At 57.7% G+C, this 400,727-nt stretch carries 351 protein-coding genes, 4 tRNA genes, 7 rRNA genes, 1 other RNA gene and 3 pseudogenes (1 of these 366 only partly in view); 166 read left to right on the forward strand and 200 right to left on the reverse strand.

What is annotated here, in order from left to right:
* The 8 genes from U5A05_RS22410 to glnE all read right to left on the reverse strand — a co-directional run.
* On the reverse strand, positions 1-628 hold the 5' portion of the coding sequence (locus U5A05_RS22410) for a lipopolysaccharide kinase InaA family protein (protein WP_321834907.1). Its footprint begins 125 nt before the window's first position; only the first 628 of its 753 coding nucleotides appear in the window; the start codon lies at positions 626-628; its stop codon lies beyond the left edge, outside the window.
* Positions 625-1,359, reverse strand: a complete 735-nt coding sequence (locus tag U5A05_RS22415) for a lipopolysaccharide kinase InaA family protein (RefSeq protein ID WP_261740021.1) — start codon at positions 1,357-1,359, stop codon at positions 625-627. Before U5A05_RS22415 ends, U5A05_RS22410 begins: the two co-directional genes overlap by 4 nt.
* Positions 1,359-2,165, reverse strand: a complete 807-nt coding sequence (rfaP, locus tag U5A05_RS22420) for a lipopolysaccharide core heptose(I) kinase RfaP (protein WP_261740022.1) — start codon at positions 2,163-2,165, stop codon at positions 1,359-1,361. Before rfaP ends, U5A05_RS22415 begins: the two co-directional genes overlap by 1 nt.
* Positions 2,165-3,286 (reverse strand): glycosyltransferase family 4 protein, encoded by a 1,122-nt coding sequence (locus U5A05_RS22425; protein WP_261740023.1) that lies wholly within the window; start codon positions 3,284-3,286, stop codon positions 2,165-2,167. Before U5A05_RS22425 ends, rfaP begins: the two co-directional genes overlap by 1 nt.
* Positions 3,286-4,347 (reverse strand): lipopolysaccharide heptosyltransferase I, encoded by a 1,062-nt coding sequence (gene waaC, locus U5A05_RS22430; protein WP_261740024.1) that lies wholly within the window; start codon positions 4,345-4,347, stop codon positions 3,286-3,288. The genes U5A05_RS22425 and waaC overlap by 1 nt, the downstream gene beginning before the upstream one ends.
* Entirely contained in the window at positions 4,348-5,382 is a 1,035-nt protein-coding gene (gene waaF, locus U5A05_RS22435; RefSeq protein WP_261740025.1) for a lipopolysaccharide heptosyltransferase II, read from the reverse strand. It abuts the gene before it with no gap.
* A 58-nt stretch (positions 5,383-5,440) separates the two neighbouring features.
* Positions 5,441-6,364 (reverse strand): branched-chain amino acid transaminase, encoded by a 924-nt coding sequence (locus U5A05_RS22440; protein ID WP_261740026.1) that lies wholly within the window; start codon positions 6,362-6,364, stop codon positions 5,441-5,443.
* 118 nt (positions 6,365-6,482) lie between these two features.
* Positions 6,483-9,425, reverse strand: coding sequence for a bifunctional [glutamate--ammonia ligase]-adenylyl-L-tyrosine phosphorylase/[glutamate--ammonia-ligase] adenylyltransferase (gene glnE / locus U5A05_RS22445; RefSeq protein ID WP_321834908.1), 2,943 nt, complete (start codon positions 9,423-9,425; stop codon positions 6,483-6,485).
* A gap of 383 nt (positions 9,426-9,808) precedes the next feature.
* On the opposite strand from glnE, the gene aceE reads away from it, so the two are divergent.
* The 5 genes from aceE (at position 9,809) to msrA (ending at position 19,356) form a co-directional block, all read left to right on the forward strand.
* Entirely contained in the window at positions 9,809-12,451 is a 2,643-nt protein-coding gene (aceE, locus tag U5A05_RS22450) for a pyruvate dehydrogenase (acetyl-transferring), homodimeric type (RefSeq protein ID WP_261740028.1), read from the forward strand.
* A gap of 11 nt (positions 12,452-12,462) precedes the next feature.
* Positions 12,463-14,100: a dihydrolipoyllysine-residue acetyltransferase gene (gene aceF / locus U5A05_RS22455; RefSeq protein WP_321834911.1), complete on the forward strand. Its 1,638-nt coding sequence runs from the start codon at positions 12,463-12,465 to the stop codon at positions 14,098-14,100.
* Positions 14,101-14,423: 323 nt separating this feature from the next.
* On the forward strand, positions 14,424-15,809 hold the full coding sequence (locus U5A05_RS22460; RefSeq protein ID WP_321834913.1) for an alkaline phosphatase D family protein: 1,386 nt from the start codon (positions 14,424-14,426) through the stop codon (positions 15,807-15,809).
* Between the two features lie 175 nt (positions 15,810-15,984).
* Positions 15,985-18,678, forward strand: coding sequence for a sensor domain-containing phosphodiesterase (locus tag U5A05_RS22465; protein WP_321834914.1), 2,694 nt, complete (start codon positions 15,985-15,987; stop codon positions 18,676-18,678).
* Positions 18,679-18,708: 30 nt separating this feature from the next.
* The gene (gene msrA / locus U5A05_RS22470; protein WP_261740032.1) at positions 18,709-19,356 is read left to right on the forward strand and encodes a peptide-methionine (S)-S-oxide reductase MsrA; all 648 of its coding nucleotides are present in this window, start codon (positions 18,709-18,711) and stop codon (positions 19,354-19,356) included.
* A 162-nt stretch (positions 19,357-19,518) separates the two neighbouring features.
* Here the strand turns inward: msrA and U5A05_RS22475 are convergent, their stop codons facing one another.
* Both U5A05_RS22475 and putP read right to left on the reverse strand, forming a co-directional pair.
* Complete coding sequence (locus U5A05_RS22475) at positions 19,519-20,355, reverse strand: 23S rRNA (adenine(2030)-N(6))-methyltransferase RlmJ (RefSeq protein WP_016783239.1); 837 nt, start codon at positions 20,353-20,355, stop codon at positions 19,519-19,521.
* Positions 20,356-20,523: 168 nt separating this feature from the next.
* Positions 20,524-22,011 (reverse strand): sodium/proline symporter PutP, encoded by a 1,488-nt coding sequence (gene putP / locus U5A05_RS22480; protein WP_321834915.1) that lies wholly within the window; start codon positions 22,009-22,011, stop codon positions 20,524-20,526.
* Between the two features lie 478 nt (positions 22,012-22,489).
* On the opposite strand from putP, the gene putA reads away from it, so the two are divergent.
* On the forward strand, positions 22,490-26,443 hold the full coding sequence (putA, locus tag U5A05_RS22485; RefSeq protein ID WP_261740034.1) for a trifunctional transcriptional regulator/proline dehydrogenase/L-glutamate gamma-semialdehyde dehydrogenase: 3,954 nt from the start codon (positions 22,490-22,492) through the stop codon (positions 26,441-26,443).
* Between the two features lie 66 nt (positions 26,444-26,509).
* Here putA and U5A05_RS22490 read toward each other — a convergent pair whose 3' ends face one another.
* Positions 26,510-27,091 (reverse strand): hypothetical protein, encoded by a 582-nt coding sequence (locus tag U5A05_RS22490; protein ID WP_321834916.1) that lies wholly within the window; start codon positions 27,089-27,091, stop codon positions 26,510-26,512.
* A 246-nt stretch (positions 27,092-27,337) separates the two neighbouring features.
* Here U5A05_RS22490 and U5A05_RS22495 point away from each other — a divergent pair, with 246 nt between their 5' ends.
* From U5A05_RS22495 to U5A05_RS22510, 4 genes are all read left to right on the forward strand, one after another.
* Positions 27,338-29,080: a potassium/proton antiporter gene (locus tag U5A05_RS22495; protein WP_321834918.1), complete on the forward strand. Its 1,743-nt coding sequence runs from the start codon at positions 27,338-27,340 to the stop codon at positions 29,078-29,080.
* Positions 29,081-29,115: 35 nt separating this feature from the next.
* The gene (mscK, locus tag U5A05_RS22500; RefSeq protein ID WP_261740037.1) at positions 29,116-32,463 is read left to right on the forward strand and encodes a mechanosensitive channel MscK; all 3,348 of its coding nucleotides are present in this window, start codon (positions 29,116-29,118) and stop codon (positions 32,461-32,463) included.
* 147 nt (positions 32,464-32,610) lie between these two features.
* The gene (gene selO, locus U5A05_RS22505; protein ID WP_321834920.1) at positions 32,611-34,074 is read left to right on the forward strand and encodes a protein adenylyltransferase SelO; all 1,464 of its coding nucleotides are present in this window, start codon (positions 32,611-32,613) and stop codon (positions 34,072-34,074) included.
* 494 nt (positions 34,075-34,568) lie between these two features.
* The gene (locus U5A05_RS22510) at positions 34,569-34,844 is read left to right on the forward strand and encodes a DUF3077 domain-containing protein (RefSeq protein WP_261740039.1); all 276 of its coding nucleotides are present in this window, start codon (positions 34,569-34,571) and stop codon (positions 34,842-34,844) included.
* Here U5A05_RS22510 and U5A05_RS22515 read toward each other — a convergent pair.
* Together U5A05_RS22515 and U5A05_RS22520 are read right to left on the reverse strand one after the other, a co-directional pair.
* Positions 34,837-35,238 carry a helix-turn-helix domain-containing protein gene (locus U5A05_RS22515; protein WP_321834923.1) on the reverse strand — a complete coding sequence of 134 codons (402 nt, stop codon included), beginning with the start codon at positions 35,236-35,238 and terminating at the stop codon, positions 34,837-34,839. The two genes, U5A05_RS22510 and U5A05_RS22515, sit on opposite strands and share 8 nt — an antisense overlap.
* A 5-nt stretch (positions 35,239-35,243) precedes the next feature.
* Positions 35,244-35,531: a type II toxin-antitoxin system HigB family toxin gene (locus U5A05_RS22520; RefSeq protein ID WP_321834924.1), complete on the reverse strand. Its 288-nt coding sequence runs from the start codon at positions 35,529-35,531 to the stop codon at positions 35,244-35,246.
* A 306-nt stretch (positions 35,532-35,837) separates the two neighbouring features.
* Between U5A05_RS22520 and U5A05_RS22525 the strand changes: the two genes are divergently transcribed.
* Positions 35,838-37,634: an SLC13 family permease gene (locus U5A05_RS22525; protein ID WP_261740042.1), complete on the forward strand. Its 1,797-nt coding sequence runs from the start codon at positions 35,838-35,840 to the stop codon at positions 37,632-37,634.
* Between the two features lie 152 nt (positions 37,635-37,786).
* Positions 37,787-38,227, forward strand: coding sequence for a thioredoxin TrxC (trxC, locus tag U5A05_RS22530; RefSeq protein ID WP_321834925.1), 441 nt, complete (start codon positions 37,787-37,789; stop codon positions 38,225-38,227).
* On the opposite strand, the gene U5A05_RS22535 is transcribed toward trxC, so the two are convergent.
* Positions 38,224-38,997, reverse strand: a complete 774-nt coding sequence (locus U5A05_RS22535) for a ParA family protein (RefSeq protein WP_261740044.1) — start codon at positions 38,995-38,997, stop codon at positions 38,224-38,226. The genes trxC and U5A05_RS22535 overlap by 4 nt on opposite strands.
* 247 nt (positions 38,998-39,244) lie before the next feature.
* Here U5A05_RS22535 and U5A05_RS22540 point away from each other — a divergent pair, with 247 nt between their 5' ends.
* The 21 genes from U5A05_RS22540 (at position 39,245) to U5A05_RS22640 (ending at position 57,892) form a co-directional block, all read left to right on the forward strand.
* On the forward strand, positions 39,245-40,027 hold the full coding sequence (locus U5A05_RS22540; RefSeq protein WP_261740045.1) for a beta-ketoacyl synthase chain length factor: 783 nt from the start codon (positions 39,245-39,247) through the stop codon (positions 40,025-40,027).
* The gene (locus tag U5A05_RS22545; protein WP_321836550.1) at positions 40,003-40,812 is read left to right on the forward strand and encodes a lysophospholipid acyltransferase family protein; all 810 of its coding nucleotides are present in this window, start codon (positions 40,003-40,005) and stop codon (positions 40,810-40,812) included. The genes U5A05_RS22540 and U5A05_RS22545 overlap by 25 nt, the downstream gene beginning before the upstream one ends.
* A complete protein-coding gene (locus tag U5A05_RS22550) occupies positions 40,787-41,047 on the forward strand; it encodes a phosphopantetheine-binding protein (protein ID WP_261740046.1) in 261 nt (86 codons plus the stop codon). Before U5A05_RS22545 ends, U5A05_RS22550 begins: the two co-directional genes overlap by 26 nt.
* A 9-nt stretch (positions 41,048-41,056) precedes the next feature.
* Positions 41,057-41,311 (forward strand): acyl carrier protein, encoded by a 255-nt coding sequence (locus U5A05_RS22555; RefSeq protein WP_133076715.1) that lies wholly within the window; start codon positions 41,057-41,059, stop codon positions 41,309-41,311.
* Positions 41,308-41,853 carry a COG4648 family protein gene (locus tag U5A05_RS22560; protein WP_261740047.1) on the forward strand — a complete coding sequence of 182 codons (546 nt, stop codon included), beginning with the start codon at positions 41,308-41,310 and terminating at the stop codon, positions 41,851-41,853. Before U5A05_RS22555 ends, U5A05_RS22560 begins: the two co-directional genes overlap by 4 nt.
* The gene (locus U5A05_RS22565) at positions 41,850-43,520 is read left to right on the forward strand and encodes an ApeI family dehydratase (protein ID WP_321834926.1); all 1,671 of its coding nucleotides are present in this window, start codon (positions 41,850-41,852) and stop codon (positions 43,518-43,520) included. The genes U5A05_RS22560 and U5A05_RS22565 overlap by 4 nt, the downstream gene beginning before the upstream one ends.
* Complete coding sequence (locus U5A05_RS22570) at positions 43,513-44,247, forward strand: glycosyltransferase family 2 protein (protein WP_261740049.1); 735 nt, start codon at positions 43,513-43,515, stop codon at positions 44,245-44,247. The genes U5A05_RS22565 and U5A05_RS22570 overlap by 8 nt, the downstream gene beginning before the upstream one ends.
* Positions 44,244-45,182 (forward strand): LpxL/LpxP family acyltransferase, encoded by a 939-nt coding sequence (locus U5A05_RS22575; RefSeq protein WP_261740050.1) that lies wholly within the window; start codon positions 44,244-44,246, stop codon positions 45,180-45,182. The genes U5A05_RS22570 and U5A05_RS22575 overlap by 4 nt, the downstream gene beginning before the upstream one ends.
* Entirely contained in the window at positions 45,163-46,707 is a 1,545-nt protein-coding gene (locus U5A05_RS22580; RefSeq protein WP_261740051.1) for an HAL/PAL/TAL family ammonia-lyase, read from the forward strand. The genes U5A05_RS22575 and U5A05_RS22580 overlap by 20 nt, the downstream gene beginning before the upstream one ends.
* On the forward strand, positions 46,700-47,125 hold the full coding sequence (locus tag U5A05_RS22585; protein ID WP_261740052.1) for an acyl-CoA thioesterase: 426 nt from the start codon (positions 46,700-46,702) through the stop codon (positions 47,123-47,125). Before U5A05_RS22580 ends, U5A05_RS22585 begins: the two co-directional genes overlap by 8 nt.
* Positions 47,122-47,829, forward strand: a complete 708-nt coding sequence (locus U5A05_RS22590) for an outer membrane lipoprotein carrier protein LolA (RefSeq protein WP_321834929.1) — start codon at positions 47,122-47,124, stop codon at positions 47,827-47,829. The genes U5A05_RS22585 and U5A05_RS22590 overlap by 4 nt, the downstream gene beginning before the upstream one ends.
* A complete protein-coding gene (locus U5A05_RS22595) occupies positions 47,819-50,131 on the forward strand; it encodes an MMPL family transporter (RefSeq protein ID WP_321834930.1) in 2,313 nt (770 codons plus the stop codon). The genes U5A05_RS22590 and U5A05_RS22595 overlap by 11 nt, the downstream gene beginning before the upstream one ends.
* Positions 50,128-51,288 (forward strand): cation:proton antiporter, encoded by a 1,161-nt coding sequence (locus U5A05_RS22600; protein WP_321834932.1) that lies wholly within the window; start codon positions 50,128-50,130, stop codon positions 51,286-51,288. Before U5A05_RS22595 ends, U5A05_RS22600 begins: the two co-directional genes overlap by 4 nt.
* Positions 51,279-52,526, forward strand: coding sequence for an NAD(P)/FAD-dependent oxidoreductase (locus U5A05_RS22605; RefSeq protein ID WP_261740056.1), 1,248 nt, complete (start codon positions 51,279-51,281; stop codon positions 52,524-52,526). Before U5A05_RS22600 ends, U5A05_RS22605 begins: the two co-directional genes overlap by 10 nt.
* Positions 52,523-53,251, forward strand: a complete 729-nt coding sequence (locus U5A05_RS22610) for a class I SAM-dependent methyltransferase (protein WP_261740057.1) — start codon at positions 52,523-52,525, stop codon at positions 53,249-53,251. Before U5A05_RS22605 ends, U5A05_RS22610 begins: the two co-directional genes overlap by 4 nt.
* A gap of 128 nt (positions 53,252-53,379) precedes the next feature.
* Positions 53,380-53,838, forward strand: a complete 459-nt coding sequence (locus U5A05_RS22615) for a hypothetical protein (protein WP_321836551.1) — start codon at positions 53,380-53,382, stop codon at positions 53,836-53,838.
* Complete coding sequence (locus U5A05_RS22620) at positions 53,835-55,022, forward strand: beta-ketoacyl-[acyl-carrier-protein] synthase family protein (protein ID WP_321834934.1); 1,188 nt, start codon at positions 53,835-53,837, stop codon at positions 55,020-55,022. Before U5A05_RS22615 ends, U5A05_RS22620 begins: the two co-directional genes overlap by 4 nt.
* The gene (locus tag U5A05_RS22625; RefSeq protein WP_261740059.1) at positions 55,019-55,486 is read left to right on the forward strand and encodes a hotdog family protein; all 468 of its coding nucleotides are present in this window, start codon (positions 55,019-55,021) and stop codon (positions 55,484-55,486) included. The genes U5A05_RS22620 and U5A05_RS22625 overlap by 4 nt, the downstream gene beginning before the upstream one ends.
* Positions 55,479-56,207, forward strand: coding sequence for a 3-oxoacyl-ACP reductase FabG (fabG, locus tag U5A05_RS22630; protein WP_321834936.1), 729 nt, complete (start codon positions 55,479-55,481; stop codon positions 56,205-56,207). Before U5A05_RS22625 ends, fabG begins: the two co-directional genes overlap by 8 nt.
* Positions 56,207-57,433 (forward strand): beta-ketoacyl-ACP synthase, encoded by a 1,227-nt coding sequence (locus tag U5A05_RS22635; RefSeq protein WP_261740061.1) that lies wholly within the window; start codon positions 56,207-56,209, stop codon positions 57,431-57,433. The genes fabG and U5A05_RS22635 overlap by 1 nt, the downstream gene beginning before the upstream one ends.
* Positions 57,434-57,451: 18 nt before the next feature.
* Positions 57,452-57,892, forward strand: a complete 441-nt coding sequence (locus tag U5A05_RS22640) for a hypothetical protein (RefSeq protein WP_321834937.1) — start codon at positions 57,452-57,454, stop codon at positions 57,890-57,892.
* A 70-nt stretch (positions 57,893-57,962) separates the two neighbouring features.
* On the opposite strand, the gene U5A05_RS22645 is transcribed toward U5A05_RS22640, so the two are convergent.
* Both U5A05_RS22645 and U5A05_RS22650 read right to left on the reverse strand, forming a co-directional pair.
* Complete coding sequence (locus tag U5A05_RS22645) at positions 57,963-58,169, reverse strand: helix-turn-helix domain-containing transcriptional regulator (protein ID WP_321834938.1); 207 nt, start codon at positions 58,167-58,169, stop codon at positions 57,963-57,965.
* Positions 58,166-58,471, reverse strand: coding sequence for a type II toxin-antitoxin system RelE/ParE family toxin (locus U5A05_RS22650; protein ID WP_261740064.1), 306 nt, complete (start codon positions 58,469-58,471; stop codon positions 58,166-58,168). The genes U5A05_RS22645 and U5A05_RS22650 overlap by 4 nt, the downstream gene beginning before the upstream one ends.
* Before the next feature lie 409 nt (positions 58,472-58,880).
* On the opposite strand from U5A05_RS22650, the gene U5A05_RS22655 reads away from it, so the two are divergent.
* Positions 58,881-59,063: a DUF6124 family protein gene (locus U5A05_RS22655; RefSeq protein ID WP_321834939.1), complete on the forward strand. Its 183-nt coding sequence runs from the start codon at positions 58,881-58,883 to the stop codon at positions 59,061-59,063.
* Between the two features lie 112 nt (positions 59,064-59,175).
* Here U5A05_RS22655 and U5A05_RS22660 read toward each other — a convergent pair whose 3' ends face one another.
* Positions 59,176-60,075 carry a LysR family transcriptional regulator gene (locus U5A05_RS22660; RefSeq protein WP_261740066.1) on the reverse strand — a complete coding sequence of 300 codons (900 nt, stop codon included), beginning with the start codon at positions 60,073-60,075 and terminating at the stop codon, positions 59,176-59,178.
* A gap of 153 nt (positions 60,076-60,228) precedes the next feature.
* Between U5A05_RS22660 and U5A05_RS22665 the strand changes: the two genes are divergently transcribed.
* A complete protein-coding gene (locus U5A05_RS22665; protein ID WP_425262914.1) occupies positions 60,229-61,476 on the forward strand; it encodes an MFS transporter in 1,248 nt (415 codons plus the stop codon).
* 60 nt (positions 61,477-61,536) lie between these two features.
* Here the strand turns inward: U5A05_RS22665 and hemE are convergent, their stop codons facing one another.
* The 11 genes from hemE to pilM form a co-directional block, all read right to left on the reverse strand.
* Complete coding sequence (gene hemE, locus U5A05_RS22670) at positions 61,537-62,604, reverse strand: uroporphyrinogen decarboxylase (protein ID WP_261740068.1); 1,068 nt, start codon at positions 62,602-62,604, stop codon at positions 61,537-61,539.
* A gap of 230 nt (positions 62,605-62,834) precedes the next feature.
* Positions 62,835-64,253: an FAD-dependent oxidoreductase gene (locus U5A05_RS22675; RefSeq protein ID WP_261740069.1), complete on the reverse strand. Its 1,419-nt coding sequence runs from the start codon at positions 64,251-64,253 to the stop codon at positions 62,835-62,837.
* A gap of 33 nt (positions 64,254-64,286) precedes the next feature.
* Complete coding sequence (gltB, locus tag U5A05_RS22680; RefSeq protein WP_261740070.1) at positions 64,287-68,735, reverse strand: glutamate synthase large subunit; 4,449 nt, start codon at positions 68,733-68,735, stop codon at positions 64,287-64,289.
* A gap of 331 nt (positions 68,736-69,066) precedes the next feature.
* Positions 69,067-70,632 (reverse strand): SPOR domain-containing protein, encoded by a 1,566-nt coding sequence (locus U5A05_RS22685; RefSeq protein WP_321834944.1) that lies wholly within the window; start codon positions 70,630-70,632, stop codon positions 69,067-69,069.
* A gap of 10 nt (positions 70,633-70,642) precedes the next feature.
* The gene (gene aroB / locus U5A05_RS22690) at positions 70,643-71,743 is read right to left on the reverse strand and encodes a 3-dehydroquinate synthase (RefSeq protein ID WP_261740072.1); all 1,101 of its coding nucleotides are present in this window, start codon (positions 71,741-71,743) and stop codon (positions 70,643-70,645) included.
* Between the two features lie 161 nt (positions 71,744-71,904).
* Entirely contained in the window at positions 71,905-72,423 is a 519-nt protein-coding gene (gene aroK / locus U5A05_RS22695) for a shikimate kinase AroK (protein WP_261740073.1), read from the reverse strand.
* A 4-nt stretch (positions 72,424-72,427) separates the two neighbouring features.
* Positions 72,428-73,762, reverse strand: a complete 1,335-nt coding sequence (locus U5A05_RS22700; RefSeq protein WP_321834947.1) for a type IV pilus secretin PilQ — start codon at positions 73,760-73,762, stop codon at positions 72,428-72,430.
* 13 nt (positions 73,763-73,775) lie between these two features.
* Positions 73,776-74,303 (reverse strand): pilus assembly protein PilP, encoded by a 528-nt coding sequence (locus U5A05_RS22705; protein ID WP_261740074.1) that lies wholly within the window; start codon positions 74,301-74,303, stop codon positions 73,776-73,778.
* A complete protein-coding gene (locus U5A05_RS22710; RefSeq protein ID WP_321834949.1) occupies positions 74,300-74,923 on the reverse strand; it encodes a type IV pilus inner membrane component PilO in 624 nt (207 codons plus the stop codon). The genes U5A05_RS22705 and U5A05_RS22710 overlap by 4 nt, the downstream gene beginning before the upstream one ends.
* Entirely contained in the window at positions 74,920-75,486 is a 567-nt protein-coding gene (locus U5A05_RS22715; protein ID WP_321834950.1) for a PilN domain-containing protein, read from the reverse strand. The genes U5A05_RS22710 and U5A05_RS22715 overlap by 4 nt, the downstream gene beginning before the upstream one ends.
* On the reverse strand, positions 75,486-76,448 hold the full coding sequence (gene pilM, locus U5A05_RS22720; protein WP_321834952.1) for a type IV pilus assembly protein PilM: 963 nt from the start codon (positions 76,446-76,448) through the stop codon (positions 75,486-75,488). Before pilM ends, U5A05_RS22715 begins: the two co-directional genes overlap by 1 nt.
* Positions 76,449-76,654: 206 nt before the next feature.
* Between pilM and U5A05_RS22725 the strand changes: the two genes are divergently transcribed.
* A complete protein-coding gene (locus U5A05_RS22725) occupies positions 76,655-79,078 on the forward strand; it encodes a penicillin-binding protein 1A (protein WP_425262915.1) in 2,424 nt (807 codons plus the stop codon).
* 19 nt (positions 79,079-79,097) lie between these two features.
* Here the strand turns inward: U5A05_RS22725 and U5A05_RS22730 are convergent, their stop codons facing one another.
* The 4 genes from U5A05_RS22730 to rpmE all read right to left on the reverse strand — a co-directional run bounded on the left by U5A05_RS22730 (position 79,098) and on the right by rpmE (position 83,910).
* A complete protein-coding gene (locus tag U5A05_RS22730; protein WP_321834955.1) occupies positions 79,098-81,155 on the reverse strand; it encodes a lipase family protein in 2,058 nt (685 codons plus the stop codon).
* Between the two features lie 220 nt (positions 81,156-81,375).
* A complete protein-coding gene (locus U5A05_RS22735; RefSeq protein ID WP_261740080.1) occupies positions 81,376-82,644 on the reverse strand; it encodes a malic enzyme-like NAD(P)-binding protein in 1,269 nt (422 codons plus the stop codon).
* 181 nt (positions 82,645-82,825) lie between these two features.
* Positions 82,826-83,653, reverse strand: a complete 828-nt coding sequence (locus tag U5A05_RS22740; protein ID WP_261740081.1) for a thermonuclease family protein — start codon at positions 83,651-83,653, stop codon at positions 82,826-82,828.
* A gap of 5 nt (positions 83,654-83,658) precedes the next feature.
* Positions 83,659-83,910, reverse strand: a complete 252-nt coding sequence (gene rpmE, locus U5A05_RS22745) for a 50S ribosomal protein L31 (protein WP_019825265.1) — start codon at positions 83,908-83,910, stop codon at positions 83,659-83,661.
* Positions 83,911-84,129: 219 nt separating this feature from the next.
* Between rpmE and U5A05_RS22750 the strand changes: the two genes are divergently transcribed.
* The 6 genes from U5A05_RS22750 to U5A05_RS22775 all read left to right on the forward strand — a co-directional run bounded on the left by U5A05_RS22750 (position 84,130) and on the right by U5A05_RS22775 (position 91,710).
* Complete coding sequence (locus U5A05_RS22750; RefSeq protein ID WP_321834957.1) at positions 84,130-86,349, forward strand: primosomal protein N'; 2,220 nt, start codon at positions 84,130-84,132, stop codon at positions 86,347-86,349.
* A gap of 251 nt (positions 86,350-86,600) precedes the next feature.
* Positions 86,601-88,337 carry an arginine--tRNA ligase gene (argS, locus tag U5A05_RS22755; RefSeq protein WP_321834958.1) on the forward strand — a complete coding sequence of 579 codons (1,737 nt, stop codon included), beginning with the start codon at positions 86,601-86,603 and terminating at the stop codon, positions 88,335-88,337.
* 1 nt (position 88,338) lies between these two features.
* Positions 88,339-89,031, forward strand: coding sequence for an SPOR domain-containing protein (locus U5A05_RS22760; protein ID WP_261740084.1), 693 nt, complete (start codon positions 88,339-88,341; stop codon positions 89,029-89,031).
* A gap of 233 nt (positions 89,032-89,264) precedes the next feature.
* Positions 89,265-89,795, forward strand: a complete 531-nt coding sequence (hslV, locus tag U5A05_RS22765; RefSeq protein ID WP_003438754.1) for an ATP-dependent protease subunit HslV — start codon at positions 89,265-89,267, stop codon at positions 89,793-89,795.
* A 68-nt stretch (positions 89,796-89,863) separates the two neighbouring features.
* Positions 89,864-91,198, forward strand: a complete 1,335-nt coding sequence (gene hslU, locus U5A05_RS22770) for an ATP-dependent protease ATPase subunit HslU (protein ID WP_261740085.1) — start codon at positions 89,864-89,866, stop codon at positions 91,196-91,198.
* A 140-nt stretch (positions 91,199-91,338) separates the two neighbouring features.
* Complete coding sequence (locus tag U5A05_RS22775) at positions 91,339-91,710, forward strand: gamma-butyrobetaine hydroxylase family protein (protein WP_261740086.1); 372 nt, start codon at positions 91,339-91,341, stop codon at positions 91,708-91,710.
* 56 nt (positions 91,711-91,766) lie between these two features.
* On the opposite strand, the gene U5A05_RS22780 is transcribed toward U5A05_RS22775, so the two are convergent.
* Positions 91,767-92,441, reverse strand: a complete 675-nt coding sequence (locus tag U5A05_RS22780; protein WP_321834960.1) for a phasin family protein — start codon at positions 92,439-92,441, stop codon at positions 91,767-91,769.
* Between the two features lie 156 nt (positions 92,442-92,597).
* Positions 92,598-92,873, reverse strand: coding sequence for a polyhydroxyalkanoic acid system family protein (locus U5A05_RS22785; RefSeq protein ID WP_261740088.1), 276 nt, complete (start codon positions 92,871-92,873; stop codon positions 92,598-92,600).
* A gap of 106 nt (positions 92,874-92,979) precedes the next feature.
* Here U5A05_RS22785 and ubiE point away from each other — a divergent pair, with 106 nt between their 5' ends.
* The 10 genes from ubiE to U5A05_RS22835 all read left to right on the forward strand — a co-directional run bounded on the left by ubiE (position 92,980) and on the right by U5A05_RS22835 (position 100,797).
* The gene (gene ubiE / locus U5A05_RS22790; protein WP_261740089.1) at positions 92,980-93,750 is read left to right on the forward strand and encodes a bifunctional demethylmenaquinone methyltransferase/2-methoxy-6-polyprenyl-1,4-benzoquinol methylase UbiE; all 771 of its coding nucleotides are present in this window, start codon (positions 92,980-92,982) and stop codon (positions 93,748-93,750) included.
* Entirely contained in the window at positions 93,750-94,373 is a 624-nt protein-coding gene (locus U5A05_RS22795) for a ubiquinone biosynthesis accessory factor UbiJ (RefSeq protein WP_321834964.1), read from the forward strand. Before ubiE ends, U5A05_RS22795 begins: the two co-directional genes overlap by 1 nt.
* Positions 94,370-95,974 carry a ubiquinone biosynthesis regulatory protein kinase UbiB gene (gene ubiB, locus U5A05_RS22800; protein ID WP_321834965.1) on the forward strand — a complete coding sequence of 535 codons (1,605 nt, stop codon included), beginning with the start codon at positions 94,370-94,372 and terminating at the stop codon, positions 95,972-95,974. Before U5A05_RS22795 ends, ubiB begins: the two co-directional genes overlap by 4 nt.
* A gap of 79 nt (positions 95,975-96,053) precedes the next feature.
* Complete coding sequence (gene hisI / locus U5A05_RS22805) at positions 96,054-96,455, forward strand: phosphoribosyl-AMP cyclohydrolase (protein WP_261740092.1); 402 nt, start codon at positions 96,054-96,056, stop codon at positions 96,453-96,455.
* A complete protein-coding gene (locus U5A05_RS22810; RefSeq protein WP_016783168.1) occupies positions 96,448-96,780 on the forward strand; it encodes a phosphoribosyl-ATP diphosphatase in 333 nt (110 codons plus the stop codon). The genes hisI and U5A05_RS22810 overlap by 8 nt, the downstream gene beginning before the upstream one ends.
* 24 nt (positions 96,781-96,804) lie before the next feature.
* Positions 96,805-97,083 (forward strand): twin-arginine translocase TatA/TatE family subunit, encoded by a 279-nt coding sequence (locus U5A05_RS22815; RefSeq protein WP_019825245.1) that lies wholly within the window; start codon positions 96,805-96,807, stop codon positions 97,081-97,083.
* A gap of 10 nt (positions 97,084-97,093) precedes the next feature.
* Entirely contained in the window at positions 97,094-97,486 is a 393-nt protein-coding gene (tatB, locus tag U5A05_RS22820; protein ID WP_261740093.1) for a Sec-independent protein translocase protein TatB, read from the forward strand.
* A 4-nt stretch (positions 97,487-97,490) separates the two neighbouring features.
* On the forward strand, positions 97,491-98,288 hold the full coding sequence (gene tatC, locus U5A05_RS22825; RefSeq protein ID WP_261740094.1) for a twin-arginine translocase subunit TatC: 798 nt from the start codon (positions 97,491-97,493) through the stop codon (positions 98,286-98,288).
* Positions 98,285-98,995, forward strand: coding sequence for a 16S rRNA (uracil(1498)-N(3))-methyltransferase (locus U5A05_RS22830; RefSeq protein ID WP_261740095.1), 711 nt, complete (start codon positions 98,285-98,287; stop codon positions 98,993-98,995). Before tatC ends, U5A05_RS22830 begins: the two co-directional genes overlap by 4 nt.
* Before the next feature lie 233 nt (positions 98,996-99,228).
* Positions 99,229-100,797, forward strand: a complete 1,569-nt coding sequence (locus U5A05_RS22835) for a methyl-accepting chemotaxis protein (protein ID WP_261740096.1) — start codon at positions 99,229-99,231, stop codon at positions 100,795-100,797.
* Positions 100,798-100,869: 72 nt separating this feature from the next.
* Here the strand turns inward: U5A05_RS22835 and U5A05_RS22840 are convergent, their stop codons facing one another.
* The 14 genes from U5A05_RS22840 to hutC all read right to left on the reverse strand — a co-directional run bounded on the left by U5A05_RS22840 (position 100,870) and on the right by hutC (position 118,447).
* A complete protein-coding gene (locus U5A05_RS22840) occupies positions 100,870-101,604 on the reverse strand; it encodes an amino acid ABC transporter ATP-binding protein (protein ID WP_261740097.1) in 735 nt (244 codons plus the stop codon).
* A complete protein-coding gene (locus tag U5A05_RS22845) occupies positions 101,597-102,556 on the reverse strand; it encodes an amino acid ABC transporter permease (RefSeq protein ID WP_395247093.1) in 960 nt (319 codons plus the stop codon). The genes U5A05_RS22840 and U5A05_RS22845 overlap by 8 nt, the downstream gene beginning before the upstream one ends.
* 141 nt (positions 102,557-102,697) lie before the next feature.
* Positions 102,698-103,495, reverse strand: a complete 798-nt coding sequence (locus tag U5A05_RS22850; RefSeq protein WP_261740099.1) for a transporter substrate-binding domain-containing protein — start codon at positions 103,493-103,495, stop codon at positions 102,698-102,700.
* Between the two features lie 286 nt (positions 103,496-103,781).
* Positions 103,782-106,334 (reverse strand): glucans biosynthesis glucosyltransferase MdoH, encoded by a 2,553-nt coding sequence (gene mdoH / locus U5A05_RS22855; RefSeq protein WP_261740100.1) that lies wholly within the window; start codon positions 106,332-106,334, stop codon positions 103,782-103,784.
* A complete protein-coding gene (locus U5A05_RS22860; RefSeq protein WP_321834977.1) occupies positions 106,327-108,060 on the reverse strand; it encodes a glucan biosynthesis protein G in 1,734 nt (577 codons plus the stop codon). Before U5A05_RS22860 ends, mdoH begins: the two co-directional genes overlap by 8 nt.
* A gap of 231 nt (positions 108,061-108,291) precedes the next feature.
* The gene (dtd, locus tag U5A05_RS22865) at positions 108,292-108,729 is read right to left on the reverse strand and encodes a D-aminoacyl-tRNA deacylase (protein ID WP_261740102.1); all 438 of its coding nucleotides are present in this window, start codon (positions 108,727-108,729) and stop codon (positions 108,292-108,294) included.
* Complete coding sequence (gene pip / locus U5A05_RS22870) at positions 108,726-109,697, reverse strand: prolyl aminopeptidase (RefSeq protein WP_261740103.1); 972 nt, start codon at positions 109,695-109,697, stop codon at positions 108,726-108,728. The genes dtd and pip overlap by 4 nt, the downstream gene beginning before the upstream one ends.
* Before the next feature lie 214 nt (positions 109,698-109,911).
* On the reverse strand, positions 109,912-110,718 hold the full coding sequence (gene hutG / locus U5A05_RS22875; RefSeq protein WP_321834978.1) for an N-formylglutamate deformylase: 807 nt from the start codon (positions 110,716-110,718) through the stop codon (positions 109,912-109,914).
* A gap of 11 nt (positions 110,719-110,729) precedes the next feature.
* Entirely contained in the window at positions 110,730-111,935 is a 1,206-nt protein-coding gene (gene hutI, locus U5A05_RS22880) for an imidazolonepropionase (RefSeq protein ID WP_261740105.1), read from the reverse strand.
* A 27-nt stretch (positions 111,936-111,962) separates the two neighbouring features.
* The gene (locus tag U5A05_RS22885) at positions 111,963-113,366 is read right to left on the reverse strand and encodes an amino acid permease (protein ID WP_261740106.1); all 1,404 of its coding nucleotides are present in this window, start codon (positions 113,364-113,366) and stop codon (positions 111,963-111,965) included.
* Positions 113,367-113,440: 74 nt separating this feature from the next.
* A complete protein-coding gene (hutH, locus tag U5A05_RS22890; RefSeq protein WP_321834979.1) occupies positions 113,441-114,973 on the reverse strand; it encodes a histidine ammonia-lyase in 1,533 nt (510 codons plus the stop codon).
* A gap of 116 nt (positions 114,974-115,089) precedes the next feature.
* Positions 115,090-116,787 carry a urocanate hydratase gene (gene hutU / locus U5A05_RS22895; protein ID WP_261740108.1) on the reverse strand — a complete coding sequence of 566 codons (1,698 nt, stop codon included), beginning with the start codon at positions 116,785-116,787 and terminating at the stop codon, positions 115,090-115,092.
* 374 nt (positions 116,788-117,161) lie between these two features.
* Positions 117,162-117,740 (reverse strand): HutD/Ves family protein, encoded by a 579-nt coding sequence (locus tag U5A05_RS22900; RefSeq protein WP_261740109.1) that lies wholly within the window; start codon positions 117,738-117,740, stop codon positions 117,162-117,164.
* Positions 117,737-118,447 (reverse strand): histidine utilization repressor, encoded by a 711-nt coding sequence (gene hutC, locus U5A05_RS22905; RefSeq protein ID WP_219262600.1) that lies wholly within the window; start codon positions 118,445-118,447, stop codon positions 117,737-117,739. Before hutC ends, U5A05_RS22900 begins: the two co-directional genes overlap by 4 nt.
* 146 nt (positions 118,448-118,593) lie before the next feature.
* On the opposite strand from hutC, the gene U5A05_RS22910 reads away from it, so the two are divergent.
* Positions 118,594-119,958, forward strand: coding sequence for a formimidoylglutamate deiminase (locus U5A05_RS22910; RefSeq protein ID WP_321834980.1), 1,365 nt, complete (start codon positions 118,594-118,596; stop codon positions 119,956-119,958).
* Positions 119,959-120,070: 112 nt separating this feature from the next.
* Here the strand turns inward: U5A05_RS22910 and U5A05_RS22915 are convergent, their stop codons facing one another.
* From U5A05_RS22915 to U5A05_RS22925, 3 genes are all read right to left on the reverse strand, one after another.
* Positions 120,071-122,008, reverse strand: coding sequence for a RecQ family ATP-dependent DNA helicase (locus tag U5A05_RS22915; protein ID WP_321834981.1), 1,938 nt, complete (start codon positions 122,006-122,008; stop codon positions 120,071-120,073).
* 126 nt (positions 122,009-122,134) lie between these two features.
* A complete protein-coding gene (locus U5A05_RS22920; protein WP_321834983.1) occupies positions 122,135-122,473 on the reverse strand; it encodes a type II toxin-antitoxin system RelE family toxin in 339 nt (112 codons plus the stop codon).
* Positions 122,442-122,711, reverse strand: a complete 270-nt coding sequence (locus U5A05_RS22925) for a type II toxin-antitoxin system Phd/YefM family antitoxin (protein ID WP_321834985.1) — start codon at positions 122,709-122,711, stop codon at positions 122,442-122,444. The genes U5A05_RS22920 and U5A05_RS22925 overlap by 32 nt, the downstream gene beginning before the upstream one ends.
* Before the next feature lie 160 nt (positions 122,712-122,871).
* Between U5A05_RS22925 and U5A05_RS22930 the strand changes: the two genes are divergently transcribed.
* On the forward strand, positions 122,872-123,222 hold the full coding sequence (locus U5A05_RS22930; RefSeq protein WP_261740114.1) for a DUF1493 family protein: 351 nt from the start codon (positions 122,872-122,874) through the stop codon (positions 123,220-123,222).
* A 66-nt stretch (positions 123,223-123,288) separates the two neighbouring features.
* Here U5A05_RS22930 and U5A05_RS22935 read toward each other — a convergent pair whose 3' ends face one another.
* The 3 genes from U5A05_RS22935 to U5A05_RS22945 form a co-directional block, all read right to left on the reverse strand.
* Positions 123,289-124,830: a phosphoenolpyruvate carboxykinase gene (locus tag U5A05_RS22935; RefSeq protein WP_261740115.1), complete on the reverse strand. Its 1,542-nt coding sequence runs from the start codon at positions 124,828-124,830 to the stop codon at positions 123,289-123,291.
* Positions 124,831-125,009: 179 nt separating this feature from the next.
* A complete protein-coding gene (hslO, locus tag U5A05_RS22940; RefSeq protein ID WP_261740116.1) occupies positions 125,010-125,912 on the reverse strand; it encodes an Hsp33 family molecular chaperone HslO in 903 nt (300 codons plus the stop codon).
* 145 nt (positions 125,913-126,057) lie between these two features.
* The gene (locus U5A05_RS22945; RefSeq protein WP_321834989.1) at positions 126,058-126,465 is read right to left on the reverse strand and encodes an RNA-binding S4 domain-containing protein; all 408 of its coding nucleotides are present in this window, start codon (positions 126,463-126,465) and stop codon (positions 126,058-126,060) included.
* A 235-nt stretch (positions 126,466-126,700) separates the two neighbouring features.
* Between U5A05_RS22945 and rimB the strand changes: the two genes are divergently transcribed.
* Complete coding sequence (gene rimB, locus U5A05_RS22950) at positions 126,701-127,183, forward strand: retropepsin-like aspartic endopeptidase RimB (protein WP_261740118.1); 483 nt, start codon at positions 126,701-126,703, stop codon at positions 127,181-127,183.
* Entirely contained in the window at positions 127,180-128,085 is a 906-nt protein-coding gene (gene rimK, locus U5A05_RS22955) for a 30S ribosomal protein S6--L-glutamate ligase (protein ID WP_016783140.1), read from the forward strand. The genes rimB and rimK overlap by 4 nt, the downstream gene beginning before the upstream one ends.
* A 160-nt stretch (positions 128,086-128,245) precedes the next feature.
* Here the strand turns inward: rimK and U5A05_RS22960 are convergent, their stop codons facing one another.
* Both U5A05_RS22960 and ompR read right to left on the reverse strand, forming a co-directional pair.
* Complete coding sequence (locus U5A05_RS22960; RefSeq protein WP_261740119.1) at positions 128,246-129,559, reverse strand: ATP-binding protein; 1,314 nt, start codon at positions 129,557-129,559, stop codon at positions 128,246-128,248.
* 114 nt (positions 129,560-129,673) lie between these two features.
* A complete protein-coding gene (gene ompR / locus U5A05_RS22965; protein WP_261740120.1) occupies positions 129,674-130,414 on the reverse strand; it encodes an osmolarity response regulator transcription factor OmpR in 741 nt (246 codons plus the stop codon).
* 358 nt (positions 130,415-130,772) lie between these two features.
* Here ompR and U5A05_RS22970 point away from each other — a divergent pair, with 358 nt between their 5' ends.
* The 4 genes from U5A05_RS22970 to U5A05_RS22985 all read left to right on the forward strand — a co-directional run bounded on the left by U5A05_RS22970 (position 130,773) and on the right by U5A05_RS22985 (position 135,889).
* Positions 130,773-133,094 carry a Tex family protein gene (locus tag U5A05_RS22970; RefSeq protein ID WP_261740121.1) on the forward strand — a complete coding sequence of 774 codons (2,322 nt, stop codon included), beginning with the start codon at positions 130,773-130,775 and terminating at the stop codon, positions 133,092-133,094.
* Positions 133,094-133,477 carry a PaaI family thioesterase gene (locus tag U5A05_RS22975; protein ID WP_321834993.1) on the forward strand — a complete coding sequence of 128 codons (384 nt, stop codon included), beginning with the start codon at positions 133,094-133,096 and terminating at the stop codon, positions 133,475-133,477. The genes U5A05_RS22970 and U5A05_RS22975 overlap by 1 nt, the downstream gene beginning before the upstream one ends.
* Positions 133,478-133,677: 200 nt before the next feature.
* Positions 133,678-135,261 (forward strand): glutamate--cysteine ligase, encoded by a 1,584-nt coding sequence (gene gshA / locus U5A05_RS22980; RefSeq protein WP_261740123.1) that lies wholly within the window; start codon positions 133,678-133,680, stop codon positions 135,259-135,261.
* A gap of 364 nt (positions 135,262-135,625) precedes the next feature.
* Positions 135,626-135,889: a DUF3077 domain-containing protein gene (locus U5A05_RS22985; RefSeq protein ID WP_261740124.1), complete on the forward strand. Its 264-nt coding sequence runs from the start codon at positions 135,626-135,628 to the stop codon at positions 135,887-135,889.
* Positions 135,890-135,980: 91 nt separating this feature from the next.
* Here U5A05_RS22985 and argA read toward each other — a convergent pair whose 3' ends face one another.
* Positions 135,981-137,279 (reverse strand): amino-acid N-acetyltransferase, encoded by a 1,299-nt coding sequence (gene argA / locus U5A05_RS22990; RefSeq protein WP_261740125.1) that lies wholly within the window; start codon positions 137,277-137,279, stop codon positions 135,981-135,983.
* Positions 137,280-137,412: 133 nt separating this feature from the next.
* A complete protein-coding gene (argE, locus tag U5A05_RS22995) occupies positions 137,413-138,555 on the reverse strand; it encodes an acetylornithine deacetylase (protein WP_261740126.1) in 1,143 nt (380 codons plus the stop codon).
* A gap of 158 nt (positions 138,556-138,713) precedes the next feature.
* Between argE and U5A05_RS23000 the strand changes: the two genes are divergently transcribed.
* Positions 138,714-140,102, forward strand: a complete 1,389-nt coding sequence (locus U5A05_RS23000) for a CYTH domain-containing protein (RefSeq protein WP_321834996.1) — start codon at positions 138,714-138,716, stop codon at positions 140,100-140,102.
* A gap of 45 nt (positions 140,103-140,147) precedes the next feature.
* Here the strand turns inward: U5A05_RS23000 and U5A05_RS23005 are convergent, their stop codons facing one another.
* The 4 genes from U5A05_RS23005 to U5A05_RS23020 all read right to left on the reverse strand — a co-directional run bounded on the left by U5A05_RS23005 (position 140,148) and on the right by U5A05_RS23020 (position 144,916).
* On the reverse strand, positions 140,148-140,717 hold the full coding sequence (locus U5A05_RS23005) for a lipocalin family protein (protein WP_261740128.1): 570 nt from the start codon (positions 140,715-140,717) through the stop codon (positions 140,148-140,150).
* Positions 140,718-140,738: 21 nt separating this feature from the next.
* Positions 140,739-140,993 carry an outer membrane protein assembly factor BamE gene (locus U5A05_RS23010; RefSeq protein WP_261740129.1) on the reverse strand — a complete coding sequence of 85 codons (255 nt, stop codon included), beginning with the start codon at positions 140,991-140,993 and terminating at the stop codon, positions 140,739-140,741.
* Positions 140,994-141,215: 222 nt separating this feature from the next.
* The gene (locus U5A05_RS23015) at positions 141,216-142,226 is read right to left on the reverse strand and encodes a class 1 fructose-bisphosphatase (RefSeq protein WP_261740130.1); all 1,011 of its coding nucleotides are present in this window, start codon (positions 142,224-142,226) and stop codon (positions 141,216-141,218) included.
* A gap of 242 nt (positions 142,227-142,468) precedes the next feature.
* On the reverse strand, positions 142,469-144,916 hold the full coding sequence (locus tag U5A05_RS23020; RefSeq protein ID WP_321835000.1) for a glycogen/starch/alpha-glucan phosphorylase: 2,448 nt from the start codon (positions 144,914-144,916) through the stop codon (positions 142,469-142,471).
* A gap of 265 nt (positions 144,917-145,181) precedes the next feature.
* Here U5A05_RS23020 and U5A05_RS23025 point away from each other — a divergent pair, with 265 nt between their 5' ends.
* Entirely contained in the window at positions 145,182-145,619 is a 438-nt protein-coding gene (locus tag U5A05_RS23025) for a YkgJ family cysteine cluster protein (protein WP_037031547.1), read from the forward strand.
* Positions 145,620-145,817: 198 nt separating this feature from the next.
* On the opposite strand, the gene typA is transcribed toward U5A05_RS23025, so the two are convergent.
* Positions 145,818-147,641 carry a translational GTPase TypA gene (gene typA / locus U5A05_RS23030; RefSeq protein ID WP_261740132.1) on the reverse strand — a complete coding sequence of 608 codons (1,824 nt, stop codon included), beginning with the start codon at positions 147,639-147,641 and terminating at the stop codon, positions 145,818-145,820.
* A gap of 140 nt (positions 147,642-147,781) precedes the next feature.
* The gene (gene thiI, locus U5A05_RS23035) at positions 147,782-149,236 is read right to left on the reverse strand and encodes a tRNA uracil 4-sulfurtransferase ThiI (protein WP_261740133.1); all 1,455 of its coding nucleotides are present in this window, start codon (positions 149,234-149,236) and stop codon (positions 147,782-147,784) included.
* 333 nt (positions 149,237-149,569) lie between these two features.
* Between thiI and glnA the strand changes: the two genes are divergently transcribed.
* The 4 genes from glnA (at position 149,570) to ntrC (ending at position 154,512) form a co-directional block, all read left to right on the forward strand.
* Entirely contained in the window at positions 149,570-150,976 is a 1,407-nt protein-coding gene (gene glnA, locus U5A05_RS23040) for a glutamate--ammonia ligase (RefSeq protein ID WP_261740134.1), read from the forward strand.
* A 205-nt stretch (positions 150,977-151,181) separates the two neighbouring features.
* The gene (locus U5A05_RS23045; RefSeq protein WP_425262891.1) at positions 151,182-151,574 is read left to right on the forward strand and encodes a cupin domain-containing protein; all 393 of its coding nucleotides are present in this window, start codon (positions 151,182-151,184) and stop codon (positions 151,572-151,574) included.
* Positions 151,575-151,996: 422 nt separating this feature from the next.
* On the forward strand, positions 151,997-153,082 hold the full coding sequence (gene glnL, locus U5A05_RS23050; protein ID WP_261740136.1) for a nitrogen regulation protein NR(II): 1,086 nt from the start codon (positions 151,997-151,999) through the stop codon (positions 153,080-153,082).
* Positions 153,079-154,512, forward strand: coding sequence for a nitrogen regulation protein NR(I) (gene ntrC / locus U5A05_RS23055; protein ID WP_261740137.1), 1,434 nt, complete (start codon positions 153,079-153,081; stop codon positions 154,510-154,512). Before glnL ends, ntrC begins: the two co-directional genes overlap by 4 nt.
* Before the next feature lie 443 nt (positions 154,513-154,955).
* Here the strand turns inward: ntrC and U5A05_RS23060 are convergent, their stop codons facing one another.
* On the reverse strand, positions 154,956-155,393 hold the full coding sequence (locus U5A05_RS23060; protein ID WP_321835004.1) for a hypothetical protein: 438 nt from the start codon (positions 155,391-155,393) through the stop codon (positions 154,956-154,958).
* On the opposite strand from U5A05_RS23060, the gene U5A05_RS23065 reads away from it, so the two are divergent.
* Positions 155,392-155,847, forward strand: a complete 456-nt coding sequence (locus U5A05_RS23065; protein ID WP_261740139.1) for a tRNA (cytidine(34)-2'-O)-methyltransferase — start codon at positions 155,392-155,394, stop codon at positions 155,845-155,847. The two genes, U5A05_RS23060 and U5A05_RS23065, sit on opposite strands and share 2 nt — an antisense overlap.
* A gap of 175 nt (positions 155,848-156,022) precedes the next feature.
* Here U5A05_RS23065 and secB read toward each other — a convergent pair whose 3' ends face one another.
* Genes secB through U5A05_RS23080 form a run of 3 tightly spaced genes read right to left on the reverse strand, consistent with a single transcriptional unit; the run spans position 156,023 to position 157,220 of the window.
* Positions 156,023-156,508, reverse strand: a complete 486-nt coding sequence (secB, locus tag U5A05_RS23070; protein ID WP_095027950.1) for a protein-export chaperone SecB — start codon at positions 156,506-156,508, stop codon at positions 156,023-156,025.
* 41 nt (positions 156,509-156,549) lie between these two features.
* A complete protein-coding gene (grxC, locus tag U5A05_RS23075) occupies positions 156,550-156,804 on the reverse strand; it encodes a glutaredoxin 3 (RefSeq protein WP_321835008.1) in 255 nt (84 codons plus the stop codon).
* A gap of 2 nt (positions 156,805-156,806) precedes the next feature.
* A complete protein-coding gene (locus U5A05_RS23080) occupies positions 156,807-157,220 on the reverse strand; it encodes a rhodanese-like domain-containing protein (RefSeq protein ID WP_048360501.1) in 414 nt (137 codons plus the stop codon).
* A 148-nt stretch (positions 157,221-157,368) separates the two neighbouring features.
* On the opposite strand from U5A05_RS23080, the gene gpmI reads away from it, so the two are divergent.
* From gpmI to U5A05_RS23100, 4 genes are all read left to right on the forward strand, one after another.
* Positions 157,369-158,904 (forward strand): 2,3-bisphosphoglycerate-independent phosphoglycerate mutase, encoded by a 1,536-nt coding sequence (gene gpmI / locus U5A05_RS23085; RefSeq protein WP_261740141.1) that lies wholly within the window; start codon positions 157,369-157,371, stop codon positions 158,902-158,904.
* A 209-nt stretch (positions 158,905-159,113) separates the two neighbouring features.
* Positions 159,114-160,400 carry a murein hydrolase activator EnvC family protein gene (locus U5A05_RS23090; protein WP_261740142.1) on the forward strand — a complete coding sequence of 429 codons (1,287 nt, stop codon included), beginning with the start codon at positions 159,114-159,116 and terminating at the stop codon, positions 160,398-160,400.
* 35 nt (positions 160,401-160,435) lie between these two features.
* A complete protein-coding gene (locus U5A05_RS23095; protein ID WP_261740143.1) occupies positions 160,436-161,752 on the forward strand; it encodes a S41 family peptidase in 1,317 nt (438 codons plus the stop codon).
* 1 nt (position 161,753) lies between these two features.
* Complete coding sequence (locus U5A05_RS23100) at positions 161,754-162,536, forward strand: divergent polysaccharide deacetylase family protein (protein ID WP_321835010.1); 783 nt, start codon at positions 161,754-161,756, stop codon at positions 162,534-162,536.
* A gap of 186 nt (positions 162,537-162,722) precedes the next feature.
* Here U5A05_RS23100 and U5A05_RS23105 read toward each other — a convergent pair whose 3' ends face one another.
* The 7 genes from U5A05_RS23105 to U5A05_RS23135 all read right to left on the reverse strand — a co-directional run bounded on the left by U5A05_RS23105 (position 162,723) and on the right by U5A05_RS23135 (position 168,503).
* Positions 162,723-163,478, reverse strand: coding sequence for a substrate-binding periplasmic protein (locus tag U5A05_RS23105; protein ID WP_261740145.1), 756 nt, complete (start codon positions 163,476-163,478; stop codon positions 162,723-162,725).
* A gap of 72 nt (positions 163,479-163,550) precedes the next feature.
* Positions 163,551-164,321 (reverse strand): imidazole glycerol phosphate synthase subunit HisF, encoded by a 771-nt coding sequence (gene hisF / locus U5A05_RS23110; RefSeq protein ID WP_321835011.1) that lies wholly within the window; start codon positions 164,319-164,321, stop codon positions 163,551-163,553.
* A gap of 10 nt (positions 164,322-164,331) precedes the next feature.
* Complete coding sequence (gene hisA / locus U5A05_RS23115; protein ID WP_088378464.1) at positions 164,332-165,069, reverse strand: 1-(5-phosphoribosyl)-5-[(5-phosphoribosylamino)methylideneamino]imidazole-4-carboxamide isomerase; 738 nt, start codon at positions 165,067-165,069, stop codon at positions 164,332-164,334.
* A 39-nt stretch (positions 165,070-165,108) separates the two neighbouring features.
* A complete protein-coding gene (locus U5A05_RS23120; protein WP_261740147.1) occupies positions 165,109-165,366 on the reverse strand; it encodes a DUF2164 domain-containing protein in 258 nt (85 codons plus the stop codon).
* Positions 165,366-166,004, reverse strand: coding sequence for an imidazole glycerol phosphate synthase subunit HisH (gene hisH / locus U5A05_RS23125; protein WP_261740148.1), 639 nt, complete (start codon positions 166,002-166,004; stop codon positions 165,366-165,368). The genes U5A05_RS23120 and hisH overlap by 1 nt, the downstream gene beginning before the upstream one ends.
* Positions 166,004-166,597 (reverse strand): imidazoleglycerol-phosphate dehydratase HisB, encoded by a 594-nt coding sequence (hisB, locus tag U5A05_RS23130; RefSeq protein ID WP_003438561.1) that lies wholly within the window; start codon positions 166,595-166,597, stop codon positions 166,004-166,006. Before hisB ends, hisH begins: the two co-directional genes overlap by 1 nt.
* Before the next feature lie 244 nt (positions 166,598-166,841).
* A complete protein-coding gene (locus U5A05_RS23135; RefSeq protein WP_261740149.1) occupies positions 166,842-168,503 on the reverse strand; it encodes an OFA family MFS transporter in 1,662 nt (553 codons plus the stop codon).
* Between the two features lie 294 nt (positions 168,504-168,797).
* Between U5A05_RS23135 and U5A05_RS23140 the strand changes: the two genes are divergently transcribed.
* From U5A05_RS23140 to U5A05_RS23165, 6 genes are all read left to right on the forward strand, one after another.
* On the forward strand, positions 168,798-171,005 hold the full coding sequence (locus U5A05_RS23140; protein WP_321835015.1) for an AsmA family protein: 2,208 nt from the start codon (positions 168,798-168,800) through the stop codon (positions 171,003-171,005).
* The gene (mutY, locus tag U5A05_RS23145; RefSeq protein ID WP_261740151.1) at positions 171,002-172,069 is read left to right on the forward strand and encodes an A/G-specific adenine glycosylase; all 1,068 of its coding nucleotides are present in this window, start codon (positions 171,002-171,004) and stop codon (positions 172,067-172,069) included. The genes U5A05_RS23140 and mutY overlap by 4 nt, the downstream gene beginning before the upstream one ends.
* Positions 172,066-172,338 (forward strand): oxidative damage protection protein, encoded by a 273-nt coding sequence (locus U5A05_RS23150; RefSeq protein WP_261740152.1) that lies wholly within the window; start codon positions 172,066-172,068, stop codon positions 172,336-172,338. Before mutY ends, U5A05_RS23150 begins: the two co-directional genes overlap by 4 nt.
* 104 nt (positions 172,339-172,442) lie before the next feature.
* Positions 172,443-172,518 (forward strand) — tRNA-Phe (locus tag U5A05_RS23155).
* A gap of 164 nt (positions 172,519-172,682) precedes the next feature.
* Positions 172,683-173,153, forward strand: a complete 471-nt coding sequence (locus U5A05_RS23160) for a hypothetical protein (RefSeq protein WP_321835016.1) — start codon at positions 172,683-172,685, stop codon at positions 173,151-173,153.
* 59 nt (positions 173,154-173,212) lie between these two features.
* The gene (locus U5A05_RS23165; protein WP_395246919.1) at positions 173,213-174,073 is read left to right on the forward strand and encodes an alpha/beta hydrolase family protein; all 861 of its coding nucleotides are present in this window, start codon (positions 173,213-173,215) and stop codon (positions 174,071-174,073) included.
* 129 nt (positions 174,074-174,202) lie between these two features.
* On the opposite strand, the gene U5A05_RS23170 is transcribed toward U5A05_RS23165, so the two are convergent.
* Positions 174,203-174,448, reverse strand: coding sequence for a DUF1272 domain-containing protein (locus tag U5A05_RS23170; RefSeq protein ID WP_321835018.1), 246 nt, complete (start codon positions 174,446-174,448; stop codon positions 174,203-174,205).
* Between the two features lie 128 nt (positions 174,449-174,576).
* Here U5A05_RS23170 and U5A05_RS23175 point away from each other — a divergent pair, with 128 nt between their 5' ends.
* Positions 174,577-175,626: a PDDEXK nuclease domain-containing protein gene (locus U5A05_RS23175; protein WP_321835020.1), complete on the forward strand. Its 1,050-nt coding sequence runs from the start codon at positions 174,577-174,579 to the stop codon at positions 175,624-175,626.
* Between the two features lie 78 nt (positions 175,627-175,704).
* On the opposite strand, the gene gabP is transcribed toward U5A05_RS23175, so the two are convergent.
* Positions 175,705-177,096, reverse strand: a complete 1,392-nt coding sequence (gabP, locus tag U5A05_RS23180) for a GABA permease (RefSeq protein ID WP_261740156.1) — start codon at positions 177,094-177,096, stop codon at positions 175,705-175,707.
* Positions 177,097-177,639: 543 nt separating this feature from the next.
* Here gabP and U5A05_RS23185 point away from each other — a divergent pair.
* Genes U5A05_RS23185 through U5A05_RS23205 form a run of 5 tightly spaced genes read left to right on the forward strand, consistent with a single transcriptional unit; the run spans position 177,640 to position 181,810 of the window.
* Positions 177,640-178,413 (forward strand): ABC transporter ATP-binding protein, encoded by a 774-nt coding sequence (locus U5A05_RS23185; protein ID WP_261740157.1) that lies wholly within the window; start codon positions 177,640-177,642, stop codon positions 178,411-178,413.
* A gap of 13 nt (positions 178,414-178,426) precedes the next feature.
* Positions 178,427-179,182 carry an ABC transporter substrate-binding protein gene (locus U5A05_RS23190; RefSeq protein WP_261740158.1) on the forward strand — a complete coding sequence of 252 codons (756 nt, stop codon included), beginning with the start codon at positions 178,427-178,429 and terminating at the stop codon, positions 179,180-179,182.
* 57 nt (positions 179,183-179,239) lie between these two features.
* On the forward strand, positions 179,240-179,932 hold the full coding sequence (locus U5A05_RS23195; protein ID WP_261740159.1) for an ABC transporter permease: 693 nt from the start codon (positions 179,240-179,242) through the stop codon (positions 179,930-179,932).
* Positions 179,932-180,621 carry an ABC transporter permease gene (locus tag U5A05_RS23200; RefSeq protein WP_261740160.1) on the forward strand — a complete coding sequence of 230 codons (690 nt, stop codon included), beginning with the start codon at positions 179,932-179,934 and terminating at the stop codon, positions 180,619-180,621. The genes U5A05_RS23195 and U5A05_RS23200 overlap by 1 nt, the downstream gene beginning before the upstream one ends.
* Positions 180,602-181,810: a methyltransferase gene (locus U5A05_RS23205; RefSeq protein ID WP_321835024.1), complete on the forward strand. Its 1,209-nt coding sequence runs from the start codon at positions 180,602-180,604 to the stop codon at positions 181,808-181,810. Before U5A05_RS23200 ends, U5A05_RS23205 begins: the two co-directional genes overlap by 20 nt.
* A gap of 33 nt (positions 181,811-181,843) precedes the next feature.
* Here U5A05_RS23205 and uraH read toward each other — a convergent pair whose 3' ends face one another.
* On the reverse strand, positions 181,844-182,254 hold the full coding sequence (gene uraH, locus U5A05_RS23210) for a hydroxyisourate hydrolase (RefSeq protein ID WP_321835027.1): 411 nt from the start codon (positions 182,252-182,254) through the stop codon (positions 181,844-181,846).
* A gap of 31 nt (positions 182,255-182,285) precedes the next feature.
* Positions 182,286-182,765, reverse strand: coding sequence for a GlcG/HbpS family heme-binding protein (locus tag U5A05_RS23215; protein WP_261740163.1), 480 nt, complete (start codon positions 182,763-182,765; stop codon positions 182,286-182,288).
* 135 nt (positions 182,766-182,900) lie between these two features.
* Here U5A05_RS23215 and U5A05_RS23220 point away from each other — a divergent pair, with 135 nt between their 5' ends.
* The 3 genes from U5A05_RS23220 (at position 182,901) to U5A05_RS23230 (ending at position 185,184) form a co-directional block, all read left to right on the forward strand.
* Positions 182,901-183,575, forward strand: coding sequence for a heavy metal response regulator transcription factor (locus U5A05_RS23220; RefSeq protein ID WP_261740164.1), 675 nt, complete (start codon positions 182,901-182,903; stop codon positions 183,573-183,575).
* Positions 183,568-184,935 carry a heavy metal sensor histidine kinase gene (locus U5A05_RS23225; RefSeq protein WP_321835029.1) on the forward strand — a complete coding sequence of 456 codons (1,368 nt, stop codon included), beginning with the start codon at positions 183,568-183,570 and terminating at the stop codon, positions 184,933-184,935. Before U5A05_RS23220 ends, U5A05_RS23225 begins: the two co-directional genes overlap by 8 nt.
* A 173-nt stretch (positions 184,936-185,108) precedes the next feature.
* Positions 185,109-185,184 (forward strand) — tRNA-Thr (locus tag U5A05_RS23230).
* A gap of 131 nt (positions 185,185-185,315) precedes the next feature.
* On the opposite strand, the gene U5A05_RS23235 is transcribed toward U5A05_RS23230, so the two are convergent.
* The 3 genes from U5A05_RS23235 to U5A05_RS23245 all read right to left on the reverse strand — a co-directional run bounded on the left by U5A05_RS23235 (position 185,316) and on the right by U5A05_RS23245 (position 187,297).
* On the reverse strand, positions 185,316-186,185 hold the full coding sequence (locus U5A05_RS23235) for an AraC family transcriptional regulator (RefSeq protein WP_261740169.1): 870 nt from the start codon (positions 186,183-186,185) through the stop codon (positions 185,316-185,318).
* Between the two features lie 537 nt (positions 186,186-186,722).
* Positions 186,723-187,133: a type II toxin-antitoxin system HicB family antitoxin gene (locus U5A05_RS23240; RefSeq protein ID WP_321835031.1), complete on the reverse strand. Its 411-nt coding sequence runs from the start codon at positions 187,131-187,133 to the stop codon at positions 186,723-186,725.
* Positions 187,130-187,297 carry a type II toxin-antitoxin system HicA family toxin gene (locus tag U5A05_RS23245; RefSeq protein WP_321835033.1) on the reverse strand — a complete coding sequence of 56 codons (168 nt, stop codon included), beginning with the start codon at positions 187,295-187,297 and terminating at the stop codon, positions 187,130-187,132. Before U5A05_RS23245 ends, U5A05_RS23240 begins: the two co-directional genes overlap by 4 nt.
* Before the next feature lie 278 nt (positions 187,298-187,575).
* Between U5A05_RS23245 and U5A05_RS23250 the strand changes: the two genes are divergently transcribed.
* From U5A05_RS23250 to dsdC, 6 genes are all read left to right on the forward strand, one after another.
* Positions 187,576-188,076: a sigma-70 family RNA polymerase sigma factor gene (locus tag U5A05_RS23250; RefSeq protein ID WP_261740172.1), complete on the forward strand. Its 501-nt coding sequence runs from the start codon at positions 187,576-187,578 to the stop codon at positions 188,074-188,076.
* A complete protein-coding gene (locus U5A05_RS23255; protein WP_321835035.1) occupies positions 188,076-189,023 on the forward strand; it encodes a FecR domain-containing protein in 948 nt (315 codons plus the stop codon). Before U5A05_RS23250 ends, U5A05_RS23255 begins: the two co-directional genes overlap by 1 nt.
* 112 nt (positions 189,024-189,135) lie before the next feature.
* Positions 189,136-191,574, forward strand: coding sequence for a TonB-dependent siderophore receptor (locus U5A05_RS23260; RefSeq protein ID WP_321835036.1), 2,439 nt, complete (start codon positions 189,136-189,138; stop codon positions 191,572-191,574).
* Between the two features lie 232 nt (positions 191,575-191,806).
* A complete protein-coding gene (locus U5A05_RS23265) occupies positions 191,807-193,147 on the forward strand; it encodes a GntT/GntP/DsdX family permease (protein ID WP_261740175.1) in 1,341 nt (446 codons plus the stop codon).
* Between the two features lie 43 nt (positions 193,148-193,190).
* The gene (gene dsdA, locus U5A05_RS23270) at positions 193,191-194,537 is read left to right on the forward strand and encodes a D-serine ammonia-lyase (RefSeq protein ID WP_261740176.1); all 1,347 of its coding nucleotides are present in this window, start codon (positions 193,191-193,193) and stop codon (positions 194,535-194,537) included.
* Between the two features lie 133 nt (positions 194,538-194,670).
* Positions 194,671-195,621 (forward strand): DNA-binding transcriptional regulator DsdC, encoded by a 951-nt coding sequence (dsdC, locus tag U5A05_RS23275; RefSeq protein WP_261740177.1) that lies wholly within the window; start codon positions 194,671-194,673, stop codon positions 195,619-195,621.
* A gap of 108 nt (positions 195,622-195,729) precedes the next feature.
* Here the strand turns inward: dsdC and U5A05_RS23280 are convergent, their stop codons facing one another.
* The 3 genes from U5A05_RS23280 to aguA all read right to left on the reverse strand — a co-directional run bounded on the left by U5A05_RS23280 (position 195,730) and on the right by aguA (position 199,429).
* Complete coding sequence (locus U5A05_RS23280; protein ID WP_261740179.1) at positions 195,730-197,013, reverse strand: OprD family porin; 1,284 nt, start codon at positions 197,011-197,013, stop codon at positions 195,730-195,732.
* 230 nt (positions 197,014-197,243) lie between these two features.
* On the reverse strand, positions 197,244-197,939 hold the full coding sequence (locus U5A05_RS23285; RefSeq protein WP_261740180.1) for a DsbA family protein: 696 nt from the start codon (positions 197,937-197,939) through the stop codon (positions 197,244-197,246).
* A 383-nt stretch (positions 197,940-198,322) separates the two neighbouring features.
* Positions 198,323-199,429 carry an agmatine deiminase gene (aguA, locus tag U5A05_RS23290; protein WP_321835038.1) on the reverse strand — a complete coding sequence of 369 codons (1,107 nt, stop codon included), beginning with the start codon at positions 199,427-199,429 and terminating at the stop codon, positions 198,323-198,325.
* Between the two features lie 283 nt (positions 199,430-199,712).
* Between aguA and rfbB the strand changes: the two genes are divergently transcribed.
* From rfbB to U5A05_RS23315, 5 genes are all read left to right on the forward strand, one after another.
* Complete coding sequence (rfbB, locus tag U5A05_RS23295) at positions 199,713-200,795, forward strand: dTDP-glucose 4,6-dehydratase (protein ID WP_261740182.1); 1,083 nt, start codon at positions 199,713-199,715, stop codon at positions 200,793-200,795.
* Positions 200,792-201,676, forward strand: coding sequence for a dTDP-4-dehydrorhamnose reductase (gene rfbD, locus U5A05_RS23300; RefSeq protein WP_261740183.1), 885 nt, complete (start codon positions 200,792-200,794; stop codon positions 201,674-201,676). Before rfbB ends, rfbD begins: the two co-directional genes overlap by 4 nt.
* 133 nt (positions 201,677-201,809) lie before the next feature.
* On the forward strand, positions 201,810-203,621 hold the full coding sequence (locus U5A05_RS23305) for a sensor histidine kinase (RefSeq protein ID WP_261740184.1): 1,812 nt from the start codon (positions 201,810-201,812) through the stop codon (positions 203,619-203,621).
* Positions 203,621-205,012, forward strand: a complete 1,392-nt coding sequence (locus U5A05_RS23310; protein ID WP_261740185.1) for a sigma-54-dependent transcriptional regulator — start codon at positions 203,621-203,623, stop codon at positions 205,010-205,012. Before U5A05_RS23305 ends, U5A05_RS23310 begins: the two co-directional genes overlap by 1 nt.
* 12 nt (positions 205,013-205,024) lie before the next feature.
* The gene (locus U5A05_RS23315; RefSeq protein WP_261740186.1) at positions 205,025-205,480 is read left to right on the forward strand and encodes a thioesterase domain-containing protein; all 456 of its coding nucleotides are present in this window, start codon (positions 205,025-205,027) and stop codon (positions 205,478-205,480) included.
* Between the two features lie 104 nt (positions 205,481-205,584).
* Here U5A05_RS23315 and cysQ read toward each other — a convergent pair whose 3' ends face one another.
* Together cysQ and nudE are read right to left on the reverse strand one after the other, a co-directional pair.
* Complete coding sequence (cysQ, locus tag U5A05_RS23320) at positions 205,585-206,412, reverse strand: 3'(2'),5'-bisphosphate nucleotidase CysQ (RefSeq protein ID WP_321835042.1); 828 nt, start codon at positions 206,410-206,412, stop codon at positions 205,585-205,587.
* Positions 206,409-206,975, reverse strand: a complete 567-nt coding sequence (gene nudE, locus U5A05_RS23325) for an ADP compounds hydrolase NudE (protein ID WP_261740188.1) — start codon at positions 206,973-206,975, stop codon at positions 206,409-206,411. Before nudE ends, cysQ begins: the two co-directional genes overlap by 4 nt.
* An 88-nt stretch (positions 206,976-207,063) precedes the next feature.
* Between nudE and yrfG the strand changes: the two genes are divergently transcribed.
* Positions 207,064-207,726 carry a GMP/IMP nucleotidase gene (yrfG, locus tag U5A05_RS23330; protein WP_321835043.1) on the forward strand — a complete coding sequence of 221 codons (663 nt, stop codon included), beginning with the start codon at positions 207,064-207,066 and terminating at the stop codon, positions 207,724-207,726.
* Between the two features lie 160 nt (positions 207,727-207,886).
* Here the strand turns inward: yrfG and lysM are convergent, their stop codons facing one another.
* The gene (lysM, locus tag U5A05_RS23335; protein ID WP_261740190.1) at positions 207,887-208,327 is read right to left on the reverse strand and encodes a peptidoglycan-binding protein LysM; all 441 of its coding nucleotides are present in this window, start codon (positions 208,325-208,327) and stop codon (positions 207,887-207,889) included.
* A 104-nt stretch (positions 208,328-208,431) separates the two neighbouring features.
* On the opposite strand from lysM, the gene U5A05_RS23340 reads away from it, so the two are divergent.
* The 5 genes from U5A05_RS23340 to U5A05_RS23360 all read left to right on the forward strand — a co-directional run bounded on the left by U5A05_RS23340 (position 208,432) and on the right by U5A05_RS23360 (position 214,557).
* On the forward strand, positions 208,432-209,319 hold the full coding sequence (locus tag U5A05_RS23340) for a LysR family transcriptional regulator (protein WP_261740191.1): 888 nt from the start codon (positions 208,432-208,434) through the stop codon (positions 209,317-209,319).
* Between the two features lie 94 nt (positions 209,320-209,413).
* Positions 209,414-210,253 carry a formate dehydrogenase accessory sulfurtransferase FdhD gene (gene fdhD / locus U5A05_RS23345; RefSeq protein ID WP_261740192.1) on the forward strand — a complete coding sequence of 280 codons (840 nt, stop codon included), beginning with the start codon at positions 209,414-209,416 and terminating at the stop codon, positions 210,251-210,253.
* The gene (locus tag U5A05_RS23350) at positions 210,250-212,598 is read left to right on the forward strand and encodes an FdhF/YdeP family oxidoreductase (protein WP_261740193.1); all 2,349 of its coding nucleotides are present in this window, start codon (positions 210,250-210,252) and stop codon (positions 212,596-212,598) included. The genes fdhD and U5A05_RS23350 overlap by 4 nt, the downstream gene beginning before the upstream one ends.
* Before the next feature lie 316 nt (positions 212,599-212,914).
* Positions 212,915-213,391: a glycine zipper domain-containing protein gene (locus U5A05_RS23355; protein ID WP_048360548.1), complete on the forward strand. Its 477-nt coding sequence runs from the start codon at positions 212,915-212,917 to the stop codon at positions 213,389-213,391.
* 242 nt (positions 213,392-213,633) lie between these two features.
* Positions 213,634-214,557 (forward strand): hypothetical protein, encoded by a 924-nt coding sequence (locus U5A05_RS23360; protein WP_321835047.1) that lies wholly within the window; start codon positions 213,634-213,636, stop codon positions 214,555-214,557.
* Between the two features lie 163 nt (positions 214,558-214,720).
* Here the strand turns inward: U5A05_RS23360 and U5A05_RS23365 are convergent, their stop codons facing one another.
* Positions 214,721-215,185: an Lrp/AsnC family transcriptional regulator gene (locus tag U5A05_RS23365; protein ID WP_321835048.1), complete on the reverse strand. Its 465-nt coding sequence runs from the start codon at positions 215,183-215,185 to the stop codon at positions 214,721-214,723.
* A 127-nt stretch (positions 215,186-215,312) separates the two neighbouring features.
* On the opposite strand from U5A05_RS23365, the gene U5A05_RS23370 reads away from it, so the two are divergent.
* The 6 genes from U5A05_RS23370 to U5A05_RS23395 all read left to right on the forward strand — a co-directional run bounded on the left by U5A05_RS23370 (position 215,313) and on the right by U5A05_RS23395 (position 220,757).
* Entirely contained in the window at positions 215,313-215,648 is a 336-nt protein-coding gene (locus U5A05_RS23370; RefSeq protein WP_321835050.1) for a hypothetical protein, read from the forward strand.
* A gap of 104 nt (positions 215,649-215,752) precedes the next feature.
* Positions 215,753-217,519, forward strand: a complete 1,767-nt coding sequence (tfpB, locus tag U5A05_RS23375) for a type IV pilus assembly ATPase TfpB (RefSeq protein WP_321835052.1) — start codon at positions 215,753-215,755, stop codon at positions 217,517-217,519.
* 98 nt (positions 217,520-217,617) lie between these two features.
* The gene (locus tag U5A05_RS23380) at positions 217,618-218,538 is read left to right on the forward strand and encodes an SPFH domain-containing protein (protein ID WP_048360552.1); all 921 of its coding nucleotides are present in this window, start codon (positions 217,618-217,620) and stop codon (positions 218,536-218,538) included.
* A 3-nt stretch (positions 218,539-218,541) separates the two neighbouring features.
* Positions 218,542-218,991 carry an NfeD family protein gene (locus U5A05_RS23385; RefSeq protein ID WP_261740197.1) on the forward strand — a complete coding sequence of 150 codons (450 nt, stop codon included), beginning with the start codon at positions 218,542-218,544 and terminating at the stop codon, positions 218,989-218,991.
* A 66-nt stretch (positions 218,992-219,057) separates the two neighbouring features.
* Entirely contained in the window at positions 219,058-219,372 is a 315-nt protein-coding gene (locus tag U5A05_RS23390; protein WP_095027893.1) for a DUF2388 domain-containing protein, read from the forward strand.
* A 242-nt stretch (positions 219,373-219,614) separates the two neighbouring features.
* A complete protein-coding gene (locus tag U5A05_RS23395) occupies positions 219,615-220,757 on the forward strand; it encodes a DegT/DnrJ/EryC1/StrS family aminotransferase (RefSeq protein WP_321835054.1) in 1,143 nt (380 codons plus the stop codon).
* 137 nt (positions 220,758-220,894) lie between these two features.
* Here the strand turns inward: U5A05_RS23395 and gcvH are convergent, their stop codons facing one another.
* From gcvH to U5A05_RS23435, 8 genes are all read right to left on the reverse strand, one after another.
* Positions 220,895-221,278 (reverse strand): glycine cleavage system protein GcvH, encoded by a 384-nt coding sequence (gene gcvH / locus U5A05_RS23400; protein WP_095000723.1) that lies wholly within the window; start codon positions 221,276-221,278, stop codon positions 220,895-220,897.
* A 62-nt stretch (positions 221,279-221,340) separates the two neighbouring features.
* On the reverse strand, positions 221,341-222,423 hold the full coding sequence (gene gcvT, locus U5A05_RS23405) for a glycine cleavage system aminomethyltransferase GcvT (RefSeq protein ID WP_321835058.1): 1,083 nt from the start codon (positions 222,421-222,423) through the stop codon (positions 221,341-221,343).
* A 153-nt stretch (positions 222,424-222,576) separates the two neighbouring features.
* A complete protein-coding gene (locus tag U5A05_RS23410) occupies positions 222,577-224,193 on the reverse strand; it encodes an ABC transporter permease (RefSeq protein ID WP_261740201.1) in 1,617 nt (538 codons plus the stop codon).
* 147 nt (positions 224,194-224,340) lie between these two features.
* Positions 224,341-225,342, reverse strand: coding sequence for an extracellular solute-binding protein (locus U5A05_RS23415; protein ID WP_321835059.1), 1,002 nt, complete (start codon positions 225,340-225,342; stop codon positions 224,341-224,343).
* 203 nt (positions 225,343-225,545) lie between these two features.
* Complete coding sequence (locus U5A05_RS23420) at positions 225,546-226,763, reverse strand: 2-octaprenyl-3-methyl-6-methoxy-1,4-benzoquinol hydroxylase (protein ID WP_321836554.1); 1,218 nt, start codon at positions 226,761-226,763, stop codon at positions 225,546-225,548.
* A gap of 86 nt (positions 226,764-226,849) precedes the next feature.
* Complete coding sequence (ubiH, locus tag U5A05_RS23425; RefSeq protein WP_321835061.1) at positions 226,850-228,037, reverse strand: 2-octaprenyl-6-methoxyphenyl hydroxylase; 1,188 nt, start codon at positions 228,035-228,037, stop codon at positions 226,850-226,852.
* Positions 228,034-229,356, reverse strand: coding sequence for a Xaa-Pro aminopeptidase (gene pepP, locus U5A05_RS23430; protein WP_261740204.1), 1,323 nt, complete (start codon positions 229,354-229,356; stop codon positions 228,034-228,036). Before pepP ends, ubiH begins: the two co-directional genes overlap by 4 nt.
* Positions 229,357-229,385: 29 nt before the next feature.
* Positions 229,386-229,943: a YecA/YgfB family protein gene (locus U5A05_RS23435; protein WP_261740205.1), complete on the reverse strand. Its 558-nt coding sequence runs from the start codon at positions 229,941-229,943 to the stop codon at positions 229,386-229,388.
* Positions 229,944-230,112: 169 nt separating this feature from the next.
* Between U5A05_RS23435 and U5A05_RS23440 the strand changes: the two genes are divergently transcribed.
* The 4 genes from U5A05_RS23440 (at position 230,113) to U5A05_RS23455 (ending at position 231,537) form a co-directional block, all read left to right on the forward strand.
* Complete coding sequence (locus U5A05_RS23440; RefSeq protein ID WP_261740206.1) at positions 230,113-230,322, forward strand: TIGR02449 family protein; 210 nt, start codon at positions 230,113-230,115, stop codon at positions 230,320-230,322.
* Complete coding sequence (locus tag U5A05_RS23445; RefSeq protein WP_261740207.1) at positions 230,319-230,636, forward strand: cell division protein ZapA; 318 nt, start codon at positions 230,319-230,321, stop codon at positions 230,634-230,636. Before U5A05_RS23440 ends, U5A05_RS23445 begins: the two co-directional genes overlap by 4 nt.
* A 31-nt stretch (positions 230,637-230,667) precedes the next feature.
* Positions 230,668-230,845: non-coding RNA, 6S RNA (gene ssrS, locus U5A05_RS23450), on the forward strand.
* 86 nt (positions 230,846-230,931) lie between these two features.
* The gene (locus U5A05_RS23455; protein ID WP_261740208.1) at positions 230,932-231,537 is read left to right on the forward strand and encodes a 5-formyltetrahydrofolate cyclo-ligase; all 606 of its coding nucleotides are present in this window, start codon (positions 230,932-230,934) and stop codon (positions 231,535-231,537) included.
* 44 nt (positions 231,538-231,581) lie between these two features.
* Here the strand turns inward: U5A05_RS23455 and U5A05_RS23460 are convergent, their stop codons facing one another.
* Positions 231,582-231,731 (reverse strand): hypothetical protein, encoded by a 150-nt coding sequence (locus tag U5A05_RS23460; RefSeq protein WP_261740209.1) that lies wholly within the window; start codon positions 231,729-231,731, stop codon positions 231,582-231,584.
* Between the two features lie 196 nt (positions 231,732-231,927).
* Here U5A05_RS23460 and U5A05_RS23465 point away from each other — a divergent pair, with 196 nt between their 5' ends.
* From U5A05_RS23465 to U5A05_RS23480, 4 genes are all read left to right on the forward strand, one after another.
* Complete coding sequence (locus U5A05_RS23465; RefSeq protein ID WP_261740210.1) at positions 231,928-232,389, forward strand: EVE domain-containing protein; 462 nt, start codon at positions 231,928-231,930, stop codon at positions 232,387-232,389.
* 128 nt (positions 232,390-232,517) lie between these two features.
* Complete coding sequence (locus U5A05_RS23470) at positions 232,518-233,483, forward strand: HlyD family secretion protein (RefSeq protein ID WP_261740211.1); 966 nt, start codon at positions 232,518-232,520, stop codon at positions 233,481-233,483.
* Positions 233,480-236,212 (forward strand): ribosome-associated ATPase/putative transporter RbbA, encoded by a 2,733-nt coding sequence (rbbA, locus tag U5A05_RS23475; protein ID WP_321835066.1) that lies wholly within the window; start codon positions 233,480-233,482, stop codon positions 236,210-236,212. The genes U5A05_RS23470 and rbbA overlap by 4 nt, the downstream gene beginning before the upstream one ends.
* Positions 236,212-237,330 carry an ABC transporter permease gene (locus tag U5A05_RS23480; protein WP_321835068.1) on the forward strand — a complete coding sequence of 373 codons (1,119 nt, stop codon included), beginning with the start codon at positions 236,212-236,214 and terminating at the stop codon, positions 237,328-237,330. Before rbbA ends, U5A05_RS23480 begins: the two co-directional genes overlap by 1 nt.
* A gap of 27 nt (positions 237,331-237,357) precedes the next feature.
* Here U5A05_RS23480 and U5A05_RS23485 read toward each other — a convergent pair whose 3' ends face one another.
* The gene (locus U5A05_RS23485) at positions 237,358-237,762 is read right to left on the reverse strand and encodes a flagellar basal body-associated protein FliL (protein ID WP_261740214.1); all 405 of its coding nucleotides are present in this window, start codon (positions 237,760-237,762) and stop codon (positions 237,358-237,360) included.
* A 52-nt stretch (positions 237,763-237,814) separates the two neighbouring features.
* On the reverse strand, positions 237,815-238,510 hold the full coding sequence (locus U5A05_RS23490) for an energy transducer TonB (RefSeq protein WP_321835071.1): 696 nt from the start codon (positions 238,508-238,510) through the stop codon (positions 237,815-237,817).
* A 354-nt stretch (positions 238,511-238,864) separates the two neighbouring features.
* Here U5A05_RS23490 and glpT point away from each other — a divergent pair, with 354 nt between their 5' ends.
* Positions 238,865-240,220 (forward strand): glycerol-3-phosphate transporter, encoded by a 1,356-nt coding sequence (gene glpT, locus U5A05_RS23495; RefSeq protein WP_261740216.1) that lies wholly within the window; start codon positions 238,865-238,867, stop codon positions 240,218-240,220.
* Here glpT and U5A05_RS23500 read toward each other — a convergent pair.
* Positions 240,217-240,876, reverse strand: a complete 660-nt coding sequence (locus U5A05_RS23500) for a gamma-glutamylcyclotransferase (protein ID WP_425262892.1) — start codon at positions 240,874-240,876, stop codon at positions 240,217-240,219. The two genes, glpT and U5A05_RS23500, sit on opposite strands and share 4 nt — an antisense overlap.
* 204 nt (positions 240,877-241,080) lie before the next feature.
* Here U5A05_RS23500 and U5A05_RS23505 point away from each other — a divergent pair, with 204 nt between their 5' ends.
* On the forward strand, positions 241,081-241,560 hold the full coding sequence (locus U5A05_RS23505; RefSeq protein WP_261740217.1) for a sn-glycerol-3-phosphate transporter: 480 nt from the start codon (positions 241,081-241,083) through the stop codon (positions 241,558-241,560).
* 107 nt (positions 241,561-241,667) lie between these two features.
* Here the strand turns inward: U5A05_RS23505 and U5A05_RS23510 are convergent, their stop codons facing one another.
* From U5A05_RS23510 to trxA, 4 genes are all read right to left on the reverse strand, one after another.
* Positions 241,668-242,636: a CDP-6-deoxy-delta-3,4-glucoseen reductase gene (locus tag U5A05_RS23510; protein WP_261740218.1), complete on the reverse strand. Its 969-nt coding sequence runs from the start codon at positions 242,634-242,636 to the stop codon at positions 241,668-241,670.
* Complete coding sequence (gene ubiD / locus U5A05_RS23515) at positions 242,636-244,102, reverse strand: 4-hydroxy-3-polyprenylbenzoate decarboxylase (RefSeq protein WP_261740219.1); 1,467 nt, start codon at positions 244,100-244,102, stop codon at positions 242,636-242,638. The genes U5A05_RS23510 and ubiD overlap by 1 nt, the downstream gene beginning before the upstream one ends.
* A gap of 143 nt (positions 244,103-244,245) precedes the next feature.
* Complete coding sequence (rho, locus tag U5A05_RS23520; protein ID WP_048360574.1) at positions 244,246-245,505, reverse strand: transcription termination factor Rho; 1,260 nt, start codon at positions 245,503-245,505, stop codon at positions 244,246-244,248.
* A gap of 233 nt (positions 245,506-245,738) precedes the next feature.
* Entirely contained in the window at positions 245,739-246,068 is a 330-nt protein-coding gene (trxA, locus tag U5A05_RS23525; RefSeq protein WP_016783018.1) for a thioredoxin TrxA, read from the reverse strand.
* 313 nt (positions 246,069-246,381) lie between these two features.
* Here trxA and U5A05_RS23530 point away from each other — a divergent pair, with 313 nt between their 5' ends.
* From U5A05_RS23530 to ppx, 5 genes are all read left to right on the forward strand, one after another.
* Positions 246,382-247,167: a transporter substrate-binding domain-containing protein gene (locus tag U5A05_RS23530; RefSeq protein ID WP_261740221.1), complete on the forward strand. Its 786-nt coding sequence runs from the start codon at positions 246,382-246,384 to the stop codon at positions 247,165-247,167.
* A 21-nt stretch (positions 247,168-247,188) separates the two neighbouring features.
* The gene (locus tag U5A05_RS23535; protein ID WP_321835083.1) at positions 247,189-247,854 is read left to right on the forward strand and encodes an amino acid ABC transporter permease; all 666 of its coding nucleotides are present in this window, start codon (positions 247,189-247,191) and stop codon (positions 247,852-247,854) included.
* Positions 247,851-248,501 (forward strand): amino acid ABC transporter permease, encoded by a 651-nt coding sequence (locus U5A05_RS23540; RefSeq protein WP_261742518.1) that lies wholly within the window; start codon positions 247,851-247,853, stop codon positions 248,499-248,501. Before U5A05_RS23535 ends, U5A05_RS23540 begins: the two co-directional genes overlap by 4 nt.
* On the forward strand, positions 248,488-249,213 hold the full coding sequence (locus U5A05_RS23545) for an amino acid ABC transporter ATP-binding protein (RefSeq protein WP_261740223.1): 726 nt from the start codon (positions 248,488-248,490) through the stop codon (positions 249,211-249,213). Before U5A05_RS23540 ends, U5A05_RS23545 begins: the two co-directional genes overlap by 14 nt.
* Before the next feature lie 299 nt (positions 249,214-249,512).
* On the forward strand, positions 249,513-251,015 hold the full coding sequence (ppx, locus tag U5A05_RS23550; RefSeq protein ID WP_261740224.1) for an exopolyphosphatase: 1,503 nt from the start codon (positions 249,513-249,515) through the stop codon (positions 251,013-251,015).
* 227 nt (positions 251,016-251,242) lie between these two features.
* Here ppx and ppk1 read toward each other — a convergent pair whose 3' ends face one another.
* Positions 251,243-253,480, reverse strand: coding sequence for a polyphosphate kinase 1 (gene ppk1, locus U5A05_RS23555; RefSeq protein WP_261740225.1), 2,238 nt, complete (start codon positions 253,478-253,480; stop codon positions 251,243-251,245).
* Between the two features lie 459 nt (positions 253,481-253,939).
* Between ppk1 and U5A05_RS23560 the strand changes: the two genes are divergently transcribed.
* Complete coding sequence (locus U5A05_RS23560) at positions 253,940-254,560, forward strand: DedA family protein (RefSeq protein WP_261740226.1); 621 nt, start codon at positions 253,940-253,942, stop codon at positions 254,558-254,560.
* Here U5A05_RS23560 and U5A05_RS23565 read toward each other — a convergent pair.
* Positions 254,538-255,776, reverse strand: coding sequence for a sterol desaturase family protein (locus tag U5A05_RS23565; RefSeq protein ID WP_321835085.1), 1,239 nt, complete (start codon positions 255,774-255,776; stop codon positions 254,538-254,540). The two genes, U5A05_RS23560 and U5A05_RS23565, sit on opposite strands and share 23 nt — an antisense overlap.
* 108 nt (positions 255,777-255,884) lie before the next feature.
* On the opposite strand from U5A05_RS23565, the gene elbB reads away from it, so the two are divergent.
* Positions 255,885-256,550, forward strand: coding sequence for an isoprenoid biosynthesis glyoxalase ElbB (gene elbB / locus U5A05_RS23570; RefSeq protein ID WP_261740228.1), 666 nt, complete (start codon positions 255,885-255,887; stop codon positions 256,548-256,550).
* Here elbB and U5A05_RS23575 read toward each other — a convergent pair whose 3' ends face one another.
* From U5A05_RS23575 to U5A05_RS23595, 5 genes are all read right to left on the reverse strand, one after another.
* Complete coding sequence (locus U5A05_RS23575; RefSeq protein ID WP_019824452.1) at positions 256,551-257,003, reverse strand: YaiI/YqxD family protein; 453 nt, start codon at positions 257,001-257,003, stop codon at positions 256,551-256,553.
* Between the two features lie 110 nt (positions 257,004-257,113).
* A complete protein-coding gene (locus U5A05_RS23580) occupies positions 257,114-259,009 on the reverse strand; it encodes a cytochrome c/FTR1 family iron permease (RefSeq protein WP_321835088.1) in 1,896 nt (631 codons plus the stop codon).
* A 66-nt stretch (positions 259,010-259,075) separates the two neighbouring features.
* Entirely contained in the window at positions 259,076-259,708 is a 633-nt protein-coding gene (locus tag U5A05_RS23585) for a LysE family transporter (protein ID WP_261740230.1), read from the reverse strand.
* A gap of 177 nt (positions 259,709-259,885) precedes the next feature.
* On the reverse strand, positions 259,886-260,443 hold the full coding sequence (locus tag U5A05_RS23590) for a mechanosensitive ion channel family protein (protein WP_261740231.1): 558 nt from the start codon (positions 260,441-260,443) through the stop codon (positions 259,886-259,888).
* Entirely contained in the window at positions 260,443-262,353 is a 1,911-nt protein-coding gene (locus tag U5A05_RS23595) for an ATP-binding cassette domain-containing protein (RefSeq protein WP_261740232.1), read from the reverse strand. The genes U5A05_RS23590 and U5A05_RS23595 overlap by 1 nt, the downstream gene beginning before the upstream one ends.
* A 50-nt stretch (positions 262,354-262,403) precedes the next feature.
* Here U5A05_RS23595 and U5A05_RS23600 point away from each other — a divergent pair, with 50 nt between their 5' ends.
* Positions 262,404-262,868, forward strand: a complete 465-nt coding sequence (locus U5A05_RS23600) for a TIGR02444 family protein (protein ID WP_321835092.1) — start codon at positions 262,404-262,406, stop codon at positions 262,866-262,868.
* Here U5A05_RS23600 and U5A05_RS23605 read toward each other — a convergent pair.
* Positions 262,865-263,761 carry an AlgP family protein gene (locus tag U5A05_RS23605; RefSeq protein ID WP_261740234.1) on the reverse strand — a complete coding sequence of 299 codons (897 nt, stop codon included), beginning with the start codon at positions 263,759-263,761 and terminating at the stop codon, positions 262,865-262,867. The genes U5A05_RS23600 and U5A05_RS23605 overlap by 4 nt on opposite strands.
* A gap of 248 nt (positions 263,762-264,009) precedes the next feature.
* On the opposite strand from U5A05_RS23605, the gene U5A05_RS23610 reads away from it, so the two are divergent.
* Positions 264,010-264,675, forward strand: a complete 666-nt coding sequence (locus tag U5A05_RS23610; RefSeq protein WP_321835094.1) for an FKBP-type peptidyl-prolyl cis-trans isomerase — start codon at positions 264,010-264,012, stop codon at positions 264,673-264,675.
* A gap of 57 nt (positions 264,676-264,732) precedes the next feature.
* Here the strand turns inward: U5A05_RS23610 and rsd are convergent, their stop codons facing one another.
* The 8 genes and pseudogenes from rsd to U5A05_RS23650 all read right to left on the reverse strand — a co-directional run.
* The gene (gene rsd, locus U5A05_RS23615) at positions 264,733-265,203 is read right to left on the reverse strand and encodes a sigma D regulator (protein ID WP_261742519.1); all 471 of its coding nucleotides are present in this window, start codon (positions 265,201-265,203) and stop codon (positions 264,733-264,735) included.
* A 192-nt stretch (positions 265,204-265,395) separates the two neighbouring features.
* On the reverse strand, positions 265,396-265,923 hold the full coding sequence (locus U5A05_RS23620; RefSeq protein WP_261740236.1) for a disulfide bond formation protein B: 528 nt from the start codon (positions 265,921-265,923) through the stop codon (positions 265,396-265,398).
* Positions 265,924-266,150: 227 nt separating this feature from the next.
* The gene (locus tag U5A05_RS23625) at positions 266,151-267,392 is read right to left on the reverse strand and encodes a heme biosynthesis protein HemY (protein WP_261740237.1); all 1,242 of its coding nucleotides are present in this window, start codon (positions 267,390-267,392) and stop codon (positions 266,151-266,153) included.
* Entirely contained in the window at positions 267,389-268,516 is a 1,128-nt protein-coding gene (locus tag U5A05_RS23630) for a uroporphyrinogen-III C-methyltransferase (RefSeq protein WP_261740238.1), read from the reverse strand. Before U5A05_RS23630 ends, U5A05_RS23625 begins: the two co-directional genes overlap by 4 nt.
* 16 nt (positions 268,517-268,532) lie before the next feature.
* Positions 268,533-269,300 carry a uroporphyrinogen-III synthase gene (locus U5A05_RS23635; protein ID WP_321835096.1) on the reverse strand — a complete coding sequence of 256 codons (768 nt, stop codon included), beginning with the start codon at positions 269,298-269,300 and terminating at the stop codon, positions 268,533-268,535.
* Positions 269,297-270,238: a hydroxymethylbilane synthase gene (gene hemC / locus U5A05_RS23640; protein ID WP_261740240.1), complete on the reverse strand. Its 942-nt coding sequence runs from the start codon at positions 270,236-270,238 to the stop codon at positions 269,297-269,299. The genes U5A05_RS23635 and hemC overlap by 4 nt, the downstream gene beginning before the upstream one ends.
* A 127-nt stretch (positions 270,239-270,365) precedes the next feature.
* Complete coding sequence (locus U5A05_RS23645) at positions 270,366-271,112, reverse strand: LytR/AlgR family response regulator transcription factor (RefSeq protein ID WP_261740241.1); 747 nt, start codon at positions 271,110-271,112, stop codon at positions 270,366-270,368.
* Positions 271,109-271,228, reverse strand: a pseudogene (locus tag U5A05_RS23650) (sensor histidine kinase); the annotation flags it as partial. The gene U5A05_RS23645 and the pseudogene U5A05_RS23650, both read right to left, overlap by 4 nt.
* 271 nt (positions 271,229-271,499) lie before the next feature.
* On the opposite strand from U5A05_RS23650, the gene argH reads away from it, so the two are divergent.
* Positions 271,500-272,894 (forward strand): argininosuccinate lyase, encoded by a 1,395-nt coding sequence (gene argH / locus U5A05_RS23655; protein WP_261740242.1) that lies wholly within the window; start codon positions 271,500-271,502, stop codon positions 272,892-272,894.
* Positions 272,895-273,036: 142 nt separating this feature from the next.
* Here argH and U5A05_RS23660 read toward each other — a convergent pair whose 3' ends face one another.
* On the reverse strand, positions 273,037-273,696 hold the full coding sequence (locus U5A05_RS23660; protein ID WP_261740243.1) for a glutathione S-transferase family protein: 660 nt from the start codon (positions 273,694-273,696) through the stop codon (positions 273,037-273,039).
* Between the two features lie 130 nt (positions 273,697-273,826).
* Here U5A05_RS23660 and U5A05_RS23665 point away from each other — a divergent pair, with 130 nt between their 5' ends.
* On the forward strand, positions 273,827-274,111 hold the full coding sequence (locus tag U5A05_RS23665; RefSeq protein ID WP_019824424.1) for a hypothetical protein: 285 nt from the start codon (positions 273,827-273,829) through the stop codon (positions 274,109-274,111).
* Positions 274,112-274,119: 8 nt separating this feature from the next.
* Here the strand turns inward: U5A05_RS23665 and dibA are convergent, their stop codons facing one another.
* Positions 274,120-276,042 (reverse strand): phosphodiesterase DibA, encoded by a 1,923-nt coding sequence (gene dibA, locus U5A05_RS23670; RefSeq protein WP_261740244.1) that lies wholly within the window; start codon positions 276,040-276,042, stop codon positions 274,120-274,122.
* A gap of 149 nt (positions 276,043-276,191) precedes the next feature.
* On the opposite strand from dibA, the gene desA reads away from it, so the two are divergent.
* A complete protein-coding gene (gene desA / locus U5A05_RS23675) occupies positions 276,192-277,376 on the forward strand; it encodes a delta-9 fatty acid desaturase DesA (protein ID WP_261740245.1) in 1,185 nt (394 codons plus the stop codon).
* Between the two features lie 80 nt (positions 277,377-277,456).
* Here desA and gabT read toward each other — a convergent pair whose 3' ends face one another.
* From gabT to gabD, 3 genes are read right to left on the reverse strand one after another with little or no spacing between them, the layout of a single operon-like run.
* The gene (gene gabT, locus U5A05_RS23680) at positions 277,457-278,740 is read right to left on the reverse strand and encodes a 4-aminobutyrate--2-oxoglutarate transaminase (protein WP_261740246.1); all 1,284 of its coding nucleotides are present in this window, start codon (positions 278,738-278,740) and stop codon (positions 277,457-277,459) included.
* A gap of 8 nt (positions 278,741-278,748) precedes the next feature.
* Complete coding sequence (locus tag U5A05_RS23685) at positions 278,749-278,880, reverse strand: hypothetical protein (RefSeq protein WP_261740247.1); 132 nt, start codon at positions 278,878-278,880, stop codon at positions 278,749-278,751.
* Between the two features lie 37 nt (positions 278,881-278,917).
* Positions 278,918-280,360 (reverse strand): NADP-dependent succinate-semialdehyde dehydrogenase, encoded by a 1,443-nt coding sequence (gabD, locus tag U5A05_RS23690; protein ID WP_321835100.1) that lies wholly within the window; start codon positions 280,358-280,360, stop codon positions 278,918-278,920.
* Between the two features lie 347 nt (positions 280,361-280,707).
* Between gabD and U5A05_RS23695 the strand changes: the two genes are divergently transcribed.
* From U5A05_RS23695 to U5A05_RS23705, 3 genes are all read left to right on the forward strand, one after another.
* Positions 280,708-280,784, forward strand: a tRNA-Arg gene (locus tag U5A05_RS23695).
* A 207-nt stretch (positions 280,785-280,991) separates the two neighbouring features.
* Positions 280,992-281,082, forward strand: a tRNA-Ser gene (locus tag U5A05_RS23700).
* A 160-nt stretch (positions 281,083-281,242) separates the two neighbouring features.
* The gene (locus U5A05_RS23705) at positions 281,243-281,659 is read left to right on the forward strand and encodes a VOC family protein (RefSeq protein ID WP_321835101.1); all 417 of its coding nucleotides are present in this window, start codon (positions 281,243-281,245) and stop codon (positions 281,657-281,659) included.
* An 88-nt stretch (positions 281,660-281,747) separates the two neighbouring features.
* Here the strand turns inward: U5A05_RS23705 and U5A05_RS23710 are convergent, their stop codons facing one another.
* From U5A05_RS23710 to U5A05_RS23750, 9 genes are all read right to left on the reverse strand, one after another.
* Entirely contained in the window at positions 281,748-283,229 is a 1,482-nt protein-coding gene (locus tag U5A05_RS23710; protein ID WP_321835102.1) for a YdgA family protein, read from the reverse strand.
* A gap of 129 nt (positions 283,230-283,358) precedes the next feature.
* The gene (locus U5A05_RS23715) at positions 283,359-284,003 is read right to left on the reverse strand and encodes an NADH:ubiquinone oxidoreductase subunit N (protein ID WP_261740251.1); all 645 of its coding nucleotides are present in this window, start codon (positions 284,001-284,003) and stop codon (positions 283,359-283,361) included.
* Positions 284,004-284,112: 109 nt separating this feature from the next.
* Complete coding sequence (locus U5A05_RS23720; RefSeq protein WP_321835103.1) at positions 284,113-285,558, reverse strand: efflux transporter outer membrane subunit; 1,446 nt, start codon at positions 285,556-285,558, stop codon at positions 284,113-284,115.
* A complete protein-coding gene (locus U5A05_RS23725) occupies positions 285,555-286,457 on the reverse strand; it encodes an efflux RND transporter periplasmic adaptor subunit (protein WP_261740253.1) in 903 nt (300 codons plus the stop codon). The genes U5A05_RS23720 and U5A05_RS23725 overlap by 4 nt, the downstream gene beginning before the upstream one ends.
* Entirely contained in the window at positions 286,454-286,663 is a 210-nt protein-coding gene (locus U5A05_RS23730; protein WP_261740254.1) for a DUF1656 domain-containing protein, read from the reverse strand. The genes U5A05_RS23725 and U5A05_RS23730 overlap by 4 nt, the downstream gene beginning before the upstream one ends.
* A complete protein-coding gene (locus tag U5A05_RS23735) occupies positions 286,660-288,750 on the reverse strand; it encodes an FUSC family protein (protein ID WP_321835106.1) in 2,091 nt (696 codons plus the stop codon). The genes U5A05_RS23730 and U5A05_RS23735 overlap by 4 nt, the downstream gene beginning before the upstream one ends.
* Positions 288,747-289,178 (reverse strand): MarR family winged helix-turn-helix transcriptional regulator, encoded by a 432-nt coding sequence (locus tag U5A05_RS23740; protein WP_261742520.1) that lies wholly within the window; start codon positions 289,176-289,178, stop codon positions 288,747-288,749. Before U5A05_RS23740 ends, U5A05_RS23735 begins: the two co-directional genes overlap by 4 nt.
* A gap of 106 nt (positions 289,179-289,284) precedes the next feature.
* Positions 289,285-289,536, reverse strand: coding sequence for a DUF2789 domain-containing protein (locus U5A05_RS23745; RefSeq protein WP_261740257.1), 252 nt, complete (start codon positions 289,534-289,536; stop codon positions 289,285-289,287).
* On the reverse strand, positions 289,517-291,133 hold the full coding sequence (locus U5A05_RS23750; RefSeq protein ID WP_321835108.1) for a glycosyltransferase family 39 protein: 1,617 nt from the start codon (positions 291,131-291,133) through the stop codon (positions 289,517-289,519). The genes U5A05_RS23745 and U5A05_RS23750 overlap by 20 nt, the downstream gene beginning before the upstream one ends.
* A gap of 246 nt (positions 291,134-291,379) precedes the next feature.
* Between U5A05_RS23750 and U5A05_RS23755 the strand changes: the two genes are divergently transcribed.
* Entirely contained in the window at positions 291,380-292,078 is a 699-nt protein-coding gene (locus U5A05_RS23755; RefSeq protein ID WP_261740259.1) for a GntR family transcriptional regulator, read from the forward strand.
* A gap of 46 nt (positions 292,079-292,124) precedes the next feature.
* Here U5A05_RS23755 and U5A05_RS24365 read toward each other — a convergent pair whose 3' ends face one another.
* The 11 genes and pseudogenes from U5A05_RS24365 to U5A05_RS23805 all read right to left on the reverse strand — a co-directional run bounded on the left by U5A05_RS24365 (position 292,125) and on the right by U5A05_RS23805 (position 308,020).
* A complete protein-coding gene (locus U5A05_RS24365) occupies positions 292,125-292,910 on the reverse strand; it encodes a methyl-accepting chemotaxis protein (protein WP_395247549.1) in 786 nt (261 codons plus the stop codon).
* A 69-nt stretch (positions 292,911-292,979) separates the two neighbouring features.
* Positions 292,980-294,005: pseudogene (locus U5A05_RS24370) on the reverse strand (cache domain-containing protein); the annotation flags it as partial.
* 294 nt (positions 294,006-294,299) lie between these two features.
* Positions 294,300-294,415: ribosomal RNA gene (gene rrf / locus U5A05_RS23765) — 5S ribosomal RNA — on the reverse strand.
* A 105-nt stretch (positions 294,416-294,520) separates the two neighbouring features.
* Positions 294,521-294,636 (reverse strand): 5S ribosomal RNA (gene rrf / locus U5A05_RS23770).
* Between the two features lie 161 nt (positions 294,637-294,797).
* A 23S ribosomal RNA gene (locus U5A05_RS23775) occupies positions 294,798-297,687 on the reverse strand.
* 327 nt (positions 297,688-298,014) lie between these two features.
* Positions 298,015-299,551: ribosomal RNA gene (locus tag U5A05_RS23780) — 16S ribosomal RNA — on the reverse strand.
* Positions 299,552-300,020: 469 nt separating this feature from the next.
* Positions 300,021-300,136 (reverse strand): 5S ribosomal RNA (gene rrf / locus U5A05_RS23785).
* Between the two features lie 161 nt (positions 300,137-300,297).
* A 23S ribosomal RNA gene (locus U5A05_RS23790) occupies positions 300,298-303,189 on the reverse strand.
* A 327-nt stretch (positions 303,190-303,516) separates the two neighbouring features.
* A 16S ribosomal RNA gene (locus tag U5A05_RS23795) occupies positions 303,517-305,053 on the reverse strand.
* The 16S, 23S and 5S rRNA genes sit together here, the layout of an rRNA operon.
* A gap of 550 nt (positions 305,054-305,603) precedes the next feature.
* A complete protein-coding gene (locus U5A05_RS23800; protein WP_261740261.1) occupies positions 305,604-306,824 on the reverse strand; it encodes a CaiB/BaiF CoA transferase family protein in 1,221 nt (406 codons plus the stop codon).
* Positions 306,825-306,838: 14 nt separating this feature from the next.
* Entirely contained in the window at positions 306,839-308,020 is a 1,182-nt protein-coding gene (locus U5A05_RS23805; protein WP_261740262.1) for an acyl-CoA dehydrogenase, read from the reverse strand.
* A gap of 158 nt (positions 308,021-308,178) precedes the next feature.
* On the opposite strand from U5A05_RS23805, the gene U5A05_RS23810 reads away from it, so the two are divergent.
* From U5A05_RS23810 to U5A05_RS23855, 10 genes are all read left to right on the forward strand, one after another.
* Positions 308,179-309,075 (forward strand): LysR family transcriptional regulator, encoded by an 897-nt coding sequence (locus U5A05_RS23810; protein WP_261740263.1) that lies wholly within the window; start codon positions 308,179-308,181, stop codon positions 309,073-309,075.
* A gap of 436 nt (positions 309,076-309,511) precedes the next feature.
* Complete coding sequence (locus U5A05_RS23815) at positions 309,512-310,633, forward strand: Re/Si-specific NAD(P)(+) transhydrogenase subunit alpha (RefSeq protein ID WP_261740264.1); 1,122 nt, start codon at positions 309,512-309,514, stop codon at positions 310,631-310,633.
* Positions 310,634-310,644: 11 nt separating this feature from the next.
* Positions 310,645-310,968 (forward strand): NAD(P) transhydrogenase subunit alpha part 2, encoded by a 324-nt coding sequence (locus tag U5A05_RS23820; protein ID WP_261740265.1) that lies wholly within the window; start codon positions 310,645-310,647, stop codon positions 310,966-310,968.
* Positions 310,965-312,401 carry an NAD(P)(+) transhydrogenase (Re/Si-specific) subunit beta gene (locus U5A05_RS23825; protein WP_261740266.1) on the forward strand — a complete coding sequence of 479 codons (1,437 nt, stop codon included), beginning with the start codon at positions 310,965-310,967 and terminating at the stop codon, positions 312,399-312,401. The genes U5A05_RS23820 and U5A05_RS23825 overlap by 4 nt, the downstream gene beginning before the upstream one ends.
* 181 nt (positions 312,402-312,582) lie before the next feature.
* Positions 312,583-314,073: an acetyl-CoA hydrolase/transferase family protein gene (locus tag U5A05_RS23830; RefSeq protein ID WP_261740267.1), complete on the forward strand. Its 1,491-nt coding sequence runs from the start codon at positions 312,583-312,585 to the stop codon at positions 314,071-314,073.
* A 317-nt stretch (positions 314,074-314,390) separates the two neighbouring features.
* Entirely contained in the window at positions 314,391-314,606 is a 216-nt protein-coding gene (locus U5A05_RS23835; protein ID WP_019826986.1) for a DUF1127 domain-containing protein, read from the forward strand.
* A gap of 301 nt (positions 314,607-314,907) precedes the next feature.
* Positions 314,908-315,225 carry a DUF2388 domain-containing protein gene (locus U5A05_RS23840; RefSeq protein WP_261740268.1) on the forward strand — a complete coding sequence of 106 codons (318 nt, stop codon included), beginning with the start codon at positions 314,908-314,910 and terminating at the stop codon, positions 315,223-315,225.
* A 128-nt stretch (positions 315,226-315,353) separates the two neighbouring features.
* Complete coding sequence (locus U5A05_RS23845; RefSeq protein ID WP_321835113.1) at positions 315,354-315,647, forward strand: DUF2388 domain-containing protein; 294 nt, start codon at positions 315,354-315,356, stop codon at positions 315,645-315,647.
* 26 nt (positions 315,648-315,673) lie between these two features.
* Positions 315,674-315,994, forward strand: a complete 321-nt coding sequence (locus U5A05_RS23850; protein WP_019826982.1) for a DUF2388 domain-containing protein — start codon at positions 315,674-315,676, stop codon at positions 315,992-315,994.
* Positions 315,991-317,952: a DUF7844 domain-containing protein gene (locus tag U5A05_RS23855; protein ID WP_321835115.1), complete on the forward strand. Its 1,962-nt coding sequence runs from the start codon at positions 315,991-315,993 to the stop codon at positions 317,950-317,952. The genes U5A05_RS23850 and U5A05_RS23855 overlap by 4 nt, the downstream gene beginning before the upstream one ends.
* A 175-nt stretch (positions 317,953-318,127) precedes the next feature.
* Here the strand turns inward: U5A05_RS23855 and U5A05_RS23860 are convergent, their stop codons facing one another.
* The 7 genes from U5A05_RS23860 to U5A05_RS23890 all read right to left on the reverse strand — a co-directional run bounded on the left by U5A05_RS23860 (position 318,128) and on the right by U5A05_RS23890 (position 327,528).
* Positions 318,128-319,003: a response regulator gene (locus U5A05_RS23860; protein WP_261740271.1), complete on the reverse strand. Its 876-nt coding sequence runs from the start codon at positions 319,001-319,003 to the stop codon at positions 318,128-318,130.
* Between the two features lie 77 nt (positions 319,004-319,080).
* A complete protein-coding gene (gene phoU / locus U5A05_RS23865) occupies positions 319,081-319,842 on the reverse strand; it encodes a phosphate signaling complex protein PhoU (RefSeq protein ID WP_261740272.1) in 762 nt (253 codons plus the stop codon).
* A 111-nt stretch (positions 319,843-319,953) separates the two neighbouring features.
* Positions 319,954-320,787, reverse strand: a complete 834-nt coding sequence (pstB, locus tag U5A05_RS23870) for a phosphate ABC transporter ATP-binding protein PstB (RefSeq protein ID WP_261740273.1) — start codon at positions 320,785-320,787, stop codon at positions 319,954-319,956.
* Between the two features lie 110 nt (positions 320,788-320,897).
* On the reverse strand, positions 320,898-322,568 hold the full coding sequence (gene pstA, locus U5A05_RS23875) for a phosphate ABC transporter permease PstA (RefSeq protein WP_261740275.1): 1,671 nt from the start codon (positions 322,566-322,568) through the stop codon (positions 320,898-320,900).
* Between the two features lie 15 nt (positions 322,569-322,583).
* A complete protein-coding gene (locus U5A05_RS23880) occupies positions 322,584-324,869 on the reverse strand; it encodes an ABC transporter permease subunit (protein WP_321835117.1) in 2,286 nt (761 codons plus the stop codon).
* A 218-nt stretch (positions 324,870-325,087) separates the two neighbouring features.
* On the reverse strand, positions 325,088-326,074 hold the full coding sequence (locus U5A05_RS23885) for a phosphate ABC transporter substrate-binding protein PstS (protein WP_016782943.1): 987 nt from the start codon (positions 326,072-326,074) through the stop codon (positions 325,088-325,090).
* Positions 326,075-326,238: 164 nt separating this feature from the next.
* Positions 326,239-327,528 (reverse strand): MFS transporter, encoded by a 1,290-nt coding sequence (locus tag U5A05_RS23890; protein ID WP_261740277.1) that lies wholly within the window; start codon positions 327,526-327,528, stop codon positions 326,239-326,241.
* Between the two features lie 375 nt (positions 327,529-327,903).
* On the opposite strand from U5A05_RS23890, the gene U5A05_RS23895 reads away from it, so the two are divergent.
* The gene (locus U5A05_RS23895) at positions 327,904-328,305 is read left to right on the forward strand and encodes an acyl-CoA thioesterase (protein ID WP_003438129.1); all 402 of its coding nucleotides are present in this window, start codon (positions 327,904-327,906) and stop codon (positions 328,303-328,305) included.
* 31 nt (positions 328,306-328,336) lie between these two features.
* Positions 328,337-329,236: a D-hexose-6-phosphate mutarotase gene (locus U5A05_RS23900; RefSeq protein ID WP_321835121.1), complete on the forward strand. Its 900-nt coding sequence runs from the start codon at positions 328,337-328,339 to the stop codon at positions 329,234-329,236.
* Positions 329,237-329,354: 118 nt separating this feature from the next.
* Here the strand turns inward: U5A05_RS23900 and U5A05_RS23905 are convergent, their stop codons facing one another.
* From U5A05_RS23905 to U5A05_RS23925, 5 genes are all read right to left on the reverse strand, one after another.
* A complete protein-coding gene (locus tag U5A05_RS23905; RefSeq protein ID WP_261740279.1) occupies positions 329,355-329,891 on the reverse strand; it encodes a DUF3299 domain-containing protein in 537 nt (178 codons plus the stop codon).
* Between the two features lie 81 nt (positions 329,892-329,972).
* Positions 329,973-330,221 carry a GlsB/YeaQ/YmgE family stress response membrane protein gene (locus U5A05_RS23910; protein WP_261740280.1) on the reverse strand — a complete coding sequence of 83 codons (249 nt, stop codon included), beginning with the start codon at positions 330,219-330,221 and terminating at the stop codon, positions 329,973-329,975.
* A 105-nt stretch (positions 330,222-330,326) separates the two neighbouring features.
* Positions 330,327-331,412 (reverse strand): 5-(carboxyamino)imidazole ribonucleotide synthase, encoded by a 1,086-nt coding sequence (locus tag U5A05_RS23915; RefSeq protein ID WP_321835122.1) that lies wholly within the window; start codon positions 331,410-331,412, stop codon positions 330,327-330,329.
* Between the two features lie 11 nt (positions 331,413-331,423).
* Positions 331,424-331,915, reverse strand: coding sequence for a 5-(carboxyamino)imidazole ribonucleotide mutase (gene purE, locus U5A05_RS23920; RefSeq protein WP_016782937.1), 492 nt, complete (start codon positions 331,913-331,915; stop codon positions 331,424-331,426).
* Between the two features lie 231 nt (positions 331,916-332,146).
* Complete coding sequence (locus tag U5A05_RS23925; RefSeq protein WP_261740282.1) at positions 332,147-333,064, reverse strand: LysR substrate-binding domain-containing protein; 918 nt, start codon at positions 333,062-333,064, stop codon at positions 332,147-332,149.
* A 180-nt stretch (positions 333,065-333,244) separates the two neighbouring features.
* Here U5A05_RS23925 and aspA point away from each other — a divergent pair, with 180 nt between their 5' ends.
* From aspA to U5A05_RS23950, 5 genes are all read left to right on the forward strand, one after another.
* Positions 333,245-334,669, forward strand: a complete 1,425-nt coding sequence (gene aspA, locus U5A05_RS23930) for an aspartate ammonia-lyase (protein ID WP_321835123.1) — start codon at positions 333,245-333,247, stop codon at positions 334,667-334,669.
* Between the two features lie 543 nt (positions 334,670-335,212).
* Positions 335,213-336,634 (forward strand): alanine/glycine:cation symporter family protein, encoded by a 1,422-nt coding sequence (locus tag U5A05_RS23935; RefSeq protein WP_261740284.1) that lies wholly within the window; start codon positions 335,213-335,215, stop codon positions 336,632-336,634.
* 57 nt (positions 336,635-336,691) lie between these two features.
* Positions 336,692-337,696 carry an asparaginase gene (locus U5A05_RS23940; protein ID WP_321835124.1) on the forward strand — a complete coding sequence of 335 codons (1,005 nt, stop codon included), beginning with the start codon at positions 336,692-336,694 and terminating at the stop codon, positions 337,694-337,696.
* Positions 337,697-337,862: 166 nt separating this feature from the next.
* Entirely contained in the window at positions 337,863-338,855 is a 993-nt protein-coding gene (locus U5A05_RS23945; RefSeq protein WP_261740286.1) for an AraC family transcriptional regulator, read from the forward strand.
* 125 nt (positions 338,856-338,980) lie between these two features.
* A complete protein-coding gene (locus tag U5A05_RS23950) occupies positions 338,981-340,018 on the forward strand; it encodes a histone deacetylase family protein (protein WP_321835125.1) in 1,038 nt (345 codons plus the stop codon).
* A gap of 111 nt (positions 340,019-340,129) precedes the next feature.
* Here U5A05_RS23950 and pdxR read toward each other — a convergent pair whose 3' ends face one another.
* Positions 340,130-341,677 carry a MocR-like pyridoxine biosynthesis transcription factor PdxR gene (pdxR, locus tag U5A05_RS23955; protein ID WP_321835126.1) on the reverse strand — a complete coding sequence of 516 codons (1,548 nt, stop codon included), beginning with the start codon at positions 341,675-341,677 and terminating at the stop codon, positions 340,130-340,132.
* An 89-nt stretch (positions 341,678-341,766) separates the two neighbouring features.
* On the opposite strand from pdxR, the gene U5A05_RS23960 reads away from it, so the two are divergent.
* Genes U5A05_RS23960 through U5A05_RS23970 form a run of 3 tightly spaced genes read left to right on the forward strand, consistent with a single transcriptional unit; the run spans position 341,767 to position 343,547 of the window.
* A complete protein-coding gene (locus tag U5A05_RS23960; protein ID WP_261740289.1) occupies positions 341,767-342,396 on the forward strand; it encodes an FMN-binding negative transcriptional regulator in 630 nt (209 codons plus the stop codon).
* Positions 342,397-342,402: 6 nt separating this feature from the next.
* On the forward strand, positions 342,403-342,852 hold the full coding sequence (locus U5A05_RS23965; RefSeq protein WP_261740290.1) for a GNAT family N-acetyltransferase: 450 nt from the start codon (positions 342,403-342,405) through the stop codon (positions 342,850-342,852).
* 14 nt (positions 342,853-342,866) lie between these two features.
* A complete protein-coding gene (locus U5A05_RS23970) occupies positions 342,867-343,547 on the forward strand; it encodes a GNAT family N-acetyltransferase (protein WP_321835127.1) in 681 nt (226 codons plus the stop codon).
* 55 nt (positions 343,548-343,602) lie between these two features.
* Here U5A05_RS23970 and U5A05_RS23975 read toward each other — a convergent pair whose 3' ends face one another.
* The 3 genes from U5A05_RS23975 to U5A05_RS23985 all read right to left on the reverse strand — a co-directional run bounded on the left by U5A05_RS23975 (position 343,603) and on the right by U5A05_RS23985 (position 347,279).
* The gene (locus U5A05_RS23975) at positions 343,603-343,878 is read right to left on the reverse strand and encodes a helix-turn-helix domain-containing protein (RefSeq protein ID WP_321835129.1); all 276 of its coding nucleotides are present in this window, start codon (positions 343,876-343,878) and stop codon (positions 343,603-343,605) included.
* Between the two features lie 165 nt (positions 343,879-344,043).
* Entirely contained in the window at positions 344,044-345,852 is a 1,809-nt protein-coding gene (gene oadA, locus U5A05_RS23980) for a sodium-extruding oxaloacetate decarboxylase subunit alpha (protein WP_321835130.1), read from the reverse strand.
* Between the two features lie 11 nt (positions 345,853-345,863).
* Complete coding sequence (locus U5A05_RS23985; RefSeq protein WP_019826929.1) at positions 345,864-347,279, reverse strand: acetyl-CoA carboxylase biotin carboxylase subunit; 1,416 nt, start codon at positions 347,277-347,279, stop codon at positions 345,864-345,866.
* 190 nt (positions 347,280-347,469) lie between these two features.
* On the opposite strand from U5A05_RS23985, the gene U5A05_RS23990 reads away from it, so the two are divergent.
* Complete coding sequence (locus U5A05_RS23990; protein WP_315968132.1) at positions 347,470-348,417, forward strand: LysR family transcriptional regulator; 948 nt, start codon at positions 347,470-347,472, stop codon at positions 348,415-348,417.
* Here the strand turns inward: U5A05_RS23990 and U5A05_RS23995 are convergent.
* The 3 genes from U5A05_RS23995 to U5A05_RS24005 all read right to left on the reverse strand — a co-directional run bounded on the left by U5A05_RS23995 (position 348,374) and on the right by U5A05_RS24005 (position 351,377).
* Complete coding sequence (locus U5A05_RS23995) at positions 348,374-348,586, reverse strand: PA3496 family putative envelope integrity protein (protein WP_321835131.1); 213 nt, start codon at positions 348,584-348,586, stop codon at positions 348,374-348,376. The two genes, U5A05_RS23990 and U5A05_RS23995, sit on opposite strands and share 44 nt — an antisense overlap.
* Before the next feature lie 231 nt (positions 348,587-348,817).
* Positions 348,818-349,684, reverse strand: coding sequence for a transcriptional regulator HexR (hexR, locus tag U5A05_RS24000; RefSeq protein WP_048362251.1), 867 nt, complete (start codon positions 349,682-349,684; stop codon positions 348,818-348,820).
* Between the two features lie 157 nt (positions 349,685-349,841).
* On the reverse strand, positions 349,842-351,377 hold the full coding sequence (locus U5A05_RS24005) for a putative bifunctional diguanylate cyclase/phosphodiesterase (protein ID WP_321835134.1): 1,536 nt from the start codon (positions 351,375-351,377) through the stop codon (positions 349,842-349,844).
* Positions 351,378-351,590: 213 nt separating this feature from the next.
* Between U5A05_RS24005 and uvrD the strand changes: the two genes are divergently transcribed.
* From uvrD to U5A05_RS24020, 3 genes are all read left to right on the forward strand, one after another.
* The gene (gene uvrD / locus U5A05_RS24010) at positions 351,591-353,774 is read left to right on the forward strand and encodes a DNA helicase II (protein ID WP_261740297.1); all 2,184 of its coding nucleotides are present in this window, start codon (positions 351,591-351,593) and stop codon (positions 353,772-353,774) included.
* Between the two features lie 182 nt (positions 353,775-353,956).
* Positions 353,957-354,817, forward strand: a complete 861-nt coding sequence (locus U5A05_RS24015) for a Tim44 domain-containing protein (protein WP_321835135.1) — start codon at positions 353,957-353,959, stop codon at positions 354,815-354,817.
* Positions 354,818-354,951: 134 nt separating this feature from the next.
* On the forward strand, positions 354,952-355,359 hold the full coding sequence (locus U5A05_RS24020) for an SMI1/KNR4 family protein (RefSeq protein ID WP_016782918.1): 408 nt from the start codon (positions 354,952-354,954) through the stop codon (positions 355,357-355,359).
* A gap of 39 nt (positions 355,360-355,398) precedes the next feature.
* Here U5A05_RS24020 and U5A05_RS24025 read toward each other — a convergent pair whose 3' ends face one another.
* Positions 355,399-357,159 carry a cation:proton antiporter gene (locus U5A05_RS24025; protein WP_261740299.1) on the reverse strand — a complete coding sequence of 587 codons (1,761 nt, stop codon included), beginning with the start codon at positions 357,157-357,159 and terminating at the stop codon, positions 355,399-355,401.
* 287 nt (positions 357,160-357,446) lie between these two features.
* On the opposite strand from U5A05_RS24025, the gene U5A05_RS24030 reads away from it, so the two are divergent.
* Positions 357,447-357,932, forward strand: coding sequence for an acyl-CoA thioesterase (locus tag U5A05_RS24030; RefSeq protein WP_261740300.1), 486 nt, complete (start codon positions 357,447-357,449; stop codon positions 357,930-357,932).
* Positions 357,933-358,020: 88 nt separating this feature from the next.
* Here U5A05_RS24030 and pdxY read toward each other — a convergent pair whose 3' ends face one another.
* Positions 358,021-358,893: a pyridoxal kinase PdxY gene (gene pdxY, locus U5A05_RS24035; RefSeq protein WP_261740301.1), complete on the reverse strand. Its 873-nt coding sequence runs from the start codon at positions 358,891-358,893 to the stop codon at positions 358,021-358,023.
* A gap of 113 nt (positions 358,894-359,006) precedes the next feature.
* Here pdxY and U5A05_RS24040 point away from each other — a divergent pair, with 113 nt between their 5' ends.
* Positions 359,007-359,408, forward strand: coding sequence for a DUF3301 domain-containing protein (locus U5A05_RS24040; protein ID WP_261740302.1), 402 nt, complete (start codon positions 359,007-359,009; stop codon positions 359,406-359,408).
* Positions 359,409-359,602: 194 nt separating this feature from the next.
* On the opposite strand, the gene U5A05_RS24045 is transcribed toward U5A05_RS24040, so the two are convergent.
* Genes U5A05_RS24045 through zigA form a run of 3 tightly spaced genes read right to left on the reverse strand, consistent with a single transcriptional unit; the run spans position 359,603 to position 362,476 of the window.
* A complete protein-coding gene (locus U5A05_RS24045) occupies positions 359,603-360,577 on the reverse strand; it encodes a CobW family GTP-binding protein (protein ID WP_321835137.1) in 975 nt (324 codons plus the stop codon).
* Positions 360,578-360,617: 40 nt separating this feature from the next.
* On the reverse strand, positions 360,618-361,268 hold the full coding sequence (locus tag U5A05_RS24050) for a DUF1826 domain-containing protein (protein WP_425262916.1): 651 nt from the start codon (positions 361,266-361,268) through the stop codon (positions 360,618-360,620).
* Positions 361,268-362,476 (reverse strand): zinc metallochaperone GTPase ZigA, encoded by a 1,209-nt coding sequence (zigA, locus tag U5A05_RS24055; RefSeq protein ID WP_321835140.1) that lies wholly within the window; start codon positions 362,474-362,476, stop codon positions 361,268-361,270. Before zigA ends, U5A05_RS24050 begins: the two co-directional genes overlap by 1 nt.
* Positions 362,477-362,625: 149 nt before the next feature.
* Between zigA and folE2 the strand changes: the two genes are divergently transcribed.
* Together folE2 and U5A05_RS24065 are read left to right on the forward strand one after the other, a co-directional pair.
* Entirely contained in the window at positions 362,626-363,522 is an 897-nt protein-coding gene (gene folE2 / locus U5A05_RS24060) for a GTP cyclohydrolase FolE2 (RefSeq protein WP_321835141.1), read from the forward strand.
* A complete protein-coding gene (locus U5A05_RS24065) occupies positions 363,519-364,079 on the forward strand; it encodes a gamma carbonic anhydrase family protein (RefSeq protein ID WP_261740307.1) in 561 nt (186 codons plus the stop codon). Before folE2 ends, U5A05_RS24065 begins: the two co-directional genes overlap by 4 nt.
* Here U5A05_RS24065 and U5A05_RS24070 read toward each other — a convergent pair whose 3' ends face one another.
* Entirely contained in the window at positions 364,080-364,598 is a 519-nt protein-coding gene (locus tag U5A05_RS24070; protein ID WP_261740308.1) for a DUF3617 domain-containing protein, read from the reverse strand.
* A gap of 136 nt (positions 364,599-364,734) precedes the next feature.
* Between U5A05_RS24070 and cls the strand changes: the two genes are divergently transcribed.
* Together cls and U5A05_RS24080 are read left to right on the forward strand one after the other, a co-directional pair.
* The gene (cls, locus tag U5A05_RS24075; RefSeq protein WP_261740309.1) at positions 364,735-366,174 is read left to right on the forward strand and encodes a cardiolipin synthase; all 1,440 of its coding nucleotides are present in this window, start codon (positions 364,735-364,737) and stop codon (positions 366,172-366,174) included.
* A 123-nt stretch (positions 366,175-366,297) separates the two neighbouring features.
* Positions 366,298-366,783, forward strand: coding sequence for a hypothetical protein (locus U5A05_RS24080; RefSeq protein ID WP_321835142.1), 486 nt, complete (start codon positions 366,298-366,300; stop codon positions 366,781-366,783).
* Here U5A05_RS24080 and cfaB read toward each other — a convergent pair.
* The 7 genes from cfaB to U5A05_RS24115 all read right to left on the reverse strand — a co-directional run bounded on the left by cfaB (position 366,774) and on the right by U5A05_RS24115 (position 376,566).
* Positions 366,774-367,955: a C17 cyclopropane fatty acid synthase CfaB gene (cfaB, locus tag U5A05_RS24085; RefSeq protein ID WP_261740311.1), complete on the reverse strand. Its 1,182-nt coding sequence runs from the start codon at positions 367,953-367,955 to the stop codon at positions 366,774-366,776. The two genes, U5A05_RS24080 and cfaB, sit on opposite strands and share 10 nt — an antisense overlap.
* A 113-nt stretch (positions 367,956-368,068) precedes the next feature.
* Positions 368,069-369,985, reverse strand: a complete 1,917-nt coding sequence (locus U5A05_RS24090) for a cation-translocating P-type ATPase (protein ID WP_321835144.1) — start codon at positions 369,983-369,985, stop codon at positions 368,069-368,071.
* The gene (hflK, locus tag U5A05_RS24095; RefSeq protein WP_321835146.1) at positions 369,982-371,040 is read right to left on the reverse strand and encodes a protease modulator HflK; all 1,059 of its coding nucleotides are present in this window, start codon (positions 371,038-371,040) and stop codon (positions 369,982-369,984) included. The genes U5A05_RS24090 and hflK (U5A05_RS24095) overlap by 4 nt, the downstream gene beginning before the upstream one ends.
* Complete coding sequence (gene hflC / locus U5A05_RS24100; protein WP_321835148.1) at positions 371,037-372,053, reverse strand: protease modulator HflC; 1,017 nt, start codon at positions 372,051-372,053, stop codon at positions 371,037-371,039. Before hflC ends, hflK (U5A05_RS24095) begins: the two co-directional genes overlap by 4 nt.
* Before the next feature lie 11 nt (positions 372,054-372,064).
* Positions 372,065-374,002, reverse strand: coding sequence for a protease modulator HflK (hflK, locus tag U5A05_RS24105; protein WP_321835150.1), 1,938 nt, complete (start codon positions 374,000-374,002; stop codon positions 372,065-372,067).
* Positions 374,003-374,221: 219 nt separating this feature from the next.
* Positions 374,222-375,556 (reverse strand): serine hydrolase domain-containing protein, encoded by a 1,335-nt coding sequence (locus U5A05_RS24110; RefSeq protein WP_261740316.1) that lies wholly within the window; start codon positions 375,554-375,556, stop codon positions 374,222-374,224.
* A gap of 95 nt (positions 375,557-375,651) precedes the next feature.
* Positions 375,652-376,566: a LysR substrate-binding domain-containing protein gene (locus tag U5A05_RS24115; protein WP_261740317.1), complete on the reverse strand. Its 915-nt coding sequence runs from the start codon at positions 376,564-376,566 to the stop codon at positions 375,652-375,654.
* Between the two features lie 271 nt (positions 376,567-376,837).
* Between U5A05_RS24115 and U5A05_RS24120 the strand changes: the two genes are divergently transcribed.
* On the forward strand, positions 376,838-377,800 hold the full coding sequence (locus tag U5A05_RS24120; RefSeq protein ID WP_261740318.1) for a bifunctional GNAT family N-acetyltransferase/nucleoside diphosphate kinase regulator: 963 nt from the start codon (positions 376,838-376,840) through the stop codon (positions 377,798-377,800).
* A 213-nt stretch (positions 377,801-378,013) separates the two neighbouring features.
* On the opposite strand, the gene glmS is transcribed toward U5A05_RS24120, so the two are convergent.
* From glmS to rpmH, 22 genes and pseudogenes are all read right to left on the reverse strand, one after another.
* Positions 378,014-379,849, reverse strand: coding sequence for a glutamine--fructose-6-phosphate transaminase (isomerizing) (gene glmS, locus U5A05_RS24125; RefSeq protein WP_261740319.1), 1,836 nt, complete (start codon positions 379,847-379,849; stop codon positions 378,014-378,016).
* A gap of 9 nt (positions 379,850-379,858) precedes the next feature.
* Complete coding sequence (locus U5A05_RS24130) at positions 379,859-380,626, reverse strand: DeoR/GlpR family DNA-binding transcription regulator (RefSeq protein WP_261740320.1); 768 nt, start codon at positions 380,624-380,626, stop codon at positions 379,859-379,861.
* A 270-nt stretch (positions 380,627-380,896) separates the two neighbouring features.
* Positions 380,897-382,264 (reverse strand): bifunctional UDP-N-acetylglucosamine diphosphorylase/glucosamine-1-phosphate N-acetyltransferase GlmU, encoded by a 1,368-nt coding sequence (gene glmU / locus U5A05_RS24135; RefSeq protein ID WP_261740321.1) that lies wholly within the window; start codon positions 382,262-382,264, stop codon positions 380,897-380,899.
* A gap of 115 nt (positions 382,265-382,379) precedes the next feature.
* A complete protein-coding gene (locus tag U5A05_RS24140) occupies positions 382,380-382,799 on the reverse strand; it encodes a F0F1 ATP synthase subunit epsilon (protein WP_261742521.1) in 420 nt (139 codons plus the stop codon).
* A 56-nt stretch (positions 382,800-382,855) separates the two neighbouring features.
* Positions 382,856-384,235: a F0F1 ATP synthase subunit beta gene (gene atpD, locus U5A05_RS24145; protein ID WP_048362226.1), complete on the reverse strand. Its 1,380-nt coding sequence runs from the start codon at positions 384,233-384,235 to the stop codon at positions 382,856-382,858.
* A gap of 27 nt (positions 384,236-384,262) precedes the next feature.
* On the reverse strand, positions 384,263-385,123 hold the full coding sequence (gene atpG / locus U5A05_RS24150) for a F0F1 ATP synthase subunit gamma (protein WP_019828666.1): 861 nt from the start codon (positions 385,121-385,123) through the stop codon (positions 384,263-384,265).
* 50 nt (positions 385,124-385,173) lie between these two features.
* Positions 385,174-386,718, reverse strand: coding sequence for a F0F1 ATP synthase subunit alpha (gene atpA, locus U5A05_RS24155; protein WP_048362224.1), 1,545 nt, complete (start codon positions 386,716-386,718; stop codon positions 385,174-385,176).
* Positions 386,719-386,739: 21 nt separating this feature from the next.
* Positions 386,740-387,276 carry a F0F1 ATP synthase subunit delta gene (locus U5A05_RS24160; protein WP_261740322.1) on the reverse strand — a complete coding sequence of 179 codons (537 nt, stop codon included), beginning with the start codon at positions 387,274-387,276 and terminating at the stop codon, positions 386,740-386,742.
* A gap of 12 nt (positions 387,277-387,288) precedes the next feature.
* Positions 387,289-387,759 (reverse strand): F0F1 ATP synthase subunit B, encoded by a 471-nt coding sequence (locus U5A05_RS24165; protein ID WP_321835154.1) that lies wholly within the window; start codon positions 387,757-387,759, stop codon positions 387,289-387,291.
* 57 nt (positions 387,760-387,816) lie between these two features.
* Positions 387,817-388,074 carry a F0F1 ATP synthase subunit C gene (gene atpE / locus U5A05_RS24170; RefSeq protein ID WP_002555987.1) on the reverse strand — a complete coding sequence of 86 codons (258 nt, stop codon included), beginning with the start codon at positions 388,072-388,074 and terminating at the stop codon, positions 387,817-387,819.
* A 122-nt stretch (positions 388,075-388,196) separates the two neighbouring features.
* Positions 388,197-389,066 (reverse strand): F0F1 ATP synthase subunit A, encoded by an 870-nt coding sequence (gene atpB / locus U5A05_RS24175; RefSeq protein WP_095036260.1) that lies wholly within the window; start codon positions 389,064-389,066, stop codon positions 388,197-388,199.
* Positions 389,067-389,082: 16 nt separating this feature from the next.
* The gene (locus tag U5A05_RS24180) at positions 389,083-389,490 is read right to left on the reverse strand and encodes a F0F1 ATP synthase subunit I (RefSeq protein ID WP_003437994.1); all 408 of its coding nucleotides are present in this window, start codon (positions 389,488-389,490) and stop codon (positions 389,083-389,085) included.
* Positions 389,491-389,638: 148 nt separating this feature from the next.
* Positions 389,639-390,511 carry a ParB/RepB/Spo0J family partition protein gene (locus tag U5A05_RS24185; RefSeq protein WP_261740325.1) on the reverse strand — a complete coding sequence of 291 codons (873 nt, stop codon included), beginning with the start codon at positions 390,509-390,511 and terminating at the stop codon, positions 389,639-389,641.
* A 9-nt stretch (positions 390,512-390,520) separates the two neighbouring features.
* Positions 390,521-391,312, reverse strand: a complete 792-nt coding sequence (locus U5A05_RS24190; protein ID WP_016782871.1) for a ParA family protein — start codon at positions 391,310-391,312, stop codon at positions 390,521-390,523.
* An 18-nt stretch (positions 391,313-391,330) separates the two neighbouring features.
* Entirely contained in the window at positions 391,331-391,975 is a 645-nt protein-coding gene (gene rsmG / locus U5A05_RS24195) for a 16S rRNA (guanine(527)-N(7))-methyltransferase RsmG (RefSeq protein WP_261740326.1), read from the reverse strand.
* Positions 391,972-393,864 carry a tRNA uridine-5-carboxymethylaminomethyl(34) synthesis enzyme MnmG gene (gene mnmG, locus U5A05_RS24200; RefSeq protein ID WP_261740327.1) on the reverse strand — a complete coding sequence of 631 codons (1,893 nt, stop codon included), beginning with the start codon at positions 393,862-393,864 and terminating at the stop codon, positions 391,972-391,974. Before mnmG ends, rsmG begins: the two co-directional genes overlap by 4 nt.
* Positions 393,865-394,368: 504 nt before the next feature.
* Positions 394,369-395,986: pseudogene (locus tag U5A05_RS24205) on the reverse strand (ABC-F family ATP-binding cassette domain-containing protein).
* 256 nt (positions 395,987-396,242) lie between these two features.
* The gene (gene mnmE / locus U5A05_RS24210; RefSeq protein ID WP_261740329.1) at positions 396,243-397,610 is read right to left on the reverse strand and encodes a tRNA uridine-5-carboxymethylaminomethyl(34) synthesis GTPase MnmE; all 1,368 of its coding nucleotides are present in this window, start codon (positions 397,608-397,610) and stop codon (positions 396,243-396,245) included.
* A gap of 79 nt (positions 397,611-397,689) precedes the next feature.
* Positions 397,690-399,372 (reverse strand): membrane protein insertase YidC, encoded by a 1,683-nt coding sequence (gene yidC / locus U5A05_RS24215; protein WP_261740330.1) that lies wholly within the window; start codon positions 399,370-399,372, stop codon positions 397,690-397,692.
* Between the two features lie 13 nt (positions 399,373-399,385).
* Entirely contained in the window at positions 399,386-399,619 is a 234-nt protein-coding gene (yidD, locus tag U5A05_RS24220; RefSeq protein WP_019828647.1) for a membrane protein insertion efficiency factor YidD, read from the reverse strand.
* Entirely contained in the window at positions 399,612-400,013 is a 402-nt protein-coding gene (rnpA, locus tag U5A05_RS24225) for a ribonuclease P protein component (RefSeq protein WP_261742522.1), read from the reverse strand. Before rnpA ends, yidD begins: the two co-directional genes overlap by 8 nt.
* 16 nt (positions 400,014-400,029) lie before the next feature.
* On the reverse strand, positions 400,030-400,164 hold the full coding sequence (gene rpmH / locus U5A05_RS24230) for a 50S ribosomal protein L34 (protein WP_003213577.1): 135 nt from the start codon (positions 400,162-400,164) through the stop codon (positions 400,030-400,032).
* Between the last annotated feature and the right edge of the window lie 563 nt (positions 400,165-400,727).

Below are 400,727 nucleotides of genomic sequence, written 5' to 3' on the forward strand. Positions count from 1 at the left end.
CATGCGCCCGGCGCAGCAACGGCTCGATGTCCTTGACCCGATCACGTTGGCCCAGCAACAAGGGCCGGGTTTTTTCCAGATCGATCAGTTGGGCGCGATAACCCGCGCCAGCGGCCTGCAAGAAGATGTGCTTGGGGTAAAAACAGCCATGCACCTGACGCGCGGCGTGCAGGCGACGGGCCAACTGGCCGCACTCGCGCAAAATCGCCTGCTGCTGATCGTTGCTCAGTTGCGGCCATTGCTCAAGCAGCGAATCAAGGTCATTCCAACCATCAAGTGCCCGAGTCATCAGCACCGCTCGGCGTTCGCCAGCCACTTTGAGCTCGCCAAAAAACACCGCTTCCAGCGCCGGGATACCCATTTGCTCATAACGCTGAATATTGCGGAATTCGCGGGCGAAACTCGGTTCGCCAAACGGGCTGTGCAGCGTGCGGGTCAGGTAATTGCTCTGGCGCTTGAGGTAAAACCCCTGGCCTTCGAGGTCCATGCGAAACACGCTGCTCCAACCACCACCGCTGGTGTTGGGTTCGTCCACCGATTCCAGTTGCACGGACCACAATGAATCAAAGTCAGCCAGGCCGTGGCGCTCAAGCAAGGCTCGGTCGGCATCCGCGATAAAATCAGTCATTCCCGGCCCTCAAAAAAGCGCACGATATGACGGACCCGTTCCTTGTCTGCCGCATTGAGCGTAGTGCGCCCGGTGTATTGGAAATAAAAACGTAACCGCTGGGTGTAGGACAGGTGGTATTTGGCCACTTTGTCGAGGCACGCCAGGTCTTTGGTGATGCGATATTTGAGCCAGAAGCCGCGCCAGAAATCGCCGTTAGGGCAGTCGATCAAGAACAGCTTGGGCTGGTCGTCGATCAGCAGGTTGCGCCACTTCAGGTCGTTATGGGTAAAGCGATGGTCGTGCATGATTCGGGTATAGCGCGCCAGCTGGCGGCTAACGCAATCGACCCACGCGCGATCCTTGAGCAGCGGATCATGCTTGTCGGCAAGCTCCGACAAATCGCGGGTGTTGGGCAGTTCGCGAGTGATCATGGCGCCACGCGAATAGGCAAAACCACTGCGTTCAAGGCCCCAGGCCACTACCTCGGCGGTGGGAATACCCCATTTGGCAAAACGCTTGAGGTTCTGCCATTCGGACTTGACCCGCGGACGGCCCAAATAACGGCGCAAGCCTTTGCCCGCGCCGGTGTAGCGCTTGACGTAGTAATTGACCCCGCCACGCTCGACACGAATCACTTCCGATAACGGATCGCGGGTCAGGTGCTCGCCCTGCAAGGCAAACACCGCCTCCAGACTGCCGAAATCAGATGCCAACGCGCTGTAAGCGGGTTCCAGATTCCAACCCGCCATTACAGTGCATCTCCATAACGCTGTTTGCGTTCGTAGAGTTTGCTCGCCTTGCCTTCCAGCCACGCCAGCAGGTGTGCTTCATCGCGCAGGATCTTGCGCAGCGGCATCTGGAAATAACCACGCAGGAAGCGCAGTTTGTCCCGTTGCGTCAGGCCGATATCCAGCGCCGAGAAGTACAGCGCCGCCAGATCCTTGTTACGCCAACGCTTGCTGATCACTGCACGGGTTTGCGCGCGATGCAGGTCAATAATGGACAAGCGGAAGTCTTCGGCCGTAACCGGCTTGTCGGTATGCAGCAAAAAGTGGCAGATGTAGCAGTCGCGATGGTTAACCCCGGCGCGGTGCATCATGCCGGTCATACGCGCCACTTCGGCGATCAGCGCATGCTTGAGCTTGGGTTGCGGCGGCTGCTTGACCCAGTTGAGGCTGAAGTCTTCGAGGCTGACCGTCGGCGCCAGCTCTTCGGTGATGATGAACGAGTGCTGCGCCGCCGGGTTGCTGCCCTTTTCGCCATAGGCGACCGCCGTCATGGTCGGCACGCCGACTTCGTGCAGGCGCTTGATGGCTCGCCACTCCTGGCCTGCACCGAGGACCGGCAGCTTAGCCGTCAGCAGGTTTTTGAAGACTTCACCCCAGCCAATACCACGGTGGATTTTCACAAAGAAACCGCGTCCGTCGACTTCGGTACGCAAGGTACGTCGGCCTTCCAGTTCACGGTAAACCTCGCCTTCCAGACGCTCGACTTCGGTGAACGCATCGCGTCCTGCCCACAAGCTCTTGAACGGTTCGGCAAGAATCAGTTTCATCAGTGTTGCTCCGCCAGAATCACATCCGCAGCGTGCTGCGGCATGCTGTAGAGGTCGGCCGTCTGCGCGTAGGCCAGGCCATTTTGGCTCCAGGCCGCGCGCGCAGCATCGTCGGACAACATGTGTGTCAGGTATTCATTGAGTTGCGCCTGCTCGAACGGCTCGTCCAGTACACGGCCGCAATCAGCGTCGCTAATGTAATGGGCGTAGCCACAGACGGCACTGACCAGCACCGGCAAACCTGCCACCAGCGCTTCAAGCAGCACGGTGCCGGTGTTTTCGTTGTACGCCGGGTGGATCAGCAAATCGGCGCCCAGCAGGAAACGCGGGATATCGCTGCGGCCCTTGAGGAACTGCACATGATCGCCAAGCCCCAGGGTAGCGCTCTGCAATTGAAAGACTTTGGGGTCGTCCTGACCAATGACAAATAATTTAGTGCGTTTTTTAAGCTCGCCAGGCAAGGCCGCCAGGGCTTTGAGGCTGCGATCCACGCCTTTGGTCTTGAACCCGGAACCGATCTGTACCAGCAGCAAATCGTCGTCTGCCAGGTTGAACTCGCGCCGGAACTCGGCGCGAATCTCGGCGGCATTAGCGGGTGCACGGCGGTCCAGGGCGATACCCGGCGGAAGCAGATGGAAGCGCTCCAGCGGGGTGTCGTAATGCTTGATAAACAGCGGCTGCTGGACTTCGGAAATCATCAGGATTTCAGTCTTCGCGTGCTTGTCGAACACTGCCCGCTCGTACTCGGCAAAGTGCTTGTAGCGCTTGAAGAAGCGATAGAACGAATGGCGCAGGTTTTGCGCCTTGTCTTCAAAGCAGCCGTCGGCCGCGTAATACACGTCCAGACCCGGCATTTTATTGAAACCGATCAGGCGGTCCACCGGGCGTTTGGCTAGGTCAGCCTGCATCCAGGCGAGCATTTTTTCGTTGCGGGTATGGTTGTGGAAGGCCTTGACCGGCGCCACCAGCACTTCAAAACCCGGCGGGATATCGCCTTCCCAGATCATGGTGTAGACGCGAATTTGATGGCCGCGCTTCTGACATTCCAGCGCAATGCGCATGAAATCACGTTGCAGCCCGCCAAACGGGAAATATTTGTACAGCACAAAAGCCAGTTGCATCAGCGCAGTTCCTCAGCCAGTAACAACGTGCTTAATCGACTTGCGACACGCTCAGGGTTCAAACGGGTAAAGCACAAAGGCCACTCGTTTTTCAGATCAAACCGCTGCTGGTCCTGTGCAGTCGGAGTGTAGGTACATTTTTTCTGCAGGCACGGCGCACACGGAAAATCGCTGGCCAGGTGGATCTGCACCTTGCCATAGGCGCCGGTCAGCCCCGGATTGGTGGGACCAAACAGGGAGATGGTCGGCACATCCAATGCTGCCGCCAGATGCCCCAGCCCGGTATCGACCGCCACGCAGGCGCTGGCACTGGCCAGTACCTTGGCAACACCGGCCAGGTTCAGTTTGGGCAGCACCACCGCATTGTTCAGACCACTGGCGATGCGTTCGGCGCGAGCTTTCTCTGCCGGGTTACCCCACGGCAGACGCACTTCGACACCCATGTGCCCCATGCGCAAGGCCAGATCGCGCCAGTACACTTCGGGCCAGTGTTTGGTGTCCCAGGTGGTGCCGTGCAAAAACAGCACGTAAGGCTTGTTGCGCGGCAGTTCAATCAGGCGTTCAACATCGAGGCCGTAATCGCCCAGCCCTTTGGGCAGGTCGTACCCCAATGCCACCGCAAACAGCTGACGCAAACGCTCGACCGCGTGCTGCCCACGGGCCACGGCCAGACGGCGCTGATAAAAACGGCTGGCCAGCGGCTCACGGGCAGAGTCTTTATCCAGACCGGCCACCGGGGCGTTTACATAGCGGGTCAGCCAGGCACTTTTGACCAGGCCTTGAGCATCGATCACCAGATCGTATTTTTCGGCACGCAGGCTTTGCTTGAAACGCCGCCACTCACCGCTCTTGATGGTGTCCCAGATGTTTTTGCGCCAGCGCCGGATTGCCACTGGAATCACTTTGCCCACAGCCGGGTGCCAGGTCGGAATTTCGGCAAAGCCTTCTTCCACGACCCAGTCAAAGGTGATCCCTGGAATCGCCCGTGCCGCATCGGTCAACGCGGGCAAGGCATGGATCACATCCCCAAGGGATGAGGTTTTGACCAACAGAACCCGCACTTAGTTGACCTCGACCGGTGAGCCCTGCAAACGCTGCAAGGCTTCAACCACAGGTGCAGGCATCAGCTCGCGCAGGCAGTTGTAGTGGCCGAAGCGGCAGGTACGATCAAAACACGGGCTGCAATCGAGGCCCAGACGCACGATTTCGACCTTATCAGCCAAAGGCGGGGTAAAGCCCGGTGACGTGGAACCATAGACCGCCACCAGCGGACGGTTCAGCGCTGCGGCCACGTGCATCAGCCCCGAATCATTGGACACCACGGCGTCGGCACATGAGAGCAAATCAATAGCCTCGGCCAGCGAGGTCTCGCCGCTGAGGTTGACCGACTCTTCGCGCAGCCCAGGGATCAGCCGCGAGCGGATATCTTCGCCCACCGCGTGATCATTTTTGGAGCCGAACAACCACACCTGCCAGCCTTCGCGGATCTTTTGTTCTGCGACCTTGGCGTAATGCTCCGACGGCCAACGCTTGGACTCGCCAAATTCGGCACCCGGGCATAGCGCCAGTACCGGGCGGTCCAGCTCCAGGCCGAACTTGCTCAGCGCGCCAGAGCGGCTTTGTGGGTCAATCTGCAAATCAGGACGCGGGTACGGCTTGGGCAGGTCTGCCCCCGGCTCATAGGCCAGTGCCATAAAACGCTCGATCATCAACGGGTAGCGTTCTTTATCGAGCTTGCGCACGTCGTTAAGCAGGCCGTAGCGGAATTCGCCGCGCCAGCCGGTACGTTTGGGAATACCCGCGAAGAACGGCACAAGGGCCGATTTCAGCGAGTTGGGCAACAAAATTGCCTGATCGTATTGGCCCTTGAGGGACTTGCCGATCTTGCGTCGCGTGGCCAGTTCGAGCGCGCCGTGGCCGAGCGGAAAGCTCAAGGCCTTGCGAACTTCAGGCATGCGCTCAAGGATGGGCCGGCTCCACTCGGGGGCCAGCACATCTATTTCGCACTGCGGGTGGCGCTGTTTAAGGCACTGGAACAGTGTCTGCGCCATCACCATGTCACCGACCCAGCTGGGCCCAACGATCAAAATATTCATAAGTTTCCATAAACAAGCAAGGGAGGCATTCGCCTCCCTGCTGTGATGCCATATCGCTTTACTTAACCAGTGTACGCCACTCTGGGTGGTCCGTAGTCTTGCCGGTTACCAGGTCAAAGTAAGCTTTTTGCAGTTTTTCGGTGATCGGGCCACGACGGCCGATACCGATCAGGCGCCCGTCGACTTCGCGAATTGGCGTTACTTCAGCGGCAGTGCCGGTAAAGAATGCTTCGTCGGCGATGTAAACCTCGTCGCGGGTGATGCGTTTTTCAACAAACTTGTACCCAAGCTCGGTGGCCAGGGTCAGGATCGTGCTACGGGTGATGCCGTTCAGGCAGGCCGTTACGTCCGGGGTGTAAATCACGCCATCCTTGACCAGGAATACGTTCTCGCCCGAGCCTTCGGCAACAAAACCTTCAGGGTCCAGCAACAGTGCTTCGTCAGCGCCACCGGAAATCGCTTCCTGCAGGGCCAGCATCGAGTTGATGTAGTGACCGTTGGCCTTGGCCCGGGTCATGGAAATGTTTACGTGGTGACGGGTAAAGGAGCTGGTACGCACCTTGATCCCGACTTCCAGCGCTTCGGCGCCCATGTAGGCACCCCAACTCCACGGCGCGATGATCACATGGACTTTAAGCCCAGTGGCACGCAGGCCCATGGCTTCGGATCCGTAGAACACCATCGGACGAATGTAGGCGCTGTCGAGGTTGTTTTCACGCACCGCAATGCGGGTCGCTTCGTTGATTTCTTCTTTGCTGAACGGGATCTTCATGCCCATGATGTGGGCCGAATCGAACAGGCGGTCAGTGTGCGCCTGCAAGCGGAAAATCGCCGCGCCCTGCGGGGTTTCGTAAGCGCGTACACCTTCAAACACGCCCATGCCGTAGTGCAATGTATGGGTCAGCACGTGCGTCGTGGCATCACGCCACGGCACCAGCTTGCCGTCATACCAGATCACACCATCACGATCAGCCATCGACATCATTACGCTCCTCAAAGAATCCAGCACCTGCACCACTGGGTGTCAGGCAAATTGGACGGGGCTTATGGACCCGCCGGATACGTTCTTACAGCTCTAATTCTGTGTATAAGCTAAAAAACTAGCTCAATCCTAGCTCGGACCAAATGCGCCGGACGTGTTGACGTTCGACGACAAATTGATCCCCCGTGACCACCCCGGCCTCTTTTTGCAAGGCTTGGCGGTGGGCGACGGTGCGAAAGGCCTTGTAAGCCTCGCGCAACAGGCTGGCATCGGTGGCAGGCATCAGCCCCACCTGCTCCAACCCTTCCAGAATGCGGATATTGTCGGTGTAGCGCAGTAACGCCGGGTGTTCCCTGGACCAGGCCAGGGCCGCGTATTGCACCATAAATTCAATATCGACGATACCTCCGGCGTCCTGCTTGAGGTCGAATGGCACCGTGGCCTCGTAGGCATTTTCGGCGGTTCCGGCAGCAGTGATACGGGTGCCCAGGTTGCCACGCATCTTGGCCCGCATCTCGCTGACCTCCTGGCGCAGGGTAGGCAAGTCACGCTCGCGGCCCAATACGCTGGCACGCACGTTCTCAAACGCGGCGCCCACCTGCTTGCAACCCACCAGCACCCGCGCGCGCACCAACGCCTGATGCTCCCAGGTCCAGGCCTCGCTCTCCTGATAGCGTTCAAAAGCACCGAGTGAGCTGACCAACAATCCTGATGCGCCTGACGGACGCAAACGCATGTCAACGTCATACAACTGGCCGGAGTTGGTCTGGGCCGTTAGCAAATGGATGATCCGTTGCCCCAGCCGGGTGAAAAACTGCGCGCCGTCAATGGGCTTCGCGCCGTCGGTTTCAGCATTCGGGTCGCCATCATGGATAAACACCAGGTCCAGGTCCGAACCGTGCCCCAGCTCGATCCCGCCGACTTTGCCGTAACCGACAATAATAAAGCCAGGGTCGCACAGGCTGCCGTCTGCACGTTGCGGGGTGCCGAACTTGGCCACCGTCTGGCGCCAGGCCAGTGCCAGTACTTGTTCCAGAATCGCTTCGGCCAGCCAGGTCAGGTAATCGCTGACTTTCATTAAAGGCAGACTACCGGCGATTTCGGATGCGGCGACTCGCAGGCGGTGGGCCAGCTTAAAGTTGCGCAAGGCTTCCATCTGCTGCTCAAGGTCGTCCTCGGGGATACGCGTAAGCCGTTCACGCAACTCGGCGGCCAGCTCTGGCGCCAGCGGGGGCTTGAACAGGCGACGCTCGTTGAGCAACTCATCGAGCAGTAACGGGAAGCGGGTGATTTGCTCGGCGATCCACGGGCTGGCCGCGCACAGCGTCAATAAACGGCGCAACGCGTCGGGGTTTTCGGTCAGCAACACTAAATAAGCAGAGCGACGGGCCACTGCCTCGACCAACGGCAACACCCGCTCCAGCACCAGATCGGGGTTGGCGTGCTCCACCGCTTGCGCCAGCAGACGCGGAATAAAGGCGTCCAGACGCTCACGCCCCAAACGCTGCATGGCGCGCAATTGCGGGCTGGAGCGCAGGCTTGCCAGTTGCTTCAAGGCCTTTGGCGCGTCGACAAACCCGGCCTCCTCCAACTGGGCACAGGCAGCTGCATCGTCCTGAACTTCTTCCCACAGCGGCAACCACTCACCGCCGACGATCAACTCGCCCTCGTCGATGACCTCTTCTTCATCAGGATCTGCAATAACCTGTCGGAAATGCCAGTCGATGCGGCCACGCCACGCCATCAATTGCTCATGGAATGCCGACCAGCTGTCAAAGCCCATAATAAAGGCGATACGTGCCTGATCCTGTTCGGTGTCGGGCAGCATTTGGGTCTGGCGGTCGGCAATGGCCTGAATCGCGTGTTCGGTGTAGCGCAAAAATTCATAGCCTTCGCGCAGCTCGCTGATCACCGCGCCCGGCAAATAGCCTTGCCCTTCCAGGGTGGTCAGCACTTTAAGCAGAGGCCGCTGCTGCAAACTGAGATCACGGCCGCCGTGGATCAACTGGAATGCCTGGGCAATAAACTCCACCTCACGAATTCCGCCCGCCCCCAGTTTGATGTTGTCGGCCATGCCTTTGCGCCGCACTTCCTGCTGGATCAGTTGCTTCATGGTGCGCAGCGCTTCAATCGCCGAAAAATCCAGGTAACGGCGATACACAAACGGGCGCAACAGGCTGAGCAACTGCGCGCCCATCGCCTGATCACCGGCCACGACCCGGGCCTTGATCATTGCATAGCGCTCCCAGTCGCGGCCCTGGTCCTGGTAGTACTGCTCCAGCGCATTAAAGCTCAGCACCAGCGCCCCGGACGAGCCATACGGGCGCAGGCGCATGTCGACGCGAAACACAAAACCGTCGACGGTCATCGGGTCCAGCGCCTTGATCAAGCGCTGACCCAAGCGGATAAAAAACTCCTGGTTGTCCAAAGCCCGTTTGGCACCCACCGTTTCCCCGCCTTCGGGGTAGGCGAAAATCAGGTCGATGTCCGACGACAGGTTCAGCTCTACCGCACCGAGCTTGCCCATGCCCAGAATCACCATCTGCTGGGGCTCGCCACTGCGGTGCCCGGTGGGCGTGCCGAACTGCTGGCAATGGCGCTGATACAACCAGCGATAGGCCTGATCAATGCTGGCATCGGCCATGTCCGACAGGTCGCGGCAGGTTTCAATCAAATCGGCCTGACGGTTGATATCACGCCAGATAATCCGGATCTGCTGACGGGTACGTTGGCGACGCAGCGCACGGCCCAGCTCATCATCGGTGGTAGCAGCCTGGGTGACGGCGGCAATTTGCCCGCACAGCTCGCCGGGGACAAAGCTACGGTCCAGTTCCCCTGAGTGCACAAGTTCAAGCAACATCAAAGGGTCACGTAACGACTGTTCAATAAAGAAGTCGCTCGCCGCACTGACCCTACTGAATGCCGACCAGCGCTCCGTCGACCAGTCATCAAGCCCGTGCTCACCTTCAAGCCCGGCGACCGCCGTACGCCAAGAGTGTTCGGCACGGCTGGCGAGAGGCTGTAAAAGGGCTGGAATTGGGGCAAGCGACGGAAGGCTCATGGTCTATCCTTGATCGGCGAAGGTGTTGCCGAGTACGGTGACAGGAAGAAACAGCGGTTTAATCCGACTGTCGAACAAAGGTTATAAATAGCTGGAACAGCATTTTGTTTAGCAACAAGCCTTCGAATTACAGCCTGAATACTAAAAAACGTACCAACAATATCGATTTTTCGCACAACCAAACAGGTGGCCACCGAGACCTTTCCTGTAGTTTTACTACTGAGTCACACACTTGAAAGGCTGAAATGGCCGACGATTTGTAGTAAAACTACACGCCGCTGGAATCAACCTCCGGCCATCCAAGAATTTATGTCGTCTGCCCACAAGGCCAGTCGCAAACTCAGGCAACCGATTCTGGAAGCCTATCCGCCCTGGAGCAAGCCATGCAAGACCTCGATCCCGTCGAAACCCAGGAATGGCTGGACGCCCTGGAATCGGTTCTCGATAAAGAAGGCGAAGACCGCGCTCACTACCTGATGACCCGTATGGGTGAGCTCGCTACCCGCACCGGTTCGCAGCTGCCGTATGCCATCACCACGCCTTACCGCAACACGATTCCTGTAACCCACGAAGCACGCATGCCTGGCGACCTGTTCATGGAACGCCGCATTCGCTCGCTGGTTCGCTGGAACGCCATGGCCATGGTGATGCGCACGAACTTGAAAGATTCTGACCTGGGCGGTCACATCTCCAGCTTCGCTTCCAGTGCAACCCTGTATGACATCGGCTTCAACTACTTCTTCAAGGCCCCGACCGACGAGCACGGCGGCGACCTGATCTACTTCCAGGGTCACACCTCGCCAGGCGTTTATGCCCGTGCGTTCATGGAAGGCCGGATCACCGAAGATCAAATGAACAATTTCCGCCAGGAAGTGGACGGTCAGGGCCTGTCGTCCTACCCGCACCCTTGGCTGATGCCTGATTTCTGGCAGTTCCCGACTGTATCGATGGGCCTTGGCCCGATCCAGGCGATCTACCAGGCGCGCTTCATGAAGTACCTGGAAGCCCGCGGTTACATCCCTGCAGGTCAGAAAGTCTGGTGCTTCCTGGGCGACGGCGAGTGTGACGAGCCGGAATCTCTGGGCGCCATCTCCCTGGCAGGCCGTGAAAACCTCGACAACCTGATCTTCGTTATCAACTGCAACCTGCAGCGCCTTGATGGCCCGGTTCGCGGCAACGGCAAGATCATCCAGGAACTCGAAGGTGTGTTCCGCGGTGCTCAGTGGAATGTGACCAAAGTCATCTGGGGTCGTTTCTGGGACCCACTGCTGGCCAAGGACGTTGACGGTATCCTGCAACGTCGCATGGACGAAGTCATCGACGGCGAGTACCAGAACTACAAAGCCAAAGACGGCGCGTTCGTACGTGAACACTTCTTCAACTCGCCAGAACTCAAGGCGATGGTTGCTGATCTGTCCGACGACGAGATCTGGAAACTCAACCGTGGCGGCCACGACCCGTACAAGGTCTACGCGGCGTACCACGAAGCGGTCAACCACAAGAACCAGCCTACCGTGATCCTGGCCAAGACCATCAAGGGTTATGGCACCGGTGCCGGCGAAGCGAAGAACACTGCGCACAACACCAAGAAAGTTGATGTTGAAAGCCTGAAGCTGTTCCGCGATCGTTTCGACATCCCGGTCAAAGACGACGAAATCGAAAACCTGCCTTTCTTCAAACCGGAAGAAGGCAGCGCTGAAGCCCGCTACCTGAGCGAGCGTCGCACTGCACTGGGCGGCTTCGTACCTCAGCGTCGCGCCAAGAGCATGAGCATTCCGACCCCGCCACTGGAAAGCCTCAAGGCCATCCTTGACGGTTCCGGCGACCGTGAAATCTCCACCACCATGGCTTTCGTGCGCATCCTGGCGCAGTTGGTCAAGGACAAGGAAATCGGTCAGCGCATCGTTCCGATCATCCCGGACGAAGCCCGTACCTTCGGTATGGAAGGCATGTTCCGCCAGTTGGGCATCTACTCTTCCGTCGGCCAGCTCTACGAGCCAGTCGATAAAGACCAAGTGATGTTCTACCGCGAAGACAAAAAAGGTCAGATCCTCGAAGAAGGCATCAACGAAGCAGGCGCCATGAGCTCCTTCATCGCTGCCGGTACTTCGTACTCCAACCACAACCAGCCGATGCTGCCGTTCTACATCTTCTACTCGATGTTCGGCTTCCAGCGTATTGGCGACCTGGCCTGGGCCGCTGGCGACAGCCGCACCCGTGGCTTCCTGATCGGCGGCACCGCCGGGCGTACGACGCTCAACGGTGAAGGCCTGCAGCACGAAGACGGTCACAGCCACATCCTGGCCGGTACCATCCCGAACTGCCGCACCTTTGATCCAACCTACGGCTATGAGCTGGCGGTGATCATTCAGGACGGCATGAAGAAGATGACCGAAGAGCAACAGGACGTCTTCTACTACATCACCGTGATGAACGAGTCTTACCAGCAGCCAGCCATGCCGGCCGGTGTCGAGGAAGGCATCGTCAAGGGTATGTACCTGCTCGAAGAAGACACCAAAGAAGCGGCACACCACGTTCAGCTGATGGGCTCCGGCACCATCCTGCGTGAAGTCCGTGAAGCGGCGATCATTCTGCGTGAACAGTTCAACATTGGCGCTGACGTCTGGAGCGTTACCAGCTTCAACGAACTGCGTCGCGACGGCCTGGCCGTTGAGCGCAGCAACCGTCTGCACCCTGGCCAGAAGCCTAAGCTGAGCTACGTCGAAGAGTGTCTGACTGGCCGTAAAGGTCCGGTTATTGCCTCTACCGACTACATGAAGCTGTTCGCCGAACAGATTCGCCAGTGGGTACCGGTCAAGGAATTCAAAGTGCTGGGCACTGACGGTTTCGGCCGCAGCGACAGCCGCAAAAAACTGCGTCACTTCTTTGAAGTAGACCGTCACTTCGTGGTGTTGGCAGCCCTGGAAGCACTGGCTGACCGTGGCGATATCGAACCTAAGGTGGTTGCAGAAGCAATCGTCAAGTTCGGCATCAACCCGGAAAAACGCAACCCACTGGACTGCTGAGGAGAATATTTGTGAGCGAACTCATTCGAGTACCTGACATCGGCAGCGGCGACGGTGAAGTCATCGAGCTGTTTGTAAAAGTCGGCGACCGCATCGAAGCCGATCAGAGCATCCTGACGCTGGAATCGGACAAGGCGAGCATGGAAATCCCTGCTCCTAAAGCCGGTATCGTCAAGAGCCTGAAGGTCAAGCTGGGCGACCGCCTGAAAGAAGGCGACGAATTGCTGGAACTGGAAGTCGAAGGCGCCGCTGCGGCACCTGAAGCACCAGCTCCGGCTGCCACTGCCGCTGCGGCTGAAAAGCCTGCCGCCGCCCCTGTTGCCGAGGCTGCGGCCCCGGCAGCTGCTGCACCTGCCGCTGCCACCATTCAGGACATTCATGTCCCGGATATCGGTTCGTCGGGTAAAGCCAAAATCATCGAAATCCTGGTCAAGGCCGGCGATACCGTTGAGGCTGATCAATCTTTGATCACCCTCGAATCCGACAAGGCCAGCATGGAAATTCCATCGCCAGCCGCCGGTGTGGTTGAGAGCATTTCGGTCAAGCTGGATGACGAAGTCGGCACTGGCGACTTCATCCTCAAGCTCAAGGTTCAAGGCGCTGCTGCGCCGGCTGCTCCTGCCCAAGCCGCTGCTCCAGCACCGGCCACAGCACAAGCGCCTGCTGCTGCCCCTGCACCAGCCGCGAAAACCGAGGCAGCACCTGCCCCGGCCGCCGCGCCTGCGCCAAAGGGTGCCAAAGTTCACGCCGGCCCAGCCGTGCGTCAACTGGCCCGCGAGTTCGGCGTTGAGCTGAACGCGGTCAGCTCAAGCGGCCCGCACGGTCGTGTACTCAAAGAAGACGTGCAGGCTTACGTCAAAGCCATGATGCAGAAGGCCAAGGAAGCTCCAGCCGCCGGTGCAACCGGTGGTGCTGGTATTCCGCCGATCCCGGTCGTGGACTTCAGCCGCTTCGGTGAAGTGGAAGAAGTGGCCATGACTCGCCTGATGCAAATCGGCGCGTCGAGCCTGCACCGCAGCTGGCTGAACATCCCGCATGTGACTCAGTTCGACCAGGCTGACATCACCGAGCTGGAAGCCTTCCGCGTCGCACAGAAAGCCGTCGCAGAAAAAGCCGGTGTGAAACTGACCGTCCTGCCTCTGCTGCTCAAGTCCTGCGCGCACCTGCTCAAGGAAATGCCGGACTTCAACAGCTCGCTGGCGCCAAGCGGCAAAGCAATCATCCACAAGAAGTACGTCAACATCGGCTTCGCCGTAGACACCCCGGATGGTCTGCTGGTACCTGTGATCAAGAACGTTGATCAGAAGAGCCTGCTGCAACTGGCTGCTGAAGCGGCTGCACTGGCTGCCAAGGCCCGTGACAAGAAGCTCACCGCAGACGACATGCAAGGCGCGTGCTTCACCATTTCCAGCCTCGGTCACATTGGCGGCACCGGCTTCACGCCGATCGTCAACGCACCGGAAGTGGCAATCCTCGGCGTATCCAAGGCAACCATCCAGCCAGTCTGGGACGGCAAAGCCTTCCAGCCGAAACTGATGTTGCCGCTGTCGTTGTCCTACGATCACCGTGTGATCAACGGCGCTGCCGCTGCACGCTTCACCAAGCGCCTGAGCGACTTGCTGGGCGATATCCGCACTATCCTGTTGTAAGCCACGCCCCGGCCTTCCTCACCGAGGGCCGGGGTAGCGCACAGTTTTCCGAGCGCCCCGCTCGTACCTCAACCCCGCCATTTGGCGGGGCTTTTTTTTGCCTGCGCTTTTAACAGCCCCTCACTCCAACACTCCCACAGGGAGAGGGCTCGGGTGAGGGGCTTTTGATCTGGCAATTTAAAAAACTCCCACACCCGGTATCTCACCCGCACTACAACCCGCGCTGATTCCGGGAATGGGCCAGCCAGTCACTCACTTCTACGGTTAACCAAAGGACTTTTATCACGCGACATTGATCGCCAAACATCAGAAAGGATTTCGATGTGAACAGACCAACCGTTGGCCCTGTCCTGGGCTATACCACCACTCATAACGCCCGTATTTTTGTGCGCGGCGCGCCGGACAAAAACAACGCAGTATTTGCCGGTATCCGCCATCGAAAGGTCGGCCAAAGCCAGTGGTCTGCCGGTGTATATTCAAGGCTGAGCCCTGAATTCGACATGTCCGACACCCTGGTCTTGAACGGGCTAAGCGCCGATACCCGCTACGAGTACCAGGCTGGCTGGTTCACCACCACACGCCACGACCACACACCTGAAACCGTCAAAAAAATCCCGCTCCAGTGGCCCGCTTACTTTTACACATTCAAGACCACCTCCAGCAAACCCGGCCGTGTACGTCGCTATGTGGTTGGCTCGTGCCGCTACCTGCGGCTCACCGGGGGCATAGCCTCGGCGCCGGAGCTGGGGGACGAGATCTTCAACTCCATCAGCGCATTAAACCGCCAGCGCCCTCTGGATGCGGTGGTGATGACCGGCGATCAGGTGTATGTCGACGATCTGAATTTCCTGCTGCCTGATCGCGAATACGCCGCCATAAGCGAGAAATACCAGGCAGCGTTTTCGCAGCCCTACATTCGCAACCTGATGGCTGGCACACCGACCTACATGATTCTCGACGACCACGAAATCGAAGATAACTGGCCGGCCAATCGGGGCAGCGACGATCGGGCGCTCTACAACAATGCCATGACTGCCTATGAGATCTATCAATGCAGCCACGGCCCGGCCCACGACTTGCTACCCGACGGGCGTATCAATCGTGATCTGCGCCGCTACTGGTATTGGTTTGCCGATGGCGATATCGACTGGTTTGTCATGGACTGCCGCACTGAACGTAACTTGTCCGCCAATGCCAAAAGCATGATCGGTACCGAACAGGAATATGCACTGCGTAAATGGTTGATCAATAGCACAGCCAAGGTGAAATTTATCGTCAGCAGCGTCCTGTTCATGCCCGACCAGCAGCACGGTGACGACGCATGGAAGGCATTCACAGCGCAGCGCAACCAGATCCTCGAGACCATTCGCTCCAACGCCATCAAGAACGTGGTGTTCGTCTCCGGGGACATCCACGGCTCCCTCACCTGCCAACTGACCCACAGCAAAAGCCCGGGGTTTGTCGTACACAGCGTGGTGTCTTCACCACTGTGCAACACCCGGTTGTTGACGTATGCCAGCGCCAGCGACCTGATCTTCAACGCCCCCCTGACCACGGTCGGCACAGGCACTTACTCGCCGCGCCTCACCAGTCGTGTGGTGAGCGAAGACAACTTCGCCTGCCTGACCATTGAAGGCAAACAGCTCAAGGTCGATTTTCACAATAAAAAGGGCCGGATCATCGAGTCGGTAATCATTGCACTAACATAAATGCCAAACCTTGCCGTTCGGCCTGCAGGAATCTGCTGGCCGGCCGATAAGCCCTTATAGCACTTGGCCTTTATGATCACTTGTCAGCACCGTGAGCATGATGCAACCTTGCCGCAAACCACAGAAACAGGGTGACTGCCCGTGCGCAATCCGCATTTGTGAAGCGAGTGCCCCAATGAAAAGCCAACCCGATGCTGCCCCCCGTATGGCAGCCGAGGTCGTGACCCAGCTACCCGTGCCTTCCAGGCTCGGCATGTTGCGTTTCGAACGGCTGAATGAAGCCAGCTGGGCCATGCTCTACCTCGACCCTCACTGCGAGCGCCAATTTGGCATGCCCGCGGCAGAGCTGTGCGCGCTGGTTGGCTCACCCTACGCCAGCCTGATGGAGCCCCTGGCTCGCTATCGCTTGCACGATGCAATTGAACACCAGCTCAGAACCTCGTCCCATTACATTGTCCATTACACCTTGCACACCGCTTTCGGCCCACTGAACCTGATGGAGCTGGGCGAGGCTTACAAGCAGCACAACCGGCACCTGGTGCGCGGCTACTTACTGGTGATTGCAGACCCCAAAACCAGCCCGTCGCCCGCCCCTGTCGTTGAACTCGAAACACAAAATAGCCGCCTGCAAATCGCTCTGGCGCTCAACCAGAGTACCCAGCAAGAACAACTCCAGCACCTGGAGCGCGTACGTGCCCAGCAGGATTTAATCCTGCGCTTGGCCCGCCACCGATACAGCCAGCACAACTCGCTGCAAGAAGCCGCCGAGCTGATCACCCGCAGCGCCTGTGATATTTATCAAATTGACGGCGCCAGCCTGTGGAACCTCGAGGGCAGCCAACTGCTGCCGGTATCGGCTTTTCAGCGCGGTACCCAGGCCCATACTGCGCAAGACACCTTCGACGCCAGCCAATTCCCCGACTACCTCGAAGCCTTGCACACCAGCCGCGCGATCGATGCTCCGAACGCTGGCCGCGACCCGCGCACCCGCAAGCTGGTGGCCAGCCTGGGACGCTCCGAAGCCAATGCCATGCTCGACGCAGGCATCCGTATCGATGGCCAGGTGGTCGGTGTGCTGTGCCTGGAACAAGTCGGCAAGACACGCACTTGGCAGGCCGATGAAATCGCCTTTGCCGGTGAGTTGGCCGACCAGTTTGCCCAGGTCATCAACAACCATAATCGGCGTACCGCCACCAACGCCCTGCACCTGTTCCAGCGTGCGGTCGAGCAAAGCGCCAACGCCTTCTTGCTGGTCAACTGCGACGGTGTGGTCGAGTACGTAAATCCCAGCTTTACGGCCATCACCCAGTACAGCACCGAGGAAGTCCAGGGGCACAAACTGTCCGAGCTGCCCGCACTGGAAAACCTCAGCGAACTGCTGTTCGATGCCCACTCCAGCCTGAGCAACGGCAACAGCTGGCAGGGCGAATTCAAAAGTCGGCGTAAAAACCTGGAACCGTACTGGGGCCAGATGTCGATTTCCAAGGTCTATGGCGACAACCGAGAACTGACCCACTACATCGGTATTTACGAGGACATCACCGACGCCAAGCTGGCGCAGCAGCGCATCGAACGCCTGGCGTATACCGACAACCTGACCAATCTGGGCAATCGTCCGGCCTTTATCCGCAACCTCGATGAACGCTTCACCCGCAACAGCAACTCCTCGGTCTGCCTGCTGCTGGTGGATATCGACAACTTCAAGCGCATCAATGACAGCCTCGGCCACCAGACCGGCGACAAGCTACTGATCAGCCTGGCCCGCCGCCTGCGCAACAGCCTGAGCCCCAGTGATTGCCTGGCGCGTTTTGCCAGTAATGAGTTCGCGGTATTGCTGGACGACACCGACCTGACGACCGGACAGCAAATTGCCAGCCAACTGCTGATGACCCTCGATAAACCGATGTTCGTCGACAACCAGCTGATCAGCGTTACCGGTTCGGTCGGCGTTGCCTGCGCGCCCTTGCACGGTCGCGACCCGCAAACCCTGATGCGCAACGCAGGTCTGGCCCTGCACAAGGCCAAGGCCTGCGGCAAGCATCAGGTGCAAGTGTTCACCGAAGCCTTGAACGCCGAAGCCAGCTACAAGCTGTTTGTCGAGAACAACCTGCGCCGCGCGCTGACCCAAAACGAACTCGAAGTGTTCTATCAGCCCAAGCTGTGCCTGCGCAGCGGGCGACTGTTGGGTATGGAAGCCCTGCTGCGCTGGAACCATCCCAAAAACGGGATGATCCGCCCCGACCAGTTCATCAGTGTGGCCGAAGAAACCGGGCTGATTATCCCCATTGGCAAATGGGTCGCCCGCCAGGCCTGCCGTATGAGCAAGCAACTGAGCCTGGCTGGACTTGGCCACCTGCAAGTGGCGATCAACGTGTCGCCCAAACAGTTTTCCGACCCCGACCTTGTGGCCTCGATTGCGAGCATCCTCAAGGAAGAACAGCTGCCGGCCGCACTGCTGGAGCTGGAGCTGACCGAAGGCCTGCTGCTGGAAGCCACCGACGACACCCGCTTGCAACTCGACCAGCTGAAAAAGCTCGGCTTGACCCTGGCCATGGACGACTTCGGCACCGGGTACTCTTCGCTCAGCTACTTGAAAAAATTCCCGATCGACATCATCAAGATCGACCGTAGCTTCATCAAAGACATCCCTGACAACCAGAACGACATGGAAATTACCTCAGCGGTTATCGCCATGGCTCACAACCTCAAGCTCAAAGTGGTTGCCGAGGGCATTGAAACCGCTGCACAGTTGGCATTCCTGCGCCGCCATCGTTGCGATGTGGGCCAGGGCTATCTGTTCGACCGTCCGATCCCCGGCAGCGAATTGATAGAAAAGCTCAAACGCTACCCCCGTGGCCCCGCGGCCTGACTTCCTACACTCTGACAGAGGACTTGAACCATGGTCTTGCGCTCGGAAATCCTGGTGAATAAAAACGTGCTACCCACTAAAGAACAAGCCCTGCCGGGCCGCGACACCCACGTACAGCTACCCGAAACCCATTACGTCACCGGCGAGCCGTTACTGGGCCCATTCTCGAAAAATGTGGACTTTGCGATTTTTGGTCTGGGCTGCTTTTGGGGCGCAGAACGCAAGTTCTGGGAACGCGAAGGCGTTGTCAGCACCGTGGTCGGTTATGCAGGCGGCTACACGCCAAACCCGACTTACGAAGAAGTCTGCTCGGGCCTGACCGGCCATACCGAAGTGGTACTGGTGGTCTACGAGCCAGAGATCATTAGCTACAAACAATTGCTGGCAATGTTCTGGGAACTGCATAACCCGACCCAGGGCATGCGTCAGGGCAACGACATCGGCACCCAGTACCGCTCGGTGATCTACTGCACCACGCCTGAGCAACTGGAAGAGGCACTGGAGAGCAAAAAAGTGTTCCAGACTGAGCTGGACAAGGCTGGCTTGGGCACCATTACCACCGAAATCGAACAGGCCCCCACGGTCTACTTCGCCGAGGCGTACCACCAGCAATACCTGGCGAAAAACCCACAAGGCTATTGCGGCATTGGCGGCACGGGCGTGACCTGCCCGATTTGATCTAACACCAAGCCGCCCACTGTAGCCGCTGCCGAAGGCTGCGTTTGGTTGCGAAGCAATCGTAAATTCATAGAATGCGATTCAACTGACAGTACGCAGACTCTGACTTTGCGACGGCTACGCCGCCGGACGCAGCCTCGCAAGCTCGGCAGCTACTACAGGTTATTCCGCGATCAACCACTCCATCTGCCAGCCGCCCTGGGTTTGCCCCAGTTTCTTGGCCAGCCACGGCAGCAGTTCACGCAGCTCCTCTTCCAGACCCCAAGGCGGGTTGGCAATGGCCAAACCGGAGCCATTGAGGCTGTTGGGCGTGTCCAGCGGATGAACGAACAACTCTACCTGCAGCAGTTTCGGCGCACCTGAACCCGCCAGGTCCTGATAAAAACGACGCAGTTGGCGCTTGTCCTTGATCGGATACCAGATCGCCACAACGGTCTGACGCATGCGGCTAATCGCGTCTTTCAACGATTCAGCGCAACGCTTCATTTCATCCAGCTTCTCGAACGGCGGGTCGATCAACATCAGCCCACGCTTCTCGGCCACTGGCAGCAGCGCCCGCGGCACATGCCAGCCTTCCCCAAGATGCACGGCAACACGGCGGTCACCCTTCATGTTGTCTTTGAGCAACACGCCATCTTCGGGGTGTTTTTCGTTCAACAGCACGCGGTCCTGGGAACGGGTCAAGCGTCGAGCCCACTCCGGTGAGCCCGGGTAATAGCGCAACTCGCCATCCGGGTTCATCTTGTGCAGCACCTGCATGTAATCGTCAGTCACCGCAGGCAGGTCTTTCTGACCCCACAACCGTGCGATACCTTCCAGATACTCGCCTGTACGATTGGCCTGATCGCCCTTGAGGTCGTACAAACCAATACCGGCGTGGGTATCGAGGTAGGCAAAAGGCTGCTCTTTGCGCGACATCAGGGCGATGAGGCGGGTCAAGACGATATGTTTGAAAACGTCGGCGTGGTTGCCGGCGTGGAAGGCGTGACGATAATTCATGGTTGCTCCTGCGCAGGAGGCGAAGTTTACCTTGTACACATCCTGACGTCAGGTGCCAGGCGGTTTTTCCGAGATACGGTGAAACCCGCTGGCAAAAAAAAACGGCCCGTCTCACCAGGAGACAGGCCGTTTTAGAACACCCTCAAGTCAGCGCATGCGCTTACCTGATCAGCGGTTCAGCTTGAAGTCTTTCTCAGCAGCATCGAAGCGCTCAATCATGCCCTTGGTCGGGCCTTTGCCAGTGTGGCTCACGAGCACGATGGCCAGGCTGCCCAGGATAAAGCCCGGGATGATTTCGTACAGGCCGAACAGAGCGAAATGCTTCCACACGATCACGGTGAAGGCACCGACCAGAATACCGGTCAACGCACCATTGCGGGTCATGCCTTTCCACAGTACCGAGATCAGTACCACTGGACCGAAAGCAGCACCGAAGCCTGCCCACGCATAGCTCACCAGACCCAGAACACGGTTCTCAGGGTTGGCCGCCAGAGCGATAGCGATCAGCGCAACCAGCAACACCATGGCGCGACCGACCCATACCAGTTCCATCTGGGATGCATTTTTGCGCAGGAAAGCCTTGTAGAAGTCTTCAGTCAGGGCACTGGAGCACACCAGCAACTGGCAGCTCAGAGTACTCATGACCGCAGCCAGAATGGCCGACAGCAGTACACCGGCAATCCATGGGTTGAACAGCAGCTTGGCCAGCTCGATGAATACACGCTCAGGGTTTTCGTTCACTGGGCCTGCTACTTCCGGGTGTGCCGAGAAGTAAGCGATACCGAAGAAGCCCACAGCGACCGTACCGGCCAGACACAGGATCATCCAGGTCATGGAGATACGGCGCGCCTTGGCGATCGACTTGACCGAATCAGCAGCCATGAAACGCGCCAAAATGTGCGGTTGGCCGAAGTAACCCAGCCCCCAGCCCATCAGCGAGATGATGCCGATGAAGGAAGTACCCTTGAGCATGTCGAAGTTGCTTGGATCCTGAGCTTCAATGGCCAGGAACGTGGTGTCCACGCCGCCAGTGGCCAGCAGCACGATAATCGGCGTGAGGATCAGCGCGAAGATCATCAGGGTGGCTTGAACGGTGTCAGTCCAGCTCACGGCCAGGAAGCCGCCGATAAAGGTGTAGGCAATGGTCGCCGCAGCACCAGCCCACAAAGCAGTTTCGTAAGGCATACCGAAGGTGCTTTCGAACAGACGGGCACCGGCCACGATGCCGGAAGCGCAGTAGATGGTGAAGAACACCAGAATCACGATGGCCGAGATAATCCGCAACAAACCGCTTTTATCTTCAAAACGGCTGGAGAAGTAATCCGGCAGGGTCAGCGCATCACCGTTGTGCTCGGTCTGTACCCGCAGGCGACCGGCAACAAACAACCAGTTCAGATAAGCACCGGTCACCAGACCAATGGCGATCCAGCTTTCCGACAAACCGGACATGTAAATCGCGCCCGGCAAACCCATCAACAGCCAGCCGCTCATGTCGGAGGCGCCAGCGGACAACGCAGTTACAACACTGCCCAGGCTACGGCCACCGAGAATATAGTCAGAAAGGTTGTTGGTGGAGCGATAGGCCATAAGGCCGATCAGCACCATTGCCGCGATATAGATCACAAATGTGATCAGGGTTGGGTTACTAACACTCATTTAAAAAGCCCTGGCATTGTTTTTATGTTTAGCGGCGGTCTGGCCGTACGCTCACAAACGTCCTGTTTGAGACGATTAACCTTGCCGCGCATTTATGACTGACGTTTCCCCAGGAAAATCATCAGTTGATGAACCATAACGCAGGAAGAAAAATCTAACCTGCAGCCGGTTGCACCTTGGGCGCGAATGCTATGCAACAAAGCAAATAAGGTGCAACCAGTTTCTATCACCTAAGTTGCACCTTGTCGCCTTTTCGTCTCAATTCAGTATTTTTGCTCCTTTTCGGAGCAAGAACAGCGCAAAACCATCGAAATAGCACCAAGCCGACGCACCCTTTCGGCTGTGTTGAAATATTCCTGACGAAGTGTCGAACAATCTGTAAAAAAACGGGTTGCACTAGGTTGCACCTCTCCCGGCGCAGCGCTAATCTTGCCGCCAGCTGCTGCCACGCAAATGTGGCACCCATGAGGATAAAAATATGGCTACCACCACCCTTGGGGTCAAACTTGACGACCCAACCCGCGAGCGCCTCAAGGCTGCCGCGACCTCGATTGATCGCACGCCACACTGGCTGATCAAGCAGGCAATCTTCAATTACCTGGAGAAACTCGAGGGTGGTGCAACCCTTAGCGAGCTGAGCGGTATCCCTGGCAGCGCCAGCGATGACGCCGACGACGCACACGCCGATCACGCGCATCAGTGCTTCCTGGAGTTTGCAGAAAGCATCCTGCCGCAATCGGTACTGCGCGCAGCGATCACCTCTGCTTACCGTCGCCCGGAACCCGAAGTGGTGCCGATGCTGATTGAGCAGGCCCGCCTGCCAGCCCCGATGGCTGAAGCTACGCAAGCCCTGGCCGCCTCGATTGCCGAAAAACTGCGCAACCAGAAGAGCGCCGGTGGCCGTGCCGGTATCGTGCAAGGCCTGCTGCAAGAATTCTCCCTGTCGTCCCAGGAAGGCGTGGCGCTGATGTGCCTGGCCGAAGCGCTGCTGCGCATTCCGGACAAAGGCACCCGCGACGCCCTGATCCGCGACAAGATCAGCACCGGCAACTGGCACCCGCACTTGGGCAACAGCCCGTCGCTGTTCGTGAATGCCGCGACCTGGGGCCTGCTGCTGACCGGCAAGCTGGTATCGACGCACAACGAAGCAGGCCTGACCTCCTCCCTGAGCCGCATCATCGGCAAAAGCGGCGAGCCGATGATCCGCAAGGGCGTCGACATGGCCATGCGCCTGATGGGCGAGCAGTTTGTGACCGGCGAAACCATCGCCGAAGCCCTGGCTAACGCCACGCGCTTTGAAGCCAAGGGCTTCCGTTATTCCTACGACATGCTCGGCGAAGCTGCACTGACCGAACATGACGCGCAAAAGTACCTCGCGTCCTACGAGCAAGCCATCCACTCGATTGGCAAAGCGTCCCACGGTCGTGGCATTTATGAAGGCCCGGGCATCTCCATCAAGCTCTCGGCCCTGCACCCGCGTTACAGCCGCGCCCAGTACGAGCGCGTGATGGACGAGCTGTACCCGCGCCTGCTGTCGCTGACCCTGCTGGCCAAGCACTATGACATCGGCCTCAACATCGATGCCGAAGAAGCCGACCGCCTCGAAATCTCGCTCGACCTGCTGGAGCGCCTCTGCTTCGAACCGCAACTGGCTGGCTGGAACGGTATCGGTTTCGTGATCCAGGCTTACCAGAAGCGTTGCCCGTACGTGATCGACTATGTGATCGACCTGGCTCGTCGCAGCCGTCATCGCCTGATGATCCGCCTGGTGAAAGGCGCGTACTGGGACAGCGAAATCAAGCGTGCCCAGGTCGAAGGCCTGGAAGGCTACCCGGTCTACACCCGCAAGGTGTACACCGACGTGTCCTACATCGCTTGCGCGAAAAAACTGCTGGCCGTTCCAGAAGCGATCTACCCGCAGTTCGCCACTCACAACGCCCAAACCCTGGCGGCGATTTACCACATCGCCGGGCAGAACTACTACACCGGCCAGTACGAGTTCCAGTGCCTGCACGGCATGGGCGAACCGCTTTACGAACAGGTTGTAGGCAAGATTTCCGACGGCAAACTGAACCGTCCGTGCCGTGTGTACGCCCCGGTTGGCACCCACGAAACATTGCTGGCCTACCTCGTTCGTCGCTTGCTGGAAAACGGCGCCAACACCTCGTTCGTTAACCGCATTGCCGACCACACCATCGCGATCCACCAGTTGGTGGCCGACCCGGTGAGCCAGATCGAGCAGATGGCTACAACGGAAGGCGGCTTCGGTTTGCCGCATCCGCGTATCCCGCTGCCGCGTGACCTGTATGGCAGCGAACGCGCCAACTCCAGCGGCATCGACATGTCCAACGAACACCGCCTGGCGTCGTTGTCCTGTGCATTGCTGGCCACTGCCCACAACGATTGGAAAGCCGCGCCGATGCTCGGTTGCGACTCCAGCAACGAAGCCTCTGCACCGGTACTCAACCCGGCCGACCTGCGTGACGTGGTCGGTCATGTACAAGAAGCCACTGTTGAAGACGCCGACAAGGCCATCCAGTGCGCACTGAGTGCCGCACCGATCTGGCAGGCAACCCCGCCCGCTGAACGCGCTGCAATCCTGGAGCGTGCCGCCGACCTGATGGAAGCCGAGATCCAGCCACTGATGGGCCTGCTGGCCCGTGAAGCCGGCAAGACCTTCGCCAACGCCATTGCCGAAGTGCGCGAAGCCGTCGACTTCCTGCGTTACTACGCAGTGCAGGCGCGCAACGACTTCACCAACGATGCCCACCGCCCATTGGGCCCGGTGGTCTGCATCAGCCCATGGAACTTCCCGCTGGCAATCTTCAGCGGCCAGGTCGCTGCTGCCTTGGCTGCCGGTAACCCGGTACTGGCCAAACCGGCGGAACAAACTCCGCTGGTTGCCGCTCAGGCTGTGCGCATCCTGCTCGAAGCAGGCATCCCGCAGGGCGTGCTGCAATTGCTGCCGGGCCGTGGCGAAACCGTGGGCGCACGCTTGGTCGGCGACGATCGGGTCAAAGGCGTGATGTTCACCGGCTCCACCGAAGTTGCACGCTTGCTGCAACGCAACGTGGCAGGCCGCCTGGATGCTCAAGGCCGTCCTATCCCGCTGATCGCCGAAACCGGCGGCCAGAACGCCATGATCGTTGACTCCTCGGCGCTGACCGAACAAGTGGTTATCGATGTGGTGTCCTCGGCCTTCGACAGCGCCGGCCAGCGCTGCTCGGCGCTGCGCGTACTGTGCCTGCAGGAAGATTCTGCAGACCGCGTAATCGAAATGCTCAAAGGTGCCATGGCCGAATCGCGCATGGGCAACCCGGAACGTCTGAACGTGGACATTGGTCCGGTGATCGATGCCGAAGCCAAGGCCGGGATCGAGCAACACATCCAGGGCATGCGCGATAAAGGTCGCACTGTTTACCAGATGGCCATTGCCGATATCGAAGAGAGCAAACGCGGCACCTTCGTCATGCCGACCCTGATTGAACTGGAAAGCTTCGACGAGCTGGAACGTGAAATTTTCGGGCCCGTGCTGCACGTGGTGCGCTACAAGCGCAAAGACATCGACCAACTGATCGCACAGATCAACGCTTCGGGTTATGGCCTGACGCTGGGCGTACACACCCGTATCGACGAAACCATTGCCAAAGTGGTCAATAACGTCAATGCCGGTAACGTCTACGTTAACCGCAACATCGTAGGTGCCGTGGTCGGTGTACAACCGTTCGGCGGCGAAGGTCTGTCGGGCACCGGCCCTAAAGCCGGTGGTCCGCTGTACATGTACCGTCTGCTGTCGACCCGCCCAAGCAATGCGATCGAGCAGTCGTTCGCCAAGGTCGACGCCATTACCGCACCGGACACCCAGGCCCGCGACGCCATGAGCAAACCGCTCAGCGCGCTGCAAGCCTGGGCCACCAGCAACCAGCAACCAGCACTGGCCGAACTGTGCACCGAGTACGCTACGCACTCGCAAAGCGGCATTACGCGCCTGCTCAACGGCCCGACCGGCGAGCGCAACAGCTACGCAATCTTGCCGCGTGAACACGTGCTGTGCCTGGCTGAAGTCGAAAGCGACCTGCTGACCCAACTGGCTGCCGTACTGGCCGTGGGTAGCACCGCTGTACTGCCGCAAAGCGAGCTGGCCAAGGCCTTGGTCACCCGTTTGCCAAAAGAGGTGCAAGCACGCATCACTCTGGTGGCTGACTGGACCAAGGACGAAGTGATCTTCGACGCCGTACTGCACCACGGCGACTGCGATCAGTTGCGCGACGTGTGCCAGCAAGTGGCCCAGCGCACCGGCGCCATTGTGGGCGTGCAAGGTCTGTCCCAAGGCGAAACCAACATCGCTCTGGAACGTCTGGTGATCGAGCGCGCACTCAGCGTCAACACTGCTGCTGCTGGCGGTAACGCAAGCTTGATGACCATCGGTTGATGGTTTGAACGGGCAATAAAAAACCGGGCACCTGAAAAGGTTGCCCGGTTTTTTTACATCAAAAAATCAGCCTTCGAACATAAACACGAGATAGGCAACGAAGGCCATGTACAGCACACCCACAACCATCCACACAACATTGGAGCAAGTGAACGCGCTGTTGTGGCTGCCCTGCGGGTCGCCACCCAGCATATTGATCGCACGCTGAGCCTCGACAAACATCGCACAGCAGCTGGCTATCAACACAACGTTGGCGACAAACACAAACACCGTATCCGTAGGCCGGTTAAAGAACAGCGACACCAGCACCGCGAACATGACCAGCAGCATGATCAATAAGCCCCGGGTCTCCGGGTGCCAGAAGTATGAGCGCCCCGTCATGTCCAGGCCGTTCTGAACCTTGTCAAACAGCGAAAGAATAAAGAACGGCCAGAACACGGCACGCATCACCGGCATGATCGGTGCTCCGCTCACTTCTTTATATGACGCCCAGTTACGGTACGACCAATAAAATACGTACCCGCCCGCCGTCAGCGCATACAGCAAAATAAACTTGGTGACAGACACGACATACAGCGTGCTTCGCTCGTCATCAGGCCGCGATTTTTTGTCCACTAACGTACCGTCAGCCGCAGTTGCAGGGTTCATATCACATCCATGCACAAGTGGGAGGTCGCAGTAGACACAATTTGCCCAACATAAAAATGCAGTCAGATTCCCATTACCCTGTAAGAAAAAACCAAATCATCAACTGCGTGGCACCAAAAAAGCACATGCTGAAATTCATTCAAAACCTTTTTGACAGCCCGCCAATAACGCAGGTTAGAATCGCTGGCACGCAGACTGCATGTTTGGTTTGCGCCCTGTCTTTTTGAGTTTCCTGGAGTACTGCCTTTGAATGCGACGACCATCAACAGCCTGTTCTTGATCGGCGCGTTGCTGGTAGGTGCAAGCATCCTGGTAAGTTCCCTGTCCTCGCGTCTGGGCATCCCGATTTTGGTCATCATCCTTGCGGTGGGCATGACGGCGGGTGTCGATGGCGGCGGCATTATTTTTGACAACTACCCCACCGCTTATCTGGTGGGCAACCTCGCCCTGGCGGTGATTTTGCTCGATGGCGGCTTGCGCACGCGGGTCTCCAGTTTCCGCGTGGCGTTATGGCCGGCGCTGTCGCTAGCCACGGTGGGGGTGATGATCACCACCGGGCTCACCGGCCTGATGGCCGCCTGGCTGTTCAACCTCAACCTGATCCAGGGCCTGCTGGTCGGCGCCATTGTCGGCTCGACCGATGCGGCGGCGGTGTTCTCGTTGCTGGGTGGCAAGGGCTTGAACGAGCGGGTTTCGGCCAGCCTCGAGATCGAATCCGGCAGCAACGACCCGATGGCGGTGTTCCTCACCGTGACCTTGATCGACATGCTGGCCAGCGGCGAAACCGGTCTGCACTGGAGCCTGTTGCTCAATCTGCTGCGTGAGTTCGGTATCGGCGGCGCAGTCGGGCTGGCAGGTGGCTGGCTGATGCTGCAAATGGTCAACCGGATCAACCTGGCCAACGGCCTGTACCCGATTCTGGTGATCGCAGGCGGGCTGGTGGTCTTTTCCCTGACCAACGCCCTGCACGGTAGCGGCTTCCTGGCGGTTTACCTGTGCGGGCTAGTGATCGGCAACAGCCCGATTCGCAGCCGTCACGGCATTTTGCACATGCTCGACGGCATGGCCTGGCTGGCACAGATCGGCATGTTCCTGGTCCTTGGCCTGCTGGTGACGCCGCACGACCTGCTGCCTATCGCGATTCCGGCACTGGCGCTGGCGCTGTGGATGATCCTGTTCGCCCGTCCGCTGTCGGTGATGGTGGGTCTGCTGCCCTTCAAGGCCTTCCACGGCCGTGAAAAAGCCTTTATCGCGTGGGTAGGCCTGCGTGGCGCGGTGCCGATCATTCTGGCGGTATTCCCGTTGATGGCCGGGCTGCCCAATGCGCAACTGTATTTCAACCTGGCGTTCTTTATCGTGCTGGTGTCCCTTCTAGTGCAAGGCACCAGCCTGCCGTGGGTTGCCAAGCTGCTGAAGGTGACCGTACCGCCAGACCTGGCCCCCGTCTCCCGTTCGGCCCTTGAAGTGCATGTCACCAGCGAGTGGGAATTGTTTGTTTACCGTCTCGACGCACAAAACTGGTGCATCGGCGCGGCCCTGCGGGAACTGAAAATGCCCGATGGCACCCGCATCGCAGCCCTGTTTCGCGATCAAAAACTGCTCCATCCGTCGGGTAGTACGACGCTGGAAATTGGCGATCTGCTCTGCGTGATCGGCCACGAACACAACTTGCCAGCCTTGGGCAAACTGTTCAGCCAGCCGCCGAGCCGCGGCCTGGATTTGCGTTTCTTCGGCGACTTTGTGCTCGAAGGCGACGCCCAACTGGGTGCTGTATCGGCTTTGTACGGCCTGAAGCTGGACGGCATCGACCCCAACATTCCACTCAGCAGCTTTATTGCTCAGAAAGTTGGCGGCGCTCCGGTCGTCGGCGACCAGGTGGAATGGAACAACACCATTTGGACCGTCGCCGTCATGGACGGGAACAAGATCGCCAAAGTAGGCGTCAGATTCCCCGAAGGAAGTGCACCGGGGCCCGGGCTGTTCCTCTAAACTCCAACTTTCTGACCTTTGTCTGACCGGTATCTATGCCAACTCTGCGCACGTTTTTCGCAACCGTCCTGCTCGGTCTGAGCCTTTGTGTCGGCACGCTACACGCGGCCGAACCGCCTACCGCAGAAGCGGTACAGCAAAGCCTCGACAAAATTGCTGATCGCAAGCTGCCGGACGCCGACCTTAAAGCGCTGCAAGCAGTGCTCCAGCAGACCCTTGCCCTGCTGGCCAACAAAGCCGATTACGAGCAGCGCCTGAACGACGTGAAACAACTGCTCAGCAGTGCACCTCGCCAGACCAGCGAAAACCAGCGTGAACTGTCCCGCCTCAAGGCCAGCAAAGCCATACCCGTAGCGCAGCGTTACAGTGACCTGCCCGTACCACAGTTGGAACAACTGCTGGCTGAACGCACCACGCAACAGGGCGAGTTGCAAAAAGCACTGGCCATTGCCAACAGCCAGAGCATTGCCGCGCAAACCCGGCCAGAGCGGGCGCAGGCCGAAATCAGCGCCAGCCAGACGCGCATCCAGCAGATCAGCACCACCCTGAAAACAGGGCGCGACAACGGCAAGCTGCTCACCCCCGATCAACGCAACCAGCTCAATGCTGAGGCCGCCTCGCTCACCGCACTGATAGCACTGCGTCGCCAGGAGCTGGCCGGCAACAGCCTGCTGCAAGACCTGAGCGGCAGCCAGCATGATCTGCTGCTGGAAAAAACCACGCGCCAGGATCAAGAAATCCAGGACCTGCAAACCCTGATCAACCAAAAGCGTCTGGCGCAGTCGCAACAAACCGTCACAGAACAATCCCTTGAGGCAAAAAAATCCGGCAGCAGCAGCCTGCTGGCAACCGAAAGCGCAATCAACCTCAAGCTTTCTGACTACTTGCTGCGCAGTACCGACCGCCTCAACGAAGTCACCCAGCAGAACCTCGAAACCAAGCAACAACTGGACAACGTCACTCAAAGCGATCAAGCACTGGATGAGCAAATCAACGTGCTCAAGGGCAGCTTGTTGCTGTCCAAGATTCTCTATAAGCAGAAGCAAGCCCTGCCGCGCCTGCAAAAAATGGACAAGAATCTGGCAGACGAAATCGCCGACATTCGTCTATACCAGTTTGAAATCAACCAGCAGCGCGAGCTGATCAGCAACCCCACGACCTACGTCGATAACCTGCTGTCGACCCAGCCCGCCGATCAAGTCACTCCGCAGCTGCGTAAAACCCTGCTCGAACTGGTCAACACCCGCAGCGATCTGCTGGACCGCCTGAATCGCGAGTTAAGCTCGGTGCTCAACGAATCGATCACCCTGCAACTGAACCAGAAGCAACTGCTCAGCACCGCCCAAAGCCTGCGCGCCACGCTGGACGAGCAAATGTTCTGGATCCCCAGCAATAAGCCGCTGGACCTGGAATGGCTGGAAACCGCCCCGAGCCAACTGGTACAGCAAATTACCATCCTGCCTTGGGGTTCCAGCGTCACCGAGCTGGCAGAAGGCCTGGTGGAACGGCCGCTATTGTTTCTACCGTTTTTGCTGGTGGTAGCGGCCCTGCTGTGGAAGCGCAAATACCTCTACAGCAAGTTGAACAAAATCCATCAGGACATTGGCCACTTCAAGCGTGACAGCCAATGGCACACGCCGTTGGCGATCCTGATCAACATCCTGCTGGCAATGCCCCTTTCCCTGGCGCTGGCCCTGTGCGGTTATGCCCTGCAAACCGATGCCCGCGGCATGAACGCCAATACCGGCGCGGCGCTGGTCCAGATGGCCGAAGCCTGGCTGGTGTTCTACACCGCGTACCGGATCCTGGCACCCGGTGGCGTGGCCGAGTTGCATTTTCGCTGGGAAAAACCACTGGTTGCGTTCCTCCAGAACTGGATCCGCAAGCTCGGCTTTGTAGTGCTGGCCCTGGTGGCCGTGGTCGCCTTTGCCGAGCAGCAACCGGCGGCGCTGGCAGACGATGTACTGGGCATCCTCGTGGTACTGAGCTGCTATGCCGCTATGGCCTGGTTGCTGTGCCGCCTGTTGCTCAACGACTTTGAGACGGCGACCAAAGCCTATCGCCTGCGCAAGCTGCTCGGTTTTGCTTTCGCGCTGTTGCCGCTCGCGCTGTTTGTTGCCGTGTGCTTTGGCTACTACTACACCGCGCTCAAGCTCAGCGACCGCCTGATCAACACCCTCTACCTGCTGATGCTCTGGCTGGTGGTCGAAGCCGCCTTTGTCCGTGGCCTGGCGGTAGCCGCACGGCGCCTGGCCTACCAGCGTGCACTGGCCAAGCGCCAAGCTGCCAAGGAAGCAGGCGAAGGCAACGACATCGTCATCGAAGAGCCGACGCTAGACATCGAACAGGTCAACCAACAGTCTCTGCGTTTGATCCGTCTGGCCCTGCTGGCGGGCTTTATTGGCATTCTGTATTGGGTGTGGGCCGACTTGATCTCGGTATTTTCCTACCTGGACAACATCACCCTGTACGAATACACCAGCGGCAGCGGCGCCAACATGAGCATGGTGCCCATCAGCATCGGCGACGTGATCGGTGCGCTGGTCATCATCGGCATCAGCATCGCGCTGGCGCGCAACCTGCCCGGTCTGCTGGAGGTGCTGGTGCTGTCGCGCCTTGACCTGGGCCAGGGCAGCGCCTATGCCACTACCACCTTGCTGACCTACGTGATCATCGGCATCGGCTTTGTCTCGACCCTCTCGACCCTGGGCGTGAGCTGGGACAAGTTGCAATGGCTGGTGGCCGCACTGTCGGTGGGCCTGGGCTTCGGGATGCAAGAAATCTTCGCCAACTTTATTTCCGGGATCATGATCCTGTTCGAACGCCCGGTACGGATTGGCGACACCATCACCATCGGCAACCTGTCGGGCACCGTGAGCAAGATCCGCATTCGTGCGACCACCATTACCGACTTCGACCGCAAAGACATCATCGTCCCGAACAAAACCTTTATTACCGGGCAACTGATCAACTGGTCGCTGACCGACACCATCACCCGCGTCACCCTGAAGCTGGGGGTCGACTACGGCTCCGACCTGGACCTGGTCAAACACTTGCTGCTCAAGGCCGCGCAAGAAAACCCGCGAGTGCTCAAAGACCCTGAGCCCCACGTGTACTTCCTGAACTTTGGCGCCAGCACCCTGGACCACGAATTGCGCATGCACGTACGTGATCTGGGTGACCGTAACCCGGTGATCGACGAAGTTAACCGCTTTATCAACCGCGAATTCAAGAACCACCACATCAACATCTCGTTCCAGCAGATGGAGGTGTACCTCAAGAACTTGCAGGGCCAGGAATACAAGCTGGTGCCCGTTGGGCCAGAAGCGCCGGTGGAACCCACACCACCGCAGCAAAAGCCGCAACTGGGCAAGCTCGATTAATACATACACCTTGTAGCCGCTGCCGCAGGCTGCGATAAGGGCCGCAGGACCTTCAGTTTTTTGAGGGCCGCTTCGCTGCCCACATCGCAGCCTGCGGCAGCGGCTACAGGTTTTGCACACGCTTTAACCCTTTACTGGAGACGGTCATTGAAAGCCCTCGACGAACTGACTTTTGATAACCGCTTTGCTCGGCTGGGTGACGCGTTTTCAACCCACGTACTGCCCGAGCCTATCGACGCACCGCGGCTGGTAGTCGCGAGCGAGGCCGCTCTGGCGCTACTGGATCTCGACCCGTCTGTTGCCCAGGACCCGGTATTCGCCCAACTGTTTGGCGGCCACACCCTGTGGGCCGATGCCGAACCTCGCGCCATGGTCTACTCCGGCCATCAGTTCGGCTCCTACAACCCGCAATTGGGCGATGGCCGCGGGCTATTGCTGGGCGAGGTCTACAACGACGCGGGCGAGCATTGGGACTTGCACCTCAAAGGCGCCGGCATGACCCCTTACTCGCGCATGGGCGATGGCCGCGCGGTGCTGCGTTCATCGATCCGCGAGTTCCTTGCCAGCGAAGCGCTGCATGCGCTGGGCATCCCCAGCAGCCGCGCCTTGTGCGTGATCGGCTCAGATACCCCGGTATGGCGCGAGACCCAGGAACGCGCCGCCATGGTCCTGCGCCTGGCACCGAGCCATGTGCGCTTCGGGCATTTCGAATATTTCTACTACACCAAGCGCCCCGAGCAGCAAAAGCAACTGGGCGAGCACGTACTGGCGATGCACTTTGCCGAGTGCCTGGAGCAACCCGAGCCGTATCTGGCGATGTTCCGCGAGATCGTCGAGCGCAATGCCGAGCTGATTGCCAAATGGCAGGCTTACGGCTTTTGCCACGGCGTGATGAACACCGACAACATGTCTATTCTGGGCATCACCTTCGACTTCGGGCCTTTTGCCTTCCTCGACGACTTCGACGCCAACTTCATCTGCAACCACTCCGACCACGAAGGGCGCTATTCCTTCAGCAACCAGGTGCCTATCGGCCAGTGGAACCTCAGCGCACTGGCCCAAGCGTTAACGCCGTTTATCAGCGTTGAAGCCCTGCGTGAAACCCTGGGGTTGTTCTTGCCGCTGTACCAGGCCCACTACACCGACCTGATGCGCCGCCGTCTGGGCCTGACCACCGGCGAAGACGCTGATCAACAATTGATCGAAACACTGCTGCAAAAAATGCAAGGCAGCAGCATCGACTACACCTTGTTCTTCCGTCGCTTGGGGGATTTGCCAGCCGAACAGGCTGTGGCGCAGCTGCGTGACGAATTTGTCGACCTCAAGGGCTTTGATGAATGGGCCGCGCAGTACGTAGCCCGGGTTGCCCGTGAAGGTGTGAGTGATGAAAGCGCCCGCCGCGAACGTATGCACGCGGTCAACCCGCTGTACATCCTGCGCAACTACCTGGCACAAAAGGCCATCGATGCGGCACAGGCCGGGGATTACAGCGAAGTGCAGCGCTTGCACAAGGTGCTGACCCAGCCATTTACCGAGCAAGCGGGTATGGAAAGCTATGCCGAGCGGCCACCGGAGTGGGGCAAGCATCTGGAAATCAGTTGTTCGTCGTAACCCGCTGCGTAGCAGTTGCCGTAGGAACGAGGCTACGTTCGGCGTGATACGGCATTCCGGCGCAGTCGTCGTAAAATCAGGCTCGTCGGTGTGTCAAGCAACACCGATACTCCGGGTTTGCGAGCGCTTCGTCGCAGTGGCGCACCATCTCGGATGCAGCCTCGTTCCTGCGGCAGCGGCTACAGTTTGAGTCTCCCTCACCCACAGGGATTGTGGCCTGCTCCCGATTGACCCTCGCCCCACCAGCCCCTATCCTCGCCAACGTCACGACACATTCGTGATCCGGTTTGACGGTCGGGCTCTTCATAGTGGAACGCATAGTCTAGAAATTCGTTCGGCACACTCGTGCCCGCATGAATGTTATGGCGACTGTGTGTGGGGCACCTTCGGGTGCGCCGGGTCCCACTATGACCGGTCCGTCAACCTGCACACAGTTGCCACCTTAAGTTTGACGGCGAGCGGTGGTAACTCTTACCTCATAGTGGAGTTTTCCAATGCCCCAAATCATCACCCAAACCCCAACCCCCTTCGGCCACAGCTTTAGCGGTGAAACCCTGTTCACCGTAAACCCCGGCATCCCGATCAACCTCGCGCTGGAACTGGCCGCCCAATTGCTCGGCAGTGCCACCGTTCTATGTGCGGAAAGCCAGGTCACCAGCCCACAAACCAGCCACAGCCTGACGTTCGCCAGCCTGCAACTGATTGAAATGAGTAAAGGGTTGATTGACGCCACGCTAGACCGCGTGGCGCAGGCACAAAGCCTCAGATAAACATGTCCACAGGCACTTTGAAGTAATCCGCCAGCCAGCGAATCTGTCGCACGTTGAGCTGGCGCTTGCCGCTGAGAATTTCGGACACCACCGACTGGGTTCCAACCCCCGGCAAATCGCTTTGGGTCAGCCCGTGCTCTTGCATCACCGAGCGCAATACATCGACACCGCTGGCCTTGGGCATCGGTCGATGCTCAAGGTCATAGGCCTCAACCCAGTCGCCGATGATGTCCACCAGGCTCATCAAGGGGTGACTTTCATCGTCGCAGATCAAGTCGCTCAGTTGATCAAGGGCTGCAACCAACGCGTCGTAATCTGCTTCGTTTTTTGGTTTGCGCAGCAGGGGTGACACAAACTGCCAGTGCTCTACCGCCTGTTCGACCAATGCATTCATTGTGCTTACTCCTTCCAGTTGCCCTTGTCATAGTCACGGTGATCCAGCACATGACGAATGTAGAGGCGCTGTACCCGATAACGCACCAGGGCAATCAGCCGCAGCTTGTTACCTCCAATATTGAAAACGTGAAACGAACCTACCTTGTCGGTGGCTGGGAAAAACGACCTTAACGCGGCAAAGTCTTCAGGGTTGAGGACCTTGATCTTGCGATACCACTCATCAAGAGCGTTCGCCGATTGCGGCCATTGTTCTTTCGCTTCCCAAATACGCTTGGCTGTTATCACTCGCATGCAACGTCCCTATCGCATCTTGCTATGGAGGTTAAGCCAGAGGTCAGTAAATCGCAATGTGCGATAACGCCTCTCTGACTAATGGTGCTGTCGCTGTCTCGCGTCTAAGCCTAGATAAGGGGCTGCGCCACTGGCTCAGCACTGTGTGTGCAAATACTTCGCCTGGACACTGGCATAACCAAATCGCATAACAACCTGCCCAAACAGTCTTAGACGAACTAACCCACCCTGATTATCGTGACGCCCGCGCGGCGGCTCTGGCCTGCCCGATACCTCATACGAGATTCGTTGCATTAAGGAAGACCCATGTCCTGGGACTCGCTCCCCCTGCTGTTTGTTGCCGCTTTGCTGGTCTGGCTGTTGGTGTCGTTTGTGCGCGAGAAGTGGAGCGCCGATGTGGTGGCTGCCATTGCCGTCGCCGCCCTGCTGGTCACGCAAATCCTCACGCCCCACGAAGTGTTGAGCGTGCTCAGCAACTCGGCCCCCGCCACGATTGCCTGCATGTTTGTGCTCTCGGCCGCGTTGGAACGCACCGGCTGCATTGATGCTCTGGGCAACTGGCTGGGCAATCTGGTGGGCGACCAACCGCTGCGGGTTCTTGGCGGGTTGATGATTACCGCGCTGGTGATTTCGGCTTTTTTGAACAACACCCCCGTGGTGGCCATTTTGACCCCAGTGGCAATTGCCCTGGCCAAGCGCGCCCACAGTTCACCCTCCAAGCTGCTGATCCCGCTGTCTTACGCCACGGTATTGGGCGGGATGCTGACGATGATCGGCACCTCGACCAATATTCTGGTGGACGGGGTCGCGCGCAAAGCCGGGCTCGCGCCTTTTGGCATGTTCGAAATCACTCAGGCCGGGCTGATGTTTGCCGCCGTGGGTTTTGTGTACCTAATGATTTTCAGCAACCGCCTGCTGCCTGATCGCGACAGCCTGTCCAAGCAACTGCGCCCGGAATTGACGCGCACCTTCATGAGCGAATTGCTGGTGCCCCACGATTCCCCCGTGATCGGCAAGACCCTGGCTGAAGCCGATCTGAATGGTGGCAGCGGCCTGCAAGTACTGAAGATTTTTCGCGACGAGCAAGAGCTTTCCACGCCTGAACCTACCACCCAGTTGCGCAGCGGCGACCGCCTGGTGCTACACGGGCAAGTACAAAATGTGGTCGAACTGCGCGAAAGCGGCGTGCTGGCCTTTAACCGTGGCGACGCGTTCGAAACCATCAGCAACCACGATGTGATCCTCGCCGAGGCCATCGTGGGGCGAAATTCCCGCTACAGCCACCGCCCCATGCGCGACCTCGACCTGACAGCGCGATATGGCATTGCGGTGCTCGCGGTGCATCGTCAGGACGAAAACATTCAAGGCAATCTCGACGACCTGCATCTGCAATTTGGCGATGTGATTCTGGTCGAAGGCACACCTTCGCAAATTCGTCGTTTTGCCGAAAATGGCGACTTGATCAGCCTCAATACTGTCCTTGAGCGTGCATATCGCCGCGACAAGGCGCCGATTGCAATCATTTCCACGCTGGCGGTGATGCTGCTCGCAGCACTCGAGATCATGCCCATCGAAGGCTTGGCGTTGATCGCCGCCGTAACCGTGGTCGCCACCCGTTGCCTGGACGTGCAGGACGCCTACAAGGCGGTGGACTGGAAAATCCTCAGTCTGATTTTCGGCATGCTGGCCATCAGCATTGCGATGGATAAAGTCGGCCTGATCAATCTGGTGGTCAACCAGACCATGGCCGCCCTCCCTCATGCCGGGCCGTTGCTGATGCTGGGGTTTATCTATTTGTTGACCAGCATCCTCACCGAGATCCTCTCCAACAATGCCGTGGCGGTATTGCTGACGCCGATCGGAATTGGTGTGGCGCAGCAACTGGGCGTCGACCCGCGGCCATTCGTGGTGGCCGTGATGTTTGCCGCCAGTGCCAGCTTCGCCACGCCGATTGGCTACCAGACCAACACCTTTGTGTATAACGCGGGCGGTTACAAGTTCAGCGACTTTATGCGCATCGGCATCCCATTGAATGTGCTGATGCTGATCGTGGCCATGCTGGTGATCCCGTGGATCTGGCCACTGACGCCGGTGGCGGGTTGAGGGATTGTCTGCTGAACTGCACACCCTGAACCTGCAGTCGCTGGGGCAGGCGGCGATGGATTGCGCAGCATTCCTGATTTCAAAGGGCCTTCGGCCCTTATCGCAGCCTGCGGCAGCGGCTACACAGAGCCCTCTTTGTGGAGTATTTACCCATGACCGAACCGCTGCTGATCCCTTGCCCTCACTGCAACGGCCTTAACCGTATCCCCGCCGAGCGCATCAGCGAGCACCCCAAATGCGGGCGCTGCAAAAATGCTGTGCTACTGGCCTTACCCTTCGATTTGAAACAAACCGACTATGCCAGCCAGATCAAAGGCGACCTGCCATTGCTGGTAGACGTCTGGGCAGAGTGGTGCGGGCCCTGCAAAGCCTTTGGCCCGATATTTGAGCAAGCCGCCAGCCAGCTGATCGGCAAATGCCGACTGGCCAAACTCGACAGCGAGGCCAATCAGCAACTGGCCGGGCAATTGGGAATTCGCTCGATCCCCAGCCTGATACTGTTTAAAAACGGCCGTGAAGTAGCTCGCCAGAGCGGTGCGTTACCTTTGCAGCAACTCACCGCCTGGCTGCGCAGCCAGGGCATCAGCGCTTAAGCGTTCTGATCCAGATAATCGTGCAACTCCACAAACTGTTGGGTCAGCTTGTGCCGCGGGTCGAAGTGAATCAAAGGCTGACACGCCTGATGTGACTCGCGCATACGCACGGAGCTGCTGAGGTACATCGGCAGCACCGGCAGCCCTTCGGCAATCAACTCATCAAGCATTTGCTGCGGCAGGCTGGCCCGGGCCTGGAACTGGTTGACCACGATGCCTTCGACCATCAGATCTTCGTTGTGGTCTTCTTTTAGCTCTTCGATTTCCGCCAGCAAGCCATACAGTGCCTGACGTGAAAAACTGTCGCAATCAAACGGAATCAATACCCGATCACAGGCGATCAGAGCCGATACAGCGTAAAAATTCAGTGCGGGCGGAGTATCGACATAAATGCGATCATAGTCTTCGGACAATTCATCAAGCAGTTTTCGCAGCTTGTTGATCTTGTGCTTGGCCTCAAGCTTGGGCTGCAAATCGGCCAGTTCGCTCGTGGCGGTAACAACGTGCAAATTCTCGAAAGGCGTTTCGTAAATATCGACCCGGTTTTTCTTCGAACCTACTCCGGCCGTCAAACTGTGCTTGAAGAAGTCGGCAATCCCCATCGGGATATCGTCGCCGGTCAGGCCAGTCAGGTATTGAGTGGAGTTGGCTTGGGCGTCCAGATCCACCAGCAATGTCCTGTAACCCTCGCTGGCACTGACTGCCGCCAGGTTGCACGCGATGCTGGATTTACCCACACCGCCTTTTTGGTTGAACACCACGCGCCGCATTTCAAAACCTCCGTGTACCAATGAGTAGCCGAGTGTAGATGGCCTTTGCGCGGCTTCGCTACCTTGCTACGAAATGAACTACAGCCTTTGGGCGTTTATCTGAGAAAACAAATAAACACTTCTCACACCTAAAGCGCATTGACCCTATTTTTTTCAGATCACAGACGAAACATACTGGAAATGTAAGCAAAATTTGCTACCAGCCAACTGCACCGGGATAATGTCGTCATTCTGTATTAGGTGCGGCATGGATCGATGCCCACTTTCGCATCAAGGAAGCCTGCAAGGGCGGGATGAAACTCCAGTGATCAATTTCAATATCGCCGCGTGGCGTGCCTGGGCTCCGGGCCTCGACAGCGTGGCCGATTGGCAAGCCTGGAGCCAGCAACCCAGCGTACCCGCTGCCAGCGACGCAGCACCCGACGTCTCGTTTTTACCCGCGATGCAACGCCGACGGCTCAGCCGCATGGCGCGCATGGCGTTCAGCGTCGGCTGGCCACTGGCACAAGGCCATGAAGGCCTGCCGCTGGTCTTTGCCTCGCGCCACGGTGAAACCCCCCGCACATTCGACATCCTGAGCGACCTGGCTGCCGACCAGCCCTTGTCTCCGACACAATTCAGCCTCTCGGTGCATAACGCGGTGATTGGACTGTGGTCGATCATGCGCGGCGAGACCAGCGAGATGACCGCACTTGCCGCCGCCGGAGATGGCCTGGAACACGGCCTGATCGAGGCCTGCGCCCTGTTGAATGAAGGCGCGCCCGCTGTACTGCTGATCATCACAGAAGAACAACCGCCACAAGCCTATGCGCGCTGGATCGATGATGTGCCCTTCCCTTATGCCGTCGGCTTGCTACTGACACCGGGCAAGCAATGGCAGGTTTCGCTCACAAGCGCCGCCACCGCCACCGGCAGCGCAAAAGCCCCGTGGCCCCATGCCCTGAACCTGTTACGCCACCTGCACGATGGGCAGGCATCATTCCAACACGTCTGGAACAACCGCGTCTGGAACTGGCAACACAGCCTGTGAGCCGCCGCGATGCTTATATTTGGCGCCTGATCGCCACAGCTATCAGTTTTGCACTGTTCGGCCTGGGGTGCCTGTGCCTGCGCCTGGTGATTTTCCCGGTGCTCAGTTGCCTGCCAGGAGACGCCGTTCGTCACCGCGAGCGCGTGCGAGCAACCGTAAGCCGATTGTTCTGGCTGTTTATCCGCACGATGGCCCGCATGGGCGTGCTGACCTATGACGTGCAAGGCGCCGAACGACTGGGGCGCCCGGGTCAGATGATCATCGCCAACCACCCGTCGCTTATCGATGTGGTTTTTTTGATCGGGCTGGTGAAAAACGCCAATTGCGTGGTCAAACAAAGCCTTTGGCAAAACCCGTTCACCCGAAGCCCCGTGCGTGCCACGCAGTACATCAGCAATGATGGCAGCGTCGACATGCTCGAGAGCGCCGCGGGAGCGTTACGTGAAGGCCAGACCCTGATCATTTTCCCGGAAGGCACACGCACGCTGCCGGGCCAGCCCCCGGCCTTTCATCGCGGCGCCGCCTCGATAGCGTTGCGGGGTGCGAAGATCCTCACCCCGGTGGTGATCAAGGTCAGCCCCACCACGCTGACCAAGGCCGAGCCCTGGTACCGCATACCCAATCGGCGGGTGCACTTCAGTTTTCGGGTCGGGGCCGATATAGATCCAAATACCTTTACTGCGCTTGGCCCACCGCCCAAAGCCTCGCGCCTGCTCAATGACTTCGTGCATGACTATTTTATTAAGGAGCTCGCCACAGATGAGCGATCTGAAAAGCGACATTAAACAGCTGATCATCGATGCCCTGGGCCTCGAAGACATCAGCATCAGCGACATCGGCGACGAACAGACCCTGTTTGGCGAAGGTCTGGGGCTGGATTCAGTCGACGCACTGGAGTTGGGCCTGGCGATTCAAAAAACCTACGGCATCAAAATAGACGCCGACGCCAAAGACACTCGCAATCACTTTTCCAACGTGGCCAGCCTTGCGGCTTTTGTCACCGCCAAACAGGCAGCCTGAGACCGAACCATGCAAACCCGTGACGACATTTTCAATACCCTGCGCGACGCTCTGGTTGAACTCTTTGAACTTGAACCCGAGCGCGTCACCCTGGACGCCAACCTGTATCAGGACCTGGAAATCGACAGCATCGATGCCGTAGACCTGATCGATCACATCAAGCGCAAAACCGGCAAGCGAATCGCCGCTGAAGAATTCAAATCGGTGCGAACCGTAAATGACGTGGTCGAGGCGGTTTACCGTCTGGTTCACGCAGACGCATGAGTCGACTGATTGGCCTTGGCCTGCTGCTGGCTGGCCTGCTGTACCCCTTCGCGGTGCATTTCGGCATGGCCCATTTCGCCCCGTGGCAGTTCGCGCTACTGCTGGGCAGCTTGTGGTTGGCCCGCGCCCTGACCGGCGAGCGGCGCCCCGGCGGTGTGTGGATGGCGGCGGTCGCACTGGTGTTTTGCGCCTTGCTGGCGCTGTTCAACAGCCCCGCATTATTACGCTGGTACCCGGTACTGATCAGTACACTCATGCTCAGCCTGTTCGGCCTGAGCCTGAAGTTCGGGCCGCCGATGATCGAACGCCTGGCGCGTTTGCGCGAGCCGGTGCTACCCGACATTGCCATTCATTACACGCGACAGGTAACCAAGGTCTGGTGCCTGTTTTTTATGTTCAACGGGTTAGTCGCAGCCGGTCTGACGCTGTGGGCGCCGTTGAGCTGGTGGACGTTGTACAACGGTCTGATCGCCTACGGGCTGATGGGACTGCTGTTTGCCATTGAATGGCTGATACGACAAAAGGTAAGAGGCCGGGCATGAATTGGATAAATCTTGAGCAGCTATTGCTCAAGGGGCACGCAGAGCGCCGAGTCACGGTTAACCCCACGCTGAGCCACGCTACCCTCAGCGAACAGGCCCTGCGCCTGGCGGGCGGCCTTCAACAGCGCGGCGTGCAACACATTGCCGTACACCTTGAAGACGCTGGCGAACTGGCCGTGGCTTTACTCGGTGCCTGGCGGGCCGGGGTCAGCGTGCTGCTACCCGCCGACCTGCAAGCGCAAACCCGTCAGCGCTGGGATGACCGGGTTGACCTGTGGATAACCCAAAGCGACGAGTTGCAAGCCTTGTACGGCGACGCGCTGCCTGGCGGTGAACTGGACCTGGACCTGTGCCAGCTCAGTCTGTGCACTTCGGGCTCCAGCGGCGAACCCAAGCGCATCGACAAAAGCCTGCGCCAGATGGCCAACGAAGTTCTGGCGCTGGAACAGCTGTGGGGCGCTGATCTGGGCGAGGCGTGCATCATCGCCAGCGTCGCGGCGCAGCACATTTATGGGTTGTTGTTCCGCGTGTTGTGGCCCCTGTGTGCGGGCCGCACCTTTGTGCGCAAGCAACTGGCGTTCCCCGAAGACATGCAGCGCGTCAGCCGCGAGCACCGTTCATTCGCTTGGGTCGCCAGCCCCGCCTTGCTAAAACGTATGGCCGACAACCTCGACTGGCCCGCTTTAAGCCCCGTACGCCGGGTGTTTTCGTCCGGTGGGGCCTTGCCTGCCGAAGCGGCGCAAATGTTGTTCGAACGTCTGGGCCAGTGGCCGACTGAAATCCTTGGCAGCTCGGAAACCGGCGGTATCGCGTGGCGTCAGGGCCAAAACCTGTGGCAACCCTTTGCCGATGTACACCTGAGCCAGAGCGCAGACGGCGCTCTAGTCATCGCCTCGGCATACTTGCCCACGGGCCATATCGAACATACAGCTGACGCCGCTCGCATCGAGGCCGACGGTCGTTTCGAGTTGCTCGGGCGCCTGGACCGCATCGTCAAGCTGGAAGAAAAACGCATCTCCTTGCCAATGCTGGAGCACGCGCTGGTCAACCACGACTGGGTAGCCGAAGCCCGCTTGGGCGTAGTCAATGAAAACCGCGCCTCGCTGGGCGCCTTGCTGGTGCTCAGTGACAGCGGCCTGTTTGCGCTACGTGAACACGGCCGACGCGCCCTGACCCAAATCCTGCGCCAGCACTTGAGCCAGCACTGCGAAGCGCTGGCCTTGCCGCGCCGCTGGCGTTTGCTGCGCCAGTTGCCGCTCAACAGCCAGGGCAAGCTGCCACAGACCCAAGTCGATGCGTTACTGCTGGCACCCCGGCCGAAAACGCCCGAAGTGCTGAGCCAAATCGAAAATGACGGCCAATGGATACTCAGCCTGTCGATCCCGCCGGACCTGGCGTACTTTAGCGGCCACTTCCCCAAAACCCCGGTGCTGCCGGGCGTGGTGCAAGTGGAGTGGGCAATGGCACTGAGTCAGCAACTGCTCGACCTGCCGCCGCGTTTTGCCGGGATGGAAGTGCTCAAATTCCAGCAACTGGTGCGCCCCGGCGACGTTCTTGAGCTGACCCTGCGCTTTGACCATGAACGCAGCAAACTGCACTTCGCGTACCGCAACGCCACGGCGCCCTGCTCCAGTGGTCGCATCGTGCTGGAGGCCGCTCATGCATAACCCCTGCGCCGTGATCCCCGTCTACAACCACGAAACCGCCGTGCCTGCCGTGGTCGACGCCCTGCTCGCCGCTGGTTTGCCTTGTGTGCTGGTCGACGACGCCAGCAGCCCCGCATGCAGCGCGGTGCTCGAACAACTTGCCCAGGGCGATAACATTTTCCTCATCCGCCTCGCCGTCAATCAAGGCAAGGGCGGCGCGGTCATGGCCGGTCTGCGTGAAGCCTCACAACTGGGCTTCACCCACGCCCTGCAAGTGGACGCCGATGGCCAGCACGACCTGCGTGATGTCGCGACGTTCATGCAAGTCTCACAACTAAACCCAGAAGCGCTGATCTGCGGTTACCCACAGTACGACGCCAGCGTGCCCAAGGGCCGTTTGTATGCGCGCTACCTGACCCACGTTTGGGTCTGGATCAACAGCCTGTCACTGCAAATTCCCGATTCGATGTGCGGCTTCCGGGTCTACCCGCTGAGGCCGACACTGGCGTTGATCAACTCGGTCAAGCTGGGCAAACGCATGGACTTCGACCCCGAAATCCTGGTGCGTTTAGCCTGGCGCAACCAGCCCATGCGCTGGCTGCCAACCAAGGTTCATTACCCACAGGACGGCCTCTCGCACTTTCGTCTGTTCCACGACAACGCGCTGATTTCCGGTATGCACACCAAGCTGTTTTTCGGCATGTTGCTGCGCTTGCCGAGCATCCTGTGGAGGCGCTGGCGAACATGAGCGAGCCTCCACAGCATTGGGCTGACCATAAGGAGCGCGGCAGTTTCCGGCTGATGAAGCTCACCGCCTTCGGCGTCAAACTGCTGGGCCGACGCCTGCTCAGCCCGGTGCTTTACGCCATCGTGTTGTACTTCTTTTTGTTCGGTGGCCGCGCCCGGCGCAGCATCTGGCAATACCAGCAACGGCTGGCCGACTGGAGCGGGCAAAGCCAATTGCGCCCCTCCCGCTGGCGCGTGTTCGGACAGTTCATGGCCTTTGCCGATGCCCTGCTCGACAAGCTCGATGTGTGGAACGGCCGCCTCAAGATCGAAGACATTGAAATCGTCGACCCCGCCCTGCTGCGCAATCAGTTGCGCGGGGAACGCGGGCAGATGCTGGTGGGCGCACACCTGGGTAACCTCGAAGTGTGCCGGGCGCTGGCAGAGCTGGGCGAACAGGTGACCATGAACGTGCTGGTTCACACCAAGCACGCCGAACAATTCAATCGCCTGCTGGGTGAAGCCGGGGCCAGCCATTTGCGGCTGATTCAGGTCAGCGAACTCAACCCGGCCGTGATGCTGCAACTCAATCAGCGCCTTGAAAACGGCGAATGGCTGGCGATAGCCGGTGACCGTGTGCCGCTGCATGGCGGGCGCAATGTGCTGGTGGATTTCCTCGGTCACCCCGCGCCATTCCCGCAAGGGCCGTGGTTGCTGGCCGGGCTGCTCAAGTGCCCGGTCAACCTGATGTTTTGCCTCAAGCATGAAGGGCACTACCGAGTCACCCTCGAACCCTTCTGCGAAGCCGTACTCTGGCGGCGCAGCGACCGCGAGCAGGTGATAGCCCATTGGGCCACCCGCTACGCCGAACGACTGGGGCATTACTGCCTCCAGGCACCGCAACAATGGTTTAACTTTTACCCTTTCTGGAAGACCGATGACGACGCATCTGCATGAGCCAGTAACCTTCGGCCAAACCCCATTGCGCATTGAAGACGTGCTGACTTTGGCCAATCGTCAAGCGCCGACCCGACTGCAAGACGACGCCGAGTACCGCGAACGTATCGCCAAGGGCGCCCGTTTTCTCGACTCGCTGCTGGACAAGGAAGGCGTGATCTACGGCGTGACCACCGGCTACGGCGACTCGTGCGTGGTCGCGGTGCCGCTGGAGCACGTCGAAGCCCTGCCGCGCCACCTCTACACCTTTCACGGTTGCGGGCTGGGCAAACTGCTGGATGCCCAGGCCACCCGGGCTGTACTCGCTGCCCGCTTGCAGTCGCTGTGCCACGGCGTGTCCGGGGTGCGCATCGAGCTGCTGGAGCGTCTGCAAGCTTTTATCGCCCACGACATCCTGCCGCTGATCCCCGAAGAAGGCTCGGTCGGCGCCAGCGGCGACCTGACGCCGCTGTCCTATGTAGCAGCGACCCTGTCCGGTGAGCGCGAAGTACTGTTCAAGGGCGAGCGCCGTTTTTCGCTCGACGTACACCGCGAACTGGGCTGGACCCCGCTGGTATTGCGGCCCAAGGAAGCGCTGGCGCTTATGAACGGCACCGCCGTGATGACCGGCCTCGCGTGCCTGGCCTATGCCCGCGCCGACTACCTGCTCAAACTTGCCACCCGCATCACCGCCCTCAATGTGGTGGCACTGCAAGGCAACCCCGAGCACTTCGACGAACGCCTGTTCGCCGCCAAACCGCATCCGGGGCAAATGCAGGTAGCCGCGTGGATTCGCCAGGACCTGGCCATCGACGCCCCGACCGCGCCCTTGCATCGCCTGCAAGACCGCTACTCGCTGCGCTGCGCGCCTCATGTGCTCGGCGTGCTGGCTGACAGCCTGAACTGGCTGCGTTCGTTTATCGAGATTGAACTCAACAGCGCCAACGACAATCCGATCATCGACGCCGAAGAAGAACGCGTGCTCCACGGCGGGCACTTCTACGGCGGGCATATCGCCTTTGCCATGGACAGCCTCAAGACCTTGGTAGCCAACGTCGCCGACCTGCTCGACCGCCAGCTCGCGCTACTGGTGGACGTGCGTTACAACCACGGCTTGCCGAGCAACCTGTCGGGCGCTACCGCTGAGCGGGCGATGCTCAATCACGGTTTTAAAGCGGTGCAGATCGGCACCAGCGCCTGGACCGCCGAGGCGTTGAAAAACACCATGCCGGCCAGCGTGTTTTCGCGCTCCACCGAGTGCCACAACCAGGACAAAGTGAGCATGGGCACCATCGCTGCCCGCGATGCAATCCGCGTGCTGGAACTGACCGAACAGGTCGCCGCTGCCACCTTGCTGGCGGCCAACCAGGGTGTGTGGTTGCGCAGCCGCGCCGAAGACGCCCGCCCGTTGCCGCCCGCACTGGCGCAGATGCACGCCGAACTGGCCAAGGACTTTGCGCCAGTGATCGAAGACCGTGCCCTGGAAGCCGAGTTGCGGTTGTGCCTGAGCCGGATCGCCCAACAACACTGGAGGCTGCATGCGTAGCAAAGGCGTTTTGCACGTTGATACCGAAGTAGTGGTGCCGTTTTTCGACATCGACACCATGCACGTGGTGTGGCACGGCCATTACGTCAAATACCTCGAAGTAGCGCGTTGCGCGCTGCTCGACCATATCGGCCACAACTACACGCAGATGCTCGATGCGGGCTACGCGTGGCCGGTAATCGACATGCAACTGCGTTATGTACGCGGTGCGACGTTTGGCCAGCGTATCAACGTGCGCGCCAGCCTGGTGGAGTGGGAGAACCGCCTGAAAATCAACTATCTGATTACTGATCTGATCACGGGCGAACGGCTGACCCGGGCCGTGACGGTGCAGGTGGCGGTTGAGATCGCCAGCAAGGAAATGCAGTTGGCGTCGCCAAGGTGCTTTACCGAAGCTGTGGCCAGGGTGCTGGCATGAGTGTGTTTAATAATCTCAGTAGCCGCTACCGCAGGCTGCGATCGAGCCCGAAGGGATCGCGCTTCTTCAAAACCGAAGGTCCTTCGGCCCTTATCGCCGCCTGCGGCAGCGGCTACAGGGGGGCAGTGTTGTTGGTTTTGCTCGGGGTCACCCCGCTCGCTCACGCCTTCGACCTGCAACAACTGAGCGAGCAACTGGCCAAACCTCAGGTCATTCACGGCGACTTCATCCAGGAAAAACACCTGCGCGCCCTGCCCAGGCCGCTGACCAGCACCGGCACCTTTGTGCTGGCCAAGGACCACGGTCTGCTCTGGCAACTGAAAACCCCGCTGCAACAGGATTACCGCATCACCGCCCTTGGCATCGCCCGGCGCAACGGTACGAGCTGGCAAATGCTCCCCGGTAAAAGCGCCGGGGCCGAACAGAATCGTTTGTTTCTGGCTGTGCTGCAAGGCGACAGCAGCGGCCTGCAGCGCGATTTTGACCTGCAACTGCAAGGCGAACCCGAGCACTGGAAGCTCACCCTGACTCCGCGCTCGCTGCTGCTCAAGCAAGTGTTCAAGCAGATCAACATTGACGGCGGCGAACTGGTGCAACGCATCGAGCTGCAAGAAACCCAGGGCGACAGCACCCTGCTGAAGATGCAAAACAGCGTCAGCAACCAACCCTTGAGTAGCGCGGAGCAGCACGATTTTGCGCAGTGAACACTGGTTGCCCCGTGGCTTTTTGATCCTGCTGCTGGCTGTGCTCGCGCTCGCCGGGTGGCAATGGCGTCACGGCGCACCGCTGTCGGCCAACCTGATGGAACTGGTGCCCGGGGATTCGCCCGACGCACTGGAGCTAAGCGCCGAACAGCGCATGCAAGAACCCCTGAACCGCGAAATGCTGGTGCTGGTGGGCAGTGCCGATCGTCAGCAAGCCATCGCTGCAGCTGAGCAATTGGGCCAGCAGTGGCAAGCCAGCGGTCTGTTCGAGAAGGTGCAGTGGAACCTGCAGGCCGACCTTGCGGGCCTGCGCGAACAACTGCTGCGCGGGCGGCTGGCGATGCTCTCTGCAGCCGACCGCACGCAACTGATCGAGCACCCCGATGCTTTTGTCCAACAGCGCGTACAGGCGCTGTTCGACCCCTTCACCGGCTTCAGCCTGGTGCCCAGCCAGGATGACTGGCTGGGCCTGACCGGGCGCATCCAGAACAGCCAGCCGCAACGCGGCGCTGTGCAACTCGATATTGGCAGCGGCGCCCTGATCGCCGATGCCGACGGCAAAAGCTGGGTGCTGCTGCGCGCCCGCACCCAAGGCAATGCCTTCGATATGAAGCTGCCGCTGCGGGTTGCCGAACTGCTTGAGCACAGCCGTGCGCAAGTCGCACCCGACAATGTGCAATTGCTCGCAGCCAGCGGTTTGCTCTACGCGGCCAGCGGGCAACAGCAGGCCACCCGTGAAATCACCTGGGTTGGCGGCGGGGCCACAGCGGGAATCCTGCTGCTGTTGCTGCTGGCGTTTCGGCGCTGGCGGGTGCTGCTGGCGTTTGTACCCGTGTTGGTCGGCATGCTGTTTGGTGCCGTGGCCTGCGTCGCGTTCTTTGGCAGCATGCATGTGATGACGCTGGTGCTGGGCTCCAGCCTGATCGGTGTGGCGGTGGATTACCCGCTGCATTACCTGTCCAAGAGCTGGAGCCTGAAACCCTGGCGCAGTTGGCCCGCCCTGCGCCTGACCTTGCCCGGCCTGAGCCTGAGCCTGGCCACCAGTTGCATCGGCTATCTGGCACTGGCCTTTACCCCGTTTCCGGCGTTGACCCAAATCGCCATTTTCTCCGCTGCCGGTTTGGTCGGTGCGTATCTGAGCGCCGTGTGCCTGCTGCCCGCGTTGCTCAAAGGCGTGGAACTGCGCCCTGCGCAATGGCCGCTGCGTATTGCGCAATGGTTGCTCAACGTGCGCGAAGCCTTGCTCGAACGCATCCCAACCCCTGCTTTGCTGGCTCTGCTGCTGGCGTTTTGCGCAGCTGGTTTGTGGCAACTGACCAGCAAGAACGATATCCGCCAATGGGTCGGCGCCCCGCCGCAATTGCTCGCCGAGGCACAGGCCATTGCACGGATTACCGGCTATCAGCCCACCAGCCAGTTCTTCCTGGTGCGCGCCGACAACGAGCAGCAATTGCTGGAGCGCCAAGCCGCCCTTGGTGAGCGTCTGGATCAGTTGGTGCACACCGGCAAGTTGCAGGGTTACCTGGCGCTGAACCAGTTGGTCAGCCTGCCCAGCGAGCAACAACGACTGCGCGATGCGCTGACCCAACTGGCGCAACACTGGCAACCGCTGCTGGAGCTGGGTGTACCCGAGGCCGCACTGAAAAACGAGCTGGTGCAATTGCAGGCGTTGCCCGAACAACATATCGATGACGCGCTGAAAGGGCCGTTGGCCGAGCCTTGGCGTGCACTCTGGCTGGGTAAAAATGATGCAGGCGTCGCGGCAATGGTCAGCCTGCAAGGCTTGAGCAATGCCAGCCTGCTGCGCGAGCAGGCGCAAAACCTGCCAGGCGTACAACTGGTCGACCGCTTGGGCGATTTGAACAAGGTGTTCGCCGCCACGCAAATCAGCGCCGCCGAATTGAAGCTGCTGTCCTGCGCCTTGATCGTATTGTTGTTGGTCGCGCCGTTCGGTGTTGGCGGGGCGCTGCGCATCGTCGCTCTGCCCCTGCTGGCCGCTCTGTGCAGCCTTGCCAGCCTCGGTTGGTTGGGCCAGCCGCTGACGCTGTTCAGCCTGTTTGGCCTGCTGCTGGTGACAGCGATCAGTGTCGACTACGCGATCCTGATGCGCGAGCAGATCGGCGGTGCCGCCGTGAGCCTGCTCGGCACCCTGCTGGCGGCGCTGACTACCTGGCTTTCGTTCGGCCTGCTGGCGGTGTCGAGCACGCCTGCGGTCAGCAACTTCGGCCTGTCGGTCAGTCTTGGGTTGGCGTTCAGTTTTATCCTCGCGCCTTGGGCGGGCAAGCAGGAGCACAGCCAATGATGACCATCGTATTCTGGTTGCTCGCCCTGGCCCTGTTTGCCGTGGCGACCCGGGTGGGCCGTCACTTTGGCGTGATCCCGATTGTCAGCCAGTTGCTGCTGGCGTCCATCGGCTTGCCGCTGCTGATGCTGTTCTGGATCGAACCGCACTGGCAGCTCAGCGGCGCGCAACTGGTCACGCCAGTGTGGCTTAAAAGTTTCTACAGCCTGAGTTTCGCCCTGTTGCTCGGCACCATCTTGAGCGACGTGATCGATCTGCGCATTGATCGTCAAAGCGTGAAAATCGCCCTGCCCAGCTTTGTCGTACCCTTCGCCTGCGGGCTGGCCTGCGCCGTGTGGTTGCTGCCGGAACAACCTTGGTTAAGCTCACTGGCCGTGGGCCTGGTCTTTGCCATCACCGCAATCCCGGTGTTGTACTTGTACTTGCGCCACATCGACTACCCGCCTGCCGCCACCCGCCGCTTGGTGCAAAGCGCGATCCTGATCGACCTGACGTGCTGGAGCCTGTTTGGGCTGGCCCAGGGCAGCCTCGACTTCAACAGTTTGCTGCTGCCCATTGCCGGGGCCTTGCTGCCGCTGCTTCTGCGAACCCTGCGCATTCGCCAGCCGCTGTGCTACAGCCTGAGCTTTTTCGCCTTGCTGGTGGTGGCCGAACATTACCGCCTTAACGCGCTGATTTTCGGCGTTGGCTACCTGATCTGCATGGCCTGGCTCAAGATGCCCTTGGTGATGCCGTTAAAAGCCCTATGGCTGGAACGCCTGCAAACCCACCTTGCGGTGCCGCTGATCCTCACGTTCGGCATAGTGCAGATCGATGTGCACAGTGCCCTGAGCGAGATCAGCGTGCTGCAGATGGCCGCGCTGTTGCTGTTGCCGATGGCCAGCAAACTGCTGGGTAACTGGCTCGGGTTGAGCTGGGCCACGCCGTCCTTTGCAGGGGCCAGCAAATGGCGTGAAAGCCTGTTACTGAATATTCGCGGGTTGAGTGAAATAGTGTTCCTCAACCTGCTGCTGCAACAACAGCTCATCAGCCCGGCGCTGTACTTCGCACTGATGCTGATGGGCCTGATCGCCACGCTGTTACCGGCGCTGGCGGGCATGAATAAACCCCTTTTGAAGTCGGCTGTAATCCCCGGCAAGGAGCCTCTGTGTCAGTAATGGAAATGGAACGTCGTCAGGTTGTGGTGATTGGTGCCGGGCCGTCTGGCGCCATCGCCTCGGCCTTGCTCAAACGCAAGGGTCACGATGTGTTGATCATCGAGCGCCAGCACTTCCCGCGTTTTTCCATCGGCGAGAGCCTGTTGTCGCACTGCCTCGATTTCATCGAAGAAGCAGGCATGCTGGAAGCCGTGCAAGCCGCTGGTTTTCAGCTGAAAAACGGCGCCGCTTTTGCTTGGGGCGAGCAGTACAGCGCCTTCGATTTTGGTGACACGTTCAGCAACGGCAAACCCACCACCTTTCAAGTACAACGCGCCGACTTCGATAAGCTGCTGGCCGATCAGGCCGCCTTGCAGGGGGTTGAAATCCGCTACGGTGAGACCGTAATCGCCACCGATGTCTTGCGGGCCAAGCCGGTGTTGGAAGTTGAGCGCGAAGACGGCAGCCGCTATCAGGTCGAAACTGATTTTATCCTCGACGCCAGCGGTTATGGCCGTGTGCTCCCGCGTTTACTCGACCTTGAGGCACCTTCGAACTTCCCGGTGCGTCAGGCGATATTTACCCACGTTGAAGACCGTATTGATTGCGAAGGCTTTGATCGCAACAAGATCCTAATTACCACCCACCCGACCCAGCGCGATATCTGGTTCTGGAGCATCCCGTTCAGCAATGGCCGCTGCTCGGTGGGCGTGGTCGCGGCGGCGGAGCATTTTGAGGGCCGCAGCGAAAACCTCGACGAGTGCCTGCGCAGCTTTATCGACGAAACCCCAAGCCTGCAACGGGTGCTGGCCAAGGCCGTGTGGGACACCCCGGCGCGCACCATCGGCGGCTACTCGGCCAATGTCAAAACCCTGCACGGGCCGGGCTTTGCGCTGTTGGGCAATGCTGCCGAGTTCCTCGACCCGGTGTTCTCCTCAGGCGTGACCATCGCCATGCGCTCGGCCAGCATGGCCGCTGGCGTGCTGCACCGTCAGTTGCAAGGTGAAGCCGTAGACTGGCAAACCGAGTTTGCCGAGCCGCTCAAGCGCGGGGTCGATACTTTCCGCTGCTACGTCGAAGGCTGGTACGCCGGCACCTTCCAGGACGTGATCTACCACCCTGACAGCTCGCCACACATTCGCCGCATGATCAGCTCGATTCTGGCGGGCTATGCCTGGGATGAAAACAACCCGTTTGTCAGCGAACCCAAGCGCCGTTTGCGCATGCTGTCGGACATCTGCGCCACGGAGTCCGCATGAAACCTTTGAGCGATACCTACGTAGAAGAAACCCGCCTGGGGTTCTGGTTTTTGCGTAGTCACACCTGGCAGCACCATGTGCTGCGGGTGGCGATCAATGACCTGCGCAGCTTGTTCAGCGACCCGCTGCCATCGGCGCCAGTGATTCTGGATGCCGGTTGCGGCCAGGGCAAATCGTTCCAGTACCTGCACAAAACCTTCGCCCCCAAGCGTTTGATTGGGCTGGATGCCGATCCGCTGAGCCTGCAACTGAGCGGCGAAGAAGCCAAGCGTCAGGGCATAGACATCGAGCTGATCGGCAGCGATTGCGCCGAACTTGATATACCGGACGCAAGCGTCGACATCCTGTTCTGCCACCAGACCTTTCACCATTTGGTGCAGCAGGACCGGGCGCTGGCCGAGTTTCACCGAGTACTCAAGCCCGGTGGTTACCTGCTGTTTGCCGAGTCCACCGAGGCCTATATCGACACGTGGGTGATTCGCTGGCTGTTCCGCCACCCCATGCACGTGCAGAAAAGCGCGGAGCAATACCTGGAAATGATCCGTGACCAGGGCTTCGAATTTGAAGCGCGGAACGTCTCGTACCCGTACCTGTGGTGGAGCCGCTCCAAGGATTTCGGCCTGCTCGAGCGTTTGGGCTTGCTTAAGCCAAAACCGGTAGGGCAACGGGAAGAAACCTTGGTTAATGTGGTAGCGCGCAAGCCCCAGCAAGGCACTAAACCATGATGAATGCGATCTCTGTAGCCGCTGCCACAGGCTGCGATGGCGTGCGAAGCAGGCCCGTTTTTTTGAAGGCCCTTCGGCCCTTATCGCAGCCTGCGGCAGCGGCTACAAGGATCGGCGTCGCTCTGTGGATAGTCTTGCTCCTGTTACTCAGCGGTTGCACCAGCCTGCCGCTGCCCAAGCACACGCCAACCCTGGCCTTGCCCATGCAGTTGCATATCCAGCGCGAACAGGCCGATCAGCGTCAGGACTGGTTGCTGGTGATCCAGCAGGAGAGTGCCGGGTTGCGCTGGTCATTGATGGACCCGCTGGGGATTCCACTGGCACGTCAGTTGCTGCAAGGCGCCAACTGGCACGCCGACGGTCTGTTGCCGCCCAACCCCGAGGCCCGCGAGCTGTTCGCCGCACTATTGTTTGCGCTAACCCCTGGGGCTGAATTGACGAATAATTATCCACAGGCAAAAACTGCGTCTGATCTGCGATTTATGGAACAACGCTGGCAAGTGCACTACCTGCAACCCCAGGTGTTTCGCATCGATATGAAAAACAACCTGCATTACACGGTCAGCCCGCTGGAGGCCGCCCCATGACTGCTTACCTCAATGCCCTTGGCGTGGTCTGTGCGCTGGGCCGTGGCTCGCAAGAAGTTGCCCGCAAGCTGTTTGCCGGTGACTGCTCGGGCATGCAGCAGCAAAGCGGCTGGGTGCCCGAGCGCGCACTGACCATGGGTGCGGTAAGCGGTGATCTGGTAGCAATCCCGGCCACGCTCACCCAACACAGCAGCCGCAATAACCAGTTGTTGCTCGAAGCCGCATTACAGATTCAAGGCGATATCGAACAGGCGATTCAGACCTTCGGCCGCGAGCGCATCGCCGTCGTACTGGGCACCAGCACCTCAGGTATCGATGAAGCCAGCCGTGGCATTGCTCACTATCTGCAACATCAGCAATTCCCCGCTGATTACGACTATCAGCAACAAGAGCTCAGCGCACCGGCTACATTCCTGGCCGAATGGCTGAACATCAGCGGCCCGGCCTACGTGATTTCCACCGCTTGCACCTCCAGCGCCCGCGCCCTGATGAGCGCCCAGCGGCTGCTGGACATGAACCTGTGCGACGTCGTGCTATGCGGCGGTGTCGATACGCTGTGCAAGTTGACGCTCAACGGCTTCTCTGCGCTCGAAGCGGTGTCCGATGAGCGCTGCAATCCGTTTTCGGCGAACCGTCACGGCATCAATATCGGCGAAGCGGCCGCCCTGTTCGTGATGAGCAAGCAACCCGCCAGCAGCCACTGCATCGCCTTGCTCGGCGCGGGCGCCAGCAGTGATGCCCACCACATTTCGGCCCCGGAACCCAGCGGGCGCGGCGCCGCCCAAGCCATGCACAAGGCCTTGAGCCGTGCGGGTGTGCAGCCGAAGCAAATCGGCTACCTGAACCTGCATGGCACTGCCACCCAGCACAACGACGCGATGGAAAGCCACGCCGTGGCCCTGGTCTTCCCCGAAGGCGTGCCATGCTCGTCAACCAAGCCCATGACCGGTCACACCCTGGGTGCGGCAGGCGCACTGGAAGCCGCCTTTTGCTGGCTCAGCCTGAACCACGGCGATGCCCTGGCGCCACACGTCTGGGATGGCCAACCCGACCCGGCGCTGCCCGCGCTCAACTGGGTAACCCCCGGCCAGACCCTCGCCCCGACCCCGCAACGCTGCCTGATGAGCAACTCGTTTGCCTTCGGCGGCAATAACGTCAGCCTGATTATCGGAGACGCCCCATGATTGATTGGCCGCTCGCCGAATTGCTGCCCCACGCTGGTGACATGATCCTGATCGATCAGGTGCTGGCGTTTGATCAAGAACAGATTCAAACCCGCCTCACTGTGCGTGCAGGCGGTTTGTTCAACCGTGAAGACGCCAGCCTGCCCGCGTGGGTCGGTATTGAGCTGATGGCCCAGAGCGTGGCGGCGTATGCCGGTTGCCGCGCCCGCGTGCAAGGCCGTCCCGTGGAGCTGGGTTTCTTGCTCGGCACGCGTAAATTTGAATGCAATGTCGAACACTTCCCGTTGGGCAGCGAACTGCATATCCACGCGCTGCGCTCGCTGGAAGACGACAACGGCATGGGCGTGTTCGAGTGCCACCTCACCGGCGCCGGCATTCATGCCAGCGCCCGCCTGAACGTGTTCCGCCCACCTCAGGCCGAAAACTATCTTGCTCAAGTATCCCAGGAGACCCGCCATGACTGAGTCCGTTTTGGTCACAGGTTCCAGCCGTGGCATTGGCCGCGCCATTGCCTTGCGTCTGGCACAGGCCGGTTTTGATCTGGTGCTGCATTGCCGCAGTGGCCGCAGCGAAGCCGACGCGGTCATGGCCCAGGTTCAGGCCTTGGGCCGTAGCGCTCGCGTGCTGCAATTCGATGTATCGGATCGCGCCCAGTGCAGAGCCATTCTGGAGGCCGATGTTGAAACCCACGGCGCTTATTACGGTGTAGTGCTCAACGCCGGGCTGACCCGCGACGGCGCGTTCCCGGCCCTGAGCGAAGACGATTGGGACGTGGTGATGCGCACCAACCTCGACGGTTTCTACAACGTCCTGCACCCGGTGATGATGCCGATGATCCGTCGCCGTGCTGCCGGTCGCATTGTGTGCATCACCTCGGTATCGGGGCTGATCGGTAATCGCGGGCAGGTCAACTACAGCGCCTCCAAAGCCGGTTTGATCGGTGCCGCCAAGGCCCTGGCCATCGAGCTGGGCAAACGCAAAATCACCGTCAACTGCGTGGCACCCGGTCTGATCGACACCGCCATGCTCGACGAAAACGTACCGGTAGAAGAACTGATGAAAATGATTCCAGCCCAACGCATGGGCACCCCGGAGGAAGTCGCCGGGGCGGTTAACTTTTTGATGTCGGCCGAAGCGGGTTACATCACGCGTCAGGTGCTGGCCGTCAATGGAGGCCTGTGCTGATGAAGCGCGTTGTCGTCACCGGCATGGCCGGTATCACCTCGCTGGGCAGTGACTGGGCCAGTATCGAGGCCAACTTCGTGGCTGGGCGCAGCGGCATCCGGCGCATGGACGAGTGGGATCGCTTCACCGAACTCAACACCCGGCTGGCCGGACCGGTTGATGATTTTGCGGTGCCCGCACACTGGACCCGCAAGCAACTGCGCAGCATGGGCCGCGTCTCACGCATGGCCGTGGGCGCAGCGGAACTGGCCTTGCAAGACGCCGGTCTGCTGGGCAACCCGATCATTCGCGACGGCCGCATGGGCGTGGCCTGCGGCTCGTCCACGGGCAGCACCGAAGATATCAAGGCCTTCGGTAACATGCTGCTCAACTCGGTTGCAGACGGCCTCAACGCCAATAGTTATGTGCGCATGATGCCGCACACCACAGCGGCCAATATCAGCATATTTTTTGGCCTGACCGGGCGTTTGATTCCGACCTCCAGCGCCTGCACCAGCGGTAGCCAGGGCATCGGCTATGCCTACGAGGCCATCAAGTTCGGACGCTTGCCTCTTATGCTGGCCGGTGGTGCAGAAGAGCTGTGCCCTACCGAAGCGATGGTGTTCGATGCGCTGTACGCCACCAGCCTGAAAAACGACGCACCCCACACCAGCCCGCGCCCCTACGACAGCGGCCGCGACGGCCTGGTGATCGGTGAAGGCGGCGGCATGCTGGTACTTGAAGAACTGGAACACGCACTGGCCCGCGGCGCCCATATCCACGCGGAAATTGTCGGTTTCGGCAGCAATGCCGACGGCCAGCACACCACCCGCCCGGAAGTCAGCACCATGCGCCGGGCGATGGAACTGGCGCTGGAAGACGCGGGGATCAACGCCCAGGCCATCGGCTATGTGAATGGCCATGGCACCGCTACCGAACAGGGCGACATTGCCGAAACCCTGGCCACCAGCGAGCTGTTTGGCAAACACATGCCCATCAGCTCGCAGAAGAGCTTTCTGGGCCACACCCTGGGCGCCTGTGGCGCGCTGGAATCGTGGTTCAGCATCGAGATGATGAACCGCGACCGTTATGTACCCACGCACAATCTGGATGAAATCGACCCGCGTTGCGGCGAGCTGGATTACCTGCGTGACGCGTTTCGCGTGATGCACAACGATTACGTGATGAACAACAACTTTGCCTTCGGCGGGGTCAACACATCGTTGATCTTCCGTCGCTGGTCGTAACACTTCCAGGATCCCACCATGACTTACTTGCTACGCGTTACCCTGATTGCCCTGGCGTTGCTGACCACCGTGTCGTGCAGCAGCAAACGCATGCTCACCCCGGATCGCACACTGCACGCCTCGATCCAGAGCGACCGTGCACAGATGCAACAGGCCATTGTCAAAACCCTGGTGGCCCGTGGCTGGACAGTGCAAAAAATCACCTCGCAGCTGGTGCAGGCGCAAATTACCGTGCGCGAGCAATACCACGCCGAAATCGACATTCCGTACAGCGCCAACCATTACCAGATCGCCTACCGCGACAGCAGCGGCCTGGACTACAAGGACGGCAAGATCCACAAGAACTACATCCGCTGGGTACGCCTGCTGGACAAAGGCATCGTGCGTGAGTTGAAAGATCACCAGAATGAACGCACAGCCCGCCAGTTGTCGGAATCAGCGTTGGCAAAACCGTTGTAAGCCACAACGTTCAAACGCCAGAAATGACAAAGGCGCCTTTCGGCGCCTTGTTTGCAAACAGACTGGCTTGTCATCGCACGGTGTCTGTCCGGCTCTGCGATGGCTGGTTGCCCAGGATCCTCAGAGTCTCACGCGCCTTGGCAACCTTCCCAAGCGCCTTGGCGATAAAGGCAGGGTCATCCCCAGCTTCGTCCATACAAGCTTCAAGGTAGTACCCAATATCTTCTTCAGTCTTGAGGAATTCGGTGCTGTCCCAACGCGTGAATTTTTCAGTCACAAGTCATTCTCCTTATACGCTTTGGCAATCAACCGAGCTTGTTTGATATCACGGACTTGACTGCTTTTGTCTCCAGCGCACAATAAAACGATCCATTGATGACCATGCTGCATAAAGTACAGCCGGTAACCAGGGCCGTAATCGATTCGTGCTTCTTTTAGCCCAGCTCCAATCGACTTTGTATCCCCCAAATGTCCTTCAGCCATTCGATCAATCCTGACCGAAATACGCGCTCGTGCTCGACGGTCGGGCACGTCTGAAAGCCAACGAGAAAATGTTGAACTGCGAATAATTTCAATCATTCGCAAAAGGTAAACCTAAGGCTACACCTGAAGAATCAGCTGATTACACTCCCTTTCGTCAGAAATCCCATTTTATTAAATCAGCCATCGGTGCCACTGCGCGAGAGCGATCCCTTTCATTCGCAGGACGATTCCTAGAGAATCCTTGGGCCTTGCGCCTGTCTCTTTCGATCGCTAGCCTCCGGTACGTCATCCCCCATGGGTGACCGGACGTGCAAGTCCGAATCGAGTTAGGAACATGGATTATCACTGCCTAAAAACTCTGTTTTATGGCGGCTGTACGTGGGAGGTCTTCTGGCCTGCCGGGATTCAGTTCCTTTCGACCGGTCTTGCACACCCGCGTACAGCTGCCACCCTCTTTGTGTGCAAGCAAATGGCGTCAGCTCTTAATCAACTAAGGAACTGCGCCATGACTCACACACCCGAATACGAACAAACCATCGAACACACCGAAGAGCTGCTGCGTTGCGCCATTGCCACGGCGTATGCGTCGGCCGATAACTTGCACGGCCTTAACCGCGATGTGGCGCTGTCGGTGGTGCATTTGCTTGGGCAGGTCAAAACATCTGTGGATAAGTTGTTGGCCGGGTAAACGCAGTATCAATGGTGGGAGCGAGCCTGCTCGCAATGGCATCAACGCGGTATGCCGATTAACCGGGTCACCTGAATCGCGGGCAGGCCCGCTCCCACAAAAGCTCAATCCGCTAGACCCTTGCCACGGTTTTACGTGTCAGCAACTGCGCAAACGCATTTGCCATCGGTGAGTTGTTGCCCTTGCGCTGTACCAACCACACTGCCGTGTTGGCGTCCGGGTCAAGCAGCGGTCGATAGACCACGCCCTTGATACGCATATGCTGGAACGACGCCGGTAGCACCGACACCCCCAAACCCGCCGATACCAGACCGATAATGGTCATGGCCTCGCCCGCCTCCTGCGACATATGCGGGCTGAAACCCGCCGCCCGTGCCAGGCTCAGCAACTGCGCATACAGCCCGCTGCCATAGCTGCGCGCAAAGAACACAAACGGCTCGTCCGCCAACGCCGCCAGTTGCAAGCCTTGCTCGCTGCCTTCGGCCAATGGGTGATCGGCACGAATCACCGCCACCAGCGGCTCACGAAACAACTCCACGGAGCTCAACGACTCAGGCAACACCAGTGGACGCATAATTCCGACTTCGATGCTTTCATCCACCAAGCCTTCGGCGACTTCGCGGCTGCTCATTTCCTTGAGGTTCAGATGCACCGCCGGGAAGGCCTGACGGAACGCAAAGATCGCCTGGGGAATGCTGGAGTTGAACGGCGCCGATGAGGTGAAGCCGATCTTCAACTCGCCCAACTCGCCCAATTGCGCACGGCGCGCCACATCGGCAGCTTTGTCGACCTGAGCCAACACCAGACGCGCCTCTTCCAGAAACAACCGCCCCGCTTCGCTGAGTTCAACCCGGCGGTTGGTACGGTCGAAAAGCCGCGCCCCCAGTTCCTGCTCCAGCGCCTGAATCTGCTGGCTTAGTGGGGGTTGCGAGATGCCCAGCAATTGGGCGGCGCGGCCAAAGTGCAGCTCTTCGGCGACGGCAATGAAGTAGCGCAAATGGCGCAGTTCCATAGAGACTCCATTAAGTCGTAAAACCTATCAAACAGGTCGAACAATATATTGGAAAGAATCGTTAGCCACCTATATTCTTTTGCCATTGCCGCTCGGCTTTACGCTTTTTTGAGGTCCCTCGTGAAAACTGCTGTTGCCCCACTCGCCCACGAAATCCCGCCTTCGGCGCTGGATGATGTTGTCGCTCAACTCAATGACGTGTTTATCGAGAAAGGCACACCGATGTTTATGCGCACGGTGCTGGCGCTGTTCTCGGGCGGCTTTGCGACCTTTGCGCTGCTGTATTGCGTGCAACCCATGATGCCGGTGCTGTCCCATGAATACGGAATCAACGCGGCGCAAAGCAGTCTGATTCTGTCGGTGGCCACGGCGATGTTGGCTATTGGCTTACTGATTACCGGGCCGATTTCCGATGCCTTCGGGCGCAAGCAAGTGATGGTGTTTGCGCTGTTTTCCGCTGCTGCGTTTACCTTGCTCAGCGCAATGATGCCGACCTGGGAAGGAGTGCTGATTACACGGGCGCTAGTGGGCTTGTCGCTCAGCGGCCTGGCGGCAGTGGCGATGACTTACTTGAGTGAGGAGATTCACCCGCAACACATCGGCCTGGCGATGGGTTTGTACATCGGCGGTAACGCGATTGGCGGTATGAGCGGACGCTTGATCAGCGGTGTGTTGATCGACTTTGTGAGTTGGCACACGGCGATGTTGGTGATCGGCGCTCTGGCGCTGGTCGCAGCTATGGTGTTTGTGAAAATCCTGCCCGAATCGCGCAACTTCCGCCCACGGGCCATGAACCCGCGCAGCCTGCTGGACGGTTTCACCATGCACTTTCGCGATGCCGGTTTGCCGTGGCTGTTTCTGGAAGCGTTCTTGCTGATGGGCAGCTTTGTGACGCTGTTCAACTACATCGGCTATCGCCTGCTGGCCGATCCATACAACATGAATCAGGCCGTGGTCGGCTTGCTGTCGATTGTCTATCTGTCGGGTATTTACAGCTCGGCGCAGATTGGCGCGCTGGCCGACCGACTGGGACGACGCAAAGTGCTGTGGGCAGTGATTGTGCTGATGCTGGCAGGGATCGCACTGACCATGCTCGAACCCATCGCCTTCGTGGTGATCGGCATGCTGCTGTTCACCTTCGGCTTCTTCGGCGCGCACTCGGTGGCCAGTAGCTGGATTGGCCGCCGCGCGACCAAGGCCAAGGGGCAGGCCTCGTCGTTGTACCTGTTCAGTTATTACGCCGGGTCGAGTGTGGCCGGGACCTTGGGCGGCGTTTTTTGGCACCTTGCGGGCTGGAACGGTATCGGCCTGTTTATCGGCGGTTTGCTGGTGGTTGCGCTGCTGGTGGCGCTGCACCTGGCCAAATTGCCCGTGTTGCCAGGCAATAGCAAAAACGCCTGATCGCCCACAAAAAAGCCCGGTTCTCGTGAATGAGAACCGGGCTTTTTTTATACCGCCAGATTACTGGTGATATTGCCCCGAAAATTCATGCACGGCGCTGATAAAGGCGCCAGCATGTTCAGGCTTCACTTCCGGGGTGATGCCGTGACCCAGGTTGAACACATGGCCCGAACCGTTGCCGTAGCTGGCCAGGATGCGCTTGACCTCGGTGCGGATCGCTTCCGGGTTGGCGTAGAGCACGGTCGGGTCCATGTTGCCTTGCAGCGCAACCTTGCTGCCCACACGCTTGCGGGCTTCGCCCAGGTCGCAGGTCCAGTCCAGGCCCAACGCGTCAGCGCCAACGTCGGCAATGCTTTCAAGCCACAGGCCACCGTTTTTGGTGAACAGAATGACCGGCACTTTGCGACCTTCGTGCTCGCGGATCAGGCCGCTGACGATTTTGCGCATATAGGCCAAGGAGAATTCCTGATAGGCCGCCGACGACAGATTACCGCCCCAGGTATCGAAAATTTGTACCGCTTGCGCACCGGCCAGGATCTGGCCGTTGAGGTACGAGGTCACCGACTGCGCCAGCTTGTCGAGCAGCAAGTGCATGGCTTGCGGGGTGTCGTAGAGCATGGCCTTGGTTTTGCGGAAGTCCTTGGACGAGCCGCCTTCGACCATGTAGGTGGCCAAAGTCCACGGGCTGCCGGAGAAGCCGATCAGCGGCACGCGACCATTGAGTTCCTTGCGGATGGTGCTGACTGCGTTCATCACGTAGCCAAGGTCTTTTTGTGGATCAGGAATCGGCAGCGCTTCGATGTCGGCCAAGGTACTGACGACTTTTTTGAAGCGTGGACCTTCACCAGTTTCGAAGTACAGGCCTTGGCCCATGGCATCGGGGATGGTCAGGATATCGGAGAACAGGATGGCCGCATCCAGCTGCGGGAAGCGGTCCAGAGGCTGCATGGTGACTTCACAGGCGAATTCGGCGTTCTTGCACAGGCTCATGAAATCGCCGGCCTTGGCGCGGCTGGCACGGTACTCCGGCAGGTAGCGACCGGCCTGACGCATCATCCAGACAGGCGTTACGTCTACGGGTTGCTTGAGCAAAGCGCGAAGGAAACGGTCATTCTTGAGAACAGTCATGTCAGCATCCGTGAAAAAAGTGGGGGCATTTTCTCAGAGACGGACGCAAAAGGCACGGCAAGTGCCGTGCCTTTTATCTATCGGGGCGATTTGTCGCGGTGTAACGCCGTATTTGGCAACACCGTGAAACAACTGTGGGAGCGGGCTTGCTCGCGATACAGATAACTCGATTGATCAGCAGACCGAGTTGATCCCATCGCGGGCAAGCCCGCTCCCACAGGGGGATTGGGCTAGACGCCCAGGTAATCCATGATCCCTTCAGCCGCAGTACGGCCTTCGAAGATCGCGGTTACCACCAGGTCAGATCCGCGCACCATGTCACCACCGGCAAAAATCTTCGGGTGGCTGGTCTGGTGCTTGAACTGCGACTGCTCGGGCGCAATCACGCGGCCCTGGCTGTCGGTCTGGATCTCGAACTGGTCGAACCATGACGCCGGGCTCGGACGAAAGCCAAACGCGATGATCACGGCGTCTGCCGCGATGATCTCTTCGGAACCCGGAATCGGCTCCGGGCTACGACGGCCACGGGCATCCGGTTCGCCGAGACGGGTCTCGACAACCTTCACGCCTTCAACCTTGCCTTCACCAACAATGGCGATCGGCTGACGGTTGTAGAGGAATTTAACGCCCTCTTCCTTGGCGTTTTTCACCTCTTTACGCGAGCCCGGCATGTTGGCTTCGTCACGACGATAGGCACAGGTCACCGATTTGGCGCCCTGGCGAATCGAAGTGCGGTTGCAGTCCATGGCCGTGTCGCCACCACCGAGCACCACAATTTTTTTGCCTTTCATGTCGACGAAGTCTTCCGGCGACTTTTCAAAGCCCAGATTGCGGTTGACGTTGGCGATCAGGAAATCCAGCGCATCGTGCACGCCCGGCAGGTCTTCACCGGCAAAACCACCTTTCATGTAGGTGTAGGTGCCCATGCCCATAAAGACCGCGTCGTATTCGGCCAGCAGCTGTTCCATGCTGATGTCCTTGCCGATTTCGGTATTGAGACGGAACTCGATACCCATGCCGGTGAACACTTCGCGACGGTGGCTCAGTACGGTTTTTTCCAGTTTGAACTCCGGGATACCGAAGGTCAGCAGACCGCCGATTTCCGGGTTCTTGTCGAAGACCACCGGGGTCACGCCGCCACGTACCAGCACGTCGGCACAGCCCAGGCCCGCAGGGCCCGCGCCGATGATCGCCACACGTTTACCGGTCGGCACCACCTTGGACATGTCCGGGCGCCAGCCCATAGCGAACGCGGTATCGGTGATGTATTTCTCGACCGAGCCGATGGTCACTGCGCCAAAACCGTCGTTCAGGGTGCAAGCACCCTCGCACAAGCGGTCTTGCGGGCACACCCGGCCACACACTTCGGGAAGGGTGTTGGTCTGGTGCGACAGCTCAGCGGCAGCGAGGATATTGCCCTCGGCCACCAGCTTGAGCCAGTTGGGAATGAAGTTATGCACAGGGCATTTCCATTCACAGTACGGGTTGCCGCAACCCAGGCAGCGGTGAGCCTGATCGGCAGACTGCTGGGGTTTGAAGGGTTCGTAAATTTCCACGAACTCTTTTTTGCGTTGACGTAACAGTTTCTTCTTCGGATCTTTGCGCCCGACATCGATGAACTGGAAGTCGTTACTCAGACGTTCAGCCATGGTTAAAACCTCATCAAACTTTTCAGGCGCATATCACTGCGGGTTGGCACGGATGCTGGAAAGCAACGATTTCAAGCTGGCAGCCTTAGGCTTGACCATCCAGAACCGACGCAGGTAGTCATCGAGGTTTTCCGAGAGGTTGCGACCCCACTCGCTGTTGGTTTCCTCAACGTATTCGTCCAGCACGTGTTGCAGGTGATTACGGTAGGCCTCCATCGCTTCGCCACTGATCCGCTGGATTTCCACCAGTTCGTGGTTAACCTTGTCGACGAAAGTGTTGTCCTGATCCAGCACGTAGGCGAAACCGCCGGTCATGCCCGAGCCGAAGTTGTAACCGGTTTTGCCCAATACGCAGACGAAACCGCCTGTCATGTATTCGCAGCAGTGATCGCCTGTGCCTTCAACCACGGTGTGAGCACCGGAGTTACGCACCGCGAAACGCTCACCCGCCGTACCAGCCGCAAACAATTTGCCGCCGGTTGCTCCGTACAGGCAGGTGTTGCCGACAATCGCGCTGTCCTGGGTTTTGTAAATGCTGCCTGTTGGCGGCACTATCACCAGCTTGCCACCAGTCATGCCTTTGCCTACGTAGTCGTTGGCATCGCCTTGCAGGTACATGTTCAAACCACCGGCGTTCCACACACCAAAGCTCTGACCTGCAGTGCCTTTGAAGTGGAATGTGATCGGTGCTTTGGCCATGCCCTGGTTGCCGTGGGCACGGGCGATTTCACCCGAGATACGGGCACCGATCGAACGGTCGCAGTTGCAGATATCGAGCGAGAACTCGGCACCGCTCATGTCGTTGATGGCTGAAGTCGCCAGCTCGACCATCTTCTCGGCCAGCAGGCCTTTGTCGAATGGCGGGTTGCGCTCTACTTGGCAGAACTGTGGCTTGTCGGCCGGGATATGGTCGCTGCCCAGCAGGGGCGTCAGGTCCAGGTTGTGCTGTTTGGCGGTTTCGCCCTGCAGAATTTCCAGCAGGTCGGTACGCCCGATCAGCTCTTCGAGAGTGCGCACGCCCAGCTTGGCCAGCCACTCGCGAGTTTCTTCGGCCACGTAGGTGAAGAAGTTGACCACCATGTCGACGGTGCCGATGTAGTGGTTTTTACGCAGCGATTCGTTCTGGGTCGCAACGCCGGTAGCGCAGTTATTGAGGTGGCAAATACGCAGATATTTGCAACCCAGCGCAATCATCGGTGCAGTCCCGAAACCGAAGCTTTCAGCACCCAGGATCGCCGCCTTGATCACGTCGAGGCCGGTTTTCAGGCCGCCGTCGGTCTGTACCCGCACTTTGCCGCGCAGGTCGTTGCCGCGCAGGGTCTGGTGGGTTTCAGCCAGGCCCAGCTCCCACGGTGCACCCGCGTACTTGATGGAGGTCAATGGCGATGCGCCAGTGCCGCCGTCATAGCCGGAGATGGTGATCAGGTCGGCATAGGCCTTGGCCACGCCAGCAGCGATGGTGCCTACGCCCGCTTCAGCTACCAGCTTCACCGATACCAGCGCTTTCGGATTGACCTGTTTGAGGTCAAAGATCAGCTGCGACAAGTCTTCGATGGAATAGATGTCGTGGTGCGGCGGTGGCGAAATCAGGGTCACGCCGGGTACGGCATAACGCAGCTTGGCGATCAGACCGTTGACCTTGCCGCCTGGCAGTTGCCCGCCCTCGCCCGGCTTGGCGCCTTGGGCCACCTTGATTTGCAGCACTTCGGCGTTGACCAGGTATTCCGGGGTTACACCGAAACGGCCAGTGGCCACTTGCTTGATTTTCGAGCTTTTGATGGTGCCGTAACGCGCAGGGTCTTCGCCGCCTTCACCGGAGTTGGAGCGTGCGCCCAAACGGTTCATGGCTTCGGCCAGGGCTTCATGGGCTTCTGGCGACAGTGCGCCCAACGAGATACCAGCCGAGTCGAAACGCTTGAGGATCGAGTCCAGCGGTTCGATGTCGTCGATGGACAGCGGCGTATCGAGGGTCTTGACCTTGAACAGGTCGCGGATCATCGACACCGGGCGCTTGTCGACCAGAGCGGTGTATTCCTTGAACTTGCTGTAGTCGCCCTGCTGCACAGCGGCTTGCAGGGTAGCTACCACGTCCGGGTTGTAGGCGTGGTATTCGCCACCGTGCACATACTTGAGCAGGCCGCCTTGCTGGATCGGCTTGCGCGCGCTCCAGGCTTCGGCCGCCAGCAGTTTTTGCTCGGCTTCAAGGTCAACGAAACGGGCACCCTTGATGCGGCTTGGCACGCCACGGAAGCTCAGGTCGCAAATTTCTTCGGACAGGCCGATGGCTTCGAACAGCTGCGCACCGCGGTACGAGGCAATGGTCGAGATGCCCATCTTCGACAGGATCTTGAGCAGGCCTTTGGTGATGCCTTTGCGGTAGTTCTTGAACACCTCATAGAGGTCGCCCAGCACTTCACCGGTACGGATCAGGTCGCCCAGCACTTCGTAGGCCAGGAACGGGTACACCGCCGAGGCACCGAAACCGATCAGCACCGCAAAGTGATGCGGGTCACGGGCGGTCGCGGTTTCGACCAGGATGTTGCTGTCGCAACGCAGGCCTTTCTCGGTCAGACGGTGATGCACAGCGCCCACAGCCAGCGAGGCGTGAACCGGCAGCTTGCCCGGCGCGATATGACGGTCGCTCAGCACGATCTGGGTACGGCCAGCGCGTGCAGCCTCTTCGGCCTGATCGGCGATATTACGCACGGCCGCTTCAAGGCCGACGCTTTCGTCGTAGTTGAGGTCGATGATCTGACGCTCAAAACCCGGCAGATCGAGGTTCATCAGCGAGCGCCACTTGGCAGGCGAGATCACTGGCGAACTGAGAATCACACGGGAGGCGTGCTCCGGCGATTCCTGGAAGATGTTGCGCTCGGCACCGAGGCAGATCTCCAGCGACATGACGATGGCTTCACGCAGCGGGTCGATCGGCGGGTTGGTCACCTGCGCGAACTGCTGGCGGAAGTAGTCATATGGCGTACGTACGCGCTGGGACAGCACGGCCATTGGCGTGTCGTCACCCATCGAGCCTACGGCTTCGTAACCTTGCTCGCCCAACGGGCGCAGCACCTGGTCGCGCTCTTCGAACGTGACCTGATACATCTTCATGTATTGCTTGAGCTGATCAACGTCGTAAAACGCCGAACCGTGGTCATGGTCGTCGATGGTGGCCTGGATGCGCAGGGCATTCTTGCGCAGCCACTGTTTGTACGGGTGGCGCGACTTCAAGCGGTTGTCGATGGAGTCGGTGTCCAGTACCTGACCGGTTTCGGTGTCCACGGCGAGGATCTGGCCAGGGCCGACACGGCCTTTGGCGATCACGTCTTCAGGCTTGTAGTCCCATACGCCGATTTCCGAAGCGATGGTGATGTAGCCATTGGTGGTTGTCACCCAACGCGCCGGGCGCAAGCCGTTACGGTCGAGCAGGCAGACCGCGTAACGACCGTCGGTCATTACTACGCCAGCCGGGCCGTCCCACGGTTCCATGTGCATGGAGTTGTACTCATAGAACGCCCGCAGATCGGGGTCCATGGTTTCAACGTTCTGCCACGCAGGTGGAATCAGCATGCGCACGCCACGGAACAGGTCGATACCGCCGGTGACCATCAGCTCCAGCATGTTGTCCATGCTGGAGGAGTCGGAACCCACACGGTTAACCAGCGGCCCGAGCTCGTCGAGGTCGCCGATCAGGTCGTTGGCAAACTTGGTGCGACGGGCCTGGGCCCAGTTGCGGTTGCCGGTGATGGTGTTGATCTCGCCGTTGTGGGCGAGAAAGCGGAATGGCTGAGCCAGCGGCCACTTCGGCAGGGTGTTGGTGGAGAAGCGCTGGTGGAACACGCAGATTGCGGTTTGCAGGCGCTCATCGCTCAGGTCCGGATAGAAGGCGGTGAGATCCGCCGGCATCATCAGGCCTTTATAAATGATGGTCTTGTGGGAAAAGCTGCAGATGTAGTGATCGGTGTCAGCCGCGTTGCTCACCGAAGAACGGCGGCGGGCGCTGAACAGTTTGATCGCCATGTCCTGATCGCTCAGGCCATCGCCTGCGATAAACACTTGCTCGATCTGCGGCAAACGCTCCAGTGCCAGACGGCCCAGAACGCTGGTATCGATTGGCACCTTGCGCCAGCCCACCAATTGCAGGCCAGCCGCCAGGATTTCGCTGTTCATGTTAGTGCGGGCCGCTTCGGCCTTGATCGGGTCCTGGTTGAAAAACACCATGCCGACCGCGTATTGCTTGGGCAAATCTGCGCCGAACTGTTCCTTGGCGGTTGCGCGCAAGAACACATCAGGCTTTTGAATCAGCAGGCCACAACCGTCACCGGTCTTGCCGTCTGCGTTGATCCCACCGCGGTGGGTCATGCAGGTCAGGGCTTCAATGGCGGTTTGCAGGAGGGTATGACTAGGTTCGCCCTGCATATGGGCAATCAGGCCGAAACCACAGTTATCCTTGAATTCATCGGGGTGGTACAGACCTGCTTTCATAGACACTTTCTCACCAGGCTGCCCCAAAAAGGGGCAAATTTCTTTTAATTCAACCACTTGCTCCCCACGCTGAACGTACGCCAGCTTGGCAGGGGCAAAAGGGTGGTCATTCTACACACCGCCATAAAGGCTCACAAATTTAGCGCCGATTAAATGAAATTTAATGTCGCGTTTGTGAATGTTTAAAGCGATTAGCCGTGCTAGTCAAAACATTTTTTGATGTTGACCGTCGCGCGGCGCAGACACCACAAGGCACACGGCTCAAAAGCCGCATGCTCTAGCAGGAATGTTGGAGTGCTGGAAAGGCGACCTGGGTAAGGTCGCCGGATCATCAGCGAGCTGCAGCCAGTTCTTGTTGAACGCTGGCGACAGTGCGAGGCCAAGGTTTACCAGCCTGTGTCTTCGCTGGCAAGTTCTTGATTGCCGCAGTTGCTGCGGCATGGCTTAGGAAGTTGCCGTAGGTGACAACGTACAGCGGCTTGCCATTCAAGGATTTCTTGAAGTAGCGAGCGTCACCGCCCAGTTCTTTAGCGACATTTTGCGCAGACGCTTCAGAGCTGGTGCCTACGATCTGCACCACATAGTTGTTGGCAGGCTGGCTGGAGTACCAACTGCCGCCCGGTGCGGCCTTGGCCAGGGTGACCGGCTTCTCGACAGGCTTGACCACAGGCTTGGCGGCCGGGGCTGGGGCAGGTTTGGCGACCGGAGCAGGCTTGGCCACAGCAACGGTGGGTGCTGGGGTTGGACGCGGTGCTGCCACAGGCGCAGGGCCCGATGGCACGCCAACCGGTGGCGCAGTGGTGGTCACGGTAGGTGGCGAAGCAACGCCGCCGTCAACCGCAGGCACACCGCCATCGTCGCCTTCCGCGATCCCACCGGCTGCTTCTGCCAGCGGGCCGCGCATGACCGGCTGCGATTGCCCAACCAGCGGCAATGGCATCGGCTGGGAAGAGCCTGCGAAATCAACCGACGGTTTGCCACCGCTATTCGGCGAGGCTTGCCCCAATTGTGTTTGTTCAGCACCTGGCGCGGTAGGCGCCTTGCTGCGACCCGGAATCAAAAAGGCAGCAGCTACGGCCACTACCACTACTGCACCAATGGCCAATACGTGTTTCTTCGGCATTTTGAACCCCATACTTGGACGCTTGACCGCTGAGCGGCTGGCAATCATGGCTTCGATCATCGCATCGCGGGCAACCTGGTTGATAGTGCCAGGCCAGCCTTCGGAGCTCTCGTGTATATCTGAGATCTGCTGAGCGCTAAAGAGTTCGATTCCAGCCCCGGCACCTTCGAGACGCTGAGCCAGATACTCGCGGGTTTCATCGAGGGTATAGGGCTGCAAATCGATTACATGGAAGCGCTCTTCATCAGCGCTCAGTTCCTCAAGCCCGGCAATCATTGACGGCTCACCGAACAGGAACACATGCGGACGGCCTTCAGGCGCACCCGCAGCCAGCGCCAACAATGCTTGCAGCGCGGACTCGTCCAACTGCTCGGCGTCATCGACCAGCAAGTAGACTTCTTGCCCGGTCAGCGCCAATTGCACCACTTGCGCCAGAATGGAACCCACATCGGGTCGCGCAACGTTCAGCGTTTGTGCCACCTGCTGCAAGATACCGGCAGCATTGCCAGCCCCTCGCGCCGAGACCACAACGCTCTGTACCGACTGCTTGTTGGTACTTGCCACCAACGCCTGACGCAGCAAAGTCTTGCCGCTGCCTTCAGGGCCGGCAACGACTAAAAGCAACTGGCTGTAGCGGGCAAGGTGGTGCAATTGCCCAAGCACCGGCTTGCGCTGGGCAGGGAAAAATTTGAAACCCGGAACCCGTGGTGCAAAGGGGTCGTGGTTGAGCTGGAAGTGACCGAGGAACGCCTCGTCGGCATGCAAACTAGTCATCAGGATCTTATTAACCTTTAAGCTGAGCCAGCGCGCGGTAATCCGCACCCAGCGTGGCTTGTAGAACCTCTTGTGGATAATCGTCAGTCACTGTGGCTTCGCCCATGTGGCGCAACAGCACCAGCCGAATACGACCGTCGATCACTTTTTTATCAACTGCCATGTGTTGCATGAAGTCGGCTGGCGTCATTTCGGTGGGCGGCACTACAGGCAAGCCGGCACGCTGAAAGATCCTAATTCCGCGATCACGCTCTGCATCGCTGATCCAGCCCAAACGGGCGGACATTTCCAGCGCCATCACGGTGCCGGCTGCCACGGCTTCGCCATGCAGCCATACGCCGTAACCCATATGAGTTTCGATGGCATGGCCAAAGGTATGGCCGAGGTTGAGGGTGGCACGCACGCCCGTCTCGCGCTCATCGGCGCCGACCACTTCAGCCTTGGCCGCGCACGAGCGTTGAATGGCGGCAGTCAGGGCGACCTGATCCAGCGCACGCAGCGCGTCCATGTTGTCTTCAAGCCAGGTCAGGAACGGCTCATCGCAAATCAGGCCGTACTTGATAACTTCGGCCAGCCCCGCAGACAGTTCGCGGGCAGGGAGGGTGTTGAGGGTCTGGGTATCTATCAGCACCAGGTTGGGCTGATAGAAAGCACCGATCATGTTTTTACCCAGCGGGTGGTTGATCCCGGTTTTACCGCCCACCGACGAATCGACCTGGGACAGCAAGGTAGTCGGCACTTGGATGAAATCAACACCGCGCTGATAACAGGCTGCGGCAAAACCGGCCATGTCACCCACCACGCCGCCGCCCAGTGCAATCACGGTGGTGCGTCGATCGTGGCGCGCCGTCAGCAGGCCATCGAAAATCAGCTGCAGGGTTTCCCAATTTTTGAACGATTCGCCATCAGGCAAGATAATCGGTACGACCGAGAACTGCGCGAGGCTGCGAGTCAGACGCTCAAGATAGAGTGGCGCGACCGTTGAGTTGGTCACAATCGCCACTTGGCGACCGGCGATATGCGGGGCCAGCAACTGCGGCTGATCCAACAAACCTTCGCCAATATGAATCGGGTAGCTACGCTCGCCTAGATCAACCTTCACTGTCTGCATGAATCCCCGCGTTGAAGCAGGACGCTGGCGGCCTGCTTCGCAATTATCAAGTGATGGCATACCGTAAAATGCATGCCCGGCGCCGAGAATAGCGCATTTCGTATCGCACTTTAATGGCCTGCGCAGTACCTGGTAGTCGCAGCCTCGTCCCTCGTCAGCGGCTACCGGGGAGAAAGCTGCGCCAGACGCTCGAGAATATCCAGAACCACCATGCGCGGCGGCCGCTCATCGGTTTCGACCACCAGATCGGCGATTTCTCGATAAAGCGGATCACGCAGGGCCAACAGATCACGCAGGATTTTTTCCGGGTTGGCGTTGCGCAACAGAGGCCGGTTGCGGTCCCGCGAGGTACGAGCAACCTGCTGTTCGATAGAGGCATGCAAGTACACCACGCGCCCGCCATTGCGGAGCGCCTGACGGTTTTGCGGACGCATCACCGCGCCACCACCGGTCGCCAGCACAATGCCATTTTCATGGCATAGCTCGACGATCATGGCTGTTTCACGATCGCGGAAGCCCGGTTCACCTTCTTTATCGAAGATCCACGGGATATTGGCACCCGTGCGCACTTCAATTTCCTTATCGGAATCTTTGAACGGCAGGTGCAGCTCTTTGGCCAGCAAACGTCCGATGGTGCTTTTTCCAGCCCCCATTGGCCCAACAAGAATCAAATTTCGCACAGAATCAATGACTCACAGCAATCGCCTGGTTGTTCATGATACGCGGAGTCAGGAACACCAGCAGTTCGGATTTTTTTTCCAGGACAACGTCTTTACGGAAAAGTTGGCCAACATACGGCAGATCGCCTAAAAATGGCACTTTATCTATTACTTTGCTTTGAGTATTTGAGAACACTCCCCCAATCACGATGGTTTCACCGTCCTTGACCAGCACCTTGGCCCTGACTTCGTTCTTCTTGATTGGTGGCACATCCTGGATCCTGTTCATGTAATCGGGCTCATCCTTGGTCACGATGACATCCATGATGACGCTATTGTCCGGGGTGATTTGCGGCGTCACCTCCAGCGACAGCGACGCTTCCTTGAACGACACCGAGGTGGCCCCGCTTGCGCTGGTCTCCTGATAGGGGATTTCGGTGCCTTTAAGGATTTTGGCGGTCTCTTTGTCTGAAGTAACCACTTTGGGCTGAGAGATGATTTCGCCATTGCCGGTTTTTTCCATAGCCGTCAGCTCCAGGTCCAACAGTACGTTGTTGGTGATAAAGGCAATGCCCAACCCCGATGTATTGCCCGAAACCCCCAGATCCACAAAGGGCGCACTCATGTTGTCAGGCGCCCCCCCTGACGCAGCAGACCGGGTAATGCCGCCAGCATTCCAGTTACCGCCTCTACGCAAGGTCCCGCCCCAACTCACTCCCAGGCTTTTCTCGAAGTCCACGCCCGCCTCAACAATCCTGGCCTCGATCATCACCTGACGTACTGGCACATCCAGTTGGGCCACGATGCGCCGTAACTCATCCAGCCGCTCGCCCGACTCAAAGGCAATGATGTTATTGGTGCGCTCATCCACCGTGATCGTGCCCTGCCCGTTGATACCGGGCTGAGTGGCGGTCACCGACTGGAACAACCTGACCAGATCTACCGCCTTGGCGTAATTGACCTGCACCAGCTCTCGACGCAAAGGCGCAAGGTCATGCTGTGCGCGGGCCGCGAGGTGCTCAGCAGGCGCTATGCGCAACACATTGCCCTCAAGGCGTTTGCCCAAATCCTTGCTTTCAAGTACCAGATCCAACGCCTGATCCCACGGTACATCCTGCAAGTTGAGCGTAATGCTGCCTTGCACGGCGTCGCTGACCACCAGGTTAAACCCGGTAAAATCTGCCAGTAGCTGAAGCACTGTGCGTACTTCCACATTCTGAAAGTTCAGGGACATTTTCTCGCCCACATACGGCGGGTTCGTGGCGACTGAGGAGGGGGCAGCCTGTACCAGCGCCAGTGTTGACTGCGAATTCAGCGCACTCCATAGCGCCAGTACGCAGACCGGTAAAATCCTTTTCATGGTGTTTAATCCGTTAAGACTGCAGCTTCAAAGGGATAGTCAGGGATCTTTCCAGCCAACCGCCCTGACCATCAGAAATCACTTCAAACACTTCAACGAAAGTCGCTTCAATCGAGGCAATCTGACCGTTGTTTCGGCCCAGATAATCGCCTACTTTCAACCGGTGAATAACACCATTGGCCCGCAGCAGAGCGTTAGCCTGCAGATCATTGGACAGCGTCCCGACCATCTCGAATTGCTCAAGGTCGAAACCCTCCAGAAATTGCCTGGCCCGGCCAACGTCAAGCTCATCTCCGGCAAGGCTTACCTGCCAACTGCCAGCGCCACCCCCAGGCGCAGCCTGAAAAGGGTTACGCAGTGCCATCGCCTCGTACGTAAACACCTGCGGAGCTTTGACGCCGGGAACAGGAACTATGGTGCTGCCCGGAAGCGCCTGCGCGGCCTGCAAATACCTCTTGAGTTCGACCGTATCCTGTACGCCATCACACCCGGCTAACCCGGCCAGCAATCCGATGCCCAATAGTCGAACGCAAACACTCATGGGATCAGTCCTTGATCGTGGGTGCGGTAGGTCCTGGCCAGCAGTGTCATACGCAGTTGGCCGTCCCCAGTACCATTGAGCGGCGCAAGCGCGAAGTCATGCAGGGTGACAATGCGCGGCAAGCTCGCCATGGCACTGACGAAGAGCCCCAACTCGTGATAGCCACCAGCGAGGGTCATCTGTAGCGGCAACTCGGCATAAAACGGCTGGAGTACTTCGGGCAACCACTGGATACGTTCAATGACCAGACCATTTGCCTTGCCCAGTTGCGAAACCTGATCAAGCAAACCGGGCACCTGAGCCTGAGCAGGCAATTGTTTCAGCATTGCGCTAAAAGCAGCTTCCAGATCGTGCAGTTGAATTACATAGGCATCCAGGTTCGCAACCTGTGCAACCCTGGATTCAAACGCAGTTTTGAGTGCGACTTGAGCCTCAGCCTGCTGTTGCAGTCGGGTAGTCGACGACAGCAGGAACAGGAGGTAGCCCAGCACCAGCAACAGGCTCAACCACAGCAGCGCCACAGCAGTTTTGCGGCGTGAGGACCACGCACCCACGCTTGCAAAATCCAGCTCCCGCAGGTCGATACTGCGCAAGCTCATCAGCCAGTCAGCAGCGTTCACAACTGACCTCCAGCAGGCGTATGCCGCGCTTCACGCACCGTCAACTGAAACTGCCGCACATGTTCCCCATCGTGAGCAGGACCTGCCTTGACGTCGATCAATTCAGGGGTTTCCAGCCAATGCGAAGCATCCAGATTTCGCATCAGTTGCGCGACCAGGTTGTTGGACTGGGCAACCCCGGTGATCACAATGTTGCCCTCTGTCATTTTCACGTCGGTGAAATGCACGCCATCCGGCAAACTGCGTGCTAGCTGCTCCAAAATGATCCCGCTGCTCGAGCGACTGCTCTGCAGCATCCCGATTGTTTGCATGCGCTCAAGCAACTGCTCGCGTCGCACCTTCAACTGGTCGATTTGCTCCGCACGACCGTCCAGCTGAAACGTGGCGCTGCGGATAAGGTCATTGCGCTCCAGCTGCTGCTCTACCAGACCGTCGATAAAATGGTCAGCCGCAAACACTCCGGCCACTGCCACCACCGACAAGACCGCCAACACCATCAAAAACCGCTTGCGCCGCCTTTCACGCAACAACGCGCGCCAGGGCAGCAAATTGATTTTTGCCATCAATCAAACCCTCTCAAGGCCAGACCGCAGGCAGTCAACAGCACCGGGGCATGACAAAGCAAGGTTTCAGGTGCGAGCGCGGGGTTAAGGCTCATGGCCAAAAAGGGATTGGCGGTGCGTGTCGGCACGCCAAGCCGATCCTCGACCCACTGACTTGTCCCCGGACTCGATACTGCCTCGCCAGCCAGCACAATCATGCTGACCACCCCTTTAATACCGGACTCGACAAACAGCTCAAGCCCGCGCTCCAGGTGTTGAACGAGCGTGCTTTGGAATGCTTGCACCCCGGCAGTGGCATGCCCAAAAAGCAGCTCGCGGGAGTAGATCACCTCGCCCTGTTGCACAATGCTCAGCTGAGTTGTGTGGGTCGCACAGTCGACCACCGCCACCGCCCCCTGCAATGCCAGCCCAGAGACCATGGCGTCCACACCGCGGGCCATGGCATGGGATTGGACAGCAACCACTCGCAGGTTCAATCCAACATCACTCAAGACCGACCGATACCACTCAAGTGCCTCCTGACGGCACGCCACCATGTGCACGTTAACCCGCGCGGGATGACTCGATGAATTGCCTTGAACCTCGAAATCCAGCGCCACGTCTTCAAGGGCATAAGGCACGTATTGCTCAGCCTCAAGACGTACATGCAGTTCAAGTTCGACTTCGCTCAAGCCCGCCTCTACCTCAAGGGTTTTACAGATGAGCCGCCCGTCGGGGATCGCCACTGCCGCATCACGCGCCACCACTGCAGCTTCTGCCAACGCCTTGAGCAGCACTTGCACGACACTTTTCGGCTCAGCGCCGGTCTGATCATCCGCAAGCCCGGCTGGCAGCGGTTCAATGGCATAGGCTTGCAGCTTGAACGCACCCTGCGAACGGCTCAGTTCGACGACCTTGATCGCTTGCGGGCTGATATCGATACCTACGTACCGATGGCGTACTTGAGGAAATAATCCGGGCACTTTTGTTTTCCCTAATGCAATCCGTAACTTACGGAGGGTAAAAAATGAGATCCGTTCAAAACCTGTTCTGACATGCGGCTCATGACGTTCATGAGCGAAAAATGCTTATAATGCCGGGCGTTTTTTTCCGTATCGTCGACCCGGCGCAACTGCGCACTACCCTGACGTGCAAACCCATTTCTTAATCTGGAAATCCAAAAGCCTTGATTCGTCTGCTGAAGTTTTTCGGGTGGTCTTTCGTTGCCATATTCTGCGGGCTGTTGCTCGTGTTGAGCGGCGCGTTTCTCTATCTTAGTCCTGGCTTGCCGTCCGTAGAGTCGTTGAGAAGCATCCAGTTGCAGATTCCTTTGCGGGTCTATACCAGCGACGGGAAATTGATCGCGGAGTTTGGCGAAATGCGCCGCTCACCGATCAAATTCGCCGACATTCCGCCCAATTTCATCAATGCCCTGCTCTCCGCGGAAGATGACAACTTCGCCAATCATTACGGGGTCGATCCCAGTAGCCTGATGCGTGCCGCTACCCAGTTGGTAAAAAGCGGACACATACAATCAGGCGGTAGCACCATCACCATGCAGGTGGCGAAGAACTATTTCCTCTCCAGCGAGCGGAGCTTTTCACGCAAAACCAACGAAATCCTGCTGGCCCTGGAAATCGAACGTGAGCTGACCAAGGACGAAATCCTTGAGTTGTATGTGAACAAGATTTACCTGGGCAACCGCGCTTACGGTATCGAGTCCGCGGCACAGGTTTACTACGGCAAGTCGATCCGCGACATCAGCCTGGCGCAGATGGCAATGATTGCCGGTCTGCCCAAGGCCCCTTCGCGCTTTAACCCGCTGGCCAATCCGGTGCGCAGCAAAGAACGTCGCGACTGGATCCTGGGCCGCATGTACAAGCTGGGCAAGATTGACCAGGCCAGCTACGAAGCCGCCATCGCAGAGCCTGTCGACGCCAGCTACCACGTGCCAACCCCCGAAGTCAGCGCTCCTTACATCGCTGAAATGGCCCGCGCCGAGATGGTCGGACGCTACGGCAGCGAGGCTTATACCGAAGGTTTCCGCGTCACCACCACAGTGCCAAGCAACCTCCAGGAGCTGGCCAACACTGCTGTTCATGAAGGCCTGATTGCCTACGACCAGCGCCACGGCTACCGTGGCCCGGAGTCGCGCTTTACCGGCAAGACCCTGGCTGTATGGACTCACGAACTGACCAAGCAACGGCCGATCAGCGGCCTGGAACCGGCAATCGTGACCCAGGTCGACAAGGACGGCCTGCAGGTACTGACCCGCTCCGGCGAAGCCCACGTTTCGTGGAACACCATGAAATGGGCGCGCAAGTTCCTCAATACCAACAGCATGGGCCCAATGCCCAAACAGCCTTCGGATGTCGTGCAAGTCGGCGACCTGATTCGCGTACAACCGCAAACCGATGGCAGCTACAAGTTCAGCCAAGTGCCCACGGTACAAGGCGCATTGGTATCGCTTGACCCGGACAACGGCGCCATTCGCTCGCTGGTCGGAGGTTTCGCGTTCGAGCAGAGCAACTACAACCGTGCGATGCAGGCCAAACGCCAGCCCGGCTCAAGCTTCAAACCGTTCATTTATAGCGCCGCCCTGGACAACGGCTACACCGCCGCCACCCTGGTCAACGATGCGCCGATCGTGTTTGTCGACGAGTATCTGGACAAGGTCTGGCGCCCGAAGAACGACACCAACACCTTCCTCGGCCCGATCCGTGTACGTGAAGCGCTGTACAAGTCACGTAACCTGGTCTCTATCCGCTTGCTGCAAAGCCTGGGCGTAGATCGCACCATCGACTACATCAGCAAGTTCGGTTTCAACAAGCAGGACCTGCCACGCAATCTGTCGCTGGCCCTGGGTACTGCAACCTTGACCCCAATGGAGATTGCCACCGGCTGGAGCACGCTCGCAAACGGCGGGTACAAAATCACGCCGTACTTGATCGACAAGATCGAAAGCCGCAACGGCGACACGCTGTTCGTGGCCAACCCGCCAAGCGTGCCTAAAGGCGCCAGCAAAGACGTGCCACCAGAAGCTGCAGCGCTGACCATCGACACCATCAACGCTGCACCCGGCCTGCCTACCGTAGAGACACAAGCGGTAGCCGAGCGCATTGTCGACGGTCGCACCACCTACATTCTCACCAGCATGCTGCAGGACGTAATCAAGCTAGGTACCGGCCGTCGCGCTCTGGCGCTGGGCCGCACCGACCTGGCAGGTAAAACCGGTACTACCAACGAATCCAAGGATGCGTGGTTCTCCGGCTACAACGCCGATTACGTGACCACCGTTTGGACCGGCTTCGACCAACCCGAAAGCCTGGGTCGTCGCGAGTACGGCGGCACTGTGGCCCTGCCGATCTGGATGACCTACATGGGCGGTGCGCTCAAAGGCAAACCTGCTCACACCCAGGCCGAGCCCGAAGGCATCCTCAGCCTGCGGATCGACCCTACCAGCGGCCGTATCGCTTCACCCGGCACGCCTGGCGCCTACTTCGAGTTGTTCAAGAGCGAAGACACGCCACCGACCAACAGCGAGCTGGGCAACAGCGTAGCGCCGGGTAGCCCGCTGCCGGCCGATGATGGCGCACCTATCGACCTCTTCTAACCAAGAGCCCGACAAGCTGTCAGTTGCAGTGCAACTGGCAGCTTGCTTCCAAGGCGAGCATATATTCCATGGGCAGGCTGTCTTCGAGCAACTCATCAACCGGCGCCATCGCCAGTTGATCCATTCGGGTGCTTTCGCTGTGGGCCTCCCAGCGCATCAGGCTTTCAGCCAAGACCTCAGGCTGCAGCGCAAACCGGCCATACACATCTGCCAGGCTGGGCACCGTAAACCTCAGCTTGTATAACTGCTTTCGGGTCTTGTCGACGCTGCTCATCTCCCGCATCAGCAAGTTCATTACTCGCACCTGCTCTTCAAAACTGCAGCCCGTGAACGTCATCTGTTCGCGATAGCGAGTGCGCAGTTGTTGCGCGATGTGCTCAAGCGCCTGATCAACGAATAACACCTCCCGCTCTGTTACCAGCGAACGCCGGAACGTGAGCGCTTGCTGGCTTCGTCGCAGCACTGCCCAGCAACTGGGAATATAACTGTCGACCATAAACTGCTGACCTACGTCGACCAACTGCCCAAGAAGCCCGTCCGGTTCCGGCACAGCAGCTTTTTGCTCGAACACCGCATGGCTTAATGCCTGCTGGGTGATGGTTTCACTGAGAGGCCCCCAGATGAGGTGCGAGACCTGCCCATGACCGAACTCCACCGGCATAAAGTGGCGCAAGGTGCCGTGATGCTGGTACGGCTCGCCGAACAAATGACTCAAACCCGCCACAAACACCCCAAACCCTGCGGGCACATGGGTAAAGGTGAACATCGTGACGGCGCAGTACGCCGTCAACCGGTTGTTCATCCAGCTCCCCGGAACACTGGGAATCGGGTCGTTGTGGTTAACCATGCGCTGGTGCACCAGGCCATGCGCCGCGCTGACAAAAGTCGCGTCCGCTGCACGAGGCGCACCATAGGTATAGAGCAGTACATCGCAATACCGGCGCAGACGCAGCATTTGTGAAAGAAGCAAGCCAACGGCCCCACCCTGGCTATGACCACAAACCAGGACTTTTTGCCCGGCGTAGAATTTGTCCAGGTAAACGCCAGCAAAGTCATAAGCCTGCCTGGCAGCGTCGTAAAACCCGCTATGCACCTTGCCCTCCCCCTCTGCAAAGGGCACTTGAAGTGCATCCGCCCGCCCCGAGAACTCGGACCAGGGGCAGATGCCACGAACGGCAATCAATATGACTTCCTCGTTGTGGGTCACAAAGATTTGCATCTCGGTGCCTTTTGTCCCAAAACGAATCTCACCGCTGAAATGAATAGAGGCCGGGGTCTCCTGTGCTGCTGTTGATAGCGGGTCATTGGCCGGATACAACGCTGGATCAAACGGCACGATTTCCAAGCGACTGGAATACGCCACGTCTTCATAAAGCGGGTAGTAGGACTTGGCTTGCCCTGGGCTGACCGGCCAATCCCCCATACTCAGTTGCGCATCCGCAGTTGTCACACGCGGCCTGCCTTGGGCGCCACCAAAGGGGCAATCGCTCAAGGTCGCCAGCAACGCCAACTGGTAGAGATTAAGCGCGCAATACTGTGAGTCGGTTGACAGCAGCGGGCGCAAAGCTCGTAAGGGGCGGACTTGCAACAACGTATGACGACCGCTGGCCAGACACACGCCAAGCGGGCTTGGCGGCGGCGCAAAAGGGCAATCGAGCGCTGGCGGCAAATGCGACACATGCTCGACCAAATCCCGTACTTCAACCTGATAGAAGTCAGTTTCGGTATCGATGCACACCGGCTTGTCCTGCGTGCGAACACCCCCTTTGTTGAGGTATCGAGTGTGCTCGGCCCTGACCTGAAGCTCGGTGATTTTGAGCGGGTAGTGCGGGCGATCCAGTAATCGCGCATAGACCGCACGGCTACCGTCATGTAACTGCCTGAACATGACGCCAACAGGGCCGATCAGGTTGCCAACCTCACCGCGGCCAACGGCATCCAGATGACCGCTGTGCGTGCCTCCTTCACCGTCTACAAGGTCGTAGGCCAGCCCGGCATACGGCTCGCCTGCTCCCTGTTCGTCAACCAATTGAAAACTGGTCCGACTTATATGCTTCTGGCGAGAGGGTGTGAGCATCGGTGATTCCTGTAGGCACTGAGGGCACACTTCAGGACAAAGCCTCCCCAGACAAGGGGATAAAACTAACCGCTAGCTGTAGGAATGAATGTAAGACAATTCCTAAATGTGTCTGAGATTCTTCTGAATATGTGTATTAATTTTTAGACCTCATCCCCCCGAAAACTAAAAAGCCCCGGCACTTTTCAGTGCCAGGGCTTTGTTTTGACGCTATACGGAATTAACCGTTGAAGACGTCATCCACGCTTTTCAGCGGGTAGTTTTTCGGGTACGGCAGAGTTGCTACACCTGTCTCGATAGCGGCTTTGGCCACGGCATCGGAGATCAGGGTGATCAAACGGGCGTCCATTGGTTTCGGGATGATGTACTCACGACCGAATTCCAGCTTGATACCGCCGTAGGCATCACACACTTCTTGTGGCACTGGCAGTTTGGCCAGTTCACGCAGTGCGTTGGCCGCTGCGATTTTCATTTCTTCGTTGATGCGCTTGGCGCGAACGTCCAGAGCACCACGGAAGATGAACGGGAAGCCCAGTACGTTGTTGACCTGGTTCGGGTAGTCCGAACGGCCAGTGGCCATGATCACGTCGTTACGGGTAGCGTGAGCCAGTTCCGGGGAGATTTCCGGATCAGGGTTCGAGCACGCGAACACGATCGGGTTAGGCGCCATACGCAGCAGGTTTTCAGCGCTCAGCAGGTTAGGACCCGACAGACCAACAAACACGTCCGCGCCGTCCATGGCGTCAGCCAGGGTGCGCTTCTCGGTTGCGTGGGCGAATACCGCCTTGTACTGGTTCAGGTCGTCACGGCCAGAGTGGATCACGCCGGTACGGTCAACCATGTAAATGTTTTCGATGGTTGCGCCCATGCTCACCAGCAATTTCATGCAGGAGATGGCTGCAGCACCGGCGCCCAGGCAAACGATCTTGGCGTCAGCCAGGGTTTTACCAGCGATTTCCAGGGCGTTGATCATGCCAGCCGCGGTCACGATAGCGGTGCCGTGCTGGTCATCGTGGAATACAGGGATATCGCACTGCTCGATCAGAGCACGTTCGATCTCAAAGCACTCAGGTGCCTTGATGTCTTCGAGGTTGATGCCGCCGAAGGTAATAGAGATGCGTTTTACGGTGTCGATGAAAGCCTGTGGGCTCTCGGAGTCAACTTCGATATCGAATACATCGATACCGGCAAAGCGCTTGAACAACACGCCTTTGCCTTCCATAACAGGCTTGGAGGCCAATGGGCCGAGGTTACCCAAGCCCAGAATAGCGGTGCCATCGGAAATCACGGCTACCAGGTTGCCTTTGCCAGTGTATTTGTAGGCAAGTTCAGGGTCGCGGGCGATTTCGCGTACTGGTTCGGCTACACCCGGGCTGTAAGCCAGCGCTAGATCGCGGGCTGTAGCGGTAGGTTTGGTGAGCTCGACACTCAGTTTCCCTGGACGGGGCTGGGCATGGTATTCGAGAGCGGCGGTTTTCAAATCAGACATGTGGGCATTCCGCTTTTTTGCTGTTGGACAGACGAATCGCCGAGCATACGCGTGTCGCAAAGTCCCGACAAGACTGACCAGTCAGCAGTGTCAAGGGCTTTGCCTTACGACTTTGGGCCAAGAGCCGCGCCCCATAAGGGCTAGAGTGTTCACAATATGCGATTAAAATTGTCTACAATTTTTAATGCGCAGCGACTTTTAACATTCCCGGATGAGTCAAAGGCAACATCCAGCGCGCCTGCCCAGCCTTTAGCCCTCCGCGCCGCGAGCGGTCCAGCACCCAGCCTCTGGCCTCAACTTGCGCGCCTTGCAGACCGGCGAGGGATTTTTGATCGAAATTGGCCAGTTGATTGGGTGCAATGCGCAATACCAAACCACCCTGCAGATCGATCCAAAGCCCGCCGCGATTGCGCTGCACCTTACTGACCGTACCGCCCACCAGGGCAAAGCCGGAACGGCTGATTTGTTGCGCTGCAAGCACTGGCGATTGGCGCCAGAGCCCCAGGCCAGCCGCCCGGGCACTGCGCTCCGCCGCTTGCTGACAATCGAGCAATGCGACATTCGGTGCTATCGCCACTTGGTACCCCAGCCCATCTGCGAGCAATTGGGCTTCAAGGTTGCTGCCATCGGCACCAAACACATGGGCCAGGGTGCGGCCATAGCGATCCTGAGCCTGCTTGCCCGCGAGCAGCCCGACACGGCCATTACTCTGCGCCACCAGCGTCTGCAGGCGCTTGCGCGCAGCCTCCGCGAAGGGCTCGGCAGACTGGCCCTTCTTGCCCGTCTCCGGCGCGTTGAGACCGATCATGCGCACACTGCGTCCATCTTCGAGGCGCAGCGTGTCACCATCGGACACATGCGCCACCGAAGCATAGGTCAGCGCCTCCGGAGCAGGGCAAAGCGGCGCGGCGAGTGCCCCCGAAAGCCAAATCGCAGGTATAAAAAAGGCGCCCGCGAGGGACGCCTTTTTCAATAACCTGGCCAGACCAAAAAGGCTGCCCAAGGTCATCAGCCTTACTCGGCTGCTTTTTCTGCTTCTGCTGCTGGAGCTGCTGCTTTAGCGCCGAAAGCACCAAAACGAGTCTTGAAGCGATCAACACGACCGCCAATGTCCAGAGTCTTCTGCTTACCGGTGTAGAACGGGTGGCACTCGTTGCATACGTCGGTGCCCAGTGGCTTGCACAGGTTCGAACGAGTTTCGAACTTGTTGCCGCAGCTGCAAGTTACCAGGATTGTTTCGTACGCTGGATGGATATCGGCTTTCATGGGGTATTCCTCGGGCTAGCGTGCCGCCACTCAACACCATTGTTGAATACCGCACGTAAAATTAGGGCGCCGATAATACCAGACCTTTGCATTGACGCAAGCGGCCAAGCATGCTCCACCCTATTTCTTTCATTATTCATTGACCTGCCTTTAAGTCCCGGGACGCGTTGTCTGCTAGGCTCCGGGCCATCTTTGCCGTTCATCACTTGAGAGCCCCGCGTGCCCGACGCCATTTTGCGCCTTGCCCTGCCTTCCCCTTTGCGCCGCCTGTTTGATTACCGGGCGCCTGCTGGCGTGCTGCGCAGTCAATTACAGCCTGGCATGCGCTTGCGGGTGCCGTTCGGACGACGCGAGATGATCGGCATTCTGGTCGAAGTGGTCGATCACAGCGAGGTCCCGGCCGACAAGCTTAAGCCTGCGATCGCGCTGCTCGACACCACGCCCCCCCTACCGCCCTCGCTCTTCAAGCTGTGCCTGTGGACCTCGCAGTACTACCAACACAGCCTGGGCGACACCCTGAGCTGGGCACTGCCGGTGCTGCTGCGTCAGGGCGAACTGGCCGAGACGCGCCAGGAACGGTTCTGGCAGATCGCCCCCGGCGCCAGGCTCGACGACCCGCGCATCGCCCGTGCACCGCGCCAGCGTGAAGCGCTGGCCACCCTCGCCCAGCACCCCCACGGCGTGGCGCACCAACTGCTAAGCAAGTTGATGCTGAGCAAGGACAGCCTCGACCTGCTGTTGGCCAAGGAACTGGTGACGGTGGAAATCCGCCGCCACGCGCCGAGCGAGCGCCATGAGCACTGGCTGGCCCAGCCCGAGTTGCCGCTTAATAACGAACAACGTGCCGCCTACGAGGCGATTCGCGCAGGTTTTGACCACTTCCATGCTTTCTTGCTGGCCGGAGTGACCGGTAGCGGCAAGACCGAAGTGTATTTGCAACTGATCCGCGAAACCCTACAGGCGGGCAAGCAGGCACTGGTGTTGATCCCTGAAATCAACCTGGGTCCGCAAACCCTGGCCCGCTTCGAACAGCGTTTCAATGCGCGCATCGCGCTGGTGCATTCAGCGGTTAACGACCGCGAGCGTCTCGAAAGCTGGCTGGCCGCACGGGACGGCGAAGCCGACATTATTATTGGCACCCGCTCAGCACTGTTCACCCCGATGAAAAACCCGGGACTGATCATCATCGATGAAGAACATGACGGTTCTTATAAACAGCAGGAAGGTTTGCGCTACCACGCCCGCGACCTCGCTCTGGTTCGCGCCCGTCAGGAGAACATCCCTATAGTCCTGGGATCTGCCACTCCATCTCTCGAAAGCCTGCACAACGCCTACACCGGCCGCTACGGCCTACTGCGCTTGAATGAACGCGCAGGTGGGGCCAAACAACCACGCTTCCTGCGGTTGGATGTAAAAAGCCGTCCGTTGGACAGCGGGATTTCGGGGCCAATGCAACAAGCCATCGGCCAGACCCTTGCAGCGGGCCAACAAGTTTTGGTGTTTCTGAACCGTCGCGGCTTTGCGCCCACCTTACTGTGCCATGACTGCGGCTGGATGTCGGAGTGCCAGCGTTGCGATGCGCGCATGACCGTCCATCAGCGCTCCGGCGAGCTGCGCTGCCATCACTGCGGCTACGTCGAGCGCGTGCCTCGCAACTGCCCGCAATGTGGCAAGGTTGATTTGCGGCCAGTGGGCGCAGGAACTGAGCGCGCAGAAGAGCGGCTAGGGATTTTGTTCCCCGACTACCCGGTACTGCGGGTCGATCGCGACAGTACTTCGCGCAAAGACGCGATGAACCAGCTGTTTGCCACGATCCAAAAGGGTCAGCCGTGCATTCTGATCGGTACGCAAATGCTCGCCAAAGGCCATCACTTCCCCCGGGTGACGCTGGTATCGATTCTGGATGCCGATGGCGGCTTGTTCTCCGGCGACTTCCGCGCCAGCGAGCGCATGGCCCAGTTGATCGTTCAGGTCGCAGGCCGTGCCGGTCGCGCTGAAGAGCCGGGCAAGGTGATTATCCAGACCCATCTGGCCGACCATCCGCTGCTGATCCAACTGACTGAACAGGGTTACTTCGCCTTTGCCGAACAGGCCTTGAGCGAGCGACGGGCCGCTGGGCTGCCGCCTTTCGCGCATTTGGCGCTATTGCGTGCCGAAGCCCATAAACCCGGGCAAGCGGAAGGTTTCCTGGACGAAGCCTGCAGCGAGGCTGAACGCCTGCTGGGCGAATTGAACCTGGGTGGCATCGAACTGCTCGGCCCGGTGCCCGCACCGATGGAGCGCCGCGCCGGACGCTATCGCGCGCAGTTATTGCTGCAAGCCAGCGCCCGCGCGCCGCTACATCGTTTGCTCAGCCAATGGCTGCTAGCCCTTGAGCAAATGCCCAGCGGTCGCCAGGTACGTTGGTCGCTGGACGTTGACCCGGTAGACCTTTATTAAGGCACCAAATATCCCCTGTGGGAGCGGGCTTGCTCGCGATGCAGACGACGCACTGTCTCTGGAAGACCGCGATGATGCTATCGCGAGCAAGCCCGCTCCCACAGATTTGGAGAATATTAGGGAATAACCGTACACCACATATCCATAACCTGCCTGCTAAGGTTGGCAAGGCCCGCCCGGCAACGGATAATGCCCAGTTTTTCCACCTGCGCACTGAAGCGCTACCGCGCTTGCGGTCGAAAGAGAAGACCATGAAAGACACCATTCGCCAGCTGATTCAACAAGCCCTAGCTCAACTCGTCACAGAAGGTGTGTTGCCTGAAGGCCTGACGCCAGCGATTCAGGTGGAAAACGCCCGTGACAAAACCCACGGTGACTTCGCCAGCAACATCGCCATGATGCTGGCCAAGCCTGCAGGCATGAAGCCCCGCGATCTGGCTGAAAAGATCATCGCCGCCCTGCCGGCCGATGAGCAAATCAGCAAGACCGAGATCGCAGGTCCCGGCTTCCTGAACTTCTTCCAGAACACCCAGGCCCTGGCCTCGCGCCTGGACGCAGCACTGGCCGACCCGAAAATCGGCGTGCGCAAAGCGGCCCCGGCCATGCGTACCGTGGTCGACATGTCGGCACCCAACCTGGCCAAAGAGATGCACGTGGGCCACTTGCGCTCCACCATCATTGGCGACGGCGTAGCCCGGGTACTGGAATTTCTCGGCGATGAGGTGATTCGTCAGAACCACGTGGGCGACTGGGGCACCCAGTTCGGCATGCTGATGGCCTACCTGGAAGAAAACCCGATCACCAGCGACGAGCTGTCTGACCTCGAGAACTTCTACCGCGCAGCCAAAAAACGCTTTGACGAGTCGCCGGAATTCGCCGATCGCGCCCGTAGTCTGGTGGTCAAGCTGCAAGCTGGCGACCCTGACTGCCTGGCGCTATGGACCAAATTCAAGGACATCTCGCTGTCGCACTGCCAGAAAATTTACGAGCAGTTGAACGTCAAACTGACCATGGCCGACGTGATGGGCGAAAGCGCCTACAACGACGACCTGATCAACGTAGTCAACGACCTCAAGGCCAAAGGCATGCTGGTCGAGAGCAACGGCGCCCAGTGCGTGTTCCTTGACGAGTTCAAGAACGCCGAAGGCGAGCCGCTGCCGGTCATCATCGTTAAAGCTGACGGTGGCTATCTGTATGCCACCACCGACCTCGCGGCTATCCGCTATCGCAGTGGTGTATTGAAAGCTGATCGCGCCTTGTACTTCGTCGATCAACGTCAGGCTCTGCACTTCCAGCAAGTGTTTGCAGTGGCCCGCAAGGCTGGCTTCGTCACCCATCCGATGGAAATGGAACACATGGGCTTCGGCACCATGAACGGCGCCGATGGCCGTCCATTCAAGACCCGTGATGGCGGTACGGTCAAACTGATCGACCTGCTCAACGAAGCCAAAGAACGCGCCTACACCCTGGTGAAAGAGAAAAACCCGGAGTTGGCAGAAGAAGAGTTGCGCGCCATTGCCAAAGTTGTCGGGATTGGCGCGGTGAAATACGCCGACCTGTCCAAGCACCGCACCAGCGACTACAGCTTCAACTTCGACCTGATGTTGAACTTTGAAGGCAATACCGCACCTTACCTGCTGTATGCCTACACCCGCGTCGCGGGCGTGTTCCGCAAGCTGGGCAAGGGCTTTGAAGAGGTGCAAGGGCAGATCGTGCTTGAAGCACCGCAAGAGCAAGAGCTGGCAGCCAAACTGGCGCAGTTCGGTGAAGTGCTGAACAACGTGGCTGAAAAAGGCACACCGCACACCCTCTGCACCTATCTGTACGAAGTGGCCGGTCTGTTCTCCAGCTTTTACGAGAACTGCCCGATCCTGAGTGCCGAAGACGAAGCGCAAAAGCAAAGCCGCTTGCGTCTGGCCGCCTTGGCTGGCCGTACTCTCAAGCAAGGCCTGGAACTGCTGGGTCTGGAAACTCTGGAGCGCATGTAAGTTGGCCGCGAAGAAAAAACCTGCACCCAAGCGCGGCGCCAGTCGCTATCAGGCACCGGCTAAAAAACCGATTCCGGGCTGGCTATGGATGGCCATCGGCCTGACCGTGGGCGCATTTATCGTGTTTCTGATGAAGCTCGAGCCTGGCCAGGGCGACGACGTCAAACGGGTCAAGCAAGAGCAGCTCAAAGCCACGAAAGCGGCTGAAGCCAACAAAACAGCGCCGAGCCCAACCCAACCGGTCAAGCCCAAGTACGACTTCTATACCCTGCTGCCCGAGTCTGAAGTGATCGTGCCGCCAGAAGCCGTGCCCGAGAAGACCCTGCCAACGCCGCAAACCGCGCCGCTGGCACCGGTCACTCCGGCTGAAGCTGCCAAAATCGACACGGTACGTGCTCAGGCTGCATTGAACGGCCTCACCCCTCCACCTGCACCTCCGGTCGTCAAAGCGGCACCGGTGACCAGGTTCTTCCTGCAAGCGGGCTCGTTCCGCAAACAGGCCGATGCTGAAAAAGTGCGGGCACAGATCATCCTGCTGGGCCAGACCGCTACGGTTGAAGCCGGTACGGTAAAAGACGAAACCTGGTACCGGGTTCTCGTCGGGCCGTTCAGCAACCGCGACCAACTGACTGTGGCCCAAAAGCAATTGGCGGGCGGCGGGTTCAATAACTTGTTGTTGCAACAGCGGCGCTGATAGCAGCCGCTCCCACGGGGCAATACAGCCTCTGTGGGAGCGAGCTTGCTCGCGATGACATCACCGCGATTCAACAGGAAAACCGCGTCGCGAGCAGGCTCGCTCCCACAACACCCCCACCAGATCCCTCCTCCCCGTTCATCCCCATTCCCTTCCCGCTGTTGAAAAATCCGCTACAACCCCCATATGTATTTCCATCAGGCATTTTCGCCCCGCTGCGTGGAGACTCTCCCTTGACCACCATCGTTTCAGTACGCCGCCACGGCAAAGTCGTTATGGCTGGCGACGGCCAGGTTTCTCTTGGCAATACCGTGATGAAAGGCAACGCGAAAAAAGTCCGCCGCCTCTATCACGGCCAGGTTATCGCCGGTTTCGCCGGTGCAACCGCTGATGCATTTACCCTGTTCGAACGTTTTGAAGGCCAGCTTGAAAAGCATCAAGGCCATCTGGTTCGCGCCGCTGTCGAGTTGGCCAAAGAATGGCGTACCGACCGCTCGCTGAGCCGCCTGGAAGCCATGTTGGCCGTTGCCAACAAAGACGCCTCCCTGATCATCACCGGTAACGGTGACGTGGTTGAGCCAGAAGACGGCTTGATCGCCATGGGTTCGGGCGGTGCATTCGCCCAGGCAGCGGCTCGCGCCCTGCTGATGAAAACCGACCTGTCGGCCCGCGAAATCGCCGAAACCGCACTCGGTATCGCTGGCGACATTTGCGTATTCACCAACCACAACATCACTATTGAGGAGCAGGACCTCGCTGAGTAAGACGCCTGCCAGGCTGGCCCGCCAGCCCGTTTGTGAACCTTACTTCAGCTAGAGGAACGCCAATTATCATGTCCATGACTCCCCGCGAAATTGTCCACGAGCTCAATCGCCACATCATCGGCCAGGACGACGCCAAGCGCGCCGTCGCCATCGCGCTGCGTAACCGCTGGCGCCGGATGCAACTGCCCGAAGAACTGCGCGTTGAAGTGACGCCAAAAAACATTCTGATGATCGGCCCAACCGGTGTCGGTAAAACCGAAATCGCCCGTCGCCTGGCCAAGCTGGCTAACGCGCCGTTCATCAAGGTTGAAGCGACCAAGTTCACCGAAGTCGGCTACGTAGGCCGTGACGTCGAGTCGATCATTCGTGATCTGGCTGACGCGGCGATCAAGCTGCTGCGCGAGCAGGAAATCGTAAAAGTTCGCCACCGCGCTGAAGACGCCGCTGAAGAGCGTATCCTCGACGCCCTGCTGCCACCTGCCCGCACGTTCGGCGAAGAAGCCGCCACCCCGCAGGATTCCAACACGCGCCAGCTGTTCCGCAAGCGCCTGCGTGAAGGCCAGCTGGATGACAAGGAAATTGAAATCGAAGTCGCCGATGCTGTTGGCGTCGATATCTCCGCGCCGCCAGGCATGGAAGAAATGACCAACCAACTGCAAAGCCTGTTTGCCAACATGGGCAAAGGCAAGCGCAAGAGCCGCAAACTGAAAGTCAAAGAAGCACTGAAAATGGTGCGTGACGAAGAAGCCGGTCGCCTGGTCAATGACGAAGAGCTCAAGGCCAAGGCCCTGGAAGCGGTCGAGCAGCACGGCATCGTGTTTATCGACGAAATCGACAAGGTTGCCAAACGCGGCAATGTCGGCGGCGCCGATGTGTCCCGCGAAGGTGTACAGCGCGACCTGTTGCCGCTGATCGAGGGTTGCACGGTCAATACCAAGCTGGGCATGGTCAAGACCGACCACATCCTGTTTATTGCCTCCGGTGCGTTCCACCTGAGCAAGCCAAGCGATCTGGTGCCTGAGCTGCAAGGCCGCCTGCCAATTCGTGTCGAGCTCAAGGCCCTGACCCCTGGCGACTTCGAGCGCATCCTCAGCGAGCCACACGCTTCGTTGACCGAGCAATACCGCGAGCTGCTGAAAACCGAAGGCCTGAACATCGAGTTCCTGCCCGAAGGCATCAAGCGTCTGGCTGAAATCGCCTGGCAAGTGAACGAGAAAACCGAAAACATCGGTGCTCGCCGCCTGCACACGCTGCTTGAGCGTTTGCTTGAAGAGGTATCTTTCAGTGCCGGTGATATTGCCAGCACACAGAATGAAGAGCCGATTCGTATCGACGCCGAATACGTGAACAGCCACCTGGGCGAACTGGCCGAGAACGAAGACCTCTCGCGCTACATCTTGTAAACCGAACACCTGTGGCCGCTGCCGCAGGCTGCGATAAGGCGAAGGCCTTCAACGATCTCCGGATCTTGCGCCAACTACGTTGGTGATCGCAGCCTGTGGCAGCGGCTACACTGTTTGTGCGATGACCAAAGGTTACGACCATGATCCCCAGCGCCATCAACCTGCACAAAGCCTCGAAAACCCTCACTCTCAAATACCCGTCCGGCGAGCAATACGAGCTGCCTGCCGAGTTTTTGCGCGTGCATTCCCCCTCCGCAGAAGTCCAGGGTCACGGCAATCCGATCCTGCAATTCGGCAAAATCAATGTCGGCTTGAGCAAGGTAGAGCCCGCAGGCCAGTACGCGCTAAAACTGACCTTCGATGACGGTCACGACAGCGGCCTGTTTACTTGGGAATATCTCCACCAGCTTGGCGTGCGCCAGGAAGAATTATGGGCTGACTATCTGGCCGAGCTGAAAAAGGCCGGCAAGTCGCGCGACCCTTCGGTGTCGGTCGTCAAACTGATGTTGTAACGCAGTCGGGCTCCCACAGATGCTCTCCGTGGGAGCCGGGCTTGCTCACAAAGCAGTCATGACGTTGTCGTCACCGACGCCGGTGGCGCAGTTACTACAGGGGCCTTGGCTACGGCCGGTTTTTTAGGTGCTGCAGGCTTTTTCGGAGCTGCGGGCTTTTTGGCTGCTACTGGCTTGGCTGCAGGTTTTGCCGCAGGCTTCGCGGCTACAGCCTTGGACGCTGGCTTGGCTGCTGGCTTGGCTGCTGCAGGTTTTGCCGCAACCTTGACCGCTGCAGGCTTGCTCGCTACAGGTGGTTTGGTCGCAGTGACTTTTGCAGCGGCCGCAGTCAGTTTTTCAATATGCTTGGTCAATACGTCCACTTGGGCGTGTAACGCTTTGACTTCTTCACGGCTGGGGACACCCAAGCGTGAAATGGCGCTGGTGAGACGCTTATCGAAAGCTTCTTCGAACTCGCTCCACTTGCCCAATGCCAAATCCTTCACGTCTTCAACCCGAGAACGCGCGGATGAGGTCGACGCCTTAACACCCTCAGCCACTTTGTGGCCCGCGTCCTTGGCCAGCTTTTCGGCTTTTTCGCCATCTTTGACCAGGGTGTCGAACAGCTTGCTGCCGTCCGTATCAATCTTGGAATACACACCCAAACCTGCCAGCCAGATTTTGCGTGAGTACTCTTCAACCTTGCCTACCCATGAGTTGCTTTCTTTGGTCGTCGACTTTTTAGCAGCCATCGTGTTTCCCTCAATGTTCAGTTGCGACGCCAGTGAGCAAGGGCGTCGAATCATCAAGATGAACAACGTGCTCACCTGCATCAGGTTTAGACGCTAAACCGCCTTGTATCAAGGCGGCTCATAGCGAATTAGCCTGCTGCACGAGCCGCAAGAAGGTCACGACAGTGCTTTGTCCAGCGACCGTTCGATTTCCGACTGGATCATGCCGCTCATCGCGGACATCAACATTCCCAGTTCCACATCGACCTTGACGGTTTTCTCGCCGATTTCCAGGGTGCCGTTTACGCCCGAGCGCTTCAATTTCACGGTGTCGCCAGCCCAGGTAGGGGTCAGGCCGTACTGGCTGGCCAGCTTCTCGACCAATGGCTGAGCTTTTTCACGTGCGGCCTCAAGGCCAAGGTTATGGGTACGTTCAACGCTGATACGCGCCATGGCGTCGCTCCTGATAAATAAAGCCGCCACTATACATTCACCCTCGCCAAGACAAAGCCGGCCACCGGGATTAGAATGGCCAGCATTCTCTTTTGGTGACAGCGATATGACTGATCAGCGCAAAGGCAGCGATGCCGAACCCACCACTCACTTCGGCTTCAAAAACGTACCGGAAAGCCAAAAGGCCGAGAAAGTCGCCGAGGTTTTCCACTCTGTAGCCGGCAAATATGACCTGATGAACGACGTTCTGTCGGGCGGTATGCACCGTCTGTGGAAGCGTTTCACTATCGAGCTGTCTGGCGTACGCCCTGGCAACAAGGTGCTGGACATCGCTGGCGGCACTGGTGACCTGGCCCGCAAGTTTTCCCATCTGGTTGGCCCGACCGGCCAAGTGGTGCTGGCCGACATCAACGCCTCGATGCTCAAGGTCGGTCGTGACCGCCTGCTGGACAAGGGCGTGGCCGGCAATATCGAGTTCGTTCAGGCCGACGCTGAAAAGCTGCCGTTCCCGGACAACCATTTCGATTGCGTGACCATCGCCTTCGGTCTGCGCAACGTGACCCACAAGGAAGACGCCCTGCGCTCCATGCTGCGCGTGCTCAAGCCGGGTGGCCGTCTGTTGGTGCTGGAGTTCTCCAAGCCGACCAACGCACTGATGTCCAAGGTCTACGACACTTATTCGTTCGCCTTTATGCCACTGGTGGGCAAGCTGATCCTCAACGACCCGGAGAGCTATCGCTACCTGGCCGAATCGATCCGCATGCACCCTGACCAAGAGACACTGAAGTCGATGATGGTCGAGGCCGGTTTTGACCGCGTGACCTATCACAACATGACTTCGGGCATCGTCGCTCTGCACCGCGGCATCAAGCCCTGATGTTGCTGCGCGGCCTTCTCGCCAGCGTCGAAAACGGCATCAACCGCGTTTTGCGGCTGGACAGCACGGCTCTGGCGCGCTTGCGTCCCTTGACCGGCAAGTTGATTGCCGTCGAATGCGCGAGCCCCTCGCTGCGCCTGTTTATTTTGCCCAGCGATGAAGGCCTGCTGCTGGCCAGCCAATGGGCGGCCGAACCTGACTGCACCTTGCGTGCACCCGCCACCAGCCTGCTGCGTCTGGCCTTGAGCAAGGACAAAAGCGCCGTGTTGCACAGCCCTGAAGTCGAGCTTGAAGGCGACAGCGCGGTGCTGATGGAGCTGGCAGCGGTGCTGCAAGACCTGGAACTGGATTGGGAGTACGAACTCTCGAACTGGATCGGGCCAGTGGCCACGGCATTGATCGGTGGTCACCTGCGCAGCCGCGCCAACTGGTATCAGCAAGGATTCGCCAGCCTCAATCAAAATCTGGCCGAATACCTGAGCGAAGAAGCCCGCACCTTGGTCGGCGAACACGAAGCGCAAGCGCGCTTTGACGAACTCGACCAACTCAAACTCGACCTGGATCGCTTTGAGGCGCGCTTTGAGCGCCTTTCCCGATCCCTCAATTCCAGCGATAACGCATGAAGCTGCTTGCCATACGCCGTTTGTTTCGTATCCAGCGCGTCGTCATTCGCTACCGACTGGATGACCTGCTGTTCGCCCTGCCTTTGCCCTGGTGGATGCTGTCCCTGCGCTACGCACTGCCGTGGCGCTGGTTCCCGCGTAAGAAACTGGAGCTGAGCCGCGGCGCGGCCCTGCGTCTGGCGTTGCAGGATCTGGGGCCGATTTTTATCAAGTTCGGCCAGATCCTTTCAACTCGCCGCGACCTGCTGCCCGCCGACATCGCCGATGAGCTGATGCTGCTGCAAGACCGAGTACCGCCGTTCGACCCGCAAGTGGCGGTCAAGCTGATCGAAGAGCAGCTCGGTGCCAAAATCAGCGAAGTGTTCAGCCGTTTCGACATCGAACCGCTGGCCTCAGCGTCGGTGGCTCAGGTTCACTCGGCCAAGCTCAAGACCGGCGAAGAAGTAGTGGTCAAGGTTGTGCGCCCCGGGCTCAAGCCGATCATCGGTTCTGACCTGGCCTGGCTGTTTATTCTGGCCCGTACCGCCGAGCGCCTGAGCGCTGACGCCCGCCTGCTGCACCCGGTGGACGTAGTCACAGACTACGAAAAAACCATTTACGACGAACTCGACCTGTTGCGCGAGGCGGCCAATGCGAGCCAGCTCAAGCGCAACTTCGAAGGCTCGCCGCTGATGTACGTGCCGCAGATCTACTGGGACTGGTGCCGCCCCAAAGTGCTGGTGATGGAACGCATCTACGGGATTCAGGTCACCGACCTGGAGGCCCTTGCGGATCAGCGCACGGATATGAAGATGCTGGCCGAGCGCGGCGTGGAGATTTTCTTCACCCAAGTGTTCCGCGACAGCTTCTTTCACGCCGACATGCACCCCGGCAACATCTTTGTCAGCACCGTCAATCCGTGGGCTCCGCAATATATCGCCATCGACTGCGGCATCGTCGGCAGCCTGACCCCCGAGGATCAGGACTACCTGGCACGCAACCTGTTCGCTTTTTTCAAGCGTGACTACCGCCGTGTGGCGCAGTTGCACATTGATTCAGGCTGGGTGCCAGCGCATACCAAACTCAACGAGTTTGAAGCCGCTATCCGTACCGTGTGCGAACCAATTTTCGAGAAACCACTCAAGGAAATTTCCTTTGGCCAGGTGCTGATGCGCCTGTTCCAGACGGCTCGACGCTTCAATATGGAAGTCCAGCCGCAGTTGGTGTTGCTGCAAAAAACCCTGCTCAATATCGAAGGCCTGGGGCGCCAACTGTACCCCGACCTCGATCTGTGGAACACCGCCCAGCCGTTCCTCGAGCGCTGGATGCGTGAGCGCGTTAGCCCTAAAACCCTGCTGCGCAACCTGCACAGCCAGGTCGAGCAGATCCCGCATTTGGCCGGCATGACTCGCGACTTGCTCGAACGCATGTCGCAACCCCATGCCAATAACAAACAATTGATCGTGCGCGAATCCCGTGATGGCTGGTTCCTGCGCCTGATCGGTGCCGGGCATCTGGCCGCAGGGGCCTTGCTGGCCAGCCTCGGCCCCCTGCACACTGCGGGCTACTGGCCAGCAGGAATCATGCTGGCCGTAGGCTTGTATCTGATCGTGCGCCGATAGCCAGCTCCGGAAGAGGCTGGCAAACTGTGAATTCACCAGGCCTCAGCCACAGGGTTGAGGCAGGTTGTCGGAGTCGAACATGAAAGACTGGCTGGACGAGATCAAATGGGACAACGACGGCCTGGTGCCGGCGATTGCCCAGGACCACAAGACCGGGCGCGTGCTGATGATGGCCTGGATGAACCGCGAGGCATTGAGCCTGACTGCCGCCGAGAACCGTGCCATTTACTGGTCACGTTCGCGTGGCAAGCTGTGGCGCAAGGGCGAAGAGTCCGGCCACGTGCAAAAGCTGCATGAAATGCGCCTGGACTGCGATGCCGATGTGATCATCCTGATGGTCGAACAAATCGGTGATATCGCCTGCCATACCGGTCGCCAGAGCTGCTTCTACCGCGTGTACGAAAACGCTGAGTGGAAAACCGTCGACCCGGTGCTCAAAGATCCGCACGCCATTTACCACGCAGGGCACTCCCATGACTGACACCTTGAGCCGCGTAGCCCAAGTGCTCGAAGCACGCAAAGGCGCAACTCCCGACAGCTCCTATGTCGCCAGCCTGTACCACAAGGGCCTGAACAAGATTCTGGAAAAAGTCGGCGAAGAGTCGATCGAAACCATCATCGCCGCCAAAGACGCCGCCATCAGCGGTGATTGCAGCGATGTTATCTACGAAACAGCCGATCTATGGTTCCATAGCATGATCATGCTGGCCCAGTTGGGGCAGCATCCTCAGGCAGTACTGGATGAACTGGAGCGGCGTATCGGCACCTCCGGCCACGTGGAAAAAGCCTCCCGGCCGTCCGCCTAAATCACTTTTGCTAAGGAACACATCATGGGCATTTTTGACTGGAAACACTGGATCGTCATTCTGGTAGTCGTAGTCCTGGTCTTCGGCACCAAAAAACTGAAAAATCTGGGCACCGATGTCGGCGAATCGATCAAAGGCTTTCGCAAGGCCATGAACGACGACGAAAAACCTGCCGAGCCCGTGGTTCCGCCTGCGCAGCCAACTGCTGCACCACAACCACACACCACTTCGACCCTGAACGAGCCGCACACCATTGACGTGCAGGCACAAAAAGTCGAAGAGCCGACCCGCAAAGACGTGTGAGCCAAAACTAATGTTCGGTATCAGCTTCAGTGAACTGCTGCTCGTTGGCCTTGTGGCCCTGCTGGTGCTCGGCCCCGAGCGACTGCCAGGTGCTGCGCGCACGGCGGGCCTGTGGATCGGGCGCTTGAAACGCAGTTTCAATGCGATCAAACAGGAAGTTGAACGTGAAATCGGCGCCGACGAAATACGTCGGCAGCTGCACAACGAACATATCCTGTCGATGGAAGAGGAAGCCAAGAAGATCCTGGCCCCTCTGCAGGACGCCGTGAAGCCGCTGACCCCGACCGAGCCAACAGTTGCGCCTGTCGAGCCTGCGAACACTGCCCCCGTTAGCCTGAGCAAAGACCCTGCGCCTCAACCGGCAGCGCCACACGACCCTACCCTGCCACCGCGAGCCCCTTAAGCGCATGAGCGATAAGCCTGATCACGACCAGCCAATGCCGCTGGTTTCGCATCTCACCGAGCTGCGCACCCGCCTGTTGCGCTGCATCGCGGCGATTTTCATCATCTTTGCCGGGTTGTTCGCCTTTACCCAGCAAATCTACACCCTGGTCTCCACGCCGTTGCGTGAATACCTGCCGGTAGGCGCGACGATGATCGCCACCGACGTGGCCTCGCCGTTCCTCACGCCCCTCAAGCTGACCATGATGGTCTCGCTGTTTATTGCAATTCCGGTAATCCTGCACCAGATCTGGGGGTTTATCGCTCCTGGTCTGTACAAGCACGAGAAGCGCATAGCCGTGCCGCTGCTGGTCTCCAGCATCTTCCTGTTTTACGCAGGCATGGCCTTCGCCTACTTCCTGGTGTTCCCGCTGGTGTTCAAGTTCTTCGCCGCTGCTACCCCGGAAGGCGTCGCGATGATGACCGATATCAGCAGCTACCTTGATTTCGTCATGACCCTGTTTTTTGCCTTTGGCGTGGCCTTTGAAATCCCGGTGGCCGTGGTATTGCTCGTCTGGATTGGCATCGTCGACGTCAAATACCTGCGCAAGATTCGCCCGTACGTGATCATCGGCTGCTTCGTAGTCGGCATGATCCTGACTCCGCCCGACATCTTCTCGCAAACCTTGCTCGCCATCCCGATGTGGATGCTGTTTGAAATCGGCATTATTTTTGGCAGTTTGGTCAGCAAGAACAAACGCGGCGAACACCCGGACGAACAATCGGCTGACAACGACGCCCAACCGCCAGCGCCACAAGCGTGAACCTGCTGCTCCTCGAAGAGGCTGATTTCATTGCCGCCGACCGCGTGATCCTGCGCGATCGGCGCCTGACTCACATGCAGGAAGTTCACCGTGCCGTCGTCGGCGACAGCCTGCGCGTCGGCCGGATTGGCGGGTTGATGGGCAGCGCCGAGCTGGTGCGCCTTGAAGCACAAGAAGCCGAGCTGGTTATCCACAGCCTGGACCAGCCGCCACCGGCCAAACTGCCACTGACCCTGTTGCTCGCCTTGCCGCGCCCAAAAATGCTGCGCCGCGTGCTACAAACCGTGGCCTCGATGGGCGTGCCGAAGGTCATTCTGGTCAACAGTTACCGGGTAGAGAAAAGCTTCTGGCAGACCCCGTTTCTGGAACCCGAAGCCATTCGTGAACAATTGATTCTGGGCCTGGAGCAATCACGCGACAGCGTACTGCCTGAGATCGTCATCGAAAAACGCTTCAAGCCGTTTGTCGAAGACCGCCTGCCTGCGCTGGTCGAAGGCACCCTGGGCCTGGTCGGTCATCCGGGCGATTACCCGGCCTGCCCGCGCGGGCTGGACGAAGCGGTCACACTGGCCATCGGCCCGGAAGGTGGCTGGATCCCTTACGAAATCGATTTGCTGGCCAAGTCAGGCTTGCAGCCGGTGCAACTGGGCGCGCGCATCCTGCGGGTCGAAACCGCCGTCACCGCCCTTCTCGCCCGATTGTTCTGACCTCCCCAAACCTGTAGCCGCTGGCGCAGGCTGCGATAAGGTCCGCAGGACCTTCGCTTCTCGCCTGAAAATCAGGGTCGCTCCGCGCGCCCATCGCAGCCTGCGGCAGCGGCTACAGGTTCTTGACGTTCGTCACACATTCAACCTGCGCACTTCAGTTATCCCCCTGCGCGCCGATGCCCTGATAACCCATGAAGACCGTTACGTAACTCGGTCAATAAAGGAGTATCACCATGTTCCATCGGCTGGCCCAACGGCTCGGCAATATAAGCGTCAATCGTAAACTCAGTCTGGGCTTCGGGCTGGTGCTGATGCTGACCTTGCTGATCACCGCAACGGGCTGGAATGGTCTGGTGTCCGTCATCGACCAGGGTGACAAGCTGGCCAATATTTCGAAAATCATCGGCCTGACCAAAGACCTGCGTATTGCCCGCCTTGAATATGAACGCCAACCCGGCGAAAACACCCTAGCCGAAGTCACTCACCAACTGAGCGAACTGGACAACGGCCTGGAGCGAGCACGCAAACAGCTGGTAGCTCCCGACGAGCTGACACTGGTCGAACAGCAACTCAACGCCGTGGCCGAGTACAAACGCGCCTTCGCCGACCTGATTCAAGGCACTCAAGCCAGTGAACAAGCCATTGAGCGCATGCACCGCCAGGGCACTGTCCTGATCGAGCAGAGCCAAAAACTCTCGGCTCTGCAAACAGCCAAGCGCGACGCTGACAGCCGGCAGGCCACCACCCTGCTGATCGGCTGTACGTTGCTGGCACTGGTACTGGGCATCATTGCGGCCTGGGCCATTACTCGCCAGATCGTTATCCCGCTGCAACGCACGCTGAAAACCGTTGAGCGAATCGCGGCAGGCGACCTGACCCACGACCATCAAACCGACCGTCGCGACGAACTGGGGCAGCTACAGCAAGCCATACAACGGATGACCGCAGGCCTGCGCGAGTTGATTGGCGGAATCAGTGACGGCGTGACGCAAATCGCCAGCGCCGCCGAAGAACTCTCGGCGGTCACCGAGCAGACCAGTGCCGGGGTCAACAGTCAGAAAGTCGAGACAGATCAGGTCGCCACCGCCATGCATGAAATGGCGGCGACCGTACAGGAAGTGGCGCGCAACGCCGAAGAAGCCTCTGAAGCTGCAATTGCTGCCGACCAGCAGGCCCGCGAAGGCGACAGCGTGGTTGCGCAGGCCATCGCCCAGATCGAGAAGCTGGCGATTGAGGTCGGCCATTCCACCGATGCCATGGGCCATCTCAAGCGTGAAAGCGACAAAATTGGCAGCGTGCTCGACGTGATCAAGTCCGTTGCCCAGCAAACCAACCTGCTGGCGCTGAACGCTGCCATCGAAGCTGCACGGGCTGGAGAAGCCGGTCGCGGGTTTGCGGTGGTGGCCGACGAAGTACGCAGCCTGGCGCAGCGCACGCAAAAATCCACGGAAGAGATCGAAGAGCTGATTGCCGGCCTGCAAAGCGGCACTCAGCAGGTGTCCAGCAGTATGGACAACAGTCGCGCCCTGACGGACAACAGCGTTGAACTGACCCGCCGCGCAGGCGAGTCACTGGGCAACATCACCCGTACAGTGTCGACCATTCAGGGCATGAACCAACAGATTGCAGCGGCTGCCGAACAGCAGAGCGCGGTGGCAGAAGAGATCAACCGCAGCGTGTTGAATGTGCGAGATGTATCAGAGCAAACCGCCGCCGCCAGTGAAGAAACGGCGGCCTCCAGCGTTGAGCTGGCGCGCCTGGGTACACATTTGCAGACGTTGGTGGGGCGGTTTAAGGTTTAACAGCAGCTGCAAGTGGCAAGTTCAGAGCAGAAGCAGATCTGCTTCTGCTTCTGCTTCTGCTTGTAGCTGCCGTCAAAGCACCTGGCGCAAAAACGCCTGGGCGCGCAGGTCTTTAGGCGAGTTGAAGAAGTCTTCCGGGGCGGAGTCTTCCAGCAGTTTGCCGTGGTCGAAGAACAGCACGCGGTTCGCCACTTCGCGGGCAAAGCCCATTTCGTGGGTCACGCAGACCATGGTCATGCCTTCGCGGGCCAGGGTCTTCATCACGTCCAGGACTTCGCCGACCATTTCCGGGTCCAGCGCCGAAGTGGGCTCGTCAAACAGCATCACCTTGGGCTCCATCGCCAGCGCACGGGCAATCGCCACGCGCTGTTGCTGACCGCCCGAGAGGCGCGACGGGTACTCGTTGGCCTTCTGCCCGATACCGACCTTCTCCAGCAACGCCCGGGCCTTGGCTTCGCGCTCGGCCTTGCCACGCTTGCGTACCACCTTCTGCGCCAGGCACAGATTTTCCAGTACGGTCATGTGCGGGAACAGGTTGAAATGCTGAAACACCATGCCGACTTCACGCCGATAGGCGTTCACATCGGTTTTGGGGTTGGCCAGATCCAGGCCGTCGATGCTGACCGAGCCTGAGTCGAAATCTTCCAAGCCGTTAAGGCAGCGCAGAAAGGTCGACTTGCCAGAGCCCGAGGGGCCGATCACCACCAGTACTTCGCCCTGGGCGACAGTGGTGCTGACGTTGTCCACGGCGCGAACAATATGCCCGCGGGTGTCGAAGACTTTTACCAGTTCGCGAACTTCAATCACTTTGCGCGAGCCTCCGCTCAAGCCGGCTGGCGAAATGCGACAGCGGCAGGTTGATCAACAGGTACAGGCCCGCTACGCAGAACAGAATCTCGAACGGCGAAAACGAGGTGGTGATGACTTCACGGCCGCTCTTGAGCAACTCGGTAATCGCAATCACCGACACCAGCGAGGTGTCCTTGACCAAGCTGATAAATTGCCCGGCCAACGGCGGCAGTACACGCTTGAACGCTTGCGGCAGCACCACATGGCGCATCGATTGGCTGCTGTTGAGGCCCAGCGAGCGAGCCGCTTCGTTTTGCCCGCGAGCGATGGACTGCACACCCGAACGAATGATTTCAGCCACGTACGCACCGGTGAACAACGACAGCGCGGCAATACCGGCAAATTCGCGGGACAGGTTGAGTACAGTGCCGATGAAGAAGTAGAAGATAAAAATCTGTACCAGCAGCGGCGTGCCGCGCACCAGCTCGACGTACAGAGTCGAGAGATCGCGCAGGGTCGGGTTATTCGACAGTCGGCACAGACCCGTGGCCAGCCCGATGATCAAACCCAGTACGCCTGACACCAACGACAGCCAAACCGTGGTCCACAAGCCCCAGAGCAGCGGCCCGGCGGCCCAATGGCGGTTAACGCCAATCACATCGCCTTCAGCAACATCATCGCCTTCAGCCAACTGCAGGCTGTTGTCGGCGACAGTCACGCGTTGCTCTTTGCCATCTTCGCCACGCAGTACGACTTCGGCAGTATCGCCTTTGCGCACCAACTCAATCACGGTCGAGGCTTCAGTCGCCCGCTGGGCTTCTTCGGCTTGATAGGCGAAGTACTGCGGGACGCGGTTCCAGCGCCATTCGTAAGACATCAGCGAGGTGGCGTAATACAGCGCACCCGCCAGACCGATGAGCACCAGCACGGTCAATACGTGCCAGGGCCACTGGACTTTTTTTTGTTTGATCACTTTGATATTTCCGTAGAGAGCAGCGCAGACAGCGTGTGTAGCCGCTGCCGAAGGCTGCGATGGGCTGCAGGCAACCCCAGAATCTGAAGGCCCTTCGGTCCTTATCGCAGCCTACGGCAGCGGCTACAGGAATCGCGCTTATTCCATGTCTTTGAGCCAAGCGGTGTCTTTGAACCACTTGTCATGGATGCGATCGTAGGTGCCGTCTTCGTGGATCTGGTGCAGGAAGTTATTGATGAAGTTGATGCTGTCGTAGTCGCCTTTCTTCAGACCAAAGGCCAAAGGCTCGTAGGTGAACGGCTGGTCGAGGAACACCAGTTTGCCGTTACCGAACTTGTTTACTGCAACAACGTTGTACGGCGCATCGTAAACGAAGGCATCAGCCTTGCCGTTTACCACGTCCAGCACACCTTCTGGCTCGTTGTCATAGCCGTGGTACTGGGCTTTGGACATCAGTTTGCGGGCGATCATTTCACCCGTGGTGCCGATTTTCGAGGTCAGGCGGTATTGTGGGTCGTTGAGGTCTTTGTAGGACTTGATCTTGTCTTCCAGCTCTTTGCGGATGAGCAGGGTTTGGCCCACAACGATGAAGGGTTCGCTGAAGTTCAGGCGCAGGTTGCGTTCCTGGGTCAGGGTCATGCCGCTGCCGATCATGTCGAACTTGTTGGTCATCAGGGCCGGGATGATGCCGTCATAGCCAGTGGAAACCAGCTCCAGCTTGACGCCCATGGACTTGGCCATGGCTTTGAGCAGGTCAACTTCGAAGCCAATGATCTGGCCGCGCTTGTTGGTCATTTCAAATGGCATGTAGGTTGGGTCCATGCCCACCTTCAAGGTGCCGCGCTTGACCGCGTCATCAATTGCGCCCGCATGGGCTGCGCTGATCGCCAGTACCGCAGTGACGCCGACCAGCAGTTTCGATAGAAACTTCTTCATCATCAACTCCCCTCAACCTACTCAATTAAGGTGTTGGCCAACGGCGGGCTCGATTCAAAAAGCCAATACAGCCGGGCACTCACCCATTCGGAAACGGATGCTAACTCACAGAAGGGTTGTGACACGAGTTTTGCGAGAGAAAAGCAGGATGGGTGCGGGCTATGGATCCGCTACAGAGAAACTTCAATGTGGGAGCGAGCCTGCTCGCGAAGTTCATTCGCGAGCAGGCTCGCTCCCACAACCCCCCATAAAGCAGAAACCCCACCGTAGTGGGGTTTCTTTTAGATCAGGCTGAAGGCTGTAACGGCAACAACGGGGCATGCGGGTCGGCAGCAACCGACTCACGCCAGGCGTTCAACCAGTCTTCATGACCCTCGTTCCACACCAGAGCGTGCAAGCGCGCCAGGGCAACAGGGTCGCTCAGCAATGCCATACGCTCGTTGTTGGTGACGCCCTGAGGACCGACTTTCAGCGCGTGACGCACACGTTCGGTGCGCAGCCATTCAATCGGCTCGGCTTCACGGTGACGCGACGTCGCCAACGCACAGGCCAACGCGTTCTGTTGCGGATCAACCACAGCCCGCACAAAACCATCATGCAGTGCGTGGTAGCGGTTCTCGTGGGTGTATTCGGCGGTGGCCGACAATTCGCGCGGCGGTGCGTATTCCTCGGGAATCAGGAACAGGCTTTCGTCGCGAGTCTTGAGGCCCAGCTTGACCCGGCTGGAGATCACCGAAACCGGGATCGACAGCATCAGTGAACCGACAATCGGCACCAGCCACCACAGGAAGCTCGGGTTCAACCACAGCACCAACGCAGCCCAGGCCGCACCCAGCAGGGTTTGCGGGCCATGACGGCGCACAGCTTCACTCCACGGCGTGGAGTCGTCGTCACGCTGTGGCGAGTTCCAGGTCGCAGCCCAGCCCAGGAACGCAGCCAGTACGAAGCGGGTGTGAAAGATCATGCGCACCGGCGCCAGCAGCATGGAGAACAGCATCTCCAGCAACATCGACAGTGTGACCTTGAACTTGCCACCGAACTCTTTTGCGCCCTTGGCCCAGATCAGAATGATGCTCAGCAGTTTAGGCAGGAACAACAGCACGATCGTGGTCGAGAACAACGCCACAGCCTTGTCCGGGTGCCATTGAGGCCACAGCGGGTAGAGCTGGCGCGGTTCCATGAAGTACTGCGGTTCCATTAGCGTGTTGACCGCCAGCAAGGCCGTCGACAGCAGCAGGAAGAAGAACCACAGCGGCGCTGACAGGTACGACATCACGCCCGTGAGGAACACCGCACGGTGTACCGGGTGCATGCCCTTGACCAGAAACAGGCGGAAGTTCATCAGGTTACCGTGGCACCAGCGACGGTCACGCTTGAGTTCGTCCAGCAGGTTAGGCGGCAATTCTTCGTAGCTGCCTGGCAGATCGTAGGCAATCCACACGCCCCAACCGGCACGGCGCATCAACGCGGCTTCAACGAAGTCGTGAGACAGGATCGCGCCCGCAAATGCCCCTTTGCCCGGCAACGGCGCCAGGGCGCAGTGCTCGATAAACGGTTTCATGCGGATGATGGCGTTGTGGCCCCAGTAGTGGGATTCGCCCAACTGCCAGAAGTGCAGACCGGCTGTAAACAGCGGCCCGTACACACGGGTGGCGAACTGCTGCATGCGCGCATACAGAGTGTCCATGCCCGACGCACGTGGCGCGGTCTGGATGATACCGGCGTCTGGCGTGGCTTCCATCAAGCGCACCAGGCTGGTCAGGCATTCGCCGCTCATCACGCTGTCGGCGTCGAGTACCACCATGTACTTGTAATCGCCGCCCCAGCGACGGCAGAAGTCGTCGAGGTTGCCGCTCTTGCGCTTCACACGACGACGGCGACGACGATAGAAAATCCGCCCGAAGCCTTCTGTTTCGCGGCACACATCCAGCCAGGCCTGTTGCTCGGCGACACAAATATCAGGGTCGTTACTGTCGCTGAGGATAAAGAAGTCGAAGCGATCCAGATCACCCGTAGCCGCTACCGATTCGTAGGTCGCCCGCAAGCCCGCAAATACGCGGGTGACGTCTTCGTTACAGATCGGCATTACCAGTGCAGTACGTGCCTGCTCAGGGATTGGCTCATTACCGGCGCTTTTGCCGGAAATACGGTACTTGTCGTGCCCGGTCAACAGTTCCAGAAAGCCCATCAAGGCGGTCCAGAAACCTGCCGATACCCAGCAGAACAAAATCCCGAACAGGATCAGGATGCTGGTTTGCAGTGCATACGGCAGCACTTGCTGCGCTGTCTGCATCAGCGGTTGATGCAGCACTTCTTCAAGGTCAACAAACGCCCAGCCCTGGTACGGCATGATGCCTTTCATGTACCAGCCAGCGACGATGGTTTGGCCAAGCATCAAGACCAGCAGGATGTAACGGCGGATCGAACCCACCGTACGCCAGCGGGCCTTGGGCAAGACGCGCTCGTCGATTTTCGGCGCAGGCGGATTGCTGCGCCCGGTCAGACGCCGCCAGCCACGAACCAGAATGTTGGTACGCCACGGCTCTGGCACCACTTTGGTGCGACGGATCGGTGGCGTGGCCTTGAGCATCACCCGGCCACTGGCATCGAGGGCGAGCATTTCTGCGTCCTCAAGCTCAGTCGCCGAAGTCAGGTTCAGACGCGTGCCAACCGAGGCCTGTGCGGCCTCGCTGGCATCAACATCGGTCTGCGCCGACAAGCGTGCATGCAACTCGTCGAACGAGGTGCAGCTCGCCAGTTCGGCGCGCTGCTCATCGCTCAGAGGCAAATGCGCCAGGTACTCGCTGAGCGAGGCCGGTTGGGGGTGAGCATTACTCATCGGCGGGCAACTGGTAGCTCCAGGTCTCGGTCAACACTTTTTCAGTCTTCACCGGTTCTGGAGTGGCTGGGGTTGCGTCAGCCGTAGGAGCCTTGGCGTCCTTGGCTGCGTGTTCTTTCTTCTCTTGTGCCTTGGCCGCAGCTTTTTCAGCTTTGGTCAAAGGCGCTGCCGGTTTGGCCGCCGGTGCATGCTCAACATCCTGAACCAGCGAAGCTCGCATTTCCGTGGACTTGCTCGGATCCTTGATTTTCATCCGCAGGGTCAAGCGCCAGCCCTTGGTTTCAGGGTTGTAACGCACGCTGTTTTCAACCAGCTCGGCATTGTCCCCGACACTGACCTGGCTGCGCACAGCGGCATCTTCAGGCAAGGCCTTGAGCGACGGGCCTTCGAAGTCGACCAGGTAGGCGACGCTGCCGTCAGGCTGGCGGATCAGGTTCGATTGCTTGACGTCACCGGTCGAACGCAGGGTCTGTTTGACCCAGGCGCTGTCAGTCGGGTGCAGGGCCGCTTCGTCCATGGTCCAGTGCAGGCGGTAGGCGAAATCAAATGGCTTGAGTGGCTCTGGCAGAGTGGCCGGGCTCCAAAACGCAACGATGTTGTCGTTGGTTTCGTCAGCGGTAGGAATTTCTACCAGGTCAACCGAGCCTTTGCCCCAATCACCCTGCGGTTCGATCCAGGCGCTTGGGCGCTTGTCGTAGTTGTCGTCAAGGTCTTCATAGTGGCTGAAGTCGCGGCCACGTTGCAGCAAGCCGAAGCCACGCGGGTTTTCAACCGAGAAGTTGCTCACCGACAAGTGTTTCGGGTTGTTCAGCGGACGCCAGATCCACTCGCCGTTGCCAGCATGAATGGCCAGGCCCGACGAATCGTGCAGCTCGCGACGGTAGTTGAGGACTTTGGACGGTTGGTTAGCGCCGAACAGGTACATGCTGGTCAGCGGAGCAATGCCCAGCTTGCCAACCTTATCGCGCAGGAACATTTGCGCTTTGACATCCACTACCGTGTCCACGCCCGGGCGCAGGGTAAAGCGGTAAGCACCGGTAGCCCGTGGCGAATCCAGCAAGGCGAAGATCACCAAGTGCTTGTCATTAGGCTTGGGCTTTTCGATCCAGAACTCGGTGAAGCGCGGAAACTCTTCGCCCGACGGCAATGCAGTGTCGATCGCCATACCACGGGCAGACAGGCCATAGATCTGGCCCTTGCCCACAACGCGGAAGTAACTCGCGCCCAGCATGGTCATGATTTCGTCCTGCTTATCCGCCTTGTTGATCGGATACAGCACGCGGAAACCGGCCCAACCGAGGTTTTCGGTCGCTTTAGGGTCGAACTTGACGTCGCCGAAATCGAAACGACTGGAGTCGTACTTGATCTCTTCAACCTTGGTGGCGGTCACTTCATTGATTTTCACCGGCGTGTCGAAATGCATGCCTTGGTGATAGAAGGACAATTTGAACGGGGTTTTATCGCCCGCCCACTCAGCCTTTTCACGCTTGAACTGAATCTTCTGATAATCCGCGAACTTCATGTCGCGGAATTCATTTGGCAAATTGCTGCGCGGCGCTTGGTACTTCTGCTCGGCGAGGGTTTTAGCCTCAGCCGCCACGTCATCCAGACTGAATGCCCACAGTTGACCCGCACCGAACAAGCAAAAGAGCGCAGAGCCCGTCACCAGTGCGTTGCGAAACCGCTTGGCAGACATTTTTGGTGCATTTAATGGACTAACAATCACGAGCAAACCTCGCCGAAAACAGATGATGAAACCAACGGCCAGCGATCTAAATGCCAGGTTGGCGAGCACTGTTCCGACAATTGGTAGAGGTTTTAATTCCCCCATCGTGTCGGATTAGTCTCTGTGTAGCGCGGGATTATCTAGTAGCCCGCGTGACAACGCATCTACTGTCAGCAAGTATTTATCGCTAAAACCCCCTGTTTTCGGACGAAAACACGGATTTTCAGTGTTTTAAATATGTAACAGGAATGTCACAGGGCCATCATTGACCAAATGCACCTGCATATCAGCCCCAAAACGCCCTGAGCCGACGATCGGGTGAAGGCGTTTTGCCTCAATCAGCAGGTGATTGAACAGTGCCTCGGCCAATGCTGGAGGCGCTGCCGTGGAGAAGCTGGGGCGCAGGCCACTTTTGGTATCGGCGGCCAGGGTAAATTGCGAAACCAGCAGCAAACCGCCACCAATATCAGCCAGTGACAGGTTCATTTTGCCTTCGGCATCGCTGAACACCCGGTAGTTGAGCAGCTTGTGCAGCAACTTGGCCGCGCTCGCTTCGGTATCACCAGGTTCGACGGCGACCAGCACCAGCAAGCCCTGGTCGATTGAACCGACAATCTCCCCTGCTACCTCTACCCGTGCGCCCCTGACACGCTGCAACAGGCCCTTCATGCTTCGTCGGGCTGCAAGTTGAGCAGGCTGCGGGCCATTTGCTCGGTGGCGCGCACCAAGGCATCGGTAATACCGGGTTCAGAGGCCACATGCCCGGCCTCGCGGATAATTTGCAGCTCGCTGCCAGGCCAAGCCTGATGCAGCTCCCAGGCGTTATCCAGCGGGCAAATCATGTCGTAGCGGCCATGCACGATCACCGCTGGCAGGTGGGCAATCTTGTACATGTCACGCAGCAACTGATTGGGTTCCAGGAACGCGTTGTTCATGAAGTAGTGGCATTCGATACGAGCAATGGACAAGGCCCGATGCGGGTCGCAAAAACGTTCGACCACTTGCGGGTTGGGCCGCAGGGTTGCAGCACGTCCTTCCCAGGTCGACCAGGCCTTGGCCGCATGCATCTGGGCGATCTGGTCATTGCCTGTCAGGCGCTTGTGAAAAGCGCTCATCAGATCGTGACGCTCTTCCTGCGGGATAGGTGCTATGTATTCCTGCCAGTAATCCGGGAAAATCCGGCTGGCACCTGCCTGATAGAACCACTCGATTTCTTGAGGACGTGCCAGAAAGATCCCACGCAGAATCAGTCCATGTACCCGGTCCGGGTGGCTTTGCGCGTACGCCAGTGACAGGGTCGAGCCCCAGGAACCACCAAACAACACCCACTTGTCGACACCCAGGTACAGACGAATCCGCTCCATGTCGGCGACCAGATCCCACGTGGTGTTGCTGTCCAGGCTGGCATGCGGCGTCGAACGCCCGCAACCGCGCTGATCAAACGTAATGATGCGGTACAGGCCCGGATCAAAATAGCAGCGACTGTTGGCATCGCAGCCCGAACCTGGCCCGCCGTGGACAAAAACCACAGGCAAGCCATCCGGCGAACCGCTCTCGTCAACGTAAAGCACATGCGGCCCATCAACCGCCAGCTCATGCCGGGCGTAGGGTTTGATCTGCGGGAACAAGGTCTGCATTACGCACTCCGAGAGAGGGGCTGAAAAATGTTGCCGTCTGGCATCATAAACCCGAATGGGTGCAAGGAGCATGTCCTTAAAAAGGCTGTGGTTGAATATCTGGCAACTGCATAAATCCTGTGGGAGCGGGCTTGCTCGCGATTGCATCGATGCGGTCTAACCGTAAGACCGAGTAGTCCGCATCGCGAGCAAGCCCGCTCCCACAAAATCAAAATCAACTCCTGGAATAACGCTGCTGCCCCCACTCGATAATCCGCGCCAGTAATTGCTTGAGCACCACTTGGGTTGGTGCGGCCAGGTCTTCGCGGTAGTTGAACGGCTCGAACTCTTCCATATAGGTGCACTGCGCCAGTTCCAGCTGCACGGCGTGGATGTTGTCGGCCGGGCTGCCGTAATGGCGGGTGATATGACCCCCCTTGAAGCGCCCGTTCAACACATGGCTATAGGTCGGATGCTCGGCACAGATCGCTTCCAGATCGCGGGCCAGTAACGGGTCGCAGCTGGCGCCATTGAAGGTGCCCAGATTGAAGTCCGGCAAACGCCCGTCAAACAGGTGCGGCACGCAAGAGCGAATGGAGTGCGCATCAAACAGCAGCGCATAGCCAAATTCGTCCTTGAGCCGTTTGAGTTCCTGTTGCAGGGTCTGGTGGTAGGGTTTCCAGATCTGCTCCAGGTAGGTGGCGCGCTCTTGTGCCGTAGGCACCTGCCCTTCGCGAAACAGTGGCACGCCATCAAACAGCGTGGCCGGAAACAGCCCTGTGGTTGCCCCCACATACATCGGCGCATCGTCTTCGGGGCGATTAAGGTCAATCACAAAACGCGAATATTCAGCCGCCAGGGTGCTGGCGCCCATCTCGTTGGCAAAATCATAAAGCTGCGGGATATGCCAGTCGGTGTCCGGCAGGCTTTGCGCTTCGGGGATCAGCCCGGCCTTCACCGCAGGTGTCAGTTTCAAGCCAGCGTGGGGCATGCTGATCAGCAATGGCACGCGGCCTTGTTTAAATGTCAGTACCTTATCCACAAGCTTTTCTCCTAAAGCGCTACATCAACGCCGTTGCGCACGACGCGTTTATCCAGATCACCGCCCAGCCAGTAGGCCAGGTCTGCGGGACGATCAATGTTCCAGGCCACAAAGTCGGCCACCTTGCCGGGCTCCAGCGAGCCGTGGGTCTCGCCCATGCCCAACGCCGTAGCCGCATGCTGAGTGACACCGGCCAGGGCTTCTTCGGGGGTCATGCGGAACAGGGTGCAGGCCATGTTCAGCATCAGGCGCAACGACAACCCCGGCGACGTGCCCGGATTGAGGTCGCTGGCGATGGCGATTTTCACCCCGTGCTTGCGCAGGGCCTCCATCGGCGGCAGCTGGGTTTCACGCAAAAAGTAAAACGCACCGGGCAGCAGCACGGCCACGGTTCCGGATTCGGCCATGGCAATCGCATCTTCTTCAGTCATGAACTCCAGATGATCCGCAGACAACGCCTGATAGCGCGCCGCCAGGCTGGAGCCATGCAACGAGGACAACTGCTCGGCGTGCAATTTGACCGGCAGGCCCAGTTGCTGCGCCACTTTGAATACCCGTTCAACCTGAGCCGGAGAAAACGCCAGGTACTCGCAGAACGCATCCACTGCATCCACCAGCCCTTCAGCTGCCAGCGCTGGCAGCATTTCGTTGCAGATATGCTCGATATAGTCGTCGGCGCGGTCCTTGTACTCCGGCGGCAAAGCATGGGCCGCCAGGCAGGTGCTGCGCACCGTGACCGGCAACTCGGCCCCTAGACGGCGGATCACCCGCAGAATTTTGCGTTCGCTCTCAAGGCTCAGGCCGTAACCGGACTTGATCTCGACACTGGTGACGCCATCACGCAGCAAGCACAACAAACGCTGACGGGCGCTGGCGAACAATTCCTCTTCGCTGGCAGCACGGGTCGCACGCACGGTGCTGGCGATACCGCCACCGGCAGCGGCAATTTCTGCATAGCTCACACCCTGCAAGCGTTGCTCGAATTCGCCACTGCGATTACCGCCAAACACCGTGTGGGTATGGCAATCGATCAGCCCCGGCGTCACCCACGCCCCTTCCAGGCCATGGGTTTGACCATACTCGCCCGTCGGCAACTGCTGACGCGAACCAATCCACTCAATGTAGCCGTCACGGGTAACGATGGCGGCGTCCTCGATGATCGAGTACATGCCATTAGCCATGGTTGCGACATTGCAGTGTTGCCAAAGGGTTTTCATTGCGTCACTCCGTCAATGATCAAAAACTCAGGAAAGCTCGGGAGCCACTTCAATCGCACGACCCGCAGCCGGCTTTACCCACAATAGATAAGCCACAACCAGGAATACAATCCAGACCGCGCCTACCATCAGTGCCGCCTGGGTCTCAGGGAAGTAACCCAGTACGCCGAAGATAAACACCATAAATGCGATAGCAGCCATTGGCGCATACGGCCAGAACGGCACGGGGAACTTGAGTTCGGCCACTTGCTCTCGGGTCATGGAACGGCGCATGGCCACCTGAGTCACCAAAATCATCAACCACACCCACACCGTGGCGAAGGTGGCAATCGAGGCGATGACCAGGAAGATGTTTTCCGGGATCAAGTAGTTGAGCACTACACCGCCCAACAACGTAGCGCCCATCACCAGTACGGTCATCCACGGCACGCCATGGCGGGAGATTTTGGCAAAGCCTTTAGGTGCCTGCCCTTGCTGTGCCAGACCGTACATCATGCGGCCAGCGCCGAAGATATCGCTGTTGATGGCCGACACTGCCGCCGAGATCACCACGATATTCAGAATGGTGGCTGCAGAACTGATGCCCAGGCTGTCAAAAATCTGCACGAACGGGCTGCCCTGGCTGCCAATCTGGTTCCACGGGTAAATAGCCATCAACACAAACAGCGTCAGCACATAGAACAACAGAATACGCAGCGGCACCGCGTTGATCGCTTTAGGAATCACGCGTTGCGGGTCTTTGGCTTCACCGGCAGTGATGCCGATGATTTCAATGCCGCCGAAGGCAAACATCACCACGGCAAACGAGGCGATCAAGCCGCCCACGCCATTAGGCATAAAGCCACCGAACGACCACAGGTTGCTGACGCCGGTGGCAACAGCGTCAGAGCTGCCGGAAGTACCGATGCCAAACAGCATGATGCCGAAACCGGCCAGAATCATCGCCACGATGGCGGCAACTTTAAGCAGCGACAGCCAGAATTCCATTTCGCCGAAGACTTTGACGCTGCACAGGTTCAACCCGCCAATCAGCAGCACAATGCCCAAAACCCAGATCCAGCGCGCCACCTCAGGAAACCAGAAACCCATGTAAATGCCGAAGGCCGTGACATCGGCCAGACACACGATGATCATCTCGAAGGCGTAGGTCCAACCCAGAATAAAGCCCGACATAGGGCCCAGGTAGGTGCTGGCGTAATGGCCAAAGGAGCCCGACACCGGGTTGTGCACGGCCATTTCGCCCAGTGCACGCATTACCATAAACACCGCGGCGCCACCAATCAGGTAGGCCAGCAGCACAGCAGGTCCAGCCATTTGAATGGCAGCGGCTGAACCATAAAAAAGACCCGTTCCGATCGCTGAACCCAGCGCCATAAAACGGATGTGGCGAGCGGATAGCCCGCGTTTCAAACCTTGAGTTTGCGTTTGCATTTCGCGTCCTTGATTATTTTTGTCGGCGAAAACAGAGACGCAGAGAGCCCGTAGGCCCTCTGCGTTTTTTTGGATTACAGGCTTGGCAGAACGTGAGCAGGCAGCAGATCGTTCAGGCAACGAGTCGCCAGCAATTGCATGGCAATTTCGATATCCGGAGCGAAGAAGCGGTCTTTCTCATAGTGAGCGACCTTGCTGCGCAGGGTGGTGCGAGCGACTTCAAGCTTGGCCGAGGTTTTCAGGCCATCACGCAGGTCCAGACCCTGGCACGCAGCCAGCCACTCGATTGCCAGTACACCGCGTACGTTTTCAGCCATTTCCCACAGACGCTTGCCAGCAGAAGGAGCCATCGAAACGTGGTCTTCCTGGTTGGCCGAGGTAGGAATGCTGTCAACGCTATGTGGGTGGGACAACGCCTTGTTCTCGCTGGCCAAGGCCGCAGCCGTTACCTGAGCGATCATGAAACCGGAGTTGACGCCGCCATTGGCCACCAGGAACGGCGGCAATTGCGACATGTGCTTGTCCATCATCAACGAGATGCGGCGCTCGCTCAGCGAGCCGATTTCGGCAATCGCCAACGCCATGTTGTCTGCAGCCATCGCTACCGGTTCGGCGTGGAAGTTACCGCCGGAGATCACGTCGCCCTGCTCGGCAAATACCAGCGGGTTATCCGACACTGCGTTGGCTTCAACGCCCAGCACTTCAGCCGCCTGACGGAACTGGGTCAGGCAGGCGCCCATCACTTGTGGCTGGCAGCGCAGGGAGTACGGGTCTTGTACCTTGTCGCAGTTCTTGTGCGACTCGGACACTTCGCTGCTGGTACCCAGCAGGTCGCGATAAATCGCAGCAGCGTCGATTTGACCGCGTTGACCGCGAGCAGCATGAATACGTGGATCGAACGGCGAACGCGAACCCAGCACCGCTTCGACCGTCAGGCCGCCGCACGCCATAGCGGCAGCAAACAGGTCTTCGCCTTCAAACAGACCGCGCAGGGCGTAGGCTGTCGATACTTGAGTACCGTTGAGCAGCGCCAGACCTTCTTTGGCAGCCAGAGTCAGCGGTTCAAGACCGGCTTGCTTCAAGGCAGTGACTGCATCCAGCCACTCGCCTTTGTAACGTGCCTTGCCTTCGCCCAGCAGCACCAGTGACATATGCGCCAACGGCGCCAGGTCGCCCGACGCGCCCACTGAACCTTTAAGCGGGATGTGCGGGTAAACCTCGGCATTGATCAGCGCGATCAAGGCGTCGATCACTACGCGGCGAATCCCGGAGAAACCACGGCTCAGGCTGTTGACCTTGAGCACCATGATCAGGCGCACCAGATCATCGCTGATCGGCTCGCCGATACCGGCTGCGTGGGACAGCACCAGAGAACGCTGGAGGTTTTCCAGGTCTTCGCTGGCAATTTTTGTCGAAGCCAGCAGACCGAAACCTGTGTTGATGCCGTAGGTGGTGCGGTTTTCGGCAAGGATCTGCTCAACGCACGCCACACTGGCATCGATCTGCGCCGAAGCACTCTCGTCCAGGCTGAGGGTAACCGGCTGCTGATAAATGTCACGCAGTTGGGCAAGGCTCAGTTGGCCGGGGATCAGGTTTAACTCAAGCACGTTAATACTCCTTCACGCGTGTAACCGAAATTATAGAAATCTTTAGCAACCTTGTGGGAGCGAGCCTGCTCGCGAAGGTCGTTCGCGAGCAGGCTCGCTCCCACAGAAGACCAGTGTCAGCCGTTGATCATCGGCAGGTTCAAGCCCTGCTCGTTGGCGCAGTCGATGGCAATGTCGTAGCCCGCATCGGCGTGACGCATCACACCAGTCGCCGGGTCGTTGTGCAGAACACGAGCGATGCGCTCAGCCGCTTCGTCGGTGCCGTCACATACGATTACCATCCCCGAATGCTGCGAGAAGCCCATGCCAACGCCGCCGCCGTGGTGCAAGGAGACCCAGGTCGCGCCGCTCGCGGTGTTCAGCAAAGCATTGAGCAGTGGCCAGTCGGACACGGCGTCCGAGCCGTCTTTCATCGATTCGGTTTCGCGGTTCGGGCTGGAGACCGAGCCGGAGTCCAGGTGGTCACGACCGATCACGATCGGCGCTTTCAGCTCGCCGCTGCGCACCATTTCGTTGAACGCCAGGCCCAGCTTGGCGCGCTGGCCCAGGCCAACCCAGCAGATACGTGCCGGCAAGCCCTGGAAGCTGATGCGCTCGCGGGCCATGTCCAGCCAGTTGTGCAGGTGGGCGTCGTCGGCGATCAGCTCTTTAACCTTGGCGTCGGTTTTGTAGATATCTTCCGGATCACCCGACAGCGCGACCCAACGGAATGGACCTACACCACGGCAGAACAGTGGGCGGATATACGCGGGTACAAAGCCCGGGAAGTCGAAAGCGTTTTCGACGCCAACTTCCTTGGCCATCTGACGGATGTTGTTGCCGTAGTCGAAGGTTGGAACACCCGCCTTCTGGAACGCCAGCATGGCTTCTACGTGTTCGCCCATCGAGGCTTTGGCGGCTTTGACCACGGCTGCCGGATCAGTCACAGCGCGGTCGCGGTACTGCTCCCAGGTCCAGCCTTTAGGCAGGTAGCCGTTCAGTGGGTCGTGGGCGCTGGTCTGGTCGGTGACCATGTCCGGGCGTACGCCACGGCGGACCATTTCTGGCAACAGCTCTGCAGCGTTGCCGCACAGAGCGATGGAAATCGCCTTGCCTTCAGCGGTGTATTTAGCGATACGGGCCAGCGCGTCATCCAGATCCGCGGCTTGTTCGTCGACATAACGAGTAGCCAGACGGAAATCGATGCGGCTTTGCTGGCATTCGATGTTCAGCGAGCAAGCACCAGCCAGAGTTGCAGCCAACGGCTGCGCGCCGCCCATGCCACCCAGACCGGCGGTCAGTACCCATTTACCGACCAGGCTGCCGTTGTAGTGCTGGCGACCGGCTTCGACGAAGGTTTCGTAAGTGCCCTGCACGATGCCCTGGCTGCCGATGTAGATCCAGCTGCCCGCAGTCATCTGGCCGTACATGGCCAAGCCTTTGGCGTCGAGTTCGTTGAAGTGCTCCCACGTGGCCCAGTGCGGCACCAGGTTGGAGTTGGCGATCAGAACCCGTGGCGCGTTGCTGTGGGTTTTGAACACGCCGACCGGCTTGCCCGATTGCACCAGCAGGGTTTCGTCATCGTTGAGGTTGGTCAGGCTTTCGACGATTTTGTCGTAGCACTCCCAGTTCCGCGCTGCCCGGCCAATACCGCCATACACCACCAGTTCGGTCGGGTTCTCGGCCACTTGCGGATCGAGGTTGTTCATCAGCATCCGCAGTGGAGCTTCAGTCATCCAGCTTTTGGCTGTGAGCTGTGTACCACGGGCGGCGCGGATCTCACCATCACGGTGACGGGTGAACGAAGCAGGCGATTTTGGGGTAGTTGAAGTCACGGGTAACTCCTCAGCGTTGGGCAGATGCGTCGGGTGTGAGAAGAGGATCGACGCACACTTATGTACTTGTACATACAAGCATATGCAAGTTAGCGGCCAATCTGCAAATTTTCGCCATGAAAAATCTGCAAGCCCCGTAAATAAAGGCGCGCAGCTGCGAGAGAAGTTTTATGGGGGGAGGGGAAAATTTGTAGGAGGTGTTACGAAAGCAGATTTGTGCGCTGAATTGGGGCGTTAGGTAACAGAGAACGGAAACATCACTGCTTTATGTAGCCGCTGCCGCAGGCTGCGATTGGGCGCGAAGCGGCCCCTGCCCTGATGTTGAAGGCAAAGGCCCTTCGGTCCTTATCGCAGCCTGCGGCACCGGCTACACGCTAGACCGGCGTTAACTCGATCACACAGCACAACCCGGTCACAGTGATTTCCAACAACTGGCGATTGCCGCTCAATTGCAGGCAGTCGTAACGGCCCAGATGTTCGTGGCTGGTGTTACCCAGGCTCACATGCGTTTGTTCACCCGCACCAAACACCAACAGCGTATGCGCCGAGCTGAACAGGCGCTGCGGGGTTGTCGCGTGCAGCCATTGCAGGCGTGCCGCATAGCGATGGGGGGCGTAGATCAGATTGAAGTCGCGGATTGGCCCATCAATCAGGGTGCAGGTGACGGCGCTTTCACCCCGGAACGCAAACGCATCGAACGGTAACAATCCTCGGGTGCTTACGCCGTCGACTTTCAGGTTCATCCCCGCGCCTTGCAGCACGCTGATAACCCGCTGATAACCGTCGAAACGCGAAAAACCGCCAGACTCGCCAATATCGGCAATCGACAGTCGCCAGCCAAAACCTTCAAGGCCCTCGCCCGCGTCACGGGTGATCTCTTCGGTGCTGCCGCCGCCGTTTTTCCACGGCATGCGCGGGTAATCGGCGGCGCGTAAAACAACGGTCTGGCTCATTTATTGAAACGTCCTTCGAGGCGGTGACGGGAACCCGGGTGGATCAAGCGGGCGGCGGTAACAGGCTGACGACCCGACCAGGTGCGGCGGCGAATCAGCAGGCACGGCTCACCGGGCTCGATTTGCAGTAATTTGCATTCTTTAGGGTCAGCCAGAATCGCTTCAACCACGTGCTCGCCTTCGGTCAGTGGTGCAACCTGAGATAGATAGGCGTAAGGCGTTTGCAGGGTGAAATCCTGCTTAAGGTAGTCCGGTGCCACCAGCGCATTGACGAAACGGTCTTCAATTTGCACGGCAATCCCGTTCTCGTAGTGCACGATCAGCGAATGAAAGACTTTCTGCCCTTCACGCATGTCGAGCACGGCGGCGCGTTCGGAACCGGCCATCTCTTCGCCCAGACTGATCACCTTGCAGGTGTGTTTATGCCCACGAGCAGCGATCTCATCGGCAATGTTGTTGACTTCAAACAGCGCGGACTGAGTCTTGGGCTCGGCCACAAAAGTACCGACGCCCTGCATGCGCACCAGTAAACCGTCGGCGGTCATTTCACGCAGCGCACGGTTAATGGTCATGCGACTGAAGCCCAATTGGGTCACCAGCTCGCTTTCAGAAGGCACACGGTAATGCGGCGGCCAGTTCCCACTCTGGATTTGCGCAGTGATCATTTGCTTTACGCGGGCGTAAAGCGGGGCCGGGCTATCGCCCATGTGGGCGGCCAGCGGGGACACGACAGGCGGAGTCGACACAGGCAATCCTTGTTCATGAGTTAAGTGGCGTAGCTTGCCGGAGTTTACCGAGCAGGCAAACGTCTGTATATGTATATACAAATTACAAGCAATGGGGTACCGAACCGATGTCCGTCTTCTTTGCCGAGCGTGCGCTGCTACCCACAGGCTGGGCTGCCAATGTCCGAGTCGAGGTCGGTGCCGATGGCCACCTGACCCGGGTTCAAGCCAATGCCGACGCGCACGGCGCCGAACGCCTGAGCGGGCCACTGCTGCCGGGCATGCCGAATCTGCACTCCCACGCATTCCAACGGGCCATGGCCGGTTTGGCCGAAGTGGCGGGCAACCCCAATGACAGTTTCTGGACCTGGCGCGATTTGATGTATCGGCTCGTCGGAAAAATAAGCCCCGAGCAGCTCGGTGTTATTGCCCGTCAGTTGTACATTGAAATGCTCAAGGCAGGTTACACCTCGGTCGCCGAATTCCATTATGTACACCACGATCTGTCGGGCCAGCCTTATGCCAATCCGGCAGAACTGGCGTTGCGCATCAGCGAAGCGGCGCGCTCGACCGGCATTGGCCTGACCCTGTTGCCGGTGCTTTACAGCCACTCGGGCTTTGGCGGCCAAGCACCCAATGACGGCCAGCGGCGCTTTATCAACAGCACCGAGCAATATCTGAAATTGCAGCAGCAGTTGCAGCCGCTGCTGGCGCAACAGCCTGCGCAAGCCTTGGGCCTGTGTTTTCACTCGCTGCGCGCCGTTACCCCCGAGCAAATTCATGAAGTCTTGCGCGCCAGCGACACGACTTGCCCAGTGCATATCCATATCGCCGAGCAACAAAAGGAAGTCGACGACTGCCTGAGCTGGAGCGGCAAGCGGCCGATCCAGTGGCTATACGACAATGTCGAGGTCGATCAGCGCTGGTGCTTGGTGCATGCGACCCACGCCAACGCCGCTGAAGTTCAGCTTATGGCGCAAAGCCAGGCCGTAGCCGGGCTCTGCCTGACCACAGAAGCCAACCTGGGTGACGGTATTTTCCCGGCGGTGGACTTCCTTGCTCAAGGCGGGCGCATGGGTATCGGCTCGGACAGCCATGTGTCGCTGAGTGTGGTTGAAGAACTGCGCTGGCTGGAATACGGCCAGCGCTTGCGTGATCAACGTCGTAACCGGATGTATCGCAGCGACCAACCGATGGTCGGGCGCACGCTGTACGACGCGGCGCTGGTGGGTGGTGCCCAAGCGATGGGGCAGGCGGTTGCCGGATTGGCCGTGGGCCAGCGCGCCGACTGGCTGGTGCTTGACGGTAACGACCCGTACCTGGCCACCGCCAAGGACGACGCGATTCTCAACCGCTGGTTGTTTGCGGGCGGCGATCGTCAGGTGCGCGACGTGCTGGTCAATGGCCAGTGGGTGGTGCGTGATGGTCATCACGCCGATGAAGAAGCCAGTTGCCGCGACTTCACCCGGGTGCTGCGCGAGCTGTTGGGTTAACCCCTACGGCAACGGTTACAAAGAAACTAACCGTGGGAACGAGCCTGCTCGCGAAGCCCGTTCGCGAGCAGGCTCGTTCCCACTGGGAATACCTTGGCCGGCAACAACGTCTCTACAAGGAAAGCATTTCCTTCGCGGCCCATTCCCGCACCTGGGCATAGGGGTAGTTTTCCAATGCCGCAAACCCCGCAATGGCGCGCGCTTTCATCTTGGTGAACATCGGCACACTGATCCCGCATAAAAAACGGGTCAGGCGTTCTGCCGGGGGATAACTTCCCGTGTATTCCTGATGCCTGTGGATAAAAGCGCCACATAACGCTTCGAAGTTCTTATCCACAAGCGGCGACAGTGCAGGCGGCTCCGGCAAGTGAGCTACCTGCCCTGCGCACACCGAACAATGCCCGCAATGCTGCGGTGCCTGTTCGTCGCCAAAGTACTGCGCCAGCCGATAGCTCAGGCAAGTTTCACTGGCGAACAACGCCAGCATCGCGTGAATACGCACAATCTCGCCACGCTCGTGGGCAGTGAAGTAAGCATGCAACTCCTGGCTCAGCGCCTGGGCATCAAAATCGCTCACCAATAGGCTGTAGACCTCAGTCATCTGCTTGCTTTCAAGTTCGATCCAGCCCTTCTCCTGAAAGTAATCCAGCGCTTTGACCACCCGATTGCGGTCGGCCTGATGCTGGCTGTACAACGCGTCGAAATTCACCGTGGCCCAGGTTCTGGCACGGCTGGAAGTCTGGATGATGGCCGAGACGAACTGCTGGCGCTCACCCTCGAACCTGGCCAGCAGCACTTCGGGCTCGATCAAAAACTTGAAGCGATACTCCGCAAAATAGGCATAGCGCGGAGCAATCAGGCCACGCAGCTCCAGTTGCACCAACAAGGTTTTGAGCGGTAACTGACGAATATTGCTCTGATCAGACAACGGCAGAAGCATGAACTCCCACTGCCCTTCAGGTATCGCCCCACGCAGTTCATCAAGCACGCAGCGAATGCCTTGCAGCTCGGGCGTATCGCCGTACACAAAGTTTTCCAGCACGTTGAGGCTGTCGCGGTTGGCCAGCACCAGACATTCGGACGGCTGACCATCACGCCCGGCGCGGCCGATTTCCTGGCTGTAGTTTTCAATCGACTTGGGCAAGTCAAAATGCACCACGTTGCGGATGTCGCTTTTATCAATGCCCATCCCAAAGGCAATGGTGGCGACGATGCAATTCAACTGCCCGCTCATAAACTGGCGCTGAATGCCCTCACGTTGATCGTGGGGCAAACCGGCGTGATAGGCGTTGGCACTGATCCCGTGCTGGTTGAGGTGCTGAGCGATCTGCTCAGCGGTCCTTTGCAGCGTGACGTACACGATGCTGGGCTGGCCAATGCGCTGGCCCATCCACTGCACCAGGCGCTCGCGCTTGGTCGCGCCGCTGACCGGCTCAACCCATAAGTTGAGGTTGGCGCGATAGAAACCGGTGGTAATGACATCCGCCTCGGCAATCGCGAATTTGGCCTGCATATCCGCGATTACATTGGGCGTAGCTGTAGCCGTAAGCAGCAAGGCCTGCGGGATATTGAACTGACGCTGGTAGTCCGGGAGCTTCAGGTAGTCCGGGCGAAAATTGTGCCCCCACTCGGAAATACAGTGCGCTTCATCCACCACCAGCAACGAAATCGGCACCTGCTGCAAGAAGTTACGAAAACGTTCGTTCTTGAGGCGCTCAACCGAGATCATCAAAATCTTCAACTCACCCGTTTTCGCCCGAGCCATGACTGCACTTGCGTCATCACGGCTTTGCGCCGAATCAATGCTGGCCGCCGCAATCCCGTGGCGTTGCAAAAACGCCAACTGATCTTGCATCAGGGCTAACAGGGGCGAGACCACCAGTGTCAGGTGCGGCAATAACAGGGCCGGCAGTTGGTAACACAACGACTTGCCCGAACCCGTCGGAAAAATCGCCGCCGCCGAACGCCCAGCCAGAACAGCACTGATCGCCGCTTCTTGCCCGGCACGAAACTGTGGGTAACCGAAAACCTGTTCCAGGGTGTTGTGCATCACTGTCACTCCATTGACCACTGCAAAGCGCAAAACTCTAACGCGGGGGTTGCAGCTGATCGAGAAAAGGTCGGGGGCAAATTGAGAGGGGATGATACAGGTGTGTCATGAAATCACCGGAGGTCTCTAGTGAAGACGCTTCTTGGCCGTTACGTAAGCAGCATCGTCGTCCCGCCGACCTACGCCAAGGACCAAAACTATCAAGCGTTTATCAATCACTTCATACACCAGCCTTACCCCGCTGGCGCGCAGCTTGATCTTGTAACAGTTAGGCATATTGCGGAGCCTGGCTGAAGGCACTTCAGGGAATAACAGACGCGATTTAAGCTTCTTCAACAACTGTATCTGGAGCGTCTTATCCAGCTTTGCCAGCTCCTTTCTTGCTTCAAGTTCGAACTCAAGGCTATAGGTCTTGATTGCATCTGCCTGCGTTTCAGCTTTTTTCGGCAGTTGCGATGAGCTCATCAATATCGACCTTGACTGTAGGATTACCGCGCCGCTCATTGACCAGTCTTGCCAATTCGACGTCGTCAATCATCTCCAGCAGCAACTCATAGCGCTCTGGCGAAAGGATATAAAAAGCGGGTTCATTACGATTGAGAATGACCATTGGGTCACCGCCACTTTCACGATATGTGCCCATGGGGTCTTTTTTCAGATCTGTCACTGAAGCAGCAACTTTAGCGAGCATGGCGAATGTCATGATATGGCCTCATGCCTGTGTATAAGGAATGACTCATCTGCGAAGCCTGTAAGCCATCCGAACGAAGCTGAACAAGCATCTAAAGCAGCACTTTAATTAGTGCTTTTAAAAGTATCTCCAAAAGCACAATCAAACAACCTAAATCTCCGGATACACAACCATGAAACTCGCCTCTGACCTCCCGGACACCCCTGCCCTACGCGAGCTGATGCAGGTGCTGCATGAAGAAATCGGCCTGCCGGAACACAAGGCCGTAAGCCTGAAGACCTCGATCAACCTCGACCTGGGCTGCAACGGCAGCGATGCCCAGCATCTGATGGAAACCCTGGAGGAGCACTTCGGCCTTGAGCTGACTGATTACGACGCCTACCGTTACTTCCAGCCAGCCGGTAATGACCCGCACCTCAAGCGCAAGGCCAAGGGCCGCGAGGGCAAAGTGCCGCTGACCATTGGCATGCTGTATGAGGCTATCCAAGCCCGACAGTGGGATACCCAAGCTCTGGAAGGCTAAATTCCAGGCACAAAAAAGCCGCCTTTTCAGGCGGCTTTTTCGTGGATCAACACACTGACCGAATGCTTACGCCTTCGGGCCAGCAGCCTTGATCGCGTCGCTGACGTCGAACTTCTTGAAGTTCTCAACGAACAGGCCAGCCAATGCCTTGGCAGCTTCGTCGTAGGCAGCTTTGTCTTCCCAAGTGTTACGTGGGTTGAGTAGTACTGTGTCAACACCCGGTACGGTCAATGGTACGTCGAGGTTGATGGTGTCCAGGTGCTCGGTTGCTGCGCCGATCAGAGCACCGCTCTGGATCGCTGCAATCACGCCACGCGTAGTCGGGATGTTGAAACGCTTGCCAACGCCGTAGCCACCGCCGGTCCAGCCGGTGTTAACCAGGTACACCTTGGAGCCGAAGCCGCGGATGCGCTTGATCAGCAGCTCTGCGTATTCGCCAGCTGGGCGCGGGAAGAACGGTGCGCCGAAGCAGGTGGAAAAAGTCGACTTGATGCCGCTGCCCGAACCCATTTCAGTCGAACCCACCAGCGCGGTGTAGCCAGACAGGAAGTGGTAGGCCGCTTGTTCTTCGCTGAGGATCGAAACAGGTGGCAACACGCCAGTCAGGTCGCAAGTCAGGAAGATCACAGCGTTAGGCTCACCACCGAGGTTCAGCGGAGCGCGTTTTTCGATCAGTTCACGCGGGTAAGCGGCGCGGCTGTTCTGAGTCAGGCTGTCGTCTGCGTAGTCTGGTTTTTTGTTCTCGTCGAGAACAACGTTCTCCAACACGGCGCCGTGCTGGATGGCTTTCCAGATAACCGGCTCGTTCTTCTCGGACAGGTCGATGCACTTGGCATAGCAACCGCCTTCGATGTTGAACACAACGCCTACGCCCCAGCCGTGTTCGTCGTCACCGATCAGGTAACGGCTTTCGTCAGCCGACAGAGTGGTTTTACCCGTGCCGGACAGGCCGAAGAACAGGGTAACGTCGCCCTCTTCGCCCATGTTGGCAGCGCAGTGCATCGGCAGAACGTCGACTGCTGGCAGCAGGAAGTTCTGAACCGAGAACAGGGCTTTTTTCATCTCGCCGGCATAACGCATGCCCGCGATCAGTACTTTTTTGGCTGCAAAGTTGATGATCACGCAACCGTCGGAGTTGGTGCCATCACGCTCTGGCTCGCACACGAAGTTCGGTGCGTTGATCACTTGCCACTCGTCTTTGCCCGCTGGGTTGTACTGTTCAGGGTTGATGAACAGGCAACGGCCAAACAGGTTGTGCCAAGCAGTTTCGGTGGTCATTTTGACGGGCAGGTAGTGCGCCGGATCTGAACCTACATGCACGTGAGAAACAAAACGCTCACGCTCACCCAGATAAGCCGCAACGCGGTCCCACAGTGCATCGAACTTGTCGGCCGGGAACTTGCGGTTGATCGGGCCCCAGGCGATTGCGTCCTGAGTGGTCGGCTCTTCAACAATGAAGCGGTCAGCTGGTGAACGGCCGGTACGATGGCCGGTTTTGACAACCAGTGCGCCATTGTCGGCAAGCTCGCCCTCACCACGGCTCAGGGCTTCTTTGACCAGATCGTCGATGCTCAGATCGGTGTACACGGCGTTATTAGCTTGCGTCATGAGGTTCCCCGTCGGCCATTGGCCGATTGCGCCAAACGTTTTGTAGTAGAAAAGTTTGCACTACTACCGCGAAAAAAGTGGGCCGGATTATGCCAGAAAACCCCAAAAAGAGTAGGGCCCACCTGTCAGAACCGCGCAAGAACGGGTTTTGACAGGCGTTTTACCTAAGCTGAATCGTTTTAGTGCTGAGTGCCTGAAGGTGATTTAACACCCGCGCCAGCGAACAATTGATCGACATCAGCGGCATCAAACAGGTAGCGCTCGTTACAAAATTGACAGTCAATTTCGATATGGCCGCCATGTTCGGTAACCAAAGCCAGCGCATCTTCATGCCCCAGACTGGTCAATGCATTACCTGAACGCTCACGCGAACAGCTGCACTTGAATTCAATGACCTGGTTATCAAACAAGCGCACTGTTTCTTCGTGATACAGGCGATGCAGGATGGTTTCGTTGTCCAACCCCAGCAACTCTTCAGCCTTGAGCGTATCGCCCAGCATCAGCAACTTGTCCCAGCTGTCGACACGCTCTTCTTCATCCTTGACCACATCAGCAGGCAACTGCTGCAAGAACATGCCACGAGCACGCTTGCCATCGGCGACAAGCCAAAAGCGGGTCGGCACTTGCTCAGACATCACGAAGTAGTTGGTGAAGCAGTCAGCCAGCGTTTCGCCGTTCAGATCCACAATGCCCTGATAGCGTTTGCCAACTGTAGGATCAATGGTAATGGCCAGTACGCCGTTAGGCAGCAGGTCAGCCAGAGTGGCGTCCGGGGCAATGCTGTCAGCGTCAAAACGAGCCAGGCCGCGTATTTCACGGTCGCTGGTGCATTCGATCATCAACAGGGGCACCGGGCCTTCGGAACGTGCCTGCAGGCTCAGCAAACCATCGATTTTCTGGTTGCCTACCAGCAACGCAGCGGCAGCCATCAACTCGCCCAACAACTGCTGGACCGGCTGCGGATAGGCGTGCTTGGCCAACACATCAGCGTAGCTGTGCTCCAGCGAGGCCAGTTCGCCGCGAGCATCGCTGGTGTCGAACATAAAACGTTGTGTGGAATCGGTTTTGAGTAAGTCGGACATAAGAATAGAGTTCTGAATTGGTGACAAAATGTGTACGAGTCTTTCAATGTCGTGCAGGTCTGATGACCCTATATGGCGCCATGCATGGACTATTACAAGTTATGCACTCGCGGACTCGACGTACGGTTTGTGAGTATTGATCAGCTCACTCGGCACCACTGGCATCATGAAACTGGTGCAGTTGGCGCCTTTGTTTCTTGGTCGGCTTGCCATCGGTACTGATGCCCATGGCCCCGGATTTGCGCATGGCAGCTGCTTTCTCGCGCTTGGCGATGCTTTGTTCGGTTTCGGCGTAGAGTAATTGAGCTTCCGGCGCGCCACGGCGCACGACTGACAGCGCTTTGACTTCCACAGTGCGTTCTTCAAGGCCTACACGTATTTGCAGTTCATCACCCAAGCGGGGCTCTTTGCTCGGTTTGCAGCGCTCGCCACGGCAATGCACCTTGCCGCTTTCAATGGCCGCTTTGGCCAACGCACGGGTTTTGTAAAAACGCGCTGCCCAGAGCCACTTGTCCAGGCGAACCTTGTCGTCCTCTTCCTGCTTTTGTGCCACTGGAATTCCTCTTCACTGAAATAGTCAGAACTGTACTACTACTTGCGATGAACAACTGAAGCAATCGGCCCGATAGAATGCCTGCCTGCTGAACAGCGTACACGCAGATAACTGTCGCCATTTGCCGGATATTCTGCGTGAATACCGTTTGTAGACTGCCAAATCGGCATCGCCGATTGTTTTACCTGCAGGGTTCCTCCTGCGGCCTGAATACGTTAATCGCTGGTTACTTATATTGAAGACTTTTGATCACTTGACCGTTGTCGGTCTGCGCGAGTGGGTGGCGCTTCCCGATTTGGGAGTCGCGGGCCTGCGGGCGAAAATCGACACCGGTGCCAGTACCTCCAGCTTGCACGCCTCCGAAATCGAGCCATTTGTGCGCGACGGAGTCGAGTGGGTACGTTTCAATGCCCATTTGGGCACACTGGTACAACTGCGTCATCGCCGCTGTGAAGCTCCCTTGGTGGCCATTAAAACCATCAAAAGCTCCAACGGCCACACCCAGGTTCGCTATGTGATCCGCACCGGCCTGGCGCTGGGTGACCGGGTCTGGCAGGTCGAATTCACCCTCGCCTGCCGCAAATCGATGCGTTACCGCTTATTGCTGGGCTCAAAAGCCCTGATTGACGGCCAACTGGTCGTCAATCCTGAACATAAATATGTTCAAGACAAGCCGGTGTTCCCGGTCACTACTACCTCTGCCACAGGTGTTGCATGAAGATCGCTGTGCTGTCGCGTAACCCGCGTCTGTATTCCACTCGTCGTCTGGTTGAAGCCGGTACCGAACGAGGCCATGAAATGGTAGTGATCGATACCCTGCGCGCCTATATGAACATTGCCAGTCATAAGCCGCAGATTCACTATCGCGGCAAGCCGCTGGAAGGCTTCGATGCGGTGATTCCGCGCATTGGTGCGTCGGTTACATTCTACGGCTGCGCGGTACTGCGCCAGTTTGAAATGATGGGGGTTTTCCCGCTCAACGAATCGGTGGCGATTGCCCGTTCGCGGGACAAACTGCGCTCGCTGCAACTGCTGTCGCGGCGTGGCCTGGGTTTGCCGGTGACCGGCTTTGCCCACTCTCCGGATGATATTCCCGACCTGATCGAAATGGTCAACGGCGCGCCGCTGGTGATCAAAGTGCTGGAAGGCACCCAGGGTATTGGCGTGGTGCTGTGTGAAACCGCCACCGCCGCAGAGTCGGTGATTGAGGCCTTTATGGGGCTCAAGCAAAACATCATGGTGCAGGAATACATCAAGGAAGCCGGCGGTGCCGATATTCGTTGTTTCGTGGTCGGGGACAAGGTGATCGCGGCCATGAAACGTCAGGCCAAACCGGGCGAGTTCCGTTCCAACCTGCACCGTGGCGGCAGCGCCAGCCTGATCAAAATTACACCGGAAGAGCGCATGACCGCCATTCGTGCGGCCAAGGTCATGGGACTGAGCGTGGCAGGGGTCGATATCTTGCGCTCCAACCACGGCCCGCTGGTGCTGGAGGTCAACTCTTCACCTGGGCTGGAAGGCATTGAAACCACCACAGGCAAGGATGTGGCCGGGATCATCATTCAGCATCTGGAGAAAAACAGCAGCCCGCATATGACGCGGACCAAGGGCAAGGGCTGATCGACCCTGTAGCAGCTGCCGAAGGCTGCGTCCGATTGCGCAGCGATCGTAAAACCTGAATGTGCGGTCTTACAGGCAAACCGTACACTCAGGTTTTACGTCGACTGCGTCGACGAACGCAGCCTCGTTCCTTCGGCAGCTGCTACGCAGATTCCCAAGCTTAGACCGCCCCTCTTGGCAACATCAGCCCCAGCGGCAGGCGTACACGAGCTTCCAGCCCGCCGCCGCTGCGGTTGCGCAATTCGACATTGCCGCCATGCATGGAGGCAATCCGCTTGACGATCGCCAGGCCCAGGCCCGTACCTTTACCGCCACGGGCACGGTCGCCGCGAATAAACGGATTGAAGATATCTTCAAGCTCCGAAGGGTCAATCCCCGCCCCCCTGTCCATCACGCTCAGTACCACGTACGGCGCGCTGACGTCTCCGGACACATAAGCCGCAACCTCAACGTCTTCGCCCGCATGGTGCAGAGCATTGCCGATCAGGTTGTTGAGCAGGCGTTTCATCGATACCCGGCGCAACGCAAACGGCTGGATCGGCTGCAAACGCAAGCGAACCTGCTCACCGTTCTGGTTGTAGGGCGCCACGACTTCGCGGATCAATTCACACAGGTCAACTTCTTCGACCGGCTCATCACGTCCATCACGGATGAAGGCCAGGAACTGATCGAGGATCGCATCCATGTCTTCGATGTCACGCACCATATCGTCCGAAAGATCGCTGTGGTTGCCCATCAGCTCCAGAGACAGACGCAAACGGGTCAGCGGGGTCCGCAGGTCATGGGACACGCCCGCAAGCATCAGCTCACGCTCACGGCCTGCCTGCTCGACGTCTTCAGCCATTTGATTGAAGGCACTGTAGACCTCGGTCATTTCGCTGGGCGTGTCACTAATGGGCAAGCGCACACTGCGCCCCTGCCCCAGCTGACGTGCCGCATACACCAGACGCTTGAGCGGCTGATTGAGCTGGCTGACGAAAATCCAGGCCGATGCAGTGGATAGCAAGCCAATCGCCAGGAACCAACCCAGCACATTCCAGATTTTCTGCCCGCGAAGCGGGTGCGGGTATAACGGCACTTTCAGCCAGCCTTCACCCAGGCTCGGGGCACGCACCCACAGCGCAGGAGACGTGTGCATCCGCAAGCGAACTTCGGTATCAGGCCCAAGCTCAGCCTGCATCTGACGTTGGTAGATTTCACTGTAGGGCCAGTGTTGCTCACCCTCGGGCACACCGCCGCCCACGACACGCACCAGATCGACGGCATCGATAATCTTGTTACGGTTTTCTTCATCAGCGGCCCAATAGGCGCGCAGGGTCAGTGCCACACCGTGGCTGTATTGGCGATCGACCAATACGTCCTCGTTCATGAGCAGATAAACCAGCGTCAGGGCCTTGGAAAACAGAACGACAATCAGGACGAGCCAGAGAGTGCGCGAGAAAAAACTTTGGGGAAACCAGAGAGGGGTTTTCATAGACAGCCGCTTTTACACTTTGCAGGAACGAGCCCTGAGACCCGCAAAAAAAGTATCGCGAGCCGATCAGGTCCCCGAAGGGCACCTGCATGGCTCGCTCCTACAAATGAGCGATTACTTGGTCGCGTTACCATCGGGCACGAACACATAACCTACGCCCCAGACGGTCTGGATATAACGCGGTTTGGACGGGTCCGGCTCGATCATGCGACGCAAACGGGAAATCTGGACGTCGATTGAACGCTCCAGCGCATCCCACTCACGACCACGGGCCAGGTTCATCAGCTTGTCGCGAGTCAATGGTTCACGAGCATGCATGACCAGGGCTTTAAGCACTGCAAACTCACCCGTGGTGAGCATGTGAACTTCATCGCCACGCTTAAGCTCGCGAGTCGCCAGGGACAGCTCGTAATCACCGAACGTCACGCTTTCGTCTTCGCTGCCCGGCGCACCCGGCACCGGAGCCGCTTGGCGGCGCAGCACGGCACGCACCCGCGCCATCAGCTCATCGGGGTTGAACGGTTTGGCCAGGTAATCGTCGGCGCCCAGTTCCAGGCCCTTGATACGGCTCAGCTCGTCGCCCTTGGCGGTCAGCATGATGATTGGCACCCGGTTGCCTGCTGCACGCAGACGGCGGCAGGCTGACAAGCCGTCTTCGCCAGGCAGCATCAAATCCAGTACCACCAGGTTAAATACCTCACGAGCCAGCAAACGATCCATTTGCTCGACGTTCGGCACAGCACGGGCGCGATAGCCCTTGCTGACGAAGAAACGTTCCAGCAGGCTGCTCAGCCCAGGATCGTCATCAACGATGAGAATTTTTTCGCCTTCAGCCGTTTGTGCAATGCTGCTCATTAGATGCTCCTGTGATCTCGGCGCGCATTATGGCTTAGCCGCTGTGATACGCATGGTGTGCATTGTTAGCAGATTTTTCCTGCATAAACAGCAGACCCGTCAATGAGGCCGTAGCGCGCAGTGCCCTGAATCCGGGAACGCTGGTTATAATGCGCCGCCTTTTGTGTCAGGCAACCTCGAATTTTCAAAGGTTGTGGCAGGATTTATTTTTTCAGCGCCTGCCGTAATTTGCTGATTTCACGGGTCAACAGGCTGCCCTTTTGGCCCAGGTAGCGGCGCCCTCCGGGCCGCTCAACCAGCCTCGCAAGCCTTCAAGCCCGGGCCTGCGAGCCTGCATCACAATTTGTCAGGTGGTTTTATGGACAGCATCAACAGCCGCATCGCCGAAGAACTTGGCGTGCGCCCGCAGCAGGTCGAAGCGGCCGTCGCTCTTCTGGATGAAGGCTCCACCGTGCCCTTCATCTCTCGCTACCGCAAGGAAGTGACCGGCAGCCTGGATGACACCCAATTACGTCATCTGGAAGAACGCCTGCGCTATCTGCGCGAACTCGACGAACGGCGTCTGAGCATCCTCGCCAGCATCGAAGAACAAGGCAAGCTGACCCCGGAACTGGCCCGCGACATCAAACTCGCCGAGACCAAAACCCGCCTCGAAGACTTGTACCTGCCGTACAAGCAAAAGCGCCGCACCAAGGGCCAGATCGCCCTGGAAGCAGGCCTGGGCGAACTGGCAGATGGCCTGTTCAACGACCCGACACTCAATCCCGAAACCGAAGCGGCCCGTTTTGTCGACACTGAAAAAGGTGTGGCAGACGTCAAGGCAGCCCTCGATGGCGCCAAGTACATCCTCATGGAGCGCTTTGCAGAAGACGCCAGCTTGTTGGATAAACTGCGCAGCTTCCTCAAGCACGAAGCCATCCTCAGCGCCCGCGTGATTGCTGGCAAAGAAGAGGAAGGCGCCAAGTTCCGCGACTACTTCGAACACGACGAGCCGCTCAAAAGCATGCCGTCGCACCGTGCTCTGGCGATTTTCCGGGGCCGCAACGAAGGTATCCTCAGCTCGTCGCTCAAAGTCGGTGAAGAATTGCCCGGCACACTGCACCCCGGCGAGATGATGATTGCCCAGCGCTTCGGCCTGGAAAATCAAAATCGCCCGGCGGACAAATGGTTGGGCGAAGTGGTGCGCTGGACCTGGAAGGTCAAGCTCTATACCCACCTCGAAACCGACTTGCTGGGTGAGCTGCGCGACGGTGCCGAAACCGAAGCGATCAACGTATTCGCCCACAACCTGCACGACCTGCTGCTGGCTGCACCTGCTGGCCCGCGCGCCACCCTGGGTCTGGACCCGGGCCTGCGTACCGGCTGCAAAATTGCCGTGGTCGATGCCACCGGCAAGCTGCTGGAATACGCCACCGTGTACCCCCACGTGCCGCACAACAAATGGGACCAGACCATCTCGGTCATGGCCGCCCTGTGCGCCAAGCACTCGGTGGAGCTGATTGCCATCGGCAACGGTACTGCCAGCCGCGAAAGCGACAAGCTGGTCATCGATCTGATGAAGAAATACCCGGCCTTGAAAGTCACCAAGGTGATGGTCTCTGAAGCTGGCGCTTCGGTGTACTCGGCCTCGGAACTGGCGGCCAAGGAATTCCCGGATCTGGACGTTTCGATCCGTGGCGCAGTGTCGATTGCCCGCCGCCTGCAAGATCCACTGGCAGAACTGGTGAAAATCGATCCAAAGTCCATCGGTGTCGGCCAGTACCAGCACGACGTGTCCCAGCTCAAGCTGGCTCGCGGCCTGGACGCTGTGGTTGAAGACTGTGTAAACGCCGTGGGCGTGGATGTGAACACCGCCTCCGTGGCGCTGCTGGCACGTATTTCGGGCCTTAATGCCACGCTGGCACAAAATATCGTCAGCCATCGCGACGAAAACGGCGCGTTCAAAACCCGTGCGGCGTTGAAAAAAGTCAGCCGCCTGGGCGAAAAAACCTTCGAGCAAGCGGCAGGTTTCTTGCGCGTCATGAATGGCGACAACCCATTGGACAGCTCGGCGGTTCACCCCGAGGCCTACCCGCTGGTCAAGCGCATTGCTTCGGATACCGAGCGTGACATTCGCTCGCTGATCGGCGACGCCAGCTTCCTCAAGCGCCTTGATCCGAAGAAGTTCACCGACGAAACCTTCGGCCTGCCGACGGTCACCGACATTCTGCAAGAGCTGGAAAAACCAGGCCGCGACCCGCGTCCTGAGTTCAAGACCGCCGAGTTCCAGGAAGGCGTCGAAGACCTCAAGGACCTGCAACTGGGGATGATTCTGGAAGGTGTGGTGACCAACGTGACCAACTTTGGTGCTTTCGTCGATATCGGCGTGCATCAGGACGGTCTGGTGCACATCTCGGCCTTGTCCGAGAAGTTCATCAAGGACCCGCGTGAAGCCGTGAAAGCCGGTGACGTGGTCAAGGTCAAGGTCATGGAAATCGACATCCCGCGCAAACGCGTAGGCCTGTCGATGCGCATGAGCGACACCCCCGGCGAAAAAATCGACGGTGCTCGCGGTGCACGCCCGGGTTCCGCCCCGCGCCAGCAAAACACAGCACCACGCAAGGAAACGGTTGCCGCAGCGCCGAGCAATAATGCGATGGCCTCGCTGTTTGCCAACGCTAAACAGCTGAAGAAACGCTAATGGCGCTCCCGGATGGTCTGACCCAAAGCGCTTTCAGCGAGTTGATCGGTTGCCGCGTGCAGTCGCTGGAAGACGGCGTGGCGCATGTGGCGCTGAGCCTGGAGCCGCAACTGCGCAACCGGGGCGGCAAGCTGCACGGTGGCGTGTTGTTCAGCCTGGTGGATATCAGCATGGGGCTGGCGTGCTCCAGCGCTCATGGTTTTGATCAGCAGAGCGTGACCATCGAGTGCAAAATCAACTACATCCGCGCGATGTCTGAAGGCGATGTGCTATGCATCGCCAAGGTCATTCACCCGGGGCGACGCACTCTGGTCGTCGAAGCAGAGGTGTTGCAGGGCGACAAACTGGTCGCAAAAGCACAAGGCACGTTCGCTGTCCTGTAGCCGCCGCTGGGTCATTTGAGTTAATTTCGGCATTGCTAACGCGGTGCCGAAATGCGCTTGGAGCGCTCAGGGGCCGAAACAGGGACGGGGCCAAAGCACTATCAATAAAAGCCAGGCGACCACGCCGGTTTCAACTTCACCCTTGTAGACCGTCCTGACCACCCCCATATTGGGGCGACTGACGCGTGAAGGAATCCAACTTGAGCCAACTTCTCAACCGCCGCCTGGCTCTGCTCAGCGAGCGCGCTAACCTCACTCTGCTTGAGCAATGCCTGCACGGCATCGAGCGCGAATGCTTGCGCGTCACAGCCGATGCACGCCTGGCGCAGACCCCGCACCCAGAAGAACTGGGCTCGGCCCTGACCAACGATCAGATCACCACCGACTATTCCGAGTCGCTGCTGGAGTTCATCACCCCAGCCCTGCCCGACCCGGCAGACACCCTGGCCAGCCTCGACAAGATTCACCGTTTTGCCTACAGCAAGCTCGGCAACGAGTACCTGTGGAGCCCTTCGATGCCGTGTCCGTTGCCGGCCGAAGAAGACATCCCGATTGCCTACTACGGCACGTCCAATATCGGACAGCTCAAGTACGTGTACCGCAAGGGCCTGGCCCTGCGTTACGGCAAGACCATGCAATGCATCGCCGGCATTCACTACAACTTCTCCCTGCCCGAGGCCCTGTGGCCTGTACTGATGCAGGCTGAAGGCTTTGTCGGCACCGAGCGCGATTACCAATCGAACGCCTACATCGCCCTGATCCGTAACTTCCGCCGTTACAGCTGGCTGCTGATGTACCTGTTCGGCGCCTCGCCTGCACTGGATGCCGGTTTCTTGCGCGGCCGTTCGCACCAGCTTGAACAGCTGGACGCCGACACCCTCTACCTGCCGTACGCCACCAGTCTGCGCATGAGCGACCTGGGTTACCAGAGCAACGCCCAGGCCGGCCTGACGCCGTGCTACAACAACCTCGACAGCTACACCGACAGCCTGCGTAAAGCAGTGGCCACGCCTTACGCGCCCTATGTTGAAATCGGCACGCACAAGGATGGCGAATGGGTACAGCTGAACACCAACATCCTGCAAATCGAAAACGAGTACTACTCCAACATCCGCCCCAAGCGCGTGACCTACACCGGCGAACGGCCGATTCAGGCCCTCGTGGCGCGTGGCGTGCAGTACGTAGAAGTGCGCTTGCTCGATATCAACCCGTTCCTGCCGGTGGGCATCGACCTGCCTGAAGCGCGTTTCCTGGACGCCTTCCTGCTGTATTGCGCGCTGCAAGACAGCCCGCAGTTCGACAGCACGGCCTGTGGCAATTGTTCTTCGAACTTCCTCAGCGTAGTCAAGGAAGGTCGCCGTCCGGGCCTGCAATTGCAGCGTGATGGTGCAGCAATCGACATGAAGGAGTGGGCGGCAGAGCTGCTGGAAAAAATCGCTCCGCTGGCTGCCCTGCTCGATCAGAGCCACGGTGGCGACACCCACAGCAAAGCGCTCGACGAACAGTTGGCCAAGATCCAGGACGTGTCACTGACGCCGTCTGCCCGTGTGCTGGCCAGCATGGCCGAGCACAAGGAAAGCTTCGCCCAATTCTCGATGCGCCAGAGCCTGGCCCATGCCGAGTACTTCCGCAGCGAGCCACTGAGTGCTGAAGATCAGGCCGCGTTCGAAGAGAAAGCACGCAAGTCACTGCTCGAACAAGCCGAGACCGAACAAACGGAAGAAGGCGACTTTGACCTGTTTGTAGCGTCGTATCAGGCGAGCATTTTGGCGATCAGTAACTAAAAAACCCCTCACCCTAGCCCTCTCCCGAAGGGAGAGGGGACTGATCAGTGGTGTTCGTGCGAGCGAGCGCAGTCAGTTCCTACGCCCACTGAGGCAATGGACGGCTTCCGCGTTTTGAAGGGAGGCGTACTGTGCGTTGTCACTGAAAAAAACAGTGGCCGGGCCTGGAAACCCGGGTAACAATAATCGCCTTAATGCCATCAATCCCTGTGATTGTTGGCGTTTTTATATGTTATGGCGGCTGTGCGCGGGAGGTCCTCGGACTTGCCGGGTTCCTATTGTCCCGGTTTCCAGCCTGCGTACAGCTGCCACCTTCGCCTGGAAACGAAAGTGACAGCTCTTAATTACTATAGGAGCGCACTAAATGGCTGATCACACCCCAATCAAAACCCTCGGCACCGTCACCTTCGGCCCTTGCGGCCAGGACAACCACGAACTGTTTCGCGTCAACTCCGATATACCGCTGCGCCAAGCGCTGGAGCAGGTGTCGGCGTTGCTCTATTGCGCAAAAAAACTGGCACTGGATGCCGCGCTGGATAAAGACTGCCAGCCCCATGCCTGGGCTTCGCATTACTTGTGCGACATGGGCAAGGCGGTGCTTGATGATGTGTGTTTGCGGGAGTTCTGACGGGGTTTGCTGAGCCCTGTGGGAGCGAGCCGCTCTCGAAAGTCATCGCGAGCAGGCTCGCTCCTACAGTTGAATTGTTCCTCGTCAGCGGTTACAGCGTTTTTTCAAATATCTTCGAGTTACGCTGGTAGTTGTACAGCGACGCTCGCGCCGCCGGCAGGCGCTCTACACCGCTCGGCACAAACCCGCGCTCACGGAACCAGTGGGCAGTGCGTGTGGTTAATACAAACAGGGTTTTCAAGCCCTGAGCCCGCGCACGGTTTTCGATGCGTTCGAGCAGCTCATCGCCACGGCGACCATGACGGTACTCCGGGTTCACCGCCAGGCACGCCAGCTCCCCCGCATCCGATTCGGCAATCTGATACAGCGCCGCACAGGCGATGATCATGCCTTCGCGTTCAACCACGCTGAACTGTTCGATCTCGCGCTCCAGTACTTCACGGGAGCGACGTACCAAAATGCCCTGCTCTTCCAGCGGGCTGATCAGCTCAAGCAAGCCACCAACGTCTTCAATCGCCGCCTCCCGCGTAACTTCAAATTGCTCTTGCGCCACCAGCGTACCGCCACCGTTACGGGTGAACAGCTCTGTGAGCAACGCGCCATCTTCGGCATAGCTGACGATATGGCTGCGGGCTACACCGCCGCTGCAAGCCTCAGCGGCAGCTTCCAGCAGTTCGGCCTGGTAGTCGCTGCCCAGACGCTTCATGTGCGCTGGCACTTGCTGTGGGCGCAACTCGCGCACCAACCGTCCCTCTGCGTCGAGCAAGCCCGATTCGGCGCCGAACAGCAGCAGTTTGTCAGCCGCCAGATCAATGGCGGCGCGGGTGGCGACGTCTTCGCAGGCCAAGTTGAAAATCTCGCCGGTCGGCGAGTAACCCAAGGGCGACAGCAGCACAATCGAGCGCTCATCGAGCAGGCGGTTGATACCCTTGCGGTCGACCCGGCGCACTTCGCCGGTGTGGTGAAAGTCGACGCCATCAAGCACGCCAATCGGCCGCGCAGTGACCAGATTGCCGCTCGCCACCCGCAGGCGCGAGCCCTGCATCGGCGAGGAGGCCATGTCCATCGACAAGCGTGCTTCAATCGCAATGCGCAACTGGCCCACGGCGTCGATTACGCACTCCAGGGTTGTCGCGTCGGTGACGCGCATGCCGTTGTGGTAATTGGGCACCAAGCCACGGGCTTCAAGGCGGCCATCGATTTGCGGGCGCGAACCGTGAACCAGCACCAAACGCACGCCCAGGCTGTGCAACAGCACCAGGTCGTGGACGATATTGCCAAAGTTGGGGTGCGCCACGCCGTCGCCGGGGAGCATGACGACAAAGGTGCAGTCGCGGTGGGCATTGATGTAGGGAGATGCGTGACGAAGCCAGTTAACGTAATCGTGCATAACCAGAGCCTGTAAAAATTAAGTCGCCTAAAGAGGGCAAAAACAGCAAACGCACAGCGGGCTGGTGGTTATCGTCGAAACATTGTTGGCAACACGCGCGCTCTCCTTGTGTGCAGGGCAAAGGGTATTTTCGCTATTTCAGGCAATAGTGTTCGATCAGTTGAGTCAGTAGACGCACTGTCGGCTGCAAACGTGACATTTCCAGGTGTTCACCCGGTTGATGCGCGCAAGTGATATCACCCGGGCCCAGCACGATGGTTTCGCAGCCAAGTTGCTGAAGATAAGGCGCTTCGGTGCCAAACGCTACTGCTTGCGCACGATGCCCGGTGAGTCGCTCGGCAACCCGCACCAACTCGGCATCCGCGTCCTGTTCGAACGGCGGCACGCCGGCAGCAATGGGCGCGAAATCGATCTTCACTTGATGGCGTTCAGCCAAGGGCTGCAGCTTGCTGCGAATGATGGCCCGCAGCGCGTTGGGGTCCATGCCCGGCAGTGGCCGCAGGTCGAACTCCAGTGAGCACTGGCCGCAAATCCGGTTCGGGTTGTCGCCACCATGAATGCAGCCAAAGTTCAGGGTCGGCTGAGGCACGCTGAACTGCGGATTACGGTATTCGTTGAGCCACTGCTGGCGCAGCCCCTTAAGTTCGCTGATCGCGTCGTGCATGGCCTCCAGCGCGCTGTGGCCAAGGCTTGGGTCGGATGAGTGGCCGCTTTGCCCAAGAATCTCGATGCGTTCCATCATCACGCCTTTGTGCATGCGGATCGGCTTGAGCCCTGTCGGCTCACCAATCACTGCGGCGCGGCCCAGCGGGCGACCGGCTTCGACCAAAGCCCTGGCCCCGGCCATCGAGGTTTCTTCGTCGCACGTTGCCAGAATCAGCAGTGGCTGCTTGAAGGGCTGATCGAGCAATGGGCGTACGGCTTCGATCACCAGCGCGAAAAAACCCTTCATGTCGCAGCTGCCCAAGCCCACCCAGCGGTTATCGACTTCGGTCAGTTTGAGCGGATCGGTCTGCCACAGTGCTTCATCGTAGGGCACGGTGTCGCTGTGCCCTGCCAGCACCAGCCCGCCGGGGCCGCTGCCAAAGGTTGCGAGCAGGTTGAATTTGCCTGGGCTGACCTGTTGGATATCGCAGTTGAAGCCCAGCTCGGCGAGCCAGGTCGCCAGCAAATCGATCACGCCACGATTGGATTGATCCAAGTGGGGCTGGGTGCAACTGACCGACGGCATGCCGATCAAAGCCGCGAACTGCTCTTTCATGGAAGGTAAAGGCATGCGCTGACTTCCTGTTGGCGGGGCGAGGCCCATCATAGAGCCATCTGCGCCGCAGAATAAACCCATGCGCGGCGTCAGGGCGGCGAGTCCTGTACACTGCACGGCCTTGGCAGCCACACTTTTTCCCGGCTGCGCAACCGTTCCTGGATTTTCCGGCCATGCAAAAAGAAACCGAAATCAAACTGCGCGTCAGCCGCGAAACCCTCGCCGCCTTGCGCGAGCACCCTTTGCTGAAAAAGCGCAACAAAAGTGGCTGGGAAAGCCGTGAGTTGTTGAACCAGTACTTCGACACGCCTGAGCGCGACCTGGCCAAGGCCAAGGTTGCCCTGCGCCTGCGCCGCGATGGCGAAGAAGTGATCCAGACCCTCAAGACCCGCGGCCAAAGCATCGCTGGCCTGTCTGAGCGCAACGAATACGACTGGAACCTGCCTAAAGCCAAGCTCGACGTCAAAAAACTCGACGGCGAATGCTGGCCTGAAGAGCTGGCCGAGCTGGACAAGAAAACCCTCAAGCCTATCTTCACCACTGATTTCGTACGCGAACGCGCTGAAATCTCCTGGGGTCGCGGCAAGGCCAAAGTGGTAATTGAAGCCGCTCTGGACCTGGGCCATGTGATTGCTGGCAAGCAGAAAGAAGAAATCTGCGAACTGGAACTCGAACTGCGCGAAGGCGAGCCGTCTGCCCTGTTGGAGCTGGCCGCAGAGCTGGCCGAGAAGCTGGCCCTGATGCCATGTGACATCAGCAAGGCCGAGCGCGGCTATCGCCTGTTCGACGCCAACAGCTACGCCGTTAACCTGCCAGCTCCCGAGCTGACACCCGAAACGCCGCTGGACGATGCCTTCGCCGCACTGGCCTGGCACTTGCTGGGCAACAGCCAGCGTCTGGCCGAGCAGTATCGTTTCAATGGCCACTGGCGCTTGCTGCAAGACTGGGTTCAGCAGTTGATTGATCTGCGCGCGCTGGTCAGCAGCCTCGGTCAAGCCGCTCCACGCCAATCCACCAGCACCCTGCGCGCTGCGCTGGACGCCCTGCTGGAAGACTGGCGCCCGCTGGTACAGATCGGTCAGGACGACGAAGACGTGCGTAAAGCCGCACCCGAGCAGTTCCTGGAAGAGCTGGAAGACCCGCGCTGGGGCCAGTTCTCGCTGAACACCTCGCGCTGGTTGATGGACCGCAGCTGGACTGTCGATCGCGGCACCACCCGTGGCAACCGCCAGGGCGCTGCACAGCTGCACAGCTGGTTGCCGCGCTTGCTGTCGGATGAGGCAATTGCCTTGCGTCTGAATCGCTACCAGCAGCAACCTGAAGACCTGGCCGAGCAACTGCCGCGCATCGAGCGCATTCAGGCATGGCTGCGTCTGGCGCGTAACGTGCTGGAAATTCCGGAACTGGACCGTTTGTACGGCGAGATGAACAAGCTGCAGGAATTGGCCAACTTGCCAATCACTGACGACGCAGAGCACAACGACGAATTGCTCAACGCTCGCAAGCAGCAAGCCATCGCCGTGTACCAGAACCGCGCGTGGAAGACCCTGCTGCGCGCCTAAGCGCCCAGCCAACACCCCCTGGCGCTTGCCGGGGGGTGCCTTCGCTTATTCCGTGCCTTTGGGCATGTCTGCATCCGGCGTTCGCCAAATCAAACGTGTGGTGTCGTAGCCCTGTTGCTGAGCCTTGCTGAGCAGCTCATCGCGGGTTTGCTGATCAACCTGCGGCTTGCGCGACAACAGCCACAAATAGCGTCGGTCGGGATTGCCCACCAGCGCCGTGCTGTAGTCGTCGCCCACGTACAACACCCAATAGTCACCCTTGGTCACACCCGGCAGCAAGGTCGAAACCCAGTTGTCGAACTCGACCCACAGTTTGTCGGTTTTGCCCTCCACCTGCGGGGTTGCTGTGCCATTGGCCTGCTCCCACTTGCCTTGCGCGGTCAGGCAGCGGTTCAGTACCGCCACGTCGCCGTCAGGTTTCAAGCTGTAGTGGGCCTCGGACTGCGCGCAGTTACGCTGGAAGAACATCGGCAAGCGTGCCTGTTCGTACCAGGTTCCCTGATATCGCTTGAGGTCGACATTTTCGACCGTTTTCGGTGCCAGAGAGTCGCTGCTGGACCCGGCGCACCCGGCCAGCAACACGGCGGCCCCAAGACTGATTAAAAGACGTTTCATTGCAAACGCTCCTGACCTGCCTTACTTCAAGCCCTGCCCCGAGAACATCAACACTTTGTCACCGGCATATTGCACGCTGATAAAACTGTTTTTATCGCCCCAGGTACAGCTCGACATCCCCAGTGCGCCCGAGCAATCGGTTGGGCTGCCCAGCAGTTTTTCAACCTCGGCCTTGGGCATGCCGGTCGACAGCTTCGAGTAATTTTGCTGATTGACCTTGCTGCAAGCGGCCAGCAATACACAGAACGACAACAACGCCAAAGTACGCAATTTCATGAAAAGCTCCTGCATGGGAAGGGCGGCATGGCTGCCTGATGCAAGCTTAGAAGAGAAAAGCGCGAGCGGGTTCCCGAAGGGAGAAAGGATTTGTTTGGCGGGGTCGGACGAGGATTCTGTAGCCGCTGGCGAAGGATGCGATAAGGGCCGCAGGCCCTTCAAGCACAAGCGTTGCTGCGCAGCCCATCGCAGGCTGCGGCAGCGGCTACAGTGTTATGCGTTTTACTCTTTGTGGTAAGCGGTAATGCGCGACACTTCTTCTTTCGAACCCAGGTACACCGCTACGCGCTGGTGCAGGCCTTCAGGCTGGATGTCGAGAATACGCTGATGACCGTCCGTGGACGCGCCGCCCGCCTGTTCCACGAGGAACGACATCGGGTTGGCTTCGTACATCAGGCGCAGCTTGCCCGGCTTGGACGGCTCGCGGCTGTCGCGCGGGTACATGAACAGGCCACCGCGGGTCAGGATGCGGTGTACGTCTGCAACCATGGCCGCAACCCAGCGCATGTTGAAGTTCTTTTCCAGCGGGCCATCTTCGCCAGCCAGCAATTCGCCAACGTAGCGCTGTACCGGAGCTTCCCAGTGACGCTGGTTGGACATGTTGATTGCAAATTCCTGGGTGGTTTCAGGAATGGTGATGTCTTCGTGGGTCAGTACGAAGCTGCCCATTTCACGGTCCAGGGTGAAGCCCTTAACGCCGTCGCCCAGGGTCAGTACCAGCATGGTCTGAGGACCGTAGATGGCATAACCGGCAGCTACCTGCTGGGTGCCTGGCTGCAGGAAGGCCTTTTCATTCAAAGGCTCGTTCTGAGTCAGGTATTCGTTCGGGCAACGCAGTACCGAAAAGATCGTACCCACCGGCGCGTTGATGTCGATGTTCGACGAGCCGTCCAGCGGGTCGAATACCAGCAGGTAGGCACCTTTCGGGTATTTGCCCGGGATCTGGTAGGCGTTGTCCATTTCTTCGGACGCCATACCGGCCAGGTGACCGCCCCATTCGTTGGCTTCGAGCAGGATCTCGTTGGAAATTACATCGAGCTTCTTCTGCACTTCACCTTGTACGTTTTCGGTGCCCATGCTGCCCAGAACACCACCCAAGGCGCCTTTGGACACGGCATGGCTGATCTCTTTGCAAGCACGCGCCACCACTTCGATGAGGAAACGCAAATCAGCAGGCGTGTTGTTGCTGCGGGTCTGCTCAATCAAATAGCGACTCAGGGTAACGCGGGACATGTAAGGCTCCGAACAATGGGGAGGGGGCGAAAAACCCGCGCAGTTTAACGCGAGTTGCGGTGCAAATCTTCTAATCAGACTCAGAACCGACAGAGCGAGTTCTGCTGAAACCTTAAATCAACCGTAAAACCTGTATCCGCTGCCGCAGGCTGCGATAAGTCCCGCAGGGGCTTCGCTATTGAAAACACGGGCCCTGAGGTCTCGATCGCAGCCTTCGGAAGCGGCTACAAAGGCCGCGCAACCTACAACGCTTTCCAGATATCAGTCGCGTACTCACGAATGGTCCGGTCCGATGAGAACCAGCCCATGCGCGCCGTGTTCAACACGGCTTTACGCCACCACTGATCCTTGTCCTGCCACAGATGTTCCACGCGCATCTGCGCATCCCAGTAAGCATCAAAATCGGCACAGACCAGGAAGCGGTCGTAATCAATCAAAGAATCCACCAGCCCGGTGTAACGCGCCGGGTCATCGTGGGAAAACACCCCACCACGAATAGCCTGCAGCACATCATTGAGTCGATGCGAAGCAGCCACATCCGGAGCCGCATGGAACTCGCCATTGCGCTTGCGCGCTTCAACCTGCTGCGAACTGAGGCCGAAGATGAACATGTTGTCCTCGCCGACCCGCTCGCACATCTCGACATTGGCTCCGTCCATCGTACCGATGGTCAGCGCACCGTTAAGGCCAAACTTCATGTTGCTGGTGCCGGACGCTTCGTAGCCTGCGGTGGATATCTGCTCGGACAAATCCGCCGCCGGAATGATGCTCTCGGCCAGGCTGACGTTGTAGTTAGGGATAAACACCACCTTGAGCAGACCGCGCACGGTGGGGTCGTTATTCACGGTACGGGCGATGTCATTGGCCAGCTTGATGATGAGTTTGGCCTGCTCATAGCTGGCCGCCGCCTTGCCGGCAAAAATCTTCACCCGCGGCACCCATTGATTGCCTGGCTCCGCCCGAATCGCCTGATACAGCGCCACGGTGTGCATCAAGTTGAGCAATTGGCGCTTGTACTCGTGAATCCGTTTGACCTGCACATCGAACATCGCCTCAGGATTGACCACGATGCCCAGACGCTCATAAATCAGCGCCGCCAGGGTGCATTTGCTTTGCAGGCGCTGTTCGGCGAAGCGCTTGCGAAAATCGGCGCGCTCGGCGAAAGGCTCCAGTTTGATCAGTTTGTGCTCGGTCTCATCGAGCACATCGACCCCTAGCGCATCCACCAGCATCGCGGTCAACGGCGGATTGGCCTGGAACAGCCAGCGGCGGAAGGTAACGCCGTTGGTCTTGTTGTTGATCCGGTTCGGGTAGAGTTTGTGCAGCTCGGCAAACACGGTGCTGCGCATCAACTGCGTGTGTAACCCGGAGACCCCGTTGACGCTGTGAGACCCCAAAAATGCCAGGTTACCCATGCGCACCCGGCGGCCGTGATCCTCTTCAATCAGCGATACCGCGCGCAGCACGTCAAAATCATGAATGCCCTTGGCCCGTAGCGCATCGATATGGTGCGCATTAATCAGGTAAATGATCTGCATGTGACGCGGCAACAGGCGCTCCATCAAGCCAACGGGCCAGGTTTCGAGCGCTTCGGGCAGCAGTGTGTGGTTGGTGTACGACAAGGTATCGACGGTCACTTGCCACGCCGCATGCCACTCGATGCCGTGTTCGTCGACCAGAATGCGCATCAACTCCGCCACCGCAATCGATGGGTGGGTGTCATTGAGCTGGATCGACACGTGCTCGGCCAGGTTGAGCAGCGTTTCATGGACGTGCAGGTGGCGGCGCAGCAAGTCTTGCAACGAGGCCGAAACAAAGAAGTACTCCTGGCGCAGGCGCAGCTCTTGCCCCGCTTCGTTGCCATCAGCCGGGTACAGAACACGCGAGATACTTTCAGCACGCACCACTTCGGCCACCGCACCCAAATGGTCACCCGCGTTGAAGCGCCCAAGGTTCAAGTCGTGCAGCGCCCTCGCCCGCCACAGGCGCAACGTGTTGACACTGGCCCCGCGCCAACCCACGACGGGCGTGTCATAGGCAATGGCGCGCACCGTCTCGCCTGGCCACCAGATTTGCCGTAACTGGCCCTGATCATCCTGTTTGGTTTCAACCGAGCCGCCAAAGCCGACCGAATACAGCACTTCGGCGCGCTCGAACTCCCAAGGGTTGCCGAAGTCGAGCCAGTTTTCGGTTTGTTCCTGCTGCCAGCCGTCGACGATGCTCTGGCGAAACAACCCGTGCTCATAGCGAATGCCATAGCCGTGGGCGGCAATGCCCAGGGTCGACATGCTTTCCATAAAGCAGGCCGCCAATCGACCCAGGCCGCCGTTACCGAGCGCCGCATCCGGCTCCAGCAGGCGGATGCGCTCCAGATCAACCCCCAGCTCGGTGAGAGCCTCGCGGGCCACCTCCAGCAGCCCCAGATTGCTCAGGCTGTCGTACAACAAGCGACCGATGAGGAATTCCAGCGACAGGTAGTACACCCGCTTCTGATCCTTGCGATAAATCTGTCGCGTGTGGTCCATCCAGTGCTCGACCATATGGTCGCGGGCGGCCAGAGCAATAGCTTCAAACCAGTCATGGTCAAACGCGTGTTCCGGGTCCTTACCCACCGCGTAAGTCAGCTTGGCTACTACAGCGGCACGGAAAGCCGCCACCTGTGCGTCACGAACAAGCGGTTCCTGGGGCATCGATACAACCTCAATCGAGATGGGACGATTTGAAGAACGAGTGGTGTCAGCCTAGACGCTTCAACACAAACAAAATGCTTTGTTTCGGGCTTTTTTGAACAGTTTATTTAAAAAAACTGACGAAGTGAGCGATGCCCCAAAACGAGGCGCAAACGCAGTTGAACGCTTTAAAACATGGCCCTGATCGAAAAACCGGCAAATGGTTGTTCACTCATTCGCCAACCCCGGTATGATCGCGCGCCCTGATGCACGCTGGAATACAAGCCTGATGAAGTCCAACCTGATCGCCGCCGCGGAAATCGACCGTCTCGATACCTGGGCCAAATACTCCGCGCCCATGTGCGGCTCCTGCATTTCCAGCTGCTGCACGTTGCCGGTCGAGGTCAAGATCAAAGACCTGATCCGCATCGGCATCGTTGACGAGTTCGAGATGGGCGATCCGCCGAAGAACATCGCCAAGCGCCTGCAAAAAGAAGGGATCGTGGAGCGCTTCAATCAGAAGTCCGGGATTTTCACCCTGCAGCGCATGAGCAATAACGACTGCCTGTACCTGGATCGCAAGTCGCGCATGTGCACCATCTACGAAATCCGCCCGGACACCTGCCGCAACCACCCTAGAGTGGGCCCGCGTCCAGGGTATTGCGCCTACGTGCCCAAAGCTGTCGAGCGCAAGAACAGCAGCGAAAAGTTGATGGTGTTTTAAAACAGATCGTGTAGCCGCTGCCGCAGGCTGCGATGGGCTGCGAAGCGGCCCTGCTGTTTTGATGAAAAGCCAAGGTCCTTCGGACCTTATCATAGCCTTCGGCAGCGGCTACAGAGTTCAGATATCAAGAAACACAGGCACAAAAAAACGCCCCCGACCGCAAGGTCGGGGGCGTTTTTTTACGGCTAACTAAATAACTTAGTTGTTACCGGATTTTTTCGCAGCGCGGGTACGCTCGCTTTCGCCCAGGATCTTCTTACGAAGACGGATGGACTTAGGCGTTACTTCGCACAGTTCATCTTCTTGTACGAATTCCAGAGCTTGCTCCAGAGTGAAGCGGATAGGCGGAACCAAAGCGATGGTTTCGTCTTTACCCGAAGCACGCATGTTGTCGAGCTTCTTGCCTTTGGTTGGGTTAACGCCCAGGTCGTTGTCGCGGCTGTTGATGCCGACGATTTGACCTTCGTACACGTCTTCACCGTGACCCAGGAACAGTTTGCCGCGAGCTTGCAGGGTTTCCAGCGAGTAAGTCAGAGCCTTACCGGTAGCAACCGAAACCAGAACGCCGTTCTGACGGCCGGACATGTCGCCCGACTTCATCACGTCGTAACGGTCGAAGATCGAGGTCAGGATGCCAGCGCCCGAAGTCAGAGTCAGGAACTCGTTACGGAAACCGATCAGGCCACGTGCAGGGATGTTGTATTCAAGACGAACACGGCCCTTGCCATCCGGAACCATGTTGGTCAGATCGCCTTTACGGATACCGATCTGTTCCATGATTGCGCCCTGCGATTCTTCTGGCAGGTCGATGGTTACGTTTTCGTACGGTTCGTGCTTAACGCCGTCAACCATGCGGATGATTACTTCCGGACGACCAACACCCATTTCGAAGCCTTCGCGACGCATGGTTTCGATCAGTACCGACAAGTGCAGCTCACCACGGCCAGACACTTTGAACTTGTCAGCGGTGTCGCCTTCTTCAACGCGCAGAGCAACGTTGTACAGCAGTTCTTTGTCCAGACGCTCTTTGATGTTACGGCTGGTTACGAACTTGCCTTCACGGCCGCAGAACGGCGAGTCGTTAACCTGGAAGGTCATCGAAACGGTTGGTTCGTCAACGGTCAGCGGCTTCATCGCTTCAACATTCAGTGGGTCGCACAGAGTGTCGGAGATGAACAGCTGGTCGAAGCCGCTGATGCAGACGATGTCGCCTGCCGAAGCTTCTTCAACGTCGATACGGTGCAGACCGTGGTGACCCATCAGCTTCAGGATACGACCGTTACGGCGCTTGCCGTCAGCATCGATAGCCACAACCTGGGTGTTAGGCTTGACGCGACCACGAGCGATACGGCCAACACCGATAATGCCCAGGAAGCTGTTGTAGTCCAGTGCCGAGATTTGCATCTGGAACGGACCGTCACGGTCAACTTGTGGTGCTGGTACGTGGTCAACAATGGCCTGGTACAGCGGGGTCATGTCTTCAGCCATGTCGGTGTGTTCCAGACCGGCAATGCCGTTCAGGGCCGAGGCGTAAACCACTTTGAAGTCCAGCTGTTCTTCGGTAGCACCCAGGTTGTCGAACAGGTCGAAGATCTGATCCAGAACCCAGTCCGGACGCGCGCCTGGACGGTCAACCTTGTTGATTACCACGATTGGACGCAGGCCGGCTTCGAAAGCCTTCTTGGTCACAAAACGGGTTTGCGGCATAGGGCCGTCTTGAGCGTCAACCAGCAGCAGAACGGAGTCAACCATCGACATTACGCGTTCAACTTCGCCGCCGAAGTCGGCGTGGCCCGGGGTATCCACGATGTTGATGTGGTAGCCGTTCCAGTTGATAGCGGTGTTCTTGGCAAGAATGGTAATGCCGCGCTCTTTTTCCTGGTCGTTGGAGTCCATCACGCGCTCGTCGTTGAGCTCGTTGCGCTCCAGAGTGCCGGATTGACGCAAGAGTTTGTCTACCAGAGTAGTTTTACCGTGGTCAACGTGAGCAATGATGGCGATGTTACGTAGATTTTCGATCACTTGTGTATCTCGATCAGAGGATTCGGTGTGCTGACTGAGTCCAGGCAGCGATTAACAGTAGAGTCCGTGCAAGCCGTTACAGCTTGACGGTGGCGTCGGGGGGCCGGTGACGCAGGCCACAGGCATACAGCCCCGGGCTCTTAGCTCGGTCGATAAACGCGCACATTGGCATGTCCCTCACTGAGCAAATGGTGAGCATGCAGGCGACTCATCACGCCTTTGTCGCAATACAACAGGTACTGACGGGTGTCATCCAGTTCCTTGAAGCGGCTGTTCAGTGCATAGAACGGCAACGCTTGTACTTCGATGCCAGCCAGTTCCAGCGGTTGATCTTCCTGAGCATCCGGGTGACGGATGTCGATCACGATCTGGCCCGCCAGCACTTCGCTGACTTCTTCGACTTGCAAGTCCTGGCCCAATTCATCGATTACCCGATCAATCGGCACCAGTTTGGCCTGCTCAAGCGCTCGCTCAAGCACGGCCATATCGAACTGTTGTTCTTCGTACTCCACGCGGTTGCGTTTGGCGTGGGTCTTGGGGTTAACCGAAATAACCCCGCAATATTCAGGCATGTGCTTGGCAAAATCGGCCGTACCGATTTCAACCGCCTGATCAATGATGTCCTGCTTGTGGCTCGCAATCAGCGGGCGCAGCACCAATTTGTCAGTAGCCGAGTCAATCAGCGACAAGTTGGGCAGCGTCTGACTGGAAACCTGGGAAATCGCTTCACCGGTCACCAGTACTTCGATGTCGAGCCGCTCAGCGATACGGGTCGCTGCGCGCAACATCATACGCTTCAAAATGACACCCATATGACTGTTATCGACTTTGCCGAGAATTTCGCCCAAAACCTCTTCGAACGGAACGCTGACAAACAGCACGCGCTGCGAGCTGCCGTACTTCTTCCATATATAGTGCGCGACTTCCATCACGCCCAGTTCGTGGGCACGCCCGCCGAGGTTGAAGAAGCAAAAGTGGCTCATCAGGCCGCGACGCATGATCTGGTAGGCCGCAACTGTGGAGTCGAAGCCACCGGACATCAACACCAGGGTCTGTTCCAGAGAGCCCAGCGGGAAGCCGCCAATGCTGTCGTGCTGGCTGTGAATCACAAACAACCGTTGGTCGCGAATTTCGAAGCGGACTTCAATTTCCGGCTTTTTCAGATCAATTCCAGCCGCCCCACACTCACGACGCAGCTTGCTGCCGACGTATTTCTCGATTTCCATCGAGGTAAATGGGTGCTTGCCACCGCGTTTGCAACGTACGGAAAAGATCTTGCCTGCCAGCGCATCGCCGAAGTGCATTTTGCACTTTTCAACGACGTCATCGAAGTCGCCCAAAGGGTACTCGTCGACTTGCAGGAAATGCGCGATGCCCGGCATGCAGCTCAGGCGCTCGGTCATGTCTTTCAAGGCTTTAGGGTCACTTACGCGCGTTTGCAGCTCGATGTTGTCCCACACGCCCGTCACCACCACAGCCGGGTCCAGATCGCGGAGCACAGTACGGATGTTTTTAGCCAATTGACGGACGAAACGCATCCGAACCGGACGGCTCTTGATAGTGATTTCGGGGAAGACTTTAACGATTAGTTTCATGAAAACAGCGCGCGAGCAGCCTGCCAAAAAAGGGGGGCGCGGATTATAGCGGAAATTGCTCAAGGTTTAACCAGTTATCGTACAAACGGTTTTCAACGCACCAAAATGGAACATAAACCCCGGATTTCGCTTCATTTGAGTGCGATAAACGCCGCTAATCGGTAGTCTGCGACGCTAACCTGCTTGAGATTGGGGCATAAAACCCAAGTCGGGGCACTGGCATGCAATTTGCTCCCTTGTGAGGCAGGTTGCCTTGGCAGAGTATTCGCGCCGGCATCAACCACTTATCAAGGGCTCTCCACTACCAAGCCCTAAGCCACCCCGGAGGACACTATGTCGAAGTCGGTTCAACTCATCAAAGATCATGACGTCAAGTGGATTGATCTGCGCTTCACTGACACCAAAGGCACTCAGCACCACGTGACCATGCCGGCCCGTGATGCGCTCGATGAAAACTTCTTCATCGATGGCAAAATGTTCGACGGCTCCTCCATTGCTGGCTGGAAAGGCATCGAAGCGTCCGACATGATCCTGCTGCCAGACGACAGCACTGCCGTTCTGGATCCGTTCACCGAACAGCCAACGCTGATTCTGGTGTGCGACATCATCGAACCTTCGACCATGCAAGGCTATGACCGCGACCCACGCGCCATCGCTACCCGTGCCGAGGAATACCTGAAGTCCACCGGTATCGGCGACACCGTTTTCGTCGGTCCGGAGCCAGAGTTCTTCATCTTCGACCAGGTCAAGTTCAAGTCCGATATTTCCGGCTCCATGTTCAAGATCTACTCCGAACAAGGTTCGTGGATGTCCGACCAGGACGTGGAAGGCGGCAACAAAGGCCACCGTCCAGGCGTTAAAGGCGGCTATTTCCCTGTTCCGCCGTTCGACCATGACCACGAAATCCGTACCTCCATGTGCAACGCCATGGAAGAAATGGGCCTGGTCATCGAAGTTCACCACCACGAAGTGGCAACTGCCGGCCAGAACGAAATCGGCGTGCAGTTCAACACCCTGGTGAAAAAGGCTGACGAAGTTCAGACCCTGAAGTACTGCGTACACAACGTGGCAGACGCCTACGGCCGTACCGCTACTTTCATGCCTAAGCCTCTGTACGGCGACAACGGCTCGGGTATGCACGTACACATGTCCATCTCCAAAGATGGCAAGAACACCTTCGCTGGCGAAGGCTATGCCGGCCTGTCCGACACCGCCCTGTACTTCATCGGCGGCATCATCAAGCACGGTAAGGCCCTGAACGGCTTCACTAACCCGGCTACCAACTCCTACAAGCGTCTGGTACCAGGTTTCGAAGCTCCGGTAATGCTGGCCTACTCGGCTCGCAACCGTTCCGCGTCGATCCGTATTCCTTACGTGTCCAGCCCTAAGGCTCGCCGTATCGAAGCACGTTTCCCGGATCCAGCCGCTAACCCGTACCTGTGCTTCGCCGCACTGATGATGGCTGGCCTGGACGGCATCCAGAACAAGATCCACCCTGGCGATGCAGCTGACAAAAACCTGTACGACCTGCCGCCTGAAGAGGCGAAAGAGATCCCACAAGTTTGCGGCAGCCTGAAAGAAGCCCTGGAAGAGCTGGACAAAGGTCGTGCGTTCCTGACCAAAGGCGGCGTTTTCAGCGACGATTTCATCGACGCTTACATCGCCCTGAAAAGCGAAGAAGAAATCCAGGTCCGTACCTTCGTACACCCACTGGAATACGAGCTGTACTACAGCTGCTGATCCAGTAACGCTCGCGCAAGCGGCGTGACCTGAAAAAAGCCTCCTACGGGAGGCTTTTTTTATGCGCAACGTCTTACACCAGCCTCAGCAATACCCGGTCAACTTCTCACTCACACCTGACAGCCACCCCAAAGCGCGATCTGTAGTTTGAGCCGACTTCTCAAACGGACGCTGCCATGACACCTGCACACACACCCTCAAAGCCTTGCTCCTGCCCCTCGCCTGCCTCGCGTTGCTCGGGTGCAGCAACAAACCACCCGGTGTACAGGTTGAGCAGCTGCTCAAGACCGGCGAAACCTGGGATGGCACTGCTTACGCCCCGTACCCCACCGGCCAGCCTGAAATTACCGTTGTCAAAATCACCATTCCCGCCAACACCACACTCAATTGGCACGAGCACCCCATGCCTAATGTGGCCTATGTGCTGTCAGGCGAGCTGCAGGTTGAAACCAGGGACAGCCAACAAAAAATCACCGTACGCCCAGGTGAAGCCCTGCCCGAAGTAGTGCAGACCTCCCACCGCGGAACCAGCGGTAACAAGCCCGTTGAGCTGATCGTATTTTATGCCGGTGGCAGCGGCATGCCCCTGTCCCGGTAAGCACCTCGCGGGTAGCTCTTCCCTGGAGCTGCCCCACTTGATCAGCCCAACTGTGGGAGCGAGCTTGCTCGCGAAGGTCCCAAGAGCCACGGTTATCCAGCAAGCGCGCGGTATTGTTCACGACCTTCGCAAACAAGATCGCTCCCACAGAGTGACTGAACAATATTGCCGTACAGCTGGTATTTTGAAGGGACTGAATCTATTCAGCCTCAATGCACTATATTGGTGCAGTAGCTGTTCAGAATGTTCACTTGCCAGCCCAATTTGGTTCAAAACCGCTCGCAACCTGATCAAGAGCGCTACCTAACCGGGCTCAAAGCCCCTATTTCAGGCGATTCGCGCTTCTTTTCAGAGCCTTGGTTTGTTTTTTGCATTTTCCTTGCACCAGCGCCTCACCCGCGCACGCAATCCGGGACCGGCCCATGACCATCAGTGACGCCCTGCACCGACTGTTACTCGATAACCTGACCACTGCCACGCTTTTACTCAATGCCGATTTACGCCTTGAGTACATGAACCCGGCGGCGGAAATGCTGCTGGCGATCAGCGGACAACGCAGTCACGGGCAATTCATCAGCGAGCTGTTCACCGAGTCCACCGAAGCTCTGCATTCCTTGCGCCAAGCGGTTGAACAGGCCCACCCGTTCACCAAGCGCGAAGCCATGTTGACCTCGTTAACGGGCCAGAACCTGACGGTGGATTACGCCGTAACGCCAATCTTGAGCAATGGCGACACCATGCTGCTGCTCGAAGTCCACCCACGCGACCGCCTGCTGCGCATCACCAAAGAAGAAGCCCAGTTGTCCAAACAGGAAACCAGCAAGATGCTGGTGCGCGGGCTGGCCCATGAAATCAAGAACCCGCTGGGTGGCATTCGCGGTGCAGCGCAGTTGCTGGCCCGCCAGTTGCCCGACGAAAGCCTGCGCGACTACACCAACGTGATCATCGAAGAGGCCGACCGCCTGCGTAATCTGGTCGACCGCATGCTGGGCTCCAACAAACTGCCTTCGCTGGCCATGACCAATGTTCATGAAGTGCTGGAGCGCGTATGCAATCTGGTTGAGGCCGAGACACAGGGCAGCATCACTTTGGTGCGTGACTATGATCCGAGCCTGCCCGACCTGCTGATCGACCGTGAACAAATGATCCAGGCAGTACTCAATATCGTGCGCAACGCGATGCAGGCCATCGGCAGCCAGAACGAGCTGCGTCTGGGCCGCATCAGCCTGCGTACCCGCGCCATGCGCCAGTTCACCATTGGTCATGTGCGCCACCGACTGGTCACCAAAATCGAAATTATCGACAACGGGCCGGGCATCCCGGCCGAGTTGCAAGACACCCTGTTCTTCCCGATGGTCAGCGGCCGCCCTGATGGCACCGGGCTGGGCCTAGCCATCACGCAGAACATCATCAGTCAGCACCAGGGGTTGATCGAGTGTGAAAGCCACCCCGGCCACACACTCTTCTCGATCTTTCTACCACTGGAACAAGGAGCCGCATCGACATGAGCCGAAGTGAAACCGTGTGGATCGTCGACGACGACCGTTCTATCCGCTGGGTCCTGGAAAAAGCCTTGCAACAGGAAGGCATGACCACACAAAGCTTCGACAGCGCCGATGGCGTGATGAGTCGCCTGGCTCGCCAGCAGCCCGATGTCATTATTTCCGACATCCGTATGCCTGGCTCCAGCGGCCTGGACTTGCTGGCCAAGATTCGCGAACAGCACCCCCGTCTGCCCGTGATCATCATGACCGCTCATTCCGACCTGGACAGCGCCGTGGCCTCCTATCAAGGTGGTGCGTTTGAATACCTGCCCAAGCCATTTGATGTCGATGAAGCCGTATCACTGGTCAAACGTGCCAACCAGCACGCTCAGGAACAACAAGGCCTGACAGTGGTTCCAGCACTGGCCAGAACCCCGGAAATCATCGGCGAAGCGCCGGCGATGCAGGAGGTGTTCCGCGCCATTGGCCGCCTTAGCCATTCAAACATCACGGTTCTGATCAACGGCGAGTCGGGCACGGGCAAGGAGTTGGTGGCCCACGCCCTGCACCGCCACAGCCCACGGGCCGCGTCGCCGTTTATTGCGTTGAACATGGCAGCGATCCCCAAGGACCTGATGGAGTCCGAACTGTTCGGCCACGAAAAAGGTGCCTTCACCGGAGCCGCGAACCTGCGCAGGGGCCGTTTTGAGCAAGCCGATGGCGGTACGCTGTTCCTGGATGAAATCGGCGACATGCCTGCCGACACCCAAACCCGTCTGCTGCGGGTTCTGGCCGATGGCGAGTTCTACCGGGTTGGCGGCCACACGCCGGTCAAGGTCGACGTACGGATCATCGCTGCTACCCACCAGAACCTCGAAACCCTGGTACAGGCTGGCAAGTTTCGCGAAGACTTGTTCCACCGTCTGAACGTGATCCGCATCCATATCCCGCGCCTGTCGGACCGTCGCGAAGACATTCCGACCCTGGCCCGGCACTTTCTCAGCAGCGCCGCGCAAGAGCTGTCCGTGGAGCCCAAGCTGCTGAAGGCCGAAACCGAGCAATACCTGAAAAACCTGCCGTGGCCAGGCAACGTGCGCCAGCTTGAAAACACCTGCCGCTGGATCACGGTAATGGCTTCGGGCCGCGAAGTGCATATCAGCGACTTGCCGCCCGAACTGCTGAACCTGCAGCAGGACACTTCTCCAGTGACCAACTGGGAGCAAGCGCTGCGCCAGTGGGCCGACCAGGCGCTGGGCCGTGGCCAGTCCAATTTGCTCGACAGTGCAGTGCCTACCTTTGAGCGCATCATGATCGAGACCGCGCTCAAGCACACCGCAGGCCGACGCCGCGATGCCGCCGTGCTGCTGGGCTGGGGCCGCAACACCCTGACTCGCAAAATCAAGGAACTGGGCATGAAGATCGATGGCGACGAGGATGACAGCGACGAAGCTTAAGTACCTGCCACACACCTTCCCTGTGGGAGCGGGCTTGCTCGCGATAGGAGTGACGCGGTTTTCCTGTAAAACCGCAGTGATGCCATCGCGAGCAAGCCCGCTCCCACAAAAGCCTGACCGCACCACCCTAAAGCAACCCGCACTATTAACGCGCACCGCTCTAAATCAATGGTTACAGCCACACCACCCGAGAAACCAGTCACACCAAACGCAAAAGCCCCGGATTCCGGGGCTTTTGCGTATGCATCAGGCAGTTTTTACAAAAAATCAAAACCTGGCACGCCCCCTGCAATACCTATAACAAGCAACAACGCTTTAGGGGACCTTGATACAGGCAGGTCAAGACTCCCCACTTTTACACCCGCAGCCTTGATGCCTTTTGCATCAACGCGCACACCGCTTTTGGGGAACCCGGTACAGGCAGGCTGGAATTCCCTCTTTTATTACTCGCGCAGGTTCACCTGCAATCGCCAGCGCCCATCCTGCGGCGCACCGGCCCAGTCACCCTGCAAGGGGCGGGCCGCCACCAGAGTCAGCAACAACCCCCCATCAGTACGCCGCAGCCGCCAATTCACATTCTTGCCGTTAAGCATCAGCTGGCCGTTCTGAAGCTTGCCCTTGGCATCAAACAACAACCCCAGCGTGCCGTCGACCAGCTCACCATGCCACTTGGGCTCGTCGTTGAACCACACCACCAGGCCACCCGCGAGCACGTCCACCTGTTGCAGTTCAACCGGCGTTGGCGCGGTCAAACGACCGATCATCATCCCGACCATCACACCGACTATCGCCAAAGAACCTAAAACCCGCGGCCATAGTTTCGGTCGCGGGTCTTCTTCAGGCGTAGAATGCTGCCCATCTTTAAGTTCGGAGCCGTGCATGTTTCACGTCATCCTTTTTCAACCAGAAATTCCGCCGAATACCGGCAACATTATCAGGCTGTGCGCCAACAGCGGCTGCCACCTGCATTTGATCGAGCCTATCGGTTTTGAGCTGGACGACAAGCGCTTGCGCCGGGCCGGGCTCGATTACCACGAGTACGCGCCGCTCAAGCGCCATGCCGACCTGGCCAGTTGCCTTGAAAGCCTGGGCCACCCGCGCCTGTTTGCCTTTACCACCAAAGGCTCCAAGCCGTTTCACGACGCGCAGTTTGCCGAGGGCGATGCGTTTATCTTCGGCCCGGAGAGCCGTGGCCTGCCACCCGAAGTGCTCGATGCACTGGATGGCGAACATCGCCTGCGCCTGCCGATGCGCGAAGGCTGCCGCAGCCTGAACCTGTCCAACACCGTGGCGGTTGCCGTGTACGAAGCCTGGCGGCAACTGGGTTTCAAGTAATTCACATCCCGTTATCTGTGGGAGCGAGCCTGCTCGCGAAGGCGTCAAGAACTGGTGATTCAACATCACCCGCGCGCTATCGTTAACGAACTTCGCGAGCAGGCTCGCTCCCACAGAGTCTTCGACATACCCAAAAAAAAAAGCGCCCTCAGGCGCTTTTTTTGGCAACGACTGTTTATTGAACAGTCGGCGAGCCTTCTTCCTGCATGCGCTGCAATTCTTGCGCGTACAGGGCATCGAAGTTCACCGGAGCCAGCATCAGTGCCGGGAACGAGCCACGAGTTACCAGGCTGTCCAGGGTTTCACGGGCATACGGGAACAGGATGTTCGGGCAGAACGCGCCCAGGGTGTGGTTCATCGACGCTGGATCAAGGTTTTTGATCAGGAAGATGCCAGCCTGCTGAACTTCAGCAATAAACGCCACTTCGTCACCGTTTTTCACGGTAACCGACAGGGTCAGAACCACTTCGTGGAAGTCACCTTCCAGTGGCTTTTGACGAGTGTTCAGATCCAGGCCAACGCTCGGTTCCCACTGCTGACGGAAGATCGCCGGGCTTTTTGGGGCCTCGAACGACAGGTCACGCACGTAGATGCGCTGCAGGGAGAATTGTGGAGCGGAGTCTTCATCGCTAACAGCAGCGGTGTTCTGTTGGTCAGTCATCACAGATCCTTGTTGATCTTGGGGCTTATAGAGAATGAGAGTCAGACGTTCAGCAGCGCATCCAATTTACCTGCGCGTTCCAGAGCAAACAGGTCATCGCATCCGCCAATATGCTTGTCGTCGATCCAGATTTGCGGGACCGACGTACGACCTGCCTTCTGAGCCATCTCGGCACGTATCTGAGGCTTGCCGTCGACCTTGATTTCTTCGAAGGCAGTGCCCTTTTTCTCAAGCAGAGCCTTGGCCCGCATGCAGTAAGGGCAGTAGTCGCTGGAGTAAACGATGACCTTGGACATGCTTACTTCACCACTGGCAGGTTGTCGGCGCGCCAGCTGGAGATGCCGCCAGACAGCTTGGCCGCGTTGTGACCAGCCTTGAGCAGCTCACGAGCGTGGGAGCCCGAATGCTGGCCCTGAGCGTCAACCAGGATAATGGTTTTGCCCTTGTGCTTGTCCAGCTCGGCAATGCGCGCCATCAGCTTGTCTTGTGGAATGTTCAGTGCACCCACGATGTGGCCGGCAGCAAAGTCCTTGGCCGGACGAATATCAATCACCACGCCTTCGTCGCGATTGACCAGACCGGTCAGCTCGCCAGTGCTGATGCTGCGCCCGCCACGGCTTATTTCGTGGGTGATCAGCAACGCCAGCAGGATGACAAACGCGCCTACAAGCAGGTAGTGAGAAGTCGCAAATGCAATCAGGTGCTCAACCATCAGAAGGTTCCAGGGTCGTAAAATGTGGGCCAGTATACACAGCCACCTTGGTCGGCCAAACCCCGCCCGGCGGTGACGCCACATGAACTTCGCTTTAAACTGCGCGTCCTCTTCATACCTTCTATTAAACCAGCCACGAGTGGGATCTATGACTACCACGCCTAAACCTTTGGTCCTGATCATCCTGGATGGCTTCGGTCACAGTGAAAGTCACGAATACAACGCCGTTTATTCGGCCAAGAAACCGGTGCTGGATCGTCTTTGCGCGAGCATGCCAAACGGCCTGATCTCAGGTTCGGGCATGGATGTCGGCCTGCCGGACGGCCAGATGGGCAACTCCGAGGTTGGCCACATGAACCTGGGCGCCGGCCGCGTGGTGTATCAGGATTTCACCCGCGTCACCAAATCGATCCGTGATGGCGAGTTTTTTGAAAACCCGACCATCTGCGCCGCTGTCGACAAGGCAGTGAGCGCAGGCAAGGCCGTGCATATTCTCGGTTTGCTGTCTGATGGCGGCGTTCACAGCCACCAGGACCACCTGATTGCGATGGCCGAACTGGCATTCAAACGCGGTGCAGAAAAAATCTACCTGCACGCCTTCCTCGATGGCCGCGATACACCGCCAAAAAGCGCGGCATCGTCCATCGAATTACTGGATGAAGCGTTCAAAGCTCTCGGCAAAGGCCGTATCGCCAGTTTGATTGGCCGCTATTTCGCCATGGACCGCGACAATCGCTGGGACCGTGTAGAGCAGGCCTACAACCTGATCGTCGATGGCAAGGGCGAATTCAACGCCACCACGGCCCAGGAAGGTCTGGAGGCTGCTTACGCCCGTGGCGAGAGCGACGAATTCGTTAAAGCCACGACCCTCGGCGAGCCGGTGAAAGTGGAAGACGGCGACGCCGTGGTCTTTATGAACTTCCGTGCCGACCGCGCCCGCGAACTGACCCGCGTGTTCGTTGAAGACGATTTCAACGCCTTCGCACGTGCCCGTCAGCCAAAACTGGCCGGTTTTGTGATGTTGACCCAATACGCTGCCAGCATCCCCGCGCCAAGCGCATTTGCGCCCGGCAGCCTTGAGAACGTACTCGGCGATTACCTGGCCAAAAACGGCAAAACCCAGCTGCGCATCGCCGAAACCGAAAAATACGCCCACGTTACTTTCTTCTTCTCGGGCGGGCGTGAAGAACCGTTTCCGGGTGAAGAGCGCATTCTGGTGCCGTCGCCGAAAGTTGCCACCTACGACCTGCAGCCGGAAATGAGCGCTCCCGAAGTCACCGACCATATCGTCGATGCCATCGAAAACCAGCGTTATGACGTGATCGTGGTCAACTACGCCAACGGCGATATGGTTGGCCACAGCGGCGTGTTCGACGCAGCCGTTAAAGCGGTTGAGTGCCTGGACGCGTGCGTGGGACGGATTGTCGAGGCGCTGGAAAAAGTCGGCGGCGAAGCCCTGATCACGGCTGACCACGGCAACGTTGAGCAGATGTCCGATGACACTACCGGTCAGGCTCATACTGCCCACACCTGTGAACCCGTACCGTTCATTTACGTGGGCAAGCGTGCACTCAAGGTCCGCGAAGGCGGTGTACTGGCCGATGTGGCACCGACCATGCTCAAGCTGCTGGGTCTGCCACAGCCTGAAGAAATGACCGGCAAATCGATTCTGCTCGACGCTTAAATTAAAACCTGTGGGAGCGAGCCTGCTCGCGAAGGTCTCAAGCGCGCCGCGATGATCCAATCAACACACGCTATCGTTAACGACATTCGCGAGCGGGCTCGCTCCCACAGGGGCCGGCCGTTTCATCACAATTTCACCTTCATCCATTTCTTATAGGTGACGAGGGCGGGCATACTAGGCCGTCCCGTTCCCCAGGTGTCGCCCGCCCCATGCTTCGCGCCCTTATAGCCCTGACCTTCGCATGCCTGCTCCAACCGGCGTTTGCCGACGAGCGCGCGCAAACCCAACAGCAGCTGGACGCCACGCGCCAGGATATCGGCGAGCTGAAAAAGCTCCTCGGCAAGCTCCAGGAAGAAAAATCCGGCGTGCAGAAAGACCTGCGCGGCACCGAAACCGAAATCGGCAAACTGGAGAAGCAGGTAGAAACCCTGCAACAAGAACTAAAAAAGAGTGAAGGCGAGCTGCTGCGCCTCGATAGCGAGAAAAAAAAACTCCACAGCGCAAAACTTGAACAGCAACGCCTGATCGCCATTCAGGCCCGTGCCGCCTATCAGGGTGGCCGTCAGGAATACCTGAAACTGCTGCTCAACCAGCAAAATCCCGAGAAGTTCGCCCGAACCCTCACCTATTACGATTACCTGAGCCAGGCTCGTCTGGAGCAGCTCAAGGGTTTCAACGAAACCCTGCGCCAACTGGCCAATGTCGAAGCTGATATCAACCTGCAACAGGCGCAACTGCTGACCCAGAAAAGCAGCCTGGAGACCCAGCGCGCAGAACTCGACAAAGTGCGCGCAGAGCGCCAGCAAGTACTGGCCAAGCTTAATACCGACGTAAAAGACCGCGATCAAAAGTTGCAAGCCCGCGAGCAGGATCAGGCCGATCTGGCTAAAGTCCTCAAGACCATCGAGGAAACCCTTGCCCGTCAGGCCCGCGAAGCCGAAGAGGCGCGCCAGAAAGCCTTGATCGCGCAGCAGGAAGCCGAGAAAAAACGCCAGCGCGAGGCTGAATCGGTTGTTACCGACGCCCCGCGCAAAGCGGTCAAATCAACACCCGGCGCACTGGTGTCGAGTGCCGGTGCTTCTTACGGCGGTGTTTTTTCTCAAGCCCGGGGCAAACTTCCGTGGCCAGTTGATGGTCGATTGCTTGCCCGCTTCGGTGAAACCCGTGGCGATGACTCGCGTACCAAGTGGGACGGCGTGATGATCAGCGCCGCCGCTGGCAGTCAGGTTCACGCCGTACATGGCGGTCGCGTGGTGTTTGCCGACTGGCTGCGTGGCGCAGGCCAGTTGGTAATTCTGGATCACGGTAATGGTTACTTAAGCTTGTATGGCCACAATCAGACGTTGCTCAAGTCGGCCGGAGATATCGTCAAGGCCGGCGAAGTAATTTCCACCGTGGGCAACAGCGGCGGTCAAGCCACGCCAGCACTGTATTTTGCTATTCGTCAGCAGGGGCGCCCAAGCGATCCTGCACAATGGTGTCGCACTCAGGGATGAGTCCATCACCTTTAATACGTAGGAGTTCGCTCAACATGCCGCATTTGTCCCGCCTCAACTCGCTGGCCCTGACGATCGCTCTGGTGATCGGCTCGCCGATGGCATTTGCTGCCGAGCCGAGCATTCAGCCAGCAGGTGCCGCAGCCAGTACCAAGGCTCCGCTGCCCCTGGAAGAGCTGCGCACATTTGCCGAGGTCATGGACCGGATCAAGGCTGCGTATGTTGAACCCGTAGACGATAAAACCCTGCTCGAGAATGCCATCAAAGGCATGCTCAGTAACCTCGATCCGCACTCCGCGTACCTGGGCCCCGAAGATTTCGCCGAGCTGCAGGAAAGCACCAGCGGCGAGTTTGGCGGGCTAGGTATCGAGGTCGGTTCCGAAGACGGCAATATCAAAATCGTCTCACCGATCGACGACACCCCTGCGAGCAAGGCCGGTATTCAGGCGGGCGACTTTATCGTCAAGATCAATGGTCAGCCCACCCGTGGCCTGAGCATGACCGAAGCCGTGGATAAAATGCGCGGCAAGATCGGCCAAAAAATCACCCTGACCCTGGTGCGCAATGGCGGCACGCCGTTTGACGTGACCCTGACCCGCGCCAATATTCAGGTAAAAAGCGTCAAGGCCCAGTTGCTTGAAGACGGCTACGGCTATATCCGCATCACCCAGTTCCAGGTCAAGACCGGCGAAGAAGTCGCCTCTGCACTGTCAAAACTGCGCAGAGAAAACGGCAACAAGCGCCTCAAGGGCATCATCCTCGACCTGCGTAACAACCCGGGTGGCGTGCTGCAATCGGCGGTAGAAGTGGTCGATCACTTCATCACCAAAGGCCTGATCGTCTACACCAAGGGCCGTATCGCCAACTCCGAGCTGCGCTTCTCGGCAACCGGCAAAGACCTGAGCGAGAACGTACCTTTGGTGGTGCTGATCAACGGCGGCAGCGCTTCGGCGTCCGAGATCGTCGCCGGTGCCCTGCAGGATCAAAAACGCGGCGTGGTGATGGGCACGACCAGCTTCGGTAAAGGCTCGGTGCAAACCGTGCTGCCACTGAACAATGACCGTGCGCTGAAAATCACCACGGCGTTGTACTTCACCCCGAACGGGCGCTCGATTCAGGCCCAGGGCATTGTTCCGGACATCGAAGTCAGCCGCGCCAAGATCACCCGCGAGCAAGACACCGAGTACTACAAAGAAGCCGACCTGCAAGGTCACCTCGGCAATGGCAATGGCGGTGCTGACAAACCCACCGGCTCCAACCCTAAAGCCAAGCCCATGCCGCAGGACGATGACTTCCAGCTGAGCCAGGCCCTGAGCCTGCTTAAAGGCTTGAGCATCACACGCGGCAACTGAGGTGCGTCTGTCTCTGGCTTTCGCCCTGCTCTGCTGCCTGACCGGTGCCGCCCATGCGGCCCCGGCTGGCACACCCGCCACGCCACACAAGGCTTATCTGAGCCTGATCATTGATGACCTTGGGCAAAACCTGCCACGCGACCGCCGCGTGCTGGCCTTGCCCGGCCCGGTCACCACCGCCGTGATGCCCGACACGCCCCACGCGGCCGAATTCGCTCGCGAGGCCCACAAGGCAGGCAAAATCGTCATCCTGCATATGCCGATGGACCCGGCCACCGGGCCTTTTGCCTGGCATCCGGACTTGCCCATGGACGAACTTGAAAAGCGCCTCAACGCCGCGTTCAAGGCCGTGCCCTACACCAGTGGTATCAACAACCATATGGGCAGCCGCATGACATCCCAGCCGCAGGCGATGGCCTGGCTGATGGGTAATTTGCAGCAGCGCCACAAGTTCTTTGTCGACAGTCGCACCAGCGCGCAGACGGTTGCCGCAGCCGAGGCGCAAAAGATCGGCCTGGCCAGCGTCTCACGCGATGTGTTTCTCGATGACGTGCGCACCGAACAGGCGATCACCAAACAACTGGAAACCGCGATCAAGCTGGCGCACAAACAAGGCTCAGCCGTAATGATCGGCCATCCCTACCCACAGACTCTGGCGGTGCTGGAGCGCGAGTTGCCAAAGCTCAAGGCCCAGGGCATCGACTGGATTGATATCAAACAAATGATCGGCGTGCGCAGCAACAAGGCAATGGCCGGGCATGGGAAGGATGGGGTTTACCGCTGACTGCTGCGCTGTACGTCAATTTCGTAGCAGCTGCCGAAGGAACGAGGCTGCGTTCGGTTGCGCAGCAGCCGCAAAACCAAGCACTGCGGTGGCTCACATAAATCTCGGATTCAGCATTTACGGGCGCTGCGCACCCGAACGCAGCCTCGTTCCTTCGGCAGCTGCTACAGGGTTTTAGTGCGTTTTTTACAGATACTTCGCACGGATCTTCTCGACCACACCCTCAGCCTTTAACTGGTCCAGTGCCTTCTGCAACTTGTTCACCACCTCGTCTGGTACATCCTTGTTCAACGCCAAAAACAGTTCGGCCTGATTAAAACGCAACACCGTCTTGAACCCGGAAATTCCCACCTGACGCGCCAAAAACTGCCCCGCGGGAGCACCCGTGGCCCACAAGTCGATTTGCCCAGCCTGCAACTTGCGGGCGTTGTCCTGATCGCGCAACACAATCACCGGCGCCAGCCCCTGCTTTTCCAGGGACAAGGCAATAGCGTCGCCTTTGTAAGCTCCCACCCGGTATTGGCGGGCCTGCTCCAGCGAGGTCAGGGTAATCGGGCTATCCCCTCGAGCCAGCAACACCCAGTCATCCGGGCCAATCGGCCCGACCCACTTGAACAGCGTTTCACGCTCGGGCACGCGAGCTGTGACAAACACGCCGTAGCCGGGGTTTTCGAGGGCAAGGTGATAGATACGCTCCCAAGGGAAACGCAAGGTCATGCTGTAGGGGATGTCGGCACGTTTAAAGGTTTCGCGCAGGATATCGACGGCGATACCTTCAATATTTTCGTTTTGCGCGAAATTTTTGCCGTTTTTGGCCATGTTGTAAGGCGGGAAGTTTTCAGTCAGCAACACTATCGATGAATGCGATGCATCAACCGCAGAAGCGGTACTCGCCAGCCACAGAGTGGAACCGGCGAGAACGAGCAAAAAGCGTTTAAACATGACAGGCGACCTAAATCCATGGCGTGCTCAAGAGTGCCGTGGGCACGCCATGCTGTCCAGTAGCCTTTGGCCTTAACGGACCACGATCCCACGCTCAGCCATGTACGCCTTGGCCTCTGGCACGGTGTATTCGCCAAAGTGGAAAATACTCGCCGCCAGTACCGCACTGGCGTGACCTTCGATAATGCCGTCGGCCAGATGCTGCAAGTTGCCAACACCCCCCGAGGCAATCACCGGAATGCCCAGCGCATCGCTGATGGCACGGGTCACGCCCAGGTCGAAACCGCTCTTCATGCCGTCCTGGTCCATGCTGGTCAGCAAAATCTCGCCAGCCCCCAGACCTTCCATCTTCATCGCCCACTCGACTGCATCGAGCCCGGTTGGCTTGCGCCCGCCATGAGTGAAGATTTCCCAACGCGGGGTCTCGCCCGGCTGTGAGACTTTTTTCGCATCAATCGCCACCACGATGCACTGCGAACCAAAATGCTGCGCCGCTTCACCCACAAACTCCGGGTTAAACACCGCTGCAGTATTGATCGAGACTTTGTCCGCACCAGCATTGAGCAGGTTGCGGATGTCCTGGATGCAGCGCACGCCACCGCCCACGGTCAGCGGGATAAACACCTGGCTGGCCATGCGCTCGACGGTATGCAACGTGGTGTCGCGGCCATCGACGCTGGCAGTGATGTCGAGAAAGGTAATCTCGTCAGCACCCTGCTCGTCGTAACGACGGGCGATTTCTACCGGGTCGCCAGCATCGCGAATGTTCTCGAATTTGACGCCCTTTACAACCCGGCCGTTATCCACGTCCAGGCAAGGGATGATGCGTTTGGCCAGCGCCATGGGTCTCTCCTCAGGCCTTGTAGCTGTCGCAGAAGGCTTGCGCCTCGGCCACATCCAGCGTGCCTTCATAGATTGCACGGCCGGTGATGGCGCCCACGATGCCCGGAGCCTTGGCGTCCATCAGGGCTTTGATATCACCCAGATTGTGGATGCCGCCCGAAGCGATCACCGGGATGCTGGTCGCAGCGGCCAGCGCAGCGGTGTAGCTCACGTTGCAGCCCTGCATCATGCCGTCTTTGGCGATGTCGGTATAAACGATGGCCGACACGCCGTCTGCTTCAAAACGTTTGGCCAGGTCGATGACCTGTACGGTGCTGACTTCAGCCCAGCCGTCGGTGGCGACGAAACCGTCTTTGGCGTCCATGCCGACAATGATCTTGCCGGGGAATGCACGGCACGCCTCAGCCACGAACTCGGGGTTCTTCACCGCTTTGGTGCCCAGAATCACGTAGCTAACGCCCGCCTTGACGTAATGCTCGATGGTTTCCAGCGAGCGAATACCGCCGCCGATCTGGATCGGCAGATGCGGGTACAGCTTGGCAATCGCCGTAACCACTTCGCCGTTGACCGGCTGGCCTTCAAAGGCGCCGTTCAGGTCGACCAGATGCAGACGGCGGCAACCGCCCTCTACCCATTTGGCAGCCATGCTCACCGGGTCATCGGAGAACACCGTGGAGTCTTCCATACGGCCTTGGCGCAGACGTACACAAGCACCGTCTTTAAGATCGATAGCGGGAATAATCAGCATATGGCAAACCTTCAAATTCGGGAGTCTGAGACTCGGAAATCAGTTCTTCTCGAGCGCCCACAAGTCGCTTTCGATGCTCTCGAACCTCTCTTTGAGGTGCGTCTGCACATCGAAAATCGCGCGATTGTAGTAATGCGGCGCGATTTCGCGGGTGAACAGCTCAAGGATTTCAGCCGCTTCGAATGAACCCAGGTCCAGTTCGAAGCGGTCTTCCATAAAGCGTTTGATCTTGCTGTTCGCTTCGTTCTCTTGCTCGGGGGTGAGCGTGAGAATCGGCGGCTTCTTGCGAGGCGCCATTACCAGCGACCATCCCAGGCCACGAAGTTTTCCAGCAACTGCAAGCCGTGGGTATGGCTTTTTTCCGGGTGGAACTGCACCGCGAAGCGCGAGCCCTCGGCCAGCGCTGCGGCAAAATCGACGCCGTAATGCCCGCCCCCCACTACCTGGCGAGGATTGCCCGCCGCAATGTAGTAGCTGTGTACAAAGTAGAAACGCGCAAGGTCGGGGATGCCGTGCCACAGCGGGTGATCGACTTTTTGCTGCACCTCGTTCCAGCCCATGTGCGGCACCTTGAGGTGCTCGCCGTCTTCATGCAGATCCTTGCCGAAGAACTTGACGGCGCCGGGGAACAGGCCGATGCAATCAACGCCACCGTTCTCTTCACTGCTGTCGAGCAAGGCTTGCATGCCCACGCAGATACCGAGGAACGGACGGTCCTGGCTGACTTCACGCACCAGCGAGTCGAAACCCAGTCGACGGATTTCCGCCATGCAGTCGCGAATCGCGCCCACACCCGGAAATACCACGCGATCTGCTTCGCGAATCACGTTGGCGTCGCTGGTAATCAGCACCCGACCGGCGCCCACGTGCTCCAGCGCCTTGGCCACCGAGTGCAGGTTACCCATGCCGTAATCGATTACCGCCACTGTCTGCATCAGAGCACGCCCTTGGTCGATGGCATTTGCCCGGCCATACGCTCATCCAGCGCAACCGCCATACGCAACGCGCGGCCAAAAGCCTTGAACACGGTTTCGATCTGGTGGTGGGTGTTGGTGCCGCGCAGGTTGTCGATGTGCAGGCTGACGTTGGCGTGGTTGACGAAACCCTGGAAGAACTCCTGGAACAGGTCAACGTCAAAGCCGCCTACCGTGGCGCGGGTGTAAGGCACATGCATTTGCAGGCCTGGACGACCGGAAAAGTCGATAACCACACGCGACAGCGCTTCATCCAGCGGGACGTAGGCGTGACCGTAACGGGTCATGCCTTTTTTATCGCCGACAGCCTGGCTGAAGGCTTTACCCAAGGTAATACCAACATCCTCGACGGTATGGTGATCGTCGATATGCAGGTCGCCTTTGCACTCGATGTCCAGGTCGATCAACCCATGTCGGGCGATCTGGTCGAGCATGTGCTCAAGAAAAGGAACACCGATATCAAATCGGGCCTTACCGGTACCATCCAAGTTGATCGAGGCTTTAATCTGGGTTTCCAGAGTATCGCGCTCGACTGACGCCTTACGTTCGGCCATCACCAGCTCCGCAAAATCATTGGGCGAAAAAGGTGGCCATTATAGGCACGGGTCTGGCAAACAGAAACATTAAGGGTGATGTGGCTGACGGAGTGAAGGCTACTGCGGATTTTGTAGCCGCTGCCGAAGGCTGCGATAAGGCCCGAAGGGCCTTCCTGCAAGCTTGCAAACGCGAGCCCTGCGGGCTCGATCGCAGCCTTCGGCAGCGGCTACAAGGGCGCCACAGGACGTGGCGCCCTCTGGATCAATGAAACAACACCGCAGTCTTCTGCACCGTCACCCACACGCCCCACAGCAATGGAATACCCACGGCCAGCCAGGCCGCGATAACCAGTGGCTGGCTGCCTGGCGCAGCTTTCCACTCCAGCGAAGTGCTCGCGTCCGCGCCCTTGTCATGGCCCAGCGCCTGTTCGGCCGCCAGTTCGGCATCGGTCATGAAGTACTTGTCGGCCACCGGACGCACCAGCAAGTTGCAGATAAAGCCCAGCACCAGCAGCCCTGCGAGGATGTACAAGGTGATGTCGTAGGCCGCCGCACGTTCAACCCCGATGCTCAGCTGATACTCGCGCAAGTAGTTGACCAGCACCGGCCCCAGCACGCCCGCTGCCGCCCAGGCCGTCAGCAAACGACCATGAATCGCGCCGACCATCTGGGTACCGAACAGGTCTGCCAGATAGGCGGGTACCGTGGCAAAGCCGCCGCCGTACATCGACAAGATGATGCAGAACGCCGCCACGAACAGGGACACGTTGCCCAGATGACCAAGGTTCGGAATCATCGCGTACAACGCAAAGCCCAACGCGAAAAACACGAAGTAGGTGTTTTTACGTCCCAGGTAGTCCGAGAACGACGCCCAGAAGAACCGCCCGCCAATGTTGAACAGGCTCAACAGTCCGGTGAAGCCCGCTGCAATCGCCGCAATTTGCGCCAATTGCGCTGCATCCAGCTGGCTGAATGTCAGGTCATTGCCCAGCAACTTGCCCGCAAACACTTCCTGCAACAATGGCGACGCCATGCCCAGAATGCCGATACCGGCCGATACGTTAAGGCACAGCACCAGCCACACCAGCGCAAACTGCGGGGTTTTCCAGGCCACACTCACGTGCACGTGGCGTTGGGTGATCATCGCGTTCGCAGCTTTTTTCGCCGGAGCAGTCCAGCCCTCAGGCTTCCAGCCGGTCGGTGGCACGCGGTACGACAACGCGCCGCCGATCATGAACACGAAGTAAATCGCCGCCATCGCCACAAAGCTCTGCCACACGCCCACGCCGTCCGGCCCGGCAAAATGGTTCATCAGTGCTGCAGCCAGCGGTGCGCCGACCATTGCACCACCACCAAAGCCCATGATCGCCATGCCCGTGGCCATGCCGCGTTTGTCCGGGAACCACTTGATCAACGTCGACACCGGCGAGATATAGCCCAAGCCCAGCCCGATACCGCCGATAACCCCCGAGCCCAACCACATCAGCCAGATCTGGTGGGTATAAATGCCCAACGCGGAAATCAGCAAACCGCCACACCAGCACAGTGCCGACACCACACCGGCCTTGCGCGGCCCGGCATGCTCAAGCCAGCCGCCCCACACCGCTGCCGAGCAACCGAGGAAGATAAAAAACAGGGTGTAGATCCAGCCGAGCATCGAGATCGGCCAATCGCATTGCGATGAAAACACTTGCGCGATAAAGCTCATGTCCGGTGCGCAAGCCACAGGCGCCGTCACGCCCAAGGCTTTGGACAGCGGCAACCAAAACACCGAGAAGCCATAGGCCATGCCGATGCACAGGTGAATGGCCAATGCGGCTGGCGGGACCAGCCAACGATTGAAGCCGGGTTTGGCAATGATGCGCTCCTTGGACAGGAACGCCGGTTGTGAGGCAAGACTGCCCGCAACGCTGCTGGTACTCATAGATGTTTCCCCCAGGTAATGAAGAGGTTCCCGGACGCGCTCAACCCCCGACTTTGGCGCCTTGCGGCACACAGTCATTTTTGTCGGGCCAAGTTCATGCGCGACAATACGTCGCAGAAGGTCGGAAAACCACGCGCAGATTACCATCTGAACGCAGACGAATGCCCAAGCTGATACGGTCTAAAAGAAGCAAATTGATCCGTAACTATCCAACCCCAGTCCGCCTGCGCGTGGCGCTATACTCTGCGGCTAAATTTAAAACTCCCCTTCACTCAGACTTACAAGGACTCGCCCATGAAAGCGTTCGGCAAAATCCTGGGTCTGGTGCTTCTCGGATTGTTGCTGATCATCGTGGCCCTGGGTTTCGCCCTGAGCCATCTGTTCGATCCCAACGACTATAAAGACGAGATCCGCCAGATAGCCCGTGACAAAGCCCACATTGAGCTGACCCTCAATGGCGACATCGGCTGGAGCCTCTTCCCCTGGCTAGGCCTGGAGCTGCACGACGCCAGCGTCGCAACCCTCGCAGCGCCGACCCAGCCTTTTGCCGACCTGCAAATGCTCGGCCTGTCCGTGCGCGTACTGCCGCTGCTGCGCAAAGAAGTGCAAATGAGCGATGTTCGTGTCGAAGGCCTGAACCTGCGCCTCACTCGCGACAAGGACGGTCACGGCAACTGGCAGGACATAGGCAAGCCAGCAACCGACACCGCAACGACCGCCAGCACCGAGCCAGCACCGACCAGCAAACCGGACAGCGTCAGCCAACCGCTCAAGCTCGATATCGACAGCCTGACCGTGAACAATGCGCGGGTTGAGTACAACGACGAGCAAAGCGGCAAGCAATTCAGCGCCGAAAGTATCCAGCTGAGCACCGGCCCGGTTCACGAAGCCACCAGCATCCCGGTCAAGCTGACCGCCTTTCTGGGCACCAACCAGCCCGTGATGCGGGTCAAAACCGAAGTCGACGGCAAACTGCGTTTTGACCGAGTGCTCAAGCGCTATCAGCTTGAAGACATGAAAGTCACGGGCGAAGCCTCGGGTGAGCCGCTGCAAGGCAAAACCATGACTTTCGCGGCGCAGGGGCAAATTCTGGTTGATCTGGCTGCCAACGTCGCCGAATGGAGCAGTTTGAAGATTTCCGCCAACCAGCTGCGGGCCCTGGGTGAACTCAAGGTCAATAACCTGGACACCACCGCGCAAATCAGCGGCGGCGTATCGATTGCCCAGCTCGATCTGGCCAGATTTCTCGACAGCATCGGCCACCCGCTGCCTGCAATGGCACCCGAGAGCCTGAGCAAAGTCGAACTGGTCAGCCGCCTGTCTGGCACACCGACCAGCCTGACCTTTGACGACCTCAACCTGAAAGTCGACGACAGCACCTTTACCGGGCGCATTGCCATTGAGGACTTCGCCAAACAGGCCGTGCGTGTCCAGCTTAAAGGCGACACGTTCAACGCTGATCGCTACCTGCCGCCTAAATCAGCCGAAGCCAACGGCGCCAGTGCCGCTCGCCAGGCCGAAGTACAAGGCAGCGAAGCCGACGCACTGGCCGCATCGGGTGACACTCCACTGCCCAATGCACCGACCAAAAGCGGCTGGAGCACGACCAAGATCATTCCTGTTACCCGCCTCAAGGCGCTCGACCTGAATGCCGATATCAGCTTTGGTCAACTGACCCTGACCCAACTGCCGATCCAGAATGCTGCGCTCAAGGCCAACAGCAAAGATGGCTTGCTCACCCTCGAAAACCTGAGCGGCAACCTCTACAAAGGTAACTTTGCGGCCAACGGCAGCCTGGACGTGCGGCCCATGCTGCCACTGGCCAAGCTGCAGACCCGCATCACCAATGTTCCAGTCGAAAAAATCCTGCAAAGCCAAGGTCAAAAACCGCCCGTTACCGGCCTGCTGACTCTCAACAGCAACGTCACGGGCAGCGGCAATAGCCAGCACGCGCTGATTTCCAGCCTCAACGGCACCGCCAACTTTGCCCTCAACAACGGCGTGCTGCTCAATGCCAACCTCGAACAGCAGTTGTGCAAGGGCATCTCCACCCTCAATCGCAAAACCCTGAGCGGCGCCCCGCTGGCCAAGGACACTCCCTTCAAGGAGCTCAAGGGCAGCCTGGTGTTTCGTAACGGCGTGGCCAGCAACCCCGACATGATCGTGCGCATGCCCGGCCTGAGCGTAAAAGGCGATGGCGACATCGACCTGCGCGTACTGGGCATGGACTACCGCATTGGCATCACCATCGAAGGCGATACCCGCGCCATGCCGGACCCGGCGTGCCAAGTCGGCAAGAACTTTGTCGGCATCGAGCTGCCATTGCGTTGCCGTGGCCCGCTGGAGCTTGGCGCCAAGGCCTGCCGCCTGGATAAAGAGGGCCTGGGCAAGGTGGCCGCCAAAGTGGCGGGCAACAAGCTCAGCGACAAGCTTGAAGAGAAACTCGGCGACAAAGTCAGCCCTGAGCTCAAAAACGCTCTCAAGGGGCTGTTCAACCGATGAGAGACGAGCAATTTTCAACGGCGGTTCTGGACTGGTATGACCGCCACGGCCGCCACGACCTGCCCTGGCAACAGGGCATCACCCCGTACCGGGTGTGGGTCTCGGAAATCATGTTGCAGCAAACCCAGGTCAGCACTGTGCTGAACTACTTCGACCGATTCATGGCCTCGCTGCCAACGGTCGAAGCCCTGGCTGCGGCACCGGAAGACGAAGTGCTGCACCTGTGGACCGGCCTCGGCTACTACACCCGTGCACGCAATTTGCAAAAAACCGCCAAAATCGTCGTCGCCGAACATGACGGCGAATTCCCCCGTGATGTCGAAAAACTGGTCGAGCTGCCCGGCATCGGTTTATCCACAGCCGGGGCGATTGCGAGCCTGAGCATGGGCCTGCGCGCACCGATCCTCGACGGCAACGTCAAACGGGTGCTGGCGCGCTATACCGCGCAAGAGGGCTACCCAGGCGAACCTAAGGTCGCCAAACAGCTATGGGCCACCGCTGAGCGCTTCACCCCCCATGACCGGGTCAACGCCTACACCCAGGCAATGATGGACATGGGCGCCACGCTCTGCACACGCAGCAAGCCCAGCTGCCTGCTGTGCCCGCTCGAAAGCGGCTGTGAAGCCCACCTGCTGGGCCTGGAGACGCGTTACCCGATCCCCAAACCGCGCAAAACCATCCCGCAAAAACGCACATTAATGCCGATGCTGGCCAACGCCGAGGGCGCGATCCTGCTTTACCGTCGCCCTTCGACCGGTTTGTGGGGCGGACTGTGGAGCCTGCCCGAGCTGGATGACCTGCAAGACATCGAGCATCTGGCGCTACAACACTCGCTGACCCTGGGCGCGCAACACGAATTGCCGGGCCTGACCCATACCTTTAGCCATTTCCAACTGGCCATCGAACCTTGGCTGATCCACGTCAATTCGTGCGGCCATCACGTGGCCGAGCCCGACTGGCTCTGGTATAACCTCGCCACCCCGCCGCGCCTGGGCCTTGCCGCCCCGGTCAAGAAGCTGCTCAAACGCGCAGCCGACCTATTGAACGCTGGAGAGTCGTCATGACCCGCACCATCATCTGCCGCAAGTACAAAGAAGAACTGCCTGCCCTTGAACGCGCTCCGTTTCCGGGCACCAAAGGCCAGGACATTTTCGAGCACGTTTCGGCCAAGGCCTGGGCTGACTGGCAAAAACACCAGACTTTGCTGATCAACGAAAAGCGCTTGAACATGATGAACGCAGAAGATCGAAAATATTTGCAGGGCGAAATGGACAAGTTCTTCAGCGGCGAAGAATACGCACAAGCTGAAGGCTACGTTCCGCCGACCGAATAAACCCCGGATTTAAAGGGTTTGGTCTGTAAGCGACGGTAATAATTAAATATTTTTCAAAAAAGTGTTTGACGAGTTATCGAAAAAGGCTTCTAATGCGCCCCGTTGCCCAGATAGCTCAGTCGGTAGAGCAGGGGATTGAAAATCCCCGTGTCGGCGGTTCGATTCCGTCTCTGGGCACCACATTCAGTTTTGATGTGGTGCTTACACAACATCAAAACAACGAAAAACCCGCCTAGTGCGGGTTTTTTTTTGGCCGTGATTTATACCCGGTGGCGCCACCTCTCTTGGCGATTGCAAAGAGATAGGGTTCAATCCTCTCCTCAGCCTGCAAAGGACACACATTCATGTCATCGCCAAAAAAACAGCAAAAGAACGCGCAGCGGGCCAAAACCAAAGCTAAACAGAACCGCGTCGGCAAACCGGCCAAAGCCTCGGCTGGCGCACTGATCGACAGTCCGTTCGATGATGTGAAAATCGATCTCAGCACGTTCAACTTCCAGGACATTCTCGACAACGGCTTTGACCCGGCCGATTACGATGATCTGTTCCAGGTCATGAAAGGCGCCGAAGCCATCAACCTGCAAACCATGTGCGCGGTATTCCTGCAGTACCCGGTGCTGGAACTGGTGATCTCGGAAGAGGAAGAAGAACCAGCGACCGACTTCCTGATGGGCCTGCTGATCGAATACCGCATCGCGGTACATGGCGACGATGAAGACAGCGCCGTGGCCTGGATCGAAACCCCGGCATTCCAGAAGGCCTACGTCGAAGCTTCTCGCCTGTTGCAGGAACGCAATACCCGGAGCACGCACTGACCGTAGCCCTGATCGAACCTGTCAGCCGGGCATTCACCGAACCCGCTGCTGACGGTTACCTGCTGGGCGGTTTTGAGTGGCGCCAGCGCACACCCGACAGTACGCGTGCCGTGGTGGTGGTCAGCGCCGCCACCTCGGTGCGCTGTCAGTACTATTCAAGGTTCGCCGAATACCTGTTCAGCCACGGCCTGGACGTGATGCTGTTCGACTATCGCGGCATCGGCGCCTCACGCATCGGCTCGTTGCGCGGCTTTGAAGCCAGCTGGTCGGACTGGGGGGCGCTGGACACCGAAGCCATCCTCAAGCGCGCCCAGCGCGAATACCCCGGCCAGCCGGTCGATGTAGTCGGCCACAGCTTTGGCGGCTGTGCAGCGGGCCTGGCGGCCTCCGGGCAGGCGATTCGCCATCTGGTGACAGTGGGTGCGCAATTTGCCCACTGGCGCGACTACGCGCCAGCACAGCGCTGGCAGATGCTCGCCAAATGGCACGGGGTCATGCCGTTGCTGACTCGCGTCTGCGGCTACTTCCCCGGCAAGCGCCTGGGCTGGCTCGAAGACACCCCGGCGGGCGTGGTCAGGGACTGGAGCGCCTTCAGCACGCGCTACGAGAAGCTCCCCAGCGCACGCGGCCTTGCCGCCCTGCCCTTTTCTTGCGTTACGGCCAAAACCCTCGCCATCAGCTTTAGCGATGATCCTTTTGGCACCGTGGCGGCAATCGAGCGCTTGCTGAGTTACTTCAGCGCCAGCTCACGCACGCACCTGCGCATTCAACCGCAAGATATCAACGAAGCAGCCATAGGCCATTTCGCGTTTTTTCACAGCCGCTTTCAAAGCAGCTTGTGGCCGATTGCCTTGCAGTGGTTGCAGAGCGGGGAATTGGTGAGTGATGTGCCGGGGCGGGTTATCACCCCCGGACAATAACTCGTAGCCGCTGAGGAGCGCAGCAGTCGCAAAACCATGCAGCCCGACGTTTCAGATAAACGCTGATACACGGGCTTACGATCGCTTCGCAATCAATCGCAGCCTCGTGCCTCGACAGCAGCTACAACCTCAACGGGCAGTACAGCCCTGCGGCTTGAAAATCCGCTCAGTCGACGGCGGGTTATTCGCCAGTTTATTGGCCGGCCGACGTGGTCGCACCAACAGCTCACCCCCGCAATTAGGACAAAGACCGCCCAGGTTCTGCTCCGTACAGGTTGCGCAAAAGGTGCACTCGAATGAGCAAATCCGTGCTTGCGCAGAATCAGGTGGCAAGTCGCAATCGCAGCATTCGCAACTAGGGCGTAATTCGAGCATGAACACCTCACATAAGACCGGTAATTTTCATCTTTACATTTAAGACGCTTCCCGCAAAAAACCAACTGCCAATACAAAATGGCAATGACATTCTCATTAGTCCCTCTGGCTAATGCGCGGCAAAAACAATGAACCCTCCGCTACCCGCCAACACCCACGATTCAAATCTGGCTCCCCTGCTCACCTCCTTGGGCGATCTGATCCGCCAGGCCCGGCAAAAAGCCTTGCGCCTGGTAGATACATTGCAGGTGCAAACCTGCTGGAACATGGGCCGACATATCATCGAGTACGAACAGGCCGGGGCTGCTCGGGCCACTTATGGCAAGCAGCTGCTTTCAACACTGGCCAAATCTCTGACACAAGAATTCGGGAAAGGCTTTGATACCTCCAACCTTCGCTACATGCGGCTTTTCTATCAGGCATTTCCAAAATGTGACGCACTGCGTCACGAATTGAGCTGGACCCACTACCGCACCCTGTTACGGGTCGAAAAAGACAGTGCGCGCCAGTGGTACATGAACGAAGCTGCCACATTGAACTGGTCGACCCGCGCCCTTGAGCGGCAAATCGGGACGCTGTATTACGAACGCCTGCTGGTCAGCCAGGATCGTCCTGCGATCATTCAGGAAGCCGCAGCCAATGTACTTCCCCTGAACAAAAGCCCGCGCGAGTTTGTACGCGACCCTGTACTGCTGGAGTTTTTGGGCATGCCGACGGTTGCTGGGCTTTTCGAGACTGGGCTGGAACAGGCGCTGATCGATCATCTGCAAGGGTTCTTGCTGGAGCTGGGCAAAGGCTTCGCCTTCGTTGCCCGCCAACAGCGCATCAGCACCGAAAGCAAAGACTTCTATGTGGACCTGGTGTTCTACAACTACCTGCTCAAGTGCTTTGTAATTTTCGACCTCAAACGCGGTGAGCTGACCCATCAGGACATCGGCCAGATGGACATGTACGTACGCCTGTACGACGACCTCAAGCGCGGCCCCGAAGACTGCCCCACCATGGGCATCATTCTGTGCGCGCTGAAAGATGCCTCGGTGGTGCGCTACTCGGTGCTGCATGGAAACGAGCAATTGTTCGCCAGCAAATACACATTGGTTCTGCCCACCGAGGAAGAACTGCGCGCCGAACTCGACCGCGAGCAAGCGCTGGTCGAAGCCTCACACCCTCAGCGCTGATGCCACCCACAAAAAAGGCCGCCATCCCCGAGGATGGCGGCCTTGCTTGTGTATTCAACCGCGAGAGCCGTCCTGGCCTCAGTTGAGTACCGTTGCCCCCAGTTTCTCAATGCGTCGACGACGTGCCACTAACAGGCCTGCCGCCACCACCAGAATGCTCAGCAAACCGGTAGCCATGATTTCAACACGGTGCGCTTCCTGGAACAGCATGATGGTCAAAATGGCCACGATAAATACGATCACCGCCCAGGTCAGGCCCGGGAACAGCCACATTTTGAACGAGATGTTCTCGCCCAAAGCCATACGCTTTTGACGCATGCGCAGTTGCGACACGGCAATCACCAGGTACACCAGCAACGCAATGGCGCCAGAGCTGGCCAGCAGGAACTCGAACACTGCAGCCGGAGCCACGTAGTTGGCGAATACAGCCACAAAAGCTGCGCCGGTAGACATCATCACCGCCCAGTAAGGCGTGCCAGAGGCGTTGGTGCGCTTGGCCGCAGCCGGTGCGTCGCCGCGCTTGCTCAGGGAGTACAGCATCCGCGAGGAGGTGTAGAGCGCCGAGTTCAAGCAGCTGGTTACCGCAATCAATACGACGATATCAACGATCAGCTTGGCATTCGGGATACCCATGCGGTCGAGTACGGTCTGGTAGGAGCCGAACTGGGCCAGAGCCGGGTCGTTCCACGGCACCAGGGCCACAACGATGAAAATCGACACCAGGTAGAACAAGCCAATCCGCCAGATCACCGAGTTGGTAGCCTTGGTGATTTGCTTGCTTGGGTCTTTGGATTCCGCCGCCGCGATGGTGACGATTTCAGTACCCATGAACGAGAACATGGTGGTCAACATGGCTGCCAACACCGCGCCCATGCCGTTGGGCATAAAGCCGATTGTGTCTGACAAATGCGCGACGCCACTGACCTGACTGGTAGGCAGAAAGCCGAAAATCGCCAGCAGACCCAAAATGATAAAGCCAATAATCGCCAGCACTTTGACCAACGCAAACCAGAACTCGAACTCGCCGTAGTTCTTGACGCTGAACAAGTTGGTGGCCGTCAGTAACAGGGTGATAACCAGGGTAAAGACCCAGATCGCCGTGCCGGGGAACCAGGCATGCAGGATCGTGCCGGCAGCGACAGCTTCCAGTGGGATAACCAGTACCCAGAACCACCAGTACAGCCAGCCGATGGTGAAACCGGCCCAATGCCCGATGGCACGGTCGGCGTAGGTGGAGAACGAACCGGTGTCAGGAGATGCGACGGCCATTTCGGCCAGCATGCGCATCACCAACACCACCAATGTACCAGCGGCGGCGTAAGCCAGCAGTACAGCGGGACCCGCTTGTGCAATCGCGTGTCCTGAGCCGACAAACAAACCGGCGCCGATAACACCGGCAATCGACAGCATGGTCACATGCCGTGGCTTTAGCCCTTGTTCCAGACCGTTAGAGGATTGCGTATTGCTCATTGGGACTACCTTTCATTGAAGCCATTCCGAGCACCCGCGTTGACTTTCGTAAAAAGTAACCAACGGGGCGTTTAGAATCCTTTACGCAATAAATGAGCCAGAATGTGACAAGTGCACGGTTTTCGCGGCCTGCAACGATTCCTGCCCCCAACTGCAACCTATTGAGAGTAATGGCTTTTTGCCAATTCGTTACCGTAACACTCAGTTACATGGGTCTCAGCGCACCAAAAATACCCAAAATTGCCCATATAGCCCAAAAGCGGTGCGCATCTTTAACCTTTAGTAGGTTCGCGCTTCCAACACCGGGCCAAAGCTGGCAACATCGCGACCTTTTTTAAGCGACACCTGTCTGGCCGAACGGCGAAATACAGGGTCGGTTGTTGTCGGCGCGACACTCTGCTGTAGCGATGCGACAAACTGCCACCCTCGCGTCTTTTGTGTCTTCAGGGCGGCTGGTTGCCTCTGCAACCCTATGCTAGCTTGGCCTGCGCCAGGAAGGCCGCCCAACAGCAGGATCGCACCCGAACACAATGAGGAACGCACATGGCTTTGGCCACGCCCGCGCTTGAAATCCGCAACTTGCACAAACGCTACGGCGAGCTTGAGGTACTTAAAGGTATCTCGCTGACCGCACGCGACGGCGACGTGATCTCGATCCTGGGCTCTTCCGGTTCCGGCAAGTCCACCCTGCTGCGCTGCATCAACCTTCTGGAAAACCCCCATGAAGGCCAGATCGTGGTCGCCGGGGAAGAGCTCAAACTCAAGAAAGCCAAAAATGGCGAACTGGTCGCAGCCGACGGCAAGCAGATCAATCGCATGCGCAGTGAACTGGGTTTTGTATTTCAAAACTTTAACCTGTGGCCGCACATGACCATCCTCGACAACATTATCGAGGCCCCGCGTCGGGTTCTGGGGCAGAGCAAAGCCGAAGCAATCGAAGTTGCCGAAGCACTGCTGGCCAAGGTCGGCATTGGCGAAAAGCGTCATGCCTATCCATCCGAATTGTCCGGCGGCCAGCAGCAACGTGCAGCGATTGCCCGCACGCTGGCCATGCAACCCAAAGTCATTCTGTTCGATGAACCGACATCGGCACTTGACCCGGAAATGGTTCAAGAAGTACTTAGTGTGATCCGCGCGCTCGCCGAAGAAGGTCGCACTATGCTGTTGGTCACCCACGAGATGGGCTTTGCCCGTCAGGTGTCCACCGAAGTAGTGTTTTTGCATCAGGGCCTGATCGAAGAGCAAGGGTCGCCAGAACAGGTGTTCGACAACCCGGTTTCGGCGCGCTGTAAACAATTCATGTCCAGCAACCGCTAACGGAGCAACACGAATGCAGAACTATAAAAAGCTTCTCCTGGCCGCTGCCGCCACACTGGTTTTCAGCGCCAACGCCCTGGCTGTTGATAAGTACAAAGTCGGGATTGAAGGTGCTTACCCACCATTCAATAACAAAAACGCCAGTGGTGAAGTTGTGGGCTTCGACCCCGACATCGCGATGGCCCTGTGCGCCAAGATGAAAGCCGAGTGTGAAATCGTCACCTCCGATTGGGACGGCATCATCCCAGCACTGAACGCCAAAAAGTACGATTTCATCGTGTCGTCGCTGTCGATCACGGACGAACGCAAGCAAGCGGTCGATTTCACCGACCCGTACTACTCCAACAAGCAGCAGTTCATCGCACCGAAAAAAGTCGATTTCAAAACCGACCTCGCGTCCCTCAAGGGCAAGGCCCTGGGCACCCAGCGTTCAACTCAAGCTGCAACCTGGCTGGACGATAACCTGGGCACCGACGCGACCATCTCCTTGTACGACACCCAGGAAAACGCCTACCTCGACCTGACTTCGGGCCGTGTAGACGCCTTGCTGGCTGACAAGTATGCCAACTACGACTGGCTGAAAAGCCCGGCTGGCCAGGCATACGAGTTCAAGGGTGAGCCGGTCAACGAAGACGACAAAGTCGGCATCGCCCTGCGTAAAGGCGACAACGAACTGCGCGCCAAGCTGAACCTGGCCCTCAAGCAAATCGTTGAAGACGGCACGTACAAGAAGATCAACGACAAGTACTTCCCGTTCAGCATCTACTGACCTGCCTGACTGGTGCGCCCACGGGCGCACCAGTCCCTAGCAAAGCCTGCCTACCCCATGACTATCGATCTATACGGATTCGGCCCGGCGCTTGCCGCTGGCGCGCTGATGACCGTCAAACTGGCACTTACTGCGCTGTGTCTGGGCCTGGTGCTCGGATTGCTCGGTGCCTTGGCCAAAACATCCCCCTACAAACCGCTTAGATGGTTGGGCGGCGCCTATTCGACCCTGGTTCGCGGCGTGCCCGAACTGCTCTGGGTGTTGCTGATTTACTTCGGCAGCGTGAATCTGGTGCGCGCCATCGGCGAACACATCGGCATGCCCGAACTCACCCTCAGTGCCTTCGCTGCAGGCGTGCTCGCTTTGGGCCTGTGCTTTGGTGCCTATGCCACCGAAGTGTTTCGCGGCGCCATTCTGGCCATCCCCAAAGGCCACCGCGAAGCGGGCATGGCACTGGGCTTGTCCAAACCGCGGATCTTCACCCGGCTGGTGCTGCCGCAAATGTGGCGTATCGCCCTGCCCGGCCTGGGCAACCTGTTCATGATCCTGATGAAAGACACCGCACTGGTGTCGGTAATCGGTCTGGAAGAAATCATGCGTCAGGCGCAAAACGCCGTGACCTTCGCCAAACACCCGTTCACCTTCTACATGGTGGCAGCCGTGATGTACCTGGGCCTGACCGTATTGGCCATGGGCACCATGCACGTGCTTGAAAAACGCGCAGCGCGCGGCTTCGTGAGGAGGACGTAATGGAGTGGGAAGTAATCCTCAAATGGCTGCCCAAGCTGATGCAGGGCGCAACCCTGACCCTGGAGCTGACCGCAATCTCGGTGATCGCCGGGCTAATCGTGGCTATTCCGCTGGGCATCGCCCGCTCATCCAAACTCTGGTATGTGCGTTCGCTGCCTTACGCCTATATCTTTTTCTTCCGTGGTACGCCGCTGCTGATCCAGCTGTTTCTGGTCTATTACGGTCTGGCTCAGTTCGATCTGGTGCGTGAAAGCGCGTTGTGGCCGTACCTGCGTAGCCCGTTCTGGTGCGCAATCATCACCATGACCCTGCACACGGCCGCGTACATTGCCGAGATCCTGCGTGGTGCGATTCAGGCCATCCCGCCGGGTGAAATCGAGGCGGCACGGGCCCTGGGCATGTCGCGCTTCAAAACCCTGGTGCATATCGTCCTGCCACGGGCCACGCGTATCGGCCTGCCGGCTTACAGCAACGAAGTGATCCTGATGCTCAAGGCCAGCTCGCTGGCGAGTACCGTGACCCTGCTGGAACTGACCGGCATGACCCGCACCATCATTGCTCGCAACTACCTGACGGTGGACATGTTCCTGACCGCAGGCGCGATCTACCTGATCATGTCGTTTGTGCTGATCCAGGGGTTCAAACTGCTGGAGCGCTGGTTGCGCGTCGATGCCTGCCAAGGGCGCTGACCTGCTCGCCCGCTTTGAGGCGCTGGACCGGTTTTTGCTCGACCACCAGCACCTCTGGCGCCCACGGCCCTTCACTGCGCTGAATGTGCCGTGGGAAGCGCAACACCCCGAACTGGCGCAGTGGTTGCGCCAGCGCTCGCTACAAGACGCCGAAGCCAGCCACAACCAGCCTCAACACTTGCCCGCCCCCGCGCCGTTCCCTGAGCTGGCGGCGACCTCGCTCGCTCTGAGCGCGGTTAACCGTCTGCCCACCCAAGCCATTGCCCCCGTTGCCCAGCGCTTGCAGGTGGATGTGCCGGGGCGTAAATGGCAACAAATCGAAGCCTTCGCCCAGAGCCTGACATTCAAGCAAAAACCCACGCACTGGCTGGACTGGTGCGCAGGCAAAGGCCATTTAGGTCGTCGACTTATGAGCGCTGGAGAGCAACTGACCTGTCTGGAGTACGACCCGGCACTGATCGAGTCCGGCCAGCAACTCAGCCAGCGCCATCACTTGCCAGCACACCATATTCAACAAGACGTGCTCGCCCCCGAAGCCGCGTTGCAGCTCACGGCCCGGATGACCCCCGTGGCACTGCATGCTTGTGGCGACTTGCATGTGCGCCTGCTGCAACTGGCCAGCGCGGCGGGTTGTGCACAACTTGCCGTGTCGCCCTGCTGCTACAACCGCATCGGCGGGTCGCATTATCAGGCCTTATCCACAGCCGCCAAGGCGTCCGGCTTGCAGCTGTCGCTGGACGACCTGGGCCTGCCCATGAGCGAAACCGTCACTGCAGGCACCCGCGTACGGCGCCAGCGTGACGAGTCGATGGCACGGCGTTTGGGTTTTGATCTGTGGCAGCGCCAGCACCGTCAGTGTGATGAATACTTATCCACACCCTCGTTGCCCGGCACCTGGCTGAACAAGCCGTTTGCCGAATACTGCGCAGATCTGGCAGCACTGAAGAACTTATCCACAAGCGGCGACGAAGACTGGCCCGCACTGCAAGCCGCAGGCTGGGAACGGCTGGCGCAGGTGCGCAATCTTGAATTGGTGCGCGGGCTGTTCCGGCGTCCGCTGGAGGTGTGGCTGGTGCTGGATCGGGCGCTGTATCTGGAGGAAAACGGTTATGAGGTACAGGTCGGCGAGTTCTGCGACAACCACCTGACCCCGCGCAACCTGATGCTGCTGGCGCAGCGTTGTGGATAAGTTTCTCGCCCCCTGTGGGAGCTGGCTTGTAGCCTACGAGCCACGATACGTCGAGAAGCCATAAGGGCTGAGCAGCAACGGAATGTGGTAATGCTGGTCCACATTTTTCACTTCAAAAATAACCGGAATTTCCGGAAAGAAGGTCTCATGGCCCGTTTTCTTGAAGTACTCACCGGTTTTGAACACCACACGATACTCACCCGCCTCAAATGCTTGCTTGGCCGGGAACAGCTCGCCGATACGCCCCTGCTCATTGGTCACGCCCTGTGCCAGCGGCTGCCAGTCTTTACCCACATGCTTTTCCAGCGTCACGTTGACACCCGGCGATGGCAGACCATTTTCAAGGTTGAGCACATGCACGCTCAAAGGGTTACCCGCTGCCAATGCAAGGCTCGACAGGCCGCTCAGACTCAAAGCCGCCAATGTCATTCGTAGAGATTTCATGATTAATCCTGTTGGTTAAAAAACAATCAATTCAGCGTTGAATGGTCAGGCCAATCTGTTGCGCGGCCTTTAGCGCACAGGCTTCGTCCTGCTCAGCACCTCCGGCCCCGGCCACGCCCATTGCGCCCACCAGTTCGCCCTCGGCAAACAGCGGCACGCCGCCGCCCAGCAACAACAGTTCAGCGATGGTATTGAGGTTGCTCGCTTCAGGATTGCTGCGCGCTCGCTCGGCAAACAACCGGGTCGGCGTTTTGCTCGACAGCGCAGTCCAGGCTTTGCGCTGGCTGGCCAGCAGGTTGTGCAGGCCAACGTCCTCCGGGCGCATCGCCACCAGCACATTGCCACCGCGATCAAGCACGCTCAGCGCACCTGTGCAGTGCTTGAGCGTGGCATCGGCTAACTGCCGGGCAGTGGCCAGGTCCAGATCGGCATGACGCGCCAGATTCGGCGCCGCATGGGCGGCACTGGCAACGCCAACGGCAGTCCATAACAACAAGGTTTTCAGCATCATCGGCAAGCTCCTGTACGAATGCGTCCACCTTAACCAGCGACCCTCGTCAGAACCCCGTCAGTTGCATTACAAGTTTGTAATAGGCAACACCCGCGAAGGCGCCTAGCCTGTGCAGACGATTGATCGAGGTGTGCGATGCGTTTGTTAGTGGTTGAAGACGAAGCCAAGACGGCAGATTTCCTGGCCAAGGGCCTCAAGGAATCAGGCTTTGCAGTGGATGTGGCGCTGAACGGGCTGGACGGCCGTTACTTTGTCGAGCAACAGGAATACGACCTGATCATCCTCGACGTGATGCTGCCGGGGCTCAATGGCTGGCAATTGCTGCAACTGATTCGCCAGCGCAGCGCCACGCCGGTGCTGTTTTTGACCGCCAGGGATGCCATCGAAGACCGCGTGCGCGGCCTCGAACTGGGTGCCGACGATTATCTGCTCAAGCCCTTCGCCTTTGCCGAGTTGCTCGCCCGGGTGCGCACCTTGCTGCGCCGTGGCCCCATGCGCGAGGCCGAGGCATACACCATTGCCGATCTTGAAATCGATGTGCTGCGCCGCCGGGTCAGCCGGGGCGGCCAGCGCATCAGCCTGACCAACAAGGAATTTGCGCTGCTGCAACTGCTGGCCAGCCGTCAGGGCGAAGTTTTGTCGCGCACCTTGATCGCTTCGCAGGTCTGGAACCTCAACTTCGACAGCGACACCAACATGGTCGAAGTCGCCGTGCGCCGCTTGCGCTCCAAGGTCGACGACCCGTATATGCCCAAACTGATCCACACCGTGCGCGGCGTCGGCTATCAGCTGGAAGCACCCGATGAGTAAATCCATCGCCTGGCGCCTCGCGCTGGCGATTGCCCTGACCTGTGCGTTGGTGCTGAGTGTGATCGGGGTATTCCTGTATCGCTCCCTGGCCTCGGAGTTGGCGTTTCGTGATGACCAGGCGCTGCTCGGGCGCCTTGAGCAAGTCCGCGCCCTGCTGCATGACAGCGACAGCCTCGAAGCCCTGCAAGAGCGTCCGCGCTTGTACCAGAACATGTTGGGCAACCTGGACAGCGTGTTGCTGGTCAAACGGGCAGATGGCAGCCCGTTGATCGCCATCAACCCGCATCAACAGGATGTGCCGGATATGCCGCCTATCGCTCAGGACCGGGCACCGCAGCGCACGGATATCAAAACCCTGGGCGCGACAGTGCTGCTTGCCGGTATGGCTCGAGGCCCGGCTGATGAAATCCTCAGCGTGACGGTAGGCAAGCGCCTGGATGAGCGTGAGCAGATGCTCGCCAGTTACCGCATGCGCTTGTACATGGCAGCAGGGTTGGGCACATTGCTGGCCTTCGGACTTGGCTTACTGCTGTTACGCCGAGGCCTCACGCCACTGCGCGAACTGGCACAGGCCATGCGCCATATCGACCCACGCAGCCTTGACCGGCGCATGCCCACCGAAGCCATACCAACCGAGCTCAAAGAACCAGTGCAGGCACTCAACGCCATGCTCGCGCGGCTCGAAGACAGCTTTGCGCGCCTGTCGCAGTTCTCCGCCGACCTGGCCCATGAAATCCGTACACCGCTGCACAACCTGCTGGGCAGCAACAGCCTGGCCCTGAACCAGTCGCGCAGCCCGGCCGAGTATCAAGAAGTGCTGGCGTCGAATATCGAAGAGTACGAACGCCTCAATCGCATGGCCGAAAATCTGATGTTTCTCGCCCGCGCCGAACACGGCCAGCGCCCATTGCAACTGCAAGCGCTGGACCTTCGCGAGGTCGGCGATGGGCTATGTGATTACTTCGAGGCACTGGCCGAAGACCGTCAGTTGCAACTGGATAATCAGCTCAGCGGGCCGCTTGTGGCCGATCAACAACTGCTGCAACGAGCGCTGGGCAATCTGCTGGCCAATGCCGTGCGCCATGCTCAAGCAGGTTCTACCGTGCGTTTGCTCCGCCATGACGATGCCGGGTTTTGCTGGATCGGAGTGCACAACCTTGGCCCGGCGATTGAGGCGCAGCATCTGGGCAAGCTGTTCGACCGTTTTTACCGGGTCGACCCGTCACGGGCACAACCTGGCGACTCCGGCGGCCTGGGGTTGGCGATTGTGCATTCGATCATGCAACTGCATGGCGGCCAGGTACGGATAAACAGTGATGACAGCGGCACGCTATTTGAGCTGGGGTTTGCATATCTTTAATGCGGTGGAACAGATGAGCGACGAAGTGTCGCCGCTGGCCAATTCAGTGAAAATTCGGCTCACCGCCGACTACCTGCGCTAATTTTTCAACGAGCCCCAGCCAGAATCGTGAAAATAGTCTGTTATCAGGGGTTTACAAGCGCAAACATCCGGGTATACTCGTCGCCCATAACGCCGGTATAGCTCAGTTGGTAGAGCAACTGACTTGTAATCAGTAGGTCCCGAGTTCGACTCTTGGTGCCGGCACCATACAAAACAAAGCCCTCGCAGAAATGCGAGGGCTTTGTTGTTTCTGGGGTTTGGAAACTCCCCCTAGAACCTGTCACATTGCTGCGCGGACACTCGTCAACGTCAGTCAGGGTCGAAAGCTGCTTGCTCCGCTATAGCAGCGGAACATACACATCAGTTTGCCATTGATCCTGCGGTGTCTCGGGATAGGCGCTCAGGTAATGAAAGAACAGCGGCTGGTCACGAAGTTCCTCTCCACTGGCCGGAAGCCAATCGCGGTAAATCGGATAGATCGTTTCGCCGATGTGATCCGGTGACCCCGCGTGTCGCACCACGACGCAGCGACCGCCAGGAATGACGATCTCGTGCACACCGAACTCATTCGACGCCACGGCCTCGTGAATCTCGCCGCAGATTGCGAAGCGGAATTCTTGTGGGGGTGTCGTATCGGGGTTGCCATAGGGAATGCCAAAGGTGCGACTCGATGCCACCGGCGACTGTCCGCTCTGCATACGCCACTCGATGAACTTGCATACGCTCTCATTGACGAGCCCGGCGGGTCCGCAGTGCTCAAGCGTTGCTACCCTGACTTCAGGGAATTCCACGATTCGTACTTGCATGATGATAGTCCTGGAAAAGTGAGGGATTGCGAATACCGTACTCCAGACCTGCCAGTTCGGTTCCTTCCCGAACGCACTCGGCGTCATACCGAACGCCCGCCTGAACGCCCTGCAAAATGCCTCGGGACTTTCAAAGCCGGCACCGAGTGCGGCGTCCAGTACCGAGTGATCAGCGAGGGAGGCCAGGCGATGTGCCGCGCGTCGTAGCCGCATCAGTTGCACATAACGCGAGACAGGCACTCCTACGAACGCGGTGAATTGCCGATGGAAGTGAAACGCCGAAAAGTTCGCCACATGGCTCAACGTCTTCACCGACAGGTCACCTTCGAGATTGGCATCAATGTAGGCGAGTACGGCGTTGAAGCGTTTTGTGTAAGCGAAGTTGGTCGGCATGTCAGACACTGGGAAAAGGCTCCGGGAAGTACGGTCGGCAATAGAGTCGACTATAACGGCGTGAACGCGCCTAGCCGCGTTTGCTCAAGGTGCGTTTTGGGTTGGCCAATGTGATCTCTTCCAAGGCGATGCAAAGGTCGGGGGCATCCAGGTGTCCACTTCTGACCGTCTGCTGCCTGTCGCCACGGCAGCTTTGGGCGGATACCTGCCTATTCTCTACGGAGGGGATGATCGACAACGTTCGAATTCAGGAGGATTACCATTCCGTATGCGGCTCTGAATTACTTGCAGACCGACAACGTGCTGACATCTCAAAAATCCCGAGTTCGATTCCACCTAACGCCATAACTAGCTGATTTATTTATAGTTACTAGTTGGGGTACGCCGAATTTTCCAGCGAACTCCAGACGCCCGAAAAACCTGGTCTCCCCGAAACATACCGTTCGTCTGGTGCCGCACCATACGCAACACCGAAAGAGGCTCACCGCAAGGTGGGCCTTTTTTGTTTCCGGGGTTTGGAGAAAGCCAAAGCGCCCTCTCCCACCATCAGAAAACCTGAATGCTCAGCTCGCGCAAGGCAGCTGTCGCTAAAAACCCGGAGCGTGACGCATAGCGATGGTCCTTGCTGACTCGCTCATCAATGCGCAGCAGCAGGTTTTCAGGCAAGGAAGCGTTGAAGCGGACCGACTTCCCGAGATAGGGCGTCAAATCAAAGTCCACCACTGCCCAAATCCCGCCGATATAATCCGTATTGTCCAGATGAGCGTCCACATCCTTGGCCTGGGGCAGCTCGCCGCCATCAGCCACAACGCCTTCCAGATGCAAAGCCAGCGCCTCCAGCACGTTATCCAACGCTTGTGAAAAAGTGCTGCCTGCCGAGAAGCAGCCCGGCACATCAGGCACCGTCACGCTGAATTCAGAATCAGCGTCTTTATGTAATACCACAGGGAATTTCATGACCGTAACTCTCCTTTGAGACCTGCGGATTTGAGAATGTTGTGCAACGTCCCTTTCGCGATTTCAGCCTTGGCTGGATGCTTGAACTGATGGTGACTGCCCTTCACTGCTATCTCAAACCATCCATCCGCGATCAGCAATTCAATAAGCTCACGACTACGCACGCCACCACCCCTGCATTGTTGTGTACGTTACACACCATCGAACGATGATGCAATTAACTAGTACACACGCTACACACAGAAAATTGCGAGTGATTTGAAGTTGTGTTACACGCAGTGCTTTCGAACGATTCGGCTGTTGTCTTGAGTCCGCAGAAAAAGCATGAAACCAGCAGTACTTAAACCTGCCAGCCATCCCCAACAAAAACCCACCCCTTGCATAAACACTCTGCCATCACAATAATGCGACTGATTACCAATTACACCTTGGTGACATTATTATGTCGGCGCTCGATCATTCAGTTCTTCATCGGTTGTACAGCGAACACAACGGTTGGCTAAAAGGCTGGCTGCGCATGCGGCTGGGCAACGCGGCGGATGCTTCTGATCTGGCCCAGGACACGTTCCTGCGGGTCATGACCGCCCGCCATGACACCCCCATTCGCGAGCCACGAGGCTATTTGAGCGCCATTGCCCGTTCACTGCTGATCGACAAAGTACGTCGGCGCACCATTGAGCAGGCGTATTTGCAGGCGCTGGCCCTCAAGCCGGAACCCGTGGATATATCTCCAGAAATACGCCTTTCAATTATCGAGACACTGATTTCGATCGACGCCTTGCTCGATGATCTGGGTAGCAGGACCCGGGAAATTTTCCTCGCGGTGCAGCTCGAAGGCTTGACCTACGTGGCTGTCGCCGAACGTTTCGAGGTGTCGGTCACCACGGTGAAGAATCATTTGATTCGCGCCATGACCCGCTGTCTGTTGCTGGTCGAGAACTGATGCCCAGCACACCGGATTTCAACATGCTTGAAGCCGCTGCCACCTGGTATGTGCAACTTAATGACGGCACCGTCAGCGAGGCACGCACCCAAGCCTGGCAAGCATGGCTGACGTCCTGCCCGCAACACGCCGCGGCCTGGGCCCGGGTCGAGAAGTTTCAAAGCCAGTGGGCCATGATCCCGCCCAAAGCGGCCCGCTCCAGTCTTGATGCGGCGAAAGCTCAACGCCGTGATGTGTTGAAAATCCTCGGCATGCTGCTGGCCGTTGGCAGCGGTACATGGTTGGCTGCTGAGCAAGTGCCGTATCGCTCGATGCTCGCCGAGCAACGCACTGGCATCCGTGAACGGCGCTCGTTGCGCCTCGACGATGGCTCGCAACTGGAGTTGAACGCCGATACGGCGCTGGATATCCACTTCGACTCCAGACAGCGACTGATCCGCCTGCACCGCGGTGAAATTCTGGTGCAGACCGCCAAGGACCCGGACCAGCGACCCTTTATCGTACATACCGGCGACGGCAGCGTGCGTGCGCTCGGCACCCGGTTCAGCGTGCGTCAGCTGTCCGGGCAAACACGAGTTGGCGTACTGCAATCGGCAGTTGAAATTCGCCCGTACGGGCATCTCGATCAGCCCCTGCGCCTGGAGGCAGGGCAACAAGTGACGTTCAATAGCGATTCAGTCGATGAGGCGCAGGCTCTCCCTGCGGCCTCAACCGCTTGGGTGCAGGGCATGCTGAGCGTGGACGACTGGCGCTTGAGCGACTTTATCGAGGAATTGGGCCGCTATCGCCCGGGCGTGCTGCGCTGTGCAACAGCGGTGCAGGAATTACGCATCTCGGGGGCATTTCGTATCGATGACACCGAAACGGTGCTGGAGAACCTGAGCAAGACCTTACCGGTGAAGGTTCGTTTCCTGACCCGCTACTGGGCCAGCATCGAACCGGCATAAGCTCAGGCCCATGTGGTTTGAATTTTAACCTTGCTGATTTCGATTCTCATCCGTCAATGACATAAGCCGCGACTACAGCGCGTTTGTGCCATGACCACGCAAGGATCACCGAATGCCCCCGCTCCCCCTCAATGCCACAACCAAAATAACGCGCGCTGTTCGCCTGGCGGCCTTTGGCGCGTCCCTCGCCAGCCTGTCCGGTCTGGCACTGATACCCACTCAAGTATCGGCGCAAAGCCAGACCGCTTACCGGATTGCCCCAGGCCCGCTGGGTAATGCCCTTACCCAATTTGGCGTGCAGGCAGGGGTGACGATTTCGTTCGACACTGAGCAGGCCCGTCACCTCACGACGGGTGGCCTTGAAGGCTCATTCAGCGTCGAGGAAGGGCTGGACCGCTTGCTCGCCAACAGCGGCTTGCACGCCGAGCGCCAGAGCAATGGGGGCTACGTGCTTGTCGCCAGCGGCACTGACGCAACGCTGGAACTGGGGGCCACTCAAGTCATCACAAACCAGTTGGGTACGGTCACCGAAGGCACCGGTTCCTACACGCCGGGGGCCATTGCCACGGCCACCCGTCTGGTGCTGACACCCCGCGAAACGCCGCAATCGATCAGCGTTATCACCCGTCAGCACATGGATGACTTCGCCCTCGACAATGTCGACGATGTGATGCGCCATACCCCCGGCATTACCGTATCGGCCTATGACACTGACCGGACCAACTACTACTCCCGTGGTTTTTCGATCAACAACTTCCAGTACGACGGTATTCCCTCAGCCGTACGCAACGTCGCCTATTCGGCGGGTAACACCCTGAGCGACATGGCGATTTATGACCGTATCGAGGTGCTCAAGGGCGCCTCCGGCCTGCTCAGCGGGGCGGGGTCGCTAGGGGGCACCATTAACCTGGTGCGCAAGAAGCCCACCAGCGATTTTCACGGCCATATCACCACAGGCGCTGGCTCCTGGGACAACTACCGCACTGAAGTGGACCTCAGTGGTCCGTTGACCGAAACCGGTAATGTGCGCGGTCGCGCGGTGGCGGCCTACCAGGACCGGCAGTCGTATATCGACCGCTACTCGAACCAGAGTTCGGTGTTCTACGGCATCCTCGAAGTCGACGTAACGCCCGACACCTTGCTGACCGTGGGCGCCGACTACCAGGACAACAAACCCCAGGGTTCGACCTGGTCGGGCAGTTTTCCGCTCTACAACTACGCAGGCGAAATCAACAACGCCAAACGCTCGTTCAGCAACGCCACCGACTGGAGCAGTTGGCAGCAATACACCCGGACCGTGTTCGCGACCCTGGAACAGGATCTGGGCAGTGGCTGGGTGGGCAAGCTGCAACTGGACCACAAGATCAATGGTTACGACGCCCAGCTGGGTGCCATCCAATTCAACCAGCCTGCGGCTGATGGCACCGCCAAAATCAACGCACAGCGTTACAAGGGCGAAACCACCAGCGACGCGGCCGACCTTTATGTCAGCGGTCCCTACGAGTTTCTCGGCCGTGAGCACGATCTGGTGCTGGGCGGCTCGATCAGCACCGCAAACTGGAAAGGCAAAGGCTACTGGGACGTAACTTTCGCCACGCCCAACCTTGTGGATTACTTCAACTGGAACGGCCACCTGGCCAAACCTGACTGGGGCAGCGCCTCGCAAATCAGCGATGACACTGTGCGCCAGACAGGCATGTACGCGACCACACGTCTGAATGTTACCGATGAGCTGAAAGTCTTTTTGGGGGGCCGGGTAGTCGACTACACCCTCACCGGTACGACCAATACCTATCGCGAGACGGGGCGTTTGATTCCCTACGCGGGCATCACCTATGACCTGACCGACTACCTGACGGCGTATGCCAGCTACACCGATGTGTTCATGCCCCAGGAGTTCTACAACCTGGATCGCAACAGCAAGATGCTTGATCCGGACGAGGGTGAAAACTATGAAATCGGTCTCAAGAGCGAGTTTTTCGATGGCCGTCTGAACGCCAGCCTGGCGTACTTTGAGGTCAAGGAAAGCAACCGCCCGATTCCTGACGATGCCTGGAACAACCTGCAACCCACCCCGCCCAACTACGCCTTCAAGGGCACTGCCGCAAAAACCAAGGGCTACGAGCTGGAAGTATCCGGCGAACTGAGTCCGGGCTGGAGCCTGCAGGCCGGATACACACACAAGGTGGTACGCGATGACACCGGTAAAAAGATCTCCACCTTTGAACCCGAAGATCAGCTCAGCTTCTACACCATCTACAAACTCAAGGGCGACCTGAACAAAGTCTCCGTGGGCGGTGGCGCACGCTGGCAGAGCACTGCCTGGCAAGAGATGTACAACAGCCCCAAGGACAGGTACGAAGATTTCTCGCAGAAACCCTACTGGGTGGTGGACCTGATGACCCGTTATCAATTCACTAAAAACCTGTCGACCACGCTCAACGTCAACAACGTCTTCGACAAGTACTACTTCACCAATATCGGGTTCTATAACTCCGCGATTTACGGCGAGCCACGCAACTTTATGGTCACCACCCGCTGGGACTTCTGACCCTGTGGGAGCGAGCCTGTCCGCGAAGATCTCCTGAGCTTCGCGAGCAGGCTCGCGCCCACACAGCATCGCCCCCGCAGGGTGTTTTAACCCTCCTATAGATGACCCCACATCATCTGTCCCGTGAAAATCCATCCTTTGTCAGCTCCGCGGCCGTGCCCTCTAATTGGCGATAGCAAAGTGACGTCGATCACTTATTTCAACAATAAAAGCGCTTCCCGGAGCACCTCCTATGCACAGCGGTCCCACTCTATTGCTGGTGTTGTTTTGCGCCATCGCCCTGATCGTTTTCCTGATCGTCAAAGTCCGCGTTCACGCCTTCTTGGCCCTGACCGCTGCGAGCTTTGTGGTGGGAATCGGTTCGGGCATGCCACTGGTAAAAATTGCTTCGTCGTACGAAGCCGGTGTTGGCGGAACCCTCGGGTTTCTGGCAACGATCATTGGCCTGGGTGGGATTCTGGGCAAGATGCTGGAGGAGTCAGGCGGCGCGGAGCGTATCGCTCAAGCGTTGTTGAAGGCTTTGGGTAAAGAGCGTGCCTCGTGGGCCATGATGCTGGTCGGATTTATTGCTGGCATCCCGGTGTTTTTCGAGGTGGGATTCGTACTGCTGATTCCGCTGATTTATGTGGTCGCTAAAGAAACCAGAATCAACCTTCTGTATCTGGGCGTGCCGTTGGCCGTGTCGCTGATGGCGGTTCATTGCATGTTGCCGCCGCACCCTGCCGCGATGGCGATCACCGGGATGCTGGGGGCCGATGTCGGCAAAGTAATTTTGTACGGTCTGATTGTCGCATTGCCGACCGCCATTATTGCCGGGCCACTGTGGGTCAAACTGGTGTGCAAGCCCGAAGCACCGGACTCTCAGGAAGCATTTTTGAACGAGCATTGTGATGACAGTAAAACCCGTGATTTGCCGGGCCTGGGCGTGACCCTGCTGACCATCGCCCTGCCGTTGCTGCTGATGGTCGCAAAAAGTTTCGCCGCTGGGCTGCCCCATGACTCCACGGCATTCAGCGTGATTTCGTTTCTCGGCACGCCGCTGATCGCACTGTCGATTGCTGTGGTGTTCGCTTACTGGGCACTGGGCTTGCGCCGCGGCTTGTCCATGGCCGACTTGCTCACCCACACGCAAAAAAGCTTTCCTCCGTTGGCCAGCATCCTGCTGATCATTGGCGCCGGTGGCGCATTCAACGGCATCCTGATCGACAGCGGCGTGGGTAACGCGTTGTCCGCCTCGTTGACCCAATTGAATATGAACCCCATCGTTCTGGCATGGCTGGTGGCCGGTTTGATGCACTTCGCCGTCGGCTCGGCAACGGTCGCGATGATCAGCGCCGCAGGCATGGTATTGCCTATGCTGGGTGCGCACCCCACCGTGAGCAAAGAGATCATCTGTATCGCCATCGGCGCCGGTGCGATGGGCTGGACCCATGTCACGGACTCGGCTTTCTGGGTGGTCAAGGAATACCTGGGCGTATCCCTGACCGACGCGTTGAAAACCTTCACCACCGCCACTGTGCTGGCGTCGACGATCGCGCTGGGGCTGACCCTGTTGCTGTCGCACTTTGTTTGATTTAACCCGTATTTTCAGACTTATCGTTTAAAGGGACTACGTCATGATTTTGGGCAGAACACTTGAAAGCTGGTATGCCAGCTACCCTCTGATTCGCGATCTGGTCGCGCTTCAAGAGACCACTTGGTTCAATCCTGGGGTGGCGCCGGCGGCGCAGGCGCTTGGCGATACAGGCCTGACCAGTGCCGACGTGGCCAATGCCAGCGCACGCCTTGGGCGGTTTGCTGCCTACCTGCGAGTTGCCTTTCCTGAGACAGAGGGCAGTGCTGGCATTATCGAGTCGGATATCCTGCCCATGACGCATTTGCAGCCATTGCTCGGCGAGCGTTACGGGCAAAGCCTGAACGGCGCGCTGTGGCTCAAGCGCGATAGCCATCTGCCGATTTCGGGTTCGATCAAGGCCCGCGGCGGAATTTATGAAGTGCTCAAGCATGCCGAAGACCTGGCGCTGGCCGGGGGCCTGCTGACCCTCGATGACGATTACGCACTGCTGCACAGCGACAAGGCACGGGCCTTTTTCGGCCAGTACAAAATAGCCGTCGGCTCCACGGGCAACCTCGGTATGTCGATCGGCATCATGGGCGCCGCGCTGGGGTTTCAGGTGACCGTGCATATGTCGGCAGATGCGCGGCAATGGAAGAAAGACAAGCTGCGCTCCCATGGCGTAACGGTGGTCGAGTACGAAAGCGATTACAGCGTGGCTGTGGCCCAAGGCCGCCAGCAGGCAGAATCGGACCCGGCCTGTCATTTCGTCGACGATGAAAACTCGGTCAATCTGTTCCTCGGCTACGCAGTGGCCGGTGAGCGTTTGAAGCAGCAATTGGCGGCGGCGCAGATCAGCGTCGATGCGCAACACCCCCTGTTCGTGTACCTGCCCTGTGGCGTGGGTGGTGCGCCCGGCGGCGTGGCCTTCGGTTTGAAACTGGCCTTCGCAGACGCAGTGCACTGCATCTTCGCCGAGCCGACTCACTCACCTTGCATGATGCTGGGCGTATACACCGGGCTGCACGACGAAGTCAGCGTGCAGGATTTCGGCATTGATAACGTGACCGCCGCAGATGGCCTTGCGGTGGGCCGTGCCTCTGGTTTTGTCGGCAAGGCGATGCAGCGCATGCTCGACGGCTTTTACACCGTCAGCGACGAAGAAATGTACAGCTTGCTGGCCCTGATGGAACGCAGCGAAGGTCTGCGCCTTGAGCCCTCAGCGCTGGCGGGCGTGCCCGGTATTGCCAGGGTCCAGGCCGATCAGCAAGGCTATCTGGCCCGCGCAGGTCTGGACCCACAGGCCATGAGCAACGCCACCCATCTGGTCTGGGCTACGGGCGGCAATATGGTGCCTGCTGACGAAATGGACGCCTATCTGGCCAAGGGTCGAGAGTTGCTGGGCTGATTCACGCACAAAGCGGATGTGGCAAGATGCACGCATTGCCACATCCCGCCACAAGCCGTAATGCTATGACCCCAACCGTGGGGGCGAGCAGCATTACGCCTAAAGTCAGCCGTTGGCTTGAGGGACAATTTCCGTGCTTAATCTTCCTCCCCGTATCAGCTCCAGGCTCAACAGCAGCCAATTCGCCAACCTTCACACCTTTTTAGTCGCCGCTCGACATCTGAGCTTTGCCCGTGCTGCGCAGGAACTGTGTTTGACCGCCAGCGCCGTGAGCCACCGCATCAGTCGGCTGGAAGCTGCGTTGAGCATGAAGCTGTTCCAGCGTCTTACGCGTCAAGTCAGCCTGACTGACGAAGGCGAGCGAATCTTCGAAATCCTCCAGAGTGCGATGGGCGAGTTGTCCGAGGCACTTGAACAATCTTCACAGGCAGAGATCGCCGGTTCCATTGCGCTCTATGCCAGGCCTTCGGTAGCCCAATGCTGGTTGGTGCCCCGGCTGGCGGACTTTATTGAGCGCTACCCACTGGTTTCATTGGATCTGCGAGTGGGTAACGACAATGTCGATTTTCGCACGCGCAAAATTGACCTGGCCCTGTACTACGCCAATGGCGAATTCCCCGGCCTGACCAGCCAGCGATTGATGCGTGAGCGAATGGCCCCGGTGTGCAGCCCCGAATATGCGCAACGCCACAGGCTTTTGGAAAACCCGCAAAACCTGAGCAACTGCACCACCCTGCACGACTCCCTGGCCTGGGATCACGCCGCCTATGATGCCGAGTGGACCTTGTGGGCCGAACAACACAACCTGCTCGCAGCATTGCCCAAGCGCACCCTGACCTTTGACCGCTCGGACCTGAGCGTAACGGCCGCTATGAGCCACGCAGGGATCGCCATCGGGCGCCAGCAATTGGTGCAAAAACGGATTGATCGCGGCGAGCTGGTACTGCCTTTTGGTGGTTTCAGCCAATGCGGCCACTACGACTATTATCTGGTCCACCCCCCGCTCAGCGTTGTGCCCAAGCGCTTGCAGGTGTTTATGAACTGGTTGCGCGAGTGCGCGCAGGAGGATGAGGCGTTTTCCTAAGAGCGACTAAACATCTCCATAAAATTTTGCTCTGCGCCTGCAAAAACGCCCCGAACCAGTCGGGGCGTTTTTATTCAGATGTCCAACCTGTTTAACAGGTCGGTAGCATCAGAAGATGCTGATCGGGTAATCAACAAATACACGGACTTCGTTACCGCCGACGTTGTAGTCGCTGGCGTTGTTCGATACGCGCAACCATGAGCCGCGCAGACGCACGCTCAGGTCTTTGACCGGGCCGCTTTGTACTACGTACTTGGCCTGGTTGAAGATTTCGCGCTCGGTACCACGGCCACGGTCGGAACCGTCGTCGATGTTGGTGCCGCGAACGTAGGCGATGTTGTAGGTCAGGCCCGGAATGCCAACGGCACCGAAGTCGAAGCCATAACCCAACTGCCACGAACGTTCGTCCTTGGCGTTGAAGTCGGACCAGTAGGAGTTGGCCAGCAGAATGGTGTTGCCGCCATCGCCCACGCCGCCTGCATTGCGGTAGCCGCCGTACGGGTAGCCGATTTCGCCGGTGCTGCTCTGGTAAGCCAGCGTCACAGTGTGTGCGCCAAAGCCGTAGGTGGTTGCCAGGCTCCAGATCTTGTTGTCCTGGCCGTCAACCTTCAGCACGTCACGTGCGTAGTCTTCTTTGACGTGGGTGCGGTAGCCGTTGAAGTCAAACGTCAGCGACTGTTTGTCTTGCAGCGGGATCGCGTAGGTCACGCCCACGTATTGCTTGTTCAGCTCGTCTTCCATTTCGGAGCCGTACAGGGACGCCGACAGGTTGTCGGTGAACTTGTAGCTACCGCCGAATACGTTGATGCTTTTCAGGTCGCCGCTGTCGCGCGCTTCAGCACTTTTACGCGACTCTGCGGTGAAGCGACCCACGTTGATTTCCAGACCGTTGATCTCCTTGGAGGTCAACAGAGTGCCGGTGAAGCTTTCTGGCATCAGACGCGAGTTGTCGTACATCAGTACCGGCAGCGCAGGCATTTGATCGCCGTACTTGAGCACGGTATTGGACACGCGAAACTTCACTGCCGCGCCCGCTTTAGCGATGTCATCAGCTGCTTTGCCGCTGGCGCCTTGCTTGAAGAAGTCGATACCACCCGCGCCGCTTTTGCCACGGCCGCCATCCAGACGCAGTGCGTAAATGCCGAAAGCATCTACACCCACGCCGACGGTGCCCTGGGTGAAGCCGGAGCTGAACGTGCCGAGGAAGCCTTGGCCCCATTCAGCTTTATCCTGCTTGCCATTCTTGTAGTCACGGCTGATGTAGGCGTTGCGCGCCAATACATTGAGGTGACTGTCTTCTACAAAACCTTTTGCATCAGCTTGATCATTAGCCATGGCCTGGGTAGCACTGAGTACGCCCAAAGCGAGCAGACCTATCCGCTTGTTCAACATATTATTTTCCTTATTTCTGAATAGAGGCGCGCTGTGGATTTCAAGCTGAAACATTGAGTGGTGGTTGCTTCACATAAACAAAAAAGACCTACAGCGCAGGTCTTTACAAAGTTGGTGCATGGCTTATTGCCACAGGCGTTGGCGGGAATCCTAGCCGCCGTGAAGGTGACGTGTCAATTTCGTGAAAAATTTGTTAATTGGGCTGTTTGTGAATCAAGTGTCAAAAAATGTTACTGACAGCCATCCAGACCACAGGCCGGGGCTGAAGCGCTAGTGTGCTCGGCGGGCACTCCGTCACGCTGGCGCAGCCAGGCAGCAAAAACTTCTGGCTTGCCCAGATACGGCCCAAGGTCGATCACCTGGTACTGACCGGACTGCTCCAGAACGACGGTCGGAAAGCCCTGGCCACCCACCCGTGACAACAACCCGCGGCTGGCCTTGAAGTGCGCTTGGGTTACCTCGCCACTTGCCGCATCGTAAGCGGCCCGAAACCCATCGGCCTCCAGCCCCATTTCGGCCGCTACTGCCATCAGCACGTCGATATCGGCAATCCGCCGCCCTTCTACGTAATGCGCCGTTTGCAAACGCCCTAACAACTCCAGGCCGCGTCCGGCCAACTGCTCGGCAGCCAGCACGGCCGTGGTCGGCGGCTGCGAATCAAACACCGCCGTGGTATCGCGCAGCAAACCTTCAAAGTACGCCTCACCAAACGGCTGCCCGGTGTACTGGGCAATCCGATGATCGTGGGGCATCACGTAATCGCGCAGTTGCGCCGACACAGGTTGGCGTTGCGCGCCAGCCATCATCCCGCCACCGTGGGCCACTACCGGCAAAATGCCGCGTGCCACGTCAATGAGCGGCTTGGCGCCGTAGCACCAACCACACAGGGGGTCATAGATGTAATGCAAGACAGGTGTGGTGCTCATGGGTTGCTCCGAATGTTCAATAAATCAGAGCACCAGCCTAGCCTTCTGTCATGCGCGGAAAAACGCCGGTATGGCTTTTAGTGTGTTTCGAGAACCGGGCGAATCAGGTGCTGCACATCCTATGGAAGGCAAAACGATTTTATCGACGATAAAACCCGGAACCTGCATTCGCGCCTGTTGACCGGTCTGGAAATCGGCCGCCAGCGTGCGACCCTAAGCTCTACAACGCCAAGGGTGTGCCAGCGGTGGACGTGTACAACCCGATTGTTCCGACAGTTTGCGGCTACAGAGATGCTTCAAGTGTGGGAGCGAGCCTGCTCGCGAAGTGATCATTCGCAAGCAGGGGGCTTGACCTGGAACAGAGTATCTACAGAGACCGCGGTTTACGCCTTGTGCGGCGCAGGTTGTTGCTGGGTCAGGCAGTGAATATTGCCACCGCCCAGCAGCAGCTCACGGCCCGGCACCATCACCACTTCGTGTTGCGGGAAGATTTTTTGCAGAATGCCTTTGGCCTGCTCATCCATCGGGTCGTCAAAGCTCGGCGCAATGATGCCGCCGTTGACGATCAGGAAGTTCACATAAGAACCGGCCAAGCGTTCGGACGGATTACGATCCTGGCTACCCGCCACCTTGTCGACGCCATCGCACTCTTCTTGCGTGGCGTACATCGGCCCCGGAATCGGCATCTTGTGCACTACAAATGGGCGCCCCTTGGCGTCGGTGCTGGTTGCCAATACGTCCATCGCAGCATGGCAACGCAGGTAGTTCGGGTCACGCTCGTCATCAGTCCAGGCCAGCAGCACTTCGCCAGGGCGCACATAACAGCAGAAGTTATCCACATGACCATCGGTTTCGTCGTTGAACAAGCCGTCTGGCAACCAGATGATCTTGTCCACAGCCAATTGCGCACGCAACACGTCTTCGATCTCTTCGCGAGACAGATGCGGGTTACGGTTGCGGTTCATCAGGCATTCGGCGGTGGTGATCAGCGTGCCTTCGCCGTCGACATGAATCGAGCCGCCCTCAAGTACAAAACCTTCGGTGTAGTAACGCGGGCAACGCTCGATTTCCAGCACCTTGCTGGCTACTTGCTGATCGCGGTTCCACGGAAAGTACAGACCGCCGTCAAATCCGCCCCAGGCATTGAAGTCCCAGTTCACACCGCGAACTTCACCGCTGTCGTTAATGACAAAAGTCGGACCGCTGTCGCGTACCCAAGCGTCGTCGCTGGACATTTCGACCACGCGAATATTCGGCACATCGAGTTGTGCGCGGGCATTTTCGTACTGGGCAGCCGACACCCCGACCGTCACCGGCTCAAAGCGCGCGATGGCCTTGGCCACGGCCGCATGTGCCGCCTGAGCGGGCTTGCCGCCCAGGCGCCAGTTATCCGGGCGCTCGGGCCAGATCATCCAGGCTTGGGTCTGCGCAGCCCATTCAGCCGGCATGTAAAAACCGTCAGCGCGTGGCGAACTTTGCAAAGTGGTCATCTGGACTCCTGGAAAGCATCGGGGGTTTGGTGGCATAAAAAAACAAGACAGTGGACGCAGGTCTGCATCGCGTCAACGAGAAACACCTTTATAGCCGATAAATATCGGCAATAAAATTAATTTATCAGCCTTAAACATAATTTTGTCGCTACAAAGCAGATATAAATCTACTTTCACACCAACGTACTTGTATTCCCGACAGCTCCCACTTGCACCTCCCCGCTCATCCCCACAAGCTATGCGCCATACGTTCGAACACCTTCAGGGAATAAGGAAAATCCACATGCGCATTTTAGTCACCGGCGGCGCCGGTTTTATTGGTTCAGCGTTGATTCGTCACCTGATCAAAAACACCGGGCACGAAGTACTCAACCTCGACAAACTGACCTACGCCGGTAACCTTGAATCGCTGCAAAGCATCGCCACCGATACCCGTTACGAGTTCGTGCAGGCCGATATCGTCGACCAGGCCGCAGTCAGCGCAATCATCCAGCGCTTTGAGCCCCAGGCAATCATGCACCTGGCGGCCGAGTCCCACGTTGACCGCTCCATCGACGGCCCGTCGGATTTTATCCAGACCAATATCGTAGGCACCTACAGCCTGCTCGAAGCAGCCCGTGCTTACTGGCTGACTCTGCCCGAGCCGGAAAAAAGCGCGTTCCGCTTCCACCATATTTCGACCGATGAAGTGTATGGCGACCTGCATGGCGTCGATGACCTGTTCACCGAAACCACGCCCTACGCGCCAAGCTCGCCGTACTCAGCCAGCAAAGCGGCGTCCGACCACTTGGTCCGCGCCTGGAACCGCACCTACGGTTTGCCGGTGTTGCTGACCAACTGTTCGAACAACTACGGGCCGTTCCACTTCCCGGAGAAGTTGATCCCGCTGGTAATTCTCAATGCCTTGGCCGGTAAACCGCTGCCGGTGTATGGCAATGGCCTGCAAGTCCGTGACTGGTTGTTCGTGGAAGACCACGCCCGCGCCCTGCTTAAAGTCGTGACCGAAGGTGTGGTTGGCGAAACCTACAACATCGGCGGCCACAACGAGCAAACCAATATCGACGTAGTGCGCAGTATCTGTGCCCTGCTCGAAGAGCTGGCACCAGAGCACCCGACAGGTGTCACTCAATTTGCCGACCTGATTACCTTCGTCAAGGATCGCCCGGGCCACGACCAACGCTATGCCATCGACGCCAGCAAAATCGAACGCGAGCTGGGCTGGGTGCCGGAAGAAACATTCGAAACCGGCCTGCGCAAAACCGTGCAGTGGTATCTGGACAACCTCGACTGGTGCCGCCGGGTTCAAGACGGCAGCTATCAGGGCGAGCGTCTGGGCAGCACTGACCCCAAGGACTTGGTTGCATGACTAACGGAGCAGTTGCCTTGAAAATTCTTGTTAGCGGGAAAACCGGCCAGGTGGCGGTTGAGCTGCAAAAGCGCCTTGCCGGTCTGGGCGAGTTGATTGTGTTGGGCCGTGACGAGCTGGATCTGAGCCAGCCCGAGCAAATCCGTGCTCAGGTACGGGCGCACAAGCCTGACCTGATCATCAATGCCGCCGCACACACTGCCGTGGATCTTGCTGAAAGCGAGCCGGAGCTGGCGTTCGCGATCAATGCCATCGCCCCTGGCGTGTTTGCTGAAGAGGCGGCGGCTCTGGGCATTCCATTGATCCACTACTCCACCGACTATGTGTTCGATGGCAGCAAACCTGCGCCTTACACCGAAGACGACACGACCAACCCGCTGGGCGTCTACGGCAAAAGCAAGCTGGCCGGTGAACTGGCCATCGCGGCAACAGGTGTTCAGCATTTGATCCTGCGCACCAGCTGGGTGTACTCAACCCACGGTAAGAACTTTCTGCTGACCATGCAGCGTTTGCTCCAGGAGCGGCCGGAATTGCGCGTGGTAGCTGACCAGATCGGCGCGCCGACCTGGGCAGGCGCCATTGCCCAGAGCACCCGCGCCTTGATCGAACGCTGGCAAGCGGGTGAAGCCGGGGCCTGGGGCACATACCACCTGACCGCACAGGGTGAAACCTCATGGTTTGGCTTCACCCAGGCCATTGCCGAACACCTGAGCGCCCAAGGCAAGTCATGTGCAACCCTGGAGCCCATCCCGGCCAGCGCCTACCCGACACCCGCGGCACGCCCACAGAACTCGCGCCTTGATTGCAGCCGTCTGGCCCGCGAATGGGGCGTCAGCCAGGCCGACTGGCGCGCCGCATTGCACGAGTGTGTGACCGAGTAGCTCTGTGTAGCCGCTGCCGCAGGCTGCGATAAGGTCCGCAGGACCTTCGCCGCGCAACCCATCGCAGCCTTCGGCAGCGGCTACAGGTGTTGCATTGGTATACTGCGCCGTACTCTTGCGGCGCAGCCTCCCGATGATCACCTCCTCCTCAGTTCCTCGCAGACCCCGCTGGCGCAGCCTGGCCTTGTTGGCGTTGTGCCTCGCGCCATTGTTGTGGCCGCTGCAGCACCTGGCCGAGCGCTATTACCGAAGTGAACTGGCCGGGCAAAACCGCCAGACTCTCGACCTGTACGTCGCCAACCTGCTGGGTACGCTGCATCGTTATGAAGTACTGCCGCAGATCCTCGGCCAACTGCCAGACCTGCGAGACGTGCTGGCCAACCCTGAAAATCCCCAGGCACAGGCCAAGGCCAATCACTTGCTCAATGGCATCTGCAACCAGACCGGTGCCGTGGTCATGTACCTGCTGGATACCCACGGCGATACCCTGGCCACCTCAAACTGGGATAAAAGCGACAGCTTTATCGGCCGCAATTTCGCCTTTCGCCCGTATTTCAGCGAGGCGATGGAGGGCAAACTGGGGCGTTTCTTCGGGCTGGGCACCACCTCCGGCAAGCGCGGCTATTACTTCGCGGCACCGATACTCGACGGAGATAAAAAACTCGGCGTACTGGTGGTCAAGGTCGATCTCGACCACACCGAACAGTTATGGGGCAATACCCCCGAGCAACTGATGACCACCGACAACAACGGCGTGGTAGTCCTCACCTCGCGCCCGGAATGGCGCTTTAGAGCGACCCGCGAGTTGTCGGCAGAAGAGCGTCAGGCCATCTTCGCCATCCTGCCCTACCCGACTCGCGACCCGAAGCCGCTGAACCTCGACCTGAATGCCTGGCTGGTGCAAACCCAAAAAATCGACGAGACCGGCTGGAGTGTCAATATTCTTGCCCCGCGTACGCTGATCGACCGTTCGGTGCGCACGGTGCTGGCCATTGGTGGCGCCACCCTGCTGGTGGTCATGCTGCTGATCGGCTTGATGATGCAGCGTCGGCGCCATTACCTGGACCGGATCGCATTTGAGGCCAAGGCCCGCCGTGAACTGGAAATGCGTGTGGCAGAGCGCACCAGTGATCTTGAAGGGCTCAACCGGCTGCTGCGTGAAGAAGTGCTGGAGCGCGAACATGCGCAACAGGAACTGGTGCTCGCACAGGACAATCTGGTGCAGGCTGGCAAGTTGTCAGCACTGGGCACCATGTCTGCCAGCATCAGCCACGAACTCAACCAGCCGCTGGCGGCCATCCGCAGCTACGCCGAAAACGCTGAAGTGCTGCTCGATCACCAGCGCATCGAAGACGCACGCGGCAACCTCAAGCTGATCAATGAACTGACCGGGCGCATGTCGTCGATCATTGCCCACCTGCGCGCGTTCGCCCGGCGTGATCGCCATGCGCCGGAAAGCGTCGCCCTGCAACCGGCGCTGGACGATGCACTGGCATTGCTGGCCAAGCGTCGACGCAGCATGGAAGTCGAACTGATCCGCGATTTGCCCGCCGCCACGTTGTGGGTCGAAGCCGGCGAGACCCGCTTGCGCCAGGTGCTGGGCAACCTGCTGGCCAATGCCCTCGATGCCCTGACGGAAAAAGGCCCGCCACGGCGCTTGTGGTTAAGTGCCCAATCGACCCCGGAAGGCGTCACTGTGTACATTCGCGACAACGGGCCGGGGTTTTGCCTTGAGGCGTTGGGCCGTGCCGGTGAGCCGTTCTACACCACCAAAACCCGCACCCAGGGTTTGGGCTTGGGGCTGGCCATTTGCGACACGCTGATCCGTGCCTTTGGCGGCGAATTGTTATTCGCCAACCACAAGGAAGGCGGTGCTTTAATTACCTTACGACTGCGCGCCGGCGCGCCGGGCGTGAGTCTGCAAGCCTCGGAGGACTCCAGGTAATGAGCCAGCCCATCGATCCAAGCGTTCAGGTCATCCTGATCGATGATGACCCGCACCTGCGCCAGGCCCTGTATCAAACCCTGGATCTGGCCGGGCTCAACGTATTGCCGCTGGCCGAAGCCAACGGTCTTGCCGAGCGCATCAGCCGCGACTGGCCGGGCGTGGTGGTCAGCGACATCCGCATGCCGGGCATGGACGGGCTGGAGCTGCTCGCTCAGCTGCATGGCCAGGACCCGGAACTGCCGGTGCTGCTGATCACCGGTCACGGTGATGTGCCACTGGCGGTGCAGGCCATGCGTGCTGGTGCCTATGACTTCCTTGAAAAACCCTTTGCCAGCGACGCGTTGCTCGACAGTGTGCGCCGTGCCCTGGCCTTGCGCACCTTGGTGCTGGATAACCGCAGCCTGCGTCTGGCCCTGAGTGATCGCCAGTTACTGAGCACGCGACTGGTGGGCGTGTCGCCAGCCATGTTGCGCCTGCGCGAGCAAATCGGCGCGCTGGCAGCGACCAAGGCCGACGTGCTGATTCTGGGTGAAACCGGTTCCGGCAAAGAAGTGGTCGCACGGGCGCTGCATGACTTGTCGAGTCGGCGCAACGGCCCGTTCGTGGCAATCAATGCCGGGGCGCTGGCAGAATCGGTGGTTGAAAGCGAGCTGTTCGGCCATGAGCCGGGAGCCTTTACCGGCGCGCAAAAACGCAGGATCGGCAAGTTTGAATTTGCCAACGGCGGCACCCTGTTTCTCGATGAAATCGAAAGCATGAGCCTGGATGTGCAGGTCAAGTTGCTGCGCTTGCTGCAAGAGCGCGTGGTTGAAAGGCTGGGCGGCAATCAATTGATCCCGCTGGATATCCGGGTAATCGCCGCCACCAAGGAAGACCTGCGCCAGTCAGCCGACCAGGGGCGGTTCCGGGCCGACCTGTATTACCGGCTGAACGTTGCGCCTCTACGTATCGCGCCCTTGCGTGAAAGGGGTGAAGACGCCCTGATGCTGTTTGATTACTTTGCCGGCGAAGCCAGCGTACGCCACGACCTGACGCCCAACGTGTTGCAACCGGCGCAACGGGCGCTGTTACTGCGGCACAACTGGCCGGGCAACGTGCGAGAACTGCAAAACGTCGCCGAGCGTTTCGCCCTGGGCCTTGAACTGGCGTTGGACGACTCCGCTGATGGTCAGCCATCGGCGAGTAATGGAGTGCCAGGAGGCCTGAGCGAGCAGGTCGAACACTTTGAAAAAAGCCTGATTGCCGCCGAGCTTGAGCGCTCCCACAGCTCCATGCGCAGCCTGGCCGAAGCCTTGGGTGTGCCGCGTAAAACCTTGCACGACAAACTGCGCAAGCACGGGCTGAATTTCGATAGCGCCAGCCATCCACACCCTGATGAACTTGATTAAAGAGGCCATTGCATGAACCGCGACAGTCGTTATCTGGAATCGATACTCCATCACGACATCCCGCTCACCCGTGAAATGGGCCTCACCGTATTGAGCTGGCAAGACCGGCAACTGCGTTTGCAGTTACCCCTTGCGGCCAATATCAACCACAAGAGCACCATGTTTGGCGGCAGCCTGTACTGCGGCGCGGTATTGGCGGGCTGGGGCTGGCTGCACTTGAGTCTGCGCGAGGCGGGGATCGAGGACGGGCATATCGTGATTCAGGAAGGTCATATCAGCTACCCGCTGCCTGTGACCCAGGACGCCATCGCACTGTGTGATGCGCCCGGCGACGCAGCCTGGAACAAGTTTGTGGCCATGTACAAACGCCACGGCCGCGCACGGCTGACCCTCGACACACGGGTGATCAATGCCAAGGGCGGGGAAGATGCGGTGCGCTTCAGCGGGCAGTACGTGCTGCATCGCTGATTGAATTTATGTGGGAGCGGGCTTGCTCGCGATGGCATCGATGCGGTTTAACTGAAAGACCGCAGCGTCCGCATCGCGAGCAAGCCCGCTCCCACAGATGAGGATCAGTGTTGTGCCAGGTCCAGCAATTTCTCACGCCACGGCGCCTTGGCCGGCAACGCCAGAAACGATGCATTGAGCAGCGACTCGCGGGCCGGGTAGCTGAACGGTTTACCATCCAGTTGCAGCACTACGCCGCCCGCACCTTCAAGCACACCCTGCGCAGCAGCAGTGTCCCACTGCGAAGTCGGCGCCAGACGCGGGTAACAATCGGCAGCCCCTTCAGCCAACAGACAAAACTTCAACGAACTGCCCACGCTGGTCAGTTGCAACTCGCCCAACTGTTCGCTCAACCCGGCCAGCAAACGCTCCTGCTCGGGGCTGGAATGCCGACGGCTGGCAACCACGGTCAAGGCTTCACCCGCAGGGGGGGTGTTGCGCACGCTGATCGGTACAACGACATCGGCATCCGCCCGCCATGCACCCAAACCCGCTCCGCCGTAGTAGCAACGACCGCTGGTGGGCATCGAAACCACGCCAAACACCACGCGACCCTGCTCGATCAGCGCAATATTGACGGTGAACTCTTCGCTACCTGAAATAAATTCCTTGGTGCCATCCAACGGGTCAACCAGCCACCAGCGCGTCCAGCCAGCCCGCACATCTTGCGTGATGTTGGCGTCTTCTTCCGACAGCACCGGAATGCTCGGGTCCAGCGCCGTCAGGCCATCGAGCAACACGTGGTGCGCCGCCAGATCAGCAGCCGTTACCGGCGAATCATCGGCCTTGGCAGTGACTGCAACGCCCGCGCGCCAGAACGGCAAAATCGCGGCACCAGCGGCATGGGCCAGGGTGATGACGCCTTCAAGCAAGGGATGCGGCAAATCACTCACGGTTGGAACACTCCGCGCTGGGTCAACAGGTCACGAACCAGATACAGCGCCGCCAACGCGCGGCCTTCGCTGAATTGCGGGTTGAGCACCAGGCTCGACAGCTCACGCAGGTTGACTCGGTCAACGCGCATCGGCTCTGGCTCGTCGCCTTCCAGATGCTCTTCATAAAGGTCGGTAGCCAATACCACCTGGATTTTCTGGCTCATGTAGCCAGGCGACAACGACAGTTCGGTCAAATGCTCAAGCTGGCGAGCGCCGTAGCCAGCCTCTTCCTTCAGCTCACGCTCGGCTGCGGCCAGCACATCTTCACCCGGCTCGATCAGGCCTTTAGGCAAAGACACTTCGTACTCATCGGTACCGCCGCAATATTCTTCAACCAAAATCGCGTGTTCGGCATCGATCATTGCCACAATCATGACTGCGCCATAGCCATTGCCGCGCCCCACCAACCGTTCGTAAGTGCGTTCAACGCCATTGGAGAAGCGCAGTTGCACTTCTTCGACCCGAAACAATCGGCTACTGGCAACAATTTCACGGGCAAGTACGGTGGGTTTTTGGCGCATAGCGGCTCCTCAATATGAACGGGGTACTATACCCCGGCTTTTCCGATTGTCTGTGTCGGAAATTTTTCACCCGTAGGAGAAGTTTTGCATGACCGTTTTACCTTGGCGCGACATCGATACCGTGCTGCTCGATATGGACGGCACGCTGCTCGACCTGCACTACGACAATCACTTCTGGCTAGAACACCTGCCCCAGCGCTATGCCGAGTTGCATGGCATCAGCCGGGCAATGGCCGATCTGGAGCTGACACCACTGTTTGAGCGAAATGCTGGACAGTTGAAGTGGTATTGCCTGGATTTCTGGAGCAGCGAGCTGAAAATCCCGGTGCGCGAGCTCAAGCTCGAAACCGCCCACCTGATCGCCTTGCGCCCGGACGCTGATACCTTTTTGGCCGCGATCAAACAGGCAGGCAAGCGGGTAATCATGATCACCAACGCGCACCGCGATTCGTTGTCGTTGAAACTGGAGCGCATCGAACTGGCGCCTTATTTCGAACGCCTGATCAGCTCCCACGATTACGGCTTCCCCAAGGAAAGCCCGGCCTTTTGGGATGCCTTGCAAGCCGATATCGGCTTTGACCCGGCACGCAGCCTGTTTATCGACGACACCTTGCCGATTCTGCGCAGCGCGCAAAGTTTTGGCGTAGCCCACCTGCTGGCGGTCAAACAGCCCGACAGCAAAAAAGGCCCGAAAGACACCGCGGAATTTGCCGCGCTAGGCGACTATCGCGAGTTGCTTGAAGGGCTCTAACCAGAGCTCGTAGCAGCTGACGAGCTCAGCGAGGCTGCGTTCGGCTGCGCAGCAGTCGTAAAATCAGCAATCGCGGTGTGCCAGATACACCGCAGCCTCAGATTTAACGACCGCTTCGCGCTCGAACGCAGCCTTCGGCAGCTGCTACAAGTTGGCAGGTTTACTCGGGAATACGCAGCGTCTGGCCCGGATAAATTTTGTTCGGGTCCTTGAGCAGCGGTTTGTTGGCTTCAAAAATCTTGTTGTACTGATTGGCGTTGCCGTACACCTGCAGCGAAATCGCGCTCAGGGTGTCGCCCGCTTTCACCACGACAAACCGGGAAGCCACAACAACAGGCCCGGTCACCGTGATCTGGTCTTCAACACTGGCCACACCCGCGATATTGCCCGCTGCCAGAATTATTTTTTCTTTCTCTTCCTGCGTGGCCACTTCGCCACTGACCGTCACTTTGTCACCGTCAACGGTGGCGGTGATATTCGGATTGCCCAGGCCCACTTCCTGCACGTGCTTCTTGAGTTCCTCACTGGCATTGGCGTTACCCGGCGTCAACAGGTTGATCAGTTTTTCACCGGCTTCTTTCACAAAGCTGAAAATGCTCATTCATCACGCTCCTCAGGTTGAAATATCCAGACCCGTGAGCGTAGACCATCATTGAGCAGAGCAAGCACGCTAGAATCGCCCACTGAATTGCGCCTGGAGCGACGATGGACATCAAACAGCTGAAATTCCTCATTGCCCTCGATGAAACCCGGCATTTCGGCCAGGCCGCCGCCCGCTGCCATATCACTCAGCCCACCCTGTCCATGCGCTTGCGCAGCCTTGAGCAGGAACTCGACCTGCATCTGGTCAATCGCGGCCAGCGCTTCGAAAGTTTTACCGCCCCCGGCGAACGGGTGCTGGCCTGGGCCCGTACCGTACTGGCTGCCTACGATGGCTTGCATGCCGAAGCGGCCGCCTGTCGCGGCAATCTGATCGGCACCCTGCGCCTGGGGGTGGTGCCACTGTCGAGTTTTGATCCGCTGCCTTTATTGCAACGCCTGCATCAGGAGCATCCCGAACTGCGCTTCGAGTTGTCGGCGCTCAGCTCTGAGCAAATTCTCGAGCAACTGGCCAGCAATCGGCTGGACATCGGCGTGTCGTACCTTGAGCACCTCGACCAGGAACGCTTTGACGCACTCACCCTGGACGAAACCCGCATGGGCCTGCTGTACGACCAGCGGCATTTCAATTTTGGCGATCAACCCTTGAGCTGGGAGGCCCTGATTACGTTACCGCTAGGCCTGCTCAGCAGCGGCATGCATTTTCGCAAGTCCATTGACCACAACTTCCACAGCCGTAACCTCACGCCGCAACCGCTGCTGCAAACCGATGCCGTTCATCAATTGATCCAAGCGGTCCACGGCGGCCTGTGCTGCGCAGTGATGCCCCTTGAAGGCGGACTCGAAGCCCTGACCGATCACTTGCGTCTGCATCCCATCGAAGACGCCCACACCCTGGCCCGCCTGGGGTTGATCATGCGCCGCGAAGCGCCACGCTCCGCCTTGGCCGAAGCCTGTTTTGCGCTTTATCAGAAATCACAAACCGCCTCTTGATCGACGCCATCTATCAATAGATCAGCAGTGATGATTAGACGCGACACTGTGTCGCGCCTAGGCTTAGGGCTCGATAGATTGTCGGAACTGCCTTATGAACGCCAAGCGCCCTCTGTGCGCGGCGCCCGCCTCTGTTACGCCCGCGCCTGCTGCCAGCCAGAACTATGACTACGTCACCCTGGATCACAGCAGCGGTGCGCAAACCGCCTTGGCCGAAGAAGTCGCCCTGGCGATTGCCTACAACGGTATCAACCAGGCCGTGATGCTGGTTACGCCCACTGACCTCGAGGACTTTATCGTCGGCTTCAGCCTGGGCAGCGGCATTATTCATGACGCCAGCGAGCTCTACGACCTCAAGCTCACGGGCGCAGGTTCGGCCCAATACGCACAGGTAGAAATCGCCAGCCGAGCGTTCTGGAACCTCAAGCAACAACGCCGACAACTGGCGGGCACCAGCGGTTGCGGTCTATGCGGCGTGGAAGCGCTCGAACAAGCACTGCCCGACCTCAAGGTACTGCCCGGCGCACCGTTGCCACCGGCACAGTGGCTTGAAGGCTTGCGCCAGCGCATCAGTGATTTCCAGCCATTAGGCCAGCACTGCGGCGCCGTGCACGCGGCTGTTTATATGGACGGCCAGGGCCAGTTGCTGATGGGCCGCGAAGACATTGGCCGACACAACGCCCTCGATAAATTGATCGGGGCGCTGGTACGGCAAAACATCGATCTGGCTGGCGGCGCGGCGATCGTTACCAGCCGTTGCAGCCTTGAGCTGATTCAAAAGGTGCTGCGCGCCGGAATCCAGACCCTGATCAGCCTGTCCTCGCCCACGGGCCTGGCGCTGCAATGGGCCCGGCGCCACAACCTCAACCTTATTCATCTGCCACAAAAAAGCGCGCCACGGGTCTACAGCCCAGCGCAGGAGAATCAACCGTGAGCACTCACCATCAAGCCGACAAAACCCCAACTCCCCGCTACAAGCCCTACAAAGGCCCGGCCGGTGGCTGGGGCGCGCTGATCAGTGTGGCGCAAGCCTGGTTGACCAGCGACAACGCGCTGAAGAACCTGCGCATGATGCTCAAGACCAATCAGAACGGCGGTTTCGACTGCCCGGGCTGTGCCTGGGGCGACTCGCCGGAAAGCGGCCTGGTCAAGTTCTGCGAGAACGGCGCCAAGGCGGTGAACTGGGAAGCGACCAAGCGTCGGGTCGATGCTGCGTTTTTCGCCAAGCACAGCGTCAGCGCGCTGCTTGAGCAAAGCGACTACTGGCTGGAATATCAGGGCCGCCTGACCGAGCCGATGAGCTACAACGCTGAAACTGACCGCTATACCCCCATCAGTTGGGATGCCGCATTTGCCTTGATCGCCAGGCATCTGCTCAATCTTGCCAGCCCCAATGAAGCCGAGTTCTACACCTCGGGCCGGGCCAGCAACGAGGCTGCGTATTTGTATCAACTGTTTGTGCGCTCGTTTGGCACCAACAACTTCCCGGACTGCTCGAACATGTGCCACGAGGCCAGCGGCGTGGCGTTGGCGCAAAGCATCGGCGTCGGTAAAGGCACGGTAACGTTCGATGATTTCGAGCACGCCGATGCGATTTTCGTTCTGGGACAAAACCCTGGCACCAACCACCCGCGCATGCTCGAACCCCTGCGCGAGGCCGTTAAACGCGGCGCCCAGGTGGTGTGCGTCAACCCGCTCAAAGAGCGCGGGCTCGAACGCTTCCAGCATCCGCAGCACCCACTGGAAATGCTCACCAACGGTGATCGTCCGACCAACACCGCCTACTTGCGCCCGGCGCTGGGCGGCGACATGGCGCTGCTGCGCGGCATGGCCAAGTTTCTGCTGCAGTGGGAGCGCGATGCCCAGGCAGCAGGCGAGCCGGCCGTGTTTGATCACACCTTTTTGAATGAACACACCGCAGGTATTCTCGACTATATCTCCAGCCTCGATGACACCTCGTGGGAGCACCTGGTGGAACAATCCGGGCTGACGTTGGTGGATATCGAACGCGCCGCCCGCATGTACCTCAAGGGCAAGAACGTCATCATGTGCTGGGCGATGGGCATCACCCAGCATCGACACTCGGTGCAGACCATTCAGGAAATCGCCAACCTGATGCTGTTGCGCGGCAACATCGGCCGCCCTGGCGCTGGCCTGTGCCCGGTGCGCGGCCACAGTAACGTGCAGGGCGACCGCACAATGGGCATCAACGAACGCCCGCCAGTGGCCTTCCTGGACTCCCTTGAGCGGCGCTTCCAGTTCAAGGTGCCACGTGAAAACGGTCACAACGTGGTTGAAGCCATCCACGCCATGCTGGATGGGCGCTCCAAGGTCTTTATCGGCTTGGGCGGCAACTTTGCCCAGGCCACCCCGGACAGCCCGCGTACAGCGCAAGCGCTACGCAATTGCGAACTGACCGTACAGATCAGTACCAAACTCAACCGCAGCCACCTGATGCATGGCAAGGAAGCGCTGATTTTGCCGTGCCTGGGCCGTACCGATATCGACATCCAGGCCGAAGGCCCGCAGGCGGTCACGGTGGAAGACTCGTTCAGCATGGTTCACGACTCCAACGGCCAGTTGCAGCCACTGTCGAACCAGATGCGTTCGGAGCCCTCAATCATTGCCGGTATCGCCGCCGCCACGCTGGGTACTCATCCGATTGACTGGAGCTGGGTAGTGGCCGACTACCGGCGCATTCGCGAACTGATCGCCGACACCATCCCCGGTTTCAAGGACTTCAACACCCGCATCCAGCATCCGGGTGGCTTCTATCTGGGTAACTCGGCCGGTGCGCGACAGTGGAACACGCCGTCCCAGCGCGCCAACTTCCGGGCCAACGTGCTGCCACAGGATCTGGTGGATGCCCGTACCCGTGCCACCGGCCAGCTGCCTGACCTGATTTTGCAGTCGATGCGTTCCCACGATCAGTACAACACCACCATCTATGGCCTCGATGACCGCTACCGCGGGGTCAAGGGGCAACGCGACGTGCTGTTCGTCAACGAAGCCGACATCATCCGCCTGGGCTTCAAACCGGGGCAGAAAGTCGACATCGTTTCGATCTGGGATGACCACCACGAGCGCCGGGTCAAAAACTTCACCCTGTTGGCGTTTGATATTCCTGCAGGGCAAGCTGCGGCTTATTACCCTGAGGTCAACCCGTTGGTGCCGCTGGAAAGCACGGGCGAAGGCAGCCACACGCCTACCTCCAAGTTCGTGGCTATTTGCCTGGAGGCGGCCAGCCCGTCGAAACTGATCATGGCAAAGGCCAGCTGATAGGCAGGTGTGGGAACGGGCTTGCTCGCGATTCATGCGATACGGCTTGTCGGGTAAAAGTCAGTGATGCCATCGCGGGCAAACCCGGCTCCCACATTAGAGCCAGCCGCATCCATATTTCAGGCACAAAAAAGGCCGTCTCCCTACGGAAACGGCCTCACCGAACTAGTTAACAGACCACCAAAAAATCAATAAGTTCCCTAGTGAAAACAACAACTTATAGAATTGTGTACAACTCGTGTTACTCGTCGGATTTCGATTGTCAGCCAACCTCCGCAGCCTCAGGATCGCGCCGTCATCTCTTTGAGGCTCATCTATGAAGCTCACCTCGATTCTCTTGTTGTCCCTTGGCCTGGTCAGTGGCGTTGCCTCGGCCGGTGGCACCACCGAAGCCGGTGTAGGCGGCGCATTAGGCGGGGTTCTTGGCGCCGTGGTTGGCCAACAGCTCGGCGGCTCGACCGGTTCTGCAATTGGTGCAGGTGTGGGTGGCGCGGCAGGCAGTGCCGTGGGTGCCGACAAACGCAGCCGTGGCGAAGCAGCCATTGGCGGCGCACTGGGTGCTGCAGGCGGCAACGTGCTGGGCCGCAGTGTCGGCGGCAGCACGGGTGCTCTGGTCGGCTCAGCCGCAGGCGGTGGTGCCGGTGGTGCGCTGGGTAACTACATGGGCAATAAAAGCGATAGCGACGATCGCCGCTACCGTGATCGCGATAACCGTCGCTACTACCGTGACGACCATCGTGGCCGTGGCCATGCGTATGGCCACCGCAAAAACAAGCACCGTCACGACGACTGATGTGCATAACGGGAGCCGCAAGGCTCCCGTTTTTTTTTGCCTACGCCCTCTCTCGCTAAATTGTTTCAATGCATTACGCCCGCCGGTTTTAGCGTCAATCATGCAAACTGCATGCACCTGCAGCTTCAATAGTTTTTAACTCATTGAAAAGTATGAAATTACCAATACACCCAGTATTGGCATATCCCCTGCAATCTCTTGAATGAACGCTGCACTTCCTACCATTCAGGAGCACAACAATAATGATCGGGACAACTGAGCACTATCCCGCAGCCCTGCAAGACTCCTCTGGACACTCTGGTGTTTCCTGGGCCGCCATCTTTGCCGGAGCGGCCACTGCTGCCGCGCTATCTCTGCTGTTGATCATGCTGGGCGCAGGCCTGGGGTTTTCGGCGGTTTCACCGTGGGCCAACGAAGGGGTTGGCGCCAAGGGCCTGGGCATTACAGCCATCGTCTGGCTGGCCGTCACGCAAATCATCGCGTCAGGTATGGGCGGTTATCTGGCCGGACGTTTGCGGGTTAAATGGACCAACATGCATGGCGATGAGGTCTACTTTCGCGACACCGCGCATGGCTTTTTAGCCTGGGCCGTGGCCACGCTGGTAACCGCGACGCTGATCGCAGGCTCGGTCAGCAGCGTAATTGGCAGCGGTGTTCAAGCGAGTGCCAGTGTTGCTTCAGGGGCTGCCACAGCGATGAGCAGTGCAGCCAGCAGCGCCGCAGGCAGCAATGCCAATAAAAGTTCGGACTACTTTATCGACACCCTGTTTCGCGATGATCGCGGCACAGCCGTCAGCGAAGACGCCGCCCATGGCACCGTGGCCCGTATCTTCGTCCACAGCCTGGGCAACGACGGGCAATTGAGCAACGAAGACCGTACCTACCTGGCCCAAATAGTCGCTCAGCGCACCAACCTCAGCCAGCCAGAGGCCGAGCAAAGGGTTGATCAGGTGTATGCCAAAGCCCATCAAGCGGTTGAAGACGCCAAGATAAAAGCCAAGGAAGCGGCTGATACCGCAGCCAAAGTAGCCGCCTGGTCCACCTTGTGGATGTTTATCACACTGCTGATCGGGGCGTTTTTCGCCAGCCTGTGCGCCACCTTTGGCGGCCGTCGCCGCGATGCAGTGACGTACCTGACGCACACCACTACAACCCCTCTTGTTTAATTGCGGTCTATTGCTTACTGGAGAATGAAATGCGCTCACTTCTGCTGTTTTTTCTCGGCATCCCTATTCCGATCATTATTTTGATTGCGCTGTTTGTTCACTGACACCGTGTTCAAACCTCACCAACGGCCTTCCTTGCGAAGGCCGTTTTTTTGGGTGGAGGTCAGACCGGCAAGCACGTGGTGGACTTGATTTCAGACAGCGCCACAATCGAATTCACTTCTTGAATGCCCGGCACCATGGACAGCTTTTCAAAGAAAAAGCGCTCATAGGCCTCAATGTCGGCAGTCACGATACGCAGCAAAAAATCTACCGCCCCCATCAGCACATAACACTCCAGTACCTCGGGGAAACCACGAATCGCGTCGGTAAATTCGGTGAAGTTGGAACGCCCGTGGGCATTGAGTTTGACCTCGGCAAAAATTTGCGTGTTGAGGCCGATTTTCTTGCGGTCAAGCAAGGTCACCTGGCCACGAATGATCCCTTCATCCTTCATCCGCTGAATACGCCGCCAGCAGGGTGATTGCGAGAGTCCAACCTTCTCGGCGATCTGCGCACTGGACAACGAAGCGTCCTCTTGCAGCAGCGCCAAAATACGTCGGTCGTAAGCGTCCAGCTCGCTGCGCATAAAAACACCTTTAAATTTATATATTAAGACTTGTTCAAGTCTATTTTTAGTTGATTTAAAACATTTTAGATAAAAAATTTCGCTGTCGGCATGTAAAAATTTCTCCAGTCTGAACAGGAGCTATTGCATGCCGCATCTGGAAGTCGCCACCCCCTCGCTGCGCCCCGATGTGTGGGCCAGCAATGCAGCCCCTTGCCCAGTGCTCTACCGTATCCAGGCGCAGGCGGATGCCGATGTTTTGTGTCGAGTGCTCAACCTGTTTGCGTTGCAGCAACTGATCCCGCAACAAGTGGATGTGGTGCGCGATCAGGACACAATGAGCATTGAAATCCTGAGCCATGAACAAAGCTGGCATCGCGCCCAGATCATCGGCGAGAAAATGCGCAATCTGATCAGCGTCTTTGAAATGGAATTGCTCCCCGTGCAGGAATCCAAAGCGCCGATGCTGCACGTTTTGCGGTAATGGTTAGCAACCATTGGCCACGTGGAGGCGACAGTCGCGCGACTAGGCTTTGAGGTTCACGGCCAGACAAGGATCTGTCTGAGCCGATGCCCAAAGGAGCTTTTATGCGCATCGCCCCACTTCATGACCAGTGGCTGGACCTCAAATACCTGTTGGCCACCCTGCTTGCCCAGGGCCGTATCCACCAAAGCTGCGCCGAACAGGCGTTGGTCTGCGGCCGCGAAGCCCCCGACGATGCCTTGCATCCACTGGTGTTTTTGGCAAATCGGCAGTTATGCGACCCCAGCCAACCAGGCAAAATCCTCGATATTGAAACCCTCACCGCCTGGCTCGCCCACCAGGCAGAACAGCCCTATCTGCGCCTCGACCCGCTCCAGATCGATGCCGCCACCGTTACCGGGCTGATGTCTTTTGCCTTTGCCCAACGCCATGCAATCCTCGCGGTGGCGGCCGATGACGCGGCCATCACCATCGCCAGCACCCAGCCTTGGGTCAGCAGTTGGGAAGCCGATTTGCGCCAGGTGCTCAAGCGGCCGATCAAGCGGGTGATTGCCAACCCCCTGGAAATCCAGCGCCTTAGTGTGGAGTTTTTTCAGCTGGCCAAATCCGTCACCGGGGCTGCACTCAACGATCAGCAAGCCAGCGTCCGCACCGACCTCGAGCAACTGATCACCTTGGGCACAAGCACTGGCGAAGCGGATGCCAACGATGCCCATACGGTGAAGATTGTCGACTGGCTGTTTCAGTACGCTTTCGAGCAACGCGCCAGCGACATCCATATTGAGCCGCGGCGCGAACAAGGCTGTGTACGCTTTCGCATCGACGGGGTGTTGCATGACGTCTACCAGTTCCCGCCGCAGGTGACGATGGCCGTTATCAGCCGCCTCAAAGGCCTGGGCCGGATGGACGTCGCCGAAAAACGCAAACCCCAGGACGGTCGAATAAAAACCCGGACCCCGAGCGGAGCTGAAGTGGAACTCCGGCTTGCCACCCTGCCCACGGCTTTTGGCGAAAAAATGGTGATGCGTATTTTTGACCCGCAGGTACTGCTGAAAAACTTCGACCAGTTGGGCCTCACTCCAGAAGACCTGCAGCGCTGGCAGCAAATGACCACCCGGCCCAATGGCATTATTTTGATCACCGGCCCTACCGGCTCAGGTAAAACCAGCACCCTGTATGCAACGCTCAAACAACTGGCCACCTCCAAAATCAACCTGTGCACCCTCGAAGACCCGATCGAGATGATTGAACCGGCGTTTAATCAAATGCAGGTTCAGCCCAATATCGACCTGACGTTCGCCAATGGCGTGCGCGCCCTGATGCGCCAGGACCCGGACATCATCATGCTGGGTGAAATACGCGACCTAGAGACCGCAGAAGTGGCAATCCAGGCGGCGCTGACCGGACACCTGGTGCTCTCGACCCTGCACACCAACGACGCCCCCAGCGCCATCAGCCGCCTGCAAGAACTTGGGGTAGCCCCCTACTTGATAAAAGCCACGCTGCTGGGCGTCATGGCCCAGCGACTGCTCAGAACCCTGTGCCCTGCCTGCAAGACCGAGTGCCCGCTGAGCCCCGGCGACTGGGCGGGCTTCGCCCCGGACTGGACCCATCCGCCACCTGCTCAGGCCTGTCGGGCCAAGGGCTGTGCGCAATGCCGGGACACCGGTTACAGCGGGCGGGTCGGCGTCTACGAAGTCATGTTGATGAGCGAAAAACTCAAGGCCCTGATTGGCCCTGATACCGACCTGAACGCCATTCGCAGCCTGGCCTGTGTACAAGGCATGCTCGGACTGAGACTGGCCGCAGCTCACAAAGTCGCCACCGGGGCGACCTCAATCGAAGAGGCGCTGCGAGTTACCCATGCGTGATTGAATTGTTTTGGCTAAAATTTAAACAGTTGCGCAATTTTCTTGATCGTTACACTCCTCGTTCGTTTGTCTTTCACACCTCAAAACAAGGAATGGTTATGCAAGTGGGTACTGTAGTCCTGTTATTTGTCGCCTTGGCAATCGCCGTGCTCTTTATGGGCTTCAAGGTCGTTCCGCAAGGCTATCAATGGACGGTGGAGCGCTTCGGGCGTTACACCAACACCCTTAAGCCGGGCCTGAACATCATCATTCCGGTGATGGATCGCATCGGACGCAAGATCAACGTGATGGAAAGCGTACTGGACATCCCGCCGCAAGAGGTCATCACCGCCGACAACGCCACCGTGCAAATCGATGCCGTGTGCTTTTTCCAGGTGGTCAACACGGCGCAGGCCGCGTACGAGGTCAACAACCTCGAACACGCCATTCGCAACCTGCTGCAAACCAACATCCGCACCGTGCTGGGTTCGATGGAACTCGATGCCATGCTCAGCCAGCGTGACGGCATCAATGAAAAATTACTGCGCACCGTCGATGAAGCCACCGCTCCCTGGGGCATCAAAATCACCCGGATCGAGATCAAGGACATCAGCCCGCCAGCCGACCTGATGGCCGCCATGTCCGGGCAAATGAAAGCCGAACGTATCAAGCGTGCACAAATTCTCGAGGCTGAAGGTCTGCGAGCGGCGGCAATCCTGACGGCCGAAGGTAAAAAACAGGCGCAGATCCTCGAAGCCGAGGGTGGTCGTCAGGCCGCGTTCCTCGAATCCGAAGCCCGCGAACGCCAGGCCGAAGCCGAAGCTCGGGCCACGCAGGTGGTATCCGAAGCCATTGCCTCAGGCAACGTGCAGGCGATCAACTACTTTGTCGCGCAAAAATACATCGATGCGCTGGGCAAGCTCGCATCGGCCAACAACAGCAAAGTCATCCTCATGCCGCTGGAAGCCAGCCAGGTCATCGGCGCCGTGGGCGGCATCGGGGAAATCGTCAAAGCCACCTTTGACAGCAAAAAGGTCTGAGGTATGTGGGAGTTCCTGCAACACCTTAGCTACTGGGACTGGCTGGCGCTGGGCACAGTGCTGTTGATTCTGGAGGTATTCGGCGCCGGTGGTTATCTGCTGTGGGTCGGTATTGCCGGCATCATCGTTGGGGTTTTGACGTTTCTGATCCCGGAAATGTCATGGACCCTGCAACTGCCGCTGTTTGGCGTACTGGCGATTCTCACTGCGGTGTATTGGTGGAGGCGCCAGCGCGGCAGTGTCGAAAGTGGCGACCAGCCCAACCTGAATCGCCGTGGGCACGAGCTGATCGGTCGCACGTTTGTCGTTCAACAGGCTATTGTTGAAGGGCGAGGTAAAATCAAGGTTGGGGATAGCGTGTGGATGGCCGTAGGGCCTGACGCTGCAGTGGGAACACCCGTTCGCGTGACCGCCCAAAACGGAACGGTGCTGAGCGTAGAAATTGTGCCATGACGTTACGGAACTCCAGAGCATTAACTACAATCAAAACCGGTAGATAACTTATTCGGAGTAACTGTCATGCGTCTCAAATATGCTGTAGCCGCTATTGCCTTGCTGTCCCTCCCTGTTGGCTCCGCAATGGCCGACAGCTTCTGGCGCAATGTGTTGTCCTCCGGTGCTACCACCGGGTCCACCTACCTGACCTTCAAAAAAGACCGCAAAGTGATCGCGGCTCAAGATGACGCGGGCAGCTTTGTTGCCAGTAACGGCTCGATCCGTGGTCCATACCTGGAATCGGCCATGCAACAGGTGCGTGCTGACAACCCGAACCTGAAGGTCAGCGACATGGAGCTGGCTAACGCGATTCTGGTGAAAAACGCCACGGCAGAGTAAACCCTGCTCCTGTAGCCGCTGTCGCAGGCTGCGATGGGTTGCGCAGCAACCCTGAGATTCTGATCATTCTTCGGATCTCATCGCAGCCTGCGGCAGCGGCTACAGGCGATAGGTCTGCCCTTTTGATTCAGCCGCCATACAGAATTTTCACCCGATGTGAGCGATCCTCCGAGTATGATCTTGAGCGATATGCTACTGCTCTTTGGTCACCCATACTCATTCACATCGGACGTCACGCCTCTATGAGCTCGTTGCCTTTCCTGCCGTTTTCCAAACCCACCATTGATGAAGCCACCATTGCTGCCGTGGGCGACGTATTGCGCTCGGGCTGGATTACCAGCGGACCAAAGGTCCAGGCCTTCGAAGCGCAGTTGTCCGAGTATTTTGGCGGGCGCCCGGTGCGCACCTTCAACTCCGGCACCTGCACTATGGAAATCGCTCTGCGCATTGCAGGTATCGGTGCGGGCGATGAAGTCATCACTACACCTATTTCGTGGGTGGCCACCGCTAACGTGATTATCGAAGTCGGCGCCACGCCGGTGTTTGCCGATATCGACCCGGTAACACGCAATATCGATCTGGCCAAGCTCGAAGCAGCCATCACCCCGCGCACCAAAGCAATCATTCCGGTGTACCTGTCGGGCTTGCCAGTGGACATGGACGCGCTCTACGCGCTGGCCAAAAAGCATAATCTGCGTGTCGTTGAAGACGCTGCTCAAGCGCTGGGCTCCAGCTGGCAAGGTCAGCGTATTGGGGCTCGCGGCGACTTTGTCTCGTTCAGCTTTCAGGCCAACAAAAACATCACCTCATCCGAGGGCGGTTGCCTGGTACTGAACAACGAAGAAGAAGCCCGACTGGCCGAGAAATATCGCCTGCAAGGCGTTACCCGCACCGGTTTCGACGGTCTGGATGTCGATGTACTGGGCGGCAAGTTCAATATGACCGACATCGCCGCTGCGATTGGCCTGGGCCAGTTTGCCCATATCGAAACCATCACGGCCCATCGCAGGGAATTGGCCAAGCATTATTTCGAATGCTTCGGGCCAGAGTTTGAAGCCGAGTACGGTGCACAACTGCCGGTCGCAGACTTCAACAACACCAACTGGCACTTGTTCCAGCTTGTATTGCCTGAGCGCAAGGACGGCCAGCCTGCACGTGCAACCTTCATGAAAGAGATGCAGGCGCTGGGCGTCGGCGTGGGCTACCACTACCCGCCAATTCACTTGCTGAGTTTGTATCGTGCGCTGGGCTTCAAGGAGGGGATGTTCCCGGTTGCCGAGCGTGTCGGACGACTGATCGTATCGTTGCCGATGTTTACGGCAATGACCAAGGCCGATGTGGAGCGTTCGGTTGCGGCGGTGAAAGCAGTACTGAAAGACGCTTAAATACAACTCGATACACATGTGGGAGCGGGCTTGCTCGCGATACGGCTCACGCGGTCTGTCAGGTAAACCGCATGGATACCATCGCGAGCAAGCCCGCTCCCACAAGAGCAATAGTCAATCCCACAGTAAACCGGGGATTACTCGCCGATTGCAGCCTTGTAGCCGGCAGCGTCCAGCAGCTTTTCCAGCTCGGCCGTGTTGCTTGGCTTGAGTTTGAAAATCCAGCTGGTGTACGGTTCGCTGTTCAGCGACTCCGGGCTGTCTGCCAGTGCTTCGTTGACCGCAATCACTTCGCCCGACACCGGCGAGTAGATGTCCGAAGCTGCTTTTACCGATTCCACAACGCCCGCGGTATCGCCTGCGGCGAATACTTTGCCGACTTCGGCCAGCTCAACAAACACCACATCCCCCAAGGCTTCCTGAGCGTGATCGCTGATGCCGACGGTAACCGTGCCATCCGCTTCCAGGCGTGCCCACTCGTGACTTTCGGCAAAGCGCAACTCAGCAGGGATCAGGCTCATATTCAGTGTCCTCAAGAATTAATGTCAGCGGCACACACTCTGTGCATGCCCGCCAGTAAAGGTTAAATCAGGGCTTTACCCTGACGAACAAAAGTAGGTTTGACTACGCGAACCGGGTACCACTTGCCACGAATCTCAACCTCGGCACGATCAGCCGTTGCCATCGGAACTCGCGCCAAGGCAATCGATTTGCTTAGCGTAGGAGAGAAGCTACCACTGGTGATCTCTCCTTCGCCAACATTGGCGATGCGAACCACCTGATGAGCGCGTAAAACGCCCCGTTCCTCGAGCACCAGCCCCACAAGCTTGAGCTGCACGCCACCAGCCTTTTCGGCCTCCAGCGCTTCGCGCCCCACAAACTTGCGCGAGGCAGGCTCCCAGGCGATGGTCCAGGCCATGTTGGCGCAAAGAGGGGAAACAGACAGGTGGATATCCTGCCCATAGAGGTTCATGCCGGCTTCAAGACGCAAGGTATCGCGTGCGCCCAGGCCAATCGGTGATATGCCGGCGCCTACCAGATCGTTGAAAAAAGCCGGGGCCTGATCGGCCGGGAGGACAATTTCCAGACCATCTTCACCGGTATAGCCGGTACGGGCGATAAACCAGTCGCCATTGCTCTGCCCTTCGAAGGGCTTGAGCTGCTGGATCAACTGACCACGTGCCTGACTCACCAGCTCGGCCACTTTATGCCGTGCCTGTGGCCCCTGAATGGCCAATAGGGCCAGTTCCGGGCGCTCCTGCAGTTGCACGTCATAGCCCTGGCGCTGAGTCTCCATCCAGGCCATATCCTGATCACGTGTAGCGGCATTGACGATAAGCCGATACCCCGTGGGCATCAGATAGACAATCATGTCGTCGACCACACCGCCCTGCTCATTGAGCATGGCGCTGTACAAGGCGCGGCCGGGCGTATTCAAATGCTCGACATCATTGGCCAGCAAGTACTGGAGCCATTCCTTGGCCTGTAGCCCGGTGATGTCGATCACGGTCATATGCGAGACATCAAAAACCCCACAGTCGCGGCGCACCTCATGGTGTTCCTCAACTTGCGAGCCGTAATGCAAGGGCATATCCCAACCGCCAAAATCGACCATCTTCGCGCCGAGGGCGAGATGCAGGTCATACAGAGGCGTACGCTGTCCCATGGGTTTCTCCTTCCGGGCTTGGCGAGGGTGCGGACAGGCTGCGAAGCATTTCAAGCCTGAAAAATGGCCTTCTTACATCACGCAGAAACCTGGTCTGACAGACAGACCGCACCGAATGCCGCGCATTGTAGCCGCATGGAGGAGGACTGACACCTAACCGATTCGATGTGCCGAGCGACGAATCAGCCCGATGACTGGTAACAAACCGACCAGCACCAGCGTCAGGGCGGGCAACGAGGCCCGCGCCCATTCGCCTTCGCTGGTCATCTCGAAGATCCGCACCGCCAGCGTATCCCAGCCAAACGGGCGCATCAGCAAGGTGGCCGGCATTTCCTTGAGCACATCGACAAACACCAGCAGTGCAGCACTCAAGGTGCCTGGCAGCAGTAACGGCAGATACACTTTGAAAAACAGTCGTGGACCACTGACCCCCAGACTGCGTGCAGCTTCCGGCAAGGAAGGACGAATACGCGCCAGGCTGTTTTCCAGCGGGCCATAGGCCACGGCGATAAACCGCACCAGATACGCCAACAACAAGGCCGACAGGCTGCCCAGTAACAGCGGCTTGCCCGCGCCGCCCAACCAGCCCGATACCGGGATCACCAGTTCGCGATCCAGGTAGCTGAATGCCAACATGATCGACACCGCCAACACCGAGCCCGGCAAGGCATAGCCCAGATTCGCCAGGCTGACCCCGGCGCGAATGGCCGGGGTAGGCGCCTGACGTCGGGCAAATGCCAGCACCAGAGCCACGCTGACGGTGATCAGCGCCGCCATGGCGCCCAAATACAGTGTGTGCAGGATCAAACCGGTGTATCGCTCGTCCAGGTCAAACCGCCCTCGCTGCCAGAACCACACCACCAGTTGCAGCATCGGGATCACGAACGCACAGGCAAACACCAGCAAGCACCAACCACTGGCCAGCCACGCCTTGGGCCCACGCAGGTGATACAAGGCGCTGACGCGTGGCCGTTCGTTACTGGCGCGGCTGGCACCTCGGGCGCGGCGTTCGCCGTAGAGCACCAGCATGACCACCAGCAACAGCAAACTGGCCAATTGCGCCGCTGTCGACAGACTGAAAAACCCGTACCAGGTTTTATAGATAGCGGTGGTGAAGGTGTCGAAGTTGAACACTGACACGGCGCCAAAGTCGGCCAGGGTTTCCATCAGCGCCAGCGCCACACCCGCACCGATCGCCGGGCGCGCCATCGGCAACGCCACGCGCCAGAACGCCTGCCACGGGCTTTGCCCCAGTACCCGGGCGGCTTCCATCAGACCTTTGCCCTGCGCCAGAAACGCCGTGCGCGCCAACAGGTAGACGTAGGGGTAGAACACCAGAATCAGCACGATGATCACCCCGCCGGTAGAACGCACCCGCGGTAACCTCAGGCCCATGCCAAACCATTCACGCAGCAGTGTTTGCACGGGCCCGGCAAAATCCAGCAAGCCAACAAAGACAAACGCCAGCACATAAGCAGGAATCGCAAACGGCAGCATCAGCGCCCAATCCAGCCAACGCCTGCCGGGGAACTCACACAGGCTGGTCAACCAGGCCAGGCTCACACCGAGCAGCGTTACGCCCACCCCCACCCCGACGATCAAGGTCAGAGTGTTGCCCAGCAGTCGCGGCATCTGTGTGTCCCACAGGTGGCTCCAAATCTGGCCATCAATGCTTTGCCAGGACAACAGCAAAACGCTCAGCGGCAACAGCACCAGAGCAGCAATGACAAAGACCAGCGGATACCAGCGGCGTTGGGCAGGATGGGCCACGAAAAACTCTCGGAAGGTGGGTGGGACGACGTGAAAACGAATGTGGGAGCGGGCTTGCTCGCGATGCAAACACCGCAGTTTCAAATGAAACCCCGGCGATGCTATCGCGAGCAAGCCCGCTCCCACAGGTATTACTTCAGACTCTTATCAGTTCCAGCCAGCGCGATCCATCATGCGGATGGCTTCGGCCTGGCGCTTGCCTGCCACTTCGACCGGCAAGGCATCGGCCTTGAACTTGCCCCAGCTGGCCACTTCGGCCGAAGGTGCAACGCTTGGGTTGGCCGGGAATTCCTGGTTTACACCAGCAAAAATCGATTGGGCTTCAGGAGTGGTCATCCATTCAACCAGTGCCTTGGCGGCTTGCGGGTGCGGCGCGTATTTGGTCAGGCCAATACCCGACAAGTTGACGTGAACGCCACGGTCAGCCTGATTAGGCCAGAACAGTTTCACCGCCAGATCCGGCTTTTGCTTGTGCAAACGGCCGTAGTAGTAAGTGTTGACGATACCCACGTCACACTGCCCGGCGTTGATTGCCTCGAGCACCGCGATGTCATCCGAGAATACGTCCGTAGACAGGTTGTTGACCCAGCCCTTGAGGATTTTTTCGGTTTTCTCAGCACCATTCACTTCGATCATGGTGGCCGTCAGCGACTGGTTGTAAACCTTCTTGGCAGTGCGCAGGCACAGTCGACCTTCCCAGTTCTTGTCGGCCAAAGCCTCGTAGGTCGACAACTCTTCAGGCTTAACCCGGTCTGTCGAATAGGCGATGGTCCGTGCGCGCAGGCTCAGGCCCGTCCACTCATGGGAGGAGGAGCGGTATTGCGGCGGGATATTTTTGTCGATCACCTCGGAGGTGAACGGCTGCAGGATGCCCATTTGCTCGGCTTGCCACAGGTTACCGGCGTCTACGGTCAGCAACAGGTCGGCGGTGGCGTTCTGCCCCTCAGCCTTGATGCGCTGCATCAGCGGCGCTTCCTTGTCGGTGATGAACTTGACCTTGACCCCGGTTTTGGCGGTGTAGGCATCAAATACCGGTTTGATCAGCTCGTCGATACGCGAGGAGTAAACCACCACTTCATCGGCAGCAGAAACGCTGCTCGCAAAAACGGTTAGGGCCAGGGCAGTCAGTAGACGCTTGGGTGCCAACATGAGGGGCGGTCTCTCTTGATGCGAATCGGGCGTAAATGGTAGTGAATCACATTTAACAGCTCAACCTAACTCGCCACCGAGGAGTTACCAGATGTTACTGAAGCCCTGCAGCCGCTGCCGCAGGCTGCGATAAGGGCCGAAGGACCTTCAAGAAACGGGGACGCTTCGCAGCCTCGTGCCTCGACATCGGCTACATAGATTTTTCAGGGCTTGGCCAGCGGCGGCAAGTCGCCGCTCAGGCCAAGCGCCTGGCGCACGAACAGCGCTTTGGCTTCAGGCATTTTATTGACCCACTTCAAGCCGGTATTACGCAGCAGGCGTGCGGTCAGCGAGTCGGCCTGGAACAACCGCTCAAAACCTTCCATCGCCGCCATCAAGGCCAGGTTGTGCGGCATGCGCCGACGCTCGAAACGGCTCAATACACGCACATCGGCCAAACGCTCGCCGCGCTCAGCCGCGTGCAACAATACATGTGCCAGCACCGCCGCATCCAGAAACCCCAGGTTTACACCCTGCCCAGCCAGCGGGTGAATGGTGTGCGCCGCATCACCGATCAACGCCAGGCCTTCGGCCACATAGCGTTTGGCATGGCGTTGACGCAGAGGCACACACACCCGCGGATCAGCACTCAACACGCTGCCCAGACGGCCTTCAAAGGCCAGTTCCAGTTCACGGCAGAAGGTTGCGTCGTCCAGTGCCATCAAGTGCGCAGCCTGTTCGGGGGTGGTCGACCAGACAATCGAGCACCAGTCCTGCTGACCATCGCGCTCCAAGGGCAAAAATGCCAGCGGACCGTGGTCGGTAAAACGCTGCCAGGCGGTCTGCTGATGGGGTTCAGCGCAACGCACGCTGGTGACGATGGCGTGATGCTGATAATCCCACTCCCGAGTCTCACAGCCGGTCAGGCGACGAACCGCCGAGTTGGCGCCATCAGCGGCAATCACCAGCGGCGCACGCAGGGTGCGGCCATCAGCCAGGGTCAGCAGCCAGTCGTCGCCTGAACGGCGCATCTGTTCCATGCGCGCATTGGCCAGCATTTCGATCCTGGTGCCCTGCAGGCACTCAAGCAGCGCGTCCTGCACCACGCGGTTCTCGACGATATGGCCCAGCACCTCGGCATGCACGCTGGCCGCCGAAAAGTGGATCTGCCCTGTGCCGCTGCCATCCCATACCTGCATATGCGAATAGGGGCTGACACGACGTCGGGTGATGCCCTCCCACGCGCCAAGACGCTGCAAGATACGCTGGCTGGCCGCCGACAGGGCGCTGACCCGAGGTTCGAACGGCGCCTCGGCGGCAAAGGGCTGGACGCTCAGCGGGCTGCCATCGAGCAGCAGGATTTTCAGCCCGCTGTCCTTGAGCGCCAGCGCCAGTGCGCTCCCGACCATTCCGGCCCCAACAATCAGCAGATCTGCGCGCATTTCCATGCTTTAAGCCTGTCTCGCTAGCGGCGTACGCCGCACCTGAAAAAATGGATCGACATGGAGCGTACTCGCCCCAGTCGTCATCAACTGTCTGCGCGGGTGCCCAGGCCCATTGCCTGGCGGGCAAACCAGCGCTTGGCCGGTGGCAGCAGGTCGAGGCCGAGTAAACCGAGGTTTCGACCCAGCGAAACCAATGGCTGCTCACTGCCAAACACCCGCGTTACCTGGTCCGAAAAGCCTATGGTCAGTTGCTGGTCGAGTTTTTGCGCCTGTTGATAACTCAGCAGCGTAGTGAAATCACCGGGCTTTTTATCACTGGCCAGCAAAGCATCGGCCAAGGCCTGGGCATCTCGCAGGGACAGGTTAAAGCCCTGCCCGGCAATCGGATGCAGGCTGTGGGCCGCGTTACCCAATACCGCCAGATGCGGGCGTACCTGCTCTTGCGCTTCAATCAGCGTCAACGGGTACAGATGCCGCGCGCCCACTTGCTTGAGCGTGCCCAGACGGTAGCCGAACACGCCCTGCAGTTCGCTGAGAAAGCTACGCTCGTCCAGTGCTGCCAGACGCTGTGCGTCCATCCCCAGACGGGTCCATACCAGTGCGCAGCGGTTGTCCGGCAACGGCAACAAGGCCATCGGGCCTTCGTCGGTGAAACGCTCGAATGCCATCCCGCCGTGAGGTCGGCTTGGGGTGATATTGGCTATCAGCGCGCTCTGGTTATAAGGCTGCTGACGCACATGGATGCCCAACTGCTCGCGCAAGCCCGAACGCCCACCATCGGCCAATACCGCGAGGTCGCACTCCAGGGTTGTCTCATCGTTAAGGGTCAGGCGGTAGCCGTCTTCCAGCGGTTGCATGTGGATAACTTCGGCCGGGCAACGCCAGCTGATCACGTCCGGGTCCAGACTTTTCCACAGGCATTGGCCCAGCCAGGCGTTTTCAACCACATAACCCAGGGCCGGAACCCCTTCTTCGCTAGCCGACAACCGCGCCGTCGAGAATCGTCCGCGATCGGACACGTGAATGTCCTTGATCGGTTCGCCGCGCTCGGCAATCGATGGCCACAGGCCCAAAAGCTCATAGATGATCCGGGCGCCATAGCTGAGCGCCGAAGAGCGGGCGTCGTAGCTGGGCTGATAGCTGTTGCCGGGAGCGAACGGCTCGATCAATACGATCTTCCAGCCACGGGCCTTGGCCCCGGCCTGCAACGCCAGCGCCAGGCTCGCGCCCACCAGACCGCCACCGATGATTGCCAGATTGACCCGACTCATGCCGCGCTCGCCATCAGGGCTTCGATCTCGGCGACGGTTTTTGGCACATCGCCGCTCAAAATTTCACAACCGTGTTTGGTGACCACTACGTCGTCCTCGATCCGCACACCAATGCCGCGCCATTTTTTCGCGACACTCAGGTTGTTCGGGCTGATATAGATGCCCGGCTCGACAGTCAGGGTCATGCCGACTTCCAGCACGCGCCACTCGCCGCCGACCTTGTATTCACCCACGTCATGCACATCGAGCCCCAGCCAGTGGCCGGCGCGGTGCATATAAAACGCCTTGTAGGCTTCGCTTGCGATCAATTCCTGAACATCGCCCTGCAACAAACCCAACTCCACCAGGCCTGCGGTAATGACCTGGACCGTGGCTTCGTGAGCCTGATTCCAGTGTTTGTCGGGGGCTATCTCGGCAAAGGCGGCTTCTTGCGCAGCCAGCACCAGCTCGTAAATAGCCTTTTGCTCCGCCGAAAACCTGCCGTTCACCGGAAAGGTGCGGCTGATATCGCTGGCATAGCAATCGATCTCACAGCCAGCATCAATCAATACCAGATCGCCACTTTTGAGCAGGGCGTCGTTCTCCTGGTAATGCAGGATGCAGCTGTTATCGCCAGAGGCGACGATGGAGCCATAGGCTGGCATTTTTGCCCCGCTCTTACGGAATTCGTAATCCAGCTCGGCCTCAAGGCTGTATTCATGCAGGCCGGCGCGGCTGGCCTGCATTGCACGCACATGGGCACGAGCCGAAATTTGCGCCGCATGGCGCATGACCTTGAGTTCTGCCGCCGATTTATACAGGCGCATGTCATGCAGCAGATGATCCAGAGCAACGAATTCGTTAGGCGGCTGAGCGCCGAGGTTGGCCTTGGAGCGGATCGCGTTGACCCACTCCATCAGGTTGCGGTCGAATTCGGGGTTGCCGCCCATCGCCGAATACACCCGGTCACGGCCTTCAATCAGGCCCGGCAGGATGTCGTCGATGTCGGTAATCGGAAATGCGTCGTCGGCGCCGAAGTCGCGGATAGCGCCCTCTTGCCCGGCACGCAAGCCGTCCCACAGTTCGCGCTCGGCATTGCGCTCACGGCAAAACAGTACGTATTCGCCGTGCGCCCTGCCCGGGATCAATACGATCACCGCCGAAGGCTCGGGAAAGCCGCTCAGGTACTGGAAATTGCTGTCTTGCCGGTACACATGTTCGACATCGCGATTGCGAATAGCCACCGCCGCAGCGGGCAAAATCGCAATGCTGTTGGGCTCCATCTGCGCCATGAGTGCCTTGCGGCGACGTGCGTATTCCGATTTCGGGATATGGATCATGGGCAGACGGGTTCCCTCTTTACGATCAATCAGTGCAGCGAAGGCTTGGCTGCAGCAGGTTCAGCGGTTTTTTTGGTTTCGGTGAACAGCAACAGCGGCGCAACGCGCAGGTATTCCATCACTTCCATGTAGTCGCTTTCGCCGTCTTCGGACTCTTCCAGTGCATCTTGCACCTGAGCAACGGCTGCCAGGTCGCGCAGCACCTCGTTGGCTTCATCGCTCAACGCGTAGGCGCGGCGGGTCAGGCCGAAACCGGAGAGGAAGCCCTGGCACCACTGACCCAATGCGGCGGCGCGCTCGGTCAGCGGTGTGTCATCGGTTGGCAGCAACAGCACAACGGTCATGTCGTCGCTGTTCAGCTCGCCCTTGACCATCTCTTGCAAACCGATCAAGGCATTGCGTACGTTGTCTTGTGGCTCGCCTGCCAACAGCTCGGCGGCTTCGACCAACCAGCCGTCGGCATCGAAACCGGCGCCAGCGCAACTGCGGCCCAACAAGTGGCCATGCAGTTCAGCAGGCGAAACGGAGTGGCCGCTGGCGGTCAGCAGGGTAACAAAGGCTTGATACGGGGAATTCTGAATAGGCATGGTCAGCTAGGCGCCAAGCGGCGCTATGTCTAGAATGGAGGGCTTGTATCCTAGCATCGGCTGACGTGCCAGACCATCAAGGCGTCAACTCGTTTGACATAGGGTCTGCTGGCACAACGAAACCTCAACAGGCCTTGGCCATCCATCAGAAATTACACAGTAGGACACAATGGAAGACACCGACCTGCATGCACTGATGGCCAGACTCGAGTTGCTAATTAGCCGAGTCGAGCAACTAAACCGTCAAAACGGACTCTTAATTGCTCAGGAAAAGACTTGGCGCGAGGAACGCGCGCACCTCATTGAAAAAAACGAAATCGCCCGACACAAGGTGGAATCGATGATTTCGCGCCTCAAAGCCCTGGAGCAAGACTCATGAGTTCAAGCAGTAGCGTCACCGTGCACATCCTCGATAAAGAGTATTCGATCATGTGCCCCCAGGAAGAACGGACCAACCTGGTGAGCGCCGCCCGCTACCTGGATGGCAAAATGCGTGAAATTCGCAGCAGCGGCAAAGTTATTGGCGCCGACCGTATCGCCGTGATGGCCGCGCTGAATATCACCCACGATCTGCTGCACAAGCAGGAAGTCGCCGAAGTTCAGACCAGCAGCGCCACCCGCGAGCAGGTACGCGACCTGCTGGAGCGCGTTGATCTGGTGTTGGCCACTGATCCGAACGAACGCCAAAGCTGATTCAAAAGGTTTCTTTGGGGTATACTCGCGCCACTCCCTGGAGTATTCGCCAGTTAGCGATGTCCCTGAGCCGATTCGCACTACCCTGGAGCTTGCACGTTGGGCCGGTGTGCATGTCCGCTAGACGGAAAGCCTTAAGGTCTACTGCAACTTCCACCTTGAACTTTCGGGTTCAAGGGCCAAGCCGACAGCGGTACGTCGGGGAGCCTGATTTACTAGCACAATGCCAGCCACCTGCTGGCATTGGCTTCCACGAGCCACCATCCGGTGTACTCGCTCCTGAACAGCACGCCATATGAACGAACCTGCGACGCCTACCCGCCCGCAACTTCGCCGAATGCTGCGTAAAGCCCGCCGCGACCTGTCGCCCTGCGAGCAACGCCAGGCCGCTCGCGGCCTGTACCGGCAACTGGCGCAACACCCGCTGTTTCGCCGCGCCAAACACATCTCTCTGTACCTGCCCACTGACGGTGAAATCGATCCGCGTCTGCTGCTGCGTGAAGCTCAGCGCCGAGGCAAGATTACCTATCTGCCAGTGCTCAGTGCCTGGCCAAGAACCAAGATGGTATTTCAGCGGGTTGCCCCCGGTGAAAAGCTGATGCCCAACCGTTTTCGTATTCTCGAACCACGCATCAACCGCGCACGCCAACGCAAGGTCTGGGCGCTCGACCTGGTGTTGTTGCCATTGGTGGGGTTTGATGCCACGGGAGGAAGACTGGGTATGGGTGGCGGTTTTTATGATCGCAGCCTGGCATATCAGGCAAGGCGCCAAAGCTGGCGCAAGCCGATACTACTGGGGCTGGCCCACGAGTGTCAGAAGGTCGAGAGTCTGGCTCAGGCCAGCTGGGATGTCCCTTTGCAGGGCACGGTCTCGGACAGGCAGTGGTACGTCGCCCACTGACAGCCATGGCATCGCGGGTGATGCAATGCCATCGTGATCAAGGTTTAGCGTTTGAAGGGTTGTACTTGCTGTTGCGCCAATTCAGCAGGCGCATCGATCGAGTTTGACCAGAGACTTTGTGCATAGCCAGTTGTAACCACACCCAAACCGAACAAAATAACCAATATCCACAGTAAATCCGGTTTGCGTTTCATCGATTGCCCCCCTTCAGGCAAATCAACACGATGACAGCAACGGTTTTTGGTATGGCCCGTGCAGCAGCGTCAAGCTTAAAAGTCGGGCATTTTGCGACAACACGAACACACACGCAAACTCTGACGTCAACCGACTGTCGGTTTATCAAAAAGTTGCCAGACAAAATAACCACGGCATATTTCTGGAGTAGCAAAAATGGCCTATTGGTTGATGAAATCCGAGCCTGACGAGTTCTCGATCAAGGATTTGCAGAAAATCGGCGAAGCGCGCTGGGACGGCGTGCGCAACTATCAAGCGCGTAACTTTATGCGTGCCATGGCGGTGGGTGATTTGTTCTTTTTCTATCATTCCAGTTGCCCCGAGCCGGGTATTGCCGGGATTGGTCGCATTTGCGAGGCCGCTTACCCGGACCCGACCGCGCTCGACCCGCAAAGCCATTATTTCGACCCCAAGGCCAGCGCCGAGAAAAACCCTTGGAGCGCGCTGCAAGTCGCCCATGAGCAGACCTTCCCGCGAGTGATCAAACTCGACTACCTCAAACAACAAACCGCACTGGCCGAAATGCCGCTGGTACAAAAAGGCAGCCGCCTTTCAGTGATGCCCGTGACCCCGGAGCAATGGGCTGCTATCGCAGAGCTTCAAGCTGCAAGGGATTAGCTTAAAGCTAAAAACTTGCCGCTTGCAGCTCAAAAGCCGTCTACGCTCTGGTCTTCCTTTGACTGGCATCAAGTGGTTTTTGCCTTGAAACCGTCAAACTAGAGCGCTCTGTGACACAGGATGTCGGCATGTCTAGCAATCACCGTATTTCCCACTATTTCGTTATCCCCTTGGCTGTCTTGCTGATTGCAGCAGGCGGGTTCGGTTATTGGAAATCCCAGCACGACCGCCTCCCTGAAGGCATCAGCATGGGCAACGGTCGGCTCGAAGCCACTGAAGTGCAAATCGCGGCAAAAACCCCGGGCCGACTGGCCGAAGTACTGGTCGACGAGGGCGATCGCGTGACCCTGGGCCAACTGCTGGCCCGCATGGACACCCGCACCCTGGAAGCCAGCCGCGCGCAAGCCGAAGCCGAAGTACTGCGCGCCCGCCAAACCTTGGCCGCCAACGAAGCCAACGTGCAATTACGCCAAAGCGAAAAACTGCTGGCCAGCCAGGAACTCGCGCGTTTTCGTCAACTGTCCCAGCGTGGTTTTGCCAGCGGCCAACAACTGGACCAGCAACAGGCCCGGTTCGACACCAGTAACGCAGCAGTGACCGCAGCCCAGGCCCAGGTCGCTGCCGCCAAAGCCGCCATTGGCTCATCCCAAGCTCAGGTCGCACAACTGACCAGCGAAATCGATGACAGCAGCCTGCGCGCACCTATCAACGGCGTAATCCAGTTGCGCCTCGCCGAACCGGGCGAAGTGCTGGGCGCAGGCGGACGGGTCTTCATGATGATCGACCCAAGCGACCAGTACATGAATCTGTACTTGCCCGCTTCGGTGGTCGGCAAACTGACGGTCGGCGCCGACGCTCGCATTGTGCTCGACGCCCTGCCCGATCAGGCGCTGCCGGCAAAAATTACTTTTGTTGCCGCCAAATCGCAATTCACCCCCAAAGAAGTCGAAACTCGCGACGAGCGGCAAAAGCTGGTGTTTCGGGTCAAACTGCGCCTCACCGACCCAAGCGCCGTGCCACAGGCCAAGCCAGGCATGCCGGGTGCAGGCTATGTGCGAACCGCCGACGTGAACTGGCCGGCTAATTTGCAATGAGCGATCTGGCGCTCAACGCCAGTGGCATCAACCACTGGTACGGCAAACAGCAAGCGCTGTTCGATATTACCTTCAGCCTGCCCAAAGGCACGCGCTGCGGGCTGATCGGCCCGGATGGCGCGGGTAAATCGAGCCTGCTGGGGCTGATTGCCGGGGTCAAAAAACTGCAACAAGGCGCCCTTGAGGTACTTGGCGGCCCGATTGACAACCGCCGTCACCGCAACACCCTGTACCCGTTGATAGCCTTTATGCCCCAGGGCTTGGGCGGCAACCTGTATCCCGAACTGTCGATCAGCGAAAACATCCGTTTTTTCGGCACCCTGTTCGGCCTGTCAAAAGACGACTGCGAACAGCGCATGGCCGAGCTGCTCAAGGCCACCGATCTTGAGCGTTTTGCCGAACGCCCGGCGGGCAAGCTGTCGGGCGGGATGAAGCAAAAGCTCGGGCTGTGCTGCGCGTTGATTCACGAGCCGGACTTGCTGATCCTCGACGAGCCCACCACCGGCGTCGATCCGCTGTCGCGGCGGCGTTTCTGGGAGCTGGTGGACGACGTACGCAGCCAGCGCCCGCAACTCACGCTGCTGGTGGCGACTGCCTATATGGAAGAAGCCGAGCAGTTTGAGCACTGCCTGATGCTTGATCGCGGCAAATTGATTGCTTCAGGGTTAAGTCAGGAATTGGCGGCGGCCACCGGCACCGGAAAACTCGACGAGGCCTTTACCCATTACCAGGGCGACAGCGGCCACAGCAATGAACCGCTGGTGATCCCGCCTCGCACCAGCGACAACAGCGATATCGCCATTGAAGCCCACGACCTGACGCTTAAGTTCGGTGACTTTACGGCGGTGAACAAGGTCAGTTTTGCCATTGGCCGAGGTGAGATTTTCGGCTTTTTGGGTTCCAACGGCTGTGGCAAAACAACCACCATGAAAGTCCTGACCGGGCTGATGCCAGCCACCGAGGGCAGCGCCAAACTGCTCGGCAACCCGGTGAATGCCAAAGACCTGGCCACCCGCAAACGGGTTGGTTTTATGTCGCAAAGTTTCTCGCTGTACGGCGAGTTGAGCGTGCGACAAAACCTGGTGCTGCACGCGCAACTCTTCGACTTGCCCAAGGCTGAAAGCGAGCCGCGTATCGAAGAGCTGATCGAACGTTTCGACCTCGGCGCTGTGGCCGCACAGCAGTCCGGAGAACTGCCGCTGGGCCTGCGCCAGCGTTTGTCGCTGGCGGTTGCCGTGCTGCATCGCCCCGAAGTGCTGATCCTCGATGAGCCGACCTCCGGCGTCGACCCGGCCGCCCGTGATGACTTTTGGCGCCTGCTGATCGAGTTGTCTCGCGAGCAGGGGGTGACCATCTTTTTGTCCACCCACTTTATGAACGAAGCCCAGCGCTGCGACCGCATCTCGCTGATGCACGCAGGCAAGGTACTTGCCTGCGATACCCCCGATGCGCTGCAACAACAGTTCAAGGGTGACACGCTGGAAGCCGCTTTCGTTACCTGCCTGGAGCAGGCACAAAACGATCAGGGGGCCAGCCCTGAACCTGCGGCAGAGCCTGGCGCCACGTCGGTCGTCAAAGCACCGCCGCCGGTCAGTAAAAGAGGCTTTAGCCTGACCCGACTGATCGCCGTCGCCAGCCGTGAATCCAAAGAACTGCTGCGCGACAAAGTGCGTATGGCCTTCGCCTTGCTGGGTGCAGTGTTCATGATGGTGATTTTTGGCTACGGCATTTCGCTGGACGTCGAGAACCTTGCCTTCGCTGTCTACGATCAGGACCAGAGCCCGCAAAGCCGGGCCTATCTCGAAGCATTCCGGGGTTCACGCTACTTCGAAGAGCACGCCCCAATCCGTAGTGCTGACGAGTTGCACAAGCGCCTGCAGCGCTCGGAAATCAAAATCGCGCTGGAGATCCCGCCGGGCTTTGGCCGCGATTTGTATGCCGGGCGCCAGCCTACGGTTGCTGCTTGGCTTGATGGCGGCATGCCGTTTCGCGCCGAAACCAGCCGTAGCTATGTGCAGGCCGTGCATCAGGCCAACCTTGCACAACTGGCCACCCTGAGCAGCCTGGCGCAAAACAGGCAGGCCGCTGCCAAGCTTGAAACCCGTTTTCGCTACAACCAGGATGTGATCAGCGTAAACGCCATCGGTCCGGGCGTGATGGCGCTGATTCTCGCGTTTATCCCGGCCATGCTGACCGCACTGGGCATCGTGCGTGAAAAAGAGCTGGGCTCGATCACCAACTTCTATGCCACACCGCTGACGCGCCTTGAATTTCTGTTGGGCAAGCAGGCGCCGTACCTGGCGGTGAGCCTGGTCAACCTGGCATTGCTGGTGGCCATGAACCGCTGGCTGTTTGGCGTACCGTTCAAAGGCAGCGGGATTACTCTGGCGCTGGGCGGGCTGCTGTATGTGTTGTCGACCACCAGCATGGGCCTGTTGATTTCCGCATTCACCCGCACCCAGATCGCAGCGATCCTGGGCACCATGATCATCACCAGCTTGCCGACTATTCAGTTTTCTGGGTTGCTTGTGCCGCGCTCCTCACTGGAGGGTGCGTCGGCACTGATGGGCATGCTGTTCCCGGCCGGGCACTTCCTCGATATTGCGGTGGGCACCTTCACCAAAGCGCTCGACCTGCGGCAACTGTGGCCGCAGTGCCTGGCGCTGTTTGGCTTTTTTGTCGCGTTTACCGGGCTGAGTCTGATCATGCTCAAGAAGCAGGAGGTTTGATGCACAAGCTCTCGCACATCCTGCGTCTTGGCCTTAAAGAGCTCACCAGCCTGCGGCATGACAGCGTGCTGCTGCTGTTTTTGCTCTATGCCTTTACGGTGGCGATTTATATGCCCGCCTCGAGTTCTATCATCGGTGTGCACAACGCCAGCGTTGCCATCATTGATGAAGACCACAGCCCTCTGTCACGCAAACTCAGTGAATCGCTGCTGCCGCCAGAGTTCAAAACGCCGCAAGCCTTGCCTTATGACCAGCTCGATCAAGCGATGGATAACGGCCAATACACGTTTGTGATCAATGTGCCGGCCAACTTCCAGGCTGACTTGCTGGCAGGCCGCGAACCCGGTGTGCAAGTCAACATCGACGCGACTGCCATGAGCCAGGCCTTTATGGGCGCGGGATACATCGGGCAGATCTTCCAGCGGGAACTGATCAACTATTCTGGCCAGGGTGACGCGGCCACTAAAGCCCCGGCACTGATCTCCAGCCGCGCGTTGTTCAACCCCAATCTGGAAGGCGGATGGTTTTTGGCCGTGATCCAGATCGTCAACAACATCACCATTCTGGCCATTGTGCTAACGGGCACCGCCCTGCTGCGCGAGCGCGAACACGGAACCCTCGACCATTTGCTGGTGCTGCCGCTGACGGCGCTGGAAATCATGCTGGCAAAAATCTGGAGCAACATGCTGGTCGTGGTGCTGTGCACCTGGATATCGCTGGAAGTGGTGGTGAAGTGGGCGCTAGGAGTGCCGCTGGCGGGGTCGCTGACCCTGTTTTTGCTGGTTACCGCGCTGTATCTGTTCGCCAGCACCGCGCTGGGGATCTTCCTCGCCACATTGGCCCGTTCAACCCCGCAATTCGGTCTGCTGGCGATCCCGGTGATCATCCCGATGCTCTTGCTCTCGGGCGGCAGCACACCGCTGGACAGCATGCCCGTGTGGCTGCAATGGGTGATGCAGTGCTCGCCGTCGACTCACTTTGTAAGCTTGAGCGCGGCGATCCTGTTCCGCGGTGCGGGAGTGAGCGTGGTGTGGCCTGACTTGCTGGCACTGGCCGGTATCGGACTGGTGTTTTTCGCCATTGCTCTGGCGCGGTTTCGCAAGAGCCTTGCCTCGTAAGCCCGCTCCCACCGGGTCTACGGCGCCCTACTGAACAATCAAATTGTTAAACAGCAGGTCGTCGACCATCGGCTTGCCGGTTTCGTCGGTCATCACTTGCTGGATTTGCTTCAAGGCATCCTGGCGCAGCTTTTCCTTGGCTTCGACACTGCCCAGGGTTTCGCTGGTCTGCTGGGTAAAAAGCCCCACCAACTGATTGCGAATCAGCGGATCATTGGCTTTAACTGCCTTGGCCGCCTCGGCACCCGTCACGCGCAAGGAAATATCGGCCTTGTAGACTTTGAGCCTTGAGCTACCGTCCAGGCCGTAGTTGCCCACGAATGGCGGGCTCAGGGTGATATAGCTGACCTTGTCGCCGCCTTCTTGTTCCTCTTGCGCGACTGCCGCCATCGGCAAGGACAGGGCCAGCATCAACATGATCCACGCTTTCACAATTCGCTCCTTTGTTCGGTTTGAGGGCAAGCATACGGGGCTGCTTGCAGGCCTATCCACCGTTATCGGCCAGCACCTGCAAAGCCATAGGCCTGTGAGCCTGGCTTGTGCTCACCTCTTCGACCCTTGCAGCCTCCATCATCAGTAGCGTCCTGACGCTCTCGGGCAAAATATCCATAAACTTGCGGCTGCGTTTTTGCTGGCAGGTCTGCACCACCCTTACCATCCCTTGTGACAGATCAAACAGCGCCACTGCCAACTGCTCGCTGGAATATTTTTTCGCAATATACGCGCCAACTAACCAGTCGTGAGTGGCCATAAACAATTTCAGCTGTGCCAGCGGCATGTTGATCTTGCGCCGCATGTAACGTTCGACCTCGGTATTGAGTTGCCGGCAAGTGGCCCCGCCCAGATCAAAATCGCGCAGATCGGTCACCGAACTGCGGCTCGTGTCAAAACTGAACACTAGCGGCGCGTTGACTTCGACTTGCGCAGGGTTATCTCCCTCCAGCGGCCAGGTCGAGAATCGCCACTGGCGGACGACCTTCAAGGTGGCCCCGGAAAATTGCGGATGAGTGCTGTAGATAATTTGCGGATCGACCACCGAGCCGTCGGCGTTGACCATAAAGCGCACCCAGACCTCGCCAGACAGTTTGATACGCTGCAGATCAATTGGATATTCAGGTTTGACGACATGCTCGATCGAAGGTGGATAGCCTTTCGCCCATACACTCAATGTCATCAACATACCCAGCACCATCAATACACATTTCATACCTTCCCCCCGCAATTGCACCAAACCGCGCCCACATGGGTGCAGAGGGGGAAATACTATTAATGTGCTGCCCAATTTCTCAGTTCATGGGCTCCGATCCTGCCGTGGGATGGCTCCGATTGCACATAGGGCCGCCGCCTACTTAAACATTCGCTGCCGATAAATTCGTCATCCCTATGGATAGTTTTATATCCACACGCCATGTTCATTAGTGAAAACAGCATGCTGGATATTTCCTTCAACACCTGAAGACAATGCCTGTCATTTTCAGTAACGAAAATGTAACGTTCGTGCTCGCTGATATAACAAGAAATTTGGAGCTCTTGAATGTTTGCTTTTTTCCGACCTGCCGCACACCAGGCTCCCCTGCCTGAAGAAAAAATAGACAGCACTTATCGACGACTGCGCTGGCAGATTTTCGCCGGTATTTTCTTCGGTTACGCGGGGTACTACCTGCTGCGTAAAAACTTCTCGCTGGCCATGCCGTACCTGATCGACGAGGGTTATACCCGGGGTCAGCTGGGTGTCGCGATGTCAGCGATTGCCATTGCTTACGGCTTGTCAAAGTTCCTTATGGGACTGGTGTCAGACCGCTCTAATCCGCGCTTCTTCTTGCCCTTTGGCTTGTTGATTTCAGCCGGCGTGATGTTCATTTTCGGTTTCGCACCTTGGGCAACGTCCAGCGTGACCATGATGTTCATTTTGCTGTTTATCAACGGCTGGGCGCAGGGCATGGGCTGGCCGCCGAGTGGCCGGACCATGGTTCACTGGTGGTCGCAGAAGGAGCGCGGCGGTGTGGTATCGGTATGGAACGTGGCTCACAACGTGGGCGGCGGCCTGATCGGCCCGCTGTTTTTGCTGGGCATGGCCTGGTTCAACGACTGGCACGCCGCCTTCTATGTGCCCGCGACGGTTGCCCTGGTGGTAGCGTTATTTGCGTTTATTGCCATGCGCGATACCCCGCAGTCTGTCGGTTTGCCGCCGATTGAGCAGTACAAGAATGATTACCCGGTGGGTTACGACTCCAGCCACGAAGACGAATTCAGCGCCAAAGAGATCTTCGTCAAATACGTGCTGCGCAACAAAATGCTCTGGTACATCGCCATGGCTAACGTGTTCGTTTACCTGCTGCGTTACGGCGTACTGGACTGGGCGCCTACCTATCTCAAGGAAGCCAAGCATTTCACGGTGGATACCACCTCGTGGGCATACTTCTTCTATGAGTGGGCGGGAATTCCAGGCACGTTGCTGTGCGGCTGGATGTCGGACAAAATTTTCCGCGGCAATCGCGGCCTGACCGGCATTGTATTTATGTCGCTGGTGACGGTCGCAACGCTGGTTTACTGGCTCAACCCGCCGGGAAACCCGACCGTCGACATGATCGCGCTGTTCTCTATCGGCTTCCTGATTTACGGGCCGGTGATGCTGATCGGTTTGCAGGCGCTGGAACTGGCACCGAAGAAAGCTGCAGGAACAGCCGCGGGCTTCACCGGGCTGTTCGGCTACCTGGGCGGCTCGGTCGCGGCCAGTGCGGCCATGGGCTATCTGGTTGACCACTTCGGTTGGGATGGCGGCTTTGTGCTGTTGATCAGCGCGTGCCTGTTGGCCATCGCGTTTATGATCCCGACGTTGCGCCACAAAAATACGGCCAGTGAAGAACGTGCGGTCAGCGCTCCCGCTTAAGGCGTGACCGGCCCACAGCGCTTGAGTCGCGCCTCCAGGTTTCGATCTGGCATGGCGTGACTGCGCAGGGCGTTTACGGTCTGCTCGACATAATCGCGAGTAGTGCCGTAGCGCCCACTGGCGTTGGCCAGTACCTGGCTCAACACGCCATCCGGCAGGTTGCCCGCATAGCTGGGCAGATGTCGCTCCAGCACAAACCCCAAGGCCTGCACCTGACTGCCATCTTCGAGTCGGCAGGTAAGCCAGTGAGGACGATACGAGGGCACCGGCATTTCGCGCAGCCACAGGGCGTAGAGCGAGGCGTCGAGGTTGTCTTCGGGCAAGCGATAAGCAAAGCCACTGCATGAACCACCACGGTCCAGGCCAAACACCAGGCCCGGCCATTGCGGCGTGCCGCGATGCTCGTGGGACCACAGATACAACCCGCGATGGTAGCCATGCACCCGGCCACGCACACGCTCGACCGCCGTGCATTCTGGACGCCAGATCAGGGAGCCATACGCAAACAACCAAACCGGCCCGCCTTGGTGACGCGCCATAGTGCTGTGCATGGAGTTGAGCAATTGCTCCGGGGTCAACGGCGCCCCTAGGTCGAGTCGCGGCGGATAAGCCAGATTCAAGCAGGTAGATTCACGGGTAGTTATCGCAGAAGGCATTGGGTCCTACAGGCATTACATGCAGTAAACAAAATAACGACCTGAATCTTATAGCACCCAATACGCTATGGCCCGCCCAGCAAGACGTATGGCTCGGCGACTTCACATATGCAACTAGACTCAAAACGGCTTTCGTTCAGGGATTCTTCAAACAATCCCTTTATAGTTGCCAGCCACAGGCGCACACCCAACAGAGGTTGTTACATGAAAAACATTGGGATCTGCTACCTGTTGATATTGGCGTATGCCAGTTCAGCACTGGCACAAGATGACACACAGCAAAAAGAAGATGGCTTCTGGTATCTGCAAACCAGTGTCTATACCCGACACTTTTCGCCAGATTCAGAACACAACAACAATCAGGATTTGATCGGCATTGAGCACCATGACGCTTCAGGCTGGTTGTTCGGCGGAGCGACCTTTCGCAACTCATTTAGACAGCGTTCGTATTACGCCTATGCAGGCAAACGCTTTGATAGCGACACGTACCCGGTATACCTGAAGCTGACAGGCGGCCTGCTGGAAGGCTACCACGGTGAATACCAGGACAAGATTCCGCTCAACCGCTTCGGTGTAGCCCCGGTGATTATTCCCTCGGTCGGCGCTTACTACGGCCCGGTAGCAGCCGAGTTGGTGCTGCTAGGTTTCAATGCGGCAATGATTACCACCGGCCTGCGCTTTTGAAACTTGCTATGACGTAGTCGCTGCCGAGGCACGAAGGCTGCGAGCTTTAAATTTTAACAGCTCGCAGCCTTCGTGCCTCGGCAGCGACTACGGATGTTGCGTTGTGCTCAAGGCCGCGGGCAATAGGCAAACACATCGGCACGCATCTGGTGTGCGTCCATGCCTGCAGCCACCAGCGCATCAAGAGTGCCGTAGATCATCGCAGGCGAGCCGCTGGCATAAACATGCACGCTGGCCAGATCGCTGATGTCTTCACACACTGCCTCATGCAACATGCCGCACCGCCCTTCCCAGCCACACAAGTCACTCACCACCTTGTGCAGGAACAGGTTGGGGATTTTCTCCCACTCAGCCCACTGTTCCAGGGTGTAGAAGTCCTCGGGACGACGTACACCCCAGTACAGATGCACCGGATGCTTGAAGCCTTTGGCGCGGCAATGCTCGATCAGGCTGTGCATTTGCGCCATGCCGGTGCCAGCAGCGATCAAGACCAACGGCCCGTCCGGCAGTTCGGACAAATGGGTGTCACCAAACGGCAGCTCAAGACGAACCATTTTGTTGCGCTGCAGTTGTTCGATCAGGCGCCGCGCGCTGTCTTCGCGCACCAGCACATGCAGTTCAAGGTCGCGCCCCGAATGCGGCGCGCTGGCCAGCGAAAACGCCGATTTATCGCCGTTTTCACGTTCCAGCATCACGTATTGTCCGGCGTGATAACGCGGTGGCTTGCCCGCAGGTGCACGCAAGCGCACCCGCCACACATCGCCACCCATATCGACACATTCGGTCAATTGACACGCCAGGCTACGCACCGGTAACTCTCCCAACGCAAGCACGCCATCCCACAACACTACACAGTCTTCCAGCGGCGCCGCCAGGCAGGTGTAAAACTCGCCGTGATCACGCACATCACCCGCCTGCTCCACCTGACCCTCAACCAGCAAGGCCGCACACACGTGGCAATTACCATTGCGACAGCTCTGTGGGCATTCATAGCCCAAACGCTGCGCCGCATCCAGAATTCGCTCGCCAGGCAAGGTTTCCAGTACCGCACCTGAAGGCTGCAAGGTTACACGCATCAATCTATTCCTAATTGATTCCAGATGTCATCGATCCGGCGAGTGACCGCCTCATCCTTGACGATGACCCGGCCCCATTCGCGGGTGGTTTCACCCGGCCATTTATTGGTCGCATCCAGCCCCATCTTCGAACCCAGGCCGGAAACCGGTGAGGCAAAGTCGAGGTAATCGATTGGCGTGTTGTCGATCATCACCGTGTCGCGCTTGGGGTCCATGCGCGTGGTAATGGCCCAGATCACGTCGTTCCAGTCGCGGGCATTGATGTCGTCGTCAGTGACGATAACGAATTTGGTGTACATGAACTGGCGCAAAAACGACCACACACCCAGCATTACGCGCTTGGCATGTCCCGGATACTGCTTTTTGATGGTCACGATGGCCATGCGGTACGAGCAGCCTTCGGGTGGCAAGTAGAAGTCGGTGATTTCCGGAAACTGCTTTTGCAGGATCGGCACAAACACTTCGTTCAGCGCCACACCCAAAATCGCCGGTTCATCCGGTGGACGGCCGGTATAGGTGCTGTGGTAGATCGGTTTGACCCGATGGGTGATGCGCTCGACAGTGAACACCGGGAAGCTGTCGACTTCGTTGTAGTAACCGGTATGGTCGCCGTACGGGCCTTCTGGGGCCATCTCACCGGGATGAATCACGCCTTCAAGGATGATTTCTGCAGTGGCAGGCACTTGCAGGTCGTTGCCACGGCACTTCACCAGCTCGGTGCGATTGCCCCGCAGCAAGCCCGCAAAGGCGTACTCCGACAAGCTGTCCGGCACAGGGGTCACAGCACCGAGAATGGTCGCTGGGTCAGCACCCAGGGCCACGGATACCGGGAATGGCTGGCCAGGGTGTTTTTCGCACCAGTCACGGTAATCCAGCGCGCCGCCACGGTGGCTCAACCAGCGCATGATGACCTTGTTGCGGCCAATCACCTGCTGGCGATAAATGCCCAGGTTCTGACGCTCCTTGTTCGGCCCCTTGGTCACGGTCAGGCCCCAGGTAATCAGCGGCGCAACGTCACCCGGCCAGCAGTGCTGAACCGGCAACAGGCCAAGATCGACGTCATCACCTTCGATGACCACTTCCTGGCACACCGCGTCTTTGACGACTTTGGGGGCCATGGCAATGATCTTGCGGAAGATCGGCAGCTTGGACCATGCGTCTTTCAAACCTTTAGGCGGCTCAGGCTCCTTGAGGAACGCCAGCAGCTTGCCGATTTCACGCAACTCACTGACCGCCTCGGCACCCATGCCCAAGGCCACGCGCTCCGGCGTACCAAACAGGTTACCGAGCACCGGAATGTCGTAGCCCACCGGGTTTTCAAACAGTAAAGCCGGACCTTTCGCACGCAAAGTACGGTCGCAGATTTCTGTCATTTCCAGCTTGGGAGACACTGGAACCTGGATGCGCTTGAGTTCGCCGCGCTTTTCCAGGCCGCTAATAAAGTCGCGTAAGTCGCGATACTGCATGCTTGAGCCTCATAGTGGCCGTGGCGTTGGGAAGCAGAGTGTAGCGCCCAAGCCGTCTGTTCTGAAGGGAGAGCTGCCCGGATCAAAAAAGCTCAGACAGCAAAAAGCCGGGTTTCCCCGGCTTTTGCTTAGCCTGCGACGACTTACTTGCGCTTCATCGACAGGAAGAACTCATCGTTGGTCTTGGTCTGCTTCAGCTTGTCGATCAAGAACTCGATAGCTGCGACTTCGTCCATCGGGTGCAACAACTTGCGCAGGATCCACATGCGTTGCAACTCGTCGTCTGCGGTCAGCAACTCTTCGCGGCGGGTGCCGGAACGGTTGATGTTGATCGCAGGGAAGACGCGTTTTTCAGCGATTTTGCGGTCCAGAGGCAGTTCCATGTTACCGGTGCCTTTGAACTCTTCGTAGATCACTTCATCCATCTTCGAGCCGGTTTCAACCAGCGCGGTAGCGATGATGGTCAGCGAACCGCCTTCTTCGATGTTTCGCGCAGCACCGAAGAAACGCTTTGGCTTCTCAAGGGCGTGAGCATCGACACCACCGGTCAATACCTTGCCGGAGCTCGGGATTACGGTGTTGTAGGCACGGGCCAGACGCGTGATGGAGTCGAGCAGGATCACTACGTCTTTTTTGTGCTCGACCAGGCGCTTGGCCTTCTCGATCACCATTTCAGCAACCTGCACGTGGCGGGTTGGTGGCTCGTCGAAGGTGGAAGCAACCACTTCGCCGCGTACGGTACGCTGCATTTCGGTAACTTCTTCCGGGCGCTCGTCGATCAACAGAACGATCAAGTGCACTTCAGGGTTGTTACGCGAAATGTTCGACGCGATGTTCTGCAGCATGATGGTCTTGCCCGCTTTTGGCGGAGCAACGATCAGACCGCGCTGACCTTTACCGATCGGAGCACAGAGGTCGATGACACGACCGGTCAGATCTTCGGTGGAACCGTTACCGATTTCCATCTTCATGCGAATAGTCGGGAACAGCGGGGTCAAGTTCTCGAAGAGAATCTTGTTTTTCGCGTTCTCTGGACGATCGTAGTTGATCGTGTCGACTTTCAGCAGTGCGAAGTACCGCTCGCCTTCTTTTGGCGGACGGATTTTACCGACGATGGTGTCGCCAGTGCGCAAGTTGAAGCGTCGAATCTGGCTAGGCGAGACGTAGATATCGTCCGGGCCGGCCAGGTAAGAGGCGTCAGCGGAGCGCAGGAAGCCGAAGCCGTCCTGGAGAATCTCCAGCACGCCATCACCGGAGATTTCCTCGCCGCTTTTCGCGTGCTTTTTGAGCAGGGAGAAAATCACGTCCTGCTTGCGCGAACGGGCCATATTTTCTATGCCCATCTGTTCGGCCAATTCGAGCAGTTCGGTAATCGGCTTTTGCTTGAGTTCAGTCAGGTTCATATAGGAATGACGTAATCATTTATGGAGGGGGAAATTAAGCTTTTGGCTTAATGAGGCCGCGCCGCAGAGAAGGCGACAGGATCGCGTACTAATTCGATAAGGAGTGCGTCGGCGACGGCTTGCAGGGGGCAGTGGAGAAACCAGTGCGGGGCCGAATGTACCACTTGAGTTTCATAGCGTCTAGTCCTTGAGCCATGAAAAAGCCCCGCATTTAGCGGGGCTTTTATCGACGCTTAGATATTGGCGTCGAGGAATGCAGCCAACTGCGACTTCGACAGCGCACCAACCTTGGTGGCTTCGACGTTGCCGTTCTTGAACAGCATCAACGTAGGAATACCGCGTACGCCGTGCTTGGCAGGGGTTTCCTGGTTTTCATCAATGTTCAGCTTGGCAACAGTCAGCTTGCCTTTGTAAGTCTCTGCGATCTCGTCCAGAACCGGCGCGATCATTTTGCAAGGGCCACACCATTCAGCCCAGTAGTCGACCAGTACAGCGCCTTCAGCCTTGAGAACATCGGCCTCAAAGCTAGCGTCGGTGACGTGTTTAATAAGATCGCTGCTCATGGAAGTCTCCGTGGTTGTAAGCAAAAACGTAGCACATCATAGCTGTCATCCTCGCGTTCAGGAAGGTGAGGGACGATTGACTCTTACTATAGTGGTACATGAGTGCGGATATCGCCCGGGGCTTTTGTGCAAGCCCACCGAAGTGGCGCGCTCCATTGAGGTGCATAAATCTCAACTCTTTCGCACCATTGAGGCTCGTCAGGCTGCAAAACACCCCCAAATCTGGCATCTGACCCTCTGAAACGGCTGTTGGCATGGGCTGTGCTCTTCTACAAAACAGACACCACCGCCCGCCCGTTCCCGGAGAGTTACCATGACCCAGCGTTACAGCGCCCTGATTTGCGCCTTGTTCGCCAGCCTGATGCTGAGCCAGGCCCCCGCTCACGCCAATGACCTTGATGATGTGATTGCCCGCGGTACGCTCAAGGTCGCAGTGCCGCAGGATTTTCCGCCCTTCGGTTCGGTCGGTCCTGACATGAAGCCCCGCGGACTGGATATCGACACCGCCAAATTGCTGGCCGACCAACTCAAGGTCAAGCTTGAACTGACACCTGTTAACAGCACCAACCGCGTGCCTTACCTGACTACCGGCAAAGTCGATGTGGTGATCTCCAGCCTGGGCAAAAACCCGGATCGTGAGAAAGTCATCGACTTCTCCCACGCTTACGCGCCGTTCTACCTCGGCGTGTTTGGTCCACCGGACGTCCAAATCAAGACTTTGGACGACCTCAAGGGCAAAACCATCAGCGTCACTCGGGGCGCTATCGAAGACATTGAGCTAACCAATGTGGCCCCGGCCGGTGTCACCATCAAACGCTTCGAAGACAACAACTCGACCATCGCCGCTTATCTGGCAGGCCAGGTGGATTTGATCGCCAGCGGCAACGTGGTGATGGTCACCATCAGCGAGCGTAACCCCAAGCGCATCCCGGCGATGAAACTCAAGCTCAAGGACTCGCCTGTCTACGTGGGCGTCAACAAGGGCCAGCCAGAGTTGCTGGACAAAGTGAACCAAATTCTCGCCACGGCCAAGGCTGACGGCAGCCTGGAAAAAAACGCGCTGCAGTGGCTTAAAGAGCCGTTGCCAGCCGACCTCTGATAGTTTGCGACGAGGTCAATCATGGCTTATCAGTTCGACTTTTTACCGGTGCTGCAAAACAGCGACCTGTTATTACGCGGAGCCCTGTTCACCCTGGAACTGACGGCCATCGGCACGCTGCTTGGGGTCAGCCTGGGGATTGTCGGCGCCGTGGTGCGGGCGTGGAATATTCGGCCATTTGCTGCGCTGTTCGGGCTGTATGTCGAGTTGATCCGCAACACACCGTTTCTGGTGCAGTTGTTCTTTATCTTCTTTGGCCTGCCGGGCCTGGGCGTGCATATCAGCGAATGGCAGGCCGCCGTGCTGGCGATGGTGATCAACCTCGGTGCTTATTCCACGGAAATCATTCGCGCAGGCATTCAGGCGATCCCCAAAGGGCAGCTGGAAGCCGCAGCAGCCCTGGCCATGAGCAGATTTGAAGTGTTTCGCTACGTGGTGCTGCAACCGGCGCTGGCGAAGGTTTGGCCAGCGCTTAGCAGCCAGATCATCATCGTGATGCTCGGGTCGGCGGTCTGCTCACAAATTGCCACCGAAGAGCTGAGCTTCTTTGCCAATTTTATTCAGTCGCGCAACTTCCGGGCATTTGAAACCTATGCCCTGACGACCCTGATTTATCTGTGCATGGCCTTGCTGATCCGCCAGTTGCTGAACTGGGTCGGTCGCCGCTACCTGACCAGGAGCTGCTGATGGATTTCACCTTCTGGGACATCGTGCGCAATTTGCTGACGGGCTTGCAGTGGACCGCGGCCTTATCACTCGTCGCGTTTATCGGCGGCGGCCTGATCGGCTTGCTGGTGTTGCTGATGCGCATTTCCAAAAGCCGCTTCGCCCGCACCCTGGCACGCGGCTATATAGAGCTGTTTCAAGGCACTCCGTTGCTGATGCAGCTGTTTTTGATCTTCTTTGGCGTCGCGTTGCTGGGCATCGATATTTCGCCATGGATGGCCGCAGCACTGGCCCTGACATTGTTCACCAGTGCCTACCTGGCCGAGATCTGGCGCGGCTGCGTCGAGTCAATTGCCCACGGCCAGTGGGAGGCCTCAGCCAGCTTGGCCCTCAGCCCGCTTGAGCAATTGCGCTATGTGATCCTGCCGCAAGCCTTGCGTGTCGCCATCGCGCCGACCGTGGGCTTTTCGGTGCAAGTTATCAAAGGCACCGCCGTAACCTCGATCATCGGTTTCACCGAGCTGACCAAGACCGGCAGCATGCTGGCCAATGCCACTTTTGAGCCATTTATGGTCTATGGCCTGGTGGCGCTCGGTTATTTCCTTTTGTGCTACCCCCTGTCGCTCAGTGCGCGCTATTTGGAAAGGAGACTGCATGCCTCTGCTTAGAGTTACCGCCCTGCATAAATACTACGGCGACCACCATGTACTTAAAGGCATCGACCTGACCGTCGAACAGGGCCAAGTGGTTGCAATCATCGGTCGCAGCGGCTCGGGCAAGAGCACCCTGCTCAGAACCCTGAACGGGCTGGAGTCGATCAACGATGGGGTGATTGAAGTCGATAACGAATACCTGGACGCCGCGCGGGCCGACTTGCGCAGCCTGCGCCAGAAGGTCGGCATGGTATTTCAGCAGTTCAATCTGTTCCCGCACCTGAGCGTGGGTGAAAACGTCATGCTCGCTCCACAAGTGGTGCAAAAGGTCCCAAAAGCCAAGGCTGCCGAACTGGCACGCCAGATGCTGGAGCGGGTGGGGCTTGGCGACAAGTTCGATGCCTTCCCCGAGCGTCTGTCGGGCGGGCAACAGCAGCGGGTGGCGATTGCCAGGGCGCTGGCCATGTCACCCAAAGTGCTGCTGTGCGACGAGATTACCTCGGCGCTCGACCCGGAGTTGGTCAACGAAGTGCTCAGCGTGGTGCGCCAACTGGCTCGCGAAGGCATGACACTGATTATGGTGACCCACGAAATGCGTTTTGCCCGTGAAGTCGGTGACAAACTGGTGTTTATGCACCAAGGCAAAGTACATGAGGTGGGTGATCCAAAAGTGCTGTTTGCCAACCCGCAAACCCCGGAGCTGGCGAATTTTATCGGGACGTTGTAGATACTCGGTAGCCGCTGACGAGGTACGAGGCTGCGATCGGCGACGAAGTCGTCGTAAAGTCAGGCTGCGCGGCGTATCAGGTGCTCCCGAACTTCAGGATTTACGATTGCTTTGCGACCGATCGCAGCCTCGTACCTCGTCAGCGGCTACAGAAATCGGATCGCCTGAAAAGACGAGTTGTTCGATACCAACTAACGTCACTGCTTTCGTGCTTCATATCAATGCATCTGACATCACGCGTTGGCGCGAGCGTTTGATCGTGGCACGATGGCCAAGTTATCGACCGAGACCCCTCAACCATGCCCCAATCCCAAGCCAGGAATCCGTCCCTGATCGCCGCCATCGATCTGGGTTCTAACAGCTTTCACATGGTGGTGGCCAAGGCCCAGAACGGCGAAATCCGTATTCTTGAGCGTCTTGGTGAAAAGGTGCAGCTAGCTGCCGGCATCGACGAAGAACGCAAGCTCACCGAAGAATCCATGCAGCGCGGGCTCGATTGCCTCAAGCGTTTCGCCCAGTTGATCAACGGCATGCCGTTGGGTGCTGTGCGGATTGTGGGCACCAACGCATTGCGTGAGGCGCGTAACCGCAACGAATTTATCGTGCGCGCCGAAGAGATTCTGGGCCACACCGTCGAAGTTATTTCCGGTCGTGAAGAAGCGCGCCTCATCTATCTGGGTGTTTCCCACACCCTCGCCGACACCCCGGGCAAACGCCTGGTGGCCGACATCGGCGGCGGCAGTACCGAATTCATCATTGGCCAGCGTTTTGAACCGCTGCTGCGCGAAAGCCTGCAGATGGGCTGTGTCAGCTTCACCCAGCGTTACTTTCGCGACGGCAAAATCACCCCGGCTCGCTACGCCCAGGCCTACACCGCGGCGCGTCTCGAGATCATGAGCATTGAACACGCTCTGCACCGTCTGACCTGGGATGAAGCCATTGGCTCCTCGGGCACCATTCGGGCAATTGGCCTGGCCCTCAAGGCCGGCGGTCATGGCAACGGCGAAGTGAACGCTGAAGGCCTGTCCTGGCTCAAGCGCAAGCTGTTCAAGCTGGGCGAAGTAGACAAGATCGACTTTGAAGGCATCAAGCCTGACCGTCGTGCCATCTTCCCGGCAGGGCTGGCGATCCTTGAAGCAGTGTTCGATGCACTTGAATTGCAGCGCATGGATCACTGTGACGGCGCTCTGCGTGAAGGCGTGCTGTACGACCTGCTGGGGCGTCATCACCACGAAGACGTGCGTGAGCGCACGCTCAGCTCGCTGATGGACCGTTACCACGTCGACCGCGAGCAAGCAGCCCGGGTTGAACGCAAAGCCCTGCGCGCCTTTGACCAGGTGACCAAGTCGTGGGATTTGAAGGATGGTGTCTGGCGTGAGCTGCTGAGTTGGGCGGCCAAGGTGCATGAAGTGGGCCTGGACATTGCCCACTATCACTACCACAAGCACGGCGCCTACCTGATCGAGCACTCCGACCTTGCCGGCTTCTCACGCGAAGACCAGCAAATGCTCGCGCTGCTGGTACGCGGTCATCGACGTAATATTCCAAAAGACAAATTCGCCGAATTTGACGCAGACGGCATCAAGCTGATTCGCCTGTGCGTGCTGTTGCGCTTTGCGATCCTGTTCTACCACATCCGTGGCAACCAGGAAGCCTCGCAGGTCAAGCTGCGCGCCGAGGGCGATCACCTTGAAGTGATCTTCCCCGAAGGCTGGCTGGAACTGAACCCGCTGACCCAGGCCGACTTCGAGCAAGAAGCGCAATGGCTGACTCGGGTCGGGATTGTGCTGACGGTTTCCTGACCGCGTTTTGTAGCCGCTGCCTAAGACAGCGGCTACAAAGCGAGCACAATACCTGTAGCAATTGACGAGCAGTGCGAGGCTACCTCCGGTTGCGCAGCAGTCGTAAAACCATGCAGCCTTGATGTTTCAGCTACATCACGCCCACCGGGTTTACGACTGCTGCGCAGCCGAACGCAGCCTCGTTCCTTCGGCAGCTGCTACGAAGCTTGCTTACCTCGCTTGACCTGCTAAACCGACGGCCCGGTGCTGACTGCCAGTACCGGCAGGCTCAGGCGCTCAAGCAGCGTGGCTTGGGCGCTGCGCGGGTTCTGGTTGCCGGTTGGCGTATTGCGGATATAACGACCGTCCGACTGCAGGCTCCAGCTGTGGGTGTTGTCGGTCAGATAGCACTCCAGCTCTTTCTTGACCCGCAAAATCAGCTTTTTGCCCTCGACCGGGAAGCAGGTCTCGACGCGTTTATCGAGGTTGCGCTCCATCCAGTCAGCACTCGACAGGAACATCTGCTCTTCGCCACCATTGAGGAAGTAGAACACCCGCGTGTGCTCCAGGAAGCGGCCAATGATCGAGCGCACATGGATATTGTGCGAAACACCTGGAATCCCTGGCCGCAAGCAGCACATCCCACGCACGATCAAATCAATTCGCACGCCGGACTGGCTGGCCTTGTACAGCGCCCGAATAATTTTCGGGTCGGTCAGCGAGTTGAACTTGGCGATGATGTGCGCCGGCTTGCCTTCAACGGCAAACTGGGTTTCACGGGCAATCATGTCGAGCATGCCCTTTTTCAACGTAAACGGCGCGTGCAGCAGCTTCTTCATGCGCAGGGTTTTGCCCATGCCGATCAACTGGCTGAACAGCTTGCCGACGTCTTCACACAGCGCATCGTCGGAGGTCAGCAGGCTGTAGTCGGTGTAGAGCTTGGCGTTGCCCGCGTGATAGTTGCCGGTACCCAGGTGCGCATAACGCACGATCTCCCCCGCCTCGCGGCGCAGGATCAGCATCATCTTGGCGTGGGTCTTGAAGCCGACCACACCATAGATCACCACCGCACCGGCCGCTTGCAAACGGCTGGCCAGTTGCAGGTTGGACTCTTCGTCAAAACGCGCACGCAGCTCGATCACTACGGTCACTTCCTTGCCGTTACGCGCTGCATCCACCAGCGCATCCACGATTTCAGAGTTGGCGCCGCTGCGGTACAAGGTCTGGCGTACTGCCAATACATGCGGGTCTTTGGCCGCCTGGCGCAGCAAATCAACGACCGGGGTAAACGATTCGAACGGGTGCAGCAGCAAAATGTCCTGCTTGCTGACCACGCTGAAAATATTTTCGCTGTTCTGCAACAGCTTCGGGATAGCCGGGGTGAACGGCGTGTATTGCAGCTCCGGGTGGCTGTCGAGCCCCGTGATACTAAACAGACGCGTCAGGTTCACCGGGCCATTGACCTGATACAACTCGGTTTCGTGCAGGCTGAACTGCTTGAGCAGGTAGTCCGACAGGTGTTTAGGGCAGGTATCGGCGACTTCCAGGCGCACGGCATCGCCGTAGCGACGTGAAAACAGCTCACCACGCAGAGCGCGGGCAAGGTCTTCTACATCTTCGGTATCGACCGCCAGGTCGGCGTTACGGGTCAGACGGAACTGGTAGCAACCTTTTACCTTCATGCCCTGAAACAGGTCATCCGCATGGGCGTGAATCATCGACGACAGGAACACATAGTTGTCCCCTGCACCGCCGACCTCTTCTGGCAGCCTGATAACCCGGGGCAGCAGACGTGGTGCCGGGATGATCGCCAGGCCCGAATCGCGGCCAAAGGCATCGATGCCTTCAAGCTCAACGATAAAGTTCAAGCTCTTGTTCACCAGCAACGGGAACGGGTGGGTCGGGTCCAGGCCAATCGGGGTGATGATCGGCGCGATTTCGTCGCGGAAGAACTTGCGTACCCACGCCTTGATCTTGGTGTTCCAGTGCCGACGACGAATAAAGCGCACCTGATGCTTTTCAAGCTCGGGCAACAGAATGTCGTTGAGGATCGCGTATTGGCGATCAACATGGCCGTGGACCAATTCACTAATGCGAGCCAGCGCCTGATGTGGCTGCAAGCCATCAGCACCGGCCTGTTCACGGGCGAAGGTAATTTGCTTTTTCAGACCCGCGACTCTGATCTCAAAAAACTCATCCAGGTTGCTGGAAAAAATCAGCAGAAACTTCAATCGCTCAAGCAGCGGATAGGACTCATCCAGCGCTTGTTCCAGCACTCGAATATTGAACTGTAATTGCGACAGTTCACGATGGATATACAGGCTGCTGTCATCAAGGCCAGGAACGACAATCGTCGGATGCACCGCCGCGTGCGTTTCAGCCGCAGCAGGCGCCGGACCTTGCGATACAGGCGGGGTTTCAGGAACTGGCTCGGCAATCGGCTGAGCTTCAGTGGCAACGAGTTCTGCAAGTCCTTCGGTATTCATTGAATGTTCCTGTAAGAGCGGGTTTGACTCTCGTAACAGTTAAGCGGCGCCGCCAGTCAAGTTGCCAGAATGCCATCAACGCTTGTGGGTTTAAACTGCTCAGAGGCGCTTTATGCGGGCTAGAGCCTGATTAGAGGATCAATTGTTGAGTTTGTTCTGACGTCCGTCCCCTGTAGTCGCTGCCGAAGGCTGCAATGGGGCGCGTAGCAACCCCATCACGTCGAAGTCCCTGCAGACCTGATCGCAGCCTTTGGCAGCCGCTACACCGGGTGACAACGGGCAGCAATTACGCGCGCGCACCTTTATAGCTCCTCGTCATGAACACTAGATGACAACACTAATGATGTAAGTCAAATACACATGATTTGTAGGAATTGTTAACGACAAGACACAGTTCGATACTTTCCTGAACGTCCCTTAAGGCGTAGGCTGCGCGTTCATTTCGCCAGCATCCAGACAATGCTCCAACAATTTCTTCAAGAATTTGGCTACTTCGCCCTGTTTCTAGGGACGTTCTTTGAAGGTGAGACCATCCTGGTTCTCGCAGGCTTCTTGGCGTTCCGCGGATACATGGACCTCAAACTGGTCATGATCGTGGCGTTCCTCGGCAGTTATGCCGGCGACCAGCTGTGGTACTTCCTGGGGCGTAAGCACGGCCGCAAACTGTTGGCGCGTAAACCGCGCTGGCAACTTTTGGGCGACAAGGCACTGGAGCACATTCGCAAGCACCCGGATATCTGGGTCTTGAGTTTCCGCTTCGTCTACGGCCTGCGTACCGTCATGCCTGTAGCCATTGGTCTGTCAGGCTACCCGCCGGGCCGCTACTTGCTGCTTAACGGCATTGGCGCTGCAATTTGGGCTATCGCGCTGGCGACCGCCGCCTACCATTTTGGCGCCGTGCTCGAAGGCTTGCTGGGCAACGTCAAGAAATATGAGCTGTGGGTGCTCGGTGGATTGCTGCTGATCGGTCTGTGCCTGTGGGCCCGTCGCCGCTTCAAAAATGCGCGTCAGGCCAAACAGACCGCACTCGAAGAGAAGAGCAAGAGCACCACCGAGATCAGCAACCCGCCAGCTGAGTGATGCGGTTTCTGCACATGTACAGCCCCATCACACTCAGCGCCGTGTAACTGAACAGGCCGATCCAGCCCAAAGCGCTGGACGGCCACAGCCCCACCCAAGGGGCCAGCCACACCAGTGGCACGTTCAGCGCCAGGCGCAGCCACTCAAGCTTCAGTGCCCAAGGCCGGTTTTCCAGGCTGGCGCCCAATACAAACAATCCCAACGCCATATAGCCCCAACCCAGGATCAGAGCAGGGGTCGGCAACGTCTCGCCCAAATTCAGCAAATAACTGCCCAGCGCTACATACACCACAAATTGCATCGCGATATACAGCTGTTGGCGCAGCGCCAATGGCACCTCGAATTTTACAAACTGGCTCAGGTCCGGCTTGTTCATCGGGTACTTCGCCGCCACATCCGCGGGGCGCCAGCCCGTGGGCATAAACCAGATCCGCAGCTTGTCCCGCCAGCGCTCGGTGCGCCGCGCATCGGCCAGTAACTGACCGTAAAACTGCCAGTTGGCCCAGAGCGGATTCCAGCTTTGCAACGGGGTGGTCACACCGAAAATCACCGGTTCGGCGTCATCCTCTTCCTGAAAGGTGCCAAACAAACGATCCCAGACAATGAACACCCCGCCGTAATTGCGATCCATGTAGAGAGCATTCTGCGCATGGTGAGCCCGATGATTGGAAGGCGTCACAAAGAACCACTCGAACCAGCCCAGCTTGGGCACATGGCGGGTATGAACCCAAAATTGATAGAGCAAGTTAAGGGTCGCCACCGTGACAAACACCAGCAACGGCACGCCCAACAACGCCATCGGCAGGTAAAAGATCCAGCCAAATATAAACCCGGTACTGGTTTGGCGCAGGGCTGTGGACAAGTTGTAGTCTTCGCTCTGGTGATGCACCGAATGCGCCGCCCACAGCACGTTGCGCTCATGCCCAAGGCGGTGGTGCCAGTAGTAGCAGAAGTCATAAAACACGAAAGCAAACAGCCAGACCCACAGGCTGTCCTCAGGCAGTTGCAGCAACGCCACATACTTCAGCGCCAGGGCGTAGGTGATCAGGCCCACGCCCTTGGTCAGCAACCCGGTCGTGGTCGACAGCACTCCCGCGCTCAGGCTGCTGATGGTGTCTGCCAGGCGATAGGTACGCATCCCGCGCCAGCGGTCGGCCAGCAGCTCGACAGCAATCAGCACAAAGAAAAACGGCACTGCATACAAAATCAGCTTCATGGCACACCCCGACCGACGATCCATCAAGCGTAGGCGCACTTCCTGCGAAACCCTATGGCATCAAGCGCCAAATCAGGCGACATTAACGCCATGAACAAGGAGACCAACATGACCACAAAAAAAGTTGCCGTCATTCTTTCGGGCTGCGGCGTCTATGACGGTGCCGAGATCCACGAAAGCGTCATCACCCTGCTGCGCCTCGATCAGCGTGGCGCCAAAGTGCAATGTTTTGCCCCCGACATTGCGCAACTTCACGTCATCAACCACCTGACCGGCGAACAAATGCCCGAAACGCGCAACGTGCTGGTGGAATCGGCGCGTATTGCCAGGGGTGAGATCAAGGATGTTCGCGAAGCCCGAGTCGAAGACTTTGACGCCCTGATCGTGCCGGGCGGGTTTGGTGCAGCCAAAAACCTCTCCAGCTTTGCCACTGAAGGCGCCGCGTGCTCGGTCCAGGCAGACGTTTTGAGCCTGGCCGAAGCCTTTGCACAAGCGTGCAAACCTATTGGCCTGATGTGTATTTCTCCCGCCATCGCCGCCAAGATTTATGGCCCGGGGGTGATCTGCACCATCGGTACAGACGCGGATACCGCTGCGGCCGTGACCAAAATGGGCGGCACCCACGAAGACTGCGAAGTGTCGGAGATTGTCGAAGACAAGGCCCGCAAACTGGTCAGCACCCCGGCCTATATGCTTGCCAAATCCATCAGCGAAGCAGCGGCCGGGATCAACAAGATGGTTGACCGCGTGCTGGAGTTGACGCAAAAAGCCTGATCAGCCCCGCGCCAGCCGGGTCAGGATGCGGTCCAGGGCATTGGCGAACGCCTGCTTTTCACGTTCGCCATAGGCACCCTGCCCGCCGCTCACCTGGCCCTGCTCGCGCAGATCGGTGAACAGATTGCGCACCGCCAGCCGCTCGCCCATGTTCTGCGGGTCAAACTCCTTACCCCGCGGGTCCAGCGCCGCCACTCCCTTCTTGACCAGCCGATCAGCCAGCGGCACATCGCTGCAAATCACCAGTTCACCGGGCACTGCGTGCTCCACCAAATAGTCATCCGCCGCATCCGGGCCACTGGGCACCACAATCAGTTTAACCAGCGCATAAGTCGGTTTGATCTGACTCTGGCCTGCCACCAGTACGACCTCAAATTGACGCTTGAGGGCGAACTTGATGACTTGATCCTTCGCTGCCTTGGGGCAAGCGTCTGCGTCGATCCAGACACGCATGGGGATAACTCCTGAACAGTGAAGGCTACAGAAAACTTCAACCGTGGGAGCGATGCTGCTCGCGAACGACCTTCGCGAGCAGGATCGCTCCCACCGGGGTTGCTATAAGGTCAGGCCTGCACCCGGCGCTTTTCCGCCAACTTGCTGCGGCTATACAGCACGATAATTGCCAGGATCGCCACGGCCTGCGCACCCAGCGAGTAGGCATCCGCGTGAATACCCAGCCACTCGAAGTCGAAGAACGCCACAGGGCGCGTACCGAAAATACCGGCCTCTTGAAGCGCTTTTACGCCATGCCCGGCGAATACTACCGACAGCGCGCAGAGCAGCGCCGCATTGATGCCGAAAAACAGCGCCAATGGCAGTTTGGCCGAGCCACGCAGGATGATCCACGCCAGGCCCATCAGCAATACCAAAGCCGTGGCGCCGCCCGCCAGTACAGCGTTGTGCCCGGCCGGGCCTGCTTGCAGCCACAGGGTTTCGTAGAACAGAATCACTTCGAACAGTTCGCGGTATACCGAGAAGAACGCCAGGATCGCGAAGCCAAAGCGTCCGCCGCCGCTGACCAGACTGCTTTTGATGTAGTCCTGCCATGCTGCCGCGTGACGCCGGTCGTGCATCCACACGCCCAGCCACAACACCATGACGCTGGCGAACAAAGCGGTGCAGCCTTCAAGCAATTCACGCTGAGCACCGCTGACGTCGATCACATAGGCGGCCAGCGCCCATGTCGCAAGACCGGCAACCAAGGCCAACCCCCAACCGATATTGACGCTACGCACAGCCGATTGCTGGCCGGTGTTACGCAGGAATGCGAGGATCGCGGCCAGTACCAGAATCGCTTCCAGGCCTTCGCGCAGCAAAATCAGCAGGCCCGAGATATAGCTCAAGGTCCAGCTCAAGCCATCGTCGCCCAACAGCCCCGCAGACTCTTTGAGCAAGGTTTTTGCGGTGTCCAGACGTTGCTCGACTTGCTCGATTGGCAACCCGTCCTGGAGCGATTGCCGATAAGCCATCAAGGCTTTCTCGGTGTTTTTACGCACGTTGGCGTCGACGTTATCCAGCGAGCTTTCTACCAGCTCAAACCCTTCGAGATAAGCCGCAACCGACAGGTCGTAGGCTTGCTCACGGTCACCCGCGCGGTAGGCTGCAAGGCTTTTGTCGAGGGTGGCACTGGTGTAGTCAAGCAACTGCGCCGGGCCGCGTTTGACTTGCGGCGGCTGCGCCCGCTGGGCACGGAAAGTCGCTGTCGCCTCGGGGCCTTCAGCCGCCAGCACTTCATTCGGGGTTTGGCGGGCAAGGTCCGCCAGGTTGTAGGTTTTGTCGGCCCTGGACGCCGTCGGATCGTTACTCAAGCCTGCGATGTAGGTGGCCAAGTCCCAGCGCTGGCGCTCGTCCAGCTGATCGGCGAACGAGGGCATGTCGGTGCCCTCAACGCCCAGACCCAGGGTGTTGTAGATCGCGTAGAGGCTCAGCCGGTCCAGACGCTGCGCGTCGCGCAGGTTTGCCGGAGGCGGTGTCATACCGACACCCGCGGGGCCATCACCGGCGCCGGTTTCACCGTGGCACACCGAGCAATTTTGGGCGAAGAGCGGCGCGCCGCGGGTAGGGTCTGGGGTAATCGCGGGGGCTTGACTGACCTCGTAGGCCACGGCCAGCTTGGCGCCGAGCTGGCGCGCGGCACGGGCAACGGCGACGCCGTCTTCACGCTGTTCGATGGCAGTGTGCAAGGCACTCACGCCTTGCACCAGCTCGTCACGCTCAGGGCGCTGCGGCAAATCAGCGATCAGCCCTTTGAGCACAACCAAAAATTCGAGTTGCTCGCGGTATTCGGTCTCGTCGATGACCTTGCCGCTTTCAACCGTAGGCGGGTAGTCCGCACCAATGTAGTCAATTAAGTGAAGCGCCTGTGAGGCACCTTCCGGGGCGTTGGCAGAAGCAGCAAGGCTGCACAACGCGAGCACGGGCAGCAGTAGCCATGCCAAAAAACGCGAGCGGGCGGTCATCGATCAATCCGAATGGAAATGAGAAGTAACACATTGTTCACTTCCCATCACCCCGACTCAAGGCCTTTAGGTTGTTGAGCGATGCAGCGTTGCCAGAAAACCCGCCGCGCCGACAAACAAACCGGCAAAAGTGCGATTCATGCGCTGCTGTTGTTTGGGAGTGCGCAGCAGACGCAGAACCTTCGAGGCCAAGCCGGTGTAGCCAGCCATAACAATCAGGTCAACGCAGATCATGGTCACGCCCAGCGTCAGGTATTGGGACACCAGCGGCTCTGCGGGATTTACGAACTGCGGCAAGACGGCGAGCATGAACACCAGCGCCTTGGGGTTGCTGACGTTGACCAGAAAGCCACGAAATATCAGCGCCAGCGGTTTGCCGATGGGCCGTACGGCGGCGTCATCGCTGAGGTCAGCTGGCAGCGCACGCCATTGTTTGACCGCGAGGTAGACGAGGTAGGCCACACCAAACCATTTGATCGCATAGAAGGCGGTGGATGAGGCCGCGAGCACTGCGCCTACACCCGCGGCGACAATCGCGATCTGCAGCGCCAGGCCCAGTTGCAGGCCCAATGCATTCCAGTAACCGCGCCAGAAACCGTATTGCAGGCCACACGACATCGAGGCAATTGCACCCGCGCCGGGGGACAGGCTGATAACCCAACAGGCAGCAAAAAAGGCCAACCACGTTTCCAACGACATCGCACACCTCGGACAAAATCTGTAACAAGTCCTTAAGCTAATGCGTTGGTTGAAAATTGACCACTACTTTTTGTAGCCGCTGCCGCAGGCTGCGATGGGTTGCAAAGCGACCCTCTTGAAGGTCCTTCGGCACTTATCGCAGGCTGCGGCAACGGCTACAGATGGGGCGTAGTACTTTTAAAGGTCGCCTTCACGCCAGCGGCGAACCGAGCGTTGGAAGAACAGGCTGTTGGGGACTTGCACCATGCTGCTGCCGCTACCCGCTTCAGCGGGCTCGATCAGAGTGGTGTAAAGCAGGTTGATGGCCACGACCCGGCCTTTGACGCCCGGCTTGTCGAGCGTGTCGAGCAGTTCCACCACATCACCAATGCGAAACGGCCCCACGGTGAAGATCAGCACTGCGCAGAGCAGGTTGGAGAGCACGCTCCACATGGCGAAGAAGGCGATTGCCGCCACCGCCACAAAGCCCGAAAGCGCCGTCCACAATACCGTGGCAGAGACGCCAAGACGCTCCAGGACGACAATCACCGCACTGCCCATGATGAACCAGCGCAAACCGCCCCGCAGCGGCATCATCAACTGCGGCGGGAACGGGTAACGCTGACCTAGGCGAGTAAGGAAACGGGCCACGACGCGCTGAGAAAAATACCCCGCCAACAGAATCAGCAGAATCTGCAAGCCGATCCACAGCGGTGCGATCAGTTCGGCGGGCAGCGGTAAATGCAGGGCTTCCATCAGGACAGGGCTTCCAGTTCTGCCTGCATGGATTCAAGCAGTTCCAGAGCTTCCATCCAGCGCTCTTCCAGCTGACCTTCGAGCACTTTGAGCTTTGCCTGCTCAGCCAGCAGATCACGCAATTCGTCTTTGCGCGCCGCCTCGTAAACCGCGCTGTCACCGAGGCTGGTTTCGATCTTGGCCAGCTTTTCGTTGACCTTGCCCAGTTCGCTTTCGAGCTTGTCGGCTTCACGCTTGTGCGGAGCCAATTGCTGACGCAACGCCGCAGCAGCCTGACGCTGAGCCTTTTTATCAGTTTTGTCAGGGTTGACCGGCGTGTTGCTTGCCGGCGCATTGCGCAAACGATAGTCCGCCAGCCAGCGCGCATAGTCTTCGAGGTCGCCGTCGAATTCCTGCACCTTGCCGTCGGCCACCAACAGAAATTCATCCGTGGTGCTTTTGAGCAAATGGCGATCGTGAGACACCACCAAAACTGCACCACTGAACTCTTGCAACGCCATGGTCAGCGCCAGACGCATTTCGAGGTCAAGGTGGTTGGTCGGTTCGTCGAGCAGCAGCAGGTTCGGTCGGCCCCAGGCGATCAACGCCAGCGCCAGACGGGCTTTTTCGCCACCGGAGAAATTCAGCACCGGCTCGTCGATACGCGCACCGCGGAAGTCGAAGCCACCGAGGAAGTCGCGCAGGGTCTGTTCACGTTCAGCCGGAGCCAAACGCTGCATGTGCAGCAAGGGGCTGGCCTTGGAGTCCAGCGAGTCGAGCTGATGCTGGGCGAAGTAGCCAACCACCAGGTTTTCACCCCGGGCCAGACGACCTGAGAGCGGCTCCAGCTCGCCGGCAAGGTTTTTGATCAGGGTCGACTTACCCGCGCCGTTTGGCCCAAGCAAACCGATACGGGCGCCGGGAACCAGTTGCAGCTTGACCTTTTCCAGGATGGTTTTGTCGCCATAACCCAGACGCGCATCGGACAAGTCGAGCAACGGGCTGGAGAGTTTGACTGCTTCGCGGAACACGAAGTCGAACGGCGAATCCACATGGGCCGCGCTCAGTTCTTCCATGCGCTCCAGGGCCTTGATCCGGCTTTGCGCCTGACGGGCCTTGGTGGCCTGGGCCTTGAAGCGGGCAATGTAGCTTTCCATGTGCGCACGTTGCGCCTGTTGCTTTTCGTAGGCCTGCTGTTGCTGGGCCAGACGTTCGGCACGGGCACGTTCAAACGCGCTGTAACCACCGCGATAGAGGGTGATTTTACGTTGATCGACGTGGGCAATGTTGTCGACCACGGCGTCGAGAAAGTCCCGATCGTGAGAAATCAACAGCAAGGTGCCGGGGTAATTTTTGAGGAAATCTTCCAGCCAAAGAATGGCGTCGAGATCCAAGTGGTTGGTCGGCTCATCGAGCAGCAGCAGATCCGACGGACACATCAGGGCTTGCGCCAGGTTCAGGCGCATCCGCCAGCCGCCGGAGAAGTCGGCAACCGGACGGTCCATTTGTTCGTTGGTGAAACCCAGACCGGCGAGCATTTTGCGCGCCCGCGCATCGGCGGTATAACCGTCGGCGCTGTCCAGCTCGGAGTGCAGGCGGGCTTGCGCAGCACCGTCCTCGTCAGCCTCGGCCTTGGCCAGATCGGCTTGCACTTGGCGCAAGCGCAGGTCGCCATCGAGCACGTAATCGATCGCGATGCGGTCGAGGGTGTCGATTTCTTGTCGCATGTGGGCAATCCGCCAGTCGGCCGGGAGCAGACAATCCCCGGAATCAGGCGTCAACTCACCCAGCAGCAAGGCGAACAAAGTGGATTTACCGGCGCCATTGGCACCGACCAGACCGGCTTTGTGGCCGGCGTGCAGGATCAGCTCGGCGTCTTCTAGCAGACGTTGCGGGCCACGCTGTAAAGTCAGGTTCAGAAGTCGGATCATAATGGCGGCGGAGTCTACCAGCTTCCCTCTCAACTGGCGCGAATTGCACTATGCAGACTGACCTGTGGAATTACTGTTTGAACCTCTACGCCCGCCCCGGCGTGGAACAGGCGTGCTTGCACTTGCAAGGCCAGGGCCTGGATGTGTGCCTGCTGCTGTGCGCAGCCTGGCTGGAGCAGCGTGCGGTGGCCTGCGACGAGATACGGGTTGCGCAATTAAAGGCCTGTGCCGGGCCCTGGCAGCGCGAGGTGGTGCAACCGTTAAGACAACTGCGCACAAACTGGCGTGAAGCGGCCACACACGATGATGCGCTGGCAGCGTTGCGCGCGCAGATCAAGTCTTTGGAACTGGAGGCGGAGCGGACATTGTTGCGGCGCCTGGAGTCGGTGACTCAGGGCTGGCCGTCAGCTCAATCGCAAGAGGCTTGCGATTGGCTGCAGAGGGTGGCGTGCGATGCCGTCCACCCTGATTGCGACGCGCTGCATCAACTGCGCGCCGCAATCAACCTCGCTTAAGAAGCGCTGGCTGGGGTGGTAGCCGAGTTTGTGACGGCTGCCGGGGTTGGCGCAGGGGCAGCAGCAGGCGTGGCAGCTACGGGGGCCACGGCAGGCTTGGCGGCTGGTTTTGCTGCAGCGGGTCTTTTCACGGCCGGTTTGGCTGCGACTTTTACCGCAGGTTTAGCTGCGACAGGCTTGGCAGCGGGTTTGGCAGCCGCTGTTTTAGCCGCAGGTTTTACCGGGGCTTTAACTGGCGCTTTTACGGGAGCCTTGGCGGGCGCTTTGGCCGCTACCGGCTTAGCTGCTGCGGGCTTGGCGACAGGTTTGGCAGCAGCAGTTTTAGCCGCTGCTGGCTTGGCCGCCGGAGCTTTTGCCGCAACCGGTTTTGCCGTGCGGGCTGCTGCCGGTTTTTGCGCTGGCGCTTTGGCGGCAGGTTTGGCGGCTGCTTTTGCCGGGGCTTTAGCAACTGCTTTGGCTGCAGGTTTTTTCGCCGCTGGAGCAGGCTTGGCATCACGCGTGGATAACGCTTTGCCTACCGCCTCTTTGACACGACCAATGCCCTGGGCCAACTTCAGGCTTTCTTGAGCATCGCGCTTGAGTTGCAGGATATAAGTGCGCGTTTCGGTTTGACGGTCTTTGAGCGAATCGAGCAGTTGCTCAAGCTCTTTAACGCCAGACTTGGCCTTGGCCTGAGCCTTGGATTTGCCAGCGTTGGCTGCGTCTTGCAGTTTGGCGCGAGACTTGTGCAGTTTTTCCTGAGCTTTACCGCGCTGCTTCTCAAGTTTGGCGAGCAGTTTCTCAGCATCAGCCAACGCTTGGGAGCAAGCGTTTTCCAAATGCTCAAGCAGACTGCCTGAGAGTTGTTGGAGCAAGTGCAACGGCGTATTTACGGGCTTCTTATTGGCCGACATGGTTTACCTCCTGGCTGAAGTGAGTGCGGCTCATACTAGACCTCTGCAACTACCGCCGCTAGGGCATGTTGACACTAAGGTTAGCTGCGGGTTGCATGACGTTGAAAAACTTGTGCTGGATCAATCTTTAACGGTCAGTTCGGGTAAATTTTGCGAATGCTTCAACGTCCTCTACAGCCCCGAATAAAATCATCGGCGCCCGCTTGAGCGCAGGCATAATCGCTCGCACATCACGCCGGAGAACCACCATGCCGCGTTACCTGTTTTTGACGTTGTTGTGCCTTGCGCCTTTGGCTCACGCAGCCCCTGCACCACCCCCCGACGCTGCGCACGACCTCGCCTACAGCATGGGCGCCAGCCTGGGTGAGCGCTTGCGCCAGGAAGTGCCTGAACTGCAGATCCAGGCATTGATCGAGGGCCTGCGCACGGCCTATCAAGGTAAGCCGCTGGCCCTCAGTGAGGAGCGCATCGGGCAGATTCTGACGCTGCATCAAGCGCAGAATGATCCTTCACAAAGCCAGGCCGCGGGCAACACCGGCCAGAGCGCCGAAGATGATTTTTTATTCAAAGAAAAACAGCAGCCGAAGGCTCACGAGTTGGCTGACGGGATTATCCTGACCGAGCTCAAACCCGGCACTGGGGCAAAACCCGGCGCACAGGATTCAGTCTATGTGAGCTATGTGGGCCGCCTGCCCGATGGCACGGTGTTCGACCAAAGCACCCAACCGCAATGGTTCCGCTTGGACAGCGTAATCGCTGGCTGGCGCAGTGCGCTGGTGCAGATGCCTGTCGGCGCCAAATGGCGATTGGCGATTCCTTCAAGTCAGGCTTACGGGGCAGAGGGCGCCGGGGACTTGATCGCGCCCAACACGCCGCTGGTATTTGAAGTCGAGTTGTTCTCGATCAGAAAGTGACTGCCGTACAACGAAAAACGGCGCGCAATTGCGCACCGTTTTTAGCTCGGCTACTGCTTAAGCCTGAGCTGCTTCTTTCTGTTTGTGCGCACTGTGCAGCACTTCGATCAAACAATCTTCAAGCTCAAAGCGCTCGTCCAGCAGAGCACCAAGGATCTTGATCTCCTCTGCAAGCTTGTCGCAGTCAGGGCGATGGGCTTTGCCGTCACAATGATCATTGAAAGCCAGAGCAGCTTCGGTAATCACGTTGATTCTCGGGTAGATGGTCGCAGCCAATGCAATCCCGCGCTCATCATTGAAAGCCTGGGCCTCCTGATTGAGCTGTTCATAAATCTCGAAATGACCTGCCGAGACGTAATCAACCAGGATCTGGCAAAACTCTTTTTGAGGCCCGCGCTTGGGATTATTTTGCTGATCAATCAAAGCAGCATAAGCCTTCACAAGTTTACGGCGCTCATGCAGCCAGCGATCAATCAACTGGTGGACGCCGTTGAAACGTTCCTGAGCACTCTCACATCTTTCGAGCATGATGATCTCTCTTCCCTTGTGGGCCCATGCCACCCGACTTCAGCCGGGCCTATGTGAACCAAAAACCTGCGCGAGTGCACCGGCATTGGGCGGCATAACTCCAGTAATACGTGCGGGCCAGATTATGCCCGCGCGGCAACTGCTTCAAGGTACGCACGAGAGAAAGTTCATACAAGCGTTTAATCCTGGTTGCTACTTCACGTCGCATCCACGCGGGAATTTTTCGGCATAGATTGAGCGAATTATCTGAAAGATGCTCAGTACAAGCAGGCCGATAAAGGCCAGCAGGCTTAACTCGGGAACGCTCAAGTCAAACACGGTCCAGTGAATATGCGCGCAGTCTTCACTGCCTCGGTAAAGCATCGAGAAAAATTCACCCGGCGAAAGGTCATGCCAGACACACGCCAGATCCGGCTGACAGGACATCAAGTGTTCAGGCCCCGATATTTGCAGCTGCATCTGCCTCAATGCGATCACAGCGCCGCAAAGTGCCAGTAGCGAAGATGCCGTGGAGTAACACCACATGCCAAAACGCTGCGGGCCCTGTACAGAAGCCATCAGGTTCACGAGACAGAACACCAGCAAGAAAAGGCGCTGCACTTGGCACAACGAGCAGGGCTTGAGCCCCGACCCATATTCAAGGTACAGAGCACAGCCCATCACCAGCGCGCCTACGAGAAAGGCCAAAAAGAAAGTAAAGCGTGAGCTGGCCAAGAACATGGCTTTTCCGTAACAAAAGAGACAGTTGGTTACGGTAGATGAAAGCCATTGGCCCTTTCAAGCTGGCCCTCTGCGGATACGTCTGGAAGCGAGTAGGGAATTGCCAACGGAAGCTGGACGTAACGAGAGCGAATCACGTAGGACAAATCGACTAGCACCGTACTAAATTATTACCACAGGCAGCCTGACACGCGTAAAGACACACGTCAGGCTGCCTGTTTGAACGTTTAAAGACTCGTGGCCGTTGCTGGCAAAGGCAGGGCCAGCAAGCGCTCATCCAGCAAATTCAAACCTTCCTGGAACAACTGATTGCTGCGCGACGTATCACCCAATTGGGCCAACAGGCGCGCCAGTTCCGCGCAGGTTTCAGGGTTGCGCTCTACCTGCAGGCTGTTTTCAAGATAATCCCGCGCCTTGCCCCACAAGCTGTTCTGCAAGCACAGGCGACCCAGGGTCAAAAGCAAGCTGGCGTCCCCAGGGTGCGTTTTGAGCCATCCTTCGGCGGTCTGCAACTGCTTCACCGGATCGCTGCCACGCAGCAGGCCATAGAGCCGCACAAGGTGACTGTCGTAATTACGCTTGAGCGCTCCACGCAAGACTTCTTCGGCTTCGGCTTGCGCGCCCAATTGACGCAACTGCTCGGCGTAGGCCAGAACCAGCGCGGGCTCCTGGCGCTGAGCTGAAGTGAGCTGTTGCCAGGCGCGCTGCAGCGATTGCAAGCCCGCCTCGCCTTCGGTTTCACGCTGAGCCGCAAGGCTCAGATTTTGCCCCCAGGCCCGACGTTCCAGCTCTGCCAGTTCCTTGCTCGGCAAGACTTTGTCCTTGCGCAACTCCGGCAGCAAGCGAATCAGTGCCGCCCAGTCGCCACGCTGCTGATGCAAGCGCTGCAACTGGCGCAACACCTGCACGTTATGCGGATGGCGCTCGTGCATGGCTTGCAAGGTCACCAGCGCGCCATCGGTATCGGCTCGATCCACCTGCAATTGGGCATGGCTCAGGGCAATCGCCAATTCGGCTTGTGGCTGACGTTCCAGCGCACGTTCGAGCAGGTTGTCGCTTTCTTCGTAGTGCCCTTGTTCGTTGGCCGCACGTGCGGCGCCCAAGTAGTAGAGCAACGGTTGAGGCTCGGCCTCGGCTGCCCGCGCCAGGTGTTTCTGTGCGCTGGACCAGCGCCCCTCGGCAAGGTCCATCTGGCCTTGTTCAATGGCGATTTGTACCCGACGGCTGCGATTGCGCCGTGACCAAGGGTTCACCAATCCGGTAGACGCGGTGACCAGCTCCACCAGCAGTTTAATGCCCCAGATCAGCAGCCACAGGACGGCCAGCAAGGCGAGCGTCGCCCATACGCTGGATTCGTAGCGGAAGTTTTTGTAAGCGATCAGCACATAGCCCGCGTCTTCAGCGATTGCCAGGCCGATGCAGGCCGCGGCTGCAATCAACAAGAACACAATCACGTAGAAGCGCTTCATGGAAGTGCCTCCTGCGCAGGGCTGGCAGCCGCTTGGCCCGGTTCGTCAGCACTGACATGCCGTCGCTCCAGATAGGCCTGTACCGCGCTCAGAGCGCCAGCAAGGTCCGGGGTTTTAACCGTGACCGGCTGTTTGCTGAGCGCAATCACTTGCTCGAGGATTTTTTTGCTCTGCGGGTTATCCGCATTGAAGTTGCCCTTGAGGACGTCTTGCGCTTGCGCCAAGGCCTGGGTGTAAACCGACTCCTGGCCATTGAGCGCGGCCCATTGGGCTTGCTCAAGCGCCAGGCTCAGTGCCAGACGAACCTGAGTCAGACTTTGGCCCGCCAACAGTGGACGCACGTTTTTGTCGGCATTGAAATCAATCCGAATGTAGTGCGATATCTCATCCCACCACTGGGACCAGCGACTCGCGCCATCGCCATCTGCGGTCAGGCTCGCCAAGGAATCACCTTGATTCTGATAGGCCGGGGCCAGAGCGTTAAGCTGCACCACCTGGTCCCGCAAGGCCGCCAATTGCAAAAACAGCCCTGTGCGATCCGGCTGTTCGACGCTGCGCAGTGCCGTCAGGCTTTTGGCCAACTGTTCACGTGCGGCGAAAGAACCGGGATCGTTTTGCTCACGCAAAATGGCGTCCGCGCCCTGTACCAGGGCCTGGGCGCTGCTGATGTCCTGCAGTGCCGACAAACGCAAGGTAGCCAAACGCAACAAGTGCTCGGCCTCGGCCAAGCGCCAGTCCTTGCGGCTCTCGCCCAATACGGTCTCGAGGCGCTGGTTCAGACGCTGCTGATCACCTTGCAACTGCACAACCAATTGGCGCTGGTTATCCAGTTCACCGGCGGAGGGCAATTGATTAAGGCGCGTCAACAATTGCTGCTCGCCCTGTTTGATCGACAGCGTTTGCGCCGCCAGAGCGGGCACGTCGCTTAATTGCTGCTCGGTGCTGGCTTGCAGTTGACGCACCTGCCACACACCCCAGCCGCCGACGGCAACACCGGCAGCGCCCAGCAACAGGGCAACAACGGCCAGGCCATTACCGCGACTCTGCGGCGCAGTGTCAGGTTTTTTAGCCGGCGCTTCTGGCGCGGGCTGCACTTGATCTTTGGACAAGACTGTTTCGCTCACGAATCCATCCTTTGCATTAGAAAGCAGGTGCGGGATGCTCCCGCAGCGCCGCCAGCAAAGCCGTGGCGCTCGCACCACGACAATCCACAACGTTTTGCGCCCCGGCGCTGCGTGCTATCTCAGCAACCCGAGGGCTTGGAACAAACAACGGCAGACATCCAAGCTGCGGCCAGGTATCGCCTGCCAATTGGCGTAAATGTTCAAAACCCTGCCCACTGCTGACCACCAGCGCGTTCAGGCGTTCCACTTTAACGCGCTGGTACAGGGTCGCAGGCGGGTATGACGGCAGTTCACGACGATAGAGTTCAAGATAGTCGACCTGTGCGCCCACGTTGCGCAGCCGGTCCGCCAGCATCTCGCGACCGCCCTCCCCGCGCAGGATCAACACCCTGGGTTGATGACCAGCAACCGCGCGTTCAAATTCAGGCATCGCCAACAGGGCTTCGCTGTCATCCCCCCCTTGAGGGTAGCTAACATCGAGGCCATGGTCGGCGAGAATCTGCGCAGTCGCGGCGCCGACGCTAAACCACTTCTGCCGGGGCGCTTGCGCCCAATACTGGCTGACCAGCTCAAGCCCCAGACGGGCCGCAGGCTTGCTGACCACAATCACCGCGCAATAACGGTCAAGAGCCGCCACCAGCCCTCGCTGGGCATCAGTCAACGCCAACGGCCGGATCGCCAGCAAGGGCAAGCTGCTGCTAAAAATACCGGCAGCCGCCAGCTCATTGGCCAAGGCTACCGACTCTTCGGCAGGCCGGGTCAGCAACAAGCGCCAGCCTGTCACTCGTGACCTGCCTCACCATAAACGGCTTTGAGAATATCCCCGGCACCTTGAGCCAGCAGCGCTTCGGCCACTTGCACACCCAGTTCGGTGGCAGCAGCACGTGGCGCACGGGCGTCGGCACTCAGCAGCACGCCGCCACTTGGCTCCCCGACCAGACCGCGCAGCCAGACTTGCTCGCCTTCCAACACGGCATAGCAGGCAATTGGCACTTGGCAGCCACCATTGAGGTGCTTGTTCAACGCACGCTCTGCAGTGACTCGCACCGCGGTGTCTGCATGATGCAATGGCGCCAGCAGGGCATGAATTTCGGTATCTGCGTTGCGGCACTCAATGCCAACGGCACCTTGGCCGCCAGCCGGCAGGCTGTCTTCAATACTGATTGGCGAAGTGATGCGATCCTCAAAGCCGAGGCGGATCAGACCGGCAGCAGCCAGGATAATGGCGTCGTATTCACCCGCGTCGAGCTTGGCCAGACGGGTATTGACGTTACCGCGCAAAAAGCGGATTTCCAGGTCTGGACGACGAGTCAGCAATTGGGCCTGACGGCGCAGGCTGGACGTGCCGACAATGCTGCCTAGAGGCAAATCGTCGAGGCTGGCGAAGGTGTTGGATACGAAAGCATCACGCGGGTCTTCGCGCTCACAGATGCAAAACAGACCGAGGCCTTCAGGGAAGTCCATCGGCACGTCCTTCATCGAGTGCACGGCGATGTCGGCTTCGTTTTCGAGCAGGGCGGTTTCCAGCTCCTTGACGAACAGCCCCTTGCCGCCGATTTTCGACAGCGGCGAGTCCAGCAGCTTGTCACCACGGCTGACCATGGGCACCAGCGTCACCACAATACCGGGGTGAGCCTGCTCTAAACGGGCTTTAACGTATTCGGCCTGCCATAGAGCCAGGGCGCTTTTACGGGTAGCGATGCGGATTTCGCGAGAGGACATGGATCAATCCGTACTGAAAAGATACGGCTGATAATAACAGCTCAGCCAAAACAGCTTTGACTTGTATCAGAAAGTCCGCGGCCTCCCTGGCCCAAAAACGGCGCGCCCGCGCCTTTTTCAGCACGAATCACAGTTGCTGCATCATCTTGCGCACACCCGCCACGTGCCGACGACTGACGATCAGCGCATCCCCGTTAAGCCCCCGCAGGAACAGCTGGAAATGCCCCAGCGGCGTACGTTGCAGACGCTCGATCCGATCCCGCGCCACCAGTGCATTGCGGTGAATACGCACAAAGCGTTCACCGAATTCGTCTTCGAGTGCCTTGAGCGGTTCATCGAGCAAGACCTCGCCCCCAGCGTGACGCAAGGTCACGTATTTATGGTCAGCGATAAAGTAGATCACTTGGTCGATGGGGATCAGCTCAATACCTTTTCGGGTTCTGGCACTGATATGGCTGCGCGGCCCGCTGCCGGTTTGCGCGGCAGGTCGGGTGAGCGCGGCCAGTTGGATGCGATTGGGGCGGTGAGCCTCTTTCAAGGCGGCGCTCAGATCCTGAGCAGTAACCGGCTTGAGTACATAGCTGACACCGCTGTCTTGCAGGGCCTCCACGGAAAACTCGTCAGGCGCCACGCAAAACACTACCGAGGGCGGTAGTTCGCGCTCGCATAATTTGGCTGCAACCTGCAACCCGTCGAGGCCCGGCAGGCGGATATCGAGTAAAACGACATCCGGCTTGTGGTTTTCGATCAGGGTTAACGCCTCTTCGCCATTAGTGGCGCCAGGCTCCAGCAACGTATAGCCCCCAAGCGAGCTGAGCAAATGGCTCAAATGCTCGCGGGCCAGGGTTTCGTCATCAACGATCAGGACATTCATATAGCGCTGTATTCCTGCGTGAGTCTCGCACAAGGATAGCGTAGACAGGTGAAGTGACGACTGTCACGGCGATCCACGCTAAGACTAGCGCGAAGGCCAAAAAGTGCCGCAAACCTCACAGCAAAATTCACCTGTATCGGTTGCTCGATTTAATACCGGATACGTCTGGCAATCTACAAAGACCTGCAATGACTGATCCATACGACCAACTGTAGACGGTTGCCAAGACGAAAGTATTCAAACGATACATTTCGTTTCTGAAATTTGTTTATACCGCACTTCACACTAAAAACCTGCCGTGCTGCGTCAACGCCATGAATGGCAACCCTGTTATGATCCGCAGTAACTTTTTGTGTAACTCCCCCTCAGCCGATTACGAGCGAATCCATGAGCACCGACAAGACCAATCAGTCCTGGGGCGGCCGCTTCAGTGAACCCGTCGACGCCTTCGTTGCGCGTTTCACCGCCTCCGTCACTTTCGACCAGCGCCTTTACCGCCACGACATCATGGGCTCCGTGGCTCACGCCACCATGCTGGCCAAGGTCGGCGTGCTGACCGATGCCGAGCGCGACAGCATCATCGAAGGCCTGAAATCCATCCAGAGCGAAATCGAAGCCGGCACGTTTGACTGGCGCATCGATCTGGAAGACGTGCACATGAACATCGAGGCGCGTCTGACCGACCGCATCGGCGTGACCGGCAAAAAGCTGCACACCGGCCGCAGTCGTAACGACCAGGTGGCTACCGATATCCGCCTGTGGCTGCGTGATGAAATCGACCTGATCCTGGCTGAAATTACCCGTCTGCAAAAAGGCCTGCTGGAGCAAGCCGAGCGCGAAGCCGAGACCATCATGCCTGGCTTTACTCACTTGCAGACCGCACAGCCGGTGACATTCGGTCACCATATGCTGGCCTGGTTCGAGATGCTCAGCCGCGATTACGAGCGCCTTGTCGACTGCCGCAAGCGCACCAACCGCATGCCGCTGGGCAGCGCTGCGCTGGCAGGCACCACCTACCCGATCGACCGTGAATTCACGGCTCAACTGCTGGGTTTTGACGCCGTGGGTGGCAACTCGCTGGACAACGTATCCGATCGCGACTTCGCCATCGAATTCTGCGCAGCTGCCAGCATTGCGATGATGCACTTGTCGCGCTTCTCCGAAGAGCTGGTGCTGTGGACCAGTGCGCAATTCCAGTTTATCGATTTGCCTGACCGCTTCTGCACCGGCAGCTCGATCATGCCGCAAAAGAAAAACCCTGACGTACCAGAGCTGGTACGTGGCAAAAGTGGCCGTGTATTCGGTGCACTGATGGGCCTGTTGACCCTGATGAAAGGCCAGCCATTGGCCTACAACAAGGACAACCAGGAAGACAAGGAACCGCTGTTCGACGCAGCCGACACCTTGCGCGATTCGTTGCGCGCATTTGCCGACATGATCCCGGCGATCAAGCCCAAGCACGCGATCATGCGTGAAGCGGCGTTGCGTGGCTTCTCGACCGCCACCGACCTGGCCGACTACCTGGTTCGCCGTGGCCTGCCGTTCCGTGATTGCCACGAAATCGTCGGTCACGCCGTGAAGTACGGCGTAGAAACGGGTAAAGATCTGGCAGAGATGAGCCTCGAAGAACTGCGTCAGTTCAGCGATCAGATCGAAGACGATGTGTTTGCCGTGCTGACCCTTGAAGGCTCGGTCAATGCCCGTGATCACATCGGCGGCACCGCGCCAGCCCAGGTGAAAGCAGCGGTTGTTCGCGGCAAGGCCTTGCTGGCTAACCGCTAGGCCTCAAAGCGGCTCCCCGGCGGGAGCGCGCAGGCTCGCGAAAGTTGTTATCGATACCGCGTTTTGCTGGATAAACGCGATGTTCTTGAGACCTTCGCGAGCAGGCTCGCCCCCACACTCGGGGCGACACCCTATATGCCGGTTATTTCTTGCTGCTGATCCAGGCCAGAAACTGCGGCATGGCCGCCTCTTTTTCAGCGGCAATTTTCTGCACGTGCGGGTTTTGCTCCAGTCGCTCCAGCAGCGCCTTGGCGCCCGGCATTTCAGCCAGCAAGTCCAGGCCAAACACCTTGTGCCCCACTGCACACGCCAGGCTGACGCTGTAGACAAAGTAAATATCTGCCACGCTCAACGTCTCGCCCGCCACATAGGGCGCAAATTTGCCATGGCGGCCCAACGAAGCCATGCCCTCCAGCAACTCGGTTCGAGCTTTTTCCTTGATCGCGTCCGGCACTTGCATGCCGAAGAATGCTTCGGCGTAGCACGCGCGCGCAGGCAATTCGATGTACAGCTCGATTTCCTTGACCAGCGCCAGCACTTGAGCACGCTCAAACGGATCAACCGGCAGCAGTTTCGGGCCCGGCTGGGTCTGCTCGATATACTCGAGAATCACGCTGGTCTCGTTGATAAAACCCTGATCTACGCCCAGTACCGGGACTTTTCCGCGCGGGCTGATGGCTAACGCTTCAGGGGTTTTACCGGCAAAAAAAGGGACTTCTTCAAAGGGCACTCCCTTTTCCATCAGCGCCAGCTTGACCATGTTGTAGTAATTGCTGACTGCGAATCCATAAAGCTTGAGCATTACAAAGCCTCCAGGCCGTGTTGGGGTTGGCTGCGATGGTTATAGTGCTTTGCCGTCAGAGTGACCAGCAGCATCACCGGACTGAATACAAATACAGTTAGACTGCAGGCCTTTACTTAAGGAGCCTGCCATGAGCGAGCCAGTTGATATCGATAACGAAGAAGAAGAGTTCGCCGAGTCCACGCTGATTCAGGCAATTGAGAACCAGATTGAAAGTGACAACCCGCCTGCCGCTAAAGCCACGTTCAATAAGCTGACGCTGGTCGGCTATGAGCGCGAAGACATCTTGCAGATGATGGCCCACGTGCTGGCCGTAGAGATTGACGCAATCCTCGAAGAGGACCGCGCCTTCAACACCGAGTGGTATGAAACAGCCTTGCGTGCACTGCCAACCTTGCCGCCCGAGAAGAACTGAACCACGGTTCAGGCGCGAATTACGGGGGCTCGCTGCCAGTCCAGGTCCTTGGCAGGCATCGGGCGCCCGAACCAGTAGCCCTGGCCCAGGTTGCAGTTGAGGTCGAGCAGGAACTGCGCCTGCTCGACTTGCTCTATCCCCTCGGCATGCACCTGCAAGCCCATGCTTTGACCTAGCGCGATGACCGCACGCACGATGGCCACATCGTCATTGTCCGCGGGTAACCCGGCCACAAATCCCTGATCAATTTTCAGCTTCTGCACAGGTAGTTGCTTGAGCCGCAGCAGCGATGAAAAGCCGGTTCCAAAATCATCAATGGCCAGACGCAAACCCAGCGCTCGCAGACGGTGCATTTGCTCCAATGCGACTTTCGAGTTGTCCATCACTGCGCTTTCGGTCACTTCAAGCTCCAGCAATGCCGGGGCCAGCCCCGTATCTGCCAGAACTGTTGAAACCAACGTGTACAGCTCAGGCCGAGTAAACAACCGGCTGGAAATGTTCACCGCCACGAACGACAACTCCACGCCAGCCGCTCGCCACTGAACCATCTGCCAACAGGCTTGCTCCAGCACCCAGGCGTCGATTTCAGCAATCAACCCGGTACGCTCGGCGATCGGAATAAATTCACCCGGTGACAACAACCCCCGCAGAGGATGCTCCCAGCGCACCAGCGCCTCGACACCAATCAGGCGGCTGGTCGGCAAGTCGTGCACCGGCTGGTAGTACACACGCAGCTCCTGCTGCTCCAGGGCTCGACGCAAATCACTGGCCACCTCAATCCGGTACTGTGCATGGGCCGTCAGTTCTTCGGTGTACAAGGCGTAGCCTTCACGCCCGGTACTTTTGGCCTTGAACAGCGCCGAGTCAGCATTGCGCAGCAATTGCTCCGCGTTCAATGCATCGCTGGGAAAGACGCTGATACCGACACTGGCACTGATAAACAGCTGATGCTTATCGATCTCGAATGCGCCTTTCATGACTTCCAGAACCTGTTGCGCGAAGGCTGCGGCCTGAGTCACTTGCGGGCAGTTATCGACCAGCACGGCAAATTCATCGCCACCCAGGCGCGCCACCGTGAAGCCCTTGCCAAAGATGCGCTGCAAGCGATCGGCGACCGCTCTGAGCAACTGGTCGCCGATATTATGACCAAGGCTGTCATTGATGATTTTGAAGTGATCGAGATCAATCATCAGCAACGCACAACCGGTCTGGTGGCGTTGCGAGGAAGCCAGTACCTGCTCTGTACGGTCCGTGAACAACAAGCGATTTGGCAAGTCAGTCAGGGGGTCGTGGTGAACCAGTCGCGCCAGTTCGGTCTGGGAATTCTTGATCGCGGAAATATCTGAAAAGACCGCGACATAGTGAGTGACCTGGCCCTTGTTATCGGTAATCGAGCGGACGGTCTGCCACTGCGGATAAATCTCGCCACTTTTGCGACGGTTCCAGATCTCGCCATGCCAGTGACCGCTTTCGTCTATCGACTTGAACATCGCTTGGTAGAACGCAGGCCCATGGCGACCCGACTTGAACATGTTAGGACGATGACCCAGCACTTCCTCGGCCGTGTAGCCGGTAATTTCGACCAGAGCACGGTTCACATGCACGATCACACCGCAGCTATTGCTCACCAGCACGCCTTCGCGAGTGCAGTCAAAGACCACAGCCGCCTGGCGCAAGCGCTCTTGATCCTGGCGCTGGCGCTTCAAGCCAGGGCTCATACCCAAAAAACCGCAAAGGCGAGCTCGGGCGAAAAAAATCAACACGGCGCTGAAAAAAGCAAAAACATAGCCATTTATCAGCTGCCACTGCGCCAACTGCGCTGAATCATCGAAATAGCTGTTCAATAAATGATCAGTTACCTGCAGCCATAAAACCGATAGCAGCCCGTATAAGAAGGCCGTACGCAAGGCATCGCGAGAGGAAACAGACATAAGAAAGTAAAGACACCTACAAAAAAGTGAGAATTATAGTGTAAGAAACATCCAGCCACTCTTATCTGAAAGGCCGACTGGTTTTATCTGGCTGCATGGTGATAATGCATGTTGCAGTTTTTTTCATTTTTCCGAGGGCCAAACAGCCTATGTGGTACAACGGTTTTCTCGACTTGTCAGCCTGGCAACTGGTTGCAGTCACTCTGTTGATGACCCACGTGACCATTATCGGTGTCACGGTTTATCTACACCGCTACTCAGCCCATCGCTCGCTGGAGCTTAACGGTGGCCTGAAACACTTTTTCCGTTTCTGGCTGTGGCTGACCACGGCACAGAACACCCGTGAGTGGACTGCCATCCACCGCAAGCACCACGCCAAATGCGAAACCGTGGATGACCCGCACAGCCCGGTGATCAAAGGGTTATCGACCGTTTTGCGAAAAGGTGCAGAGCTGTATCGCGAAGAAGCTCAAAATCCTGAAACATTGCGTATTTACGGCAAAAATTGCCCCGAAGACTGGATTGAGCGAAATCTTTATTCGCGTTACAAAATGCTGGGCGTGGCGATCATGCTGGTCATCGACCTGCTGTTGTTCGGCGCCATCGGCCTGACCATCTGGGCCATTCAGATGATGTGGATCCCGGTATGGGCTGCTGGCGTGGTCAACGGCCTGGGGCACGCGGTGGGTTATCGCAACTTCGAGTGCCGCGACGCCGCCACCAATCTGGTGCCTTGGGGCATCATCATTGGCGGCGAAGAGCTGCACAACAACCACCACACCTACCCCAACTCGGCCAAGATGTCGGTCAAGAAGTGGGAGTTCGACCTGGGCTGGGCCTGGATCAAGGTCTTCAGCTTTTTGCGCCTGGCCAAGGTCCAGCGTGTTGCACCTATTGCCCACCGGGTAGAAGGCAAAGGCAACCTGGACATGGACACCGCGATGGCGATCCTCAACAACCGCTTCCAGATCATGGCTCAGTACCGCAAGCTGGTGATCGCGCCGCTGGTTCAGCAAGAGCTGGCCAAGGTCGATCACTCAGTGCGTCACCAGTTCCGTCGCGCCAAGCGTCTGCTTTCCCGTGAGACCAGCCTGCTGGAAGAGCGCCATCACCAGCGTATTGAAACAATGCTGGAGCACAGCCACTCGCTCAAGGTGATTTACGAGAAGCGCCTTGCCCTGCAACAGATCTGGGTCAAGACCAGCACCAATGGTCACGACATGCTGGCGGCGATCAAGGAATGGGTACACGAGGCAGAAGCCAGCGGGATTCAGTCGCTGCGCGAGTTTGCCCATCAGCTCAAGACTTACTCGCTACGGCCTGCGACGGTGTAAAAAACCGCCTCCTCTCAAACGCAAAAAAACCGCCGAGGCGGTTTTTTTGTGTCTCAGGTCACACCCTCAGTGGGCGGGACTCAAGCCAGTTCAGCGAAGCATTCTTCGATGATGGCCAGGCCTTGGTCCAACTGCTCGTTTGGCGAGGTCAACGGAACCAGAACGCGCAGAACGTTGCCGTAAGTGCCGCACGACAGCAGGATCAAGCCTTTATCGCGAGCCTTGGCAACCACTTGGGCTACCGCAGTCGGGTTTGGCTTGTGCGAGTCGCCGCCTTCGAACAGCTCGACCGCAATCATCGCGCCCAACGCACGTACGTCACCGATGACCGGGTACTTGGCCTGAATAGCCTTGAGGCCAGTCACCAGACGCTCGCCGACTTCTTTGCAGCGATCCAGCAAGTGTTCTTCTTCAAACACCTCAAGTACCGCCAGCGCCGCTGCGCAAGCAATCGGGCTACCGGCGTAAGTGCCGCCCAGGCCACCTGGAGCGATAGCGTCCATGTACTCGGCCTTGCCGCACACACCGGCCAGCGGGAAGCCGCCAGCGATGGATTTGGCGAAGGTGGTCAGGTCGGCAGTCACGCCCATCTGTTCCATGGCGAAGAAGGTGCCAGTACGGCCAGCACCGGTTTGCACTTCGTCAGCGATCAGCAGGATGCCGTGTTTGTCGCACAGCTCACGCAGGCGGGCCATGAACGCTTTCGGCGCCACGTAGAAACCGCCTTCGCCCTGAACCGGCTCGATGATGATTGCAGCAATGTCTTTAGGCTCGGCGTCGTTCTTGAAGATGCGCTCGATGCTGGCGATGGAATCATCAACCGTGATGCCATGCAGTTCGCACGGGAACAAAGCGCGGAAGATACCGCCTGGCATCAGGCCCATGCCCGCCGAGTACGGTACGACTTTACCGGTCAGGCCCAGAGTCATCATGGTGCGACCGTGGTAAGCGCCGGTGAAAGCGATCACGCCAGCACGGCCAGTCGCAGCACGGGCGATTTTCACGGCGTTTTCAACAGCTTCGGAACCGGTGGTGACCAGCAGGGTTTTCTTGTCGAAATTGCCCGGCACCTTGGCGTTGATCTTTTCACACAGCTCAACGTAAGGCTCGTAAGCCAGAACCTGGAAACAGGTGTGGGTCAGCTTGGTCAATTGGTCTTGCACGGCGGCAATGATTTTCGGGTGCAGGTGACCGGTGTTCAGTACCGCGATACCGCCCGCGAAGTCGATGAACTCACGACCTTCAACGTCGGTTACGGTGGCGTTCTTCGCCGACTCGGCAAAGATCGGATGGATCTGGCCAACACCGCGCGGGACAGCGGCTTCACGGCGTTTCATCAGAGATGCGTTGGTCTTGTTGCTCATGGTGTTCCTCATTCGCCGCTCATCAAGCGGCGTGGTTCAAGGCTGACGCGCCAGGAAGACATCAATGCCAGCATGCGATGATCGACTGGCATGGCGCTCCCGGCCACAAAAATTAACAGTTTGAAACGCAGGGGAAGCATCGCTCTCGTGCCCCCTCTGCTTGAACCACCCGCCGGGTTAGATGCCCAGGCAGAGATATTTGATTTCCAGGTAATCTTCGATGCCGTACTTGGAGCCTTCACGACCCAGGCCCGAAGCTTTGATACCGCCGAAAGGCGCGACTTCGTTGGAGATCAGGCCGGTGTTGACGCCTACCATGCCGTATTCCAGGGATTCTGCCACACGGAATACACGGCTCAGGTCGCGGGCATAGAAGTACGATGCCAAGCCGAACTCGGTATCGTTGGCCATTGCGATCACTTCAGCTTCGTCTTTGAAGCGGAACAGTGGCGCCAACGGGCCAAAGGTTTCTTCCTTGGCTACGGCTGCGTTTTTTGGCACGTTGATCAAAATGGTCGGCTCAAAGAAGCTGCCTTCAAGGCTATTGCCGCCAGCCAGCAGGGTCGCGCCTTTGCTCAGTGCGTCAGCAATGTGCTCCTTGACCTTGGCCACGGCCTTGTCATCGATCAGGGGGCCGGTGGTGGTGCCTTCGTCCAGACCGTTACCAATCTTGAGTTTAGCCACGGCAACTTTCAATTTTTCGGCGAACGCGTCGTAGACCGAGTCCTGAATGTACAGGCGGTTGGCGCAGACGCAGGTCTGGCCGTTGTTACGGTATTTGGAAATGATCGCGCCTTCGACGGCCTTATCCAGGTCCGCGTCGTCGAACACGATGAAAGGTGCGTTGCCGCCCAGTTCCAGCGACACTTTTTTGATGTCTTTGGCGCATTCGGCCATCAGCTGGCGACCGATTTCGGTCGAACCGGTGAAGGACAGTTTGCGCACGATCGGGTTGCTGGTCAGCTCGCCGCCGATGTCGCCTGCGCTACCGGTCACAACACTCAGCACGCCTTTCGGGATGCCGGCACGGTGCGCCAGCTCAACCAGCGCCAGCGCCGAGAACGGGGTTTGCGAAGCTGGCTTGATCACCATCGTGCAGCCAGCGGCCAGGGCCGGGCCCGCTTTACGGGTGATCATGGCAGCCGGGAAGTTCCACGGAGTAATCGCAGCGGTCACGCCGATCGGTTGCTTGATCACGATCAGGCGCTTGTCTGGCTGATGGCCCGGGATCACGTCGCCGTAAATGCGCTTGGCTTCTTCAGCGAACCACTCGATGAACGAGGCCGCGTAAACGATTTCACCCTTGGCTTCGGCCAATGGTTTACCTTGTTCCAGGGTCATCAGGCGGCCGAGGTCGTCCTGGTTTTCGATCAGCAGCTCAAACCAGCGACGCAGCTTGGTTGCACGCTCTTTGGCGGTCAGGGCACGCCAGGCTGGCAACGCTTTGTCAGCGGCTTCAATGGCGCGACGGGTTTCAACCGCACCCATTTTTGGCACTGTACCGATGATTTCACCGGTAGCAGGGTTGTTGACCTTGATTGTCTGGCCACCGTCCGCATCAACCCAAGCACCATCGATATAGGCTTGTTGGCGGAACAACTGTGCGTCTTTGAGCTGCATGTGGGCTTTCCTTAACAGCACCGCGCAGGCGCGGAGCGAATTATTAAAGTAGAAAGGCGCCGTAGAAGGCTGCCGTCAGGAAGTCATTCACTGCCAAAGTATCTAAATGACGCACAAACAGTAGGCCGTGCGGTTCAGCACTCAGACAAGAGCGTTTGAAATCTCAAACGAATCCTAGGGTCAAAGGGGGTAAAGGACAATAGCCTGTTCGAAAAAAAGAACAAGCGGTACTGTTTTACCACTTTCTCACCCGGCCCCCATTAATAGCCCATAACGCACCAAGAAACACCTGACGAATCAGCAGCATGGACGGGCGACACACAGATGAGTATTATGGCGCCCGCGTCGCACCAGTAGCTCAGCTGGATAGAGTACTGCCCTCCGAAGGCAGTGGTCGTGGGTTCGAATCCCGCCTGGTGCACCATTTTCTATCCCTTGTTCAAGGGAATAGCGTTCCCGCCCTGGGAACCGATGATCGAAAGCAACATCTTCCCAAGCATTTTTGACTGCTACCGAGAACCCGGTAAGTCGTTACACGCCTGTTTTTCGGGATTTTTCAGCTCTTTGTAAGCCAAATTAAATTTTCTATGGGCAACTGACGAAAGGCTGGTTACTATACGCGGCGTTTCGCGGAGAGCTGGCCGAGTGGCCGAAGGCGCTCCCCTGCTAAGGGAGTACACCTCAAAAGGGTGTCGGGGGTTCGAATCCCCCGTTCTCCGCCATTATTTTGCTGCACGCGGTCCAAAATGCGTTCCCTTGTTCAAGGGAACCGCGTTTCCTCCCCCCTCCCTCTTAAGTAATCCCGACGTGCATTTGCGCGTGGTTTTTTCGCGTCTGCACAAAACTGGCTACAGTCCATCTTCCCGTTACGGAGGACGACCCATGTTCAGCCATATTCAGATCGGTGCACGTGACGTGCCCGCATTGACCCTGTTTTACGACGCTGTGCTCGCAACGCTGGGGTTGGTGCGTCTTGGCCTCGATGAAGAGGACAGCAGCCCTTCAGGGGCCGGGTGGCACCGCCCTGAGCATTATTGGCCGCAGTTCTACATTCAATTGCCAATCAATGGATTGCCCGCGACTTGGGGTAATGGCGTGCAGGTCAGTTTTGGCGCGCATTCGGTCGAGCAAGTTGATGCGGCATGGCAGACGGCTATGCAAATGGGCGGAACTGATGAGGGCCCACCCGGCAAGCGTCCGCAATATGGTGACGACTATTACGGTGCGTATTGCCGCGACCCGGAGGGCAACAAGTTGTGCTTTGTGTTTGCCAAGACCTTGTTGCCTGAGCTGGCGTGACTCGAAATACGAGCGTTGGCTACGGCATAAATCCAGTGCGGGAGTCGGGCAAGCCCGTTCCTGCACTGGATCTGCAGCTACAGGGTTATTACTGCGCGGCTACACCGCCAAAGCGGGTCGTCATTGCAGTGATGAACTCTTCAAGGCTCATCTTCTGACCATTGAGGTCCACTTGGCCCGCCGCATAGTTGAGCGATGCCAGGATGTTGTTGCCGTCCACCTTGGCCAGCCCGGTTTGCACCGCCATCACACCTGCCATCTCGCTGTTCATGCTGGCCATTTTGGCAACGGCTTGCGGATCAGTTTGACCGACAAGTTGTGCCTGAACAGCCGACAAGTCAGCAATCATCGGCTTGGAAAGCAGCAGCTTTGCATCCAGCGTGGTCAGCATCTGCTTGGTGACTTCGACAGGCGGCAGCTCAAACGAAGCCGGCTTGGCCAGGCTCACGGCCACATTGAACTGGCTTTCGCCATTGGCCGTCTTGACCGTGAGTTTTTCCAGCGCCAGCTGCGGGTTACCGGCCAGCAGTTTTTCAACCTGCGCCTGCATCAGGACTTGCTCGGCCGGGGTCAGCGGCGTTTGCGGCAAGGTGCCGTCAGCTTGAGGCTGGAACTTGGTCTGGTAGATCTGCAACAGTGCTTGCATGGCCGGAATGTCCAGGCTGCTGGCAGTCATGACCATTTGCGCGCTACCCACTGGCTTGCCGTCCAGGGTGATGTCGCCCACGTTGTAGGTCAGACGCCCGGACAACAGACTGCCATTGGCGGAAGCAGAACCCGCGTATTCGAAGTTCTTGATTTTGGCTACTGATTGAGCAACGCCAAAGGTCAATTGGCCTTCGGTCAGCTCCAGCACGTTCTGGCCGAGATAAAAACCATAGGCGCTTTTATTCAGGTCGCTGGCCAAGGTCAGACCATTGAGCTCGACCACTACTGGCGGCTTATCAAGCGAGGCTGCATTGATCTTGAGGTGATCCATGTAGCCTTTGGCTTTGATATTTTGGCCGTCGGCATCGGCCTGAACATCCATGGTCAGCCCCGAGAAACTGATGCTGGAGTTCTCGTCCAGCTTGGCCTCCAGTGCCAGCAGCTCCATTTGACCATCAACCGAGCGGTTGTAACCCAGCGTGACCTGGCCTTTGAGCGGTGCCTGATCCTTGGCTGCGGCAAACCATTTTTCAGTAAACGGGGTTTTTTCCAGCGCGTAATTGCTGACCGCCATTACTGGCATCCACTTGAACGTCTTGATGCGCGACCACGGCAACGGGCCATGCTCGATGTTGTCCACAAACAGCAGTTCCAGCGGCGGAGCTTCAGGGCCCGAAGCCTCGTCCTGAATTTTCAGGCGGTAGTGCGCGGTACTGCTATAGAGGTGGCGATCAAGGGTAACCAGTTCGATCGTGCCGTGAGTGGTGGAGCCTTGCAGTTGCTTCGCCAACTCCTGGTTGGTCTGCTGAATCGAGGTCTGCAGCACACCCTCGAGTTTAGTACCGGTGTACCACGCACCAGCAGTGTTCAGTGCCCCTGCAACAACTACAATCCCAGCCAGTACGCCTAATGGTTTATTCATCAATTGACCCGTTCAATGTCCGTTGTGTTGAAAGAAAATGCGGTCTTTGCCAAGCCCGTCATGGGCCGAAAGTGATAGCAGGTTAACACTGGCAACAGCGCAAGCGCTGTTCTTGAGTGACGCCAGACCTCATGCCGGCTGGGCGTAATGTTGGTCTATTTCGTCAAGTTGATGGTCAAAGCTCTTGAGGCTGGCGCTCCAGGTGTACACCAGAACTTCCAGATCGTGATCAATGCAGGTTTCACCTACAGAGTTGAAGGAAACGTCCGAATAATCCAGTTGATAGCGCTCACGGGCCATCGCTGCCGCGACATCCGATAGCTCTCGTGCGTGGTCGAGCCATTGGCGTTCTTCGGATGGCAGGGCCTTGTCGAGTTTCAGGCATTGGGTTTTCAAGGCATCGAGACTTTTTTCCAGCGGGGTGCCGGTGAGTTCGCCCATGAACTCCTGGAAGGTACGGCCCGGTTGCCAGTAGCTGCCCCAGAAATAGCGATCGAATACCGTCTCGACCCGACGTAGCGCGACTTTGGTGTCCCAGATCAGAACCCGGGTCTGGCCTTGGGCGATCTGGCGCTTTTTGATTTGGCGGGTTTGAACCGAGGCACAGGCCACAACCACGATGGCCAGCACGGCGATCAGGGCACTGACGCTGTCGAGGAAGATCATCGCCTTGTCGATTTGGTGCGCCAGCATGATGCCGTAGAAATACGTCGCCGAAAGCAGTACTACTGCCGCCACTGCACACCAGAAACCGGGAGCATAAGGGTTTTTCATTATTAGTATCCCCATCAGGCATGGTCTGCACGATGAGGAGGGCTATAGAGACCCGCAGACGCCCTGAGCCATCGTTCTGATACCGATAACTCAGAGCATAGCAACGCTGTCAGGGTTTCGCGCTTGCAGGGGCTTGCGTTCGTCCACTTTCCCAGCCGCCACCCAGGGCCAAAAACAGATCGATCTGACTCATGGCAACCTGGGTGTTGGCCGTGGCCAACTGTGCGCGTACATCGGTGTAGGTGCGCGTGGCTTGCAGGTCGGCAAGGAACGATTCGCGCCCGGCCTGGAAGAACTGGTGGGTTTGCTCGGCAGCGGTTTTGGCCGATTCTCCGGCCTCGGCCAGCGCATCGCGGCGTTGGAGCAAGGCGGTGTACTGCACGAGGCTGGTCTGGGTTTCACGGATGGCGTTGAGTACCACGCCATCGAACTTGGCCAATGCACCTTGGGTGATAGCCTCGGCTTCGCGGATTCGCGCTCGCGAACCGTTAGTCGGAATGGTCCAGCTCAACAGCGGGCCAAAGCCCCAGCGGTTGGTCGGGGCCGTCCCCAGGTTTTCCAGAAGCCCCACTGTACCAATGCTGGCACCGATGCTGATGTCCGGATACAGGGAGCCTGTGGCTACGCCGATCTCGGCGGTCGCTGCCGCCAGATGGCGCTCAGCCTGACGCACGTCCGGGCGGCGCTTGAGCAGCGCGGCTCCATCGCCCACAGGCAACAGCTGCACGATGTGCGGCAACTCGGCACAACTGCTCACAGCCGCTGGCAGTTGGTCCAGCGGTTTGGCCAGCAACATCGACAATCGAAACAGCCCCGATTGGCGCAGCGCTTCGTAGCGCGGCAGTTCGGCGCGCAAGGATCTGAATTGGGTTTCGGAGCGCGTGACCTGGGTTTCATCGCCTCGACCAGCATCACGCAGGCGCTGGATCAGGGTCGTACTTTGGGATTGCAGTTGCAGTGATTCTTGCGCGATATGGCGCTCTTCGTTGGCCGCGCACACTTGCGTATAAGCACGCACGACGTCTGCAACCACGGTGATTCGAGCGGTGTCCGCCGCAGCCTGGGTAGCGTCCGCATTGGCCTGGGCCGCCTCGATGCCGCGCTGCAAGGTCCCCCACAGGTCGAACTGGTATGAGGTGCTGATACCCAGATCGCCGACGTTGGCCACCGGCACTTTATCCGCCAGCAAAAAAGCTTCGCCAGACTCTTGCAGACGCTGCGCGCCCGCCTTCACCGAACCGCTCCAGCCACCAGCCGACTGCGCTTGCTCAACCTGAGCCCGCGCCCGCGACAGGTTCGCCGCCGCGACCCGTAAATCGGTGTTGGAAGCCAGCGCCTGGCGCACCAACTCATTGAGTTTGGGGTCTTGATAGAGCTTCCACCAGTCATCGGGAATTGGCGCGGACACCACGTTGGCACCCTCGCCTGCAAACTCGCCCTGCAAATCCGGGCGTTGCATCGCCGCGTCTTTGGGCAACTGGTAATCAGGGCCAAGCAACTGGCAACCGGACAGCAGCAAACCCAGCCCTACGGCTGCCAGGTGAACGGCTTTCATCGCGCGCTCTCCGGGGCAGGTTTGGCCTTGGCCGAGTCGTCGATGATCGACACTGTCGCGGTGCGCCCGGCGATCATGCGGAAATCCTCAGGCACGTCGTCAAACACGATGCGCACCGGAATCCGCTGCGCCAGCCGTACCCAGCTGAACGCCGGGTTGACGTTGGGGAGCAGGTTCTGGCCGCTGGTACGGTCACGGTCTTCAATACCCGCCACGATGCTTTCGACATGACCGCGCAACCGGGCATTGTCGCCAATCACGCGGATATCAACGCTCTGACCGACATGGATGCCGTCGAGTTTGGTCTCTTCAAAATAACCGTCGATATGGAACGAGCTGCTGTCGACAATCGCCAACACTGGTCGACCTGCGGTGACGAACTCATTGACCCGTGGCGCCCGATCGTTGACATAACCATCGACCGGGCTGCGCACAACAGTGCGCTCCAGGTTGAGCTTGGCACTGTCCACAGCCACTTGAGCTTCAGTAAGTGCAGATTGGGCACGCATTTCACGGGACTGGCTTTCTTCCAGTTGTTCACGGGCGACCAGATTGCCCAATCCCTTGTTACGGCGGCTTTCACGTTGGGCCTGGGCCAAGGTCTCCTGGCGGTCAGCGACTGCTGCTTCAGCTTGGCGCAACGCCAGCTTGAAACGCTCCTGGTCGATGACAAACAGCACCTGGTCACGGGTGACAGGCTGGTTGTCGCGCACATCCACCTGCTTGATCAGGCCCGACACGTCAGGGGCAATTTGCACAATGTCGGCGCGGATGTGAGCGTCGCGTGTCCAGGGAGCAAACATGTAATACATGGTCATGCGCCAGACCACGACGCAGGCAAACGTCACCACCAGCAAGGTGAGAACGACACGGCCCAAGGTCAGTAAAGGTTTTTTCATGTCATCAGATATCGACTAAACGAATCCACAACGCCGAGTAGCAGAGCGTAGAGACCGACGTTGAACAAAGCCCGGTGCCAGACCAGACGGTAAAAGTGCACACGCGTGAGTAACGCGTGAACCACCAAAAACAACAAGTAGGTGATGCCCATCAACACCAAGAGCGTGGGCAGGAACACTCCGCTGATATCTACGTCACCGATCATAGCGGCGCTCCATCAATACTCTGGGCCTGGGTGTGTGGCAGATCATCGTTATCAACAATAAATTCAACGCCTGGCAGTAGGGCCAGACGCAGCCCGCTCAGGGCATGCAGCAGATGCACCCGCGCCTCGCCTTCGTCTTGCAGGTCGTTGGCGTTGAGCGCGCGGCGGGTGCGGTCCATGGTCATTTGCAGGCCCAGGGGCATAGGCAAACGCTCACCTGCCTTCAGGCATGCGCAAAAGTATTCGCCCACATCGTTCACCACCTGACGCAACAACCGTTGTGGCTCTCCCGTGACCCTTGGCGCATAGGCCAGCAGATCCAGAAGATTGAGCGCCACCCGCAGGTCGCGCAGGGCGCTGCCGGTGTCTTGCCCGGTCAAGGCTAGACGCGGCAAGTGCTGCATCAGGCGATCAAGCATTTGCACGCCCATTTGCCGGTGCTCGGCCAGGGTTGCCGGTTGGGTCAGGCTAACGATGTCGCGCCAGCTGAAGCGCGTCAGGCGCTTGGCTGCCAGCTCGGCACCGAACGGACGCGCAATCAAGGTCCAGACAAAGGCAAACAACAGGCCGACGGGGCCTGCCAGGTTGGCGTTCATAAACACCATGAAGTCTGCATCGTAGGCCCCTTGAATGCTGATAAACGAGGCTGTGTTGACGATGGTCAGCAACGTACCCAAGTAAAAGCGCGGTTGTACCGTCAGGGTGCCAACGCAGATAAACGGCACGGCGAACGCGAGTACCAGCATCGGAAAATCGTGCAGATTGGGCAGGATTACAAACAAATACAGGCTGGCAAACAGTACCGACAGCGAGGTCCAGAAAAAGAACCGGTAAATCTGCGGGGCAGGGTCGTCCATCGCCGCAAAGAAGCTGCAGGCCACGGCCGCTAGAATCACCGCGCTGGCACCGTCGGTCCAACCGAGCAATATCCACAGCACGGAGGCCACGACAATCGCGGTCACCGTGGAAAAAGCCGAATAGAGCATCAGCCCACGATCGAGAAACGGCGTCAGCCGGCCCAGACGCCAGTGCCGGTAAACCGCACGCCACATGTCTTGGCTGCCGGTCGAGATAGCTTCTTGCAGGCTGCGGCAGTCCTGCCACAGGTCGATCCACTCACCTAACCGATACAACACGTTGGAAAACACCAGCTGGCGGCGATCGTCCAGCGCCGCTGCGCTGGGCTGCAACGCTTCGAGTTCATGGCGCAACGCTTGCCATTGCTGGATCGGAGCACCATGACGGGTGCTTTCAAGCCACGCCTGAGCGTGATCGAGCAAAGGCGTGACTCTGTCGAGCAGTTCAGGTGCGCGACGCTCCAGCGCATAGAGTGCGTCGTCCAGGGCGTCGACCACGGGTAACAAGTGGATCATTCGCCCACGCAGCTCTTTGGTATTACGCACCGTCTGCGGATGCGCGCCCTCATGGGACAGTTGGCCGATCATCATTTCGAGGCTGTTGAACGTTGTGACCATCGATGCCCGCAGGCCGCTGGCTTTGCTCGGCTCTACGTCGCGGGCCAGAAAGTGCTTGCTGTAATTGCTCGCATCGGCAAACCACTTGGCAGCCGAGTCGATGAAAACCGGGGTCAGGCGGCGAGGCCAGAACATGCTGCCAACTACGGCTGCGCAGACGATGCCGAGCATGATTTCTTCGGTACGCGAGACCGCGATGTCGAAGACGTTCAGCGGGTTATCCACAATCGGCAAAGCGATCATGGGCATGGTGTAACCGGCAAGCATGAGTACGTAGCTGTTGGCGGTGCGCAGGTGGAGCGACAGGAACAGCAGAATGCCGGTCCAGAGCGCGATCACCAGCACCAGTAAAAACGGCGTTTGCACAAATAACGGAACAAAAAACACCGCAGCTGCAGCGCCGATCAGAGTGCCCAGGGCGCGGTAAACTGCTTTGGAACTGGTTGGCCCGACAAAGGGACTGGAGACGATATATACCGTGGCCATCGCCCAATATGGGCGGGGCATTTCCATCAGCAATGCGATATACAGCGCGATCATCGACGCGGCGAAGGTGCGTACCCCATAGAACCAGTCACGGGCAGGGGGCAGGTTGCTGAAAAAACCGTTCAAGATGCGGCTCCATCTGGCAATCGAACGGCCGCTTCGAAGGCTTTGATGACGCGCAATGCAGCTTCCTGATCAGCTACTGAAACATCGGCCAGCGCAGCCTGTCGCAGTTGTACAAGCTGGGCTTCAATCGATTGCACCAACGCCCGCCCACTATCGGTCAGGCTCAAGGTTTTAGCCCGGCGGTCGCTGGCATCTTCACAGCGACGCACATAGCCGGCCTTACACAATTGATCAAGCAAACGCACCAACGAAGGGCTTTCCATTCCGGCGGCATGGGCCACGGTGACCTGTCTCACCCCTGCCCCCAAGCGGCCGATAATTAGCAGCGGCATGGCGCAGGCTTCGGAAATCCCATAATTGACCAGCGTGGCCTGGCAGACACGACGCCAATGGCGAGTCGCAACCACCATGCCGGTGCTGATGCTCATTTGCAGTAGATCGAGAGTGTCAGGCAAGATGCGTCACATAATGTTAGTTTGCTAACTATTAATATTGCGCGGCCAGATGATCACAGTCAAGTGTTGCTAGTTATTTCTACTTACCTGCGATCGGCTTTGTGCGCAGCATCAAGTTCAATTGATCGACGATTTCAGCCCAATCCGCATCTTCAAGCTGCTCTTCACGCAAGAATGCCGCTTGGGAGGGTGTCCAGAAAAACGCATCTTCAAGCTTCAGATCAGGTTTGAGTGGCGAGTGGGTGGTGACAAATTTTTCAATATCTTCGGGGCTGGACGGCAGCCCCAGTTGCTTGAACAACGATGGGAGGCTATGGGTTGGCGCTTGCATCGAGTTGGCTCCGTTCAGGTTGTCTGCCGCATTCGGCGGCGGTGCAGGTCAAATATAGTCGAGCCTGCGTGTCATCGACGGCCAAGTCCTGCGCTTTGTGCCAATCCGCGGGGATAGTGCTGAAATCATCCGGTTGCACTTTGCTGCTGATCAACCAGATACGGCCCGTTCCTGGTTGCAGGTCGCTCAGGCGATCCACATAGATTTTTTTGCCGTGAGCATTCACCAACGTGCCAAAGCCATAGTCATTCGGACGCCCGGATGCGCCATCCTCCAAGGGGGGCGTATAGAGCATGGGCTGAAACCCGGTCTTGTTGTAGTAGACGTAGCTGAAGTACCAGAACAGGTCACTGACGACGATTCGGTCACCGGGCTGGAACTGTTGGTTCACACGCTCAACCAGACGGTCAAAATGATCAGCTTCGTCGCTGAAATTGCTGCGCAAACCCACTGTCTCAGTACCGATAAACAGTGCCAGCAGTGCGATAGCCAATGCGCGCCGGTGTTTGAGCAGGTGGTCAATTGCGATACCGGCCAGCAGTGGCAAGCCAAGTGCCGCGAACATCAGATACCGCTCGATGAACAGCGGCGAGATGAATGACAGCGCGAAGATCGCCAATATGGGTACAAGCGTATAAGTCGCCACGAGCGTGCGAAATTTATTCGGCGTGGCGTCACGTACCGCCATCCACACTATCCCGGCACAGAGCGACACCGGTGCCAGCCAGAACAGCGGCCAAGGGAGGTTGTCGCCTTCGTCCTGAAGCAAAAACTGCCACATCATGGCTGGCAAGGAGCGGGCCTCGACAGCAGGCTCCCAGCCCACATCACCGCCAGCCTTGAGTTCATCCATGTGTTGCAGCAGGTCGATAAGGCCGGGAAGCCATGGCAAAAACAACAACACAATGACCGCGTTGGCCAGCCACCAGGCTGGGCGCTTGATCAGCCATCCCGTGCTTCGGCCACTGAGCAGCAGGTACAACCAATGGGCGATCACGCAGAAAGCGGTGAAGTAATGGGTGTAGAACGCGGCCGCCATCAGCACGGTGTAGACGGCCAGATAGCGGCTTTTGTGCGGTGCCTTGACCCAGTACACCAATGCGATAGTCGCTGCGATCAGCCACATGCCCAATAACGAGTACATTCGTACTTCCTGGCTGTAGCGTACGGCGATCGGCAGCAGTGCTAACAGAAGGCCCGCCAGCAACGCAGCCCTTTGAGTGGCTATCAGCCGTACCAGCCATATCCCCAGCAATACCGTCGCGATACCGGGCAGTACACTCAGGGTGCGAATCGAGACCAGGCTGTCACCAAACAGCGCTATCCAGCCGTGCAACAGCATGAAGTACAAAGGTGGGTGAACATCGTGCGCCGCATGAAACCAGATACCGGGGAGCGAGTAGTCGCTCAGCATCAGGCTGGAGCCCTCGTCACACCAAATGGCAGAGGTCGTGAAACCGTAAAACCGTACCCCTGAGGCCAATAGCAAAATACACCACAACCACGGCTGGCGAACCAGTCGGGTCAGTGCACTGCGGGACGATGCAGGTAGTTGAAGCCCCTGTTCACCTACGTCGTTTTTGCTGAGTACGCCCATCCTTCACCTGCTGTGCATTGAGGCTGCGATTTGGGCAGCTTTAACTCCGGCGATTGTAGGGCCAGACCACAACAAAGGGGAGCGTGCTGGAGGGTCCTGAACAAGAAAGATAGTGGCACCGTGCAATCTCTTTTTTGGCAGTCACGCTAAACTAGACGTAACGAGGTTTGACAGGGATCGGGTCACTACCTAACTTGAATTGGATCCAAACAAGCGTGCTGAACTTTCGGTGCAGGTAATCCCAACGTGACCGTCAAAAACAATCCTCTAAGCAGCATAGTTGTCTCAGGCCCCATACCCGCTCATTTGGCGCGACCGGTGATTGAAGAGACCTTGCGCAACGCTATTCTTGATGGGCGCTTGCCATGTGGCACTGCGATTCGCCAAGAGGCATTGGCACAACTATTTGGCGTGAGCCGCATGCCAGTTCGCGAGGCATTGCGTCAACTTGAAGCCCAAAGCCTGTTGCAGGTTGTGCAATACAAAGGAGCCGTGGTTGCCCCTTTGATAGAAGACAACTCGCTGCACGCTTATGAGCTGCGTTTATTGCTCGAAGCTCAAGCGCTACGCCTTTCAGTGCCATTGTTGGCTGACGAAGATTTTGAAGCGGCCGAGGGCTATATCGAGGCGCTCGAAGTCGAAACAGATTTCGGCAAAATCGGCACACTCAACCGGCAATTTCATCAGACGCTTTACTGCAAGGCACCGAATAAGAAACTGTTGGCGTTAATTGAGACAGGGCTTATTGAAGAAGAGCGCTTTCTGCGCTTTAACCTTAAGCAAATGAACCTTGGCAAGTTATGCCAGGACGATCACCGAGCGTTGTTGCATCACGCCCGAGCCCGAGATATCGAAGCGTGCATTGCGGAGCTTGAGTCGCATCTGCAACGCGGCGTAAAGGCCATAACCCACTATCTGGATACACAGAAAGCAAAACAGCCCTGACATTTAAAATGCCAGGGATGTGGGTAACTCATTATTGATCCGCGCCTCAGATTTTGAAGCTGTCGACCAATTGCTTGAGGCGGCTGGCTTGCTGCGACAGCGCATCGCAGTCCTTGAGGGTTTCGTTGAGATTCACCACACCTTGCTGATTGAGCAGATTGATCTGGTTGATATCCACATTGAGAGTTTCGACCACGGCGGTTTGCTCCTCGGTAGCGGCGGCAACCGACTGGTTCATACCGTCGATTTCCTCGATACGCTGGGTCACGCTGATCAAACGAGCACCCGCCTGATTGGCCACCTCTACGCTTTCCTCGCTGGAAACCTGGCTCGCATTCATGGTGCTGACTGCTTCACGGGACCCCACTTGCAGCGAGGTGATCATTTTGTGTATCTCCTCTGCCGACTCCTGAGTGCGGTGAGCGAGGTTGCGCACCTCATCTGCCACCACGGCAAAGCCTCGTCCCGCTTCGCCCGCACGCGCTGCCTCAATGGCTGCGTTGAGGGCCAACAAGTTGGTTTGCTGCGAGATACCTTTGATCACATCCAAAATGTGGCCAATATTGTCGGTACTGGCATTCAGCGTTTCAATTTGCGCACACGACAAGCTGATTTTCTGCGACAGCTCGGTCATGGCCTGAATGGTCTGCTCAACAACTTTACGACCATCATCTGCCTGCTCGCTGGCACCGCTGGCATGCTGTGATGCGTCTGCGGCGTTGCGGGCGATTTCCTGGGTAGCGGCACCCAGCTCGTTGATGGCTGCGGCTACGCTGTTGGTGCGAGCACTCTGCTCGTCCGAACCGACAATGGATGCGTTGGACGATGCCATCACGCGATGGGACAAGTCATGCACCTGGCGGGTGGCTGAGGACACCTCACTGATTGACGCGTGAATACGCTCTACAAACTGGTTGAACGAGCCGGCCAACTCGCCGAATTCATCCTTGTTCTCAATCACCAGGCGACGCGTCAAATCACCTTCACCCTGGGCGATGTCCTGCATCGCACGGCCCATGGTAGTCAGCGGGCGCATCAAGACCTGGATCAACAAGCTCAGCAGCAACGCAATCGCTGCCACGGCAATAAACATCGCAATCAGTGCAGATGTGCGGAACTTGGACAGCGGTGCGTAAGCCTTGTCTTTGTCTATCGATTGGCCAATGTACCAATCAGCAGACGGCAGGCCCGTCACCGGGGTAAAGGCAATGATCCGCTCCTGACCATTGAGCTTCACTTCCTGGATACCCTTCTCGATCCGCAGGGAACTGGACGGGTAGATATCCTTCAGGTTTTTCATGACCTGATCTTTATCCGGACTGACGATGACCTGACCATCACCACTCACCAAAAATGCGTAACCCAGGCCACCTGTGTCGACCGAGTTAATGATTTTGACCAGGCTGTCCAGGCTCAAGTCGCCCCCCACTACACCCAGCAACTCACCGCCTTTTTTGACTGGCATGGCGATGGTCACAATCAGTCCACCCACAGCTGCCATGTAAGGTGGCGTGAGCATGGTTTGACCTGCGTTTACAGCCTGCTTGTACCAAGCGCGCTCGCGGGGGTCATAACCTTCAGGCATGTTGGCATCAGGGCGTTGGGTAAATACCCCATTTGCTTGCCCGACGTAGGTGAACTGGAAGTTAGAGGTGAATGCACGCTGGTCGACCAACCCAGGGAGGTCAGCCTGAGCGCCTTGGTGGGCAATGTTTTGTGCAAGGCTCTCCAGTACCAGGATGCGGCCACTGAGCCAATTCTGAACGCTGCTGGCTGTCAGGTTGCCAGACTGCTGCACCGAGGATTCGATGTTTTGCTTGATCGTATCCCGCTGCAGGTAGTCGTTGTACAAAGTGAATAACGCAAACGCCAGAACCACGACGCCTGAAGCGGCCAAAAGGATTTTATGGCTGAACTTGAGATTCATAGCATGGGACTTCTTATGCCAATAGGGAGGATGCGTACGGGGCGATATCCCGAGTAGCCGCACAAGCCGCCTTTGGGCGGCTCTGCACGCACGCAGTGCTTAACAGGCTGTCGGCACCATGTGCGGAATACTTAGCCACTTTTACTGGCAATGTGTTTATTCCGACGAAAGCGCAAGCGCGGCTTTCTGGAGTGGTATTGGAGAGGGGCTAGAAAATTGATGTGCGCTGAGGATTTACGTCGCGCAAAAACAAAACCCCTGTCTGCGTAAGCAGACAGGGGTTTCGGAATTCAATCTTGACGATGACCTACTCTCACATGGGGAAACCCCACACTACCATCGGCGATGCATCGTTTCACTACTGAGTTCGGGATGGGATCAGGTGGTTCCAATGCTCTATGGTCGTCAAGAAATTCTGTGGCAGATCCGTTATCAAAACGTACCTGCGAAAACTTGGGACTTCTATAAAAACAAAATCCCCGTCTGCGTGAGCAGACAGGGATTTTGGAATTTAATCTTGACGATGACCTACTCTCACATGGGGAAACCCCACACTACCATCGGCGATGCATCGTTTCACTACTGAGTTCGGGATGGGATCAGGTGGTTCCAATGCTCTATGGTCGTCAAGAAATTCGGTAGCCAGGTCGTTTACCTTTCGGTTCACGCTCCAGCGAATGGGTATGTAATAGAGTGGTGTTTTGTGAGTCGCAAACTTTCGGTTTGTATCGTCTTCACACACCGCAACTTGCAGGCTCTTGTGTTCAAGGGCGCAAATTGCTTGGGTGTTATATGGTCAAGCCTCACGGGCAATTAGTATTGGTTAGCTCAACGCCTCACAGCGCTTACACACCCAACCTATCAACGTCGTAGTCTTCGACGGCCCTTTAGGGAACTCAAGGTTCCAGTGAGATCTCATCTTGAGGCAAGTTTCCCGCTTAGATGCTTTCAGCGGTTATCTTTCCCGAACATAGCTACCCGGCAATGCCACTGGCGTGACAACCGGAACACCAGAGGTTCGTCCACTCCGGTCCTCTCGTACTAGGAGCAGCCCCTCTCAAATCTCAAACGTCCACGGCAGATAGGGACCGAACTGTCTCACGACGTTCTAAACCCAGCTCGCGTACCACTTTAAATGGCGAACAGCCATACCCTTGGGACCGGCTTCAGCCCCAGGATGTGATGAGCCGACATCGAGGTGCCAAACACCGCCGTCGATATGAACTCTTGGGCGGTATCAGCCTGTTATCCCCGGAGTACCTTTTATCCGTTGAGCGATGGCCCTTCCATACAGAACCACCGGATCACTAAGACCTACTTTCGTACCTGCTCGACGTGTCTGTCTCGCAGTCAAGCGCGCTTTTGCCTTTATACTCTACGACCGATTTCCGACCGGTCTGAGCGCACCTTCGTACTCCTCCGTTACTCTTTAGGAGGAGACCGCCCCAGTCAAACTACCCACCATACACTGTCCTCGATCCGGATAACGGACCTGAGTTAGAACCTCAAAGTTGCCAGGGTGGTATTTCAAGGTTGGCTCCATGCAGACTGGCGTCCACACTTCAAAGCCTCCCACCTATCCTACACAAGCAAATTCAAAGTCCAGTGCAAAGCTATAGTAAAGGTTCACGGGGTCTTTCCGTCTAGCCGCGGATACACTGCATCTTCACAGCGATTTCAATTTCACTGAGTCTCGGGTGGAGACAGCGCCGCCATCGTTACGCCATTCGTGCAGGTCGGAACTTACCCGACAAGGAATTTCGCTACCTTAGGACCGTTATAGTTACGGCCGCCGTTTACCGGGGCTTCGATCAAGAGCTTCGCGTTAGCTAACCCCATCAATTAACCTTCCGGCACCGGGCAGGCGTCACACCCTATACGTCCACTTTCGTGTTTGCAGAGTGCTGTGTTTTTAATAAACAGTCGCAGCGGCCTGGTATCTTCGACCGGCGTGGGCTTACGCAGTAAATGCTTCACCCTCACCGGCGCACCTTCTCCCGAAGTTACGGTGCCATTTTGCCTAGTTCCTTCACCCGAGTTCTCTCAAGCGCCTTGGTATTCTCTACCCAACCACCTGTGTCGGTTTGGGGTACGGTTCCTGGTTACCTGAAGCTTAGAAGCTTTTCTTGGAAGCATGGCATCAACCACTTCGTTGTCTAAAAGACAACTCGTCATCAGCTCTCGGCCTTAGAATCCCGGATTTACCTAAGATTCCAGCCTACCACCTTAAACTTGGACAACCAACGCCAAGCTGGCCTAGCCTTCTCCGTCCCTCCATCGCAATAACCAGAAGTACAGGAATATTAACCTGTTTTCCATCGACTACGCTTTTCAGCCTCGCCTTAGGGACCGACTAACCCTGCGTCGATTAACGTTGCGCAGGAAACCTTGGTCTTTCGGCGTGGGTGTTTTTCACACCCATTATCGTTACTCATGTCAGCATTCGCACTTCTGATACCTCCAGCAAGCTTCTCAACTCACCTTCACAGGCTTACAGAACGCTCCTCTACCGCATCACCTAAGTGATACCCGTAGCTTCGGTGTATGGTTTGAGCCCCGTTAAATCTTCCGCGCAGGCCGACTCGACTAGTGAGCTATTACGCTTTCTTTAAAGGGTGGCTGCTTCTAAGCCAACCTCCTAGCTGTCTAAGCCTTCCCACATCGTTTCCCACTTAACCATAACTTTGGGACCTTAGCTGACGGTCTGGGTTGTTTCCCTTTTCACGACGGACGTTAGCACCCGCCGTGTGTCTCCCATGCTCGGCACTTGTAGGTATTCGGAGTTTGCATCGGTTTGGTAAGTCGGGATGACCCCCTAGCCGAAACAGTGCTCTACCCCTACAGTGATACATGAGGCGCTACCTAAATAGCTTTCGAGGAGAACCAGCTATCTCCGAGCTTGATTAGCCTTTCACTCCGATCCACAGGTCATCCGCTAACTTTTCAACGGTAGTCGGTTCGGTCCTCCAGTTAGTGTTACCCAACCTTCAACCTGCCCATGGATAGATCGCCCGGTTTCGGGTCTATTCCCAGCGACTAGACGCCCTATTAAGACTCGCTTTCGCTACGCCTCCCCTATTCGGTTAAGCTTGCCACTGAAAATAAGTCGCTGACCCATTATACAAAAGGTACGCAGTCACCCAACAAAGTAGGCTCCCACTGCTTGTACGCATACGGTTTCAGGATCTATTTCACTCCCCTCTCCGGGGTTCTTTTCGCCTTTCCCTCACGGTACTAGTTCACTATCGGTCAGTCAGTAGTATTTAGCCTTGGAGGATGGTCCCCCCATATTCAGACAAAGTTTCTCGTGCTCCGTCCTACTCGATTTCACTGTAAAGATGTTTTCGCGTACAGGGCTATCACCCACTATGGCCGCACTTTCCAGAGCGTTCCGCTAACATCAATACAGCTTAAGGGCTGGTCCCCGTTCGCTCGCCACTACTAAGGGAATCTCGGTTGATTTCTTTTCCTCAGGGTACTTAGATGTTTCAGTTCCCTGGTTCGCTTCTTAAGCCTATGTATTCAGCTTAAGATACCTAACTTATGTTAGGTGGGTTCCCCCATTCAGACATCTCCGGATCAAAGTCTGTTTGCCGACTCCCCGAAGCTTTTCGCAGGCTACCACGTCTTTCATCGCCTCTGACTGCCAAGGCATCCACCGTATGCGCTTCTTCACTTGACCATATAACCCCAAGCAATCTGGTTATACTATGAAGACGACATTCGCCGAAAATTCGCATGTTCAATTAAGAACTCATTCACAAATTTTACCTTAGCCTGAATAAACACCAGTGAAAGTGTTATCCAGTCTAACTTTCTATTACATACCCAAATTTTTAAAGAACGATCTAATCAAAAGATCAGAAATCAACATTCACTCTCTTTCGAGAAAATGTTCATTTCTAAGCTTTACGATAGAGAAGCCGTACAACTTAAGTGGCTTCTACCGTCTTTTACAGTGAATCAAGCAATTCGTGTGGGAACTTATGGAGCAGCTGATGTCGTCGATTAAGGAGGTGATCCAGCCGCAGGTTCCCCTACGGCTACCTTGTTACGACTTCACCCCAGTCATGAATCACACCGTGGTAACCGTCCTCCCGAAGGTTAGACTAGCTACTTCTGGTGCAACCCACTCCCATGGTGTGACGGGCGGTGTGTACAAGGCCCGGGAACGTATTCACCGTGACATTCTGATTCACGATTACTAGCGATTCCGACTTCACGCAGTCGAGTTGCAGACTGCGATCCGGACTACGATCGGTTTTATGGGATTAGCTCCACCTCGCGGCTTGGCAACCCTTTGTACCGACCATTGTAGCACGTGTGTAGCCCAGGCCGTAAGGGCCATGATGACTTGACGTCATCCCCACCTTCCTCCGGTTTGTCACCGGCAGTCTCCTTAGAGTGCCCACCATTACGTGCTGGTAACTAAGGACAAGGGTTGCGCTCGTTACGGGACTTAACCCAACATCTCACGACACGAGCTGACGACAGCCATGCAGCACCTGTCTCAATGTTCCCGAAGGCACCAATCTATCTCTAGAAAGTTCATTGGATGTCAAGGCCTGGTAAGGTTCTTCGCGTTGCTTCGAATTAAACCACATGCTCCACCGCTTGTGCGGGCCCCCGTCAATTCATTTGAGTTTTAACCTTGCGGCCGTACTCCCCAGGCGGTCAACTTAATGCGTTAGCTGCGCCACTAAGAGTTCAAGACTCCCAACGGCTAGTTGACATCGTTTACGGCGTGGACTACCAGGGTATCTAATCCTGTTTGCTCCCCACGCTTTCGCACCTCAGTGTCAGTATCAGTCCAGGTAGTCGCCTTCGCCACTGGTGTTCCTTCCTATATCTACGCATTTCACCGCTACACAGGAAATTCCACTACCCTCTACCATACTCTAGCTTGCCAGTTTTGGATGCAGTTCCCAGGTTGAGCCCGGGGATTTCACATTCAACTTAACAAACCACCTACGCGCGCTTTACGCCCAGTAATTCCGATTAACGCTTGCACCCTCTGTATTACCGCGGCTGCTGGCACAGAGTTAGCCGGTGCTTATTCTGTCGGTAACGTCAAGACAGTCACGTATTAGGTAACTGCCCTTCCTCCCAACTTAAAGTGCTTTACAATCCGAAGACCTTCTTCACACACGCGGCATGGCTGGATCAGGCTTTCGCCCATTGTCCAATATTCCCCACTGCTGCCTCCCGTAGGAGTCTGGACCGTGTCTCAGTTCCAGTGTGACTGATCATCCTCTCAGACCAGTTACGGATCGTAGCCTTGGTGAGCCATTACCTCACCAACTAGCTAATCCGACCTAGGCTCATCTGATAGCGCAAGGCCCGAAGGTCCCCTGCTTTCTCCCGTAGGACGTATGCGGTATTAGCGTCCGTTTCCGAACGTTATCCCCCACTATCAGGCAGATTCCTAGGTATTACTCACCCGTCCGCCGCTCTCAAGAGAAGCAAGCTTCTCTCTACCGCTCGACTTGCATGTGTTAGGCCTGCCGCCAGCGTTCAATCTGAGCCATGATCAAACTCTTCAGTTCAAACATCTTTGGGTTTTTAAGAAACCCTAAACTTGGCTCAGCAATCGTTGGTTACATCTTTGATTTCTCGCGGAGTAACTTGTGATGCTGATAATCTTGTTGACTATCAGTCTGACTCCACAAGCACCCACACGAATTGCTTGATTCAGTTGTTAAAGAGCGGTTGGTTAGCTTTCGCTGAACCGAGGCGCGCATTCTACAGCAGCCTCTGTTGCTGTCAAGCGGTTATTTAAGATGTTTTCAAAGTTTCCTCTGTAACATCAACCACTTGCGCTTTCGATCTCTCGTTAGCGGGAGGCGAATTCTACAGCGTTACACGCTGCTGTCAACACCTTATTTCCTGCTACGTTCAATCTACTTGTTAGCCAGGCAAATGGCCTGGTTAACAGCACACGCTTTTTACAAAGCTTGTACTTATACAAAAACAAAATCCCCGACTGCGTGAGCAGACAGGGATTTTGGAATTTAATCTTGACGATGACCTACTCTCACATGGGGAAACCCCACACTACCATCGGCGATGCATCGTTTCACTACTGAGTTCGGGATGGGATCAGGTGGTTCCAATGCTCTATGGTCGTCAAGAAATTCGGTAGCCAGGTCGTTTGCCTTTCGGCTCACGCTCCAGCGAATGGGTATGTAATAGAGTGGTGTTTTGTGAATCGCAAACTTTCGGTTTGTATCGTCTTCACACACCGCAACTTGCAGGCTCTTGTGTTCAAGGGCGCAAATTGCTTGGGTGTTATATGGTCAAGCCTCACGGGCAATTAGTATTGGTTAGCTCAACGCCTCACAGCGCTTACACACCCAACCTATCAACGTCGTAGTCTTCGACGGCCCTTTAGGGAACTCAAGGTTCCAGTGAGATCTCATCTTGAGGCAAGTTTCCCGCTTAGATGCTTTCAGCGGTTATCTTTCCCGAACATAGCTACCCGGCAATGCCACTGGCGTGACAACCGGAACACCAGAGGTTCGTCCACTCCGGTCCTCTCGTACTAGGAGCAGCCCCTCTCAAATCTCAAACGTCCACGGCAGATAGGGACCGAACTGTCTCACGACGTTCTAAACCCAGCTCGCGTACCACTTTAAATGGCGAACAGCCATACCCTTGGGACCGGCTTCAGCCCCAGGATGTGATGAGCCGACATCGAGGTGCCAAACACCGCCGTCGATATGAACTCTTGGGCGGTATCAGCCTGTTATCCCCGGAGTACCTTTTATCCGTTGAGCGATGGCCCTTCCATACAGAACCACCGGATCACTAAGACCTACTTTCGTACCTGCTCGACGTGTCTGTCTCGCAGTCAAGCGCGCTTTTGCCTTTATACTCTACGACCGATTTCCGACCGGTCTGAGCGCACCTTCGTACTCCTCCGTTACTCTTTAGGAGGAGACCGCCCCAGTCAAACTACCCACCATACACTGTCCTCGATCCGGATAACGGACCTGAGTTAGAACCTCAAAGTTGCCAGGGTGGTATTTCAAGGTTGGCTCCATGCAGACTGGCGTCCACACTTCAAAGCCTCCCACCTATCCTACACAAGCAAATTCAAAGTCCAGTGCAAAGCTATAGTAAAGGTTCACGGGGTCTTTCCGTCTAGCCGCGGATACACTGCATCTTCACAGCGATTTCAATTTCACTGAGTCTCGGGTGGAGACAGCGCCGCCATCGTTACGCCATTCGTGCAGGTCGGAACTTACCCGACAAGGAATTTCGCTACCTTAGGACCGTTATAGTTACGGCCGCCGTTTACCGGGGCTTCGATCAAGAGCTTCGCGTTAGCTAACCCCATCAATTAACCTTCCGGCACCGGGCAGGCGTCACACCCTATACGTCCACTTTCGTGTTTGCAGAGTGCTGTGTTTTTAATAAACAGTCGCAGCGGCCTGGTATCTTCGACCGGCGTGGGCTTACGCAGTAAATGCTTCACCCTCACCGGCGCACCTTCTCCCGAAGTTACGGTGCCATTTTGCCTAGTTCCTTCACCCGAGTTCTCTCAAGCGCCTTGGTATTCTCTACCCAACCACCTGTGTCGGTTTGGGGTACGGTTCCTGGTTACCTGAAGCTTAGAAGCTTTTCTTGGAAGCATGGCATCAACCACTTCGTTGTCTAAAAGACAACTCGTCATCAGCTCTCGGCCTTAGAATCCCGGATTTACCTAAGATTCCAGCCTACCACCTTAAACTTGGACAACCAACGCCAAGCTGGCCTAGCCTTCTCCGTCCCTCCATCGCAATAACCAGAAGTACAGGAATATTAACCTGTTTTCCATCGACTACGCTTTTCAGCCTCGCCTTAGGGACCGACTAACCCTGCGTCGATTAACGTTGCGCAGGAAACCTTGGTCTTTCGGCGTGGGTGTTTTTCACACCCATTATCGTTACTCATGTCAGCATTCGCACTTCTGATACCTCCAGCAAGCTTCTCAACTCACCTTCACAGGCTTACAGAACGCTCCTCTACCGCATCACCTAAGTGATACCCGTAGCTTCGGTGTATGGTTTGAGCCCCGTTAAATCTTCCGCGCAGGCCGACTCGACTAGTGAGCTATTACGCTTTCTTTAAAGGGTGGCTGCTTCTAAGCCAACCTCCTAGCTGTCTAAGCCTTCCCACATCGTTTCCCACTTAACCATAACTTTGGGACCTTAGCTGACGGTCTGGGTTGTTTCCCTTTTCACGACGGACGTTAGCACCCGCCGTGTGTCTCCCATGCTCGGCACTTGTAGGTATTCGGAGTTTGCATCGGTTTGGTAAGTCGGGATGACCCCCTAGCCGAAACAGTGCTCTACCCCCTACAGTGATACATGAGGCGCTACCTAAATAGCTTTCGAGGAGAACCAGCTATCTCCGAGCTTGATTAGCCTTTCACTCCGATCCACAGGTCATCCGCTAACTTTTCAACGGTAGTCGGTTCGGTCCTCCAGTTAGTGTTACCCAACCTTCAACCTGCCCATGGATAGATCGCCCGGTTTCGGGTCTATTCCCAGCGACTAGACGCCCTATTAAGACTCGCTTTCGCTACGCCTCCCCTATTCGGTTAAGCTTGCCACTGAAAATAAGTCGCTGACCCATTATACAAAAGGTACGCAGTCACCCAACAAAGTAGGCTCCCACTGCTTGTACGCATACGGTTTCAGGATCTATTTCACTCCCCTCTCCGGGGTTCTTTTCGCCTTTCCCTCACGGTACTAGTTCACTATCGGTCAGTCAGTAGTATTTAGCCTTGGAGGATGGTCCCCCCATATTCAGACAAAGTTTCTCGTGCTCCGTCCTACTCGATTTCACTGTAAAGATGTTTTCGCGTACAGGGCTATCACCCACTATGGCCGCACTTTCCAGAGCGTTCCGCTAACATCAATACAGCTTAAGGGCTGGTCCCCGTTCGCTCGCCACTACTAAGGGAATCTCGGTTGATTTCTTTTCCTCAGGGTACTTAGATGTTTCAGTTCCCCTGGTTCGCTTCTTAAGCCTATGTATTCAGCTTAAGATACCTAACTTATGTTAGGTGGGTTCCCCCATTCAGACATCTCCGGATCAAAGTCTGTTTGCCGACTCCCCGAAGCTTTTCGCAGGCTACCACGTCTTTCATCGCCTCTGACTGCCAAGGCATCCACCGTATGCGCTTCTTCACTTGACCATATAACCCCAAGCAATCTGGTTATACTATGAAGACGACATTCGCCGAAAATTCGCATGTTCAATTAAGAACTCATTCACAAATTTTACCTTAGCCTGAATAAACACCAGTGAAAGTGTTATCCAGTCTAACTTTCTATTACATACCCAAATTTTTAAAGAACGATCTAATCAAAAGATCAGAAATCAACATTCACTCTCTTTCGAGAAAATGTTCATTTCTAAGCTTTACGATAGAGAAGCCGTACAACTTAAGTGGCTTCTACCGTCTTTTACAGTGAATCAAGCAATTCGTGTGGGAACTTATGGAGCAGCTGATGTCGTCGATTAAGGAGGTGATCCAGCCGCAGGTTCCCCTACGGCTACCTTGTTACGACTTCACCCCAGTCATGAATCACACCGTGGTAACCGTCCTCCCGAAGGTTAGACTAGCTACTTCTGGTGCAACCCACTCCCATGGTGTGACGGGCGGTGTGTACAAGGCCCGGGAACGTATTCACCGTGACATTCTGATTCACGATTACTAGCGATTCCGACTTCACGCAGTCGAGTTGCAGACTGCGATCCGGACTACGATCGGTTTTATGGGATTAGCTCCACCTCGCGGCTTGGCAACCCTTTGTACCGACCATTGTAGCACGTGTGTAGCCCAGGCCGTAAGGGCCATGATGACTTGACGTCATCCCCACCTTCCTCCGGTTTGTCACCGGCAGTCTCCTTAGAGTGCCCACCATTACGTGCTGGTAACTAAGGACAAGGGTTGCGCTCGTTACGGGACTTAACCCAACATCTCACGACACGAGCTGACGACAGCCATGCAGCACCTGTCTCAATGTTCCCGAAGGCACCAATCTATCTCTAGAAAGTTCATTGGATGTCAAGGCCTGGTAAGGTTCTTCGCGTTGCTTCGAATTAAACCACATGCTCCACCGCTTGTGCGGGCCCCCGTCAATTCATTTGAGTTTTAACCTTGCGGCCGTACTCCCCAGGCGGTCAACTTAATGCGTTAGCTGCGCCACTAAGAGTTCAAGACTCCCAACGGCTAGTTGACATCGTTTACGGCGTGGACTACCAGGGTATCTAATCCTGTTTGCTCCCCACGCTTTCGCACCTCAGTGTCAGTATCAGTCCAGGTAGTCGCCTTCGCCACTGGTGTTCCTTCCTATATCTACGCATTTCACCGCTACACAGGAAATTCCACTACCCTCTACCATACTCTAGCTTGCCAGTTTTGGATGCAGTTCCCAGGTTGAGCCCGGGGATTTCACATTCAACTTAACAAACCACCTACGCGCGCTTTACGCCCAGTAATTCCGATTAACGCTTGCACCCTCTGTATTACCGCGGCTGCTGGCACAGAGTTAGCCGGTGCTTATTCTGTCGGTAACGTCAAGACAGTCACGTATTAGGTAACTGCCCTTCCTCCCAACTTAAAGTGCTTTACAATCCGAAGACCTTCTTCACACACGCGGCATGGCTGGATCAGGCTTTCGCCCATTGTCCAATATTCCCCACTGCTGCCTCCCGTAGGAGTCTGGACCGTGTCTCAGTTCCAGTGTGACTGATCATCCTCTCAGACCAGTTACGGATCGTAGCCTTGGTGAGCCATTACCTCACCAACTAGCTAATCCGACCTAGGCTCATCTGATAGCGCAAGGCCCGAAGGTCCCCTGCTTTCTCCCGTAGGACGTATGCGGTATTAGCGTCCGTTTCCGAACGTTATCCCCCACTATCAGGCAGATTCCTAGGTATTACTCACCCGTCCGCCGCTCTCAAGAGAAGCAAGCTTCTCTCTACCGCTCGACTTGCATGTGTTAGGCCTGCCGCCAGCGTTCAATCTGAGCCATGATCAAACTCTTCAGTTCAAACATCTTTGGGTTTTTAAGAAACCCTAAACTTGGCTCAGCAATCGTTGGTTACATCTTTGATTTCTCGCGGAGTAACTTGTGATGCTGATAATCTTGTTGACTATCAGTCTGACTCCACAAGCACCCACACGAATTGCTTGATTCAGTTGTTAAAGAGCGGTTGGTTAGCTTTCGCTGAACCGAGGCGCGCATTCTACAGCAGCCTCTGTTGCTGTCAAGCGGTTATTTTAAGATGTTTTCAAAGTTTCCTCTGTAACATCAACCACTTGCGCTTTCGATCTCTCGTTAGCGGGAGGCGAATTCTACAGCGTTACACGCTGCTGTCAACACCTCATTTCCTGCTTCGATGACTTGAAGCTGACACTGTCGAAAACCAATCCAACTCATTGAAACTCAAGGAGTTTTCCGTTTCGACTGCGCCGGAAGTGGGCGAATTATAGGCCGTTACAATTTTAGGTCAAGGCTTAATTGAGCAAAACTATCAATTAGTCCGAAAGCCCCCAAATTACACCTATATAGAGGGGTGCTGGCGCACCCCTCTATATAGCTACAACACACCCGACAACCGCAAAGCCTGCACCGCACCCGCCTGCATCCCCAACACCCGCTCCAACACCTGCTGAGTATGCTCACCCAACAAAGGAGGGGCATTACGGTACTCCACCGGCGTTTCGGACAACCGGATAGGGCTGGCCACTTGCGGCACCAGTCCCGCCAACGCATGGGGCAACTGCATCGCCAGCCCCCGAGCCTGTACCTGAGGATCAGCAAACACCTGAGCCAGGTCATTGATCGGCCCACAGGGAACACCAACCGCCTCCAGCTGCGCTACCCACTCAGCCGTGGTCTTGAACACCGTCGCCTGCCTGATAAGCGGCACCAGCACCCCGCGATTAGCGACACGCAGTTTGTTGGTAGCAAAGCGCGGATCATCCACCCACTCAGACCGACCTGCCACCTCTGCAAACTTGCGGAACTGGCTGTCATTCCCCACGGTAAGGATGAAGTCACCATCTGCCGTCGGAAAATCCTGATAAGGCACAATATTCGGATGAGCATTGCCCAGACGCTGAGGGGCAACACCTGTAGTTAGATAGTTCATCGCCTGATTCGCCAGGCAGGCCACCTGCACATCCAACAGCGCCATATCAATATGCTGACCACCGCCGTCATGCTGACGATGTGCAAGAGCTGCCAGAATCGCGACCGTGGAGTAGAGCCCGGTCAAAATGTCCGTGAGCGCAACTCCAACCTTTACCGGACCTGCGCCCTCCTCACCCTCTGGCCGCCCGGTCAGACTCATCAGACCGCCCAAGCCCTGAACCATGAAGTCATAACCTGCCCGCTTGGCATAGGGACCGGTTTGACCGAACCCTGTAATCGAGCAGTAGATCAAATCGGGATTCAATGCCTTTAGCGACGCGTAGTCCAAGCCGTAAGCTTGCAGACCACCCACCTTGAAGTTCTCGATCAGAATGTCGGACTTGGCCGCCAGCTCACGAACCAGCTGCTGCCCCTCAGGCTTGGTGAAATCAATAGTTACCGATTGCTTGTTGCGGTTGGCCGACAAGTAATAGGCAGCCTCCCCGGTACTCTCGCCATAGGCATCTTTAAGGAAGGGCGGCCCCCAGGCACGAGTGTCATCACCATTACCCGGGCGCTCAACCTTGATCACCTCAGCCCCCAGGTCCGCCAGTATCTGCCCCGCCCACGGCCCCGCCAGCACACGAGACAAATCCAACACCCGCAAATGCGATAAAGCACCCATGAGCCGAGCTCCTGTTAATAGAACGCCTGAAGACCAGTCTGCGCACGACCAAGGATCAAGGCATGCACGTCATGCGTGCCTTCATAGGTGTTAACAACTTCCAGATTGACCAGATGACGAGCTACCCCGAACTCATCCGAGATACCGTTACCGCCCAGCATGTCGCGAGCCATACGTGCGATATCCAAGGACTTGCCGCATGAGTTGCGCTTCATGATTGAAGTAATCTCAACAGCCGCAGTACCTTCGTCCTTCATCCGCCCCAGACGCAGGCAACCCTGCAGAGCCAACGTAATCTCGGTCTGCATATCAGCCAGCTTTTTCTGGATCAACTGAGTTGCCGCCAAAGGCCGACCAAACTGATGACGATCCAGGGTGTACTGACGCGCCGTGTGCCAGCAAAACTCAGCGGCACCAAGCGCACCCCAGGAGATGCCATAACGAGCAGAGTTAAGGCAGGTAAAAGGACCTTTCAGGCCGCGCACATCCGGAAAGATGTTCTCTTGCGGCACAAACACGTTATCCATAACGATTTCACCTGTAATGGAAGCACGCAAGCCAACCTTGCCGTGAATCGTAGGCGTAGTCAGACCCTTCCAGCCTTTTTCCAGAACAAAGCCACGAATGTCGCCTTCATCGTCCTTGGCCCACACCACAAATACATCAGCGATAGGACTGTTGGTGATCCACATCTTGCTACCCGTCAGGCTGTAGCCGCCATCTACCGAACGGGCACGAGTGATCATCGCGCCTGGATCAGAACCATGATTAGGCTCTGTCAGACCAAAACAGCCAATCCACTCGCCAGACGCCAGCTTGGGTAGATACTTTTGCTTTTGCGCCTCAGTACCGAACTCATTGATCGGCACCATTACCAGAGACGACTGCACACTCATCATCGAGCGATAACCTGAGTCGACACGCTCAACCTCACGCGCAATCAGGCCGTAGCTGACGTAGTTAAGGCCACTACCACCGTACTGCTCAGGAATCATTGCACCCAGCAGACCGGTTTCGCCCATTTCGCGAAAGATCGCAGGGTCAGTCTTCTCATTACGGAAAGCCTCAAGCACACGCGGCGCCAACTTGTCCTGAGCGAATTGCTCAGCACTGTCGCGCACCATGCGCTCTTCTTCAGTGAGCTGCTGATCCAGCAACAGTGGATCAATCCAGTTGAAGCTTGCTTTACCCGCCATGAGAGAACCCTCGTGTAATAGGTCAAATATCGTGGGCCAATCCTAGGCCCCTTCTATATAGAAGGACAAACGAGGATTCGACACCATCTTGTGATAATTTCTCACTCCGTAGCCCTCAAGAAAGCCATTTCTGACTGTATTTAGTGAGGAAGCCGTACATGCGCCGCAAGATCCCTAGTACAACAGCTCTCATCAGCTTCGAGACCGCTGCACGTCACGAAAGCTTTACCAAGGCAGCACATGAGCTATCCCTCACTCAAGGGGCTATTTGCCGACAGATTGCCGGCCTGGAAGAGTTCTTGAGTGTAGAACTCTTCCGACGCTCCAAGCGCGGCGTAAAGCTGACTGAAGCAGGGCTTTCCTACAGCCGGCGCATTGCCACCCAGTTGGATGCCGTAGAACGGGATACGCTGTCCGTCATGGGCCAACAAGGTGCCAACGTGATTGAGCTGGCCGTAGTGCCCACTTTCGGCACGCAATGGCTATTACCTCGCCTCAAGGACTTCCAGCAACAACACCCGGACGTCACAGTAAACCTGACCAACCGCACACGCCCCTTCCTGTTTGCCGATACCGATTTTGATGCCGCCATCTATTTCGGCGATGCCGATTGGTCCGGCACATCGTCCTACCGCCTGATGGGCGAAAACCCGGTCCCCGTGTGTAGCCCCGCATTATTAGGCGCACAGCAGAACCTCAGCCCTCAAGCGCTCGCAGAACTGCCCCTACTGCAACAAACCACCCGCCCCTACGCCTGGCGCCAATGGTTTAACGCCCAGGACATGAATGTGCCACGAGACATGACCGGCCCACGTTACGAACTGTTCTCGATGCTGGCCCAGGCCGCCATGCATGAAATGGGAGTAGCCCTGATCCCGCCCTTCCTGATTCAGCGCGAACTGGCCGAAAAACGCCTGGTGATTGCCAATGATTGCGCCCTGTCCAGCACCAAGGCTTACTACCTGATGATCCCTGAACGAAAAATTGAATCAGCTTCACTGCAAGCTTTCCAGGACTGGCTGATCACGCAGGCCAAGGGATACAGCCTGATTTAATGCACCGCATCGTCCAGACAAACTATGTAGTGCCTAAAGAAATAGCACTACATATATAAGGAAATGTCGCTTTTAAACACTCTGTACTTTGGTCTAACTGGACAAACCTGAAGGCCAGTAACCACGCGGCCTGCAGGGTATTTCTCAAAGTTATGCAGCGATAACCAAAAGAAATGTGAAAAAAACTCAAAAAACAGGTAAATCTCCTGAAAGCCACGTTTTTAAAGGCGTGTAGCCAAGCGTTGCGACATTCGGTCACTGCATGACTTGTAGTTTAGATCTCGTCATCCTCCATAAGTCCTTGAAGGGCAAAAAAATTGCCAGCAGAATGCCCCGCCCCACCCATACTTTGGTGGGATCGTGCTGATCGGCCGCCCCAGTCGCACCATCCGTAGTGCGCTGGCTTTCTTATAAAAGATCACGCAGGAGATATGACGTGCACATTGGTGTTCCTCTCGAGACCCATACGGGTGAAACGCGGGTTGCTGCAACCCCGGAAACCATCAAGAAGCTGATCGGCCAAGGCCATAAAGTGACTGTTCAAAGCGGCGCTGGCATTAATGCCAGTGTTATCGACAGTGCTTATGAAGCCGCCGGCGCGACTATTGGCAACGCTACAGATGCTTTCGGCGCAGAGCTGATTCTCAAGGTTGTCGCTCCCAGCGATAGCGAACTGGCCCTGATCAAAACCGGCACCGTGCTGATTGGTATGCTTAACCCGTTCAGCAATGAAACCATTGCCAAACTGGCCGAGCGTGGGATCACTGCCTTCTCTCTCGAAGCTGCTCCACGAACCTCTCGTGCGCAAAGTCTTGATGTGCTGTCATCCCAAGCCAACATTGCTGGCTATAAAGCCGTCCTCGTCGCGGCTCACCACTATCCGCGCTTTATGCCGATGCTGATGACTGCCGCCGGGACCGTTAAAGCCGCTCGCGTGTTGATTCTGGGCGCTGGTGTTGCCGGCTTGCAGGCCATTGCCACCGCCAAGCGTTTGGGTGCAGTAATCGAAGCCTCCGATGTGCGACCTGCGGTTAAAGAGCAGATCGAATCCCTGGGCGCCAAATTTGTCGACGTACCTTACGAAACCGACGAAGAACGCGAATGCGCCGTTGGCGTAGGCGGTTATGCCCGCCCGATGCCAGCAAGCTGGATGCAGCGCCAGGCCTTGGCCGTTCACGAACGCGCCAAGCAGGCGGATATCGTGATCACCACCGCCCTGATCCCGGGCCGTAAAGCGCCTGTTCTGCTCAGCGCTGAAACCGTGGCCCAGATGAAACCAGGCTCGGTGGTCATCGACCTGGCTGCTGCCCAGGGCGGCAACTGCCCGCTGACCGTCGCCGACCAAGTGGTGGTTGAACATGGCGTGACCATCGTCGGCCACACCAACCTGCCCGCCATGGTTGCCGCTGACGCCTCGGCGCTTTACGCCCGCAACCTGCTGGACTTCCTCAAGCTGGTCTTCACCCCCGAAGGGCAGTTCCAGATCAACCTTGAAGACGACATCGTCGCCGCGTGCCTAATGTGCCGCGACGGTCAAGTCGTGCGCAAAAACGGCTGAGGATAAAAATAATGGAAGAACTCATCTCCCCCGGTATCTACAACCTGATCATCTTCGCGCTGGCCATTTATGTGGGCTATCACGTGGTCTGGAACGTTACCCCGGCGCTGCACACTCCACTCATGGCCGTTACCAACGCCATTTCGGCGATTGTCATCGTGGGCGCCATGCTCGCCGCCGCACTGACTGTTACCCCACTGGGTAAAACCATGGGCACATTGGCGGTCGCGCTGGCTGCCGTAAACGTATTCGGTGGATTTTTGGTCACCCGGCGCATGCTGGAAATGTTCAAGAAGAAAGCACCTAAAGCCAAAGAAGAGGTGCGCAAGCCATGAGCATGAACCTGGTCACTGTTCTGTATCTGGTTGCATCCATTTGCTTTATTCAGGCCCTCAAAGGTCTGTCACACCCCACTACCTCACGTCGCGGCAACCTGTTCGGCATGCTCGGCATGGGTCTGGCGATCATTACCACCGTCGGCCTGATCTACAAGTTGGGCGCCGAGATCGCCACCGCCGGTATTGGCTATGTGATTGTCGGCCTGCTGGTCGGCGGCACCGCTGGCTCGATCATGGCCAAACGCGTCGAAATGACCAAAATGCCTGAGCTGGTGGCTTTCATGCACAGCATGATTGGCCTCGCGGCGGTATTCATTGCGATCGCGGCCGTGGTCGAACCGCAGTCGCTGGGCATCGTCAAACACCTGGGCGACGCCATCCCTGCGGGCAACCGTCTGGAACTGTTCCTGGGCGCGGCCATTGGTGCAATCACCTTCTCCGGCTCAGTGATCGCCTTCGGCAAACTCTCGGGCAAGTACAAGTTCCGCCTGTTTCAGGGAGCACCGGTACAGTTCAGCGGCCAACACAAGCTGAACCTGGTACTGGGCCTGGCTACGTTGGGCCTGGGCATCACCTTTATGCTGACCGGCAACCTCAACGCCTTCGCGCTGATGCTGGCTCTGGCGTTTGTGCTGGGTGTGCTGATCATCATCCCGATTGGCGGCGCTGACATGCCGGTCGTGGTATCGATGCTTAATAGCTACTCAGGTTGGGCTGCAGCCGGTATCGGTTTCTCACTGAACAACTCGATGCTGATCATCGCCGGTTCGCTGGTAGGTTCTTCGGGTGCGATCCTGTCGTACATCATGTGCAAGGCGATGAACCGTTCGTTCTTCAACGTGATCCTCGGCGGCTTTGGTGGCGCAACTGACACTGGCGGCCCGGCGGGCGCACAAGAAGCTCGTCCGGTTAAATCCGGCTCGGCTGACGATGCCACCTTCCTGCTGATGAACGCCGACACCGTGATCATTGTTCCGGGCTATGGCCTGGCGGTAGCACGGGCACAACATGCGCTCAAAGAGCTGACCGAAAAGCTGACCCATCGCGGCGTAACCGTGAAGTATGCGATTCACCCGGTTGCAGGTCGCATGCCTGGCCATATGAACGTGCTGCTGGCCGAGGCCGAAGTGCCTTACGACCAAGTGTTCGAGATGGAAGACATCAACTCCGAGTTTGGCCAAGCTGACGTAGTGCTGGTGCTGGGCGCCAACGACGTGGTCAACCCCGCAGCCAAGAACGATCCGAAATCGCCAATTGCAGGCATGCCGATCCTCGAAGCTTATAAAGCCAAAACCGTCATCGTTAACAAACGCTCAATGGCCAGTGGCTATGCAGGTCTGGATAACGAACTGTTTTATCTGGATAAAACCATGATGGTCTTCGGCGACGCCAAAAAAGTTATTGAAGATATGGTCAAAGCCGTCGAGTAACATCCCGCATCATCGCAATATCGAGAACCCCGGCGCGGTAATGGCCGGGGTTTTTCTTTTTCCAAGGAACCCGACCAAAGGCTCTAAATCGGCCTCTGGCATTCGACCATGGTAGCGGGACGAAAGGCTCTGAAAATGAATAGACTGCGCCTCTTGCTTCCGTTGCCCGAGATAACAATCCATGTACCGTGAACGTATTCGCCTGAACTCCCTGCACGATAAGGTCATGAGCGCCGAAGATGCCGCCGCCCTTATCCAAGACGGCATGACCGTCGGCATGAGCGGTTTTACCCGTGCCGGTGAAGCCAAAGCCGTCCCGCAGGCCCTGGCCGAGCGGGCTAAAAAGTCGCCACTTAAAATCACCCTGATGACCGGCGCCAGCCTGGGTAACGACCTCGACAAGCAATTGACCGAAGCCGGTGTACTGGCCCGCCGCATGCCATTTCAGGTAGACAGCACCCTGCGCAAGGCGATCAACGCCGGCGAAGTGATGTTTATCGACCAGCATTTGTCCGAAACCGTTGAGCAACTGCGCAACAATCAGCTCAAGCTACCCGACATTGCAGTTATCGAAGCCGTCGCTATTACCGAGCAAGGTCATATTGTTCCGACGACCTCCGTGGGCAACTCCGCCAGCTTCGCGATTTTCGCCAAACAGGTGATCATCGAGATCAACATGGCGCATAACCCGAACCTGGAAGGTTTGCACGACATCTATATCCCGACCTACCGCCCGACGCGTACGCCGATTCCGCTGGTGAAAGTCGACGATCGTATCGGCAGCACCGCGATCCCGATCCCGCCGGAAAAAATCGTCGCTATCGTGATCACCAACAAGCCGGACTCGCCGTCCACCGTGTCCGAGCCGGACAGCGAAACCGACGGTATCGCCTTTCACCTGATCAATTTCCTCAAACAGGAAGTTGAAGCCGGGCGCATGACCAACAAGCTCGGCCCGCTGCAAGCCGGTATCGGTAACATCGCCAACGCCGTGATGTGCGGCCTGATCGACTCGCCGTTCGAAGACCTGACCATGTACTCCGAAGTACTTCAGGACTCGACCTTTGACCTGATCGACGCGGGCAAGATGACCTTCGCTTCGGGCAGCTCCATCACCTTGTCGGAACGTCGCAACTCGGACGTGTTCGGCAACCTGGAGCGCTACAAGGACAAGTTGGTGCTGCGCCCGCAAGAGATCTCCAACCACCCTGAAGTGGTTCGCCGCCTGGGCATCATCGGGATTAATACCGCGCTGGAATTCGACATCTACGGCAACGTTAACTCCACGCACGTCTGTGGCACACGGATGATGAACGGCATCGGCGGTTCAGGCGACTTCGCCCGCAACGCGCATCTGGCGATCTTCGTTACCAAATCGATTGCCAAGGCCGGGGCAATCTCCAGCGTGGTGCCAATGGTCAGCCACGTCGACCACACCGAGCACGACGTCGACATCCTCGTCACCGAGCAAGGCCTGGCTGATTTGCGCGGTCTGGCTCCGCGTGAGCGCGCACGCGTGATTATCGACAACTGTGTGCACCCTGACTTCCGTGAAGCCCTGAATGACTACTTCACCAAGGCCTGCGCAATTGGCGGTCACACACCGCACATCCTGCGTGAAGCCCTGAGCTGGCATATCAACCTGGAAGAAACCGGGAAAATGTTGCCGTAACACGCGAGCTAGACAGCCGCTGACCGAAAACTGTTTCGTCAGCGGCTTTTTTATACCTGTAATTTCAAAAACTGTACTGCTGTACTGGTCAATTTCTCTCCCTGAAACACACTTCCCCTACCATTTTTGCCAATTTCGCACCATTAAAGTGCGCACAGGTACAGTTGCGCTCATTTCTAGCCGTACAGCCCTCTTAAACAGTTAACTGGCCCATTGCAATACAGATGAACTGTATCTAGAGACCCTGGACAAAGAGGAGGATCATTGGCATCAGTTAAACCACTAGCCAATGCCGCCACAAGCGGAAGGATGTCACCATGGAACGTACACTCAGTTCCGAACTGTTCAGCGAAAGCAACTCTGTAAACACCCAGGCTTCCATGCCTTTGCGCGTACTTGCCAACCTGATGTTGTGGCAGCGCCGCATCTCCAGCCGCCATCAATTGGCTCGCCTGGACTCGCGTCTTCTGGCTGATGCCGGGATTAGCGAAGCACAGCGTTACGAAGAGCTGAGCAAGCCGTTCTGGCGCTAACTAGCGCTCGCTGGCCCTGACCACCGGTCCACCGCCAGCACCCTGAATTGAAAAAACAAAACCCGTCGCGGATTACCGCTGACGGGTTTTGTCGTTATGGGGCTATCGTTTTGGTAGCTTGCAAGCCAACAGGTACAGTTTTAAATATATTAAAATAAGGCAGGTACAGTTTGTGAAATACCTGATCCAGAGCACCCTGGCTACGGTTCCAGACAAAACATCCTTTGCCTGATGCGACCCTCAGCCTACTATTCGGCCCATAACCGTCTATTTTCATACGTTCACATTCAGGAGTCTTACCATGTCCACACTTCGCCTACTTAGCGCGGCTGCTCTGCTGGTCGTTGCTGCAAGCGCCAACGCCTCAAGCTTCATCGTTACCACCGACGGCATCGTGGGCACTCTAAAAGCCACATCCGATCTGACATCCGATGCCACTGGCTCGTTTCGTGACAACAAGATCGTGCGCGCAGCCCGTGACGACGCCGCCAGCTTCGTGGCCAGCGAAGGAACCATTCGTGGGGTAAAACTGGAAAGCGCCTTCGAAGCCATTCGCCAACAAGCGCCTCAATTGCAGGCCACTGATGCACAACTGGCTCAGGCCATCCTGACCATCTGATCAGGCACACATCCTGTAGCCACTGCCGCAGGTTGCGAATCGCAGCCTGCGGCAGTGTTTTGAACCAAGCTGGCCCTCCCCCGACCATTACGCTAGCCTTGAGCCTCATTCAAACAGCCTCGAGACCCATGCGCTTTCCCCTAATTGTTCTACTCGTACTCTGCTGGACTCAATCAGCCAACGCCTTCGACATGACCACCCAGAATGTGGTGCTCAGTGGTTACGTCACCAGTAAAGTGACGTCCGCGCCTTTTGATCACAAACTGATACGTGCCGCACAGGACGACGCCGCCGTCTTTATTGCCAGTGATGGCCAAATGAGAGGCGCACAGCTGGAGTCTGCCCTGCGTTATCTGCGCTTGAACCAGCCAAAATTGAGTGCCAGCGACCTTGAACTGGCACAGACAATTCTCGTCCAATAAGTACCCGCTTTTTCCGGAGATTTTTCATGCGTAGCCCTCTAATCGTCGCCACCCTTGGCCTTTTGCTGCTCGCCGATGTGGCACAGGCACAAACCGTCGTGCAGACCAGTAACATCATCGTGCGCGCTTTTGGCCGCACCATTGACTTCACATCCGACACCACTACTTCCATCCGCGACTCTAAAGTTGTGCGCGAAGCCCACGACGACGCTGCCACCTTCGTCGCCAGCCAAGGTGATATTCGCGGCGTGCAACTGGAAGCAGCTTTCAGCACCCTGCGCGACCGCGTGCCTGAAGCCCGCAACGCCAGCGACCAGGATCTCGCCGAAGCCATCCTCGCACTGTGAGGCCGCTAACGCGCTGGCTCGCCGCCTGTGGCCTGCTGCTGATTACCAGCAGCGCCCAGGCCGCGCTGCATCTGCAACTCAAGACCGAGGGTCTGAGCCCGGCCGAACAACAGGCCAGCCAAGCCCTGCTCGATGAAGCCATGCAGAGCCTGCCACCGCGTTTTATCGAGCAACTGGATCGACAGATTCTGGTGGGCTGGACCGATGACATGCCCAGCAACGCTTACGGCCAGGCATCACTGACCTCCGAGCTGGACCTCAACCGCAATCTGCTGGCCGGGCTGACCGATGGCTCTGCCGCCACCCAGCAGACCAACCGCCCCCACGGCACTGTGCGCCGGGAAATGCTCGCCACCGTCTTGCACGAGCTGACCCATATCTACGACCGCGCCCGCCTCTGGCCCGCAGCCGAGCGCACGCTAATCCGCCGCTGTGCCCGGCAAAGCAGCAACACAGGCCTGATTGGCATCCCCGATCAATGTCGCGGGCAGACTGAGCGGCGCTTCACCCTCAGTGATGATCCCCGCTTGCTCGACCTGGCAGGCTGGCAGCAATACGTGGGCCGACGGGGCGAACGCGAGCAAGACAACCACCAGGTTGTACGCAGCCCGGACCTGTATGAAGTCAGCAGCCCCAAGGAGTTTGTCGCGGTCAATATGGAGTACTTCCTCCTCGACCCGGCCTACGCCTGCCGCCGCCCGGCTCTGTATCGCTACTACAAAGAACATTTCGGCTGGGCACCCGCAGCCAAGGATGAATGCCCACAGGGCTTTGCATTCCTCAATGCTGGCAACGATTTCGGCAAAACACCGCTCGGCACCGTAGACCCGGAGCGGGTGTACGCCGTCGACTATCTGCTGGCCGAGGCCAATCAGGAATGGGCCAGCCGCTGGGGTCACAGCATGCTGCGCTTGGTGATCTGTGCTCCCGGTCGTCCGCGCGGGCCGGACTGTCGCCTCGATCTGCAAGAACACTTGGTGCTGTCTTACCGGGCGTTCGTCAATGACGTACAGCTCTCAAGCTGGGACGGCCTGACCGGGGCCTACCCTTCGCGCCTGTTTGTATTGCCGCTGGCTCAGGTGATCGACGAATACACCAAGACCGAATTGCGCAGCCTGGCTTCCGTGCCGCTCAAACTGAGCCGCCCTGAAATCGAGGAAGTGGTGGAACACGCCGCCGAAATGCATTGGAGCTATGACGGCGACTACTATTTCATCTCCAATAACTGCGCGGTGGAAACCCTGAAGCTGCTGCGCAGCGGCAGCGACAATGCCCAGCTCAAGGGTCTGGACAGCATCGTACCCAATGGCCTGCTTGAAGTGCTCAAGGCCCGGGGACTGGCGGACACCAGCGTGCTGGACAACCCGAAAGAAGCGTTGCGCCTGGGTTATCGCTTTGATTCCTACCGCGATCGCTACCAAGCGATGTTCGACGTGCTCAAGACCCGCTTGCCGATCAAGCAAACCACTGTCGAAGACTGGCTGGCCCTGAGTGCCGACGAGCGCCGACCATGGTTTGAGCAAGCAGACTTGCGGGCCAGCGCGGCATTATTGCTACTGGAGCAAGCCAGCTTTCGTCGCCAGCTGCTATTGGCCCAGGATGAGGTCAAACAAAAGTACCTGGGCGCACGCGGACTCAAGGATGGCGGCATGGACAAAGCCAACAAGACCCTGCAGGAAATCCTCGCCAGCAGCGGCTTCCTCAGTCGCCCGGCCGAACTGCTCGGCAGCAGCGGCTACGGTCTGCCGCAAGCCAAGGAGTGGGAAATGCTGGAGTCCGAAAGCAGCCAGCGCCAGCAGCAGCTACTGCGCCTGACCACTGACCTGGACAAGGAAGTTCGCAGCCTGCTGGAACCGGCCCGCGCAGCTGAAATTGCAGCTACTGAAGCCAACGTCAAACAGATCGGCGAACACTTGCGGGCAATTCACAAGGCATCCGGCGGGTTGCAACTGCCCTGACGGTCAAAAAACTGTAGCACTGCCGAAGGAACGAGGCTGCGTTCGGCGGTGAAGCCGTCGTAAATCATGAGAGCCGGATTTGTCTGGCACACCGCAGTGTCTGATTTTGCGACGACTCCGTCGCCGAACGCAGCCTCGTTCCTGCGGCAGCTGCTACAGGGAGTATCACGACCGCTTACGCACCCGGCACAAAATGCTTCTGCGCCGTACCGTGGGCAATCAGCCGCGAGAGGTAGTTCATTTTGTCGGCATCCTGGTCGACAAAGCGGAAGGTCAGTTGCAACCAGGCACTGTCCGGCTTTGGCTCAAATGCCACGATGGCATGCAGATAACCATTCAATCGCGCCACCTCGGCGCTCTCGCCCTGCTCAAGGTCCAATACGGCGCTGTCCAGCACCTGAGGCAGCACTTCGCCGCGACGCACCACCAGCAGCGCCTCCTTGAGGCTCAGCGCCTTGATCACGCACGTCTGTGTGCCGCTGGGCAAACGCAGTTGCCCTTGCCCACGACTGGTCAGTGCAGGTGCCGCTACAGGTGCTGGACGTGGTGCAGGAGCAACTGGGGCAGAAGTCACCACTTGCGCCTTGCCACCGGTCAACGCATTCAGCGAGTCATTGCCAAACGCCGAGCTCATACGGGTCGGCGCGCTGGCCATTACTGAGTCGAGCAGACCGGCCTTGGTAAACGCCTTCTTCACCTTGGACAGAAGCTGTTCGTTGGTGAACGGCTTGCTGACAAAATCCGAAACCCCCGCCTGAATGGCCTGGATCACGTTCTCTTTGTCACCACGGCTGGTGACCATGATAAAGGGCAACGTTTTCAGCTTGTCCTGCTCGCGACACCAGCTCAACAGCTCAAGGCCGGACATCTCTGGCATTTCCCAGTCGCACAGCACCAAATCAAACGCTTCGCGGGTCAGCAGAGTCTGGGCTTTGCGGCCGTTGACTGCGTCTTCGATCCTGATGCCCGGAAAATAGTTACGCAGGCAATTTTTAATCAGATCACGAATAAACGACGCGTCATCCACCACCAGCACACTCACCTTGCTCATCGACTGCTCCTTGGATATGAAAGCCCAAAAAGCAAAACGCCCGGCAATGAGCCGGGCGTCTTTTGAATCAGGCTGTCTTATTTATCGTCAGGCGGCGGCGCAACATTAGCGTTATCAACATCAGGACCCTGAACTTCTTCGCGCATGCGCTTAAGGCCCATGTGACGCACGTCAGTACCGCGCACCAGATAAATCACCAGTTCCGAGATATTACGCGCGTGATCACCGATACGCTCCAGCGAACGCAGCACCCAAATAATGCTCAACACACGCGAGATCGAACGCGGGTCTTCCATCATGTAAGTGGCCAATTCACGCAGCGCGGTCTTGTATTCACGGTCGATGATTTTGTCGTACTGCGCGACCGACAACGCAAGGTCAGCATCGAAGCGGGCAAAGGCATCCAGTGCATCACGCACCATGTTGCGCACCTGATCACCGATGTGGCGCACTTCAACGTAACCACGTGGCGCTTCACCCTCTTCGCACAACTGGATGGCACGGCGAGCGATCTTGGTCGCTTCGTCACCGATGCGCTCAAGATCGATTACCGACTTGGAGATGCTGATGATCAAGCGCAAGTCAGACGCCGCAGGCTGGCGACGGGCCAGAATGCGCAGGCACTCCTCGTCGATGTTGCGCTCCATCTGATTGATTTGCTCATCGACCTCGCGCACCTGCTGAGCCAGACCCGAGTCGGCCTCGATCAACGCTGTTACGGCATCGTTGACCTGTTTCTCGACCAGGCCGCCCATCGCCAGCAGGTGGCTGCGCACGTCCTCGAGTTCCGCGTTGAACTGCGCGGAAATGTGATGGGTGAGGCCATCCTTTGAAATCATGGTTTTGCTCCGCAAAAGCTTCAAGCGACAAGCTTCAAGCTGCAAGTTGATTGTGTCGTTACGCCAAACTGCCTTTACTTGCCGCTTGAAGCTAACGGCTTGCAGCTGCTACTAACCATACCGCCCGGTGATGTAGTCTTCGGTCTGCTTCTTCGCCGGATTGGTGAACAGCGTGTCGGTGTCGCCGTACTCAACCATTTTGCCCATGTACATGAACGCCGTGTAGTCCGAAACCCGGGCTGCTTGCTGCATGTTGTGCGTCACGATGACGATGGTGAACTTGGACTTGAGTTCGTAGATCAGCTCTTCGACTTTCAGCGTTGAAATCGGATCGAGTGCCGAGCATGGCTCATCGAGCAGCAACACTTCAGGCTCCACCGCAATGGTGCGAGCAATCACCAGACGCTGCTGCTGACCACCGGACAGGCCCAATGCCGATTCGTGCAGGCGGTCCTTGACCTCATCCCACAATGCCGCGCCCTTGAGTGCCCACTCAACGGCTTCGTCGAGGACGCGTTTTTTGTTGATGCCCTGAATCCGCAGACCGTAAACCACGTTCTCGTAAATGGTCTTGGGGAACGGGTTAGGCTTCTGGAACACCATCCCGACGCGGCGACGCAGCTCAGCCACATCCTCACCCTTACGGTAGATGTTGTTGCCGTACAGGTTGATCTCGCCTTCGACGCGGCAACCATCCACCAGGTCGTTCATGCGGTTGAAGGTGCGCAGCAGCGTGGACTTGCCACAGCCGGACGGACCGATAAACGCCGTTACCCGTTGTTTCGGGATATTCAGGCTCACGTCGTACAGCGCCTGCTTTTCACCGTAGTAAAGATTCAGGCCCGGCACTTCGATGGCGACTTCTTCGTTTTCCAGCTTCAAGCTTTGTTTGGTGCGACCCAAGGCTGACATGTTGATGCCGTGGGCAGTGGATTCATGCTGCATGGTCTTACTCCGTTCGTAGCTGCAAGCTTCTAGCTGCAAGCTGCAAGTTTTGAGCAAAAGCGGAGGCGGCATTGACTTGCCGCTTGTAGCTTGCCGCTTGTGGCTATCTTTTAGCTTTCCAGCGCCTTGTACTTCTCGCGCAGGTGGTTACGAATCCACACTGCCGACAGGTTCAGGGTCGCGATCACCAGCACCAGCAGCAGCGCCGTGGCGTAAACCAGCGGTCGTGCAGCTTCGACGTTCGGGCTCTGGAAACCCACGTCATAAATATGGAAGCCCAGGTGCATGATCTTCTGGTCAAGGTGCAGGTACGGGTAGTTGCCATCCAGCGGCAGCGACGGCGCCAGCTTGACCACACCCACCAGCATCAGCGGCGCCACTTCACCGGCAGCACGGGCCACGGCGAGGATCATGCCGGTCATCATGGCCGGGCTGGCCATCGGCAGCACGATCTTCCACAGAGTTTCCGATTTGGTCGCACCCAGCGCCAGCGAGCCTTCACGAACCGTACGCGGAATCCGCGCCAACCCTTCTTCGGTGGCCACGATCACGACCGGAACCGCCAGCAGCGCCAAGGTCAGCGAGGCCCACATCAGGCCCGGCGTACCAAAGGTCGGCGCCGGCAATGCTTCGGCAAAGAACAGGCGGTCAACCGAGCCACCCAGCACATACACAAAAAAGCCCAGACCAAATACGCCGTAAACAATCGCAGGCACACCCGCCAGGTTGTTTACCGCGATACGGATCACCCGGGTCAGGGTGTTTTGCTTGGCATATTCCCGCAGGTAGACCGCCGCCAGTACGCCGAACGGGGTCACGATTATGGCCATGATCAGGGTCATCATTACGGTGCCGAAAATCGCCGGGAAGATCCCGCCTTCGGTGTTGGCTTCGCGCGGATCCTGGCTCAGGAACTCCCAGATGTTGCTGAAATACATGCCCAGTTTTTGCCAGCTGTTCATGGCGTTCGGCTGGTAGGCCTTGACCACTTTGCCGATGCCGATTTCCAGCTCTTTGCCATTGGCATCGCGGGCCGTGAGACTGTCGCGATTGAACTGCGCATGCAGATCGCCAAGGCGGTCTTCAATAGCCTTGTAACGTGCATTCAACTCGGCGCGCTCAGACTCCATGTCGGCTTGTGCCTGCGGGGTCAGCTTGCCTTCCAGTTCCAGCTTGCGGCCATGCAGACGGATGCGTTCCAACCCATGGTTGATCGCACCGATGTCTTTCTTCTCAAGCTGGCTCAGTTGCGATGCCAGATCATTCACTCGCTTGACCCGGGCTTGCAGCTCTGGCCAGGCAGCGGCACCTTCTGCCACCACCTTGCCGTTTTCTTTCACGTTAACCAGGTAACCGTAAAAGTTGCCCCACTCGCGACGCTCGATGGCCATCAACTCTGGCGGCATGCTCTGGTTGGTCAGCCACTCGCCCACCACCCAGGTAAAGTCGTTACCGTTCAAGTCGCGGTTGCCGACCTTGATCAGCTCGCGAGTCATGAACTCAGGGCCTTGTTCAGGTACTGGCAAGCCCGCGCTTTTCAGGCGCTCGCGGGGCACCTCTTCCTTTTGCACCACTTCGCCGATCACCAGGTGATTGGCATCACCCGGCACGTTGTACTCGGCATGTATAAGGTCAGCGGGCCAGAAGTGACCCAGGCCACGAACGGCAATCACCGACAGCAAGCCGATGGTCATGATGACGGCGATGGACACTGCACCACCGCTGATCCAGACGCCAGGAGCGCCGCTCTTGAACCAGCCTTTGAGGGAATTCTGTTTCACAGACTTCTACCTTCCTTAAAGCGACGAATATTTCTTGCGCAGACGCTGACGAATCAGCTCGGCAAGAGTGTTCATGATGAAGGTAAACAGCAGCAGCACCAGCGCCGAGAGGAACAGCACACGGTAATGGCTACCGCCCACTTCCGACTCTGGCATTTCTACCGCCACGTTCGCCGCCAAGGTCCGCAGGCCTTCGAACAGGTTCATTTCCATGACTGGGGTGTTACCGGTGGCCATCAACACAATCATCGTCTCGCCGACCGCACGCCCCATACCGATCATCAGTGCCGAGAAGATCCCCGGGCTGGCAGTCAGGATGACCACGCGGGTCATGGTTTGCCACGGCGTGGCACCCAGCGCCAGCGAACCCAGGGTCAGGCCGCGGGGCACGCTGAACACGGCGTCTTCAGCAATCGAGTAGATGTTGGGAATAACCGCAAAACCCATCGCCAGGCCAACTACCAGTGCGTTGCGCTGATCGTAGGTGATGCCCAGATCGTGGGAGATCCACATCCGCATATCGCCGCCGAAGAACCAGGCTTCCATGAACGGGCTCATGTACAGCGACAACCAGCCTACAAACAGCAGCACCGGAATCAGGATCATGCTCTCCCAGCCATCCGGTACGCGCAGCCGGATCGACTCAGGCAGGCGGCTCCAGGTAAAACCCGCGACCAGAATACCGACCGGCATCAACATCAACAGGCTGAAAATACCCGGCAAGTGCCCTTCCACATACGGCGCCAGAAACAGGCCGGCGAAGAAACCCAGGATCACCGTCGGCATCGCTTCCATCAGCTCGATCACCGGCTTGACCTTGCGGCGCAGGCTTGGCGCCATGAAGTAAGCGGTGTAAATCGCAGCAGCAACGGCCAGCGGTGCAGCCAGCAACATGGCGTAGAAAGCAGCCTTCAACGTACCGAAGGTCAATGGCGCAAGGCTCATCTTGGGTTCGAAGTCGGTGTTGGCGGCCGTCGATTGCCAGACGTACTTAGGTTCGTCGTAGTTCTCGTACCAGACCTTGCTCCACAACGCGCTCCAGGACACTTCCGGGTGCGGGTTCTTCAAGGTCAGCGGCAGCAACTTGCCGCCCTCTTCAACAATGATGCGGTTGGCACGCGGCGACAACGCCATGATGCCAGGGCCTTCGGCAATTTTTTCGACCAGCAGGGTGCGGTGTGCGGTGCTGTGGAACACGCCGATATCACCGGCAGCATCCATGGCCAGAAAGCCCTTGCGACGTTGCTCAGCGGTGATTTCAACAATCGGCGAGGTGCCCATCTGGAAGCTGCGGATATGCTTGAAGCGCTGTTCGCCATCCGGATCACGGGCCATGAACCACTGGCTCAGACCTCCCTTGGAATCACCAAAGATCAGCGAGATCCCCCCCACCAACTGCGTACTGGCAGTGATTTCAGTCGTCGCCTCATCGGCCAGCTTATAGCGACCGTTGAGGCTCTTGTCGCGCAGGCTGAACACATCGGCCTGGGCCCGATCATTGATCACATACAACCACTGCTGACGCGGGTCGATGTACAGCGCTTTGACCTGATTGGTCATCTGCGGCAGGTCGATGCGGGTTTCAGTATTCGTGACCTCTTCGGTCATCATGTTTTCTTCGCGGGCCAGCGACACAACGTTCAGTTGCGCGCCCGTCGTACCCGCCACTACCAGCGTCGAATCATTCACGCTGAGGTTCACGTGATCCAGTGCGCCACCCGTAGGGTCGAGCACGATCGGCGTTTCGCCATACGGGTATTCAATCGCCGGGCTGATGGTCTTCTTGCCATCCGGGTAACTGACTTTATAGCTATGACGGAACACCAGCGCCTGACCGTTGGACAGACCCAGCACCACCACCGGGTTGCCTGGCTGGTCCTCGCCCAATGCAGTCACATGCGTACCGGCTGGCAGCGGCAAGTTGACCCGCGACAGTTCGTCACCGTTCTTCGCATTGAAGAACAACACCATGCCCTTGTCTGATACGCGCATACCGACCTGATTCTGCTCCTCAATGGAAAGCATCAGCGGCTTGCCGGCGTCCTGCATCCAGACCGGCGTAATCGCCTGCTTGGGATTCAGGTCCGCGCCCTGGAACAAAGGGTAAACCACATAGCCCAGGAAGAAGAAAATCAGCGTGATCGCGCCGAGCACGGCAAGACCGCCGATAAATACATACCAGCGGGTCAGGTGGTCTTTAAACGCGCGGATGCGGCGCTTGCGTTGCAGTTCAGGCGTATTGAAATCAATGCGCTTGGGAGCGGATGTCGTAGTCATTGAGGAATTGGCCAGATCATTCATGCGCACACCCTAGCGGTCCTGTATGACAGAAAGATGACAAAACGGTGACGCAAAAAATCCGCCGCCCGACGGTGCCGGCAGCGGAATGGAAATTAGGTGTATCTGCAACAACGCTAAACCTGCAGCCGCTGCCGAAGGCTGCGATGGGTTGCGCAGCGACCCTCGTTTCTGAAGGTCCTGCGGTCCTTATCGCAGCCAGGCGGCAGCGGCTACAAAGTTTATGCGCCTTCTTTCAAGCCCAGGTCAGCCAAGGCTTTGGCAGCGACTTTGGCTGGCAGAGGAATGTAGCCGTCTTTGACAACCACTTCCTGGCCTTGCTTGGACAGAACCAACTTGATGAACTCGGCTTCCAGCGGGTTCAGCGGCTTGTTCGGCGCCTTGTTCACGTACACGTAGAGGAAACGCGACAGCGGGTATTTGCCGTTCAGTGCGTTTTCTTCGGTGTCCTCAATAAACTCGGTGCTGCCTTTTTTAGCCAAAGGCACGGTCTTCACGCTGGCGGTTTTGTAACCGATGCCCGAGTAACCCACGCCGTTCAGCGAGCTGCTGATCGACTGCACAACCGAAGCCGAGCCTGGCTGTTCGTTCACGTTAGGCTTGTAATCGCCTTTGCACAGGGCTTCTTCCTTGAAGTAGCCATAGGTCCCGGACACCGAGTTACGACCGAAGAGTTGGACTGGCTTGTTGGCCAGATCGCCGGTCACACCCAGGTCGCCCCAGGTTTTAACGTCAGCTTTGGCGCCACACAGACGAGTCGAGGAGAAAATCGCGTCGACCTGTTCCATGGTCAGGTGCTTGATCGGGTTGTCCTTGTGCACGAACACGGCCAAGGCATCCACTGCCACCGGGATAGCGGTTGGCTTGTAGCCGTACTTCTGCTCGAAAGCAGCCAGTTCGTTGTCTTTCATCTTGCGGCTCATCGGGCCCAGGTTAGCGGTGCCTTCAGTAATCGCAGGCGGCGCGGTCGAAGAACCGGCAGCTTGAATCTGGATGTTTACGTTTGGATATTCTTTTTTGTAAGCCTCGGCCCACAATGTCATCAAGTTCGCCAGGGTGTCAGAACCAACGCTGGACAGGTTACCCGACACACCAGTGGTCTTCACGTAGGGCTGAATAGCCGGGTCAACACCAGCGGCAACCGCATTGGCAGTTGCAACGCCTGCGGCGACAAAAGTCAGGGCCGCCATAACACGCTTCAGTTTCATGCCTTACTCCTAACAAACGGGGTTAGATGAATCGGGGGCCAGTATCTGCAGGCCATATGACCACTCTATGAACCGATTGTGACAATTAGATGAAAGGCCATCACTCGTTACAAATGATGGCCTTCGGGGAGACTGACGAGGTATTACGACGGATCAGGGCTTGTTCAGCGGCCCTTTTTCCATAGATAAGCACCCACCACCAAGCCCATCGTGCAAATGATAGCCACGTAGTAAGCCGGGCCCATCGGGCTTTCCTTAAGCAACAAGGTCACGGCCATTGGGGTCAGGCCGCCAAAGATGGCGTAGGCCAGGTTGTAGGAAAACGACAGGCCGCTGAAGCGCACCACGGCCGGGAAAGCTTTGACCATGACATAAGGTACGGCGCCGATGGTGCCTACAAACAAACCGCTCAAGGCATACAGCGGGAACAGCCAGTCTGGGTGTTGCAGCAGGCTGTGATAGAACGTCCACGACGACACCAGCAACCCGGCGCAACCCAACACAAATACCTTGCCCGCACCAAAGCGGTCAGCCAGGGCACCCGAGGCGATGCAACCCAGGCTCAGAAAGACGATTGCCAGGCTGTTGGCCTGCAACGAGGTGGTGGCAGAGAAGCCGTAGATGGTTTGCAGCACCGTCGGCGTCATCAGGATCACTACGATGATCCCGGCTGACAGCAACCAGGTCAGCAGCATCGAGATCACAATCGCGCCGCGATGATCACGCAATACGGTCTTGAGCGGTACTTCAGCCGCCAATGCCTTGCGCAACTGCAACTCGGCGAACACCGGTGTTTCGTGCAGCCACCGGCGCAGGTACACCGAGAACAAGCCAAAGACACCACCCATCAGGAAAGGAATCCGCCATGCGAAATCAGACACTTCAGCCGGTGTGTAGATCGTATTGATGGCAGTGGCCATCAGCGAACCCAACAAAATACCCGCTGTCAGCCCACACGTCAGAGTGCCGCAGGCATAGCCAACATGGCGGGGCGGGACGTGCTCGGCCACAAACACCCAAGCCCCCGGCACCTCACCACCAATGGCCGCGCCCTGAATCACGCGCATCAGCAGCAACAGAATCGGTGCCCACATGCCAATCTGCGCATACGTTGGCAACAGACCCATGATCAAGGTCGGCACTGCCATCATAAAGATGCTCAGGGTGAACATCTTTTTGCGCCCCAGCAGGTCGCCAAAGTGCGCCATGACGATGCCGCCCAGAGGGCGCGCCAGGTAACCCGCAGCAAAAATACCGAAGGTTTGCATCAGGCGTAGCCACTCGGGCATGTCCGCCGGGAAAAACAGCTTTCCGACTACCGTGGCAAAAAACACAAAAATAATAAAATCGTAAAACTCCAGCGCACCACCCAGGGCAGACAGCGACAAGGTTTTATAGTCATTACGGGTTAACGGCCGCGAAGGCGGCGCTGCACTGGAAGGCTCTGTGATCATGGGGTCTTGCTTCTCTTATTAGGCTCGGCAAAAAGCTGCAACTTCGCCGGCAGGGGCTGGGCAGGTTTTGAAAGATAACAAATTGTTTGCAAAAGCACAGAGCTAGACGCGCAGAGCACTCAAAAAGCGGAATCCGGAGGTCGTCGGCTGAGTCATCGCCCGATATACTCACAAACCGTAAGAAACACTTGGTAACTTCCAGGTTGCTGTGCGAAAACGCCCGCTGGATGGCTTCAGCCGATTTCGCAGAGTTTCCCCTTGGTGCGGCTTATGAAGAACGTGACGAACGTAGTATGTTCGGGCTGAATCGTTTTTCTAAAGACGCTTATTCACCCGCAGTACTTATGAAGAATCACGGGTCAGAGGCCCTTTGGCATGTTAGAGCTCGAACAAGAAGATCCAATCCCGCAAGGCGACCTGGCCTTGCAAATCACTGCGCTGCCTCGCGAGACCAATGGTTTCGGCGATATTTTTGGCGGTTGGCTGGTTTCACAAATGGACCTGGCTGGCACCGCAATGGCCAGCAAGGTTGCCGGTGGCCGTGTAGCCACAGTCGCTATTGATCGTATGGCGTTTCTGGTTCCTGTGGCAGTGGGTGCGCAATTGTCGTTCTACACCCAGGCACTTGAGATCGGCCGCAGCTCTATCCAGATGATGGTTGAAGTGTGGAGTGACGACCCGTTGTCCAGCGAATGGCGCAAGGTGACTGAAGCCGTCTTTGTATTTGTTGCCATTGATGGCAGCGGCCGCACCCGTTCCGTTCCGCCCCGCCGTTAACCTTCCACAGCACTGAAATAGAGAGCCTGCCATGCACCATATAGAGTCAGTCACCCTGGATGAACTGGAGTGCTGGCACTTCCAGCATGGTCAGGCCCAACTGCTGGTCGCCAAGCAGGGTGCGCAAGTCCTCAGCTACCAGCTAGGCGATGAGCCACCCATTATCTGGCTCAACGAAAAAGCCCAGTACAAGCAAGGCAAGGGTATCCGTACTGGCGTGCCGGTGTGCTGGCCATGGTTCGGTAATTTGGCGTTGAACCCGCAAAGCGTGCAGGCCATGCGCCACAGCGACGAGCCTGCCACCGCCCACGGTCTGGTCCGCACCCGCGAATGGGAAGTGCTGGAAATCGATGACGCGGGCGAAGCCCTGCATATTGAACTGGGCCTGCCTCACATCGACGGCGGCCTGCCCGGCTGGCCCCACGATGTGGCGCTAACCCTGAGCATTCGCCTCGACACCCAACTGCATATCAGCCTCACCAGCCATAACCGCAGCGACATCCCGGTCAGCATCAGCCAGGCGCTGCACAGCTACTTCGCGGTCAGCGACGTGCGCAAGGTTCAGGTTCAAGGCGTAGAGGGCCTGACCTACATCGACACGCTCAAAGACTGGGAACATATCAAGCAGACGGGCGATTTGACCTTTAGTGGCGAAACCGACCGTATCTACCTCGATACCCCGCAACAACTGAGTATCGTAGATCCGGACTGGTCGCGTACCCTTGAGCTGACCAGCCACGGCTCGCGTACAGCGGTGATCTGGAACCCGTGGATCGACAAGACCGCCAGCTTCAGCGACATGGCTGCAGACGGCTGGCAACGCATGTTGTGCATCGAAACCGCCAACGTGATGGATGACGTGATCACCCTGCAACCGGGCGCCAGCCATTCAATGGGCGTGAGTATTGCGAGTAAACGGCTAAAGGTCTGATACGCAACCTGTTGCCGCTGCTGCAGGCTGTGATGGGCTGCGCAGCGGCCCTGCTGTTTGAAGCGCCTTCGGACCTTATCGCAGCCTGCGGCAGCGGCTACAGGTTGTGTTCCAATGCCTACAAATCCGCCTCAACCACCACCCGCACCTTGCTCGCATCCAGCGCATAGGCCGCATCGGCCAGGTCATTGCTGACCTTCTCAACCTTCAGCGTGCCCATCACCCATAACGGGGTGTAGATGTCGTCCAGCTTCAGGCCTTTTGGATAGCGCACCAGCACCAGCTGATTGGGCGGCGGAGGCGGCACATGGATGCAGGCCCCAGGGTACGGCACCAGGAAAAACAGCGTGCTGCGGCCCTTGGCGTCCGTTTCCAATGGCACGGGGTAACCGCCCAGACGGATATTTTTACCGTTCATGCCCGCCACGGTTTTGCTGGAATACATCACGGCCGGCAAACCCTTGCTCTGCTTCAAACCGCCCTTATCGGTAAACGTACCGTTAGCCTCGGGCGAGTCATGGTCAATTTCGGGCATTTGTTCGAGGGCTTTTTGGTCCGACATAGGCATCAGTTCAAGCCAGTCGGTTTCGGGCAGTTCTGCCGCGTGTGCCAGGCCTGCGCCAAGCAAAAGGAATGTCAGTAGAAAACGGCGCATGCAAGGCTCGATAAAAGAGGAGTTAAACGCACGCAGTTTAGCGCTCTCTGCGGCTGGCGCAGAGAGAGCCAAGGCGTTTAATCAGGACTTTTTCGACACAATGCCGTAGATCACCAGCAAGATCACAGCACCAACCACCGCACCGATAAAGCCGGCACCCTCACCCGCCTTGTAGATACCCAGCGCCTGGCCACCGTAGGTAGCCGCCAGCGAACCGCCGATACCCAGCAGGATGGTCATGATCCAGCCCATGCTGTCGTCACCCGGTTTCAGGAAACGAGCCAGCAGACCAACGATCAAGCCGATAAAAATGGTTCCGATGATGCCCATGGACGCTTCCTCTCGATTAGATGGCGTAAGCCAAAGCCTAGTCAGCACTTTGGCATCACGCCATCAGAGAGTAGCGACAACCCAATGGTTCCCGGCGAAAGCGATTTACGCTTCGTCGATTAACGCTTCAACCTTGAGGATTTGCGCTTTGAGCGTCGCCATATCTGCACAGCGCAGGTTGGCGTGACCGACTTTACGGCCGATCTTGAAAGCCTTGCCGTAGTGGTGCAAATGGCAGTCGGCAATCGCAATCACCTTCTCAACTGGCGGCACGCTGCCGATGAAGTTGAGCATGGCGCTTTCACCGACCTTGGCCGTCGAACCCAGCGGCAAGCCAGCGATGGCCCGCAAGTGGTTTTCAAACTGGCTGCACTCGGCGCCTTCAGTGGTCCAATGCCCGGAGTTATGCACACGCGGGGCAATTTCGTTGGCCTTAAGGCCACCGTCGACTTCAAAGAACTCGAACGCCATCACGCCAACATAATCCAGCTGCGTGAGCACACGGCTGGAGTAGTCTTCAGCCAAGGCTTGCAGCGGGTGATCGGTGCTGGCAATCGACAACTTGAGAATGCCACTGTCGTGAGTGTTGTGTACCAACGGGTAGAACTGTGTTTCACCATCACGACCGCGCACGGCGATCAGCGACACTTCGCCGGTAAACGGTACAAAACCTTCCAGCAAGCACGACACACTGCCCAGCTCGGCAAACGTACCCACTACGTCAGCAGGCGTACGCAGCACTTTCTGGCCCTTGCCGTCATAACCCAGAGTGCGGGTCTTGAGCACGGCAGGCAGGCCAATGCTGACCACCGCCGCGTCCAGATCAGCCTGGGACTGGATGTCGGCAAACGCCGGGGTCGGAATCCCCAGATCCTTGAACATGCTCTTTTCGAACCAGCGGTCGCGAGCAATGCGCAGCGCTTCGGCACTCGGGTACACCGGGACGAATTGCGACAGGAAAGCCACGGTTTCAGCCGGAACGCTTTCGAACTCGAATGTCACCAGGTCGACTTCATCAGCCAACTGGCGCAGATGATCCGGATCGCTGTAATCCGCACGCAGGTGTTCGCCCAATGCGCCAGCGCAGGCATCAGGTGCCGGATCAAGGAAAGCAAAGTTCATCCCCAGCGGAGTACCCGCCAAGGCCAGCATGCGGCCCAGTTGGCCGCCACCGATTACACCGATTTTCATCGTCAGAAACCTCAGGCTACGCGCGGGTCTGGATTGTCCAGCACGCTGTCAGTCTGTTCAGCACGGAATGCTTTCAAAACGGTGTGGAACTGCGGGTGCTTGGCACCCAGGATGCTCGCCGACAACAAAGCCGCGTTGATCGCGCCCGCTTTGCCGATGGCCAGGGTTGCAACCGGAATGCCCGCTGGCATCTGCACGATCGACAGCAGCGAGTCGACACCCGACAGCATGGCCGACTGCACCGGAACACCCAGTACTGGCAAATGGGTTTTGGCCGCACACATGCCTGGCAAGTGGGCTGCGCCACCGGCACCAGCGATGATGACCTCGATCCCGCGGCCTTCGGCCTCTTCGGCATACTGGAACAGCAGATCCGGAGTGCGGTGGGCAGAGACCACTTTCACTTCGTAAGGAATGCCGAGTTTTTCCAGCATATCGGCGGTGTGGCTGAGGGTGGACCAATCGGACTTGGAGCCCATGATCACGCCTACCAGTGCACTCATCGTCGCGCCTCTTCTCTTGGGCGCCCGCAGGCGCGTCAAAAAACAACAAGCCACGTGGAGGATCCGACGTGGCTTGTTATAGGAATTAAGGCCGGTCAAGCCAGCCGAAGGCCGCGCAGTATACCCCAAAGATGTGCCTTGAAAGCACCTTTGGCGACCATCTGTCTTGCACGACAAAAACAGCCCGGACGCCCGGTTTTATTGACTCTTAGGTCAGGCGAAAAAATCGGCTCAGGTCGGCGTTGGCGCCTGACCGGTTGGATTCTCCAGCTTGCGCCACAACAACCGCACGTTAGCCTTGCGTACCAGCGCGCAACGGTACAGGCGAATCTCCAGCGGTACGTGCCATTGCGGCCCTCCACACACCACCAGTTCACCCCGCGCCAGCTCGGCGCGCACGCTCAAGTGCGGCACCCAGGCGATGCCCAGCCCCTCTAGCGCCATGCTTTTAAGGCTGTCGGCCATCGCCGTCTCATAAATAGTGGTAAAGCGCAGGCTGCGCTGACGCAGCAGCAAATTCACCGAGCGACCCAAAAAAGCGCCAGCGCTGTAGGCCAACAGCGGCACACTGCCTTCGCCCTCAAGATCAAACAACGGCTTGCCGTCAGCATCGGCGGCGCACACCGGGAGCATTTCAGTATTGCCCAGGTGCAAGGACGGAAAAATTTCCGGATCCATCTGCAAAGCAGCGTCTGGATCGTAAAAAGCCAGCATCAAATCGCATCCGCCTTCACGCAAGGCATGCACCGCGTCTCCGACGTTAGTCGCAACCAGACGTGTCGCAATATTCAGCCCTTCATTACGCAATTGGGCGATCCAGCGCGGGAAAAAACCCAAGGCCAAGGAGTGTGCAGCAGCCACTTGCATGACCTCGCCCTGCCCGCCTTCGAGGTGATGCAGATGGCGCAACACTTCGCCCAACTGTTCAACCACGGTGCGCGCCGTAACCAAAAACAGCTGACCGGCCGCAGTCAACTCCACCGGGGTGCGGGAACGATTCACCAAGGTCAGCCCAAGCGCCGCTTCAAGGCTGCGAATACGTCGGCTAAAGGCTGGCTGAGTGACAAAGCGACGCTCTGCCGCCTGGGAAAAACTGCGCGTAGCAGCCAGGGCACTGAAGTCCTCTAACCATTTACTTTCGAGATTCATCGAGTCCTCCCGGACGCGCACCAAATTGGGTCACACGCTCGACGCGCTTGTCGCGTCACGTCGTCATTATGCCGTTTCTGCATAGGATAGTGTTTAAAGGCATTGGCCCAAAATAGTCCGCAAGCCTAGGATTCTAAGCGTTCCGGCCCAGACCGGGTTCTTATCGAGATGATTTCTATCATGTCCTCCGCTGCATCTTTCCGTACCGAAAAAGACCTGCTTGGCGTACTCGAAGTACCAGCTCAAGCGTATTACGGCATCCAGACCCTGCGAGCGGTGAATAACTTCCGTCTCTCGGGCGTTCCGATCTCGCACTACCCGAAGCTGGTTGTGGGCCTGGCAATGGTGAAACAAGCCGCTGCTGATGCCAACCGCGAGCTGGGTCATCTGAGCGACGCCAAGCACGCTGCCATCAGCGAAGCTTGTGCCCGTCTGATCCGCGGCGATTTCCACGAAGAGTTCGTGGTGGACATGATTCAGGGCGGCGCTGGCACTTCAACCAACATGAATGCCAACGAAGTGATCGCCAACATCGCGCTGGAGGCCATGGGCCACCAGAAAGGTGAATACCAGTACCTGCACCCTAACAACGACGTGAACATGGCGCAGTCGACCAACGACGCCTACCCGACGGCCATCCGCCTGGGCTTGTTGTTGGGTCACGACGCGCTGCTGGCCAGCCTCGACAGCCTGATCCAGTCGTTCGCGGCCAAAGGCGTCGAGTTCAGCCACGTCCTGAAAATGGGCCGTACCCAGCTGCAAGACGCCGTGCCTATGACCCTGGGTCAAGAGTTCCGTGCGTTCGCCACCACCTTGAGTGAAGATCTGGCCCGCCTGAAAACACTGGCGCCAGAGCTGCTGACCGAAGTAAACCTGGGCGGCACCGCCATCGGTACTGGCATCAACGCTGACCCGCGTTACCAGATGCTGGCTGTAAACCGTCTGGCAACCATCAGCGGTCACCCGCTGGTACCGGCTGCCGACTTGATCGAAGCCACCTCCGACATGGGCGCCTTCGTCCTGTTCTCCGGCATGCTCAAGCGTACCGCGGTCAAACTGTCGAAGATCTGCAACGACTTGCGCCTGCTGTCCAGCGGCCCACGCACCGGCATCAACGAAATCAACCTGCCAGCGCGTCAGCCCGGCAGCTCGATCATGCCAGGCAAGGTCAACCCGGTTATCCCGGAAGCCGTTAACCAGGTGGCATTCCAGATCATCGGTAACGACCTGGCCCTGACCATCGCTGCCGAAGGCGGCCAGTTGCAACTGAACGTGATGGAGCCGCTGATCGCATTCAAGATCTTCGACTCGATCCGCCTGCTGCAACGCGCCATGGACATGTTGCGCGAACACTGCATCGTCGGCATCACTGCTAACGAAGCGCGCTGCCGCGAACTGGTCGAGCACTCGATTGGTCTGGTAACCGCACTGAACCCGTACATCGGCTATGAAAACGCCACCCGCATCGCCCGTATCGCCCTTGAAAGCGGCCGCGGCGTGCTGGAACTGGTGCGCGAAGAAGGCTTGCTCGACGACGCCATGCTCGACGACATCCTGCGCCCGGAAAACATGATTGCCCCGCGTCTGGTGCCTCTTAAGGCCTGATGCTGTAACACGCTTAACGCTCACCAGGTCGAGGGACTAGACACCTCTCACCTTTTGAGGGCCTACAGATACGTCTGCAGGCCCTTTTTTTTGCCCGCGATTCGAGGCCTTCGCGAGTTTCTATATTGCGTAGCAGCTGCCGAAGGAACGAGGCTGCGTTCGGCGACGTAGTCGTCGCGAAACCTGAGCACTCAATATATCTGACACACCAAGCTGCCTGATTTACGACGGCTTCGCCGCCGAACGCAGCCTCGTTCCTTCGGCAGCTGCTACGAACGACTTGCTCTTAAAACCGACACGTACATGAAAAATCAATCACTTATGCAGACGCCTCTAATACTCATAGGTATAGTGCCCGCCCTCTTCCTGCGCTTGGCCCCAGCCCCTGCGGCCATCGTCAGCACGGAAACAGCATCGTAAACCAAGCATCAACATGGCCAGGGTCGCCTTGATCGCCTACGTTTATGCCCGTCTCAAGCGGGTGTAACGCGATATTTCGATCCGCCCGTGTTGCCATCAGATAAAAACAGCGAGGAATAATCCATGCTTGAAGTCATCAATGACTTCCTCTCAGGGAAAGTACTAATCGTGCTCATGGTTGGGCTCGGTGGCTACTTCACGATCCGCTCGCGTTTCGTTCAGTTCCGTTACTTCCTGCACATGTTTGCGGTTTTCAAAGACAGCTTGCGCAGCAGCGCCGGGCAACTGAGTTCGTTCCAGGCACTGATGCTCAGCCTCGCGGGCCGTGTAGGTGCGGGTAACATTGCCGGCGTCGGCATCGCAGTAACCCTGGGCGGCCCCGGTGCCGTGTTCTGGATGTGGGTGACCGCGTTGGTCGGCATGTCCAGCAGCCTGATCGAATGCTCCCTGGGCCAGCTGTACAAGCGTCGCGACGCTGAAGGCCAACTCCGTGGCGGTCCGTCCTTCTATATGAAGCACGGTCTGGGCAAACTGTGGATGGGCCAGCTAATGGCCGTGTTGCTGCTGATCACCTTCGGCTTTGCCTTTATGGGCCTGCAAGCCCACGCCGTAACCCACTCACTGCAAGATGCCTTTGGTTTCGAGGTCAGCTACTCAGGCCTGGCCATTGCCATCCTGCTGGGTCTGGTATTTGTCGGTGGTATCAAACGTATTGCTTCGGTGGCTGACCTGCTGGTACCCGTCAAGACCCTGGCCTACATCGCGGTCACCCTGTATGTGATCGTGCTGCAATTCGATCACGTACCAGCCATGCTGGGCCATATCGTCAAGAGCGCCTTCGGCCTCGACCCGGTGTTTGGCGGCTTGATCGGCAGCGCAATCGTGATGGGCGTCAAACGTGGCGTATTCGCCAACGAAGCCGGTCTGGGCAGCGCCCCGAACGTGGCCGCTGTGGCCGATGTGGAACACCCTATCGCTCAAGGCGTGGTTCAGGCGTTCAGCGTCTTCCTCGACACGTTTGTGATCTGTACCTGCACCGCCTTGCTGATCCTGCTGTCGGGCTTCTACACCCCGGGCTTTGAAGGCGACGGCATTGCCCTGACCCAGAACTCCCTGGCGGCCGTAGTTGGCGAATGGGGCCGTGTGTTTATCAGCGTAGCCCTGGCGTTGTTCGTGTTCACCTCGATGCTCTACAACTACTACCTGGGCGAGAACAATCTGCGCTTCCTGGTCGGTGAAAACCGCAAGGCGCTGATTGGCTACCGCGCGCTGGTGCTGGTATTGATTTTTTGGGGGTCGATCGAAAACCTGCAAACCGTCTTCGCCTTCGCCGACATCGCCATGACCATGCTGGCCTTCGTTAACCTTGTTGCCCTGGCGATGCTGTTCAAGATCTGCATGCGCGTGCTCAAGGACTACGATGACCAGCGCCGCGCAGGGATCAAGACACCGGTGTTCGATTCCAGTAAATTTCCGGATCTGGATCTAGATCTGAAGGCCTGGCCGCCAAAACCGGCCGCCAAGGTCGAAGAAACAAAACGCTGACACTCACGCGGCGGTTCTGACCAGAACCGCCGCGTTTTTGCTTATGGGGACTCAACAATGACCGCAGCCACTCATCACACTGCCCAACGCGTCATGGTGCTCTACACCGGCGGCACCATCGGTATGCAGGCCAGCGCCAGCGGCCTGGCGCCAGCATCGGGTTTTGAAGCGCGCATGAGCGAACACCTCGCCAGCCAGCCGCAGTTGCAAGTGCCGCAATGGTGCTTTCGCGAGATGAGCCCGCTGATCGACAGTGCCAACATGACGCCCGCCTACTGGCTGCGCCTGCGCAGCGCGATCATCGACGCTGTCGAGCAGGATGGCTGCGATTCAGTCCTGGTCCTGCATGGCACTGACACACTGGCCTACAGCGCGGCCGCAATGTGCTTTCAATTGCTGGGCTTGCCGGCGCCAGTGCTGTTCACCGGCTCCATGCTACCGGCAGGCGTGCCCGACAGTGATGCCTGGGAAAACGTCAGCGGTGCCTTGCAGGCGCTTGGCCAAGGTCAGCCTCACGGCGTTCAGCTGTACTTCCACGGCAAGCTGATGGCACCGACACATTGCGCCAAAGTCCGCAGCTTTGGGCGTAACCCGTTTGTGACGCTGACGCGCAATGGTGGCGCGGCCAAGGCCACCTCACTGCCGAGTGAACTGGCGTACAACCATCCAAAACACCAAGCCAGCGTCGGTGTATTGCCGCTGGTGCCGGGGATTGGCGCCGCCCAACTCGATGCCCTGCTCAACAGCGGAATCGAAGCACTGGTGCTCGAATGCTTCGGCAGCGGGACCGGCCCCAGTGATAACCCGGATTTTCTCGCCAGCCTGCAACGGGCGCAGGAAAACGGCATTGTCGTCGTGGCCATTACCCAATGCCATGAAGGCGGTGTGGAGCTGGATGTGTACGAAGCAGGCAGTCGCTTGCGTGGGATTGGCGTACTGTCGGGCGGCGGCATGACCCGCGAAGCGGTGTTCGGCAAACTGCATGCCTTGCTCGGTGCAGACTTGCCACTGGCCGAGGTACGGCGCCTGATCGAACTGGACGTGTGCGGGGAGTTGGTCTGACCGACTTGTAGCTGCTGCCGCAGGCTGCGATGGACTGCGCAGTAGGCCCACCTTGAGTGAAGGTCCTGCGGACCTTATCGCAGCCTGCGGCAGCGGCTACAGGTTCACAGAATATTCTGCGGCACATAACTTGCTCACTTCCTGAACCTTCACACAGGAAGTGAGCATGCTCCACTCTCATCTCACAACGCTCAACGCCGTTTCGCTGGTGCTCAGCACCTTCAATGCCGAAGGCTTGCCCAGCGAAGCGCTGTTGGCGGGCAGCGGCATACGGGCGGCGGACTTGAGCCGTGCAGACACTCGCATCACCACCAATCAAGAAATGCGCGTGTGCGCCAACGCCGTGGCCTTGCGTCCCGAGATCGGCCTGGAGCTGGGGCGGCGCATGCATGTGTCGTCCTACGGCATGCTCGGTTACGCCCTACTCACTAGTGCCACCTTAGGTGACGCATTGCGCCTGGCCTTGCGCTACCCGGCGTTGCTGGGAACACTTTTCGAACTGAGTCTTGAGGTCGAAGGGGATCAAGTGTGGTTCTGCGCCAATGGCTACGGCGAAGGCCCGCAATTGGCGGTGTTCAATGCCGAGCTATGCCTGGTCTCGCTCAAGGTCATTTGCGAAGACCTGCTTGGCCTGCCACTGCCGCTATTGGGAGCACGTTTTGGCCATAGCGCACCGGATTATCACGCCAGCTACGCGCAAAGCTTCGATTGCCCGCGCCTGTTCGGGGCCGACAGCAATGCTTTCGCCTTCGCGACCAGTTGGCTCGACCAGCCCTTGCCACTGGCCGATGCCGTCACCCATCAGGCGATGGCCGAGCGTTGCCGCAAACAGAATCTGGAATTCACCGGGCGCCAAACCTGGCTGGAACGCATTCGCCAGCTACTTGCCGCACAACTGCACGCGGCCCCAGGGCTTGAGGGCCTGGCCGAACAAATGAACTGTTCACCGCGCACCCTGCGTCGCCATTTACACGATGTAGGTTGCAGCTACCAGACATTGCTCGATGACCTGCGTTTTGAGCGGGCCAAGTTGTTGCTCAACGAAACCGAATGGCCCATTTACCGGATTGCCGAAACCCTGGGCTTCAGTGAAACCGCGAGCTTTCGTCATGCCTTTGTACGCTGGAGCGGGGTCGCCCCCAGCCAGTTCCGCGCTTAAAAGAGGCGAATTTCGGTCAATTGTATTGGCCATAACTATCTCCTTTTGGCCGCTCCTGCCGTTCTCTCAAACACCCAGCGCAGCAAAACTGTAGGCCACCGCTCAAGCCTTGGGAGAACAAGAAAATGCTGACGATCTACTCGGACGATCATCACCTGCATCATGGCCGCTGTGAGCTAATGGACGGGCAGTTGATGCCCTGTTTCGAAATGCCCTCACGCGCCGACCATATTCTGCAACGCGTTCAAACCCGCGAACTAGGCCCGGTTCACGCCCCGCAAGACTTCGGCCGCGGGCCAATCGAGCGCGTCCACAGCGCGGCGTATCTGGACTTTTTCCACGGCGCCTGGGACCGCTGGACCGAACATGGCCGCGACGGCGATTTGCTGCCCTACACCTGGCCAGCCCGCACCCTGCGCGCCGTTCTGCCCACCAGCCTGCACGGCCAGCTTGGTTACTACAGTTTCGACGGCGGCGCGCCCATTACCGCCGGCACCTGGCAAGCGGCCTACAGCGCAGCGCAAGTAGCCCTGACCGCCCAGGCCGAAATTCAAAACGGCGCCCACAGCGCTTTCGCACTTTGCCGCCCGCCGGGCCATCATGCCGCCAGTGACTTGATGGGCGGTTACTGCTACCTGAACAATGCGGCCATTGCAGCGCAGGCGTTCCTCGATCAAGGCCGCAGCAAGGTGGCGATCCTCGACGTGGACTACCACCACGGCAATGGCACACAGTCGATTTTCTATAAGCGCAGCGACGTATTGTTCACCTCGATCCACGGTCACCCTGAAGCCGAGTTTCCGTTCTTTCTGGGCTACGAAGACGAGCTGGGTGAAGGGCCGGGCGAAGGTTTCAACTTCAACTACCCACTGGCCGCAGGCTCGGCCTGGGACCGCTGGAGCGCAGCTCTGGAATTGGCTTGCGCTGAAATCGAAGGTTACGACGCTGACGTCATCGTGGTTTCACTGGGTGTGGATACGTTCAAGAACGATCCAATTTCCCAGTTCAAACTCGACAGTCCGGACTACCTGCGCATGGGCGAGCGCATCGCTCGCCTGGGCAAACCGACGCTGTTTGTGATGGAAGGTGGTTATGCGGTAGAAGAAATCGGCGTGAATGCGGTGAATGTGCTGGAGGGCTTTGAAGGCATTAGCTGCGCGTAATTCACGGTGGGAGCAGGCCTGCTCGCGATTGCAAAACTGTGGTCTACCTGACAAACCGCAGTGCCCGCATCGCGAGCAAGCCCGCTCCCACAGATCCCGCATAAATGAAGATTATTTCCAAACTGTGCCCAGACGCTCCAATGCCGCCTTGATATCCGCTTGCGGCACCGCCGCAAAACCCAACACCAGGCCTGCACGGTTATCCACAGGCTCGGTCGAGTCCTGCAACCAATAACTGCTTAACCCGTTAATCTCCACGCCCACCGACTTGGCTTGCTCCAACAACTCCTGCTCGCGGGCCAAACTCGTCACCGGCACCGCCACATGCAACCCTGCGGCAATACCCGGTACAGGCCCAACCCCCGCCAAACCCTGCGGCCAGTTGGCCAGTAATACATCGCGACGGCTCAGGGCTGCGCGACGCATCCGGCGGATATGCCGCTGAAAATGCCCCGCTACCATAAACTCGGCCATCACCGCCTGGGTGCTGACTTCCGAATGGCGCATATCCAGAGAACGGCGGCGGGCAAATGGCTCGGTCAGCCCTATGGGTAATACCAGATAACCCAGACGCAGCGCCGGAAAGGCCACCTTGCCGAAGGTGCCGACATAAATCACCCGCCCGTTACGGTCCAATGCCGCCAGTGGGGCTAGTGGCGCACCGCTGTAGCGGTATTCGCCATCGTAGTCGTCTTCGACAATCCAGCCTTGCGTGCGCTCGGCCCAGGCGAGCAGCTCAAGGCGGCGGGCCAGGCTCAGGGTGACACCGCTCGGATACTGATGAGAAGGCGTCACATAGGCCAGCCGACAGTTGCTCAGGCGGGCCAATGCCGAGCAATCCATACCGTCCTGATCCACCGCCACACCCTGTACCTGCGCTCCGGCAATCGCAAACGCATAGGCGGCTGCACGGTAGCCGGGGTTTTCCACAGCCACCCCCTCTCCCGGCTCTACCAGCAGCTGTGCACAAAGGCTAATTCCCTGCTGCGCGCCACTGGTGATCAAAATTTGCTCAGCCGTGCACGACAAACCCCGCGAGGTGCGCAAATACGCAGCAATTAATCCACGCAAGCGCTCATCTCCGGCCGGGTCGCCGTAACACAGTTGCTGCAAGTCCGGCTTACGCCAAAAAGCCGCCTGCAGCTTGCTCCATACCTCGAAAGGGAATAAGTCAAAAGCCGGAACCCCCACTCGAAAAGCGCGGGGAACTCCGCTTGGAGGTAGGTCAAGTGCGTGCTTTGCAACCCTGCTCAGAGCAGTGCTGTGGATAACTTTACTGGATGTAATTACAGGTATTTCTGCCTGTTTTGTGGATAACCCTGGGGATAAGCCTGTTGAAAACCCTGTGGATAAGTTGGTGGACAACTTTTTTAGCGGCAGGGCTTTTTCAGGCAATTTTGCGACATAAGTACCATCCCCAACTCTCCCCTCAATAAAACCTTCGGCATACAACTGGTCATAAGCCCGCACCACGCTATTACGCGAAATACCCAGAGCTGCGGCCAGGTCACGACTGGCTGGCAAGCGCGCGCCCCCACTCAAGCGACCATCCAGCACACGCAGGCGCAATGCCTGATACAGCTGGCGGCTTAGACCTTTTTTCGGATCAAGCTCAATTCCGGCTGGGTTGAAGGCGATGGACAGCTCTGAATCCGTCATGGATTGGACCTATTAAAATTACCATTAATGGCTCTTACAACAAACCAATAGCCTGCCTAGGATGTCGCCATTCGCCAAGGATAATTTCTATGTACGTACCCCGTGCCTTCGCAGAAAACGACATTCAAATCCTGCATCAGCAGATGCAGGCCACGGCCCTGCCCGTACTGGTCACCCATGGCAGCCAAGGCTTGATCGCCAGCCATGTGCCCTTGCTCCTGAACCCGGACGAAGGCGCGTACGGCACGCTATACGGGCACCTTGCCCGCGCTAACCCGCATTGGAACGACCTGGCTGAAGGCGCCGAGGCGTTGGTGATTTTTGCGGGTGAGCAGGCCTATATCAGCCCGTCCTTCTACCCCAGCAAGGCCGAACACGGCAAAGCGGTGCCCACCTGGAACTACCTCGCCGTGCACGCTTATGGCAACGCGCAAGTCTTCGATGATGCCGAGCGCCTGCTGGCGCTGGTCAGCCGCCTGAGCAACAAACACGAAGCCAATCGCCCAAAACCTTGGGCGGTCAGCGACGCGCCTGGCGACTATATCGACAGCATGCTCAAGGCAATTGTGGGTTTTCGCCTGCCCATCACCCGCTTGAACGGTAAACGCAAACTCAGCCAGAACCGCGATGCCGCCGACCAGACAGGCGTACGCCAAGGACTTTTGGCCAGCAGTAACCCGCAAGACCACGCACTCGCTCATTTAATGGTTAAGGAATAGCTGAAAATGACTCAAATCCAGATCAAACCCGCCACCGCCGCCGATCGCGAGCAGTGGCTACCTCTTTGGCAAGCGTATTTGCGCTTTTACAAAACCGAACTGTCCGACGAAATCACCCAGTCCAGCTGGACGCGCTTTCTTGATCCCGCGGAACCAACGTCACTGGCTCTTGCCTGGCAAGGCGATAAAGCCGTGGGCATGGTCCAGTGTGTTTATCACCGCACCAACTGGAGCATCAAAAACGCCTGCTACCTTCAAGACCTGTTTGTCAGCCCCGAAGTGCGCGGCAAGGGCGTTGGCCGCCAACTGATTGAACACGTATATGCCGTCGCTCGTGATAAAGACTGTGCCAAAGTCTATTGGATGACTCAGGAAACCAACGCCACGGCGATCCAGTTGTATGAGCGCATTGCCGAGCGCCCTGGTTTTATTCAGTTTCGCAAAACCTTGTCATAAATAAGGAACGCGCAATGCCCGACTCTCTAGATCAATGGCTGGCGGCCAAAACACCAGATACCCGCACCCTCGAAGGGCATTTCATTCGTCTGGAAAAGCTCGACCCGACACGTCATGGCGATGAACTATGGTTAGCCTTACAAGGGCCGGGCAGCGACCCCAAGCTCTGGGACTACTTGCCTTACGGACCTTTCAACGAGCGTCCGGCATTTGATGCCTGGTTGCAAAACCATGCCGCCAGCCGCGATCCGCACTTTTATACCGTTATCGACCAGCCGAGCGGTGCGGCACAAGGCTTGATCAGCCTGATGTGCATCGTTCCGGAACATGGCCGTATCGAGATCGGCCACGTCACCTTCGGTGCCCCGATGCAGCGTTCACCGAAAAGTACCGAGGCGGTCTACCTGCTTGCCAAGGAAGCCTTCGCACTGGGCAACCGACGCCTGGAGTGGAAGTGCAACAACGACAATGCAAGATCCAAACGTACTGCAGTACGATTAGGGTACACATACGAAGGCGTTTTTCGCCAGCATATGGTGGTTAAAGGAAAAAATCGTGATACTACGTGGTACAGTATTATTAGTACGGAATGGCCCGCTATAGCTGCAGGCTTTGAAAAATGGCTGGCACTGGATAACCAACCCAAAAGCGGCCAAATAAAGACCCTGGAAGAATGCAGAGCATCAGCTGTATAAAATTTGATCAATACGCCCAGCAAGGACTGCTGGGCGTTTTTGTGTCAGAAGGGGGTCAAAATTTTCTCGGCAAGCGAACCACACCCATTTGCAGACCAAAGGGGTTGAAAACTGCATTCAGGGATTTAAGCGTGGGATTACCTTCGCCGTGCTCGATTTGAATCAAGGTACGGACCGATATTCTGCACATGCGGGCGAATTGGGTTTGCTGCAGCTGAGTAACATCTATCCTAAATCGCTTAACGGCTCCACCTAGCGTGATCTTGCCTTGAGCCAGATCAGCCTCAATGCTTTCGATTATCAGCTGACGCGTATCAATGGTCAGGGTCATTTCAAGCCCCACATGCTTTCACCTGCAATATAATTCCCTCTGACAAACTGCATTTAAATGCATATTAAGCGCCAAGCAGACCACAGTATCTGCATCAAAATGCAGGCAAAAAAAAGGGGAGCACATGCTCCCCCGAGGTTTAAAGCGTTTACATCAAAGGCGGTATCAGGCTTCGATTTCGATCAGAATTTCGCCCGGGTTAACGCGGTCGCCCTTGATTACGTGAATGGTGACAATTTTGCCTGCGATGGAGGCCTGTACTTCGGTCTCCATTTTCATTGCTTCGGTGATCAGCACCGATTGCCCAGCCTTGACTACATCGCCAACTGCAACCAGTACATCAACGATGTTGCCCGGCATGGCAGTGCTGACGTGGCCCGGCTCACTGGCTTGCTTGCGCTTGCTGGCGGAGCCGCCGACGAATTCGTTGAGCGGTTCGAACACCACTTCTTCCGGCATGCCGTCGATGGACAGGTAGAAGTGACGCTTGCCTTCTGCCTTGACGCCTACACCGGTGATGTCAACGCGATAGCTTTCACCATGCACGTCGATCACGAACTCAGTCGGTACGCCTTCACCGCTAGCCTTGGTAACGCCGCCTGCTTCAGGAATCGGCAACAACACTTCCGGGCTCAAGGTGCCTGCTGCACGCTCTTCAAGGAATTTACGACCGATGTCCGGGAACATGGCGAAGGTCAGTACGTCTTCTTCCGACTTGGCCAAGGCACCTATTTCAGCACGCAGCTTGACCATTTCTGGCTTGAGCAGGTCTGCAGGGCGTACGTCGATCAGTTCTTCGTTACCGATAGCCTGACGGCGCAGTTGCTCGTTGACCACGCCCGGCGCCTTGCCATAGCCGCCTTGCAGATACAGCTTCACTTCGTTGGTGATGGTTTTGTAGCGCTCGCCAGCCAACACGTTGAAGAACGCCTGGGTGCCGACAATTTGCGAGGTCGGGGTCACCAGCGGCGGATAACCGAGGTCTTCACGTACACGCGGGATTTCGGCCAGCACTTCACTCATGCGGTTCAGGGCGCCCTGCTCTTTGAGCTGATTGGCGAGGTTGGAGATCATCCCGCCCGGCACCTGGTTGACTTGAACGCGGGTGTCGACGGCGGTGAATTCGCTTTCAAACTGGTGGTACTTCTTACGCACTGCGTAGAAGTACATGCCAATTTCCTGCAGCAGCGACAGGTCAAGACCGGTGTCGTACTCGCTGCCTTTAAGGGCCGCTACCATCGACTCGGTGCCCGGGTGGCTGGTGCCCCACGCGAAGCTGGAGATCGCGGTATCGATATGCTCCGCGCCGTTTTCGATCGCCTTGAGCTGGCACATGGCAGCCAAGCCCGCGGTGTCATGCGAGTGAATAAAGATCGGCAGGCTGATTTGCGCCTTCAGCGCCTTGACCAGTTCGCCAGTGGCGTACGGGGTCAGCAGGCCTGCCATGTCCTTGATGGCCACCGAGTCGCAGCCCATGGCTTCCATTTGCTTGGCCTGAGCCACAAACGCTTCAGTGGTATGCACCGGGCTGGTGGTGTAGGCGATGGTGCCCTGAGCGTGCTTGCCGGCAGCTTTGACCGCCTCGATGGCTACGCGCAGGTTACGCACATCGTTCATGGCATCGAAGATGCGGAACACGTCGATACCGTTAACCGCCGCCTTGGCGACGAAGGCTTTGACCACGTCGTCGCTGTAATGGCGATAGCCCAGCAGGTTCTGGCCGCGCAGCAGCATTTGCAGACGAGTGTTAGGCAAGGCCGCACGCAGTTGGCGCAGACGCTCCCACGGGTCTTCTTTAAGGAAGCGCACGCAGGCGTCAAAGGTAGCGCCGCCCCAGACTTCCAGCGACCAGTAGCCGACTTTGTCGAGCTTGTCGCAGATCGGCAGCATGTCTTCAGTGCGCATGCGGGTGGCCAGCAGCGACTGGTGGGCGTCACGCAGGATGGTGTCGGTTACAAAGATCTTCTTGGACATTGAAATATTCCTCACAGGCCTGCGTGGGCGGCGATGGCAGCAGCGATGGCCAGGGCCAGCTCTTCGGGTTTGCGCTTGATCGAGTAGTTGGTCAGTTCTGGATGGCTTTCTACGAAGCTGGTATTGAACTGGCCGCTACGGAATTCCGGGTTACGCAGGATTTCCTGGTAATACGCGGCGGTGGTTTTGACCCCTTGCAGACGCATGTCGTCGAGGGCGCGCAAACCACGGTCCATCGCTTCTTCCCAGGTCAGGGCCCACACCACCAGTTTCAGACACATGGAGTCGTAATACGGTGGGATGGTGTAGCCGGTGTAGATCGCCGTGTCGGTACGCACGCCTGGACCGCCGGGCGCGTAGTAACGGGTGATCTTGCCGAAGCTGGGCAGGAAGTTGTTTTTCGGGTCTTCAGCGTTGATCCGAAATTGCAGGGCAAAGCCACGGTGCTGAATGTCTTCTTGCTTGATCGACAGTGGCAGGCCGGAGGCGATGCGAATTTGTTCACGAACAATATCGATGCCGGTGATTTCTTCGGTGATGGTGTGTTCCACCTGCACCCGGGTGTTCATCTCCATGAAGTACACCTCGCCCTCGGCGAGCAGGAACTCCACAGTACCGGCGTTCTCGTAACCCACGGCCTTGGCTGCGCGCACAGACAGGTCGCCGATATAGGCACGCTGTTCCGGGGTCAACTGAGGGCTTGGGGCGATTTCGATAAGCTTCTGGTTGCGACGCTGGATCGAGCAGTCGCGTTCAAACAGGTGCACCACGTTACCAAAGCTGTCACCGAGGATCTGCGCTTCGATGTGCTTGGGGTTAACGATGCATTTTTCGAGGAACACTTCTGCCGAGCCAAAGGCTTTGGTCGCTTCAGAGATTACTCGAGGGAAGGCTTGTTCCAGTTCTTCACGGCTGTTGCAGCGACGAATCCCGCGACCGCCACCACCCGAGGTGGCTTTGAGCATGACCGGATAGCCAATGCGCTCACCTTCGAGCAACGCTTCATGGATATCGGCAACGTTGCCTTCAGTACCCGGCGTGACCGGCACACCGGCCTTGATCATGCTGCGACGCGCTTCGGTCTTGTCGCCCATACGGCGGATGACTTCAGCGGACGGACCGATGAACTTGATTCCACGCTCGGCGCAGATATCAGCCAGTTCGGCGTTTTCTGACAGAAAGCCGTAACCGGGATGCAGAGCATCACAACCGGTTTCAACAGCCAGGTTCACCAGCTTGCGCGGGTTCAAGTAACCGGCCAGCGGGTCTTCGCCAATGCTGTGGGCTTCATCGGCGCGCTTGACGTGCAACGCATGGCGATCCGCTTCGGAGTAGACCGCCACAGAACGAATACCCATCTCGGCGCAGGCACGCACGATGCGGACGGCAATTTCTCCGCGGTTGGCGATCAGGATCTTTTTTATCACTTGGATTTTCCCTAAAGCCTATGGAACAAACGACCTGCTAGACCAGGTCGGCACGTGTCCAAATGTGTCTGAACCGTTGTGTCGTCACACTAGACCCACGCAGCGATAAACAAAAATCAATAATTCTTGGGTTGTGCATAAGTAACGACTTATAGTTGATCCACTTGCCGACCTGGATAATTAATAAAAAATGCGTAAGTCATTGATGCGTATAACTTTTCGACAACTTCAAGTGTTCAACGAAGTGTGCGATTTACGCTCTTACAGCCGTGCTGCTGAGGAAATGTCTCTCACGCAGCCTGCCGTTAGCCTACAAATTCGACAGCTAGAAGAGCTGATTGGGCAGCCTTTATTCGATTATGTCGGCAAAAAGCTGTACATGACCGAGGCCGCTGAAGCGCTTCAGTTAGCCAGTCGAGATATTTTCGGACGCCTGGAAAACCTCGATATGCAGCTCTCGGACATGCTCGGGTCGCTGCAAGGCCAGTTGAAATTGGCAGTTGAGTCGAGTGCGAAATATTTCGTCCCGCATCTGTTTGCGGCCTTCAAGCGCCAGCACCCGGAAGTCAACTTGCAGCTTACGGTGGTCAATCGGGCACAAGCCGTTCGTCGATTGTCAGATAACCGCGACGACCTGGTGATCATGTCGATGGTGCCGCAGGACATGGGCCTGGAATTTCTGCCGTTTCTGAATAATCCGATCGTTGCCGTCGCACCGACAGACCATCCGCTGTGCAACCGTGGCCCGCTGCACTTGCAGGATCTTGAACCGTATACGTTGCTGATGCGCGAGCAAGGTTCGGGCACGCGCATGGCATGTGAGGAGTATTTCAAAGAAAAGCGCGTGCACTTCAGCCAAACCCTGGAAGTGTCGTCTAACGAGTCGCAGCGCGAATGTGCAGTGGCCGGGTTGGGCGTGGCGTTGTTAACACGTCACGCCGTCAGCCTGGAGCTGGCGACCGGCCTGCTGCGCGAGCTGCCGGTCGAAGAGTTGCCGCTGTATCGCAGCTGGTGCGTGGTACAGGCCAAGGCCAAGCGCCTGTCACCGGTGGCGCATGCATTTCTGGGGTTTATACGCACTGAGCGCCTGCAAATCAGCGCGCTGGTTGAGCGCTTCGACGGTCACTTGCCGACGTAGCCTGCCAGTAATTGATCGAGCCCAGATCCGGGTAATCAGAGGTTTCCAGGCGCAGTTGGCGCTGGCTCGTATGGTCTTCAATCGCACGACGGAAGGCCATGCGGCGCTGGTCTTCTTGCTGGCGGCGGGTTTTGACGGCGCTATTGCGTTCTTCGTAAGGCTGAGCCATTTCGAGTCTCCCAAGGCGTGTACGGGAGTTTCAAGATGCCCTTTGTTTATGACGACTTGGTGAAGAAGGGATTACAGGGGAATGAACCCTGGAGGTATCTACATACCCTGTGGGAGCGGGCTTGCTCGCGATGCCGGCAACTCGGTATCTCTGAATGACCACGGTGATGCTATCGCGGGCAAGCCCGGCTCCCACAGGCATTGCCTCTAACCTGAAATCGCTTGTGGGAGCTCAGTCGTCGTGGTTTTTCAGCGATTTAGGCGACAGACGCAAGCTGCGTAGGCTGCGCTTGACGCTCTTGAGGTGGTTGACCAGGCTCGGGCCACGAGCCATGGCAACGCCCATCGCCAACACGTCAATCACCACCAGGTGGGCGATACGCGAGGTCAGCGGGGTGTAGATTTCGGTGTCTTCGTGTACATCGATCGCCAGATTGACGGTCGCCAGCTCCGCCAACGGCGTTTGGCTCGGACACAGAGTAATCAGGGTCGCACCGCTTTCACGCACCAGATTGGCAGTGATCAGCAAGTCTTTGGAACGGCCCGACTGGGAGATGCAGATCGCCACGTCGGTAGGCTTCAAGGTCACAGCCGACATCGCTTGCATATGTGGATCCGAGTACGCGGCGGCTGTCAGCAACAGGCGGAAAAATTTGTGCTGCGCATCCGCCGCCACTGCACCCGAGGCGCCAAAACCATAAAATTCGACCCGTTGCGCTTGCGACATGGCCGTCACCGCACGCTGCAGCGCGACCGGGTCAAGCTTCTCGCGCACGTCCATCAGGGTGTGCAGCGTAGTGTCGAAAATTTTCAGGCTGTAGTCCGCAACCGAATCATCTTCATGGATCGCGAACTGACCAAAACTGGCACCTGCTGCCAGGCTTTGCGCCAGCTTGAGCTTCAAGTCCTGGAAACCGGAACAGCCTATCGCCCGGCAAAAACGTACGATGGTCGGTTCACTGATACCAACGCTATGGGCAAGGTCCGCCATTGAACTGTGCATTACAGCCGCAGGATCAAGCAGCACGTGATCGGCGACCTTGAGTTCCGATTTACGTAACAGGTGGCGTGACTGGGCAATATGTTGCAGCAGGTTCAAAGGGCAAGACTCGGTCTGTAAGCGGCGGGCGCCGGGGATGTAGCAATCTTGTAGTTATACTACAAGAATTCGCTTTCTGCCCACCCAATACGCGATCTCGGCTCCCGCTCTCACCCTTAAATCAAGCAGCTTCAGGGCTGTGTAGCCCTTTTCGACACTACAAAATAACTACACCGGTCCGCAATAAGTCACCCAACTCCACAGCGTTGACCGGATGGCTGATCAAGTAACCCTGCACTTCGTCACACTGGCGAGCCTTGAGAAATGCCAGCTGCGCCTCGTTTTCAACACCTTCGGCGACCACTTTCAGGTCCAGGCTGTGGGCCATGGAGATAATCGCGGTGGTGATAGCCTCGTCTTCGCTGCTACGCCCCAGGCCGTGAATAAATGTCTTGTCGATTTTCACGTAGTCCACTGCAAAACGCTTGAGGTAACTGAATGATGAAAAACCGGTGCCAAAATCATCTATCGCCAACCTCACCCCTAACTCATGAAGCTGCTGGAAGGTCGTGATCACGTATTCAACATTGTCGAGCAACTGGCTTTCCGTCAGTTCCAGCTCCAGATATTGCGGCGCCAGCCCGGTTTCTTCGAGTACCTGGCGCACCAAGCTGACCAGCTTGCCCTGCCGTAGTTGATGCCCCGAAAGGTTCACTGATACCCGTATTGGCGCCAGCCCTGCGCGCTGCCATTCGCAGGCTTGCCGACAGGCTTCGCGCAGCACAAATTCACCGATGGCGCTGATCAGGCCGGTCTCTTCGGCCAAGGTAATAAATTCGCTCGGCGGCACGCTGCCCAATAGCGGATGGTCCCAACGCACCAAGGCTTCAGCCGCGTGCAGACGCCCCGTCGCCAGACATAACTTGGGTTGATAGAAAACGTTGAGCTGACGCTCGGCAATGGCTTTGCGCAGTTGGTTCTCCAACTGCAAACGTTCAAGAGTGCTGTGTTGCAGGCTGTGACTGTAGAACTGAAAAGTGCCACCCCCCAGGTGCTTGGCCAACTGCATGGCTTTGTTGGCCTGATGAACCAGTGTGGCAATGTCACGTGCGCTGCCGGGCAACAGGCTGATGCCGATGGAAACACTGATAATCAACTCATGGCCGTCCACCACCAACGGCCGGCCGAGTTTGCCCAATAGCCGTGTCGCTACCCGCGCCAGACTGGTCAGGCTGTTATATGCATCAAACAGCACAGCAAATTCATCGCCCGATAATCGCGCAATGGTGTCGGCCTCAGGCAGAGCCTTGGTGATGCGTTCAGCCATTTTTTGCAGCACATGATCCGCCATCTCGTGCCCAAGGTTGTCATTGAGCAGTTTGAAGCGATCAAGGTTGATGTGCAGCAACGTCAGGTTGCACGAGCCTTGGCGCACACGTTGATTGGCCTCCTCCAGACGTTCCTTGAACAAGAGACGATTGGCCAGACCGGTCAGCTCATCGAAGTGGGTAAGGTGATGCACCCGCGCCTCAACCAGACGACGTTGTTCCACTGCCTGCGCAAGCTCGGTGTTCAGTTGCTCGGAGCGCACTTTGGCTTGCTGCAAGTCGTCGAATAAACCCTTACGGCGTAGACGGCGCACTTCACGGCGCTGATTGATCCGTTTGACTTGCCAACCCAGCACACCCACTAGCACAAGCAACCCGAACCCTATGCCGTAAAAATTACCCGGCGAATTTAAACTCTGAACCATCGGCAAAATTCTTATCAGTAGATGAGCCAAAAAGTCGTCCGAGCATACACAAGCTGCGCCTGCGACCAAACGCACAGGTGCCATTAAATAGCTGAAACCGGCAGGGTAAATTTACCCGCGCCCCTTGTGCCGTACGTGCAGCCTTTTTGACCACTCGGCCCAAGACCGCTACGCGGCTAGCAATGAAACGCCAACAGCCCCTAAAATGCCCCGATGCGCGATGATCTCTCTCTCTTGTTAAATTCTCTCAACGATGCCCAACGTCAGGCCGTCACGGCCAGTGTGGGGCGTCAGTTGGTTCTGGCCGGCGCAGGTTCCGGCAAAACCCGTGTGCTGGTGCACCGTATCGCCTGGTTGATCCAGGTCGAGAACGCGTCACCACATTCAGTCCTGTCGGTGACATTCACCAACAAGGCCGCCGCCGAGATGCGCCATCGCATCGAACAGCTGATGGGTATCAACCCGGCCGGCATGTGGGTTGGCACCTTCCACGGCCTGGCGCACCGTCTGTTGCGGGCTCACTGGCAGGAAGCCGGGCTGAGCCAGACCTTCCAGATTCTCGACAGCGATGACCAGCAACGCTTGGTCAAGCGCGTGATCCGCGAACTTGGGCTCGATGAACAACGCTGGCCAGTGCGTCAGGCGCAGTGGTTTATCAACGGCCAAAAAGACGAAGGCTTGCGTCCCAAACATATCCAGGCCAGCGGTGACTTGTTCCTGGCCACCATGCGCAACATTTACGAGGCCTACGAGGTCGCGTGCCAACGCGCAGGTGTCATCGACTTTTCCGAGCTGCTGCTGCGCGCCCTTGATCTGTGGCGCGACAATCCCGGCTTGCTGGCGCATTACCAGAAACGCTTCCGGCACATTCTGGTGGACGAATTCCAGGACACCAACGCCGTTCAATATGCCTGGCTGCGACTGCTGGCCCAGGGTGGCGACAGCCTGATGGTGGTGGGCGATGACGACCAGTCGATCTACGGCTGGCGCGGCGCGAAAATCGAGAATATTTATCAGTATTCGACCGACTTCCCGGACGCCGAAACCATTCGCCTGGAGCAAAACTATCGCTCCACGGCAGGTATCCTCAAGGCAGCCAATGCCCTGATTGCCAACAACACCGGGCGCATGGGCAAAGAGCTGTGGACCGACGGCGGTGAAGGCGAAGCCATTAACCTGTACGCCGCATTCAACGAACACGACGAAGCACGCTACGTGGTCGAGACCATCGAGAGCGCGCTAAAAACCGGGCTGGCCCACAGCGACATCGCTATTTTGTACCGTTCCAACGCCCAGTCGCGAGTGCTTGAAGAAGCCCTGCTGCGCGAGCGCATTCCGTACCGCATTTATGGTGGCCAGCGCTTCTTCGAACGCGCTGAAATCAAAAATGCCATGGCTTACATGCGCCTGCTCGAAGGTCGTGGCAACGATGCTGCACTGGAGCGGGTCATTAACGTACCGGCCCGTGGCATCGGCGAAAAAACTGTCGAAGCCATTCGCGATCACGCACGTCACAGCGATGTGTCGATGTGGGAAGCGATGCGCCAGCTGATCGCCAATAAAGCCCTGCCGGGTCGTGCTTCAGGCGCCATTGCCGGTTTTATTGAGCTGATCGAAAACCTCGCGGCAAAAGTCATGGATATGCCACTGCATCTGATGACCCAAACCGTGATCGAGCAAAGTGGGCTGATTGCCTACCATCAGGCGGAAAAAGGTGAAAAAGGCCAGGCTCGGGTAGAAAACCTTGAGGAACTGGTCAGCGCGGCGCGCAACTTCGAAAACAATGACGAAGACGAAGAACTGTCGCCATTGGCCGCCTTCCTTGGTCACGCCTCACTGGAAGCAGGCGATACCCAGGCCGAAGAGCATGAAGACGGTATTCAGCTGATGACGCTGCACAGCGCCAAGGGCCTGGAGTTCCCGTATGTGTTCCTGGTCGGCATGGAAGAAGGTTTGTTCCCGCACAAGATGAGCCTGGAAGAACCCGGCCGCCTTGAAGAGGAGCGGCGCCTGGCTTACGTGGGCATTACCCGTGCAATGCAAAATCTGGTCATGACTTACGCCGAAACCCGACGCCTTTACGGCAGCGAAACCTACAACAAGGTTTCGCGCTTCGTTCGCGAAGTACCAAAAGGCCTGATCCAGGAAGTTCGACTGTCCAATAGTGTCAGTCGTCCTTTCGGCGGCGGTCAAAAGCAGAGCGCCAGCAGCCTGTTTGGGGGGTCGGAGATTCCGGAAACCGAATTCAAACTCGGCCAGATGGTCAAGCACGCTGTCTTCGGTGAAGGCGTTATCCTCAATTTCGAGGGTGCGGGAGCGCAGGCGCGAGTCCAGGTCAACTTCTCGGAAGGCAGCAAGTGGCTGATGATGGGCTACGCCAAACTTGAAGCGGTCTGACAGCAACCCGACAGCTTTTTGGGGATAAGGTGGGGCAGCTCCCTGTGGGAGCGAGCCTCCTACCCCAAACAAATCCAAGTCCTACAGCAAAACAGGCAAAAGCCCGAAACACTTCACCGCTAGCCAGTCACAACTCACCTGTGCAACATGGCGCGCGTGATATCCACAAATGGGAACCCCTTATGAAACGTTTTCTTAGCATCGCCATGGCGTTGTGCATCGGCTTGACGATGAGCCTCGACGCGAACGCCAAGCGCTTCGGCGGCGGCAAAAGCGCTGGTGCGGCACCGACCCACCAAACGCGTCAGGCGGCTCCAGCCGCAGCCGCAGCCCCTGCGGCTGCCGGTGCTGCAGGCGCAGCCGCTAAAGCCGGTGGTGCTTCGCGCTGGCTCGGCCCTCTGGCTGGCCTCGCAGCCGGCGGCCTGCTGGCGTCCATGTTCATGGGCGGTGGCTTCCAGGGCATGCAGTTCTTCGACATTCTGATCATGGCGGTCATCGCCTTCCTGATCTTCCGCTTCATTGCTGCCCGTCGTCGCAAGCAACAAGCTGACATGATGGCCCCAGCTGGTCACGCGCCAATGCAGCGTGAAAGCTTCGACGCCAAGCCAGCGACCGCATCGATTTTCGGTGGTGGCTCGGCGGCACCTGCAGCCCGTCCGGTGATCAATGCTCCGGCCTGGTTCAACGAACAAAACTTCCTTGATGCTGCGCGCAACCATTTCCAATCCCTGCAACAGCACTGGGATGCCAACGAAATGGACAAGATTGCCGAGTTCGTAACACCGCAGATGCTCGACTTCCTCAAGCGTGAACGCGCTGAGCTGGGTGATGGCTTCCAGTCCACCTACATCGACAACCTGACCGTACAACTGGACGGCCTGGATGATCGCGCAGACAAAACCATCGCAACCCTGACCTTCAGCGGCGTGTCGAAAAACTCGCGCTTTGACCAGGGCGAAGCCTTCAGCGAAAGCTGGAACATGGAACGTCAGCAAGGTGACAACCAGCCTTGGCTGGTTGCAGGTATCCGCCAGAACGGCTGATCCCGAGAGCAACACATGCGTTAACCAAAGCCCCGGACTTGTCCGGGGCTTTGCATTTCACGATTGCACTTATAACGAGCTACTGTATAAAGCGCGTCATATAAACCGCGCCATAGAGCATGAGGATTGAGGTCGTGGAAGAGATCATCGAAGAGCTACGCGAAAAAAACGAGCCTGTACCAGTTCCTTTGGAGCTGCCTGAAGAAGACCAGTTGGTGGAAATCGAAGAACAGCTGTTCATTGATATCCCGTTTGTCTTCAGAGAGTTTCTGCTGACCGTCAGTGACGTGGTGTATGGCAGCCTGGAGCCGGTCACCGTGACCGATCCGCAATCGCACACCTACCTGCCGGAAGTAGCGGCCAACGCCTGGGATGCCGGCGTTGATCGCAGCTTGATCCCTATTTGCCAGGACGGCGACGACTACTACTGCGTCGAAGAAGACGGCACCGTGGTGCTGTGGTCCGGCGAAGAAGAACTCGTCACCGAAGAAACGTGGGAATCGGTCTGGCACTGGGCGCGCGACGTCTGGCTGGAAAGCTGATACCTCTCGCCCGCTTTCCAGCCATTGGTCAGCGGGCTATCAATGCCCCGCCTCCTTGTGATTATCCAGCGTCTCCAGCAGTGCAACTTGCATGCGCGTATGAATCCGGATAAACCAGCGCCACAACACCGCCGCCACCCCCGCCGCCACTACTGCGATTACCACCAGCAATTCATTGGTGGGCAAGATGCTCGCCGACAATGCCGACAACAGCAGAAAAATCACCAGCAACGACAGAATCGGGATCACTTCAGAGATCACTCGGCGCACGCGCTGCGTGTGGCGCCCGGCCATTTCCGGTTTGACCCCCATCTCGGCCAGGAGCATCGACAGTGCCTTGAGCTTGCGATAGGCCGCGATCAGGAATGGTAGCGACAGCAGCAAGGCAGCCCCCCAAATCATCCCTTTTTGCCAGCTAGGCTCCAGAATCCAGCCCTGTAGATAACGACTGATCCGAGGGGCGAAATACCCACCCGCAAAGAAAATAGCGATAACCAAAGCCAGATTGACGCCAACCTGCATCAAGATTTTTCGGATGATGGCCGCCAATAACGCCCCTTCGCCCTGTGGCTGAATGTTACGCAACCATTCGCCATATAACCCGAAGACCCGTGACAGGCGATCAGGGACTACCTGTGCCAGCTTGAGCGAGAGCGGGTCTGCGGCGCGAATCAGGTAAGGCGTCATCAGGGTGGTCAATACGGATACAGCCACCGCTACGGGGTACAGGAAGCTGCTGGTGACCTGTAATGTCATACCCAGCGCCGCGATGATGAAAGAAAACTCCCCGATCTGAGACAGCCCCATCCCGACCCGCAACGAAGTGCGCCCGTCATTGCCTGCGATAAACGCTCCCAGCCCGCAGGAAAGCATCTTGCCAAGCACTACCGCGACGGTAATCACCACAATTGGCAGCGCATATTCCAGCAGGATGGCCGGGTCCAGCATCAGCCCGATAGCGACAAAGAAAATCGCGCTGAACAGATCACGTACAGGCTCAATCAGGCGCTCAATTTTCAGTAACTGCCGCGACTCGGCCATGATCGCACCGATCAAAAACGCACCCAGAACCATGCTGTATTCAAGTTTGACCACCAGCAGGCAGAAGCCAAAACACAGCCCAAGCACAGTGATCAGCAGCATTTCATTGCTTTCGAATTTGGCTACGTACGCCAGCACCCGCGGCACCAGCAAAATACCGATGACCAGCGCCACAATCATGAACAACGATAATTTACCGACCGTCGAAAAAACCTCTTCGGGGCTGACACTGCCGCTGACAGCGATACTCGACAGCAGGGCAATAATGCCGATACCCAAAATATCTTCAACGATCAGCACACCAAAAATCAGCTGTGCGAAGCGCTCGTTCTTCATCTTCAGGTCGTTAAGTGCCTTGACGATGATCGTGGTCGACGAAATGGCCAGAATTGCGCCCAAAAACAGCGAATCCATGGTGTTCCAATCGAACCAGCGGCCAATTTCGTAGCCGATCCAGATCATCAGCGTAATTTCCATAAACGCTGCGATAAAAGCCGTGGCCCCGACCTTGAACAGCTTGCGCAGGCTGAATTCCAGGCCCAGGCAAAACATCAGAAAAATTACCCCCAGCTCAGCCAGGGTTTTAATCGTTTCTTCATCGTGGATCAGGCCAAATGGCGGGGTGTGCGGGCCAATAATAAAACCCGCGACGATATAACCCAGCACCACCGGCTGCTTGAACCTGTGGAAAAGTATCGTCACCACACCAGCGACCAGCATGATGACTGCCAGATCCTGAATAAAACTGATGGCATGCATGGCGTGGTACTCCTTGTTTAATGTTCACCAGACAACAAGACGACAGACGCCGCTTGTTAGGCGGTGTGTATCAACTGTTTTAAATGTAGGAATTACCCGACTAACGGGCTTTTGCAGGTTAACACCGCGACTTCCGGCAGAAAGGCGGTGCAATATATGGAAACAGATGGATATGAGCGTGACGGCAGTCAAAACGGCAGCGTCCCGTTAATAACTGTTTCAAAAATCGACAAGTATCCACAGAGATACCCATTTCACTGCTGCAACACAACCACGAGCCTGCTGCTATGGAACCCGGAAACGCCCAACTGTCGATGACGGTCTTGATGACCCCGGACATGGCCAATTTTTCTGGCAATGTTCACGGCGGAACCCTGCTCAAGTACCTCGATGAAGTCGCCTACGCCTGCGCCAGCCGCTATGCGGGTCGCTATGTGGTCACCTTGTCGGTAGACCAGGTGATTTTTCGCGAGCCGATTCATGTCGGAGAGCTGGTGACCTTCCTGGCGTCGGTCAACTACACCGGCAATACCTCGATGGAAGTTGGAATCAAAGTCGTCACTGAAAATATTCGTGAACGCTCGGTACGCCATACCAACAGCTGTTTCTTCACGATGGTAGCCGTGGACGACAACCGTAAGCCGGCGGCCGTTCCGCCGTTGCAGCCGTTGAACAGCGAAGACCGACGCCGCTTTATTCAGGGCAAGCAACGTCGCCAGATCCGTCAGGAACTGGAGCTGCGTTATCGCGAACTGAAAGACGAAACGGTGTAACCGCTACGGATAATTAACCCGTGGGAGCGAGCCTGCTCGCGAAGGTCGTTCGCGAGCAGGCTCGCTCCCACAAAAAATACAGGTTTGCTTACAAACTGATCGGCACTGCCTCAAACCGCACACGCGGATGAGCGATGCGGTCCTGAGCCCGGACCAGCTGCAATTCGTAGCTGGTACAGGCCTGAGTTTCCAGCAATACCTCGTGTACCGCCGCCGCGGTGAATTCAAATGCAGCTACCAGGCTGTCACCCAACAACACTCGCGCTAAAAACAAACCTGATGTCAGATCACCTACACCCACTGGCTGGCGCGGGAAGGCCAACAGCGGGCGGCGCAAGTGCCAGCTCCCCTCAGCCGTGACCAGCAGCATCTCGAAACTTTCTGCCGGTTTACCGGGATAAGACAAATGCTTCACCAGCACCGCTTTCGGGCCGCGGGCCAATAAGCTGCGGGCCATCGCCAGGCAGTCGAACAGCGATTGCGGATGGCGCCCGCAGAAGCTGTCCAGTTCCAGCTGATTGGGGCACAGGAAGTCCGCCATTGCGACGGCTTCGTCCAGCAGGAAATCACTGACCTCCTGAGGGACGATACAACCTTTCTCCGGGTGGCCCATTACAGGGTCACACAGGTACAGCGCATTGGGATTGACCGCTTTAATGCGCGCCACCCCGCTCAAAATAGCCCGGCCCTGAGCCGCACTGCCCAAATAGCCGGACAAGACCGCATCACAGTTTCCCAACTCGCCGATGGCGGCAATTGCATCGATCAGCGAAGGAATTTGCGCAGGAGCCAACACTTCGCCTGCCCACTGACCATACTGAGTGTGGTTGGAGAACTGCACCGTGTTCAAAGGCCAGACATTTACCCCGACGCGCTGCATGGGAAAAACAGCTGCGCTGTTGCCGGCATGGCCGAAAACCACGTGGGATTGGATGGCGAGTAAATGAGGTGTACGTTTCATGCCGGATTCCAGACTACGGGTGGATTCAAGCCACGCAGTATGCGACGAAACGCGGCCTGTACGACAGGTTGAACACGCAGTTAAGCTGAGCACAATCTGTTGGAGCACATGTAATGCTGACCCTTGGAAATATGTTTGTGCTGATGCTGCTGGCCACTGGCGCTGCCTGGCTATGGCATAACCACGGTTTACGCGAGCGGGCGCTGGAGCGAGTCAAACAGCACTGCAAAAATCTCGATATCGAGCTGCTGGATGAAAACGTTGCGCTCAAGAAAATCGGCCTGATCCCCGATGCCAACGGTAATAAACGCTTGGCCCGTGTGTATAACTTTGAATTCACCGTGACGGGCGATCAGCGCCATACCGGGACCATCACCCAGTTCGGCGCACATAGCGCAAAAATCGAACTGCCGCCTTACCCCTTCAAAACCGAGCCCGCACCGAGCGAAATTCCCACCGCTCAGGTGATTGAACTCAGCCAATGGCGCCAGGAACACAGCAAGACCCGCCACTGACCCTTCTGTGACACCTGACTTAAAAAACACCTGTGGATAACTTTTCTGACAAACAGGCTGAAACCCTTGAGATAGACACTTCTTGAGGTTTTTAGCCGAGGAAATTAATACACACACTTAATATTGTAGGACAATTTTACCAGCACAGAATCAGGTAAACCCCCCTGTTTTCTTGCTTGCGCAGCATCCCCCTCTTAAAAAACCTCCTTGCAAAGACAGTTATCCAGCCCCGAACGGAGCAGCTCCAGGTCTTGCGGCTGATCGAAAATTAATTCGAGGCGTGAATCCTTGCGCCATTCGCTCGATTTCCACTGCGCGAGCGAGTTATCCACAGAATTACTGGAAAACCAGCCATCCGAACCCTGTACAACCAGCTTCGCACGCCGCCAATTGAGGCTCTCAAGCCACTGCTGCAACAAGCTCAGGTCAAATTGACAGGAAGCATGCCAGCGCCATCCCACACTCCATCCTTCGGGCTGGTGCTGAGTCATGACTATCGGCGTTCGAGGGGCTGAAAATACGCTACAAACCTGATTAAAATCCTTATAAATCAATGAGTTATCCACAGCATGAATAACATTCATATAGGCTGCAGGCAGCGTACTTAAAGGGATCCGGCCATGCTCGACCCATAGAACAGGGCACTTTGGCAGGCTGCATGCAATCTGCTCACGTTGCTCATTTGAGACACTATTAGATTTATTCATGACCAGCAAACCTGCGCTTTTCAAGGCCTCTCGCTGGGTTTCAGGCAGGGGTTTGCCTTGGGCCAGCGCTTGCGCATCAAGCACCATAACGCATGGCTGCAGTGCCAAAACACCAAGCCAAGGAGCCCCACTGAGCTGCTTTAAAATCTGTGCGGGATGGCCCAAACCGGAAGGTTCAATAAACAATCGGTCGGGCCGAGCCTTGCGTAATAGACGGCTCAAGCCAATTTGAAATGGCGCGCCATTGACGCAACACACGCAACCGCCTGCCACTTCGGCAATGGCAATAGCATCATCCCCCTGGCTCATCAGGGCCGCATCCAGACCTATTTGACCGAACTCATTGACCAGTACCGCCCAGCGTTCGTGCGCAGGTTTGTGCGCCATCAGGTGCTGAATCAGGCTGGTTTTGCCGGCGCCGAGTGGCCCGGCAATCACGTGGGTGGGTATGTTCTGCAACATGAGCGCCAGCTTCTGTAAGAATCAAAGCAAGCAATATGCCTCAGGCCAGCCAATCGAGGGTCAAAATCAGCCGTCGCTCGCCTGGTGCCAGTGCCGGCGAGCGGTGGATCAAGCCCGCACCTTCGTTGCCCTGCCACTTCTCGCCTTTGAGCAAGGCTACTTCTCCGGCATTAACTTGCTGAATCAGCGCGGATTGGGTTGGCTCGGCCTGTGGCTGACCTAACTGACGGCGATCCATCACACCTTCTTCCAGCCACTGACTACCAATCCCTGCATAAGTGGTAATTAGTCGCACAGGTACGTGATCCACATGAAACCGAGGGCACATTGCCTTATCCAAGGCCCTGAGACGCAGCCCAATACGTTTTGCGCCCAACAGACACGTATAGGCACTCACTAGCCAGGAAACATCCGCAATAAAGCCTGCGTAGCCTTCCAGATCATTAAATCGGGCTGCCAGGCCACGAAGGTTGGGCTGAGCCTTCTCATCGGCCATTTCCAGCACAATGGCGTCAGCCAATGGCTCGTCAAGCGAGAGCAATAAAGCCCCAAAATCGACGATATGCACAGGTAACTGACGCTGCCAGATCGCCAGATTGACGTCTTCATCCAAGATTCGCGTCATGATTTGCGGAGTTTCTCCGCAAACCTGCTGAATCACTGGCCGAGCCGTATGGGCATAGGCATTCATCATGCAGCCACCTCTTCGTACCATTCGCCAAAGGGGTCACTCAGCAGTTTCCAGCCCGCTTCGCCCAGTGCCATTTCTGCATCGGTAAGCAAACAGGCGTCGAGTTCATCCGTGAGCAAGGAGAAATCGATGTGCTGACCAATAAAAACCAGTTCCTGACGGCAATCAGCAGTGTCCGGCAGCCATTTTTGAAGAATTTCTGCCTTGGTTTGCGCGTCTTGTGGCCACTGGTCGTGGGGCACAAAACGCCACCAACGCCCGGCAAATCCATAGCGCATCAACCCGCCCGCCTGAGACCAGCTACCCGCCTCCTGATATTTACTGGCCAGCCAGAAAAAACCTTTGGAGCGCAGCAGCTTGCCGTTGGTCCATGGACGCTCGATAAAATTAAAAAAACGTTCGGGGTGAAAAGGACGTCGCGCGCGGTAGGCGCTCGAGGCGATGCCATATTCTTCGGTTTCCGGCACATGCTCGCCGCGTATCTCTTGCAACCAACCAGGTGCTTGCGCCGCACGCTCAAAGTCAAAACGTCCGGTATCCAGAATTTTATGCAGCGGTACTTCGCCCATCACCATCGGAATTACTTCGGCCTGAGCATTCAAGCGCTGCAAAATGGCGATTAATTCCTGGCGGTCAGCGCTGCTGATAAGGTCAATTTTGCTGATCAAAATGACGTCAGCGAATTCGATTTGCTCAATCAATAGATCGGTAATCGACCGTTCGTCAGATTCTCCAAGGGTTTCACCCCGTGAATCCAGGCTCTCTGCGGCTTGATAATCCTGCAAGAAATTGAGGCCATCCACCACCGTGACCATGGTGTCCAGACGGGCAATATCGGCCAGGCTCTGGCCCGCTTCGTCACGAAAAGTGAAAGTTTCTGCCACCGGTAGAGGCTCTGAAATACCGGTTGATTCGATCAATAAATAATCAAATCGACCGTCCCTTGCCAGTGCACTGACCTCCTCCAGCAAGTCTTCACGCAGCGTGCAGCAGATACAGCCATTGCTCATTTCGACGAGTTTTTCTTCAGCGCGATTCAAGGTCACATCACGCTGAACCTCACCTCCATCAATATTTATTTCGCTCATGTCGTTGACGATCACCGCCACGCGCAAGTTGTCACGGTTACGCAAAATATAATTAAGCAGGGTGCTTTTTCCTGCACCGAGAAATCCGGACAGCACAGTCACCGGCAAACGTTTAGGCATGGGAGATTCCTCATCAGGGTTGGCAGGTCAAAGCGCCCGCTTGTTGGCGCGACCAATTCAGGTCGTCGATAATGATACATTATAACAATACAAAGGATTAGAATTGTTATTAAGTAACAAAATGCCAACTCCCTTGATGGAAGCTCTTTATGAATGCACTTACCCTTCCCGACATTGCTTCACAAAACACCCGCCAGGTTGTCCCGCTGGAATGGGTCGGAATGTGCGGCATTGCACTGCCCATTGTGATTGACGGCCAGCAGCTCACCGCCAAGGTTGATGCTGGGGTCAGTCTGGATGACGCACAGGCACGTGGAATTCACATGTCACGACTTTTTCTAGCGCTAGAAGTAATCGAGTCGCAGGGGCTGAACCCTCTACTTTTGAAAAAAGTTTTACAGCGATTTCTCGACAGCCATGATGATTTATCGATCTGTGCCTACCTGAGTATTCATACCCACCTGCTCCTAAAGCGCCCCGCATTGGTCAGCCCTTTGAGTGGTTGGAAGAGCTACCCGGTGACCATCGATGCATCTCTGAAAAACGGAATGTTCCACGTGGAACTAAAAGTTGAGGTGGAGTACTCATCAACTTGCCCGTGCTCGGCAGCCTTGGCTCGCCAATTAATCCAGCAACAATTCGTCAATGACTTTGCCAATAAGCCGTTGCAGCACGCCGAAGTTTTAACCTGGCTTGGCAGCTCACAAGGCATCGTCGCGACGCCACACAGCCAAAGAAGTACCGCTACGTTACAAATCCGCCTCGACACAGAACTGGGGTATCTCCCGATCAATTCCCTGATCGATGAGGCTGAAAGTGCTTTGGCGACCGCGGTACAAACCGCTGTAAAACGCGCAGACGAACAAGCCTTCGCGTTAGCCAATGGCCAGAACTTGATGTTCTGTGAGGATGCTGCACGGAGGTTGAATGTCGCGTTGAAGGTTGCTCAAGGGGTGAAGGGCTTCAGCCTGAAAGTGGTTCATGCTGAAAGCTTGCACAGTCATGACGCCGTGGCCGAGAGCCGCTGGAACTGGAGAGCGCAATGATCCGCAAGAATCCCTCCGGAGATTTACCCACCATAGCCGAGTCGGCCTACGTCGATAGAACCGCGATAATTTGCGGCAAGGTGATCATTGGCGAGAACGTTTTCGTCGGCCCTTACGCCGTTATCCGCGCTGATGAGGTGGACCAGGATGGCGGCATGCGCCCTATCACTATTGGCGCCAATTCCAACATTCAAGACGGCGTGGTCATTCACTCGAAGTCAGGGGCGGCTGTGACTATCGGTGAAAACACTTCGATAGCACATCGCTCCATCGTCCACGGACCATGCCTCGTCGGCGATCGTGTCTTCATCGGTTTCAACAGTGTGCTGTTCAATTGCGAGCTGGGTGACGGCTGCGTGGTGCGGCATAACTCGGTCGTCGATGGCCGCGACCTGCCAGCAAATTTCTATGTCCCGTCCACAACCCGCATCGGGCCAAACACCGACCTGAGCCAGTTCGCTCCAGTCAGTGTCAGTGCATCCGAATTTTCAGAGGACGTAGCGCGCACCAATGTCGATTTGGTGCGCGGCTATAAAGCGCTGCAAAACGAATTTTGATCAGGTGCGCGGTTTGACTGTTCCACAGTTTTGTCCCAACCAGACAGCTCGGGTATCCATGCTGCCCTTCTGCTGAATCCCGGTCGCATTGAAGGTGCCATTCACTTGGGTGGTGAACTCACGATCACTGGCAAATGTAGCCACACCTGCGCCCTGGGCTTTTGGGCAACTAAAGCGAAACTTCCACTGATTTCCACTACGCTCAGTGATCTGCTGGTTGCATCCGGACTTGGGGTCCGTCAGCGGAATGTTGTCTGATTTTACTTGTTCGGGTGTCAGGCACACCCGAACACCTTTACCCGCCATGGTCAGCCCCTGGCTCTCCAGTTGGGCTTTTTGTTCCGGGGTAAGCATGTTCTGTAGCTGACCTAACATTACCTGTAGTTCAGGCAACTGTTGGCCATCTACCTGCATATTGCTGGAGCTCAGTTCCCAAAGCCCCGGTTGCAACATTTGGGCCTGGGCCACCGGGATCGACAAACCACAGGCCATGAACAGCCCAAGCAGACGAAGATTCATCAAGTAACTCCTACGCAATTGTCAGCGTTAGACGTCGAAAGTCAGCGAGTGTTGCACCCGCAACCAAATAGAGACATTCATAACAGAACGTGGTCTGTTAATACTTGGCATTGGACATTGAGGAGCAAGGATACGCATGGATTATCTAGGCCCGCACGTATTTGGTTATCTGATTTTATTGATCCACAGCTTAGGCTTGATTGCCGCCGTACATGCGGTGCTAACCGTAAGGACGGCGCAGGGTTCGATTGCATGGGCCATGTCGCTGTTCTTCATTCCTTACCTCACATTGATCCCGTACCTGATCTTTGGCCGTAGCACTTTTGACGATTACATCCGCGCTCGACGCGATGCCAATCAGGAGATGCGAGAGGCGATCACCCACCTGAGCTGGCGACCCTGGGTAGAGGAGGCCTTGGCTGCACGCAACTCAAAAGCCTATGCCTCGTTGCGGGCGATGCCGAGACTGGGGCGCATGCCTTGCCTGGCAAACAACTCGGTGCGTTTGCTGATCAATGGCACAGCCACGTTCGACGCGATCTTCGACGCCATTCGCGCCGCGAAAGAGGTGGTACTGGTTCAGTTTTTCATCGTCCACAACGATGACTTGGGCATGAAACTGCACGCACTGCTCCTGGAGAAAGCTGCGCAAGGAGTCGCGGTTCACCTGTTGTATGACAGCATTGGCAGCCACTCCCTGCCCGGCAGTTATGCAGAAACGCTGCGCGCAGGTGGTGTGCAAACCTATGCGTTTGCCACCCGTGGCGGCTGGATCAGCCGTTTCCAGGTCAACTTTCGTAACCATCGAAAAGTGGTGGTGGTCGATGGCGTGAGAGGTTTTGTCGGCGGCCACAACGTCGGCGATGAATACCTGGGTGCCAAACCGCCGCTGTCCCCGTGGCGCGATACCCATGTCGAGGTCACCGGGCCAGTGGTTGCCTGTCTGCAAGAGTCATTTGCCGAGGACTGGTTCTGGGCGGCACGCAAACTGCCACCCCTGATCCTGCCGCAGAGTTATCCGGACGGTGGCGTACTTTGCCAGTTCCTGGCCAGCGGTCCGGCTGACCCTTACGAAACCTGCTCGCTGTTTTTCGTTGAGGCCATCCATGCCGCCAACCACAGGGTATGGATTACGACCCCTTACTTTGTGCCCGATGAAGCTGTGTTCTCGGCACTGAGGCTCGCCGTTTTGCGCGGGGTGGATGTGCGCATCCTGATACCGTCCCGTCCTGACCACAAAATTGTTTACGCTGCATCCAGCCTGTATGCCTTCGAAGCGGTACGCGCAGGCGTACGGATCTTCCGTTATCAACCCGGTTTTGTGCATCAGAAAGTAGTGTTGGTTGACGACGAGATCAGTGCCATTGGCAGCGCCAATATGGACAACCGCTCGTTCCGTCTCAACTTCGAAGTGATGCTGCTCACCGTCGACGAAACGTTCGCCAGAGAAGTCGAGCATATGCTGCTCGATGATTTCGCCTTGGCCCGTGAAATTACTGAAGCCGATATCAAGGCCACTCACCGCTTGCAGCAACTGGGCATGCGAGTGGCGCGACTGGTTTCGCCGGTTTTATAGGTATGGTCAAAACTTGTTGTAGGAAGGGTCTGAATCGGTTGGTACTGCCCAAACAGTCAAACTAGTTTCCTTAAACTGAGCGACCCGGAACAAACCGGCCGCTCAGCGTAAGGAATAAAAATAATGAAGTTCTCGCTTATGGGATTGCTCTTCAGCATCAGTCCCCTTGCTCCAGCTCAAGCGCCTGCCACTGCTCCCACCCCTCCTTTGATTAACGTGGAGGTCGGGCAACCGACTTACACCCACCGGCTGCACTACACAAAAATGTACAGCGAAAAGCCCTTCGAAGAAGCTGTGCTCTATTACTACGACAACGGCCTCTACAAAATCATTTCCCCTGGCGAGAACCATTACGGCGTGTATGTGGTGGAGGGAGACTTCACTGACGAGAAATACCGCATCAGCTACATCTCTCTCCCCTCACCGGATTGGTCAGGCAACGTTGCCCGCCACGATCTTGTCTTCAATAAAGGCTCACAAACATTCGAGCAAAAAGCCCTGGCCTGGATTGATCAAAACATCGGGGTTCAGGATGGGACTTTCGTCCAGGACAAAAACCTGGAAAAAGACCCGGAGCCCATCACGTGGGCAACCCACGCTCAGCGATAAATGTCGGCCCTGGTCGGTGGCAGCTCCAACGAGCCATCGGCATGGGGCTTGGTTGCCAGTATCTGATCAATGTTGATCCACCCATGGGCGAAGGCGTATGCACAACCCGCCAGGTACAGTCGCCAAATGCGCAAGGCTTGCTCCGGCACTTGCTTGGCAGCAGCTTCCAGCTTGTGCTCCAGACGCTGGCTCCAATGCTCCAGCGTGCGCGCGTAATGCAGGCGCAAGCTTTCGACATCGACCACTTCCAGTCCGGCCTCACTGATCTCGGCAGTCATCATCGACAGATGCGGCAACTCACCATTGGGGAACACATAGCGATCGATAAACTCGCCTGCTCCCCGGCCAACCTGACGTCCATCGGTGTGCTTGGAGGTAATCCCGTGGTTCATCACCAGACCGCCGTCGCGCACAGCCCTGGACAGAATTTCGCAATACTCGCGCAGGTTAGCGTGCCCCACGTGTTCGAACATTCCGACACTGACGATTTTGTCGAACCGGCCATCTTGCGGCAGATCGCGATAATCGAGCAGTTGAAGATCAACCTTGTCTTGCAGACCTTCAGCCTTGACCCGTTCGCGAGCAAGTTTGAGTTGCTCCTTGCTCAAGGTAATTCCGAACACCTTGACCCCAAATTCCCGTGCTGCAAAACGCGCCAGCCCACCCCAGCCACAGCCAACATCCAGTAAATACTCGCCGGGTTTTAGTCGCAGTTTACGACACAGCAGACGGAACTTGGCTTGCTGCGCTTCATCCAGGCTCTCCTCCCCGGTTTCAAAATAACCACAGGAGTAAGCCATGTCATGGTCGAGCCACAACTGATAGAAGTCGTTGGACAGATCGTAGTGATAAGAAATGGACTCGGCGTCGGTCGCCTTGTCGTGATGAACGCGAGGTGGCGTGCTGTCCTCATCTTCAACCAGCGCCTGGCTCAGTTCATCGCATACGCGAATGGCTTCGTTGATTGAGCCTTCCAGTTCAAGTCGGCCCTCAACAAAAGCGCTACCTAACAGGTCAAGGCTGGGATGGGTAAACTCAGCCACCAAGGTCGGATCCTTGACCACGATAGTGACGCTGGGTGTCGGGCCAAAGTTGAACTCGTGTCCGTCCCACAGCCTTAGCCGTAATGGAAGTTGAAGTTTCTGTAAGGCCGGCGGAAGTTGCGCGAGCATCTGTGTTCCTCCTTCATTTCAGATATCAAAACTATAGGTTAGACGAATAACCAAAACTGTCAGTTTCACAGACCAGAGGTAGACGCTAGAGCACACGCGACCAATTGTCGGAATTACTCCGAGGCCTCCTTCAGCGCCATCAGTGGTTCATGAAACCGCAGTAAACGACCTGCGTTGCCCAGCACCAATAACGTGCTGAGGTTATGCAGTACAGCAGCAATCATCGCGCCCGCCGCGCCCAACCAACCAAACGCAGCGGCAGCCACAATGGCCAGAGTCCAACCCAGACCGATGATCACATTGACCTGCAAGGTGTGACGACATTCGCGGCTAAGGCGCACGCAGGTGCCCAAACGCCGCAAGTCGCTGCCAATCAAAACAATGTCCGAGGATGCCAGCGCGATATCGGCACCGCCTGCGCCCATGGCTACCCCGACCACACCGGCCTTGAGCGCCAGCGAATCGTTGATGCCATCGCCCACTACCATAGGCCGAAAACCGTTGTCGATTTCGCTCAGGACACGCTCAAGTTTGTCTTCGGGTAGTGCCTGGGCCTGGACTTCGCTGATGCCCACCTTGTGTGCCAAATGCTCAGCCACACTCAGCCGGTCACCGGTCAGCAACACCTGACGACCTAGCCCCAGCTCACGCAGTTCGCTCAACGCCAGTTGGGCTTCGGGTTTGATGCTGTCTGCCAACAGCAACCAACCGAGGAAGCGGCCATCAAGCGACAACCCGGCAATGGGTCCATCGTGCTCTGGCACGGCGCTCGTGGTGACACCCAGCAGGTGGAACAACTCGGGGCGGCCCAATGCCGCTTCGCCCTGCTCAGTGCTGGCAACAACACCCAACCCCTGACGCTCGCGAACCTCCGTCAGGTTGAGCATTTGCTCGTGACTCACCAGACCGGCCAAGGCCCGGCTCACCGGGTGACTGCTGGCTGCGCCCAAACTGGCAGCCAGTTGGCGCAACGGTTGCTGCTGCGCCTCTTCAGTTTCAATCGCCTGCAGGCGCAAAGTGCCGTAAGTGAGGGTGCCGGTTTTATCCACCACTAACGAAGTGAGGTCTGCCAGCTCTTCAAGAAACGCCGAGCTGCGGATCAGAATACCGTGACGTGCAGCCACGGCAATTCCGGCAATCGCCGTGGCCGGTGCCGACAGCACCAGTGCGCAAGGGCACGCAGCCACCAACACCGCCAGCATCGCCTGGGCATCGTTGGTGATAAACCAGGTCACTGCCGCGATCATCAACACCAGCACCATATAGCCACCGGCATAGCGCTCAAGCAGTCGGGTGATCGGTGGCTTGGCGCGCTCGGCGCTTTGCATCAGGGCGATGACTTTACCCAGCGTCGACTCCTCACCAGTACGCGTGACTTGCACCCGCAGCAAACCATCAAGGTTGATTGCCCCGCCAAAGATCGGCATCCCGCTGCTGACCTCAAGCGGCACTGATTCACCGGTAATAGAAGCAGTGTCGAGACTGGCCTGCCCCGCCAGTACCAGTCCATCGGCGGGCACCCGGTCACCGGCACGTACCTCGACCTGATCGCCACTCTTGAGTGTGGCGTTGTCGACTTCCAGCAAACTGCCGTCAGCCTGAAACAAACGTGCCTGACTACGGGTCAGTTTGCCCAGTGCGTGGATCGCTTCCTGGGAGCCGATCACGCTGCGCTCTTCAAGTACATGACCGAAAATCATGATGATCGGCAACAGGGCTGCCGTCAGCAAATCGCCAGTGGCCCAAGCACCGAGCATGGCCAAGGCAATCAGCTGGTCGGTGATCCCATGCAGGCTCGGGTAGCGCAGGCTGTACCAGGCCGAACGCATCACCGGCACGGCCACCAATAATGACGCGACTCCAAGCAACAACTGACTGACGCCGATTTGTGCAGGCATCAGCCAGCGCCACACCAGCCCCAAACCCAACAAACCCAGTGCCAGCATGGCCAAGGTCAGTTGGCGCGCTGCGCTACGTTGCTCGGCGCTGGTCAGCAAGCTGACGGCGGGTTGAGTGGCGGACGTACTCATTGTTCGGCTCCCTGAATAATCAGGCGGGAATCATCGTTAGGGTCGACGCTGGTGACAGATCCGGCCTGGCCCAGAATTTTCGGCATGCGTTCGCGGTACAGACGCAACATCAAATCCGGGTCGTTACCGGCCTGCTGCACCTTGGCCAAATTGAGGATTGTGGACGTGTCCGCCTGAGCCTTGGCCAGGCGTTCACTGGCTTGGGCCTGAGCCTGCTCGACACTGCGGTCGGCCTGTTGCGTAGCCGATTGAGTCACTTTGGCGGCTTCGTTGCGAGCAGCTGCCACCGCTTGTTCGGCGTGCTGGCTGGCAGTCAGTACCGCGTTGAAGGCATTCACCGCCGGGCCCGGCAAACTGGATTGCACATCCACCCGTACCACTTCCAGTCCAAGGCCCTGCCCTGTCGCCCTCAGGGCCGCAAGTTGCTGATTGATACCCTGCACCAAATCACCGCGCAGGCGCTCGCGGCGTTCAGCCGCCTGGCTGTCGCTGCCAATCAGTTCGGGGCGCGCCACCAGAATCGTATCCAGGTCACGTGCAGCCGTCAGGGCTACGGCGCTGCGCGTAACCAACCGGTCCAGCGCGGGCAAAACATGCTCACCCTGCAGCACAAACGCATAAGGTTCAGTGACGTTGTAAAACACCCGCACATCCAGTTGCACCACGCCCGCATCACCGGTCAGCAAATACCCGGAACCGGCCAACGCATCGTTGATCGGCGTGGCAAACGAGGCCACTCGGTCGGCCTGTAACGCAACATCCGAACGCAGCAGGTTTTCAATCCGGCGCTCACTTACACGGTCGGCTGCCGGGACAATCACCACTTGCTCGAAGGGCCTTGGCCAGGCCAGCAACAAACCGGAATTCTGGATACGATCCAGCGCGCCCATCCGCAACACCACCGCGCGATTTTGCGGATCGATCTGGCGCACATTGGAAAACCCCCAGGCCAGCGCAGCGACAACAGTCACCGCGTACAAGCCCAGAAAAGCCAGACGCCCGGCTTGCTGCCACGGGCTACTGACCCCGTTTATCTCGTCAGGTGCCTGGTTCATGGCTGCGACCCAGCCGGCGCGCCAAGCTTCGGAGGGCCGTCGACCAGTACTCGAAACGGCGCAGCATCTGTGCGCAAAATAATTTTAGTGCCTGGATTGATCATCGTCCCCAGCGTATCGAGGGAGCGCAGTTCGTTGTACAGCGCCGGCGAACTGGCATAAGCGCGACCGTAAATCTGCGCCGCTTCGACCCGCGATTGGGCTTCAATATCAGCGGCCTTGATGCTGGCATCGGCCTGCAAAATTCGCGCATCACGCTCGGCAGCAGAGCGAATTTGCGCCGCTTCACGTTTGCCCACAGCAGTGCGTTCGGTGGCAATAGTTTCGCGTTCCGCACGCATGCGATCAACCGTGGCCGTGAGCGTGACTGACGGCAGGGTCAGCCGCTCCACGCCAACCTGCAAGACGCGCACACCATAAGTGCTGAGTAATTGCTGTTCGATTTGCTGGCGCAACTGTGCTTCGAAGTCGGCAATTTTGACTTGGCTGGCATCAGTATTGACCAGGCTTGAGAGATCGAAACTGGCAGCCGTGGTTTCCAGCGCAGAGCCGACAAAGGTTCGAATCTGCCGCGCCGCTTCGTCTGGCTGATTTTGCACCGCGCGCATAAAGCGTTGCACATTCTCGGCATCCGGCTGTACCTGCCAGGCCACATAGGCCTGCACGATAATCCGTAAGCCGTCGCGAGTGCCCACGTCTTGCAGGCCACTGGAAGTGGTGCGCAAACGCAAATCCACCGGTACGCTGACTTCAAACGGTGCCGGCCAGCGCCAGCCCAGCCCGGGCTCAAGCAGCACCCTGGCTGGGTTGCCAAAGCGGGTGATTACCGTCGCTTCGCCGGAGCGTACTTGCACCAGGCTCGCGGCTGCGATGGCAAACAACACCAGCAACGCCGCCCAGCCCATTCGCCGCCATGGAAATGGCCCAGGCTCATGGACATCGCCATGGGCATGACCGTGATGGGAGCAACCATGATGATGGCCGCTGTGATCGTGTGAGTGTGATTGAGTCAAAACAGTGCTCCTTACTGAGCAGCTTTACGCGGCGCGACAGGATCGGCCGGCAGCGTGAAAGAACGCAGGTCGAGGGTCGGCGCGCTGCTGCCCCCAAGGCGATGGTCGAGGATCAGCAGTTTGGCGTTGTTCAGCCCTAGGCTTAACTGGCTCAAATACTGCTCCAGCAGGAATGCATGACCGGCACGGTCGTAGGCTTTTTGTTCGGCGCCAAAGCGCAGGTCGGCCGTCTGTGCGGTGGCGTTTACTTCACGCGCCAGCGCATGACTCTGGTCCAGCAAGATGCTGGCCTGTAATTGCGCGACGTTGCTTTGCTCGCTCGCCGCCCCTCGCTCACGGGCAATCAGGGCCTGTGCACTGATTTGTGCAGCCTGCACACCGTGATAAGCATTAGCTGCACCGGCCGGGGGATGGATAGCTTCAACCACGGTAGCGAGAATTTCGACCCCGCTGTCGAGCGTATCCAGATCGGCCTGAACGGCGCGGCCGATGTCATCGGCCAACGCACTGCGCTGCTCGCCCAACACACCATCAAGCGTACGCGAAGCAAAGTCGTGCACCAGAATCCGGCTTGCGGTACTGCGAATCAACGTCGGTACATCGGCGCTGTGATAAGTGGCCGCAATGGCGGCGTGGTCGCTAAGACCAATGCGATACACAAAGCGTATGTCCATGTTGACGATCTGAAAGCCCTGCCGGTCGCCGCTATCGCTGGCAATCACCTGGGATTTGTCATTCACATGGGTGGCATCCCACAGCCGGTTGGCTGTGATCGGCGGCAAGCCATCAGCAGGCGTGAGCAATGGATCGGTGCTCGACTCTGTACCTGTGGCCAGTTCATGCACCACACCATTTTCCACCGCCAGCACGCGACCCAATGGCCAAGGCAAGCCTGCGTGCAAACCAGGGCCTAGTACTTCCACTGGCTTACCGAAGCGCTCATAAATTCCTCGACCTTGCAGAGGAATTTCATTCACACCGCTCAATGCCCAGCCGACGGCAACAACCACTGCCAAGACCGGGAAGAACGCTTTGCGCATGTAGGTAAATGCCCAGATTTGGCGCAAGTCGATCCCGAACCGGTTATGCAATTCGTGCTGCAGCGCCAGCAATGGTTGAGGCGGCCAACGCAACATGCCTGCGACAAAACTTTGCCCGATCATCCGCGGCTCAAGTTTGTCGCGACGTGGGCTGAACAACGCCGCTAGCGCACGCAGGATCAACTCAATCGCCACTGCCGCAGGCAACAACCCCGTCAACACGGCCAAGCGGGCTGGCCACTGTGCATCGTCGCTACTGAATAACAGGCACACGGCGCTCAGTAGAAGACACAAGATGGGCACGCGAACCAGCGGCGCCAGCAAACGAGCTTCGGGCCATTGAGCGAGTTGTTGCTGCGCCAAGTAGCGCTCGAACACCAGCAGCGCAAACGCGAGCAGAACCGCAATACCAGCCGCAATGCTGCCCCATGCACCCAACGCCACACCCGGCAATGCCAGGTTCCAGGTGTGTTGCACACTCCACCAGGCCGCGCCGCCAACACCTGCAAGCCACAAGACCGGCGCCCCGATTGTGGCCAACAAACGTAGCGCCCCTGTATTGATCCGTTGGCTCAAGCGGTCAAAGCCACTTGATGGCTCAGGGTGCGTGATCTCGGTTACAGCGCTCGGTAGCGGGTTGAGTGCGTTGCGGCGCCAGTCCGCGACCCAATAAGCCGACTGGGAACCTGCCGCCAGCACCAGCAAGGCTGCCGCATTGTTGCCCAGTAGGACCGGCCACAACGATTCCGATGAGAACAGGCTAATAAAGAATGCCAGCGCCCATGCCGCAATGGCTAAAACCGCCAGCAACACTCCCAGTTGGTAGAGCTGACGAGCCTGTGCAGAGGCACTTTGAAAACGAGGCAAAGACTCAAGCCTCTCCTCCTCGGCATCTAAATCGACGCGCATGGAAACTCTCACTTATGAAATATCTAGTAACGATATCGCAGAAATGATGAAACTTATGTCCAGCTTACGGATTCTTCATCTTGGCTTGAAAACAGCACGCTGAACCTGTGGGGGCCGGGCTTGCCCGCGATGCAGGCAACGCCAGGCATCTGCCTGATCGCGGTGATGGCATCGCGGGCAAGCCACGCTCCCACAGGGGGGTGGGTTTGTTCAGCGAAATCAGTTCGGGTGGGCGATCAGATGCTTTGCCAAGGCTTCGAATGCCGGAATGGTCACCGGATCGTTTGCCGAGTTGCTGGCAATCGGATTGGACGCATAACGAACAATGACCATCTCGGCTTTCGGGTCGATGTAGGTACGTTGACCGTAAACACCGCGAGCCATAAAGGCACCGTCGGCGTTGTGCGTCACCCACCACATATCGCGATAACTGCCGCCTTTGAGCAAGTCATAGCCGCCCTTGGCAAAGGCGGCTTTATCGCCGCCGGCACGGATCTCATCGACGACCGCCTTGGGCACGATTTGCTGGCCCAGGTACTGGCCATCGTTGCGGATCATTTCGCCAAATCGCGCCATATCACGCAGCCCTGTGTTCAAACCACCGCCTGCAAACGGAGTGCCTATGGAGTCGACGGTGAAATAAGCATCCTGTTCAGCGCCGATGCGCTGCCAGATTTTTTCGGACAACAACTGCGCAACATTGCGCCCTGTCACCCGTGCAATCACCCAACCCAGTACATCGGTATTCACTGTTTTATAAGCGAAGGCCTGACCGTGCTCCCCTTCTGGCTCCACCGTCTGCAAATATTCCATGTAGCTTTGCGGCCCGGTGTAGTCCTTGGGTTTTGGCAGTGGATTGCCCGCCTGCGCATGCTTCCAGACTTCAGCGTTGGGGTCGGCATAGTCTTCGCTGTATTTAAGCCCCGTGGTCATATCCAGCACCTGGCGCAAGGTGGCGTTGCCAAAGGCGGACTTGGCCAGTTCCGGCACATAGTCTGCGACTTTTTTATTGGCATCCAGCGTGCCATCGGCCACCAGCATGGCGCCCATCGTGCCCACAACTGACTTGGTCATCGACATTGCGCCGTGCTGACCCTCAGGGCTCAACACACCAAAAAAACGTTCATAAATTATTTTTCCACGATGCAACACCACAATGCCGTCGGTGTAATTCGCCGCCAGTGACTGCTCCCATGTCATGGTCTGCTTGCTGCCCAGCGGCACGAAGGTCAACGCGTCGATGTCTGCGCGCAAGGTTCGCGCCAGCTGTACCGGAGCACCCAAGCCCCGGGACACATTGGTAGTGGGCATCAATTGGCGGAAGTTGGAAACGCTCCAGCGCATGGCCGGGAACTTGAAATAACTGCCATCGGCAAATCGAACAATACGATCGGGTGGCGGTGGCGCGCCGACCATCCAGCCCAACTTGGCAGGATCGCTGGCGGCGGCGTCAGGGTAAGTAGTTTTATCGGCGGCACAGGCAACTGAAACAGCCAAGCAAGAAAGTAAAAAAACCGCGCTGGTGCGGGCCGGTTTGAATAAATTTTTAAACATCGAATAATCCTTTTCAGTTCAAGGCCGCACACCGCCTTGCGATAAAAACAGTAGCTATGTATAGCGCACCACAGGTTGTACTGCGGAAGTGAAATTCAGATTTTTATTTTTTCGATCATTGCTTCCAGCTGATGAAAGTCACCGTGGATATTTCTTTCGCGGCTCCAGATCATGTCCAGAGTGAAGGTGGGGAAACCTGCTGGGGGTTTAAGAATTTTAATTTTTGGCGAGATATTCAACGTCGCGACTATTTTTTCCGGAACCACGATCAGGGCCGGAACCGCCGATAAAATATTAACCCCGGCGTGATAAGAGTTGGCCCGGGTAAAAATATTTCTCGTGCGCGCCTGCTTTTTTAACCAACCGTCTACCATGTTTTCTTCCGACAGCCACGGTGTCGGAAATACTTGCGCAGTTTCACAAAACTCATCGATATCCAGAGCGTTTTTCGGCTGATGCTTTGGCACGCTGGACAAGCACACAAAAGAATCTTCATTCAGGCTGCGATACTCCAGCAACGAATGCCGCTGGTGATAGCCGGGGCCGAAGCCAAAGCAGACGTCAGTGTCCAGGGCCAGCAAATCATTGATCGGCAACTCCTTGCCTAATCGGCTCACACTCAACGACCAGTTACGCCCGGCTGAATGCACTTGCTGCAACAAGGCAGGCAACATCAGGATTTCAAAATATTCAGGCGCGGTGATAGTCCATTGACGCAATACGCTGCTCTGCCCCGCCCCTTCTTTGGCACACTGGTTAATGCACTGCATGATGTTCTGCAGATACGGCTTCATGGCCAGTACCCGCGCCGTGGGCTGCATGGCACCCTCGATGCTTTCGAACAATTTATCGTCGAAGCAGTGCCGGAGTTTTTTCAGGCTGTAACTGATACTCGACTGACTGAGATTTAAAATTTCTGAAACCCGCTTGGCGCTCCGATTTTCGATCAACAACAAAACAATCGAAACATCCTGCATATCCAATTGTTTTAGAGCATTGGTGTAGAGCATGCCGCCTCCTTGCTGATGTTATCCACAGGCCAGAAACTACTCGACCCGCAACGCGGGTCGAGTGGGTGCTGAGTTTAGAGAATTATAACTGTCGCGAAGAGTGCCCGTATTTCGGGGGCCTGCAACGTCCTGTATAGGAACCGCAAAACTGTCGCAACCACCCAAAAAAGCTGGTTCGGGTTCGGCAAAACGATGGTTTCCACGGACTGTCTCGACCATTCGGCATTACTCGCGTTATGTCTTAAAATAGCCGGTTGCCGAAAGAACCGTCATGGCCATAGCCATGAAGGGCTTTCATCCTTTACAAATAAGTGTGGTGAAGATGAACAAGCCTTTCATTTCGCTGTGCCCTGAAATTACTCGGGCGCATGCGTTGACGTTGATGGATTGGTTGGAGGATGAGCGCGTCACCTGCTATCTGAGCGATTCACGTCATGTCTCCCGCTCCATTGAGCAAGCCATTGATCGGACTCAATTGCCGATCCTGACTCATCTATTCAACCAGGGCGGCCGCTTCTTCATGGCCTATGACCGGCATGACGCCCCGGTGGGCTTTGTCCGTCTAATCAAGACCGGTTCAAATTGCGAGATAGTCCTGGTCATCGGAGACAGCGACAAATGGGGCCGAAACCTTGGCGCCCGCACGATCCGCGAAGGCATGAAACTGGCCTTCCTCGACATGCGGGCCAAGAAACTCATCGCCAAGATCCACCCGGACAATGCGCGCTCGCTGAAAGCCTTTCTGCGCAGCGGCTTTGTGCTTGAGAGCGAAACGCCGACATTGAAGTCATTTTCCATGACGGCGGGGCGCTATCTTCAGTTCTTGCGCGAAGGTACCGTAGGCGACTCCACCAGGATCTATATCACTGAAATCGACAAGGCCAGGCTCGAACTTCTAATCGCGCTTGAGCAAGGCCCGGCCGTTGTTGAGCTCGAGCATGAGCTTGAGCGAGCCATTGTCGTCAAGCCGCAGCAGGTGGCGTCCAATGTCGTCACGATGAACTCCAGGGCCTTGCTGCAGCTGGACGACGAAGAGATCGAAGTGGCCTTGGTCTACCCTGAAGACGCGGACAGCAACGCAGGGAAGCATTCCGTGTATTCCGACATAGGCGCCGCCATTCTGGGCTATCAGGAGGGGGACGCCATCGACTGGCGAATTTCTGATCGGACCCGCCGGATTGAGATCAGGAAAGTGCTTTACCAGCCGGAGGCTGCGGGCGATTTCCACCTGTAAATAGAGCCTTTTGCTCAGTGTTCGTTCATCAGACGCGAGGCCCCCCCAAAAAAGGACGGGGCCTCGCTTTGCGTGCCTGAGCGGCCCGTTGGATGGATGGTAAAGGGTAGGAGCGGAACCAGTTGCGAAAAGCAGGAGGCGGTAGGACAGACCTAGCCGGCTCCTGCGACAGTTTTAATTGTCTAAAACCATTACTTATTGTCGCGGCAGAAATTATTCCACGGTGACAGATTTAGCCAGGTTACGCGGCTGGTCTACGTCGGTGCCTTTGAGCACGGCCACGTAGTACGACAGCAGTTGCAGCGGGATGGTGTAGAGGATCGGCGCCAGCACATCGTGGATGTGCGGCATGTTGATCACATGAGTGCCTTCGCCATTGGTCATGCCTGCTTGTTCATCGGCAAACACAATCAGTTCGCCACCACGGGCACGAACTTCTTGCAGGTTGGATTTGAGTTTCTCCAACAGCTCATTGTTCGGTGCAACGGTGACTACCGGCATGTCGTTATCCACAAGCGCCAGCGGGCCGTGCTTCAACTCGCCTGCCGGGTATGCCTCTGCGTGGATGTACGAGATTTCCTTAAGCTTGAGTGCGCCTTCCATTGCTACCGGGAACTGAGCGCCACGGCCCAGGAACAGGGTGTGGTGTTTGTCAGCAAACAATTCAGCAACTTTCTCGACAATCGAATCCATCGCCAGGGCTTCACCCAGACGTGCTGGCAAACGGCGCAGTTCTTCAACCAGTTGCGCTTCAACGCCCGCTTCCAGCGTGCCGCGAACCTGACCCAGGGACAGAGTCAGCAGCAGCAGACCTACCAGTTGGGTAGTGAATGCTTTGGTGGAGGCTACGCCAATTTCACGACCGGCTTGGGTTAGCAGTGTCAGGTCAGACTCACGTACCAGTGAGCTGATACCTACGTTGCAAATTGCCAGGCTGCCAAGGAAGCCCAGTTCTTTTGCATTACGCAGTGCCGCGAGGGTGTCAGCGGTTTCGCCCGATTGCGAGATCGAAACAAACAGGGTGTCAGGCTGCACCACGACTTTGCGGTAGCGGAACTCGCTCGCCACTTCGACCTGGCAAGGGATGCCAGCCAGGCTTTCAAGCCAGTAACGAGCGACCATCCCGGCGTGGTAGCTAGTACCACACGCGACGATCTGAACATTGCGTACTTTGGCGAACAATTCCTTGGCTTGTGGGCCGAAGGCTTGTACCAGAACATGGTCCTGGCCCAAACGATTTTCCAGGGTGCGCTGTACTACTGCTGGCTGCTCGTGGATTTCCTTGAGCATGTAGTGGCGATATTCGCCTTTGTCGGCAGCTTCGGCGCCATCGCTGTATTGCACCGCTTCACGCTGAACGCTTTGGCCATTCACATCCCAGATCTGCACGCTGTCACGATGGATTTCAGCGATATCGCCTTCTTCCAGGTACATGAAGCGGTCAGTTACCTGGCGCAATGCCAATTGGTCGGAGGCCAGGAAGTTCTCACCCAGACCCAGGCCAATCACCAACGGGCTGCCGCTACGGGCTGCAACCAAACGATCCGGCTGTTTGGCGCTGATCACGGCCAAACCATAAGCACCGTGCAACTCTTTAACAGTGGCTTTAAGGGCCGCGGTCAGATCGCTGTTGTCTTTGAGTTTGTGATTAAGCAGGTGAGCAATGACTTCGGTATCAGTGTCCGAGGTAAACACATAACCCAGACCTTTGAGTTGCTCACGCAGGGCTTCATGGTTTTCGATAATGCCGTTGTGCACCACCGCCAGATCGGAGCCCGAGAAGTGCGGGTGAGCATTACGCTCGCACGGTGCGCCGTGAGTCGCCCAACGGGTATGAGCAATACCCAGGCGGCCTGCCAACGGTTCACCGGCCAGCGCTTGTTCCAGCTCGGCGACTTTGCCGTTGCGGCGCATGCGTTCCAGGGTGCCGTTGTTGGTGAAAACAGCCACGCCAGCGCTGTCGTAACCACGGTATTCAAGACGTTTCAGGCCTTCAAGCAGAATGGCCGTGATATTGCGTTCAGCGACTGCGCCAACGATCCCACACATAAAGTTCTCCTAGCTTAGGGCGGCGCATAACAGTGTTATGCCCCGGGCCTGAATCTGTTCGCGCGCCTCTTGCGGCAGGCGATCATCGGTAATAAGGGTATGGACGCTGCCCCAGGGCAGTTCCAGGTTGGGTATTTTGCGACCAATCTTGTCCGACTCGACCATTACGATCACTTCACGTGCGACGTCAGCCATGACCCGGCTCAGACCCAACAACTCGTTAAAAGTTGTCGTGCCGCGCTGCAGGTCGATCCCGTCAGCACCGATGAACAGTTGATCGAAGTCGTAAGAGCGCAACACCTGTTCGGCAACCTGTCCCTGGAAGGACTCGGAGTGCGGATCCCAAGTGCCCCCGGTCATCAGCAACACAGGCTCGTGTTCAAGTTCACTGAGTGCGTTGGCAACGTGCAGGGAGTTGGTCATCACCACCAGACCGGGTTGCAGACCCAGTTGTGGAATCATCGAGGCGGTGGTGCTGCCGCTGTCGATAATAATGCGTGCATGCTCTTTAATCAGGCCAACCGCCGCACGGGCAATGGCTTGCTTATATAGAGAAACGGGCTGGGGTACGTCACTGACCAGTTCTTGCGGCATGGTGATAGCACCGCCATAACGACGCAATAACAGGCCGTTACTTTCGAGTGCAGCCAGATCCTTGCGAATCGTAACCTCGGAGGTTTCGAATCGCTTGGCCAGTTCATCCACACTGACTTCGCCCTGCTCTGCAAGCAAGGCCAGGATGTTGTGTCTGCGTTGTGGCGTGTTGCGTTTAGACATAACGACCTAAGTTTCGTTTCGAAAGATAACGAAAGCAATGAAACCTTATCTCGAAATAATCGTCAAGAAAATGTTGCTGGTTATTTTCTGTGAATAACTCAATTTAGCCCTGTGTTCATGGGCTAAACCCCTGATTTAGAGCCGCAAAAAATAAAGCCTTATCCACAGGGTGCGGATAAGGCTTTATGTAACTTATTGATTTAAAACAGTTATAGGATGACTTGTTAATAACCACATATCGCTATGTCTTGCGCTGTGGATAACTTCAAATCAAGGCTTTGGCTGTTTTACCGGACGTTTCCAGCCATCAATATTGCGCTGCCGTGCACGGCCAACGGCCAGTTGCTCGGGAGCTACATCCTGATTGATGGTTGAACCGGCCGCGGTGGTTGCACCGTTGGAGATATCCACAGGCGCTACCAGCGAGTTGTTCGAACCGATGAACACATCAGCTCCCAGCACGGTCTTCCACTTATTGGCGCCATCGTAGTTGCAGGTGATGGTACCTGCGCCAATGTTGGTACGAGGACCAACTTCAGCATCACCCAGGTAAGTCAGGTGACCACACTTGGCGTCTTCACCCAGATGGGCGTTTTTCAATTCGACAAAGTTACCCACATGGGCGCGGGCATCCAGCACGCTACCCGGGCGCAAACGAGCGAAAGGGCCAGCATCGCTGTTCTCACCCATCACGGCACCGTCGATATGGCTGTTGGCCTTGATCACCACGCCTTTGCGTAAAGTGCTGTCCTTGATCACACAGTTAGGACCAATCACTACGTCATCTTCAATGATCACGCGGCCTTCAAGGATCACGTTGATATCGATCAGCACATCACGGCCTACCGTGACTTCGCCACGGACATCAAAACGGGCCGGGTCACGCAGGGTTACACCCAATGCCATCAGGCGTCGGCCTTCACGCAGCTGGTAATGACGCTCAAGCTCGCTGAGCTGCTTGCGGTCGTTGGCGCCCTGCACTTCCATCGGGTCGAGGGCATGTTCGGTGGCCACCACCAAACCATCGTTTACCGCCATCGCGATCACGTCGGTCAGGTAATACTCGCCCTGGGCGTTGTTGTTCGACAGCCGGCTCATCCAGTCCGCCAGACGCTGGGTGGGCAACGCCAAAATCCCGGTATTGCCTTCAGTGATGGCACGTTCGGCTTCGGTTGCGTCCTTGTGCTCGACGATGGCGCAAACCTTGCCAGCCGCGTCACGCACAATCCGGCCATAACCGGTAGGGTCAGCCAGGTTGACGGTCAGCAAGCCCAATTGCTCGGGGCCCACTTGTTTGAGCAAACGCTGCAAAGTCTCGACTTCGATCAACGGTACATCGCCGTACAGGATCAACACGTTTTGTGCCGTCAAAAATGGCAGCGCCTGGGCCACGGCATGGCCTGTACCCAGTTGCTTGTCTTGCAGCACAAAATTCAAATCATCAGCTGCCAAACGTTCACGGACCAGTTCGGCACCGTGGCCGATAACCACGTGAATGCCTGTCGGTTTGAGCTGGCGAGCGCTGTGGATAACATGGCCCAGCATGGAGTTGCCTGCCACAGGATGGAGAACCTTGGGCAAGGCTGAACGCATGCGGGTGCCCTGACCTGCTGCGAGAATAACGATATCGAGAGACATGACTGGCTACCAATCCTGGGTGGTCAGCGGTTGCGACCAAAAAGTATTTCGCGGAAAAAGAAAAAGGGTAGCCGAGGCTACCCTTTTTAATCAATCACACAATGAAGCAGGAGGCTTAACCGCCAAACTTCTTGCGGATTTGCTGGACGGTGCGCAGCTGAGCTGCGGCCTCGGCCAGACGTGCAGCAGCAGATCCATAATCGAATTCTGCGCCTCTTTCGTTCAGGGCCTTCTCGGCTGCCTTAACGGCGGCTTGAGCGGAGGCTTCATCCAGGTCGGCAGCACGTTGCACGGTGTCGGCAAGAACCTTGACCATGTTCGGCTGAACCTCGAGGTAACCACCGGAGATGTAAAACACCTCGGCTTCCCCGCCCAGCTTGATCAGGCGGATCGGGCCCGGCTTGAGTTCAGTGATCAGCGGAGCGTGACCCAGAGCGATACCAAGATCACCCAGGCTGCCGTGCGCAATCACCATCTCGACCTGACCGGAAAAGATTTCTCCTTCCGCACTGACGATATCGCAATGGACTGTCATCATATTAGCCATCTGATTGCCTCAACCTGATTAGCGCCCGTTGCCGGGCGCCGGAATTACAGTTTCTTGGCTTTCTCGATCGCTTCTTCGATGCCGCCGACCATGTAGAACGCTTGTTCTGGCAGGTGGTCGTAGTCACCGTTGAGGATGCCTTTGAAGCCAGCAATGGTGTCTTTCAGGGAAACGTATTTACCCGAAGCGCCAGTGAAGACTTCAGCCACGAAGAACGGCTGAGACAAGAAACGCTGGATCTTACGAGCGCGGGATACCAACTGCTTGTCGACTTCCGACAGCTCGTCCATACCCAGGATCGCAATGATGTCCTTCAGTTCTTTGTAACGCTGCAACACGTACTGAACGCCGCGAGCGGTGTCGTAGTGTTCCTGGCCGATTACCATCGGGTCCAGCTGGCGCGAAGTCGAGTCCAGTGGATCAACCGCTGGGTAGATACCCAGGGAGGCGATGTCACGGGACAGTACAACGGTAGCGTCCAAGTGGGCGAAGGTGGTCGCAGGCGACGGGTCAGTCAAGTCATCCGCAGGTACGTATACCGCTTGGATCGAAGTGATCGAACCGTTCTTGGTCGAAGTGATGCGCTCTTGCAGAGTACCCATCTCTTCAGCCAGAGTCGGCTGGTAACCTACTGCCGAAGGCATACGGCCCAGCAGTGCGGATACTTCAGTACCGGCCAAGGTGTAACGGTAGATGTTGTCAACGAACAACAGTACGTCGTTACCTTCGTCACGGAACTTCTCGGCCATGGTCAGGCCAGTCAGTGCTACGCGCAGACGGTTACCCGGCGGCTCGTTCATCTGACCGTAAACCAGTGCCACTTTGTCCAGTACGCTCGAATCCTTCATCTCGTGGTAGAAGTCGTTACCCTCACGGGTACGCTCGCCCACACCAGCAAACACAGAGTAACCGCTGTGTTCCATGGCGATGTTACGGATCAGTTCCATCATGTTTACGGTTTTGCCTACACCGGCACCACCGAACAGACCAACCTTACCGCCTTTTGCAAACGGGCAGATCAGGTCGATAACCTTGATGCCAGTTTCCAGAAGGTCGTTGCCGCCCGCTTGTTCAGCGAAGGTCGGTGCAGGACGGTGAATGCCCCAGCGCTCTTCGGTTTCAATCGGACCAGCTTCGTCGATCGGGTTGCCCAGAACGTCCATGATCCGGCCCAGAGTCGCTTTACCGACTGGAACGGAGATGGCTGCGCCAGTGTCGGTGACTTCCAGACCGCGCTTCAAGCCCTCGGTGGAACCCATCGCAATGGTACGAACCACGCCGTCGCCCAGCTGCTGCTGAACTTCCAGAGTGGTCCCGGCCGCGCTTTGTACTTTCAGCGCGTTGTAGATGCTCGGTACGTTTTCGCGTGGAAATTCCACGTCGATCACGGCGCCGATGATTTGAACGATACGTCCGCTACTCATAGCTGGATCCTCTGAATATTTGAACCGTTAAACCGCGGCAGCGCCGCCGACGATTTCCGAGATCTCTTGGGTGATCGCAGCCTGACGCGCCTTGTTGTAGATCAGCTGCAAATCGCTGATCAAATCACCGGCGTTATCAGTGGCGTTCTTCATTGCGATCATCCGCGCAGCTTGTTCAGCTGCACTGTTCTCGACCACCGCCTGGTACACCTGCGACTCCACGTAGCGCACCATCAAGCCGTCTAGCAGCTCTTTGGCATCCGGTTCGTAGAGATAGTCCCAGTGGTGCTTGAGTTTTTGATCCGGGGTCGCCACCAGTGGAATCAACTGTTCCACAGTAGGCTGTTGCGTCATGGTGTTGATGAACTTGTTGGATACCACGGACAGGCGGTCAATACGGCCTTCCAGGTAAGCATCCAGCATCACCTTAACGCTGCCGATCAAATCATTGATCGACGGTTCTTCACCCAGATGGCTGATAGCTGCGACGACGTTACCGCCGAAGTTGCGGAAAAATGCCGCACCTTTGCTGCCGACCACGCACAGATCAATCTCGACGCCGTTTTCACGGTTTACCGCCATGTCCTTGACCAAAGCCTTGAACAGGTTGGTATTCAAACCACCGCACAAACCACGGTCACTGCTCACAACCACATAACCCACACGCTTAACTTCGCGGTCGATCATGAACGGGTGGCGGTATTCCGGGTTGGCGTTAGCCAAATGCCCAATAACCTGGCGGATACGCTCCGCATAAGGACGGCTAGCAGCCATGCGCATTTGTGCCTTGCGCATTTTGCTGACCGCCACTTTTTCCATGGCGCTGGTAATCTTTTGCGTGCTTTTGATGCTCGCAATCTTACTGCGAATCTCTTTTGCGCCTGCCATGTAACACCTATCAGGTTAGCAAGCGGGAGCCTTGCGACTCCCGCTGCGGCTTACCAGGTTTGGGTGGCCTTGAACTTCTCGATACCGGCTTTGATGCCAGCGTCGATTTCGTCATTGAAGTCACCTTTAACGTTGATCTTCGCCATAAGTTCGGCGTGATCGCGGTTGAAGTAAGCAATCAGCGCTTGTTCAAAGCTACCGACCTTGGTGATTTCGACGTCAGTCAGGAACCCACGCTCAGCGGCATACAGCGACAGCGCCATGTCAGCGATCGACATTGGTGCGTATTGCTTCTGCTTCATCAGCTCGGTAACGCGCTGACCATGCTCAAGTTGCTTACGGGTCGCTTCGTCCAGGTCAGAGGCGAACTGGGCAAATGCTGCCAGTTCACGGTACTGAGCCAGAGCGGTACGGATACCACCGGACAGCTTCTTGATGATCTTGGTCTGAGCGGCACCACCCACACGGGATACCGAAACACCGGCGTTCACTGCAGGACGGATCCCGGAGTTGAACATGGCCGATTCCAGGAAGATCTGACCGTCAGTGATGGAAATCACGTTGGTCGGAACGAACGCGGAAACGTCGCCAGCTTGAGTTTCGATGATCGGCAGTGCGGTCAGGGAACCGGTTTTGCCGGTCACTGCGCCGTTGGTGAACTTCTCTACGTACTCTTCGGAAACGCGGGATGCGCGCTCCAGCAGACGGGAGTGGAGATAGAACACGTCGCCTGGGTAAGCTTCACGGCCTGGTGGACGGCGCAGCAGCAGGGAAATCTGGCGGTAAGCCACTGCTTGCTTGGACAGATCGTCATAAACGATCAGCGCGTCTTCACCGCGGTCGCGGAAGTATTCGCCCATGGTGCAACCGGAGTACGGTGCCAGGAACTGCAGCGCTGCGGATTCGGAAGCACTGGCAGCAACGACGATGGTGTTAGCCAACGCGCCGTTTTCTTCCAGCTTGCGAACCACGTTGGCGATAGTCGATTGCTTCTGACCGATCGCTACGTATACACAGAAAATGCCGCTGTTCTTCTGGTTGATGATCGCGTCGATCGCCAGAGCGGTTTTACCGATCTGACGGTCACCGATGATCAGCTCACGCTGGCCACGGCCGACAGGAATCATGGCATCGACAGCCTTGTAGCCAGTCTGTACAGGCTGGTCTACCGACTTACGCCAGATCACGCCTGGAGCAACTTTCTCGACTGCATCAGTCTCGGTGTTGTTCAGCGGACCTTTGCCGTCAACTGGGTTACCCAGTGCGTCGACAACGCGACCCAGCAGTTCCTTACCAACCGGAACTTCCAGGATGCGGCCAGTGCACTTGGCGCTCATGCCTTCAGCCAGAGTCGTGTACGAGCCCAGTACTACGGCACCTACAGAGTCTTGCTCAAGGTTGAGAGCCATACCGAAGACGCTGCCCGGAAACTCGATCATCTCGCCGTACATTACGTCGGCCAGACCGTGAATCCGCACAATACCGTCAGATACGCTGACGATGGTGCCTTCGTTACGGGCTTGGGAGGTCACATCGAGTTTTTCGATGCGGCCCTTGATAATTTCACTTATTTCGGAAGGATTGAGTTGCTGCATTGCTCTGCTGCCCCTTCAAACTCAAGATTTCAATGCTTCGGCAAGGCTTGCGAGTTTTCCGCGAACCGAGCCATCGATAACCAGGTCGCCGGCGCGGATGATGACACCACCTATAAGGCTGGCATCCTCCGCAACTTGCAGGCGCACTTCCCGGTTGAGTCGTGCACTGAGAACCTTGGCGAGTTTGTCTTGCTGTTCTTGGTTCAATGCAAAAGCACTGGTCACTTCTACGTCTACCGACTTCTCTTGTTCGGCCTTGTACAGGTCAAACAGAGCGGCAATCTCCGGCAAAAGCGGGAGACGGTCGTTTTCGGCAACGACGTGGATGAAGTTCTGTACTTTTACATCGAACTTGTCGCCGCACACGTCAATAAACGTGGCGGCCTTTTCTGCGCTCGTCAGTCGCGGGGCCTTGAGCACGCGCTGCATAGTGTCGTCTTGCGACACTGCTGCAGCCAGGCCGAGCATGGCTGACCAAGAGGCCAGTTGCTGGTGGGCCTGGGCGTGCTCGAAGGCTGCCTTAGCGTAAGGTCGGGCCAACGTGGTCAATTCTGCCATGATCGCCCTCGCTTAAATTTCAGCAGCCAGTTTGTTAACCAGCTCCGCGTGCGCGTTTTGATCGATTGTGGCGCCCAGGATTTTTTCAGCGCCTTCAACGGCCAAGCTACCCAATTGGGTGCGCAGCGCGTCTTTAACACTGTTGATTTCCTGTTCGATCTCGGCCTGAGCCTGAGCCTTCACACGGTCAGCTTCAAAGCGAGCCTGTTCACGGGCTTCGTCTACGATCTGAGTACCGCGCTTCTTGGCTTGCTCAATGATTTCAGCTGCTTGAGCCTTAGCTTCGCGCAGTTGTTGACCCGCTTTATCTTGGGCCAACTCCAGGTCGCGAGCTGCTCGGTTAGCAGCGTCCAATCCAGCCGCAATCTTCTTCTGACGTTCTTGCAATGCCGCGATGACCGGAGGCCACACGAACTTCATGCAAAACAGTACAAAAATGAAGAACGCAACGGACTGGCCAATCAGGGTTGCATTAATGTTCACGCCAACACCTCGCTCGTTCGTTGTCCATCACTCTAATCAACTCGAAAATTCGAGTGATTAGCCAGCGAGTTGACCAACGAAGGGGTTCGCGAAGGTGAAGAACAGTGCGATACCAACACCGATCATGGTTACGGCGTCGAGCAGACCGGCAACGATGAACATTTTAACTTGCAGCATTGGGACCATTTCTGGTTGACGCGCTGCGCCTTCCAGGAACTTGCCACCCAACAGGCCGAAACCAATTGCGGTACCCAGTGCGCCCAGGCCGATCAACAGTGCAACAGCGATAGCGGTTAGACCAACTACAGTTTCCATCTTTCCTCCCGACTTTTACGTCGTATGGTTTAGGTTTTTAGATTAAAGCGGTAAAACAAAATCATTTTGCGACGCCCTCTCACCCGAAGGCGAGAGGAGCACAAGACTCGCCGAAGCGGATCTTAGTGGTTATCTTCGTGTGCCATCGACAGGTAGACGATGGTCAACATCATGAAGATGAACGCTTGCAAGGTGATGATCAGGATGTGGAATACAGCCCACGCCCATTGCAGCACCACGCCCAGACCGCTAAGCCAAAGCAGGCCGCTGCCGAACATTACGGCGATCAGGATAAACACCAGTTCGCCAGCGTACATGTTGCCGAACAGACGCAGAGCCAACGAAATAGGCTTGGCAATCAACGTCACGAATTCGAGCAGGAAGTTCACCGGAATCAACAGCGCCTGAACAAAAATGTTCTTGCTGCCGAACGGGTGCAGGGTCAGTTCGCCGATAAAGCCGCCGATGCCCTTGATTTTGATGCTGTAGAAGATGATCAACGCGAATACCGACAGGGCCATGCCCATGGTCGCGTTTGGATCAGTCGTCGGTACGGCACGGAATGGGAAGTGCTCATCGCCAGTGATCAGGATCGCCAACTGAGGAATCCAGTCAACCGGAACCAGGTCGATGGCGTTCATCAGGAACACCCAGACGAAAATGGTCAGCGCCAGCGGTGCAATAACTGCACTGCGACCGTGGAAACTGTCTTTTACGCTGCCATCAACGAATTCCACCAGTACTTCTACGAAGTTCTGCAGTGCGCCTGGTTGCCCGGAAGTTGCCTTCTTGGCCGCCATGCGGAATACGAGGATGAAGATCAGACCAACAAAAAGCGACCAGCCGAGGGTATCGACGTGGAATGCCCAAAAACCCATTGCTTTAGCTTCTGCAACGGTGTGAGCAAAGCCCCAGCCGCCATCAGGTAGCTGCCCAAAGGTCAGGTTCTGTAAGTGGTGCTGGATATAGCCCGAAGCGGTTGTTTCTGCCATGGTTGCCTCAAACGCCCTAAGGTCTCGAAAGTGTTGTTCTCATTAGCAGGGGAGCGAACCAGCTGACCAGTTGGGTCAACACGAAGACGCCGAATACTGCTAACGGCGCCAATGGCTTCACACCTGCAAACGTCAGCGCGAACAGCACTGCCGTCAAAATTAACTTGCCCGCCTCACCGGCGTAAAACGACCGGACGATGGCTTGCGCTGCTCGGGCGCCGGAAAACCGAAAAGCCCTGTGAGCAAAATACACATTGGGTAGCAAAGCTATCAGGCCTCCGCAGAGTCCTGAATATCCGGCGACGACTCCATGCCATTGCCAGAGCCCCAAAGCAGCCAGCAATAAAACGACAAATTGAGCCAGTAAAACCGGAAAAACCGCCAAGCGATGGAACGGCAAGCGGTTTGGCGTGCGGGTTTCCATCACAACTGCTCCTCAAAGGTCGGCTACCAAAAACTGAAAACTTGGCATAATTTGTGCCGACAAAATGCGCGCAGAGTATAGGGGCGCTTAAGCCCCTATTCAACTGTCAGGTAGTGATTTCCGACTGCGCGCTACATGGGGAATTGTTTCAGCGGATGTGAGCAAGCACTCCCTGAAGCTCATCCAGAGAATTGTAACCAATCACTAACTGGCCTTTTCCCTTCTTTCCGTGGCGGATCTGCACCGCAGAGCCTAGGCGCTCAGCCAGGCGCTGTTCGAGCCGGGTAATGTCCGGATCGGGTTTAACCGGTTCAGCAGGCTCTTGTTTGCCGCTCAGCCACTGGCGAACCAGGGCTTCGGTCTGACGCACTGTCAGACCGCGTGCGACAACGTGTCGCGCCCCTTCAACCTGTTGATTTTCAGGCAAACCGAGCAATGCCCGCGCATGACCCATTTCCAGGTCACCGTGGGACAGCATGGTCTTGATCACTTCCGGCAATGCAATCAATCGCAACAAGTTAGCCACAGACACTCGGGACTTACCCACAGCGTCGGCGACCTGTTGCTGAGTCAGCTGGAACTCTTGCTGCAAGCGCTGCAAGGCGACGGCTTCTTCAATCGGGTTGAGGTCTTCGCGCTGGATGTTCTCGATCAGCGCCATCGCGATGGCGGTTTCATCCGGTACGTCTTTGACCATCGCCGGGATGGTGTCCTTGCCTGCCTGTTGGCTGGCGCGCCAGCGGCGCTCACCGGCAATGATCTCAAAGCGGTTGCCTTCAATCGGGCGAACCACGATCGGTTGCATCACGCCTTGAGACCTGATCGAGCTTGCCAGCTCTTCAAGCGCCTGCGGATCCATATCGCGACGAGGCTGATACTTGCCGCGCTGGATCAGGTCCAGAGGCAAGTGTTGCAGTTCGCTTTGATCAACCTTGACCGCTTGCTCTTCCAGCGAGCTGACTGTTGGACCACTCAGGAGTGCATCCAGTCCGCGTCCGAGACCTCGTTTCTTGACGGCCATGGGATTTCCTTAAGTTGGCTGAGGCGTGCGGGTAGAACGACGTTGACGACGAACCAGCTCGCCCGCCAGGGCAAGGTAAGCAATCGCGCCACGGGAATTCTTGTCATAGGCCAATGCAGGCATGCCGTAGCTTGGAGCCTCGGCCAGACGAATGTTGCGCGGAATAACCGTGTCGTAGAGCTGCTCGCCGAAGTGTTCCTTGAGCTGCGCCGAGACATCGTTCATCAGGCTCAGGCGCGGGTCATACATGGTCCGCAGCAGGCCTTCGATCTTCAGGTTCGGATTCAGCAGCTCAGCGATACGCTTGATGTTATCCACAAGGTCGCTCAAGCCTTCGAGTGCGAAGTACTCGCACTGCATGGGGATAATCACCCCATCGGCAGCAACCAGAGCGTTCAGGGTCAGCATCGACAGAGACGGCGGGCAATCGATCAAAATGTAATCGTAGCTCTCGCGAACCGGCGCCAGAGCTGTGCGCAGACGGCTTTCTTTCATCTGCATTTCGAGCAGCACCACTTCGGCTGCCGTCAGGTCGCGGTTAGCGGGCAGAAGCTGGTAACCACCGTGTTCGGAGACGTGCATGGCCTGAGCCAGGTCGCATTCGCCGATCAACAGGTCGTAGACCGAATTCTCGAGACCGTGTTTATCCACACCGCTACCCATGGTGGCGTTGCCTTGTGGATCAAGGTCGATCAGCAGCACGCGGCGCTTGGTCGCGACCAGCGATGCTGCGAGGTTGATACAGGTGGTGGTTTTACCCACACCACCCTTTTGGTTCGCTATTGCGAATACCTTAGCCATTCTTGCTTGCGTTCCCAATCATGCCGTGCGGCGCAGTATCAGCAGATGGCGTTGGCCTTGGCAACCTGGAACGGTCAAGGCGTGTTCGCTATCTAGACGAAAATCAGACGGCAATGCTACCAGCTCATCAGCCGGATGAACGCCCTTCATTGCCAGCCAGCGTGTTTCGCTGTTGCCAAGGTGACGCGTCCAGTTGCTGAAGTTCTCCATGCTGCTGAAAGCCCTGGAAACAATTCCATTGAATGGCAGCTCAGGCTGAAACTCTTCAACGCGGCTGTGGATAACTTGCAAGTTATCCAGCTTGAGTTCGAGTTTCACCTGGGTCAGAAAACGGGTTTTCTTGCCGTTGCTGTCCAGACAGGTCACTTGCGACTCGGGAAACAGGATCGCCAGAGGGATGCCCGGCATCCCGCCACCGCTACCCACATCCAGCCAACGGCCGTTTTCGATGAAGGGCATTACGCTCAGACTGTCGAGCAAATGGCGCGACACCATTTCGTCCGGGTTACGCACAGCCGTGAGGTTGTAGGCCTTGTTCCATTTGATCAACAGGGCCAGATAACCCAGCAATAGCTGATGCTGGTTTTCGGTCAGTGCGACACCCAGTTGGCGTGCACCTGTGGATAACTCTTCGGCGTGTTGTGCGGTAACCAGCGAACTCAAGCGTTTTGCTCCAACGTGCGGCCAGCGCCGCGCTTTTTCAGGTGAATCATCAACAGGGAAATCGCCGCCGGAGTCACGCCGGGAATGCGCGAAGCCTGGCCCAAGGTCTCGGGACGGGTGGCGCCCAGCTTGCTCTGGATCTCTTTCGACAGACCGGAGATGGTCGTGTAATCGATATCCACAGGTAGTTTGGTGTTTTCACTGGCGCGCAAACGGGCAATTTCGTCTTGCTGACGATCGATATAACCGGCGTACTTGGTTTTGATCTCAACCTGTTCGGCGACCAACGGATCTTCGGCGCCCTGCCCGGTCACTTCAATCAGACCGACGTAGTCGATTTCTGGACGGGTCAGCAGATTCAGCAAATTGTATTCATGGGTCAGAGGCGTGCCGAACTTGGCAGCAATCGCATCGCCTTGCTCAGTCCCCGGGCGAACCCAGGTACTTTTGAGTCGTTGTTCTTCCTGCGCAATGCTTTCGCGCTTGGTGCAGAACGCCGCCCAACGGGCGTCGTCGACCAGGCCCAATTCGCGGCCTTTTTCGGTCAAACGCATGTCAGCGTTGTCTTCGCGCAGGATCAAGCGGTATTCGGCGCGGGAGGTGAACATCCGGTACGGTTCTTGAGTACCCAAGGTAATCAGGTCATCGACCAATACCCCGATGTACGCCTCATCGCGACGCGGGCACCAGCTTTCCTTGCCCTGTGCGAGCAATGCAGCGTTGGCGCCAGCCAGCAAACCCTGGGCGCCGGCTTCTTCGTAACCGGTAGTGCCGTTGATTTGCCCTGCAAAGAACAAACCGCCGATAACTTTGGTTTCGAGGCTGTATTTCAGGTCACGCGGATCGAAGTAGTCGTACTCGATGGCATAGCCGGGACGCACGATATGGGCGTTTTCCATACCGCGAATCGATTGCACGATCTGGATCTGTACATCGAACGGCAAGGAGGTGGAAATCCCGTTCGGGTACAACTCATGGGTCGTCAAACCTTCCGGTTCGATAAAGACCTGGTGGCTTTCCTTGTCGGCAAAGCGATGGATCTTGTCTTCGATCGACGGGCAGTAACGTGGGCCAATACCTTCGATCACACCCGAATACATCGGTGAACGATCAAGGTTGGACGCAATGATTTCGTGGGTGCGGGCGTTGGTATGGGTAATCCAGCAACTGACCTGGGCCGGGTGCTGTTCTTTGTTGCCCATGAACGACATCACTGGAATCGGGGTATCGCCTGGTTGCTCGGTCATTACCGAGAAATCTACAGAGCGGCCATCGATACGCGGTGGTGTACCGGTTTTCAGGCGACCAACTCGCAGAGGCAGTTCACGCAGGCGATGTGCGAGGGCAATCGAAGGTGGATCACCGGCTCGGCCGCCCGAGTAGTTCTGCATTCCGATGTGGATAAGTCCGCCGAGGAAGGTGCCAGTGGTCAAAACTACTGCATCAGCCATGAAGCGCAGGCCCATTTGGGTTACTACGCCGCGGACTTGGTCCTGTTCAACGATCAGGTCATCAGCAGCCTGTTGAAATATCCACAGGTTGGGCTGGTTTTCCAGAATTTCGCGTATCGCCGCCTTGTACAGGATGCGGTCGGCCTGTGCGCGGGTTGCGCGCACTGCCGGGCCTTTGCGCCCGTTGAGTACACGGAACTGGATACCGCCTTTATCGGTAGCCATCGCCATCGCGCCGCCAAGGGCGTCGATTTCTTTAACCAGATGGCTTTTACCAATCCCGCCAATCGCAGGATTGCAGCTCATTTGCCCGAGGGTTTCCACGTTGTGGGTCAACAGCAGGGTTTTTACGCCCATGCGTGCTGAAGCAAGTGCAGCCTCGGTTCCGGCGTGACCGCCGCCGATGACGATCACTGCAAAACGGGAAGGGAAATTCACCACGCACCTCGTGCCTGTTACTAGGGGTTTTTTGGATAGACCGCGAAGTATAGGGACTTCGCCCTTCTTAAAGAACCCTTTGCACAAAATTTAACCAGCTGTGGATAAGGGCAAGATAGATAAATAAATAGAGAAGAAATTTATAAAGCTTTGTTTTTATGTTTATTTCTACTGAGGCACCTTTCTGTGGATAGATTGCTACAGGCTATATTCTACGTACTGTACAGAGATTCAAAAGTCTGTGTTCATGTGCCAATAAGAGGCTTGGATAAGTGCTTTAAGCCTGTGGGTAAAACAGGTTCTTATCCACAGGGGTGGTTATCTTCAGTTTTCAGGCCTACTTACCCACTGACCTGAAGGCCAGTTATGCACAGGGCTTATTCTGCTGTTTACGCGGTTTTTAGCCAATAAACAGGCAGCCGAAAACCGCATGAAGGGTCAATTCTTCACGCGGTCGGACGATCGGTCAGTGATAAAAGTGATAAACGGCACGCGCCAGTACCCTTAGAGAGGGGTATACAGCCAGCCTGTGGGTGATGCCTGGAGCCTGTGGGTAATTCCAACAGCGGCCAAAAAACACCTCGTCGTGTGAGGTAACAACCAAAGTACCGGGGTACTGTTTGAGCATGCTTTCCAGGGCCTGAACTGAAGGCAGATCCAGGTGATTGGCTGGTTCATCGAGTAATAACAACTGTGGAGGGGACGCGGCATAGAACACGCAAGCCATGGCGGCTTTCAGGCGTTCACCCCAACTGAGTCGGTTGCATGGCTGATTGACTTGTTCTGCATTCAGGCCCAATTGCGCCAGCCGGGTGCGCAATTCACCTTCATTGAGCTGCCGATTGAGGGACTGCAATTGCTCAAGAACGGATTGCTCAGGCTTTAACACTCCCAGGTGCTGGTCGAGATAAGCGGCAGTTACGAAGGTCCGGGCCTGACCTGAAACAACCGATAGTTGCCCAGCCAGTACCTTGAGCAAGGTTGACTTGCCGCAGCCGTTTGGTCCCACCAAGGCAATACGCTGGCCACGCGTTAGCGTGAGATTGATGGAGCGCAACTGCTCAGTCCCTAGTGGCAGACGGGCATCAATTAATTCAGCGATTTGCACCGGCGCGCTTTGGCAAGCTTGAGGCGGATAAACAAAGATGGCCTGCTGCTCTTCTACCTGACTCGCTGCCTGGCGGACTTGAGCAGACAATTGTTCGCGTGCTGCATCCTGTTGTACCCGCAGTTTGCCACTGCTGGTCTGGCTACGTTCCTTTTGTCGGCCCAGTAAAATTTTGGCCTGATTGGCATCACTGGCCTGTTTGCGGCCACGGGATTGGCTGCGCTCAAGACGCTCTTTTTGCTCACGCAGGGCCTGTTCCTGACGCTTTCGCTCCAGCCTGACCGATGCCAGTTGTTGTTGCGCCGCTTGTTGTTGCTCGGCTTTGGCCTGTGTATAAAACGAAAAACCACCGCCATAACGGGTGAGCCCCAGGGATGACAACTCAACAATGCGCTCCATGTGCTCCAACAAGTCGCGATCATGGCTGATTACAAGCAAGCCGTTGGGCCACTGCTGCAACTGCTCATGGAGGGCAAGACGGTGCTGGTTATCCAGATGATTGGTGGGTTCATCCAGTATCAACAGGTCGGCTTGAGACAAGAAGGCACCCATCAGGGCCACACGCATGGCTTCGCCGCCGCTGAGGACTGAAGTGGGGGTCGAGGGCGTCAGGTGGGTGAGGTTGTTCTGGCTCAACTGGTCGAACAATTGCTGACGAATACCCCAGCGTTCGCCGACGCAATCAAAGTCTGCTTGCTCAGTGCTGCCCTGCTCTATTCGCTCAAGAGCGCTAATGATGGACTGCACACCGGCTAGGTGTGCCACGGTATGTGCGGGATCGGGGCTGATTTGCTGGGCCAGGTAATACACAGAGCCATTGCGCGTGCAGCGGCCTGTGGAGGGAAAGATATCCCCAGCGATCAGACGTGCCAATACACTTTTGCCCACACCATTACGCCCTACCAGGCCGGTACGGCGATGGTCGAGATGCAGATCAAGGTCTGAAAACAGGAAACTGCCATCGGGCAGATGATAAGAAACGCCTTCCAGCGTTACATAGGTAACGTGAGTCATACGCACTCCAGAGATGCACAGATCTACCCCCTGTTGCAGGGGAATCGAGAACTGGCCGCAAGCATCGCGGCGGCATCAATTGCGCATTGGACTAATACCTCGTTGGGAATGTGGATAACTGTAGCAGCTGACGAAGGAACGAGGCTGCGTTCGGCGGCGAAGCCGTCGCAAAATCAGACACTGCGGTGTGCCAGTTAAAACTGGCACTCAGGATTTACGACGACTACGTCGCCGAACGCAGCCAGCTGCTACGAGTTTACTTACCGATACAGAAGCTCGAGAAAATCCGCCCCAGCAAATCATCAGAGCTGAATGCCCCGGTAATCTCACCCAGTGAATGCTGCGCTTGGCGCAGATCCTCAGCCAGCAACTCGCCTGCGCCCGCCAGGGTCAGTTGCGCCCTGCCGTGCTCAAGTGCTTTGCTTGCTTGCTGCAACGCCTCCAGATGGCGACGGCGCGCGCTGAAGCTGCTTTCAGAGGTCTGCTCATAGCCCATGCAGGCCTTGAGGTGTTCACGCAGCAAGTCCAGGCCATCCGTTGATTTGGCGCTCAGGCTGATCGTGACATGGCCATCTTCGCTGACCTCCAGGGCAATGTTCTCGCCGCTGAGGTCTGCCTTGTTGCGGATCAGGGTCACTTTCGCCGGATCAGGGCGCTGTTCAAGAAACTCCGGCCACAGGGCAAACGGGTCATCCGCTTCCGGTGCAGTGGCATCAACTACCAACAACACCCGATCGGCTTCGCCAATAGCCTTGAGTGCCCGCTGCACGCCAATTTTTTCCACATGATCGTCGGTATCGCGCAACCCTGCCGTGTCGACCACATGCAGCGGCATGCCATCGATGTGGATATGTTCACGCAATACGTCACGGGTAGTACCGGCAATCTCGGTCACGATGGCCGCTTCACGTCCGGCCAGGGCATTGAGCAAGCTCGATTTGCCAGCATTGGGTCGACCGGCAATGACCACATTCATGCCATCACGCAGCAAGGCACCTTGCCCGGCTTCGCGCTGAACGGTGGATAACTCTTCGCGAACCTTGTCCAGCATGCCAAGCACATGGCCATCGGCCAAAAAATCGATTTCTTCTTCCGGGAAATCAATCGCCGCTTCGACATAGATGCGCAAACCGATCAATTGCTCGGTCAAGTTATGCACACGTTGTGAGAAAGCTCCCTGCAAGGAACGCAATGCGTTACGCGCAGCCTGTGCAGAACTTGCCTCGATCAGGTCGGCAATCGCCTCGGCCTGGGCCAGGTCGAGCTTGTCATTTAAAAATGCGCGCTCGCTGAATTCGCCCGGACGAGCCAGACGGCAACCCAGTTGGATGCAGCGCTGCAGCAGCATATCCAGAACGATCGGGCCGCCGTGGCCTTGCAGTTCCAGTACGTCTTCGCCGGTAAAGGAGTTGGGGCCGGGGAAATACAGCGCGATGCCTTCGTCCAGCACTTCACGGTTTTCACCGTAAAAAGGGCCGTAATGGGCATAACGCGGTTTCAGCTCGCGTTCGCTGAATGCTTGCGCCGCAACACTGGCGAGCGGGCCGGAAATACGTACGATCCCCACACCACCTCGGCCCTGGGCGGTCGCTACTGCGGCAATGGTCTCAGCCGGAACACTCATAAACAGGCCTCAAAACAAAAGTGACGGATAGCAAAACGCCCCACTAGGGGGCGTTTTGAGTGGTGCTCACCAGAGTAGGTTACTCGGCTGCTTTTTTGGTAGCAGCTTCAACTTTACGGGTGATGTACCACTGTTGAGCGATGGACAGGCAGTTGTTCACAACCCAGTACAGCACCAGACCAGCAGGGAACCACAGGAAGAAGAAGGTGAAGATGATAGGCATCAGCTTCATCACCTTGGCCTGCATCGGATCCGGCGGAGTCGGGTTCAGACGCTGCTGGATGAACATGGTTGCGCCCATGATGATCGGCAGAATGAAGAACGGGTCTTTGATCGACAGGTCGGTAATCCAGAGCATGAACGGCGCCTGGCGCATTTCAACACTTTCCAGAAGTACCCAGTACAAGGACAGGAAGACCGGCATCTGCACCAGGATTGGCAAGCAGCCGCCCAGTGGATTGATCTTCTCTTTCTTGTACAGCTCCATCATTGCTTGCGACATTTTCTGGCGGTCATCACCGAACTGCTCTTTCAGAGCAGCCAGTTTTGGTGCCACGGCGCGCATGCGAGCCATCGACTTGTAGCTGGCGGCCGACAGAGGGAAGAAGATCCCTTTGATCAGCATGGTCAGGAAAATAATCGACCAACCCCAGTTACCTACCAGGCTGTGGATATGTTGCAGCAACCAGAAAATAGGCTGAGCGATAAACCACAGAATGCCGTAGTCGACGGTCAGTTCCAGGCCTGGGGATAACTCTTTGAGTACACCCTGGCTCTTCGGACCTGCGTACAACGTAGCGCTGGTTTCAGCAGTTTTGCCCGGCTCAACGGTCAACGTTGGGCCAGTGAAACCGATGATGTAGTTGCCTTGGCTGTCTTTGCGGGTCTGAACGACGTTGCTATCGCCTTTCTGAGGGATCCACGCGGTCACAAAGTAGTGCTGCAACCAAGCAACCCAGCCGCCTTGTACGGTTTCTTTCAGCTGAGCCTTGTCGATATCTTTCATCGACACTTTTTTGTACGGCTCTGAACTTGTCCACAGGGCAGCGCCCAGGTAAGTCGCAGTGCCGGTGGCAGTGCTGGAAGAAGGATCGGAGCTGGCGTCACGCTTCAATTGCGCGAACAGGTTGCCGTTCCACGGCTTGCTGCTCTCGTTATCAATCAAATAGCTGACTTGTACATCGTACAAACCACGCTTGAGCGTGAAACGCTTGATGTAATTGATGCCGTTTTCGCTGAATTTCAGATCAACAACCAACTGATCCTGGCCTGGGGCCAGTTCGTAGGTCTTCTTTTCAGTGTTGAAAACAGGGCGACCTGACGCACGAGCGTCCGGACCGTCAACGCCTGTCAGGCCACTTTGTGCCAGATAGGTACGTTCGTTGCCGTTATCGAACAACTGGAAAGGAACGTCCGGGTGATCCTGGCGACGTGGATAAAGCGGCAGACGCAGCTGGGCAATATCACCACCTTGTGGATCAATCGCGATGTCCAGAACATCCGTTTTTACGTGGATGAGGTCTTTGCTAGCAGCCACCGGAGTTTCAGTCGGTTTGCTGGTATCGGTATTGGCGCTGGGTACATCGGCACTGTTCGAAGCGTTGTTACCTGAAACCGTATCGGGCAAAGCCGGCGCGGTGGTGCTGGCGGCAACATTCTGAGTCGGCAGGGCAGCTTGGCCATAGTCCTGGTTCCATTTCAGAACCATAACGTAGGACACGACTGCTAGAGCGACGATCAGGATCGTGCGTTTAATATCCATGATTACTCGGCCATCAAGAAGAACGGGAGGTAGGGATAGGCGGAACCGGGTCGTAACCACCGGGATTCCACGGGTGACAGCGACCTAAACGACGAAAGGTCAGCCAGCCGCCGCGCAGAAGGCCATGATTTTCGATGGCTTCCAACGCGTAGCAGGAACAACTGGGGTAGAAACGGCAGTGGCTGGCCATCAAAGGACTAATGGCATAGCGATAAAACTGGATCGGAACGAGCGCCAGTTTACGCATCAGGACTGCCTACCCCTACAGTTTCGGTTTTAACCACTGGAACTGGCGTGTTACGGGCCAGACGCTTCCAGAGTTTGCCGAAATGCTGAATCAATTCGGGGTTCTCTACGTCACCCAAACCTTTGCGCGCGACGATAACGATATCCCAACCAACCAGTAAATCCTGGTGGAGACGAAACGATTCACGCATCAAACGCTTAAGGCGATTGCGCTGAACGGAGAGCTTTACGCTCTTTTTCCCGATTACTAACCCCAAGCGGGGGTGATCAAGATCGTTGCTGCGCGCAAGGAGCAGGAGATTTTTCCCCGGAACCTTGCCGGTGGGGGAGTCAAAGACTGCCTTGAAGTGTCGGGGAGTGAGTAACCGCTTTTCCCGACTGAAGTCCTGACTCACCACCATTGTCTGATTATCAAACTGCCAGACGTGCACGGCCTTTGGCGCGGCGACGCGACAGGACTGCACGGCCGTTTTTGGTTGCCATGCGAGCACGGAAACCGTGAGTGCGGGCGCGTTTGATAGTGCTTGGTTGGAAAGTACGTTTCATGTCGTGCTACCTGGTTCGTCCACAACGGGCCGGAATGGCCCCCGTTTTAAGAGACCGGCGATTCTAGAGAATGCAAGCCAATAGGTCAATTTCCAACCAGCGTTTACCGGTAAATAGATGTTTGTCGTTTTGCACAAGCCTTTCGCCTGCCAACTATAGAAATAAAAAAACGAAGTATTTAAAGCTCTTTTAAAGATGTAACTACTCTTAGAGGAGCCACTATCTGTGGATAACTTGCTACAGCCCATATGGTTAAAGGCTATCAGCGATCCGAAAGGTTGTCCAAAAACCGTGCTCTGCCTGTGCTGCACCCGCGGATAAGCTGTGCATGAAAGGGGCTTTTATCCACAGGCGACTTATGCACAGAGTTTCGACCCCACTTGTGCAACGAGCTTAGGCCCGCTTATCCACAGACCTTATGCACATACCATTTGTCGCTTTGTTCACAGCAAAAAGCCTGTTGTCTCCTTATATGCAGGTCACCTACATGTGGATAAGTGGGCCCGCGGCCGCTACAATGGCGCCTGTTTTTGCCTCACCGGCTTTCAACTTAGGGGATATCC

It is taken from the genome of Pseudomonas kulmbachensis (assembly GCF_963681935.1).
Lineage (GTDB): Bacteria > Pseudomonadota > Gammaproteobacteria > Pseudomonadales > Pseudomonadaceae > Aquipseudomonas > Aquipseudomonas kulmbachensis.

What these genes read in the sequence shown, in the direction of transcription:
- U5A05_RS22415 (WP_261740021.1), bottom strand. Translation starts at nt 1,359, where the DNA reads ATGGCGGGTTGGAATCTGGAACCCGCTTACAGCGCGTTGGCATCTGAT.
- rfaP (WP_261740022.1), bottom strand. Translation starts at nt 2,165, where the DNA reads ATGAAACTGATTCTTGCCGAACCGTTCAAGAGCTTGTGGGCAGGACGC.
- U5A05_RS22425 (WP_261740023.1), bottom strand. Translation starts at nt 3,286, where the DNA reads ATGCAACTGGCTTTTGTGCTGTACAAATATTTCCCGTTTGGCGGGCTG.
- waaF (WP_261740025.1), bottom strand. Translation starts at nt 5,382, where the DNA reads ATGAATATTTTGATCGTTGGGCCCAGCTGGGTCGGTGACATGGTGATG.
- U5A05_RS22440 (WP_261740026.1), bottom strand. Translation starts at nt 6,364, where the DNA reads ATGTCGATGGCTGATCGTGATGGTGTGATCTGGTATGACGGCAAGCTG.
- glnE (WP_321834908.1), bottom strand. Translation starts at nt 9,425, where the DNA reads ATGAGCCTTCCGTCGCTTGCCCCAATTCCAGCCCTTTTACAGCCTCTC.
- aceE (WP_261740028.1), top strand. Translation starts at nt 9,809, where the DNA reads ATGCAAGACCTCGATCCCGTCGAAACCCAGGAATGGCTGGACGCCCTG.
- U5A05_RS22465 (WP_321834914.1), top strand. Translation starts at nt 15,985, where the DNA reads ATGAAAAGCCAACCCGATGCTGCCCCCCGTATGGCAGCCGAGGTCGTG.
- msrA (WP_261740032.1), top strand. Translation starts at nt 18,709, where the DNA reads ATGGTCTTGCGCTCGGAAATCCTGGTGAATAAAAACGTGCTACCCACT.
- U5A05_RS22475 (WP_016783239.1), bottom strand. Translation starts at nt 20,355, where the DNA reads ATGAATTATCGTCACGCCTTCCACGCCGGCAACCACGCCGACGTTTTC.
- putP (WP_321834915.1), bottom strand. Translation starts at nt 22,011, where the DNA reads ATGAGTGTTAGTAACCCAACCCTGATCACATTTGTGATCTATATCGCG.
- putA (WP_261740034.1), top strand. Translation starts at nt 22,490, where the DNA reads ATGGCTACCACCACCCTTGGGGTCAAACTTGACGACCCAACCCGCGAG.
- U5A05_RS22490 (WP_321834916.1), bottom strand. Translation starts at nt 27,091, where the DNA reads ATGAACCCTGCAACTGCGGCTGACGGTACGTTAGTGGACAAAAAATCG.
- mscK (WP_261740037.1), top strand. Translation starts at nt 29,116, where the DNA reads ATGCCAACTCTGCGCACGTTTTTCGCAACCGTCCTGCTCGGTCTGAGC.
- U5A05_RS22510 (WP_261740039.1), top strand. Translation starts at nt 34,569, where the DNA reads ATGCCCCAAATCATCACCCAAACCCCAACCCCCTTCGGCCACAGCTTT.
- U5A05_RS22515 (WP_321834923.1), bottom strand. Translation starts at nt 35,238, where the DNA reads ATGAATGCATTGGTCGAACAGGCGGTAGAGCACTGGCAGTTTGTGTCA.
- U5A05_RS22520 (WP_321834924.1), bottom strand. Translation starts at nt 35,531, where the DNA reads ATGCGAGTGATAACAGCCAAGCGTATTTGGGAAGCGAAAGAACAATGG.
- U5A05_RS22525 (WP_261740042.1), top strand. Translation starts at nt 35,838, where the DNA reads ATGTCCTGGGACTCGCTCCCCCTGCTGTTTGTTGCCGCTTTGCTGGTC.
- trxC (WP_321834925.1), top strand. Translation starts at nt 37,787, where the DNA reads ATGACCGAACCGCTGCTGATCCCTTGCCCTCACTGCAACGGCCTTAAC.
- U5A05_RS22535 (WP_261740044.1), bottom strand. Translation starts at nt 38,997, where the DNA reads ATGCGGCGCGTGGTGTTCAACCAAAAAGGCGGTGTGGGTAAATCCAGC.
- U5A05_RS22540 (WP_261740045.1), top strand. Translation starts at nt 39,245, where the DNA reads ATGGATCGATGCCCACTTTCGCATCAAGGAAGCCTGCAAGGGCGGGAT.
- U5A05_RS22550 (WP_261740046.1), top strand. Translation starts at nt 40,787, where the DNA reads ATGAGCGATCTGAAAAGCGACATTAAACAGCTGATCATCGATGCCCTG.
- U5A05_RS22555 (WP_133076715.1), top strand. Translation starts at nt 41,057, where the DNA reads ATGCAAACCCGTGACGACATTTTCAATACCCTGCGCGACGCTCTGGTT.
- U5A05_RS22560 (WP_261740047.1), top strand. Translation starts at nt 41,308, where the DNA reads ATGAGTCGACTGATTGGCCTTGGCCTGCTGCTGGCTGGCCTGCTGTAC.
- U5A05_RS22565 (WP_321834926.1), top strand. Translation starts at nt 41,850, where the DNA reads ATGAATTGGATAAATCTTGAGCAGCTATTGCTCAAGGGGCACGCAGAG.
- U5A05_RS22570 (WP_261740049.1), top strand. Translation starts at nt 43,513, where the DNA reads ATGCATAACCCCTGCGCCGTGATCCCCGTCTACAACCACGAAACCGCC.
- U5A05_RS22575 (WP_261740050.1), top strand. Translation starts at nt 44,244, where the DNA reads ATGAGCGAGCCTCCACAGCATTGGGCTGACCATAAGGAGCGCGGCAGT.
- U5A05_RS22580 (WP_261740051.1), top strand. Translation starts at nt 45,163, where the DNA reads ATGACGACGCATCTGCATGAGCCAGTAACCTTCGGCCAAACCCCATTG.
- U5A05_RS22585 (WP_261740052.1), top strand. Translation starts at nt 46,700, where the DNA reads ATGCGTAGCAAAGGCGTTTTGCACGTTGATACCGAAGTAGTGGTGCCG.
- U5A05_RS22590 (WP_321834929.1), top strand. Translation starts at nt 47,122, where the DNA reads ATGAGTGTGTTTAATAATCTCAGTAGCCGCTACCGCAGGCTGCGATCG.
- U5A05_RS22600 (WP_321834932.1), top strand. Translation starts at nt 50,128, where the DNA reads ATGATGACCATCGTATTCTGGTTGCTCGCCCTGGCCCTGTTTGCCGTG.
- U5A05_RS22610 (WP_261740057.1), top strand. Translation starts at nt 52,523, where the DNA reads ATGAAACCTTTGAGCGATACCTACGTAGAAGAAACCCGCCTGGGGTTC.
- U5A05_RS22620 (WP_321834934.1), top strand. Translation starts at nt 53,835, where the DNA reads ATGACTGCTTACCTCAATGCCCTTGGCGTGGTCTGTGCGCTGGGCCGT.
- U5A05_RS22625 (WP_261740059.1), top strand. Translation starts at nt 55,019, where the DNA reads ATGATTGATTGGCCGCTCGCCGAATTGCTGCCCCACGCTGGTGACATG.
- fabG (WP_321834936.1), top strand. Translation starts at nt 55,479, where the DNA reads ATGACTGAGTCCGTTTTGGTCACAGGTTCCAGCCGTGGCATTGGCCGC.
- U5A05_RS22635 (WP_261740061.1), top strand. Translation starts at nt 56,207, where the DNA reads ATGAAGCGCGTTGTCGTCACCGGCATGGCCGGTATCACCTCGCTGGGC.
- U5A05_RS22640 (WP_321834937.1), top strand. Translation starts at nt 57,452, where the DNA reads ATGACTTACTTGCTACGCGTTACCCTGATTGCCCTGGCGTTGCTGACC.
- U5A05_RS22650 (WP_261740064.1), bottom strand. Translation starts at nt 58,471, where the DNA reads ATGATTGAAATTATTCGCAGTTCAACATTTTCTCGTTGGCTTTCAGAC.
- U5A05_RS22655 (WP_321834939.1), top strand. Translation starts at nt 58,881, where the DNA reads ATGACTCACACACCCGAATACGAACAAACCATCGAACACACCGAAGAG.
- U5A05_RS22660 (WP_261740066.1), bottom strand. Translation starts at nt 60,075, where the DNA reads ATGGAACTGCGCCATTTGCGCTACTTCATTGCCGTCGCCGAAGAGCTG.
- hemE (WP_261740068.1), bottom strand. Translation starts at nt 62,604, where the DNA reads ATGACTGTTCTCAAGAATGACCGTTTCCTTCGCGCTTTGCTCAAGCAA.
- U5A05_RS22675 (WP_261740069.1), bottom strand. Translation starts at nt 64,253, where the DNA reads ATGGCTGAACGTCTGAGTAACGACTTCCAGTTCATCGATGTCGGGCGC.
- gltB (WP_261740070.1), bottom strand. Translation starts at nt 68,735, where the DNA reads ATGAAAGCAGGTCTGTACCACCCCGATGAATTCAAGGATAACTGTGGT.
- U5A05_RS22685 (WP_321834944.1), bottom strand. Translation starts at nt 70,632, where the DNA reads ATGACTAGTTTGCATGCCGACGAGGCGTTCCTCGGTCACTTCCAGCTC.
- aroB (WP_261740072.1), bottom strand. Translation starts at nt 71,743, where the DNA reads ATGCAGACAGTGAAGGTTGATCTAGGCGAGCGTAGCTACCCGATTCAT.
- U5A05_RS22700 (WP_321834947.1), bottom strand. Translation starts at nt 73,762, where the DNA reads ATGAAAAGGATTTTACCGGTCTGCGTACTGGCGCTATGGAGTGCGCTG.
- U5A05_RS22705 (WP_261740074.1), bottom strand. Translation starts at nt 74,303, where the DNA reads ATGAGTGTTTGCGTTCGACTATTGGGCATCGGATTGCTGGCCGGGTTA.
- U5A05_RS22715 (WP_321834950.1), bottom strand. Translation starts at nt 75,486, where the DNA reads ATGGCAAAAATCAATTTGCTGCCCTGGCGCGCGTTGTTGCGTGAAAGG.
- U5A05_RS22730 (WP_321834955.1), bottom strand. Translation starts at nt 81,155, where the DNA reads ATGCTCACACCCTCTCGCCAGAAGCATATAAGTCGGACCAGTTTTCAA.
- U5A05_RS22735 (WP_261740080.1), bottom strand. Translation starts at nt 82,644, where the DNA reads ATGTCTGATTTGAAAACCGCCGCTCTCGAATACCATGCCCAGCCCCGT.
- U5A05_RS22740 (WP_261740081.1), bottom strand. Translation starts at nt 83,653, where the DNA reads ATGACCTTGGGCAGCCTTTTTGGTCTGGCCAGGTTATTGAAAAAGGCG.
- rpmE (WP_019825265.1), bottom strand. Translation starts at nt 83,910, where the DNA reads ATGAAAGCCGATATCCATCCAGCGTACGAAACAATCCTGGTAACTTGC.
- argS (WP_321834958.1), top strand. Translation starts at nt 86,601, where the DNA reads ATGAAAGACACCATTCGCCAGCTGATTCAACAAGCCCTAGCTCAACTC.
- hslU (WP_261740085.1), top strand. Translation starts at nt 89,864, where the DNA reads ATGTCCATGACTCCCCGCGAAATTGTCCACGAGCTCAATCGCCACATC.
- U5A05_RS22775 (WP_261740086.1), top strand. Translation starts at nt 91,339, where the DNA reads ATGATCCCCAGCGCCATCAACCTGCACAAAGCCTCGAAAACCCTCACT.
- U5A05_RS22780 (WP_321834960.1), bottom strand. Translation starts at nt 92,441, where the DNA reads ATGGCTGCTAAAAAGTCGACGACCAAAGAAAGCAACTCATGGGTAGGC.
- U5A05_RS22785 (WP_261740088.1), bottom strand. Translation starts at nt 92,873, where the DNA reads ATGGCGCGTATCAGCGTTGAACGTACCCATAACCTTGGCCTTGAGGCC.
- ubiE (WP_261740089.1), top strand. Translation starts at nt 92,980, where the DNA reads ATGACTGATCAGCGCAAAGGCAGCGATGCCGAACCCACCACTCACTTC.
- U5A05_RS22795 (WP_321834964.1), top strand. Translation starts at nt 93,750, where the DNA reads ATGTTGCTGCGCGGCCTTCTCGCCAGCGTCGAAAACGGCATCAACCGC.
- ubiB (WP_321834965.1), top strand. Translation starts at nt 94,370, where the DNA reads ATGAAGCTGCTTGCCATACGCCGTTTGTTTCGTATCCAGCGCGTCGTC.
- hisI (WP_261740092.1), top strand. Translation starts at nt 96,054, where the DNA reads ATGAAAGACTGGCTGGACGAGATCAAATGGGACAACGACGGCCTGGTG.
- U5A05_RS22810 (WP_016783168.1), top strand. Translation starts at nt 96,448, where the DNA reads ATGACTGACACCTTGAGCCGCGTAGCCCAAGTGCTCGAAGCACGCAAA.
- U5A05_RS22815 (WP_019825245.1), top strand. Translation starts at nt 96,805, where the DNA reads ATGGGCATTTTTGACTGGAAACACTGGATCGTCATTCTGGTAGTCGTA.
- tatB (WP_261740093.1), top strand. Translation starts at nt 97,094, where the DNA reads ATGTTCGGTATCAGCTTCAGTGAACTGCTGCTCGTTGGCCTTGTGGCC.
- tatC (WP_261740094.1), top strand. Translation starts at nt 97,491, where the DNA reads ATGAGCGATAAGCCTGATCACGACCAGCCAATGCCGCTGGTTTCGCAT.
- U5A05_RS22835 (WP_261740096.1), top strand. Translation starts at nt 99,229, where the DNA reads ATGTTCCATCGGCTGGCCCAACGGCTCGGCAATATAAGCGTCAATCGT.
- U5A05_RS22850 (WP_261740099.1), bottom strand. Translation starts at nt 103,495, where the DNA reads ATGAAGAAGTTTCTATCGAAACTGCTGGTCGGCGTCACTGCGGTACTG.
- mdoH (WP_261740100.1), bottom strand. Translation starts at nt 106,334, where the DNA reads ATGAGTAATGCTCACCCCCAACCGGCCTCGCTCAGCGAGTACCTGGCG.
- dtd (WP_261740102.1), bottom strand. Translation starts at nt 108,729, where the DNA reads ATGAAGGGCCTGTTGCAGCGTGTCAGGGGCGCACGGGTAGAGGTAGCA.
- pip (WP_261740103.1), bottom strand. Translation starts at nt 109,697, where the DNA reads ATGCAGACCTTGTTCCCGCAGATCAAACCCTACGCCCGGCATGAGCTG.
- hutI (WP_261740105.1), bottom strand. Translation starts at nt 111,935, where the DNA reads ATGAAAACCCTTTGGCAACACTGCAATGTCGCAACCATGGCTAATGGC.
- U5A05_RS22885 (WP_261740106.1), bottom strand. Translation starts at nt 113,366, where the DNA reads ATGCAAACGCAAACTCAAGGTTTGAAACGCGGGCTATCCGCTCGCCAC.
- U5A05_RS22900 (WP_261740109.1), bottom strand. Translation starts at nt 117,740, where the DNA reads ATGAGCCAGACCGTTGTTTTACGCGCCGCCGATTACCCGCGCATGCCG.
- hutC (WP_219262600.1), bottom strand. Translation starts at nt 118,447, where the DNA reads ATGGGCGATAGCCCGGCCCCGCTTTACGCCCGCGTAAAGCAAATGATC.
- U5A05_RS22910 (WP_321834980.1), top strand. Translation starts at nt 118,594, where the DNA reads ATGTCCGTCTTCTTTGCCGAGCGTGCGCTGCTACCCACAGGCTGGGCT.
- U5A05_RS22915 (WP_321834981.1), bottom strand. Translation starts at nt 122,008, where the DNA reads ATGCACAACACCCTGGAACAGGTTTTCGGTTACCCACAGTTTCGTGCC.
- U5A05_RS22920 (WP_321834983.1), bottom strand. Translation starts at nt 122,473, where the DNA reads ATGAGCTCATCGCAACTGCCGAAAAAAGCTGAAACGCAGGCAGATGCA.
- U5A05_RS22925 (WP_321834985.1), bottom strand. Translation starts at nt 122,711, where the DNA reads ATGACATTCGCCATGCTCGCTAAAGTTGCTGCTTCAGTGACAGATCTG.
- U5A05_RS22930 (WP_261740114.1), top strand. Translation starts at nt 122,872, where the DNA reads ATGAAACTCGCCTCTGACCTCCCGGACACCCCTGCCCTACGCGAGCTG.
- U5A05_RS22935 (WP_261740115.1), bottom strand. Translation starts at nt 124,830, where the DNA reads ATGACGCAAGCTAATAACGCCGTGTACACCGATCTGAGCATCGACGAT.
- hslO (WP_261740116.1), bottom strand. Translation starts at nt 125,912, where the DNA reads ATGTCCGACTTACTCAAAACCGATTCCACACAACGTTTTATGTTCGAC.
- rimK (WP_016783140.1), top strand. Translation starts at nt 127,180, where the DNA reads ATGAAGATCGCTGTGCTGTCGCGTAACCCGCGTCTGTATTCCACTCGT.
- U5A05_RS22960 (WP_261740119.1), bottom strand. Translation starts at nt 129,559, where the DNA reads ATGAAAACCCCTCTCTGGTTTCCCCAAAGTTTTTTCTCGCGCACTCTC.
- ompR (WP_261740120.1), bottom strand. Translation starts at nt 130,414, where the DNA reads ATGAGCAGCATTGCACAAACGGCTGAAGGCGAAAAAATTCTCATCGTT.
- U5A05_RS22970 (WP_261740121.1), top strand. Translation starts at nt 130,773, where the DNA reads ATGGACAGCATCAACAGCCGCATCGCCGAAGAACTTGGCGTGCGCCCG.
- U5A05_RS22975 (WP_321834993.1), top strand. Translation starts at nt 133,094, where the DNA reads ATGGCGCTCCCGGATGGTCTGACCCAAAGCGCTTTCAGCGAGTTGATC.
- U5A05_RS22985 (WP_261740124.1), top strand. Translation starts at nt 135,626, where the DNA reads ATGGCTGATCACACCCCAATCAAAACCCTCGGCACCGTCACCTTCGGC.
- argA (WP_261740125.1), bottom strand. Translation starts at nt 137,279, where the DNA reads ATGCACGATTACGTTAACTGGCTTCGTCACGCATCTCCCTACATCAAT.
- argE (WP_261740126.1), bottom strand. Translation starts at nt 138,555, where the DNA reads ATGCCTTTACCTTCCATGAAAGAGCAGTTCGCGGCTTTGATCGGCATG.
- U5A05_RS23000 (WP_321834996.1), top strand. Translation starts at nt 138,714, where the DNA reads ATGCAAAAAGAAACCGAAATCAAACTGCGCGTCAGCCGCGAAACCCTC.
- U5A05_RS23005 (WP_261740128.1), bottom strand. Translation starts at nt 140,717, where the DNA reads ATGAAACGTCTTTTAATCAGTCTTGGGGCCGCCGTGTTGCTGGCCGGG.
- U5A05_RS23010 (WP_261740129.1), bottom strand. Translation starts at nt 140,993, where the DNA reads ATGAAATTGCGTACTTTGGCGTTGTTGTCGTTCTGTGTATTGCTGGCC.
- U5A05_RS23015 (WP_261740130.1), bottom strand. Translation starts at nt 142,226, where the DNA reads ATGTCCCGCGTTACCCTGAGTCGCTATTTGATTGAGCAGACCCGCAGC.
- U5A05_RS23020 (WP_321835000.1), bottom strand. Translation starts at nt 144,916, where the DNA reads ATGCCCCAGGAACCGCTTGTTCGTGACGCACAGGTGGCGGCTTTCCGT.
- thiI (WP_261740133.1), bottom strand. Translation starts at nt 149,236, where the DNA reads ATGAAACTAATCGTTAAAGTCTTCCCCGAAATCACTATCAAGAGCCGT.
- glnA (WP_261740134.1), top strand. Translation starts at nt 149,570, where the DNA reads ATGTCGAAGTCGGTTCAACTCATCAAAGATCATGACGTCAAGTGGATT.
- glnL (WP_261740136.1), top strand. Translation starts at nt 151,997, where the DNA reads ATGACCATCAGTGACGCCCTGCACCGACTGTTACTCGATAACCTGACC.
- ntrC (WP_261740137.1), top strand. Translation starts at nt 153,079, where the DNA reads ATGAGCCGAAGTGAAACCGTGTGGATCGTCGACGACGACCGTTCTATC.
- U5A05_RS23065 (WP_261740139.1), top strand. Translation starts at nt 155,392, where the DNA reads ATGTTTCACGTCATCCTTTTTCAACCAGAAATTCCGCCGAATACCGGC.
- U5A05_RS23060 (WP_321835004.1), bottom strand. Translation starts at nt 155,393, where the DNA reads ATGCACGGCTCCGAACTTAAAGATGGGCAGCATTCTACGCCTGAAGAA.
- secB (WP_095027950.1), bottom strand. Translation starts at nt 156,508, where the DNA reads ATGACTGACCAACAGAACACCGCTGCTGTTAGCGATGAAGACTCCGCT.
- grxC (WP_321835008.1), bottom strand. Translation starts at nt 156,804, where the DNA reads ATGTCCAAGGTCATCGTTTACTCCAGCGACTACTGCCCTTACTGCATG.
- U5A05_RS23080 (WP_048360501.1), bottom strand. Translation starts at nt 157,220, where the DNA reads ATGGTTGAGCACCTGATTGCATTTGCGACTTCTCACTACCTGCTTGTA.
- gpmI (WP_261740141.1), top strand. Translation starts at nt 157,369, where the DNA reads ATGACTACCACGCCTAAACCTTTGGTCCTGATCATCCTGGATGGCTTC.
- U5A05_RS23090 (WP_261740142.1), top strand. Translation starts at nt 159,114, where the DNA reads ATGCTTCGCGCCCTTATAGCCCTGACCTTCGCATGCCTGCTCCAACCG.
- U5A05_RS23095 (WP_261740143.1), top strand. Translation starts at nt 160,436, where the DNA reads ATGCCGCATTTGTCCCGCCTCAACTCGCTGGCCCTGACGATCGCTCTG.
- U5A05_RS23105 (WP_261740145.1), bottom strand. Translation starts at nt 163,478, where the DNA reads ATGTTTAAACGCTTTTTGCTCGTTCTCGCCGGTTCCACTCTGTGGCTG.
- hisF (WP_321835011.1), bottom strand. Translation starts at nt 164,321, where the DNA reads ATGGCGCTGGCCAAACGCATCATCCCTTGCCTGGACGTGGATAACGGC.
- hisA (WP_088378464.1), bottom strand. Translation starts at nt 165,069, where the DNA reads ATGCTGATTATTCCCGCTATCGATCTTAAAGACGGTGCTTGTGTACGT.
- U5A05_RS23120 (WP_261740147.1), bottom strand. Translation starts at nt 165,366, where the DNA reads ATGGCGCCTCGCAAGAAGCCGCCGATTCTCACGCTCACCCCCGAGCAA.
- hisH (WP_261740148.1), bottom strand. Translation starts at nt 166,004, where the DNA reads ATGCAGACAGTGGCGGTAATCGATTACGGCATGGGTAACCTGCACTCG.
- hisB (WP_003438561.1), bottom strand. Translation starts at nt 166,597, where the DNA reads ATGGCCGAACGTAAGGCGTCAGTCGAGCGCGATACTCTGGAAACCCAG.
- U5A05_RS23135 (WP_261740149.1), bottom strand. Translation starts at nt 168,503, where the DNA reads ATGAGTACCAGCAGCGTTGCGGGCAGTCTTGCCTCACAACCGGCGTTC.
- U5A05_RS23140 (WP_321835015.1), top strand. Translation starts at nt 168,798, where the DNA reads ATGAAAGCGTTCGGCAAAATCCTGGGTCTGGTGCTTCTCGGATTGTTG.
- mutY (WP_261740151.1), top strand. Translation starts at nt 171,002, where the DNA reads ATGAGAGACGAGCAATTTTCAACGGCGGTTCTGGACTGGTATGACCGC.
- U5A05_RS23150 (WP_261740152.1), top strand. Translation starts at nt 172,066, where the DNA reads ATGACCCGCACCATCATCTGCCGCAAGTACAAAGAAGAACTGCCTGCC.
- U5A05_RS23160 (WP_321835016.1), top strand. Translation starts at nt 172,683, where the DNA reads ATGTCATCGCCAAAAAAACAGCAAAAGAACGCGCAGCGGGCCAAAACC.
- U5A05_RS23170 (WP_321835018.1), bottom strand. Translation starts at nt 174,448, where the DNA reads ATGCTCGAATTACGCCCTAGTTGCGAATGCTGCGATTGCGACTTGCCA.
- U5A05_RS23175 (WP_321835020.1), top strand. Translation starts at nt 174,577, where the DNA reads ATGAACCCTCCGCTACCCGCCAACACCCACGATTCAAATCTGGCTCCC.
- gabP (WP_261740156.1), bottom strand. Translation starts at nt 177,096, where the DNA reads ATGAGCAATACGCAATCCTCTAACGGTCTGGAACAAGGGCTAAAGCCA.
- U5A05_RS23185 (WP_261740157.1), top strand. Translation starts at nt 177,640, where the DNA reads ATGGCTTTGGCCACGCCCGCGCTTGAAATCCGCAACTTGCACAAACGC.
- U5A05_RS23190 (WP_261740158.1), top strand. Translation starts at nt 178,427, where the DNA reads ATGCAGAACTATAAAAAGCTTCTCCTGGCCGCTGCCGCCACACTGGTT.
- U5A05_RS23195 (WP_261740159.1), top strand. Translation starts at nt 179,240, where the DNA reads ATGACTATCGATCTATACGGATTCGGCCCGGCGCTTGCCGCTGGCGCG.
- U5A05_RS23200 (WP_261740160.1), top strand. Translation starts at nt 179,932, where the DNA reads ATGGAGTGGGAAGTAATCCTCAAATGGCTGCCCAAGCTGATGCAGGGC.
- U5A05_RS23205 (WP_321835024.1), top strand. Translation starts at nt 180,602, where the DNA reads ATGCCTGCCAAGGGCGCTGACCTGCTCGCCCGCTTTGAGGCGCTGGAC.
- uraH (WP_321835027.1), bottom strand. Translation starts at nt 182,254, where the DNA reads ATGAAATCTCTACGAATGACATTGGCGGCTTTGAGTCTGAGCGGCCTG.
- U5A05_RS23215 (WP_261740163.1), bottom strand. Translation starts at nt 182,765, where the DNA reads ATGATGCTGAAAACCTTGTTGTTATGGACTGCCGTTGGCGTTGCCAGT.
- U5A05_RS23220 (WP_261740164.1), top strand. Translation starts at nt 182,901, where the DNA reads ATGCGTTTGTTAGTGGTTGAAGACGAAGCCAAGACGGCAGATTTCCTG.
- U5A05_RS23225 (WP_321835029.1), top strand. Translation starts at nt 183,568, where the DNA reads ATGAGTAAATCCATCGCCTGGCGCCTCGCGCTGGCGATTGCCCTGACC.
- U5A05_RS23240 (WP_321835031.1), bottom strand. Translation starts at nt 187,133, where the DNA reads ATGAAATTCCCTGTGGTATTACATAAAGACGCTGATTCTGAATTCAGC.
- U5A05_RS23250 (WP_261740172.1), top strand. Translation starts at nt 187,576, where the DNA reads ATGTCGGCGCTCGATCATTCAGTTCTTCATCGGTTGTACAGCGAACAC.
- U5A05_RS23255 (WP_321835035.1), top strand. Translation starts at nt 188,076, where the DNA reads ATGCCCAGCACACCGGATTTCAACATGCTTGAAGCCGCTGCCACCTGG.
- U5A05_RS23260 (WP_321835036.1), top strand. Translation starts at nt 189,136, where the DNA reads ATGCCCCCGCTCCCCCTCAATGCCACAACCAAAATAACGCGCGCTGTT.
- U5A05_RS23265 (WP_261740175.1), top strand. Translation starts at nt 191,807, where the DNA reads ATGCACAGCGGTCCCACTCTATTGCTGGTGTTGTTTTGCGCCATCGCC.
- dsdA (WP_261740176.1), top strand. Translation starts at nt 193,191, where the DNA reads ATGATTTTGGGCAGAACACTTGAAAGCTGGTATGCCAGCTACCCTCTG.
- U5A05_RS23280 (WP_261740179.1), bottom strand. Translation starts at nt 197,013, where the DNA reads ATGTTGAACAAGCGGATAGGTCTGCTCGCTTTGGGCGTACTCAGTGCT.
- U5A05_RS23285 (WP_261740180.1), bottom strand. Translation starts at nt 197,939, where the DNA reads ATGAGCACCACACCTGTCTTGCATTACATCTATGACCCCCTGTGTGGT.
- aguA (WP_321835038.1), bottom strand. Translation starts at nt 199,429, where the DNA reads ATGACCACTTTGCAAAGTTCGCCACGCGCTGACGGTTTTTACATGCCG.
- rfbB (WP_261740182.1), top strand. Translation starts at nt 199,713, where the DNA reads ATGCGCATTTTAGTCACCGGCGGCGCCGGTTTTATTGGTTCAGCGTTG.
- rfbD (WP_261740183.1), top strand. Translation starts at nt 200,792, where the DNA reads ATGACTAACGGAGCAGTTGCCTTGAAAATTCTTGTTAGCGGGAAAACC.
- U5A05_RS23305 (WP_261740184.1), top strand. Translation starts at nt 201,810, where the DNA reads ATGATCACCTCCTCCTCAGTTCCTCGCAGACCCCGCTGGCGCAGCCTG.
- U5A05_RS23310 (WP_261740185.1), top strand. Translation starts at nt 203,621, where the DNA reads ATGAGCCAGCCCATCGATCCAAGCGTTCAGGTCATCCTGATCGATGAT.
- U5A05_RS23315 (WP_261740186.1), top strand. Translation starts at nt 205,025, where the DNA reads ATGAACCGCGACAGTCGTTATCTGGAATCGATACTCCATCACGACATC.
- nudE (WP_261740188.1), bottom strand. Translation starts at nt 206,975, where the DNA reads ATGCGCCAAAAACCCACCGTACTTGCCCGTGAAATTGTTGCCAGTAGC.
- yrfG (WP_321835043.1), top strand. Translation starts at nt 207,064, where the DNA reads ATGACCGTTTTACCTTGGCGCGACATCGATACCGTGCTGCTCGATATG.
- lysM (WP_261740190.1), bottom strand. Translation starts at nt 208,327, where the DNA reads ATGAGCATTTTCAGCTTTGTGAAAGAAGCCGGTGAAAAACTGATCAAC.
- U5A05_RS23340 (WP_261740191.1), top strand. Translation starts at nt 208,432, where the DNA reads ATGGACATCAAACAGCTGAAATTCCTCATTGCCCTCGATGAAACCCGG.
- fdhD (WP_261740192.1), top strand. Translation starts at nt 209,414, where the DNA reads ATGAACGCCAAGCGCCCTCTGTGCGCGGCGCCCGCCTCTGTTACGCCC.
- U5A05_RS23355 (WP_048360548.1), top strand. Translation starts at nt 212,915, where the DNA reads ATGAAGCTCACCTCGATTCTCTTGTTGTCCCTTGGCCTGGTCAGTGGC.
- U5A05_RS23360 (WP_321835047.1), top strand. Translation starts at nt 213,634, where the DNA reads ATGATCGGGACAACTGAGCACTATCCCGCAGCCCTGCAAGACTCCTCT.
- U5A05_RS23365 (WP_321835048.1), bottom strand. Translation starts at nt 215,185, where the DNA reads ATGCGCAGCGAGCTGGACGCTTACGACCGACGTATTTTGGCGCTGCTG.
- U5A05_RS23370 (WP_321835050.1), top strand. Translation starts at nt 215,313, where the DNA reads ATGCCGCATCTGGAAGTCGCCACCCCCTCGCTGCGCCCCGATGTGTGG.
- tfpB (WP_321835052.1), top strand. Translation starts at nt 215,753, where the DNA reads ATGCGCATCGCCCCACTTCATGACCAGTGGCTGGACCTCAAATACCTG.
- U5A05_RS23380 (WP_048360552.1), top strand. Translation starts at nt 217,618, where the DNA reads ATGCAAGTGGGTACTGTAGTCCTGTTATTTGTCGCCTTGGCAATCGCC.
- U5A05_RS23385 (WP_261740197.1), top strand. Translation starts at nt 218,542, where the DNA reads ATGTGGGAGTTCCTGCAACACCTTAGCTACTGGGACTGGCTGGCGCTG.
- U5A05_RS23390 (WP_095027893.1), top strand. Translation starts at nt 219,058, where the DNA reads ATGCGTCTCAAATATGCTGTAGCCGCTATTGCCTTGCTGTCCCTCCCT.
- U5A05_RS23395 (WP_321835054.1), top strand. Translation starts at nt 219,615, where the DNA reads ATGAGCTCGTTGCCTTTCCTGCCGTTTTCCAAACCCACCATTGATGAA.
- gcvH (WP_095000723.1), bottom strand. Translation starts at nt 221,278, where the DNA reads ATGAGCCTGATCCCTGCTGAGTTGCGCTTTGCCGAAAGTCACGAGTGG.
- gcvT (WP_321835058.1), bottom strand. Translation starts at nt 222,423, where the DNA reads ATGGGACAGCGTACGCCTCTGTATGACCTGCATCTCGCCCTCGGCGCG.
- U5A05_RS23415 (WP_321835059.1), bottom strand. Translation starts at nt 225,342, where the DNA reads ATGTTGGCACCCAAGCGTCTACTGACTGCCCTGGCCCTAACCGTTTTT.
- U5A05_RS23420 (WP_321836554.1), bottom strand. Translation starts at nt 226,763, where the DNA reads ATGCGCGCAGATCTGCTGATTGTTGGGGCCGGAATGGTCGGGAGCGCA.
- ubiH (WP_321835061.1), bottom strand. Translation starts at nt 228,037, where the DNA reads ATGAGTCGGGTCAATCTGGCAATCATCGGTGGCGGTCTGGTGGGCGCG.
- pepP (WP_261740204.1), bottom strand. Translation starts at nt 229,356, where the DNA reads ATGATCCATATCCCGAAATCGGAATACGCACGTCGCCGCAAGGCACTC.
- U5A05_RS23435 (WP_261740205.1), bottom strand. Translation starts at nt 229,943, where the DNA reads ATGCCTATTCAGAATTCCCCGTATCAAGCCTTTGTTACCCTGCTGACC.
- U5A05_RS23440 (WP_261740206.1), top strand. Translation starts at nt 230,113, where the DNA reads ATGGAAGACACCGACCTGCATGCACTGATGGCCAGACTCGAGTTGCTA.
- U5A05_RS23445 (WP_261740207.1), top strand. Translation starts at nt 230,319, where the DNA reads ATGAGTTCAAGCAGTAGCGTCACCGTGCACATCCTCGATAAAGAGTAT.
- U5A05_RS23455 (WP_261740208.1), top strand. Translation starts at nt 230,932, where the DNA reads ATGAACGAACCTGCGACGCCTACCCGCCCGCAACTTCGCCGAATGCTG.
- U5A05_RS23460 (WP_261740209.1), bottom strand. Translation starts at nt 231,731, where the DNA reads ATGAAACGCAAACCGGATTTACTGTGGATATTGGTTATTTTGTTCGGT.
- U5A05_RS23465 (WP_261740210.1), top strand. Translation starts at nt 231,928, where the DNA reads ATGGCCTATTGGTTGATGAAATCCGAGCCTGACGAGTTCTCGATCAAG.
- U5A05_RS23470 (WP_261740211.1), top strand. Translation starts at nt 232,518, where the DNA reads ATGTCTAGCAATCACCGTATTTCCCACTATTTCGTTATCCCCTTGGCT.
- rbbA (WP_321835066.1), top strand. Translation starts at nt 233,480, where the DNA reads ATGAGCGATCTGGCGCTCAACGCCAGTGGCATCAACCACTGGTACGGC.
- U5A05_RS23480 (WP_321835068.1), top strand. Translation starts at nt 236,212, where the DNA reads ATGCACAAGCTCTCGCACATCCTGCGTCTTGGCCTTAAAGAGCTCACC.
- U5A05_RS23490 (WP_321835071.1), bottom strand. Translation starts at nt 238,510, where the DNA reads ATGTTGATGACATTGAGTGTATGGGCGAAAGGCTATCCACCTTCGATC.
- glpT (WP_261740216.1), top strand. Translation starts at nt 238,865, where the DNA reads ATGTTTGCTTTTTTCCGACCTGCCGCACACCAGGCTCCCCTGCCTGAA.
- U5A05_RS23500 (WP_425262892.1), bottom strand. Translation starts at nt 240,876, where the DNA reads ATGCCTTCTGCGATAACTACCCGTGAATCTACCTGCTTGAATCTGGCT.
- U5A05_RS23505 (WP_261740217.1), top strand. Translation starts at nt 241,081, where the DNA reads ATGAAAAACATTGGGATCTGCTACCTGTTGATATTGGCGTATGCCAGT.
- U5A05_RS23510 (WP_261740218.1), bottom strand. Translation starts at nt 242,636, where the DNA reads ATGCGTGTAACCTTGCAGCCTTCAGGTGCGGTACTGGAAACCTTGCCT.
- ubiD (WP_261740219.1), bottom strand. Translation starts at nt 244,102, where the DNA reads ATGCAGTATCGCGACTTACGCGACTTTATTAGCGGCCTGGAAAAGCGC.
- rho (WP_048360574.1), bottom strand. Translation starts at nt 245,505, where the DNA reads ATGAACCTGACTGAACTCAAGCAAAAGCCGATTACCGAACTGCTCGAA.
- trxA (WP_016783018.1), bottom strand. Translation starts at nt 246,068, where the DNA reads ATGAGCAGCGATCTTATTAAACACGTCACCGACGCTAGCTTTGAGGCC.
- U5A05_RS23530 (WP_261740221.1), top strand. Translation starts at nt 246,382, where the DNA reads ATGACCCAGCGTTACAGCGCCCTGATTTGCGCCTTGTTCGCCAGCCTG.
- U5A05_RS23535 (WP_321835083.1), top strand. Translation starts at nt 247,189, where the DNA reads ATGGCTTATCAGTTCGACTTTTTACCGGTGCTGCAAAACAGCGACCTG.
- U5A05_RS23545 (WP_261740223.1), top strand. Translation starts at nt 248,488, where the DNA reads ATGCCTCTGCTTAGAGTTACCGCCCTGCATAAATACTACGGCGACCAC.
- ppx (WP_261740224.1), top strand. Translation starts at nt 249,513, where the DNA reads ATGCCCCAATCCCAAGCCAGGAATCCGTCCCTGATCGCCGCCATCGAT.
- ppk1 (WP_261740225.1), bottom strand. Translation starts at nt 253,480, where the DNA reads ATGAATACCGAAGGACTTGCAGAACTCGTTGCCACTGAAGCTCAGCCG.
- U5A05_RS23560 (WP_261740226.1), top strand. Translation starts at nt 253,940, where the DNA reads ATGCTCCAACAATTTCTTCAAGAATTTGGCTACTTCGCCCTGTTTCTA.
- U5A05_RS23565 (WP_321835085.1), bottom strand. Translation starts at nt 255,776, where the DNA reads ATGAAGCTGATTTTGTATGCAGTGCCGTTTTTCTTTGTGCTGATTGCT.
- elbB (WP_261740228.1), top strand. Translation starts at nt 255,885, where the DNA reads ATGACCACAAAAAAAGTTGCCGTCATTCTTTCGGGCTGCGGCGTCTAT.
- U5A05_RS23575 (WP_019824452.1), bottom strand. Translation starts at nt 257,003, where the DNA reads ATGCGTGTCTGGATCGACGCAGACGCTTGCCCCAAGGCAGCGAAGGAT.
- U5A05_RS23580 (WP_321835088.1), bottom strand. Translation starts at nt 259,009, where the DNA reads ATGACCGCCCGCTCGCGTTTTTTGGCATGGCTACTGCTGCCCGTGCTC.
- U5A05_RS23585 (WP_261740230.1), bottom strand. Translation starts at nt 259,708, where the DNA reads ATGTCGTTGGAAACGTGGTTGGCCTTTTTTGCTGCCTGTTGGGTTATC.
- U5A05_RS23590 (WP_261740231.1), bottom strand. Translation starts at nt 260,443, where the DNA reads ATGGAAGCCCTGCATTTACCGCTGCCCGCCGAACTGATCGCACCGCTG.
- U5A05_RS23595 (WP_261740232.1), bottom strand. Translation starts at nt 262,353, where the DNA reads ATGATCCGACTTCTGAACCTGACTTTACAGCGTGGCCCGCAACGTCTG.
- U5A05_RS23600 (WP_321835092.1), top strand. Translation starts at nt 262,404, where the DNA reads ATGCAGACTGACCTGTGGAATTACTGTTTGAACCTCTACGCCCGCCCC.
- U5A05_RS23605 (WP_261740234.1), bottom strand. Translation starts at nt 263,761, where the DNA reads ATGTCGGCCAATAAGAAGCCCGTAAATACGCCGTTGCACTTGCTCCAA.
- U5A05_RS23610 (WP_321835094.1), top strand. Translation starts at nt 264,010, where the DNA reads ATGCCGCGTTACCTGTTTTTGACGTTGTTGTGCCTTGCGCCTTTGGCT.
- rsd (WP_261742519.1), bottom strand. Translation starts at nt 265,203, where the DNA reads ATGCTCGAAAGATGTGAGAGTGCTCAGGAACGTTTCAACGGCGTCCAC.
- U5A05_RS23620 (WP_261740236.1), bottom strand. Translation starts at nt 265,923, where the DNA reads ATGTTCTTGGCCAGCTCACGCTTTACTTTCTTTTTGGCCTTTCTCGTA.
- U5A05_RS23625 (WP_261740237.1), bottom strand. Translation starts at nt 267,392, where the DNA reads ATGAAGCGCTTCTACGTGATTGTGTTCTTGTTGATTGCAGCCGCGGCC.
- hemC (WP_261740240.1), bottom strand. Translation starts at nt 270,238, where the DNA reads ATGTCCTCTCGCGAAATCCGCATCGCTACCCGTAAAAGCGCCCTGGCT.
- U5A05_RS23645 (WP_261740241.1), bottom strand. Translation starts at nt 271,112, where the DNA reads ATGAATGTCCTGATCGTTGATGACGAAACCCTGGCCCGCGAGCATTTG.
- argH (WP_261740242.1), top strand. Translation starts at nt 271,500, where the DNA reads ATGAGCACCGACAAGACCAATCAGTCCTGGGGCGGCCGCTTCAGTGAA.
- U5A05_RS23660 (WP_261740243.1), bottom strand. Translation starts at nt 273,696, where the DNA reads ATGCTCAAGCTTTATGGATTCGCAGTCAGCAATTACTACAACATGGTC.
- U5A05_RS23665 (WP_019824424.1), top strand. Translation starts at nt 273,827, where the DNA reads ATGAGCGAGCCAGTTGATATCGATAACGAAGAAGAAGAGTTCGCCGAG.
- dibA (WP_261740244.1), bottom strand. Translation starts at nt 276,042, where the DNA reads ATGTCTGTTTCCTCTCGCGATGCCTTGCGTACGGCCTTCTTATACGGG.
- desA (WP_261740245.1), top strand. Translation starts at nt 276,192, where the DNA reads ATGTGGTACAACGGTTTTCTCGACTTGTCAGCCTGGCAACTGGTTGCA.
- gabT (WP_261740246.1), bottom strand. Translation starts at nt 278,740, where the DNA reads ATGAGCAACAAGACCAACGCATCTCTGATGAAACGCCGTGAAGCCGCT.
- U5A05_RS23685 (WP_261740247.1), bottom strand. Translation starts at nt 278,880, where the DNA reads ATGCTTCCCCTGCGTTTCAAACTGTTAATTTTTGTGGCCGGGAGCGCC.
- gabD (WP_321835100.1), bottom strand. Translation starts at nt 280,360, where the DNA reads ATGCAGCTCAAAGACGCACAGTTGTTCCGCCAACAAGCCTATATCGAT.
- U5A05_RS23705 (WP_321835101.1), top strand. Translation starts at nt 281,243, where the DNA reads ATGTTCAGCCATATTCAGATCGGTGCACGTGACGTGCCCGCATTGACC.
- U5A05_RS23710 (WP_321835102.1), bottom strand. Translation starts at nt 283,229, where the DNA reads ATGAATAAACCATTAGGCGTACTGGCTGGGATTGTAGTTGTTGCAGGG.
- U5A05_RS23715 (WP_261740251.1), bottom strand. Translation starts at nt 284,003, where the DNA reads ATGAAAAACCCTTATGCTCCCGGTTTCTGGTGTGCAGTGGCGGCAGTA.
- U5A05_RS23720 (WP_321835103.1), bottom strand. Translation starts at nt 285,558, where the DNA reads ATGAAAGCCGTTCACCTGGCAGCCGTAGGGCTGGGTTTGCTGCTGTCC.
- U5A05_RS23725 (WP_261740253.1), bottom strand. Translation starts at nt 286,457, where the DNA reads ATGAAAAAACCTTTACTGACCTTGGGCCGTGTCGTTCTCACCTTGCTG.
- U5A05_RS23730 (WP_261740254.1), bottom strand. Translation starts at nt 286,663, where the DNA reads ATGATCGGTGACGTAGATATCAGCGGAGTGTTCCTGCCCACGCTCTTG.
- U5A05_RS23740 (WP_261742520.1), bottom strand. Translation starts at nt 289,178, where the DNA reads ATGAGCATCAGCACCGGCATGGTGGTTGCGACTCGCCATTGGCGTCGT.
- U5A05_RS23745 (WP_261740257.1), bottom strand. Translation starts at nt 289,536, where the DNA reads ATGCAAGCGCCAACCCATAGCCTCCCATCGTTGTTCAAGCAACTGGGG.
- U5A05_RS23750 (WP_321835108.1), bottom strand. Translation starts at nt 291,133, where the DNA reads ATGGGCGTACTCAGCAAAAACGACGTAGGTGAACAGGGGCTTCAACTA.
- U5A05_RS24365 (WP_395247549.1), bottom strand. Translation starts at nt 292,910, where the DNA reads ATGGCATCGTCCAACGCATCCATTGTCGGTTCGGACGAGCAGAGTGCT.
- U5A05_RS23800 (WP_261740261.1), bottom strand. Translation starts at nt 306,824, where the DNA reads ATGGGTGCTTTATCGCATTTGCGGGTGTTGGATTTGTCTCGTGTGCTG.
- U5A05_RS23805 (WP_261740262.1), bottom strand. Translation starts at nt 308,020, where the DNA reads ATGGCGGGTAAAGCAAGCTTCAACTGGATTGATCCACTGTTGCTGGAT.
- U5A05_RS23810 (WP_261740263.1), top strand. Translation starts at nt 308,179, where the DNA reads ATGCGCCGCAAGATCCCTAGTACAACAGCTCTCATCAGCTTCGAGACC.
- U5A05_RS23820 (WP_261740265.1), top strand. Translation starts at nt 310,645, where the DNA reads ATGGAAGAACTCATCTCCCCCGGTATCTACAACCTGATCATCTTCGCG.
- U5A05_RS23825 (WP_261740266.1), top strand. Translation starts at nt 310,965, where the DNA reads ATGAGCATGAACCTGGTCACTGTTCTGTATCTGGTTGCATCCATTTGC.
- U5A05_RS23830 (WP_261740267.1), top strand. Translation starts at nt 312,583, where the DNA reads ATGTACCGTGAACGTATTCGCCTGAACTCCCTGCACGATAAGGTCATG.
- U5A05_RS23835 (WP_019826986.1), top strand. Translation starts at nt 314,391, where the DNA reads ATGGAACGTACACTCAGTTCCGAACTGTTCAGCGAAAGCAACTCTGTA.
- U5A05_RS23840 (WP_261740268.1), top strand. Translation starts at nt 314,908, where the DNA reads ATGTCCACACTTCGCCTACTTAGCGCGGCTGCTCTGCTGGTCGTTGCT.
- U5A05_RS23845 (WP_321835113.1), top strand. Translation starts at nt 315,354, where the DNA reads ATGCGCTTTCCCCTAATTGTTCTACTCGTACTCTGCTGGACTCAATCA.
- U5A05_RS23850 (WP_019826982.1), top strand. Translation starts at nt 315,674, where the DNA reads ATGCGTAGCCCTCTAATCGTCGCCACCCTTGGCCTTTTGCTGCTCGCC.
- U5A05_RS23860 (WP_261740271.1), bottom strand. Translation starts at nt 319,003, where the DNA reads ATGAGCAAGGTGAGTGTGCTGGTGGTGGATGACGCGTCGTTTATTCGT.
- phoU (WP_261740272.1), bottom strand. Translation starts at nt 319,842, where the DNA reads ATGATTTCAAAGGATGGCCTCACCCATCACATTTCCGCGCAGTTCAAC.
- pstB (WP_261740273.1), bottom strand. Translation starts at nt 320,787, where the DNA reads ATGCAGCATGAATCCACTGCCCACGGCATCAACATGTCAGCCTTGGGT.
- U5A05_RS23880 (WP_321835117.1), bottom strand. Translation starts at nt 324,869, where the DNA reads ATGAATGATCTGGCCAATTCCTCAATGACTACGACATCCGCTCCCAAG.
- U5A05_RS23885 (WP_016782943.1), bottom strand. Translation starts at nt 326,074, where the DNA reads ATGAAACTGAAGCGTGTTATGGCGGCCCTGACTTTTGTCGCCGCAGGC.
- U5A05_RS23890 (WP_261740277.1), bottom strand. Translation starts at nt 327,528, where the DNA reads ATGATCACAGAGCCTTCCAGTGCAGCGCCGCCTTCGCGGCCGTTAACC.
- U5A05_RS23895 (WP_003438129.1), top strand. Translation starts at nt 327,904, where the DNA reads ATGTTAGAGCTCGAACAAGAAGATCCAATCCCGCAAGGCGACCTGGCC.
- U5A05_RS23900 (WP_321835121.1), top strand. Translation starts at nt 328,337, where the DNA reads ATGCACCATATAGAGTCAGTCACCCTGGATGAACTGGAGTGCTGGCAC.
- U5A05_RS23905 (WP_261740279.1), bottom strand. Translation starts at nt 329,891, where the DNA reads ATGCGCCGTTTTCTACTGACATTCCTTTTGCTTGGCGCAGGCCTGGCA.
- U5A05_RS23910 (WP_261740280.1), bottom strand. Translation starts at nt 330,221, where the DNA reads ATGGGCATCATCGGAACCATTTTTATCGGCTTGATCGTTGGTCTGCTG.
- U5A05_RS23915 (WP_321835122.1), bottom strand. Translation starts at nt 331,412, where the DNA reads ATGAAAATCGGTGTAATCGGTGGCGGCCAACTGGGCCGCATGCTGGCC.
- purE (WP_016782937.1), bottom strand. Translation starts at nt 331,915, where the DNA reads ATGAGTGCACTGGTAGGCGTGATCATGGGCTCCAAGTCCGATTGGTCC.
- U5A05_RS23925 (WP_261740282.1), bottom strand. Translation starts at nt 333,064, where the DNA reads ATGAATCTCGAAAGTAAATGGTTAGAGGACTTCAGTGCCCTGGCTGCT.
- aspA (WP_321835123.1), top strand. Translation starts at nt 333,245, where the DNA reads ATGTCCTCCGCTGCATCTTTCCGTACCGAAAAAGACCTGCTTGGCGTA.
- U5A05_RS23935 (WP_261740284.1), top strand. Translation starts at nt 335,213, where the DNA reads ATGCTTGAAGTCATCAATGACTTCCTCTCAGGGAAAGTACTAATCGTG.
- U5A05_RS23940 (WP_321835124.1), top strand. Translation starts at nt 336,692, where the DNA reads ATGACCGCAGCCACTCATCACACTGCCCAACGCGTCATGGTGCTCTAC.
- U5A05_RS23945 (WP_261740286.1), top strand. Translation starts at nt 337,863, where the DNA reads ATGCTCCACTCTCATCTCACAACGCTCAACGCCGTTTCGCTGGTGCTC.
- U5A05_RS23950 (WP_321835125.1), top strand. Translation starts at nt 338,981, where the DNA reads ATGCTGACGATCTACTCGGACGATCATCACCTGCATCATGGCCGCTGT.
- pdxR (WP_321835126.1), bottom strand. Translation starts at nt 341,677, where the DNA reads ATGACGGATTCAGAGCTGTCCATCGCCTTCAACCCAGCCGGAATTGAG.
- U5A05_RS23960 (WP_261740289.1), top strand. Translation starts at nt 341,767, where the DNA reads ATGTACGTACCCCGTGCCTTCGCAGAAAACGACATTCAAATCCTGCAT.
- U5A05_RS23965 (WP_261740290.1), top strand. Translation starts at nt 342,403, where the DNA reads ATGACTCAAATCCAGATCAAACCCGCCACCGCCGCCGATCGCGAGCAG.
- U5A05_RS23970 (WP_321835127.1), top strand. Translation starts at nt 342,867, where the DNA reads ATGCCCGACTCTCTAGATCAATGGCTGGCGGCCAAAACACCAGATACC.
- U5A05_RS23975 (WP_321835129.1), bottom strand. Translation starts at nt 343,878, where the DNA reads ATGACCCTGACCATTGATACGCGTCAGCTGATAATCGAAAGCATTGAG.
- oadA (WP_321835130.1), bottom strand. Translation starts at nt 345,852, where the DNA reads ATGTCCAAGAAGATCTTTGTAACCGACACCATCCTGCGTGACGCCCAC.
- U5A05_RS23990 (WP_315968132.1), top strand. Translation starts at nt 347,470, where the DNA reads ATGCGTAAGTCATTGATGCGTATAACTTTTCGACAACTTCAAGTGTTC.
- U5A05_RS23995 (WP_321835131.1), bottom strand. Translation starts at nt 348,586, where the DNA reads ATGGCTCAGCCTTACGAAGAACGCAATAGCGCCGTCAAAACCCGCCGC.
- U5A05_RS24005 (WP_321835134.1), bottom strand. Translation starts at nt 351,377, where the DNA reads ATGGTTCAGAGTTTAAATTCGCCGGGTAATTTTTACGGCATAGGGTTC.
- uvrD (WP_261740297.1), top strand. Translation starts at nt 351,591, where the DNA reads ATGCGCGATGATCTCTCTCTCTTGTTAAATTCTCTCAACGATGCCCAA.
- U5A05_RS24015 (WP_321835135.1), top strand. Translation starts at nt 353,957, where the DNA reads ATGAAACGTTTTCTTAGCATCGCCATGGCGTTGTGCATCGGCTTGACG.
- U5A05_RS24025 (WP_261740299.1), bottom strand. Translation starts at nt 357,159, where the DNA reads ATGCATGCCATCAGTTTTATTCAGGATCTGGCAGTCATCATGCTGGTC.
- U5A05_RS24030 (WP_261740300.1), top strand. Translation starts at nt 357,447, where the DNA reads ATGGAACCCGGAAACGCCCAACTGTCGATGACGGTCTTGATGACCCCG.
- pdxY (WP_261740301.1), bottom strand. Translation starts at nt 358,893, where the DNA reads ATGAAACGTACACCTCATTTACTCGCCATCCAATCCCACGTGGTTTTC.
- U5A05_RS24040 (WP_261740302.1), top strand. Translation starts at nt 359,007, where the DNA reads ATGCTGACCCTTGGAAATATGTTTGTGCTGATGCTGCTGGCCACTGGC.
- U5A05_RS24045 (WP_321835137.1), bottom strand. Translation starts at nt 360,577, where the DNA reads ATGTTGCAGAACATACCCACCCACGTGATTGCCGGGCCACTCGGCGCC.
- U5A05_RS24050 (WP_425262916.1), bottom strand. Translation starts at nt 361,268, where the DNA reads ATGAATGCCTATGCCCATACGGCTCGGCCAGTGATTCAGCAGGTTTGC.
- zigA (WP_321835140.1), bottom strand. Translation starts at nt 362,476, where the DNA reads ATGCCTAAACGTTTGCCGGTGACTGTGCTGTCCGGATTTCTCGGTGCA.
- folE2 (WP_321835141.1), top strand. Translation starts at nt 362,626, where the DNA reads ATGAATGCACTTACCCTTCCCGACATTGCTTCACAAAACACCCGCCAG.
- U5A05_RS24065 (WP_261740307.1), top strand. Translation starts at nt 363,519, where the DNA reads ATGATCCGCAAGAATCCCTCCGGAGATTTACCCACCATAGCCGAGTCG.
- U5A05_RS24070 (WP_261740308.1), bottom strand. Translation starts at nt 364,598, where the DNA reads ATGAATCTTCGTCTGCTTGGGCTGTTCATGGCCTGTGGTTTGTCGATC.
- cls (WP_261740309.1), top strand. Translation starts at nt 364,735, where the DNA reads ATGGATTATCTAGGCCCGCACGTATTTGGTTATCTGATTTTATTGATC.
- U5A05_RS24080 (WP_321835142.1), top strand. Translation starts at nt 366,298, where the DNA reads ATGAAGTTCTCGCTTATGGGATTGCTCTTCAGCATCAGTCCCCTTGCT.
- cfaB (WP_261740311.1), bottom strand. Translation starts at nt 367,955, where the DNA reads ATGCTCGCGCAACTTCCGCCGGCCTTACAGAAACTTCAACTTCCATTA.
- U5A05_RS24090 (WP_321835144.1), bottom strand. Translation starts at nt 369,985, where the DNA reads ATGAGTACGTCCGCCACTCAACCCGCCGTCAGCTTGCTGACCAGCGCC.
- hflK (WP_321835146.1), bottom strand. Translation starts at nt 371,040, where the DNA reads ATGAACCAGGCACCTGACGAGATAAACGGGGTCAGTAGCCCGTGGCAG.
- hflK (WP_321835150.1), bottom strand. Translation starts at nt 374,002, where the DNA reads ATGCGCGTCGATTTAGATGCCGAGGAGGAGAGGCTTGAGTCTTTGCCT.
- U5A05_RS24110 (WP_261740316.1), bottom strand. Translation starts at nt 375,556, where the DNA reads ATGTTTAAAAATTTATTCAAACCGGCCCGCACCAGCGCGGTTTTTTTA.
- U5A05_RS24115 (WP_261740317.1), bottom strand. Translation starts at nt 376,566, where the DNA reads ATGCTCTACACCAATGCTCTAAAACAATTGGATATGCAGGATGTTTCG.
- U5A05_RS24120 (WP_261740318.1), top strand. Translation starts at nt 376,838, where the DNA reads ATGGCCATAGCCATGAAGGGCTTTCATCCTTTACAAATAAGTGTGGTG.
- glmS (WP_261740319.1), bottom strand. Translation starts at nt 379,849, where the DNA reads ATGTGTGGGATCGTTGGCGCAGTCGCTGAACGCAATATCACGGCCATT.
- U5A05_RS24130 (WP_261740320.1), bottom strand. Translation starts at nt 380,626, where the DNA reads ATGTCTAAACGCAACACGCCACAACGCAGACACAACATCCTGGCCTTG.
- glmU (WP_261740321.1), bottom strand. Translation starts at nt 382,264, where the DNA reads ATGTCTCTCGATATCGTTATTCTCGCAGCAGGTCAGGGCACCCGCATG.
- U5A05_RS24140 (WP_261742521.1), bottom strand. Translation starts at nt 382,799, where the DNA reads ATGACAGTCCATTGCGATATCGTCAGTGCGGAAGGAGAAATCTTTTCC.
- atpD (WP_048362226.1), bottom strand. Translation starts at nt 384,235, where the DNA reads ATGAGTAGCGGACGTATCGTTCAAATCATCGGCGCCGTGATCGACGTG.
- atpG (WP_019828666.1), bottom strand. Translation starts at nt 385,123, where the DNA reads ATGGCAGGCGCAAAAGAGATTCGCAGTAAGATTGCGAGCATCAAAAGC.
- atpA (WP_048362224.1), bottom strand. Translation starts at nt 386,718, where the DNA reads ATGCAGCAACTCAATCCTTCCGAAATAAGTGAAATTATCAAGGGCCGC.
- U5A05_RS24160 (WP_261740322.1), bottom strand. Translation starts at nt 387,276, where the DNA reads ATGGCAGAATTGACCACGTTGGCCCGACCTTACGCTAAGGCAGCCTTC.
- atpE (WP_002555987.1), bottom strand. Translation starts at nt 388,074, where the DNA reads ATGGAAACTGTAGTTGGTCTAACCGCTATCGCTGTTGCACTGTTGATC.
- atpB (WP_095036260.1), bottom strand. Translation starts at nt 389,066, where the DNA reads ATGGCAGAAACAACCGCTTCGGGCTATATCCAGCACCACTTACAGAAC.
- U5A05_RS24180 (WP_003437994.1), bottom strand. Translation starts at nt 389,490, where the DNA reads ATGGAAACCCGCACGCCAAACCGCTTGCCGTTCCATCGCTTGGCGGTT.
- U5A05_RS24185 (WP_261740325.1), bottom strand. Translation starts at nt 390,511, where the DNA reads ATGGCCGTCAAGAAACGAGGTCTCGGACGCGGACTGGATGCACTCCTG.
- U5A05_RS24190 (WP_016782871.1), bottom strand. Translation starts at nt 391,312, where the DNA reads ATGGCTAAGGTATTCGCAATAGCGAACCAAAAGGGTGGTGTGGGTAAA.
- mnmE (WP_261740329.1), bottom strand. Translation starts at nt 397,610, where the DNA reads ATGAGTGTTCCGGCTGAGACCATTGCCGCAGTAGCGACCGCCCAGGGC.
- yidC (WP_261740330.1), bottom strand. Translation starts at nt 399,372, where the DNA reads ATGGATATTAAACGCACGATCCTGATCGTCGCTCTAGCAGTCGTGTCC.
- yidD (WP_019828647.1), bottom strand. Translation starts at nt 399,619, where the DNA reads ATGCGTAAACTGGCGCTCGTTCCGATCCAGTTTTATCGCTATGCCATT.
- rpmH (WP_003213577.1), bottom strand. Translation starts at nt 400,164, where the DNA reads ATGAAACGTACTTTCCAACCAAGCACTATCAAACGCGCCCGCACTCAC.